Origin of the sequence: Stenotrophomonas rhizophila, from assembly GCF_007667275.1 — a bacterium.
GTDB classification, from domain to species: domain Bacteria; phylum Pseudomonadota; class Gammaproteobacteria; order Xanthomonadales; family Xanthomonadaceae; genus Stenotrophomonas; species Stenotrophomonas maltophilia_AE.
In genome coordinates, this window is sequence record NZ_VDQT01000002.1 from 512,929 (window position 1) to 944,976 (window position 432,048).

Consider the following 432,048-nt stretch of genomic DNA (forward strand, 5'->3'; position numbering starts at 1 on the left):
ACAGCAGGGTGATCGAAGTGCCGACGCCGACCACCGAGTCCAGCACCACGTGGCCGCCGGACTGCTTGGCAAAGCCATACACCATGGACAGGCCCAGACCGGTGCCGCGGCCGACTTCCTTGGTGGTGAAGAAGGGCTCGAACACCCGCGCCATTACCTCGGCCGACATGCCCTCGCCGTTGTCGCGCACGCGCAGCATTACGTACTGGCCGGCGGGCACGTCGGGGTTCTGGGTGGTGAAGTCCTCGTCCAGGTGGGCGTTGTCGACCTCGATGGTCAGTCGGCCGCCATGCGGCATCGCATCGCGGGCGTTGACAGCCAGGTTGAGTACCGACGCTTCCAGCTGGCTGGGGTCGATCTCCACGCACCACAGGTCCGGGCTGTGCACCACTTCCAGCTGCACCAGCTCGCCGAGCGCGCGCCGCAGCATGTCCTGCATGTCGCGCAGCTGGAGGTTGAGGTCCACCGGCACGCTCTTGAGCGGCTGGCGGCGCGAGAAGGCGAGCAGCCGCTGGGTCACGTTGGCCGCACGCATCACGCCCTTCAGCGCGTTGTCCAGCGCGCGCGCGGAATTGCCAGCCGCATCGCCCAGCCGGTCGGTGAGCAGTTTGGCGTATTCGACGTTGCCGGCGATCACGGTCAGGATGTTGTTGAAGTCGTGCGCGATGCCGCCGGTGAGCTGGCCGACCGCTTCGATCTTCTGGCTCTGGCGCAGGGCTTCCTCGGCCTGGCGGCGCGCGGTGGTTTCTACCGCTTCGGACACCACCGCGGTGATCGCGCCCTGGTGGTCGAGCAGCGGCCGGAACGAAAATTCGAAGGTGCGCACGCCGGTCGGCAGGCGCAGTTCCAGTTCGTGGCGGGACGCATTGCCGGCGGCCGCCTCGAGCACGGCCTGGCAGACGATGGCCGGCACACCGTCGGTATCGGCGAACCAGGCCGACTCGCAGTAAACGGCGCCCCGCACCTCGTCCTTGCTGGCCAGGATGGCGGCCAGCGAAGCGGAGTTGGTGTCGATGATGCGACCGTCCAGGGTCAGCAGGTTCTGATGCTGGAAGCTGGACTCGAACAGGGCCTGCAGCCGGCTTTCGCTGCGGTGCAGGGCAGAGGTGCGTTCGCTTACCTGCCGCTCCAGCGATTCGTTGCTCGCCTTCAGCAACGCCTGGGCGTGTTTGAGCTCGGTGATGTCGCGCGCCATGGCGTAGTAGCCCATGACCGACCCGTCGGCATCCAGCTCGGGAACGAAGTCGACCTGCGCGTGGCGCGGGGCGCCTGCGCGGCGGTGGGTGAGGGCCTCGAAGCTGACCTTCTGGCCGGTCAGTACCTTGTCGAAGTGTTCCTGCAGCAGCTGGAAGCCGTCGTCCCCGACCAGGTCGCGGGCATGCAGGCCGACCACGTCTTCCGGTGCCATGCCATGCCATTCGACGTAGGCCTGGTTGGCGAACCGGTAACGGTGCCCGCGGTCCAGGTACGCGATCAGGGCCGGCAGCGAATCGGTGATCAGGCGCAGGCGCTGGCTGCTTTCCTGCAGTTCGCTCTCCACCCGGCGCAGGCGGCGGCGCTCCTGGGCTTCCCTGATCGCGCGCAGCACGGCTTCGGGCAGTCGCTGCAGGCGCGACTTGACCACATAATCGCGCGCGCCGCGCTTGAGCGCTTCCACCGCCAACTCTTCGGTCAAGGTGCCGGAGACGAAGATGAAAGGCACTTCAGGGGCCAGCTCGCCCGCCAGCACCAGGGCCAGGTCGCCACTGAAACCGGGCAGCACATGGTCGGCCAGGATCACGTCGAACTGCTGCGTCGCCAGTGCATCGCGCATGCCTTGGTCGGACCAGGTGCGTTCGACCGTGAACGGCAGGCCGGCACGGCTGAGCTGCAGGGTGATCAGCTCTGCATCCAGCGCGCTGTCTTCCACCATCAGGATGCGGATCGACCTGCCGGTTGCATCCTCAGCCATCTTTTCGACTCTTGGCGCCAAACAGCGTGCCATGCGGCGGCGGTTGGTTGGTGATGCCCCAGAACATGCCCAGGCCCTGGATGGCTTCCAGGAATTCCTTGAAGTCGACCGGCTTGACCACGAATGCGTTTACCCCCAGTTCGTAACTGCGGATAAGGTCCTGCTCCTCGCGCGAAGAGGTGAGCATCACCACCGGCGTGCTGCTGATTGCCGCATCGGCGCGGATTTCCCGCAGTACTTCCAGCCCATTGAGCTTGGGCAGTTTCAGGTCCAGCAGGACCACCACCGGCCCCCCGTGCATGGCGCCCTCGTATCGGCCCTCCGCACGCAGGTACTCCAGTGCTTCCACACCGTCCCGCACATGGGTGACATCGTTCAGCAGCTGGCAACGGGCTAGTGCAGCCAACGTCAGCTCAGCGTCCTTCGGATTGTCTTCCACGAGCAGAATCGGCCGCAGATCTCTCATACTTTGTCTCCACTAGCAAAGGGAATGCTGAAATAGAATTTGGCGCCCACGCCTACCTGTCCTTCCGCCCAGGTCCTGCCGCCGTGGCGGGTGATGATGCGGTGCACGTTGGCCAGGCCGATGCCGGTGCCTTCGTACTCGTCGGCATGGTGCAGGCGCTGGAATACGCCGAAGAGCTTGTCCACGTAGCGCATGTCGAAACCGCAGCCGTTGTCCTGCACGTAGAACACGTTCTCGGTGTCGGTGCGGTAGCAGCCGACTTCAATGACCGGGTCGGCCGTATCGCGGGTGAACTTGATCGCGTTGGACAGCAGGTTCTGCCAGACCAGGCGCAGCATGCCCGGGTCGGCCTGAACGCGCGGCAGATGGGGCACCACCCAGCGAATGGTGCGGCCGCTGTACTCCATGTCCAGTTTGTGGCGGACGTCCTCGACCAGGGCGGTCATGTCCATTGCGATCTGACCCATCGTGGACCTGCCCATCTGCGAGAAGCTGAGCAGGTCGTCAACCAGTGTTCCCGCCGATTGTGCCGATTCGACGATGGTGTCGAGAAATCTCTTTTCTGAATCGTTTAGTCTTTCACCGGCCGACGCCCACAGCAGCTCCGAATACCCCACGATGTGGCGGAAGGGCGCTCGCAGGTCATGGCTGACCGAATAGGAAAAGGCTTCCAGCTCCTTGTTGCTGCGCAGGAGCTGTTCATTGAGTGCGGCGAGTTCTTCTGCCTTGCGCAGCACGATATCGACGATGGCGGTACGCAGTTCCAGTGCGGCGTCGCGGTCCACATCGTTCCATGGCAACGACTGGCGCTGGACGGTTTCCTTCCAGCCCTCGAACGACGTGCGCGGCGACAGCGGCAGGCCGGTGTCTTCCTTGCGCGGGTCGCCGCCCCAGCGCACGGTGCGCACCACCTCGGGCCGGAACCAGAGCACATAGCTGTCGTGGATCTGGGAAATGGAAATGGCAAGCACGCCGCTGGCAACATCGGCGAAGGCCTCGGCGGGTTGCCAGTCCAGCGGCAAGCGGTCGGTGCAGACCAGGTCGCCGTCATGCTGCTGCGCGGCCAGCCACTGCACCAGCGACATCACCTGCTGCTCGGTCGGGCACTCACCATGCAGGATGCATTCGCCGCGATGCACGATCGCCGCACCCGCGGACTGGGTCAGCGCCAACAGGCTCTGCTGGTCGCGTCCGAGTGCGGCCATGAAATCCTGGTCGCCGGCCATGCGCCCGAGCAGGCGTACCTGGAACGCGCGACGGCCGATGCGCTCTTCGACCATGGCCGCGCGTTCCTTCAGCGCGATCTGCAGCGACAGGATCTGGCCGATGAACTCGCAGGCCGTGCGCACGTGGTACGCCACGCGCTTGGGCGCCTGGTTGTGGCAGGAAATCAGCCCCCACAACTCGCCTTCGCGCAGCAGCGATACCGACATCGACGCGCCGGTGCCCATGTTGCGCATGTACTGCAGGTGCACCGGCGAGACACTGCGCAGCATCGATGGCGAAAGATCGGTAGGTGGCGCATCGGGGTGGGTGGCGTCTCGCACCAACGGAACGGCCTGGTAATCGCTGTCGGCGATCAGGCGGACCCGGTTCTGCCGGTACAGCTCGCGGGCCTGCGCGGGAATGTCCGATTCGGGGAAGCGCAGGTCGAGATAGCTGGGCAGGACCCCGTTGCCATCCTCGGCCACCACCGCGCCGTTCCACTCCTTGTCGAACTGGTACACCAGGGTGCGGTCGAAGCCGGTCAGCTCGCGGATCTGCACCGCGGCCAGCTCGCACAGTTCCTGGGTACTGCCGACCCGCTCGATGGCGCCCATGAAGCGGCGGATCGCCGGGTACAGGTCTTCCAGCGATCCCGGTTCCCCGGCCACGGGGGCTTCCAGCTCGATGATGAGGTCGTCGCCGTGCCGGTGCGCGAGCGCGTGGTGCCTGCCGTGGTCACCGACCGGGTGGGAGCCGAGGAACTGCGAGGTACCCGGCGCCAGCGCCTGGATGACCGGGCGGCAGGCCGCCAGCGTGCCGCCCAGTACGACCTCCACCGGCTGGCCGAGGGGGTCGCCGAAACGTTCGATCAGGTCCGGATGCGAAAGCGCACGCTCTTTGACCAGCAGGCTTGAAGGGTCCAGGACGAGCAACACGCCGTAGGGTTGGATGGCGCCCGGCGTCCGAATCGGCTCTCTGGCACAGCTGTTGAGATCCAACGCGGGTTCACTCACTTTCCAGGACGACATTCGTTGACCCCCATCGGGTACCGTTACCAAGAGATGCTGCTCAAACACCGCAGGCCCCGTGCACCGGGCGTGGTGGTCACGCCGCGGTTCGAGGCTCGCGCATATAGCTTCGCATATCAGTGCGGCCCGCTCCGTGAGGGAAGACGGCGCCAGCGCTCCCCTCAGGGCTTGGGACGCTCGTAGTCCTGCGGTTTGGCGGTGGTGTCCTGCTCCGGCATGTCCTTGTCCTTCCACTTCGCCTCGTCGTTGCGAAGCTTGTCCGGCGTATGCGCCTTCTGCTGGTCGTCCTTGCCTTCCAGCGGGTTGGAGTCAGGGGTGCTCATGGGGAAACCTCTTGCAGTGACCGGGAGGCCTGCAGCTTGGGCTCGCCAAGGTGAGGGCGGCGTCCGCAGCCGCTGCACGGTGCGGACACATCGCGGTCACCGTCCGGCCACGCCGGGGGCGGTATCCCTTGCTGGACCCGCCCCAAGACCACGGTCGCACGCTTTCTACATGGATCAGATTTCCGAACATGCAGCGCCGGCGCTGGCGTCGGCGGCACGCGAGGTGTTGGCCCGCCAGCCCACGCTGCCGCTTCCCGGACGCGGGCATACCCTGGAGCGTTGGCGTGCGCTGGCGGCCATCGCCGGCCGCGACCTGTGCGTGGCGAAGGTGATGGAGGCGCACTACGACGCCCAGGCCATCCTGGCCGACCTGCACCAGACCGCGCTGGGCGCGGGAACGCTTGCCGCGGTCTGGGCGGCGGAAGGCCCCCAGGCGACGTTGTGCTATGACGAGGAGACCGGCACGGTCAGTGGCGCCAAGCCGTGGTGCTCGGGTGCCGGCCTGGTCGACGTGGCGCTGGTCACGGCGCGCTGCGGCGACGGTTCCCGGTTGGTCTGCCTGCGCACCGATGCTCCGGGCGTGCTGCTGCAGCCGCAGAGCTGGCATGCGACCGGCATGCGGGGGATTCCAAGCGGCACGGTGCAGTTCGACCAGGTACGCGCCGAGCCGGTGGGCGCACCCGGCGCCTATCTGGCGCGCCCGGGCTTCTGGCACGGCGGCGCCGGCATCGCAGCCTGCTGGTATGGCGCCGCCGTGGCGTTGGCGGCCCCGCTGCAACGCTCGCCGCGCGTGGAAGACGATGCCCAGGCGGCCGCGCTGCTGGGCCAGGTGGACATGGCGCTGCAGTCGTCGGCGGCACTGCTGCGCGAACTGGCGGCGTGGATCGATGCGATGCCTTCGCAGCCGCATCGATTCGATGTAATACGTGCGCGCAGCGTGGTCGAGCGCGCGTGCATGCAGGTACTGGACGCGGTCGGTCGTGCGCTGGGACCTGCCCCCATGTGCCTGGACCCGGGCCACGCCCAGCGCTGGGCCGACCTCACCGTGTTCATCCGCCAGAGCCACGCCGATCGCGACTGGGCCGACCTGGGACGGGCGATCCAGCGCCAGGAGGGCCCATGGACGCTGTAGCCGTGCGCATCGAGGGTCGTGGCACGCCCGAATCGGCGTGGCAGGGCTGCGCCTGGCTGTCCGCATTGCCGCTGGTCGAGGCCGCGACGGTGTTGCGCGATGCCCGGTGCCTGGTGGTGGTCTCGCCACACCCGGATGACGAGGTGCTGGGCTGTGGCGGCCTCATGCAGGCAGCGCTGGCGCAGGGCTGCATCGTGCACGTGGTCTCCGTCAGCGACGGCGAAGCCTGTTATCCCGATCATCCAACGTGGCCGGCGGCGCGTCTGCGCGATGCCCGGCGGCGTGAACTGGCCAGCGCCATGCAGGCACTGGGCATGGACGCCACCCACGTCACCGCGCTTGGCCTGCCGGACGGCGGCATCGCGGCGCACGAAACGGAGCTGGTGTCCCACCTCGTTGCACGGCTGTCGCCCGGCGCCGTGGTGGTAGCGCCATGGGTGCACGACGCCCACCCCGACCACGAAGCGGCCGGCCGCGCTGCCCGCGAGGCGGCCGCCCGCGCCGGGGCGCGGTTCCTGCAGTACCCGGTATGGGCCTGGCACTGGCTGGATCCGGCCGCATCCGCAGCGCCGTGGCCAAAGGCCCAGCGCATCGTACTGGACGCGGATGCACAGGCGCGCAAGCAGCGGGCGATGGCGGCCTTTGCCACGCAGACGGGTGAAGTGGCCGGGCTGGACTGCGATCCGGTGTTGCCCGCCCACGTATTGGCCCGGTTCCGGCGCCCCTTCGAGGTACTGATCGGATGAACACCGCCGCCTACTTCGAGCAGATCTACCAGCGCCCCGATCCGTTCCAGTACCGCAACCGCTGGTATGAAGCACGCAAGCGCGCGCTTACCCTGGCCTGCCTGACGCGCCAGCGTTACCGGAATGGCTGGGAACTGGGCTGTTCGAATGGCGTGCTGACCGCCGAACTGGCCGCGCGCTGCGATGCCCTGCTGGCCACCGACCTCAGCGCAGCGGCACTGGCCGAGGCCGCGGTGTCGACGCAGGCGCATGCCCACGTACGGCTCGAGCAGGCCAGCCACCCCGCCCAGTGGCCCCAGGGCCGCTTCGACCTGATCGTGGTCAGCGAAGTGGGCTACTACCTGGCACCGCAGGACGTGGTGACCATGGCCGCGCAGCTGCGCGCCAGCCTGGCCGATGATGGGCTGCTGCTGGCCTGCCACTGGGTGCACCCGTTCGCGGAGGCGCTCACCCCTGCCGCGCAGGTACACCGCGCCTTTGCCCGGGGCCTGGAAGAGGCCTTCTGCTACCAGGACGCCGACATGCTGCTGCAGGGCTGGAGTGCCGATCCGACCAGCGTGGCGCGCCGGGAGGGACTGCGATGATCGCCGTGATCGTTCCCGCACACGACGAAGCGCATGCCATCGGGCGCTGCCTGGCCTCCATCGCCATCGCAGCGGCGGACCCTCGCCTGCGTGGCGAAGCCGTCCTGACCGTCGTGGCCTTGGATGCCTGCACCGACGACACCGCTGCGGTGTGCGCCGCGCACGGTGCGGTGACGCTGGAAGTGGCCGCCCGCTGCGTGGGCACCGCGCGCGCGGCCGCGGCCGAGCACGCGCTGGCGCGCGGTGCACGCTGGATCGCCAGTACCGACGCCGACACCGAAGTGCCGCCGGACTGGCTGTGGCGGCAGCTCAGCTGCGGCGCCGACGCGTTCTGTGGCGTGGTGGAGGTCACCGACTGGCTCGACTATCCCGAGGGGGTGCGTCGTGCATTTTCCCGCCGCGAGGCGATGCAGGACGGCCACCGGCATGTGCACGGCGCCAACCTCGGCCTGAGTGCGGCGGCGTACCGCACCGTCGGCGGTTTTCCGGCGCTCAGCACTGGTGAGGATGTCGCGTTGGTGGAGGCGCTGGCCGGCAGCGGTGCCCGCATTGCCTGGCTGGCGCGGCCGGTGGTCGCCACCAGCGCCCGTCGCAGCGCCCGTGCGCCGCATGGCTTCAGCAGTTTCCTGCGCGCGCTCGAGCGTGAGGTACTGGGGGCGGGTGGGCCGCTGCGACCCACCCAGCTGGTGCCGGAGTGATGCAACAGCCGGCCGATCTGCTGGGCTGGGCCGCCACCGTGGTGCTGATCGCCACGCTGGTCCGGCAGATCGTCAAGCAGCACCAGGCCGGCTCGGTGGAGGGCGTCTCGACCTGGTTGTTCGTTGGCCAGATCACCGCCTCGGTATTGTTCATCGCCTACAGCGCGTTGCTGGGATCGGTCGTGTTCGTGGTCACGAACTCGCTGATCCTGTTGACCGCCGTGGTGGGGCAGGTACTGGCCGTGCGGCGGCGCAGGTCGGCTGCGGCCCGCGAAGGCACCCAGGACCGGGCCGCTGGCTGAACCAGTCAGGGTCGTGCACCCGGCCTTCACACGACATCGGGTGTCGTGATGGTCCGTCTACCTGAATTCATTTAAGCTCAGGTGAAACCAAGCCCCGTCACGTCCTCGTGGCGGGGCTTTCCCACCTTCCCACCAGGAAACCACCCCAATGGCGGCTTTGCAGCAGCGCACGATCGACCTCATCCGCAGCCACCAGGACGCCGTCGTGGCGCAGTGGGTGGAACAGCTTGCCGCAACCGGCCAGAGCCAGGACAGCCGCTTGTCTGCCCGTGAGATCGACACCCAGGTGCGCGAGTTCTGGCGCCTGTTCCAGGCGGCGCTGACCACCTCCGGTGCCGGCGTGGCCGGCAGCGAATGGCAGGAGCTTCGCCATTTCCTCGAACAGCTTTCGCGCGAACGCGTGCTCAAGGGCTTCAGCTCGGCCGAAACCGCCAGCTTCCTGTTCTCGCTCAAGCGTCCCCTGTTCGAGCTGGCCCAGCAGCAGCTGGCCGATGACCCGAAGGTGCTGGGCGACCAGCTGTGGGCGATCTCGGAACTGATCGATAGCCTGGGCCTGCATAGCGTCAAGGTCTACCAGAAGACCCGCGAAGACGTGATCCAGCGTCAGCAGGAAGAAATGCTGGAACTGTCCACCCCGGTGGTGAAGCTGTGGGAAGGCGTGCTGGCGCTGCCGATGATCGGCACGCTGGATTCGCAGCGCACCCAGGTGGTGATGGAATCGCTGCTGCAGCGGATCGTCGATACCGGGTCTGAAATCGCCATCATCGACATCACCGGCGTTCCCACCGTGGACACGCTGGTGGCCCAGCACCTGCTCAAGACGGTGACCGCCATCCGCCTGATGGGCGCCGACGCGATCATCAGCGGCGTACGTCCGCAGATCGCGCAGACCATCGTCCACCTGGGCCTGGACCTGCAGGGCATCGTCACCAAGGCCAACCTGGCCGACGCACTGGCACTGGCGCTCAAGCGCACCGGCCAGACGGTCACCAAGGCCGCCGTCTGAAATGGATCGCATCCCGATCCTGCAGATGGGCGATCTGCTCCTGGTGACCATCCAGGTGGACATGCATGACCAGCTTGCGCTGACCCTGCAGGACGACCTGAGCGACCGTATCCAGAAGACCTCGGCGCGTGGCGTGCTGATCGACATCTCGGCGCTGGACATCGTCGACTCGTTCATCGGCCGCATGATCTCCACCATTTCCGCGCTGGCCAGCATCATGGACGCCAGGACCGTGGTGGTCGGCATGCAGCCGGCCGTGGCGATCACCCTGGTGGAACTGGGCCTGACCCTGGCCAATGTGCAGACCGCGCTCAATGTCGAGCGCGGCATGAAGCTGCTGCAGCAGCGCAACGACGAAGCCGCGCCATGACCGCCGTGCAGGGGTCGCTGCCGATCCTGGTCGAACAGGACGTGGTGCTGGCACGCCAGGCCGCGCGCCAGGCCGCGGTGGCATGCAAGCTGCGCCTGATCGACCAGACCAAGCTGGTCACCGCCGCCAGTGAACTGGCCCGCAATGCGGTCATCTATGGCGGTGGCGGCAGCATGGAGTGGAGTGTGGTGGAGTCGGGCCTGCGTCGTGGCCTGCGCCTGGTCTTCATCGACCATGGTCCGGGCATCCCCGATACCGCGCAGGCGCTGACCGATGGCTGGTCCTCCGGCAGCGGCATGGGCCTGGGCCTGTCCGGCTCGCGGCGGCTGGTGGACGAATTCGAACTGGACAGTGCGCCCGGCAAGGGCACGCGGGTTGCCATCACCAAATGGATCTGAATTTCTCCGGCCGCGTCACCCGGGTCGTGGTCGTGGAAGAAGTCTCGCAGGTGGGGCAGGCCCGGCGCGAAGCGCTTGGCATGGCCGACGCCATCGGATTCGATGCCATGGACGCCGGCCGCGTAGCCCTGGCCGCCACCGAGCTGGCCACCAATGTGATCAAGCACGGGCGCGGCGGACGCATGCACCTGTCGGTGGTGTGCGGCCGCGGCGGCGAGGGCATCGAGCTGGTCACGCTGGATGCCGGGCCGGGCTTTTCGCTGGCCCAGGCCCTGCCGGACGGTTACTCCACCGGCGGCACCCAGGGCCTCGGGCTCGGTGCCATCCAGCGCCAGGCCGGCGTGCTCGAGGTATGGTCCGACGACAAGGGCTGCGTGGTGGTCGCCCGGATCTACCCGAGCCGCGCCGCGCGCGACGTGGATGTTCCCTACGGCGCGCTGCGGCTGGCCATGCACAATGAAGATGCCTGCGGCGACGCCTGGCACCTGCGTGCGGACGCGCAGTCGGTAGGGGTGACCCTGATCGACGGCCTGGGCCACGGGCTGCCGGCAGCGGACGCCTCCCAGGCCGGTACGGCAGCGGCCGCCCAGCGCGGTGCCGCCGCGGCGGCGGACGTGATCACGGCGTTGCACGCGGGCATGTCCGGCACCCGGGGCGGGGCGGCCGCCGTGGCCCGCGTCGAGGTGGCCACCGGCGCGGTGGACTTCGCCGGCATCGGCAACATCTCGGCCACCCTGTGCGAGCCTACCGCTACCCGTGGGATGGCCTCGCACCCCGGCATCGTCGGGGTGCAGTTCCGCAAGGCGCAACCATTCCATTTTCACGCGGCGGCAGGCACGCTGCTGCTCATGCACAGTGATGGACTCCAGGCGCGCTGGTCCCTGCGCAGCTACCCCGGCCTGTTCCACCGCCACCCGGCGCTGATCGTGGCGGTGTTGCAGCGCGACTTCGATCGTGGCCGCGACGACACCAGCATCATTGCCCTGCGGCTCGGAGACCTGCATTGAACGACCTTCCTCCCACCCTGGAAATCCAGCAGCTGCGCGCGGAAGCCGACGCGCTGCGCGCCGAACTGGAGGAAACCAACCAGGGTGTCCTCGCCCTGTACGCCGAGCTGGACCAGCAGGCCGAGCAGCTGCGCGAAGTGTCCGAACTCAAGAGCCGGTTCCTGTCGTACATGAGCCACGAGTTCCGCACGCCGCTGGGCTCGATCCTGAGCATGACCCGCCTGCTTGAAGATGGCCTCGATGGACCGTTGAACGGCGAGCAGCGCCGCCAGGTACGCTTCATCAGCGGCTCGGCCAGCGAGCTGCGCGAGATGGTCGACGACCTGCTGGACCTGGCCAAGATCGAGGCGGGGAGGATCACCATTTCCCCGGCCTGGTTCGACCTGATGGACCTGTTCTCGGCGCTGCGCGGCATGTTCCGCCCGCTGACCGAAGGCAACCAGGTGGACCTGGTGTTCGAAGATCCGCCGGCGCTGCCGATGCTGTACACCGACGACAAGAAGCTGGCGCAGATCCTGCGCAACTTCATTTCCAACGCGCTCAAGTTCACCCCGAACGGCCAGGTGGTGGTGTCGGCCTGCCTGGTGGACGAACAGTCGGTGCGGTTCAGCGTGCGCGATACCGGCATCGGCATCCCGCAGGACCTGCTGTCGACCCTGTTCGAGGATTTCGTGCAGGTCGATACGCCGCTGCAGAAACGCCTGCGCGGCACGGGCCTGGGCTTGTCGCTGTGCAAGCGCTTCGCCGAGCTGCTGGGCGGCGAAGTCGGGGTGGTGAGCGAGCTCGGCGTCGGTTCGGATTTCCATGTCACCCTGCCGCTCAAGCTTGCCGCGGAGACTGCTGATGCCAACGCGTGACAGGATCCTGGTGGTCGACGACAACGCGGCCACCCGCTACGCGGTGCGGCGCGTGCTGGAGCACCACGGCTTCCGGGTGGAAGAGGCGGGTACCGGTGGAGACGGACTGGCGCGATTGAGGTCGCAGGATTTCGGCGCACTGGTGCTGGACGTCAACCTGCCCGACATGAGCGGCTTCGATGTGGTGCGGCAACTTCGCGCGGAGCCGCGCACCCTGCTGCTGCCCGTGGTGCATGTGTCTGCCGCGTCGATCGCCACCGGGGACCTGATCACCGGCCTCAACGCGGGTGCTGACGCCTACCTGGTGCATCCGGTGGACCCGGACGTGCTGCTGGCGACGCTGCGCAGCCTGCTGCGTGCGCGCCGCGCGGAAGAAGCGCTGGGCGAGGCCGAGGCGCGCTTCGGCGAGATATTCCGCCAGATCTACGCACCGATCGGCGTGCTAGATGCGCAGCTGCAGGTGCACGAGGCCAACGACGCCTTCAAGCGGCTGCTGGGCGATGATGCCGGCGGTGACCTCGGTCCGGCGCGGATGGAAGCGCTGCTTGAGCACCACCCTGGACCGATCAGCGCCATGAAGGTGGCCCTGGCCGAAGGCGAGCGCTGGCAGGGCACGTTTGCCCTGCAGATACAGGGCAGCCGGCGCATGACCGAATGGCGGGTGACCCCGTACAGTGCTCCGGGCCTTGGGCTGGTGCTGGTGGAGGACATCACCGAGCGCCACGTGCGCGAGCTGGAGCAGCGCCAGGAACTGGAGAGTGCCAACAGCGAACTGGCCTTCCAGATCGCCGAACGCGAGCGCACCGAGATGGAGCTGATGCAGGCGCAGAAGATGGATTCCCTGGGCCAGCTGACCGGTGGGATCGCGCACGACTTCAACAACCTGCTGACCACCATCATTTCCGGCCTGGACATGATCGAGATGGCCGCCAGCAGCGGCAAGTGGGACAAGGCCAGCCGCTACGTCGACATCGCCACCGCATCGGCGCACCGCGCCGCCGCGCTGACCCAGCGCATGCTGGCGTTCGCGCGCAAGCAGCCGCTGGACCCGCAGCCGTTCGACGTGGTCGCGCGGGCGCGGTCGCTGGAAGACATGCTGCGTCGCTCGATCGGCGAGAACATCGAACTGGAACTGGAGCTGGGCCAGGAGCCGCTGGTGGCGGTGGCCGATTCCAACCAGTTCGAGAATGTCATGCTCAATCTGGTGATCAATGCGCGCGACGCGCTGGCCGGCCAGGGCCTGATCCGGCTGCGCGCGGGTCGCGTGCACATCGAGCGGGACCATGAACTGTCGCCCGGCTCCTACGTGAGCGTGAAGGTGATCGACAATGGCAGTGGCATTCCGCTCGAGCTGCGTTCAAAGGTCTTCGAGCCGTTCTTCACCACCAAGCCGCAGGGCGAGGGCACCGGCCTTGGCCTGTCGATGACCTACGGCTTCGCGCGCCAGTCGGGCGGCAGCGCCCGCATCGCCAGCGAGCCGGGCGAGGGGACCGAGGTCGAACTGCTGTTGCCGGAAGGCCAGCAGCCGGCGGCAGAACCGCAGGCCGACCCGATCCAGATCCAGCGCGGCCATGCCGAGCGCATCCTGCTGGTGGACGACACCGATTCGGTGCGCATGATGGTGCGCGAGATGCTGGTCGAATCCGGCTACCAGGTGGTGGAGGCGATCAACGCCCAGCAGGCGCTGCTGGAGCTGCATTCCACCCGCGAGGTGCACCTGCTGCTGTCCGACGTGGGACTGCCCGGCATGAGTGGCCGGGAGCTGGCTGACGCGGCCCGGGTGCTGCGGCCGACGCTGCCGGTGCTGTTCATCACCGGCTACACCGAAAGCGCCGCGGTACGCGACGAGTTCCTCGGCGAAGGCATGTCGCTGCTGCCCAAGCCGTTCAGCGTCAATGAGCTGCTGCGCAGCGTGCGTGGGATGTTCGGCGCGCCGTGACGGCGCCCCGGGTGGGGTATCCTGCGCGCCGTCCCACCTGACGCTGTACCCATGGCTACCTCCTACCCGCTGCGCCAGCAATGGCTTGGCAACGTCCGCGGCGACCTGCTCTCCGGGACCGTCGTTGCGCTCGCCCTGATTCCCGAGGCGATCGCGTTTTCCATCATTGCCGGCGTCGACCCCAAGGTCGGCCTGTATGCCTCGTTCTGCATCGCGGTGGTCACCGCCATCGCCGGCGGACGACCGGGCATGATCTCGGCCGCCACCGGCGCAATGGCGCTGGTGATGGTCGACCTGGTCAAGGACCACGGCCTGCAGTACCTGCTCGCAGCGACGATCCTGGCCGGCCTGCTGCAGATCGTCGCCGGCGTGTTGAAACTGGGCGCGCTGATGCGCTTCGTCTCGCGCTCGGTGATCACCGGCTTCGTCAACGCGCTGGCGATCCTCATCTTCCTGGCGCAGATGCCGGAGCTGATCGGTCGCTCCTGGCACGTGTGGGCGGTATGCGCCGCCGGCCTGGCCATCATCTACCTGCTGCCGCGCGTGACCCGGGCGGTGCCGTCGGCGCTGGTGGCGATCGTGGTGCTGACCGCGTTGTCGATCGGTCTGCATTGGGACATCCGCACCGTGGGCGACATGGGTGCGCTGCCTGACAGCCTGCCGGTGTTCCTGTTCCCGGACGTGCCGTTGCGCTGGGAAACCCTGCAGATCCTGTTGCCGGTGTCGGCCACCCTGGCCGTGGTGGGCCTGCTCGAATCGATGATGACCGCGCAGATCGTCGAGGACATGACCGACACCCCGAGCCAGCGCAACCGCGAGTGCGCGGGGCAGGGCCTGGCCAACATCACCGCCGGGTTGTTCGGCGGCATGGGCGGCTGCGCGATGATCGGGCAGTCGGTGATCAACGTGTCGTCCGGGGGGCGTGGCCGACTGTCGTGCCTGGTCGCCGGCGTGCTGCTGTTGCTGCTGGTGGTCTATGGCGCACCGTGGGTACGGCAGATTCCGATGGCGGCGCTGGTGGCGGTGATGATCATGGTCAGCATCGGCACCTTCCATTGGCGGTCGTTCGCCGAGTTCCGGCTGCACCCGAAGAGTTCGTCGGTGGTGATGCTGGCGACGGTGGTGGTGACCGTGGCCACCCATGACCTGGCCAAGGGCGTGTTGACCGGCGTGCTGCTGTCGGCGCTGTTCTTCGCACGCAAGGTCGGCCGCCTGCTGGTGGTGGACGACAGCACCGACGCCGAAGGCGTGAGGACCTACCGCGTGCGCGGCCAGGTGTTCTTCGCGTCGGCCGGCCAGTTCGCCGAAAGCTTCGATTACCAGCAGGTGCCTGCACGGGTGGTCATCGACCTGACCGCTGCCCATTTCTGGGACCTCAGCGCGGTGGGCGCGCTGGAACGGGTGCTGCACAAGCAGCGCGCGCACGGCGCGCAGGTGGAGGTGGTAGGGCTCAACGCCGCCAGCCAGACCCTGATCGAGCGGGTGGGGCGTGCGCCGCAACCCGGCGTGCACTGACCTTCCCGCCGCGCGAAAAAAACCCGGTCATCGACCGGGTTTTTCTTTTTCAGTGCCGTGTGCGGATTACCAGCGCATGCCCTTGAACGGGTTCCAGCTGGTGTCGCCCTTCACCTGTTCCAGGTAGTAGTTGTAATTGGTGGTCAGCGCGATGAACAGCGACCACGCTGCGGCGAGGCCACGGCCGATCGGGTCGGGCAGGAAGGCCAGCACCACGCCCAGCACCAGGGTCAGGCCAAGGATGGTCAGTGCCTTGCGCCACATGCCCAGGATGAAAAGGTAGATGCAGCCGAAGAACAGGGCGAAGAAGTTGAAATTGACCTTGATCTTCTGGCCGAACGGCAGGGCCTTGTAGGCCGCCTTGAACGTCGGCGTGTTGGGTGCGCCGTGGGCGTTGAAGAAATCGAAACGGAACTGCCACTTGGGGCTGTGCGATGAGGCGATGTTGGAATCCATATCCACTTGCGAGTTGTGTAAACGGTTACATGATAGATGGACCGCATCGTTTTGCGCCAGTTTTCTGACGCTGCACGTGCGTTCCGTCCTGCCCTGCAGGTGCCGTCACACATTCGTCCGGGAATTGATATAGGGTTCGCATTCCGCGCGGCACGGGCCCCGCGGCGAACTGGAATGCAACGAGAAACTTCAGACCATGTCGAGTGTAGTGACGTCCCCCGAGCGGCCGGAAGCTGGCCCCCGCATCCTGCCCTGCCCGGTGGCTACCCAGGCGCAGCATCTGCTTGCGCACCTGCAGTTTTCCCATGTTGGTACGCGTGCGTTGGCACGTCCGCCGGTAGCGACCGACGTCGTCGCGGAGGCGACCCCGGCCTGAGCGACCGCGCCAGGCACACGGCTGCGCAGTATCGGGCCGGCAACGTTCGCGCCTGGCCTTGAAGCCGCCCTTCAATCCGCCTGTTCCCGCACCGACGGCAGTGCTGATGCTGAATAGGAAAGCCTTGTGCCGCAAGGGCTGCGCCCGCGTGCCCGGTCCAGGGAGCGGCGGGCCTCCCCAGCGGTAGCTGAATGGGGGAGAATGCGGCGAAAGCCCCTTCGCACCCGGCTTACATTTGGCCCCCTATGCTGAGCCGCATTTTTCGCCTAGTGCCGTGGAGAGTTCGTGGGTTCCGGTAGTCACACACATCAGCAGGGCGCCGCCCTTGGCCGCGCCGTGGCAGGACCCCATCGCGCCGCTGCGCGCGCCCGGATCAGGTTGATCCCGCACCCGCCGACCGCTGCCGGCGCGCAGGATAGCCGCGCATGAGTGTGCAGCACGTCAATGCCGCCCTGGATGCCGGTCGCTCGGTGCTGCCCGCGGAAACCCCGATGGGCATGCCGGAGCAGAGCTTCACCCAGGGCCGGCTGCAGGTGCCGCGGCAGCGCACCGCGCCGCGCATGATCGCGTTGCGGCGCTTCTATGTATTCGGCGGTACGGCGGCGATGACCGTGGCGGCCACCGCGATGATGTGGACGGTGCTCGCGGTCAATGGCATCACCGTGCTCGAAGGCTGCCTGCTGGTGCTGTTCGTGGCGCTGTTCGCCTGGATCGCGCTGTCGTTCGCCGGTGCGCTGGCCGGCTTCCTTACCGCAGTATTCGACCGCGGCTACAAGCTCGGGATCGACCCGGACGAACCGCTGCCGCAGGTGCATACCCGTACCGCGCTGCTGATGCCCACCTACAACGAAGACCCGCGCCGGCTGCTGGCCGGCCTGCAGGCCATCTACGAGTCGGTGGCCAGTACCGGGCAGCTGGAACAGTTCGACTTCTTCGTGCTCAGCGACACCCGTCGCGACGATATCGGGGCGGCCGAAGAGCAGGCCTTCGCCGAGCTGTGCGATGCGGTACAGGGTCACGCACGGCTGTTCTACCGCCGTCGTGGCGACAACAGTGGGCGCAAGGCCGGCAACATCGCCGACTGGGTGCGCCGCTTCGGCGGCGGCTACCCGCAGATGCTGATCCTGGACGCCGACAGCCTGATGACCGGCGACACCATCGTGCGCCTGGTCGCCGGCATGGAGCACAACCCCGACGTGGGCCTGATCCAGACCCTGCCGGCGGTGATCGGCGGGCGCACCCTGTTCGCGCGCATGCAGCAGTTCGGCGGGCGCGTCTACGGCCCGGTGATCGGGCGCGGCGTGGCCTGGTGGCACGGCGCCGAAAGCAACTACTGGGGGCACAATGCGGTGATCCGCACCGAGGCCTTCGCCGAGAACGCCGGCCTGCCCCCGCTGCCGGGCCGGCAGCCGTTCGGCGGGCACGTGCTCAGCCACGATTTCGTCGAAGCGGCGCTGATGCGTCGCGGTGGCTGGGCCACGCACATGGTGCCGTACCTCAAGGGCAGCTATGAGGAAGGCCCGCCGACCCTGAGCGACATGCTGGTGCGCGACCGCCGCTGGTGCCAGGGCAACCTGCAGCACGCCAAGGTAGTGGGCTCGCGCGGTCTGCACTGGGTCAGCCGCATGCACATGATGATCGGCATCGGCCACTATTTCACCGCGCCGATGTGGGCGATGCTGATGTTGATCGGCATCGCCATCCCGCTGTTCCAGGGCGGCATCGACTTCAGCGAGGTGCTGCACCTGTCGCCCGGCGTGTACTGGCGCCAGCAGGACGAAACCCAGGTGATCCGCATGTTCGCCATCACCATGGCGGTGCTGCTGCTGCCCAAGGTGCTGGGCTATTTCGCCATGTTGATGGACCCGGTCGAACGCCGCGGCTGCGGCGGCGGCATCCGCGCGCTGCTGTCCATGCTGCTGGAAACCGTGCTGGCGGCGCTGATGGCACCGGTGGTGATGTACGTGCAGTCGCGTGGCGTGGCCGAAGTGCTGGCCGGCAAGGATTCGGGCTGGGATGCGCAGCAGCGCGACGACGGCGGCATTTCCTGGCCGGCGCTGATCAAGGGCTATGGTGGCCTGAGCGTGTTCGGCCTGTTCATGGGCGTGCTGGCCTATGCGGTGTCGCCCTCGCTGGCAGCCTGGATGGCGCCGGTGGTGGTGGGCATGGTGCTGGCGGTGCCGGTGGTGGCCTTGACCTCCGACCGACGCGCCGGCGAACTTCTGCACCGCCTGCGGCTGATGGAAATCCCGGAAGAGACCAGCCCGCCGACCATCCTGGTCCGCGCCGCGCAGCTGCGCCGCGCCGCCGCCGAGCGCGCCGGCCGCTGATCCGGCGCGCATCTCCCCCATAATGGCCCGGAATGATCTGGAGCCATACGATGTCGCAACCGCTGGAAACCGTCGTCAACGAAACCGCCGCCCACCCGCAGTGGGCCGTGATCTGGCTGCACGGCCTGGGCGCCGATGGCCATGACTTCGCGCCGATCGTGCCTGAGCTGCTGCGTCCGCACTGGCCGGCGATCCGCTTCGTGTTCCCGCATGCGCCGGTACAGCCGATCACCATCAACAACGGCGCGCGCATGCGCGCCTGGTACGACATCCTCGGCATGGACTTCCGCTCGCGTGCGGACAAGGTCGGCGTGACGGCGTCGGTGCAGGCGCTGGATGCGCTGGTCGAGGCCGAGATCGCCCGCGGCATTCCCGCCGAGCGCATCCTGCTGGCCGGTTTCTCGCAGGGCGGGGCGGTCATCCTGAGCGCGGCCCTGCGCTGGACCCGGCCGGTTGCCGGCCTGATCGCGTTGTCCACCTACCTGCCGGACCTGAAGGCGGCCGCCGACGATCGCGTGGCCGACGGTATCCGGCCGCCGGTGTTCATGGCCCATGGCAGGCAGGACCCGGTCATTCCGTTGGCGGTGGCGGTGGATACCGCCGGGGTGCTGAACACCCTGGGCTTCCCGATCGAATGGCACGAGTACCCGATGGCGCATGCCGTCTGCGCCGAGGAACTGCAGGCGCTGGGTGACTGGCTTGACGCACGCTTCGCCACCGCCTGAGTGATGAACGATCCGCGCCAACAGCCGTGGTTGCCGGAGCTGTGCCGCCTGCCGCGGTTGGGCGCGATGCTGGGCCTGGCCGAGCTGGTGGTGGTGGTGGTGGCGCTGGCACCGGATGGCAGCAGGCAATGGAGCGTGTCCGACTTCCTGTCCGCCAGCGGCCTGGCGCTGTGGCTGGCGCTGGCGGCGACGGTCAGCCTGTGTGCGGCGCGGCGGCTGCTGTCGCGCCTGCCTGAGGCGCTGGGTGCGGCGGTCGCCGTGGCGATGACCGCGCTGATCGCCGCGGTGTGTACCGGCATCGTGCACGCGTTGTATGCGGCACTGGGCATGCACGGTTTCGCGCAGGATGTCGGCTTCTGGCGCTTCACCCTGGGCTGCGCCACGGTCACCGCGTTGATCGCCGCGCTGGCGCTGCGCTATTTCTATGTCAGCGACCGCTGGACCTCGCAGACCGTGGCCAATGCCCGCGCGCAGGCCGACGCGCTGCAGGCGCGGATCCGCCCGCATTTCCTGTTCAACAGCATGAACCTGATCGCCAGCCTGGTCCGGCGCGACCCGGAAGTGGCCGAGCGTGCGGTGCTCGACCTGTCCGACCTGTTCCGCGCCGCGCTGGGCGCGGGCGAAGGCGACTCCAGCCTGCAGGCCGAGTGCGAACTGGCCGAAGCGTATCTGTCCATCGAATCGCTGCGGTTGGGCGAGCGGCTGCAGGTGCAATGGCACCGCCAGGAGCCGTTGCCGCTGACCCTGCCGCTGCCGCGGCTGGTGCTGCAGCCGCTGGTGGAAAATGCGGTACTGCACGGCATCTCGCGCCTGCCGGGCGGCGGCACGATCGACATTTCACTGGCCTGCGAAGGCAACCTGCTGCACATCCGGGTGCGCAATCCCGCGCCCGATCCCGAGGCCCGCGCGTTGCCGCTGATGCAGGGTGCCGGGCATGCGCAGCGCAACATCGCCCATCGCCTGGCCTGGCGCTTCGGGCCGGGCGCGCGGATGACGGGGGCATGGGCCGACGGCTACTATGCCTGCGACATCTTCGTGCCCGTCCAGTGAGGAAGCCTGCTTGAGAGTGGTCATCGCCGACGACGAACCGCTTGCCCGCGAGCGCCTGCGCAGCCTGCTGGCCGAGCAGCCCGGGGTCGAGGTGGTGGCCGAAGCCGAGAATGGCGAGCAGGCCCTGCATGCCTGTGCCGAACTGCAGCCGGACCTGGTGCTGCTGGACATCGCCATGCCCGGGCTGGACGGCCTGGAGGCAGCGCGCCACCTGGCTACCTTCGAACCGCGCCCTGCGGTGGTGTTCTGCACCGCGTACGACGCGCACGCGCTGTCGGCATTCGAGGCGGCGGCGATCGACTACCTGATGAAGCCGGTACGCAGCGAACGCCTGGCCGCTGCGCTGGAGCGCGCGCGCATGTTCCTGGCCGGCCGCAACGGCCAGCCTGCCGCACCCAGCCAGCAGGCACGCACGCTGCTGTGCGCGCGCCTGCGCGGCAGCCTGCGCTTGATTCCGATCGAGGACATCCATTACCTGCAGGCCGAGGAAAAGTACGTCGTGGTCCACCACGCACGCGGTGAGGACCTGATCGAGGAATCGCTGAAGTCGCTGGAGGAGGAGTTCGCCAACCGCTTCGTGCGCATCCATCGCAACTGCCTGGTCGCGCGCCACGAACTGGTGGAACTGCGACGCAATGGCGCGGGCCAGGTCCAGGCCGTGCTGCGCCATGGCAAGGCCCCGCTGGAGGTAAGCCGCCGCTGCGTGGCCAGCCTGAAGCAGGATCTGAAGCACCTGTAAGGCCCGCCACGACCAACGGTCGTGGCCTACCGGCCGCTTCGCCCGGCGTGGCGTATCCGCCGCCGCGTTCGCCGCCGGCGTGGCGTGCCCACCGCTGCGATCGGCGTGGCGTATCCGCCGCTGCGATCGCCGCGCGGCGTGGGGCGGTAGGTCACGACCGTTGGTCGTGACGCTCCATCCGGCGATAATGGCGCATGGACACCCTGCGCATCGCCACCCGAAAGAGCCCGCTTGCCCTGTGGCAGAGCGAACACGTCGCTGATCGCCTGCGCCAGGCCCATCCCGGGCTGGACGTGGTGCTGGTGCCGATGAGCACGCGTGGCGACGAAGTACTGGACCGCTCGCTGGCCGCCATCGGCGGCAAGGGCCTGTTCCTGAAGGAGCTGGAGCTGGCCATGCTGCGCGGCGAGGCCGACTGCGCGGTGCATTCGCTCAAGGACGTGCCGATGGAACTGGATGCGCCGTTCACACTGCCGGCCATGCTGACCCGGCACGACCCGGCCGATGGCTTCATCTCCAACCTGTACGCCTCGGTGGACGCGCTGCCGATCGGCGCGCGGGTGGGAACCTCGTCGCTGCGCCGCCAGGCCCAGCTGCGCGCGCTGCGCCCGGACCTGGAGCTGCAGGACCTGCGCGGCAACGTCAACACGCGCCTGGCCAAGCTCGACAACGGCGGCTACGACGCCATCGTGCTGGCGGTGGCCGGGCTGGAGCGGTTGGGGCTGGGCCAGCGCATCGTGGCGCGCCTGACCGCGCCGGCGTGGCTGCCGGCACCGGCGCAGGGCGCAGTCACTGTTGAATGCAACGGCGACGACGCCCGGGTGATGGCGCTGTTCGGCGCGCTCGACGATGCGCGCACGCGCGCCTGCGTGGAAGCCGAGCGCGCCATGAACCGCGCGCTGCATGGCAGCTGCCACGTGCCGGTGGCCGGCTACGCGCAGTGGGAAGGGGAAGACCTGTATCTGCAGGGGCTGGTCGGCGGCGTCGCCGACGGTCGCCTGATCCGCGCTGAAGCGCGTGGTCCGGGAAGTGATCCGGATGCGCTTGGAAAGGCGGTAGCACAGGGGCTGCTGGACGGCGGCGCCGGTGAGTTGCTCGCCGTCTGATGTGCCGGCCAACGGCCGGCGCTACCGCACGTATCCGCAGCCCACGGTTGATTGATCCGAATTCCAATGGGCCCGTAGCAATTCGTGGGTCCGGCCGTTGGCCGGACACCGCGCGCAGCGCGGCGCAACCGTCCGAAATCCATTTCCCGCCGATCGCATCACGGCAACCGACGTTGATGCCGTCCGAAGCCGCCCGTCAGGCGTCCATGACGTTTTATTTGAACTTGTAGACCACGTTCATGGTGGTCAGGGTGTCGGTCTTGCGCTTGTCCTCGGCCACGTCGCTGTTGTAACGCGCCTGCCACGCGGCCTTCAGGGCCAGGTGCTCGTTCATGCTCACCGATACGCCGAGGTCGTTCTGCCCGAAGGTGTTGTACGAGCCCGATTCCACCAGCAGGGTGTTGACCAGGTCGGTGTTGGGGGTCAGCGAGTACTTCACGTCGAACAGGCCGCGGCCGATCAGGCCGGTGCGGGTCTCGTCGTCTTCGGTGTTGTGCGTGCGGCGCACACCGGGGCCGATCTGCGCGTCCATGTAGAAGCGGTCGCGGTCCATCAACCGCGTGCCGTAACCCAGACCGAACGAGCTCTGGCGGTCATAGGTGGCGAAATCGTCGCGCTCGTAACGCACCGTGGCGGTGATCTGGCGGTGTTCGCCCAGCTGCAGCGCGCTGCCGGCGCTGCCGGTGTAACGGTTGGCGGTGGTGTTGCTGCGCTTGGTGACCGTGCCGTCCACATCGTTGGTTTCGGTGTATTCCGAACGCGAACGCAGGCCGAACAGGTCCATGCTGTGCACCCAGTCGTCATCGGTGTAACGCAGGCGCAGGCGGCCGTTGGCGCTTTCGGTGTTGCTGTTGCCACGTGCCGACGCGAAGCCCAGTTCGCCGCCGCTGCCGCTCCACGGCGAGGTCATCGCAGCCGGGTCGGTGGTGTCCTGGGCAAAGGCCACGGGGGCACTGAGCAGTAGGGAAGCAAGCAACGTCACGCGCAAAGACATCAACGGTTCTCCGGATCAGGCGGGGGAGGAGCAACGCGTGATGATACTTGATGCCTTCACGCCATTTTTCCTTTCCCGGTCCGTGCTTTAGGGTCGGTTTGGACTTTTCCCTGTTCAGGGGAGCTCGATCCGCAGCGTGTCGTCGTTGAAGCGGCTGTAATCCACCGTGACCGTGAAGGCCTGGCCCTGGGTCTGGCCCTGGCGTTCGATCCGCACCGGCAGCCCCTGCGCGCCGACCCAGTACAGCAGCCCGTCCGGCGCGGCGCTGGCGTGGCGCACGCGGTAGCGGCGCGTGGATACGCCGCCGATGCGCTCCTCGCCAAGGTCCTCGACCTGCAGCTCGGCGGCCACCGCATCGGCAGGCAACGGGCTGCGCCACTGCGCGAGCAGGCCCGGCGGTACCGGCACCTGGCGGACTTCGCCGGCGCGCTGCAGGAAGAACGTGTCGCCGATGATGGTCTGCATGCCTTCGCCGGTCTGCAGCCGGTACCGGTCCGGCGCCACGAAGTCCATCGCCGCTTCCAGCGTGCGCGGCCCGCGCATGTGCAGGGTGGCGTGGAAGCTGCGCAGCTGGCCAAAGCGCTGGCTGGCGGCCAGGACCGCCTGCGCTGCATCGCTGGCTGCGGGCACCGCCGGCGCCGTGGGCGTGGCCGGGGCGGGCGCGGGCGCTCGTCCGCACGCGGACAGCAGCAGGGACAGCAAGGCAACGGCAGGCAACAGGCGCATGGTGGGGGCAGCGGGGGCGGGCAGGGGCTTCACGATAGCGGAAGTTCGGATCGAGGCCGCCACAACGGCGGCGACTCGGACATAATCGGGTCATGGACCGATATGAACGTATCAATGCCCTGCATCGCCTGCTGAAGTCCGCCCGCTATCCGGTCACGGTGGCGACCCTGCAGGAAAAGCTGGCCTGTTCGCGCGCCACCGTCTACCGCGACCTGGCCTTCCTGCGCGACGCGCTGATGGCCCCGGTCGAGGGCGACGGCGAGGCCGGTTTCCGTTACCAGGACGACGAGAGCGCCCGTTTCGAATTGCCCGGCCTCTGGCTCAGCTCCGAGGAGCTGCACGCGCTGCTGGCCTCCCAGCACCTGCTGGCGCGTACCGGGGGCGGAGTGCTGTCCTCGGTGCTGGCACCGCTGCAGCAGCGCATCGAGGGGCTGCTGGCCGCGCAGGCCGGCGTGTCCAGCTGGCCGGTGGACCGGGTGCGGGTCATTCCGCACCGTGGCCGCAAATTCGACGAAGCCAGCTTCCGCGCGGTGGCCTCGGCGGTGCTGGAGCGGAAGCAGCTGGCCTTCGAGTACCGCGCCCGCTCCACCGACGAGGCGACCAAGCGCACGGTCTCGCCGCAGCGCATGACCCACTACCGCGACAACTGGTACCTGGATGCCTGGGACCACGGCCGCGAGGGCCTGCGCAGTTTTGCCGTGGACCGCATCTACAAGGCCCGCGTGGTCGACACCACCGCGCGCGATGTCGCCGACAGCGAACTGGACGAGCAGCTGGGCGCCAGTTACGGGATCTTCTCCGGCCCGCCCAAGGGCTGGGCGACGATCGTGTTCAGTGCCAAGGCCGCGCGCTGGGTGGCCGACGAGCATTGGCATTCCAGGCAGCAGGGGCGATTCCTGGCCGACGGCCGCTATGAGCTCAAGGTGCCTTACAGCGTCTCGCGCGAGCTGCTGATGGACGTGCTGCACTATGGTTCGGACGCGGAGATCATCGAGCCGGCCATGCTGCGCGAGCAGGCCAAGTCGCTGCTGGAGCTGGCGCTGACCAACTACGCCTGACCCTGCGCCCGGCTGACGTCGGGCGTGGTCCGGGTATCCCGGGCAGCCACGCAGGGCGTGGCTCTACGGCATTCGGGACCCGCGTGGCTGGCCGGGATACCCGCCGTGCCGGGGCTTGCGGTATGGTTGGGGGCTGACGCAGCCCCTCGGATTCCGCCCCCATGAAAAAGTACCTGTTGCTCCCGCTGCTGGCCGCCTCGCTGGCGCTGGCCGCCTGCGGCAAGCCCGCCGCCGACTCCAGCCGACTGGTGGTCGCCGCCACCGCCGTGCCGCATGCCGAGATCCTGGCCGTGGTCAAGCCGATCCTTGAGAAGGAAGGGCTGGAGCTGGACGTGAAGGTATTCAACGACTACGTGCAGCCCAACGACCAGCTGGTGCAGAAGCAGGTGGACGTGAACTACTTCCAGACCGAGCCTTACCTGGACGCCTACAACCGCGACCGCAAGACCGACCTGACCAAGGTCATCGGCGTGCATATCGAGCCGTTCGGCGCCTACTCGCGCCGCTTCAAGACGCTTGAAGAGCTGCCTGCCGGCGCCGACGTGGTGATTCCCAACGACCCGAGCAACAACAGCCGCGCGCTGATCCTGCTGCACAAGGCCGGCGTGCTCACGCTGAAGGACCCGAGCAATGCACTGGCCACCCAGCGCGACATCATCGCCAATCCGAAGCAGCTGAAGTTCCGCGAGCTCGATTCGGCGATGCTGCCGCGCGTGCTCGACCAGGTCGACCTGGCCCTGATCAACACCAACTACGCCCTCGACGCCGGCCTCAACCCGACCCAGGATGCGCTGGCGATCGAAAGCAAGGACTCGCCATACGTGAACTTCCTGGTCGCGCGCCCGGACAACAAGGACGACCCGCGCGTGCAGCAGCTGGCCAAGGCACTGACCAGCCCGGAAGTCAAAGCCTTCATCGCCGAGAAGTACAAAGGCGCCGTATTGCCGGCGTTCTGACCGAAAGCCATACCCGGGCTATCAGGTCGTCCCCGAAGCCCCTGGCAGTGAGGTAGAGCCACGCCCTGCGTGGCTGGCCGCGCAACGCGCGGCAATGATCGAAGCGAACATCACGGCACCCGGAACCCCATCGTCGCTTCAACCGCTTGTTGCCACCCGGCGTACAGCGCCTCGCGCTGTTCCACCGCCATCTGCGGCACGAAACGCCGATCCACCGCCCACTGCTCGGCGATCTCCGCACGGCTGGCCCAGAACCCGGTGGCCAGCCCGGCCAGGTAGGCGGCGCCCAGTGCAGTGGTTTCGGCCACCTGCGGCCGCAGCACCGGCACCCCTAGCAGGTCGCTCTGGAACTGGGCCATGAAATCGTTGGCGATCGCGCCGCCGTCGGCACGCAGTTCGGTCAGCGCGATGCCGGCGTCGGCCTGCATCGCGGCCAGCACGTCACGGGTCTGGTAGGCCATCGACTCCACCGCCGCGCGGATGAAATGCTCCTTCGTGGTGCCGCGGCTGAGGCCGAACACCGCCCCGCGCACATCGCTGCGCCAGTACGGCGCACCCAGGCCGACGAAGGCCGGCACCATGTACACCCCGCCGTTGTCCGGCGCCCGTTCCGCGTAGGCCTGGCAGTCGCTGGACTTGCCGAACATGCGCAGGCCGTCGCGCAGCCACTGCACCACCGAGCCGGCCACGAAGATCGAGCCCTCCAGCGCGTACTCCACGCCGCCGTCGATGCCCCAGGCGATCGTGGTGAGCAGCCCGTTGCTGGATTCCACCGCGCGCGCGCCGGTGTGCATCAGCATGAAGCAGCCGGTGCCATAGGTGTTCTTGACCATGCCCGGTGCGAAGCAGGCCTGGCCGAACAGCGCCGCCTGCTGGTCGCCGGCGATCCCGGCAATGGGGATGTGCTGGTCGAAGAAGAACTGCGCGCGCGTGGTGCCGTACACCTCGCTGGAACTGCGTACGTCCGGCAGCATGGCGCGCGGGATGTCCAGCAACGCCAGCAGGTCATCGTCCCAGGCCAGGGTGTGGATGTTGAACAGCAGCGTGCGCGCGGCGTTGCTGTAGTCGGTCACGTGCGCGGCACCGCCGGTGAGGTTCCACACCAGCCAGCTGTCGATGGTGCCGAACAGCAGCTCGCCGCGCTCGGCGCGGGCCTGTGCGCCATCCACGTGGTCGAGGATCCAGCGGATCTTGGTCGCCGAAAAATACGCATCCACCAGCAGCCCGGTGCGTGCACGGATCAACGGTTCGTGGCCGTCGGCCTTGAGCCGGTCGCAGATCGCCTGGCTCTGCCGCGACTGCCAGACCACCGCGTTGTGGATCGGTTGCCCGGTGGCCTTGTCCCAGACCACGGTGGTTTCGCGCTGGTTGGTGATGCCGATCGCCGCGATCTGGCGCGGGTCGACCTGTTCGCGGTTGAGCAGCTCGGTCAGCGTGGTGTAGACGCTGGTCAGGATCTCGCGCGGATCGTGTTCGACCCAGCCCGGCTGCGGGAAGTGCTGGGTGAACTCACGCTGGGCCATGCCGGCAACGCGCCCGGCGCGGTCGAACAGCATCGCGCGCGAGCTGGTGGTGCCCTGGTCGATGGCGAGTACGAACGTCTTTTCCATGCAGACACCCCGACGGCGATGACCGTTGGAGGATAGCGTAGTGCCGGCCGCTGGCCGGTGGTCGGCGCTACGGATTCGTGGCGGGCGTCCGCGCCGGTGCCAGCGGCGTTGCCAGGTACGTTGCCAGCCGCGCCTGCTGCGCCGCGTCCAGGCGCAGACCGAAGTGTGTGCGGCGCCACAGCACATCCCCCGCACACGTGGCCCATTCGTGCTCGACCAGGTATTCGACCTCGCGCGCGTACAGGCCCGCACCGAAGTGCGTTCCCAGCGCTTCGACGGTCCGCGCATCGCCCAGCACCGCGCGAGTGCGCGTGCCATGGCGACGGGCCAGCCCGCGCAGCAGTGCTTCGGGAAGCTGCGGGTAGCAGGCCTGCAAGGCGGGCAACAGCGCGTCCACGTCACCCCCATCGCCACCTGGCAGCGGCGGCCCGGACGCCGTCCAGGCCGGCTCGCTGCGCCCGAGTGCGGCGCCCAGCTGGTCCACCGCCTCTTCGGCCAGGGTGCGACAGGTGGTCAGCTTGCCGCCGAGCACGCTCAGCATCAGCGCCTCCTGCCGGTCCAGGTGCAGGCGATAGTCGCGGGTGACCCTGGCCGCGTCCAGGTGGTGGTCGGCCAGCAACGGGCGCACGCCGCTGTACTGCCACACCACGTGTTCGGGCTGCACCGGGCTGCGCAGCCACGCGTTGACCGCCGCGCACAGGTACGCCACTTCCGAAGGCGCCGCGCGCACCCGGGCGGGGTCGCCGTCGTAGTCCACGTCGGTGGTGCCGATCAGGCTGTAGTCCTGCTCGAACGGAATCACGAACACCACGCGCTGGTCCGGCTGTTGCAGCAGGTAGGCGCTGTCGTGCGCATACAGGCGGGGCACCACGATGTGGCTGCCCTGGACCAGGCGCAGGCCGATCGGTGCATCCATGCCGGCACGCTCCAGCAGGTTGCCGGCCCAGGGGCCGGTAGCATTGACCACGGCACGCACGCGAAGGCGCTGCATGCTGCCGTCAGGCCGGCGCAGCACCGCCAGCCAGTGATCGCGGTGGCGGATCAGCTGCTCGCAGCGCGTGCGGACCTGGATCTCGGCGCCGCGCTCGCGCGCATCCATCGCCGTGGCGATCACTAGGCGCGCGTCGTCCACGCGCGCATCGGAATAGCTGAAGGCGGTGCGCAGGCGCGGCTGCAGCACATCGCCGCGCGGGTCGCGGCGCAGGTCCACGCGCCGCGCGTGCGGAAACGCCGCGCCGGTGTCGGCCAGGTGGTCGTACAGCCACAGCCCCGCGCGCAGCATCCAGGCGGGGCGCAGGTGCCGTGCATGCGGCAGCAGGAACGAGGTCGGAGTGACCAGGTGCGGGGCCAGGCGCTGCAGCACGCTGCGTTCGCGCAGCGCCTTGCGCACCAGCATGAGGTGGCCGAACTGCAGGTAGCGCAGCCCGCCATGGATCAGTTTGGTGCTGGCGCTGGAGGTATGCGCGCCCAGGTCGTCCTGTTCGCACAGGAGCACCGACCAGCCGCGCCCGGCCGCATCGCGGGCGATGGCCACGCCATTGATGCCGCCGCCCACCACCAGGACATCCCGGATGTCGTCCATCGTCCGTTCCCCTTGCGCCCGACTGGAGTATCAGCAGACCGGTGGCAAGGCCGAATGAAAAGGCCGGAAACGACAACGGGCCCCGTGAGGGGCCCGTTGCAGGTACAGCGGCACTACCGGTCAGGCGATACCTATCAGAAGCGGGCGCCGATGCCGAAGCCCACGGTCCACGGGTCCAGCTTGGCTTCATCGCCGGTGCCATTGCCGTTGACGGTCAGCTCCGGACGCGAATGCATGTAGCGCGCATCGGCACGGGCGAACCAGGTGCTGTTGATGTTCATGTCCACGCCGACGGTGCCGATGGCGCCCTTGGCGGTCTCCAGCCCGATGTGGCCGACATCGCTGGCCAGGTCTTCGTTGCTGAAGTTCGACTCGTAGTAGCCCACGCCCACGAACGGGCGGAACACGTTGTCGGCCTGGCCGAAGTGATACTGGCCGCTCAGCGCGATCGGCTGCTGTTCAACCGTACCCAGCTTGGCGTTGTTGGCACCGCGCACGCGGTGGTCGAACTTGTCGGCTGCGCCCCACAGTTCCACGGCCCAGTTGTCGTTGATGTAGTAGCTGAAGCTCAGCGTCGGCGCCGGGCCACCATCGACCTTGTCGATGCCTTCCAGCGGATCGTTCTTCGGCTGCAGCAGCGCAACGCCGCCGACAACGGCGAAATGCTTGCCCGACGCGGTGTCGGTGGTGCTGTCCTGCGCGAAGGCGGCAGGCGCGAAGGCAAGGGCAGTCAGGGTAGCCAGGGTCAGGGTGCGGATGGAGCGCATGGGGGAATCTCCTCAGGTATTTTTTTGTTCTGGGCCCCCTTTGCAGCGGGGCGAGGCAAACGTAGTCCCCACAACATGAATCGAATCCGACGCACGTTAAATTTTAGTTTGTTCCGTTCAGCCACCAGCGCGAAATCGTTGTCACAGCAGGCGATCATGCGGGACATGACATTCATGCATCTGGTGGCAGCGTGACGAACGCAGTGCATTGCATCGGCCTGCCTGCGCAGGTGAACGCGGGGTGCCGCGTACTCGTGCTGGGTTCCATGCCGGGCGTGGCATCGCTGCAGGCCGCGCAGTACTACGCGCATCCGCGCAATCGTTTCTGGCCGTTGATGGCGGCACTCACCGATATCGATGCCGGCCTGCCTTACGCCGCGCGCGTGCGCGCCGTGCAGGCGGTGGGCGTGGGTCTGTGGGACGTGATCGGTGCCTGCGACCGGCGCGGCAGCCTGGACACCGCGATCGTGCGCGGCAGCGAGGTTCCCAATGCACTGCCGGCGCTGATCGCGCAGTTGCCACGACTGCAGGCCGTAGCCTGCAACGGTGGCACCGCGTACACCGCGTTCGTGCGTTTCATCCATCCGCAGCTGGACCCCCGCGCGGCACCGCTGCCGGTGTGGTCGCTGCCCTCGACCAGTCCGGCCAACGCCGCATGGCCGCTGCCGCGCCTGCAGGCGGCGTGGCAGCCGCTGGCCGATGTGGTGGCGGGCTGAGCGGGACCACGGCGGGACAATACGGTACCGACTGGTGATGGCCGCAACAGGCTGTCCCGGGACAGGGGCATTGAAAATTGCCCAAGCCGGTTGGCGCAGGAGCCGCATGCCCCCACAATAGGCGATTCCCTACACCAGATTGCCGGAGTTATCCCCATGGCCGAAATCAAGGAAGCACTTGTCCCCGATATCGGTGACTACAGCGATATCCCGGTAATCGAGGTGCTCGTCGCCGTGGGTGACACGGTCAAGAAGGACCAGGGCCTGGTCACGCTCGAGTCGGACAAGGCCACCATGGAAGTGCCGTCCTCGGTCGCCGGCGTGGTCAAGGAAATCAAGGTCAAGGTCGGTGACAACCTGTCCGAGGGCAAGGTCGTGGCGCTGATCGAAGTGGCCGACGCGGCCGCCGCGCCGGCCCCGGCGACTGCGCCGGCGCCCGCCGCTGCTCCGGCCAAGGCCGCTGCCGCAGCGGCCCCCGCCCCGGCCACCCAGAGCGCGCCTGCCGCTGCTCCGGCGGCAGGCGGCGGCACCGTCGAAGCCACCGTGCCGGACATTGGCGACTACACCGACATCCCGGTGATCGAAGTGCTGGTCGCCGTGGGCGACACGGTCAAGAAGGACCAAGGCCTTGTCACGCTCGAATCGGACAAGGCCACCATGGAAGTGCCGTCGTCGGTCGCCGGCGTGGTCAAGGAAATCAAGGTCAAGGTCGGCGACACCCTGTCGCAGGGCAAGGTGGTCGCCATCATCGAAGCCGAGGGTGCTGCCGCCCCGGCGCCGACCCAGGCCGCCGCTGCCGCCGCCCCGGCCGCTGCCGAGACCGGCACCAAGGTGGAACCGGTCGCCGTGCCGGCCGAGCCGGACAAGCTGGCGGCGCGCGAAATCGCCAGCGCCCCCTCGGCCGGTGCCCCGAGCAGCCCGCCGGTGCAGTTCAACGCCGACAGCGTGCTGCCTTCCAAGGTGCCCTATGCCACTCCGGCAGTGCGCGTGTTCGCCCGCGAGCTGGGCGTGGACCTCAACCAGCTGACCGGTACCGAGAAGGGTGGCCGCATCACCAAGGCCGACGTGCAGAAGTTCGTCAAGTCGGCGCTGACCGGGGGTGGCACTGCCGCTGCCGGTGGGCCGGTCGCCGCTGGAGGTGGGCTCAACCTGCTGCCGTGGCCGAAGGTCGACTTCAGCAAGTTCGGTGAGGTCGAGACCCAGCCGCTGTCGCGCATCAAGAAGATCTCGGGCGCCAACCTGGCACGCAACTGGGCGATGATTCCGCACGTCACCCAGTTCGAGCAGGCCGACATCACCGACCTGGAAGGCCTGCGCGTGGCGCTGAACAAGGAGAACGAGAAGGCCGGCATCAAGCTGACCATGCTCGCCTTCCTGATCAAGGCCAGCGCCGCCGCGCTCAAGCAGTTCCCGGAGTTCAACGCATCGCTGGATGCGGCCGGTGAGAACCTGACCCTGAAGAAGTACTTCAACATCGGCTTCGCCGCCGACACCCCGAACGGCCTGGTCGTGCCGGTGATCCGCGACGTGGACAAGAAGGGCGTGGTGCAGATCGCGCAGGAAACCGGCGAGCTGGCCAAGAAGGCGCGCGACGGCAAGCTGGGCCCGGCCGACATGAGCGGTGGCTGCTTCTCGATCAGCTCGCTGGGCGGCATCGGCGGCACCGCGTTCACCCCGATCGTCAATGCACCGGAAGTGGCCATCCTGGGCGTATCCAAGTCCTCGATCCAGCCGGTCTGGAACGGCAAGGAATTCGCCCCGAAGCTGATGCTGCCGCTGTCGCTGAGCTACGACCACCGGGTCATCGACGGTGCGCTGGCCGCACGCTTCACCACCTACCTGTCGCAGGTGCTGGCCGACATGCGGCGCGTGCTGCTGTGAGGCAGGCCCGCGCGGTAGTGCCGGGCTCTGCCCGGCAGCGTTTCGTGCAGCAGGGCAGGGCCCTGCTCTACGCTGCCGTGCTGGTCGCCGCTGCGCCGGCCGCCTCGGCCGCGTGCACCACCGATCTCGGCCACGGCTGGCCGCCGGCGGTGGGCAACTACGGCCAGGCCGTGGAAACCCTCTTCCATGGCAAGGCGCAGCCCCGGCTGGCAATGACCCTGCTGCCCAAGGGCGGGGTGGAAACCGCGGTGGCGCTGCTGCCCGGCACCCGCGACGGCGAATGGACCCTGCGCTACAGCCAGGCCGACAAGCGCGTGTACAACTGGAACAACAGTGCGCGCGGCAGTGGCGTTGAACTGCGCGTGGACCAGGAACCGGACCAGTACCAGGTGGCCATCCCGGCCGCGCTCGCCCAGCGCCTGGTGCGCAGCTGGCGTACCGCGCTCGATTCGGGCGTGCCTGCCGACCGCAAGGCCCCGATCACCGAGGGTGAAGTGCTGTCGTTCCAGGTGGATGGCGAGCGCTACAGCGGTCCGCGCTGGGAGTGCGGCGCCGGCAGGCTGATGATGAAACAGGTGGCGCTGCTGATCGAAGCCAGCGACACCAAGGAAAAGAAGCTCGACCGTCGCTGGCAGGATCTGGACGAGTCGCTCGACGAACTGCAGGAACTGCTCGGCGGCAAGGCCGGCTGAGCACCAGGAGAACACGAATGGCCGCTATTGAAATCAAGGTTCCCGACATCGGCGATTACACCGATGTCCCGGTGATCGAAGTGCTGGTCGCCGTGGGTGACACGGTGAAGAAGGACCAGGGCCTGGTCACGCTGGAGTCGGACAAAGCCACGCTGGAAGTACCGTCCTCGGCGGCGGGCGTGGTCAAGGAAATCAAGGTCAAGCTCGGCGACACGCTGTCCGAAGGCGCGGTGGTGGTGGTACTGGAGGCCGAAGGCGCCGCCGCTGCACCTGCGGCCCCGGCCGCTGCCCCGGCCAAGGCTGCCGCACCGGCCAGCAAGCCGCCGGTGACCCCGTCGCATCGCGCCCCGGCCGAACCGACCGCGCCGCAGCCGGCGCTGTCCAGCGGCAAGCCGGCCGACATCGAATGCCAGATGGTGGTCCTTGGCGCGGGCCCGGGCGGCTACACCGCCGCGTTCCGCTCGGCGGACCTGGGCGTGGACACCGTGCTGATCGAGCGCTACGCCAGCCTCGGCGGTGTGTGCCTCAACGTGGGCTGCATTCCGTCCAAGGCACTGCTGCATGCGGCAGCGGTGATCGACGAAGTGGCCCACGCGGGCGATTTTGGCGTGGAGTTCAGCGCGCCGAAGATCACCCTGGACAAGCTGCGCGGCTACAAGGAAAAGGTGGTCACCCAGCTGACCAAGGGTCTGTCGGGCATGGCCAAGCAGCGCAAGGTGCGCACCGTGCAGGGCGTGGCGACCTTCGTTTCGGCCAATGAGCTGGAGATCGTCGGCGACGACGGCAAGACCCAGCTGCTGCGCTTCCAGCAGTGCATCATCGCTGCCGGTTCGCAGGCGGTGAAGCTGCCGAATTTCCCGTGGGACGACCCGCGCGTGATGGATTCCACCGACGCGCTGGAGCTGGCCGACATTCCCGGCTCGCTGCTGGTCGTGGGTGGCGGCATCATCGGCCTGGAAATGGCGACCGTTTACGCGGCGCTGGGCAGCAAGGTGACCGTGGTGGAGTTCATGGACCAGCTGATGCCGGGTGCCGACAAGGACCTGGTCAAGCCGCTGGCCGACCGCCTGAAGAAGCAGGGCGTCGAGGTCCACCTCAAGACCAAGGCTTCCGGCGTGAGCGCGGACAAGAAGGGCATCACCGTGACCTTCGAAGCCGCTGCCGAAGGCGAGAAGCCGGGCCTGGAGCAGGGCACCTTCGACCGCGTGCTGGTGGCCGTGGGCCGTTCGCCGAACGGCAGGAAGATCGGCGCCGAGAAGGCCGGCGTCGGCGTCACCGAGCGTGGCTTCATTCCGGTGGACCGCCAGATGCGCACCAACGTGCCGCACATCTTCGCCATCGGCGATATCGTCGGCAACCCGATGCTGGCCCACAAGGCCACGCACGAAGGCAAGCTGGCCGCCGAAGTGGCCTCGGGCGAGAAGAAGGAGTGGGTGGCGCGGGTGATTCCGTCGGTGGCCTACACCAACCCGGAAATCGCCTGGGTCGGCGTGACCGAGACCGAAGCCAAGGCGCAGGGCCTGAAGGTGGGCGTGGCCAAGTTCCCGTGGGCCGCCAGCGGCCGCGCGATCGGCATTGGCCGCACCGAAGGCTTCACCAAGCTGATCTTCGACGAGGACACTCACCGCATCATCGGCGGCGCGATCGTCGGCGTGCACGCGGGCGACCTGCTGGCGGAGATCGGCCTGGCCATTGAAATGGGTGCCGAAGCCGAAGACATCGGCCACACCATCCACGCCCACCCGACCCTGAGCGAGTCGGTGGCGATGGCCGCGGAGATCTACGACGGCACCATCACCGACCTGTACATCCCAAAAAAGAAATGACGGGTAGAGCGGACTGTTAGTCCGCTGCATGCCTGCATGCGATCCAACAAAAAACCCGGCTTTCGCCGGGTTTTTCGTGCGGTAACACACCAGCCAACGGCTGGATCAGAACGAAACGCTGATGCCGGCCACCGGACCCTTGAACTCCTGCTTCAGGCCGATGGTGCCATCGCTGCCGCTCTGGTCGACGTCGAGACGGAACCAGTCGTAGCCGGCAAACAGGCCGAAGTTGTCGGTGAACTTGTAATCCACGATGACGTTGGCGCGGGTCAGGTCGCCGTCGTAGTCGTCGAAGTTGCCCCAGTCGGTGTTGAGGTACTGGCCCTGCGCGGTGATCATCCACTTCTCCGACGGGGTGATGGTGAAGCGTGCGCCCACCACCGGTGCGACGCCGTCAGCCTTCTCGTCGAGGAACTCACCCTGGTACAGCGTGCCCAGGTCCGCGTAGGCCGTGGTGCTGACCTTGGCGTACTCGGCACCCAGCTGCAGGCCGAGGTCGAACTTCTCGGTGTCCACCACCGAGTAGTCGTAAACCAGGCTTGCCACCTGGTACTTCAGCTCGCCCTTGACGAAGCTGCCGGCCGGCACGGTTTCGCCGCCGAAGCTGATGCCCTCGTTGAGGGTCTCGCGGCGGTCCTTGTCGTACTTGAAGTAGTTGAAGATCAGGCGCTGGCGGTCGCTGATGCGGAACAGGCCGTCGACGCGCGGCTCCCATTCCTTGCCACCCAGGCCGAAGTCCTCGGAGAAGCCCACATCCTGGCCGAGCACCGTGGTGTTGCCCCGGATCGTGTTGTCCGAGTCGATGTTCATCGCACCCACGCGCAGGGCGAAGCGGTCATCGCCTTCGGCCGCGCTCGCGGACGTGGCGTGGGTGAGGGCGGCCATGGCCAGCGGCAAGGCGAGCAGGGGAAGCAGGCGCATCGTTCTATCCTTGGAGGGATTCAGTGAAGTGGAATCACTCTGCCCAGCGCCGCGTCCACCATTCGTGAACGTATGGTGGAGATTGTGTGTACCGTTCATGCACCGCGGGTGACCGTCGGCGTCCAGGCATGGCCGCTGGCGGGGACGGGTGACGTTGTAGCGGATGCGGCCGGCCCGGAAAAAAGGCGGCCCCGGAGAGAGCTCGGGGCCGCCCGGCATGGGCCTGCTCAGGGGCGTCGACGAGGATCGAATCGGCAGGCCCGTCTCTGGGACCGGCATCCGCGACCAAAGTTCAATATGGTGCGACGCGACATGAATTGGGAGGGGCGTTGGCGGCATCGCCCCCCTTCCAGCGGCAAAATCTGTGGCGATGCAGCAACTTGCGGCGACCGGGATGAACAGGCGCAGGTTGTCTCGCAAATTGTCCCGTTGCTATAATTTGGCGGCTCGACGGGGCATGGGCAGTTGCAGCCCCGGTCACTCCTCCCACAACCATGCAGGACATACGTGTGCTGAACTCCGTTGACGCGGGTCGGCGACTGATGCTGCGCGCAGCGGTCTACCCGCTGGCTGCAGTGGCTGTCCTGGCCCTGGCCTTCCTGCTGCTGGCAGGTCCGAAGTACGCCCTCGGGGCGCTCGCATCGGGCGTTGCGGTTTCGGCAGGTGGCTGGGTCGCGGCGCGGATGGCGCTGGGGGGTGGGGTCCAGGCAGCAGGCTCGGCCATGTCGCGGCTGATCCTGGCGGTGGTGGCAAAGTGGGCGCTCGTATTCGGTGTCCTGGCGGTGGGTTTCGTGGTCTTCAAGCTGCCTGCACTGGCGCTGCTGGCCGGAATCGCCGTCGGACTGATGTTCCAGGTCCTGGCTCTGGCCAGGCGCTGATCCAATTTATTTAACTCAAGGTTCCGGACACATGGCAGGCGAGGCGCTTACACCCACCTCCTACATCCAACATCACCTGCACAACCTGACGTTCCATATGCAGGAAGGTGGTTTCTGGGCAATTCACGTCGACACCATTGTGACTTCGGTCCTGATGGGTTTGTTGATGGTGTTTGGCTTCTGGATGGCGACCCGCAAGGCCACCGCCGGCGTGCCGGGCAAGTGGCAGGCGTTCGTGGAGATCTGCCTGGAATTCGTCGACCGCCAGGCCAAGGACACCTACCACGGCACCAGCAAGCTGGTGACCCCGATCGCGATCACGATCTTCTTCTGGATCCTCCTGATGAACCTCATCAAGATGATCCCGGCCGACTTCATCGCCATGCCGCTGGAAGCGCTGGGCGTGCCGTACTGGAAGCCGGTCCCCACCGCCGACGTCAATGCCACCCTGGGCATGTCGATCAGCGTGTTCTTCCTGATGCTGTTCTTCGCGCTGCGCTCCAAGGGCCTGGGTGGCTTCACCAAGGAATTCCTGACCGCGCCGTTCGGCAAGTGGATGATGCCGTTCAACCTGATCCTCAACATCGTCGAGTGGCTGAGCAAGCCGATCTCGCTGGCGATGCGACTGTTCGGCAACATGTTCGGCGGCGAAATCGTGTTCCTGCTGATCTGGGTGCTGGGCAGTGCCGGCATCATGGGCGCCATCGCAGGCGGTGCCTTCGGGCTTGGCTGGATGCTGTTCCACCTGCTGGTGATTCCGCTGCAGGCATTCATTTTCATGATGCTGTCGATCGTGTACCTGAGCCTGTCGGAAGACGCTCACTGAGTTTCCGCTTCACCCTTCATCCGTTTCATTACCCTTAGCAACTTAAGTTTCCGGAGATAACCCATGTACTTTGCCGTCCTGACCAACCTCGCCCAAGTCCAGAGCTCCACCGTCCTCGCCGTCGGCATCATGATCGGCCTGGCCGCGCTGGGTGCCGGTCTCGGTCTGGCCATCATGGCCGGTAAGTTCCTGGAATCGGCTGCCCGCCAGCCGGAACTGATCCCGGTGCTGCAGGTCCGCATGTTCATCACCGCCGGCCTGATCGACGCCGCGTTCATCATCTCGGTCGCCGTCGGCCTGCTGCTGGCCTTCGCCAACCCGACCATCGCTGAATTCGTTGCGCGTCTGCCGGCTGCTGGCTGATCCAGCGAAAGCGAAACGATCAGGCGCCTCGTGCGCCTGATCGCGGATGAAGGAACGGATGCGCCGCTCCTGCGGCGCCTCCACCCCATCACCCCAGATTGAGCGAACCCCATGGAAATCGGTTTTACCCTCGTTGCCCAGGCACTGGCGTTCGCCGGTCTGATCTGGATCATCGCGACCAAGATCTGGCCGCCGCTGATGAACGCCATCGAAGAGCGCCAGCAGAAGATCGCTGAAGGCCTCGCTGCTGCCGACCGCAGCCAGAAGGATCTGGCCCAGGCGCAGGAAAAGGTCAACGAAGCACTGAAGGATGCGCGCACCAAGGCCAACGAGATCATCGACCAGGCCCATGCCCGCGCCAACCAGATCGTTGACGCCGCCAAGAATGAAGCCATCGTCGAAGCGAACCGCCAGAAAGAACTGGCCCACGCCGAGATCGAGGCTGCCGCCAACCGTGCCCGCGAAGATCTGCGCAAGCAGGTGTCCGTGCTGGCCGTGACCGGTGCCGAAAAGCTGCTCAAGCGCGAAATCGACGCCAACGCCCACAAGGCGCTGCTCGACGAGCTGGCTTCGGAGATCTGATCGATGAGCCAGGCCCTCACGCTTGCACGCCCGTATGCCCGCGCCGCGTTCGCGACCGCGCGCGACGAAGGCACGTTCGCGCCGTGGTCGGACGCGCTTGCGTTTTCCGCCCACGTAGCCGCCGATCCTCGCGTGTCGGCCCTGCTGTCGAACCCGGAGCTGGGCCGTGACGATGCCGTCGCGCTGCTGGCCCCGGAAACGGCGGGCGAGTCGTTCGGTCGCTTCCTGGCCATCCTGGCCGAAGCGCACCGGCTGCCGCTGCTGCCGGAAATCGCAGGCATGTACGACCAGCTCCGCGCTGAAGCCGAACACGTGGTCAAGGCCACGGTGACCTCGGCCGCCGAGCTGTCCTCCACTGAGCTGGACGCCATCAAGGCCGCGCTGCGCAAGCGCTTCGGCCAAGACGTGGAGATCACCACCGCGATCGATGCTTCGCTGATCGGCGGTGCGGTGATCGACGCTGGCGACGTGGTGATCGATGGCTCGCTCAAGGGCAAGCTGTCGCGCCTGCAGACCGCGCTCGCTAACTGAATTCATTTAACGTCCGGCCTGACCGCCGGCACTAGGACTTGACGATGGCAACCACGCTCAACCCCTCCGAAATCAGCGAACTGATCAAGAACCGCATCGAGAAGGTCAAGCTGGCCGCGGAATCGCGCAACGAAGGCACCGTGACCAGCGTGTCCGACGGCATCGTGCGCATCTTCGGCCTGGCCGACGTGATGCAGGGCGAAATGATCGAACTGCCGAACAACACCTTCGCCCTGGCCCTGAACCTGGAGCGCGATTCGGTCGGCGCCGTGGTCCTGGGTGGCTATGAGCACCTGCGCGAAGGCGACGTGGCCAAGACCACCGGTCGCATCCTGGAAGTGCCGGTCGGTCCGGAAATGCTCGGCCGCGTGGTCAACGCGCTCGGCGAACCGATCGACGGCAAGGGCCCGATCGCGGCCCAGCTGACCGCGCCGGTGGAGCGCGTTGCGCCGGGCGTGATCTGGCGCAAGTCGGTCGACCAGCCGGTGCAGACCGGTTACAAGTCGGTCGACTCGATGATCCCGATCGGCCGTGGCCAGCGCGAGCTGGTCATCGGTGACCGCCAGACCGGCAAGACCGCCCTGGCCATCGATGCGGTGATCAACCAGAAGGACACCGGCATCAAGTGCGTGTACGTCGCGATCGGCCAGAAGGCTTCGACCGTGGCCAACATCGTGCGCAAGCTGGAAGAGAACGGCGCCCTGGCCCACACCGTGGTCGTGGCCGCCACCGCCTCCGAGTCGGCTGCCATGCAGTACATCAGCGCCTACTCGGGCTGCACCATGGGTGAGTACTTCATGGACCGCGGCCAGGATGCCCTGATCGTGTACGACGACCTGTCCAAGCAGGCCGTGGCCTACCGCCAGATCTCGCTGCTGCTGAAGCGCCCGCCGGGCCGTGAAGCCTACCCGGGCGACGTGTTCTACCTGCACTCGCGCCTGCTGGAACGTGCGGCCCGCGTTTCGGAAGAGTACGTCGAGCAGTTCACCAAGGGTGAAGTGAAGGGCAAGACCGGTTCGCTGACCGCCCTGCCGATCATCGAAACCCAGGCCGGCGACGTCTCGGCGTTCGTGCCGACCAACGTGATCTCGATCACCGACGGCCAGATCTTCCTGGAAACCGACCTGTTCAACTCGGGCATCCGCCCGGCCGTGAACGCCGGTATCTCGGTGTCGCGCGTCGGTGGTGCGGCCCAGACCAAGATCATCAAGAAGCTGTCGGGCGGCATCCGCATCTCGCTCGCCCAGTACCGCGAGCTGGCTGCGTTCGCGCAGTTCGCCTCGGACCTGGACGAAGCCACCCGCAAGCAGCTCGAGCGCGGTCAGCGCGTCACCGAGCTGATGAAGCAGAAGCAGTACGCCCCGATGTCGATCGCCAACCAGGCGCTGTCGATCTACGCCGTCAACGAGGGTTACCTCGACGACGTGCCGGTCAACAAGCTGCTGGCCTTCGAAGAAGGCCTGCACGCGCATTTCGCCAACACCCAGGGCGAACTGATCGGCAAGGTCAACGCCACCGGCGGTTGGGACAACGACATCGAAGCGGCCTTCAAGAAGGGCATCTCCGAGTTCAAGACCACCGGCAGCTGGTAAGACGAATGTGTGGCGGGGCCTTCGGCCTCGCTTCACCGTTGAAGGTAGCGGGGCAGAGCCCCGCTCTACGGGAATAAGAGATGGCTAGCGGTCGCGAAATCAAAACCAAGATCAAGAGCGTGCAGAACACCCGCAAGGTGACCCGCGCGCTGGAGATGGTGTCGGCCTCCAAGATCCGCAAGGCGCAGGATCGCATGAAGACCTCGCGTCCGTATGCGCAGGCGATGAAGCAGGTGATCGGCCACCTGGCCCAGGCCAGCACCGATTACCAGCATCCGTTCCTGGTCCAGCGTGACGAGGTCAAGCGGGTCGGCTACATCGTGATCTCGTCCGACCGCGGCCTGGCCGGCGGCCTGAACAACAACCTGTTCCGCAAGATGCTGGGCGAAGTCCGCCAGTACCAGGAAAAGGGCGCCGAGATCGACGTGGTGACCATCGGCCAGAAGGCGTCCACCTTCTTCCGCCGGGTCAAGGTCAACATGGTCGGCAGCGTCACCCACATGGGCGACGTGCCGCACCTGGAACAGCTGATCGGCGTGATCAAGGTCATGCTCGACGCCTTCACCGAAGGCAAGGTCGACCGCGTGTACCTGGTCTACAACCGCTTCATCAACACGATGGTGCAGAAAGCCAGCTTCGACCAGCTGCTGCCGTTGCCGGCGGCCGAGAAGCAGGTTGCGCACCATGACTGGGACTACCTGTACGAACCCGACGCCGCCACCGTGCTCGAGCACGTGATGACGCGTTACGTGGAATCGCTGGTGTACCAGGCCGTGCTGGAAAACGTTGCCTCCGAGCATGCCGCGCGCATGGTGGCGATGAAGTCGGCCAGTGACAACGCCAACAAGCTGATCGGAACCCTGCAGCTGGTCTACAACAAGGCCCGCCAGGCAGCGATCACCCAGGAAATCTCCGAAATCGTCGGCGGCGCGGCAGCAGTCTGACGCGCACAGTCAAAAGCATTTAATTAGAGGATGCAGCAATGAGTCAGGGCAAGATCGTTCAGATCATCGGCGCCGTCGTCGACGTGGAATTCCCCCGCGAGTCGGTGCCGAAGGTGTATGACGCACTGAAGGTGGACAACACCGAAATCACGCTGGAAGTGCAGCAGCAGCTCGGCGACGGCGTGGTCCGTTGCATCGCGCTGGGCTCCACCGACGGCCTGAAGCGCAACCTGGTCGCCACCAACACCAACCGCGCCATCTCGGTGCCGGTGGGTGCAGGCACCCTGGGCCGCATCATGGACGTGCTGGGTCGCCCGATCGACGAAGCCGGCCCGGTGGTTGCCAGCGACAGCTGGGAAATCCATCGCGAAGCCCCGTCGTACGAAGACCAGTCCCCGGCCACCGAGCTGCTGGAAACCGGCATCAAGGTCATCGACCTGATGTGCCCGTTCGCCAAGGGCGGCAAGGTCGGCCTGTTCGGCGGCGCCGGCGTCGGCAAGACCGTCAACATGATGGAGCTGATCAACAACATCGCCAAGGCGCACAGCGGTCTGTCCGTGTTCGCCGGCGTGGGTGAGCGTACCCGTGAGGGCAACGACTTCTACCACGAGATGAAGGACTCCAACGTCCTGGACAAGGTCGCGATGGTGTACGGCCAGATGAACGAGCCGCCGGGCAACCGCCTGCGCGTCGCGTTGACCGGCCTGACCATGGCGGAGTACTTCCGCGACGAGAAGGACGAAAACGGCAAGGGCAAGGACGTGCTGCTGTTCGTCGACAACATCTACCGCTACACCCTGGCCGGTACCGAAGTGTCGGCACTGCTGGGCCGCATGCCGTCGGCCGTGGGTTACCAGCCGACCCTGGCCGAGGAAATGGGCGTCCTGCAGGAGCGCATCACCTCGACCAAGAACGGCTCGATCACCTCGATCCAGGCCGTCTACGTGCCGGCCGATGACTTGACCGATCCGTCGCCGGCTACCACCTTCGCCCACCTGGATTCGACCGTGACCCTGTCGCGTTCGATCGCCTCGCTGGGTATCTACCCGGCCGTGGATCCGCTGGACTCGACCAGCCGCCAGATGGACCCGCTGGTCATCGGCCACGAGCATTACGACACCGCCCAGCGCGTCCAGCAGACCCTGCAGAAGTACAAGGAACTGAAGGACATCATCGCCATCCTGGGCATGGACGAACTGTCCGAAGAAGACAAGCAGGCCGTGTCGCGCGCCCGCAAGATCGAGCGCTTCTTCAGCCAGCCGTTCCACGTGGCCGAAGTGTTCACCGGCTCGCCGGGCAAGTACGTGTCGCTGAAGGACACCATCCGCGGCTTCAAGGCCATCGTCGACGGCGAATACGACCACCTGCCGGAGCAGGCGTTCTACATGGTCGGCAGCATCGAAGAAGCGGTCGAGAAGGCCAAGAAGATGGCTGAGAAGGCCTGATCATGAGCACCATCCGTTGCGACATCGTCAGCGCCGAGCAGGAAATCTTCCGTGGTGAAGCGACTCTGGTCGTGGCTACGGGTGAGCTCGGCGAACTGGGCATCGCGCCCAAGCACGCTCCGCTGATCACCCGGTTGAAGCCGGGCAAGGTGGTGGTCACCCTGCAGAATGGCGAGCAGCTGGACTTCGCCATCTCCGGCGGCATCCTCGAGGTGCAGCCGCAGGTCGTGACCGTGCTGGCCGACACCGCGATCCGCGCGCAGGACATCGACGAATCCGCGGTCCGCAAGGCCAAGGAAGAAGCCGAGCGCATCCTGGCCAACCGTGGCGAGGCGATGGAAGTGGCCGAAGCCCAGCAGAAGCTGGCCGAAGCGGTGGTCCAGCTGCAGGCGCTGGAGCGCCTGCGCAAGACCCTCAAGCACTGAGATCCTGCTACTGCTGCACAACAACAACGCCGGCCTATGCCGGCGTTGTTGTTTTTGGGGTCCGGCAGCATTCAACCCAGGGTCGCGGACGTGGCCCGAAAGCCACCACGTCGACCGCATGCGTTCTAGAATTGCAGCCATCCCCGTCGTTCACGCATCGCTACCCCCATGACCCAAGCCCTGCACGTCATCATCCTCGCCGCCGGCGCTGGCAAGCGCATGAAGTCAGTCCTGCCCAAGGTGCTGCAGCCGATTGCCGGCCGGCCGATGCTGGCGCATGTGATCGATACCGCACGCCAGCTGCAGCCGGCTGCCATCCACGTGGTGTACGGCCACGGCGGTGAGGCGGTGCGCGCGGCGTTCGCCGACCAGCCCGACCTGCAGTGGGCCGAGCAGCGCGAGCAGCTGGGGACCGGCCATGCCGTGCAGCAGGCCATGCCGCAGGTGCCCGACGCGGCCCGGGTCCTGGTGCTGTACGGCGACGTGCCGCTGATCCGGCTCGATACCCTGCAGCACCTGCTGTCCCAGCCCGGGCGGCTGGCGGTGCTGGTGGCGGACATGCTCAATCCCACCGGCTACGGCCGCATCGTGCGCAATGCCGAGGGCAAGGTCGGCGCGATCGTGGAACAGAAGGATGCCACGGAGGAACAGCTGGCGATCCGCACCATCAACACCGGCATCATCACCGCCGATGCCACCGCGCTGCGCACCTGGCTGTCGCAGCTGTCCAACAGCAATGCGCAGGGCGAGTACTACCTGACCGATGTGTTCGCCTCGGCCGCGGCCGACTACACCCCGGCCGACATGGCCTTCGTCGCCGACGCGCAGGAAGCGGAGGGCGCCAACGATCCGTGGCAGCTGTCCCAGCTCGAACGCGCGTGGCAGCTGCGCGAAGTGCGCGCGCTGTGCACCCAGGGCGCGCGCGTGATCGATCCCGCGCGGCTGGACATCCGTGGCACGGTCACGGTGGGCCGAGACGTGCAGATCGACGTCAACGTGATCCTGGAAGGCACCGTGGAACTGGGCGACGGGGTCAGCATCGGCCCGTTCACCCGGCTCAAGGACGTGAAGCTGGCCGCCGGCACGGTGGTCAAGCCGCACTGCGACCTGGAAGGCGTGGTCAGCGAAGGTGCCGCCGACATCGGCCCGTTCGCCCGCCTGCGCCCGGGTACCGTGCTGGCCGACGGCACGCACGTCGGCAATTTCGTTGAAACCAAGAAGGTCCGCCTGGGCGTGGGCAGCAAGGCCAACCATCTGACCTACCTTGGCGATGCGGTGATCGGCAGCAAGGTCAACATCGGCGCCGGCACCATCACCTGCAATTATGACGGGGTGAACAAGTCGCAGACCACCATTGGCGACAACGCCTTCATCGGCTCGAACAGTTCGCTGGTGGCGCCGGTGACCATCGGCGACGGAGCCACCATCGCCGCCGGTTCGGTGATTACCCGCAACGCGCCGGAAGGCAAGTTGACGCTGGCACGCGTGCGCCAGGAAACCATTGATGGCTGGCACCGACCGGTGAAGAAGTAACCGGGCAGCGCGTTGGCCGGCCAACGGCCGGCGCTACCGCGGCGTATCCGACGCCCATGGTTGATTGACCCATATCCCGATGGGCACGCAAAAATTCGTAGCGCCGGCCGTTGGCCGGCCCAGGCAAACCCATCACCCCGGCAGAAATATCGCCACGCACAACCCGCCTTCGCGGCGGTTCTGCAGCGACACGCGGCCGCCATGCGCTTCGACGATCTCGCGGGTCAGCGCCAGGCCCAGTCCGGTGCCATTGCGCTTGGTCGAATAGAACGGCATCAGCGCGTTCTGCAGCACCGCCTCGTTCATGCCCTTGCCGCGGTCCAGCACTTCGATCCTCAGCCACTGCGGCAGCCGGGTCAGGCGCAGTTCGACATCGTCGTTCGGCGGTTCGGCTTCGCTGCACGCCTCATGCGCGTTCTTGAGCAGGTTCAGCAGCGCCTGGCCGAGCTGCGCGATGTCGACGCGGCCCTGCAGGTCGTCGGGAATCTCTGCCATGCGGAATGGAATCTGCATCTGCAGCCCGCCCAGGAACTGCTTCCACTGCACGTTCTGCAACTGCGGCTGCGGCAGCTTGGCAAAGCGCGCATACCCCCGGATGAAACCCTCCAGGTGTCGTGAGCGCTCTTCGATGGTGGAAAACACTTCCTCCAGCCGCTCGGTCCTCCCGCGTCGCACCAGCTCGCCACCGGAGTGCGCCAGCGAGGCAATCGGCGCCAGGGAGTTGTTGAGCTCGTGGCTGATCACCCGGATCACCTTCTTCCAGGTCTGCACTTCCTGGCGGCGAAGTTCGGCGGTCAGCAGGCGGATCAGCAGCAGGTCGTGGGGGCGCCCGTTGAGGTGGAAATTGCGCCGCGACAGGTGGTAGACCTGCTCGTCGTCTTCATCGCCATCTTCGGCTTCATCACCGGGGCCACGCACCGCGAACAGGCTGTCGCCGCCGCGCTCGATCGCGTCGCGCAGTTCCACCGGCATGGTCTGCAACACCTGCTGCACGGCCTGGCCTTCCAGCTTCCAGCCGTTGTGCAGCAGCTTGCGCGCGGCCAGGTTGGAAAACACCACGCGCTGTACGCCGTCGCCGCCATTGGCCAGCAGCAGCATCGACACCGGCGTGTTCTGCACCATGGTGTCCAGCAGCAGCTCGCGCTGCACCAGGCCCTGGCGCTGCTCCCGCAGCACGTCGCCCAGTTCACGATGGGCCTGCACCAGATCGCCCAGCTCGTCGTTGCCGGGCCAGTACACGCTGAAATTGTATTCGCCGTCGCGGTAGGAGCTGGTGGTGCCGGCCAGTGCCCGCAGCAGCGAGCGCACCGGGGCGGTGGCGCGGCGCAGGGTCCACCACATCAGGGCCAGCAGCAGCACGCTGGATACCAGCGTCACCAGCCAGCCCTGGTCCATCCAGTAAGCCAGCAGCCACGGCCCTGCCGCAGCCAATGCCAGCACTGGCAGCAGGCGCAGGAACAGGCGGAAGGTAAACGAGGTGCGCTTCATTCGCGCGGAATGCCGTAGCGATCCATGCGCCGATACAACGCCTGCCGGCTCAGCCCAAGTTCGGCGGCGGCCTGGGCAATGATGCCGTGGCTGTGCGACAGGGCCGATTCGATCCGGCTGCGGTCGGGGTCTGCGCCCGGCACGGCGGCGCGCGGTGCGGCGGCCGCGCGCGGCAGGTTGAGGTCGGCCACTTCGATGCGCGCGCCCTGCGCGAGCAGGCCGGCGCGCTGGATCACGTTGCGCAGCTCGCGCACGTTGCCCGGCCATGCATGTCGCTGCAACGCGCTGGCGGCGGCGCTGGACAACGGCTTGCCATCGCCCAGGAAGCGCTCGGCGAGCGGCAGGATGTCGCCCGGGCGTTCGGCCAGCGGCGGCAGCGCCAGCTCGACGGTATTGAGGCGGTAGTACAGGTCTTCGCGGAATTGACCATCGCGGATCATCGACGGCAGGTCGGCATTGGTCGCACTGATCACGCGTACCTTGACCTGGCGTTCGCGGTTGGAGCCCAGCCGTTCGAAGCGGCCGGTTTCCAGCACGCGCAGCAGCTTCATCTGGCCGCCCAGCGACAGGTTGCCGATCTCATCGAGGAACAGGGTGCCGCCGTCGGCGGCCTCGAACTTGCCCTCGCGTGCCTTGTTGGCGCCGGTGTAGGCGCCGGCTTCGCTGCCGAACAGTTCGGCCTCGATCAGCTCGGCCGGAATGGCGCCGCAGTTGAGCGCCACGAACGGCCCCCTGGCCACCAGCGAATTGGCCTGGATGATCTCGGCGATCTTTTCCTTGCCCGCGCCGTTGGGCCCGGTGATCAGCACCGGCAGCTCCGAGCGCGCGACCTGGCAGGCCAGGTTGACCACGCGTTCGCTGGCCGGGTCGGCCACCACCGCGCCACGCAGGTCGTAGCGGGCTTCCAGCGCGGTGCGGTCGCGTTGTTCGCGGGCCCGGCGGCGGTCCAGTTCGTTCCGGGCTTCGGACAGTTCCAGCAGGTTGTTGACCGTGGTCAGCAGCTTGCGATCGTCCCAGGGTTTGGCCAGGTAGTCGGCGGCACCGGCCTTCACCAGGTCCACCGCGCTGCTCAGGTGGGTCCAGGCGGTGAGCAGGATCACCGGCAGGTCGGGGTGGCGCGCGCGGATCTGCTGGAAGAGGGCTTCGCCTTCTTCACCCGAGGTGGTGTCCTCGGTGAAATTCATGTCCTGGATCACCAGGTCGACCGGCTGCTGCTCCAGCACCGCCAACCCCGCCTCCGGCGACAGCGCGTGCACGGCCTCGATGTCGTGCAGCGAGAACAGGACCTCCAACGCGGTGGCCACGCTGGCATTGTCGTCAATGATCAGGATCGAGGGCATGCGGCAGCGAAAGACCGGGGAGTAGGCAGAGAGTACCCGAGCGCCGGGCCCACCGGCAGGGTGGGCCCGGCACGCGGCTTACGGGCGTTCCGGCGGTGACGGCGGCGCCGGCGGGCGCGGCGGGGGCGGCGGTTGCACCGCGCGCCATGCTGCGGTCGGTACGCTGACCACCTGGTCACGACCGCCGCGGCGCACCGTGACCGGCACGCTGGCGTTGTCGCTGGCCGATAGTGCGTCGGTCAGCTCGCCCACCTTGCGCACCGGCACGCCGTCCACGCGCAGGACCTGGTCGCCGGCCTGCACGCCGAAGCGGGTGGCCGGCGACGCGGCGGTAACGCTCACCACGCCTTGCCCGGACTCCAGGGTCAGGCGCGCGCCATCCTGGCGCCAGTCCATGCGCGATGACTCGGTCTGGGTGCTTTCGGCGCAGGCGGTGGTGCTGATCAGCAGCAGGGCAGCCAGCGTGATGCGGATGGGCGAAACGGTCATGTCAGGCGCTCCGGGTGGCGACGGCCGGCGGTACCGCGGCGGCGCGGTGGGCCGGCCCGAACACGGCGATCTGGCCCAGCAGCCACAGTAGCACTGCACCAATGGGCAGGTAGGTGATCGGCATGCGCGGCAGCTCGTACGCCCCCATCAGCCACAGGTTGATCGAGTACGCCAGCAGCATGCCCAGTACGATGCCGACCGTGGCAAGCAGGAAATTCTCGGTCTGGAAGTAGCGCAGGATCTGGCCACGCGTGGCGCCCAGCGCACGGCGGATGCCGATCTGCTTGGTGCGCTGCTGTACCCAGAAGCTGGCCAGGCCGACGATGCCCAGTGCGGTCACCACCAGCAGCGCGACGCACACCGTGATCAGCAGCCCCACCATCGCCCGGTCGTTCTGGAAGTACTTCTCACGCTGTTCCTGGTAGGTGAGCTTGCCGCGCACCATGCGATTGGTGTCCACCTTCTCCAGCGCGGCCACGGCGGCGTTGAGCACTTCCTGGCGACGCGTGGGGTCGGTGACCCGGATCAGGTACAGGCCCATGTCGTAGTTGATCCGCACCGGCAGCATCATCGAATAGCCGGTATCGGCCTCCACCGTCACCGGCCGCGCCAGTTCCTTCACCACGCCCACGATGCGCAGCGGCATGCGGCCGGTATAGATGGTCTTGCCCACGGCCTGGCCATCCGGGAACAGGTTGTTGGCAGCCTTGCTGGTGAGGATCACGGCCGAGCCGCGCTGCTCAACCGTGGCGTCCTTCTCCACGTCTTCCAGGTTGGCGTACTCGTCGCCCTGGAAGTCGCGGCCGGCCACCAGCTGCAGGCCCATGGTGTCCAGCGTGCCTTCACTGGCGAAGTACTGCGCGGCGTTGAAGTTCGGCCGTTCCTGGTCGGGAACCAGCGACAGGCTGGTGTTCCACGAATTGCGCCGGAACGGCAGCTGGTTGATCGCCACCGCGTTCTTGACCCCGGGAAGGGCACGCAGCGCAGCCAGGTCTTCGCGGGTGCGTGCAGTGGCGTTGACCTGGGCGCCGATGCCGCCCAGGCGGACTTCCAGCAACTCCTGCTCGGCGATGCCGCTGGGCTGGTTGATCTTCTCCAGGCGCTGGCCGATCAGGAACAGCGCGTTGCAGACAATCGCGCAGGTGAGCGCGATTTCCAGCACGATGAGGGCGGCGGCGGTCTTGTGCCGGCGCAGCGTGGTCAGGATGGGACGGATATCCATGATGTGCTCCGGATCCTTACTGCGATTTGAGTTGGATGGCGGGCGTGACCTGCATGGCGCGCAGCGCCGGCAGGAAACCGGCCAGCAGGCTGGCGGCCAGGGTCAGGCCGAAGGTGAGCAGCAGCATCTTGCCGTCGAGCACGGCCAGCTTGGCGTAGTCCACCGGCTGCTGGCGCACGGCATACAGGCCGAGCAGGGCAAGCCCCAAGCCCAGCAAGCCGCCGGCCAGGCCCACGGTGCCCGCTTCCACCAGCGACTGAAGGAAGATCTGCCCGCGGCTGGCGCCCAGGGCGCGGCGCACGCCGATCTCGCCGCTGCGGCGCAGGAACTTAGCCAGCAGCAGCCCCACGGTGTTGATCAGGCACACCGCCAGGAAGCCCAGTGCCAGCCACAGCTGCAGGCGCACGTCGCTGGGAACCACCTGCTTGAAGTCCAGCCACTCCATCACGTTGCGCAGGCGCACGTTCGACGGGCGCTGGAAGCGGCCGGCCGCTTTCTGCTGGGCCGAGTAGTTTTCCAGGTAGGCGCGGTAGTCGGCGGCGTCGGCCGGCGAGGCCAGCTCCACCCAGTACTGCATCCACACGCACGGTGCATTGAGCGCGGTCTCCTCGCCGTTGGAGTTGTCCCAGCAGTTCATGTTGCCGTTGCGGCCGAAGTTCAGCTCCAGCGCAGTGGACACCGGCACGTAGATGTCTTCGCTGTCGCCGTAGCGGCCGGTTTCCAGGTCGTAGAAGTGCGGGTTCGGGTTCCACTGGTCGAGCACGCCGACGATGTTGAAGGTATGCCCGTCCATGCGCAGCGGGCGGCCGACGCTGTTCTGGCCGCTGAACAGCTTGTCGTTCAGCGCCTTGGAGATCACCGCGACGCGGCCACGTCCGTCATCCTGCTCACCCTTCCAGCCCTGGCCGTACAGGAACGGCGTATCGAACATGGCGAAGAAGTCGGTGGAGGTGTAACGCGCGTCGGTGGTGAACGGGCGCAGCGTGCTGCCGTCCGGTTCGACGGTGACGCCACCGCCGGTCATCAGCACCTGGCGCTTGGCCTTCTTTTCGCGCAACAGGGTTTCACCGTCGTAGCGGGTGACCTGCTCCTCCGGTTCCTCGCTCGGCTGGTAGCCGATCATCGGTCGCGGGTCGACCTGGACGTTGAACAGGCGGTCGCTCTTCTGCGGGATCGGGTCGCCGGAAAGCACGTGGAACACGGTGAGCGTGGTCATCGAGGCGCCGATGCCCAGCGCGATGGCGATCACCATCAGTGCGGTCAGCACCCGGTTGCGCCGGAAGCTGCGCAGCGCCAATCGGAAGTAGTAGGCGAACATGGGCAGGGCCTCAGTCGTTGACGGTGGCGAGGGCGACGCGCGGGGTGGCGAGCACCGGTTCGCGCACCAGGTCGGTGGCCTGGCCATCGACGATGTGCACGTTGCGCTGGGCACGCGCGGCCAGCTCCGGATCATGGGTGACCATGACGATGGTGGTGCCGGCGGCGTTGATCTCTTCCAGCAGCTCCATCACCCCGCGTGCCATCTGGCTGTCCAGGTTGCCGGTGGGTTCGTCGGCCAGCAGCAGGCGCGGGCTGCCGGCCAGGGCGCGTGCGATGGCGGCGCGCTGCTGCTGGCCGCCGGACAGTTCGGAGGGGTAGTGCTTCATGCGCGAGCCCAGGCCTACCTGCTGCAGCGCATGTTCGATGCGCTGCCTGCGCTCGGACGCGGCCATGCCGCGGTAGCGCAGCGGCACGTCGACGTTGTCGAACAGGTTCAGGTCGGAGATCAGGTTGAAGCCCTGGAAGATGAAGCCGATCTTCTGGTTGCGCAGCTTGCTGCGCGCGTCATCGCCCAGCTTGCTCACGTCCTGGCCGTCGAGCAGGTAGGTGCCGCTGGTGAACGTTTCCAGCAGCCCGGCGATATTGAGGAAGGTGGTCTTGCCCGAACCGGACGGACCGGTGACGGCGACGAACTCGCCTTCGCGGACGTGCAGGTCCAGCGACCGCAGGGCATGGGTTTCGACCTGTTCGGTGCGGAACACCTTGGCGACCGAGCGCATCTCAAGCATGGCTGTATTCCTTGTATGGGTAGGGGGTTCAGTTGACGGACACGCGCTCGGCATCGCCGAACAGATCGCTGCCGGACACCACGACGCGATCGCCGGGCTGAAGGCCGGAAAGGATTTCCACTTCGCCCAGGCTGCTGACGCCCAGCCGGACCGGACGCCGCACCGCGGTGCTGCCATCCATGACGTAGGCCTGGCCGTTGCCCTGTTCCACGAACGGGCCACGCTCGACCTTGATCACGTTGCGGCGGGTATCGAGCACCACGCGGGCCTGCATGCGCTGGCTCTGGCGCAGGCCCTGCGGCTGCTTGTCGGTGAAGCGGATGCGGGCGTTGACTTCGCCGGCCACCACTTCCGGGGACACCGCACTGATCTCGCCCGGGAACGGCTGGCCGCTGCCGCTGGTGAGCTGGGCCGGGATGCCGATCGACAGGTCGCGGGCGAAGCTTTCCGGCACCTTGATCTCGATCTCGAAGCGCGACAGGTCGACCACGCCCAGGATCGGGGCATTGGCTGCCACCTGGGTGTGCTGGGTCGCCTGGACCTGGCCCACCTGGCCATCGAACGGCGCGCGCAGGGTCAGGGCATCCACCTGGCGCTGCACTTCCTCGACCACCGCGCGCTGGCGGTCTGCCAGCAGGCGCTTGTTGCGCGCGTCCAGGTCCGCGCCCTGGCCCTGCAGGCGGGCGTCGGTCTGGGCGTTGGCCAGTGAAATGTCGGCCTTCTTCAGGGTGTCGTTGGCCTTGGCCAGGTCGATCTGCGGCACCGCACCGCCATCAAAGCCGCGCTGGTAGCGCTGCAGGTCACGCTCGGCAGCCTGGCGTTCGATGTTGGCCTGGTCGGTTTCCTTGCTGGCCTTGGCCCGGGCCAGGGTGGCGTCCAGCAGCGAGCGGCTGGCTTCGGCTTCCAGGCCGGCCAGGGTTGTCCGCTCCTGGGCCAGCTTGCTGCGCAGTTCCGGGCTGTCGATGACCGCCAGTTCCTGGCCCTTCTTCACCACGTCACCGGCGACCACTTTGAGGTCCACGGTACCGGCGGAGATCGCGTACAGCACCGGGCTGTTGGCGGCGATCACCTTGCCGTCGGCGGCCAGGTCGCGGACCAGGTCGCCCTTCTTGACCTCGGCGATGCGGACCCGCGCGCTGTCGAAGGAGCGGCTGGCGCCGAGCCAGGCGCGGGCGGCAAAGCCGATCGCCAGCAGCACCAGCAGCGCGGCGACGCCCGGCCACAGCCAGCGCTTCCACGGCGCCGCCGTGGCCGGAGAGGAGAAGGTCTGGTCCTGTGCGGAAGTGTCGCGGATCATCGGGCTCGGTCGCGGTTGGGTTGCGATATACCAAGCACGCCGCGTGCCAACTTTATGTCCTTTGAAAACAAAGGGTTGCAGATTCAGGTCAAGCGTCCGGGTGTCCGCGGACACTGCTGCGGACACTTTTGTTAAGCGGACAGCGGCGGGACCGCAGCCCGGCCCACGTTAGAATGGAGCATCGACAGCAGGGATTCGAATCTATGTGCGGCATTGTGGGCGCGATCGCAAATCGCGATGTGGTACCGGTACTTATCGAAGGATTGAAGCGGCTGGAATACCGGGGCTACGACTCCTCCGGCATTGCAGTGCTGGACCAGACCGAGGCACAGCCCAATGTACGCCGCGTTCGCCGTACCGGCCGCGTTGCGGAAATGGAGAAGGCTGCGCTGAGCGAGGGTTTTGATGCGACCCTGGGCATCGGCCATACCCGTTGGGCCACCCACGGCGGGGTGACGGAAGCCAATGCCCACCCGCACATCAGCCACGGCGTTGCGCTGGTGCACAACGGCATCATCGAGAACCACGAGGAACAGCGCGAGCGCCTGCGCGGGCTGGGCTACGTGTTCGAGTCGCAGACCGACACCGAGGTCATCGCGCACTTGATGCACCACAACCTCAAGAACGGCGACAGCCTGCTGTCGGCGTTGCAGCGCACGGTCAAGGAACTGACCGGTGCCTACGCGCTGGCGGTGATGAGCCGCGCCGAGCCGGACCATTTCGTCTGCGCGCGCATGGGCTGCCCGCTGCTGGTGGGCCTGGGCGAGGGCGAGAACTTCGTCGCGTCGGACGTGTCGGCGGTGATTTCCTCGACCCGCAATGTCATCTTCCTTGAGGAAGGCGACACCGCGGATGTGCGTCGCGACGGCGTGCAGGTGTACGACGAACACAACCTGCCGGTGGACCGTGGCGTGCACCAGTCGGACGTGTCGCTGGCCTCGCTGGAGCTGGGCCCGTACCGCCACTTCATGCAGAAGGAAGTGCACGAACAGCCGCGTGCGCTGGGCGACACCATCGAAGCGGCGATCGACGCCGGTGGCTTCCCCGCCGAGCTGTTCGGCAAGAATGCCGAAGCGGTGTTGTCGGGCATCGAAGGCGTGCAGATCCTGGCCTGCGGTACCAGCTACTACGCCGGCCTGACCGCGCGTTACTGGATCGAGGCCATCGCCGGCCTGCCGTGCAGCGTGGAGATCGCCAGCGAGTACCGCTACCGCGCCGCGTATGCCAATCCCAAGCACCTGATCGTCACCATTTCCCAGTCCGGCGAAACGCTGGATACGATGGAAGCGCTGAAGTACGCCAAGTCGCTGGGGCACCTGCACACCCTGTCGATCTGCAACGTGCCGGAGAGCGCGATCCCGCGTGCCAGCGAACTGGTCTGCTACACCCGCGCCGGCGCCGAGATCGGCGTCGCCTCGACCAAGGCCTTCACCACCCAGCTGGCGGCGTTGTTCCAGCTCACCGTGGTGCTGGGCAAACTGCACGGCCGCGTCGACGCCGCGCAGGAAGCGGACTACCTGGAACAGCTGCGCTTCCTGCCGGGCAGCGTGCAGCACGCGTTGAACATGGAGCCGCAGATCGCCATCTGGGCCGAACGTTTCGCGCGCAAGAACAGTGCGCTGTTCCTGGGCCGTGGCCTGCACTATCCGATCGCGCTGGAAGGCGCGCTCAAGCTCAAGGAAATCACCTACATCCACGCCGAAGCCTACCCGGCCGGCGAGCTCAAGCACGGCCCGCTGGCGCTGGTCGACGAAGACATGCCGGTGGTGGTGATCGCGCCCAACGACAGCCTGCTGGAGAAGGTGAAGTCCAACATGCAGGAAGTGCGCGCGCGCGGCGGCGAGCTGTTCGTGTTCGCCGACCAGGACAGCAACTTCGTCGAATCCGAAGGCGTGCACGTCATCCGCACGCCGCGCCACGCCGGCGTGCTCAGCCCGGTGGTGCACACCATCCCGGTGCAGCTGCTGGCGTATCACACCGCGCTGGCGCGCGGCACCGACGTGGACAAGCCGCGCAACCTGGCCAAGAGCGTGACGGTGGAGTAGCGCTCGACCCAGGTCGATCCACGGTAGGTGCCCACCGTTGGTGGGTACGCTTCAAAAAAAAAGGGCGACCCGGCAGGGCCGCCCTTTGCCGTTTCTGGCGTCGGGAAAACTTTAGTCGGGGGCACCGGCGACATTCAGCGTCGGTTCTAGTCGAAGTGCCATTCTCGGGGTGTCAGCCGTTGGCTGCGTCAATCGGTCCCACCACGCAAGGCGTGTGGCTTTAGTCAGTCTGCAACAGGAACAAGAATGAACGTTCGCGAACTTCTGCAATCCAAGAAAGACGCTGTTGTCACCATCGACGTCGAAGACACCATCGGCGCCGCCGCCCACAAGATGAGCGCGCACAAGATCGCCGCGCTGGTGGTGATGAAGGACGGTGTGCCGGTCCGGATCATTTCCGAGAAGGACATCGTGCGCAGCCTGGCCGATGACGGCCCGCAGGCCGGGCGCCGGGTCATCTCCACGCTCCCGTCGGCGGGCCTGGAAGGCATTTCGCCCGATGCGACCCTGAAGCAAGCCATGGCGCTGATGACCTACTCGCGCCACCGCCACCTGATGGTGACCGAGGGCAGCACGCTGGTCGGCATTCTGAGCCTGGGTGACATCGTCAAGAACCTGCTCAGCGAGCTGGAGCTGGAGAAGGCGGTGCTCCAGGACATCTACATGGCCGCGCATTAACAGAATGGCGTAGAGCGGGAACAGAATGGCGTAGAGCGGGAACAGAATGGCGTAGAGCGGGGCTCTGCCCCGCTGAAGGAATCAAGAGCAGCGGGGCAGAGCCCCGCTCTACGGGTTCAGTTGGCGCAGGTCTTCCAACAGGAGCTGGTAAGCGCCATCCCGCTTCGCCGGCTCCTGGCGCAGCACCCATGATGGGTGGACCGTTGCGAAACCGCGCGTGCCATCGTCCATGTCATGCCAGCGGCCGCGGTCGCGCGTCAGGTTGAAGCCGCTGCCAAACACGGCCCGTGCCGCGCTGGCACCCAGGCACACGATCACCTTCGGATGTACCTGTTCGATTTCCGCCAGCAACCACGGCCGGCAGGCGTTGATGTGGGTGACCTGCGGTTTGGAATGGATGCGCTTCTTGCCGCGCCGCTCGTAGCGGAAATGCTTCACCGCGTTGGTCAGGTACAACGTGCTGCGGTCGATGCCCAACTCCTGCAGCGCGCGGTTCAACAACTGCCCGGCCGGGCCGACAAAGGGATGTCCACTGAGGTCTTCGCTGTCGCCCGGCTGTTCGCCGACCAGCATCACCTGCGCATCCTGCGGGCCCTCGCCGAACACGGTCTGCGTGGCCGGCTCCCAGAGCGGGCAGCGGCGACAGCCGGCGGCCGCAGTACGCAGCGCGTCGAGGGAATCGCCGGTGGCGGTGGCCGGGCCGCGCACCGGGATCTGCTGCTCGGGAATCCGCCGCTGCGGCGCCTGCGCCTGGCGGTCGTGCATTTCCTGCACGCGGTCGCCTGCGTCACGCACCAGCGTCGGCAGCAGGCTCGCCTCCGGCAGGTGCTTCCAGTACCTGGCCGGCATCTCCTGCTGCATCATCCGCGTGTTGAGCCGGGCGGGGTTGAAGATGTTGGCGTAGTAGGTGCGCCACAGGTCCTCGCGGGCATCTTCCACCGGCGCGTCCGCCTGCTTGCTCCCCGGGCCGAACGCCAGCACCTGGCCGTCCCAGCGCGCACTGCGGTAGGGGCTCAGGATCGCCCAGCGCATGCCGGCGAAGCGGCGCGCGAAGAACGGCGCGACCCGCTCCACGATGTAGTGGTCAGGCTCGAACCAGGCGATGAAAGCATCATCCTCGCCCGGTACTTCGCGGAAGCGCACGAAGGCTTTCATCTTGTGGCTGTCGCGGCGCACCGCCTGGGCCAGGGCCATCGCACGCAGCACGTCCGGATCGGCCGGGTTGGTGAGCAGGCCGCGCTCGCCGTGCGTGATCCGCCAGAGCATGCGGTACAGCAGCGAGTGCCGCTGCGGATCGCGGTGGCACAGGCAGGTGGCGGCCAGTTCGAGGAACGCCTTCGGCACCGCAATGGCGGTCGCTTCAACGTCAGGCGCGGACAGGCTGGCCAGCGCGGGCGCGTCCAGCAGCGACCCTTCACCATCCTGCAGCCAGTCCAGCTGCTCGGGCGCGATGCGGTGCTGCAGCGCCAGCCGCGCGGCCTCACGCCAGGACTGCACCGACCACGACGGGTCCAGCCGCACACTCCAACGGGTCATGCGGCGGCGTCGGGAAACAGCGAGGCCTGGCGCGGCGGCGGTGCCAGCCGCGCGCGCAGCGCGGTGGGATCATCCAATGCGCGACGCGGGTGATGGTCGGCCAGCTGCACGAACGGCAGCAGCTTGCTCATCGGCGCGCGCAGGCGGGCCACGTCGGCCACGCGCAGCCGGCCATGGCGGCGTGCCATCAGCACGCGTTTGACATTGCGCACGCCCAGCCCGGGCACGCGCAGCAGCATTTCCTTCGAGGCCACGTTGAGGTCGACCGGGAAGCGTTCGGGGTGGCGGATCGCCCAGGCCAGCTTCGGGTCGATGTCCAGGTCGAGCATGCCGTTCTGCGTGGTATCGGTGATTTCATCCACGCCATAGCCGTAGAAGCGCAGCAGCCAATCGGCCTGGTACAGCCGATGTTCGCGCGCCAGCGGCGGTGCCTGCACCGGCAGCAGGCGGCTGGCGTCGGGGATCGGGCTGAAGGCGGAGTAGTACACCCGGCGCATGCGGTAATTGCCGTACAGGTTGTCGGCGGCGCCCAGGATCTGCTGGTCGCTGGCGCCGTCGGCGCCGACGATCATCTGGGTGCTTTGCCCGGCCGGCGCGAAGCGCGGTGCGCGGGCGCGGCCGGCCCGTTTGGCAGGCGCGGCAGGGGCGGGTGCCGCCACCGTGGTGGGGCTGGCCTCGCTGGCGACCTTGGCTTCCTTGGCCTCCTCGATCCGCCAGCGCAGCTCGCCCATCGCGCCGCGGATGGACGGCAGGGATTTCTCCGGAGCAAAACTGGACAGTCCTTCTTCGGTGGGCAGCTCGATGTTGATCGACAGGCGGTCGGCATGGCGCCCGGCGGCGGCCAGCAGTTCCGGCGAGGCCTCGGGAATGGTCTTGAGGTGGATGTAGCCGGAGAAGCGATGGTCTTCGCGCAGCTGGCGCGCCACTTCCACCATCTGCTCCATGGTGTAGTCGGCATTGCGGATGATGCCGCTGGAGAGGAACAGGCCTTCGATGTAGTTGCGCTTGTAGAAGTCCATGGTCAGCGCGACCACTTCGGCCACGCTGAAGCGCGCGCGCGGCACGTTGCTGGAGACGCGGTTCACGCAGTACGCGCAGTCGTAGATGCAGAAGTTGGTCAGCAGGATCTTGAGCAGCGAGACGCAGCGGCCATCGGGCGTGTAGCTGTGGCAGATGCCGGCGCCTTCGGTGCTGCCGATGCCGCCGGAGGCACGCGAATCGCGCTTGCCCGCACCGCTGGAGGCGCAGGAGGCGTCGTATTTGGCGGCATCGGCCAGGATCGCCAGCTTGCGGATGGTTTCCATGCGCGCACGGTAGGCGGGGTCAATCTCATGTTGTGAGATTGGGGGGAAGGGTGGCTGAAGGGTTCAGGTATGGTGGGGGCAGCCACGCAGGGCGTGGCTCTACGGGTTCTCTGGCGGTGGGGTAGCAGCCACGCAGGGCGTGGCTCTACGGGATGGGGGGCGCCGCCATGCAGGGCTTGGCGATACGGATTGACGGACGATCCTTCCGCTCAGCGTTCGAAGGTGACCTTTACCGAGTCGGCGCTGTAGTCGGCCGGGCCGTGGTAAACGACCTCAATGTTGTTGCCGTCCGGATCGATGGCGAAGGCGGCGTAGTAGCCCGGGTGATAGGGGCGCTCGCCGGGGGCGCCGTTGTCCCTGCCGCCGGCGGCAAGGGCGGCGGTGTGGAAGGCGTCGACGGTGGCGCGGTCGCGGGCTTGGAAGGCCAGGTGATGCCGGCCGGTGAGTTCGCCGGCGGCCGCGTCGCTGGTTGCGGTGGAGATGAACAGCTCGTCGGCCCAGAAGTAGTCGTCGCCTTCGCCGGCGATCGGGATGCCGATGGTGTCGAATACCGCCTGGTAGAAACGGCGGCTGGCAGGCAGGTCGCGCACGATCAGTTGCAGGTGGTCGATGAGGCGACCGCGGTGCAGTTCCATGGTGTCCATGCGGTGTCCTTCGGCTGGGAAGGAGCGCAGGTATACCACCGGCGGGATGCAGGGGACGTGGTGGTCCGGTTACGACCAACGGTCGTAACCTACCAGGCTGCCGCATGGACGGCGGGGGGTAGCATCGTGCGCGTGGCGTACGGAGGGGTCACGGCACCGGCCTCGGGCACCCCGGTAGGCCACGACCGTTGGTCGTGGCCCTGCCGATCAGGCCAGCGGGGTATTGGAGATGATCTCCACCCAGTAGCCGTCCGGGTCCTTGATGAAGGCCAGATGCTTCATGCGGCCGTCCTCCAGGCGCTTCTGGTAGGGCACCTGCAGCTCGTCGAAGCGCTTGCAGGCGGCGTGGATGTCCGGCACGGACACGCAGATGTGGCCAAAGCCGCGCGGGTCCTGGTTGCCATCGTGGTACACCGGGCCGTCCTGCTTCTCGGTACCGTGGTTGTGGGTAAGTTCCAGCACGCCCGGCAGGCCGGCCATCCAGAGGCGGCGCGCGCTGTCGTCTTCAGGCACCTGGGTGCCGGCCGGCAGCAGGGCCAGGAAATACAGGCTGAATTCGGCTTCGGGGAAATCGCGCTGGTCGAGCAGGCGGAAGCCGAGCACGCGGGTATAGAAATCCAGCGACGCGGCGGCATCTTTCACCCGCAGCATGGTGTGGTTGAAAACAAAACCGGTGGTTTCGGCCGGCGGCTGGGCGGCCACGCCGGGCTGGGACTGCAGGGACGCAAGGCTCATGGGGGATCCTGTGGAGGGCCGCGCAACGCGGCTGGCCGTTCATTTTAGCGGCGCAGCGGCAAGGCGACGTAGAATGCTGCATCTTCCAGGCCCGTCCTCGACATGTCTCAGCGTGAATGGGTGGCCGCCGCCATCCGCAAGATCGAAGCCGATTTCAACCGCTCGGCCGACACCCACCTGATTCCGATGGACCTGCCGGGGCACCCGGGCATCGAGCTGTACTTCAAGGATGAATCCAGCCATCCGACCGGCAGCCTGAAGCACCGCCTGGCGCGTTCGCTGTTCCTGTATGCGCTGGCCAATGGCTGGCTGCGCGAGGGGCGCCCGGTGATCGAGGCCTCCAGCGGGTCCACCGCCGTATCCGAGGCGTACTTTGCCCGCCTGCTGGGGCTGCCGTTCATCGCGGTGATGCCGGCCAGCACCTCGCCGGAAAAGATCGCCGCGATCGAATTCCACGGCGGCCGCTGCCACCTGGTCGAGCGCGCCTGCGGCCTGAATGGCGCGTCGGAACGGCTGGCGCAGGAAACCGGCGGCCATTTCATGGACCAGTTCACCTACGCCGAGCGTGCCACCGACTGGCGCGCCAACAACAACATCGCCGAATCCATCTTCAAGCAGATGGCGGAAGAGCCGCACCCGATACCGGAATGGATCGTGTGCAGCCCCGGCACCGGCGGCACCGCCGCCACATTGGGGCGCTATGTCAGCTACCGCCGGCATGACACCCGCATCCTGTGCGCGGACCCGGAAGTGTCGGTGTTCTTCGATGGCTATCGTGCGGCCCTGGCCGGCGAGCCATGGCGCGAGCTGACCTGCAGCGGCGGCTCGCGGGTGGAAGGCATCGGTCGGCCACGGGTGGAATCCAGTTTCATTCCCACCAGCGTCGATGCGATGGTGAAGGTGCCCGACGCGCTCAGCCTGGCTGCGATGCGCCATGTCAGCCGGCAGTTGGGGCGCCGCGTGGGCGGCTCCACCGGGACCAACTTCATCGGCGTGCTGCACGCGGCCGAGCGCATGCGCGCGGCGGGGCGCGGCGGTTCGATCGTGACCATCCTGTGCGACAGCGGCGAGCGTTACGCGCACAGCTATTACAACCCTGACTGGTATCCGCGGCAGGGCATCGACGTGGACCAGGCCGACGCGGTGATCGCCAGGGCCGTGGCCGGGCAGGTCCTGCCCGAGCTGCCCAGCGCTGCGCTGGAAGCCCTGTACTGAGCCAGGCTGGCGGGTGAACCGCCACGAACCCGTGGCGGCCAGGCCTTGTGACCGGCCGGACCCAGTGCCATATGGTGAGGGAACGCCGCGCACGCGGCCCCGTTGCCTGGAGATGCCTGTGACCCCCGCCAACCCCCTGCTCGATTTTTCCGGCCTGCCCCGTTTCGATGCGATCCAGCCCGCGCATGTCGGTCCGGCCATCGATACCCTGCTGGCCGAGGCGGAAGCGGCGGTGAAGGCGGCCGAGACCGTGCAGCCGGTGAGCTGGGCCACGTTCGTCGAACCGCTCGACGATGCCACCGAGCGCCTGTGGCGCGCATGGGGCCAGGTCGGCCACCTGCAGGCGGTGGTCAACACCCCGGAGCTGCGCGAGGCCTATAACAGCAACCTGCCCAAGGTGACCCGGTTCGGCAGTGCGCTGGGCCAGAACCTGGCGTTGTTCCAGCAGTACCGCGCGCTGGCGGCAAGCCCGGAAGCGGCGCAGTACGACCCGGCCCGGCGCAAGGTGCTGGACAACGCACTGCGCGATTTCCGCCTCGGCGGTGCCGAACTGGATGACGCCGGCAAGGCCCGCTACAGCGCGATCCGCGAAGAACTCTCGGCGCTGTCGGCGACGTTCTCGCAGAACGTGCTCGATGCCACCGACGCCTGGTCGCTGCACGTGGAAGACCGCAGCGAGCTGGCAGGCCTGCCCGAAGACGTGGTGGCCGCCGCCCGCGCCGCCGCCGAAAAGGCCGATCTGCCGGGCTGGAAGCTTACCCTGCAGATGCCGTGCTACCTGCCGGTACAGACCTACGCCGAACACCGCCCGCTGCGCGAGGCGCTGTACCGCGCCAACGCGCTGCGCGCCTCCGAATTGGGCGATGCGAAGCTGGACAACAGCGCGAACATCGACCGGATCCTGGGGCTGCGCGCCGAGCTGGCCGCGCTGCTGGGGTTTGCCAGCTATGCCGAATACTCCATCGCCACCAAGATGGCCGACGACGCGCCGCAGGTGCTCGGCTTCCTGCGCGACCTCGCCGCACGTGCCAAACCGTATGCCCGGCGCGACCGTGCCGAGCTGGAGGACTTCGCCCGCGACGCGCTTGGCCTGCCGGCGCTGGAAGCCTGGGACCTGTCCTTCGCCGCGGAAAAGCTGAAGCAGGCGCGCTACAGCTATTCCGAGCAGGAAGTGAAGCAGTATTTCACCGAGCCGAAGGTGCTCGCCGGCCTGTTCGATGTCATCCACAGCCTGTACGGCCTGCAGGTGCAGCCGGACCAGGCGCCGGTGTGGCACCCGGACGTGCGCTTCTTCCGCGTGGTCGACGCGCAGGGCGCGCTGGTCGGCCAGTTCTACCTGGACCTGTACGCGCGCGAAGGCAAGCGCGGCGGGGCGTGGATGGACGACTGCCGCAACCGTCGCGAGACCGCGCAGGGCGTGCAGACGCCGCTGGTGTACCTGGTGTGCAACTTCGGCAAGGGCGCCGAGGGCAGGGCATCGACCTTCAGTCACAACGAAGTGACCACGCTGTTCCATGAAATGGGGCATGGCCTGCACCAGCTGCTCACCCGTATCGGCGAGCTGGGCGTGGCCGGCATCAACGGGGTCGAATGGGACGCGGTGGAGCTGCCGAGCCAGTTCATGGAGAACTTCTGCTGGGAGTGGGACCGCGTGCAGCAGATGACCGCGCACGTGGAGAGTGGTGAACCGCTGCCGCGCGCGCTGTTCGACCGCATGCTGGCCGCACGTAATTTCCAGAGCGGCATGTTCACCGTGCGCCAGCTGGAATTCGCGCTGTTCGACATGCAGCTGCACAGCAGTTTCAACCCGACCCAGGACAGCGTGCTGCAGCTGCTGGAACGCGTGCGCGACGAGGTGGCGGTGAATCGCCCGCCGGAGTGGAATCGCTTCCCCCACCAGTTCAGCCACATTTTCGCGGGCGGGTACGCGGCGGGCTACTACAGCTACAAGTGGGCCGAGGTGCTCAGCGCCGATGCGTATGCGGCGTTCGAGGAAGCGCCGGAGCAGGTGGCCGAAACCGGCAGGCGCTTCCGCGATGAAGTGTTGTCACGGGGCGGAAGCCGCAGTGCAGCGGAGAACTTCGCCGCGTTCCGCGGGCGTGCGCCGAACGTGGACGCGTTGCTGCGCCACAACGGCATGGCCGGTTGATGCGAGGGGTACCGACCAACGGTCGGTACCTACCGGTGATTCGAGGCAGGTGCCGAGTGTGGGTGCGCACGTACCGGTGATTCGGGTACGTGCCGACCGTTGGTCGGCACGGCGGTGAATCACTCGGCGTAGATCATCGTGCGGCTCATGCCGCCGTCGACGATATGGTCCTGGCCTGTGATGAACCCGGCCAGGTCGGAGAGCAGGAACACGGCCAGGGCGCCGATGTCTTCCGGCTGGCCGACGCGTCCCACCGCATGCTGCGCATGGTCGCGGCGCGACAGCTTCGGCGTACGCCGGCGCGTGGGTGCCTGCCAGGCGTCGGTGGTGATCCAGCCAGGACTGATGCTGTTGACCCGTACCTGCGATCCGCTGCTGATCGCCAACGCATGGGTGAACGCCACCAGCCCGCCCTTCGCGGCCGCATACGCTTCGCTGTCCGCTTCGGACTGCCAGGCGCGGGTGGAGGCGATGTTGAGGATGACGCCGCCGGGTTTGTCCGCCGCCTGCTCGCGCAGTGCGGGCAGCGCGTGCTTGCTGCACAGAAAAGCGCCGTGCAGGCTGGACAGCCGTCGCTGCCATTCGGCCAGCGACATCTCCGCCAGCGGCGTGCCATGCGCGCTGGCGATGCCGGCGTTGTTGACCAGTCCATCGATGCGACCGAACCGTTTCAGCGTGGCCCTGACCAGCGCCTGCACGCTGCGCTCGCTGGCCACGTCCGCGCGCTGGAACGCGGTGCGCTCGGGCAGTGCCCATTCCTTCAGGCAGGCGCGGCCGGCGTCGGCGTCCAGGTCGGCGATCACCACGCTGCCACCTGCGCCCAGCACCGCCTGCGCGATGCCCCGGCCGACGCCCTGCGCGCCGCCGGTGACGATCACCACGCGGTCGCGCAGCGGCTGCGCCGGCCAGTCGCTGATCGACGGGGTCAGTGGCATCGCGGCGTGTCCTTGCGCCCGAGCAGGCGCGTCCAGCCTTCGATGCCCAGCTTGTCCAGGGTTTCGATGTTGCGCTGGACGATCACGTCCGGGTCCGGGAAGGCGGCGACGGCGCGCTCGACGCTGTCCTCGCGCAGCAAGTGCAGGGTCGGGTAGGGCGCGCGGTTGGTGTAATTGCTTACATCGTCCGGTGCCACCCCTTCGAACTGGTACTGCGGATGGAAGCTGGCCACCTGCAGGATGCCCTGCAGGTCCAGCGCCTCGATCGCCGCGTCGGCGTTGTCGAGGAAGTCGTTGTAGTCCAGGAAATCGGTGAGCACGTCCGGATGCACGATCAGCGTGGTATCGATCTGCTCGGCCGGGGTGTCGCGCAGCAGCACCAGTTCCTCGGCCAGTTCCTCCACCAATGCCTCGACCGTGGTGGCATCGCTGAGCACGAAGCGCACCTGGTCCTTCACGTATACCGCCTTGGCGAACGGGCACAGGTTCAGGCCGATCACGATCTGCTCGAGCCACATGCGGGTCTCGGCGATCGGGTCGGTGGCGTCGGTGCCATCGCTGGCGGGCAGGTCATCCATGGCGGTCAATCGCGGAAGTTGTCGTACTGCAGCGGAACCTCGAAGGTTTCCTTCTTCAGCAGGGCGATGGCGTCCTGCAGGTCGTCGCGCTTCTTGCCGGTCACGCGCAGCTTGTCGCCGTTGATCTGGGTGTCCACCTTGAGCTTGGCTTCCTTGATCTTCGCCGCGATCTTCTTGGCCACCTTCTGCTCGATGCCCTGCTTGACGGTGATCTTCTGGCGCGCACCCGCCAGGTTGGTTTCGATGTCGCCGAACTCCAGGCACGACGCGTCGATCTTCCGCGCGGTCAGGCGCTGGCGCAGGATGTCGGTCATCTGCTGCAGCTGGAATTCGCTCGGCGCGGACTGGTTGATCACGCCGTCCTCCAGCACGAACTTCGCGTCCACGCCCTTGAAGTCGAAGCGGGTGGACAGCTCGCGGTTGGCCTGGTCGACCGCGTTGGTCAGTTCATGGATGTCGACTTCGGAAACGACGTCAAACGAGGGCATGGGGATTCTCCTGCGGGTGAAGACCCCATTCTAACCAACCGCGCATGCACGCCCCGGCATGCGCGGCGATAATGGTGCATGGATACCCAACGCTCCCCCACCCGCGCCGTTGCCTGGATGCTGCTGGCGGTGGCCTGCTTCTCGCTGATGGACGCCGGCATGAAGCAGCTGTCGGCCAGCTACCCGACCCTGCAGGTCACCTTCCTGCGCGGGGCGGCGTCACTGCCGTTCGTGCTGGTCTGGGTGCTGGCCACGGCCGGGCCGCGCTCGCTCATCCCGGTGCGCTGGGGCCTGCACCTGCTGCGCGGGCTGCTGGGCATGGCCATGATCGGCTGCTTCGTGTTCGCTCTGCGCAGCCTGCCGCTGTCCACCGCCTACACCATCTATTTCGTGGCGCCGCTGCTGATCGCCGCGCTGTCGGTGCCATTGCTCGGTGAATACGTCGGGCCGCGCCGCTGGATCGCCATCGGCATCGGCCTGGTCGGGGTGCTGGTGGTGCTGCGCCCCGGGGTGGGCGGGTTCATCTCCATTCCCGGGCTGATGGTGCTGCTGGCGGCCGCCGCCTACGCGGTCGCGGCGATCACCGTGAGCATGCTGACCCGCACCGACACTCCGCAGTCGATGGTCGTGTGGTTCCTGGTGCTGCTGGCGCTGGGCGCCGGCCTGCTCGCGATCCCGGACTGGCAGCCGCTGCGGCTCGGCCACGCCGGCCTGATCGCCGGCATGGGCCTGGCCGGCGCCGGTGGGCAGGTGGCGCTGACCCGGGCCTTCCAGCTCGGCGAGGCTTCCATGATCGCCCCGCTGGAGTACACCGGGCTGGTCTGGGTGATCGGCTGGGACCTGCTGTTCTGGGGCGCGCTGCCCGACGGCTACACCTGGCTGGGGGCAGCGATCATCGTCGCCTCCGGGTTGTACCTGCTGCACCGCGAGCGGGTCCGCAAGGTCACCGCCCCGCAGCCGCTGGACCATCCCTGAGGCCCGCCGGGCGGGCAATGACATCGCGTTATAAGCAAACGGAATATGATTCGCTGCTGCCGCGCGGGCCAGGGCCGTCCCGCGCTGGTAGGCTGCACGCCCCCTCCCGTCGATGCCCCGGTTGACCGCGAAGTGATCGAGTTCCAGCGCCTGCACAAATCCTATGCCGTCGGCGGCCGCGCGATCGCCGCGCTGCAGCCGCTGGACCTGACCATCGAGGCCGGCGAAGTGTTCGGCATCATCGGCCATTCCGGCGCGGGCAAATCCACCCTGATCCGCCTGATCAACCGCCTGGAAGAGCCGAGCGGCGGGCGCCTGCTGATCAATGGCGAAGACGTCACCGCGCTGGACCGCGACGGCCTGCGCGCGCTGCGCCGGAAGATCGGCATGATCTTCCAGCACTTCAACCTGCTGTCCTCGCGCACGGTGGCGGCCAATGTCGCGTTCCCGCTGGAGCTGGCCGGCGCCCCACGCGCGGAGATCGATGCGCGGGTGGCCGAGCTGCTGCAGACGGTGGGCCTGGAAGCGCATGCCAACAAATACCCGGCGCAGCTGTCTGGTGGCCAGAAGCAGCGCGTCGGCATTGCCCGCGCGCTGGCCACGCGCCCGCAGATCCTGCTCTGCGATGAAGCGACCAGCGCGCTGGATCCGCAGACCACCGCGTCGGTGCTGAAGCTGCTGGGCCGGATCAACCGCGAGCTGGGCCTGACCATCGTGCTGATCACCCACGAAATGGATGTGATCCGTCGCGTCTGCGACCGCGTGGCCGTGCTCGATGCCGGCCACCTGGTGGAAACCGGCCCGGTCACCGACGTGTTCCTGCACCCGCAGCACCCGACCACCCGGCGTTTCGTCAACGAGTCCGAACAGGTCGACGAGGGCGAGCTGCACAAGGACTTCGATGCCGTGGCCGGCCGCATCGTGCGCCTGACCTTCCTCGGTAGCGACACCTACGAACCGGTGCTGGGGCGCATCGCCCGTGAAACCGGCGTGGACTACAACATCCTGTCCGGACGCATCGACCGCATCAAGGACACCCCGTATGGCCAGCTGACCGTGTCGCTGGTGGGCGGCGACGTGCAGGCCGCGCAGGCCGGCTTCGTTGCCGCCGGCGTCCACCTGGAGGAACTGCGCCGATGAACCTGGCTACCGCAGGCGGTTTCTTCCGCCACCTGGACGCGGGCAAGTGGGCCGACATCGGCCAGGCCACCGTCGACACCCTGTTGATGCTGGCCGGTTCGCTGCCGCTGACCCTCGCCATCGGCCTGCCGCTGGGCGTGCTGCTGTTCCTGACCGGCTCGCCGCAGCTGCACCGCAAGCCGGTGCTGTATGGCGGGCTGGCGCTGCTGGTCAACCTGCTGCGCTCGGTGCCCTTCATCATCCTGATGATCGTGCTGATTCCGATCACGTTGTGGATGATGGGCACCTCGCTCGGCGTGCGCGGGGCGATCGTGCCGCTGGTGATCGGCGCCGCACCGTTCTACGCGCGCCTGGTGGAAACCGCGCTGCGCGAGGTGGACCGGGGCGTGATCGAGGCCAGCCAGGCGATGGGCGCCACCACCTGGCAGCTGGTCAGCCGCGTCCTGCTGCCCGAAGCACGGCCCGGCCTGATCGCCGGCGCCACGGTGACCGTGATCGCGCTGATCGGCTTTACCGCGATGGGCGGTGCCATCGGTTCCGGCGGCCTGGGCGACCTGGCCTTCCGCGACGGCTACCAGCGCTCGCACACCGACGTGGCACTGGTCACCGTGGTGCTGCTGCTGGTGCTGGTGCAGCTGCTGCAGATGCTGGGCGACTGGCTGGTGGCGCGCTACTCGCGGAAGTAACCCTGAAGCGCGGCTTCGGTCGGTCCAAACGCCGGTGCCGCGCTGCGCGCGGTGTCCGGCCAACGGCCGGGGCTACGAATTGTTACGTAACGTCCGCAGACCGGGATCAACCAACCGGAGGTCAATGGCCGTTATCGGTCATTGCGCCCGGCATCAATCAACCCGGTAGCGCCGGCCGTGGGCCGGCCTGATCACCTTACGTTCGGAACCTCGTACCCCAGCCGGTCCACCTGCTCGCGGTGCTGCGGCACGCGCTTGAGCTTGTCGGTGTTGACCCCGTAATCGTCGCGCAGGCGCGTCGCCAGTTCCTTGTAGAGCTCCTTGTCCATGTCCGGGGTGCGCGCGAAGATCCAGGCCATTTCGCGGCCCGGGTAGCCCAGCATCGCCCAGGAATAGTCCGGCGCCACTTCCAGCACGCGGGTATGGGTCGGCACTACCTTGTAGAACCAGGTCCGCCAGTTGTGGTTGCCGCTCTTCTCGTCCACCGACGCACGCACGGTGATCTGCTGCAGCGGCTCGGAGAAGCCGTCGCGGAAGGAATAGGTGATCGACACCTTCTGGTCGCCGCGCAGGCTGTACCGGTTCACGCTGGCCACGTGGCCGCGTTCGACCGGGTTCGGCACGCGGCCGATCACGTACCAGGTACCCATGAACCGCTGCAGGTCGATCGGGGCGCTGGCCGGGGCGCTGACCGTCGGCGCAGGCGTTGGCTTGCTGTCGCCAAACGCACAGGCGGACAGCAGCGACAGCGTCGACAGCAGCAGGACAACGCGAAGCGGGCGGTTCGAAGACATGCGGCGAAAAGCTCCAGTGATGGTACCGGCCGTGGCTCGGTGAACGTGGCTGCAGGCATGGTGGGTGGGACGGAAGAGAACGTCAATGGCGGGAATGCGAAGGTCGCAGCCTGTGAGATGACAGCACGGCAAGGTGACGCATCACTTTCGCATGGAGCCCTGTCATGACCCTGTCGTCTTCGCGCCGTTCGCGCACCCCGCAGGCCCCCGATCCCCGCGTCCTGCGCGGCATCCGCCAGGTGGCCCTGGCCGGTCTGGCCCTGGTGCTGGTCTGGCCGGCCGCACGTGGCAGCAGTGAATGGCTGGGCTGGCTGCCGATGTGGCTGGTGGGCATGCCGTGCCTGGCCTGGTGGAGCCTGCATCGTTTCCGTCTGCCGGCGTCCTGGATGGCCTCATACCGGCAGCGCCGGCGGGGGCCGCAGGCCCGGCGCCGCGCCCCTGTAAGGCCGCGGCGGGCGCGCCCTGACCTTCGACAGGGGGGAGCCGGGCAGGCCGTGTGATAGCGTCGGAGGGATATGACCGCCTGGAGCCATGATGTCCCGACTCGCTTCCGCCTGCCTGATGGCAGGCCTGTTCTCCGCTGGATTGGCCGGAACCGCCATGGCCGCTGAGACCTCCGCCGATCCCTACGCCTGGCTGGAAGATGTCAGCGGCGACAAGGCGCTGGACTGGGTGAAGCAGCAGAACGCCGCGTCCGAAGGGCGCCTGGCCCAGACCCCGGCCTTCAAGCAGATGGAAGCCAGCATCCGCGAGGTACTCGACTCGGACGCGAAGATCCCGGGCGTGCAGAAGATCGGCGATTACTACTACAACTTCTGGAAGGACAAGCAGCACGAGCGCGGCGTGTGGCGTCGCACCACCCTGGACGAGTACCGCAAGCCCGCGCCGGCGTGGGAAACCGTGCTCGACCTGGACGCGTTGAACAAGGCGGAAGGTGAAAACTGGGTGTGGCATGGCGCCGAGTGCCTGCGCCCCGATTACAGCCGCTGCCTGATCGCGCTGTCGCGCGGCGGCGCGGACGCCGACGTCACCCGTGAATTCGACCTGGCCAACAAGACCTGGATCAAGGACGGCTTCTTCCGCCCCGAATCCAAGGGCGGGCTGGGCTGGATCGATCGCGACACCGTGTTCGTCTATACCGATTTCGGCAAGGACAGCATGACCACCTCGGGCTACCCGCGCGTGGCCAAGCTGTGGAAGCGCGGCACTCCGATGTCCGCCGCCAGCGTGGTCTACGAGGGCAAGCCCGATGACATGTACATCGCGGCCCTGCATGACGATACCCCCGGCTTCGAGCGCAACCTGGTCAGCCGGACCCTGGCCTTCTACAACAACGAGCTGTACCTGCGCGCCGACGATGGCACGCTGACCAGGATCGATGCACCGAACTCAGCGGAGAAGGGCCTGCGCCGGGAGTGGCTGACACTGGAACTGCGCGAACCCTGGACCGTGGGTGGCAAGACCTACACCGCCGGTTCGCTGCTGGTGACCCGACTGGATGACTTCATCGCCGGCAAGCGCGACTTCGAGGTGCTGTTCGCCCCCACCGAAACCACGTCGCTGGCGGGCTCGAGCTGGACGAAGAACCACCTGGTGCTGAACGTGCTGGACGACGTGAAGAGCCGCCTGCAGGTGCTCACCCCCACGGCGAAGGGCTGGAAAAAGAGCGATTTCACCGGCGCGCCGTCGTTCGGCACCGTGGCCGTGGGCGCGGTGGATGCCGATGAAAGCGACGCGGTGTGGATGACCGTCACCGACTACCTGACCCCGACCACGCTGGCCCTGGCCGAGATCGGCAAACAGCCGGAAGTGCTCAAGACCATGCCGGCGTTCTTCGATGCCGAAGGCAAGGTGATCGAGCAGCATTTCGCCACCAGCAAGGACGGCACCCGCGTGCCGTATTTTGTGGTGCACGCCAAGGACATGAAGCTGGACGGGTCCAACCCGACCCTGCTGTACGGTTACGGCGGCTTCGAGATCTCGCTGACCCCGTCGTACTCCGGTGGCATGGGCCGCGCGTGGCTGGAAAAGGGCGGCGTCTACGTGGTGGCCAACATCCGCGGCGGTGGCGAGTACGGCCCGCGCTGGCACCAGGCGGCGCTGAAGCAGAACCGGCACAAGGCGTATGAAGACATGGCCGCGGTCGCACGCGACCTGGTCAGCCGCAAGATCACCTCGCCGAAGCATCTGGGCGTGCAGGGCGGCAGCAACGGCGGCCTGCTCACCGGCAACATGCTCACCCAGTACCCGGAGCTGTTCGGTGCGGTGGTGGTGCAGGTGCCGCTGCTGGACATGAAGCGCTACAGCCACCTGCTGGCCGGTGCATCCTGGATGGCCGAATACGGCAACCCGGACACCGCCGACTGGTCGTACATCCAGACCTTCTCGCCCTACCATCTGTTCGACCCGGCCAGGACCTATCCGCCGGTACTGTTCACCACCTCGACCCGCGATGACCGCGTCCACCCGGGCCATGCGCGCAAGATGGCGGCGAAGATGATCGCCGCCGGCAAGGACGTGACGTACTACGAGAACATCGAAGGTGGCCACGGCGGCGCGGCGAACAATGCGCAGGCCGCGCACATGTCGGCGCTGGCGTACGCGTTCCTCTGGGAACGCCTGAAATAAGCAGTGTGCCGACCAACGGTCGGCACCTACCGACGGCAGCCGCCGACCGTTGGTAGCCACCGACCGTTGGTCGGTGGACGTCTCCGGGTGGTGGGGCGTCTGGTTGGCTCCACCCCTTTTGAACGCCGCGCGTGATGCGCGGCGTTTTTTTGTACCTACCGGGCGGTAGGCGCCGAAGAGAACGGCATGGAGCCGTTCTCAACGTCGCGAAGCGACGACCCAGCGGGTGCACGCCAAGGATGGCGGGCATACCGTTGGTCGGTGCGTTTCCAGCTTTCCAGGCCGCGTGCGATCCGTGCCACCGCCTCTTCCAGCCGTGGAATTTCCTGCGTGTACGCCAGGCGCACATGCTGGTTCGCGCGGTAGTGGCCGAAGTCCAGGCCCGGAGTGAACGCGACGTGCTCCGTTTCCAGGAAGTGCGCGCAGAACGCCTGCGCGTCATCGGTGAACGCGCTGACGTCGCAGTAGAGATAGAACGCGCCTTCCGGTTCGACCTCGATGCGGAAGCCGAGGGCGCGCAGCGCCGGCAGAAGATAGTCGCGACGGGCCTGGAACGCATGGCGACGCTGTTCGAAGATCGCGATCGTCTCGTCCTCGAAGCAGGCCAGCGCGGCATGCTGGGCGATGCTGGAAGCACTGATGTACAGGTTCTGCGCCAGCTTCTCCAGCTCCGGTACGGCCTGCGGCGGTGCCACCAGCCAGCCGAGGCGCCAGCCGGTCATGCCGAAGTACTTCGAGAAGCTGTTCAGCACGAAGGCGTCGTCATCCACCTCCAGCACGCTGGCCGCATCCATGCCGTAAGTCAGGCCGTGGTAGATCTCGTCCACCACCAGGTGTCCGCCGCGGTCCTTCAGCGACTGCGACAGTGCCGCCAGCTGCGCCGCGGGCAGCACCGTTCCGGTCGGGTTGGCCGGCGAGGCCACCAGCGCGCCGACGCTGGCCGCGTTCCAGTGGGTTTCCACCAATCCCGGGGTCAGCTGGTATGCGGTCTGCGGGCCCACCGGCACCAGCTGCGCGGCACCTTCGACCAGGCGCAGGAAGTGGCGGTTGCATGGATAGCCGGGGTCGGCCAGCAACCAGTGCCGGTCCGGGTCGACGAGCAGGCTGCTGGCCAGCAGCAGCGCGCCCGAGCCACCCGGCGTGACCAGGATCCGCTCCGGGTCCAGGTCAAGGTCGTAACGGGTGCCGTAGAACGCGGCGATGGCGGCGCGCAGTGCCGGCAACCCGCGCGCAGCGGTGTAGCGGGTATGCCCGGCGGCCAGCGCGGCCTGACCGGCGCGCACGATCGGTTCGGCGGTGGTGAAATCGGGCTCGCCGATCTCCAGGTGGATGACGTCGTGCCCCTGCTGCTCCAGCGCCTGGGCGCGGGCGAGCAGGGACATGACGTGGAAGGGAGCGATGTCCTGGCTGCGGCGGCTGTAGTTCATGCGGCCCATCATAGGCGAGCGCCCGCGGGCTAGACTGCATCTCCACCATTGCATTCGCGGGCAAGGAGCCTTATTTCGTGAATCCCACCGTCTCTTTCCTGGTTGCCAGCCTGATGACCGCTTCCGTGCATGCCGCCCCCGCGCTGACCCCACCCGACGCCGAGAAGCATCCGCATGTGGTGACGGCCCCGTTCGGTGCCACCCGCACCGATGAGTACTACTGGCTGCGCGACGACAAGCGTGAAGCGCCGGCCATGCTGGCCTACCTGAATGCGGAAAATGCGTACACCGACCAGGTGATGGCGCCGCTCAAGCCGGTGCAGGAGACGCTGTACAACGAGATCGTGGGCCGGATCAAACAGGACGATGCCAGCGTGCCGGCGCGCGAGCGCGGCTACTGGTACTACTCCCGCTTCGAGACCGGCAAGGACTACCCGATCCAGGCACGCCGCAAGGGCAGCATGGACGCGCCGGAGGAGATCCTGCTCGACATCAACCAGATGGCCGCCGGCAAGGGCTACTTCAGTGTCGACGACGCCGAGGTCAGCCAGGACAACCAGCTGCTGGCGTGGGCCGAAGATGACGTGGGCCGCCGCCAGTACGTGATCCGTTTCAAGGACCTGCGTACCGGCGAAGTGCTGCCCGACCGCATCGAGAATGTTTCCGCGAACGTGGTCTGGGCCGATGACAACCGCACCCTGTTCTACGTGGAGAACGATCCGGAGACACTGCTCACGGTGCGGGTGAAGAAGCACGTGCTGGGCACCCCGGTCAGCAGCGACGTGCTGGTCTACGAAGAGGAAGACGACAGCTTCTACATGGGCGTGGGCCGCACCCGTGACGACCGCTACCTCACCATCGAACTGCACAGCACGGTCAGCTCCGAGGCGCGCTGCGCGCCGGCTGCCGACCCCCGTGAGTTCACCGTGCTGGCGCCGCGCGCACGCGATGTGGAGTACGACGCCGACCACTTCGACGGGCGCTGGGTGATCCGCACCAACGACGCAGGCGCGAAGAACTTCAAGATCGTGACCGCACCGAGCGACGCCACCACGCGCAGCCAGTGGACCGACTGGGTGGCGCACGACGACAACGTGCTGGTGGAAGGTTTCGAGCTGTTCGACGGCTTTACCGCCATCGCCGAGCGTTCCAACGCGCTGGAACGGGTGCGCCTGCTGTTTGCGGACGGCCGCCAGGACTACGTCAAGGCCGACGAACCGGCGTACTCGATGGGCCTGGCCGCCAACCCCGAGCCGGACACGCCGTGGCTGCGCTATGCCTATACCTCGCTGACCACCCCGACCACCACCTATGAGCTCAACACCCTCACCGGCGAGCGCCGCCAGCTCAAGCAGCAGCCGGTCATCGGTTACGACCCGACGCAGTACACCACCGAGCGGGTCTGGGTGACCGCGCGCGACGGGGTCAAGGTGCCGGTGTCGCTGGTATACCGCAACGGGTTCCGGAAGGACGGCAGCGCCGCGCTGTACCAGTACGCCTACGGCAGCTACGGCATGTCGATGGATCCGGGGTTCAACCAGACCGTGGTCAGCCTGCTCGACCGTGGCGTGGTGTATGCGATCGCGCACATCCGCGGCGGCGAGGAGATGGGCCGCGCCTGGTACGAAGACGGCAAGCTGCTGAAGAAGCAGAACACCTTCAACGACTTCGTCGATGTCACCCGCGAACTGGTCCGCCAGGGCTACGCGGCCAAGGACCGCGTGGCCGCCTCCGGTGGCAGTGCCGGCGGCCTGCTGATGGGCGCGGTGGCCAACCAGGCACCGCAGGACTATCGGGTGATGGTGGCGCAGGTACCGTTCGTGGACGTGGTCACCACCATGCTCGACCCGACCATTCCGCTCACCACCAACGAATACGACGAGTGGGGCAACCCCGAACAGCGCGAGTACTACGACTACATGCTCACGTACTCGCCCTACGACAACGTCACGCGCCAGGCCTACCCGTCGCTGTTCGTCGGTACCGGGTTGTGGGATTCGCAGGTGCAGTACTGGGAACCGGCCAAGTGGGTGGCGCGCCTGCGCGACAACAATACCGGCCGCCTGCCGATCGTGTTCCGCACCAACATGGAAGCCGGGCACGGCGGCAAATCCGGCCGTTTCCAGCGTTACAGGGAGCTGGCCGAGTCGTATGCGTTCGTCCTCCAGCAACTGGGCGTCGACGCTGCGTCGAACTGACGCAGCAGTGTGCCGGGCGGGACCGTCGCGGTGGCCGTCCCGGCTGGGTATGCTGGGCGCATGACCGCGCACCCGCCCCCCGACGCTGCCGATGCCCCGCCTGCGCGCGTGCCGGAACCGGCGCGCCGCGTGCGCTTCCGCTGGGCCTGGTGGCTGCTGGCCTATGCCAGCCTGGGCACCGGCATCGTCGGCATCTTCGTGCCGGGGCTGCCCACCACGGTGTTCATCCTGATCGCGGCCTGGGCCGCTTCGCGTGGCTCTGAGCGGCTGCACAACCGGCTGCTGCAGGACCCCCGGTTCGGCCCGGCGATCCGCGACTGGCAGGCGCATGGCGCGGTCAGCCGCAAGGGCAAGTGGATGGCCACCCTGACCATGGCGGTCTGCGCCGGGATCATGCTGTGGTGCGTGCCGTTGGCCTGGGTGAAGTGGCTGTCGATCGGCTGCATGACCACCGTGGCGGCGTGGCTGTGGACCCGGCCGTTGCCGCCCTAGCACTGCCTGGGCCGGACAACGGCCGGCGCTACCCGCGGCGGCAGTCACCGGTCCGGGCGCACCGGTCCCATCTGGGCGTTCATTGAATCGGCACACCTGTCCTTTCGCTCGCCGCTATACTCGGGCCATGAGCATCCCCCATCGCAATCGCATCCTGATTCCGTTGGCAGCGCTGGCGCTGCTGTTCCTTTCGGCCTGCGGCAACAAGGGCCCGCTGGTGATGCCGCAGAAGCCGGTGCCGGTGGAAGAGCAGGCGGTCGAACCCGCCAGCGACGCCGACACCGTGCCGGAAGACACCAATGACACCGACGCCCCGCCGGTGGTGCCGGACCCGGTCGAACCGCAGCTCGACAACGCCAGCGACGACGACGGGAATGAGTAAGGCCGCGTCCGCCGCACTGCGCTTCAGCAAGATGCACGGTGCGGGCAACGACTTCGTCGTGCTGGACCTGCGCGATGGCACCCCCGCACCGATCCCGGCACTGGCCGCCCAGCTCGCCGACCGCCACACCGGCGTCGGCTGCGACCAGATCCTGACCATCGAACCGCCACGCGCGGAAGGCTCGGTAGCCGCGTACCGCATCTGGAATTCGGACGGTTCGCAGTCCGAACAGTGTGGCAACGGCGCGCGCTGCGTGGCCGCCTGGCTGGTGCGCGACGGTGCGGCGCAGGGCGACCGCTTCAACATCGACAGCCCGCTGGCCACCCACGCCATCGAACGCATCGGCAGCGACCACTACGCGGTGGCAATGGGCGTGCCGCGCTTCGAACCGGAGCAGGTGCCGCTGCTGGGCTTCGCCCGTGCCCGCGAGGAATACCTGCTGCCGTTGCAGGGCGACACCGTCCGCTTCGGCGCGGTGTCGATGGGCAACCCGCATGCGGTGATCGAAGTCGGCCTGGTCGATGCCGCACCGGTCGAGCGCCTCGGTCCGCTGCTGCAGCAGCACGCCACCTTCCCGCAGTCGGTGAATGTCGGGTTCGTGCAGGTGATCGACCCGCAGCACGCTCGGTTGCGCGTGTACGAACGCGGCGTGGGTGAAACCCTGGCCTGCGGCAGCGGCGCCTGCGCGGCCGCGGTGGTGATGATGCAACGGGGCCGCCTGCAGCGCGACGCCACGGTGTCGCTGCCGGGCGGCGAGCTGCGCCTGCGCTGGCCGGCCGACGACGCCGAGGTGGTGATGTCCGGTCCGGCGTCATTCGTCTTCGAAGGGGAGTGGAACGCATGAGCGACACCGTCGAGAAGATCGGGGCGCATGAAGTCGCCTCCTGGCTGCGCCGGCATCCGGCCTTCCTGAAGCAGTTTCCGGACCTGGCCCTTACCCTGGTGGTGCCGCGCGATGACGGCCCCACCGCGTCGCTGGCCAGCTACCAGCTGGAAGTGCTGCGCGACAAGAACCGCGAACTGTCGCGCCGGCTCGCTGACCTGGCCGCCAACGCACAGGTCAACGAACGTTTGGCCGTGCGCACCCACCAGCTGACCCTGGCGCTGATGAAGCAGGGCACCGCGGCGGACACGCTGCGCGCGATGGCCGCGTCGCTGGAAGAGGACTTTGCCGGCGACCTGGTCCGGCTGGTGGTACTGCAGCCGGTGCCGGGGCTGGAGCAGGCGCCGTGGCTGCAGGTGATCGAGGAAAGCAGCCCGCTGCTGGGCGCGTTCCGCGACTGCCTGAAGGATGGCGAGCCGATCTGTGGCCGCCTGCAGCCGGAAAAGAACGCCGTGCTGTACGGTGGTCGGGTCGACGAAGTGCAGTCCAGCGCGCTGTTGCCGCTGCCCGGCGTCGGCCTGATCGCAGTCGGCAGCCACGATGGCAACCGTTTCTATCCCGGGATGGGCACGCTGTTCCTGCGCATGATGGGCGAAGCGCTGGTCGTGGCGCTCAAGCGGTTCGATCCGGCCTGAGCCTGCCCGGGCGAGCGAGCACATGAACGCCGTCCAGGACTTCCTCGGCTACCTGCAGGTGGAGCGCCGCGCGTCGGCGCATACGCTGGACGCCTACCGGCGCGACCTGGACGCGCTCGGCGCGTGGGCCTCGGCGCACGACGCAGAGGCCGCCACCCTGGAGGGCGCCCAGCTGCGCCAGTTCATCGCCGACGAACACCGCCGCGGGCTGGCGCCGAAGTCGCTGCAACGGCGTCTGTCGGCGTGCCGCAGCTTCTATGCCTGGCTGCTGAAGCACCAGCGCATTGCGGCCAGCCCTGCCGCGGGCCTGAAAGCGCCGAAGGCGCCGCGCAAGCTGCCACAGGTGCTCGATGCCGATGAGGCGGTGCGCTTGGTCGAGCTGCCCACCGATGCGCCGTTGGGCCTGCGCGACCGCGCGCTGCTGGAGCTGTTCTATTCGTCGGGGCTGCGCCTGAGCGAGCTGTGCGCGCTGATATGGCGCGACCTGGATTTCGCCACCGGCCTGGTCAACGTGCTTGGCAAGGGCAACCGCCAGCGCCGCGTGCCGTTCGGTTCGCATGCCCGCGAGGCGTTGTCGGGCTGGCGAGCGGAAAGTGGCGGTGCCGACGGGCAGCCGGTGTTTCCCGGGCGCAGGGGCGGGCCGATCACCCAGCGCGCAGTGCAGATCCGCATCCGCCAGCTGGCCCAGCGCCAGGGCCTGTTCAAGCACGTGCACCCGCACATGCTGCGGCACAGCTTCGCCAGCCACATCCTGGAATCGTCGGGCGACCTGCGTGGTGTGCAGGAGCTGCTGGGCCATGCCGACATCGCTACCACGCAGATCTACACCCATCTGGATTTCCAGCACCTGGCCAAGGTGTACGACGCGGCGCACCCGCGCGCCAAGCGGCGCAAGGCGCCGGCAGCGGACACGCCAGCGGACGGCTGAATGCCCGCTGGCGCTGAACGGCAGCTTCACGTGCGGGGTTGATGGCGGCGACGGACGGCCCCATGTCCCTCGAACAGCAGCCCGGAGGAACCATGGATCCCAGTCAGAACCCCACCGTTTTTCATGCCACCACCATCGTCTGCGTTCGTCGCGGCGATCACGTGGCCATTGCCGGCGACGGCCAGGTCACGCTGGGCCACACGGTGATGAAGGGCAACGCCCGCAAGGTGCGCCGACTGGGCCGAGACGGCCAGGTGCTGGCCGGGTTCGCCGGTGCCGCTGCGGATGCGTTCACCCTGTTCGAACTGTTCGAAGCCAAGCTGGAGAAGCATGGCCAGCTGACCCGCGCCGCGGTGGAGCTGGCCAAGGATTGGCGCACCGAGCGTCGCCTGGGCAAGCTGGAAGCGCTGCTGGCAGTCGCCGACACCGAGACCTCGCTGATCATCAGCGGCACCGGTGACGTGATCGAGCCGGAAGACGGCATCATCGCGATCGGCTCCGGCGGCTCGTACGCCTTGTCGGCCGCACGCGCGCTGATGGCGCACACCGAACTGGACGCACGCACGATTGCCAGCGAGGCGATCAATATCGCCGGCGACATCTGCATCTACACCAACCGCAACGTCGTGGTGGAGGAGCTCTGACGCTTTGCGTCAGAGCTCGTAGAGCCACGCCCTGCGTGGCTGCGGTATCCGTCCAGCCACGCAGGGCGTGGCTCTACCGAACCGTTACGTGTTTGCCGTAGATGCGGACAGCCCCACCATTCTTCCCGGATTTATTTTGTGAGCACCCACCCCATGCCGCACAAGATCGAAGTTTCCTCCGCCACCATGACCCCGCGCGAGATCGTGCAGGAACTGGACCGGCACATCGTCGGCCAGCACGACGCCAAGCGCGCGGTTGCCATCGCGCTGCGCAACCGCTGGCGGCGCATGCAGCTGCCGGCCGAGCTGCGCGATGAAGTCATGCCCAAGAACATCCTGATGATCGGCCCGACCGGCGTCGGCAAGACCGAGATCGCACGGCGCCTGGCAACGCTGGCGAACGCACCGTTCGTGAAGGTGGAAGCCACCCGCTTCACCGAGGTCGGCTATGTCGGCAAGGACGTCGAGCAGATCATCCGCGATCTCGCCGATACCGCGGTCAAGCTGTACCGCGAGCAGGCCAAGGTCCGCGTGCGCAACCAGGCCGAAGAGCGGGCCGAGGACCGGATCCTGGACGCGCTGCTGCCACGCCGTGCCGGTGGTATCGGTTTCGATCCGGAGGCAGCACGCAACGAGCCGTCGGCGCAGGACAACGAAACCCGCATCAAGTTCCGCCGCATGCTGCGCAATGGCGAGCTGGACGATCGCGAGATCGAGCTGGAAGTCAGCGCCAACGTCGGGGTGGACATCATGACCCCGCCGGGCATGGAGGAGATGGGCCAGCAGCTGCGCCAGATGTTCTCCAGCCTCGGCGGCGGCAAGGCGCAGAAGCGCACGCTGAGCATCAAGGCGGCGCGCCCGCTGCTGGTCGAGGAAGAGGCCGGCAAGCTGGTCAACGAGGACGATATCCGCATCGCGGCGATCGAGGCGTGCGAACAGCATGGCATCGTGTTCATCGACGAGATCGACAAGGTCGCCAAGCGTGGCGACAACGTCGGTGGCGGCGATGTCTCCCGCGAAGGCGTGCAGCGCGACCTGCTGCCGCTGGTGGAAGGCTCCAATGTGTCGACCAAGTACGGCACGGTCAAGACCGACCACATCCTGTTCATTGCGTCCGGTGCGTTCCACCTGGCCAAGCCGAGCGACCTGATTCCGGAACTGCAGGGTCGTTTCCCGATCCGGGTGGAGCTGGGCGCGCTGAGCAAGGACGACTTCGTGCGCATCCTGACCGAACCGAAGGCGGCGCTGACCAAGCAGTACGAAGCGCTGCTGCAGACCGAAGGCGTCGCGGTGAACTTCACCACCGATGCGGTGGACCGCCTGGCCGAGATTGCCTTCCAGGTCAACGAACGCCAGGAAAACATCGGTGCCCGCCGCCTGCATACGGTACTGGAACGCCTGCTCGATTCGCTCAGCTACGAAGCCCCGGACCGCGACGGCGAAGCCATCGCCATCGACAAGGCGTACGTGGACAAGCACCTGGGCGAGCTGGTCAAGGACCCGGACCTGAGCCGTTACATCCTGTAACCGGTTCTGCGTATGAACCCATGAAAAGGCGGCACGTCGGTGCCGCCTTTTTTGTTGCGCAGCCACGCGTAGAGCCACGCCCTGCGTGGCTGCCTCGGATTGCATGCAATCCCGTAGAGCCGGGCTCTGCCCGGCTGCTTCGCGCATCTGGGCGAACAGCCGTGGTCTGCGCGCGCTCCTGGTCTGGGCCGACGGGGATGGGTTTGCGGGACACGCCGTAAATCCCCCTCCGGGGCCCGGCCCAGCCGCCAGCGGCTGGGCGTTCAGTCGCACGCGAGGCAGTGCCTCGCAAGCAGTGCGCCTTCACCCATGTAGGCTCGTGGAAAACATCCATGTTTTCTACGGTCCCGCAAACCCACCCCCGCCGACCCTCCGATAGTTGGCTGGTGGCCAAGGGAAACGCGGATGCCGACCGATGTCCGGCATCGCGCCGGTAGGGTTGGTTCCCAAACAACCGCCGTGAACCCATCCACGTCCGGTTACGCATGGACTTGATCGACATCGTCTGACGGCCGACGCCCGTCCCCGCGTTTCCCACGGCAACGACACACTGTCAAAAGGTGGGTCGGGGCGGGTTTGTGGGGGTGTGAGCGGCATGGATGCCGCGACCAAGCCCCCAGGGATGGGTTCACGGCGTCCCCCACAAACCCGCCCCGACCCGCCTTTTGACAGTGTGTCGTTGCATATGGGCTGTTCGCCAAAGTGCATGAAGCAGCCGGGCAGAGCCCGGCTCTACGGGATCGAATGCAATCCAACAGCAGCCACGCAGGGCGTGGCTCTACACGCGGCGTTACGCTTCGTCGTCGGTCGGCAGTGCTTCCGGCGGTGAGCCGGGGACGAACACGCCCGGCACCACGAAGGCGCTGAAGATCGCGTCCAGGGTCTGCGTGCCGTCGCGCTGCAGGTCGAACAGTTCCGGCTCGAGCATCGCGCTGTACAACACGCCGGTCAGGCTGGTGCTGATGATGCGCGCCACCGTATCCACCTCCACCCCTGCGCGCAGCTGGCCCAGGTCGCGCGCGCGCTGCAGGGCTGCGGCGAAGATCGCCAGCTCCTCGCGTGACATCTCGCGCTGCATGTCCTGCATCGCCTGGCTTTCCACCGACAGATCGTTGCGCAGCATGATCTCCAGCATGTTGCGCAGGCGCTCGTCCTCGGCGATCTCCCGGAACGACACCAGCAGCGCCGAACGCAGGTCCCGCACCGGCGTGGAGCGCTTGGACGATGCCGTGCGCCGCAGGCGCTCGATGAACGGAATGCGCTCGCGGTCGATCATCGCCGTCAACACTTCCGATTTGTTCTTGAAGTGCCAGTACACCGCACCGCGGGTATAGCCCGCGCGCTCGCCGATCATCGCCAGGCTGGTCCCGGCGACCCCGAACTCGTGGAAGCAGGTCTGCGCCGCGTCCAGGATGCCTTCCCGGGTGGCCTGCGCCGCTTCTTTGGTTTTTCTGGCCATGGCGCTTGTGCACGTGCTGGATGAAACCGGCATGAATTGTACCCGTTTACAAACAAACATGCATGTATGTATATTTAGCGCCCACTGATCCCCGGTGAGGGCCGCGCGTACCCGCACGCGTGGCCCCGACGGGGGATTGCGCCCCCTTGTACGGCTGACGTGTCGTTGTCCGGTGTCCCGGTTCGTCGATGGCAGGTCGGTCCATTCCTTTCTGCTTGCCGCGAGTTCCCACCATGTCCCCATTCCCGTACCGTCTCCCCGCGTTGTCGCTCGCGGTCGCCCTGGCCCTCTCCGCATGCGGCGGCGGTGAGCAGCAAGGCCCGCAGGGTGGTCCCGGCCAGGTCACCGTGGCCACCCTGAAGCCCGGCCAGGTCAGCCTCACCCGCGAGCTGCCCGGCCGCACCAACGCCTTCCTGGTCGCCGAAGTGCGCCCGCAGGTGAGTGGCATCGTTGCCAAGCGCCTGTTCACCGAAGGCGGCCTGGTCAGTGCCGGCCAGCCCCTGTACCAGGTCGATGACGCCAGCTACCGCGCCGAGGCCAACAGTGCCCGCGCCCAGCTTGCCCGCGCCGAAGCCACGGCCAACGCATCGCGGCTGAGCGCAAAGCGCATCACCGAGCTGGCCAAGGTCGACGCCGTCAGCCAGCAGGACCTGGAAAACGCCGTCGCCGCCCAGAAGCAGGCCGAAGCCGATGTCGGCGCCGCCAGGGCCGCCCTCGACGCCGCCAACGTCACCCTCGGCTACGCCCGCATCACCGCCCCGATCAGCGGCCGGATCGGCAAGTCCTCGGTCACCCAGGGCGCCCTGGTCAGCGCCGGCCAGGCCGACCCGCTGGCCACCGTGCAGCAGCTCGACCCGATCCACGTCGACCTGACCCAGTCGGCCAGCGAACTGCTGCAGATGCGCCGGGACCTCTCCAGCGGCCGCCTGCAGGACAACCAGAGCCTGCCGGTGACCATCCTGCTCGACGACGGCAGCGAGTTCGAACACAAGGGCACGCTGCAGTTCTCCGAAGTCAGCGTCGACCCCACCACCGGCAGCTACGCGCTGCGCGTCACCGTCGCCAATCCCGACCACGTACTGATGCCGGGCATGTACGTGCGCGCGCGCGTCGGCAGCGGCGTGCGCGACAACGCCCTGCTGGTGCCGATGCAGGGCATCGCCCGCGACGCCAAGGGCGACACCACCGCCATGGTGGTCGGCAAGGAGAACAAGGTCGAAGTGCGCCCGGTGAAGGTCAGCCGCGCCGTCGGCAGCGCCTGGCTGGTCGAGGACGGCCTGAAGGCCGGCGACAAGGTCATTGTCGAAGGCCTGCAGAAGATCCAGCCGGGCATGCCCGTGCAGGCCACCGAAATGGGCGCCGCGCCGGCCACGCCCGCGGCACCTGCCGCGGCTGCCGCCCCGGCCGACAAGCAGTAAGCGGAGAACTCCATGGCGCGTTATTTCATTGATCGACCCATCTTTGCGTGGGTGATCGCCATCATCATCATGCTCGCCGGTGCGCTGGCGGTGGTGAAGCTGCCCGTCTCCATGTACCCGGAAGTGGCCCCGCCCTCGGTCGAGATCAGTGCCAACTACCCGGGCGCGTCGGCCAAGGTGGTCGAGGACTCGGTGACCCAGATCATCGAGCAGAACATGAAGGGCATCGATGGCCTGATCTACTTCTCTTCCAACAGCTCGGCCAATGGCCAGGCCACCATCACCCTCACCTTCGAAAGCGGGACCAACCCCGACATCGCCCAGGTGCAGGTGCAGAACAAGCTGCAGTTGGCCATGCCGCTGCTGCCGCAGGAAGTGCAGCGGCAGGGCATCAACGTGGCCAAGTCGAGCAGCGGCTTCCTGCAGGTGATCGGCTTCGTCTCCAACGACGGCAGCATGGACGCTACCGACATTTCCGACTACGTCGGCTCCAATATCGTGGACCCACTGAGCCGCGTGCCCGGCGTGGGCAACATCCAGGTGTTCGGCGGCAAGTACGCCATGCGCATCTGGCTGGATCCCAACAAGCTGCAGACCTACAGGCTGTCGGTGGAGGAGGTGACCGCCGCGATCACCGCACAGAATGCCCAAGTGGCCATCGGCCAGCTCGGCGGTGCGCCCTCGATCAAGGGCCAGCAGCTCAATGCCACCATCAACGCGCAGGACCGCCTGCAGACGCCCGAACAGTTCCGCAACATCCTGGTGCGGGGCGGCACCGACGGCAGCGAGCTGCGGCTCGGCGACGTCGCCCGGGTCGAGCTGGGCGCGGAAAGCTATGACTTCGTCACCCGATACAACGGCAAACCCTCGTCCGGCATCGCCATCACCCTGGCCACCGGCGCCAACGCACTGGACACCGCCAACGGCGTGCGTGCCGCGCTCGACGACCTGAAGCAGAACTTCCCGGCCGGCCTGGAATCGGTGGTGCCCTACGACACCACGCCGTTCGTGCAGGTGTCGATCAAGGGCGTGATCAAGACCCTGATCGAAGCGATCGTGCTGGTGTTCGTGGTGATGTACCTGTTCCTGCAGAACTTCCGCGCCACCCTGATCCCCACCATCGCCGTGCCGGTGGTGCTGCTGGGCACGTTCGGCATCCTGGCCGCGCTGGGCTTCTCGATCAACATGCTGACCATGTTCGCGATGGTGCTGGCGATCGGCCTGCTGGTCGACGACGCCATCGTCGTGGTGGAGAACGTCGAACGCATCATGTCCGAGGAAGGCCTGTCGCCGCTGGAAGCGACCCGCAAATCCATGGGCCAGATCACCGGCGCCCTGGTCGGCATCGGCCTGGTGCTGTCGGCGGTGTTCGTGCCGATGGCATTCATGAGCGGCTCCACCGGCGTGATCTACCGGCAGTTCTCGGCCACCATCGTCTCGGCCATGGCGCTGTCGGTCCTGGTCGCGATCGTGCTGACCCCGGCGCTCTGCGCCACCATGCTCAAGCCGCTGAAGAAGGGCGAGCACCACGTCGCGCACAAGGGCTGGGCCGGCCGTTTCTTCAATGGTTTCAACCGTGGCTTCGACCGCTCCAGCGAAACCTACCAGCGTGGGGTCAAGGGCATCCTGGCACGGCCCTGGCGCTTCATGGCGATCTTCGCCGCGCTGGTGGTGGTGATGGGCCTGCTGTTCGCGCGCCTGCCCAGTTCGTTCCTGCCCAATGAAGACCAGGGCATCCTGATGGCGCTGGTGCAGACCCCGGTCGGCGCCACCCAGGAGCGAACCCTGGAGGCGATGTACAAGCTGGAAGACCACTTCCTGAAGAACGAGACCGACGCCGTGGAGTCGGTGTTCTCGGTGCAGGGCTTCAGCTTCGCCGGCATGGGCCAGAACGCGGGCATGGCCTTCATCAAGCTCAAGGACTGGAAGGAGCGTGATGCCGAGCAGGGCGTGGGCCCGATCACCGGGCGCGCGATGGGCGCGCTGGGCCAGATCAAGGACGCCTTCATCTTCGCCTTCCCGCCGCCGGCCATGCCGGAGCTCGGCATCGGCTCGGGCTACACCTTCTTCCTGAAGGACAACAGCGGCCAGGGCCACGAAGCGCTGCTCAACGCACGCAACCAGCTGCTGGGCGGGGCGGGGCAGAGCAAACTGCTGGCCAACGTGCGCCCGAACGGCCAGGAGGACACCCCGCAGCTGCGCATCGACGTGGACGTGGAAAAGGCCAATGCACTGGGCCTGTCGACCAGCGCGATCAACAGCACGCTGGCCGCCGCGTGGGGCAGTAGCTATATCGATGACTTCATCGACCGCGGCCGGGTCAAGCGCGTGTATGTGCAGTCCGATGCGCCGTTCCGCATGAACCCGGACGACTTCAACCTGTGGTCGGTGAAGAACAGCGCCGGCGAGATGGTGCCGTTCAGTGCCTTCGCCAGCAAGCGCTGGGACTACGGTTCACCGCGCCTGGAGCGCTACAACGGCGTGTCGGCGATGGAGATCCAGGGCGAACCCGCCCCGGGCGTGGCCTCGGGCGACGCCATGGCCGAGATCGAACGCATCGCCAAAGACCTGCCGCCCGGCTTCGAGATCGAATGGACGGCGCTGTCCTACCAGGAACGCCAAGCCGGTTCGCAGACCCCACTGCTGTACACGCTGTCGCTGCTGATCGTGTTCCTGTGCCTGGCTGCGCTGTATGAAAGCTGGAGCGTGCCGACCTCGGTGCTGCTGGTGGCGCCGCTGGGCATCCTGGGCGCGGTGCTGGCCAACAGCATGCGCGGCATGGAGCGCGACATCTATTTCCAGGTGGCGATGCTGACCACGGTGGGCCTGACCAGCAAGAACGCGATCCTTATCGTGGAATTCGCCAAGGAGAACCTGGAAAAGGGTGCCAGCGTGCTCGAAGCCACCATGCACGCGGTACGCGACCGCCTGCGGCCGATCATCATGACCTCGCTGGCGTTCGGCCTGGGCGTGCTGCCGCTGGCCATTGCTTCCGGCGCCGGCTCCGGCGCGCAGCGCGCGATCGGTACCGGCGTGCTCGGCGGCATGATCGTCGGCACCCTGCTGGGATTGTTCTTCATCCCGCTGTTCTTCGTGGTGGTGCAGAAGCTGTTCAACCGCAGGGCGAAGGCGGACAAGGTCGAACATTCCTGATATCTGTCGACGTTGCCTGACGTGACGAACGCCTGGGCCGGCCAACGGCCGGCGCTACCGGGGACGGCGTCGTCCCCGGTGTCCGCATCGCCTCGTAGCGCCGGCCGTTGGCCGGCCCAGGCGATCCAAAACGGAATCCATACAATGAAACCCACGCATCTCTTCCTCTCCCTTTCCGCGCTGCTGCTGTCCGGCTGCGCCATGCTGGAACCGCGCAGCACCGAGGTCGCCCCGGCCATCCCGGCGCAATGGCCAGCCACGACGGACACCGCATCGTCGGTGGAAGTGGCCGACATCGGCTGGCGCGACTTCTTTGTCGACCCGCGCCTGCAGGCCGTGATCGCACAGTCGCTGCAGAACAACCGCGACCTGCGCGTGGCCGTGCTGAACGTGGACAAGGCGCGCGCGCAGTACCGCATCCAGCGTGCCGACCGGGTTCCCGCAGTGGGGGTGCAGGGACAGATGACCCGCAGCGGTGGCGATGTCCCGGTCGCCGAACAGTTCAGCGCCAACCTCGGCGTGGTCGAATTCGAGCTGGACCTGTTCGGCCGCGTGCGCAGCCTCAGCCAGGCCGCCCTGCAGCAGTACTTTGCCGAAGCGGCCAACCGGCGCAGTGCGCAGCTGGCGCTGGTGGCCGAAGTGGCCAACGCGTGGCTGACCCTGGGCGCGGACAGCGAACAGCTGAAGATCTCCCAGGCTACGCTGTCCAGCTACGAAGACTCGCTGCGCCTGAGCGAAGCGCGGCATCGGCTCGGTGGGGTGTCGGCGCTGGAGCTGAGCCAGACCCGCACCCTGGTCGAAACCGCGCGTACCGACGTCGCCCGTTTCCAAGGGCAGCTGGCGCAGGACCGCAACGCGCTGATGCTGCTTGCCGGTGGACCGGTGGATGACGCGCTGCTGCCGGACAGCGAAGCGACCGCGGTCGCTGCCGTGCGCGCGATACCCGGCGGCGTGCCCGGCGACGTGCTGCTGCGGCGGCCCGACGTGATGGCCGCCGAACACACGCTGATGGCGGCCAACGCCAATATCGGCGCGGCGCGCGCGGCCTTCTTCCCCTCGATCAGCCTGACCGGCAGCGTGGGTTCGGCGTCGTCGGAACTGTCGGGGTTGTTCGATTCCGGCACGCGGGTGTGGAGTTTCATGCCGACCCTGAACCTGCCGATCTTCCAGGGTGGCAAACTGCGCGCCGGTCTGGGCGTGGCCAACGCCAACCGCGATATCGCCCTGGCGCGGTATGAACAGGCGATCCAGTCCGGGTTCCGCGAGGCGGCCGACGCGCTGGCGCTCAACGAAAGCCTGGACGCCCAGCTGGTCTCGCAGCAGGCCCTGGTGGCCGCTGCCGAACAGGCGCAGCGGCTGTCGCAGGCACGCTACGACGCCGGCCTGGACAGCTTCCTGACCCTGCTGGATGCGCGGCGGACGGCGTACACGGCGCGGCAGTCGCGGGTGAGCACGCAGCTGGCGCAGCAGTCGAACCAGGTGGCGCTGTACAAGGTACTGGGCGGCGGCTGGTACGAGCGGGGCGAAGTCGCCGCGCGTTGAACGTCCGGTCGGATCCGCAGATCCGACGTAGCGACACGCCATGCGTGTCCCACGCAATGCAGGGAATCGTCAGCCGCCCCCACGCCGCCGCTGCAGCGTCTGCGTCGCTTCTCTGGCCATCGCCTCGTAGGTTCGCCGGATTTCCTCCAGTCGTTCCTCGTCGAGTTCTTCCAGGTCCAGCAGTTCGTTGTTGGCCTCGGCCGTCACCCGGATCAGCTCATCCAGCTTGATCTGGATGGCGGCGGTGTCGGCGTTCTGGCTGTGCTGGATCAGGAACACCATCAGGAAGGTGATGATGGTGGTGCCGGTGTTGATCACCAGCTGCCAGGTGTCGTTGAATTTGAATACGGGTCCGCTCAGGCCCCAGATGACCACGATGCAGAGCGCACCGAGGAAGGTCCATGGGGTGCCCGCGGCATAGGACGCTTTCTTGGCGACCAGGTTGAAGAGGCTGCGGAGTTTCATCGGCACCGGAACGAAGTGGCGTTGCGCCATCATGTGCCGGGGCGGCGTGTAGGCCCCGTGCAGCGAGCGCTCAGGCGCGGGCAGTGAGGCGGGGACGGGCGTTCTGGTCGTGCTGGCTGGTCAGGTACACGTGTTCCCACACCTGCTCGACGAACTCGCGCGCCTCGTCCTCGCTCAAGCGCGGCAGGATCTGGTAGTCGAAATGCTCCTTGAAGGTGCGGGCGCGCTCTCGGTCGTCCGCGTGCGGCTTGGAGATCAACGAGTTGCAGGCGAACTTGACCCACGGCACGTAATTCCCGAACGAGGACAGTTTCAGCTTGCCCTGGGTGTGCTGGGTGCGCCAATAGTTGATCTCGGCGTCGACGTCGATGACGGCGGGAATGGACAGTGGTACAGAGGACATGGTCGCGTCGATTCACAGGGAAGAAGACACCCTGATGATGCGTAACATCCAGTGCATGGGGTGTCATGGCGATGTGCAGCGGGCGTGCGCACCAACCTTCGCGCCTGAAGTGTTCATGACTGCGACCCGCGCTCGCAGGTCGATGGCGACGCCTTCGGCCCGCACCGTGCACAGGTGCGCACGGTGCGGTACGGATCACTCGCCGATGTCTTCGTTCCAGACCTCGGGGTGGGCGGAGATGAATCCGCCCAGCAGGTCGATGCACTCCTGGTTCTGCATGTCGATGACCTGCACGCCGTTCTCGCGCAGCCAGTCGATGCCGCCCTGGAAGGTCACCGATTCACCCACCACCACGGTGCCGATGTTGAACTGGCGGACCAGCCCGCTGCAGTACCAGCAAGGGGCCAGGGTGGTGACCATGATGGTGTCCTGGTAGCGGCGCTGGCGGCCGGCCTTGCGGAAGGCATCGGTTTCGCCGTGCACCGACGGGTCGCCTTCCTGCACGCGGCGGTTGTGGCCACAGCCGAGCAGGCGCCCGTCGTTGTGGTACAGCGCCGCGCCGATGGGGATGCCGCCTTCGGCCAGGCCCTGGCGGGCCTCGTCGATGGCGGTCTTGAGCAGGGCGGCGTAGTCGGGGGTGATGAGCATGGGCAGTCCATGGGGGAGAAGGGGGCATCATAAGGTGCCGCAGACTGGCGAGCGGTGCGATAATCGGGGTCATGAGCGAATCCCCCTACAAGACTGGCACCACCCATTTCGGCTTCCGTGACGTTGCCGCCACGGACAAGCAGAAGCTGGTGGGCGAAGTGTTCACCTCGGTCGCGCGCAACTACGACCTGATGAACGACCTGATGAGCCTGGGCATCCACCGGGCGTGGAAGCGCTACTACGTGGCCACCGCGCAGGTGAAGCCGGGCGACAGCGTGCTCGACCTGGCCGGCGGCACCGGCGACATCGCGGTGCTGCTCAAGGAGCGGGTCGGTGACGAGGGTACCGTCGTGGTGGGCGACATCAACGCGGGCATGCTGACCGTGGGCCGCGACCGCCTGACCAACCGCGGCGTGGTCGCCGGCCTGGATTTCGTGCAGCTCAACGCCGAGGCGTTGCCGTTCCCGGACGCCAGCTTCGACCTGGTCACCATCGCCTTCGGGCTGCGCAACGTCACCGACAAGGACGCGGCGCTGCGCGAGATGTACCGCGTGCTGAAGGTCGGCGGCCAGGCCCGCGTGCTGGAGTTCTCGGAAGTCACCGCGGACTGGTTCAAGCCGATCTACGATTTCCACTCGTTCAAGATCCTGCCGAAGCTGGGCCAGTTGTTCGCACGCGATGGCGCCAGCTACCAGTACCTGGCCGAAAGCATCCGCAAGCACCCGCCGCAGGAAGCGCTGAAGACCATGATGGGTGAGGCCGGCTTCGCCCGCTGCCACTACAAGAACCTGACCGGCGGGATCGTCTCGATCCACTCCGGCTACAAGGTGTAGAGCGGGGCTCTGCCCCGCTGGCTCTGCCCCGCTACGGCGGGGCATTCCGTATTCAGCTTCCGGGAGGGGTAAACTGGCGGTTTCACCCTGATCGGTCCCGATTCATGCGATCCCCGTTCCTGCTGATTCCCCTGGCCGTTGCGCTTGCCGCCGGCTGCTCCAAAGAGCCCGCCGCCCCGACCGCGGCCCCCGCCGCCCAGCCGAGCGCCGACAACGCCGTGAAAGCCGCCAACCGCAGCCACGATGAGAGTTCCTACGCCGAGCCGGACAAGGTCGTCATCAAGGACCTGGCGCTGGACCTGAAGCTGGACTTCGACAGCCGGCAGATCGGCGGTACCGCCACCTACACCCTGGAGTGGAAGGACAAGGCCGCCAAGCAGCTCGTGCTCGATACCCGCGAGCTGACCATTGAAAAGGTCGAAGCCGTGGCAGCCGATGGCAAGACCGCGCCGCTGCAGTTCGCGCTGGCCCCGGCCGACAAGGTGTTCGGCAGCAAGCTGACCATCGACGCCCCGGAACAGCCGGGCAAGGTCCTGGTGACCTACCACACCGCGCCGACCGCCTCGGGCCTGCAGTGGCTGGAGCCGTCGATGACCGAAGGCAAGCAGCTGCCCTTCATGTTCAGCCAGTCGCAGGCCATCCACGCCCGCTCCTGGGTGCCGCTGCAGGACACGCCGAGCGTGCGTTTCACCTACAGCGCGCACGTGACCTCGCGTCCGGACGTGATGGTGCTGATGAGCGCCGACAACGACCCCAAGGCAGCGCGTGACGGTGACTACACCTTCAAGATGCCGCAGCCGATTCCGTCCTACCTGCTGGCCATCGCCGCCGGTGACCTGGTATTCGAACCGATCTCCGGCCGCTCCGGCGTGTGGGCCGAACCGACCATGGTCGGCAAGGCCGCCAAGGAGTTCGAAGACACCGAGAAGATGATCGGTGCGGCCGAGAAGCTCTACGGCGAGTATCGCTGGGGCCGCTACGACATGCTGGTGCTGCCGCCGTCGTTCCCGTTCGGCGGCATGGAGAACCCGCGCCTGACCTTCGCCACCCCGACCGTGATCGTCGGCGACAAGTCGCTGGTGTCGCTGGTCGCCCATGAGCTGGCGCACAGCTGGTCGGGCAACCTGGTGACCAACTCGAGCTGGAAGGACATCTGGCTCAACGAAGGCTTCACCACCTACGTCCAGGGCCGCATCACCGAGGCGCTGTATGGCCAGGAGATGGCCGAGATGGAGCGCGAGATCGACCAGAACGACCTGCTCGCGGAGGTCAAGGACATGAGCCCGGCCGACCAGGCGCTGGCCCTGCCGCCGCTGACCGAACGCGACCCGGACGAAGCGCTGAGCAACGTCGCCTACGTCAAGGGTTCGTGGTTCCTGCAGTTCCTGGAGCAGCGCTTTGGCCGCGAGATCTTCGACCCGTTCCTGCGTGGCTGGTTCGATGACCACGCCTTCCAGAGCGCCAACACCGACCAGTTCGTCGAGTACCTGAAGAAGAACCTGCTGCCCAAGAAGCCCGGCGCCGTCACCGATGCCGAGCTGAAAGCATGGCTGGAAGAGCCGGGCATTCCGGCGTTCGCGGCCAAGGCGCGCTCGCGCAGCTTCAGCATCGTCGACACCGCACGTATTGCCTGGCAGGGCAGCGGCACCCTGCCGAACGCGCAGATCACCGGTGAGTGGGGTACCCAGGAGTGGGTGCACTTCATCGACGGCCTGGGCAAGACACTGCCGGTGGAGAAACTGGCCGCGCTGGACCGTGCGTACAAGTTCACCGGTACCGCCAACGGTGAGATCGCCATGCGCTGGTACCCGCTGGCGATCCGCAGCGGCTATGCCGAAGCCAATGAAGCGGCCGGTGCGTTCATCGAGCGCGTGGGCCGTCGCAAGCTGATCCTGCCGATCTACGCCGAACTGGTGAAGACCCCGGAAGGCCTGGCCTTCGCCAAGGCGGCCTTCGAAAAGGCCAAGCCCAGCTACCACCCGATCACCACCGCATCGGTGCAGGACATGCTGGACAAGGCGAGCCCGGCCGCACCGTAACGGCGGTTGCAGCGCAGGATGCATGGGAAGCGGCGGGGGCAACCCCGCCGTTTTTTTTGCGTTTGCGCTACCGGTACACTCGGAGCCGCACCCGAACCGGACTTCTGCAATGAAACGACTGATCCTCGCCGCTGCCTGCGCGTTCGCCCTGGCGGCCTGCAGCAACCCGGAAGAAGAGCGCAGGGCGCAGGAGGCCGCTGCCGCCGCTGCCAAGGCACAGCAGGAAGCAAAGGCCGAAGGCGTGGCCAAGCAGTACGACATGGCCGTGGCCGCGCAGGATTGGGAGCGCGCGCGCATCCACGGTGGGTCGCTGCTGGACCAGTACAAGGACACCGACGTGGCCGCGCGCATCGAGCCGGGCTACGCCGAGGTCAAGGCCAAGGCCGACACCGCGCGCGAGCTTCGCCGCATGCAGGGCCTGTGGCAGTACAACCAGGTGGCGGTGGGCAGCAAGGGCAACCAGGTGTCGGCCTCGATCTACAGCAGGGAGCGCGTGGACGTGGACGGCAGCGGGCCCAAGCCGGTGCAGCTGATCTTCCGCGACCATCCCGAATGGAAGCGGCACGCCTACCTGGTCCTGCAGGCCGGCGATTTCCGCTGCCCGCAGTGCACCGTCAAGGTCACCGTGGACGACGGCAAGCCGATCAACATGGCTGCCTGGCGCCCGAAGACCGACGAGGCCATCGCCATGTTCATCACCGACCAGAAGGCGCTGTGGAAGCTCGCACGCAAGGCGAAGTCCATCAGCATCGAATTCCCGGTCAAGGCCGGCGGCACCCGCACCGCCGTCTTCGAAACCGGCGGCGTGGACGCCAGCAGGATGCCGAACTGGTGGAATTGATCGCCCGGTGAAGCAGCGTGCCGACCAACGGTCGGCACCTACCGATATCGCACGCCCCGTACGAACCGATGTCGCGGCCCCGGTATCGCACGCTCCGTAAGAACCGATGTCCCGCCCCGGGTATCGCACGTTTCGTACGAACCGATGTCCCCCCCGGTAGGTACCGACCGTTGGTCGGTACGGAAAGCGCCGGTCCCCCCTCTGGGGCAACAGCCCCCTTCTGTTAAGGGGGCGCGCCGAAGGCGCGGGGATAGGTGAAATGCCTCGGGGCCCAGGATTCGCCAAAGGCGAATCCTGGGCGAGCAGTTCAACCAGCAGTTCGATTACGCGCTCAGCGCGTAACCGAACTGCTGTTTGAACTGCTCGTTGAACTCATCAAAGGTGAACCGCTGGTTCTGCGTGCCCGGGTGCTCGACCTTCAGCGCACCCATCAGGTTGCCCATGCGGCCGATGGTCAGCCAGTCGTAGCCCTTCTCGATGCCGTAGATCAGGCCGGCGCGGAAGGCGTCACCACAGCCGGTCGGATCCACCACGCGGCGTTCGTGCGCCGGCGGGATGTCGTAGGTCTTTTCCGGGGTATGGATCACCGCGCCCTTCGGGCCGCGGGTGGTGATGTAGGCCTTGACCCGGCTCACGATTTCCTTTTCGTCCCAGCCGGTACGCTCCTGCAGCAGGTTGGACTCGTAGTCGTTGACCACCACGTAGTCGGCCTGCTCGATGAAGGTGCGCAGCTCCGGCCCATTGAACAGCGGCATCGCCTGGCCCGGGTCGAAGATGAACGGCACGCCGGCGTCGAAGAACTCCTGCGAGTTCTGGATCATGCCTTCACGGCCGTCCGGGCCGACCAGGCCCAGGGTCACCCCCGGCACGTCCTTCACGTGGTTTTCGTAGGAGCGCATCATCGCGCCCGGATGGAAGGCGGTGATCTGGTTGTTGTCGTGGTCGGTGGTGATGAAGGCCTGCGGGGTGAACAGTTCGTCGATCACCTTGACCCGGCTCAGGTCGATGCCCAGGCCCTGGAAATACTCGCGATACGGGCCGAAATCCGATCCCACCGTGCCCATCGGGATCGGGTCGCCACCCAGCAGGTGCAGGTTATAGGCGATGTTGCCGGCGCAGCCACCGAACTCGCGGCGCATGCGCGGCACCAGGAACGACACGTTCAGGATGTGCACCTTGTCCGGCAGGATGTGATTCTTGAACTGGTCCGGGAACACCATGATGGTGTCGAAGGCAAGAGAACCACAGATCAAAGCGGACATCGATTAAGGCCTATGCGAATGGGGTTTGAGGCCCGCCGGGCGGGCAACGAAACGGCGCCCGGAGGCGCCCAATGGCGCAAAGGTTAACGGGTGCGGCGCCGCAGGGCCAGAACCCCGGCTGTCCGGATTCGGCTGAATGGCCGCCAAGGCTGGGTTTGGGGGACATTTCTCCTTGCTCGCGAACAGGGGGATTGCTAGGCTTGTCGACCTCGAATTCTGCCCAATTTTTCGCCATCCCGCGTTGGGCGCGACACCCCTCAGGATCAACTCCCAGATGTTCAAGAAACTGCGTGGCATGTTCTCCAATGACCTGTCCATCGACCTGGGCACGGCCAATACCCTCATCTACGTGCGCGGGCAGGGGATCGTGCTGAACGAACCGTCGGTCGTGGCCGTGCGCCAGGACCGCGCCATCGGCGGCACCCGTTCGGTCGCCGCGGTCGGCGCCGAGGCCAAGCAGATGCTGGGCCGTACCCCGGGCCACATCACCACCATCCGCCCGATGAAGGACGGCGTCATCGCCGATTTCACCTATACCGAGGCGATGCTCAAGCACTTCATCAAGAAGGTGCACAAGTCGCGCTTCCTGCGCCCGAGCCCGCGCGTACTGGTCTGCGTGCCGGCCGGTTCGACCCAGGTCGAACGCCGCGCCATCAAGGAATCGGCCGAGGAGGCCGGTGCCCGTGACGTGTTCCTGATCGAAGAGCCGATGGCCGCCGCGATCGGCGCCGGCATGCCGGTCACCGAAGCCCGTGGCTCGATGGTCATCGACATCGGCGGCGGCACCACCGAAGTGGCGGTGATCTCGCTGAACGGCATCGTCTATTCGGCCTCGGTGCGCATCGGCGGCGACCGGTTCGACGAGTCGATCACCAACTACGTGCGTCGCAACCACGGCATGCTGATCGGCGAAGCCACGGCCGAGCGGATCAAGGTCGAGCTGGGCTGCGCCTACCCGCAGGCGGAAGTGATCGAGATGGAAATCTCCGGGCGCAACCTCGCCGAGGGCGTGCCGAAGATGATCAAGATCAACTCCAACGAAGTGCTTGAAGCACTGCACGAGCCGCTGTCGGGCATCGTCAGCGCGGTCAAGCTGGCGCTGGAGCAGACCCCGCCGGAACTGTGCGCCGACGTCGCCGAACGCGGCATCGTGCTGACCGGTGGCGGCGCCCTGCTGCGCGACCTGGACCGCCTGATTTCCGAGGAAACCGGCCTGCACGTGCAGGTGGCCGACGACCCGTTGACCTGCGTGGCCCGCGGTGGCGGCCGAGCGCTGGAGCTGGTCGACATGCACGGCAACGAGTTCTTTGCGCCGGAGTAAGTCGTACCGTTGCGGTTCCGTGGACGCGCCCCTGCGGCGTGATGCCCGCTGCGTGCCTGCCACGCGGGGCATCGCAGCGCCGGGGCGTTGTCGCATCCCGTCGTCCCCTTCCTTGAACCCTCGAAACGCCTCGTGCCGCCTTACGCCGGTCCTCCCGTAGCCTCCCGCCAGGGCGATGCCAGCAGCCCGCTGCGGCTGCTCGCCTACCTGGCCCTGGCCATCACCCTGATCGTGCTCGACGACCAGGCCGGCTGGCTGGCGCGCGCCCGCGCGCAGGCCAACGTGCTGGTGCAGCCGGTGTGGGCGCTGGCCGGCCTGCCGGGCCGGCTGGGCACCCAGGTCAAGGACAACGCGGCCAGCCATGGCCAGCTGGTGGATGAGAACCGCGAACTGCGCAACCAGCTGCTGATCGCCAATGCGCGGCTGACCCGCCTGCAGACCGCTGCGCTGGACAACGCCCAGCTGCGCGAACTGCTCAACGTGGCCGAGCGCAGCGGGCTGGACGTGCAGCTGGCGCCGATCCTGGACATCGACCTGGATCCGGTGAAGCAGCGCCTGGTGCTGGCCGCCGGCAGCCGCGACGGCGTGCACCTGGGCCAGGCGGTGATCGACGCCGGCGGGCTGATGGGGCAGGTGATCGCCACCACCGGCAGCACCGCCACCGTGCTGCTGCTCACCGACCCCGACCACGCGGTGCCGGTCACCGTGGCCCGCAACGGCGTGCGCCTGATCGTGTACGGCCGCGGCGATACCCTGGAACTGCGTGACATTCCGCTCAGCGCCGGCGTCGAAGTAGGCGATGAGATCGTCACCTCCGGGTTGGGCGGCCGTTTCCCGGCCGGCTTCCCGGTCGGCAAAATCACCGCCCTGCGCCCCGACGACACCCACGCCTTCCTGGTCGGCCAGCTGGACCCGGCAGCCAAGCTCGACCGCGGCCGCGACGTGCTGCTGCTCCGACCGGGTGCCGCGATCCGGATCCCGCCCAACCTCCAGCTTTCCGACAGTACGGGCGGACCGGCAGCGTCTGCACCTGCGTCACCGGTAGCGCCGACTGTTAGTCGGCCCACGGAAACCGTGCCACAAGCGACCCAACCCGCACCCCAGCCATCCCCGACGGAACCCACCCGATGAGCCGCCTGCGCGACAAACCGTGGGTGCTCCCGGTCAGCATCGTGCTGGCGCTGTTGCTGGGCCTGCTGCCGTTGCCCGAACTGCTGCAGCCGCTGCGCCCCTACTGGCTGGCGCTGGTGCTGGCATACTGGGTGATCGAAGCCCCGGACCGGGTCGGCCTGGGCGTGGCGTTCATCTGCGGCGTGATCGCCGACCTGCTGTATGGCGGGGTGCTGGGCGAACAGGCGCTGCGGCTGGTCATGCTCACCTTCATCCTGCAGCGCTTCCGCGCGCGCATCCGCTTCTTCCCGATGTCGCAGCAGGTGCTGGCGATCGGCGGCCTGCTGTTCAACGACCGCATCGTCAGCGCAGTGGTCCACATCGCGGTCGGTGAACCGACCCTGCCCTGGTCGTACTGGTGGGCGCCGCTGCTGGGCATGGGCCTGTGGCCGCTGGTGTTCGTGCTGCTCGACGCGGTCCGCTTCGGACGACGCGGGCGCTGACATGTACGTGCGCCGCCAGGCCAAGAACCCCCACGCCGAGGCCGAACAGTTCCGGCGCCGCGCCGCGCTGGGCTTCCTGGGCGTGCTGGTCTGCCTGATCGGCCTGGGCGGCTGGTACTTCAAGCTGCAGGTGCTCGACCACGACATCTACGCCACCCGCTCCGAGGCCAACCGGATCAAACCGCGGCCGGTGGTGCCCGGTCGCGGCATGATCTACGACCGCAACGGGCGCCTGCTGGCCGAGAACGTGCCCGCGTTCCGGCTCGACATCACCCCGGACAAGGTCAAGGACATGGACGCCACCCTGGCCGGGCTGGCGAAGATCCTGGCCCTCAGCCCGGAAGACATCGAGACCTTCAACAGGTCGCGCAAGGCGCGCCGCAGTTTCCTGCCGGTGACGCTGAAGCTGCGCGTGACCGACGAGGAAATGGCGCGCTTCGCGGTCGACCGCTGGCGCTACCCGGGGGTCGAGCTGGAGCCGTACCTGACCCGGCGTTACCCCTACGGCGACCTGTTCGCGCACGTCATCGGCTACGTCGGCCGGGTCGATGACAAGGACCTGGAGATGCTGGGCGAGGGCAATGCCGCGCTGACCCACATCGGCAAGTCCGGGCTGGAGCGCTATTACGAGACGCAGCTGCGCGGCAAGGTCGGCTACGAGCAGGTCGAAACCAACGTGCAGGGCCGTGCCATCCGCACCATCGGCCGCGTCCCGGCGCAGTCCGGCAGCGACCTGCGCCTGTCCATCGACGCCGACCTGCAGCGCGCGATGGTCGCCGCGTTCGGCGAATTCGAAGGCTCGGCGGTGGCGATGGATCCGCGTACCGGCGAGATCCTGGCCATGGTCAGCCTGCCGTCGTACGACCCCAACCTGTTCGTCAACGGCATCTCGCACACCGACTTCAAGGCGCTCAACGACAACCCGTCGCGCCCGCAGTTCAACCGCCTGGTGCTGGGTGGGGTGGCGCCCGGTTCGACGATCAAGCCGCTGATCGGCCTGGCCGGGCTGGACAGCGGCACCCGCCGCCCCGAAGACCGGATCTACTCCAGCGGCATGTTCTACCTGCCGGGCACCTCGCGCGGCTGGGGCGACGCCAACCGCAGCGGCCACGGCTGGACCGACCTGCGCAAGTCGATCACCCAGTCGGTCAACACCTATTACTACAAGCTCGCCCTGGACATGGGGATCGAGAAGTTCGACCACTACATGGGCTACTACGGCTTCGGCCAGCCGACCGGGATCGACCTGACCGGTGAGATCGGCGGGATCCTGCCGTCGCCGCAGAACAAGGCGAAGTCGCGGAAGGAACGCTGGTACCCCGGCGACACCGTCAACGTCAGCATCGGCCAGGGCGACTGGAAGGTCACCCCGCTGCAGCTGGTGCATGGCGTGGGCGGCATCGGCGACGGCCAGCTGCGCACCCCGCACCTGGTGATGCAGCAGCGCGAAGGCTTCGACGCCGACTGGGTGGCCACGCCGGCCGGCGCCAGCAAGCCGGTCAGCCCCAGTCCCGGCAACCTGCAGGCCGTGCGCGAAGGCATGATGGGGACCATGCGCCCCGGCGGCAGCGGCGCCCGCGCCGCGGCCGGCGCGCCGTACACCATCGCCGGCAAGACCGGCACCGCGCAGGTGATCAGCCGCCGCGGTACCGCTGCGGTGAATCCCAAGAGCCTGCCCATGCACCTGCGGCACCGTTCGCTGTTCGTGGGCTTTGCCCCGGCCGAGAACCCGGTGATCGCGCTGGCCATTGCGGTCGAAGGTGGCGGTTACGGCGGTTCGGCGGCGGCGCCGATCGCACGCAAGCTGTTCGACGCCTGGCTGCTGGGCAAGATGCCCGAAGGCATGGAGCCGCTGGACAGCGCGCGCGGTACCACCGCGATCGGCATCACCGCGGTCGAAGGCGACAGCACCGCGCGCGAGGCCGGCGACATCGCCGCCGCGGCGCTGGACGGGGTGCCGGTGCAGGTCGGCGTGCCCGAACCGGTCCCGGCGCCCGTCCCCGTGCCCGGCACGCCCCTGGCACCTGCTGCCGCCCCCCCGACGCCACCGGAGCGCACCCGATGAAGGTGTTCCTGCGCTGGGCGACCGACATGGCCGTCCGTTTCTGCAGCACTCTGGACTGGGTGCTGTGCCTGGCCCTGGGCGCGCTGATGCTGATCGGCCTGTCGGTGCTCAAGAGTGCCGGTGGCGACGGTCTGGTGTATGCGCAGGCCGCGCGATTCGGCGTGGGCCTGGTCGCGCTGTGGTTGATTTCGCGGGCGTCGATCCTGCGCATCCGCTCGGCCACGCCGTTGATCTATGCGATCTCGATGATTCCGCTGCTGGCGGTGTTCGTGCTCGGCACCGGAAAGTACGGCCGCCAGTGGCTGGACCTGAAACTGTTCTACCTGCAGCCGGCCGAACTGCTCAAGGTCAGCCTGCCGATGATGGTGGCCTGGTACCTGCACCGCATGCCGCTGCCGCCGCGCTTCAATACCGTGCTGGTCAGCGCGGTGATCATCGGCGTGCCGACCGGGCTGGTGATGCTGCAGCCGGACTTTGGCACCGGCGTGCTGATCGCGGCCAGCGGTGCCTTCGTGCTGCTGCTGGCCGGCCTGCCCTGGTGGTGGGTGGGCGTAGCGGTGGGCGGCGTTGCCGCGGCCGCGCCCGTGGCCTGGATCTGGCTGCTGCGGCCGTACCAGAAGGACCGCATCATGATGTTCCTGGACCCCGAAAGCGACGCGCTGGGGGCGGGTTGGAACATCATCCAGTCCAAGATCGCCATCGGGTCCGGTGGCCTGGATGGCAAGGGCTGGGGGCAGGGCTCGCAGTCGCACCTGAACTTCATTCCCGAGCAGACCACCGACTTCGCCTTCTCCGTGCTCAGCGAGGAATTTGGCTGGATCGGCGTGGCCACCGTGCTGGCCCTGTACCTGGTGGTGATCGGGCGCTGCCTGTGGATCGCGTCGCAGTCGCGCGACTCGTACTCGCGCCTGCTGGCCGGGGCCACCGGCCTGGCCTTCTTCGTGTATGTGCTGGTCAACGGCGGCATGATCTCCGGCCTGCTGCCGGTGGTGGGCGTGCCGATGCCCCTGATCAGCTATGGCGGCACTTCGGCGGTTTCGCTGCTGGCCGGGTTCGGCCTGGTGATGGCGGCGCGCAGCCACAACCCGGTGCACGGCGGCTACAGCTGAGGCGGCTGTCCGCGTGATCTCGCGCGGCGGCATTCCGTCGCGACTCGATATGTCTAGTCAAAACAACGGCGACGTTGCCGCCGGATTTTGCGCAAATGCGTGTTTAGAACGATGCGAATATGCCGAAACCGGCACCGTGGGTGTAGGCGCCGTCAACATGTCGGCAACAAAGTGCGATGTCGCTCACAGAACTGAATGCGCTTGATCACGATCAATGGACTTGTCGTAATCGGCCTGCACAATGGCGACCCGCAGCAGCTGCGCAGTCAGCCAAGATGACGCGCCCCAGCGCTGCGGGACGTAGTTGACCTAACGGGTACAGGGGGTGCGACGTTGCGCTGGGGAGTAGCGCGTCGCGCTGGTATCGACCAGGTCGGTGGCGCCGGTCGCGCTCATGGGGATGGGGGCGCGACCGGCTATACCTTGACCCGCGATTTACACGTCGTCTTAACGAACGTGTTCCTGTCTACGCAAATCGTTGGGATTCATGGTCTTAGGGGTTTTATTTCATCTTTGACCTGCTAACCTGCGGCGATGATCCGACGCACTTTGGCCTGCATGCTCACGCTCGGTTTGGTCGCCTGCGCGACCCAGCCGCACTCCCCATCACCGCCGCCGCAGGCGTCGGATGCGCCCAACCGACCGGCCAACCGACCGGGGGTCGCGCACAAGGGGCCGGCCGAGGCCGCGCCTGAAGCCGCCGCCGCCAGCGCACCGCCGGTCGACCTGACCCCGGTGCCGTTCGCGATCGCCCGCGCCAACTTCGTACGCGACACCGCCGCACGCTATGGCATTCCGGCCACACAGATCGATGCGACCCTGGCCCAGGCACAGGTGCGCGACCCGATCATCGCCGCCATGTCGCGCCCGGCCGAGCGGGTCAAGCCGTGGAACGAGTACCGGCCGATGTTCATCAGCCAGGCGCGGATCGACGGCGGGCGGAAATTCCTGGCGCAGCACCGCGATGAACTGATGCGGGTGCAGGAACGCACCGGCGTGCCGGCCGAAGTGATCGTGGCGATCATCGGCGTCGAAACCAGCTACGGCGCCAACACCGGCAGCTACCGCGTGCTCGATGCGCTGTACACGCTGGCCTTCAACTACCCGCGCAGTGGCGATCCGGCCAAGCTCGAACGGGAAGTCCGCCGCGAGCTGTTCTTCCGCGACGAACTTGCGCGCCTGTTCGCGCTTGCCCGCGATGAAAAGCTGGACATCCTGTCGATCAAGGGAAGCTACGCCGGCGCGATGGGCATGGGCCAGTTCATGCCGTCCAGCTACCTCGATTTCGCCGTCGACGGCAACGGCGACGGTCGCCGCGACCTGTTCAACAGCTTCGACGACGTGTTCTCCTCCATCGCCAATTACTTCGTCAAGAAGGGCGGCTGGGTGCGTGGCGGCCCGGTGGCGGTGCCGGCCACGCTGGCCCCGGGGCGCGCGTCGTTCGACCCGACCGACTGGACCCCGACCTGGACCCTGTCCGACCTGGCCCAGCGCGGCTACCAGCCCAGCGTTCCGGTGCAGGCCGGGCTGACCGCGACCCCGATCACGCTCGAAGGCAGCGCCGGCCGGCAGTACTGGCTGGGCTTCCAGAACTACTACGCGATTACCCGCTACAACCTTTCCAAAATGTACGCGATGGCGGTGTACCAGCTGTCCCAGGCCATCGCCGGACAGGAGCTGCCGCCGGCATGAACGCATTCGCACACTGCAGATGGCTGGTTCCCGGCCTGTTGATCCTGGCGTTGGCCGCCTGCAGCAGTGCACCGAAGAAGCCGCCCGCCGCCAGCGTTGGCGCGGGCAAGCCCGGCGGCACCGTGGTGCAGGGCGCAGGCAGGGGCGGGCGCCCGGCGCACTGCCCGGAAGGCTCGCCTTACAAGGCGGCGGCGGAAGACCCCAGCACGCGCGGCGATTACCGCGCCGGCGGCCTGTACAAGCCCGGGGTCAACGACAGCACGCCCACCTACATTCCCAACGTGGCCTGCATTCCCGAGCCGGAGGTGGTCGACCTGCCGCGCTCGCCGGTCGGCAACAGGACGCCGTATGCCGTGCTCGGCAAGCAGTACAAGGTGATGGACGACACCCGCGGCTATGCCGAGAAGGGCACCGCTTCCTACTACGGCGCCAAGTTCCATGGCCGGCTCACCTCCAACCGCGAGGTGTACGACATGTACGCCTTCACCGCCGCGCACAAGACGCTGCCGCTGCCGAGTTTCGCCCGGGTGACCAACCTGGACAACGGCGAATCGGTGGTCGTGCGGGTCAACGACCGCGGGCCATTCCACGATGGCCGGGTCATCGACCTCAGCTACGCTGCCGCCGTGCGCCTGGGCATCACCCAGCGCGGCACCGGCAACGTGGAAGTGCGCGCGCTGAGCCCGGGCGAGGACAACCTGCTGGCCGACAGATCCTCGCGCCGCGAGCGCCGCGCTGCGGCCACGGCCGCTGCGGTGTCCACGCCGCCGCCAGCGGTCGTCGTTGCCACGCCCGCGCGGCGAGCCAGTGAAATGGACCGCCTGGTGGGCGCATTGCCGCCGACCGCTTCGGGTGGCGCGCGACCTGCCGCAACCCAGGCCGCTACGCTGGAGACCGGCCCGGTCACCGTGAGCACCTTGCCGCCGGCAGCACCGGTGGCCGCCGCGCGTCCGCTGCCGAGCGCAGTACACAGCGCGCCGACCGCGGTCCCGGCGCCGTCGCTGCAGCAGCAGGTCGGCAACGTGCTGCTGCAGGTGGCCAGCTTCGCCAGCCGCGAAAACGCTACCAAGGCGCTGGGCCAGCTGTCCTCGGCGGGCATCGTGGGCGCCAGCATCAGCGACATCGTCAGCGGCGGTCGTACCCTGTGGCGCCTGCGCGTGCCGGCGACCGACCATGCCACGGCCTCGGAACTTGCCGGCCGCATTGCCGGTCTGGGATTCGGGTCGCCGCAGATCGTCAAAGAGTAAACGGCCTACAATGGCCCACCCCTGTACCCCCCTTGGCGCCCTTCTGGAGCTTGCTGTCCGATGAAATTCCGCTTTGCCGCTGCTGCCCTGGCCACGACGCTGTTCGTGGGCATGGTCTCCGCCCAGACCCCCTTGCCGACCCCGGCTCCGGCACCCGCGCCTGCCGCGGCCGCCCCGGCGACCGTGGCAACCCCGCCTGCGCCCAAGCCCAGCGTGGCCAAGGCCTGGATCCTGATGGACTACGCCACCGGCCAGGTGCTGGCGGGCGAGAACATCAATGAACAGCTGGCGCCGGCCAGCATCACCAAGGTGATGACCTCGTACGTGGTCGCCGCCGAAGTGAAGAACGGCAAGGTCCGCAACGACGACCAGGTGATGATGAGCGAGCGCGCCTGGCGCGAAGGCGGCGCAGGCACCGACGGCAGCTACAGCGGCTTCCCGGTCAACCAGACCGCACGCCTGGAAGACATGGAAAAGGGCATGGCGATCCAGTCGGGCAACGACGCGGCGATCGCCCTGGCCGAACACGTGGCCGGCAGCGAGGAGGCGTTCGCCTCGCTGATGAACAGCTACGCCGCCAAGATCGGCATGAAGGACTCGCATTTCGTCAACGCCCACGGCCTGAGCGCCGAAGGCCACCGCACCACCGCTTACGACCTGGCGCTGCTGGGCCGTGCGTTCGTGCGCGACTACCCGGAAACCTATGCCTACAACAAGGTGAAGGAATTCACCGTGGGCAGCATCACCCAGCCCAACCGCAACCTGCTGCTGTGGCGCGACCAGAGCGTGGACGGCATCAAGACCGGGCACACCTCCGAAGCCGGTTACTGCCTGATGAGTTCGGCGCAGCGCGGCGACCAGCGCCTGATCGCGGTGGTGCTGGGCGGTGCCTCTGAAAAGCAGCGCGCCGATGACAGCCTGGCGCTGCTCAACTGGGGCTTCCGCTTCTTCGAAACCCATCGCATGTACGAACCGGGCAAGGCCGTGGCCGAGCACAAGGTGTGGAAGGGCAAGGCCGACACGCTGCAGCTGGGCGTGGCCCAGCCGCTGCTGGTGAGCGTGCCGCGCGGCCGCTACAACGACCTCAAGCCGAGCATCGACGTGCCGAAGACCCTGGAAGCGCCGTTCACCGCGGGCCAGCAGGTCGGCACGCTGAAGGTTACCCTGGACGGCAAGGTGGTGGCCCAGGCCCCGCTGGTGGCGGTGGCCGCAGTGGAAGAAGCCGGCTTCTTCAAGCGCCTGTGGGACAGCTTCTGGATGTGGTGGGAATCGGAATAAACGGTTCCTTGGTTCGTCCTGGAAATGCAAAAAAAAAGACCGGCTCGCGCCGGTCTTTTTTCTTTTCGGTGTGCCCACCAACGGTGGGCACCTACCCGCAGATCGCTATAGCGATCTGCTGATCGTGAACGACCCGTAGATCGGCGACTGGTCCTGCAGGTCGAACTCGCGGGTGCTGTGGTAGCGGGCGAGGGCGAACTTCCAGCGGTTGTACATCACCGCCAGGCCGTAGCCGCCCTGGGCGACCCAGTTGCGCTTGTCCACGCTGTGGCTGTTGCGGAAGGTGTTGCCGTCGAGGGTGATGTCCCGGATCACCCAGGCCGCGTCGGTGGTGGCGAACAGGTGGAACGACCAGCCGGTCGGCTTGCCGCCGCGGGTCGGCGCGGTGTTTTCCCCGGCCGGGCGCAGCGGCGTGCTGCCGAAGTCGTCGGGCAGCTTCCAGCCGACGCGGACTTCGCCGCCGGCATTGAGGTGGGTGGCCAGGTTGCCGACCGCACCGCCGTAGTGGCTGATCGCATCCCAGCCCCAGCCGGCCAGGTTGTCCTCGGCATCGCCCCAGCGGTTCATGCGTTCATGGGTGAGCATGATCACCGGCTCGTTGTGCAGCTGGTTGTCCCAGCCCTGGAATTTCTCGTCGCCGAGCAGGTCGTGCACGGCGTCCTGGACTTCCTCGCCCAGCGCCCACGGCCCGACCACGCCCAGGGTCAGCTGGGTGGTCTGCAGGTAATCGCCGCGGCGGGCGTTGTAGCCGAAGCTGCCCACCAGCACGCCGGCGTAGGGACGGTCGTCCTCGATCACGTCGCGGCGGGTGAAATCCTTGGGGGTGTAGATCTGCTGGGCGAAGCTGAAGAGCATGTTCTGCTGCTCGAACTCGCCGGGCGCGAGGCGTTCCAGGTGGCGGTTGACCCAGCGGGCCAGGCGCGGCAGGCAGGGGTCGTCGGTGTAGTCGACCAGGTTGGGCGATACCAGGGTGATCTGCGCCCCGTTGGTATAGCCCTGGTCCTGGTCGGCGCCGCCGAACAGGTCGTTGTCCACGCGGAAGTTGACCTGGGGCGGGTGCTCGCGCATGGCGTCGGGCCCGCATTGGTCGGCGGCCTGCGCCGCAGGGGCGGCAGCGGCAATGACACCGGCAAGGGCGGCCGGCAACGCGTATCGCTTGAGGAGCATAAGGTTCCCGCTTGTGGTTTATTCATTTTTAAGCGGGAGCAGGGTATTCAGCGCGTGATGCCCTGACCAGCGCCGCGCACGCACTGGAGCGTCTTGTTCGTGAAGACCGATTTTCACGTAGCGTTGGGCGCAGCTGTGGCCACGTTCGCGCAGCGCTTGGGTTCAGACGCAACCGTCCCCATAATCGCGGTCATGGAAATCAAGTCTGACAATCCCGAACACGGCTTCCAGTTCCCCGGTCAATTCGAGCTCAGCGCGATGGGCCCGGCGAACAGGGGGCTGGAACATGAGCTTCCTGCCCTGCTGATGAACGCCGGCATCGACGTGGTGAAAGAGCGGATCAGCTGGAAGACCTCGTCCAACGGCAAGTACGTCTCGGTGCGGCTGGTGTTCAAGGCCGAAAGCCGCGAACAGTACGACGCCGCGCATGAAGCCCTGCGCGAACATCCGGAAGTGAAGTGGACGCTGTAGAAACCTGTGCGCTGGACGTCGCTGCCCCCGGGCAGCGGGCGGCGCGCGCGGCCATCGTGCGCGACCTGGGGCGCCAGCCCTACGCGCCGGTCTGGCATGCAATGCAGCGTTTCACGGATGCACGTACCGACGACACCCCGGACGAGCTCTGGGTGGTCGAGCACGATCCGGTGTTCACCCTCGGCCAGGCCGGCAAGGACGAGCACGTGCTGGCGCCGGGCGACATCCCGGTGCTGCACGTGGACCGCGGTGGCCAGGTGACCTACCACGGTCCGGGCCAGATCGTGGTCTACCCGCTGCTGCAGCTGCGCCGGCTGGGCATCGGGGTGCGCGATTACGTGTGCCGGATCGAGCAGGCGATCATCGATACGCTGGCCGAATGGAATATCGGGGCTGAACGCCGGGACGGGGCACCGGGGGTATACGTGGGCGGGGCCAAGGTGGCCGCGCTGGGCATCCGGGTCCGCCGGGGCTGCACCTTCCACGGCCTGGCCTTCAACGTGGCGATGGACCTGGAACCGTTCCACCGCATCAACCCCTGCGGCTACCAAGGGCTGCAGGTCACCTCGATGGTAGACTTGGGGGGACCGTCCGGCATGGCGGCCGTCACGCCGGTACTGCTGGGCCACCTGGCCCGCCAGTTCGGCCTGGACCCCCAGCCTGCCGCGGACCTGCCCGATCTGACAGACCATGACTGAATCCACTGCTCGCATCATTCCCCTGCAGGTCGTGCAGGGCGACACGCCGTCCGCCGCGCCGTTGCAGGCGGGGGTCAAACAGCTGGGCGGCGACAAGATCGGCCGCTCGCCGGTGCAGTTCGCCGACGCGCCGGTGCTGCGCAAGCCGTCGTGGATCCGGGTGCGGATCCCGTCGGGCAACGCGGTGCAGACGCTGAAGGCGAAGTTGCGCGAGAACCGCCTGGTCACGGTCTGCGAAGAGGCGAGCTGCCCGAACATCCATGAGTGCTTCAGCCATGGCACGGCCACGTTCATGATCCTCGGCGAGGTCTGCACGCGCCGCTGCTCGTTCTGCGACGTGGCCCACGGCCGACCGAAGCCGCCGGACGCGGGCGAGCCGGCCAGCCTGGCCCAGACCGTGGCCGACATGGGCCTGAAGTACGTGGTGGTGACCAGCGTGGACCGCGACGACCTGCGCGACGGCGGTGCTCAGCACTTCGCCGACTGCATCGGGGCGATCCGGGCGAAGTCGCCGAACACCCGCATCGAGGTGCTGACCCCGGACTTCCGTGGCAAGGGCCGCATGGAGCGGGCGCTGGACATCCTGGCGACCAATCCGCCGGACGTGTTCAACCACAACATCGAAACCGTGCCCGACCTGTACCGCAATGTGCGGCCGGGCGCGGATTACCAGTGGTCGCTGACCCTGCTGAAGAACTTCAAGGCACAGCACCCGTCGATCGCGACCAAGTCGGGCATCATGCTCGGCCTGGGCGAGGACATGGACCAGGTGCGGGCGACCATGCGCGACCTGCGCGCGCACGACGTGGACATGATCACCATCGGCCAGTACCTGCAGCCGACCGCGCACCACCACCCGGTGCTGCGCTACTGGACGCCCGAGGAATACAAGGAACTGGAGCTCTACGGCTACGAGCTGGGCTTCAGCCACGTGGCCTCCGGCCCGATGGTGCGCTCGTCGTACCACGCCGACGTGCAGGCAAAGGGCGCTGGCGTCGCCTGAAAAGCGGCTGCCGGTGGGGCGAGCGCGGGGCCGCCGTGCCCTTGTGGGCGAATTTCCCCCGGCGTCGGCCTGCGGCCGCCACCTTCCTCCTTTTAATTCGCCCACAAGGGCACGGCGGCCCCGCACTCGCCCCACCGGCGTGGCACCGCGACATCTGCTTTTCCATTGCCAACCGCAAGCCGAGCCCCGTCGCGGCCGGTAGGTCCCTGGCAAAGTAAAGGAGGAGGTGTCGGCCGCAGGCCGGCACCGGGGGACATTTGCATAGGGGCCTGCCGGCCGCGGCGGGGCCCCCCAACGCTCGCGATTGCCCCGCCCGAAGACCGTCGACCCGCTCCGCCCTGAACGCCTACCGACCGCGGAACGCTTCAGGCCGTAGCGCGGTCTTACCCGTAAACCCCATCCCCCACGGCAATCCCGCGTCATTCACAATTTGATACAGCGCCGCGTTTAGGCTGGAAATCCGCGTTCTGTCGCGGCGGATGACAAACCCCGCAACTTTCGGCACTGTCGTGTGGTCTGATCCGCACGCAGTCTCTCCCCTGGCAAGGTGCCATGAGCAAGTTGATGAAATTCAAAGCCCCCGCATTCCTGATGGCCCTGGCGCTGAGCGCCCCCCTGGCGCTGGCGGCGTATGCCGACTCGCCGGCCTTGCCGTCGGCGGCCACGGCCGACCAGGTGACCACCTCCAAGCTGGTCTACGGGCTGCTGTCGGACAGTCGCTACGCCTACCGGCCACGCGCGCTGGATGCGGCCACGTCCAAGGACGTGTTCAAGCGCTACCTGGAGTCGCTGGACGGCAGCAAGCAGTTCTTCACCCAGGCCGACATCACCAGGTTCGCCCCGTTCGAAGCCAACATCTCCTCCGCGATCCGTGGCGGCGAGCTCGAGCCGGCGTTCCAGGTGTTCGCGGTCTACAAGCAGCGCGTGGGCGAGCGGGTGGGCTATGCGCGCAAACTGCTCAAGCAGGATTTCGACTTCAGCAGCGATGAGCGCTTCGAGTACGACCGCAAGGACGTGCCGTGGGCGGCCAGCAGCGCCGAGCTCGATGACCTGTGGCGCAAGTCGGTCAAGAACGATTGGCTGCGGCTGAAGCTGGCCGGCAAGCAGCCGGCGGACATCCGCAAGACGCTGGACAAGCGCTATGCGCAGCTGGAGAAGTCGGTCAACGAGCTGAAGGGCGAGGACGTGTTCCAGTTCTTCCTCAACGCCTACACCAGCGCGGTCGATCCGCACACCGATTACTTCACCCCGCGCACCGCCGAAAACTTCAACCAGGCCATGTCGCTGTCGCTGGAAGGCATCGGCGCGCAGCTGCAGCGCCAGGACGACATGGTGGTGATCCGCGAGGTCATCGCCGGCGGTCCCGCCGCCGTGAACGGCACGCTGAAGCCGGGCGACCGCATCGTCGGCGTCGGCCAGGGCAAGTCCGGACCGGTCGAGGACGTGATCGGCTGGCGCATCGATGACGTGGTCGCCAAGATCCGCGGCAAGAAAGACACCCAGGTGCGGCTGGAATTCATTCCGGCCGAGGAAGGCGTGGACGGCAAGCCGCACATGCTGGTGCTGACCCGTCAGAAGGTGCGCCTGGCCGAGCAGGCCGCCAAGGGCGAAACCCTGACCATCCCCGCGAAGGACGGCGAGCCGGAGCGCCGCGTGGGCGTTATCAAGCTGCCGACCTTCTACCAGGACTTCGAGGGTCGCCGTCGCAATGCCACCGACTACGCGTCGGCCACCCGCGACGTCGCCAAGCTGCTGGCCGGTTTCAAGAACGACAAGCTGGACGGCGTGGTGCTCGACCTGCGCAACAACGGCGGCGGTTCGCTGGACGAAGCGATCGAACTCACCGGCCTGTTCATCGAGCAGGGGCCGGTGGTGCAGGTGCGTGAATCCGGTGGCCGCGTAACGGTCAACAACGACCGCAGCGAAGCGGTGGCCTGGGATGGCCCGCTGGCGGTGCTGATCAACCGCGGCTCGGCCTCCGCGTCGGAAATCTTTGCCGGCGCGATCCAGGACTATGGCCGCGGCCTGGTCATCGGCGAGACCACGTTCGGCAAGGGCACCGTGCAGAACATCGTGGACCTGGACCGTTGGCCGAGCGGCGAAGCCCAGCGCTTCGGCCAGGTCAAGCTGACCATCGCCCAGTTCTTCCGCGTCAGCGGCAGCAGCACCCAGCACAAGGGCGTGGTGCCGGACCTGGCCTTCCCGGCCAGTGTCGACGCCACCGAGTACGGCGAAAGCACCTACGACAATGCCCTGCCGTGGACCCGCATCGCCGCCGTGCCGCACACCCAGTACGGCAACTTCGGACCGCTGCTGCCCAAGCTGGAAAGCCGTCACGCCTCGCGCATCGCCACCGACAAGGAATTCCAGTGGTGGAACGAGGACGTGGAGCAGTTCCGCACCGAAGCGGCCAAGAAGTACATTTCGCTCAATGAGGGCGAGCGGCGTGCCGAGCGCGAGCGCCAGGACACCCAGCGCAAGGAGCGCCAGGCCACCCGCAAGCAGCTGGGCCTGGACCTGGACCCGCTGGCCGACGACAGCAATGACGATGGCCTGACCGGCAACGAGCGCGACATCGTCAAGGATGCGGCGCGCGAGAAGGCCGCCGAAAAGCGCCCTGATCCGTTGCTGCGCGAGTCGGCCGCGATCCTGGCCGACGCGGTGAACCTGCTGGCCGAAGACCGCCCGCTGTCGGCGCAGGTCCTGCCGCAGTCGACCGCAGTGGGCCGTTGGGCGGATTGACGTTCCGGCACCCCGGCGCACGACCAACGGTCGTGCGCTACCGGGTTGCGGTGCCCGCGCCGCCGCCGGTAGGTCACGACCGTTGGTCGTGACCGCGTGAACCCAACAGAAACGAAAGGCCGGCTGAAGCGCCGGCCTTCTGCGTTCTAGACCCCACGCATACGCCGCCGCCCCTATGCTTGGCCGATCTTCCTCCTGCAGGAGCGCCCATGCGGCTGTCCCATGCACTCCCGGCCGGCCTGCTGGCCCTGTCCCTGTCCGCCTGCGGCGGCAAGGCTGCCGACAGCACGCTGCTGCGCGAATCTTTTGATTCGGGCGACACCTACTCGCGCACCGTGCCCGGCACCCCGGCGCAGGCTTGCGAAGCCTCGCGGCGCACCCTGCTGAGCCAGGGCTATGCGATCGCGCGCGCCGACGCCGACGCGGTGGAAGCGAACAAGAATTTCCAGCCCAGCGAGGATTCGCATGAGCAGCTCGTGCTGCGCATCTCCTGCGCGCCGCGCGGCGATGAAGCGCTGGTGTTCATCAGCGCGGTGCAGGACCGCTATGCCTTGAAGAAGAGCCCGACCTCGGCCAGCGTCGGCGTGGGTGCGCTGGGCTCGGTCTCGCTCCCGTTCGGCAGCAACGACGATTCGCTGGTGAAGGTCGCCAGCAGTACCGTGCAGGACGCGGATTTCTACCGCCGCTTCTTCGCGCGCCTGCAGCAATACCTGCCGGCCGCCAAGGCCAGCACGCCGGAACCCGCACCGGTACCGCCGGTGCCCGCACCTCAGGCGCCAGTACCGGAGCCGGCACGCGAGCCTACCGCCGCGCAGCCGGTTCCGGCGTCACCCACGCTTGATCCCGCCACCTCGGCGCCCACACCGTCCACCTCAGCCCCCGCTACCGCCAGCCCGCTGCCGCCTACGCCCGTCGGGGATACGCCGGTTCCGACCCACTGAGCGGCCGCGTCTCCGTGCTGCGCGCGCGCACCTGCCTTCGCGCCCGCCCCCGCGCTGTGGCGACGGTCCTGGCAGCGCTGCTGGCACTGCCGGCGTCCGGCGTGGCCGCAACGCCACCCGGCTGCGTGCAGTCATTGCTGCAGCAGCTCGGCTGGACGCTGGGCGAGGCTGACATTGACGCGCCACGTGTGCACGGTGGCCCCGTCTGCGACCGCGACGACCTGCAGCAGGCGCAGGCCGCCGGCGACCTGCGTGCACAGTGGCCGCGCGCCTGGGCACCGGCACAGCGCGAGCAGTTCCTGCGCGGGCTGCTCGACGATCCAGCAACGGTCTGTGCCTTTGCATTCGAGCTGGGCAAGGCCACGGTGCGCGCGACGAACCGGTTGCAGGACAACCCGGGATTCCGCTTCTCCGGGCTGCAGCTGGGCTGGATCGGCTTCGGCACCGGCGGTGCCCACGCGCAGGGCTGGGAAGGATTCCGCAGCCTGGGACGCGGCTACCAGCCGTCCGGCCGCAACAGCGACGCGCTGCAGGCGTTCTACGCCGGCCGGGTGCGCGGGGAGTGCGGCGTGGGCCGCCAGGTCGCGCAGCTGGCGACCCAGCGGGAGCTGTTCGGAGATGCGGATTTCGATACCGCTTTCAGCCCGGGCGAGCTGTCGATCGGCACCTTCCTGACCCTGCACGGCACAGACAGCATCCTGCTCGGCAGGCACGCCGGCGCGCTGTTCGCCGATGGCAAGGCCGTGCGTACCTCGCGCCTCGGGCGCCAGGCCTTCGTCGGTGCCCCGGGCTTCATCGAGCACGTGTTCGATCGCCAGTTCCTGGACGACATCAACAACCAGGCCGAAAACTTCGTCATCGTGTCAGTGAGTGCGGAGGCGGGCGACGCCCTGCGCACGCACGGCGGCTTCGCCCATTACGACCGCATCAACCGGCGCATCTCGGAGCTGGCCAGCCAGATCCCGGGACCGGGGCCGCGCCGCTTCGAGCGGCTGCTGTTCGAGCGCGACCCGACCCTGCGCGCCGCGCTGCCGGCCCGCCAGCAGCCGTTGCTGGCTGAACTGGATGCGCTGCTGGACGATCCGTTCTACCAGGGGTTCGTGATTTATGTGCATCCGCGCGGTATACGTCCGGTGGGCTATCACGTCGCACGCCTGCTCGACCGCAATCCGCGCACGCCGTTTGCGTTCGAGCTGGGCCTGCACAACCTGCATACCACGCTGTACCACCGCTGGGTCGAGACCCGACTGCAGCGGTGTCCGGCAGCGTTGATCGATTCGCAACCCGAGCAGAGGTGAGTCATGGAAATTGCAATGATTGGACTGGGGCGCATGGGCGCCAACATGGCCGAGCGGCTGCATCGCGGCGGCCACCGCGTGATCGGTGTCGACCCGGGCGACGCGGCGCGCGCCAGCGCTGCCGAGCGCGGCTTCGAAGTCAGCGCGTCGGCCGCCGAGGCACTGGCGCAGCTGTCGGTGCCGCGCGTGGTGTGGTTGATGGTGCCGGCCGGCGAAGTGGTCGACCAGACCCTGGCCGCGCTGTCGCCGCACCTGTCCGAAGGCGACGTGGTGATCGACGGCGGCAACTCGTACTACAAGGATTCGATGCGCCGCGCGACCCAGCTGCGGGAAGAGGACGTTACCTACCTGGACTGCGGCACCAGCGGCGGCGTGTGGGGCCTGCAGGAAGGCTACAGCCTGATGATCGGTGGCGACACCGACGCGGTGCAGCGGGTCGGTGACATCTTCCGCACCCTGGCGCCGGCGCGGGACAGCGGCTGGGCGCACGTGGGGCCGAGCGGGGCAGGGCACTTCTGCAAGATGGTCCACAACGGCATCGAGTACGGCATGATGCAGGCCTATGCCGAAGGCTTCGCGCTGATGCAGCGCAAGACCGAGTTCAACCTCGACCTGGGTGAGGTGGCCCGGGCCTGGCAGCACGGCAGCGTGGTGCGTTCCTGGCTGCTCGACCTCAGTGCCGACGCACTGCAGCGCAATCCGCAGCTGGACGGCATCGCCCCGTTCGTTCCCGATTCCGGTGAAGGTCGCTGGACCGTGGCCGAGGCCATCGACCTGGATGTCTCCGCACCGGTGATCACCCTGTCGCTGCTGGAGCGCCTGCGTTCGCGCGAAAAGAATTCCTTCAGCGACCGCATGCTGTCGGCGCTGCGCAACCAGTTCGGTGGCCACGCCATGATGAAGGAGTAAAGCGGGGCTGCGCCGGTAGGGTCGGTTCCCAAACGACTGCACGGAAGGGTGATCGGCACGTGGACGCATGACCCTGGCCGGAGCGACGTCTCCGATGAGAGTCATGCCCCACCGCTCTGATCATCGGCATCGGCCGTTGATCGGGATGCAACCCAACCGGCAGACCGTGCCGTTGATTCAGGTTCGCAGTTACCGAAGATCCACGCGCCGGCCACTGTCGGCGCTTTCGCGGCCTGCCTCCAGCAGGCGCATCAGCTGCAGCGCCTGCTCGGCGCTCACCGGTGCCTCCTGCCCGCCCAGCACCGCGTCGCGGAACGCGGTGTAGAACTGCCGGTAGTCACCCCGCACATTGTCCACGCTGCGGCGCTGCACCTTGCCGTCATCGTCGATCCAGACGTGCTGCCCGTGTACGGGATCCAATCCCCACCCCGGTGCACCCGGCGCGATGCCCTGGCGCAGCTGGTCTTCCTGCACGTCGCGACCGTCCTTGAGGAAACTGCCGTGGCTGCCATGCACCGCGAAACGCGGCGTCGATGCGGCGACCAGCGAACCGGCATGCACGATCGCGCGCAGGCCGGGGTAGTGCAGGACCGCATGGAAATAGTCGTCGCTGCGCGCGCCGTCGCGTTGCGCCGCGATGTCGGCGCTGATCGCTTCGGGCCAGCCGAACAGCTGCAGCATCTGGTCGAGCAGGTGCGGGCCCAGGTCCATCCACAACCCGCTGCCGGGTGCCTCGCTCTCGCGCCAGCGGTCGCGCACCTGCGGGCGGAAGCGGTCGAAGTGCGAATGGCATTCGGCGATGCGGCCCAGCACACCGGATGCAAGCACGCCGCGCAGGGTCAGGTAGTCGGCATCATGACGTCGGTTCTGGAACACGCTGACCACGCGCTCGGCGCTGCGTGCGGCCTCCACCACGCTGCGCGCTTCGGTCATGTCCAGTGCGAATGGCTTGTCCACCAGTACATGCTTGCCGGCCTGCAACGCGGCAAGCGCGAGCGGCGCATGCTGTTGGTTCGGCGTGGCGATCACCACCGCGTCGATGGCCGGGTCGGCCAGCAGCGGTTCCACCGCCGCATGCACGTGCACGTCGGTAAACGTGCGTAGCAGCCGGTCGCGTTGCGAACTGACGATGCTGTGCAGGGCCAGCCCGGGCGTGTGTTGCAGCAGCGGCGCATGGAACACGCTTCCGGCCAGGCCGTAGCCGATCAGTCCCACCTGCAGGGTCGCGGTCATGGTGTCGTCTTCCGGTGGCGTGGGCTAAGAATAATTGCAATTGATGCACTGCGGAAACATGAATATCAGGCGTTGAAACTGACTGGTTCACGGCGATTTGATGTCATGGCGACGCCTCGTGTACGCAGTGGCGCCGACACTGGGCACACACACTAGGAGACACCGCACATGACCACCACTACGCGTAACCTGCTTGCTGCTTCGCTTGCCTTCGGCATGCTGCTCGGCACCTCCGCGGCGATGGCCAAGGATCCGCCGAAGACCACCGACCACGCCGCCATGACCCATGCCGACAAGCATGATTCCGCCGAGCCGGTCACCGATACCTGGATCACCACCAAGGTCAAGAGCGACCTGCTGGCGAGCAGCAACGTTCCGGGCACCAAGGTAGAGGTGGAAACGGTCAACGGCGTGGTGTCGCTGTCCGGCACCGTGGCCACCAAGGCCGAGCATGACAAGGCGATCACCACCGCCAAGGGCATCAAGGGCGTGAAGAGCGTCGATGCCAAGGCGCTGAAGGTAGCCACCGCCGCTGCCACGCGCTGATTTTCGCAGCACGGAAGACATCGGGGCGCGCCGCAAGGCGCGCCCTTTTTGCTGGGCGGGGGCTTGGCCGCTCCCGTGCCGCATTCACGTTGGTGTGGGGTATATTCACGCCATTGACGAACCCGGCCGGGGAGGCCGAGTAGCCATGCCGCCGATCGGGTCTTCGTTGGGACACCTGCGTATCCTGCTGGTCGAAGATTCGCCTGATGATGCCGCGCTGATGAGCCGGCAGATGCTCGAGGCCGGTCTGCAGGCCAGCTTCGAGCGGGTGGAGACCGCAGCCGAACTGCGCGACGCGCTGTTGCGTTTCGCACCCGACGTCGTGCTCTCCGAACTGGACATGCCCGGCTTCGCCGGCAACCAGGCGCTGGAGATCGTACGCGGCTGGCATGCGGACCTGCCCTTCATCTTCGTCTCGGGAACCCTGGGCGAAGAAAACGCGGTGGCAGCGCTGCACCAGGGCGCCAACGACTACATCATCAAGCACCAGCCGGCCCGCCTGCCGTCGGCCGTGGCGCGTGCGGTGCGCGATGCGCGCGGCTCGGTCGACCGCCAGCGGGTGGAGGCCGAACTGATGCGCGCGCAGCGGCTGGAAAGCCTGTCGCTGCTTGCCGCGGGGCTCAGCCACGACCTTCGCAACATCCTGCAGCCGCTGCTGATCATGCCGGAGCTGCTCAAGGCGCGTACCCAGGACCCCCGGCTGCATCACCTGGCCGACGTGATTGCCGAGTGCGGACGGCGCGGCCACGAGATGGCCGAGTCGATGCTGTCGTTCGTGCGCGGCTCGCGCACTGCCATCGAACGCATCCAGGTCACCCACCTGTTCGAAGCGATCGAGCTGCTGCTGCGCAGCACGCTGCCGGCCCGGGTCAGCCTGCACCTGGAGGTGGCCGATCCGGAGCTGGCGGTGGATGCCAATTACACCGAGCTGCAGCAGGTGTTGTTGAACCTGTCGCTCAACGCCATCCAGGCGATGCCCGAGGGCGGTCGGCTGACCCTGCGCGCCGAGCTCGACACCGACCCGCACGGCCCGGAACGGCTGCGGCTGTCGGTGAGCGACGAGGGCGTGGGCATGAGTGCGGAGGTGATGGCGCACCTGTTCAATCCGTTCTTCACCACCAAGGCCAACGGCACCGGACTGGGGCTGATTTCCTGCAAGCGCATCATCGAAGGCGCGCAGGGCAGCATCCAGGTGGCCAGCACGCCCGGCGTGGGCAGCTGCTTCGTGCTGCTGCTGCCGGTCCGCGCCGAGACCGTCGAGGCAGCGCCGCAGGTGCAGCCGGTGGCTGCCGGTGCGGGCCAGTCGATCCTGGTGGTGGATGGCGAGGCGACCCGCCTGTCGCTGCTGGGCAATGCGCTGTCCAGCCAGGGCTACCACCTGCAGCTGGCCTCCGATGGCGGCGCGGCGCTGCGCTGGATGCAGCAGGAGGCGATGCCGGCGCTGGTGATCGCCGATGCGGGGGACAGGCTGCTTTCGGCCAGCGACCTGCTGGATGAAATGGCCGCGCTGGGGTACCACGGCCCGGCACTGGTGCTGGAAGACGTGGATGAGCCGGTGCCGTTGCAGGGCTTCCCTGCGGGTGTGGAGGTCCACGTGCTGCGCAAGCCGCTGGAGATGCAGCAGGTGTTCCGCTCGGTGGCCGACGCGTTGTCCTGATCGCGGGGAATACCGGCGAACGGTTGGTATCTACCCGGTTTCCCAGGGAAAGCGGGGCAGGCTCGCCACCGCCTGTTCCAGCCGCCGCGACCAGTTGCCGTGGATTTCCGCATACAGCGGGCTATCCCCGGACAGCCGCATGCGGTGGCTGATACGCAGGTCGCCGGTGCGCAGCAGCACCAGGTCCACTGGCAGGCCCACCGACAGGTTGGAACGGATGGTCGAATCCAGCGACACGATAGCGGTCCGCGCGGCGTCGTCCAGATGCGTCTGTGGGCGGATGATGCGGTCCAGGATCGGCTTGCCGTACTTGGATTCGCCGATCTGCAGGAAGGGCGTCTCGGGCGAGGCGGCAATGGCGTTGCCGAGCGGGTAGATCATGTACAGCCCCGGATGCTCGCCGCCCACCTGGCCGCCCAGGATCAGGGTCGCCTGGGTATTGACCCCGTCATGGCCATGCTCGGGCGTGCTGCACTTGACCTGGCTGTCGACCAGCACCCGGCCCACGTACTCGGCGACCTCGAACAGGTGCCGGTAGGCCAGCAGGTTTTCCGGCCGCTGTTCCTCCACATCGCGGTGCAGGCGCGAGATCAGCAGCTGGGTGGTGGCCAGGTTGCCGGCGGCCATCACCACGAAGCTGGCCTTGCCGGGAAACTCGAATTCGTGCAGCTTGCGATGCACGCGAACGTCGTCCAGCGACGCGTTGGTACGGGTATCGGCGGCGAAGACCAGGCCCTCGTCCACCTCGATGCCGACGCAATAGGTCATGTCGGTGTCCTATGATGTGCACCCCGATTCTATGCGGTGGCCCTGTTGACCCCGTGTGGATTCGCCCCACGTACGCTGAATGACCATGACCACTGTGCTCCTGAGCCTGGGCAGCAACCTGCAGCCGCAACAGCATCTTCACGCCGCGGTGGCCGCGCTGCGCCAGCGTTTCGGCGACATCCGCGTGTCCCCGGCCTACCGCACGGCCGCGGTGGGCTTCGACGGCCCGGCATTCCTCAACAACGCGGTGGCGATCGAGACTGATGAGCCACTGGAGGACCTCGACCGGTGGCTGCATGCCGTGGAAGACGCCCACGGCCGCGACCGCAGCGGCCCGCGCTTCAGCGACCGGACCCTGGACATCGACGTGGTGTTCTATGGCGACCTGATCGTCGAGGGCCCCGGCCACCTGCGCATTCCGCGCCCGGAGCTGAAGCATGCCTTCGTGCTGAAACCGCTGGCCGACATCGCCCCGGAGTTCATCGACCCGGTGAGCGGCCTGACCCTCGCCGCCCTGTGGCGGGCGCACCCCCAGTTCGCAGACCCGTTCGAGGTCGTCGAGTTGTGACGACCAACGGTCGTCACCTACCGCCAGGGGGCATTGCCCGGTAGGTATCGACCGTTGGTCGATACGCAGCCGGCATCACGTCAACATCCGCCCCCCATCCACCCGCAGCGTATGCCCGGTCACGAACGGCGCGTCGTTGACCAGCCAGTAAACCGCCTCGGCGATCTCTTCGACCGTGCCGGTGCGGCCCAGCGGTGTGCGCGCCAGCAGCGCCTGCTGGGCGAAGTCGTCCTTGCCCTGCTCGGGCCACAGGATCGCGCCCGGTGCCACGGCATTGACCCGCACTTTGGGCGCCAGCTCCAGCGCCAGCGAGCGGGTCAGCATTTCCAGCGCCGCCTTGGCCGCCGCGTAGACCGGGTGGTCGCGCATCGGCTGGGTGCCGTGCAGGTCGGTCAGGTTGACGATGCAGCCCTGGTGGCGGCGGAGCTGGGGCGCCGCGGCCTGGGCCAGCAGCAGCGGGGCGCGGGCGTTGACCGCGAACAGGTCGTCCCACTGCGCGGCGGTGATCTGGCCGAGCAGGGTCGGGTAGAAATTGGAGGCGTTGTTGACCAGCGCGTCGAGGCGGCCGAACTGGGCCACAGTCTGCTCGACCAGGTCGGGCAGGGCCTCGGCATCGCGCAGGTCGGCCTGCAGGGCCAGTACGCTGCCTGGGCGCAGCATGTCCAGGTCGAAGGCCATCTGCTGCAGTTCGGCGGTGGAGGTGTGCGCATGCAGCACCACCGACCAGCCGCACGCGTGGAACTGGCGGGCGATGGCCGCGCCGATCCGGCGCGCGCTGCCAGTGATCAGCACGACGGGTGTGGTGGCGGTCATCGGGGCTCCTTCCTGCTCGGCTATGCTGTGCATTGTCACCGCAATCGCCTGCACCATGCATTCCTCATTGCCCACGCCCGACACCGACGCCCTGGCCCACAGCGACGAACTGGCCGCCGCGCTGCGCGCGGAGATCCTCGCCAATGGCGGTGCCATGCCGTTCGCCCGGTTCATGGAGCTGAGCCTGTATGCGCCCGGGCTGGGCTACTACAGCGCAGGCTCCAGCAAGTTCGGTGAAGCCGGCGATTTCACCACCGCCCCGGAAATGGGGCCGCTGTTCACCGCCACGCTGGCCAATGCGATCGCCCCGGTGATGCAGCAGCTGGGCCCGCAGGCGCGGTTCCTGGAGCTCGGTGGCGGCAGCGGCGCGTTCGCCGAGATCCTGCTCAAGCGCATGCTGGAGCTGGATGCGCTGCCCGAGCGTTACGCGATCCTGGAGCCCAGCGCGGACCTGCGCGAGCGCCAGCGCGAACGCCTGCAGCGGGCGCTGGTGCCGCCGCTGTTCGCGCTGGTGGAGTGGCTGGACGGCCCGTTCGACGACGACTGGGATGGGGTGGTGTTCGCCAATGAAGTGATCGACGCCCTGCCGACACCGCGCTTCCTGGCGCGCGACGGCATGGTCTATGAGGAAACCGTGGAGCTGGATGCCGACGGTGCGTTCATGCGCGGTGCGCAGCCCGCCGACGCCATGCTGACCGCCGCCGTGCGCCACCTGGAGCGTTATCGCGAAAAGCCCTTTGCCGACGGCTACCGCTCCGAACTGCTGCCGCACCTGCCGTACTGGATCCAGGCCGTGGCCGGTGGCTTGAAGCGTGGCGCGATGTTGTTCGTCGACTATGGGTACCCGCGCAATGAGTTCTATCGCGATGACCGCGACGACGGCACCGTGCGCGCGTTCTACCGCCACCATGTGCACAACGACGTGTTCCTGTGGCCGGGCCTGCAGGACCTGACCGCGTCGGTGGATTTCACCGCACTGGCCGAAGCCGGCACCCATGCCGGGTTCGAACTGGCGGGGTACTGCAGCCAGTCCAGTTTCCTGCTCGGCAACGGGCTGGATGGATTGTTGGCGCTGGCCGAAGGCCGTGCCGACGAGATCGGCAAGGTGCGCCTGCGCGACCAGGTCAAGAAGCTGACCCTGCCCAGTGAAATGGGTGAGCGTTTCCAGGTGATGGGCTTCCAGCGCGACGTGGATCTGGAACCGGCGTTCGCGCTCGGCGACCTGACCTGGCGGCTTTGACATGCGGGCAACAGGGATGTTGAAGCCGCTGCGTTTCCCACGGCTGTGGCTGGGCCTGTGGTGGCTGGCGATCGGGCTGACGATCGTGGTCTGCCTGATCCCGCCGCCGCCGCTGGCGCTGCCGCAGAACAGCGACAAGATCGAGCACTTCCTTGCGTACTTCCTGCTGGCCTCGGCGGCGGTGCAGATCTACCGTACGCGCGCGGCACTGCTGTGCGCCGGCGCCGGGCTGGTCCTGCTGGGCGTGGGTATCGAGTTCCTGCAGGGCGCGTTGACCACCACCCGCATGGCGGATCCGATGGACGCGCTGGCCAACAGCATTGGCGTGGTGGCCGGCATGGCGGTGGTGTTCACGCCGCTGCGCGATCTGCTGCTGCGCCTGCGCGGGTGAGGCGGGTGACGACCAACGGTCGTCACCTACCATCACGCGGTTGAATCGGTAGGTGCCGACCGTTGGTCGGCACGGACTCAACGCGGCACCAGCTCCAGCGTGTCGAGCACCCACATCGTCGGACGGGTGTCGCCGGTGAAGCGCACGCACAGGTCCTGGCGACCCTTCAGCGAACGTGGCAGTGCCGCTTCCAGCGTGATGAACCCATCCTTGCCCGGCGTGGCCGGCAGCGGCACGCTGGCCAACGGCTTGCCATCGCACTGCGCGTTGAGGATGTCCATCTCACCGTGCGCGCTGCGCGCCGGCACGAAGCGCCGCTGCGGCTCGTCATGCGCCAGCTGGAAGTAGTACGGAATCTGCCCGGCCCGCACCCGCAGCGTCGCAATGCCGTCGACGTCCGCGCCTTCCCACAACCAGCACGGGTTGAAGATGTTCACGTTGAAGATCGCGCGCGCGCCATCGGCCGGGCCGTCGTCTTCCAGCCGCAGCAGCAGCTTGCCTTCGCCCGGGCACATTGCCAGGTGCTCGTCGGTACGGCCCAGCAGCGACTGCGCGGTGACGTCGAAGCGGCTGGCCGCCTTGGCCAGCGCCTGCCCGTCGAAGAACGTGGCAGCCTGCACCCCCACCGGCAGCGGCTGGATCAGCGGCGCGGTGTAGCGCGGCGACGCGGCGGTGACCGGGCTGCCGTCCACGCTGTAGCGGATCTCGTAGTTGAGCGGGTTGCGCAGTGCCAACGTCGCGGTGCCGGCCTTGCGGTCGTCGCTCACATCCGCTTCCACCTCGAATGGCGTCTGCGCGTAGGCGATGCCCATGGCCTGCCAGCGCTGCAGCTGCGACGGCAGGCGCGCCAGGAAGTCGGCGAAGTCGCGGCGCTCACGGGGCGACCAGCCGGTTTCGGCGACCGCGGCCAGGCGCGGGAACACGTTGTGGTGCAGGCGCGCGACACTGCGGGTGTGCTCGGTGAACATGTTGGCCTGCAGGCCCAGGATGTGCTGCTGCTTGTCGCGGGCCAGGCTGTCGGGCACCGGCTCGAACCCGTACACGCGGCCCAGCGGAGTGGTCAGCGGGCGGCCCGGCGGCTCGTTCTCCGAGTTGGTCTGCAGGTAATCCATGTACATGTCGGTGACCGGCGACATCACCACGTCGTGGCCTTCGCTGGCAGCCTTCAGGCCGCCCTCGGTACCGCGCCAGGACATCACCGTGGCTTCCGGCGGCAGCCCGCCTTCGAGGATCTCGTCCCAGCCGATCAGGCGGCGATCGTGCTGTTCGAGGAACTTCTCCAGCCGCTTGATCAGGTGCGCCTGCATCTCGTTTTCGGTGCCGGCGCCCACTTCGCGCATGCGTTCCTGCACGCGCGCGGAGGCTTCCCACTGGTCCTTGACCGCCTCGTCGCCGCCGACATGGACGTACTTGGCGGGGAACAGCTGGATGACTTCCTCCAGCACGTTCTCCAGGAACTCGAAGGTGCTCTCTTCGGTGTTGAACAGGTTCGGGAACACGCCCCATTCGCTCAGCGGCTGCAGCGGCGTATCGATCGTGCCCAGCTCGGGGTACGCGGCGATGGCGGCGGTGGCGTGGCCGGGCACGTCGATCTCCGGGATCACCTGGATATGCCGCGCGGCAGCGTAGGCGATCACTTCACGGATCTGGTCCTGGGTATAGAAGCCGCAGTACGGGCGCGGCGCACCGGTGGCCGGGTCGCGGCCGCCATCGCCGGCCGGAATGCGGCAGCTGCCCACCCCGGTGAGCTTCGGGTAGCGCTTGATCTCCATGCGCCAACCCTGGTCATCGGTGAGGTGCCAGTGGAAGGTGTTGAGCTTCTGTTCGGCCATCGCGTCGAGCACGCGCTTGATCTCGTCCAGGCTCTGGAAGTGGCGGGCCGAATCCAGCATCAGGCCGCGCCAGCTGAAGCGCGGCGCGTCGTCGATCTTCAGTGCCGGCACCACGCCGTTGCTGCCGCCGGTGAGCAGCTGCGAAAGGGTGGCCGCGCCGTAGAACAGGCCCGCTTCGGTGGCTGCCTGCACGGTCACGCCGCGCGCATCGCTGCGCAGCTGGTACCCCTCGGCGCCGGTCTTGAGCGCACCGTCGATCACGAAGCGGATGCCGTCGCTGCCACGCCCGGTGGCCAGCGACAGTGCCGGGCCGCCGCTGTGCTGCACCTGGGTGGCGAACAGCGCGGCCACGCGTTGCGCAGCGGCGCCCTGCGCACGCAGCGCGGTTGTGGCGGTGACGGTGTAGCCGGCGCCCTCCAGGCGTTGCAGGTGGGCCGGCGCGGGAATGAGCGGCAGCGAGCCGGGCAGGGCACGCGGGCCTTCCGGTGCCTGGGCGTCGGTGGCATGGGCCAGCGGCGCGAGGGAAAGTGCCAGTGCGAAGGAGAGCAGCGACAGCGAGGTACGACGGGTGCGGGTATGCATCGGGTCATTCCTTTGGTGCGTTCTAAAAAAACGGGCCCGGATGTCCGGGCCCGTCTCGGGAAAACAAGACCGGTAGTGCCGGGCTGTGCCCGGCATACCTTAATACTTGAAGCGGAAGTTCAGGTAGTACTGGCGACCGTTGGAGTAGAACGAGGTCGGGATGGACGCGCTCTGGTAGTACTTGTAGGTCGGGTTGTTGAGGTTCAGGCCGTCCAGGGTGATGCTCATCCACTTGGTCGGGGCGTAGCTCAGCGATGCCGACAGCGTGCCGAAGTCATCCTGGTAGTACGGGTTCGCACCGGACAGGCTGATCAGGAACGAGGAACGGCGGGTGTAGCTGACGCGTGCACCGAAAGTTTCATTCTCGAAGAAGGCGCCCACGTTGTAGGTGTTCTTCGAGGTGCCCAGCAGGTTGTGGCTGCCGTCGGCCCAGGTGTGCGCCGAGCTGCCGTTGGCGTAGGTGTAGTTGGCGTTGAAGCCGAAGTTCTCGCCGATCGGCTGTTCGTACGCCACTTCCACGCCGGTGACCTTGCCGTCGGCGTTGATCGGGGTGGAGACCGCGTAGGTTTCAAGCTGGTTGGTCAGTTCGCTGAAGAGCTGGCGGTTGACCACGTCGAAGGCGACGTAGTCCTTCAGGTCGATGTGGTACGCACCGACCGACAGCAGGCCGCGCGGCATGAAGTACCACTCCAGGTTGGCGTCCAGGTTGCTGCCGATGGTCGGCTTCAGTTCCGGGTTGCCGCCACCGCCGGTCTTGTTCAGGTCCGAACCCCATGCAGACGCACCCAGCGCGGAGTAGTCCGGCAGGGTCTGGGTCTGCGACGCGGCCACGCGCAGCACCAGGTTGTCGTCCAGGTCGAACTTGATGTTGGCGCTCGGCAGCACGCGGTCGTGCTTGTTCTGGAACGCCTGGCGCTGCCACATGCCGAACAGGCTGCTGACGTCGGCACGGGCCGCGTCGCTGACGGCCAGGTAGGTGTCGATGTCCTGCTTGATGTTCACGTAGCGCAGGCCGACGTTACCGCTCCACCAGTCACCGGCGAAGTTGGCCTGCACGTAGCCGGCGAAGTTCTTTTCCTTCACCTTCCACTCGGCGCCATAGTTGTGGCGGCCGGTCGGGCCATCGTTTTTGGACAGCCAGGTGGAGTTGTTGAGGATGGCGGTCTTCAGCGCGTCCGGGGTGTAGTACCAGATGTCGCGCGGGAAGGTGCCACCGATGCCGCTGGCGAAGTTGCTCGGGTACTGGCCAGTAGCGCTGCCCTGCAGGGCCGACCAGATGTCGCCCGGGCTGGCGCCTTCCGGCGACAGCGCTTCACGCTCGTGGTCGGCGAAACGCAGGCCGAAGTCGATCGAGCTCAGTGCACCGCCATCGCTGAAGTACTGGTTGAAGTCCAGCGACGCCCAGTCTTCCTTGTCTTCCGCCTTGACCTGCTGGTTGCCCCAGGTGCCGAAGCTGCTGACGCCGCCCGGGCCGGTGTTGCCGCCCACGTTCCAATCCACCGGCGAACCTGCGCCATGGGTGGCCCAGCTGGCGCCGCCGCCCTGGCCCAAGGTCACTTCGGCAATGAACTGGCGCGGGGTCTCACCGGTGCCCTTGGTGGTGCCGGCCTGGAACTTTGCGCCCAGGTTGTCGTTGATCTGCCAGTCGGCGTCGAAGGTGACGTAGCTAGTCTTGGCCGTCGCCTCACGGTAGATCATGTCGTACACGGCGTAGTTGGTGCCCGGCACGCCCGCGTAGGTGGCATTGGTGAGTACGCCGTCCTTGATCGTGTAGCCCGGGTTCGGGGCCTGCGATGCGGCGAAGTTGCCGCCCCACATCATGTAATTGCGGTTGTAGTTGTTCGCTTCAAGTTCGGAGGTGAAGCCGCTCAGGCCGAGGGTCAGGTCGTCCATCGGCTTCCACTGCAGGGTGACCAGGCCGCCCTTGCGCTCACGGGTCTGCTCGAACAGGGTCGAACCCAGCAGGCCGGGCACGTTGACGCCGATCAGGTCCGGGTTGGTTGCCGCCACCGGATCGGTGGCCTTGATCTTGAAGAAGCCGCCCGGGATTTCCTGCGCTTCGCGGCGCAGCTCACGCTTCTGGTAGAAGCCCTGCACCATCACGCCGAAGGTGTCGTCGGCGTTCTTGTAGTTGAACAGGCCCGAGAACTGCGGGTCGTTGGAATCGGCCTGGTCCGAGCGCACCACGCCCAGCGAGGCTTCGGCACTGAGCTGCTTGGAGAACTGCAACGGCTTGCGGGTGATGATGTTGACGGTACCGGTGGTGCCGCCGTCCTGCAGCTTGGCCTGCGAGGACTTGTTCACTTCCACCGAGCTGACCAGCTCGGACGGCAGCAGCGAGTAGCTCACGCTGCGGCCGACGTTGTTGCCCTGGCTGAGCACGAACCAGTCGGCCGAGCCGACGCTGTGGCCATCGATCAGGGTCTGGGTGAGGCTGGGGCTGGTGCCGCGCAGGCTCACGCGGTCGGCTTCGTCGAAGCCGCCTTCGTCGGCGCTGGCCGAGCTGATGTTCACGCCGGGCAGGCGCTGCAGGGTGTCGGCCACGTTGTGCGCCGGCAGCTTGCCGACGTCTTCGGCGGTGACCACTTCCAGGCGCGCATTGGCATCACGCTTGGTATCGAGGGACTTCTCCATCGAACCGCGGATACCGGTGACGACCACGGTATCCAGGTCGGTGGCGGTGGGCTGTGCGTCCTGCGCATGGGCGCCGAAGGCGATACAGCTGAAAATGGCTGCCGAAAGCAGGCTCTTGCGGTGGTTCATGATGTCTCTCCTCATCAATCGTTTGTGCGCCAGCGACGGCGTGCGGTTTGCGATGCGTGCGACCTTGCCCAGCGACCGTTGCCGGTGCGCGACCTACCTACCTTTCAAAAAGCGTCCGTGCGGCCGAGGTACCAGCTGGCGGCGCCGATGACGCCCAGCTGCCCGTGCTCGACCACCTTCACGGGTATGCGTTCCAGCGCCTCGCGCATCGGCCCCTTGTTGAGGTACCGGGCGACGAAGCTGCTGTTCAACAGGAATTCGCGGATCTGCGGCAGGATCCCGCCCGCCAGGTACACGCCACCGTGGGCGCCATACTGCAGGGCCATGTCGCCGATGGTGCTGCCGAGCAGGCCGCAGAACACTTCAAGGCTCTGCCGCGCCAGCACGTCCTGGTTGCTGACCGCCGCGGCGGTGATCGCATCGGGCGTGGCCAGCACGGCCGGCTGGCCTTCGATCGCGCACAGGGCGCGGTAGAGATTCATCAGGCCTGGGCCGGACAGCGCATGTTCGACCGAGACGTGGGCGAGCTCGCGCTGCATCTGCCGCACGATCGCCATTTCCAGTTCGGTACTCACCGCCAGCGTCGGCTGGCCGGCTTCGGTGGCCAGCACCACCGCGCCATGCGCGGTCGGGATCCACAGCGCCGCACCCAGCCCGGTGCCCGGGCCGACCACCAGGGTCGGGCCGCGCGGGGCGGTGGCCGGGCCGGTCAGCTGCAGTACGCCGCTGGCATCGACCTGCGCGGCGGCGTAGGCCACGGCTTCGAAGTCATTGACGATGTACACCGTTTCCAGGCCGAGGTCGGCCTCGATCTGGCGCGCCGACAGCGGCCACGGCACGTTGGCGGTGATCACCGTGCCGTCTTCGCGGGCATACCCGGCGGTGGCCACCACGCAATGCGCGGGGCGCTCGCCGTCGGCGATGAAGGCCTGCAGGATCGCGCTCAGCCCGGCGTAGTCGGCATTGCGGAACTTGCGGTATTCCAGCAGCTGGACCGGATGGGCCGGATCCTGGCTGGCCTGCACACGGGCCACGCGGACATGCGTGCCACCCACGTCGGCCGCCAGGAACGGCGGCATCGTGAGGGGGGCGTTGGCCGATACGGCGTGGGCGGCTGCGGTCACACGGGCTCCCTTGGGATACGTACGGCCAGGTCTGGCCCCGGCGATTGAGCGGAGTCTGTAATCGTTCTGACAACGATGTCAACGATAACCTCACACTTTCGATGCTGCGCCGCAACGACCTGCGTCACAAGAAAACGTTTTCAGCCCCGCGCCGTCAAGATTTCGTAAAGCCGTTGCAATCACTGGCCGCGTGAAGGCACGGCGGGGGCTGGCGGCGTTTCTGCGCAGGTGCAGCACGGCGTTTTCCGCAGTCGGCGCGGAAACCAGTTGTTGACAAAGCCGGGTAGCCCATCGAATAAATGTGACAACGTTGTTCCCAGCCACTCTTCCGACGTCGCCCGCGTGCCGTCGATGCAGGAGCCTTCCAGATGTCTGTCGTGCCTGCTGCTTCCGCGCGTTCGAGCGTGGCCACCTCGATCCTCATCATCGGGGTGCTGTTCTTCCTGATCGGCTTCTTCACCTGGCTCAACGGCCCGTTGATCACCTTCGTCAAGCTGGCCTTCGAGCTGGACGAGGTGGGCGCGTTCCTGGTGCTGATGGTGTTCTACCTGTCCTACTTCTTCCTGGCCCTGCCGGCCTCGTGGATCCTCAAGCGCACCGGCATGAAGAAGGGCCTGAGCCTGAGCCTGCTGGTGATGGCGGCCGGCGCGGTGGTGTTCGCCCACTTTGCCCAGCAGCGCTGGTACCCCGGTGCACTCAGCGGCCTGTTCATCATCGGCAGCGGCCTGGCCCTGCTGCAGACCGCGGTGAACCCGTACATCAGCATCCTCGGCCCGATCGAGACCGCCGCGCGACGCATCGCGCTGATGGGCATCTGCAACAAGATCGCCGGCATCCTGGCCCCGCTGCTGATCGGTACGCTGGTGCTGCACGGCATCGGCGACCTCTCCGAGCAGGTCGCCGCCGCCGACCCGGTGGCCCGCAACGCCCTGCTGGACACCTTTGCCGCCAAGATCCAGATGCCGTACATGGCCATGGCCGGGCTGCTGGTGGTGCTGGCAGTCGGGGTGTTGTTCTCGCCGCTGCCCGAGCTGAAGACCGCCGAAGCCAATGCAACGCCGGCGCGCGCGCCCGGCCTGGCCGAGCGCACCAGCATCTTCCAGTTCCCGCACCTGTGGCTGGGCGTGCTCTGCCTGTTCGTCTACGTCGGCGTGGAAGTGATGGCCGGTGACGCCATCGGCACCTATGGGCATGGCTTCAACCTGCCGCTGGACCAGACCAAGCTGTTTACCTCCATCACCTTGGGCGCGATGCTGGTGGGCTACGTGGCCGGCCTGGCGCTGATTCCGCACCTGGTCTCGCAGCAGCGCTACCTGAGCATTTCGGCCAGCCTGGGCGTGCTGTTCTGCATCGGCGCCCTGTTCACCCACGGCTATGTGTCGGTGGGCTTCGTCGCCGCGCTGGGCTTTGCCAACGCCATGATGTGGCCGGCGATCTTCCCGCTGGCCATCCGTGGCCTGGGCCGTTTCACCGAAACCGGGTCGGCGCTGCTGGTGATGGCCATCGCCGGTGGCGCGATCATCCCGCAGGCCTTCGCGGTGCTGAAGCAGCACTTCGACTTCCAGTGGGTGTTCGCGGGCCTGATGGTGCCGTGCTACCTGTACATCCTGTTCTACTCCCTGCGCGGCCACCGGATCGGCCTGCCCCGCGACGGGCAGTGATCGGCGATCATGGACGCCCAACCGGTGAGCCAGGAAAAGAGCATGCGTAGAGCGACCATCAAGGATGTCGCCGAACGGGCCAAGGTGTCGTTGAAGACCGTTTCGCGGGTCATCAACAACGAACCGTCGGTGATGCAGGCCACGCGCGCGCGCGTGCTGCGCGCGATCGCCGAGCTCGATTACGAGCCGGATCCCGCGGCGCGCAACCTGCGCACCGGCACCACCCTGGTGATCGGGCTGGTGTACGACAACCCGAATCCGTACCACATCATCGGCGTGCAGAACGGCGTGCTCGCCGCCTGCCGCGAAACCGGCTTCGGGCTGCAGATCCATCCCTGCGATTCCAGCTCGCCGATGCTGGCCGAGGAACTGGCCGACTGGGTGCAGCGTTCGCGCCTGGCCGGGCTCGTGCTGACCGCGCCGATGTCCGAGCGCCGCGACCTGGTCGCGGCGCTGACCGCGCGCGGCATCAAGCTGGTGCGCATCATCGCCGCCACCGCCGATCCGCAGGACGGCGCGTGCGTGTTCGTGGACGACCGCGAGGCCGCCTATGAAATCACCGAACACCTGATCCAGCTCGGCCACCAGCGCATCGGCTTCCTCTGGGGCGGCACCTCGCACCGTTCCAGTGGCGAACGCCATGCCGGTTACGAGGCGGCACTGCGCGATTACGGCATGACCGTGGACAAGCACCTGGTGGTGCAGGGCGACTACACCTTCGACGACGGCTTCCGCGGCGCACGGCGCCTGCTGGCGCTGCGCGAACCGCCCACGGCGATCTTCGGTTCCAATGACGAAATCGCCGCAGGCGTTCTGGCGGCGGCCAAATCGGCGGGCATGAACGTTCCGTACGACCTGTCCATCGCCGGCTTCGAGGACAGCCCGTTCTCGCGCCAGTCGTGGCCACCGCTGACCACCGCCAAGCAGGCCACCGAAGACATCGCCCGCCACGCCGCGCGCCTGTTGATCGCGCAGCTGCGCAGCGACGCCTACGACGATGCGCCCCTGCAGCTGCAGAACCAGGGCTTTGTGCCACAGCTGGTCGTGCGCGGTTCCACCGCGCCGATGCGGCCGGTGGGTACACGGCCCTCCACCCCTGAAACCACCTGAGTCCAGCATGTCCCTGCCAGCCCCGCACGACACCCTGATGTTCCGCGAAGCCGCCGAAGCGGCCGACGTGATCGCCGCACAGTTCGCGCGCAACGAAGCGACCGTGCAGACGCTGGCCGCGACCCTGCGTGCGGCGCCACCGCCGTTCGTGGTGACCTGTGCGCGCGGCAGTTCGGACCATGCCGCCACCTATGCCAAGTACCTGCTGGAAACCAAGCTGGGCCTGGTCACCGCGTCGGCCTCGCCGTCGGTGGGGTCGGTGTATGAATCACCGCTGCAGCTGCGCGGCGCGCTGTACATCGTGATTTCGCAGTCCGGGAAGAGCCCGGACCTGCTGCGCAACGCCGAGGCCGCGCGCGCGGCGGGCGCGCGCGTGGTCGCGCTGGTGAACGTGGAAGACTCGCCGCTGGCACAGCTGGCCGAGACGGTCATCCCGCTCGGCGCCGGCGCCGAGCGCAGCGTGGCGGCGACCAAGAGCTACCTGGCCTCGCTGTCAGCGCTCCTGCAGCTGGTCGCATACTGGAGCCAGGACGCGGGGCTGATCGCCTCGCTGCGCACCTTGCCCGACGCACTGCGCCAGGCATGGAACAGCGACTGGTCCGCCCTGACGGATGGGCTGGTGCCGGCGCACAACCTGTTCGTGGTCGGCCGTGGCCTCGGCCTGGGCGCGGCCCAGGAAGCGGCGCTGAAGTTCAAGGAAACCTGTGGCCTGCACGCCGAGGCCTACAGCTCGGCCGAGGTCAAGCACGGCCCGATGGCCCTGGTCGGTCCCGGCTTCCCCGTGCTGGCGTTCGCGCAGCCGGATGAAACCGGCGCCGGCACCCGCGCGGTGGCGGCCGAGTTCGCCGCACGCGACGCACAGGTGTGGTTGGCCGCTCCCGACGGCGACCTGCCGTTGCCGCAGGCGCCACACCCGGCCTGCGCCCCGCTGCTGGTGGTGCAGGCGTTCTACAAGGCGATCAATGCGCTGGCGCTGCGCCGCGGCCACAATCCGGACCTGCCGCCGCACCTGAACAAGGTCACGGAGACCGTCTGATGAAGTCCGTCCTGCGCAACGCCCGCATCCTCACCGCCGACGGCTTCCGCGATGACCTTGCGCTGGTGATCGAGGACGGGCGCATCACCGCGCTGGTGTCCGATGCTGCGCCGCAGCTGGGCAGCGCGGCCGAACAGGTGGACCTGGGCGGCGGCTGGCTGCTGCCCGGTTTCATCGATGCGCAGGTCAATGGCGGCGGTGGCGTGTTGTTCAACAACACGCCCGATGTGGAGAGCCTGCGCACGCTGGCGGCGGCGCACCGCCGCTTCGGCACCACCGCGCTGCTGCCGACGCTGATCAGCGATGACGCCGAGGTAATGCGCAAGGCCATCGATGCCACGCGTGCGGCGATCGAACAGGGGGTCCCCGGCGTGATCGGCATCCACCTGGAAGGTCCGTACATCGCCCCGGCGCGCAAGGGTACGCACGACGCGAACAAGTTCCGCGTGCCCGATGCCGACGAGATTGCGATGGCGGCCTCGCTCGACAATGGCGTGACCCTGCTGACCCTGGCGCCGGAGCGGGTGCCGCTGGAGAGCATCCGCGCCCTGGTCGAACGCGGGGTGATCGTGGCCGCCGGGCATACCGCGGCCACCTATGGGGAAGCGCGCGCTGGACTGGACGCGGGCATCCGCGGCTTCACTCATCTGTACAACGCGATGTCGCCGCTGACCGGTCGCGAGCCCGGCGCGGTCGGTGCGGCGCTGGAAGACCGCGACAGCTGGATCGGCATCATCGCCGACGGCGTGCACGTGCATCCGGGCAGCCTGCGCGTTGCGCTGGCGGCCAAGCCCTCCGGCAAGGTCATGCTGGTCACCGACGCGATGTCGCCGGTGGGCGCCGACAGTCCCAGTTTCGAGTTGTATGGTGAGGTGATCACGGTCGTCGATGGCGTGGTCCGCAACGCGGCCGGTGCGCTGGCCGGCTCGGCGCTGGACATGGCCACCGCGGTGCGCAACGCGGTGAACCTGCTCGGCCTGCCGCTGGACGAAGCCGCGCGCATGGCCTCGCGCTACCCGGCCCGGTTCCTCAACGTGGACGACCGGCTTGGCGAGATCGCCGCCGGCTACCAGGCCGACCTGGTGCTGCTGGACGACGCGCTGCAGGTGCGTGCGACCTGGATCCGCGGACAGCGCGAGGACGCATGAGCGCATCCTCCGCTGCGCGCATGGGCTCCATCGATGCCCTGCGTGGCCTGACCGTGGCGGCGATGCTGCTGGTCAACAACCCCGGCGACTGGGGTCACGTGTATGCACCCCTGCTGCATGCGGAATGGCACGGCTTCACCCCGACCGACCTGATCTTCCCGCTGTTCCTGTTCATCGCGGGCGTGTCGATGGCCTTCAGCCTGGAGCCGCGCGCCGCCGATGCATCGATGCGGCCCCTGCTGGGCCGTACGCTGTTGACGCGCGCGCTGCGCATCCTGCTCGCGGGGGCGCTGCTGCACGTATTGGCCTGGTGGCTGTTCGAGCTGCCTGCATACCGGCTGTGGGGGGTGCTGCAGCGCATCGCGGTGTGCGTGGCGGTGGTGGGCCTGCTGGCGATCCACACCCGCGCACGTACGCAGTGGGCGGTGCTGGGCGGCCTGCTGCTCGGGTATGCGGCACTGCTGCTGGGTGCCGATACGCTGGCGCCGTGGCTCAATCCGGTCAGCCGGGTGGATACCGCGCTGTTCGCACCGTTTCTGTATAAGTACGACGCCGTGACCCGGCTCGGGCACGATCCAGAAGGCCTGCTCAGCACCACCGGGGCCTTGGCCACCACCCTGCTGGGACTGATCGCCGGCCGCTGGCTGCGCGCCGGACGCCTGGGCACGCTGGGCGGAGTGGCACTGCTGTTGTCGGGTGCCGGCCTGCTGCTGGCACCGCTGCTGCCGTTCAACAAGAACCTGTGGACGCCCAGCTACGTGCTGTGGTGCGGCGGGTTGTCGATCGCCGCGCTGCTGCTGGCGCACCTGCTGGTGGACCGCTGGCACTGGCCCGCGCTGGGCCGACGCTTCGGCGTCAATGCCATCGCCGCCTACCTGGGCTCCTCGGTGATGGCGTTGGTGCTGATCGCGAGTGGGGCATGGTCGGCGTGTTACACGATGCTTTCCAGCGCCGTGCCGGGCCAGCCGGCCTTGGCGTCGCTGCTGTGCGCAGTGGGGTTCGTGGCGTCCTGGTGGATCATCGCGTGGGCGCTGGACCGCCGCCGGATTTACCTGAAAATATGAATACGCTGGCGGCGGTGGCGATTATCCATAAGCCGTCGAAATTTTACCTTCGCCTCACATCCGGACAGTAAAAGTACCCTCGCCGGGCTGCGTTAGGTCACGGGGGACGCATCGGCACACCGTAATTCCCTTTCTGGAAAAGGAACGGTCCATGCGTCCCATGAATGTGACTCCGCCACCTTCCCGTCTGGCGGCAGGCATCGCGCGCAGCCTGCGCGTGGCCTGCGGCGGCCTCCTCCTCGCCACCACCACCGGCCCGGCCTGGGCCGGCTGCGATACCACGGCCCCCACGACCGGGCAGACCGTTACCTGCACGGCAGCGGCACCTAGTCCGCAGACCACGCCCATCGCCAGCGTGCCGGGATCGAGCAATGTCACCGTCAACGTGCAGGCCGGCGCCCAGCTCGGCATCGCCAGCGGCGCAGCTATCGCGCTGGACGGCGGCAGCGGACACCGCATCGACAACAGTGGCAGCATCACCAGCGCCAGCGGCGTCGGCATCCTCACCAACGCGGCGACCACGGTGGTGAACCGCGGCGTCATCAGCGGCAGCACCGCCGGCATCATCTTCGGCGCCGGCGCCGACCGCCTGGACATGTTGGCCGGCAGCATCAGCAGCAGCGTCCTGCAGGGCGCGGGCAACGATGCCATCACCCTCAGTGGCGGCACCGTCGGCAGCATCGACCAGGGCGCCGACGCGGACAGCCTGCAGGTCTCGGGCGGTACCGTGTCCGGCACCGTGCAGCAGGGCTCGGGCATCGATACCTTCCTGATGACCGGCGGCAGCATCGGCGCGTTGCTGCAGGGCGATGGCCTGGACCGCTTCCGCATGACCGACGGGCGCATCGTCGGCGCGTTCGATGACGGCGATTACGGCGAAATGACCGGCGGCCGCATCGGCCGGGTCAACATGAAGCTGGAAGACAACACCTTCCTGATGTCCGGCGGCACCATCGACGGCAACCTGGTCACCGGCTTCGGCAACGACACCATCGTGCTCTCCGATGGCTACATCGGCGGCAACATCAGCGTCAGCGGCGGCAACGACGCGGTCACCATCACCGGCGGCACCGTGCGCGGCGAGATCCGCCTCAGCTTCGGCAACGACCGCTTCGACTGGAGCGGCGGCGGCGTGGTGCACGGCCTGGTCGATTCCGGGGAAGGCGACGACATCGCCACGCTGGCCAACCTCAACGTCTCGCACCTGGGCGCGTTGCCAGGGTTCGACGGCGGTCTGGGCACGGACAGGCTGAACATGGACAACGTGAAGACCAACGGCGTCGCGCGTTTCACCGGCTGGGAATCGATGGCGCTGGCCAACGACAGCCAGCTGACCTTCGACGGCGACCTGCGCTTGGGCGATACCGGCAGCGGCAGTGGCGCACTCGACGTAGACGCGACCAGCACGCTGTTCGGGGGTGGCATCAATGCCAGCGTCGTCGGCTTCAACGCGGCGCTGCCGGTGAACGTGACCAATGCCGGCCGCATCGACCTCACCAACGGCGGCGGCGGCGCCGGCGATGCGTTCACCATCGCCGGCAATTACACCGGCAACGGCGGTGCGCTGTACCTGGACACCGTGCTGGGCGCCGACGACTCCGCGTCCGACCGGCTGGTGATCTCCAACGGCGTGGCCAGCGGCACCACCGGCGTCGGCATCCTCAACGCGGACGGTGCCGGCGCGGAAACCGTGGCCGATGGCATCCTCGTAGTGCAGGCGATCAACGGCGCCAGCACCAGCGCGAACGCGTTCGCGCTGTATGCGCCGGTGGCCGCCGGTGCGTTCGAGTATTTCCTGTTCAAGGGTGGCGTCAGCGCAGGGAGTGGCGAGAACTGGTACCTGCGTTCGACCCTGGTCAACGATGTGGTTCCCGCGCCAGCCGCACCGCCCATCGGTCTGGGCTCGGTGACCCCCGAGCCACCGCCGCCGGAGGCGCTGGGGGCGCCGCCGCCTGAGCTGCCGCCGCCCCCCTCGCCGGATCTCCCCGAAAACCCCGACCCGGTGGCCGCCGAACCTGCGCCGCCGCCGGAGCCGGCCCCGCCACCGCCGGCGCCCCCGCCGCAGGAGGACGTGCCGCCGCCGGTGCCCACGGAGGTGGCTGCGGTGCCGGGGCCGCTGGCCGAGCCGCCGACGCCCGAGGCACGTCCGTCAGAGGCGGCCATCGTGCCCTTGTACCGGCTGGAAACCGGCCTCTACTCGGTGGTGCCGCCGTTGCTGCGCGAGGCCAGCCTGGCCAGCCTGGGCACCTTCCACGAGCGCCAGGGCGAGCAGCGCATCCTGGCCGGGCAGGGTGGAGTGCGCGCCGCGTGGGCGCGGCTGGTCGGGCAGAGCCATGAGCAGTACTGGGAGGGCGACGCCCAACCCGGCTTCGATGGCGACATCCAGGGCGTGCAGGCCGGCCTGGACCTGTACGCAAACGCAGGTGATGGGCACCGCGACCAGTTCGGCGTCTTCGTCGGACGCACCCGCGCGCAGGGCAACGTCAATGGTTTCGCGATCGGCTGGGAGAACGTCGCGGTGGGCCGCACCCGGTTGGACGACAAGCACGTGGGCCTGTACTGGACGCGTGCCGGCAGCGCCGGCGGCTACCTCGATGCGGTGGTGATGCAGAGCCGCTACGACGGCGAGGCCACCTCCGCGCGTGGCATCGGCATCGACCTTGACGGCGACGGCACCACGGCGTCGCTGGAAGTGGGCAAGCCGCTGCTGCGCTTCGGCGAGTCGGCGTGGTGGCTGGAGCCGCAGCTGCAGGTGATCTGGCAGCGCACCTCGGTGGATGACACCGCCGACCGCGTTGCCCAGCTTCGCTTCAATGCCGACAATGCCTGGACCGGGCGGGCCGGTCTGCGCCTGGCCGCCGACTACGACATCGCCGGCAACGGCTGGCAGCCGTACTTCAAGCTCAACTACTGGCAGACGCTCGATGGCGAAGACCGCATCGACTTCGACAGCAACCGCATCACCAACCAGCAGGATTCGCGTGCGCTGGAGGTCGGCTTCGGCGTGGTGGCGCGGTTCAACGCCAACGTCAGCGCGTTCGCGGTGGCCGACTACACGCGCGATCTGGAAAGCAGCCGGCAGAAGGAGCGCAAGGTGATCGAGGGCAACATCGGGCTGCGCTTCGACTTCTAGCCGGCAGGCCCCGCAATGGCGGCCGGCACCGGACTCGCCGTGGCGGCCAGCACCGGTAGGGTCGCATCCCGATCGACCGCCATGGAATCTTCCACGCCCGGTTGTGGCATGACCTACGGTGAAGCCAGGCACCAGGCTTCACCGCAGGTCATACCCTACCGAACGTGGAACCAATCCTCCCTCGGCCTGCGTCCGGTGCGCAGGCGCATTCACCGAGCTGCAGCAATCGCCTTGATGCGGGCCTGCGCAAGTGCTTCACCCACTGCAGGGCCCTGCAGATGGGCAAGGTCGAGGTCGCGTGCCTGCACCGACAGCGCCGCCTGGTGCAGGCGCTTGAGCGTTTCACCCTGCGGGTAAGCGCGATCCTCGAACTCCAGGCGACCGCGCGCATCGGCTTCGCAGCACAGCGCGATCTTCGCGATCCGTTCCGGGCGGCGGAAGCCGTCGCAGCGACCCAGCAATTCCAGCACCGTGCCATCGCGCAGTTCATCGATGCGGTGCACGTTGAGGTGGTCGCGGCAGACCGCTTCGGCCAGCTGCCGGTGGTCCAGCGGCACCTTCAGCCGTTCGCACAGCGCCCGCAACGGTGCCAGCCCGCGCTGCTCGTGCATCACATGGCGCGGCCATTCCGCTTCCGGGGTCAACGCCTTGCCCAGGTCATGGGTGAGTGCGGCAAAGCCGACCTGGTCATCGCCGGGCGCGAGCCGGGCGGCCATGTCGCTGACCATTTCCTGGTGCACGCCGGTGTCCACTTCGGGGTGGTACTCGGCACGCTGCGGCACGCCATACAGCGCCTCCAGTTCCGGCAGCACCGCGCCCAGCGCACCGGCGTCGTGCAGCGTACGCAGGAACGCCGACGGCTGCGCCGAAGCCAGCACGCGGCGCAGCTCCTGCCAGACGCGCTCGGGCACCAGCGCATCCAGTTCGCCACTCTCGGCGATCTGCCGCATCAGCTGCATCGTCTCCGCGGCGACGGTAAACCCCAGCGGGGCGAAGCGGGCCATGAAGCGGGCTGCGCGCAGCACCCGCAACGGATCTTCCACGAACGCCGGTCCCACATGCCGCAGTACCCGCTGTTCGATATCGCGCACGCCGCCATACGGGTCCACCAGCGCGCCGGTGGCTTCATCGCAGGCAATGGCGTTGATGGTGAAATCGCGGCGCTGCAGGTCCTCCTCCAGCGTGACCGAGGGGTCCGCATCGACCACGAAGCCGCGATAGCCGCGGCCGGATTTGCGCTCGGTCCGCGCCAGCGCGTATTCCTCACCGCTGTCGGGGTGCAGGAATACCGGGAAGTCCTTGCCGACGGCCTTGTAGCCCAGCGCTTCCATTTCCGGTTGGGTCGCACCGACCACCACCCAGTCGCGGTCGCCGGGCGGGCGGTCAAGCAGGCGGTCGCGAACCGCGCCGCCAACGAGATAGATTTTCATTGGGGAATCATGCCACGACCGCCCTGGCACCGATCCCCTGGCGCGCCCCTGCCCGCGACGGTAGCGCCGACCGTTGGTCGGCCCAAGCGGCATCGAGAGATCACGTACCCCCGCCGCCCCCATAGCGATGCGGCATTGCCTGGGCCGACCAACGGTCGGCGCTACCGGGGGTCAATCGCCACCCTTGTCTGCGTCGGTCGGGCAGGTGAACGCCTTGCGCTTGGCCTGCAGGCGCCCGTTCATACGGTCGGTGACCGGCAGGGCGTCACCATTCAAGCGCCAGTCGTAGATCACGCTGAAGGCCAGGATGCGCGCAACGTACTCGCGGGTTTCCTTGTAGCTGATGGTCTCGATCCAGATATCCGGGTCGAAGCCGGGACGCTGCGACTGCCAGCGCGCGGTCGGGGTCGGGCCGGCGTTGTAGGCGGCGATGGTGACGTACGGGAGGCCGTCATACTTGTTCATCAGCTGGCGCAGATAGGCGGTGCCCAATGCGATGTTGGTGTCCGGGTCATACAGGCTGGCCGCGCCGCCGTAGCCGCCCAGCCCGATCGACTTGGCCACGCTGGCCCCGGTCGCCGGCAGCACCTGCATCAGGCCCATGGCATTGGCCGGCGAACGCGCCTTCGGGTTGAAGATGCTCTCCGCGCGGATCTCGGCGGCCACCCAGGCCGGGTCGATGGCGTTGCGCGCGGACTCGCGGCGGATCGCCTCGTCGTGGTGCAGCGGGAAGCGCAGGCTGTACAGGCGCTGCTCGTCCGGGGTCCTGCCGAGCGAGAACACCGCGCGGTCGAACCAGCCGTTGTCGCGCGCCACTTCTACCGCGATGCGGCGCTGTGGGGTGTCGAAGCGGGTCAGGGCATCGTTCCACTCCGCCACCGCCCAGCCGGCACGCTCGATCTTGAACAGCTCCATCGCTCGCACGATGGCCGGATCCCGCGCCACCGCAGCCTGCGCCTGTTTGCTGTCGGTCGGCTCGATGGGGCACAGCGTGTACGTGCTCTGACCCAGCTGGTCGGCAGCGAGGAAGCCGTGGAAGGTGGCCGAACGCGCCGCTTCGCGGTACAGCGGCTGCGCCTCGGCGCGCTTGCCGGTCTTTTCCAGCATGCGCGCTTCGAAATAGCGCCAGCGGGAGTCGGCACGCTGGGTCGGGCCCATCTTGCGGATCGCGGCCAGGGTGGCCGGCCAGTCGCCGCGCGACATCGCTTCGCGCGCGCGCCATTCGTGCAGGCGCTCGTCATAGGCCGAGTCCGGCACCGCGTTGAGCCGACGCGCGGACTCCGGGCCGTACGAGGCCACGGTCCACAGTGCGATCTGATAGCGCACCTCGGCCTGCTGGGCCGGGGTCAGCTGCAGCGCATTGGCGTACTGCGGCAGCTGCTGTTCGGTGGCATCCGGGTCGGCCTTGGCCAGCTTGGCCAGGCCGTCGGTGGCGATGCGCCGGCTGCGTTCGTTGCGCGGCCAGTTCAGCGCGCTCGCATTGGGCTTGTCCACGAACGCCGCATAGGTGTTGGCCAAGGCCAGGTCCGCGGCCGGCAGCCCACGCGCGGCGCTGCGCATCACCGCCGGCTGCTGCGCATCGGCGGCCGCATCAATGCGTTCCCAGCGCAGCTCCGCGCTCATTCCACCCTTGGCGTCCAGTACCGCGAATACCGGGTCGCAGGCATCGGGCAGCGACTTGCCGGTGCTGCGCCAGATCGCCTGGGCGTCGCTGGTCCATTGCGCATCGGCCTTGCCGGTGGCCTGGCGCGCGTTGAGCTGCGCGCAGCGCAGGCCGACATTGTCGGTGGGCGCCCAGTTGGCCAGCAGGGTCGGCCAGTCCTCGCGGCGCGCCACCGCCGGCAGCCACACGCTGCGGAAACTGCTGGCCACGGCCTGGCCGTTGTACCGCTTGAGGAAATCCTGCGCCTGCGCGTTGGTCACCGTGTCGATGTTGCGCCGCAGGTTGGCGTATTCCAGCCACCCATACAGCGGGTGCCGCGCCAGGGCGGACGCCTGCGCGGGGTCGAACTGACCGCGCTCGGCATTGTCGATGGCGGCCTTGATCTGCGCGCGCTGCGCGTCGAGGTTCTGGGCACCCGCCGTGGCGCCCAGCCCCAGACCGGCGAGCAGGGTGGTGGCACTCAGGATATGCAGGGGGAATCGGTTCATGCCGGAAGGATAGCGGGCGCCAGTGAACGCCGGTGTCGGCAAGCCCACTCGACCCTGAACGGATCGTATCGCTCCGCTGAACAGGCAGCCGGAGCGGGCGTAATGTCAAAGGCGCCGCAAGGCGCGTAGAGTCGGGCTCTGCCCGGCTGCCCCTGGACCCTCAACGTTCGAACAAGGGAGCACACCATGGCCTTCACCGCAGCAGGAAAGCCCGGCCCGCTGGCCGACATCAACGTCACCCCGTTGGTGGATGTAATGCTGGTGCTGTTGATCATCTTCATCGTGACCGCCCCGATGGTGTCCATGCCCATTCCGGTCAACCTGCCGCAACCCACCACCGTGGTACCGCCGATCAGCCCACCGCCGCCAATCGAGTTGCGCGTGGACGCCAGCAACCAGGTCAGCTGGAATGGTCAGGCGGTGGCCGTCGGCTCTCTGCAGCAGCGCATGCAGGACGCTGCCCAAGCCAACACCGGGAACCTGCCGGAGCTGCGAATCGCCACCGACCCCAACGCCGAATACGACGTGATGGCCAAGGTCCTGGCGGCTGCCAACAACGCGCACATGGAAAAGATCGCCTTCGTGAGTCCGTAGTCGTCCGACCGGCCCGCCCACGGCGGGCCGGTCACGCGTCACCCACGCAAGCTGTGACGTTAGCGGCAATCACCCTCTCTCGGCTTCCACGTCTACTACTCGAGTTGGTGTCCGGAACTTCCGCGCAGCTGGGTGGGGGATCACCCCAACATGGGCGAATCCACGCCAATTCTCCCACCATCGGTGTTACCGGTCACAGTTCCGGACATTGGCGGAAACGCTTCAGTCGCGCATAAACCTCCCTGCCGCTCGGGCTTGGGAGGAGTAAAAGGGATGTTCATTTCATATCCGCGTTGCGCGCGCCGCCGCGCGCTGGCCGTTGCGATCGCGCTCGCCACCGCTCCATTCGCAAACGCGCAGGAAGTGGAAAAGACATGGAGTACGCGCCTGGACGAGCAGCTGTGGGCTACCGAGCGCCAGGCGCAGCGTGCCATCGAGGACCATGTCGCATCGTCCTTTCAGGCCGACCAGCCGTTCGAGTGGTACATCGCGGACAACAAGGTTTCCAGCCAAGTGGTGACGTACTACTACCGGGTCAAGCCCATGCACCTGCTCACCACGGCTTGGAAGTTCCAGTTCGTCAACACGGACTACGACAGTCACGATGCGCTGCTCGATGCGATCAAGCAGCGCTACGCGTCGCCTGCAAACTGCCCTGATACGCAGATCACCCCCGGGGAGTGGCGCGTAAGTTCGACGGGCCCGGACGGCAGTCCGAAGCGCATGTCCGCCAAATACAAGGTGGTCCAGGGATTGATCGCAAACGGGCGATGCTCTGCCTACACATCGACCACCAACATCCATCAGATTCGCGAAGTGAGGTGTCCCAACCCGCGACTGCTGGAATGGCGGCCGGATACACAGGCCTGCGAAATACGACCGGATTACGCGAGTTACGCCGATACGTTGATGACGTATACGAGCATACCGCTCACCAGCCAATGTCCAATAGGCAACCCTTGTGAGCCCACAACGGGCAACAAGTCCCAGTCAGAGCTAGACCTGGACCTCGGCTGGATGCGGTTCGTACGGCACTTCAACTCCATGACTTCGGTTGCCAGAGGTGGATTTGGATCCAACTGGACGCATTCACACAACGTGTCACTATCGCGGCATGCCGACAGCGACGACGCGGCCGAGTTTGGCCTGATCGAGGAGGACGGCACCTATCTCGCGTTTCGTCGCGAGGCGGGTGCATACGAAGCCATCAATGGATCGGGCGACAGGCTTTCGCCACAGGGCGACGGTTGGCAGCTCCATCGGAGCACCGAAGTACTGGCGTTCGGCGCCGACGGCCGCATCCGACAGCGTAACCGCGAGGATGGGACGGCGCTCGTCTACCAGTACGACGCGCTTGACCGCTTGCTTTCCATTACCCACTCGAGTGGTCGGCAGCTGCTCCTGCACTACGACGCCCCTGAACGCGGAGACCTTATAACCTCACTGTCTGTAGCAGGACAGGTGGTAGCGTCCTACGCGTATGGCGCCACCGCGCAGGTGGCCACCGTCACCCATGCAGACGGCAGTACGCGCACATACCACTACGAAGACACCCGCTTCCCGGAGTATCTCACCGGCATCACCGGCGAGGACAACCGCCGGTTCGGCTGGTACGGCTACGATGAAAAAGGCCGGGTAACCTGTAGTCGTCATTCCGGCGATTGCAGCCAGGCCGGTGTCGGGGTCGATGGCACGCGCCTGGTCTATACCGGTGACGGAACCACCGTTGTTACAGATGCCCTTGGCCGCGTCACCACATACGGACTCAGCGGCGTTGCGATCGAGGGCCATCCGCGCAAGGTGACCGCGCTCACGGACAGCCAGGGCACCGCCAGTCGCTCGTACTACCCGGCAGCGCAGGACTTCCGTCGCCGGCTGAACACAGTCATAGACCGCCGTGGCACCCAGACCAGGTATGACTACAGCACCGGTACAGACCCGCTTGGAGGTGAGCCGGTCCGGGTGCAGGCCACGACCGAAGCTGTCGGACTGCCCGAGCAGCGCGTCATCGAGACCCACACTGAGGCAAGCACCAACCGCATGGTATTCAGCCGGGTGGGCAACCGCGAAACCCGCATCACCCGAAACGCGCGCCTGCAGCCGGTCACCATTGCGGTACGCGACATTGTCACCAACGACGTGCGTACCACCGCCCTGAGCTACTGCGAGGATGCAGATGTGGCCGCGGGTGGTACCTGTCCGGTGCCGGGCCTGCTCAAGCAGGTAGATGGGCCACGCACTGACGTGAGCGACATTGTCACCTACGCGTACCATGCGGCCGATGACGCCGGTTGCGTGCCCGACGGACCCGGTACATGCAGGTTCCGCAAGGGCGATCTGCTGAGCGTGACCAATGCAGCAGGGAACACCGCGCAGACGCTGGCCTACGACACCCACGGCAGGCCGCTTTCGGTCGTGGACAGCAACGGCGTCATCACCGAGTTCACCTACCATCCGCGCGGCTGGCCTACCTCGGTGACCGTACGAGGCGATGGCACCGCCACCCACCGCACCACCAGTATCAGCTACTGGCCGACCGGCCAGGTGCAGGAGGTGGTCGAACCGGATGGCGGCGCAGTCACCTATGTCTACGACGCCGCCCAACGCCTGACCGATATTGCCGACAATGCCGGCAACACCCTCCACTACACCTTGGATGACGCTGGCAACCGTCTCAGGGAAGACACGGTCGACGACGCCGGCGCGCTGCGTCGAACCCTTTCCCGCATCTACAACACCTTGGGCGAACTGACCACGCTGAAGGACGCCGGCAATCACGCCACGGTTTTCACCTACGACCCAGAAGGCAATCCTGCCAGCCTGACCGACGCGTTGCAGCACGTGACCACCCAACAGCACGATCCACTCAACCGCCTGACGCGAACCCTGCAGGACGTGGGCGGCATCGGAGCCGAGATCGCCTCCGCGTACAACGCGCTGGACCAGGTTACCCAGGTCACCGACCCGAAGGGTCTGCACACCAGATACGCCTACAACGGCTTCGGAGACCTCATCGGGCAGGTAAGCCCGGACAGTGGTGCCACGGACTTCACTCTCGATGCTGCCGGCAACCGCAAGACCCGCACCGATGCACGCGGCATTACCGCCACCTATCACTACGATGCGCTGAACCGCCTGACCCGAATCGCCTATCCCGACCCGAACCTGGACGTGGGCTACGCCTACGACATTTCGCCCGCTGCCTGTGATGACAGCGAGCGCTTCGCCAAGGGACGACTGGGCCAGGTGCAGCACGCAGCAGGAAGCACCACGTATTGCCATGACTGCTTCGGCCAGGTGACCCGCAAAGTGCAGACCGTGAACGGCGTCAGCAGTACCGTGCGCTACGCGTACACAGCTGGAGGTCGTCTGTCCCAACTGACGTATCCCGACGGCAGTGTGGTCGACTATGTACGTGACAAACTCGGTCGCATTACGGAGATCGGCTTTACTCCCCCCAGCCAAGCGCGGCAGATCGTAGTCACCAATGTCACACACGCGCCATTTGGTCCTCCCACAGGGTGGACTTACGGCAACGGCCGCCAGTTGCTGCGCCCCGTGGATACTGATTACCGTCCGGAAGCGGTTCATGACTCGGCCCCGGGCGGCCTCTCGCTGAGCTTCGGCTACGACGCGGTGGGGAACATCAGCGAATTGAGGAACGGAACCGGCAGTGATGTCCTGGCTAGGTATAGATACGACCCGCTCGGTCGGCTGACCGAGACGCAGGATGGTCCTACCCATGTTTCGATCGAGATGTACACGTACGATTCGAGCGGGAATAGGACTTCTCTGTCTACCTCATCCGAAACAGTCGCCTACACTTATCCAGCCGGTAGCCACCGCCTTACCGAAGTGGACGGCGCGTTGCGCGAGTACGACCCCGTGGGCAATACGGTGAGTCTTAACGGTAAGGAGCTGGTATACAACAGCGCTAATCGGATGAGCCAAGTCAAACTGGCAGGTGAGGTTGTGGAGGCCTACACCTACAACCATCGAGGCGAGCGCGTGATGCGCGCTTCAAGTTCAGATGATTCTAAGATTACGCTGTACGACGAAAACTCCCGGTGGCTAGGCAACTATGGAATCACCGGCAATTCGCTGCAGCAGGCGATCTGGCTGGATGAGCACCCGGTTGCGCTTATCGTCTCGAATGCAGCTGATAGGAGTGAGTTGTCATACATCCAGGCGGATCATCTTGGCACGGCACGTGTCGTCATCGATCCTACTCGTGACGTGGCGATCTGGGAATGGAGCGCCAAGGGGGAGGTCTTCGGTCGCCAGGAGCCAAATGTTGATCCAGACAGAAACGGGGTGGCGTTTGAGCTGGCACTTCGCTTCCCCGGACAGGAGGCAACCGAGGCTAGCGGGCTCTTCTACAACAACCAGCGTGACTACGATCCAGTCGTGGGCCGCTATTCTCAGAGCGATCCGGTCGGGTTGGCCGGGGGGATAAATACTTACGGCTACGTCGGCGGAAACCCGACAGGGTCCAGTGATCGCCATGGCCTACGCGGCACCATGCCGCGCTACGTTCCCTGGCCCATCCATGGTGGCGCGCAACTCGACCAAGATGGCTATCCCATCGCGGATGCTGCATATGGTGGCCCATACATCGGCGCAGAGCCGATTGGCGGATTTCCGACGGCTCCATCGCCCACACTGTTGATTCCAGCTATCTCAACGCTGATGACGAGCGCCGCCCTTTCACCGGGCATGTGGCTCGAGATGCTTAAGCAGCTTTCGCAGAAGCAGGATGAGTGTCCGATTCCTGGCACGACCCCTGAGAATAGAACGAAGGGGAGCACGAACATTGAGAGCAAGCAGGGTGGGTTTGACACTGCAAATAGCGATTTTGATGATCTGTCTCCTAGCGATGTATCCTCTAAGGGCGGCGGCATTAGGGTTGGCACTCTTGACGACGGGCGGACAATCACTGTGCGTCCAAATTCTTCCGATGGTTCACCTACAATAGAAATCCGGTCCGGAAACAGAACGCGGGTGAAGGTGCGCTATGTTAAATAAGTATGAGGTTCTGCTCGGTCTGCTGCCGAGGCCATCAAGTTCCAATGTCCTCTTCGACGATGGCCGTCTGGTGATTCAAGGGAGAGATGGTGGCGGTCGTGTAATTTTGGAAATTGCGTTTTCTTCCGTAGATTTCATCGGCATTTCTGATGAGGGTGCCCGACTGAGGCTTTTCGCTGATATGGGAGAAAGGCGGGGGGCCTTGATTCGTTGTAATGAGGGATCATTGATTAGCTACTACGTTGATGAATCCTTGGGGACTCGGTCCAGCCATCAGTTGGCGCACTTCATTTTCATGATTGGTGAGGAGGTGATCGACGTGATATCTGGTGATGATCCGGAGGTGCTTGTGGGTGAATCATTGAGTTGAAACTGTCGTTTTCCGCAGTCGATGATTCCTTGGAGTTTCCAACACGAAGGGCCGAGAAGGACTGGCAGGCCTCGAGCCGTCAGGACAGGTTGAAGCTCGACGACGGATCGCGGTTGAAGAAGCTAAGGACGATGATCCCGAGATGGTGTTGCTTGCCAATTGTGTCGATCGCCATTTCAGCATGTGCCGGGAGTGAGGGGCGGCACTATGCAACTCTGGCCGAGATGCGCAAGACAAACGATTACTCCATCGTCGCAGGACTTTCGGTGCCGGAGGATGCGCGGATGATTCACGCCAGGCACGATGCAGAGACCGGTCTCTTTTATATTTCTTATAGTACGTCGGATCCCAACTACTCCATTCGAGAGAAGGCCATGTCACATGTCGAGGGGTCTGCTCGCGAGAGGTCAAGAGCTACGCTTGGTTTCGGGCAATCAGTTCCCGCTGATGCGAGTGTTTATGTGTGGTGTCAAGACAAATGGGGAGGTGCGCCGGGCGCAGGGCCCGTGGACAAGGAGCTCCTGTTCTTGGCGAGGGCGAACGATAGGCAACTTCAGTGGAACGAGATCCATAACGCTTCCCTGATCGGAGATTTCTGCAAATAGCAGGGCATTTTTAGGAAGCGCTTCTGGAGATGGACTGGGTCACGCAGGGGGTTGTCCGCCGGGGTCCAGAGGTGGTGGCCGCGCCCATGCTCCGGGTTCAGCACTGTCCATACGGCGCCGGCCGATATCGTTCGGGTGATTGCATTGGCCATGGCCGCTCGTCGGGCGCAATACGCCGTCGACAGCCGCTTTCGTAAAGTCTGCGTGAAACCGCCGATTTCATCACGCCTTCATCTTTACAGGTTGTTTACAAAGGAGACGCTGCCGCGCTTCGAGGGGGAGGCGACGGCGGTCCCAGCTAGCCATTCCTTTGGAGAGAGAGCGAATGAACAACCTGCATTACCGCCCCTTGGCGGCTGCCGTAGCGCTGTGCCTGCTGTCCGTCCCCGCCCTTGCCACCGCGCAGGACAACCCCCGTAGCACCACCGACCTGGACCGGGTGGAAGTCACCGGTACCCGCATCAAGCGGGCCGAGGTCGAAGGCCAGGTGCCGATCCAGACCCTCACCCGCAGCGAGATCGAGCGCACCGGCCTGACCTCCATCGGTGAAGTGCTGCAGCAGCTGACCGGGTCCGGCTCCGCGCTCAATGCCAAGTTCAATTCGTCCGGCAACTTCGGCTTCCCGCCCGACGGCAGCGGTGTCGGCGCCGGTTCGGCGCAGGTCGACCTGCGCCACCTGGGCGCCAAGCGCGTGCTGGTGCTGGTCGACGGCATCCGCTGGGTCAATGAGTCGTCCGCCTCGGGCGTGGGCGCCGCCACCGACCTCAATACCATTCCGCTGGCCATCGTCGAACGCATCGAAGTCCTCGAAGACGGCGCGTCTTCGCTGTACGGTTCGGACGCGATCGCGGGCGTGGTCAACATCATCACCCGCCGCGAATTCGACGGCGGCCAGGTCACCCTGAACTATGGTGAGTACACCAAGGGCGACGGCGCCCAGAAGGGCGTGGACCTGGCCTGGGGCACCAGCGGCGACCGCTACACCCTGTTCCTGGGCGCGAGCTGGACCAAGCAGGACGATGTGAAGGCCAGCACCCGCGAACAGTCGCGCTTCCCGATTCCGGGTACCGGGCTGTCGTTCGGCAGCTCGGCGACGCCGACCGGGCGCTTCATGTTCACCGATCCGAACACCGGCATCGCCTACAACATCACGCCCAATTCCGGGGTGACCAATCCCACCTTCAACGGGGTAGGGGGCTGCGCCCGCACCGACGATTACCACTGCTTCGCCACGGCGGACCGCTTCAACTTCGCCGAATACAACCTGCTGCTGACCCCGTCAGAGCGCAAGGGCGTCTTCGGCCAGTTCCGCTTCGACATCAGCGACGACGTGCAGTGGTACATCAAGGCCCTGGCCAACCGCCGCGAGTCGACCAACCAGGCCGGTCCCGAGCCGCTGTTCTTTGGTCCCGACGGCGCCACCGGCAACCCGCTGGCCGACAACATCGTGATTTCCGCGCTCAACCCGTACAACCCGTTCGGTTTCGACCTGGATTCGTCGAGCAACCTGAGCATGATCGGTCGTCGGCCGGTGGAAGGTGGGCCGCGCATCTTCGAGCAGGAAGTGAACACCACCTACTTCGCTACCGGTCTTACCGGCCTGTTCCAGGCCGCCGACCGCAGCTGGTCGTGGGACATCAACGGCATGTACAGCAAGAACAAGGCCGAACAGACCAACTACGGCAGCTACAACATCTACAACGCGAACATCGCGCTGGGCGATCCGGCGATCTGCGCGGCCACCCCGGGTTGCGTGCCGCTGAACATCTTCGGTGGCCCGGGCACCATCACCCAGCCGATGCTGGACTGGATCCAGCCGGTGGTGCACGACCGCAGCCAGAACGAACTGAGCCTGTTCACCGCCAACCTGAGCAGCGACCTGTTCACCCTGCCGGCCGGCCCGGTCTCCTTCGCCACCGGTTACGAGTACCGCAAGTACGAAGGCGAATACCAGCCGGACCCGATTACCGTGCGTGGCCACTACAACGGCGTGCCCTCGCTGCCCACCTCCGGATCCTATGACGTCAACGAGGCCTACCTGGAACTGGCGGTGCCGATCTACGCCCGCGCCGACCGCGGTGAGCGGCTGGACCTGAGCGTAGCCGGCCGCTATTCGGACTACTCCACCTTCGGTGGCGAGTTCGTGCCCAAGTACGGCCTGCGCTGGCAGGTGAGCAACGACTTCGTGCTGCGTACCAGCTACGCCGAAGGATTCCGCGCGCCGTCGATCGGCGAGCTGTACGGTTCGGCCGCGCGTGCCGACCTGCAGCTGTTCGACCCGTGCTCGGTGGGCCTGGGTGGCACGCCGCCGCGCGGCAGCGCAGCCAACTGCGCCGCACTGGGCGTGCCGGTCGGCTTCCAGCAGGCCAACTCGCAGATCTCGGTGACCACGGGCGGCAACGACCAGCTGGACCCGGAAACCTCGCGCAGCTTCACCGCCGGCTTCGTCTGGAGCCCGTGGTTCGGCAGTGATGCGGCATGGTCCGAGCGCTTCGACGTGGAAGTGACGTTCTATCGCCACACCATCGAAGGCGCGATCCAGGCGATCAATGCACAGACCCAGCTCGACCTGTGCGTGGACACGCTGGATCCGATCTACTGCGGCGGCATCACCCGCGCCTCCACCGGCGCGGTCAGCGGCTTCAACAACCGCCTCACCAACCTGGGTTCGATCAAGACCGACGGCTGGGACGTGGACCTGTTCTGGACCTTCCCGCAGAGCGATATCGGCCAGTTCAAGCTGGGTTGGCAGAACACCTTCGTCGGCCGCTACGAGGCGATCGGTGCAGCGGGCCAGCGCCAGCCGCAGGAGCCGGGCGTGGAAGTCACCGACAGCTCCATCCCGGAATGGACCAGCAACGCCACGCTGAGCTGGACGCTGGGCAACTGGAACGCGTCGTGGACGGTGCGCCACATTTCCAAGCTCACCGAAGAGTGCGGCGATGCGGCGGCGTTCCCGGTGTGCAGCGATCAGGTTGCCGGCACCAACGAACTGGCTGCCACCACGTACAACGACATGCAGGTGGGCTACAAGTTCGACTGGATGAAGGGCCTGCAGCTCAGTGCCGGCCTGAACAACGCCTTCGACAAGGACCCGCCGATCTGCCTGTCGTGCTCGCTCAACGGCTACGACGCGTCCACCTACGACATTCCGCGTGGGCGCTACTGGTACGTGCGCGCGGACCTGCGTTTCTAGGATCAGGTGATCCATGACGCAGAAAGCCGGGCGATGCCCGGCTTTCTGTCTGCTGCCGTGCACCCGACCAACGGTCGGGTGCTACCAGGGATGGCGGTCAGAACGACCAGGTGAACGTGATCGAGCCGTTGCGGCCATCGCCGTAGGCACCGTAGCCGTTGATCTGCGAGAGGTATTCCTTGTCCAGCAGATTGTTGAGGTTGGCCTGCACGCTGAACTGCGGGGCCAGGCGGTAGCGTACGAAGGCACTGACCAGCGCGTAGCTCTCCTGCTCGATGCGGCCGTAAGCCGGCACCGGGTAATAGATGCCGTTCTGCCAGTTGACGCCGCCGCCCACGGTGAGGTCGCTCAGCGACTGCGGGGTGTAGCTGGTGAACAGCTTGATGGTGGTCTGCGGCAGGTTGGTGTTGATGTCCGCGCCGTTGATGTCCTTGGCGACGTAGCGCGAGGCACCGAACGTACCGTTCCAGCCCGGGGCCAGCTCACCGTTCAACTCCAGCTCGAAACCACGGCTCACCGTGCCGCGGGCGCCGATGTAGGCGAACTCGCCCGGACGCGACGGAATCGGCTCATTGGTGATCTGGGCCACGTTGTCCTGTTCGATGCGGAACACCGCCAGAGACGCGTTCAGACGGTTGTCGAACCAGGCGGCCTTGACGCCGACTTCGTAGCTCTTGCCGTCGACCGGATCGAGGTAGGTCGCGTTGCGGTCGCGTGCGGTCTGCGGCTGGAAAATCTCGGTGTACGCCGCGTAGGTGCTCCACGTGTCATTGAGGTCGTAGACCAGGCCCGCGTAGGGCGTGGTTTCCTTGTGCGAACGATCGGAGCCTTCGCCTTCGCTCTTCCAGTCGGTGTACCGCGCGCCGAGGATCAGCTTGAGCGGATCGGCCAGCGCCAGGCGGGCGGCGGCGTAGCCCGCCTTCTGGGTGATGGTGCCCTCGCTCTGCAGCGGCAGGGTGGATACCCAGTTCGGTTCCGGGAAATCGGCAACGCCCGCCAGGTAGTTGTCCAGCGGCGCCCAGCCCATCTGGTAATCGCCGTAGTTGGCGTAGTCGCGCTTGTTGTAGCTCAGGCCGGCCATGACCTGGTGTTCGCGGCCGAACAGCTGGAACGGGCCTTCCACATAACCGTCCACCGCGTCGACCTTGCGCTCGGTGTTGTAGAACCCGGCCGAAGGGGTGACGCCTGCGCCGGTGACCGGGTCGAGGAGCGACGCGCCCGTGGTCCAGTCGTTGTACGCCGGATAGAACAGCTTGTCGTCGGCCTTGGTTTCGTCATGCGTGGCGCCCAAGCGGACCTTCCAGTCATTGGCGAAGCCGTGCTCCAGCGTCGCGAACAGGCGCTTGCTGGTGGTGTCCCAGTAGGTCCAGCCCGGGTTGGCGCTGAAGGATTTGTCGAACGGGGTCGGCGAACCGTCCGAGAACAGCATCGGGAAGCCGCCCCAGGTAGCGCCGTTGGCGCGCTTCTGCTGGTAGTCGTAGCCGACGCTCAGCTGGGTGTCCGGGGTCAGGTCGGCGTCGATCACCGCATAGCCCAGCGTTTTGTGCTGGTCGTAGCGGTCCATCTGCGATTCGGTGTCCAGGTAGCTGCCGATCACGCGGGCGCGCACCGTGCCGCTGGCGTTCAGCGGGGTGGTGACGTCGACGGTGGAGCGGGTGCGGCCCCAGCTGCCTACGTTGACCGACACGCTGCCGGTCAGCTCGGCACTGTCGGCGTGTTTGCGGATCAGGTTGACCGAGGCCGACGGGTTGCCCGCGCCGGTCAGCAGGCCGGTGGCGCCACGCACCACTTCCACGCGGTCGTACAGGGCCAGGTCCAGGCCGGAATCGCCGTAGCTCCAGTTCTGCACCATCTGCGTGGGCAGGTTGTCGTACTGGTAGCTGTCGATGTAGAAGCCGCGCGCGTAGAACTCGGTGCGCTCGGTGTCGGACTGGGTGCTGCTCACGCCGGTGGTGTTGGCCAGCACGTCGATGATGTCGTCGAGGTTCTGGTCCTCGATGCGCTGGTGGCTGATGATGCTGACCGACTGCGGGATCTCGCGCGGGGCGAGGTCGAAGCGGGTGCCGGCCGACGTGCGGCGGACCGAGTAGCCTTCGGCGCGCTCGCCCTTGACCACGATCTTGTCCAGGGTGGTGGCGTCGGCACCGGTGTCCTGCGCGAAGGCGGGAGCCGCAGCCAGCGTGGCCAGGGCGATCAACAGCGCCTGCGGCAGGCGACCTTGCGGCAGGGTGCGGGACGGCACAGCGGTAGTACGGGTCATCAGGGTTTCCTGGCGGCGGCGCGCACCAGGCGTCGATCCTCGGATGCCGGGCGCTGCGGACAAAGTGGGGGCAGTAGGCGGCTGGCGGGTGCCGCGGAAGCGGCACGGGCGTTGGCAACTGATCGCCGCAGCGCCTCCCTGGCGCGAACGGGATCACCGTATGGTAATGCGAATCAGTCCCATCCGCAATGTCCACCGGGCGCAGGTGTGGGTGATGCGCGGTACCCGACAGGGGCTTAACGAAGGCAGGCCTACGTTGGGCGCACCGGGCCCCGGCCTTGACCGTAGGAACGTTCCGATGATCGCCAAGAACACCCTGTGTCTCTGGTATGACGGCACCGCCGAAGAGGCATCCGCCTTCTACGCGGCCACCTTCCCCGATAGTTCGGTGCAGGCCGTGCACCGCGCGCCGGCGGACTTCCCGTCGGGGAAGAAGGGCGATGTGTTGACGGTGGAATTCACCGTGGTCGGTATTCCCTGCATCGGTTTGAACGGCGGACCGGCGTTCAGGCACAGCGAAGCGTTCTCCTTCCAGATCGCCACCGATGACCAGGAGGAGACCGACCGCCTGTGGAATGCCATCGTGGGCAATGGCGGACAGGCAAGCGATTGCGGCTGGTGCAAGGACAAATGGGGCCTGTCCTGGCAGATCACCCCGCGCGTGCTGACCGCCGCGTTCAACAGCGACGACCCGGCCGTGGCCAAGCGCGCCTTCGAGGCGATGATGACCATGCAGAAGATCGACGTCGCGAAGATCGAGGCAGCCGTCAGAGGGTAGGGGGACACGCACCGCGTGTGGCTACGCGAATGGCTCTTCATGCGGGACGGGGGCGCGCGTATGCTTCGGCGATGTCGACTTCGCGCTTTGCCACGCTGCTCCCCGTCCTGGCCGTCCTTGGTTCGGTGACCTCCCTTGCCGTGGGCACCTCGTTCGCCAAACAGCTGTTCCCGTTGATCGGGGCGCAGGGCACCAGCGCGTTGCGCGTGGGGTTCTCCGCGCTGGTGCTGCTGGCGGTGTTCCGGCCCTGGCGCCGGGTCACCACCCGCGCCGACGCGGCCGCGATCTTCCGCTACGGCATCACCCTCGGGGTGATGAACCTGCTGTTCTACATGGCGCTGCGCACGATCCCGTTCGGGATCGCGGTGGCCATAGAATTCTGCGGGCCGCTGGCGGTGGCGATGTGGTCGTCGCGGCGGCCGGTCGACTTCCTCTGGGTGGGCTGCGCGGCCACCGGGTTGCTGCTGCTGTTGCCGCTGGGCCACGGCGAGCCGCTCGACCCTGGTGGCGTGCTGTATGCGCTGGGCGCAGCGGTGTGCTGGGCGTTGTACATCATCTTCGGCAAGCGCGCCGGCCACCTGCCGGCCGGGCACACGGTGTCGCTCGGGCTGTGCGCGGCGGCGCTGGTGGTGGTGCCGGTGGGCGTGGTGCATGCGGGCATGGCGCTGTGGGACCCGAAGATCCTGTTGTTCGGCCTGGGCGTTGCGGTGGTGTCCAGCTCGATCCCGATGTGGCTGGAAATGGCGGCGCTGAAGCGGCTGCCGAAGGAAACCTTCGGCATCCTGATCAGCATGGAGCCGGCGGTGGCCGCCTTGCTGGCGATGGGGTTGCTGGCCGAGCACCTGACGCCGCTGCAGTGGGCGGCGATCGGGTGCACCGTGTTGGCGTCGGTGGGCAGCACGTTGACGGCGAAGCGGCGGGCGCCGGCGCTGCCGGACCCGGCGGGGTAGCCGAGGGGGTAGAGCCGACTGGGTAGAGCCGACTGTTAGTCGGCTATCGCGCGAAGCGCGATGGTATTGATATCGCCGCGGAAAAGCAGCCGACTAACAGTCGGCTCTACCCAGTCGGACACGCATTCGTGCATCAGCCGCGCACCGGCGCGTCGCCTGCCACGTAATACGTCGCGGTGCTTCGAGCCAATGGCGTGCGGCCACGGATGCGGTCGGCGATCTTCTCGGCGATCATGATGGTGGTGGCATTGAGGTTGCCGGTGATGATGCGCGGCATGATCGAGGCGTCCACCACGCGCAGGCCCTGCATGCCGTGTACGCGGCCCTGGCCGTCCACCACGCTCATCGCGTCGTTGCCCATCGCGCACGAACAGGAGGGGTGGTACGCGGTCTCCGCGCGGGCGCGTACGAAGGCGTCCAGTTCGGCATCGGTGCGGCAGTCGGCACCGGCGCTGATTTCGCGGCCACGGTACTCGTCCAGCGCAGGCTGGGCGATGATCTCGCGGGTGATCCGGATCGCATCGCGGAACTCCTGCCAGTCCTGCGCGGTGGACTGGTAGTTGAACAGGATCGACGGGTGCTGGTGCGGGTCCAGCGAACGCGCATGCACGCGGCCGCGGCTGGGCGTACGCATCGAACCGACGTGCGCCTGGAAGCCATGTTCCTTGACCGCGTTGGTACCGTTGTAATTGATCGCCACCGGCAGGAAGTGGTACTGGATGTTGGGCCACTCGAACTCATCGCGGGTGCGGATGAAACCGCCGGCCTCGAATTGGTTGCTGGCCCCGATGCCGGTTCCTGCGAAGAGCCACTCCGCGCCGATCGCCGGCTGGTTCCACCATTGCAGCGCCGGGTAAAGCGACACCGGCTTGGTGCAGGCGTACTGCATGTACACCTCCAGGTGGTCCTGCAGGTTTTCGCCGACGCCGGGCAGGTCATGCACCAGCGGTACGCCCAGCGTGGCCAGCAGCGCCGGCGCACCTACCCCGGAGCGCTGCAGGATCTGCGGCGAGGCGATCGCACCCGCGCACAGCAGGACTTCGCGGGCGGCGAAAACGTCGGTGGGATCGGCGCTGCCGCCGGCCAGGTAGCGCACGCCCACCGCGCGCTTGCCGTCGAACAGGATGCGGTCGGTGGTGGCGTGGGTGACGATCTCCAGGCCCGGCCGGCCCTTGGCCATGTCCAAGTAGCCGCGTGCGGTGCTGGAACGACGTCCGCGCGGGGTCACGGTGCGGTCCATCGGGCCGAAGCCTTCCTGCTGGTAGCCGTTGAGGTCGTCGGTGCGCGGGTAGCCGGCCTGCACCCCGGCCTCGACCATGGCGTGGAACAGCACGTTGTTGTCGTTCTTCGGCGTGGCCACGCTCACCGGGCCGGTACCACCGTGGTAATCGTTGGGCCCGATGTCGCGGGTTTCGGCCTTGCGGAAATACGGCAGCACATCCAGGTAGCTCCAGTCCTCCAGTCCGTCGAACCGGGCCCACTGGTCGAAGTCGAGCGCGTTGCCGCGGATGTAGCACATGCCGTTGATCAACGAGGAGCCGCCCAGGCCCTTGCCGCGCCCGCATTCCATGCGCCGGTTGTCCATGTGCGGCTCCGGCTCGGTTTCATAGGCCCAGTTGTAGCGCCGGCCCTGCAGCGGGTAGGCCAACGCGGCCGGCATCTGGGTGCGGAAGTCCAGGCGGTAATCCGGGCCGCCGGCTTCAAGCAGCAGCACGCGGATGCCGGCGTCTTCGGTCAGCCGCGCGGCCAGTGTGTTGCCGGCCGAGCCGGCGCCGATGATGATGTAGTCATACTCGCGCTTCATCGCGGGGTCTCCTGGTCAGGCCGGTTCAGAACACCGACGCGTAGCGGTCGAGTTCGATCTGCACGGATTTGGTGCGGGTGTAGGCGCGCAGCGTGGCCAGGCCGTTTTCGCGACCCACCCCGGACTGCTTGTAGCCGCCGACCGGCATCGAGGCGGGCGATTCACCCCAGCAGTTGACCCAGCAGATGCCGGCCTCCAGCTGGTGGATCAGCCGGTGCGCGCGCGCCAGGTCCGGGGTCACCACGCCGGCCGCCAGTCCGTAGTCGGTGGCATTGGCACGACGCACCGCCTCTTCTTCATCTTCGTAAGCCAGCAGGCTCAGCACCGGTCCGAAGATCTCCTCGCGCACGTGGGTCATGTCGTCGCGGCAATCGCTGAAGATGGTCGGGGCGACGTAGCAGCCGTGGCCCAGCGCCCCCTCGGTCAGGCGTTCGCCGCCACACACCAGGCGGGCGCCTTCGGCCTTGCCACGTTCGATGTGCGCCAGCACGCTGCGCATGTGCGCGGCACTGACCAGCGGGCCGAAGTTGGTGTCCACCGCCATCGGGTCGCCGATGCGGATCCGCGCCACACGCTCGCGCAGCGCAAGTTCCAGGTCGGCCAGCAGCGCCTGCGGCACGAAGACCCGGGTCCCGTTGGTGCAGACCTGGCCGGAGCTGTAGAAGTTGGCCATCATCGCCACGTCGGCGGCGAGGTCGAGGTCGGCATCGGCGCAGATGATCAGCGGCGACTTGCCGCCCAGTTCCATCGTTACGTCCTTCAGCGTGGAGCTGGAAGCACTGGCCATCACCCTGCGCCCGGTGGCGGTGCCGCCGGTGAAGGAAATCTTCTCGATGCCGGGGTGTTCGGTCAGGGCCGCGCCGACCCCGGCTCCATCGCCGGGCAGCACGTTGAACACGCCGTCGGGCAGGCCGGCCTCGGTGAATATCTCCGCCAGTTTCAGCGCGGTCAACGGCGTGACTTCGCTGGGCTTGAAGATCATCGCGTTGCCCGCGGCCAGCGCCGGTGCGGCCTTCCACAGGGCGATCTGGATCGGGTAGTTCCAGGCACCGATCGCGCCGACCACGCCCAGCGGTTCCTGCCGCGTGTAGAAGAAGCTGCCTTCGCGCAGCGGCACCTGGCTGCCTTCCAGGCCATGCATCACTCCGGCGTAGTATTCCAGCACGTCGGCGCCGGTCACGATGTCGACGCTGCGGGTTTCGCTGAGCGGCTTGCCGGTATTGAGGCTTTCCAGTTCGGCCAGGTCGTCGTTGCGTTCGCGCAGCAGCGCTACCGCGCGCAGCAGGATCCGCGAGCGCTCCACCGTGGTCAGCGCCGCCCACGCCTTCTGGCCGGCGCGGGCGCTTTCCACTGCGGCGTCCAGGTCGTCGCTGTTGGCATTGTGCACATTGGCCAGCACCTCGCCGTTGGCCGGGTTGACCACCTCGAAGGTGCGCTGGCCCTGGGAAGGCACATGGCGGCCGCCGATGTACAGCAGCTGGTCGGGGAAGGTGGGCATGGCGATGACTCCTTTGCGTAAAGACCAGCAGGGTTCAACGGGTCAGGTGCAGGAACTGCAGGTGACGCTCGTACTGGTCGATGATGTCGTTGATGATCTGCTGGCGGCTGTAGCCGACCAGCTCGTAATCCTGTCCGCCCTCGTACAGGTGGACTTCGGCACGGTAGTAACGCTGGTTGCGGAAGCGCTGGGCGGCGAACGACGGGGTGAGGTAGCCCGTCATCACGACCTGGTAGGTGAACACCTGCTGCTCGCCGTGGTCCACGGTGAGCTGCATGTCGCCCGGTTCGAAGCGGGTTTCCACGTCCAGGCCCTTTTCGCGCAGCTGCGCGGCCACCGCTTCCAATGCCGGGCGGACTTCTTCGTCCATGAAGCGGTAAACCTCGTCGCGCGCCGGGAAGTGCACGGCCTGGGTGATGCGCTGGCGCCAGCCACGCTGGTGCCGCGATTGCCCCACCACCGGAATGGGCGAGTACTGCGACGCCTTCTTCCGCTGCGATTCCTCGCCCAGCGCGCGGGTCAGTCCCCACAGCATCAGCAGCAGCACCACGGAGAACGGCAGCGAGGCCAGCACCACCGCCGACTTCAGCGCATCCATGCTGCCGGCCAACAGCAGCCCGGCCGTGACCAGGCCGGTCATCACGCCCCAGAACACGCGCAGCCAGCGCGGGCCGTCGTCTTCGGGCGCACCGCCGTGCGAGGACAGGGTGGACAGCACCACCGTGCCGGAGTCGGCCGAGGTGACGAAGAAGATGAAACTGACGATGACCGTCACCGTGATCACCGCACGGCTCCACGGGTAGTTGTCCAGCAGCGCGTAGAGCACGGTGGGCGGGTTGTCTACCGCCAGCTGTGCGAGGTGTTCCTGGCCGTGGTGCAGGACCTGGTCCAGCGCGCTGTTGCCGAAGATCGACAGCCACGCCAGGGTGAAGCCCAGCGGGATCAGCAGCACCCCGAACACGAATTCGCGGATGGTGCGCCCGCGCGAGATGCGCGCGATGAACAACCCCACGAAAGGTGCCCAGCCGATCCACCAGGCCCAGTAGAACACCGTCCAGTCGCCCAGCCAGTCGGCGCGGCCGCCGTAGGCATAGACGTCGAAGCTCTTGCCGACCACGCTGCCCAGGTAGTCGCCCAGGTTCTGCATCAGGGTGCTGAGCAGGTACTGGGTGGGGCCGGCGAACAGCATGAACAGCAGCAGCGCGATCGCCAGCAGCATGTTGATGTCCGACATCAGCCGCACGCCTTTTTCCACCCCGGACACGGCCACGCTGATCGCCGCGCCCATCATCAGCACGATCAGCCCCACCTGCACCCACGGCGCGTGCGGGATCGGCAGCAGCGCGTTCAAGCCGGCATTGAGGTGCAGCACGCCAAAGCCCATGTCCGCGCCGATCCCGAACACCGTGGCGACGATGCCCAGTGCGTCCACGGTGTAGCCGATCGGGCCGTTGATGCGCTTGCCGATCAGCGGATACAGCGCCGAGCGCAGCGCCAGCGGCAGGTTGTGACGGTAGGCGAAGTAGGCCAAGGCCATGGCGGCCAGCGCGAACACGCCCCATCCGTGCAGGCCCCAGTGCAGGAACAGCAGCTGCATGGCCTGGCGTGCACTGGCTTCGCCGCCCCCGACCCCGCCCTGCGGCGGCTGCAGGTAGTGGGTGAGCGGTTCGGACACGCAGAAGAAGAACAGGGTGATGCTGATTCCGGCGGCGAACAGCATGCCGGCCCAGGAGAGGTAGCTGAATTCCGGCTCGTCGTGGTCCGCACCGAGCTTGACCTGCCCATAGCCGGACAGCGCCACGCCGACCACGAACACCAGGTACACGGTCATCGCCAGCAGGTAGTACCAGCCCACGTTGCGCGACGCCCAGGTCTGCGCTTCCAGCAGCAGCACGCCGGAGGCCGTCGGAAAGGTAGTGACCAGCACCGCGAAGGCCGCCACCACGCTGGCGGCGAACAGGAAGACGGGTCGCAGCGTGCGCACCTCGCTGGGAGGTGTCTCCGCGGTGTTCATGGATCAAGGGCCCCGGTGCCGTTGCCGGCAGACCGGAGGATTAGCGCACAGGCGCTGTGGATATTCCGTTTAGGTTAGGCGGTCAACGCAGCGCGGCGGCCGGCACGTCGATCGCCATGGCCAGGGCCAGGTGGTCGGAATAGGCGGCCGGTACCGCTTCGGCACTGCGCTGGTGCAGGCCGTTGCTGAGCAGGATGTGGTCGATGGCCCGGTCCGGGCGCCAGCTGGGGAAGGTCGGCACCGCGCAGCCCGGGGGCTGCAGGGTGGTCTTCTGGTACAGCACCTGCATTTCGGGGCGCTCGGCCAGGCAGTTGAAATCGCCCATCAGCACCGCGTTGGGGTGGTCGGACAGCAGGTCGGCAATGAAGGCCAACTGCGACATGCGCGAGTTGGTCCCCAACGACAGGTGCGCCACCGCCACCGCCAGCCCTTCGGCGCCGTCACCGAACTTGGCCAGCAGCACGCCGCGCCCGCCGATCCGGCCGGGCAGGGCGTGGTCCTGGACTTCCACCGGTTCCAGCCGGCTCAGCAGGCCGTTGGCGCTGGAGGCCACTCCGCCCATGCGGCGGTTGGGCTGGTGGCTCCAGTAATTGAAGCCGGCACGCTCGGCCAGGTAGTGGGTCTGGTTGGTGAAGCCCGAGCGCAGGCTGCCGGGGTCGGCCTCCTGCAGGCCGACGATGTCATGGCCACGGGCCAGCTGGGCGATGGCGTCCAGGCTGGTCCGCTTACGCCCCGCCGGCAGCGCATGCGACCAGCTGCGGGTCACATAGTCACTGTAGCGGCGGGTGCTCGAGCCGGCCTGGATGTTGGCCGTGAGCAGGCGCAGGGTCCGCGTGTTGGGGGAAGTCACGACAGGTGCAGGCTCTTGGAAACTCAGTTGCCCTTGGCGGCGCGTTCGCGGGCGATCAGGTGATCGGCGATGCGCAGCATGTCGGGGAAACTCTTGCCCTTGACCAGGTACTTGCCGTTGACGATCACCGACGGGGTGCCCTGGATCTGCGAGTCCTGCGCGAACTTCTTGGCCTTGTTGGTCTGGCCGGTCACGCTGAAGCTGGACATGGCGGCGAGGAACTGCTTCTGGTCGGCGCCGTGCTTGGCGTAGAACGCGGCGATCTCTTCGACCGTATCGCGGCCGCGTTCGCCCTTCAGGCTCTGGTCGACGTGGATGGCCTTGTACAGCGCCTCATGGGTCTTGTCTTCCAGGCCCAGTGCCTGCGCGGCGTAGAAGGCCTTGGCGTAGTTGTCCCAGGTACCGCCGAACATGGCCGGCACGTAGACGAAGTTCACATCGCTGGGCAGGCCCGCCTTCCACGGCCCGATCAGCGGCTGGAACGCGGCGCAGGCCGGGCAGACGAAACCGAACACTTCAGCCACTTCGATCTTGCCGGTAGCCGGCTGGAACGGCTTGCCATTGGCGATGACGACGTAGTCGGTGCCTTCGACCGGGGCCGGGCCGACCGGGGCGCTGGCGCTGGCCGGCGACGGCGCGGGCGCTGCGGTGTCGGCCGACGCCTGGCTGGCGGCTTCGGCGGCGGCCTGCTCGGCGGCAGCGGTCTCACCGCTGGCGGCGGTGGTGTCCGGCGTGGTTGCGGCCGGCGCTTCGGTGGTGGCCGGTTCGGTCGGGGCGGCGGTGTTGGCGGTGCCGTCCTGGGCCTTGCAGGCTGCCAGGAGGGGCAGCAGGGCCATGAGCATGAGGGCGAAACGGGTCTTCATCGAAGCGTCTCCAGCGGTGCATGTTGGGGCCGGCGCGTCGGGCGCCAGCCAGGGGGGAATGATGACACGCGGCCGCCGGGGCGCCGCGTGCAGGGTGCGTGATGGTTCAGCGAGCCTTGGCGCCGGCGCGCTCGCGGGCGATCAGGGCATCGGTATTGCGCAGCATGTCGTCGAAGGAGTCGCCCTTGACCAGGTACCTGCCGTTGACGATCAGGGCCGGGGTGCCGGGCACCCGGGTGCGCTGGGCGAAATCCCGCGCAGCCTTGACCTTCTGTTCTACCGCCGGGCTCTTCAGCGCGGTGGTGTAGGCGTCCTTGCTCACCCCGTATACCGCGTAGAAGCCCGCCAGTTCCTCGGGCGACACGTTCTGCATCGGCAGCGCCTTGTCTTCATGCAACGCTTTGAACATGGCGGCATGGCTGCGCTTGGCCACCCCCAGCTGCTCGGCAGCGTAGTAGGCGCGGGCGTAGGAATCCCAGTAGCCACCGAATGCGGCCGGCACCGGAGTGAAGCGCACGTCCTTGGGCAGTTTCTTCGCCCAGGCTTCCAGGGTGGGCTCGAAATGCGCGCAGTGCGGGCAGGTGTAGCCGAACATTTCCACTACTTCGACCTTGCCGGCCAGCGGCGCGAACGGGCCCGGCGACGCGATCACCTCGTAGTCTTCGCCTTCCACCAGCGGGGCGGCGGCGGGTGCGGCCAGCGCCGACAGGGGTGCCAGGGCCAGCAACAACAGCATCAAACGGGGCATCAGCGTCATCTACATTGCTCTCCATCGGAAAAAACAACGCCGGCCCAGTGCCGGCGTGGGGGGTGAACATACCCCGCCGCGGGGGCGGGGCGCATCTGTCATCGGTCCCGGTGCGCCCCCGGCGTCACTGCCGTGCCGCGCCCGGGCGAGGTGCGGCTGCGGCTGCCGCGACGTCGTCGGCGCGGTTGTGCAGGCCCTGCAGGTAGCTGCCCAGCGCCTGGATTTCCTGCTCGGTCAGCGACTTGGCGATCGTGGCCATGATCTGGAAGTGGGCCTTGTCGGTTTCCTGGGTGACGCCGGCCTGGTACTCCTGCAGCCGGCGCGCCACGTAGGACGCATGCTGGCCGCCGATGTGCGGGTAGGCCGGGCCCGGATTGCCGGCACCGGTGGGGCCGTGGCAGGCCATGCAGGCCGGAATGCCGCGCTGGGCATCGCCGCCGCGGTACAGCTGCTGGCCGATCTCGAAGAACTTCTTGTCCTTGTAGGGGCCTTCGGTGACCACGCCGTCGTCGGCAAGCCCGGCATTGGCCTTCTGCGTCGCGAAGTAGGCGCCGATGTCGCGCATGTCCTGCGGGGTGAGGTCCTGTACGAACGGCACCATCGCCGCCGACGCTCCGGAGGTGCGCTGGCCGTTGGCGATCAGCGCCATCTGCAGCGCGCTGTAGCGCTCGCTCTGACCGGCGATGCTGGGGTACATCTCGACCGTGGAATTGCCATCGGCCGAATGGCAGGCCGCGCAGGCGGCGGCCTTGGTCTGGCCGGCCTTGGGGTCGCCCCAGGTGGTCTTGCTGAAATCGACTTCGAGCGACGCCGTCCTTACCGGCGCGTTGTCCGGCAGCGGGGTCACCGCGGTCTGGGCGACCGCGACGGCGGCCAACAGCGATACAGCAACAGCGGAAACGGCAAGAACGCGAGCATGGCGCATGCGGAAGCTCCGTGTGGACCGGCCTGGCATGTGCAGGATGCACACGCGGGGATCGCCCGATTATCCATGCGCTTTCACGCCAGGGTCAACGCGGCAGTGCGGCAAAACCGGCGGCGTGCGATCCTATGCGCATGTCATTGCTCCTCGAACGCGCCCAATACCTGCTCTCGGCCCACAATATCCGGCAATTGCCGGACGACGTGGGGGCCGAAGTGGCCTTCGCCGGCCGCTCCAACGCCGGCAAATCCAGTGCCCTCAACGCCCTGACCCGCCAGAACAGCCTGGCCCGGGTCTCCAAGACCCCCGGCCGCACCCAGCAGCTGGTGTTCTTCGAGGTCACCCCGGAGGCCAAGCTGGTCGACCTGCCCGGTTACGGGTACGCCAAGGTGCCGCTGGACCTGCAGGCGCACTGGCAGGCCTTCATCGACCAGTACTTCCGCACCCGCGAGGCCCTGCGCGGCCTGGTGGTGGTGATGGACATCCGCCACCCGCTCAAGGACTACGACCGGCAGATGCTGGCCTATGCCGTGCAGCGAGGCCTGCCGGCGCACGCGCTGCTGACCAAGGCCGACAAGCTCGGCCGTGGCCAGCAGGGCATTGCCCTGCAGAAAGTGCGCAAGGAACTGCAGTCGTCCTTCGGCGACACCGTCAGCGTGCAGACCTTCTCCGGCCCGGCACGCCAGGGCGTGGACGAGGCGCGCGGCATCATCGGCGGTTGGCTGGGCCTGAACAAGCCGGCGCCCGAGGCGCCCTGATTCCTGCCACCCGACCAACGGTCGGGTGCTACCGGTAGGTACCGACCGTTGGTCGGTACGCGCTCTGTCGCGCGGACATCGGCGCGGTCAAGTCCCAGCCAATAGGATGCAGAAAACCGTCACGATGGCATGACGGTCTTAACGGCCACCCTATACTGCGCCCTTGCGATGCAGGGCGTTGAGCCCCACATCCCCGTCCAGACCAGAATCCCTGCGAGCCCCCCCTTGTCGAGCCCCAGCCACGTCGCCGAGACGCCGATCACCGACCGTAACGAACTGGTCGCCACGTTGGCCTCCGGCGAAAAGCCCAAGGCGCAGTGGCGCATCGGCACCGAGCACGAGAAGTTCGGCTTCCGCCTGGACGACCTGCGCCCGCCGACCTTCGACGGCGAGCGCGGCATCGAGGCGCTGCTGACCGGGCTGACCCGCTTCGGCTGGGCGTCGGTGCAGGAGAACGGCCGCACCATCGCGCTGCTGCGCGACAACGCGTCGGTGACCCTGGAACCGGCCGGCCAGCTGGAGCTGTCCGGTGCCGCGCTGGAAAGCATCCACCAGACCTGCGTGGAAACCGGCACCCATCTCAACGAAGTGGCCCAGGTGGCCGCCGAACTGCAGCTGGGCTTCCTCGGCATGGGCTTCCAGCCCAAGTGGCGGCGCGACGAGATGCCGTGGATGCCCAAGGGCCGCTACCGGATCATGCGCGACTACATGCCCAAGGTCGGCTCGCTGGGCCTGGACATGATGACCCGCACCGGCACCGTGCAGGTGAACCTGGATTACGCCACCGAAGCGGACATGGTGAAGAAGTTCCGGGTGTCGCTGGCGCTGCAGCCGATCGCCACGGCGCTGTTCGCCGATTCGCCCTTCACCGAAGGCAGGCCGAACGGTTACCTGAGCTACCGTTCGCACATCTGGACGGACACGGACGCGGACCGTACCGGCATGCTCGACTTCGTGTTCGAGGACGGCTTCGGTTACGAGCGGTACGTGGATTACCTGCTCGATGTGCCGATGTATTTTTCCTACCGCGATGGCGTGTACCACGATGCCAGCGGGCAGAGCTTCCGCGATTTCATGGTGGGCAAGCTGCCGGTGTTGCCGGGCCAGCTGCCGACGATGCGCGACTGGTCGGACCACATGACCACCGCGTTCCCCGAGGTGCGGCTTAAGAAGTACCTGGAAATGCGCGGTGCCGATGCCGGCCCGTGGAGCCGGCTGTGCGCGTTGCCGGCATTCTGGGTCGGCCTGCTGTACGACGACGCGGCGCTGGATGCGGCGTGGGACCTGGTGCGCGACTTCAGCCTGGTGGAACGCCACGCGCTGCGCGACGGGGTGCCCAAGCATGCACTGAACCTGCCATTCCGCGGCGGCACGGTGCGCGACCTGGCGCGCGAGGCGCTGAAGATCGCGGTGGCTGGCCTGCAGCGTCGTGCGGCACGCAATGCCGATGGCCAGGACGAAAGCCACTTCCTGGACGTGCTGCAGGAAATCGTCGATTCGGGGATCACCCCGGCCGAACGCAAGCTGGCGCTGTTCCATGGCGAGTGGAACCAGAACGTGGACCCGATCTTCGAGCAGTTCGCTTACTGATCCAACAAAAAACCCCGGCAATGCCGGGGTTTTTGTTGATGCCTTATGCCGCAAGCGTGGCCATGTCGATCACGAAGCGGTACCGCACGTCGTTCTTCGCCATGCGCGCCCACGCTTCGTTGACCGTCTTGATGTCGATCACTTCGACGTCGCTGACGATGTTGTGTTCGGCGCAGAAGTCCATCATTTCCTGGGTCTCGGCCATGCCGCCGATCGCCGAGCCGGTCACGTGCTTGCGGCCGAAGATGACGCTGGAGCCGTTCAACGGCGGGTCCAGTTCGGTGATCACGCCGACCAGGCACATGGTGGCGTCACGCTTGAGCAGCGACATGTACGGGTTGGTGTCGTGGCTCACCGGGATGGTGTTGAGCAGGAAGTCGAAGCTGTTGGCGTGTGCTTTCATCTGCGCCGGGTCACGCGAGACCAGCACCTCGTCGGCGCCCAGGCGCTTGGCGTCGGCACCCTTTTCCGGGGTGGTGGTGATCATCACCACGGTGGCGCCCATTGCCTTGGCGAACTTCACGCCCATGTGGCCGAGGCCACCCAGGCCGATCACGCCGACCTTCTGGCCGGGGCCGACCTTCCAGTGGCGCAGCGGGGAATAGGTGGTGATGCCCGCGCACAGCAGCGGCGCGGCGGCCTTCAGGTCGAGCGTCTCCGACACCTTCACCACGAAGCGCTGCTCGACCACGATGTGGTCGGAGTAACCGCCGTAGGTCAGCTGGTCGCTGCCGCGCTCGGTGCTGTTGTAGGTGTAGGTCGGACCCTTTTCGCAGTACTGCTCCAGGTCGTGGTCGCAGGCATCGCAGTGGCGGCAGGAGTCGACCATGCAGCCGACGCCGGCGAAGTCGCCGACCTTGAAGCGGGTGACGTTGGCGCCGACCTCGGTGACCCGGCCGATGATTTCGTGGCCCGGCACCATCGGGAACTGCGCGCCACCCCAGTCGTCGCGGGCCTGGTGCAGGTCGGAGTGGCAGATGCCGCTGTAGAGGATCTGGATGCGGACGTCGTCGGCACCGACCGCGCGGCGTTCAAAGGAGAACGGCACCAGCGGTGCGGTCTGGTCGTGCACGGCATAGCCATGGGCGAGGGACATGGGGATATCCTGGGATTTATGGAAAGGCGCTTTACAATACGCCCGCTTCCGAGCGGTATACAGTCAATATATCGGCATGATTCATCAAGGCAGACTGCACAATCGTGGCCACTGACAACCTCACCCACCTGGCTGCGTTCGCCGCAGTCGCGCGCCACCGCAGCTTCCGCCGCGCCGGGGCGGAGCTGGCCTTGTCGACCTCGGCGGTGAGCTATGCGATCCGCGCGCTGGAAGAGCGGCTGGGGGTAGGCCTGTTCCACCGCACCACCCGCAGCGTCGCCCTCACCGAAGCCGGGCAGCGGCTGCTGGACCGCCTGCAGCCGGCGCTGGGCCAGGTGCATGACGCGCTGGAAGAGATGAATCACTTCCGCGCGGCACCGGCCGGGCTGCTGCGGATCAATGCCACCCGCGCGGCGGTACACACCCAGCTCGGACCGCGCCTGGCGCATTTCCTGCGCGCGCACCCGGATGTGCGGCTGGAGGTGGCGCAGGACGATGGACTGGTGGACATCGTGGCCAAAGGCTACGACGCGGGGGTGCGCCTGCACGAGTTCGTGCCCGAAGACATGGTGGCGGTGCCACTGGGCCCGGCGTTGCGGGGCCTGATCGTGGCCTCGCCGGCCTATCTGCGCGGGCGCGGCATTCCGCAGCATCCGCGCGAGCTGGTCGAGCACGAGTGCGTGCGCTTCCGCTTCGCCAGCGGGCATCTGTACAAATGGCAGTTCGAACGCGATGGGCAGACCCTGGACATCGACGTGCCGGGCCGGCTCACGCTGGGCGACCAGCACACCATCCTGCAGGCGGTGCTGGACGGCCTGGGCTTTGCCTACGTGCTGGAAGATGCGGCACGGCCCTACCTGGACGATGGCCGGCTGGTGGCGGTGCTGGAGGACTGGAGCGAGCCATTCGCCGGCTGGGTGCTCTACTACCCACGCCAGCGGCAGATGTCCTCGGCGTTGCGCGCGTTCGTGGACATGCTGCGCGATGGCGCTTGAGCGCAGCGCGCGCCGGCGCTTCAGCGTCGTCGCCATTGCAAGGGGCGCAGATGCCGGTAGCGGCTGAGGTGCCCGCAGCGGGGGGCCTTCACTGCGCACCTCCTGTGGCAGGCATGGCCAGCAGGCGTCGGATCTGCGCTTCCGTGGTGGCGTAGTCGCCTTCGCCGAAATGCCGGTAGACGATGCGTCCCTGTTGGTCGATCAGGTACAGCGCCGGCCAGTACTGGTTTCCGTAGGCACGCCAGGTCCGGTAATTGTTGTCCTGGGCGACCGGCCAGGTGACGCCGAGCCGCTTCACCGCCGTTTCCACGTTGCGCGGCAGCTTCTCGTAGCCGAATTCGGGCGTGTGCACGCCGATCACCTGCAGTCCCTGCCCGGCATAGGTGTCATGCCAGCGTTTCACGTGCGGCATGACGTTGAGGCAGTTGATGCAGGAATAGGTCCAGAATTCCACCAGCACGACCTTCCCGCGCAGCTGCTGCAACGACTGCGGTGGACCATTGAGCCAGTGTTCGATGCCGATGAAGTCCGGCGCCTGGGGCGCCGGCAGGTTGGGGCTGGGCTGCACCGGGTCGGCGGCCGCGCCGGGTGTGCAGGCGCTGGCCGAGATGCAGACGGCCAGCAACGTGGCCGCAGTGCGGAGCATGCGCATGGCGGGTCTCCTAGGCGACCGAGATATGGACGTCGATGTTGCCGCGCGTGGCTTTGGAGTACGGGCAGGTGCGATGTGCCGCTTCAACCAGTGCCTGCGCCTGGGCCGGGTCCATCCCGGGCACGCTCACCCGCAGCCGGGCCTGCAGCTGGTAGCCGTCGCCTACCATGCCCAGGTCGACTTCGGCGTCGATGGCCGTTTCCGCCGGCAGGCTGAGCTTCAGGGCGTGCGCGGCCTTGGCCATGGCGCCCTGGAAGCAGGCCGACCAGCCTGCGGCGAACAGCTGTTCGGGATTGGTGCCCGGCCTGCTGCTGCCGGGCGGGGACAGGGTGATGTCGAGCTGGCCGTCATCGCTGCGCGCGCGGCCCTCGCGTCCGCCGACGGTGTGGGTCTTGCCGGTGTACAGCACTTTGTCGATTGCATTCATGGCAACAGCCTCGGAGTTGGGCATCGTGGTGGCACGATGCAGGGGAAGTCAGATGGCCCAGCCGCCGTCGAGGGTCAGGCTGGAACCGGTCATGTAGCTGGCCTCGTCGCTGGCGAGCCACGCCGCAAGCCCGGCCACTTCGTCGGGCTGGCCCATGCGACCCATCGGATTGCGCTGGACCAGCTGGTCGACGACATCGGCGGTGATGTCGGTCTGGATCGGGCCGGGCTGGATGTTGTTGATGGTGATCCGGCGCGGCGCCAGGTCCAGTGCCAGTTCACGCACCAGCGTGGCGACGGCGGCCTTGGTCATGGCATAGACGCTGCTGCCGACCACGCCACTGCGTACCGCGGTATTGCTGCCGATGGTGATCAGCCGGCCGCCCGGATTCAGCGCGGCGGCTGCCGCCTGCACGGCCACGAAGACCCCGCGGACGTTGACCGCCAGCATCCGGTCCAGCAGTTCGAGCGGGAAGTCGGCCAGTGGACGGCCCTGGTAGATGCCGGCGTTGACCACCGCCACCTGCAGCGGTCCGAACGCGTCCACGGCCTGCTGCACCGCTGCGGTGACCGCCTGCGCGTCGGCGCTGTCGGCCTGGATCGCGATGGCCCGACCACCTTCGGCCTGGATCGACGCGACCACGTCGTGGGCCTTGTCGGGCTGGGAAACGTAGGTCAGCGCGACCGGGTGGCCGGCACGGGCCAGGCGTCTGGCGATGGCGGCGCCGATGCCGCGGGAACCGCCGAAAACCAGCGCGGTGTTGGAACGGGGGGAAGCAGATGCGTTCATGCGGAGGTCCTCTGGATGGGCTGCCGACGGAGGGCGCCGGCGTTGGAGGCCATTGGACGCCTGCCGTGTATCCGGACGGTGTCCCCGCACCGGGAGATTTGTCGGCTTTCCGCAGCAGGGGCGCTGCTGATACACAGTCATACAAAAGCATGGGGTGGCCGCGCGGCCGCTCGGCGCCGACGGCGATACCATGCGTGCACCGACCCGTGATGGAGCAGGCATGAGCACCCACACCGACCACATCCTGGTCGTCGACGACGACGCCGATATCCGGCAACTGGTCGGCGACTACCTGCGCCGCAACGGCCTGCGCGTGACCCAGGCGGCCGATGGTCGCGAGATGCGTGCCGCGCTGGACACCAGCGACGTGGACCTGGTGGTGCTGGACGTGATGATGCCGGGCGAAGATGGCCTCGCGCTGTGCCGCACCCTGCGCGCCGGCAGGCACCGCGCGGTGCCGGTGGTGATGCTGACCGCGCGCGATGATGAAACCGACCGGATCATCGGACTGGAGATGGGCGCCGACGACTACGTGGTGAAACCCTTCTCGTCGCGCGAACTGCTGGCCCGCATCTCCGCGGTGATTCGCCGTGCACGCATGCTGCCGCCCAACCTGCAGGTCAGCGAAGCCTCGCGCCTGATCGGCTTCGGTACGTGGCGACTGGATACCAGCGCGCGCCACCTGCTGGACGAAGCGGGCACGGCCTATCCGCTCAGTGGTGGCGAGTTCCGGCTGCTGCGGGTGTTCGTCGACCACCCGCAGCGCGTGCTCAGCCGCGACCAGCTGCTCAACCTCACCCAGGGGCGCGATGCGGAGCTGTTCGACCGTTCCATCGACCTGCTGGTCAGTCGCCTGCGGCAGCGACTGGGCGACGCCGCACGCGAGCAGACGTACATCAAGACCGTACGCAGCGAAGGTTACGTGTTCAGCCAGCCGGTCGTGCTGCTCGGCGACGGCACATGAACCCGGCGACCCTGCCCGCAGGGTTCCGCCTGCTGCCGCGGTCGCTGGCGACGCGGCTGCTGCTCATCCTGGCCGCCGGGATGCTGCTCGCGCAGGGCCTGTCGTTCGCCCTGCTGTTCCATGAGCGGAGCAGTGCCACCCGCGCGATGATGCTGGTCAACATGGAAGACGACGTGCCGCTGAGCGTGGCACTGCTCGAACGCCTGTCGCCCGCCGAACGCGTGCACTGGTCGCCACGGCTGGAACGGCGCACCTACCGGTATCTGTTGCGTCCGGCGCAGCCAGGCGCGTCGCTGGAGGGAGTCCGCGCGCGGCAGGTGGTGGGGCTCATCGACAACGCGCTGGAGCACCGCTACCCGCTGCGCCCCCGCGCGGTATCCACGTCTCCCGAGCGCTATGAGGTCGAACTGACCCTGGCCGACGGCCAGCCACTCACCATCGAGGTGACGCCTGCACCGCTGCCGGTCGCGCGCTGGCTGCCGTGGGTGCTGGGCGTGCAGGTGCTGCTGCTGGTGGGCTGTGTGTGGTGGGCGGTGCGCCTGGCGACCCGACCGCTGCTGACGCTGGCCGCTGCGGCCGAGCGCCTGGATGTGTCCGGCCGCGGCCCCGCGATCAGCGAGAGCGGTCCGCGCGAAGTCGAGGCAGCGGCGCGTGCACTCAACGCACTGCAGTGCCGCGTGTCAGCACACGTCAGCGAACGCATGCAGATTCTCGCGTCGATCTCGCATGACCTGCAGACGCCCATCACGCGCCTGCGCCTGCGTATCGAGGCCCTGGACGAAACCCCCACGCAGGAGCGCCTGCTTGCCGACGTCACCCAGCTTGCGCAGCTGGTGCGCGAGGGGATCGACTACGCACGCAGCGCCACGACCAGCCTTGGCGCAGCTGTCCGGGTGGACCTGCCGGCCTTCCTCGACAGCGTGGTCGGCGACTATGAGGACATGGGCAAGCCGGTGCAGCGGCGCGCAGGTGCCCCCGTGGCGATGAGCACGCATCCCCAGGTGCTGCGCCGGATCGTGCAGAATCTGGTCGACAACGCGCTTGCGTACGCAGGCAGCGCGGAGATCGCCCACACCGCCGAAGCCGACGGGTGGGTGGCGATCGACGTATTGGACCGCGGGCCGGGCATTCCGGACGCAGCCCTGGCGGACGTGCTGCAGCCTTTCCACCGCCTCGAGCCTTCCCGCGGTCGCGCCAGTGGCGGCACCGGACTGGGACTGGCGATCGCCGAACAATTGACCCACGCACTCGGCGGTCGTTTGACCCTGTCCAACCGGCCCGGCGGCGGGCTGGGCGCGCGGGTGACCCTGCGCACGGAAATCCGGGACTGAATCGATCTAAACTCGACCCTCATCTACCGGTTCGGGAGGGCAGGGCATGACGTTTCGCAGCACGATGATGGCCGCGGCATTGGCAGCAAGCGTTTCATTCGGGGCGGGTGCAACCGGCGTGGCGCAGGGCAAGGCACCGGCGATGTCCGGCAACCCGATCCTGCCGGGGTGGTACGCCGACCCGGAAGCAGCCGTATTCAATGGGAAGTACTGGATCTTCCCCACCAGCTCGCGCGAGTACGCCGAGCAGACCGTGTTCGACGCGTTTTCCTCACCCGACCTTGTGACCTGGACGAAGCATCCCGGCGTCCTGAAGGTCGAGGCGGTTTCCTGGGCGCGCGAGGCGATGTGGGCACCCTCGGTGGTGGAGAAGGACGGCCGCTACTATTTCTTCTTCTCCGCCAACGACATCAAGAACGACCAGGAGCTGGGTGGGATCGGCGTGGCCGTGGCCGACAAGCCCGAAGGGCCTTACCGCGACCTGCTCGGCAAGCCCCTGGTGGGCGGGTTCCACAACGGCGCCCAGCCGATCGACCAGTTCGTGTTCAAGGACGACGATGGCAGCTGGTACATGCTCTACGGCGGCTGGAAGCACGCCAATATCGTGCGCCTGAAGGACGACTTTACCGGCGTGCTGCCGCTGGCCGACGGCACCGTGTTCAAGGAAATCACCCCGGCCCCGGAATACGTGGAAGGCCCGTTGATGTTCAAGCGCGATGGCCGTTATTACTTCATGTGGTCCGAAGGCGGCTGGGGCGGCCCGGATTACTCGGTGGCCTATGCCATCGCCGATGCGCCTACCGGCCCGTTCAAGCGGATCGGCCGCATCCTGCAGCAGGACCCGGCCATTGCCACCAGTGCCGGCCACCACTCGGTCATCCACGCCCCGGGCAGCGACAACTGGTACATCGTCTATCACCGGCGTCCGCTGGGCGACAAGGCGCGCGATCACCGCGCCACGGCCATCGAGCGCATGCACTTCGATGAACAGGGCCACGTGCTGCCGGTGCGCATCACCCATGAGGGCGTGCCAGCCGATCCGCTGCGCTGAATTGTGACCCAGGGACAATACCCCCGGGCGCCGGCTTGTGGCAAAGTCGGCCCCGGGGCGTGTCTGCCCCGGCAATCAGGGAGTACCAGGATGATGAAAATCCAGATCACCTTCCGCGAAGGCCGGGTCACCACCATCCGGGAGAACTTCAACTAGCGGATGGCAAAGGCCGGGCAGCGACCTTCATGGGGGGATCGCCGCAGCCTGGCACACCGCACGCGCGGTACCTCCCTTTCGTCCACGGCGCCCCCCCATGCCGCTACAGCGATTCAACGACTTCGAGGCTTACACCGACGCGCTTGCCGGCGTGGATGGTGTCATGCGCCTGGTCGGGCCCGGCAGGGGCGAGTGGACGCTGGAACTGCTGGATTCCGGCGATGTCGTTGCCATGCTGGGCAGCGACGGGGCGCCGGTGCTGTTCAACGGACTGAACGAGCACCATCGCTACCTCGCCTACGTCTCGCTGCCCGGCAGCGACGCGGCCATGCAGGGGCAGGAGACCTCCGATGAGCAGTTCATCTGGTACCCGCCCGGCGGCGAGGTACATGGTTACTCACGCAGGCCGTCGCGCTTCATCGCGCTGAGCATGGACGTGGTCGCGGTGGTGCAGCGTGCGCGCGAAGTGGCCGGCCTGTTCGACGACCACATCGCCCGCATCACCCCGGTCAACATCGGCCGCGAGGAAGTCACCGCGATCATCACCCTGGTGACGCGCGCGCTGGTGATCGACCGCGACGACCCCACGCTGTTCCAGGCGCCCAGCGTGCGCAAGGCGTTCAGCGGCCAGCTCATCCACGCGCTGCTGCGCTGCATGGTGCTGGCCAACCCCGAGGCGGTGCAGCGTGCGCGCGGGCGACCCACGGTGCCGCGCAACGAGATCATCCGCCGCAGCCTCGACCATATCCACAAGAGCATCCGCGGCGAGGCGGTCATCGGCGACCTGATCCTCAGCGCGGGGACATCGCAGCGTTCCCTCAACCGCGCCTTCGATGAAGTGTTCGGCATGGGGCCGCACCAGTACTACATGCTCGAACGCATGCACGTGATCCGCAAGGCGCTGCGCGAAGCCGGCCCGGGCGACACCGTCACCGGCATCTGCACCCGGTTCGGCGTGTGGGACCAGGGCCGCTTCGCCGGCATGTACCACCGCACCTTCGGCCTGCATCCCTCGGTAGAGCTGGCCGCAGCCCGCCCGTAGTGCCACGCCCTGCGTGGCAACCAGGCAGACCCCTCAACGCCCCTCGCCCAACACCGCCCGCACCCGCGTCGCCAGCGTAGCGACGCTGAACGGCTTGCCGATCACCTGCACGCCCGGATCGATGACCCCATCGCGCTCCAGTGCGTTGCGGCTGTAGCCGGTGGTGAACAACACCTTGAGATCCGGTCGGCGGCGCAGCGCTTCGTCGGCCAGCTGGCGACCGTTGACCTCGGGCATGACCACGTCGGTGAACAGCAGCGCGATGTCGGCATGCGCGTCCAGCAACGCCAGCGCGGGTGCCGCGCCTTCGGCGGCCAGCACGTCATAGCCCAGTGCGGTGAGCGCTTCGACCGAGAACTGGCGCACGGCGGGCTCGTCCTCCACCACCAGCACCCGTTCGCGCCGCCCGACCGGGGCCGGGACGTCGCCTGCGGTGGGCGCATCGACGGTGTCGACGGTGGCGGCCAAGCGCGGCAGGTACAGCTTGACGGTGGTGCCTTCGCCGACCGCAGAACACAGCTTCACGTGCCCGGCGGACTGCTTGACGAAGCCATACACCTGCGACAGGCCCAGGCCGGTGCCTTGGCCGACCTGCTTGGTGGTGAAGAAGGGATCGAATGCCTTGGCGATGACCTCCGCCGTCATGCCGGTGCCGTTGTCGGCCACCGTGACCAGGATGTACTGGCCGCGCGGCACCGTGGGATGCGCCTCGGCACTGTCCCTGTCCACCGTGCAGTTGGCGGTGGCGACAGACAGGCGGCCGCCCGCCGGCATCGCGTCGCGCGCGTTGACCGCCAGGTTGAGGATCACGTTCTCCAGCTGGTTGGCGTCGGCGAAGGTCAGCCACAGGTCCGGCGCCAGCGTGGTCTCCAGGCGGATGTTGCCGCCCAGCGAGTGCACGAACAGGTCGGTCATGCCCGCCACCAAGCGGTTGGCATCCACCGGCACCGGCTGCAGCGGCTGCTGCCGGGAAAACGCCAGCAGCCGCTGGGTCAGCTGCGCGGCGCGGTTGGCGCCGTCGATGGCCATGTCGATGTAGCGGGTGACCAGCGGGTCGCTCTCGCCCAGCCGCAGCGATAGCAGGTCGAGTGGGCCGATCACCGCCGCCAGCATGTTGTTGAAGTCGTGCGCGATGCCGCCGGTGAGCTGGCCCACCGCTTCCATCTTCTGGCTCTGGCGCAGCGCGTCCTCGACCCGGGTCCGTTCGGCGACCTCTTCGGCGACGCGGCTTTCCAGCTGTTCGTTGAGTTCGTGCAGCCGCGCCTCGGCGAGTTTGCGCGCGGTGACTTCGATGGCCACGCCGACCACGCGCAGGCAGCGCTCGCCCTCGAAGTGGCCACGGCCCTTCGCCGCTACCCAGCGGACCACGCCGTCCTCCTTGCCGACGGTGCGGTATTCCACGTCGTACAACGCACGCTGCGCCGGATCGGCGGCGGCGCTGAAGGCCGCGTGTACCGCCTCGCGGTCGGCCGGATGCAGGCCGTCGTAGAAGTCGCGCAGGCTGACCGGCACCTGCGGCGAAATGCCGAACATCGCCTTGGTGCGCGGCGGCCAGATCAGGACGTCGTTGACCAGGTCCACGTCCCAGAAGCCCATGTCGCCGGCGTCGGTGGCAAAGCGCAGGCGCTCTTCGCTTTCGGCCAGCGCCGCTTCGGCAGACTTGCGCGCGGTGAGGTCGAGCATCGCGCCGATCATCCGCAGCGGCTCGCCGCCCGGGCCGCGCAGCACCGCGCCGCGGTCCAGTACCTGGGCGTAGCTGCCGTCGGCGCGCTGGAAGCGGTACTCGCCGTACCAGGTGGTGCCATCGCCGTCGATCACCCGGTGGATGTCCAGATCCACGCGGTCGCGATCGTCGGGATGGATGTGGTCAAGCCACCACTGCGCGTCGGACTCCATCAGGGTGTGCCCGAACAGCGTGGCCAGCGCCTCATTCCAGATCACGTGGCCGTCGGTCATGCGCCAGTCCCAGATCGCATCGTTGGTCGCGCGCACGGCGAGGCGGTAGCGTTCCTCGATTTCCTGGTGGCGCGCCTCGACGGCCTTGCGCTCCGTGATGTCCAGCGAGGTGCCGATCAGCCCGACGACGGTGCCGTCGGCGTCGCGCAGCGGCGCCTTGGTCGACAGCCAGTCCGCGCGGCGCCCGTCGGGGAAGCTGATCGATTCTTCCAGCTGCTCGGCCTGGCCACTGGCCATGATCCGTTCGTCGACGGCCATCACCATCGCCGCCTGCACCGGGTCGTTCAGCAGTTCGGCATCGGTGCGCCCGACGTATTGCTCCGGCGGCAGTCCGATCAGCTCGGTGGTGCCATGGTTGCCGATCAGCAACCGGCCCTGGCGGTCCTTTGCATACACCACGCCGGGCGCGGCTTCCACGAACGAGCGCAGCAGGGCCTGGGCCTGGTCGCGCTGCGCTTCCACCTGGCGGCGGTCATCGATGTCGATCAGCACGCCCTGGAAACCCTGCGGGCGCCCGGTATCGTCCAGGTCGACCCGGCCGATGGCCTCCAGCCAGCGGTACTGGCCCTGCGCGTTGCGCGCGCGGTACTGGTGCGCGTAGCGGCCGCCGCGCACCATCGCGTCGTTGATCGCCGCCACCAGTTCGGCATGGTCGTCCGGGTGCACGGCATGCAGCACCTGTTCCAGGCGCAGCTCGTGCTGCGGCGAGGCCGGGTCCAGCCCGAAGGCGTCGGTCAGTGCCTCGTCGACGGTCAGCCGGTCGTTGGCCACGTCCCAGAACCAGGTGCCGACGATGGCGCCCGCCGCCAGCGCCATTTTCATGCGCTCGGTGTCGCGCCGGCTGTGTCCGTCTATGGGGTCCGTCACGTTCAAGGGGTCTCGCAGCCGAAGGCCAGGCAGGGGCCGGGTAGATTATCCGATCGGCCGTGGTGGCCATGAACACACCGCTGGCGGCAGCGCCCGGCCTGCTGAAGGCTTCATCCCGGGTCCCCCAGTGCCGCACGCCGGGCACGGAACACTTCGGGGGTCTGCGGCTTTACGAACAGGGCCACCAGCTCGGGGTATTCGGCCTTCACCGCCCGTTCGATGCGGGTGATGCAGGCCTCGATCTGCGGGGTGGTGCGATCGTCCTCGAATTCGGCGCTCAGCATCGCCACGACCTGGTCCGGTCCCATCTGCATGGTGGTGACGCCGTTGGCTTTGCGCAGGTCGGCATCGGTGTCGGCCACGGCCATGATCCGCCGGGCGACGCTGGGGTGGGCCGGCTCGCCGACCAGCAGGCCCTTGGTCTCGCGCGCCAGCAGGAACGCGGTGAGCGCCAGTACGCCGGCGATGCAGAGCGAGGCCACGCCATCGAGCTCGGGCATGTTCAGCCACTGCGCGGCGGCCAGGCCGATCGCCGCGAACGCCAGCCCGAGCAGGGCGGCGCTGTCTTCCAGCAGCACGGTGAAGGTGGACGGATCCTTGCTGCGCCGGAAGGCTTCGAAATAGCCCATCGACCCCTTGGTGGCCCGGAATTCGCGCAGCGCTACCCACCACGAGCCGCCCTCGAACAGGAACGAGATGCCCAGCACCACGTAGCTCACCGTGTGGTTGGTGGCCGGTTCCGGGTTGCGGATATGCAGGATGCCTTCATAGGCCGACACGCCCGCGCCTGCCGCGAACACCAGCAGGGCGACGATGAAGCTCCAGAAGTACAGCTCACGGCCATACCCGAACGGGTGCACGGTGTCGGGCTTCTTGTCGGCGCGGTGCAGGCCGTACAGCAGCAGGAGTTCGTTGGTGGTGTCCACCAGCGAATGCACGCCTTCGCTGAGCATCGCCGAACTGCCGGACATCCCGGCGGCGACGAACTTGGCGATGGCGATGCACAGGTTGCCGACCAGCGCGGCGTAGACAACGAGACGGGAGCCGGACGGCTTGGCCATGGCGGGCGGTACTGCAGTGGGGTGTCACGCCATCATCGTCGGAAGGCCGTGCCTTCCGCGTGCAGGCAGCGGCTCAGAAGCGGATGGTGACCAGCGGTGCGCTGCGGGTCGGCGCGCTTTCGCGCAGCAGCCGTGTCGGCGCGGCGCTGGCATCCAGGCGCGCGTGGCTGATCGCCTGGTGCGAACCGCACTGTTCGCAGCGGAACAGCGCGCCACCGGGCAGGTGGATCAGCTGGGTTGAGCCGCAGGAGGAGGTCGTGCCGCAGTTGCAGTCCACGGTCAGCGACAGGATACGCTCGACACTGCCGGAGGCGGCGTAGTTGGCTTCAAAGGAGCGGACAACGAAGGAGGGGGCGTCGGGCATCGTCGGTCCGGCTGGGGGTGGGGTTGGAAGGAGCATCCATGGAGCGCCGTGATGGCGTCGTGCAGCAGCATTTCCCGGGTCGTGTATACTGTCCCCCAGTATAGTTCCCTGGTCGCCGTCCCGTGCCGCATTCCCCGGAAGAAAAGAAGAAGGTCCTGGCCCGCGTGCGCCGCATCCGTGGCCAGTGCGACGCGCTGGACCGCGCGCTGGAGGCTGGTGCCGAGTGCGGTCCGGTGCTGCAGCAGATCGCGGCGATCCGGGGTGCGGTCAACGGGCTGATGTCCGAAGTGATGGAAGCCCACCTGCGCGAGGAATTCGGCCAGCCGGCGCAGTCCGATGCGCAGCGCGCCGAGCGCGTGCGCGACATGAGCGCGCTGATCCGTTCCTACCTGAAATGAGCGTGCGGCCGCCCGCGCGCTGTCCTGCCTTGTCTACCGTCCTGGAGTGTTCCCGATGAAATCCCGTGCCGCTGTTGCCTTCGCCGCTGGCGAACCGCTCAAGATCGTCGAGATCGACGTTGCCCCGCCGCAGAAGGGCGAAGTGCTGGTGCGCATCACCCACACCGGGGTCTGCCATACCGACGCGTTCACCCTGTCCGGCGATGATCCGGAAGGCCTTTTCCCCGCGGTGCTGGGCCATGAAGGCGCCGGCATCGTGGTGGAAGTGGGCGAGGGCGTGACCAGCGTCAAGCCGGGCGACCACGTGATTCCGCTGTACACCGCCGAATGCGGTGAGTGCCTGTTCTGCACCTCGGGCAAGACCAACCTGTGCGTGGCGGTGCGCGCCACCCAGGGCAAGGGCGTGATGCCCGACGGCACCACCCGCTTCAGCTACAACGGCCAGCCGATCTACCACTACATGGGCTGCTCGACCTTCAGCGAGTACACCGTGGTGGCCGAAGTATCGCTGGCCAAGATCAACCCGGACGCCAACCCGGAGCACGTGTGCCTGCTCGGCTGCGGCGTGACCACCGGCATCGGCGCGGTGCACAACACCGCCAAGGTGCAGGAAGGCGATTCGGTCGCCGTGTTCGGCCTGGGCGGCATCGGCCTGGCGGTGATCCAGGGCGCGCGCCAGGCCAAGGCCAGCCGCATCTTCGCCATCGACACCAACCCGTCCAAGTTCGAGCTGGCCAGGCAGTTCGGCGCCACAGACTGCATCAACCCGAAGGACTTCGACAAGCCGATCCAGCAGGTCATCGTCGAACAGACCACCTGGGGCGTGGACCATACCTTCGAGTGCATCGGCAACGTGAACGTGATGCGCGCGGCGCTGGAATGCGCGCACCGCGGCTGGGGCCAGTCGGTGATCATCGGCGTGGCCGGTTCTGGGCAGGAGATCTCCACCCGTCCGTTCCAGCTGGTGACCGGCCGCTCCTGGAAGGGCACCGCCTTCGGTGGCGTGAAGGGCCGCAGCCAGCTGCCTGGCATGGTCGAAGACGCGATGAAGGGCGACATCGAACTGGCGCCCTTCGTCACCCACACCATGGAACTGGAGCAGATCAACGACGCCTTCGACCTGATGCACGAAGGCAAGTCGATCCGCTCGGTCGTCCACTTCTGATTGCCGCGGAGCCCGCCCATGGAACGCATTGAACATCGCGCCGCCTTCGGTGGCTGGCAGGACGTGTACCAGCACCGGTCGCAGGTGCTGGGCTGCGACATGAAGGTGGCCGTGTACCTGCCGCCACAGGCCGCCACGCAGAAGCTGCCGGTGCTGTACTGGTTGAGCGGGCTGACCTGCACCGAGCAGAACTTCATCACCAAGGCCGGTGCGCAGCGGTACGCCGCCGAACACGGGGTGATCCTGGTCGCGCCCGACACCAGCCCGCGCGGCGACGACGTCGCCGATGCGGAGGGTTACGACCTGGGCAAGGGGGCGGGGTTCTACCTCAATGCCACCGAGCAGCCGTGGGCGAAGCACTACCGGATGCATGACTACATCGTCGAAGAGCTGCCGGCGCTGGTGGAAGCGCACCTGCCGGCCAGCGCTGCACGCGGCATCAGTGGGCATTCGATGGGCGGGCATGGCGCGCTGGTGATCGCGCTGCGCAATCCCGGCCGTTACCGCAGCGTGTCGGCGTTCTCGCCGATCGTTGCTCCGACCCGGGTGCCGTGGGGGCAGAAGGCGTTCTCGGCCTACCTGGGCGAGGATCGCGCCGGCTGGGCGCAGTGGGATGCCAGCGAACTGGTGGCCACGGCGACGGAAAAGCTGCCCCTGCTGGTCGACCAGGGCGGCGGCGACGAGTTCCTGGACAGCCAGCTGCAGCCGCAGTGGCTGCAGGCCGCGTGCACGGCAGCGGGGCACCCGTTGCAGTTGCGGCTGCAGCCGGGGTATGACCACAGCTATTACTTCATCAGCACGTTCATCGGCGAGCACATCGCGCATCACGCCGAAGCGTTGCACGGCTAGGCAGGGGCAGCCACGCAGGGGTGGCTCTACGCCGGTGAGACCGACGTCTGCCGGTGGGCTTGGTCATCTGCCGGTGGGTACGGTCGTCTGCGGGTGGGTACGGTCGTCTGATCGTGTAGAGCCACGCCTTGCGTGGCTGTACCCCCATCAATCGTCGTCTTCTTCCGCCGCTTCCCGACCCTGCTGGCGGATCAGCGCTTCTTCGCGCGCGTCGTTGATCGCGTGGCGCACGCTGTCCAGGTCGATGGTCGATTCGTCATGCACGAAGGTGCCGGTCAACGGACTGTCCGGCAGCAGTTCACCGGCCTCGAACAGCGCCCACATCTCCTCGCCGTACCAGGTATCCAGCAACTCCGGCGCCGACCGCCCCAGGTACGCGGTGAGGTTGTTCACATCGCGCAGCAGCATGCTGCGCGCGGCATTGTTGCCCCCGGCGCTCACCACCTGCGGGAAATCGATCACCACCGGGCCGTCCGGCCCCACCAGCACGTTGTACGGCGACAGATCGCCGTGGATCAGGCCACAGCACAGCATCAGCACCACCTGGCGCACGAGAATCGCGTGGAACTCACGGGCCTGGTCGGGCTCCAGCTCGACCTCGCCCAGACGCGCGGCGGAGAACCCCTCCGCGTCGGTCACCAGCTCCATCACCAGCACGCCATGGAAATACCCATGGGGTTCCGGCACACGCACGCCGGCGTCACGCAGCTGGTACAGCGCGTCGACCTCGGTGTTCTTCCACGCCGTTTCCTGCTGCTTGCGCCCGTACTTGCTGGCCTTGCCCACCGCGCGGGCCTCGCGGCTGCCGCGCACCTTGCGCCCTTCCTGGTACTGCACGCGCTGCTGGAAGCTGCGCTGGGCCATGTCCTTGTAGACCTTGGCGCAGCGCACATCGTCGCCGCTGCGCACCACGTACACGGCCGCCTCCTTGCCGCTCTTGAGCGGGCGCAGCACTTCATCGATGACGCCATCTTCGATCAGCGCCTGCAGGCTTTCAGGGGTCTTCACGTAGTCTCGGTCACGAGGGCGGCGCCAGTGCGCCAGCCGGAAAGGGAGGGCCGGCGATTCTCGCACCTTCGCGGCGGCCGGGCCAATTGCCCACCCCATCCCGGTTCAGCCACCCGGGCCGGGCAGGGCTCAGGGCAGGGCCTGCTCGCCACGCAGCACCGGGTAGGGGTTCAGCGACTCGCCCTTCCACCACTGCTTTTCCGGGCCCAGCCGGTGGATCTCGAAGTGCAGGTGCGGCGCGTCCGGGCTGGCGTTGCCGGTATGGCCCACGTAGCCGATCACGTCGCCCCGCTTGACCACCTGCTTTTCCGCCAGCCCATCGGCATAGCGCTGCAGGTGGGCGTAGTAATAGCAGTACGTTCCGCCGGGTTCGAACTGGTACACGGTCAACCCGCCGCGCTCGCTGTCGAACAGCTTCTCGATCGTGCCATCGGCCACCGCCAGTACCGGCGTGCCTTCAGGCGCGAGGATATCGATGGCATCGTGCACCCGCCCCTCGCTGCGCGCATCGGTAAACGTGTCCTGCAGCTGCGCGGCGGTGATCCCCTGCACCGGCAACAACAGTCCCGGGGCAACCCCCGCGCTCGGCGCAGGAGCAACAACCTCCCGCGTAGAGCCAGGCCCTGCCTGGCTGCTCTCCACAGGGGCAACCGCCGCCCCGGTAGAGCCAGGCCCTGCCTGGCTGCCCTGCGCAGGAACAACAACCTCCCGCGTAGAGCCAGGCCCTGCCTGGCTGCTCTCCACCACGGGTTGGCCTCCACCCGACGCGGAAACACCACTATCCGACGCCAGCAACCACCAGCCGGCCACGCCCACCACCACGCCCAACGCCAGCAGTCGCATCAGCATCGTCGTTTACTCCTGCATCACTACCGGCACCGACGCATCCACCGCGTCAGCCACCTGCAGCGCGTCCCAGTTGGTCATCCGCACGCAGCCGTGCGATTCGGTCTTGCCCACATGGCCCGGCTCGGGCGTGCCATGCAGGCCGTAATGCGGCTTCGAAATGTCGATCCAGACCGGCCCGACCGGATTGTTCGGGCCCGGCGGCAGGGTAGCCTTGCGGTCGCCGGCCTTCGCATCCCAGAACAATTTCGGGTTGTAGTGGAACGGCGGATTGCGCGAGACACCCAGGATCTTCCACTTACCGATCGGCAGCGGATCATGCTGGCTGCCCGACGACACCGGGAACTGCGCGTACACCTTGCCCGCCGCGTCGTACAGGCGCAGCGTGGAATCCGATTTGTCGATCACCAGCTTGGCCGCCTTCGGCAACGCTGCCGGTGCGATGTTCGGCACCTGGATCGTGCTGCCGGCCTTGCCAAGATCCACACCCGGGTTGAGGGCTTGCAGCAGCTTCGGATCGGCATGGAAGCGTTCGCCCAGGGCCTCGCCCACAGAGGTGAAACCCATCGCCGTGAGCTTGGCCTGCTCGGCGGGCTTCTTCGGAAGCGGCTGGAACGGGCCTGCAACGTCCTCGGCGGTGAGCGTGTAACTCGCCAGCGGCGGCGCGCTGTCCGGCTGCAGGGCCTGCCAGGTGGCATCATCCAGCTCACCGGTCACCTTCAGGCCGCGTGCGGCCTGGAAGCCGGACACCGCGCGCTTCTGGTTGGAACCGGGCAGCCCGTCGATCTGGCCCGGCGAAAAATGCGCGCGGTCCAGCAGCACCTGTGCATGCAGGTCCGAGCGGGGGCCGGTGGCCACGGTGCCGTCTTCAGCGATGGGGGCGGGCAGGGAAGCCGGGGCCTGCGCCAGCGCAGGGGTGGCAGCGGCCAGGGCAAGGGCAAGCAGGGAAGCAGTAGCAGGCAGGCGCAGCGGCATCGGGTACTCCAGGGCGGATTCAAGCCCACGATGCCGGAGCGCGCTGCACGGGCCCCGTGAAATCCCTGACGGGAAGCTGACCGCCCGCGCGACGCGGCGATTACTGCACGTCGCGCATTTCCCAATGATTACCGGCGAGCAGGCGCATGCGCTGCTTGAACACGTCGCTGTCGATCTTGGTGGAGACGGTCAGGTTGATGCGCAGGTCTTTCTGCTCACCGGTCACCGTAGCGCCCGGATCGGTGGCACCCCATTGCAGTTCCACCGCATCCGGGTCTGGCTGCTTGGCCCGCCACCGCTCGAACAATGTCGTGCTGCGCAGCGCATCCTGCAGTTCCTCGGCGAAACCGCCGGCGCTCTGCGAACGGAAGGACAGGTCGGGATCGTTGCCGCGGGCTTTGGCCGGATCCGGCAGGCTGATGCTGTATTGGGTCATGTTGGTCTCCATCGAGTGCGGCAAGGTTCGCAGACGCCGGGTGCAATCGGCGTGCACGAACCGGCCCGATCACTCAGGCCGTAAACGTGTGCGGGCCGTCGGCAAATCCGATGGTCACCGCGCCCTTGCCGACATTGACCATGCCGGTCAGGCTCATCACCGACTCGTACACGTCCACCCCGTGCGCCTTGCAGGTTTCGCGCAGGCTGGCGTAACCGGGCAGCGCCTGCAGGTCGGCCAGTTCGCCGCCGTAGCTCACGCACACGGTCGGGGTCAGCAACCCGGCCCGGACGCGCTGGCCGACGAAGTCGAACAGCTTCTGCACCGCGTTGTCGAAGCCCTTGATCTTCGCCACCGGGCCGGTGCTGCCGCGGTAACCGTGCAGCACCGGCTTGATGTCCAGCGCACTGCCCAGCGCGGCGCTGATCAGGCCCACGCTGCGGTCGCCCTTGTGGCGGGCGCGGGCGCGCATGTAATACAGGTCGCGGGTGACCATGTAGCCGTGCACGTTCAACGCAAGCTCTTCCAGCCGCTCGCGGATCTGCTGCACGCCGGCGCCGCTGTCGCGCAGCCGTACTGCTTCCACCGCGGTCACGCCCTGGGCGGCGAACAGGTTCTGCGTGTCCAGCACGCGCAGTGCGAACGGCGAGTTGTGCCCCGCCGCCTGGCGCACCGGCTTGTAGTCGTTGAGGATCGCGAAGCTGGCCTGCATCGCGTTGTCATGGATCGGACTACGCGTCTTGGTGATCGTCATGCAGAACACATGGTCGTAGTCGATCACCAGCTTGCCCAGGAACAGGTCGCGGATCTGCGCCACGCTGAAGGGAATGGTTTCGGCCTCGGCGCCATGTTCGGCGACGTGGGCATGCAGGAAGCTCAAGGTGGCCTGTTCGTCGCGGTGGTCGGCCAGCACGGCCTCGCCAATCCGGACGGTAATGGGCAGCAGCACGATGTTGTGCTGCTGGATGAAGTCCTGCGGTAGATCACAGGCAGAGTCGACCACGATTCCGATGCGCATCCTGTTTGCCCCCTCCAGGCAGGGTGTTCGTTCGAAAGTGTGAAAGCTATCTCAAAACGCGTCCCGTTGCCTGACCGCGCCGGTCAGCTTGGCCGGCTCCGCTCCACCGCGACCGGCAGCGCCACCACCCGTTCCCACTCCGGCTGCCGCAGCAGGCCCGGGTCGGCCAGCACGGCCGCCATCAGCGCGTGGCTGTCGTTGCCCCAGAACAGCTCACCGTCGATGGCCAGGGTCGGCACCCCGAACACCCCGGCGGCGATCGCCGCTTCGGTGTTCTGGCGCAGCTGTTCCTTCACCCACGGCGCCCCCACGGCGGCGGCCACGTCGGCAATGTCCAGCATCGCGCCGGGCAGTGCCAGTGCCTGTGGGCTGTCGCCGGCGCGGCCGTCGCGCCAGATCCAGTTGAACAGGATGTCCACCGCCGCCGGGGTGGCGTCCGCGGCCAGGCACAGGCGCAGCGCCGCCAGCGGGTTGAACGGGTGGCCGGGCGGGAAGCGCAGCGGCACGCCCTGCTGCTGCGCCTGCCAAAGCGCCTGCCGGTAGGTGAAGCGGCGCTTGGCCGGGATTTCCGCCGGACCGAGGTTGCCCATGTGGTGCAGCACCGCGCCCAGCGCAATCGGCACCGGGGTGATGCGCTCGAACTGCGGCAGCGTTTTCAGCTGCTGCCAGTGCAGGTAGGCGAACGGGGAAACGAAATCGAAATACCAGCGCAGGCTCATGCGACGTTCCTCAGTGCGAATAGGCGCGCGGCTCGCTGCCCGCCGGGGCGGCGTAGCGGTCGCGCAGCTCGGTCTGGCGCGAGCGCATCGGCACCGCGCGGCCGCCCAGCCAGACCTGCTCTGCGTAGTGGCCCACGTCCAGCGGGTCGCCTTCCCACAGCACCAGGTCGGCCAGTTTGCCCGGCTCGATGCTGCCCAGCCGGTCGCCCACGCCCAGCGCCTGCGCCGGCACCCGGGTCAGCCCGGCCAGGCCATCCTGCCAGGGCAGGCCGTTTGCCACCGCATTGCCGGCGAGCTGGCGCATCTTGCGGGCGTTGTGCGACGGGTCGTCGCGCTGGGTGAAGCTGACCGCCACGCCGGCGGCGTGCAGGCGTGCGGCGTTTTCCAGGGTGGCGCCCAGCTGGTCGAAGCTGGCCGGCAGGTTGCCCAGCGCATCGACGAACACCGGCACCGCGGCCTGCGCCAGCTGCGGCGCGACGCGCCACGCTTCGGCACCGCCGGCAATGGCGACCTTGACCTTTTCGCGCGTGGCCCAGCGCAGCAGCTGGCGGATGTCGGCGGCGCGGTCCACTTCCACCACCAGCCGGCCCTGGCCGGCCAGGTAGCGCGCCAGCGTGGCGCGTCCGGCCGGGGTCAGCAGGGCATGCGGCGAATCTACCGCTACCCGGCCACGCGCTTCGCTCACCATCTGCTCCAGCAGCATCCACTGCGCCGCGCGCGAGTTGCCGGTCAGCTCGGCCGCGGCGGACCCGAGGCGCAGGTACAGCGCCAGTGGGCCGATCGGATCGGCGCTGCCGTCCAGCCGCATCACCCCGCCCTGGCCGGCGACGAAGCCGCCGCCGCTGTTGGCGCCCAGCGCGGTGAAGCCGATACCGTCCAGCCGCGCCACCGGAATCAGCACCGACGCCGGGTTGTAGGCCAACGTGACGTCGAACTCCGGGCGCAGCGGCTGGTCGTCCAGCTTCAGCGTGCTGTCCACCGTGGTCGCCTCACCGGAGACCTCCTCGATGCCGATGTCGGTGATGCCGCCAAACAGGGCCGGGGTCAGCGGCCTGCCGTTGGCTTCGACCACGGTCGCCCCCGCCGGCGCGGCCAGGCCGGGGCCGACCGCACGGATCACACCGCCCTGGACCAGCACGTCGGCATGGTCCAGGCTGCCGCGCGCGCTGGCGGTATGCACCGTGGCATTGCGTACCAGCAGGTCCTGTGCCGAGCTGGCCGGTGCAGCGCCCAGCAGCGCCAGCGCCAGCAGGGGAAGCAGCGAACGCGCGCTCATGGGCGGGCCTCCTGGCCGAGCATGAAGTCCGACAGCGGCTGGCGGCGTGCGTCTTGGCGGTCGTACACCTGGTGACCGTCGATGTAGACCTTCTCGGCCAGCGCGTACGAGCTGAAGGGACTGCCGTTCCAGACCACCACGTCGCCCATCTTGCCCACCTCCAGGCTGCCGGTCTGTTGTTCGATGCCCATCGACCGGGCCGGGTTGAGGGTCAGCCAGCCGATCGCCCGCTCGGGTGCGATCTGCATGCCGGCACGGCGTGCGTTGGCGATTACCTTGGCCGCTTCCTGGTTGAGCCGCTGGATGCCTTCGGGCGAATCGGAATGGACGATCGCGCAGCTGTTGGCGGGGCGGTCGACCAGCGCGATGTTTTCGGGAATGCCGTCGAAGGCCTCCATCTTGAAGCCCCACCAGTCGGCCCAGAGCGCGCCGCAGACGCCTTCGGCGGCCAACCGGTCGGCCAGCTTGTAGGCCTCGGCACCGTGGTGGAACGCGGCGACCTTGAAGCCGAATTCCTTGGCCAGGTCCAGCATCGTGGCCATTTCATCGGCGCGGTAGCAGTGGATGTGCACGCGGATGTCGCCATCGATCACCCCGGCCAGCGTGTCCAGCTTCAGGTCGCGCTTGCCACCGCTGTCGCCGGCGCTGTCGCCCTTGTCGCTGCCACTGAACCAGCGCTTCTTCCTGACCTTCTTCGGTGCATTCTTGGCCAGGTACTCGCTGGCATCGATGAACGCGGCGCGGTAGCCGGCCACGCTGCCCATGCGGGTCTGCGGTGCCACGCCCTTGCCGGTGCCGTACACGCGCTTGGGGTTCTCGCCGCAGGCCATCTTCATGCCCCACGGCGCGCCGGGGAACTTCATCGCCTGGTAGGTGGTGGCCGGAATGTTTTTCAGCGTCACCCCGCGCCCCCCGACCAGGTTGGCCGAGCCGGGCAGGATCTGCAGTGCGGTCACACCGCCGGCCAGTGCCGCAGCGAAGCCCGGATCCTGCGGCCATACCGAATGTTCGGCCCACACGTTGGCGGTGACCGGTGCGGTCATTTCATTGCCGTCGGCGTGCGCGCCCACGCTGGGACTGGGGTACACGCCCAGGTGCGAGTGCACGTCGATGATGCCCGGGGTGACCCACTTGCCGCTGCCATCCACCTGCACCGCATCGGCCGGGGCCTGCAGCGCCGTGCCCAGCGCGGCGATGCGGCCATCGCGCAGCAGCAGGTCGGTCCGTTCCAGGCGCACGCCGGTGCCGGTCAGCACGGTGGCATTGCGGATCAGCACCGGTGCCGAGGCGATCGGTGCGTAGGTGCTGGGGTAGGGATCCTGGGTGAAGCGCGACGCCGCCGGCGCCGAGGGCGCAGCCAGGGTGAACAGCGCCAGGCCCAGCCCGGCGGTCAATCGTGTACGCATGTGGTCCCCGATGCGGCGTGAAAGATGTTCCGCGACGCTAGCGGCTGGGCGCGGCCTTGCCAAGTGACCAAACGCACGGTGCGGACCCGCCCGGCTTGCTTATTCGTTCAAGCGCATGACAATTGGTGCGTAAAACGAGCTGCAGGACGGAAAATGGGAATGAAGAGCAAGCAGGACATCGTCGAAAACTGGCTGCCGCGTTACACCGGCGTGCCACTGGACCAGTTCGGGCCGCATGTGCTGCTGACCAACTTCGGCGGCTACCTGCATGTGTTTTCGCACCTCACCGGGGCGCCGGTGCAGGGCATGGACCGGCCGATGGCCAGCGTGACCAGCGACGGCATCACCCTGATCAACTTCGGCATGGGCAGCCCTAACGCGGCCATCGTCATGGACCTGCTGTCGGCGATCATGCCCAAGGCGGTGCTGTTCCTGGGCAAGTGCGGTGGGCTCAAGCGCAAGAACCAGCTGGGCGATCTGATCCTGCCGATCGCGGCGATCCGCGGCGAGGGCACCTCCAGCGATTACCTGCCGCCGGAAGTCCCGGCGCTGCCGGCCTTCGCGCTGCAGCGTGCGGTCTCCACCACCATCCGCGACCTCGGCCACGACTACTGGACCGGCACCGTCTACACCACCAACCGGCGGGTCTGGGAACACGACGAGGCGTTCAAGGAGCGGCTGCGGCTGATGCGCTGCATGGCCATCGACATGGAGACGGCCACCCTGTTCGCGGCCGGCTTTGCCAACCACATCCCGATCGGAGCGCTGCTGCTGGTGTCGGACCAGCCGATGATCCCGGACGGGGTCAAGACCGAGGCGTCCGATGCCAAGGTCAGCTCCCAGTTCGTCGAAAACCATATCCAGATCGGCATCGAGGCGCTTAAGCTTATACGGCGCAACGGCAAGTCGGTCCGCCACCTGCGCTTTGACGAGTGATGGCATTGGCTTGGGTGGGCGCCTGGACGGCGCGCCGCCCGCAGGGGTAGTGAATGGACGTAGCGGCAAACGTAGTGGAATTCTGGCGCGACGCGGGACCGCAGAAGTGGTTCACGCGCGATGACGCGTTCGATGCGCGTTTCCGCGAGGCATTCCTCGACGAGCACTTTGCCGCTGCACGGCGTGCGCGCGAGCACTGGCTGGAGAGCGCCGATGGCGCGCTGGCGTTGATGATCCTGCTCGACCAGTTCCCTCGGAACTGCTTCCGCGACACCGCCCATTCCTACGCCACCGACGGCTTGGCCCGCCACTACGCCATGCGCGCGGTGGAAGAGGGCCTGGACCTGCAGCTGGTCCCCAAGCTGCGCGCTTTCATCTACCTGCCGTTCGAGCATTCCGAAGATCCGCAGGACCAGGAGCGCTCGGTGGCGATGTTCGACGTATTGGGCGACAAGGAATACCTGCAGTACGCCGAACTGCACCGTGACATCATCCGCCGCTTCGGCCGCTTCCCCCACCGCAACGCGGTACTGGGCCGCATGCCGACGCCGGAGGAACTGGATTACCTGGCCGAGGGTGGCTTCGCGGGGTAAATAAAAACGCCGGCATAGCCGGCGTTTTTTTTGAAGCGTTGGTCTTGCGCGCGATCAATACTTCGGCACGCTGTTGTCCACCGCGTCCGACCAGGCGTCGATGCCGCCGGTGATGTTGTAGACCTTGCTGAAACCCAATGCGCGGAACTGCTCGGCCGCCTGCGAGCTGCGGCCACCGTGGTGGCACAGGAACGCCAGCGGGGTGTCCTTGGGCAGGGCTTCCAGGCGGGCGCGGTTGTCGCCGTCGAAGGTCTCGAACGGGGCGTTGATCGCGGCAATCGCACGCTCGTCCGCCGGGCGCACGTCGACGATGGTCACGGTGCCGGCACGGCGCTGGTCGTCAGCGTCGCGAACGGCCAGTTCCTGCACGGCCTTCGGCGCGTTAGGGTTGTCGATGGCCAGGCCCTTGCCGCGGATGTCGTCCACCCAATCGATGGTGATGCCGTCGGCGCGGCGTGCGCTGGCCAGGTCGAACTGCACGCGCAGGCCGTTGGATTCGGCGGCGATGGCGTTGTCGTCGTGCGGGGCCAGCTGGAAGTTCGGCTGGAACTGCGCGTCGATGCCGAGCTGCAGCGCAGCGCCGGGGGCGTCGGCCAGTGCGCCGCGCAGCATCTCCACCGCGGCCGGGGTCACGGTGATGCGCGGCGGGGTGCGGTCCGGCGCGGCCAGGCCAAGCACGCTGCTCAGCTCACCGCTGCCGGCCATCTGCAGGATGATGTCGCTGCCGCCGACCAGCTCGCCGTCGATGTACAGCTGCGGGATGGTCGGCCAGTCGCCGTAGGCCTTGATGCCCTCGCGGATCTCCGGGTCGGCCAGCACGTTGACGTGTGCGAATGCGACGCCCAGGTCCTGCAGCGCGCCCACGGCCTTGGCCGAGAACCCGCACTGCGGCATGGTCGGCTGGCCCTTCATGAACAGCACGACACGGTCGGCGGTGAGGATGGATTCGATGCGCGAACGCAGGGCGGGATCAAGGGACATGACGGTCAGGGTCCGGGGGTATTCGAGCCGTCCATTCTACGCGGCATGGCATCATGGGGCATGACCGTTCCAGAAACGTTGCATCGCATTCCCCGCCGCCCGTGGCGCTGGCTGCCCTGGCTGGTGCTCTCCCAGCTGGCCGTGGCGCTGCTCTGGTGGCGGTATGGCTGGACCCTGGGCCTGCCCCTGATGGTGGCCTCGCACGCCCTGTTCCTGGTGCCGGTGTTCCTGCCCAACAGCCGCTTCTACGCCCCGGTGCTGAGCCGGCTGCCGGCCCCGGCGGGACAGGTCTGGCTGACCCTCGACGACGGTCCGTCGGCCGAGACGCCGGCGGTGCTGGACCTGCTTGACCGCTACCAGGCCAAGGCCACCTTCTTCATGGTCGGCGAGCGCGCCGCCGCCCGTCCCGACCTGGTGCGGCAGGTACTGTCGCGTGGCCACGACCTGGGCAACCACAGCAACACCCACCCGCAGACCCGCTTCTGGCGGCTGGGCCCGGCCACGATGGCCGACGAGATCGCCCGTTGCCAGCAGGCGCTGGCGGATATCGCGGGCGCCCCGCCACGCTGGTACCGCTCGGTGGTGGGCATGACCAACCCGTTCGTCGCCCCGGCGCTGAAACGCTGGAACCTGACCCGGGTGGGCTGGAGCGCGCGCGGTTTCGATGGCGTGAACTGCCAGCCGCAGCAGGTCATCGACCGCATCGTCGCCGACCTGCGTCCCGGCGCGATCATCCTGCTGCACGAAGGGGCGGCCCACGGCCAGAACCTCACAATCATCGAAGCGGTACTGCAGGCGATCCAGGCGCGCGGCCTGCAGGCGACCCTGCCGCACAACCCGTAGAGCCACGCCCTGCGTGGCTTAGCGGTGTTGGACCGGAGAGCAGCCACGCAGGGCGTGGCTCTACGCCTGGTCTGCCGCCACCGGGTGGGCTTGCTCCCACTGCTGGTGCACCCAGCTGCCCAGCGAGGCCTGCGCCCACAGCAACGTGATCGACAGTCCGAGCGCCAGCACTCCGGTGACGCGTCTGCGCTGATGCTGCAGCGCGCAGCCGACGCCCAGCAGCAGGCCAACCACCGTGACCCCCAGGCACACGAACAGCATCACCAGCACTGCCACCGGCACCTCGTGCATGCCCGCGTAGCGCGGGAGGTGGGCGACATGTGCGGTGACCGCGAACAGCACCAGCGCCACCAGGCTCACCACCAGTGCCGCGATGCCGAGCGCGGAATGGCGAGGGCGCGGAGCGTTCACGCCCGCTCCCCACGCACCGCGGTCACCAGCCAGTTGTTGAACGGCGTATTGCCGTACAGCGGTGCCATCGCCAGCTGCAACCCGGCTGCCTCCAGCGGCGCACGCACGCTCGCCGCATCGGGATAGTGGCGCGGGCGCGTGCCCATCCATCCCACCAGATGCGCCAGCATGTCGGTCACCCGGGTCGTGCGGTCGCGGCCGCTGTTGTCGGCCAGCGTGGTGCGGATCACCAGCCGCCCGCCGGGCGCCACCCGCGCGGCCGCCTCACCCAGCAGCACCGGCTGGGCCTCGGCCGGCAGGTACTGCAGCACGTCCAGCAGGGCCACGCTTCCGTGGTGGTCGGGCAGGGCGGCACTCGCGTCCACGCAGTCGAAGCGCGCATCGTGCAGTGCCGCCCGCGCACCGGCGCGCTGTGCGCGGGCGATCTTGTCCGGGTCGATATCCACGCCGATATAAGCCTGGTGGCGCTGGTTCTGCCGCAGCACATGCGCCAGCAGCCCCAGCCCGCAGCCGATATCCAGCAGCGGCCGCGAACACGGCGCCAGCGCGTCCAGCACGCCCGGATACAGCGGATCGCTGCCGAGCTTGCCGCGGCTGTAGTAGTAATCGCGTCGGTTGCCGAAGCGCTGCGTCGGCATGAACGCATCGGCGATGCGGCGGGCCTGTTCCCTGGCCAGTGGTGATGCGTCCGTGCTCAGCGTGTGGCCTCGTCATCCAGGAGGGTACGCGCGACCGGGAAGGCCAGTCGCGTCCATTCGGTATACATCGCCGCCGAAGGATGCAGGCCATCCGCGGCCAGCATGGCCGGTTCCGCGCCACGCGCGCGGCTGACCGCGGTGATGTCCACGAACGCCACCGCGTGTTCCGCGCAGATCGCCTGCGCGGCCGCGTTGTAGGCGTCCAGTTCGCTCGCGATCCGTGCCGGGTCGCGGCCGTTGTCGCGTGCGAACGGGGTCACCCCCCAATCGGGAATCGACAGCACCAGTACCCGCTGCGGACGCTTGCCGGCGAACGCGATGGCGCGCTCCAGCAGCGCGGTAAAGCCCGGACGGTACTCCTCGACGCTGCGCCCGCGGTACTGGTCGTTGACGCCGATCAGCAGGCTGACCAGATCGAAGGGGCCCTGCGGGCCGACCGCATCGATGCCGGCGTCCAGCTCGTCGGTGGTCCAGCCGGTAGTTGCGATGATCTGCGGTGCGCCCACCACCAAGGTCGCCTCCTGCAGGGCCGTGGCCAACTGCTCCGGCCAGCGACCGGCCTGGTCCACCGCTTCACCGATGGTGTAGGAATCGCCCAGCGCCAGGTAACGCAGCGCCACCTCAGGCCACCGCACTGCGCGGCTTGAGCGGAACCACCTTGGTATTGGCCTCGGCGCGGCGCGCCAGCGCGCGGTCGATGCGCGCGAATACATCGCGCATCACCTCGGCTTCGGGCAGCAGGGTCACGCGGAAGTGGTGGCGGTAGGGCACGTTGAAGCTGGACCCGGGCACCACCAGCACGCCTTCTTCATTCATCAGTTCCAGCGCGAAATCATGGTCATCGAAACCGCGTGCGGCCGCGCCCACCACGGCCGGGAACGCATACAGCGCGCCAGCCGGCGCGACCAGCGAGAGGTGCTCGCTGGCGTTGCACGCCTCGATCACCGCGCGCCGGGTTTCGTACAGTCGCCCACCGGGTGCACACAGGGCCGATACGGTGTCCGGGCCATTCACGGCTGCATCAATCGCGTACTGCCCCGGCACGTTGGCGCACAGGCGCAGCGCGCTCAGCAGGTCCATCGCCGCGCGGAACTCACCCAGCTGCGCGGCGGCGCCGGACAGCATCGCCCAGCCCACCCGCCAGCCGCAGGCGCGGTGCACCTTGCTCAGCCCGCTGAAAGTGATGCACGGGTGCTCGCCGGCCAGCGGCGCAACCGGCTGGAATACCGCGTCGTCGTACAGGATCTGGTCGTAGATCTCATCGACCATCAGCAGCAGGTTGTGCCGGCGCGCGATGTCCACGATCTGCTCCAGCAGCGCGCGCGGGTAGCTGGCGCCACTGGGGTTGTTCGGGTTGATCAGCACGATCGCGCGGGTGCGCGAGGACACCAGCGTTTCGATTTCGGCCGGGTCCGGCTGGAAGCCGTTCTCGGGCGCACAGCGGTAGTACACCGGGCGGCCGTCATTGAGGATGGTCGCCGCCGACCACAACGGGTAGTCGGGCGAGGGCACCAGCACTTCATCGCCCGGATTGAGCAGCGCACGCAGCGACAGGTCGATCAGTTCGCTCACCCCGTTGCCGATGAACACCCGGTCCGGGTGCGCGTCGGGTGCGCCGCGGCGTGCGTACGCGGCGGCGATCGCCTCGCGTGCCTCGGGCAGGCCCTGCTGGTGGGTGTACGGATCGGTGCGGCCCATGTCGTCGGCAATGGCACGCTGCAGGTGTTCCGGTGCGCGGAACCCAAAGTTGCCCGGGTTGCCGATGTTCAGCTTGATCAGCTTGCGACCCTGCGCCTCCAGCTCACGCGCTCGCCGCGCCAGTTCGCCCCGGATCTCGTAGCGGACTTCGGACAGGCGCTCGCGGGTGGCAAGCGGCTTCAGCGGGGGCGTGGACATGGCGGGGCCGTGATCGGGCATGGAAATCGCATGGTAGCGGAAATGGTGCGATGCAGGGCGGGCCTTTCCGGGGTGCAAATCCCAATACTGGCGGGCAGTTGCCACCGATGGCTGAGACGCAGGGGGAGCTCGCCCTCTAGAATGGGCCGATGAGCGAACCGATCGACTACCGCGCCCTGCAGACCATGGGCTGGCCCTGGGCAGGCGCCCCCGAGCTGCCGGCCTGGCAGGCCCTGTTCGAACAACACCCGCAGGCCCGCCCCGGCCGGGTGGTCGAACAGCACCGCACCGGCTACGTGGTGGCCGATGCCCCCGGCGCGGCGATCAAGACCGAATCGCCGGCCGAATGGCAGCGCCCGCGCTTCCCCAGCCACGAACGCGCCGCAGTGGGCGACTGGGTGCTGCTGGAAGGGAACCTGATCGTGGCCCTGCTGCCCCGCCGTACCGCGATCAAGCGTGGCGCGGCCGGCGAGCACTACCACCAGCAGGTGATCGCGGCCAACATCGATACTGTTTTCATCGTCTGCGGGCTGGACGCGGACTTCAACCCGCGCCGGATCGAGCGCTACCTGATGCTGGTCGGCGGGGGCGGCGCGCGCCCGGTGGTGGTGCTGACCAAGGCCGACCAGACCGAGTACAGCGAAGACGCCCTGGCGGTGCTGGAAGAGCTGGCCGCGCAGGACATTCCGCTGCTGGCCATCAACGGCCGCGATCCGGCCAGCGCCAGCGCGCTGCTGCCGTGGCTGGGAGCAGGGCAGACCGTGGTCCTGGTGGGGTCCTCGGGTGCGGGCAAGTCGACACTGACCAATACCCTGCTGGGCTACGCGTTGATGAAAACCGCCGAAGTACGCGGTAACGACTCCAAGGGCCGCCACACCACCACCCACCGCGCGCTGATTCCGATGCCGTCCGGCGCCTGCCTGATCGACACCCCCGGCATGCGCGAGCTCAAGCCCACCGGCGAAGAAGCCTTGGGCGAAGTGGGCTTTGCCGACGTCGAAGCGCTGGCCGAACAGTGCCGCTTCCGCGACTGCGCCCACCAGCGCGAACCGGGCTGCGCGGTACGCGCCGCGATCGACTCGGGCGAGCTCGATGAGGAACGCCTGCTGAACTATTTCAAGCTCAAGGAAGAGGTGGCCGCCGCCGCCGCGAAGCTGGCGGTCCGCCAGGCCCAGCAGGCCATCGAACGCCGCCACGTCAGCAAAGGCGCGCAGTGGCGGCCCACGAAAAAGCGCTGACGCACCGCTGACCAGCCCGCGTAGAGCCACGCCCTGCGTGGCTGCCCCAACCCCGCCAGGCGACCCCTAACGCTCCCGGAACAACAGGTTGTACTGCAACCGCCGCGTAGCCTGCGCACGCATCCGCCGGCTGTCCGCATGCTGTGCATTGATCAGCACGATGGTTTCTTCCGGCACGATCGCCGACGGCAGCTCGATGATCGCGTGGGCGCCGCCGGCGTACCAGTTCGATCCGGTGTCGATCGACACCATCCCGTGCGGAATTGCATCCCAGCCCACCGGTAGCGTGTGGACCGAAACGATCAACCGCGCCGCCCACACCTCGTCGGGCACGTCGATCTCGATGACGTACTTGTTCAGCGGCAAGCCGCTGTCGTCGATATGCGCAGCCGTTTCCAGCACCGCCATGGCGAGGCTGGGCGCGGCATAGATCACCCGTTCCCCTTCACGGTTCCAGCGCCCGGGCGAGGTGGCGGCGCCAGCGCCGGTCATGTCGTCCGGTGCCCAGGTGGGCCCGGTGGACCCGATCCGGGCCAGCCTCATTGATAGGCGCCGCTCTGCACCGCGCCCAGTACCCGCATCACCGACGCGCGCCCGCTGGGGGTGTCCATCAGCTCGGCTGGCGCCAGCCCGCCCAAGGCGGGCTGCGGGCGCTGGATCCACTGGCCCACCCACCGTTCCACATCGAAATCTTTGGCGGCGGGGTTGTCCGGTTCCGCAGCGAGCATGTCCTCGACCTTGTTGATCAGCTCCATCAACCCGACCACCGACTGCCCGGTGGTTCCGGCAAACAGCGACTTGTCGCGCATCTTCTTGGTAAAGGTGGCCTTGGGAATCCGGACGAAGGTCTGGAACTCCGTGCTGCTGACAAAGATGTCGTCAATGAGCCCCTTGACCACCTGGTAGGGCACGCCCTCGCGCTCGATGCGCACCCGCTCGGCCAGCGGCGCGGTACGCAGCAGGGTTCGGAAGGCATTCACCCTCGCCGGCGCCTCGTAGGCGGCCAGCGGCTCGCGGACGGAGCCGGTGCTGCGCCTGCGAGTGGCGTTGCCACGGGCGGTGGCCTTGTCAGGATCGGGGCGGCTGCGATCTGTGGGCGACACGGGAATCTCCTTCGGCTACTTCTGTACCAACTATAGGTCAATTATGCTCAAGGGGCCGGAACTGGCTCACATCTCGGCCCAGACCCTGATAAGGTCCATTCATGAACAGCGTCCCACGAACGCCGCCGATGACCGTGGATCGTGACGTCGCCCACCACACCGCGCTGGACGCGCGCCTGGTGAAGGCGGTGGCGGACATCAAGCTGCTTGGGCTGACCAGCTGGCCGGCGTCACTGCAGGGCCCGTTCCTGGCCAGCGTAGCGCGCGGCCAGCCACTGATGCCGGTGCTGGCGTACCCGAAACTGGATTTCGCCGACACCCGCCGGGAGCTGGCCGCGATCAGCGCCCAATGCGACCCCAGCCATCCGATCGGCCTGTACGTCCGCCGCTCCGCGCACAGCTGGGACCTGGCCGCCGGCCTGCTGGAATCCCTTGGCACCGCAGACGTGGACCGCTACTCGGTGGAGCTGTACGGCGCGCCCGAGCAACCGCTGCCGGGCAACGGCCCCAGTACCCGCGACGCTGCGCGCCATTTCATCCAGATCGCCCAGGAGCTGGATCACGAACTGCTGGCGCCGGAGGAACAGGTGCCGGTGTCGGCCACCGCGCTGCAGTTGCAGCTGCAGAGCGACCTGGACGCGTTCTTCGAGTCGCGCATCATCAGCGTGCAGCTCGACCCGGAGCTGATTTCCAAGGCTGCCGCCGGTCCCACCCGCATCCGCCTGCGTACCAGTGCGCGCTTCAGCGCCTACGACCGCGCGCAGCTGTTCCACCATGAGGCCCTGGTGCATTCGCTCACCGCATTGAACGGGCGCGAACAGCCGCACCTGCCCAGCCTGGCGCTGGCCTCGCCACGCGTTACCGCCACCCAGGAAGGGTTGGCCACCTTCGCCGAGCAGATCACCGGCAGCATCGACATCGAGCGTCTCAAGCGCATCAGCCTGCGCACCGAAGCCATTGCCATGGCCCGCGAAGGCGCGGACTTCATCCAGGTGTTCCGCTATTTCTGCGACGCCGGCCAGAACAACGAAGAGAGTTTCGCCTCGGCCCAGCGCGTGTTCCGCGGCGTTCCCGTCACCGGCGGCGCCGCCTTCACCAAGGACACCGTGTACCTGCGCGGACTGGTCTCTGTACATACCTTCTTCCGCCACATGCTGGCCGAGGACCGCCTGCAGAACTGCCGCTGGCTGTTCGCCGGCAAGATGTCGCTGACCGACGCGCTGGATTTCGCCCCGCTGTTCGAAGAAGGCATCCTGCGCCCGCCGCGCTGGCTGCCGCACTGGGTCAGTCGCGCCAACGGCTTGGCGGGCATGCTGGCATTCTCGTTGTTTGCCAACCGTATCCGGATGGATCAGCTGGCTGCGGAATGAGGCGGTCGTACCCGTCGTTGGTGGGCGCGCCGTGATTCCCTTGAATACAGGCACCTCGTCGCACTTTGCGACACGCTTCGGCAACCCGTAAGAATCCTTTCATGTTGCGTCCGCAAGATGGCCGCGCACCTGCATCGCGCAGGCATCTCCATCACGCAACGGACCCTCATGCTCAACCGACCCCTGACGATCGCTGTGGCGATCGCGCTGTGCGCTTCCAATGCGCACGCCGCCGACGTGGACGCCACCCTCGACGCCAACGGCGCGCCCAGCGCCCGCACCCTCGACGCCGTATCGGTGATCGGCCAGGGTGAAACCCGCCAGGTGCAGCGCATCACCGCCGTGGACAAGCAGGTGCTGCCGCCCGGCACCAGCGCGCAGAAGATCCTCGACCGCCTGCCCGGCGTGTCGGTGCAGTCCAATGACGCCTTCGGCGCCAACGAGGAATCGCAGACCATCAGCCTGCGCGGCTTCGACAAGAGCCGGCTGGGCTACACGCTTGACGGCATTCCGCTGGGCGACAACAGCTACGGTAACTACAACGGCCTCAGCATCGCCCGTGCACTGATCGCCGAAAACCTGGCCGGCGCCGAGCTGTCCCAGGGCATCGGCTCGCTGGGTGTGGCGTCCACCAGCAACCTGGGCGGCACCATCCAGTATTTCTCGCAGGACCCGTCCACCGAGTTCGGCGGCCGTGCCAGCGTCACCGTGGGCGACGACAACCAGCGCCGTGGCTTCCTGCGCGTGGACACGGGCGATCTCAATGGCTTCTCCGCCTACGTGTCCGGCGTGCACCAGGACGCGGACATGTGGGCCGAACCGAACCAGAACCAGACCACCCGCCAGTTCAATGCCAAGGCCGTCTGGAACGTGGGCGACCATCGCTTCGGTGCCTTCGCTGCCACCTCGCGGGTCAGCCAGGCCAACTACGCCTACCTGTCCAAGAGCATGCTCGAACGCGGCCTCGGCTGGGACTGGAACATCTACGCGCCCGATTGGGACCGCGCGCTCGCCGCCGCTTACTGCGCGCCGGCTACCTACAACGCGCAGCGCTGCGCCTTCAGCGGTGGCGTCAACAGCATCGACGATGCGTACTACCAGAGCCGCGCGCTGCGCGATGACAACCTGTACTCGCTCGATGCCGACCTTGCCCTGGGCGACAGCGCCCGCCTGAAGCTGCTGGCCTACCACCATGAGAACCGTGGCCAAGGCCACTGGTGGGCGCCGGGGCAGGCGTCCAATCCTGGCACCCCGCAGGCGCTGCCGATCTCCATCCGCAGCACCAACTACACCATCAACCGCCAGGGCATCACCGCTGCCCTGAGCTGGCAGCTGGGCCTGCACGAACTGGAGGCCGGGCTCTGGTACGAGCGCAACGACCACAATGTCGAGCGCAACTTCTACTACATCACCGGTCCGTTCCTGGACGACGGCTACCTGAACTACCCGAACCGTCGCCTGTTCGACCAGGACTACGACATCCGGACCCGCCAGTTCTATGTGCAGGATCGGATGCGCTTCCTGGAAGATCGCCTGACCCTGGACGTGGGCATCAAGAGCCCGAACACCCGCATGACTGCCGTGTCCAAGCCCGGCACCGAAGCCAGCTATGCCTCCGGGACGCTGACCGCCAAGGAATCGGTGCTGCCGCAGGCCGGTATCGGCTTCAAGCTCAGCCCCGACAACGAGGTGTTTGCGTCGTACTCGGAGAACATCGCGGCGTTCGTCGGCGGTGGCAGCGGTGGCCCGCTGCAGGTGTCGCCGGAATCGTTCGCCGCCAGCGTGGACGACCTGGAGCCGGAGAAGTCGCGCTCGTTCGAAGCCGGCTTCCGTACCTTTGGCGAGAAGTACCAGGCCTCGATCGCGGCCTACCACGTGATGTTCGACAACCGCCTGCTGTCGCTCAATCCCTGCACCAGCATCGAAGTCGGCACGCGCCCGGAGTGCATCACCCGCTTCATCAACGTGGGCTCGGTGAAGAGCCAGGGCGCCGAGCTGACCTTCATCCTGAAGCCGGTCGACGGGCTGCAGTGGTACAACGCGGTGTCGTGGAACAAGAGCACCTACGAGGACGACTACACCTCCGGTGGCGCGATCGTGCCGGTGGCCGGCAAGATCACCGTCGATACCCCGCAGCGCATGGCGTCCAGCGAGATCAGCTGGAACCGCGATGGCTTCTTCGCCAGCCTGCGCGCCAAGTACACCGGCAAGCGGTATTACACCTACACCAACGACCAGTCGGTGCCGGGCGTGACCACCTTCGATGCGGGCATGGGCTATGCGTTCGGGCCGGGGCTGGGGTTGCGCGACGTCAAGGTGTCGTTGAATGCGACCAACCTGACCAACAAGCGCTACGCCGGGCAGCTGAGCTCATTCGCTCCGACCGATCCGACCGGAACGCGGTACGCGATCCACGCGAGCGCACCGCGGCAGTTGTTCATGACGGTCAGCGCGGAGTTCTGACGGTGGGTCGCCGCCCGACCAATGGTCGGGCGCTACCGTCCGGGGCGACATCGATCCGGGATGCAGGGTAGGTGCCGACCGTTGGTCGGCACATTGCCCGTCATCCCGACACTGCATCAGAACATATGCAATCCGCCGTTCACGGCGTAATCGGCGCCGGTCACATACGCGGCGTCATCCGACGCCAGCCACGCGCACAGGCTGGCCACTTCTTCCGGCTTGCCCAGCCGGCGGATCGGGACCGAGCCTGCCAGGCGGTCCAGCACATCCGGTGGGAAGCTGCTGATGGACTGGCTGGCGATATACCCCGGCGAAATGGTATTGACCGTCACCCCGCGCGTGGCCACCTCATTGGCCAGGGCCCGGCTGAAGCCGTGCATCGCCGCCTTGGCGGTCGCGAAGTTCACCTGGCCGATCTGGCCCTTGTGCGCGCTCACCGAGCCGATGTTGATGATCCGGCCCCAGCTGCGTGCGGCCATGCCGTCGATCACCTGCTTGGTGATGTTGAACAAAGCATGCAGGTTCGAGCCCATCACCGCGTTCCAGTCGTCCTGGCTCATCTGCCGGAACAGCACGTCGCGGCTGCCGCCGGCATTGTTCACCAGCACATCGATCTCGCCGACCTCGGCCTTGACCTTGGTGAAGGCCGCCACCGTGGACTGCCAGTCCGCCGCGTTGCCTTCGGAGGCGATGAAATCGAAACCCAGTTCGCGCTGCTCACGCAGCCAGCCGGCCTTGCGCGGCGAGTTGGGGGCGCAGCCGGCGACCACGGTGTGGCCGTTGCGGGCCAATTTCTGGCAGATGGCAGTACCCACGCTGCCCATGCCGCTGGTGACGTATGCGATGCGAAGGGTCATGTTGGAATCTCCAGGTCAGGCGGCGAAGGGATACAGCGCGCACAGCAGGCTGCCGGCCATCAGCACCAGCGACACCATCACCGCCCACTTCAGGGTGAATTTCTGGTGGTCGGCGAATTCCACCTTGGCCAGCCCCACCAGCAGGTAGGTGGAGGGAACCAGCGGGCTGAGTAGATGTACCGGCTGGCCGGCGAGCGAGGCGCGTGCCATTTCCACCGGGGTGATGCCGTAGTTGCCGGCCGCCTCGGACAGGATCGGCAGCACGCCGAAGTAGAAGGCGTCGTTGGACATGAAGAAGGTGAACGGCATCGACGCCAGTGCGGTGATGACCGCCAGGTACGGCCCCCATGCATCCGGAATGACCGCCAGGAAGCTGTGCGACATCGCCTCCACCATCCCCGTGTTGTTGAGGATGCCGGTGAAGATGCCTGCCGCGAAGATCAGCGACACCACCGACAGCACGTTGCCGGCATGGTTGACCACGCGGCGACGCTGTTCGGCCAGGTTCGGGTAGTTGATCACCAGCGCGATCGCGAAGCCCACCATGAACAGCACCGGCATCGGCAGCACGCCCATGATCAGCGCGGTCATCAGCGCCAGGGTCAACGCCAGGTTCACCCACAGCAGCTTCGGCCGCTTGGTGTCTTCCGCATCTTCCACGGTCGGCAGCGCGCCGTCGTCGGACACGCTGGAGTCCATCCAGCTGCCGCCCTGCGGCAGCTTCACCACGCCCAGCCGGCGACGTTCCTTCAGGCCCAGGTACCAGGCCAGCAGCAGCACCGAAGCGCAGGCCAGCACCATCGCCGGGATCAGCGGCACGAACACATCGGCCGGGTCCACGTGCAGTGCGGTGGCCGCACGCGCGGTCGGGCCACCCCACGGGGTGAGGTTCATCACCCCGCCGGCGAGGATGGTCACGCAGGTCATGTTGAGAGCATTCATGCCCAGCCGCTGGTACAGCGGCAGCATCGCCGACACGGTGATCATGTAGGTGGTGGAGCCGTCGCCATCGAGCGAGATCAACATCGCCAGCGCTGCGGTGCCCAGCACGATCTTCATCGGATCGCCCTTCACCAGGCGCAGGATGATCCGCACCAGCGGGTCGAACAGCCCGGCGTCGATCATCACCCCGAAGTACAGGATGGCGAACATCAGCATCACGCCGGTCGGCGCGATCTTCTTGATGCCGTCCAGCATCATCTCGTCCAGCCCGTTACCAAATCCGCCCAGCAGCGCGAAGATGATCGGAATGGTGATCAGGGCGACCAGTGGCGACAGTCGTTTGCTCATGATCAAGTACATGAACGTAATGACCATGCCAAAGCCGAGGATGCTCAGCATCATCTGCGGACTCCTTGCAACGTAGAAGAGAGGTTAGAAATCGAACTGCAGCCGGCCGGTCACCGCGCGCGTGTGGTCCACCGTGGTGGCAGTCAGGCGATCACGGTTGCGGCTGTCGATCAGGTTCAGCATGAATCGCAGGTTCGGGCGCAGGTACCAGTTGCCGCCCAGCGTCCAGGCTTCGGTGAGCCCGTCGCGCAGGTCGGGCTGGCCGATCAGGTGCTGCTCACCGCGCATCTGGTCGTAGCGCAGCGCCAGCTCGAAGGCGCCGGCCTTGTGCCGGATGTCCTTGATGCGCGCAAAGCGGCCGGTTTTACGGTCGTAGCCGCGCGACTCGCCGGTCACGAACCAGCTCAGCATGCCGTAGCCGGCCAGCACCGTTCCGCGCTGGCTGCCATCGTTGAAGGTGGCGCCACTGAATTCGCCCTGCCATGACAGCGGGCCCTGCACCTGTGCGTACTCCAGCGACCACTTGTTCACGTCGGTGTCGCGGCCAGCCGAGAAATCGACCAGGGTCAGGCGGCTGTTGTCGGACAGGTGTCCGGCCGGTCGCGGGCGGATCCGCAGCGCCGGCACGCCGTTGGCGCCGGGGCTGTCGTACCGCTCGTGCGCCAGCGACAGGCCCAGGTGCCGCACATCGCCCGCGGTGGCGCCCGGCGCCCAAGTGGCGCGGCCACCGGCCGCACGGCCCTTCACCTGCCACGCATCGATGCTTTCCAGGCTGTAGGCGCTTGCGGACCAGGTCATGTCGCCCCTGGCGGCCTGCCACGAGGCGCCCAGCCGGTACAGCGGCGCCAGCGTCGTACCGGCATTGCCGCGCTCCAGGAAGCTGCCGTAGTTGGAACCGGTGCGATCATCGAGCGAGAAGAACTGCTTGAACTGACCCACGCTGAGCTTGCCCCCGCTGAAATCACGGCTGACGTAGACATCCTTGGCTTCCACCTGGTCGCCGGAGAAGTCCGCTTCCAGCTTGTAGTCCACCACGAAGAACCTGCCGGACATGTCCAGCCAGGCACGGCGGATCTCGGTGTCGTCCTTGTTCGGGGTGCCGCGGTAATCGTTGTCGAAATCCGCGAAATCCAGGTGCAGGCGCCCGCCGAAGGTGGCGGTGACCGGGCGTTCGTCGTCGGCATCCTCGGCGGCCCACAGCGGCAGGGCGGGCAACAGCAGGGTGCAGGCGGCCAGCCCGCGCCAGCGCAGGAGATTGAGAACCATGAACCCTCCCAGGTACATGTGGGCGGATCGGCAGGCCGGGGCCGTGCAGTACCGCAGGTGGTGACAGGAGCGACCCGCACCGTGGGGGAGGTGCGATGGCGCAGCCTAGTGCGGCGAAGCTGTCATCCACCTGTCGGCGCCTGCTGCAGCGCAGCGCAACCCACGAAACACGCCGCTCGCGCTACGATTCCTGCATCGCTCCCCATTCCCGTCCCATGCGCATCCTGCTGGTAGAAGACAACCCGGACCTGGCCGACGCCATCGTTCGCCGCATGCGCCGCAGCGGCCACGCGGTGGACTGGCAGAGCGACGGCCTGGCCGCGGCCAGCGTGCTGCGCTACCAGAGCTTCGACCTGGTGGTGCTGGACATCGGCCTGCCCAAGCTGGATGGCCTGCGCGTGCTGGCTGGCATGCGTGAGCGTGGCGACACCACCCCGGTACTGATGCTTACCGCCCGCGATGGCATCGAGGATCGCGTGCAGGCGCTGGATGTCGGCGCAGACGATTACCTGGGCAAACCGTTCGATTTCCGCGAGTTCGAAGCGCGCTGCCGCGTGCTGCTGCGGCGCACGCGCGGCCAGGCCAGCGAAGTGGTGCAGATCGGCGGGTTCCAGTTCGACAACGCCTCGCACCGGGTCAGCCTGGATGGCCAGCCGATCGAACTGCCCAACCGTGAGTACCGCCTGCTGGAAATCCTGATGGGCCGGCTCGGACATGTGGTGGGCAAGGACGAGATCGGCAACGGCCTGTTCGGCTTCGACGACGAAGCCGGCCCCAATGCCATCGAACTCTATGTCGGCCGCCTGCGCCGCAAACTGGCCGACGCCCCGCTGCGCATCGTCACCGTGCGTGGCAGCGGCTACCTGCTCGAAGCCATCGATGGCGCGCCCGATGCCGAGGGGTGACACTCGTCCGCCCAGCTCGCTGCGGCGCACGCTCACCCTGTACCTCGGCCTGCTGCTGGCGGTGTTTGCGGTAGCCCTGCTGTTCGCCGCACGCGACTACGGGCAGCGCGCCGCCAACCGCTCCTACGACCACCTGCTGGTGTCCTCGGCCCTCTCGATCATCGACTCGGTGGCTCTGGTGGATGCGCAGTGGCAGGTGGACCTGCCGTACGCCTCGCTCGACCTGCTCGCCATGGCGCCTGATGACCGCGTGTTCTACCGCGTCTACGACGCACGCGGGCGCACCGTGACCGGCTACCCGGACCTGCCACCGCCGCCGCGCCCGGCCAGCGACGAACCGCAGCTGTTCGACGCGGCCTACAGTGGCGAAACCGTGCGCTTCGTGGTGGTGTCGCGGCGCGTGTCCTCGCCGTCGGCGCAGGCCGAGGTTCGCGTGCAGGTCGGCCAGACCCGGCGCGCGCGCGAAGCGGTGGCGCAGGACATCGTCAACCGTGCGCTGCTGGCCATTGGCGTGCTCTCGCTGCTGTCGCTCGCGCTGGTCGCCTTCGGCGTGCATCGCGCGTTCCGCCCGCTGGTGAAGGTGGAGCGTGAACTGTCGCGCCGCGAGCCGTCCGACCTGAGCCCGCTGGATGCGCGCGTGCCGCGTGAGATGGACCAGATGGTGGCCGCGCTGAACCGTTTCATGGCGCGCCTGTCCAGCAGCAACGAAACCCTGCGCGCGTTCATGGCCGAGGCCGCCCACCAGATGCGCACTCCGCTGGCCGCGCTGCGTGCGCAGGCGCAGCTTGCGCTGGACGACGAGGATCCTGAAGACATGCGCCGCAGCCTGGTCGCCATCGACCGCAACGCCACCCACATGAGCCGCCTGCTCAACCAGCTGCTCAGCGACGCCAGCGTGATCCACCGCTCCAACCTGCAGCGCTTCGCGCCGGTGGACATGGTGGAAATCGTGCACCAGGCGCTGCACGAAGCGTTGCCGCAGGCCTTGCCCGCACCCCGCGTGCAGCTCGCGGTGGGCGTGGCCTCCTCGCGTGTGCAGGGCGATGCGCTGCTGCTGCGCGAAGCGATCAAGAACCTCATCGACAACGCCCTGAAGTACGGCGGCAACGGCCCACTCCAGGTCGCGCTGACCGAAGAAGGTGCATACAGCGTGGTCACCATCGCCGACCACGGCCCCGGCATTGCCCCTGGCGACGCCGAGCGCGTGTTCGAGCGCTTCGCCCGTGGCGAAGATGCCGCACCGGGCGGGGCAGGGCTGGGCCTGGCCATCGTCAAGCGCGTGGTGGACAGCCACGGCGGCCAGATCGACCTGAGCAACCGCCCTGCGGGCGGGCTGGTCGCCACCATCCGCCTGCCGAGGCTGCACGCATGATGCGCATCGTGATGTTGCTGATGTTGATCCTCGCCAGCCCCGCGCTGGCGGAGCCGGGCGACGTGCAGCGCTTCCCCGCCAAAGGCCCGGCCACCGCCCAGCTGCGCCTGCACGGCTCCACCGACATCGAAGTGTTCGGCACCGTCATCGCCGACTACCAGCGGCTGCACCCGGGCACCGAAATCATCTACGAAGACGTCATCGCACAGGACATGTACGCGCAGTACCTGCGCGACCGGCACGGCCCCACCGGCCCGGACATGCTGATCAGCAGCGGCATGGACCTGCAGGCCAAGCTGGTCAACGACGGCCACGCCCTGCCGCACCGCTCGCCGCAGACCGACGCGCTGCCCGCGTGGGCGCAGTGGCGCCACGAGGCCTTCGGCATCAGCTACGAGCCGGTCGCGATGGTCTACAACACCCGCACCCTGCCGGCCGCCCGCGTGCCCAGGACCCGCCGCCAGCTGCTCGAACTGCTGCGCGCGCCGGACGCCCCGTTGGCCGGCAAAGTGGGCACCTATGACGTGGAACGCAGCAGCGTCGGCTATCTGCTTGCCACCCAGGACGGCCAGCGTGGCAGCATGGCCGGCGCCTTGCTGGGCGCGCTGGGCGACAACCAGGTACAGCTGGAAGAGCGCACCGGCGTGCTGCTGGACAAGGTGAGCAGCGGCCAGCTCTCGCTCGTATACAACGTGCTCGGCTCCTACGCCCAGGCCCGCATCGACGCCGGCGCCCCCTTGGGCATCGTCGAGCCGGAGGACTACACCCTCGTTGTGCTGCGCACCGCCGTGATCCCGCGCACCGCGCCCAATGCCGCTGAAGCCCGCCGCTTCCTCGACTACCTGCTGTCCCCGCGCGGCCAGCAGGTGCTGTCGCGCGAAGCGCGCCTGATGTCCATCCTCCCGACCCAACGCGGCCGCGCCCCGGGCCGCAGCTACCGCCCGATCCTTCTGGGCCCGGGCCTGCTGGTCTACCTCGACGGCCTCAAGCGCCGCCAGTTCCTCGACGCTTGGAAGGGCAGCACCCAGCCACGCTGAGCCACGCGGAAAACAGCGGTCGCGCTCCTTTCCGCGCAGGACACGCGTGGCGTGTCGCTACCCGCAGCCGGCGCCGGGACACGCCACGCGTGACCACCCCCCAGCCAAACAACCGCGTAGGGACACGCCATGCGTGTCCGCTCTTCCCCACCGTCCGCACGATCCCAAACCCCGCGTAGAGCCACGCCCTGCGTGGCTGCTCTTAGCCGCAACCTGGAATCGCCCTACAATGCCCCCATGAGCGAAACCACCATCCTCGTAGCCGACGACCACCCGCTACTCCGCGCCGCCGTCGTCCACTCCCTGCGCCAGGCCCTCCCAGCCGTCCAGGTCATCGAGGTCGCCAGCGCGCAGGCTTTGGAGGCCGCCCTCAACCAGCACCCGGAAATAGAACTGGTCCTCCTGGACCTGACCATGCCAGGCGCCCGAGGCTTCTCCTCACTTCTCCACGTACGCGGCTCCCACCCGGACATCCCGGTGGTCATCGTCTCCTCCAACGACCACCCGCGCGTCATCCGCCGCGCCCAGCAGTTCGGCGCGGCTGGCTTCATTCCGAAATCCGCCCCGGCCGATGCAATCGGCAAAGCCGTGGAAACCGTCCTCGACGGCGGCCTCTGGTTCCCGGCGATGGCCGCAGAGCGCTCCGAATCCGACGCGCTGCTCGCTGCCCGCCTCGCGCAGCTGACCCCGCAGCAGTTCCGCGTACTCCTGTGCCTCGCCGACGGCCTGCTCAACAAGCAGATCGCCTACGAACTGGGCCTGGCCGAAAACACCGTAAAAGTTCACGTAACCGCCATCCTGAAAAAGCTCGAATGCGTCAGCCGCACGCAAGCAGCGGTGCTGGTAAAAGCACTCGAGCCCGAAGGAGACGCAACCGCGGGCCTTGACGGCTGACCGGGCGTGGCACAACTCAAGCCGCACTGGTGTCTTGCGGCTGACACATTGATTCTCAGCGGATTTTCACGCGACGGTTTTTGGGCCGCGCGTAGCTTGCCCGTGGGTACGAATCGCGCCCATATCGTAAGAAAAGTCCTCAACTGTCCTAAGACAAATCCGAAAATAAGCGCCGGCGATACCTCAGATACGTCGAAGGGTGAATCGCAGCACGTTTTCACGCTTGACTGAGGATGCAACGGATTCATACCGTACGCCATTGGCCGCCAACAGTCGGAGTGCTGCACGCGGCGCAGCCAATCTCTGTCATCAACGAGCAGTCCCCTCCAGGAAGGAGTTACGGAATGTCGCGTCCTGCATCTGTCTTCTCGCGCACCAGCGTGCCCGCCCTCCTCATTGCACTGGGTCTTCTTCCCGTGGCGCACGCCCAGGAGGTAGAGCAGAAATGGGAGACGCCTGCAGCCTGGGGTCAGACCCTTGGCAGCGAACGCCAGGCTCAGGTGGCCATCGAGGGCATGTTTTCGTCGCTTGAGCAGGACGGGCCGTTCCCATGGAAAGTGGCCAAGACCAAGGTGGGCAGGAACAAGGTGTCTTACGACTATCGCATTACGCCGATGAAGTTGATCAAGACCGACTGGGAGTACAAGTTCGGGAACACCAGCTTTGCCACTGAAGATGAAATGAAGGCCGCCATACTGGCATCTCTTGCGGTTGAACCGGGGTGCCCCGCCAACGAAGTTACCGCCGGGGAATGGGCCGGCATTCCGGCCGGCGGCGAAGGTAGCGGAGCAGATGGAAGCAACACAGGCGAGCGCGCCGATTACGGCGTCCGCTTCTATGCGCGCTTCTCGAGTGAAGTGCCCTGCACACTGATCCAAAGCACACGGGACGTCAGTCGCACTCGCACGGTGAATTGCCCGAACCCGGGCTTGATGAAATGGCGACCCGAGCTTGAAAGCTGTGGAATGGACCCGATGATGGAGTCCGGGTTCCAACAGATGATGAGCTACTCCAGTACGCCTGTCAGCAACCAATGCTCCATCGGTAATCCGTGTGATCCAACGACCGGCGACAAGCATCAGCCGGAACTCGATCTGGACCTTGGCTGGATCCAGCTTACCCGCCATTATCACTCGTTGATGTCCACGCCAAACGGCGGGTTTGGCGACAAATGGACGCACTCACACAATATCCAACTGGCAATCGGTAGCGATTCGGCCGCTTTACCGCCAAGCAGCGAGCTTCTTGTGGGGCTTGTGGAGGCCGATGGCAGCCAGGTGGCGTTCCACCAGACTGGGAACGGCTACGAGGCGGTAAGTGGAAGCGGGGACCGATTGAGTCAGCAGGGGCCGCAATGGGTGCTTCAGCGTCGGACTGAGACACTGCGCTTTGACGCGGAAGGGCGGATGATCTCGCGGACCCGCGATGACGGGACGGCACTCGCCTACGATTACGACGGCATGGGACGACTTCTGTCCATTGCCCACTCCAGTGGCCGCATACTCCGGTTCCATTACAACGCGCCCCAACGTGCCGATCTGGTCAGTGCTCTCTCGGTGGCCGAGCACGTGGTTGCAACTTACGCGTATGGCGCTTTCAATCAGGTAGCGTAGGTGACGTATGCAGACGGCGCAACGCGTTCGTATCACTACGAGGACAGCCGCTTCCCGCAGTACCTCACGGGTGTCACCGCCGAGGATTCGCGCCGATACGGGTGGTACGCCTATGACGCCAAAGGCCGCGTCACCTGCAGCCGGCACTCCGGTGACTGCAGCCAGGTGGATGTAGGCATCGACGGCACACGTCTTGCCTACACCGCCGCCGGTACCGCCGTCGTCACCGACGCTCTCGGCCATGTCTCCACCTATGGGCTGACCGGCAGTGCCGACGGCGGCTATCCGCGCAAGGTCACCGGTGTGACCGACACGCAGGGTGCGTCTAGCCGTACCTACTATTCCCTCACGCAGGATTTCCGTCGCCGCGTGGATACCATCACCGACCGTCGCGGCACGCAGACCAAGTACACATACGGCGCCGGAATCGATTCGGTGACCGGCCAGCCAGTAGAAGTGCAAACCACCATCGAAGCCGTGGGACTGCCTCAGCAGCGCGACATCGAAACCCACACCGACGCCGCTAGTAATCGGGTGGTGCTCAGCCGGGTCGGCAACCGGGAAACCCGCATTACGCGAAACAGCCGCCTGCAGCCGATCACCGTTGCGGTGAAGGACACCGCCGGCAACAGCCTGCGCACCACTGAACTGATTTATTGCGAAGCGGCGGATGTAGCCGCAGGCGGCAATTGCCCGCAGTTGGGCTTGCTGAAGCAGGTGGACGGGCCGCGCACGGACGTCAACGACATTGTGACCTACAGCTACTACCCTGCGGACGACACTGGTTGCGCCGCCGGGGGCAGCGGAAGCTGCAACTTCCGGAAGGGCGATCTGCAAAGCGTGACCAACGCATTGGGCCATACGGTGACGACGCTGGCCTACGACCACTTGGGTCGTCCGCTCTCGATGTCGGACAGCAATAATGTTGTCACCGACTATAGCTATCACCCGCGCGGCTGGCCAACCGTCGTCATAGTGCGTGGTGACACCGCCGCCAGCGACCGTACCACCTGGATAAGCTACTGGCCAACCGGTCAGGTGCAGGAAGTGACCGAGCCGGACGGCAGTTCGGTCACCTATGTCTACGACGCTGCCCGACGCCTGACCGACATCGCGGACAGCGCAGGAAATACCATCCATTACACTCTGGATGATGCTGGCAACCGTCTCAGCGAGAACACTGTGGATGCCAGTGGGTCTCTACGGCGCACCTTGGCGCGCACTTACAACACGCTGGGCGAGCTGACGGCGCTTGAGGATGCGGGTGGCCACGCCACTGTGTTCAGCTATGACGAAGAAGGAAACCCGGCAACGCTCACCGACGCACTGCAGCGCGTCACCCGTCAACAATACGATCCGCTCAACCGCCTCGCCCGGACATTGCAGGACGTGGGCGGCATCGAAGCGGAGATCAAATCCAGCTACAACGCCTTGGACCAGGTCACCCAGGTAACCGATCCGAAGGGGTTGCATACCACTTACGCCTACAACGGCTTCGGTGATCTGACCGGGCAGGTCAGTCCGGACAGTGGCATCACAAGCTTCACCGTGGATGCCGCAGGCAACCGAAAGACCCGCACCGATGCGCGCGGTATTACTGCCGCGTACCATTACGATGCTCTCAACCGCTTGACTGGGACAGGGTACCCGGATCCGAACTTGGACGTGGGCTACACCTACGATGTTGCACCTGCAGAATGCGCTGCTGAAGAGAGGTTTGCTAACGGGCGATTGGGCAAAGTGCTGCATGCGGGTGGCAGCACCCTCTACTGCCACGACCGTTTGGGCCAGGTCACCCGCAAAGTTCAGATCATCAATGGCGTGAGCACCACGTTGCGTTATGCCTATACGAAGGGTGGCCGACTTGCGCGGCTCACCTATCCGGACGGCATCATCGCCGACTACGTTCGCGACAGCCTGGGGCGTATCAGCGAGATCGGCGTTACGCGACCTGGCCAAGCGCGGCAGGTGGTGGTGACCAATGTCACCTATGCCCCGTTTGGCCCGGCGACAGGCTGGACGTACGGCAATGGGCGGCAACTGCAGCGACCGGTAGACACAGACTACCGCCCGCAGGCAGTGCATGACGGCGCGGCTGGTGGACTATCGCTCGGCTTGGGCTACGACGCCGTGGGTAGAATCACTGGCCTCAAGAATGGCAGCGGTTCAACAATGTTGGCCAGGTATGGCTACGACGCTCTGGGGCGCCTAACCCAGACCCAGGACGGCGTCACCGGCACGCCTATCGAGGTGTACGCCTACGACGCCACCGGCAACCGCACCTCACTGACTACTGCCGGCGGCACCGCAATCTATACCTACCCGGCCGACAGCCACCGCCTGCTGGCAGTGGAAGGTGAGGCGCGCAACCACGATACAGCTGGCAACACCGTCAGCATCGGCGGCAAGGAGTACGTCTACAACGACGCCAACCGCATGAGTCAGGTGAAGCAGGCCGGTGTAGTGTTGGAGGCCTATACGTACAACCACCGTGGTGAGCGGGTACTGCGTGCGCCGACGGCGTCCGATGCTCAGGTCACCCTGTACGACGAGGCGGGCCAGTGGCTGGGAAACTACAGCGGGAGCGGCTCACTGGTGCAGCAGGCGATCTGGCTCGATAACTACCCGGTTGCTCTGATCAGCGCCCCGGCGTCCGGTGTGCCAGAGCTTGCCTACATTCAGCCCGACCACCTGGGCACCCCGCGTGTGGCGATCGATTCGGTTCGGGATGTTGCGATCTGGGAGTGGAGCAACAAGAGTGAAGTGTTCGGTGACCAGGCGCCGACGCTAGACCCCGATGGCGATGGGGTAGCGTTTGATCTCGCGCTGCGGTTCCCGGGTCAGCAGGCCACCGAGGCCAGTGAGATGTTTTACAACTATCAGCGAGACTATGACCCTGCAGTAGGGCGGTACTCACAGAGTGATCCTGTAGGACTCAATGGAGGAATCACAACATACGGTTATGTATCATCTCGTCCTATCAACATGACTGACCCGCTCGGTCTAGCCGCAAAATGCACCTGCGATGGTAAGGGGGGCGTCTCCATTGAGATCCCAATTGATTTTCGAGGAAACCCTGACGCTGACGTGGTGGAAGGCATGGTAGCGGCGATTGAATCGACGTGGTCTACGCGCGGGTTCGAAGTGAAAGTAACGCAAACATCGGCTCGTGGAGCAAATCGTGTTGATATTGTACCGGGAGTCGGCGTATCAACAGTGACTGGTCATAGCCGCGGGAAGTGGTTCGCAGACAACCACAGTTGGGTGGCCGCCCATGAAGCCGGCCATCTCATGAAGTTCAAGTATGGCGGGCGGAATGACATGTACGAGATGACTTCTAGCGAGCCCCGTAGGACTACGCCATTGCCAGGATGGGAAGGAAACATAATGGGCGAATTCCCTGGGGTTCCGGACTCCCGTGTCAGGGATGCGATTAAGGAGAGCCTGAAATGCAAATAGCTTCCACAAAAGCGGCGCAGCTCGCGTCCGTGCTTCTGGCTACCTTGCTGGCGTCATGTGCGACGACCAGTGGTGCCAGACCGCCGTGGGTGGAATCAAACAATGGAAGACTGGCAAGCGCGAAGCGGGTTCCAATCGGTTCGGATCGAATACTGTTGCTTGATGCTGCTGCTGAAGAGGCCGCCGTCAAATGGATGCAGGGCACTGGAGTTGAGTCGGTTCCCATAAAGGACGTCGACGCCGGAATCGTGAGGGGCGTGAGCAAAAGAGGTCTCAGTGATCTCGATTCGTCCTGGTATCTAGTTCGGGCGGTTGGAGACGGTGGCGGAGGCGTGTTTTTTGCCTTTGAGAGTGGCCTCGAGGTGCATGTTGTGTACAACAACCTTGGTCCCTGCAAGCCGCTCTACAATCGAGTGGTTGCTATTCAGCTGAATACTCCGCCAGAGAGGGTTTTTGCGGACTGTGGCGGCGGGCGCTAGCACGGAGCGATCGAGTCGCAGTGTATGCAGCTATTCCTGGTGCGCGCCTTGCGTTCCGTTTAGATCTGCGACCTGCCCTGTAGAGCATGGCCTACGAACTCGGACTCGCCGAAAACACGGTAAAAGTCAACGCAATCGCCATTCTCAAGAAGCTTGAATGCCATAGCCAGTCAAGCAGCAATGCTGGTGAAGGCCCTCGCACCAGAAGGCGACGCAGGCGCGGACCTGAACCAGACCAGGCGCGGGTGGCAACGCGGTGTCAGCCGCGCGTTGGCGAAACGCAAGCGCCGTTGAAATTCGGCCGCCCGTAGACCGCCGATGGGGTCGCATCCCAATCGACCGCCGACATTGTTCGGCATTGCGATTTCGGCATGATCCGAACCGAAGGCGGCGTTTCGCTAGAAGCCAAACACGAATCAACGGCACCAGCGCAGCTCCCGGTTCCAGCCGAGCCGATTAACGCGTCAGCTGGTTCTACGTGCAACGTGGGGAGCGTCCGAGTTCTGTCCGCAAAATGCCTGTGCGGATCGGTCGCCTCCCGTCTCGAAACCACCCAACTCAAACGCAAAAAAACCGCCAGCGGCGGGTTTCTGGAAAAGGACTGGCCCCGCGAGCGGGGCCAGTACGTACCTAGTGTCATCACCAGTAGTGGAGGCTGGGAGAGAACGTGTTCCTAGGGCTGCAAACGCAGGCTACCAGAACCCGCAATGTCGACGAAGTGTCGTTTGCGACGATGAGTAGTGTGCTTCTATCGATACTCAAATATCATTCGAAACAAGCGATTTAACTTTGCGCTCTGTATGGCGCATCGTGTTGCCTCGGAGCTTGAAATCTCCTCGAACACACAATCTGAGGAGGTCCTATGTCGGGAGGGTGGCGGAATACAACACCTTCGCGGGAATACGTCACGCCGTGTGTGTTCGAGCGGATTTCAATCTCCCGACTCCCTTGCCATTCCGGCGAGGGAGACTTCCTCGGAGGTGGTAAATGCGTCGTTCAATACCGGATTCACCCTCAATCGAACAACCGCAGACGGGCATCGGGCTGCAGGTGCCGGAGATGTTGCGGATTGGATCCTTCAAGCATCCCGGAGGCCATCGGTTGCCCGGCGGTGGTCGTATTCCCTGCCTCATCCTGCGTGGCATGTGGTTGGAACGATTCGAGCTGCGGGTGGGTAGTCGTGTGCTGGTGGAAGTGGGGCGCGGGAAGATCACCCTGACGTTGGATGAGACGCCCGTGCCTGTGCCGTATCGGTATCAGGACCATTCGCCGAGGAAGAAGCGGCGGGTGGCGGATACGACAGTTGAAGATGTGTTGGAGTAACACGGATCGGTGCGATGCCGCGGGATGCATCTGGTAGGGTCGCATCTTGATCGACCGCCTACGCCGTTGGAACGTTTGGTAGTGGCATGGGCGTCAGCGAAGAAGCGCATTCTCTTTCAGGGGTCATGCGTTCGTCGCACGTAGCAACGTTGCGTGCAGTCGACCGGGGTCCGACCCTACCTAAGCAGTATTCCTGGCGGGCGGGTTTCGCACTGGTTCATGCCTGGGCATCTGCGTGCCCCTTTACGCGGACCAGCAGTATAGGGGCGGTCCAAAGATCCCTGGAGCGCCAAGATTCTCTATGTCCAGGCCCCAGAATGCATAGAACGTGTCGTCTTCAGGGCGGTACACAAGCCAATACCCGTCCGACTTTGCGACGCAGAATCCGCTGATCCTCACGCCGTCAGAAATATGGGGAAAGCCTGGCGCTACGGCCGTTGCGGACAGCTGAAATGGCTCACATGCGTTACGTTTGATGTCTTCCGCCAGCTCAGAAAAGTAGACGACAGGATCTATGGGGTCATGGACGTATACGCCAGTGCCATCCGCGAGGCGAGACTCTAGTTTTTCAACAATCGGATTCATATGCCGTGCTCTTTCGAGGGAGAGGGCGGTATCGGATACTGCAGAGTCTCACCAGGCTTTTCGCCGTGCCAGGGAGTATCAATGCGAGGTGCCGATCTGGAAGACGCAGGTCGATAGAGTTCCCCATTACCCTACCGAAGCAACACCTGCCGGCGGACGCCCCCCGGTAGGGTCGCATCCCGATCGACCGCCGACCAAACCCGAACGTTCGGTAATGGCACGACCATAAACGAAGAACAGCATTTCGCGCCGGTGAATTGCGCACCGGACTAAGCCCTGTGCCGCACCAGCAGCTGCGTCATCAGCGCACGTAGGGCCGGCGGTCGTACCGGTTTGGACAGGAAGCCCCAGCCGTTTTCCGCGGCATTTTCCTTGAGCGCGTCGTCGCGCTCTGCGGTGACCAGGATCACCGGTGGGCGCGCCTGCCAGAGCTCGCACAGCTGTTCGTACAGGTCCGGGCCGTGCCATTGGCCCATGCGTACGTCCAGCAGCACCAGCTGCGGCACGTTGAACGTGGAGGCAATTTCCAGCGCTGCCTGCGGGCCGTCGGCCAGATCCACGACGCAACCCCAACGCTCCAGCAGCGCCCGGGTGGCCGCGCACACACGGGGGTCGTCGTCGATGCTCCAGACGCGGCATTGGCGCAGGGGGCTGTCATCGCCAGCGTCGGCGGGTACTGCCGGTGCGGGAGCCGGGGCAGGTATCGCCGCCGCGTCGCCCATTGCCACCGTCACCGCGAAAACGCTGCCGCGCCCCAACGTGGAGCGCAGGCTGATGCGGTGGCCGAGCAGGCGGCCGATACGCTCCACGATCGCCAGCCCCAGGCCGGCGCCGCGTTCCTGGTCCACGCCGTCATCCAGGCGGCGGAACTCCTCGAAGATCTCGCCCTGCAGACTTTCCGGAATGCCGGGACCCTGGTCGTGCACTTCGATGCGCAGCTGGTCGCCGACCCGCCGGCAACCGATCAACACACGCCCGCGTGGGGTGTAGCGCAGTGCGTTGGACAGGAAATTCTGCAGGATGCGGCGCAGCAGTGCTTCATCGCTCACCACCACGGCACGGGTGTCCACCCAGTCCAGTTGCAGCCCACGGTTCTGCGCGGCCAGGCCGAACTCGCGGGCCAGCGTTTCCAGCAGCGGCGACAGCGCGAAGGCATGCACGTGGGTCTGCAACGCCCCCGATTCCAGCCGGGAAATATCCAGCAGGCTGTTGAGGATGGAGTCCTGCGCGGCCAGTGCCGCATCCACATGCTCGCTCAGCTCGCGGGCATCGCCACTCAACTTGCCGCGCAGCACGGAAACGAACATGCGAGCGGCGTTCAATGGCTGCAGCAGGTCATGCACCGCCGAGGCCACGAAGCGGGTCTTGTAGCGGTTGGCGCGCTCGGCTTCGCGGCGGGCTTCGTCCAGGTCGCGGGTGCGCTCGGCCACGCGGTGTTCCAACGCGTCGGCCAGCGAGCGAAGTTCGCGTGCGGTGTTCTTGTAGGCGGTGATGTCGGCGTAGCTGGTGACGAAGCCGCCATCGGGCAGGGGATTGCCACGAATCTCAAGTACGGTGCCGTCGTCCTTCTCGCTCTCGCGCATGTGCGGGCGGCCGCTGCGCAGGTGGTTCAGGCGGCGCTCGATGGCTTCATCGATGGGGCCGGGCCCGAGCAAACCGCGGCGCGCGTTGAAGCGGAACGCTTCTTCAATGGGGCGGCCGACCCGGATCAAGTCGGGTGGGAACCGAAACAGTTCCAGGTAGCGCGCATTCCAGGCGACCACGCGCTGTTCGTTGTCGATCACCACCACGCCCTGTGGCAGGTGCGCGAGGCTTCGGCTGAGCCCGCTGTCGGCCTGCTGGGCGGCCTGCAGGATGCCGTCCTGCGCGGTACGCAGCTCCTGCGCATGCTGCTGCAGCACCGTTTCCAGCTCGCGTCGGCTGCGCTGACGGTGCGCGGCCAACCGGCGACGCTGCTGCACGAACAGGCCGAGGAAGCACAGCGCCAGCCAGATGCCACCGGCGGCCAGCGCGGTGCTGCGCCCCACGGCACCGCTGGCGCCGGCATCGTGCAGCAGGTGCAGCTTCCAGTGCGGGTCGTTCAGCACGTAGGTCTGCCACAGCACGGGGCTGGACAGCGACGGCTGCATCACCCGCACCATGCGCCCGCCGTCTTCCAGCAGCGTCAGGGTGAGTGCTTCCAGTGGCTTCAATGAGCGGTCGGCGTACTGCCGGGTGGCCATCATCTCGGCGCGTTCGGCCGGTGCCAGCGGGCGCAGCAGGCGGTAGCGCCACGCATCGCCGTTGGCCAGGAACACCACGTCGTGGGAATCGCTGGCCAGCACGATGTCGGTACTCTGCAGCCATTCCTGCTCGAGCGCACGCAGTTCGATCTTGATCGCGATTACGCCCAGCACGCTGCCGGCGTCGTCGCGGATCGCCTGCGAGAGGAAGTAGCCGGGCACGGCGGTGGTCATGCCGATGCCGTAGAAGCGGCCGCTCCCGTTGGCCATGGCCTGCTGGAAATAGGGGCGGTAGCTGTAGTCCTCGCCCACGTTGGTGGTGGGCTGGTCCCAGTTGCTGGCGGCCACGGCGACGCCATGCCGGTCGATCAGGGTCAGCGTGGACGCGCGGGTGACATTGTTGGCCTGCTGCAGCTTGAGGTTCAGCCGCTGCCGCTCGGCGGCGTCCAGTGGCTGGCGCAGGGCCTGCTGCAGGTCCGGGTCAAGCGCCAGCACCTGGGGCAGGGTGCCGAAACGATCGATCCGCTGCTGCAGGGTCTGCGCGTACAGGTCCAGCTGGCGGCGGACCTGGCTGCTCTCAGCGGCCAGCGCGCGCTGTTGCGCGTAACGTCCGGCAACCAGCGCAGCCAGCAGCGTCCCGCCGATCATGACCAGCAGGGTCAGCAGCAGAGGGCGGTAGCGGGCGGCGCGGTACATGGCACCAGTTTACGGTGCGTTGGCGGGTGCACGTTGCGTGCACCCGCCCAGGTCGATCAGAAATGCACCTGCGCACGCAGCTCGAAGATTTCCGGCTTCGTCCGCACACCACGCCGGCTGGCATCAGCCCACACGTAGTTCGCCTGGAACTTGAAGTGGCTGGTCAGGTACCAGTTCGCACCCACGGTCCAGTCGTGCTGGCGGCCACCGAACACATCGGCGTCGTCCAGGTCGATGCGGCTGTAACGGGCCAGCAGTTCCACCGCGCCGTAGTTGTGGGCCGGCTTCACGTTGGCCACGGCGCCGGCGCTGTACGGGCGCGATTCACCGGTGACGATCCAGCTGCCCATCACGTACTGGCCATCACCGGTGTAATCCGGCTTGCCATCGCGGGTGACGGTGGTGCGCAGCGCTTCGGCCTGTACCGAGAACGGGCCCTTGATGTAGATGCCTTCCAGGCCGGTGCGGCGGATCTGGTCGGCGGTGACCAGTGCGCCCGAATCCACCAGGCGGATGTCGGTCAGGCCGGCTTCCGGGCGCGCGCGCAGGCGGGCGCTGGCGTCGAAATGCACGTCACGGCCATCGCGGTAGCCGCGCGGGTTTTCCTGCGAATAGGCCAGGCCCAGGTGGATCACGTCGCCCGGCGCCTTCACCGGGGTCCACACGCCGCGCACGGCCTGGGTGGTGCCGGGGTTGTCGCCCTGCAGGTCCTTGCCACCGTAGGCGCCCACCTGCATCAGGTAGGCCGGGCGCTCCAGCACCCACTCGGCACCGGTGCGGCGGCCTGCGTAGAAGGCCTGCACGGGCAGGGCGGTTTCCACGAAGCTGCCGGCGCGCGAGGAGGTGTTGGAATCCAGGCCCACCGGGGTCTTCATGTAACCGAAGCGGAAGCGGCCCACATCCTTGCCGAACAGCGCCTTGCTCTCGAAGCGGAAGAACACGTCCAGCCAGGTGTCGGCCTGGAAGTCGTAGTACACCATCGCGTCGTAGACGCCCTTCTTCTTCAGGGTCGCGCCGAACTCCTTGCGGCGCACCGCATCGTCATCCTCGAACGCGTCTGCGCCCGAGAAGTCGTTGAGGTCGTAGGCGATGTTGGCAGTGGCGGCCAGTTCGGTGCCGTCGCTGAAGGACACCTTGGTCGGCCAGTTTTCCCAGTCGGCGGCCGAAGCGGCCAGGGGGGCGGACAGGGCGGTAAGAGCGATGAACAGGGGGGTCAGGCGCATGGAATAGGGTCTGGCTTCGAAAAGTGGGGCAGAACAACAACGGCCGCGAACGGGAAAACTGTTGGGCGACAAGGCCCGGAACGACACGGCCACCCGCCGCCGTGGGGGCGCGGTGCCCGTGCAGTGTAGGCACTGCAGTTGGCTGAACAGGGGGGCTAGTACCAATAGGTTATCTGCGTCTGGATGCAGCGGGCGTAAAAAGGCGACGCCCGATGCCGCCGCCCGCGGCCGGCATCCCCGTGACACTGCCGGAGCTTCCCATGCACGTTCCCACCGCTGCCCCCCTTGCGGCCAAGCCGCTGCCGTTCTACCGCCAGCTGTATTTCCAGGTGGTGGTGGCCATCGTCCTGGGTGCCATCCTCGGCCATTACGAGCCGGCCTTCGCCGAATCGCTCAAGCCTCTGGGCGATGGCTTCATCAAGCTGGTGAAGATGATCATCGCCCCGGTGATCTTCCTGACCATCGTCACCGGCATCGCCGGCATGACCCACCTGCGCACAGTCGGCCGGGTCTTCGCCAAGTCGATGGCCTACTTCCTGTTCTTCTCCACCCTCGCGCTGATCGTGGGCATGGTGGTGGCGCACGTGGTGCAGCCCGGCGCCGGCATGAACATCAACCCGGCCGACCTGGACCAGACCGCGGTGCACAGCTACGTGGAGAAGTCCCATGAGCTGACCCTCACCGGCTTCGTCCTGGACATCATCCCGGCCACGCTGGTGAGCGCGTTCGTGGATGGCAACATCCTGCAGGTGCTGTTCGTGGCGGTGCTGTTCGGCATTTCGCTGGCCCTGGTGGGTGAGCGCGGTCGTCCGGTGCTGACCTTCCTGGAAGCGCTGACCGCCCCGGTGTTCCGCCTGGTGCACATCCTGATGAAGGCCGCGCCAATCGGCGCCTTCGGCGCCATCGCCTTCACCATCGGCAAGTACGGGGTGGGCTCGCTGATCAACCTGGCCTGGCTGGTGGGCTCGTTCTACCTCACCGCGTTCCTGTTCGTGGCGGTGATCCTGGGCGTGGTCTGCCGCCTGTGCGGGTTCTCGGTGTTCAAGCTGGCCCGCTACCTGAAGGCCGAGCTGCTGCTGGTGCTGGGCACCTCGTCCTCGGAATCGGCGCTGCCGTCGCTGATGGAAAAGATGGAAAAGGCCGGCTGCAGCAAGTCGGTGGTGGGCCTGGTCGTGCCGACCGGCTACTCGTTCAACCTGGACGGCACCAACATCTACATGACCCTGGCTGCGCTGTTCATCGCCCAGGCCACCAACACCGAACTGACCCTGGGGCACCAGATCGCGCTGCTGCTGGTGGCGATGCTGAGCTCCAAGGGCGCCGCCGGCGTGACCGGTGCGGGCTTCATCACCCTGGCCGCCACCCTGGCGGTGGTGCCGGAAGTACCGGTGGCGGGCATGGCGCTGATCCTGGGCGTGGACCGCTTCATGAGCGAATGCCGCTCGCTGACCAACTTCATCGGCAATGCGGTGGCCACCGTGGTGGTCTCGCGCTGGGAAGGCGCGCTGGACCGTGACCGCCTGGCGCTGGCGCTGGACGGCCGCGAAGCCGAGCTGCCGCCGCTGGCCACCGACGACCTGCCGTCGCCGCTGACCGCCCCGGCTCGCTGAGGTCTGTGGCCGGGCCCCGGTGCTCCCCGACGGGGCCCCGGGGCCCGGCTTTTTCCGTGCAGTATCCTGATGGTGTCGTCTGTCATCAGGGCCCGGCAGGCTGGCCTTACATACGCCAGCGAAGGGCCTGTTTTGTGCAGTCGCAGCACGATCGCGACAGCGTAGCGACAGGTCCGGCCACGCCAACGGGGGTATGATCCCCTGTTCCTCTCGCCCATTCATCTGCAGAAAGCGATGTCCAACGAAGATTTCAAACAGGCCGCCCTCGACTATCACCGCATGTCGCCGCCGGGCAAGATCAAGGTCACGGCGACCAAGCCGATGCTGACCCAGCGCGACCTGTCGTTGGCCTATTCGCCGGGCGTGGCCCACGCCTGTGAAGCCATCATGGCCGACCCGCAGCAGGCCAGCGAGCTCACCGCCCGCGGCAACCTGGTGGCGGTGATTTCCAACGGCACCGCGGTGCTGGGTCTAGGCAACATCGGCCCGCTGGCCGGCAAGCCGGTGATGGAAGGCAAGGGCGTGCTGTTCCAGAAGTTCGCCGGCATCGATGTGTTCGACATCGAGATCAATGAAAACGACCCGGACAAGCTGGTCGACATCATCGCCTCGCTGGAGCCGACCTTCGGCGGCATCAACCTGGAAGACATCAAGGCCCCGGAATGCTTCGTGGTGGAGCGCAAGCTGCGCGAGCGCATGAACATCCCGGTGTTCCATGACGACCAGCACGGCACGGCGATCATCGTGGGCGCGGCGGTGCTCAACGCCATGGTGGTGACCGGCAAGAAGATCGAAGAGGTCAAGCTGGCCACGACCGGCATGGGCGCGGCCGGCGTGTCCTGCGTGAACATGCTGGTCTCGCTGGGCCTGAAGCCGGAAAACATCCTGGCCTTCGACCGCGAAGGCGTGATCCACACCGGCCGTGCCGACCTGGACCCGGAAAAGAAGCGCTACGCACGCGACACCGACAAGCGCACGCTGGCCGAGATCGTCGACGGCGCCGATATCTTCCTGGGCCTGTCGGCCCCGGGCATCCTCACCGCGGACATGGTCAAGACCATGGCCAAGGACCCGGTGATCTTCGCGCTGGCCAACCCGACTCCGGAAATCATGCCGGAAGTGGCGCGCAGCGTGCGCCCGGACGCGCTGATCGGCACCGGCCGTTCGGACTATCCGAACCAGATCAACAACGTGCTGTGCTTCCCGTACCTGTTCCGCGGTGCGCTGGACGTGGGCGCCACCGCGATCAACGAAGAAATGAAGATCGCCTGCGTGCACGCGATCGCCGCGATGGCGCGCCGCGAGGCCAGCGACCTGGGCTCGGCGTATGGCGATGACACCCCGAGCTTCGGCCGCGATTACCTGATTCCGCGTCCGTTCGACCGCCGCCTGCTGGTGGAGCTGTCGGCCGCCGTGGCGCAGGCCGCGATGGATTCCGGCGTGGCCACGCGGCCGGTCGCCGACATGGGCGCCTACCGCGAGAAGCTGGCCCAGTTCGTCTACCGCACCAGCCTGATGATGAAGCCGGTGTACGACCGTGCGCGCGCCGACAAGCAGCGCGTGGTGTATGCCGAAGGCGAAGAAGAAGTGGTGCTGCGCGCGGTGCAGAACGTGGTTGATGAAGGCCTGGCCTTGCCGATCCTGATCGGCCGCCCGGACGTGATCGAATCGCGCATCGAGCGCATGGGCCTGCGCATGAAGGCGGGCGTCGATTTCGACATCACCAACATCAACGACGATCCGCGCTTCAACGAATACTGGCAGTACTACCACAACCTCACCGGCCGTCGCGGCGTGACGGTGGCGGCGGCCAAGAACCTGATGCGTTCGCGCCCGACCCTGATCGCGGCGGTGATGGTCGCGCGCGGCGAAGCCGATGCGCTGCTCACCGGCGTGGTCGGTCGCTTCCACAAGAAGCTGGGCTACGTGCGCAGCGTGCTGCCGCTGGAGCCGAAGGTCACCTCGACCTCGGCGATGACCGGCGTGATCAACCAGCAGGGCGTGTTCTTCTTCGTGGACACCCACGTGCAGGAAGACCCCACGGCAGAGCAGATCTGTGAAGCCACGCTGCAGGCGGCCTACCGCATGAAGCTGTTCGGGATCGAACCGAAGGTGGCGCTGCTGTCGCACTCCAACTTCGGCAGCCACGATTCCAAGGACGCGTTGAAGATGCGCACCGTGCGCGAGCTGCTGCTCAAGCGCAACCCGCGGTTGAACGTGGACGGTGAAATGCAGGGCGACACCGCATGGGACGAAGCGCTGCGCCAGAAGCTGCTGCCGGACAGCACGCTGAAGGGCCGCGCCAACCTGTTCGTGCTGCCGAACCTGGAAGCGGCCAACATCGCCTACAACCTGGTGCGCGTGTTCACCGACGGCGTGGCGATCGGTCCGATCCTGATGGGCGTGGCCAAGCCGGCGCACATCCTGACCACCAGCGCGACCTCGCGCCGCGTGCTCAACATGACCGCGATCGCGGCCGTGGATGCGCAAATTCGCAAGCAGCTGGAATCAGAGAAGGCGTAAAGCCTTCTCTGCTTCCAGCGCGGGACGCGCATCGCGCAACGCGAATGGGTAGCTACCGACCGTTGGTCGGTAGACCTTGAAGAAGGGACCGGTGCACCGCACCGGTCCCTTTTGCATTTGATGTTTCCCCGTGTACCGACCAACGGTCGATACCCACCGCGCGAGATGGCCGCAACCTCCCCGCAGCCCCGCCGTCACCACCCTGCAACCTGCCACGGGCCAAATACCCCCACGCGGCCCGGCTTGGCGGTGGTCCCCAGGACCCTGCCACCCCGGGCCCGACCACTTCCCCCCCTCTGGAACGACGCCATGCGCACTCGTCCTTCGAAGCGGTACTTCAAGCAGCTGTTCGCGCTGTACGCCGGCCTGGTCGGCGCCCGGTAGAGCCGGGCTCTGCCCGGCTGCTCTTCGTTCCGGCACCGCGAAGCCACGCAGGGCGTGGCTCTACCTTGTGTTCTGGCACCGCGCGGACACGCATGGCGTGTCCCTACGCGGGTTCCGGCACTGCTTGGACACGCATGGCGTGTCCCTACGCGGTTTTGGCGGTGCCTGGATCGGCTGGGCGTGCGCGGATGCCGCGTAGCGACACGCCATGCGTGTCCCACGCGGTCCCGACGCGCCCGATCCGTTACGGCGCCGACGGGGCCAGCAACTCCACTTCGGCCAGCTGCATCCGGCCCGGCCCTTCGATGCGCAAGCGGTACTCGACATAACGGCCCGGCTTGGCAATCCGGAACGGACGGGTCTGCTGCTGCCACTGGAACGTCTCACCGCTGCGCTGGTCCAGGGTGACCCAGCTGCCGCCGGCCTTGCGCGCTTCCAGCGTCCACTTGCCGCCACGGATCGCTGCATTGCCGCTGGTCAAGGTGTACATGGAGGGCGCGCCGTCGGCCACCCTGCTGAACACGACGTTGCCCTTGCCACCGAACGGCACCACGGTGCCCGCATCGTCATCCACCAGCGCGGCCAGCGCCTTCCCATCCTCCAGCTGCGCACGCGCACCCTTGCCCAGCAGGTCATGCAGCAGCGCAGGGCGCTCACCGCGTGCGGTCAGCGAACGCGGTGCGTCGTCCGGGCCGGTGCCCCAGGTGGACGGCGCCGGGCCCATCTCGAAGTCCAGGGTGGCGCCCTTGGCGATCACCTCATGCGGCACCCACGTCTTCGTCCACGGCTGGCCGTTGATCTTCAACGACTGCACGTAGATGTTGCGGTCCGAATTGGCCGGTGCGTTCACCGTGAGCACGGCGCCGCCCTGCAGTTCCACCCGGGCGTGCTTGAAGGCCGGCGAACCGATCGCGTATTCCGGCGACCCCATGCGCAGCGGGTACAGGCCCAGCGAGGCCAGCACGTACCAGGCCGAGGTTTCGCCGTTGTCCTCATCGCCCGGATACCCCTGGCCGATCTCGCTGCCCACGTACAGGCGCGACAGGATCTCGCGCACGTGCTGCTGGGTCTTCCACGGCTGCCCCGCGTACAGGTACATCCACGGGATGTGGTGCGAGGGCTGGTTGCTGTGCGCGTACATGCCCATGCGCACATCGCGCGCTTCGGTCATCTCGTGGATGGTGCCGCCATAGGAGCCGGAGAATTTCGGATCTGCGGTTTCCGGTGTGCTGAAGAAGGTGTCCAGCTTTGCAGCCAGCTTCTCGCGGCTACCGTACAGCCCGGCCAGGCCTTCGCCGTCATGCGCGGCGGTGAAGGCGAAGGTCCAACCGTTGGATTCGGTGTAGTCGTGGCCCCAGATGCGTGCGTCGTAGTCCTTGGCGTCCACGCGCCAGCTGCCGTCGTCGTTGCGGCCCTGGAAGAAGCCGGCGGCCGGGTCGAACACCGTGGCGTAGGTGCCGGCGCGGTGGCGGAAATAGTCGGCCTCCGTGCTGTAGCGTTCGCGCAGGGCGGCAGTGGTGGCACGCTTGGCCAGTGCGTCGGCCATGTTGGCGATGCCGAAGTCGTTGAGCGCGCCTTCCATCGTCCACGACATGCCTTCATGCACGTCGGCGCTGGCGTAGCCGCGGAACGTGCTCTTGTCCATGCCCTTGCGGCCCACGTGACGATCTGGCGGGACCACGGTGGCGTTGCGCAGGGCTGCCTGGTAGGCCTCGGCCGCGTCGAAGCCGGTGATGCCCTTCAGGTACGCATCGGCGAAGGCCACGTCCGAACTGGTGCCCACCATCAGGTCGGCATAGCCCGGCGAGGACCAGCGCGCCACCCAGCCACCGGCGCGGTACTGCTCCAGGAAGCCCTGCACCAGGGCGCCGGCATCGTCCGGGGTGAACAGCGCATACGCCGGCCAGGTGGTGCGGAAGGTATCCCAGAAGCCGTTGTTGACGTAGACCTTGCCGTCGCGGATCGGGGCGAAGCTGCGCACCGCGCTGCCGTCGGTGTTGTCGTCCTCGGCGCTGGCCTGGCTGGCGTAGCGCCAGTCCGGAGCGGCGGCGGTACCGGCGTTTTCATACCCGGAGTTGGGGTACAGGTACAGGCGATACAGGCTGGAGTAAAGCGTGGTCTTCTGGTCGTCGCTGGCCTGGCCGATGTCGAAGCGGGCCAGGCGCTGGTCCCACGCGTCCTGGGCGCGGCCGGCCACCGTGGCCAGGGTGTCACCGGCGGCGATTTCCAGCGCCAGGTTGTGGCGGGCCTGCTCGACCGAAATCAGCGAGGTGGCGATGCGCATGGTCACCCGGCGCTCGCTGCCGGGGTCGAACTTGATGTAGCCGGTGGGGCGGCCGCTGTCGATGCGTCCACTGCTGCGCCACGGCTTGTCGAAGCTGGCTACGACGTACATGCGGGTGGCGCCGTTGGACAGGCCGCTGCGCACATCGGTGTAGCCCGAAAGGGTCTGCGTGCCCGCATCCAGGGTCAGCCCACCGCGCGCGTCGATGTTGTCGAACAGCAGGTTGGCGTCGCCGTCCTTCGGGAAATCGAACTGGAACAGCGCGGCATGGTCGGTCGGCGCGATGGCGGCGGCGATGCCATTGTCGAAGCGCACCGAATAACGGTACGGGCGTGCGCTTTCGTTGTCGCGCGAGAACGACAGCGCGCGCTTGGTGCGGTCGGCTTCCGGCACGCCCCGGGTGGCCGAGGGCATCACCTGGAAGGTCTGGCGGTCGCCCATCCACGGGCTGGGCTGGTGGCTCAGCGCCAGGGCCTGCAGCTGCGGGCGGTTGGCGGCATTGTTCTGTTCGTTCCAGCGGTACAGCCAGTTCAGTGCGCCGGCATCGGTCACCGGGGTCCAGAAGTTGAACCCGTGCGGTACCGCCGTGGCGGGGAAGTTGTTGCCGCGCGAGAAGGTGCCGTTGGCCTGGGTGCCACGGGTGGTCAGCACCCAGTCGGACGGCCGCGCGGGGGTGTTGCGCGGCTGGTTGTCCAGGCGCACGTCATCGATCCAGCCCGACACCGGCGCGCCGTCGGCGCTGGCCAGCGCAAGTTCCACGCCGACCACGCGGCGACCGCGCAGGGCGGCCACGTCGCCCAGGCGCACCGACTTGTGCGCCCATTGCTGCGGGTACAGGGTCTTGGAGTCGCCCTGCGCCTTGGCGCCCAGCGCAACGCCATGCAGGTCGCGCACATCGCTGGCCGAGACGCGGCTGCCGTCGTCCAGCACCAGGTCAAGCGAGACATAGGTGGACGCCACGGTATCGCCGCCCACGATTTCCGGCAGCACCAGCCACGACAGGATGGTATCGGCGTCGATGCTCACGTCGGTGCTGAACAGCCTGGTGCTGGCAGTGCCGCCGGCGCTGGCGTAGTGCAGGGCGCGCAAGCCGCTGTAGCCAACGCCCGGTTTGGCCGCATACGGCGCTTCCGGTCCCTTGCCGATCTTCAGCTGCACGCCGCCGGTGCCGCTCTGCGGGGCCGGTTCGCCGGGCTCGAAGGAGGTCTGCAGGCCCTGCGCGAAGGCAGGCGAGCAGGCCAGGGCAAGCGCGAGCGGAAGCAGGGCGCGGCGGGCAGGGCGGGGGTGCGGCTGGGTCATGCAGGGATCTCCCGGGTGGGACAGGCGGCAGGGCAAGCCCGCATCGGCGACCTCGGCAGACAGCAGCACCCCGGCCGCCCATGGGGGCAGTCGAAGCGATGCAGGTCCGGCGGGGGACGGGCCATGCGATCGGGTGTTTTGATCGGAACGCAGCCGATCCTGCAACAGCCCGGGCGGGTATGGCAAGTGAAATTAGTTCGATCTAAACCCGGAAAAATCGCGGATCGCTGTTCCCGGCAGGGTCGCCCCGCGGCGACCGCCCGCCGCCCGCCCTGCGCCCCGGGTGCTAGAATCGAGCCCTTCGCACCCCCAATCTGTGTCCACGCCATGAGCCATACCGCCACCGCGCCCGCCAATGCCGAAAAGCGTTACACCGTGCACCGCAGCGATCTGCCGCTGAGCTGCCCGACGCCGGAAATGGCGCTGTGGAACTCGCACCCGCGCGTGTATCTGCCGATCGAAGACGAGCCCAACGGCAAAGCCGCGTGCCCGTACTGCGGGTCGGTCTTCGAGCTGGCCGACTGAGCTGGCAGGACCGCACGTGCGCCGACTGACCGTGGTGCAGCTGCTGCCGGCGCTGCACTCCGGCGGGGTCGAGCGCTCCACGCTTGAAATCGCCGCGGCGCTGGTCGCGGCCGGGCACCGCGCGATCGTGGTGTCAGCCGGGGGCCGCCTGGTCGAGCCGCTGCTGGCCAGCGGCGCCGAACACCTCACCCTGGATATCGGCAGGAAGTCGCTGTGGACGCTGCGCCACGTGCGCACGCTGCGCAACCTGCTGGCGGAAACCCGCGCCGATATCGTGCATGCGCGCTCGCGCCTGCCGGCCTGGCTCGGGCTGTACGCCGTCCGCAACCTGCCGGCGGCCGCGCGCCCGCACTGGGTCACCACCGTGCATGGGCTGAATTCGCCCAGCCGCTACAGCGCGGTGATGACCAGCGGCGAGCGGGTGATCTGCGTGTCCAATTGCGTGCGTGAGTTCGTGCTTGCGCATTACCCGAGCGTGCCTCCCGAGCGCCTGCAGGTGATCCCGCGTGGCGTGGATCCTGCCCAGTTCCCGCGCGTGGGCGGCAATGACCGGCGTCCGCGCCTGGCGGTGGCCGCGCAGCATCCGGCACTGGCCGGCGAGGCACCGCTGCTGCTGTTGCCCGGGCGTGGCACCCGGCTCAAGGGCCATGGCCACGCGCTGACCCTGCTGGCCGGGCTGCATGCGGCCGGCGTGCCGGCGCGGTTGTGGATGCCGGGTACCCGCGAGCCCGGACGCGAGCGCTATGTGGAGGAGCTGGAAGCGCAGGCGCGCGCGTTGGGCATCGCCGAGGCGGTGCTGATGACGCCCCCCACCGCGCGCATCGCCGAGGCCTACGCGGCGAGCAATCTGGTCCTGCAGCTGTCGGACAAGCCCGAAGCCTTTGGTCGCACCGTGGTCGAGGCGCTGTCGGTGGGCCGGCCTGTACTGGGCTGGAACCAGGGCGGCGTGGGCGAGCTGCTGCAACAACTGCAGCCGTCCGGCGCGGTACCCTTGGGTGACGCCGAAGCACTGCTGGCGCGCGCGCTGCAGCTGCTGGCGCAGCCGCCTTCGCTGCCGTCGCGTATTCCGTTCACCCTGCAGGCGATGCAACGTGACACGCTCCAGCTCTATACCTCCCTCGCTGGCTGAGCCGCTCACGGCACCGGGTTCGCCGGGCTTCCGTGCCGGCCGCTGGGCGCCATGGTGGGTGATCGCCTACGTGGCGCTGCTGCCGTTGCCCGGCATCGCCGAAACCGTACTCGGGCTCGGTGCGCTGTATGCGGCGGCGCGCATGGTGCAGCTGCGCCTGCAGGGCAAGCAGCGCATGCTGAGCAGCCCGGCGTGGGCACTGACCAGCATCCTGTTCCTGGGCTACTGGCTGCCGCAGGCATTTTCCACCTTCGATGCAATCGACCCGGGCGCGGCATGGCGCAAGACCGCCGCCGGCCTGCGCTACCTGCCTTTCATGTGGCTGGTGGCCATTGCGGTGGCCACCCCGGAGCGGCGTGCGCTGACCTTGAAGGGCATTGCCGCGATCACCGGGGTGTGGACGCTGGATGCCCTGGCGCAGGCAGCGCTCGGCACCAGCCCGTTGTTCTGGTCGATGGACCAGTTGAAGTGGGCGATCAGCGGGTATGGCCTGTGCGCGCCGGCGGAGATGGCAGCGGCCGATCGCCTCAGTGGCGTCCTCGGGCCATGCAACCTGAAATTCGGGCAGGTGCTGGCGAGCCTGTCGCCGTTCCTGTTGTTTGCTGCCGCGGCGCGCTTCGGTCGCTGGGGCTGGGTGGTGGCGGCCCTGGCCGTGGGCGTGGTGCTGGTGCTGGCCGGTTCGCGTGCGGCATGGCTGACCTATGCGCTGGTGCTGGCGTTTTCGGGCTGGCGCCTGCTGGGCGCACGCGGCTTGATGGCCTGCGTCGCATTGGGGCTGGTGGTGGCGGTCGGGCTGGGCGTGGGTTCCAGCCAGGTCCGTGAGCGCCTGGCGCGCACCGCGATGGCCTGGGAAGGCGAAAGCGATGGGGTCAACCAGGCGTTGTCCGGGCGCGCCCAGATCTGGGCGGCGGCGGGCTGCATGATCGAGCAGCACCCGGTCAACGGCGTGGGCGCGCGCGGCTTCCGCGACGCCTACCCGCAGTGCAATCCAACCCCCGAGCACCCGGAAGTGTGGGGCGACGGCCCGGCCCTGCATGCCCATCAGATCCTGCTGGAAATCCTGGCCGAAACCGGCGTCCTGGGCCTGTTGCTGTGGCTGGCCGCCACCGCCCAAGCGTGGCGCGCCTGGCGCTTTGCGCCGATGGCGGCGCGCGAACGCGCGCGCCCGGCAATGCTCGCGCTGGCGGTCACCGTGTTCCCGCTCAACACCCACCTGGCGTTCTATTCCACCTTCTGGGGCGGCCTGACCCTGCTGCTGGCCGCGCTGTACGCCGGCAGCCTGCTGGCCAGCGACGAACCGAACGAAGGGTAAACGCAACGTAGAGCCACGCCCTGCGTGGCTGGCGCCATGCCAGGGCTAGACGCGGATGCCGTTGGCATCGCGCTTGACCTGACACCTCACAGCCACGCAGGGCGTGGCTCTACGCGCAGGTGAGGGATTCGGTGATGCCGGGCTTGCTTCGGCTTGGGCACTCTGTTCGCATGTCCAGTCCCCGACTTCGACGTCATCGCGTTTCCCAAACCGGGTATCTCTACATCCTTACCACTGTGGTGCATGGTCGGCGCAGGCTGTTTGCCGATGCCGCCAATGCGGAGGCGGTCATCGATTCGCTTCGCCATGTCGAGCGCTGCGGCCGCAGCCGGTCCATGGCGTGGGTGGTGATGCCCGATCATGTGCATTGGCTGATGGAACTTCGGCGCGGTACGTTGGCGAGTTGCATGAATGTCTTCAAGTCTTACAGCAGCCGCCGGTTGGGGGGTGGCAAGGTGTGGCAACACGGCTACTACGATCACGCGATCCGTACCGACGAGTCCTTGCAACATGCTGCGCGCTACATCGTAGCCAATCCCCTCCGCGCCGGTCTGGCCGAGAGCATTGGCGAATACCCGTACGCATGGTGCCGCTGGGATCTGTAGAGCCACGCCCTGCGTGGCTGCTCTTCGCTCGGCACCGCGCAGCCACGCAGGGCGTGGCTCTACGGCGGGGCACCGCGCAGCCACGCAGGGCGTGGCTCTACGGCAGGGCACCGCGCAGCCACGCAGGGCGTGGCTCTACGGCGGGGCACCGCGCAGCCACGCAGGGCGTGGCGTTACTTGTAGAAATCGCTTCTGCCGCCGGGCTGGCGCTTGAAGCGGCGGTGGATCCACAGGTATTGGTCGGGGGCTTCGCGCACCATGGCTTCGATGGCCTGGTTCACCCGTGCGGTGTCCGCTTCTACGTCGTCGCTGGGGAAGTTCTCCAGCGGTGCGCCTATCTTCAGGAAGTATTTCCCGCCCTCGCGACGGTGGAAATACGGAATCACCGCACACCCGGTCATCCGCGCCAGCTGGTGGGTGGCGGTGATGGTCGACGCGGTGTGGCCGAAGAACGGCACGAACACGGTGTCCTTGCCGCGCATGTCCTGGTCCGGGGCATACCACAGGAATCCGCCCTTCTTCAGGTGGCGCACGGTGGCGCGGATGTCCTCGTTGGCGTACATCGCCTTGGCATAGCGCAGCCGGCCGAACTTCACCGCCCACTCGTAGACCGGGTTGCGGTGCTTGCGGTACATGCCCGACAGGTCGACGTGGTCGCACAGCAGCCGCCCGCACATTTCCAGGGTCATGAAGTGGCCCGAGACCAGCAGCACTCCGCGGCCTTCGGCCTGCATGCGGTGCAGGTGCTCCAGGCCTTCCACCTGCACCTTCGGGCGGATGCTGTCGATGCTGCCCCACCAGGCCCGGGCGAACTCGAAGATGCCCACGCCCAGCGCATCGAAGCTGTCGCGCAGCAGGCGCTGGCGCCAGGCGTCGTCCTTCTCCGGGAAGCACAGCTTGAGGTTCACCTCGGCCGCGCGCCGGCGGCTGCTGGCCACGTGGTAGGCCACGGTGCCCACGCCCCGGCCGAGCGCGCGCTGCAGGCCCCACGGCAGGCGGGCAATGCCGAAGGCCAGGAAGATGAAGGCGAAGGTCGGCCAATGGCGCGGGTTGCGCAGGGACGGCCGGGTGGCGGTGGAAGCGTTATCGGACATGCCCCGATTCTAAGTCATGCGTCCGTTGCGGTGCGTCGCCCCGTCCCCGCATGTCTTTCCCGGTGCCGCTCCCGTATCCTCTGCGCATGCGTAAAAGCCCTGTCGAATGGATCCTGCGCGGCCTGTATTCGGTCGTGCTGTACCTGCTGTTGCCGATCACGGTGTACCACCTGGTCTGGCGCGGCTTCCGGGTGCGTGAATACTTCCAGCGCTGGGACGAGCGCTACGCCTCCTATCCGCAACCCACCGGCCAGCCCCGGGTCTGGCTGCACGCGGTGTCGGTGGGCGAGGTCAATGCGGCGGCGCCGCTGGTCAATGCCCTGCGTGCGCTGCGCCCGGACATCCGCTGGGTGATCACCACGATCACCCCCACCGGCTCGGAACGGGTGCGCTCGCTGTGGGGCGATGCGGTCGACCATGTCTACCTGCCCTATGACGTGCCTGGCAGCGTCGGCCGCTTCCTCGGCCACTTCAAGCCCAGCCTGGCGCTGATCCTGGAAACCGAGCTGTGGCCGAACCTGCTGTTCGGCTGCCGTGACCGCGGCATTCCGGTGTATATCCTCAATGCGCGGCTGTCGGCGCGGTCGCTGCGCGGCTACCGCCTGCTGCGCCCGCTGATCGAGCGCACCCTGCGCACGGTTACCTGCGTGGCCGCGCAGTCGGCCGACGATGCCGAACGTTTCATCCAGCTGGGCGCGCTGCCCGAGCAGGTGCGGCCGCTGGGCAACCTGAAGTTCGACATCGCCACGCCGAACGTGCGCGAGTTCACCGCGCATTTCCACGCCGCGGTGCCGGGCGCGCGCCCGGTGTGGATCGCCGCCAGCACCCATGAAGGCGAGGAGCAGTCGATCATCGACCTGCACCGGCGCCTGCGTGCCGAGGTTCCCGGCCTGCTGCTGCTGTGGGCGCCGCGTCACCCCGAGCGGTTCCCGCGGGTGGAAGCGCTGGCGCGCGAGCAGGGCTGGAAGGTCAGCACCCGCCGCCAGCAGCAGTGGCCGCAGCCGGACAGCGACGTGTTCGTGATCGATACGCTGGGCGAGCTGATGGCGTTCTACGGCTGCGCACAGGTGGCGTTCGTCGGCGGCAGCCTGCAGCCGATCGGCGGCCACAATCTGCTGGAACCGGCCGCGATGGGCACGGCTACGGTGACCGGCCCGCACCTGCACAACTTCTCCGAGATCTCCCGGCGCATGCGCGAAGCCGGTGCGGTGGTGATCGCCGATGACGTGGCAGGGGTCGGCGATGCCCTGCTGACCCTGCTGCAGGACGCGCAGGAACGCGAGGACATGGCCAGCGCCGGCTGCGCGCTGGTGAGCAACGGACGTGGCGCGTTGAAGCGCACCGTGGAACTGATCGCACCGCAGCTGCCGCCGCCGCTGGAATGAAGGGCCACCGCCCAACCCCGATGCTGGCTCTACGGCCGATTTGCCCGTGGTCCTGGCGCATTAAAAAAAAGCCACCTTCGCAGGTGGCTTTTTCATTTCCGGGTTACCGCTGGATCACTGGCTGTTGACCGTCGTGCTCGGCGCGGCGGCCTGCTGGGTCAGCAGGCGGTTGATGTCCTGCAGTTCGGCGATGTCCAGCACGCCGACCGCCTGGCCCAGCTGCAGGCGGTTCTGCAGGAAGGTGTAGCGGGCGTTGGCGTACTCGAGCTGGGCCGAGAACAGGATGCGCTGGTTCTGGATCACGTCCAGCACGGTGCGGGTACCCACTTCCAGGCCAACCTGCGAGGCGTCATAGGCGCTCTGCGCGGACACCACCGCCAGGCGGCGCGCTTCCACTTCGCTGATGCCCGCCACCAGGGTCTGGTAGGCGTTGCGGGTGTTGCGGTCCAGGGCGCGCTTCTGCTGCTCGTAGCCGTCCTGGGCGATGTCGCGCTGGGCCAGGGCCTGGCGCACGCCGGATTGGGTGGCGCCGCCGGAGAAGATTGGCACGCTCAGGGTCAGGCCGACGCTGTTGCTGCGCGCGTCCGGGCTGAAGTTGGAACCGCTGCCGACCACGTCGCCCCAGCTGGCCTGGCGGCCCACGCTGGCGCCCAGCGACAGGGTCGGGAGGTGGCCGGCGCGCGCTGCCGACACACTGGCTTCGGCCGCGCTCACCTGCAGTTCCTGCGCCTTCAGCGCCGGGTTCTGCGCGACGGCTTCGTTGACCAGCTGGTCGACGGTGGCGTACTTGGCCGGCAGTTCCGGACGGAAGTCGGCCGGCAGGGCGCGCAGGTCGGTCACCGGCTGGCCGGTCAGTTCGGTCAACGCCTGGTAGGCGTCGGCCAGGGTGTTCTGCGCGATGATGGTGTTGGCGCGGGCCTGGTCGTACTGGGCGCGCGCTTCATGCACGTCGGTGATCGGGGCCAGGCCTACTTCCAGGCGCTTGTCGGCGAAGTCGAACTGCTTCTTCGCCGCCGCTTCGTTGGTCTGCGCCGCCGACAGCGATTCGATGGCCACCAGCACGTTGAAGTACGCCGCCGAGGTGCGCACGATCAGGTCGTCGTTGGCCGAATCCAGGGTAAAGTCCGCAGCCTTGCTCAGCTCGCGCTGCGCGCGCAGGTTGGCGAACTGGGTGAAGTTGATCAACGTCTGCGAACCACTGATCCCGTAAGTGCGGTTCTTGGTGGTGTACGAGTCCGAGCTCACGTCGTGGTTCGGGTTGGTGCGGTTGCGGGTGAGCGAGGCCTCACCGTTGATCTGCGGCAGCAGCGCCGCACGCGCCTGCACGGCGCCTTCCTTGTCGAACAGACGGGTCGATTCTGCGGCGGACAGCTGCGGATCGCCATTGCGCGCCATTTCGTAGACCTGCAGCAGGTCGGCGGCAGAGGCGGTCATGGGCAGCAGCGCGGCGGCCAGCGCAATAGCGAGGGATCGGCGGATCATTGCGGCTTCCTTGGACTCAGAGATGGAACTGGGGTGCCGGCGCGGCACCGCGCAGGTAGTCGATATCGGTTTCAAACAGGGATTCCTGGCTGCCGTCGGCCTTGACCAGCACCGCTTCCATCACCGGGGCACGGCCATGGATGACGAACAGGCGACCGTTCGGGCGCAGCCATTGGATGAAACGGGCCGGGATGGTGTCCACCGCGCCGGTGACGCAGATGGCATCAAAGCGACGCTCGGTGTCCCAGGTCAATGCGTCGGCCGTCTCGATGCGGACGTTGTTGCCGAGGGAGGCGGCATCCAGGCGCGCACGGGCGGCAGCGGCCAGGGTGGGATCGATTTCCAGGCTCAGCACTTCGCGGGCCAGTTCGCCCATGCAGGCGCTCAGGAAGCCGCTGCCGGTGCCGATTTCCAGCACTTCATCGCCCGCCTGCAGGTTCAGCGCCTGCAGGGTACGGCCTTCGATGACCGGCTTCATCATCTTCGCGCCATTGCCCAGCGGCAGTTCAATATCGGCATAGGCGAGGGCGCGGTGCGCATCGGCGACGAACGCCTCCCGCGGCAAACGTGCCAGTACATCAAGCACGCGGATGTCCAGCACGTCCCAGGGACGGATCTGCTGTTCAACCATCAGTTCGCGGGCGTGGGCGTAATCGATCGTCATGGGGGTTCTCAATCCAGCGCAAGGGGCCGGCCATTTTACCGGTGCCGGGAGCCGGCGGCGCGCTGAGAGCATCGCTGCCGTCGCGCCGGGGTCGCAGTGCCGGAAGTCACCGCGACCTCCGGTCCATTCATGTTGTCATCACCGCAGCGGGCGGGTGGCGTACGCCCTCAGGAAAAATTCAACGCTGGCGGCCACATGGGCGTCGGCGTCGCACTCGGCCGGGGCCGGTCGCAGCCCGCACATCATATGCGTATGCAGCTCGCCTTTGATCAGGGTGAAGAACTGCAGGGCGGCGGTGTGGAAGTCGCTGATCTCCAGCTCGCCGCGCTCGGTGCGCGCACGCAGGAACTCGGCCAGGGCATCGCTGGTGCGCTGCGGGCCGGCCAGCCAGAACATCTCGCGGATCCGGTCGTCGGTGTCCGGCGCCATCATCACCCGCTGCACGGCGACTGCCGCCGGCGAGGTGATCATGGTGAAGAAGGCCCGGCCGATGCCCAGCAGCTGCTCGCGCAGGGCGCCGTCGGCATCGGTGACGAACAGCGCGTCGGGCAGCATCTCAACGCAGGTAGATTTCACAGCTTCGGTGAAAAGGGTCTCTTTGTCGCCGAAATGACTGTAAACGGTCAGCTTGGAGACGCCGGCCTGGGCCGCGATGCTGTCCATGCTGACGCCGCTGTACCCCTGTTCAACGAACAATGCCTTGGCCGCTTCCAGGATCGAGGCGCGCTTGCCCAGATCCTTCGGACGGCCGGGTCCGGCGGCCTTGGCAGCGGGCTTGGACGGGGCGGTAGCGGCAGTGCGGGCAGTCATCCAAACAATACTAGACCAATCGGTTCGATATTTATACTATACCGACTGGTTCACTATTAGCCGTCGTGGAATGGAGTGTTGCCTCCACGCGGTTCCCCCCGGTACTTCAAGGTCCGAGACCTCATGAACAACGTGCGATGGATGAGCGGTGGGCTGCTGGCGTTGATGCTGGCAGCGTGTGGCAAACAGGATGTCGAGCCGGCCGCGCCGACCCCGGTGCTGGTGGTGCAGCCCGGCACCGTGAGCGGGCAGGAAGTGGCGGCATACCCGGGCGAGGTGCATGCGCGCGAGGAAAGCCCGCTGTCGTTCCGGGTCGGCGGCAACCTGGTCAAGCGCCATGTCGATGCCGGCCAGCGCGTGCGCAAGGGCGACCTGCTGGCGGAACTGGATGCGGCCGACTTCGCCTCGCAGGCGAGCGCGTCGCAGGCGCAGCTGGCCGCGGCCGAAGCCGACCTGGTGCGCGCCCGCGACGACCAGAAGCGCTACGCCACGCTCGCCCAGCAGCAGCTGGTCAGCCAGTCCACCCTCGATGCGCAGACCGCCGCGTTCAAGGCCGCGCAGGGCCAGGCCAATGCCGCGCGTGCCAACCTGGCCGTGGCCCGCAACCAGACCGGGTATGCGCAGCTGCGCGCTCCGGCCGACGGCGTGATCGCCAGCCGCCAGGCCGAAGCCGGGCAGGTGGTGGGCGCCGGGCAGACGGTGTTCACCCTGGCGGCCGATGGCGGCCGCGAGGTGCTCATCGCACTGCCGGAAAGCAACATCCGCGATTACAAGGTCGGCCAGCAGGTGCAGGTGGAACTGTGGAACGCGCCGGGCCAGATGCTGCCGGGCACGATCCGCGAGATCGCCCCGGCTGCCGATGCGCAGGGCCGCACCTACGCCACCCGGGTCAGCCTGGCGCCGGAAGCGGCGGCGGAAGTGGAGCTGGGCCAGAGCGCGCGCGTGTTCGCCGCCGCCGGCCGCGCCGGCACCCTGCAGGTGCCGCTGGGCGCGGTGCTGCGCGGTACCGAGGGCAGGGCCAGCGTGTGGGTGGTGAACCCGGCCGACGGCGCGATCAAGGCCACGCCGGTGACGGTGGGCGCTTACGGCCCCGACGCGGTGCCGGTGCTGTCCGGCGTCGCCGCGCAGGACTGGGTGGTAGCCGCCGGCGGCCACCTGCTGCGCGAAGGCCAGGTGGTGACCCCGGTGGACCGGCAGAACCGACCGGTGCTGAAGCCGGCCGCTGCCCCGGCCGCTGGCGCTGCCCGCGGCAAGGGGCACTGACCCCGTGCGCCGCTTCAATCTTTCCGAATGGGCGCTGGGCAACCGCGCGCTGGTGCTGTTTGCCATGCTCGCCTTCGCCATCATCGGCGCCTGGTCGTACAAACACCTGGGCCAGTCCGAGGATCCGCCGTTCACCTTCAAGGTGATGGTGGTGCGCACGATGTGGCCGGGCGCAACCGCCGAGCAGGTCTCGCGGCAGGTCACCGAGCCGATCGAAAAGGCGCTGCTCAATACCGGGCAGTACGAATTCATCCGCTCGTACTCGCGTCCGGGCGAATCGCAGGTGATCTTCGCGGCCAAGGACAGCCTGCGCTCGAAGGCGATCCCGGAGCTGTGGTACCAGGTGCGCAAGCGCGTGGGCGACATCAAGCCGAACCTGCCGCGCGAAATCGTCGGCCCGTTCTTCAATGACGAGTTCGGCGACACCTTCGGCAACATCTACGCGCTTACCGGGCAGGGCTTCGACTACGCGGTGATGCGCGACTACGCCGACCGCATCCAGCTGGAACTGCAGCGGGTGCCGGACGTGGGCAAGATCGAGCTGGAAGGCCTCCAGGACGAGAAGGTCTGGATCGAGTTGTCCAACACCAAGCTGGCCACGCTGGGCGTGTCGCTGCAGCAGGTGCAGCAGGCGCTGGCCGACCAGAATGCGATTGCCGCCACCAGCTTCTTCGAAACCCCCACCGACCGCGTGCAGCTGCGCGTGACCGGGCAGTTCCAGAGCGTGGACGACATCCGCCGCTTCCCGATCCAGGCCGGCGACCGCACCGTGCACCTGGGCGACATCGCCGAGGTCAAGCGCGGCTTCGCCGACCCGGCGTCGCCGAAGATGCGCTTCATGGGCGAGGATGCCATCGGCATCGCGGTGGCGATGAAGGATGGCGGCGACATCCTGAAGCTGGGGACCACCCTGGATGCCGAGTTCGAACGCCTGCAGAAGACGCTGCCCGCCGGCATGCAGCTGCGCAAGGTCTCCGACCAGCCGCATGCGGTGGAAGAATCGGTCGGCGAGTTCGTGCAGGTGCTGACCGAAGCGGTGGTGATCGTGCTGCTGGTCAGCTTCTTCTCGCTGGGCCTGCGCACCGGCCTGGTGGTGGGGGTGACCATTCCGCTGGTGCTGGCGATGACGTTCTTCGTCATGCACTACTTTGACATCGGCCTGCACAAGATCTCGCTGGGCGCGCTGGTGTTGGCGCTGGGCCTGCTGGTGGACGATGCGATCATCGCGGTGGAGATGATGGCCACCAAGATGGAGCAGGGCTACGACCGCCTGCGCGCGGCCAGCTTTGCGTGGGAAAGCACGGCCTTCCCGATGCTCACCGGTACGCTGATCACCGCCGCCGGCTTCCTGCCGATTGCGACTGCTGCGTCCAGCACCGGTGAATACACCCGCTCGCTGTTCCAGGTGGTGACCATCGCACTGGTGGTGTCGTGGATCGCGGCGGTGCTGTTCATTCCCTACCTGGGCGACAAGATGCTGCCGGACCTGTTCAATCCGCAGCCGCCCAAGCCGGGCAGCTTCGCCGCGCGCTGGCACGCCCGCCGCACGGCGTGGGGCGAGCGCTTCCCGGCGCTGGCACGCTGGATCGTGCCCAAGCAGCACGCGCACGACCACGACCCGTACCAGCGCCCGTTCTACACCCGGTTCCGGCGCTTCCTGGATACCTGCCTGCGCCATCGCTGGTGGGTGATCGGTGCCACCGCGGCGCTGTTCGTGTTCTCGCTGCTGATCTTCCGCTTCGTGCCGCAGCAGTTCTTCCCGGATTCGACCCGGCCGGAGCTGATGGTGGACATCGAGCTGGCCGAGGGTGCATCGCTGGAAGCTACCCGGGCGCAGGCGACGAAGCTGGAAAAGCTGCTGCATGGCCGTGAGGGAATCAGCAACTACGTGGCCTACGTGGGCACCGGTTCGCCGCGCTTCTACCTGCCGCTTGACCAGCAGCTGCCCGCCACCAACTTCTCGCAGTTCGTGGTACTGACCGAGAACGCCGAAGCGCGCGAGGCCACGCGCGACTGGCTGATCAAGGAGGTCATCCCGCAGTTCACCGACGTGCAGATGCGCGTGACCCGGCTGGAGAACGGCCCGCCGGTGGGCTACCCGGTGCAGATGCGCATCTCCGGCGAGCACATCGACCAGGTGCAGGCGATCGCGCGCCAGGTGCAGGCCAAGGTGCGCGAGAACCCGCACGTGATCAACGTTAACCTGGACTGGAGCGAGCCGAGCAAGGTGGTGCGGCTGGTGATCGACCAGGACCGTGCGCGCGCGCTGGGCGTGAGCAGTGCGCAGGTGAGCCAGCTGCTGGGTACGTCGCTGTCGGGCATGAGCGTGAGCACGTACCGCGAGGGCAACCGCCTGATCGAGATGCTGCTGCGCGGCCCGGAAAACGAGCGGGTGCGGCTGGACATGCTGGGCAGCCTGGCGATTCCGACCGCCAGCGGCACCTCGGTGACGCTGTCGCAGGTGGCACGGCTGGAGTATGTGTTCGAAGACGGCATCATCTGGCACCGCAACCGGCTGCCGACGGTGACCGTGCGCGCCGACGTCGGCGACGCCACGCAGCCACTGGACGTGGTGCAGCAGATCCTACCGACGCTGGACGGCATCCGTGCCGACCTGCCGTCGGGGTACCTGCTGGAGACCGGCGGCACGGTGGAGGATTCGGCGCGCGGACAGGATTCGATCAAGGCCGGCATGCCGCTGTTCCTGATCGTGGTGGCGACGTTGCTGATGCTGCAGCTGCGCAGTTTCTCGCGCGCGGCGATGGTGCTGGTGACGGCGCCGCTGGGCATCATCGGGGCTACGCTTTTCCTGCTGCTGTTCCGCGCACCGTTCGGCTTCGTGGCCCTGCTCGGCACGATCGCGCTGGCCGGCATGATCATGCGCAATTCGGTGATCCTGATCGACCAGATCCAGCAGGACATCGACGCCGGGCATGACCGCTGGCACGCGATCATCGATGCGACGGTGCGCCGTTTCCGCCCGATCGTGCTCACCGCGCTGGCGGCGGTGCTGGCGATGATTCCGCTGTCGCGCAGTGCGTTCTACGGCTCGATGGCGATTTCGATCATGGGCGGGCTGATCGTCGGCACCGTGCTGACCCTGGTGTTCCTGCCGGCACTGTATGCCGCCTGGTTCCGGGTGAAACCGGGCGAGGCGGAATGAAACTACGCCGACGGCGCCGCAGATGCGGCGCCGTTGAATCGCCTGGATCCCTGGCGCTGCAGACGGGGTAGGGGCGGTTTCCAGACGACCGCCGACGCAGGTGGTCGGTGCTTTGACGCATGGACCCTTTCGGGGACGCGCTCTTCGTTTGGGGTCATGCGTTACCGGGCGTTGCGCGGTTACGTGCGGTCGTTCGGGAACCGACCCTACCGAGTCGGTGTCCCGTGAAACGCAACACGCTACACGCCATGCGTGCGGCGGGCCGCTCTCAGCCCAACCGCGCCAGCACCGCGTCGGTGGCCTGCGTGGTGCTCACCGCCTGGCCCTTCGCAGCCAAGTCAGCAGTAAACACCCCGTCATCCAACGCCGCATGTACGGCCGCTTCCACGGCGGCGGCTTCAGCTTCCAACCCCAACGAATGGCGCAGCAGCATCGCGGCGCTGAAGATCGTGGCGTAGGGGTTGGCGATGCCCTTGCCGGCGATGTCCGGTGCCGAGCCGTGGATCGGCTCGTAGATGCCCACCGCACCGGGCTCGCCCAGCGACGCCGACGGCAGCAGGCCCAGCGAGCCTGCCAGCATCGAGGCTTCGTCGGTGAGGATGTCACCGAACATGTTCTCGGTCACGATCACGTCGTACTCGCGCGGCTTGGCCAGCAGGTGCATGGCCATCGAATCGACCAGCTGGTGCTCCAGCGCGACCTCCGGGAATTCCTCGCGCCCGATCCGCGTCGCCACGTCGCGCCACAGGCGCGAGGTTTCCAGCACGTTCGCCTTGTCCACCGAAGTGACCTTGCCGCGCCGCTGCCGTGCCAGCCGGAACGCACTGCGCAGCACCCGCTCGATCTCACCCACGCTGTAGCTGCACAGGTCGCTGGCGGTGTCGGCGGTGCGGGTCTTTTCGCCGAAGTAAATGCCGCCGGTGAGCTCGCGCACCACCACGAAGTCCACGCCCTCGAGCAGCTCGGCCTTGATCGGCGACGCTCCCAGCGCCGCCGGATGGGTACGCACCGGGCGCAGGTTGGCATACAGGCCCAGCGCCTTGCGAATGGCCAGCAGGCCCTGCTCCGGACGCACCTTGGCGTTCGGGTCGGACCACTTCGGGCCGCCGACCGCACCGAGCAGGATCGCGTTGGCGCCGCGGCAGGCCTTGAGCGTGGCCGCCGGGAGCGGTTCGCCGTGACGGTCGATGGCGATGCCACCGATGTCGTGTTCGCTGAAATGGAAGGTGTGGGCAAAGCGCTCGGCCACCGATTTCAACACCGCCACCGCCGAGGCGGCGACCTCGGGACCGATGCCATCACCAGGCAATACGACAATCTCAGCGTGCATGTTCACTCTCGTAACGTTCGATTTCAGGGGTACGACCCAACAGATACCCCAACTGGTCCACGCCTTCCAGCAGGCAGGTCTGCGAGAAGCCGTCCAGCGGGAAGGCATACACGCGGCCGTCGGGCGTGCGCAGTTCGCGTGCTGCGATGTCGATGGTCAGCTCGTCATCCGGCCGCTGCATCAGGGTCTGCACGTCGGCTTCGTCCAGCACGATCGGCAGCAGGCCGTTCTTCAGCGCGTTGCCGCGGAAGATATCGGCGATCTCGCTGCTGACGATGGCGCGCAGGCCCAGGTCGGCCAGCGCCCACGGCGCATGTTCGCGCGAGGATCCACAGCCGAAGTTGCGCCCGGCCAGCAGGATGCTGCGGCCGGCATTGTGTGGCTGGTTGAAGGCGAAGCCCGGGTTCGGGGTACCGTCGGCCTGCCAGCGCCAGTCGTTGAAGGCGTGCTTGCCGAGGCCCGCGCGTTCGGTGGTGGACAGGAACCGCGCCGGAATGATCTGGTCGGTGTCGATGTTGGTCTCGCGCAGCACCACGCTGGTCGAGGACAGGGTGCGGACGCCGCTCATCAGGCCACCTCCTGCGCGGCATACAGTTCACGCGGGTCGGCCACGCGGCCGTTCACCGCCGCCCAGGCGGCGGTCATCGGCGACGCCAGCAGGGTGCGCGACCCCGGGCCCTGGCGACCTTCGAAATTGCGGTTGCTGGTGCTCACCGCCAGCTGGCCGGGCGCGACAAGGTCGCCGTTCATGGCAATGCACATCGAGCAGCCTGGTTCGCGCCATTCGGCGCCGGCCGCGCGCACGATCGCATCGATGCCCTCCGCTTCGGCCTGGCGCTTGACGATCTCCGAGCCCGGCACCACCAGCATGCGCACGCCGTCGGCGATGCGGCGGCCCTGCAGCACCTGCGCCACCTCGCGCATGTCGCTCAGCCGGCCATTGGTGCAGGAGCCGACGAACACCACGTCCACCGGGGTGCCGGCCAGGGTCTGCCCGGCGCGGAAGTGCATGTAGTCCAGGCCCTTCTGGTCGGCCGCATCGTTGGCCGCCGGAATCGGCGCGTCCACCGCGATGGCGGTACCCGGATGGGTGCCCCAGGTCAGGGTGGGGCGGATGTCGGCCGCGTCGATGTGCACTTCGCTGTCGAAGCGCGCGCCGGCATCGCTGCGCAGCTGCGTCCACTGCGCTACGGCAACATCGAACTCAACGCCCTTGGGCCCGCGCGGAGTGTTGGCCACCCAGTCGAAGGTGACCTGGTCGGGCGCGACCATGCCGGCGCGCGCGCCGGCCTCGATCGACATGTTGCACAGGGTCATGCGCTGCTCCATGTCCATCGCCGTGATCGCGCTGCCACGGAACTCCAGCACATGGCCGGTGCCGCCGTTGACGCCGATCACGCCGATGATGTGCAGCACTACATCCTTGGCACCCACGCCCGGCGCCAGCGTGCCGTCCACGGTGATCGCCATGGTCTTCGCTTTGCGCTGCAGCAGGCACTGGGTGGCCAGCACGTGGCCCACTTCACTGGTGCCGATGCCGAACGCCAGCGCGCCGAACGCCCCGTGGGTGGAGGTATGGCTGTCGCCGCAGACAATGGTCATGCCCGGTTGGGTGAAGCCCTGTTCCGGGGCGATCACGTGCACGATGCCGCGGCTGGCCGACTGCAGGTCGAACAGCTCGATGCCATGCTCGCCGCAGTTGCGCGCCAGCATGGCCACCTGGGCTTCGGAGGCGGCGCTGGCGTACGGCAGCTTGCCGTCGGCCCCGGCCGGCAGGGTCGGGGTGGAGTGGTCCATGGTCGCCTTGGTCCGGTCCGGACGGCGCGGGGAGAGGCCGCGCTCGCGCAGTTCGGTGAAGGCCTGCGGCGAGGTCACTTCGTGGATCAGGTGCAGGTCGATGTACAGCACGGCGGGCGCGCTGTCCGATTCGGGCACGACCACGTGGGTGTCCCACAGTTTGTCGTACAGGGTGCGGGGAGCTGGGGTCATGGAATGGCCTTGCTGTGGTTCATGTGACAAGTCTTTTAACTGTGTATCAGAAGGTGCGCAGCCGCGCATCGAAACGCAGCCGCACGTAGTCGGCGGTCCACTGGCCATGCGCGTCGCGCTGGCTCGGCGTCAGCAGCGCCACGCTGTCGTCGAGGACGCGCTGGCGCTGCACGGCGTCCAGTCCCGCCAGGAACGGCGCGGCGAAGGTGCGCAGCCAGCCGTGCATGCCGGTGGGCAGGACGGTAGGGCGCGCCATTGATTCGATGTGGCGCACCTGGAAGCCGTGCGCGCGCAGGCGCTCGGCGTACTCGTCCTGGTCGGGGAAGTACCACGGAAACGCCGGCACCGCATGGCCGTTGCTGCACAACGCGGCCTGCAGCGCGCTGGTGATGGTGGCCACGTTGCCCTGGCCGCCCATCTCCGCCACGAAGCGGCCGCCGGGACGCAGCGCACGCCGCACGCCGTCGATCACCTTGTCCGGTTCGCGCATCCAATGCAGTGCGGCGTTGCTGAACACCGCATCGAAGCGGCGTTCGAAGGTCATCGCATGGGCGTCCATCAGCTGGGCGTCGATGCCGCGCGCGCGGGCGGCGCCGATCAGCTCGGGCGAGCTGTCCACGCCGGTCACATGCGCACCGCTGAGCGCAAGGTCGAAGCTCAGCACGCCATCGCCGCAGCCCAGGTCGAGGATCCGCTCGCCGCGCTGCGGGTCGAGCAGGCGCGCCACCGCGCCGCCGAGCAGCGGCACGAAGCCGGCGTCGATGGCGTAGTCGTGCGCGTTCCAGGTCTGGGAGGCGTCGGCGGTGTACGGGCTGTCGAAGGCGCTCATGGGATTCCTCAGGCGGCGGCGGTGGCCGCGGGTTGTTCGGCGCTGGCGTGGCGCTGGCGCAGCAGGCGGTTGGCTACGTCCAGCCAGGCCAGCGCGGACGCTTCGATGATGTCGCGGCTGGTGCCGGTACCCTCGTATTCGACGCCGTCGTGGCGCACGCTCAGGTTGGCTTCGCCGCGCGCGTCGGCGCCGATGCCCACGCTGTGCACGTGGTAGCTGTCCAGCATCAGCTGCACGCCGGTGGCGGCCGACAGCGCGCCGAACAGGGCGTCCACCGGGCCGTCGCCCTGCGCGGTTTCGGCCACGCGGTTGCCGTCTGGGTCGGACAACTCGACCAGCGCATTGGCGCGGCTGCCGACGTCGCTGATGGTCATCGAGGCCAGGCGGTACCCGTTCTGGGTGGAGCTGCCCTGCATCAACACCTGCAGGTCGGCGTCGGTGACCACGCGCTGCTGCTCGCACAGGGCCTTGAACTGCTCGAATACCAGCTTCAGCTCTTCCTCCTCCAGCCAGAAGCCCAGGGCACGCAGGCGCGCTTCTACCGCAGCCCGACCGCTGTGGCGGCCCAGCACCATCTGCGAGTTTTCCCAGCCCACGTCCTCCGGGCGCATGATTTCGTAGGTGCCGCGGTGGCGCAGCATGCCGTGCTGGTGGATGCCGGACTCGTGCGCGAACGCATTGGCCCCGACGATCGCCTTGTTGCGCTGGACAGGCATGCCGACCAGACGCTGCAGCAGCTGCGAGGTAGAGACGATGCGCGGGGTATTGATCCGGGTGTCTTCCTCATAGAAGGCGTTGCGCACTTTCAGCACCATCGCCAGTTCTTCCAGCGAGCAGTTGCCGGCGCGCTCGCCGATCCCGTTGATGGTGCATTCCACCTGGCGCGCGCCGCCTTCGATGGCGGCCAGCGAGTTGGCCACGGCCAGGCCCAGGTCGTTGTGGCAGTGCGCACTGAAGATGATGCGGTCGCTGTCGGGAACCCCGGCCATGACCCGCTGGAACATGCCGCGGATTTCTTCAGGGGTGGTGAAGCCCACGGTGTCGGGCAGGTTGATGGTGGTGGCGCCGGCGGCGACGGCCACGCGGGCCACCTCGACCAGGAAATCTTCTTCGGTGCGGGTGGCGTCTTCGGCGGAGAATTCCACATCGTCGATGTAGCTGCGCGCCAGGCTGACATGCTTGTGCACCGATTCCAGTACCTGCTCGCGGCTCATGCGCAGCTTGTGCTCGCGGTGCAGCGGGCTGGTCGACAGGAACACGTGCAGGCGGGCGTTGGCGGCCGCGTCCAGGGCCTTGGCCGAGGTCTCGATGTCGCCGGCCAGGCAGCGCGACAACACGGCCAAGGTCGGGCGGCGCACTTCGCGGCCGATCATCGCCATCGCGTCGCGGTCGGACTGCGAGCTGGCCGGGAAGCCGGTCTCGATGATGTCCACGCCCAGCTCGTCGAGCGCGCGCGCCATCACCAGCTTCTGCTGCGGGCTCATGCTGCAGCCGGGCGATTGTTCGCCGTCGCGCAGGGTGGTGTCGAAAATTCGAATTCGGGGGGAGTTGGGCGTATTCACCAGGAGGTCTCCTCGACGGCAAGGTCGGATGGCAAGGCAGGGGAAGGACGGACGATGGAATTCGGGGGTGGTGCAAGCACGGTCGGTAGCGGCGGCCGGGTCCGCTCGCTGGCGCGGCGGCGCGGTTTGCGCGGCGCGCGCGGGCGGATGTCGGCCAGCAGCTGGGCCAGCACCATCGCGTCGATGTTGCCGCCGGAAACCACCGCGCATTTGCGCTTGCCGGCGACGCGGCGGCCGGCGGCCAGCGCCAGTGCGCCGGCGCCTTCGGCAATGATGTGTTCTTCCAGCGCCAGCCGGACCAGGGTCTCGCGCAGCTCGGCTTCGCGCACGATCACCACGTCATCCAGCAGCGCACTGCACAGGCGGCGGGTGAGGTTGCCAGGGATTTTCACTTTCACGCCGTCGGCCAGGGTGGCCACCGGTGCGATCTCGCGCGCGTCGCCGCGGATTGCGCGGGCCATCGAATCGACGCCCTCGACCTGCGCGCCGACGATGCGCACGCCCTGCGACTTCAGCGCCAGCGCGACGCCGGAGGCCAGCCCGCCACCGCCGATCGGCACGATCACCACGTCCGGCGCAAGTGCGGCCAGTTCGATGCCCAGCGTGCCCTGGCCAGCGATCACGTCGGGATCGTCGAAGGCGGACAGGAAGCGGTAGCCGTGCTGGTCGGCCAGGGCGCGGGCGAAGGCGTAGGCCTCGTCGTAACTGTGGCCGTGCTGGCGCACGGTCGCGCCCCAGTGCGCGACGCCGGCGATCTTGGTCGCCGGGGCGCCGTGCGGCATCACCGTGATGGCCGGGATATCCAGCCGGTACGCCGACCACGCCACGCCCTGGGCGTGGTTGCCGGCGGAAGCGCAGATCACCGGCCGGTCGTCGCCGCGCTCGCGCCCGGCCAGCAGTGCGTTCAAAGCGCCGCGCACCTTGTACGAGCCGGTGCGCTGCAGGTTCTCCAGCTTCAGCCAGGTGCCGAAACGCTCCGCGTAGTGCAGTGGCGTCGGCGGCAGGAAACGGCGCAGCCGAGCCTGCGCCGCCAGCACGTCGGCGACGCTTACGTCGCCTACTTCCGATTCCTGCGGGGCACGGCTAGCCGGCATGGCTACCCCGGTGCCAGCGGCGGCTATCGGGTAGAGCCACGCCCTGCGTGGCTGCGCGGACCACCAGGCCCTCCGGAAGAAGACCCCTCCGTACCGGCACCGGAACCACGGCGCGGGCGTTCATACAGTGACTCCAGTACCCGGCTCCAGCGCGCTGATCCGCACCGAAACACAGTCATAGATCTTCTCGATCTGGCGGCACAGCGTTTCCGGCGGACGGGTGCTGTCCACCACCAGCTGCAGGTGCCAGCGGCCATCGTCGGCGGCATTGGGGGCACCCACGATCGCGCGCGGCGCAAAGCCACGGCGTTCGGCCATGCCGATCACGCGCAACAACGCGCCTTCGGCCGGAACCAGCACCAGGTCAAGCCGGTATTGCATGGGGGAACTCCTGCGGCTGGTGGGCGGGGTTGCTTTCCAGCATGGTGCTGTTGGCATTGTTGGGCGGCACCAGCGGCCATACGTTGGCGCGCGCATCGATGGCCACGTGCAGCAGGGCCGGGCCGGGTTCGGCCAGCAGCGCGGCCAGGCCGCCTTCGACGTCGTCGCGGGCTTCGATGCGGGTAGCCGGGATGCCGAACACCTTGGCCAGCGCGGCGAAGTCCGGGTTGTCGGACAGGTCGATCTCGCTGTAGCGCTCGGCGAAAAACAGTTCCTGCCACTGCCGGACCATGCCCAGCGAGCTGTTGTCCAGCAGCACGATCTTCACCGGCAGGCGGCAGCGGGCGATGGTGGCCAGTTCCTGCACGTTCATCATGAAGCTGCCGTCGCCGGAGACCAGCACCACGGTGCGGTCGGGGCAGGCGAACTGCGCGCCCATCGCCGCCGGCAGGCCGAAGCCCATCGTGCCCAGCGCACCGCTGGTCAGGTGGTTGCGCGGATGGTTGAAGCGGCAGTGCTGGGCCACCCACATCTGGTGCTGGCCGACATCGCAGGCAATGATCGCGTCGGCCGGGGCCAACTCGCTCAACCGCTTCAGCAGCGCCGGTGCGTAGATGTGCGCGCCCGGTGCGTCATAGCGGGCGGCGAAGCGCTCGCGGTGCCCGGCGCAACGCTTGCGCCACGCTTCCTGCGAGGCAGGCGCGCCCGCCAGTGCCGCGGTCAGCGCGCGCAGTGCGCTGCCGACATTGCCCGGCACCGCCACATCGGCGGTGCGCAGCTTGGAGATCTCGTACGCGTCGGCGTCGATATGGATGACCCGGGCGAACGGGGCGAACTCGTTCAACTTGCCGGTGGCGCGGTCGTCGAAGCGGGCGCCGACCACCACCAGCAGGTCGCTCTCCTGCACGGCCATGTTGGCCGCACGGGTGCCGTGCATGCCCAGCATGCCCAGGTAGTGCGGGTGCTGCGCCGGCAGGCCACCCAGGCCGCGCAGGGTCAGCACGGTGGGAATGGCGGTGGCATCGACGAAGGCACGGAAGTCCTCCACCGCATCGCCCAGCGCGACACCGCCGCCGGCGTAGATCACCGGCTTTTCGGCCGCCTGGATCGCGGCGATGGCATCGGTCAGCGCGGCGTCCTGCGGTGCCGCCGGGGGATTCACCGTTTCCGGCACATGCGCAGGCAGGTGGCTGGCGTCGGCGATCTGCACGTCCTTGGGCAGGTCGATCAGGACCGGACCGGGGCGTCCTTCGCGGGCGATCCGGAACGCTTCACGGACCACGCGCGGCAGGTCGTCCACCGAACGCACCAGCCAGCTGTGCTTGACGATCGGCAGGGTCAGCCCGAACACGTCCAGTTCCTGGAACGCGTCGGTGCCCAGCAGCGGGGTGGCGACCTGGCCGGTGATGCAGACCATGGGTACCGAATCCAGCATCGCATCAGCGATGCCGGTGACCAGGTTGGAGGCGCCGGGGCCGGAAGTGGCCACGCACACGCCGACCCGGCCGCTGGCGCGGGCATAGCCGTTGGCGGCCAGGGCGGCGCCCTGTTCGTGGCGCACCAGGATGTGCTTCAGCCCTGAATCCACCAGGGCGTCGTAGAAGGGCATGATGGTGCCGCCCGGATAGCCGAACAGCGTATCGACGCCCTCGGCTTCCAGGGCCTGCGTCAACCAGCGTGCGCCGTTGCGGGGCGCGGTGCTGTGTGCGGAGGTGTTCATGCGGTGACCTTTGCGAAAGCGGTGGGGGAGCCGCGCGGTTACGCGGCTTGACTTTGCAACCAGACCATCTTGGCGCGCAGTTCCTTGCCTACCTTCTCGATCGGGTGCTCCAGGTCGGCCTGCTTGAACTTGTTGTAGTTCGGCAGGCCCGCTTCGTACTCGGCCACCCAGTTCTTGGTGAAGGTGCCGTCCTGGATGTCGGTCAGCACCGCCTTCATGCGCTCCTTGGTACCGGCGTCGATGACGCGCGGGCCGCTCACGTAATCGCCGTACTGCGCGGTTTCGGAGATGAATTCCAGCATGCGGGTGATGCCGCCTTCGTAGAACAGGTCCACGATCAACTTCAGTTCGTGCAGCACTTCGTAATAGGCGATCTCCGGCTGGTAGCCGGCTTCCACCAGCGTTTCAAAGCCGGCCTGGACCAGCGCCGAAGCGCCGCCGCACAGCACTGCCTGCTCGCCGAACAGGTCGGTCTCGGTTTCTTCCTTGAAGGTCGTCTCGATCAGGTTGGCGCGTGCGCCGCCCAGGCCGGTGGCGTAGGCCAGCGCGTACTCGGCGGCCTTGCCGCTGCGGTCCTGGTACACCGCCCAGATGCACGGCACGCCACGGCCGATCTCGTACTCGCGGCGGACCAGCGCACCCGGGCCCTTGGGCGCGACCAGCACCACGTCCAGGTCATCGCGCGGGGCGATCATGTTGAAGTGCACGTTCAGGCCGTGCGCGAACAGCAGCACCGCACCCTGTTTCATGTTCGGCGCCAGCACGTCTTCGTAGAGCTTCTTCTGCACCATGTCCGGGGTCAGCACGGCGACCAGGTCGGCGTCCTTCACCGCCTCGGCCGGCGCCTTGACGGTGAAGCCGTCGGCCTGCGCCTTGACCTCGGTCGGGCCGCCCGGACGCAGGCCGATGACCACGTCGAAACCGGATTCACGCAGGTTCAGTGCGTGGGCGCGGCCCTGGCTGCCGTAGCCGACAACAGCGATCTTGATCTGGGGCAGGTCGTTGGTGCTCATGGGGGAGGTCCTTTGGCGGAAAGAAAATCGAAGGGTTCTGAAACGAAAAAACCCGCACCTAGGTGGGTGCGGGTTTTGATGGATACCTGGCAGTTCTGCTTACACGCCGGTCCGTCCCGCACCTGTTGGTTGGGTAATAAGTACGAGGACAAGGAGCGAGGCGCTCGCGGCCGCACCGGAACCGGTGGGCGGGAAGGAATCGCGAATGGGCGTGTGGCGCTGCAACATGTGATCGAGAAAAACACAGCGGTTTCGGCGCTGTCAACCGTCGCGGGTCGATTTCCAACAGTTTCGCCTGTATCCAGCGCAAAGCCCTGTCCTGCAAGGATGGTTGCGGCTGAAAGCGTTACGGTGAACCCGGATTCAAGTATTGAAACGGGGTTTCCGCGCGGAACATTGGCTTCCACCCGTGTCGTACATGACCATTGTCGGATGTGCGCGAGGGGTGCCTGCGGCGACCATCGGGCAGTTGCTTCCCTCATTGGAACCCTGTCCGTGTCCCGACCCCTTGCCCGTGCCGTCCTGGCCACTGCGCTGCTGTGCGCGCTGCCCGTGTTCTCTTCCGCTGCCGACCGGGTTACCGGCCACGGCTTCGCCACCCGTTCGGAGGTGATTGCGCCGCATGCGATGGCGGCGACCTCGCAACCGCTGGCGACCCAGATCGCGCTGGATGTGATGAAGGGCGGCGGCTCGGCGGTGGATGCGGCGATCGCGGCCAATGCCGCGCTGGGGTTGATGGAGCCGACCGGCAACGGGGTGGGGGGTGACCTGTTCGCGATCGTATGGGATCCGAAGACGCAGAAGCTGTATGGCTACAACGGCTCGGGGCGTTCGCCGAAGTCGCTCAGCCTGGCCGAGTTCCAGCGCCGCGGGCTGAAGGAGATTCCGGCCACCGGGCCGCTGCCGGTGTCGGTGCCGGGTGCAGTGGACGGCTGGTTCGCGCTGCACGAGCGTTTCGGGCGCAAGCCGATGGCGGACAACCTGGCCCCGGCGATCCGCTACGCGCGCGAGGGCCATCCGGTGGCGGAGGTGATCGCGTATTACTGGGACCGTTCGGTACCGAGGCTTTCGCAGTATCCCGGCTTCAAGGAGCAGTTCACGGTCAACGGCCACGCGCCGCGCAAAGGCGAGCTGTGGAAGAACCCGAACCTGGCCAATACGCTGGAACAGATCGCGCAGGGCGGCCGTGATGCGTTCTACAAGGGCGACATCGCGCGCACCATCGGCAGTTACTTCAAGGCCAACGGCGGCTACCTGAGCTATGACGACATGGCCAGCCACCACGGCGAGTGGGTGGAGCCGGTGAGCAGCAACTACCGGGGGTATGACGTGTGGGAGCTGCCGCCGAACAGCCAGGGCATCGCTGCGCTGCAGATCCTCAATGTGCTGGAGGGCTACGACTTCTCGAAGATTCCGTTCGGCTCGCCGGAGCACGTGCATCTGTTCGTGGAAGCCAAGAAGCTGGCGTTCGCGGATCGCGCGCGGTTCTACACGGACCCGGCGTTCCAGCCGGCGCCGGTGGCGAAGCTGGTGTCGAAGGAGTACGCGGCGGAGCGGCGCAAGCTGATCTCGATGGACAAGGCGTTGCGCGAGGTGCAGCCGGGCACGCCGAAGCAGCTGGAGGAGGGCGACACGATCTACATGACGGTGGCCGACGCGGACGGGATGATGGTGTCGCTGATCCAGTCGAACTATCGCGGCATGGGGAGCGGCATGGCCCCGCCGGGGCTGGGCTTCATCCTGCAGGATCGCGGTGAGATGTTCGTGCTGCGCAAGGACCATCCCAACGGCTACGCGCCGGGCAAGCGGCCGTTCCAGACCATCATCCCGGGCTTCGTGACCAAGGATGGCAAGCCGTGGATGAGTTTCGGGGTGATGGGCGGTGCGATGCAGCCGCAGGGGCATGCGCAGATCGTGATGAACCTGGTGGACTTCGGGATGAACCTGCAGGAGGCGGGCGATGCGCCGCGCATCCAGCATGAGGGCTCGACCGAGCCGACCGGCCAGGCGACGTCGATGAGCGACGGCGGCGAAGTGAACCTGGAAACCGGCTACCCGTACGAGACGGTGCGCGCGCTGATGCGCAAGGGACACCGCGTGACGTTCGCCGACGGCCCGTACGGCGGCTACCAGGCGATCATGCGCGATCCGGAAACCGGCGTGTACTACGGCGCCTCTGAAAGCCGCAAGGATGGGCAGGCGGCGGGGTACTGAAAGGGTCCCGGGCTGCACGGCTGCTCATGATTGCGATGTCCACCGTAGAGCCGGGCTCTGCCCGGCTGCCTCACGAATTTGGGCGAACAGCCCTCGGCTGATGCATGCCCCGAGCAGGGCCGGCGGGTGCGGGTTTGCGGGACACGCCGTGAATCCGTCCGTGGAGGCTTGTAGAAAACATCCATGTTTTCTACAGTCCCGCAAACCCGCCCCCGCCGACCCTTGACGGTGTGCTGCTGGCCACGGTAGATCAACGGCGGTGCCGATCATTTCCATGCGTTACCGGACGGTGGTGTGTTCCGTGCGTTCGTTCGGGAACCCACCGCGTAGAGCCACGCCCTGCGTGGCTGCCCTTTGCATCCGCATGCGACCATCTGTCGGGGGCGGCCGGCGGGTAGCCACCGGAGGGACTGTCAAAAACATGGATGTTTTTGCCAAGCCCCCAAGAACGGGTTTCCGGCGTGTCCCGGAGCGTGGCTGGCCGACGGCCGCCCTGCACGGATGAACTGAAACGCTGCTCTTATCCCTTACGTATCCGCCCGCGACGCCTCATCGCGTGTCTCTTCCTGCGCGGCAATCTCGCGCTCGATCCACGCATCCATCATCTGCCGCGCGCGTCTGGCGCGGCGGTGCTGCAACTGGTATTCCGTGTCCAGCACGCGGTACAGCGACCACATCACGGCCAGCATCAACAACGCGAAGGGCAGGGCGGCGATGGTGATCATGCCCTGCAGCGCGTCCAGGCCGCCGGCCAGCAGCAGCACGGCGGCGATCAAGGCAATCGCCACGCCCCAGATGATCCGCCGCGACAAAGGCGGGTCACCGGCCTCGTCGGTGGACATGCTGGCCAGCACCAGTACCGCCGAGTCCGCCGAGGTCACGAAGAAGATCATCAGCAGCACCAGTGCGATCACCGACAGCACCGTGGGCATCGGCAGGCTGTCGAACATGGTGAACAGCACGGTCTCGTAGCCGGTGGCCAGGGCCTGCACCAGGTCGACATGGCCGAAGATCTGCGACCACAGCGCGGTGCCGCCAAAGACCGAGAACCACAGGAAGCCCAGCACGCTGGGCGCGATGACCACGCCGAGCACGAATTCGCGGATGCTGCGGCCGCGCGAGACGCGGGCGATGAACGAGCCCACGAACGGCGCCCAGGCGATCCACCACGCCCAGTAGAAGATCGTCCAGTCGGCCACCCAGGTGCTGCCCGAGAACGGCGACATGCGCAGGCTCATGGTCACCAGCTGGTTGAGGTACGAGCCGATCGTGGTGGTGAAGGTATCGAAGATGAAGGCGGTAGGCCCCAGGACCAGTACCAGCGCCAGCAGGACGGCGGCCAGCCCCAGGTTGAAGTTGGACAGCCACTTGATGCCGCGGTGCACGCCGCTGGCGGTGGAGGCCATGTACAGCACGAAGGCGACCGCGATGATGGTGAGCTGCAACGGCGCGCCGGCGTGGATGCCGAACACGCGCTCCAGCCCGGCGGCGATCTGGATGGTGCCGAAGCCCAGCGTGGTGGCCACGCCGATCGCGGTGGCTACGACAGCGGCCACGTTGACCACGGTGCCGATCCAGCCCCGATGGTGCGTGCCGATCAGGGGCTGCAGCAGGTCGCTGATCAGCCCACGGCCGTTGCGATTGAACTGGAACCAGGCCATCGCCAGTCCGATCAGCGCGTAGATGGCCCAGGGATGCAGGCCCCAGTGGAAGAACGCATAGCGCATCGAGGCGCGCGCCGCGTCCATGCTCTGTGGCGCCAGGCCTTCGGGTGGGGTGACGAAGTGCGAGACCGGTTCGGCAGCGCCCCAGAACACCAGGCCGATGCCCATACCGGCGGCAAACAGCATCGACATCCAGCTGGCATTGGAGAAGTCGGGTTCGGCGTCTTCGCCGCCGATGCGAAGCGACCCCAGCCGGCCGAAGGCGAGGTAGAGCAGGAACGAAAGGGTGATGAACACCACCAGCAGGTACATCCAACCGGCGCTGCGGATGATGTGGACCAGGCCGCCGCGGACGACCTCGTTGAACGGGTCCGGCGCGATGCCGGCAGCCAGCACCAGCAGCACGACCAGCGCGATGGAGAGTCGAAATACCATGCGCGGCAGTCTAGCCAACGGCGCATGACCCCGCTGTTCACATTACCTGGCTGCGCAACCGGGCGTGGCTGTGGTCTAATCCGCCCCGAAGCGGGGGTACCGCGGCCATGTGGCCACGGTTGAGACAGTCCCTTCGAACCTGATCCGGTTGATACCGGCGTAGGGAAGCTTCGCAACAGCCGATGCACCGCGCCGACCCAGCCCCCGCCTGGAAACCGCGCGTCGTGCGCCGGCCGTGCGCCGCCGCTTCGTCCCATGCCGTGCGAACCCTCGCACCGATAACCCAGGACGATGCCCGATGAACGCACACCCTTCCGCCCTGCAGCAACAGGCCCAGCAGCTGTCCGAATCGGTCACGCGACCCATTCCCGGCTCACGCAAGATCCATGTGCAGGGCTCGCGCAGCGACCTGCAGGTGCCGATGCGCGAGATCGCACTGACCCCCACGCCCACCCTGTTCGGGGGCGAAGAGAACGCGCCGCTGACCGTCTATGACACTTCGGGGCCGTACACCGATCCGGACACCCGCATCGACCTCTCCGCCGGACTGCCGCCGCTGCGCGCCGGCTGGGTGGCCGAGCGCGGCGACACCGAACTGCTGCCACGCCTGAGCTCGGCGTTCGGGCGCTCGCGCGAAACCGACCCGCGCCTGGACGCGGTGCGCTTCCCGGCGCGGCTGCAGCCACGGCGTGCCGTGGCCGGTGCGAATGTCACCCAGATGCACTATGCGCGGCGCGGCATCATCACCCCCGAAATGGAATTCGTCGCGATCCGCGAAAACCAGCGCCTGGAGCAGGTCCGCGACAAGGCGTTGCTGGCCCAGCACCCGGGGCAGTCGTTCGGGGCCGCGCTCCCGGCCACGATCACTCCGGAGTTCGTGCGCTCGGAAATCGCGCGCGGTCGCGCCGTGCTGCCCAACAACATCAACCACCCCGAAAGCGAGCCGATGATCATCGGCCGCAACTTCCTGACCAAGATCAACGCCAACATCGGCAACAGCGCGGTGTCCTCGGGCATCGCCGAGGAAGTGGAAAAACTGGTCTGGGCGATCCGCTGGGGCGGCGATACGGTGATGGACCTGTCCACCGGAAAGCACATCCATGAAACCCGCGAATGGATCCTGCGCAACTCGCCGGTGGCAATCGGCACCGTGCCGATCTACCAGGCGCTGGAAAAGGTCGATGGCCGCGCAGAAGAGCTGAGCTGGGAGATCTTCCGCGACACCCTGATCGAGCAGGCCGAGCAGGGCGTGGACTACTTCACCATCCATGCCGGCGTGCTGCTGCGCCACGTTCCACTTACCGCGCGCCGGGTCACCGGGATCGTCTCGCGCGGGGGTTCGATCATGGCCAAGTGGTGCCTGGCCCACCACAGGGAGAATTTCCTCTACACGCACTTCGAGGACATCTGCGAGATCATGAAGGCCTACGACGTGACCTTCTCGCTCGGCGACGGCCTGCGCCCCGGGTGCATCGCCGATGCCAACGACGCGGCGCAGTTCGGCGAACTCGAAGCGCTCGGCGAGTTGACGAAGATCGCCTGGAAGCATGACGTGCAGACAATGATCGAGGGCCCCGGCCACGTGCCGATGCAGCTGATCAAGGAGAACATGGACAAGCAGCTGCACGAATGCGGGGAAGCCCCGTTCTACACCCTCGGACCGCTCACCACCGACATAGCGCCCGGCTACGACCACATCACCAGCGCGATCGGCGCGGCGATGATCGGCTGGTATGGCACGGCGATGCTGTGCTACGTGACGCCCAAGGAACACCTGGGCCTGCCCAACCGCCAGGACGTGCGCGACGGCATCATGGCCTACCGCATCGCCGCGCATGCCGCCGACCTGGCCAAGGGCCACCCCGGGGCACAGGTGCGCGACAACGCGCTGAGCAAGGCGCGCTTCGAGTTCCGCTGGGAAGACCAGTTCCACCTGGGACTGGACCCGGAGAAGGCGCGCGAATTCCACGACGAAACCCTGCCCAGGGACGCGCACAAGCTGGCCCACTTCTGCTCGATGTGCGGGCCGCACTTCTGTTCGATGAAGATCACCCAGGACGTGCGCGACTACGCGGCCGGGCAGGGCCTGCACGAGCAGGAGGCGCTGGCGGCGGGAATGGCCGGGAAGTCCAGCGAGTTCCGTGCGCTGGGCGCGCAGGTCTACCGCAAGGAATGATCGTCATTCCGCGTCGGCGGGGCAGCCGGTAAGCTCCAGCCACCGCAGAGGGGCAGGGGACACCGGGCATGGCAATCGCACGCACCACCAAATGGCTGGCCATCGCCCGCCGGCATCCGTCGGCGTGGCTGCTGGGCGTGCAGCTGCTGGGCGTACTGCTGTACCCGGCGATGGATGAGGCCGGTGCCAGCCGCGCCCTGTTTGGCGCATTCGGCATCGCGGTGTTGGGGCTTGCGCTGTGGGTGGTGCGGCGCAGCCCGCTGGGGATGTGGGTGGCGCTGCTGCTGGCCATCCCCTCGGTGGTGTTTTCCATCAGCGGCGCGCTGCTCGGGCGACCGGCGCTGGCGACCACGGCGCAGTTGCTGGAGTGCCTGCTCTACTTCTATACCGCCGGCAGCCTGATCGCCTACATGCTGCAGGATCACAAGGTCACCCGCGACGAGCTGTTCGCCGCGGGGGCCACCTTCACCCTGCTGGCGTGGGCGTTCGCCTTCGCCTTCGCGGTCTGCCAGCAGTGGTATCCGGGCAGCTTCGTGGCCACCAGTGAAACTGAACTGCGCACGTGGATGGAGCTGCTTTATCTGAGCTTCAGTTTGCTTTCCGGGGTGGGGTTGAGTGATGTGGTGCCGGTTCATCCGCAGGCACGCGCCCTGGTCATGCTCGAGCAGTTCGCCGGCGTGATGTATGTGGCGCTGGTGGTGTCGCGGCTGGTCGGTCTGACCATGATCCGCAATGCACGAAACTGAATGCAAAATAAAACTTTGCTGAATCGCAGATAAAAAAATCGCGCCCGGAGGCGCGAATGGTGCAGCAGATTGTGTGGATTCGTCGGCGAGAGAGGGCCTGATGTCTTCCGGGCGCACAGGCGCCGTTTAACCTGCTTAGGCTAGTATTCGCGCGCTTCGTCGTTTTTGCCCTTTGCGTTGAAGCCATTTGCGGAATCTGGCGGTTCGGTCGCTGCGTTCCAGTTGTTCAGTTGTCGCATGCAGCACCGGAATGAACGTCATAGAGAGTGAGACACCCGCTGCCGACCGTATCCGGATCGGCGAATGCACCATCACGCTGTCCTCGCGTGAAGTGGTGGTGGACGGTGCGCGTCGTCCGCGCCGGCTGACGCCCAAGGCGCTCGGCGTGCTCAAGGTACTGATGCGGGTGCCCGGTGCGGTGGTGACGCGCGATGAGCTGTTTGCCGAGGTCTGGCCGGATACCCTGCCGACCAACGACGTGCTCACCCAGGCCATCACCCAGCTGCGCAAGGCCTTCTCGCGCGACGACGAAGCCGGCACCGCCTACATAGAAACCATTGCCAAGACCGGCTATCGGCTGCTGCAGCCGGTGTCGGCCGTGGTCGAGCCGATGCGCGATGCCGACAGCGCACCGGGCGAAGACGAGCGCGATGCGCTTGCCGCGGTGTTTGCCGCGCCGCGCCCGCGCAGCCGCTGGCGGCGGAATCGGCGCTACGTATTCCTGGCCATCGGCCTGCTGCTGACCATAGCCGTGCTGGTGCTCGCCGCGCTGCTGCTGCAGCGCCCGGCCGCCGTGGCGGCGGGTGGCGGCGTGCTGGAAGACGGCAGCCGCGTAGTCGGCAGTCCGCAGCGTCCCTACCGGCTGATCACTGCCACGGCAGGCTTCGAGACCTATCCCACGGTGTCCCCCGACGGCTCGCAAGTGGCGTACGAAGCCGACGATGGAGGCGGCGGCGGTAGCGCCATCAAGGTGCAGACCTCGGGCAACGCACCGGCGCGACTGCTCACCGATACACCGGCCGGGCATTCGGACCGGTTCCCGAACTGGTCACCGAACGGGCGCGAGATCGCCTTCGCGCGCTTCGGGCCCGAGGCAAGCTGCGAGGTGTTGATCGCCAGCGCCACCGGCGGGGCGGTCCGCCATGTGACGCGTTGCGACGGCACCGAACTGCTCAGCTTCGACTGGACCCCGGATGGCCGCGGGCTGGTGTTCGGCTCGCTGTCCGGTCGCCACGCGCACCGCGGGATCCGGGTGCTGGACATCGCCAGCGGCGCCTGGACGCCGGTGGCCTACCAGGTGGCTGACGACAGTTTCGACTACGCGCCGCGCTTCTCGCCGGATGGACGCTGGATCGTGTTCGTGCGCAACCCGCAGATCGGCGACCTCTGGCGCCTGCCCGCCGCGGGCGGCCAACCCGAACAGCTCACCAGCGACTCGGCCGAGATCCGCGGCTGGGCGTGGCGCGGCGACAGCCGCCACATCGTGTTCGGCCGCCGCGTCGACAGCGAAGCGCGGCTGTACGAACTGGACACCGATACGCGCACGCTGCGCGACGTCGGCCTGGACGATGCACAGTCGCCGGCACTGTCGCGGCACAACAACATGCTGGCGTTCGTGCACCGGAAGGCGCAGTTCGGCCTGTTCCGGGTGCCGGTCACAGATGGGCGCCCCGGCACGCCGGAACGTCTGTTCCCGTCCAACGGCCGCGACGGCCAGCCGATGCTGGCCCCGGATGGCCGGCAGCTGGTGTTCACCTCGGACCGCTCGGGCAACTACGGCCTGTGGTGGGCCGACCTGACCCGGCCGGAGTCGCTGCGTCCGGTGGAAGGATTGCGCCCCGAGACCCGCCAGGCGGCCGACTGGTCGCCCGACAGCCGTCACCTGCTGGTGTCCGGACGCGATGCCGAGGCCCGTCCGGTCATCTACGAAGTGTCCCCGCGCGACGAACAGATCGTGGCGTTGCCGGTGCCGGTAGCGCAACCGCTGCAGGCCCTGTATGCCGGCGACAACGACCACCTGCTGGTAGTCGAGCGTGACCATGACGAGCACATGCGCCTGTCATTGTTCGACCGCCGCGTCACCCCGTGGAAGCTGCTCGGCAGCGTGGACGGGGTGTCGCAGGCGCGGTTGGACCCGGCCCACCAGCGCGTGCTGTTCACCCGGTTGTCGGCGGGCGGGCTGTGGTCGGCCGACCTGCGCCTGGATCCGGCCAGCATCCAGCAGGTCAGCGAGGACCGGCCGTCGCGCTGGCGCTACCGGACCTGGGCGGTAGCCCGCGATGGCAGCCTGGATTACCTGTCCAGCCGTGCCGATTGTTCGACCGTGTTCGCGCGCATCAACCAGCCCTCCGACGGTGCGGAAGTGTGCCTGGACAAGGACCGGCTTGCGGCCGGCAACGGCTTCAGCGCCGAGCCCGATGGCAGCGCCCTGTACCTGGCCCTGGCGGTGGCCGACGGCGCCGACATCGGCGTGATGACCCTGCCGGAGCCGCCGCGCCCGGTCTTCTCGATGGCGTCCAACCTGTTGTTCTGGAAAGGAAAGTAGTCGTCGTACTTTCTTCGTGACGGCGTCGTGGCGAATTCGGATCAATCTCGTCGAAACGTCCTGACCCAGTTGGCCTGATTTGGCAAAACGGGTGCCCCGTAACGGCAAACCCGGTGTACGTCATGCGTCAGCTTTCCCTGGCCGATCGCGGCCAATCGCTCTCCCTGGACAAGATCGTCGACGACGGTCCGCTGCCGACCTGCCTGGGCGTGGCCCGGCTGGGCAGCCTGCAGACTGCCGGCACCACCTTCACCGTGTGGATGCAGCTGCGCGGCAGCGCCTGGGTCGAGTCGAAGGAAGGCCGCTTCCGCCTGCGCCAGCGTGAGTGGATCGCGTTCGAAAAGGAATCCAGGCCGATGATCCAGGCCGGCCGCGACGGCCTCTGCATCGGCCTGAGCCTGACCCCGGACGCGCTGCGCGCGCTGGGCGAGCTGGCCGACTGCAGCCTGTATGCCGGGCGCGGCAGCATGTCGCGCAGCGAAGTGCGGGTCGCCCTGCGCCTGTGGCGCGACGCGCTGGCCAGCGGCCAGCCGGCGCAGGCCCTGCGCCCGGTGCTGCTGCACCTGGCCTCGATGCAGCGTGGCATGGCTACCGGCGTGCAGCGTTGCCCCGGGCGTTCGCGCATCCGCAAGCGCCAGGTGTTCGGGCGCATGCAGCGTGCGCGCCTGTTCCTGGAAGGCAACAGCCACCGCGTGGTGCGCATCGGCGAACTGGCCGAGTTGACCAACTTCTCCAGCTGGTACCTCTCCAAGACCTTCCAGAGCCTGTACGAAGAGAGCCCGCAGTCGCTGTCCGCCCGCCTCCGGCTGGAGCGTGCGGCCGACCTGCTGCGCGATACCGACATGATGATCGGCGAAGTGGCCGCGGCCAGCGGTTTTGACAACTGCTGCAGCTTCGCGCGCGCCTTCCGCGCCCGTTATGGCCAGTCCGCATCGGGTTTCCGCCAGACCGGCGGGACGCTTCCGCCAAAGTCGGCAAACAGTCCGGTGGCATCGCGCAAATAATTAACGGTAACGCAATCGTAACTTTCCGAGGCGGTTTAACACGCTACTAACGTACCTTGGAGAGATTGATGAATTTTCGTACTCCCGCAGTGCGGCTGGGTCTTCTGCCGGCCGGCATTGCGCTGGCGCTCGTGCCGAGCTTCGCTTCGGCACAGGAAGCAGCCTCCGGCACCACTGACCTCGATCGCATCTCGGTCACCGGCTCGCGCATCCGTGGCGCCGACATGGAGACCCAGCAGCCGATCCTGACGATGACCCGCGAATCCCTGGAAAAGCAGGGCTTCTCGAGCGTCGCTGACGTGCTGAACAACCTGACCTCGGCCGGCTCGCCGGCCATTTCGCGTTCGGAGTCGCTGGCTTCGGGCGAAAACGTCGGCGGCTACTACGTCGACATCCGCAACCTTGGCGCCGAGCGCACCCTGGTGCTGATGAACGGCAAGCGTCTTGGCGCTTCCACCGCTGGCCTGCAGGACCTGAGCCAGATCCCGATGTCGGCCGTCGAGCGCATCGAGATCCTGAAGGACGGCGCATCGTCGATCTACGGTTCCGACGCCATTGCCGGCGTGGTCAACGTGATCACCCGCAAGAACTTCGACGGCGGCGAAGCCCAGGTCTATGTCGGCCAGTACGACAATGGCGACGGCGACACCCAGCAGTATTCGATGACCCTGGGCGCTACCGGCGAGCGCGGCAGCCTGACCCTGTCGGCCGAGTACAACAAGCAGGATCCGGTGTGGGCGAAGGACCGTTGGTACAGCCGTGATGGCGGCCTGGGCCCGCTGTCGACTCCGGAAGACTGGAGCCCGATCAGCCAGAACGGCAGCTGGTGCAACCCGCTGGCCTATGACTGCTCGCGCACCTCCAAGACCGCGGTGTGGCAGACCCTGAACCAGGGCGGCAACCCGAACAACCCGGCTGACTACCACGAGCTGACCCCGGCCGAGTACGCCAACTCCAATGAGCAGATGACCCTGCTGACCGGCGTCGAGCGCAAGTCGCTGTACGTCAACGGCACCTACGACTTCACCGACACCATCAGCCTGAACACCGATGTGCTCTACAACGAGCGCAAGACGTTCCAGCAGATTGCCGGTTACCCGTACCAGTCGTCCTCGTTCACCACTCCGCTGACCGCCGGTAGCGCGTTCAACCCGGTTGGTCAGAATGTCGACTTCCGCCGCCGCCTGTGGGAAGTGCCGCGCACCACCGACAGCCAGCTGAAGACCCTGCGCTTCGCGCCGACCGTCAGCGGCTACTTCGAGCTGGCCGGCAAGACCTTCGACTGGGACGTCGGCGCGCTGTGGAACCGCAACGAGTCGGTCAAGTCCAACTACGGCGACATGAGCCTGATCGCCGCCAAGCAGGCGCTGGGCCCCTCGTTCATCGACGGAAACGGCGTTGCCCGTTGCGGCACCGCGGCCAACCCGACCGTGGGCGACTGCCTGCCGTGGAACCCGCTGCTGCCGTACGGCGTCGCTGGCGCAGGTTCGCTGTCGAACCCGGAGCTGGTGAACTTCCTGTTCCCGACCTACACCACCCGTGGTGAAACCAAGACCACCAGCTTCACCGCCAACCTGGCCGGTTCGATCGTGACCCTGCCGGCTGGCGACCTCGGCTTTGCCGTGGGCGTGGAGCACCGCAAGGAAGAAGGCAGCTATGTGCCGGACGCCTTCGCACAGTCGGGCCAGTCCACCGGCCTGGGCCAGAAGCCGACCCGCGGCGAGTACGATCTGAACGAGGTCTACCTCGAACTGAACGTGCCGATCCTGTCGGACATGGCGTTTGCCAAGGAACTGACCTTCAACGCTGCGAGCCGTTACTCGGATTACAGCAACTTCGGCGGCACCACCAACAGCAAGTTCGGCCTCACCTGGCGTCCGATGGACGAGCTGCTGGTCCGTGGCACCTACGCCGAAGGCTTCCGCGCCCCGACCATCAGCGACCTGTACGGTGGCCTGAGCTCGAGCTTCGAGTCGTACATCGATCCGTGCGGCACCACCGCGCCGGGCAGCGTCGCCGGCAATGCCGCCTGCTCCGCCGCTGGCGTGCCGGCCGACTACGTGCAGCTCGGCCAGGGCAACCGCCCGTGCTCGACCCTGCCGTGCCAGTCGGGTGACCAGTTCATCTCGGGTGCCAACCCGAACCTGTCGCCGGAAACCTCCAAGAGCAAGACCATGGGTCTGGTCTGGAGCCCGCGTTGGGTGCAGGGCCTGGACATCTCGCTGGACTGGTACCGCTACGAAATCAGCAACATGATCATTGCTGACAGCGTCGACCGCATCCTGCGCGACTGCTACGTGCTGGGTAACAGCGCCCGTTGCGAAAGCGTCGTGCGTGCCGATGACGGCCACGTCAGTGCGATCACCTACGGCACTGCCAACCTCGGCATGATGGAAACCGAAGGCTACGACCTGGGCATCAAGTACCGCCTGCCGGAGCTGGCCATCGGCCAGTTCAACATCGACTGGCAGACCAGCTACATGTCCAAGTACGACGAGCAGGGCCAGAACGCTGCCGGCGACAACATCATGATCGGTCGCGTCGGCGAAGCCGGCCTGTTCCGCGTGCGTTCGAACCTGGGCGTGAACTGGCAGTACGGCGATTTCGGTGTGAACTACACCGCGCGCTACTACTCGGGCATGAAGGAAGGCTGCATCGACACCGGCGAGTTCTGGTGCAATGCCCCGGATCACATGGCCAATGGTGAAGCCGATCCGCTGCGCAAGACCGGCTCCAACACCTTCCACGACCTGCAGGTCAGCTGGAAGGCGCCGTGGGATGCCACCATCGCCCTGGGCGCGAACAACGTGTTCGACCACAAGGGTCCGCTGATGTACTCGGCGCCGAACTCGAGCTTCGCCTACTACGGCGGCTTCGACATCGGTCGCTTCCTGTACATGAAGTACACCCAGAAGTTCTGATCCATCGGAACCCTGGTGCAGTAAAAGGAGGGCGGACCGCAAGGTCCGCCCTTTTTTCTGATCACGACCAACGGTCGTGATCCACCGATTGCATGGCGCAAAAAAAAATGGCGTGCCGAGGCACGCCATCATCGTTTCTCAAACCATCGCCGGTAGGCAACGACCGTGGGTCGTTGCGCCCTATGCGTCCGCCGTAGCGAGTCCCATCAACCCATTGGCATGGTCGCGCCACTGCGGCAGCTTGCCCAGCACGCCGGCACGCTGCAGGTACTCTTCGTCCACCGGGTCGCCGTTTACCAGCGCCAGCGCCACGTGCACCGCACCGGTCACCCAGAAGCTGCGCGTGTTCGAGCGCTGCGGCTGCAGGTGGAACGCCACTGCCTCGATGATCGGCATCGGCAAACCCCACAGTCCCAGCAGGTAGGCGCCGGCTTCGCTGTGGCCCGGGCGCGGGTCGGCATCGCTCGCCGGCTCGCTGCGTTCGTTGCGCACTCCCGGCAGCAGCAGGCCGATGTCGGCCAGCAGCGCGGCGGTTGCGCCCAGCTCGGCGCTCGACTCCGGCAGCAGCTTGGCGGCCAGCCGCGAGGCCAGCAGCGCGCGCTGCTGCAGCGCGTTGCGCTCGGCACCGGACAGGGCCGAGGCGGAAAACACCTCGCTGGCCAGGACCAGGTCACGCAGCGTGGCCAGGCCCAGCCGGGTCACCGCACTGCGCAGGTCGGAAATGGTCCGGCCGCTGTTGAAGAAGGCCGAATTGGACAGCTGCAGCACTTTGGCGGCGATCGCCGGGTCGGCCGAGACCAGCTTGGCCACGTCGGCAGTGTCGGTGTCGTCGTCGTGCTCCAGCGCCTGGGTCAGGCTCAGGTACAGGTGCGGCGGCGAAGGCAGCTTTTCGATCCGGCCGATGGCGCTGCGCAGGCGCTCGCTGTCGAGCAGCTCACGCAGCTCTTCCAGGCTGGTCAACGCTTCCAGCAGTACTTCCGGTGCCAGTGGCAACGGCAGGAACCGGTGCGCCACGCCGATCAGGCGGGCCGGCGGCGGGCGATTGCCCTGGGCCGCTTCGACCAGCGCAATGCGGATCGTTTCCGGACGCAGCGTCCGGATCTGGCCCAGCAGCGTGGTGGCGGTGAGATCGGGCAGGGCGGGGCAGGCAATGACCGCATCGATCGGCGTGGACGCCACGATGCTCATGGCCGTCTGGCCATCGGCGGCGGTCAACGGCTGCCACTCTTCCCCAAGATCGGCAATGAAATCCAACAGCTCAGCCGACAGGCTGGCTTCGTCCCCAACTAGCAGAATACGCACGACACAATCCCCTGGGTGACCACGGTGGTACGCACCGTGGACGGTGTAGAAGTCGCAATGTACCCAATTCGGCACAAACAGTGATGTGCCTCATTGTAAAAGCGTGATGCCCATCGCTCCGGCGGCGTGCCGGAGCGAGGTCATTCAGTTTCAGCCGCCGTTGGAGAGGTAGCGCTGATGGGCGTCGATCAGGATCTGCTTGGCTTCAGCAGCGCCGCCCCAGCCGTCCAGCTTGACCCACTTGCCCTTCTCCAGGTCCTTGTAGTGCTCGAAGAAGTGGCCGATGCGCTCCAGCCAGTGGCTGGACACCTGCTCGATGTCTTCCACGTGTGCGTAGCCGCTGAAGACCTTGGCAACCGGCACGGCCAGGATCTTTTCGTCGCTGCCGGCTTCGTCGCTCATCTTCAGCACGCCGACCGGACGGCAGCGCACGACCGAACCCGGGATCAGCGGCAGCGGCAGCACCACCAGCACGTCGGCCGGGTCACCGTCGCCGCACAGGGTGCTCGGCACGTAGCCGTAGTTGCACGGGTAGCGCATCGGGGTGGACAGGATGCGGTCGACGAAGATCGCGCCGGTTTCCTTGTCCACTTCGTACTTGACCGGTTCCGAGTCCTTCGGGATCTCGATGATGACGTTGATTTCTTCCGGCGGGTTCTTGCCGGGCGAGACGAGTTCCAGACCCATGGTGTGCTCCGAGAGGGGGGATGGCGCGATAAGACCTCCCATTTTATGCCTTTGCCGGCCGCCGTGCAGGGTGGGTCGCAGCCGACCTGATGCCGCGGCAATCGCCGACCGCCACCCGGGCGCCACGCTGATCGTCCCGGAGGCGGGACCGGCGCAAGGTAGGGCACCTGCCACGGAGTCCGCCCATGACCGCTCGAGCCCCCCGATTCCACCGCGCCCTGCCGCTGTTGGCACCCCTGCTCCTGCTGTCCCTGGCCCTGCCGGCCCTGGCAGGCACCCGTACACCGCGCTACATCGACCTGGCCGAGCGGCTCGGGCCAGGCGAGCCGGCCGACGACACCGCCTACCGGGAACTCAACCGCTGGCTGGTGGACGAATTCACCGATGCCTGCCCGGACGCGTTCTGCGCCGGGGCCGTGGACAATTACCGGCCGCTGCGCCTGGACTGCGTGGTCGATACCCGCACCGACCAGATCCATGCCTGCCGCTTCGCCGTGGTCGCCAGCCAGACCCGGGTCGACCCCGCCAACGGCGCCATCACCACCGAGCTCAGCCAGTGGTACTGCCGGCTGCCGCTGCAGCCGGGCCTGCCTGCGGGCACGTTCCTCGCCCACATGACCACCCTGCAGCCGGACAGCTCCGGCTATCTGTTCAACCGCCTGCCCGGAAGCGGGCTGTCGCTGTTCGACGTCCTCCGCCGCTGCCTGTCCTGACCCGCCTTTCAAGGAGATCTGCCATGACTGTTGTGCCACCCCTGCTCCGGACCTCTCTTCTGGCTGCCGCGCTGACCGTGCTGTGGCCCGGCCCGTCGGCCAGCGCCGCGCCGGTGATTCCGCCGACGCATGTTGATCTGGTCGACTACCCCACGCCGCAGGCGCAGTGGAACGCCTTCCGCGACCTCCGGCACCGCCTGGAAAACGACTTCGATGACGTCTGCGCCGACACCTTCTGCGAGGGCGAATACAGCGATTACCACTCGATGAAGCTGCGCTGCTCGGTGGAGCGGGTGAGCGGGCGGGTCAACAGCTGCGGCTGGGCCTTCGCCGCCAGCGAACTGCAGGTGGACCCGGACACCGGTGCGCTGGTCGCCCGGCAACCCACCTGGCTGTGCCGCTTCCCGATCGGCGCCCACACCACCGTGGAAGCATTGCTGGCCTCGCTGGACGGACCGAAGCCGCTGTTCCAGCCGCTGCCCGGCACGGGCAGGACCGTGTTCGACGCATTGGCCAACTGCCTGCGCTAGCCTGCGGGCATGGATTCACTGCTTGCCGCCGCCGCCCGCGCCCTTGCCGCGGGCGATGTCCTGACCGCGCTGGGCCATGTGGCCCTGCGTGGTGATCCCCCGGCACTGGCGCTGCGTGGCGTGGCCATGGCCCAGCTGGGCGAGCTGGAGCGCGCACGCGAGCTGCTGCGGCTGGCCCGGCGCGGCTTCGGCGCCGACGAGGTCCTGGCCCGGGCGCGCTGCGTGGTGGCGGAGGCCGAAGTGGCGTTGGCGCTGCGCGACCTTACCGGCCCCATCCTTCCCCTGCAGCTCGCCGCTGCCGAACTGGCCCGGCGTGGCGACCCGCATAACGCCTGCCAGGCCTGGCTGATCCTGGCGCGCCGCGGGTTGCTGCTGGGTCGTCGGCAGGAAGCCGCCGAGGCCCTGGCCCGCCTGCGCGGCGGCACATCCATCCCGGCCCTGGCGGCGATGGCCTCCCTGACCGAGGCCGGGCTGGCCGCGTGCGCGTTGCAGATGCCCCGCGCGCTGGCCGCGCTCGAGCATGCCGAGGGAGCCGCCCGCGCATCGGGAATCGCGGCGCTGCAGAGCGAAGTGGCCCAGGCCCGCAGACAGCTCTCGCAGCCTGCCGCTCGCAGGCTTCAGGGCACGAGCGACGCCGCCCTGGACCTTGCCGCCGTACAGCGCCTGCTCGACTCGCCAGCGTGCGTCATCGACGGCTGCCGCCGTGGCGTGTGGTCGGGCGGACGCTGGCGCCCGCTGGCACGTCGCCCGCTGTTGTTCGCCCTGTTGCATGCGCTCGGCCGGGCCTGGCCGGCCGATGTCGACCGCGACCTGCTGATTGCCGAGGTATTCCGCACCGGGGCCGGTGACCACACCCACCGTGCGCGCCTGCGTGTGGAGGTGGGGCGGCTGCGCGTGGCGCTGCAGGACCTGCTGCATATCGATGCCACCGACATCGGTTACCGCTTGCGGGCGCCGCCCGGCGTCGATGTGGCGGTGCTGGCGCCGCCGCAGGAGGGAGAGCCGGCGGCGCTGGAAGCGCTGCTGGGCGATGGTGCGGCCTGGTCCACCTCGGCGCTGGCGCTGGCCGTGGGCGCCAGCCAGCGCACCGTGCAGCGCGAGCTGGCAGCGCTGGAGGCAGCGCGGCGGGTACGCAGCCACGGCCGCGGACGTGCACAGCGCTGGCTCGGTGCACCGCGGGTGGGATTCACGACGATCTTGTTACTCCCAGCTTCGCTGCCAGGCGACTAGTGTCGTTGCCAGGCACCCCTTCCGACGTGCCAGGAGATGCGGGAATGAACACGACCACTGCAGATGTGATCCGGGAGTACGGCCCCTTCGCAGGCGCCGAAGCCGTGCACGGGGTCAGCTTCGATGGCCGCCACGTATGGGCCGCCGTGGGCGCCGAACTGCTGGCGATCGACCCGGAAACCGGCCGCACCGTGCAGTCGCTGGCGGTGCCAGGCGACGCCGGCACCGCCTTCGATGGAACCCACCTCTATCAGATCGCCGAAGCACGGATCGACCGGATCGACCCGCGGACCGGTGAGGTACTGGGCTCGATCCCCGCGCCCGGCGGTGGCGCGGACTCCGGGATGGCCTGGGCCGAAGGCAGCCTGTGGGTAGGGCAGTACCGCAACCGCCGCATCCACCAGATCGATCCGGCCGATGGGCGCGTACTGCGCACGATCGAATCGGACCGCTTCGTCACCGGTGTGACCTGGGTCGATGGCCAGCTCTGGCACGGGACCGACGACGGCGAACGCAGCGACATCCGCCGCGTGGACCCGATCAGCGGTGAAGTGCTCGAGCGCCTGCAGATGCCCGACGGCATGCATGTCAGTGGCCTGGAGTCGGACGGTGGCAGCGTGTTCTATGCCGGCGGCGGGCGCAGCGGAAAGCTGCGTGCGGTACGTCGCCCGCGCGATTGACGTAGGGCGGGGCGGTACTAGCGCGCCACCGAATCGGCATGCAGCGCTTCGTTGAGTTCGTCGACCACGATCGCCCAGTCGGCATCCTCCTTCAACTGTTCGCCGAGGAACTGACGCTGGGCCGCGCTCCAGTAAGTCGCCTCGGTGACCTTGACGTCGGCCGGCAGCTGGTGGCCGAGGATGAACGCGGCGATGGCCTCGTTGCTGGACTCCAGGCCCAGCTGTTCGAACAACGTGGTCATGCGCGATTCGGTGGTGTCCATCATGGCAATCCTGGGTGGGGCGGAAGAATGCGCCATTATCAACACCCCGAAGTGATGATGGCATCGCCGGAATGGGGGAGCAGGCCCACCCGTCCATCCCGCTTGCGGTAGTCTGCTTGGCAGGCGTCTTACCCCTGTGTCGTGCGCTGCGCGGCATTGCCAACTTTTCCTGCCAGAACGCCATGAACGCCCCCGAGACCCTTGAAGCCACCCGCAGCCAACGCCTGAAGGCCGCTACCCGCGACAGCCACGGCGCGCTGGACAAACGCATCATGGCCGGCGACATCTTCGCCGACCGCGACCGTTTTGCCCGCTTCCTGCGCGTGCAGTACCGCTTCCATCGCGATATCGACGCGCTATATGCCAACGCCGCGCTGGATGCGCTGCTACCGGACCTTGCCGAACGCCGGCGGCTGCCGGAGGTGACCCGCGACCTGCGCGATCTGGAACAGATCCTGCCGGAGCCGGTGTCGATGCGGCTGGACCCGGACCTGCCGCTGGCGGCGGCGCTGGGCTGGCTGTACGTGGCCGAGGGCTCCAACCTGGGCGGCACCGTCCTCTACAAGATGGCGGCACAGCTGGGCCTGGACGCGGATTTCGGCGCGCGGCACCTGGCCGCGCATCCCGATGGTGCGGCACGCCACTGGCGTGCCTTCACCGCAGCGCTGGACAGCGTGGAGCTGACCGACGCCGAAGAGCAGCAGGTGATCGAGGCCGCCAACGCGGCGTTCCGCAGCGTGCACGACCATGTCGAACTGGAATTCGCATGAGCGCTGACGGCCAGCCTCGGGCACCCTGACCGCTACAGCAACGGCACCAGCAGCAGCGCCACGATGTTGATGATCTTGATCAACGGGTTGATCGCCGGCCCCGCGGTGTCCTTGTAGGGATCGCCGACGGTATCGCCGGTCACCGCCGCCTTGTGCGCTTCGCTGCCCTTGCCGCCGAAATGCCCGTCTTCGATGTACTTCTTGGCATTGTCCCAGGCGCCGCCGCCGGTGGTCATCGAGATCGCCACGAACAGGCCGGTGACGATGGTGCCGATCAGCAGCCCACCCAGCGCGCGCGGCCCGAGCAGCAGCCCGACCACCACCGGCACCACCACCGGCAGCAGCGAGGGGACGATCATTTCGCGGATCGCCGAACGGGTCAGCATGTCCACCGCGCGGTCGTACTGCGGCTTGCCGGTGCCCTGCATGATCCCGGGAATCTCGCGGAACTGCCGTCGCACCTCCTCCACCACCGCCCCGGCGGCGCGGCCGACCGCCTCCATTGCCATGGCGCCGAACAGGTAGGGGATCAGGCCGCCGATCAACAGGCCGATGATCACCGTGTGGTCGGAAAGGTCGAAGGCGAATACTTCGCCCGGGTTCGCCGCCTGCAGGTTGTGGGTGTAGTCGGCGAACAGCACCAGCGCGGCCAGCGCCGCGGACCCGATCGCATAGCCCTTGGTCACCGCCTTGGTGGTGTTGCCCACCGCATCCAGCGGGTCGGTGATGTTGCGGATTTCCGGCGGCAGTTCGGCCATTTCGGCGATGCCGCCGGCGTTGTCGGTGATCGGTCCGTACGCGTCCAGCGCCACGATCATGCCGGCCATTGACAGCATCGCGGTGGCGGCGATGGCGATGCCGTACAGCCCGCCGTGCAGGTGTGCCAGCCAGATCGCCAGGCACACCGCGATCACCGGGAGCGCGGTCGACTTCATCGACACCCCCAGCCCGGCAATGATGTTGGTGCCGTGCCCGGTAGTGGAAGCCTGTGCCACGTGCTGCACCGGCTTGTACTGGGTACCGGTGTAGTACTCGGTGATCCACACGATCAACCCGGTCAGGACCAGTCCGATCAGCGCGCAGAGGTACAGGTTGAACGCACCATGCGCGTTGTCCGGCATCAACTGCAGGGTAATCGGGTAGAACGCGATCGCGGCCAGCACGCCCGACACGATCACGCCCTTGTAAAGCGCACCCATGATCGAGCCGCCTGGTTTCACCTTGACGAACAGCGCACCGATGATCGAGGCGATGATCGACACCCCGCCCAGCACCAGCGGGTACAGGATCGCATTGCGCCCGGCCTCGGCGATCATCAGGCTGCCCAGCAGCATGGTGGCGATCACCGTCACCGCGTAGGTCTCGAACAGGTCGGCGGCCATGCCGGCGCAGTCGCCAACGTTGTCGCCGACGTTGTCGGCGATCACCGCCGGGTTGCGCGGGTCGTCCTCGGGAATGCCGGCCTCGACCTTGCCCACCAGGTCGGCGCCGACGTCGGCGCCCTTGGTGAAGATGCCGCCGCCAAGCCGGGCGAAGATCGAGATCAGCGACGAGCCGAACGCCAGCCCGACCAGCGCATGCAGCGCGGCGCCGGTATCCAGCCCCAGGCGCAGCAGCAGCGCGTAGTACCCGGCCACGCCAAGCAGGCCCAGCCCGACCACCAGCATGCCGGTGATCGCACCGCCGCGGAACGCCACGTCCATGGCCGCACCGAGGCCATGGCGTGCCGCCTCGGCGGTACGCACATTGGCGCGTACCGACACGTTCATGCCGATGTAGCCGGCCGCGCCGGACAGCACCGCACCGATCGCGAAGCCGATCGCGGTGTACCAGCTGAGGAAGAACCCGACCAGCACCAACAGCACCACGCCGGCGATGCCGATGGTCAGGTATTGGCGGTTGAGGTAGGCGCGCGCGCCTTCCTGGATGGCGGCGGCGATTTCCTGCATGCGGGCATTGCCGGCCGGTTGCCGGAGAATCCAGCGTGCCGAAACGATGCCGTAGAGAATCGCAAGAATGGCGCAGAACAACGCAAGTGAAAGCCCATGACGTTCCAGCATGTCCCCTCCCGGGTGATGGATGGCATCCAGTCGACGGACGAACCTCACCACGTGGGACACAACGGGCTGCAACGATGGACCAACCCGTTCAGACCGTACCCGGTCATCAAGCGTGTGGCTTTGTTCAGCAATCCTGGAGCGCCCCCCGAGTATGCAATGAAAATATCGCCCCTGCCCAGCGATTGCGCCCAACAGCCCAACGAAGCCCAGATCCAGGGCGCACGAGGCTGTAGCGCCGACCGTTGGTCGGCTCCGCGGTTCGCGCACACCCACCCGCCCCGGCAGCACCCCCTTGCCACACCGTTCATCCCCCCCAAGCCACCCTCACCTCCACCCCAACGGAGGCTTCCCCCATGTCCCCCCGCCACCTCATCCTGCTGGCCCTGCTCCCCTGCGCAACCACGTTCGCCGCCGAAACCCCCGAACTGCAACGCCCGACCGGCACGCCGCAGGCGGTCAATACCGTGCACACCCTGCGCCAGATTCCCGAAGCCTGCGCGCGCCTGGAAGGCAGCTTCACCGGTGACCCCGCCCAGCCCTACCGCTTCAACGTGGTCCGCACCAGCGAGCAGTGCCAGCCGCGCGCCCGTTTCGTCGACTTCGAAAAAGCCCAGCCCAGCGTAGCCAAGGGCTGGAAACTCAACGACGTGATCCGCGTGCCCAGCGCGGCGTGCCCCGCGCAGCAGGCGGTGGTGCGGGTGTGGCGCCTGCCGGTGGAACAGAAGCCGCAGCTCGACGGCCAAGGCCAGTCGCGCATCTACCTGGAGGAGGCGAAGAAGCAGGCCGCCGCCGGCAAGACGGCGCAGATCCCCATGTTCGCCGCGCAACTGGCGGTGGAAGGCGCCGCCTGCCGCTGACCTTACGCCTCGAACGCCGGCAGCTTCTTTTTCACCGCCACGTTCTTCAGCGTCACATACTTCGGCAACCCATCCGCGCCATAGGGCAGCGGGGCCTCGCCCTTGATCAGCGGCGACAGGTAGGCGCGTGCCTTGTCGGTGATGCCGAAGCCATCGCGGCGGATGAAGCCGGCCGGCATCTTCTTCTCGTGGTTGGCGACCTTGTGCAGCGGTGCCGGTTCGATCTTCCAGCGATAGGGCGCGTCGCTGCTGCGCACGATCACCGGCATCACCGCGTTCTGGCCCTTCAGTGCGTACTGCACCGCCGCCTTGCCCACGGCCTGCGCCTGTTCCCAGTCGGTCTTCGAGGCGATATGGCGCGCAGACCGCTGGAGGTAGTCGGGCAGGGTCCAGTGCACTTTGTAGCCCAGCGCGTCCTTGACCCGCGCGGCCAGCTGCGAGGCCACGCCGCCCAGCTGGGTGTGCCCGAACGAGTCCTTGCCGCCGCCGGCATCTGCCACGAAGCGGCCATCGGCGGTCTGGATGCCTTCGGAGGCGACCACCACGCAGTGGCCCACGCGTTCCACCACCTGCTTAACCTTGGCCAGGAACGCGGCCTCGTCGTAGGCGCGCTCGGGCAGCAGAATGATGTGCGGGGCCTCGTCGGGCCCGTTGCCGGCCAGCCCGGCTGCCGCCGCCAGCCAGCCGGCGTGCCGACCCATGGCCTCGTACACGAACACCTTGGTCGAGGTTTCGGCCATGGCCGCCACGTCCAACGCCGCCTCGCGCACCGACACGGCGGTGTACTTGGCCGCCGAACCGAAGCCCGGGCAGGTGTCGGTCACCGCCAGATCGTTGTCGATGGTCTTGGGCACGCCGATGCAGGTCAGGTCGTAGTTGAACGCCTTGGCCAGCTGGGACACCTTCCAGGCCGTATCGGCCGAATCGTTGCCGCCGTTGTAGAGGAACCAGCGCACGTCGTGCGCCTGCAGCACCGCCAGCAGGCGCTCGTAGCGGGCGCGGTCGGCGTCCAGCGATTTGAGCTTGTAGCGGCATGAGCCGAACGCGCCGCCCGGGGTGTGGGCCAGCGCCGCGATCGCCGCGGCCGATTCCTTCGAGGTGTCGATCAGCTCCTCGCGCAGGGCGCCCAGGATGCCGTTGCGCGCCGCCAAGACCTTGATTCCCTTGGCCCTGGCGGTACCGATCACCGCCGAGGCGGTGGCGTTGATGACGGCGGTGACGCCGCCTGACTGGGCGTAGAGCAGGGTACCTTTGGACATGGCTGGACCTTTTTCGGGGGGAAGGACATTGCAGGGACATTACCGGTATGAGGTAAAGTGCGTGTATTGCGGTGCAGCGTGATTGTGAATAATCACGGGGCGCGCGCCCTTCCGTTTTTTACCAAGTTGGAGTCAGGTTGATGCGATTGGTTCTGTTGGGACCGCCCGGTTCGGGCAAGGGGACACAGGCGACGCGCCTGAAGGAACACCTCGACATTGCGCACATTTCCACCGGTGACCTGCTGCGGGCCGAAGTAGCCGCCGGCACCGAGCTGGGCAAGCAGGCCAAGGCCGTGATGGATGCCGGCAACCTGGTGTCCGACGACATCCTGCTGGGCATGCTCGAATCGCGCCTGGGCCAGGCGGACGTGGCCAAGGGCTTCATCCTGGATGGTTATCCGCGCAACGTGGCCCAGGCCAATGCGCTGGACGCCCTGCTGGCGAAGATCGGCCAGCCGCTGGATGCGGTGGTGCAGCTGGATGTGCCAAGCGAACTGCTGGTCGAGCGCATTGCCGGCCGCGCGCAGGAGCAGGGCCGCGCCGACGACAGTCCCGAATCGGTGCGCCAGCGTCTTCGCGTGTACACCGAGCAGACCGCGCCGGTGGTGGACTTCTATGCCGATCGCGGCACGCTGGCGCGCGTCGATGGCGTGGGCGGGCTGGAAGAAGTGGAAGCCCGCATCCACGCGGCGATCAAGGCCTGACAACCTACACGCGCACGCCCGGTCCTATCGGAACCGGGCGTGCGGTGTAGAGCGCCAGCGATCGGGCCTGCTCAGAGCCCCACAATATGAGCCCCCCTGGGGATGGCCTCTTGGGGAGTAGGACCATCGGGGGTACTGCGGCTGGCGCGATGAATTGTGTACGTGTTCACAGTACATCGCTATCGGGAATTCCCTGACAGCGCGCGCGCAAAGCCACGCGCTGTCGTCCCACAGTCTGCTTCGCAAACAGTGGGCCCCATGTCTGCTTCCATACCCCTGACTCAGGGGGCTGTCCCCCAGATGCTTTGCGACTCCCCTTCAGAGTGGGCTTTGGGCGACAATCGGGTGATGAGCACGATCCACATTCTTGGTATTGCCGGCACCTTCATGGGCGGCGTGGCCGCGCTGGCGCGGGAACTGGGCCATACGGTCCGTGGCAGCGACCAGGCGATCTACCCGCCGATGTCCACCCAGCTGGAGCAGCTGGGCATCGCCCTGGATCCGGGCTACCGGGCCGACAGCGTCGGCAGCGACTGCGACGAAGTGGTGGTCGGCAACGCGCTGTCGCGCGGCAACCCGGCTGTGGAAGCGGTGCTGGATGCCGCGCAGCGTTACATTTCCGGTGCGCAGTGGCTCTCCGAACAGGTCCTGCCGGGCCGCGACACGCTGGCCGTGGCCGGCACCCATGGCAAGACCACCACCACCACCATCCTGACCTGGCTGCTGCAGTCCGCCGGCCGCGAACCGGGCTTCCTGATCGGCGGCGTGGCCGAAGATTTCGGTGTGTCGGCACGGGTGGGGCAGGGCCGCGAATTCGTGGTCGAGGCCGATGAGTACGACACCGCCTTCTTCGACAAGCGCAGCAAGTTCGTGCATTACCGGCCGCTGGTGGCGATCCTCAACAACCTGGAATACGACCACGCCGACATCTTCCCCGACGTGGCCGCGATCCAGCGCCAGTTCCACCACCTGGTGCGCACCGTGCCCGCGCGCGGGCGACTGATCGTCAATGGCGAGGATGCCCACCTGGCCGAGGTGCTGGCGATGGGCTGCTGGACCCCGGTGGAACGCTTCGGCTTCGACCCCGGCCTGGAATGGCATGCCGAGCTGGTCAACGCCGACGGCAGCGCCTTCGTGGTGCACCACCGCGGCGTGGCACTGGGCGAAGTGCGCTGGTCGCTGCTGGGCCGCCACAACGTGCTCAACGGCTTGGCGGCGTTGGCTGCCGCGCACGCGGTGGGCGTCGCGCCGGCCAGCGTGATCCCGGCGCTGGCGCAGTTCCGCAGCGTCAAGCGGCGCATGGAAGTGATCGGCGTGGCCGACGAGATCACCGTGTATGACGATTTCGCCCATCATCCCACTGCCATCCAGACCACGCTGCAGGGGCTGCGCGCCAAGGTCGGCGACCGCCGCATCGTGGTGGCGATGGAGCCGCGCAGCAACTCGATGCGGCTGGGGGCACACGCGCACGCGCTGGCGCCTTCGCTGGCATTGGCCGACGCCGTGGTGTTCCTGCACCGTCCCGAGCTGGCCTGGGATGCGGCCTCGGTGATTGCCGCCGTGCGCGGTGAAGCGCACGCCGTGCCCGATACCGACGCACTGCTGGCGCAGCTGGGCACGATCGCGCAGCCCGGCGACCACGTGGTGTTCATGTCCAACGGCGGCTTCGACGGCGCGCCGCGCCGCTTCCTGGCCCAGCTGCAGGCGCGCTGAGCAACCGGCCATGACCGATTCCGTCGCCACGCTGCCGCTGTTCCCGCTGCATGCCGTGCTGCTGCCCGGGGCGGCGCTCGGGCTGCGCGTGTTCGAGCGGCGGTACCTGGACATGCTGCGCGAGTGCAGCCGCAACAACACGCATTTCGGGGTCTGCATGATCCTGGACGGCAACGAGGTGGGCGATCCGGCCACGCCGGCGGCGCACGGCGTCGAAGCGCGCATCGATGATTTCGACATGGGCGCCGACGGCGTACTGGTGCTGCGCCTGCGCGGGCATCGTCGTTTCCACGTGCGCCAGGTGCGCGTGCGCGACAACGGCCTGATCATGGCCGAGGTGGAATGGAGCCCGCCCGATCATGACGACGAACTGCGTCCGGAGCACGCGCTGCTGTCCACCGTGCTGGGTCACATCATCGAACAGGCCGGCACCGCGTTCGCACCGGCGTACCCTGCGCTGATGGACCAGGCCGCCTGGGTGGGCTGGCGGCTGGCCGAGCTGCTGCCGCTGGAAGAAGCGCAGCGCCTGCAGCTGCTGCAGATGGACGACCCGCACCAGCGCCTTGACGCGCTGCTGCGCTGGATGCCCGCCAACGCAACCCCCATCGACGAGAACTGGTAACGCGACAGGGCAATGACCCCCTGGTGGATCACGACCGTTGGTCGTGATCCCTCAATACGTCCGGACCCGCAACACCGGCATGCCGGTCTCCGGATGCGTCCCTACTTCCTGCGGCAACCCGACCAGCGCCTCGCGCACCGCGTTCAACGACGGGTCGATGCCGCGCATCGGTCGCCACATGCCGATCAGGTGGACGTGCTGCTGGTAATGCAGGGTCTGCGCGCTGCCCAGCCACAGCGGCTGGCCGCCCGGCTGCAGCTGGGCCGACGCCGGCCACAGGCGCAGCGCGAAGATCTCATTCGGCGCATTGCCCGGGCGCAGCATCAACAGCGACTCGACCTGGGTGTCCAGGGTGGCCGGCAGCACCGGCACCTCGTCTTCGGTGGCGGACTTGTCCAGCATCACCAGCGCCTGTTCCCAGCCGGCCTGCGGCTGCACGCGCCAGCCCTGGCGTTCCAGCTGCTCGCGCAGCGGTGCCAGCGGCCCGGCCACCTGCACGTCCAGCGGCCAGCGCTGGTCGTCGTCGAATTCATTGCGCCGCGAGGGCAGGGTGCGCCACTGGCCGTCCCACCACGCCTGCGCCGCCAGGTTGGCCGGCGCCCGCTGCGCCGGTTCGAAGCGCTGCAGCTTCAATTCGGTGTTGCGCGGCGCATACCACAGCGCGGCCACCGCGAAGGTGCCGTAGAACAGCCAGGAGACCGGCTTGACCCAGAACGAGCGGTTGAAACGGCGGCGATAGGCGATGCCCAGCACCAGCAGCCAGAACATGCCGAACAGCATGCCGCCGACCACGTCGCTCAACCAATGCGCACCCAGGTACAGCCGCGCGAAGCCGATCAGGCTGACGATGATGCCCGACAGCAGGTACGGCCAGACCCGCGTCCGCCCGGGCAGCTCACGCGCGATAAGCACCGCGAAGAAACCGAAGGTGATGGTGGCCATGGTCACCGACACCGACGGGAAGCCGAAGCCGCTGCTCGCATCCGGCGGCCGCACCACGTCCACCGTGGCGCCCAGCAGCCGGGTCAGGGCCAGGCCGAACGCCAGTGCGGCCAGCCAGTGTGCGGCGGCCATCCAGCGTCGGCGCCAGACCAGGTAGCCCATGGTCACCAGGGTCGGCGGCAGCAGTACCTGCCACGCACCGAGCGAGGCCAGCGCCGCCATCGGGTAGTCGGCCAGCGGGTTGCGCAGGGCCAGCATGGCCTGGTGCACGGCCAGGTCCAGGCTGAGCGGTTCGCCGTGCGCGACCACCACCGTCAACAGCGCGAACCAGCCCCATCCGAGCAGCAGCAGCATCAGCGCCAGCATCGCCAGCGGCACCGACTCGCGGCGTTGCGGGTCGAACACCGACACCGAGTAGCGGCCCAGCGTGGGGTGGCGCTGCGACCACTGCAGCAGGCTGGCCAGCCAGCTGTCCATGCGCGCGGCCGACCAGCGATAGCCATACAGGACGATCGCCCAGACCACGCCCATCAGCACGCCGACCAGGGCCAGCACCAGCACCAGTCGCCCGGCCACGGCGGCCACGGCGTCGTAGGCTTCGCCCAGCACCCAGCCCGGCGCCAGGAACAGCACCGCCCAGGAAATGCTGGCAATGGCACTGGCCTGCATGTAGCGCATTGCCGGCATGTCCATCATCCCGGCAATGGCCGGCACGAACGGACGGATCGCGCCGACATAGCGCGCCACCAGGATGCTCTTGAAGGCGTTGCGGCGGAACATCGTCTCGCCGCGGTCGAGCAGCTGCGGGTAACGGCTGAACGGCCACACCCCGCGCAGCCGGTCGCCCCAGCGCCGGCCGATCCAGTAGCTGATCCCGTCACCGGCGAAGGCGCCCAGCGCCGCGCACGCCACCGCGTACGGCCCGGAGATCTGCCCGAGGCCGATGAAAACGCCCACCGCGAACAGCAGGGGCAGGGCAGGTACGATCGCACCCAGCACGATCACCGCATCGCAGAAGGCGATGAGGAAGATGACCGCGCCGGCGAGTACCGGGTGAGCTGATATCCACGCGAGCGTGGCATCGATCCATGACGAGTCCATCGGGGGATTATAGAGGGGGCAAAGTGACTGACTCCCGGCCAGCGGCAGCCAATGTGCATGGGCTGTCGGCAATGAACCTGATCCGCCGCCTAGAATGGCGGCCATGAATCGACCGCTCCCGCCCGCCTCCCAGGCCCTGAAAGCCGACAGCTTCGGCCGCATCCTGCTGATGGAAGAGGGCGGCCGACGCTTCGTCCGCCGCGACCTGGGCGCCACCCCGTGGTGGCTGCGCCTGCCGGCCTGGTGGCTGGCCCGGCGCGAAGCGCGCGCGCTGGCGCATCTGGACGGCATGCCCGACACTCCGGCGCTGCTGGCGTGGAATGGCCGCTGGCTGGACCGCAGCTTCATGGCCGGCGACGCCATGTACCAGCGCCCACCGCGCGGCGACCTGGCCTACTTCCGCGCCGCGCGCCGGCTGCTGCAGAAGGTGCACCGCCACGGCATCGCCCATAACGACCTGGCCAAGGAAGCCAACTGGCTGGTCCGCGAAGACGGCAGCCCGGCGCTGATCGACTTCCAGCTCGCGGTGATCGGCAACCCGCGCTCGCGCTGGATGCGCCTGCTCGCCCGCGAAGATCTGCGCCACCTGCTCAAGCACAAGCGCATGTACTGCCGCGAATCGTTGACCCCGGTGGAGAAACGGGTGCTCAAACGCCACTCGTGGGTACGCGACCTGTGGTTCCGGACCGGCAAGCCCGTATACCGGTTCGTGACCCGGAAGATCCTGCATTGGGAAGACAACGAAGGGCAAGGCCCGAAAGCGTAAATGCGTGCCGCACAGGGCGCGACCGCTGCGCACCCCGGTAGGTACCGACCGTTGGTCGGTACCCATGCCTGCGGCTCCGCAGGCGCGGCATACTTGGCCCCTCATGAATTCGCGGGAGCAAGGCACGTGGCCAGTCTGCAAGGGAAAACCCTGTTCATCACCGGTGCCTCGCGCGGCATCGGCCTGGCCATCGCGTTGCGTGCGGCGCGCGACGGCGCCAACGTGGCCATTGCGGCGAAGTCCGCGGTGCCGAATCCGAAACTGCCCGGCACCATCCACAGCGCCGCCGAAGCGGTGACCGCGGCCGGTGGCCAGGGACTGGCGCTGAAATGCGATATCCGCGAGGAGGACCAGGTGCGCGCGGCGGTTGCCGCCACCGTGGATACCTTTGGCGGCATCGACATCCTGGTCAACAACGCCAGCGCGATCTGGCTGCGCGGCACGCTGGATACACCGATGAAGCGCTTCGACCTGATGCAGCAGGTCAATTCACGCGGGAGCTTCCTGTGCGCGCAGGCCTGCCTGCCGCACCTGCTGCAGGCGCCCAATCCGCACATCCTCACGCTGGCACCTCCCCCCAGCCTGGACCCGAAGTGGTGGGCGCCGCACACCGGCTACACGCTGGCCAAGATGGGCATGAGCTTCGTCACCCTGGGCCTGGCGGCTGAATTCGGCCCGCAGGGCGTGGCGGTCAACGCGCTGTGGCCGCGCACCGTGATCGCCACTGATGCGATCAACATGATTCCCGGCGTGGATGTGGGGGGTTGCCGCACGCCGGAAATCCTGGCCGACGCCGCGCACGCGGTCCTGACCCGCGACGCCGCCGGGTTCAGCGGACAGTTCCTGCTGGATGACGAGGTACTGGCCGAAGCCGGCATCACCGACCTGAGCGGCTATGCCATAGATCCGACGCGCCCGCTGATGCCCGATCTGTTCCTGGACTGATCGCGCGTCACGGCGTGCTCCGTTTTGGCTGTCGTCATCGTCCTGCGCACGAAAAATGCGGCACGATGCCGGTCACAGACTGTTGACAAACGTCATGACCAATTCCCTGCGACGTTCAGCCACATTCTCGAGAACACGAAGATTGTTCTCTGCAGCGATCAGTCCGTTCATCGCCCGCTCTTTGGTCACAGTCGCCACGTGCAGCATCTCATCGCGTGATTCACCAGCTGGGACGGTTTCAAGCACATCACGCTCCCATTGATTCGTGCGGTCGAGCATGGCCCGCGCGTCGATCAGCGTGGTACGCGCATCGATAACGGCCGAATTGCTCACCGCGATCGGCGCAACTGCACAGGGAGCCAAGGCGGACGAGGTCGATTCGACGCGCGAACCGACCATGGCGCTAGACGAGTGCAGTTTGTGCTGGGTGGAAAGATTGGCAGCTTGCATGAATTCGGCGGTACGAATCAACGGGCACATAGTGTCCGCTGAAGAGTGGCAATAGCCTTCCAGATTCTGATCATTCTTAATCAAGTCGTATCGCGCTGCGGCGGCAAGTGGTGTGGAGCTTTTGCTTTCGCACACCCTTTTGGCGCACCTTGGTATTCGTAGTGCCACGCCATGCGTGGCAACCGCGCGCAGCGCGGCAAAGCGTCCGCAGACGCAGGATTTCCGTTGACAACCGCCCGTCCGACGCCACGACTCCAATACGAAGAGCAGCCACGCAGGGCGTGGCTCTACGTGTTCATCGGCTCCGGTAGCCGCTCACCGCACTGGCGACAATGGCGTGCATCCGGCTCATGTCCTTCCAGCCCGCATGCCGGGCAGCCGCGCGCGTCGCGTTTGGCGGCGCGCTCGGCATCGCGCATGGTATTGGCCAGCTCCGCAGTGTAGATGCCGGTGGGCACGGCAATGATGCTGTAGCCGATCAGGATCAGCACTGAGGTGACGAAGCGGCCCAGTACGGTCTGCGGCACGATGTCGCCGAAGCCTACCGTGGCCATCGTCACCACCGCCCAGTACATCGCACTGGGAATGCTGGTGAAGCCATGGTTCGGCCCTTCGATCACGTACATCAGGGTGCCGGCGATGATCGTGATGGTGATCACCGTGAACAGGAACAGCAGGATCTTGCGCCGGCTGCGCCACAGCGACTCCATCAGCACGCCGCTCTCTTCGATGTAGCGGGTCAGCTTGAGGATGCGGAACACGCGCAGGATGCGCAGCGCGCGCACCACCAGCAGGCTTTGCGCGCCGGGGATGAACAGCGACAGGTAGGTGGGCAGGATCGAGGCCAGGTCGATGATCCCCCAGATGCTGAAGGCGTAGCGCAGCGGGCGCTTCACCACCACCAGCCGCAGCAGGTACTCGGCGGTGAACAGCAGGGTGAAACCCCACTCGACCACGTACAGCCAGCTGGCATGTTCGATGTGGAAGCGCTGCACGCTGTCGAACATCACCACCAGCACGCTGGCGATGATGGCGTACACCAGCAGCAGGTCGAAATTGCGCGACGGCCGGGTGTCGTGCCGGTAGATGATGTCGAACCAGGTCCGGCGCCAGCCGGACTCGGTGGCGGGGTTCAGCTGGGGGGCGCGCAGGGGGTGCATGGGCCGCATTGTGCCCCAGCCGGTGGAGGGGGAGAATGGACCCCCTTCCCGGACCCCTCGGACCCCTGACCGCCATGACCGCTGCTGCCCCCGACCCGCTCCTGTCCCTGTCGCATTACTACCTGCCGGTGTACAAGCCGCGCCAGGTGGTGCTCGAGCGCGGCCAGGGCGCCCGCGTCTGGGACAACCAGGGCCGTGAGTTCATCGACCTGGCCGCCGGCATCGCGGTGTGCGGGCTGGGCCACAACGACCCCGACCTGAAAGCGGCGCTGATCGAGCAGGCCGGCAAGCTGTGGCACACCAGCAACGTGTTCTACAGCGAGCCACCGCTGCGCCTGGCCGAAGAGCTGGTCACCGCCTCGCGCTTCGCCGAGCGCGTGTTCCTGTGCAATTCCGGTGCCGAAGCCAATGAAGTGGCGATCAAGCTGGTGCGCAAGTGGGCCTCGTCGCAGGGCCGTCCTGCCCACCAGCGGGTGATCGTGACCTTCCGTGGCAGCTTCCACGGCCGCACCCTGGCGGCGGTGACCGCCACCGCGCAGCCGAAGTACCAGGAAGGCTACGAGCCGCTGCCCGGTGGCTTCCGCTATGTGGATTTCAATGACGAGGTACAGCTGGAAACGGCGATGGCCGCCGGCGACGTGGCCGCGGTGATGCTGGAGCCGATCCAGGGCGAAGGCGGGGTGATGCCGGCCAAGCCGGGCTTCATGAAGCGGATCCGCGAACTGTGCGACCAGCACGGTGCGCTGATGGTGCTCGACGAGATCCAGGCTGGCATGGGCCGCACCGGTACCCTGTTCGCGCACTGGCAGGACGAAATCAAGCCGGACATCGTCACCCTGGCCAAGGCGCTTGGCGGCGGTTTCCCGATCGGCGCGATGCTGGCCGGGCCCAAGGTTGCCGAGACCATGCAGTTCGGCGCGCACGGCACCACCTTCGGCGGCAACCCGCTGGCGGCGGCGGTGGCGCGGGTAGCGCTGCGCAAGCTCTCCTCGGCGGAGATCGCGCGCAACGTGAGCCGGCAGTCGCAGGCGCTGCGCGATGGGCTGGACAGCATCAATGACGAGTTCAAGGTGTTCAGCCAGGTGCGCGGTCGCGGCCTGATGCTGGGTGCGGTGCTGGACAAGGATTTCGCCGGCCAGGCCGGGGCGATCCTGGACCACGCGGCGGAGCACGGGCTGCTGACGTTGCAGGCCGGGCCGGACGTGCTGCGGTTCGTGCCGGCGTTGAACATCACCGATGAAGAGATTGCCGAAGGCCTGAAGCGGCTGCGGGCTGCGGTGCAGTCGTTCATCGCGACGCGTTGAGGAAGCGCAGCCGACTGACGGCAGCCGACTGACAGCAGCCGACTAACAGTCGGCTCTACTGCGTTGGCTGCCCTGCATCAGGCATCGATGCCGAACCGGTGCATGAGCTTGCCGAAACTACGGCTGTCGTTCGCGGTATCGGCGTGCAGCCCGGCCAGGCGGGCGCCGCGCACATTGACGAACAGATCGTCGACGAACAGGGTGCGGGTGGGACGTGCGTCGAGCCGTTCCACCGCTTTCAGGAACACCGCCGTGTCTGGCTTGCGGCCACCCAGTTCGCCGCTGCACAGGATGCGTCCTTCCAGCATCGGGGCCAGCGTGGGCAGGATGCGCGGAATGGTCTGCGCCATCAGCGTGCCGTTGTTGGTGAGGATGGCGATGGGCAGCGTGCGCGCGATGCGCTCCACGTGTTCGACCACGCCGGCCTGGGGAGGTGACGCGGCAATGCGCGCCTGCTGCCAGTGCGCGATGCTGATCGGGACGCCCAGCGCAGCGCTCAACTGCTGCAGGTAGGTGGCGATGTCCAGGCCCAAGTCGAACTGCCGTTCCAGGCCACTGTCGAACAGCGCGGCGTGCACCTGCGCGGGCGTGCGTCCGCAGGCGTCGGCCAGGTGGCGCACGCGCAGGTGCCTGGCGTAGTTCACCAGTACGCCATCGAAATCCAGCAGCAGGCAGTCCAGCGCAACCGGCATGAGTGCACTCGTATGCGAAGCGGAAGCCGACGTTACCGCACTGGCGGCATTCGCTGCGACATCCCGTCGCACCACGCCGGGGGCGGGGCTGCCTAGAATTGCGGGGACTTGAAGAGGGAGAACGCCGTGAAACTGTTTGTTCCCGTGATGCTGGCAGGTCTGGCGCTGGCGCCGGCCGCGCAGGCGCGCGTATGCGCGATCAACCTGGACAGCACCGACCAGATGAGCTTCAGCAGCAAGGAGATCAAGGTCGCCGCGGACTGCAGCCAGGTGAAGTTGACCCTGCGCCACACCGGCAGGCTGGCCGCCACGGCGATGGGCCACAACTGGGTGCTGACGAAAACGGCAGATTACCAGCCGGTGGCGATGGCCGGCATGCGGATGACCCTGGCCGACAGCTACCTGCCGAAGAAAGACCCGCGCGTGCTGGCGCATACGGCGGTGATCGGCGGTGGGCAGAGCACCAGCGTGACGTTCTCCACCGCAGCGCTGCGCAAGGGCGGGGACTACACCTTCTTCTGCTCGTTCCCCGGGCATTTCGCAATGATGAAAGGAAAATTCATCTTCAACTGAAGATGAATTTTCCGGTAGCTACCGACCGTTGGTCGGTAGACCTTCGCGTGACGACCAACGGTCGTCACCTACCTGTATGAAGATCAATTTTCCGGTAGCTACCGACCGTTGGTCGGTAGACCTTCGCGGGCCGGCCAACGGCCGTCACCTACCCGCAACCACCTTGAACGCTTCGCGGGCGGCTTCGAGCGTCGCTTCGATGATGCTGTCATCGTGCGCGCTGGACAGGAACCCGGCCTCGTAGGCCGACGGCGCCAGGAACACGCCACGTTCCAGCATTGCGTGGAAGAAGCGGTTGAACGCCGCGGTGTCGCAGGCAGTGGCCTGGCTGTAGGTCTCCACCTTCTGGTCGGTGAAGAACAGCCCGAACATCGCGCCCACCTGGTTGGTGGTCACGGCCACGCCGGCGTCGGCGGCCGCCGCTTCCAGCCCCGCGCACAGGCGCGCGCTGGCGGCGGACAGACGGTCGTGGAAGCCCGGTTCCTGCACCAGCTCCAGCATCGCCAGCCCGGCGGCCATGGCCACCGGATTGCCGCTCAGCGTGCCGGCCTGGTAGATCGGGCCGGCCGGCGCGATCTGCGACATCAATTCGCGGCGGCCACCGTAGGCGCCCACCGGCATGCCGCCGCCGATGATCTTGCCGAACGTGGTCAGGTCCGGGGTGATCCCGTAGTGCGCCTGCGCGCCACCCAGGGCCACGCGGAAGCCGGTCATCACTTCATCGAAGATCAGCACCGTGCCGTTCTGCGTGCACAGGTCACGAAGGTGCTGCAGGTAGCCATCGCGCGGCGGGATGCAGTTGGCGTTGCCCACCACCGGCTCGATGATCAGCCCGGCGATGTCCGCGCCCTGTTCGGCGAACAGCGCCGTGGCCGCCTCGAAATCGTTGTAGGGCAGGGTCAGGGTCAGTTCGCTCAGGCCCGCCGGCACGCCGGGCGAAGTCGGCACGCCCAGGGTCAACATGCCGCTGCCGGCCTTGACCAGGAACGAGTCGCCATGGCCGTGGTAGCAGCCTTCGAACTTGACGATGCGGTTGCGGCCGGTGGCGCCGCGCGCCAGCCGGATCGCCGACAGCGTCGCCTCGGTGCCCGAGTTGACCATGCGCACCATCTCGCACGAGGGCACCAGCCGGGTCAGGGTTTCGGCCATGGTGACTTCGGCGGCGCACGGGGCGCCGAACGACAGGCCGTTGTTGATCGCGTGCTTGACTGCCTGGCGCACGGCGCTGTGGTTGTGGCCGACGATCATCGGGCCCCACGAACCCACGTAATCGATATAACGGTTGCCGTCGACGTCGTACAGGTACGGGCCGTCGGCGCGCTCGACGAAGAACGGCTCGCCACCCACTGACTTGAACGCGCGCACCGGCGAGTTGACGCCGCCCGGCAGCAGCGCCTGGGCACGGGTGAACAGGGCGTGGGACTGGTCGTGGTTCATGCGGAAGCTTCCTGGAAACGGGCGAGGTAGGCACGCAGCGTGGCGACCGGGTCGGGCGCGGCGAACACGCCACTGACCACGGCCACCAGGTCGGCGCCGGCGCCGATGAGCGGGCCCACATTGTCCGGGGTCAGCCCGCCGATCGCCACCCGCGGCACGCCAAGTGCGGCGCTTTGCCGCAGCAGGTCGGGGTGGGCGCGGCTGCTGGTGATCTTGGTGGTGGTGGGGAAAAAGGCGCCGAAGGCCACGTAGTTGGCGCCCGCGGCGATGGCGCGGTCGGCGTTGTCCAGCTGGTCGTAGCAGGAGGCGCCGATGATGGCATCCGGGCCGAGCAGGGCGCGGGCGGCACCGATGTCGCCGTCGCTGCCGCCCAGGTGCACGCCCGCGGCGCCGACCTCGCCGGCCAGCGCCGGATCATCGTTGATGATCAGCGGCACCCCGTGGGCAGCGCAGAGCGGCTGCAGGGCGAGCGCCTGTTCCCGCCGCAGGGCGGCGCTGGCGGTCTTGTTGCGGTACTGCAGCCAGGTCGGGCCTGCCGCCAGCAGCGGCGCCACGCGCGCCAGCAGGCGGGCGGTATCGGGCTCGTCGGGGGTGATCAGGTACACGCCGCGCGCGGGCGCGGTCGGGGAAGCAGGGGCTGTCATCGATGGCTACCGGTAGCGCGGCGGGAGTGGGACAATGGCCTATGACCGTACTGCCCAACGCCTGATTATCCGATGACCGACGTCACTGCCACCACCTTCCGCACCTGGATGTGCGTTGTCTGCGGCTTCATCTACCGGGAGGTCGACGGCCTGCCTGAAGAGGGCATTGCCCCGGGCACCGCGTGGGAGGACGTGCCCGACACGTGGACCTGCCCGGACTGCGGCGTGACCAAGGACGATTTCGAAATGGTCGAGATGGATTGATACAAGGCGGGTCAGTGCAGCCGGGGTACCCGGCCGCCGAGTTCCACCAGCTTCTCGCGTACCCACTGGGCATCGTTGGCCTGGCCATTGCGCTGCAGGTACAGCGCCAGGTCGTGGCGCGCCCCCGCTTGGTAATCCAGCTGCAGGTAGGCCAGCCCGCGGTCGCGCAGGGCGTCGTCCTGTTCCGGTGCCAGTTTGAGCAGGCGGTCGGCACTGCGCGCGGCGCGGTCCCACTCGCTGCGCTCCACGTACACCCCATGCAGGTTGCGCAGCATGCGCATCAGGATCGCGCGCGCCGGGGCGGCGTCCAGGATCTGCGCCAGCACCTGGTCGTCGGGCGTTTCGCCGCCCAGGTGCGACCGTGCGCGTTCGCGCAGCTCCTCCACGTCCAGCGGTCGCCCGCCATTGAACGGGTCCATCACCAGCATGCCGTCGTCCACTGGGAGGCGCACCAGGAAATGGCCGGGGAAGGACACCCCGTCCAGCGGGATGCCCAGCCGCCGTGCCACTTCCATCTGCACCATGGCCAGCGAGATCGGGTTGCCCAGGCGGCGTTCGAACACCTGGTTGAGGTAGCTGTTGCGCGGGTCGTAGTACTCGCCATGGTCGCCGCCGTAGCCCAGCTCGTCGAACAGGTGGCGATTGACCGCGGCGATCTTGAGCGGCCAATGCGCGATCGTGTCCACCTCGCCGCGCAGGTGGTCGGCATGGCTCTGCACCAGGGCGTCGTAGACCTGCGGGTCGAGGTCGGGGTATTCGTCGCGTGCGATCAGCAGGGCCGTGGGCAACAGCGGCAGCGCCTCGTCGTCCAGTTCGGCCAGGGAATCCCACGCCGGCAATGTCATGTGCCCCTGCATGGACACAGACTGGCGACAATCGCGGCCCGATTCAAGCGGTGCGGCGTGAAAGACGCCGCACCGGAAGCCCCGGTTCAGGGCTGGTCGGCGATGCCCGGGCCGAAGGTGAGCAGGGCACCGTCCTGCAGGCCCAGTTTCTCGGCCTGGCCGGCGTTGAGCTCCAGCACGTAGCGGGCCGGGCCGCTGCTGGGATAGGGCGGGCACCGGTCGCCGGCCGAGCACGGCGGCACGTCGCGCTGCTGGCTGACCAGCCGGCGCTCGTCGTCGAAGTACAGGATATCCAGCGCGATCCGGGTGTTCTTCATCCAGTAGGCCTGCAGTTCCTCGCGGTCGTGCAGGAACAGCATGCCGTGGTCGACCGGCATCTCGTCGCGGAACATCAGGCCGCGGGTACGGGCTTCGTCATTGGTCGCCAGTTCCACCTGGTAGCGCGCGCCCCCCAGTTCGACCCAGTGGCTGGCCCCGGCGCTGGCGCAGCCGGACAGGGTGAGCAGCAGGAGCAACGGCAGCAGCAGACGCATCAGGGGCATACGCGGACCTCACAGGGGAGCCGGCACGGGCGTGCCGGCGGGAGTATCAGAACACCTTCGGCGGTTCGCCGCCAACAATCACCACGTCGGCCGGGCGGCGCGCGAACAGCCCCACGCAGACCACGCCGGGCAGCTGGTTGAGCTCGCGCTCCAGTGCGACCGGGTCGGTGATCTGCAGGTTGTGGATGTCCAGGATCTGGTTGCCGTTGTCGGTGACCACGCCTTCGCGCCACGCCGGCTGGCCGCCGGTCATGTCCATGATGGTGCGTGCAACCGCGCTGCGTGCCATGGGAATCACTTCCACCGGCAGCGGGAAGCGGCCCAGCACCGGCACCTGCTTGCTCGGGTCGATGATGCAGACGAAACGTTCGCTGGCTTCGGCGATGATCTTTTCGCGGGTCAATGCAGCGCCACCGCCCTTGATCAGGCACTTGTTGCCGTCGCATTCGTCGGCACCGTCCACGTACAGGGACAACCTGCCGGAGTGGTTGAGCTCCATCACTTCGATCCCGTGCTGGCGCAGCCGCGCGGTGCTCTGCTCCGAGCTGGACACGGTGGCCTTGATGCGATGCTGGATGCGGGCCAGGCCGTCGATGAAGTAGGCAACGGTGGAACCGGTGCCGACGCCGACGATCATGTCGTCTTCGACGTATTCCAGGGCTTTTTCTGCGGCAAGGCGTTTGGCTTCGGACATGGCGGGAAACTCGTACGGGAAAGGGGTCAGTGCTTTTCGAGAGACAGCAGCAGCTTCCACTGCGCGGCGGTGACCGGCAGGATCGACAGCCGGTTGCCGCGCGCGATCAGCGGAAACCCTTCGCCCAGTGCGTCGGCGTGCAGCTTGATCTCGTCCAGTGGAATGGTGTCGCGCAGCTTGCGCTCGAAGGCCACGTCCACCAGCAGCCAGCGCGGCGTTTCACGCGTGGCCTTGGGGTCGTAGTAGTCGGACTTCGGATTGAACTGGGTCTCGTCCGGGTACGCCTCGGTGGCCACCGTGGCGATTCCCACGATGCCCGGCACCTTGGTATTGGAGTGGTAGAACAGGACACCGTCGCCGACCTTCATGCCGTCGCGCATGAAGTTGCGCGCCTGGTAGTTGCGCACGCCGTTCCAGGGTTCCTGGCCCACGCGCTGGAGGTCGTCGATCGAGAAGGCGTCCGGTTCGGACTTCATCAGCCAGTAGCGCTTGCGTGCGGTCATGCGTCGTTCTGTTCGGGTAGGTAGCGACCAGGGGTCGGTACGGGGGTGATCGTCGTGGCGTCGGTACAGATCGCATCCACCGCTACGTCCCAGGGCTGCACCGGCAGTGCGTCGACCTGCTGCACCGAAAATCCGACACCGACCAGCCAGGGCGGCGCCGGGCGCGACTGGCGGAAGGCGAAGCTGCGATCATACCAGCCGCCCCCCATGCCAAGCCGTCGGCCCTGCACGTCGAACCCCACCAGCGGGGCCACCACCAGCGCCATCTGCGCTGGGGCGAGGGTGTCGCCAATGGCAACGTCGGGTTCGGGAATGCCGTAACGATTGGCCGTGAGTGGCTGTCCGGGACGCCATGGCGCGAAGCGCAGGGTGTCGCCGGCCAGCACCGGCAGACAATACGTGGCGGTGTCGGGCAGGCGCATCTGCCAACGGTGCAGGGCGATCTCGCCGTCCAGCGCCCAGTAGCCGGCCACGTGCCCGTCAGTGGGCGCGAAGGGCAGGGCCAGCAGCGCATCGGCAAGCTGTTCGGCGGCGGCCAGGCGCTGCGCGGCGGGGATGTCTCGGCGGCGTTGGCGCAGCTGCTGGCGCAGTGCGGAGCGCGGGTCGGTCATGCCTGGGTCCGTAAGAGCCGGATAAAACAAGAGCGACGTCCCGATGGGGCGTCGCTCTTGCCGGAATACTGCATTCTCCGCGGTGACGATGCGTGCGAAACGACCTTGAACCCGGGGTTCAAGTGGGTACGCTGGGACTCCTTCGGGCTTCCCGCTACAAGGCGGACCTGCACTCCCGGCGCCGTCGCGCACCCGTGGTCGTAATTAAGGGACAAGGCGAATGTTTGCACACGCCGTCGTTCACAGCAGAGAACGCACGGCCATTATAGCCAACCCGACCGGATCGGATACCCCGTTCGTCGGTCCAATTACACACCAATTCAGAACCATGAAAACCGCGTATGCATCGATGCACGCGTGCGGATCAGGCCCCGTCGATCGCCCGGTCCAGGCGCCTGTTCAGATCCGCCAGCGTCTGCTGCAGCGCCACCGCCTGGCGGGCGTGGTCGTCGCGCAGCTGCTGCAGCTCGTGCGCCAGGTTGAGCGCGGCCAGCACGGCAATCCGGTCGACCGCCGCCATCCGGTTGCTGCCGCGGATCTCGCGCATCTTGGCGTCCAGCAGGCGCGCGGCGGCGGTAAGGCTTTCGCGTTCGTCGGCGCCCACGCCCACGGTGTATTCGCGATCCAGGATGCGGACACTGACCGGTTCGGTCTGGCTCATGTGTGCTGCTCCAGCGATTTGAGCCGGGTGATCATGGCTTCGACCCGCGAGCGGGCCTGTTCGTTCTTGGCCAGCAGCTGCGAGCGCTCGTTGACCAGCGTCTCCTGCTGGTGGCGCAGGCTGCGGTTTTCCTCGGCCAGGCGCTGGTTGCGTTCCAGCAACGCCTCCACCCGGGCGGCAAAGGCCTGCAATTGGGCGATGGCATCGGCGGGTTCCATGTCCGGCACGATAGGCAAGGGGAGTGGAGGCGGTCAAGCGAATTCACGCGGGTCGACCTGCCCCCCGGTTGCCACCAGTGGATTGATACACTGTGACGCTGCCAACCCAGGGTTGTCGGTTGCGCCGGCACCCCACCTGATCGAGCCCCAAGATGACCGAACTTCCAAGTGTCAATGACGTGAACCAGGCCAGCCAGGCGGCGGGCCTGGGCGCCAGTGCGGCCGAGCTGCACGGCGGCCTGTGCGGCTGGCTGTCGGCCGGCGGTGCGCCGGTGCGCGAATGGCCGGCACGGGTGCTGGCCGACGACAACGCGCCGACCCCGGCGGAGGGCGATGCGCTGGACCAGTTGATGCGTGCCAGCGTGGCGCAGCTGGAGGACCGCGACTTCGCCTTCGAGCTGCTGCTCGGCGAGGGCGATGACACCGCAGCACAGGCCGACGCCCTGTTCACCTGGGCGCGCGCGTTCCTGGGCGGCTTCGGGCTGGGCGCGGGCGGCACCCGTCCGACGCTGTCGGAAGAGGGTGAGGAAGCGCTCAACGACCTGGCCAAGCTGGCCCAGGCGTCGAGCGAGGACTTCGAAAGCGGCAACGATGACGACGAAGATGCGCTGGCGGAAATCGAGGAGTTCATCCGCGTGGCGGTGCTGATCCTGCACGGCGACTGCGTGATGGCGGCGCGCCACCGGCAGCGCCTGAACTGAGATGGACATCCACGCGTTGACCGGCATTTCCGCGGCCGAGTATGCCGCGCGTCGCCAGCAGTTGATGGAAATGGCAGGCGATGACGCCATCCTGGTGCTGCCGGCGGCCGCCGAACGGGTGCGCAGCCTGGATACGCATTACCCGTTCCGCCAGGATTCGGATTTCTGGTACCTGAGCGGCTTCCCGGAGCCGGAGGCAGTGCTGGTGCTGATCCCCGGCCGCCGCCATGGCGAAGTGATCCTGTTCTGCCGCGAACGCGATGCCGCGCGCGAGGCGTGGGACGGTGCGCGTGCCGGGCAGGAAGGCGCGGTGGCGAACTACGGGATGGACGATGCGTACCCGATCGACGATCTGGACGACATCCTGCCGGGACTGCTGGAAGGGCGTTCGCGGGTGTACTACCACTTCGGTCGCGATGCCGAGTTCGACCTGAAGCTGATCGGCTGGGTCAACCGGGTGCGTTCGCAGGTGCGCCATGGCGCGCAGCCGCCGCACGAATTCCTGGAGCTGGGCCACCTGCTGCACGAGCAGCGCCTGTTCAAATCCAGCGCGGAAATCGCGTTGATGCAGCGCGCAGCGGACATCACCGTGCTGGCGCACCAGGCGGCGATGCAGGTAGCGCGGCCGGGCATCCACGAGTACGAACTGCAGGCCGACGTGGAGCGAGTGTTCCGCGCCCACGATGCCTGGGCGGCGTACGGCAGCATCGTCGGCACCGGTGCCAACGCCTGCATCCTGCACTACCGCGCCAACAACGCGCGCAGTCGCGATGGCGAACTGGTGCTGATCGATGCGGGTGCGGAGTATCGCGGCTATGCCAGCGACATCACCCGGACCTTCCCGGTCAACGGCCGCTTCAGTGCGGAGCAGCGCGCGCTGCACGACCTGGTGGGCGCGGCGCAGGCGGCAGCGCTGGCGCAGGCGCGCCCGGGCGTGCCCTATGAAGCGGGTCACCTGGCCGCGGTGCAGACCCTCACCGAGGGACTGCTGCAGCTGGGGCTGCTGAAGGGCACGCTGGAAGAGAACATCGCCGAAGGACACTACCAGCGTTTCTACCGGCACAAGACCGGGCACTGGCTGGGGCTGGACGTACACGACGTGGGCGACTACCGCCTGGCCGGCGATTCACGCCTGCTGGAAGTCGGCATGGCCTTCACCATCGAACCGGGCCTGTACATCGATGCGGACGACACCAGCGTGGAAGCGCGCTGGCGCGGGATCGGCATCCGTACCGAGGATGACGTGGTGATCACCGACAGCGGGCATCAGGTGCTGACGGCTGGGCTGGCGCGAAGTGCTGATGAGATTGAAACGGAGATGGCTTCTGGTCGCTGACTGCTGGGTTTGCGCTTAGAGCAGCGTTTCGGTTGCTACGTGCCGGGGAGGCCGACGGGCAGCCCCTTACGGGACACGCCGTGAATCCATCCATGGAGGCTTGTCAAAAACATCCATGTTTTTGACAGTCCCTACAGGGGCTGCCCGCCGGCCTCCCCCGACAGATGGCAGCGTGCGGATGGCAAGAGCAGACACGCATGGCGTGTCCCTACGCGGCGGGTGCGCGAATGGGGTTGAGGCCGGTTATGCGGTGGGTACGCGAATGGAGCTGGGGGCGGTAGCGTCGGTTCCCGAACGACGGCACGGAACGCCACGTCGTCCGGTAACGCATGAAAATGATCGACACCGCCGCTGATCTTCCGTGGTCACCGACATGCCGTCGAGGGTCGGCGGGGGCGGGTTTGCGGGACTGTAGAAAACATGGATGTTTTCTACAAGCCTCCATGGACGGATTCACGGCGTGTCCCGCAAACCCGCCCCCGCCGGCCCAGCTCAGGCCATGCGATGACCACCGGCTGTTTGCCGAAATGCATGAAGCAGCCGGGCAAAGCCCGGCTGCATGGGAAAGCGTCGACTGCCGTCACGCCTTGGCGAATTCCGGCCGGGTCAGGTTGTCCGCATCGCCTTCGGTGCACAGCACTTCATCTTCAATCCGGATGCCGCCATACGGACGGAAGAAGTCCACGCGGCTCCAGTCGATGCTGTCGCCATGGCCACGCTGCTTCACCTCGTCCAGCAGCATGTCGATGAAGTACACGCCCGGTTCGATCGTGACCACCATGCCCGGCTCCAGCGTGCGGGTCAGGCGCAGGTACGGGTGGCCGTCCGGGCGCTCGATGCGGCCGCCGCGGTCGCTGGCCGCGAAGCCGGCCACGTCGTGCACCTGCAGGCCGATCAGGTGGCCCAGCCCGTGCGGGAAGAACGCCGCGCTGACGCCGGTGGCCAACGCCGCTTCCGGCGAGACCTTGAGCACGCCGAAGTCCTTCAGGATGCCCATCAGCGAGAGGTGCGCGTCCACGTGCAGCTGCTTGTAATCCACGCCCGCGCGCACGCCAGCGCCCATCTGCTGCTGCGCCGCGTCGACCGCATCGACCATCGCCTGGAACTCGTCGTGGCCTGCCGCCGCGTAGGTGCGGGTGATGTCGCTGGCATAGCCGAACGCGCTGGCGCCGGCGTCGATGAGGAAGCTGCGCAGCGGCTGCGGTGCGCTGCGGCCGAGGTCGGTGTAATGCAGCACCGCCGCGTGTTCGTTGAGCCCGATGATGTTGCCGTAAGGCAGTTCGTTCGCGTCCTGGCCGACCGCGCTGCAGTAGGCCATGTGGATCTCGAACTCGCTGGCGCCGGCGCGGAATGCCGTCTCGGCGGCGCGGTGGCCACGCACGCCCAGGCGCTGGGCCTGGCGCATCAGCGCGATCTCGTACGCGGTCTTGTGGGCGCGGTGCCAGTCCAGGTAATGCAGCACCGGCTCCGGATTGTTGGGCACGAACGCGCCCAGCGCGCTCTGCGGCTCGCCCAGGATCGCGCAGCGCGCCGGGTCGCGCGGCAGCAGCGCGCGCGCGTCATCGGCGTTGCGGATGATCTCGATGTCGAAGTGCTCCACCCACCAGCCGTTGGGCGCATCCGGCACCACGTGCCAGTAATCGAACGGCTGGTGGAAGATCACCTTCGGGCGCTGGCCCGGGGTGTACACCAGCCAGCTGTTGGGCACCTTGGTCAGCGGCAGCCAGGCCTTGAAGTTCGGATTCACCGCATACGGGTAATCGCGGTCGTCAAACGCCTGATAGTGCAGGGTGCCGCTGGGAACCACCAGGTGGTCGAAACCGCCGCGTGCCAGCGCCTTGTCGGCGCGTTGGCAGAGCACGCGTACATGCTGGGAATACAGGGCGCCAAGGTCGGGCTGGTTCATCGCGGGGCTCATCAGGCAGTGCGGAATGCAGCCCCTGATTCTGCCGCAATCGGCCGCCGTGCGCTGTGCCGGAACCGGCACTCAGACCGCCGAAGATTCCTCGGCCACCCAGGCCCGCAGCCGGTCGCGGTGTTCGCGGCTGAGAGTGAGGAAGCGGAACCCGGCCCAGCTCTGCCCGGTGACGTGGCTGGGTTCGTTCCACAGCAGGTGCACGCCCACGTCCAGCGGGAACGGCTGGCCGTCCGCACCGGGAATGGCGAAGCGCAGCTGGTACAGCGCGTCGTCGTTCATCGGCACCGAGCACAGCATCAGCATGCCGGTCTCGGACACATTGCCCAGGCGGCCGATCACCGCTTCGGCCACGGTGTCGGTGACCGGGACCTGGTCGTCCACGTTGCGGCGCGGCGCGCGGCGGGTGTCGTCATTCATTGTCGGACTCCGCAGTGGACGGGGTACCGGCCAGCGAGCGCAGCGTGCGCAGGGTCGCCTGCCAGGCGCGATCGATCAGCCGGCTCTTGCCTTCGCTGACCAGGCGCGCCTGGCCGTGCGCCATCAACCGGGCGAGGGCGTCGAGAGAATGCTCGGCCACCTTCTGCCCGCGCGGATTGACGAACAGCGCGTTGTCGGTGATCAGGCTGTACCAGGACAGCCGCTGGCGACGGAGGTCGCCCTGCTGGTTGGTGGTGAATTCGAACCAGGTGCCGAACGGCAGCGTGCGCAGCTGGCGGTAGTAGTCCTCCTCGGCCGGGCTGCGCGCCAGCGGCGCCTCGCGCCGGTGTTCGGCACCGTCGGCCTGCTCGCCCAGCCGTGACCGCGCGCGGATGCGCGCGGTCAGTTCGGTGCGCGAGCTGGTGTCGTCTTCGCCGCCCGGGGTCGACAGTCGCCGGGCGATCGCCGATGCCTCGTCCTGGTGGTAGCCGACCTGCAGCAGCGCCGCTTCGACCTGCTGGCCGAGCTGGCTGTCGCTGTCGGCGCTGCCGGGCGGCTGGCACGTGACCTCGGCGATGCGCGCGGTTTCCTGCTCGCGCGCGTGCCATTGTTCGGAACCCTCACCGCTGCGCAGCAGGGTCAGGGTGAGGACGTCGGACCAGGCCTGCTTGAGCAGCGACTGCACGAAGCGGGGCGGGGCGGCCTGCATGCACAGCTGCTCGATGCTGGCACTGGCCTGCTGCTTGGCCGATTCCAACCGCTCCTTGCCGCGCGCAGCCTCGACATGGCGGCGCTCGGCCAGTTCGGCCTTGTGCGCCAGCGCGCGGAAATGCTGCTGGATCTCGTCATTGGCGGCGTCGAAAACCGCCGCGTCGCCCTGGTAGTCGGTGACCACCTTGTCCACGGCGCGGTCGAGCTTCTGCACCAGCTGCGGGTCGACATCCTCTTCGCCGAGCCAGTTGGCGCCCGCTTCGGCCACCGCGTTGAGCAGTTCGCGCGCCGGGTGCTGGTCGCGGACGAAGAAGGCCGGGTCGGACAACGCGGCGCGCGCCACCGGCACCTGCAGGCGGGTCAGCAGGTCCACCGCGGCCGCGTCGGGGCGGACCTCGCGGTGGATCTGGCCGTACAGCATGTCCAGCAGGTCGAAGGTGTCGGTGTCCTTGACGGTCAGGCTGGCCTGCGGGCCGTGGTCGGCGCGCACCTGCGCCAGCAGCGCGTTGTGCAGGTCGGCCATGCTGCGGCGCATGCCGGCGGTCTGCGCCTGCAGCTTGGCCAGGGTGGCGTGGACGGTGCCGCTGTCGATGGCGACGGCCGGCGGCGCCGGCGAAGCGGGCGGCTCGGTGCCGGCAGCCGGGACAGGCGGCACTGCCGGACCCTCCGCGCCGGCCTCGGCCGGGTGGGTCGCCGCGCCGTCGGCAGCGGGTCCGCCCGCGCCATGGCTGTGGCGGGCCGCGTCCAGCAGCTGGTGCAGCGCGGACAACGCCGGTGCGTTCATGTCGGCCGGGCTGGCCCCGGCCCCCTCGGCGGGAAGCGGCGGCGGGTTTGCGGCGGAACCGGCTGCAGCGGTCGCCCCGATCACCTCGCTGGTCATCGCCGCCCAGTTGCCGGTGCTGGACGAGCCGCTCCAGCCGGTCAACGGGCGGTTGGCCGCGCCCCCCTGTTCGCGGCCCGGTCCGCGCTCGGGCCCGGTCACGATGCGCCGGGTGGTGGCCGAGCGCGCCAGGTACGGGGTGTAGACCAGGCCCGGCAGGATCCCTTCGTGGGTCAGCAGGATGTTGGCGCGCTCCAGCAGCTCGCCCAGCCGCTCGATCAGCTGGCGGTCGAACACCCGGTACAGCGCCAGCTGGGTCTCCAGGCCCAGCGCGAACGACTCGCCCAGTTCACGGGCGATCCGGCACAGCACGTGCGGCCCGAACGGCAGGTCCTCCGCGTCGAAGGCCGGGCCGGCGGCCAGCACGCCGAAGCGCTGCCCGAGCAGCTGCAGCGCACTGGCCGAGCGCTGCGATTCGCGCCGGACGATGTCGGCCAGCACGATGTCGCGGTCGATGTCGGTGTCGGTGACCAAGGTCAACGTGGTCGCCGTGACCGCCTGCGCAGGCGCCGGCACATGGCGGATACGCGGCTCGCGCAGGGTGGCCAGTGCCGTGCCCAGTGCGTCGAGGAAGCGCGGCGCGAACTGCGTATTGACGTCGTGCAGGCGCCGGGCCTGGGCGTAGATGTCGGCCTGGATCTGGCTGTTGCGCGCGCGCTCGGCTTCGCGGAACAGCTCGCGTTCCAGTTCCACGATGGTCAGCTTGAGCGGCGCGTCCAGGGTCTTGCCGGCCAGCGCGTGCAGCGCGGCCAGCAGGCGACGCACGCGCGGCGGCGCATTGACGCCGGCGAACCGGGTCAGGTCGGATGGCGATGTAGGTGCGGACGCAGACATCCGTTGTAGGTTCCGGCTCCCCTGAGAGCAGAGAATCTACCGTCTCCACCGGTTCTACGGTAGTGCCGACCGTTGGTCGGCACCGCACCCTACAGGAACAGTTCCACCACGTCGTTGGTGAAACGCCGGCCCAGTTCGGTCGGCCGGACATGCTCACCGTCCACGGTCATCCAGCCGCGGGCAATCGCGGCCTGCAGGGGCGCGGCGATCCGCGACCGGTCCAGCCCGGTGCGCGATTCAAAGTCCTTGAAGCGGAACCCTTCATGCAGGCGCAGCAGGTTGAGCATGTATTCGAACGGCAGGCGCGCCGCGTCGATCACCTCGTCGCCGCCGATCGAGGCGGTGGTGCCGGCGGTGTCCATGTAGGTCTGCGGGTGCTTGTGCTTCCAGCGGCGCAGCACCTGCTGGCCCGCACCGCTGCTGATCTTGCCGTGGGCGCCGGCGCCGATCCCGAGATAGTCGCCAAAACGCCAGTAGTTCAGGTTGTGCTGGCTCTGCCGCCCCGGCCGCGCATAGGCGCTGACCTCGTACTGCGCATAGCCGGCGTCGGCCAGCAGGCGCTGGCAGTGCTCCTGCATGTCCCAGGCGTCGTCGTCGTCAGGGATGCCCTGCGGCGGTCGCGCGAAGAACACCGTGTTCGGTTCCAGGGTGAGCTGGTAGTGCGACAGGTGGGTAGGCTGCAGTGCGAACGCGCGTTCGAGATCATGTTCGGCCTGGGCCAGGGTCTGTTCCGGCAGCGCGTACATCAGGTCGATGTTGAAGTTGTCGTAGCCCGCATCCTGGGCCAGTTTCACCGCGCGCTCGGCTTCGCCGCTGTCGTGGATCCGGCCCAGGCGCTGCAGCGCCGCATCATTGAAGGTCTGGATGCCGAAGCTGATCCGGTTCACCCCGGCGGCGCGGTAGCGGTCGAAGCGGCCGTGCTCGGCGGTGCCCGGGTTGGTTTCCAGGGTCACTTCCAGGTTCGGGGCGAAACGCAGCCGTGCCGACGCGGCCTGCAGGAAGCGGTCGATCGCCTCCGGCGGGAACAGGCTGGGGGTGCCGCCGCCAAAGAACACGCTGTTGACCACCCGGCCCCAGACCAGCGGCAGGTCCTGGTCGAGGTCGCGGACCAGCGCATCGATGTAGGCCTCGAACGGCAGTTCGCCCTTGGCCTGGTGCGAATTGAAATCGCAGTACGGGCACTTGCGTACGCACCATGGCAGGTGCACGTACAGCGACAACGGCGGCGGTACCAGCGACACGCCGTGGTCGTGGTCGCAGCTTTCGCCCGGAAGGTGGTGGCAATCGTGGTCGGACATCGCGCTCATCGGTAGCGCCGGCCGCTGGCCGGCCCTCGGGAAATCATCAACATTCGATTCAGATCAACGCCGACAGCTTCTGCTTCAACACCTGCAGGGCCTTGCCGCGGTGGCTCATCGCGTTCTTTACGTCCGGCGCCATTTCCGCCGCGGTCTGGCCCAGCACGGTGTCCAGGAACAGCGGGTTGTAGCCGAAACCGTGGCTGCCGCGCAGCTCGTCGAGGATCTCGCCTTCCCAGCTGCCTTCGCAGATCAGCGGCTGCGGGTCGTCGGCATGGCGCAGCAGCACGATCACCGCATAAAAGCGTGCGGTACGGCTGCCGCCGGGCAAGTCGCGCATCGCCTCCAGCAGCTTGGCGTTGTTGGCCGCGTCATCGGTCGGGCTGCCGGCGTAGCGCGCGCTGTACAGGCCGGGCGCGCCTTGCAGTGCATCGACGATCAGGCCCGAATCGTCGGCCAGCGCCGGCAGGCCGGTGCTGGCGCAGGCGTGACGCGCCTTGATCAGCGCGTTCTCGACGAAGGTGAGGCCTGTCTCGGGGACGTCGCTGACGCCCAGCGCGCCCTGCGCCACGATCTCCAGCGGCAGGTCGGCCAACATGGCCTGCAGTTCCTTCAGCTTGCCGGCGTTGCCGCTGGCCAGTACCAGTTTCATCATTTCGGCTCCAGCAGGTCCCAGGTATTGCCGTACAGGTCGCGGAATACCGCGACCGTCGCATAGGCTTCCTCGCGCGGGGCTTCCAGGAACTCCACGCCGCGCGCGGTCATCGCCGCGTGGTCGCGATGGAAGTCGTCGGTGTTGAGGAAGAAGCCGACCCGGCCACCGGTCTGGTTGCCGATGCGGCTGCGCTGCTCGTCGGTGCTGGCGCGGGCCAGCAGCAGTCCGGCGGCAGTGCCGTCGGTCGGGCCCACCACCACCCAGCGCTTGCTGCCCTGGTCGATGTCCTCGAGCAGGGTGAAGCCGAGCTTGCCCGTATACCAGGCGATCGCCTCGTCGTAATCGGCCACCACCAGGGTGACCAGGGCAAGCCGCCGGTTCACGGCTGCGCCAGTGCGGCCTGCTGGGCCGCGAACAGGTCGGTGATGCCCTTTTCGGCCAGGGCCAGCAGCGCGTCCAGTTCATCGCGGCGGAACGCGTGGCCTTCGGCGGTGCCCTGCAGCTCGATGAAGCCGCCGCCGTCGTTCATCACCACGTTCATGTCGGTATCGCAATCGCTGTCTTCGGCGTAGTCCAGGTCCAGCACCGGGGTGCCGCGATAGACGCCAACCGAGACCGCGGCGACCGCGCCGAAGATCGGGTTGCGCTTGATGTCGCCGCGCTTGAGCAGCAGGTTCACCGCGTCCACCAGCGCCACGTAGGCACCGGTGATGGCCGCGGTACGGGTGCCGCCGTCGGCCTGCAGCACGTCGCAGTCCAGGGTGATGGTGCGTTCGCCGAGCGCGCCGCGGTCGATGCAGGCGCGCAGGGTGCGGCCGATCAGGCGCTGGATCTCCAGGGTACGGCCGCCCTGCTTGCCGCGTGCGGCTTCGCGGTCGTTGCGGGTGTGGGTGGAGCGCGGCAGCATGCCGTATTCGGCGGTGACCCAGCCTTCGCCCTTGCCGCGCAGGAAGCCCGGCACGCGGTTTTCCACGCTGGCGGTGCACAGCACGCGGGTTTCACCGAAGCTGACCAGCACCGAACCTTCGGCGTGTCGGGTGAAGGCGCGTTCGATGCGCACTTCGCGCAGCTGGTCGGCCTGGCGGCCGCTGGGACGGGGATCGGACATGGATGGATTCCGGTAAGACGGGGGATACGGTTCCGCGCCCGGCCGGGGACCGGCAGGCGAGGAGGCCTGGAGAAGGCCGCTAGGGTACCATTCCCCCTTTGAGAGCATCGGAAACCCCGAATGATTCGAAGCATGACCGCCTATGCCGGCGGCGAGCGCGCGACGCCGTGGGGCACGCTGGGGTGCGAGCTGCGCTCGGTCAACCACCGCTTCCTGGAAGTCGGCACGCGCCTGCCGGAAGAGCTGCGCGCGCTGGAGCCGCAGCTGCGCGAGCGGATCGCCGCCAGGCTGAGCCGCGGCAAGCTGGACCTGGTGATGCGCCTGCGCGCGCCGGAAACCGGCGCCAGCCTGCAGGTGAACGAACTCCTGCTGGGGCAGCTGGGCGCGCTCGCGCATCGGCTGACCTCCGATTTCCCCAACCTGCAGGTCAGCTTCACCGACCTGCTGCAGCTGCCGGGTGTGACCTTGGGTGAGGCCACCGACGCGCCTGCGCTGCAGGCAGAGGCCCTGGCCCTGCTGGACCAGGTGCTGGACGGCTTCGTGGCCGCGCGCGAGCGCGAGGGCGACAAACTGGCCACGGCGATCAGCGAGCGGGTTGACGCGATCGAGCGCATCGCCGCCGAGGTCACCACCCTGATCCCGCTGATCCGCGACGGACAGCGCAGCAAGCTGGCCGCCCGCCTGGCCGACCTGCCGCACCCGGTCGATCCCGGCCGCGCCGAGCAGGAACTGGTGCTGTGGCTGCAGAAGCTGGACGTGGACGAGGAGCTGGACCGGCTGCGCAGCCACATCGTGGAAATCCGCCGCGTGCTCACCCAGCGCGAGCCGGTCGGCCGCCGCCTGGACTTCCTGCTGCAGGAGTTCAACCGCGAAGCCAATACGCTGGGCTCCAAGTCGGTGGACAGCCGCACCTCCAATGCCGCCGTCGAGCTGAAGGTGCTGATCGACCAGATCCGCGAACAGGTGCAGAACATCGAATGAGCAGCCAGCCCCTCCAGAGTCCGGAACCCGCCCGCGGCACGCTGTACATCGTGGCCGCCCCGTCCGGGGCCGGCAAGAGCAGCATCGTCAACGCCACCCTGGCCCGCGACCCGCAGATCGCGCTGTCGATCTCGTTCACTTCGCGGGCGATGCGCCCGGGCGAAGTGAACGGCGAGCACTACCACTTCGTCAGCGCTCCCGAATTCGAGCGGATGATCGCCGCCGGCGACTTCTTCGAGCACGCCTGGGTGCATGGCGACTGGAAGGGCACCGCACGGCAGTCGGTGGAGCCGCAGCTGGCCGCCGGGCAGGACGTCCTGCTGGAGATCGACTGGCAGGGCGCCCAGCAGGTCCGCCAGCTGGTCCCGGGCACGGTGACGGTGTTCATCCTGCCGCCGTCCCGCCAGGCCCTGCAGGACCGGATGCGCAAGCGCGGGCAGGACAGCGAGGCGGTGATCGCCCAGCGCCTGGCTGCCGCGCGCGAGGAAATGCTGCATTTCAACGACTTCGACTACGTCATCGTCAACGAAGTGTTCGAGACCGCCGTGGACGAGCTGTGCGCCATCTTCACCGCCAGCCGCCTGCGCCGCGAGTCGCAGAAAGTCCGCCACGCCGGCCTGATCCAGGCCCTGCTGACCCAGGATGGCAACGGCAACTGACTGATTCACAAGGGGCGGGTAGCGGGTCGGCTTGATTTTGTCCAGCCCCTGCCGGTACACTCCGTCCCCTTTCCCTCATTCGATTGAGCAGCCCGCGCCGGCTGCCGGGAGCCCGCATGGCCCGCATCACCGTAGAAGATTGTCTGGAAGTCGTGAACAACCGTTTCGAGCTGGTCATGATGGCGTCCAAGCGCGCCCGTCAGCTGGCCAATGGCGTCCAGGCTACCCTGGACAACAGCGAAACCGAAGACAAGCCGACCGTGCTGGCGCTGCGCGAAATCGCCGCGCGCAAGATCGACAACGCGCTGATCGACGAAGTCGAGAAGGCCGAACGCGAGCGCGCCGAGCGTGAAGCACTGGAATGGGCCGCTGCCGAAGTCGTTGCCGACGAAGACATGTCCAAGAACGACGACTGATCGCGCAGGCGATCACCGTTGTCCACGAACAGCCCGCCCCTGGCGGGCTGTTTGCGTTATGGGCGGTCACGACCGTTGGTCGTGACGCGCGGCATCCACGCCCGGTAGGTCACGACCGTTGGTCGTGACGCGCGATCGCAACACGCAATAGTTTGCCGATATCCGCCCGCTGGAATAGTCTTCCAGCCATGAACCCAGGCCCCTCTGCCAAGGTCGCCGCGTCACCCGGCGCGGCCGTACCCGACTATGTCCTCCAGCTTGAACGCGCGGCCCACTACCTGCCGCCCGAGCAGTTGCCGTTGCTGCGCCGTGCCTGGGAAGTCGGCGCCTCGGCGCATGCGGGGCAGACCCGCAAGTCCGGCGAACCGTACATCACCCACCCGGTAGCCGTGGCCCAGGTGCTGGCCGAACTCGGCCTGGACGTGGAAGCGCTGATCGCCGCGATCCTGCACGACACCATCGAAGACACCCCGCTGACCCGGGAGGAACTGGCCGCCGAGTTCGGCGAAGCGGTGGCCGAGCTGGTGGACGGCGTCACCAAGCTGGACAAGCTGAAGTTCCGCGACCGCCAGGAAGCGGCCGCCGAAAGCTTCCGCAAGATGCTGCTGGCGATGTCGCGCGACCTGCGCGTGATCATGATCAAGCTGGCCGACCGCCTGCACAACATGCGCACCCTGGGCGCGCAGAGCAGCGAGGCACGTGGGCGCATCGCGCGCGAAACCCTGGAAATCTACGCCCCGATCGCGCAGCGGCTGGGCATGAGCCTGGTCAAGAGCGAACTGCAGAACCTGGGCTTCAAGGCGCTGTACCCGTGGCGCCACGCGATCCTTGAAAAGCACATCCGCAGCCAGCCGGTGGTGCGCCGCGAGGCCATGGCCCAGGTGGAGGTGCAGTTGTCGCAGCGGCTGGCCAAGGAAGGGCTGGAGCACCGGCTGGTGAGCCGGATCAAGACCCCGTGGAGCATCTACAACAAGATGCGCGACGAGAACAAATCCTTCGACCAGGTCATGGACGTGTTCGGATTCCGCCTGGTCGTGCGCAGCGTGCCCAACGCCTACCACGCGCTTGGCGCGGTGCACGCCACCTTCAAGCCGCTCGACGGGCGCTTCCGCGATTTCATCGCCATTCCCAAGGCCAACGGCTACCAGTCGCTGCATACCGTATTGTTCGGGCCGTACGGCTCGCCGATCGAAGTGCAGATCCGGACCGAGGAAATGGACCTGATCGCCGAGCGCGGCGTGGCCGCGCACTGGACCTACAAGTTCGGTGGCGACAGCCCCAACAGCGCGCAGAGCCGCGCCCACGCCTGGATCGTCGAGCTGATCGATTCGCAGCGCGCGGCCGGTTCTTCGCTGGAGTTCCTCGACAACGTCAAGGTCGACCTGTTCCCGGACGAGGTCTACCTGTTCACCCCCAAGGGCAAGATCCTGGCCCTGCCGCGCAACTCCACCGCGCTGGACTTTGCCTACGCGGTGCACACCGACGTCGGCAACATGGCGGTGGCTTCGCGCGTGGACAAGAAGCTGGTGCCGCTGCGCACCAAGCTGGTCAGCGGGCAGACCGTGGAAGTGATCACCGCGCGCTCGGCCACGCCCAAGCCGCAATGGCTGGAGTTCGTGGTCAGCTCCAAGGCACGCACCGCGATCCGCCACCAGCTCAAGCAGCTCGAACATGAAGATGCCGTGCAGCTGGGCCATCGCATGCTCGACCGCGCGCTGGAAGCGATGGACAGCTCGCTGGAACGGCTGCCCAAGGGGCGGCTGGACGCGTTCCTGGCCGAGCACCGCTACCCCCGCCTGGAGGCCCTGCTGGCCGAGGTTGCGCTGGGCAACTGGATGCCCAACCAGGCCGCGCAGGCGCTGATGGCCTATGCCGAACTGCGCGGAGGCGCGCATTCGAAGCATTCGCAGGAAAAGATCCTGATCAACGGCAGCGAACGCGGCGTGGTCAGCTTCGCCAACTGCTGCCAGCCGATTCCCGGCGACGAGATCATGGGCTACCACACCGCCGGCAAGGGCATCGTGGTGCACCGCCTGGACTGCCCGAACCTGGCCGAACTGCGCAAGTCGCCCGAACGCTGGGTGCCGATCGGCTGGGATACCACCGTGTCCGGCGACTACGACACCGCGCTGGTGGTGGAAGTGGAGAACGGCACCGGCGTGCTGGCGCAGCTGGCCGCGGCGATCGCGCAGAGCCATTCCAACATCGAGCGGGTCGACTACCTGGACCGCGACTTCAACGCCGCGGTGCTGGCCTTCAACATCCAGGTCCGCGACCGCAACCACCTGGCCGAAGTCATGCGCCGCCTGCGACGTTTGTCAGTAGTCCAGTCCGTGCGACGCCAATGATCGAAACGTATCAATGACGTAGAGCCACGCCCTGCGTGGCTGGCCGCGCAAAGCGCGGCAATGATCGAAACCGGCACCCCGAAGCCACGCAGGGCGTGGCTCTACGCTGGCCTGCGCAAAGCGCGGCAATGATCGAAACCGATACAATGGCCCACCATTGTTCGACATATCGAGGCAACCATGTCCCGCCAGATCATCAACACCGAAAACGCACCGGCCGCCATCGGTCCGTACTCGCAGGCCGTGCGTGCCGGCAACACCGTGTACTTCTCCGGCCAGATCCCGCTGGACCCGGCCACCGGCGACATCGTCGGTGTCGGTGACGTCGAAGCGCAGGCCCGTCGTGCGTTCGACAACCTCAAGGCCGTGGCCGAAGCCGCGGGCGGCTCGCTGGACAAGGTGGTCCGCCTGGGCCTGTACCTGACCGACCTGGCCGAATTCGCCAAGGTCAACGCGGTCATGCAGGACTACTTCCAGGCGCCGTTCCCGGCCCGTTCCACCATCGAAGTGTCCGGCCTGCCCAAGGGCGCCAACTTCGAGGTCGACGCGGTCATGGTCATCGACTGATCGCATCCCGTGGCGCGAAAGACGGCGGTCACCCCGGCGCTGGCGCCGTCCGGTGAAGCATCCCTGGCGATGCTCGCCGGCGTCGGGCCGGCTGTTGCCGCCAAGCTGGCGGCACGGGGCCTGCTGTCGCTGCAGGACCTGTGGCTGCAGCTGCCGCTGCGCTACGAAGACCGCACCGCGCTGACCCGCATCCAGGACCTGCGCAACGGCGTGCCGGCGCAGGTGGAAGGGCAGGTGGTGGCGGTCGAGCGCGGCATGCGCCGCCGTCCGATGCTCAAGGTGGCGATCGAGGATGAAGGGCAGGGCACCCTGGTGCTGCGCTTCTTCCACTTCCGCCAGCAACAGGTCGCGCAGTTCGCGGTGGGGACCCGGCTGCGCTGCTTCGGCACGCCCAGGCCCGGCCAGCTGGGACTGGAGATCGTCCACCCCAGTTACCAGATCCTGGGTCGCCACGAAGACCCGGCGCTGGGCCAGAGCCTGGACCCGGTCTATCCGACGCTGGAAGGGATGGGGCCGGCGACCATGCGCAAGCTGATCGGCCAGGCGCTGGACCGCCTGCCCGACGAGGCGACACTGGAACTGCTGCCCGCCGGCTGGCTGGATGGCCTGTCCCTGCCATCGCTGCGCACGGCGCTGCTCACCGTGCACCGGCCGCCGCCGGACGCCAACCTGGCCGCGTTGGCAGCCGGCACCCACCCGGCGCAACGCCGGCTGGCGCTGGAAGAGCTGCTCGCCCACCACCTGAGCCTGCGCCGCCAGCGGATGGCGCTGCAGGCCCACCATGCACCGCCGCTGGCGGGGCCGGGGCGATTGGCCAAGGCCCTGCTCCAGCAGCTGCCGTTCGCATTGACCGGTGCCCAGCAGCGCGTGTTCAAGCAGATCCGCGAGGACCTGGCGCGGCCCAGCCCGATGCTGCGGCTGGTGCAGGGCGATGTCGGCTCGGGCAAGACCGTGGTCGCCGCGCTGGCGGCCATGCTCGCGGTGGAGCAGGGCAAGCAGGTGGCGCTGGCCGCGCCCACCGAGCTGCTGGCCGAACAACATCTGGTCAACCTGCGTGGCTGGCTCGAACCGCTCGGCGTGCGGGTGGCGTGGCTGGCCGGCAAGGTCACCGGCAAGGCGCGCAGCCAGGTGCTCGAGCAGGTCGCCAATGGCCAGGCGCAGGTCGTGGTGGGCACCCACGCGCTGATGCAGGACGCGGTGGTCTTCCATGACTTGGCCCTGGCCATCGTTGACGAGCAGCACCGCTTCGGCGTGCACCAGCGGCTTGCGCTGCGCGACAAGGGCGCCGGCGGGCACAGCGTGCCGCACCAGCTGGTGATGACCGCGACCCCGATCCCGCGCACGCTGGCGATGTCCGAGTACGCCGACCTGGACGTATCGGCAATCGACGAACTGCCGCCGGGGCGTACCCCGGTGCAGACCGTGGCGCTCAACAACGACCGCCGCCCCGAGCTGATCGAGCGCATCGCGCTGGCCTGCCGCGAAGGTCGGCAGGTGTACTGGGTGTGCACCCTGATCGAAGAGAACGACGAGCTCGACGCCACTCCCGCGCAGGCCACCTACGAATCGCTGCAGGCGCTGCTGCCGGGCGTGCGGGTCGGGCTGGTGCACGGGCGGCTGAAGGCCAGCGAGAAGCTGGCCACCATGGTCGCGTTCAAGGCCGGCCAGATCGACCTGCTGGTGGCGACCACGGTGATCGAAGTCGGCGTGGACGTCCCCAATGCCTCGCTGATGGTGATCGAGAACGCCGAGCGGCTCGGGCTGGCACAGCTGCACCAGCTGCGCGGGCGGGTCGGCCGCGGTTCGGCGGTGTCGCGCTGCGTGCTGCTGTACCAGGCGCGGCTGTCGGCGATGGCGCGCGAGCGGCTGGAAACCATGCGCCAGACCAACGACGGCTTCGTGATTGCCGAAAAGGACCTGGAGCTGCGCGGCCCGGGCGAACTGCTGGGGACGCGGCAGACCGGCCTGGCCGGATTCCGCATGGCCGACCTGGTGCGTGATGCGGATCTGCTGCCGGGGGTGCATGCGCTGGCCGAGCGGTTGCTGGTGGAAGCGCCGGCGGTGGCCGATAGGGTCGTCGAGCGGTGGATTGGATCGGCCGTGCGGTACGCCGGCGCGTAACGACCAACGGTCGTTACCTACCCGTTGCCCTCGTGGGTAGGTCACGACCGTTGGTCGTGACCGGCTTCCGCGCCGGCCTTGTATTTGTCACCTGCGGGTGAGACATTCCGTTGCCGCTAGATAAAGACGGCACGCATGACCAAGAAGATTCCGCTGTTGATCGACACCGATCCGGGTGTCGATGACGCCCTGGCCCTGTTGATGGCCTTTGCCGACGAACGCCACGACGTGGTCGGCCTCACCATTGCCGCCGGCAATGTCGGCCTGGACCACACGGTCCGCAATGCGCTGAAACTGTGTGAAGTAGCCGGCCGCGAAGACGTGCCGGTGTTCGCCGGTACCCCGGAACCGCTGGTGCACCCGTCGGTGGACGCGGCCCACGTGCATGGCGCGGACGGCTTCGGCGACGTCAACCTGCCCGCGGCGACCCGCCAGGCCGAGGCCGAGCACGCGGCGCTCGCGATCCTGCGCCTGTCCCACCAGTACGCCGGCGAGCTGTTCCTGGTCGCACTGGGCCCGCTGACCAACCTGGCCCTGGCGCTGAAGCTCGATCCGACCCTGCCGCAGCGCGTGAAGCGCTTCCTGGTGATGGGCGGGGCGGTGACCTGCCACGGCAACATCACCCCGGCCGCCGAGTTCAACATCGCCTTCGACCCGGAAGCGGCGCACGTGGTGTTCACCGGCTTCCCGCAGATCGAAGTCGCCGACTGGGAAGCCACCGTCGCCCACGGCCTGCTGCACAAGGACGTCGAGCAGTGGCTGGCGGCCGACAGCGACAAGGCCCGCTTCTACGAGCTGATCTCGCGCCAGACCCGGCTGTGGTCCGAAGACAGCCGCGGCGACCGCTGGTTCGCCGCCGACGCCCTGGCCATGGCCTGGGCACTGCAGCCGGAAGGCGCCCTGCGGGTCGAAGCGCGCCCGCTGAACGTCGAACTTTCCGGGGTGCACAGCCGGGGTGCTACCATTGTCGACTGGAACCGCCAGACGGGGCAGCCGGACAACACCCAGCTGCTCATGGCCTACGACCAGGGGCGCTTCGAGGCCCAGGTCCGGGCTGCGCTCGGCGTCGCCTGACGCCGCTGCGGCGGCCCTAGTACTGCGGATGATGGCCCCTGGCTTGCCCTCGACGGCAACCGGGGCTATAATGCCGCTCTTGCGTTTTCCTTACCTATTTCTACGGTGTGCCCCATGAAGGACGATATCCATCCGAACTACCGTGACGTCATCTTTCAGGACGTCACCTCCGATTTCAAAATCCTGACCCGCTCGACCATGGCCACCAAGGAAACGGCGACCTGGGAAGACGGCAAGGAATACCCGCTCGTCAAGATCGAAATTTCCTCGGCTTCGCACCCGTTCTACACGGGCAAGCACAAGGTGATCGACACCAGCGGCCGTATCGACAAGTTCCAGAAGCGTTTCGGCAAGCCGGCGGCGCCGTCTGCTGCCTGAGCTGTCGACACTGCTGCATGAAAACAACGGTCGCCCAGGCGGCCGTTGTTTTTTTTTGCCCGCGTGAACCCTGCTGCCGGATGAACGGCGGTTCAGTTTTTGCCCCGTCTGCGGAAACACAGTGTCCATTCCAGCCCGGTCATGCGCCGCCAGCGCAAGCGCGGACAGGGCGCGGCAGGCGTCGGTCTACGACTTCCGTCCTAGGGCATGGCAAATGTTGCTGTGCGATAATGACGTGATCCACAGCACAGGTTGTGGACTTCATTCACGTGCCCGCCCCATGCGCTTGGGTGGGCGCCTTCCCCTGAGGAGCGCACACAGTGTCCGATCTTGATCAGGTCACGCTCAACGCCGGCGAAAAGTCGGTTGTTCTGCCTGTCATCAAACCCACGCTCGGCAACGATTGCGTCGATATCGCGAAGCTGACCAAGGAAACCGGTCTCTTCACCTACGACTCCGGCTTCACCGCCACCGCCAGCTGCAAGTCCGCCATCACCTATATCGACGGTGACAAGGGCGTGCTGCTGTATCGCGGCTACCCGATCGAACAGTTGTCGGAAAAGTCCAGCTACGTCGAAGTGGCTTACCTGCTGATCAACGGCGAGCGCCCGAGCGCCGAACAGCTGAAGGCCTTCACCGATGAGCTGGCGGCCGAAGCCAACGTCGACGCCTCGATCAACGCGCTGATCGCCAGCTTCGACAAGGACGCCCATCCGATGGCGATCCTGGCAGCGGCCATCGCGCAGCTGTCGGCGAAGTACCACGCTGCGCTGGACCTGTCCGACGCCGAACAGCGCCGCCAGTCCGCGGTGCGCCTGATCGCCAAGGTCCCGACCCTGTCGGCGCTGATCTACCGCCACGGCAAGGGCCTGCCGGCCAACAAGCCGGACACCTCGCTGGATTACGTCAGCCGCTTCCTGAAGCAGACCTTCGAGTCGGCCGATGGCCAGTACGACCTCAACCCGGACGTGGTCAAGGCACTGGACCTGCTGTTCATCCTGCACGCCGACCACGAGCAGAACGCTTCGACCTCGACCGTGCGCCTGGTCGGTTCGACCGGTGCCAACCCGTATGCGTCGGTCGCCGCTGGCGTCACCGCGCTGTGGGGTCCGGCCCATGGCGGTGCCAACGAAGCCGTGCTGAAGATGCTGGAAGAAATCGGTTCGGCCGACAACGTCGAATCGGCCGTGCTCAAGGCCAAGGACAAGACCTCCGGCTTCCGCCTGATGGGCTTCGGCCACCGCGTCTACAAGAACTTCGACCCGCGCGCCAAGGTCATCGGTGAGATGACCAGCAAGGTGCTCAAGCAGCTGGGCGTGCAGGATCCGCTGCTCGACGTCGCGGTCAAGCTGGAGCAGGCCGCGCTGCAGGACGACTACTTCGTCGCCCGCAAGCTGTACCCGAACGTGGACTTCTACAGCGGCATCATCTACAAGGCGCTGCAGATCCCGACCGAAATGTTCACCGTCATGTTCGCCCTGGGCCGTACCTCCGGCTGGGTCGCGCATTGGCTGGAGCAGCAGGTCGACCCGGAAATGAAGATCGGCCGCCCGCGCCAGGTCTACACCGGCAGCGACGTGCGCGATTACGCGGGCTGATCCAACGCCCCGCGTCGCCTGGAAAACACCTCCGCAAGGAGGTGTTTTTTTTTGTCCGCGCCGTCGCCCGCCGTGGGCGACATGCAGCGACGCGTTCGCCACGAACATGCTCGGAATGCTTGCGATGCCGCGGTATCGCGCGCGCTGTCGCAGATCGTGGTGGCGTGCGCCGGGTTTAAGAATGGTTGCGTGTGGGGGGCAGGGCGCCGCTGCCTACCTTGATCGGGTCGCCAGCCCTGCGTGCAGGGCGCAACGACAGCCTCATGCGAGGTGCATTCCAATCAAGGGAGACAAACTCATGTTCCGCACTCTGAAGCAGGCCGCGCTCGGCCTGGCGCTGGTTACCGCCGCACTGTCCGCCCACGCGGCCGAAGCGCACATCACTGTCTGGGCCAACGTCGACCCGACCCTGTCGCTGCTCAAAGCCGATGGCAGCGTGCTTCCCGATGCCGTGCAGATGCCCTACCGCGCCGGGCAGGGGCTCGGCAGCTGGAGCGAGCGGGTGCGCGTGTTCTCCAACGACACCAGCCTCGATGTCGACGTGCGCCTGGCCGAACCGGCCGTGCTGATGCCCAAGGTCACCGCGGCCGGTGCCGTCGACGTACCGCTGGCGGTCAGCCTCAATGGCCGCGAGCTTGGCGTCGCGCCGATCGCCTTCACCGCCGACCAGCTGTTCCTGGGCGCGATTCCCGGCGCCTCCATCGAAATGCCCTTGACCGTCGCCCAGGCCACGCCCGGTCCGATTGCCGCCGCCGGCCTGTACGACGGCCCGGTCAGTCTGGTGCTCGTGCAGCGCGCCAGCAGCCTCTGACCGACCACGCCTGCATCGGCCCCTGAGCGGTCGGTGCAGGCCCCTTCGCCATGCGCATTCCTGCTCCCGCCCTCGTCCGGCTGGCGGTGGCGCTCGCCCTGCTGCTGGCCGCCCTGGTCGCGCAGGCGAGCCCGGTGCCGGCCGGTTTCGAAGACCTGGTCACCGGCCAGCGCGAACGCCTCGACGTGCGCGCGTTCGGCCGCTCGGCCGGGCTGTGGCCCGCCTGGGTCACCCTCGACCACATCCAGCTTGAAGACCCCGCGCCGGTACTGGCCGCGCTGGGCCTTTCCCTGTCCGCCCAGCAGGCCCTGCTGCCGGCACTGTCGGCGCCGTTGCCGCGCGACAGCCACCTGGCCTGCGTCCACGCCCAGCCACAGCCCGGCTGCGGCTGGCGCGCCCCGTCCGAGGATCCCCAGCACGTGCATGCCATCTTCGACGAAGGCGACAGCGCCCTGCTGCTGTTTCCCGCACTGCGCTGGCTGCCGCGCGGGCCGGCGGCCAGCGACGGCCTGCACGCGCCCAGCGAGCAGGCCGAGAACGCGCTGCTGCACCAGCAGGGACTGACCCTCAGTGGCGATGGCCGCGCGTACGCGCTCAACGCGCATGGCAGCGCCGTGCTCGGCGTGCTGCGCAGTGGCCACCTCGGTGGCAGCTGGAACTACGCCCGCCACGCCTGGTCCGGGCAGGCCAGCCGCGATCGTTTCCAGGTCGATGACCTCTACTACCGCCACGACCTCGCACGGCGCCACTACCTGCAGGTCGGGCGCATGGACCGGCGCAACCTGGCCAGCCCGCAGGGTGGGCAGTTCGGGCTGGGGCTGCTTCCGCTGGAGCGTTTCGACGGCGTTCGCGTGGGCACCACCCAGGCCTACGTCGATGTCGACGCCAGCCCCGGCGGCGCGCCGCTTACCGTGTTGCTGTCGCGACCCGCGCGCGTGGATGCCTTCGACGGCGACCGCCTGCTGCAGACCTTCTACCTGCCGCCCGGGGTCAGCGACCTGGATACCCGCCGGTTTCCGGCGGGCAGCTACGACGTCATCCTGCGCATCCATGAAGACGGCCGGCTGGTGCGCAGCGAAACCCAGCCCTTCGTGCGTGGCCAGGACTGGGGCCAGCCCGGGCTGCAGTGGTTCGTGCAGGGCGGGCGGCAACGCGCGCCGGCCAGCGAATTCGCGTCCAGCACGTTCCAGGCCGGGCTGCGGCTGCCACTCGCCCGCCAGCTCGGCATGAGCCTGGGCGTAGCCCGGATAGATGAGCGCGGCCATGCCGAACTGCGGACCGGGCTGCGGCACCGCTTCGGCGCGCACGACCTGCAGGCCGAAATCGGCGTCATCGCGGGCAGCGACGGCAGCCGTGGCGACCAGCAGCAGCTCAGCGTGCGCAACCTTGCGTCCTGGAACCTGTATCGGCAGCGCATGCGCGGCGCCCGCTGCGGCGTGCACACGGCAAGCGACCGCGACCGTCGCGGCTGCGCCGATGCGGTCACCGCGTCGCTGAGCCTGCCGATGGCCGGCGGCAGTCTCTACCTGGGCCATACCCGCCGCCGCAGCGGGCTGCCCGAGCGGCCGGGAGTGCCTGTGGCGCTGGCGCCGACGTCGCGCAGCGTGCAGGCCAGCTACAGCCACACCCGCCAATGGCGCGGCATGAGCATCAGTGCCCGGTTCGGTGTCTGGCGCCAGGCTGGACCGCATCACGACCAGGGCGCGCAGCTCGGCCTCACCCTCTCGCGCCTGCGGCACGCGGCCAGTGCCAGCCTGCTGGGCAGGATCGGCATCGACGCGCGCCACCAACGCCACGACGATCCGGAGCGGAGCCTGCGGCTGGCCCAGTCGTGGCGACAGGAGCAGGATGGCAGCGCACGCGAGGCCGGTGCCGAGCTCAGCGTGCAGGATACCGGCGCCGCCGACGTGCTGCTGGCGCTGCGCAGCGATACGCCGCTGGGGCATACCGCTGCCGTGCTGTCGCGGCAGTGGCGGCCGCGCGCCACCGGCTACAGCCTCAGCCATGGCTCGGCGCTGGCGCTGTCGCCCCGCGGACTGTTCTGGGGAAGTGGCAACGGCGCCGATGCGGGCGTGGCGGTGAGCGTGGCGCAGACCGAGGCGTCGGCGCTCGAAGGCGCCGCCGCCGAAGTACAGGCCGGTGCGCAGCGACGCCAGGTGCTGCGATTCGGCCAGCGTCGCCTGCTGCCGCTGCCGGGCTACCAGCGCCACCGCGTGGACGTGCACGATGCCGCCGCGCACCTGCAGGACGCCGACGTGCGCGTCGCCCACCCCGGCACCGCGCACCGGCCGTTCCTGCTGCCGGGCCGGGTGATCGCGCTGCCGGTGGGGGTGGAGGCGACTTACGCGTACATCGGCAGCGCCCGCGATACCGCCGGCAGCGCACTGGCCGGTGCGCGCATCCTCAACGCGGCACTGCCGCCGCTGGGGCAGGACGGCGGCTTCATCGCCGAGTTCGCGCAGCGCCAGCAGGCGTTGTACCTGCTGCTGCATGGCCAGCTGCTGCACTGCCCGCTGCAGGTGCGCGAACAGCGCAGCGTGGTGCTGCTGGTGGGGCAGGTCGCCTGCGCGCCGCTGGCGCGCGATGCGTTGCCGGCCGCCATCTCCCGGCAGCCGCGGGTACGACGGCTGCTCGACGAGGCGCTGCCGATCGCCTTGGGCAGGCCGTGATCCCGCGCCTGTGCCGATCGTGCGCGGTGCTGCTGGCCCTGCTCCTGGTACCGGCCCTGCCGGCCCTCGCACAGCGACCACCGGTGACCGTTCCTGCGCCGGGCACCACGGTCACCACGCTGCGCCACGCGTTCGACCGGGCCGCCCCGCTGCCGCTGTCGCTGTGGGCGCCGCGCACCGTGCTGGGTTACCAGGAGGTCCTGCACGGCCACGGCCGGCTGCACGTCACCTGCACCGACACCCCGGCGCGCGGGCGCTGTCCGCGCAGCGACACGGGCGAGGGGCCCGGCGTGCGTCGTCCGATCCAGCTCGAATTCCACGAACAGCGCAGCGGACAACGCCGGGAAATCGGCGTCGTCGGCTGGCTGGAACGGGTGGAATGGGAGCGCACCTGCAGCGAGGACTACTGGGAGAAATCCGAATACCCGCTGTGGACCTCGGCGGTGCGCGAGTGCCACGTCGAGCCGGCTGGAACCGCCGCCACGCTGCAGCTGGACGCGGCCGATCTCGGGCTGCTGGTGGCCGGGCGCTGGCACGCCGAACTGCACCTGGACGTGCGCAGCGGCGTGGGCGGTGCCGTGCTCGGCCGGCATGTATTCGCCCTGGAAGTCACCGTCACCGATCCCGGTCGCGCCGCCATCCACCTGCCCGAGCATGGCGGTTCGGCCGCGCAGATGGACCTGCAGCTGCAGCTGCGGACCCAGCCGCCGCCGGCCAGCGTGGGCGGCGAGGCGGTGCTGGACATGTGCCTGTACGACGGCATGGGCTCGACCAGCAGCGAGCTGGTGCTGATCGCGCGCGATGGCGGACCGGCGGTGCCGGGACGCCCGCCGCAGTTTTTCTCGGTCTGGCACCAGGGCGGTGGCCGTGCGCCGCACGACCGCATCGACTATCACCTGCAGGTGCTGCATGCCGGCGCCCACCACGCGCTGCTGCCCGGCGCGCACACCCGCCTGGACGGCATCGACAGCGCCGACCTGCGCCCGGTGCTGCTGCCGGGCATGGACCAGCCGGTGCACTGCGTGCCGACCCCGCTGACCTTTGCCACGACCCGGGTTCCCGCCGCCGACAAACGCGACGGCCGCTACCAGGGCGATCTCACCCTCGAGATGCGCCTGCCCACCCGCCGCCCCTGACGTTCGCGGAGATCCCCATGCACCTGTATCGCCCCGTTGCCGCCCTGTTGTTCCTGCTGCCTGCCGTGCCGGTGTCGGCCAACCTGGACGTGCACCCGATGCGCGTGCATGTCGAGGCCGGTCGTACCACCAGCATCCGCGTACACGCCCAGTCGCCGCGCACGCAGTACGTCCGCGCCACGGTCAAGCGCGTGGTCGCACCGGCCACCGAGGACGAACACGAAGTCGACGAGCCCGCCGGTGCCGATGCCGCGCTGGTGGTCACACCGGCCATGTTCGCCCTGGCCGGGGGCGGAAGCCGGCTGGTGCGGGTGATCGCGCTGGCGCCGGTGGAGCAGGAGACGGCATTCCGGGTGTACTTCGAAGGCGTGCGCGGCGACGACCCCGAGGCCATGCCGGCACCGGCGCCCACCGCCAGCGCCACCATCGGCGTCAGCCTGGTCTGGGGCGTGCTGGCCAACCTGCTGCCTGCTGCCGGGGAGGTCTCCATGCACCTGGAAGGCGACCACCTGCACAACCGCGGCACGTTGCGGCTGGGCATCCGCCGGATCGAGCACTGCCTTGGCGACGCCTGCACCACCCATGACATCGACCGCAGCGTCTACCCCGGCGGTGCGCTGGCCCTGCCGTTCCAGCCCGGCGCCGGCGCGCGCCTGCGCGTGGACTACCGGCTCAGCCGCGACGGCTACCGCGAACACCAGCAGATCCTGCTGCCCTGAGAGGAAATACCATGCAAGTTCTTTACCGCTCGCTGTTGTTGATGCTGCCTGTCAGCGCCGTGGCCACACCATTGCCGGCGGCGCCCGGCAACGCGGAGGTGGTGCAGGGCGAAGCGCTCGCCTCCCCTGCGGCCCGTGCGCTGTCGTTCGCCGGCGGACTTGGCGTCGGCGTGGGCGTGGCCGGGGTGTTCGGCCGCGCGCAGGTCCGCGACCGCGTGGTCCATTGCGAGGCGCCGGCACCGGTGTCGATGTCCCCGCCGGGGTGGGACGATGCGCTCTGGCAGGTCGACCAGAATGACCAGCGGATCGCACGCAACCGGCTGGACATCGACCTGCTGCGCGACGGCGTGCAGGGCGTCAGCGCCGACCTCAGCGACGTGGTGCGCTTCGACAAGGATGCCACCGTGCACCTGCGCGGCGCGCGGCTGCTGGCCCTGGGCGCCGGTGAGATCAGCGCGGAAAGCCAGCACGCGGTCAATGGCGCACAGCTGTTTGCCGCCGAAGCGCGGGTGGCCGCACTCGAGTACGTCCAGCAGTACTTCAAGGTCGGGTCCGACGAACTGAGCCTGCCGGCGCATGCCGGGTTCCTGGCCACCGCGATGGGCGCCGATGCCCGCGCCGTCGCCAACGGGTCCACCGCCTACGGCAGCTACGCCACGGCGCTGGGCCACAATTCGGTGGCCCTCGGGCGCGCGGCGATCGTGCTTGAAGGGGCCGCGGACGGGTTCGCGCTGGGCACGCGCTCCCGCGTGCTGGCCGAAAACGGGATGGCGCTCGGTGCCTCCACCCAGGTCTGGGAGGGCGCCCACGACAGCGTGGCGCTCGGCTTCGGCTCGATCGTGCAGCGCCCGTGGGAAGTCTCGGTGGGCGGGCAAGGCCTGCGCCGGCGCATCACCAATGTCCTGCCGGGCATCGCCGCCGATGACGTGGTTTCGCTGCGGCAGCTGACGGACATGGCCAGCGTGCTCGGCACCAGCATCAACGCCGAAGGCGGCGTGCGCGGCATGCGCTTCGCGGTGCAGGGCAAGTGGCACGGCACCGTGGCCGGGGCGCTGGATGCGCTGGATTACGCGGTGAGCGCGGCACACCGGGCGCTGGGCGACATGGGCGGGCAGGTCGACGCGCTCGCCGCGCAGAACGAGCACAGCCAGCCCGCCAGCGCGGCCGACGCCGCCGAGCCGATCACGGCGTCTGCGGACACCACCCACCCCGCAGCGCCGCAGGCCGCTGCCAGCGCGACCGCCGTCGCGGCCGACGCGCGTGCGGTCGAGCCGGCCGCTGCGGCACCGCCGTCGGCAGCGCCACTGCCGCCGGTCGACACCCGCGCCGTGGACGACGCGGTGCAGCGCGCCAATGCGTACACCGACCAGGCCATGGCCGGCGTCGACCGTCGCTTCGACCGCCTCGACCGGCGCATGAACCGCATGGCGGCGATGGGCAGCGCACAGGCCGCCATGGCCATGAACACCGCCGGCCTGCCCACCTGGAACCGGCTCGGCGCGGGGGTTGGCCATGCCGATGGCGAATCGGCGCTGGCGGTGGGCTACCAGCGCGTGCTGGACCGGCGCACCACCACCACCTTCAGCCTCAATGGGGCTTTCAGCCAGGGCGGCGAAAGCACCGTGGCGGTGGGCGTCGGCATCGGCTGGTAGCGGTTGCGCGGCGCGCTCAGGGGCTGTCCAGATAGCCCCTGATCTCGTCCTCGGCAAGCAGGCTGCGCAGCTGCGCGGCCGAAGCCCGCCGCATCGGTTTCTCGTCGATGCTCGACAGCGGGGGCTGGCGCAGCGCGTCGTAGGGCAGCACCGCCACGTCGAAGGTCAGGCCTTCGGCGGAGAACACCCATACCGGCACGTCCAGTGTGCGTTCGCGGTCCAGCCGCAGGCGGCGCATGCGCGACTCGGCCGGGATGCGGTGTTCTTCGAGGAAACGCTGCACGGCATCGGCGTCGTCGCTGTGCAGCTGCAGCTGCACCGGACTGTTGGCGTCGGCGGTGCCGTCCAGGACCGGCCCACACAGGCGCGGCGCGAAACCGTGCAGGAACTCCAGTGCACGCAGGCCGGCCTCGCGACGCTGGCGCAGTTGCGTGCCATGCCCCGCACCGGCGAACAGGCGTTGGTATTCGCGCAGCGCGTCTTCGATCTCGGTATTTCGCGGCAGCGAGGCATCGTCGTGGATGCCCAGCCGCCCGGCGGCTTTCAGCTTGGCCTGGTGGTAATCGCGGATTCCGCCTTCGGCCATCAACCGGGCCGCCTCGTGGGCGAGCCGGTGACGGCGTTCGCGGGTCTGGCTCTCGGCATGCTGTCGGGCACGATGCATGAGCGATTCTCCCCTGGTGCGACCTGCCTCGACTTTACACCCGCGATGTGACGAGCAGGACACGCATGGCGTGTCCCTACGCAACGTCCCGACCAGGAATGGTCGTTCAACCCGCCCACCCGACCAAAACAGGTCGTTCAACCACAGGCCACCCGACCAAAATCAATCGTTCGACCCCAACATCGCTCGACCCCGGATCGTAGTGACACGCCATGCGTGTCAACGCCATGCCGAACGCAGCCTCACATCAAAAAATATCGAACGCCGCATCATCCGCCTGCTGGGTCTGGGTATTGAAGTCATACTCGGCCAGCTTCTCCATGTCCTCCACCTTGACCCATTCGGTGGCGCCGTTGAGCGTGGCCTGGACCATGCCGGTCGGCGGCTCGTTCTGCGCCACCGGGGTGTCCTTCAGCGCCACGCGCATGTAGTCGATCCAGATCGGCAGCGCCGCGCGGCCGCCGTACTCTCGGTAGCCCAGCGAACGGAAGTCGTCGCGGCCCACCCACACGGTGGTGGCGTACGGACCGCCGAAGCCGGAGAACCACGCGTCGCGGTGGTCGTTGGTGGAGCCGGTCTTGCCGCCCACGTCCTCACGCCCCAGCACCTTCGCCGCGGTGCCGGTGCCGCGCTGGACCACGTCGCGCATCATCGACACCAGCTGGTACGCGGTACGCGCATCGATCGCACGCGGCGCGGTGCGCGCGTTCGGGTCGACCGGCGCGGCCGGTGCGGCTGCCTGTTCGGTCGCGGGCGCGGGCGCGCCGGCCGGTGCGGGGGCTGCCGCAGCGCCGAAGTTGAAGCCGTCCACCACCTGGCTCACCGGCGCACCGCCGCTGGTGCCCACGCAGTCGCGGCAGGCACGGGCCGGGTTCTCCTTGAAGACCAGGTTGCCGTCGCGGTCGCTGACCTGGTCGATCAGCCAGGTATCCACGCGCGAGCCGCCGTTGGCGAACACCGCGTAGCCGCGGGCCACCGACAGCGGGGTCAGCGAGGCCGTGCCCAGCGACATCGACAGGTTCGGCGGCAGCTCGGCCTCGGCGAAGCCGAATTCGCTGATGTACTTGCGAGCGTAGTCCACCCCCATCCCGTCCAGCAGGCGCACCGAGACCAGGTTGCGCGACTGCACCAGCGCCTCGCGCAGGCGCATCGGGCCGCGGAAGCCGCCGCCGTCGTTCTGCGGCTGCCAGGTCTTGCCGCGACGGTCGCGGAACACCACCGGGGCGTCCAGCACGATCGAGGCCGGGTTGAAGCCCTTGTCGAAGGCCGCTGCGTAGATGAAGGGCTTGAAGCTCGAGCCGGGCTGGCGACGGGCCTGGGTGGCGCGGTTGAACTTGTTGCCGGAGAAGCTGAAACCGCCGACCAGTGCCTTCAGCGCACCGCTCTGGGCGTCCAGCGAGACCAGTGCGGACTGGCCGCGCGGGATCTGGTCCAGCAGCCACTCGCCTTCCTTCTCGCCGCTGCGCACGCGCACGATGTCGCCGCGCTTGACCAGCTTGGCCGGGGTCTTTCCGGTCCACTTCGCGGCCGAGGCCGGCAGCACCCGCTCGCTGCGGTCGGCCATCACCACGGTGGCGCTGCCGTCGGCAGCGGTGGCGGCCACGATCGCCGGCAGCAGCCCGGACTGGCCGGCGATGCCGCGCAGGTGGGTGGCCAGTGCAGCGGCATCGTCGCCCGCGCCCAGCGCCACCTGCTGTTCCACGCCGTGCCAGCCATGCCGGTGGTCGTACTGCAGCAGGCCATCGCGGACCGCCAGGTTGGCCGCGGTCTGCATCCCCGCGTTGATCGTGGTGGTGACGTGGTAGCCCTTGTTGAGCACGTCGCCGCCGAAGCGGGCGATCATCTCCTGGCGGACCAGTTCGGCCACGTACGGGGCCTCCACCTGCACCGGCGGCTCATGCGCGGTGGCATGCATCGGCACCGCCTTGGCCGCGTCGGCCTCGGCCTGGGTGATGAAGCCCAGGTTGGCCATGCGCTGCAGCACGTAGAAGTCGCGGCGCTCGCGGGCGCGCTCCGGGTTGCTGATCGGGTTGCCGCTGGAGGGGAACTTGGGGATGCCGGCCAGCGAGGCCATCTCATCCAGGCTCAGCTCGCCCAGCTTCTTGCCGTAGTAGAACTCGGCCGCCGCGGCCACGCCGTAGGCGCGGTTGCCGAAGAAACTCTTGTTCAGGTACAGCTCGAAGATCTCGTCCTTGCTCAGTTCCTGCTCGATCTTGCGCGCCAGCAGGATCTCGGCCAGCTTGCGGGTGTAGCTGTACTCCGAGCTCAGGAAGAACTGCCGGGCCACCTGCTGGGTGATGGTCGACCCGCCCGGGACCCGCTTGTCGTTGGTGGTGGCCAGCAGCCACACCGCGCGCCCGATGCCCTTGTAGTCCACCCCCCCATGCTCGTAGAAGCGGGCGTCCTCGGTGGCCAGGAAGGCCTGCTTGAGGCGCTCCGGGACCTCCTTCATGGTGATCGGGGTGCGCCGGGACTCGCCAAACACCGCCATCAGCTCGCCGTCGGCGGCGTACACGTACATCGGCTCCTGCATCTCGATGTCGCGCAGGGTCTGGACGTCCGGAAGCCGCGCGGAAATGGCGAAGTACAGGCCTCCCGCGACAGCCGCGCCGACCAGGGCCAGGACCAGGAAAACCACCAGCATCCAGCGCAGCCAGCGTCGAAGACGAGTCATCAGTGACAGATTCCGATTGCGAATTTCGTGGCCGCAGAGTATAGATTACGCAAGGGAACGGCTGGGGTTGTTCCCGGGGAGAGCATTTCGGTGACCGTCAGGGGACGGGCGAAACGTGCGCTGCTGCGCGTTTTGCACGTTGATGGTTGCGATTTGCAAAAAAAACGTTATTAATGCGCGGGCGCAGGTTATGCGTCCAAGTGCCCGTCGGCAGGGGAGAAACCGTGGGGCTTATCCCAAAAAGCCAGTCGCCGCTTATTGGCGTCGACATCAGCTCGACTGCAGTAAAGCTCTTGCAGCTTTCCCGCAGTGGCAATCGTTTCCGTGTGGAACACTATGCTGTGGAACCACTTCCGCCGAATGCGGTGGTGGAAAAGAACATCGTGGAAGTGGAGGCCGTGGGTGAGGCCATCCGCCGCGCGGTGAACCGCTCCGGTACCAAGGCCCGGCATGCCGCCGCGGCCGTGGCCGGCTCGGCGGTCATCACCAAGCTCATCCCGATGCCGGCCGACCTGGACGAGAACGACATGGAAGCCCAGGTCGAGCTCGAAGCGGTCAACTACATCCCGTACCCGATCGAGGAAGTGAACCTCGATTTCGAGGTGCTCGGCGCCATCCCCAACAACCCGGAAATGGTCCAGGTGCTGTTGGCGGCCTCGCGCTCGGAGAACGTGGAGCTGCGCCAATCGGCGCTGGAGCTCGGTGGCCTGACCGCCCGGGTGATGGACGTGGAGGCCTTCGCGGTCGAAAACGCCTTCGCCCTGGTCGCCAGTGAACTGCCGATCGCCAGCGATGGCGTGGTCGCGCTGGTCGACATCGGCGCCACCATGACCACCCTGAACGTCCTTCGCGGCGGGCGCAGCCTGTACAGCCGCGAGCAGGTGTTCGGCGGCAAGCAGCTCACCGACGAGGTCATGCGCCGTTATGGCCTGACCTACGAGGAAGCGGGCCTGGCCAAGCGCCAGGGTGGGCTGCCGGAAAGCTACGAGATGGAAGTCCTCGAGCCGTTCAAGGAAGCCACCGTCCAGCAGATCAGCCGCCTCCTGCAGTTCTTCTATGCAGGCAGCGAGTTCAACCGGGTCGACCACATCGTGCTGGCCGGCGGTTGCGCGGCGCTGGCCGGCCTGCCGGAGATGGTGGAGGAACAGCTGGGCGTGGCCACCGTGGTGGCCAATCCGCTGGCACAGATGACGCTGGGTCCGAAGGTACAGGCGCATGCCCTGGCCCAGGACGCCCCGGCGCTGATGATTGCCACCGGGCTGGCGCTGAGGAGCTTCGACTGATGGCAAGAATCAATCTATTGCCCTGGCGCGCCGAACGGCGCAGGCAACGCCAGCGCGAGTTCATGACCATGCTTGGCTTCGCCGCCATCGCGGGTGTCGTGCTGTCGGCGCTGATCTGGTTCTACTACGACCGCCAGATCAGCGGCCAGGGGGATCGCAATGCCTTCCTGTCGGCCGAGATCGCGCGGGTGAAGGAGCAGAACAAGGAAATCGACCGCCTGGATCGCCAGAAGGACCGCCTGCTGGCGCGCAAGAAGGTGATCGAACAGCTGCAGGCCAAGCGCTCGCAGATGGTGCACCTGTTCGACGCGCTGGTCCGGACCATCCCCGATGGGCTGGTGCTGACCGCGCTGAAGCAGGAAGGCGACATCCTCACCCTGGAAGGCCGCACCCAGTCCAACGCCCGGGTTAGCGCCTACATGCGCAACCTGGAAAGCTCGGGCTGGATGACCAAGCCGGAACTGTCGGTGATCGAAGCGCGCAAGCCGGAAGAAGAAAAAGACAAGGTGGCGGGCCCGGTGGCGGACATCTCGGCATTGCCGTACGTGTTCGTGGTCAAGGTGACGCTGCCGGCACAGAGCGAAGCGGTCGACCACCTCGGTCCGGACGGCAGCGTGATCCCTCCAGGCAGCGATCCGGCGGCCACGCCGGCCACTGCCCCGGGCGTAGCACCGCTTGCCCCGGCACCGGCCGACGGCGCACCGGCGACCCCGGCCCCGGCCCCGGCCCCGGCTGAGCCGGCGCCGGCTGGCAGCCGCATCGTTCCCACCCCGGCACCGCAACCGGCGGCGTCCAGCACGCCGCAGAAGGGGGCCGCATGAGCCAGAAGAAAGTGAACCTCAAGGAACTGGACCTCAACAACATCGGCAACTGGCCGCAGCAGGCCAAGATCGTCTTCTGTGCCCTGCTGTCGCTGTTGATCATCATCCTGGCCTGGTTCGTGCTCATCAGCGGAAAGCGCGAAGAGCTCGAAGGGCTGGAGCGCGCCGAAGTTGCCCTGCGTGCCGATTTTGAAACGGAGCAGGGCCGAGCAGTCAACCTGGAGCCGTTGAAGCAGCAGCTGGCACAGATGGAGCAGGTGCTGCAGCAGATGCTGCGCCAGCTGCCCAGCAAGACCGAAATGCCGGACCTGATCATCGACATCTCGCAGACTGCGTTGTCCAGCGGACTGGTCAACGAGCTGTTCCAGCCCGGTGAGGAAGTGCCCAAGGAGTTCTACGCCGAAAAGCCGATCGCCCTGCGCATGGTGGGCAGCTACCACCAGTTCGGTGCCTTCGTCAGCGGCGTGGCCTCGCTGCCGCGCGTGGTCATCCTGACCATGCACGACATCAACCTCAAGCCCAAGGACCCCAAGACCGGCATCACCGCACGCAGTGGCGCGCTGGAGCTGTCCGGTACGGTCAAGACCTATCGGTACCTGGACGACGTGGAAATGGAAGCGCAGGAAAAAGCCGCTGCACAGGCAGCCGGTCCGGACGGAGGCCAGCAATGAACATGGCCCGTACCCTTCGCATCTGTGTGCTGTTGACGTTGGCCCTGCTCGCAGGCTGCGCACGTGACATCTCCAGTACCCCCGGCGACGCGCCGAACCTAGAAAAGTGGGTCGCCGACGTGCGTGCACGCCCGGCACCGCCGCTCGAACCGTTGCCGGTCATGCAGCAGTTCGAGACCTTCGAATACTCCGCGCAGGGCATGCGGGATCCGTTCACCGACGCCTGGGCCAACCCCCAGGGCGGTGGTTCGGGCCTGCGCCCGGATCCGAACCGCCGCAAGGAGCCGCTGGAAGACTTCCCGCTGGACGCCTTGGACATGGTCGGTTCGATCGGCAAGGGCGGCGGACTGGTCGCGCTGGTGATGGCACCGGACAAGGTCACCTATCGGGTGCGTCCGGGGGTCTACATGGGGCAGAGCGACGGTCGCGTGACCGGGGTCTTCGAAGACCGGATCGAACTGATTGAACTGGTGCCGGATGGCGCGGGCGGCTGGCTGGAACGGCCTGCATCGCTTGCGCTTGAAGATCAATGAATGATTATGGGGATAGCACGATGACCTTTTCCAACGCCATGCTGCAGCGTGCCGTCCGGCGCCCGAAGCTGATCCACCTGTGCGCGCTGGGAGTCGCGCTCATGGTGGCCAATGGCACGCTGATGGCGGCCACGCCGGCCGCTGCGGCGACCACCCAGGGGGCCGGCGCTGCGCCGGCCACCGCGCCGGCCTCGCTGGCGGTGTCCAAGATCGACTTCAAGCGCGGTGAAGACGGCAGTGGCCGCCTCATCCTGCAGTTCGACGGCAAGGGTGCCAACCCGGACCTGCGTACGCAGGGCAACAGCGTCGTCGTCGACGTCGGCAACGCGACCCTGCCGGACACCCTGCAGAAGTCGATCAACGTGGTCGACTTCGCCACCCCGGTGCAGCGCATCGACCCGAAGCCGTACGGCGGTGGCACCCAGCTGGTGCTGAACACCAACACGGCCTTCGAGTCGCTGGCGTACCAGACCGACAACGAATACGTGGTCGAGATCAGCCCGCGCAAGAGCGCCCCGGCCACCGGTGCGATCAACGCCACCACCGTGACCCAGGCGGCCGCGGCGGTCGCCCAGCGTGGCTACAGCGGCAAGCCGGTGACCTTCAACTTCCAGGACGTGCCGGTGCGCACCGTGCTGCAGTTGATCGCCGAAGAGTCGAACCTCAACGTGGTCGCCTCCGACAGCGTCGCCGGCAATGTCACCCTGCGCCTGGTCAACGTGCCGTGGGACCAGGCGCTGGACATCGTGCTGCGTGCCAAGGGCCTGGACAAGCGCCGCGAGGGCGGTGTGATCTGGGTCGCGCCGCAGCCGGAGCTGGCCAAGTTCGAGCAGGACAAGGAAGACGCCCGCATCGCGATTGAAAACCGCGAAGACCTGGTCACCGACTACGTCCAGATCAATTACCACAACGCCGCGCAGATCTTCAAAGCACTGACCGAAGCCAAGGGCATTGGCGGCGGAAGTGGCGGTGGCAGTGGTGGCGGCGGCAGCAGCTCGCAGGAAGACAGCGGGTTCCTGTCCTCGCGCGGTCGCCTGGTCGCCGACGAACGCACCAATACGTTGATGATCAGCGACATCCCGAAGAAGGTCGCGCGCATGCGTGAGCTGATCAACGTGATCGACCGCCCGGTCGACCAGGTGCTGATCGAAAGCCGCATCGTGATCGCTACCGATACCTTCGCGCGCGAACTGGGCGCCAAGTTCGGCATCTCCGGTCGTCGCGACAATGTCTGGTTCGGCGGCAACACCGACCAGAACCACAACAACATCGACGACAACGGCCAGGCGGAACAGGAATACGCCGAAGCGGTCGCCGACTGGCAAGCCAATGGCGGTCCGGTGCCGGTGCGGCCGGGTCAGATCTTCAACACGCCGAACTTCAACTGGAACCTGCCGGTGGCAGCGGCCAGCAACCCGGGTTCGCTGGCGCTGTCGATCCTCAACGCCGGCTACCTGCTGGACGTGGAGCTGTCGGCCATGCAGCAGGAATCGCGCGGCGAAGTCATCTCCAACCCGCGCGTGGTCACCACCAACCAGCGTGAGGCGGTGATCAAGCAGGGTAAGGAAATCGGCTACGTGACCATCACCGGCGGCTCCGGCGGTCAGGCGGCAACTCCCAACGTGCAGTTCAAGGAAGTGCTGCTGGAGCTGAAGGTCACCCCGACCATCACCAACGACAACCGCGTGTTCCTGAACATGTCGGTCAAGAAGGATGAAGTCGAAAGCTACATCGTGCTGGACGGCTACGGCCAGGTGCCCTCGATCAACCGCCGCGAAGTGAACACCGCGGTGCTGGTCGACGACGGCCAGACCGTGGTGATCGGCGGCGTGTACGAGTTCACCGACCGCAACAGCGTGAACAAGGTGCCGTTCCTGGGCGACGTGCCGTTCCTGGGCAACCTGTTCAAGAAGCGCAGCCGCAACAAGGACAAGGCCGAACTGCTGGTCTTCGTCACCCCCAAGGTGCTGCGCGTGGCCAAGACCAACTGAGCCACCGCTCCCGTAGCTTGACCAGGATCCGGCGCCCTCCAGGGCGCCGGATTTTTTTTGTTCACCGCAGGGCAAGGTGGTGGAACTATCCTCGTGGCATGACCTCGGCCCCGCATTGTTCCGGCTGCACCGCACAATGCTGCCGGCTGACGGCGGTGCTCGCTGCATCGGAATCCATCCCCTCGCATCTGACCGTCGACATGGGTGACGGGGTGCGCGCCATGGCCAAGGCAGCCGACGGCTGGTGCGTGGCGCTCGACCGGGCAACCCAGGCGTGCGGCATCTATTCCGGGCGGCCGCAGGTGTGCAGGCGATTCAAGATGGCCGGACCTTACTGCAGCGCGATCTTCGATGGCGCCCCTCGAGCGTAGTCACGTTCAGGCAATCTTGATCCCGCTGCCGGTCCCGCCCTGCCATCATGGGTGCGGAACCTTACGCCTGTCGCGTGGTCAGATGGACCCATGAACCTGCCACCCCCCATGCCTGCAACCGACCCCATGTCCGTCACCCCCGCTCCGGAGCACGATCGCCTGCACGCCGGCTTCCGCGCGCTGCGCGAGGCGCTGTCGGCCGAAATCGTCGGCCAGGATGCCCTGGTCGAGCGCCTGCTGACCGCGCTGCTGGCTGACGGCCACCTGCTGGTGGAAGGTGCGCCCGGGCTGGCCAAGACCACCGCCATCCGCGCGCTCGCGGCGCGGCTGGAAGCGGACTTCTCGCGCGTCCAGTTCACCCCGGACCTGCTCCCGGCCGACCTGACCGGCACCGAGATCTGGCGCCCGCAGGAGGGCCGCTTCGAATTCGTACCCGGCCCGATCTTCCACCCGATCCTGCTGGCCGATGAAATCAACCGCGCCCCGGCCAAGGTGCAGTCGGCACTGCTGGAGGCGATGGGCGAACGCCAGGTCACGGTAGGCCGGCATACCTACGCGCTGCCCACGCTGTTCCTGGTGATGGCGACGCAGAACCCGATCGAACAGGAGGGCACCTTCCCGCTGCCCGAGGCGCAGCTGGACCGGTTCCTGATGCACGTGCGGATCGGCTATCCCGATTCCACCGCGGAAGCCGAGATCCTGCGCCTGGCCCGCGAACGTGCCCGCGACGCGCTGGGCACGCCCGCGCCGGCGCCGTCGCGCATGCCGCTGGAGGACGTGTTCGCCGCCCGCCGCGCGATCCTCGAGCTGCACATGGCACCGGCGCTGGAGCGTTATCTGATCGAACTGGTGCTGGCCACCCGCGACCCCGCCCGTTACGACCCCGCACTGGCGCGACGCATCTCCTGGGGCGCCAGCCCGCGCGGCTCGATCGCGCTGGAACGCTGCGCGCGGGCACGCGCCTGGCTGGCCGGCCGCGACTTCGTGACCCCCGACGACGTGCGCAGCGTTGCGCCCGATGTCCTGCGCCACCGCGTGCTGCCGAGCTACGAAGCCACCGCCGAAGGCTGGGACGGCGAACGCCTGGTCGCCGAACTGCTGGCCCGCGTGCCGGTGCCCTGAGCGCGGCATGCACCTTCCCGACGACACCGCTGGCGCGGCGCTGGCCAGCAACGGCGTACAGCCGAGCCTGGCCGAACTGGTCGCCCTGCGCGGCAGCGCGCACCGGCTGGCGCCGGCGCGACGCGGCCGCCTGGCCCACGCCGGCCAGGCGCCGTCGCCGATGCGGGGGCGTGGCATGGAGTACGCCGAATCCCGCGAGTACGTGCCCGGCGACGATGCCCGCCACATCGACTGGCGGGTCACCGCGCGCACCGGGCGCGCGCATACCAAACTGTTCCAGGCCGAACGCGAACGACTGACCCTGCTGGTCGCCGACACCGACCCGGTGCTGTACTTCGGCACCCGCGTGCGCTTCAAGTCGGTGCAGGCGGCGCGGGTCGGCGCGGTCGCGGCATGGTTGGCGCAGCGCCAGGGCGATCGGCTCAGCGCGCTGCGGGGCAGCCGGTCCGAAGCGCCGATCGCGCCGGCCGGCGGCACCCGCGGCGTGCTGCGCGTGCTCGATGCGTTGACCCGCTGGTATGCGGCACCGCCGGCCGACGATGCCGGGCTGGACATGGCCCTGCAGCAGGCCGCCCGCCTGTTGCGACCCGGCGCCCGCGTCGTGGTGCTCGCCGACCCGGCGCGCGCGGCCGCCATCGACATTCCGCGCTGGACCACGCTGGCCATGCACCACGAAGTGCAGCTGCTGCTGATGGCCGACCCGCTCGAACTGGCGCCGCCCGATGCGGTGCTGCCGTTCCTGTCGGAAGACCGGCAGGTCGTACTCGACCTGCAGGACAGTGCGGTGCGTGCGCACTGGCACACGCGCTTCGTCGAACCGCTGGAAGCGCTGCAGCGCAGCCTGGGCGCGCGCCGCATCCAGGTGCACGTGGTCAGCACCGACGATGCCAGCGACTGCTGGCTTGGCCCGTTGCCGTCGGCGGTGGTCGCATGAGCGCCGCCACCTCGCTGCCACTGCGCGACGTGCACCTGCCACCGTACCCGTCGTGGTGGCCGTTGCCGCTGGGCTGGTGGCTGGTGCTGGGCGTGGTGGCGCTGGTTGCGGTGTTGCTGTGGGCGTGGCGCGCGCAACGCCGCCGGCGCGAACGGCGCTGGCTGCAGCTGTTCGATACCGCCGTGGACGATGCCGGGGCGGGCGCGGGGCAGGTTGCCGCCATGGCCGAACTGCTGCGCCGCGCGGCGCGGCAGCGCCAGGTTGGCGCCGAGCTGCTGCAGGGCGAGGCATGGCTGGCATTCCTCGACGCGCCGGGCAGTCGCGCGTTTTCCGAGGGCGATGGACGCCTGCTGCTGGACGGCGGGTATCGCCGCACGCTGGAACCAGCCGCCGTGGAGCGGCTGCGCCAGCTCGCGCGCGCGCGGTTCCTGGCGCTCATGAGCGGGCGGGTCCGATGATGCAGAGCCTCGCCGCTTGGCTGCCGTGGCTGGAAAGCCTCGCCTGGCCGTGGGCGCTGCTGGCGTTGCCGCTGCCATGGGCGATGCGCTGGTGGCCACGCCGCGCCGATGCCGCACCCGCCCTGCGGGTGCCCTACGCGGCGGGGACGCTGGCCGCCCTGGGCCAGGCGGGCGGCGTGGCCGGGTGGCGGCTGGGCCGGCTGCTGCTGTGGCTGGCGTGGGCCAGCCTGTGCGTGGCGTTGGCGCGACCGCAGGCCCTGGGCGAGCCGGTCGCGCCGCCGCAGCAGGGCCGGCAGATGATGCTCGCCGTGGATGTGTCCGGCAGCATGAGCGAGCCCGACATGATGCTCGGTGCGCAGGTGGTGCAGCGGTTGTCCGCGGCCAAGGCGGTGCTGGCCGACTTCCTCGACCGCCGCGCCGGTGACCGGGTCGGCCTGCTGGTCTTCGGCGAACGCGCCTACACCCTGACCCCGATCACCGCCGACCTCACCACCGTGCGCAACCAGCTCACCGACAGCGAGGTCGGCCTGGCCGGCCGCGATACCGCGATCGGCGACGCGATCGCATTGGCGGTCAAGCGCCTGCGCGAACAGCCCGAGGGGCAGCGCGTGCTGATCCTGCTCACCGACGGGGTCAGCAACGCCGGCGTGCTGCAGCCGCTGCGCGCGGCCGAGCTGGCCAGGGCAGAGGGCGTGCGGGTGTACCCGGTGGCGTTCGGCGGCGACGGCGGCATGAGCCTGTTCGGGGTGCAGATCGCTGCCGGCGACGACCCGGTCGACGAAGCGACCCTGCGCCGCATCGCCGAGCTCACCGGCGGCCGCGCCTTCCGTGCACGCAACACCGATGAGCTGGCCGGCATCTACGCCGAGCTGGACCGGCTGGAACCGGTCACCGCCGCCGGTGCCGCGGTGCGCCCGCGCATCGAACGCTACGGCTGGCCGCTGGCGCTGGCCATGCTGCTGGGTGCGCTGGCCTGGCTGCTGCCGAGGCGCTGGGCATGAACATGACCGACCTTCCGCTGCACCTGGCCCGGCCGCACGCGTTGTGGGCGCTGGCCGCGCTGCCGCTGATCGCGCTGCTGTGGCAGTGGCGCCGGCGTCGCGGCAGCGTCTGGCGCCAGAACGTCGACCCGCACCTGCTGCCGCACCTGCTGGCAGCGGGTACCCGCCGCGCCTGGGCCGGCCTGGTCGTGCTGCTGCTGGGCTGGACGCTGGCGGTGCTGGCGCTGGCCGGCCCCGGCTGGCGGCAGCTGCCGCAACCGCTCTGGCAGGCGCCGTCACCGCTGGTGGTGGCGCTGGACCTGTCGTCGCGGATCACCGCCACCGATCTGCCGCCGTCGCGCCTGCTGCAGGCGCGGGCCAAGCTGGCCACCCTGCTGCGCGAGCGCAGCGGCGGCGAGCTGGCCCTGCTGGTCTACGCCGACGATGCCTTCACCGTGGCGCCATTGACCGCCGACCGCGGCAACGTCGCGCTGTACCTGGACGCGCTGGCCCCGGACGTGATGCCACGCGACGGCCAGCGCGCCGACCGCGCCATCGAAGCATCGGTCCTGCTGTTGCAGCAGTCGGGGGCGAGGGGCGGCGACATCCTGCTGCTGACCGACCGCGCCGACGATGCCGCGCGTGCTGCTGCCGCCGTCGCCCGTGCGCAGGGGATCCGGGTTTCCGTACTCGGCCTGGGCACGCCGGCCGGCGCCGCCTACCGCAGCCGTGACGGCCAGATCGAGCGCGCGCAGCTGGAGCCGGGCACCCTGCGCGCGCTGGCCGATGCCGGTGGCGGACGGTACGCGACGGTGGCCGACGGCGATGCCGACCTGCGCGCGCTGGACGTACTGACCCCGCGCAGCGACGTCGGCGGGAACGATGCCCGGCAGGGCGAGGGCCTGGCCTGGCGCGACGAAGGGTTCTGGCTGCTGCCGCCGCTGATGCTGCTGTCGCTGTGGGCCTTCCGGCGTCGCGGTGCCGCCGCCGCGGTCGTGCTGTGCCTGCTGGTGCCGCTGGCCAGCCCCGCGCCGGCCCATGCGGCCGAGGGTTCGTTGTGGCAGCGCGACGACCAGCGCGACCAGCGGCGCATTGCCGCCGGCGTCGATGCCTACCGGCGCGGTGATTTCCCGGGCGCCCAGCAGCAATTCGAGGGCATCGACGGGCCCGAGGCGCACTACAACCTCGGCAACGCGCTGGCGCGCCAGGGCCAGTTCGATGCCGCGATCGCCGCCTACGACGAGGCGCTGCGGCAGCGCCCGGGCATGCCGGATGCGGTGGCCAACCGCGCCGCCGTCGATGCCGCGCGCAAGCGCAAGCCACCGCCGGGCAGCGGGAAGCAGCAGAACCAACAGCAGAACCAGCAGCAGAACCAACAGCAGCAGAACCAGCAGCAGCAGAACCAGCAGCAGAATCCGCAGCAGAATCCGCAGCAGAATCCGCAGCAGCCGGACCCGGCAGGGCAGGGCCAGGCCGATCCCCAGCCGGGGCAGGGCAGGCCGGACCCGGCCGAGCAGGCCCGGGCCGACGCCGCGCAGCGCCAGCGCATGGACGAGGCGATGCAGCGCCAGCAGGCCGGGGACGGAAAGACGCCTGCGCAGCGCCAGCAGGCGGCGGAGACGCCACAGCAGCGTGAGCAGCGCCAGGCCGTCGAAGCGTGGATGCGGCGGGTGCCGGACGATCCGGGCAGCCTGCTGCGGGCCAAGTTCCAGCTGGAAAACGAACGCAGGAAACGGGAAGGACCATGAACCCAGCGACCTCCCCCCGACGTTGGTGGCGCGCCTGCGGCTGGCTGCTGCTGGGCATGAGCAGCCTGGCCAACGCACAGACCCGGGCCTGGCTGGATCGCGACGCGATCAGCGACAGCGATACCGTCACCCTCAACATCGAGTCCGACGCCGGCACGCCGGACTACACGCCATTGCAGGCCGATTTCGAGCTCAGCGGCCAGACCAGCAGCCGCCAGGTGCAGTGGAGCCAGGGCGCGATGCAGTCGCGGTCGCTGTTCGGGGTGGCGCTCAGTCCGCGCCGCAGCGGGGTGCTGACCGTGCCGGCGCTGCAGGTGGGCAGCGCGCGGACCGCGCCGCTGCAGCTGACGGTGTCGGCCAGCAGCAGTGCATCGGCGGCGGTGCCGGGCAACGCCAAGGCATTCGTCGAAACCGAGGTGGACGATGCCACTCCCTACGTGCAGCAGAGCGTGGGGGTGGTGGTGCGTCTCTACTACGCCTCGCAGCTGCTCTCCGGCGAACTCGGCGTGGACACGCCGGACGGAGCTTCGCTGCAGCGCATCGGCGAGGATCGCAGCCTGGTCCGCGAGGTCAACGGACGTCGCTACAACGTGGTGGAGCGGCGCTACCTGCTGATCCCCGAACGCAGTGGCCCGCTGCTGCTGCCGGGCGCGCGCTTCAACGGGCGCAGCGCCGGCGGCTTCTTCGACGACCTGTTCGGCGGCGACGGTCGGCTGCGCGCCAGCGCCCCCGACCGCACCCTGCAGGTGCGTGCGCAGCCGGACGCGGCGCCGCAGCCGTGGCTGCCGCTGCACGACCTGCGCCTGCGCTACACCGCCGCGCCGACCCACGGCCGTGCCGGCGAGGCGATCACGGTGGTGGTCGAGGCGGTCGCCGACGGCGCCACCCGCGCCCAGTTCCCCGAGCTGCCGGCGCTGGATGTCGGTGCCGCTGCGCAGGTGTTCGCCGAGCCGCCGCAGTACGACGAGACCTTCGACGGTAGCACCCCGCGGTTGACCCTGACCCGGCGTTACTCGGTCGTCCCGCGCCAGCCCGGCACCCTGCTCGTTCCGGGCCTGCGCATGGACTGGTGGGACGTGCGCGGCGGTGGCCCGCGCACCGCCACGCTGCCCGACCTGCGGGTGACGGTGGCGGCCGGTGCGTCCGGCCGGGCGCCGGCGCCGCTGGCGCTGGACACCACCTCGGCGCTGCCGGACACCACGGCGGCAGCGGACGACAGCGTGGCACCCGCCCTTGCCGACAGCAGGCCGTGGGGATGGATCGCGGCCGCGACCGCCTTCGCGCTGCTGTGGCTGCTGACCCTGGCCTGGGCGTGGCGGCGCCGTCGCCCAAGCGCCGTTGCTGGCGGCAGCGCGCCCGCCCCCGCCTCCGCTGCACCGGGCGGCCACGTGCCCTCGCGCGCCGACCTGCGGCGGGCGCTGGACCATGAGGGCCTGGATGAGATCGTGACCGTGCTGGCGGCCATGGGCGGGGTGCGGGCCGAGCTGGACGCGGTGCTCGCGCACCTGGCCGACCCGGCCCAGCGCCAGGCCCTGCGCGACATGCAGGCCGCGCGCTGGAGCGCTGCCGGGGGCGACATGGCCCAGGCACGGCAGGCCCTGCGCCGGGCCTTCCATGACCGACCGCACTGGCAGCCGGTCGCCGCGCCGGCGAATACTGCGCTGCCGCCGCTGTATCCGCCGGCCCGCTGAAGGAGCCGGAACGATCGGCTTTGCTAAGCTCTTTTACTTATCTTCAAGGAACGCCGCTCCGATGACCGACGCCGCAACACCCCGGCAGAAGCTGCCACTGCACTGGAAAATGGCTATCGGCTTCGGGCTTGGCCTAGCGCTCGGCCTGATCGTCCACGCCATCGGCGGCGGCATTCCCTGGCTGCCCGACGCGGCCCGCGCGGTGATGACCTACCTGACCACGCCGTTGTCGGGTCTGTTCCTCAACCTGATCTTCATGCTGATCGTGCCGCTGATCTTCTCGGCGCTGGTGATGGGTGTGTCGGAGATGGGCGACATCCGCGCGCTCGGGCGGATCGGCTGGAAGACCCTGGCCTATACCGTCCTGCTGTCGGGTGTGGCGGTCGGCCTCGGCCTGGTCCTGGTCAACTTGCTCAAGCCGGGCGTGGGCGTGGACCCGGCCATGGCCCAGCAGCTGCTGCATGAGAACGTCGAGCGCAGCCGCGAGATCGTGGCCAACATCGGCGAGCAGCCCAAGGGCATGGACATGCTGTTGTCGATCGTGCCCAGCAACGTGCTGGCTGCCGCGTCCAGCAACGGGGCGATCCTGTCGCTGATGTTCTTCGCGCTGATGTTCGGCATCGGCATGGTGCTGTCGCCGGACGAAAAGACCGCCCCGCTGCGCAAGGTCATCGAAGGCGTGTTCGAAGTCTCGATGACCCTGATCAACCTGGTGATCCGCCTGGCCCCCTACGCGGTGGCCTGCTTCATGTTCAACCTGGCCGCGATCTTCGGCTTCGACCTGCTGATCCGCCTCGGCGCGTACGTGGGCGTGGTCGTGCTGGCGCTGGGCCTGCACATGGTGGTGAGCTACGGCGTGGCGGTATGGCTGTCGGGCCGCTCGCCCCTGGCGTTCTTCCGCGACACCCAGGAGGCCACGGTGATGGCCTTCTCCACCGCGTCCAGCAACGCCACCCTGCCGACCGCGCTGCGCGTGGCCGACCAGATGGGCCTGCCGCAGAAGGTCTCGCGTTTCGTGCTGACCGTGGGCGCCACCGCCAACCAGAACGGCACCGCGCTGTTCGAGGGCGTGACGGTGATCTTCCTGGCGCAGTTCTTCGGCGTGGACCTGAGCATCACCCAGCAGCTGATGGTGATGGTGGTCTGCATCCTCGGCGGTATCGGGACGGCCGGCGTGCCCTCCGGCTCGCTGCCGGTGGTGGCGATGATCTGCGCGATGGTCGGCGTCGACCCGATGGGTATCGGCCTGATCCTGGGCGTGAACCACTTCCTGGACATGTGCCGCACCGCACTCAACGTTACCGGTGACCTGGCCCTGACCACGCTGGTGGCGAAGGGCGAGAGTGATGATGGTCACACTTCGGAGCCTGTCGTACCCGGCAATTGATCGCGCACGGAATGCCATGGATACTGACCTCCGCGCATGGAAGGCGTCGGGGTTGGCGTCGTGCGGGGAAAGGAGTACTACAGATGAGGAAGTATCTGATCGCGGCCACGCTTGGCCTGCTGGCCTTCAACGCCAGCGCCAAGTCGGAATGCCCGAACTACAAGCAGGCCGGCAGCTATTTCGCGGGCCGTACGTTCACCAGCTGGGACGTGGTCCCGGTGAGCGCGGAGGTTGCCTACAAGCGGATCAAGATCGAAGGGGTGAAGTCGGGCCTGACCCTGAGGTCGGAAGACAAGGAATCGGGCCTGTTGATGTTCGAGCAGAACACGCAGGGCAGCAAAGGCCAGGTCACCCTGCCGTGGAACGTGGCCATTACCCCGGAAGGCCCGAACGCGTCCAAGGTCGAGGTCACCAAGCTCACTCCCGGTGGTTACATGACCGGCGAGAAGTTCCAGCGTGAGTCCACCTGCGCGGTGATCAACGCGGCCACCGGCGAAAGCTGACCGCCACGGCCGGATCCAAAGCGCCCCGCCTCGCGGGGCGTTTTTGTTGGTGTACGGCAGCCGTCTTCACGACCCTGACCGGCCTGACCCGGCCGGTGGACTATGGGACAATATGCCGCCCGCAGCTCCGCGGCCGCCTCCCGACCCCGACAGAATCATGACGCAGCCCACCCGCCGCCAGTTGGCCAACGCCATCCGCTTCCTTGCCGCCGACGCGGTCGAAACCGCCAAGTCCGGTCACCCCGGCATGCCGATGGGCATGGCGGATATCGCGGAAGTCCTCTGGAACGACTATCTCCGTCACAACCCGAACAATCCGAAGTGGTTCAACCGCGACCGCTTCGTGCTCTCCAACGGCCACGGCTCGATGCTGCAGTACGCGCTGCTGCACCTGAGCGGCTACGACCTGCCGATCGAACAGCTCAAGCAGTTCCGCCAGCTCGGCAGCAAGACCGCCGGCCATCCGGAACACCATGAAACCCCCGGGGTCGAAACCACCACCGGTCCGCTCGGCCAGGGCCTGGCCAACGCGGTCGGTTTCGCGCTGGCCGAAAAGCTGCTGGCCCAGCGCTACAACCGCCCCGAGCACGAGATCGTCGACCACCGCACCTGGGTGTTCCTGGGTGACGGCTGCCTGATGGAAGGCATTTCCCACGAAGCGGCCTCGCTGGCCGGCACCTGGGGCCTGGGCAAGCTGGTCTGCTTCTGGGACGACAACCACATCTCCATCGACGGCAACACCGCAGGCTGGTTCACCGACAACACCCCCGAACGTTTCGAAGCCTATGGCTGGAACGTGGTGCGCGGCGTCGATGGGCATGACCCGGACAGCATCAAGGCCGCCATCGACAGCGCGCTGGCGCAGGGCGACAAGCCGACCCTGATCTGCTGCCGCACCACGATCGGTTTTGGTTCGCCGGGCAAGGCCGGCAAGGAATCCAGCCACGGCGCACCGCTGGGCAAGGACGAGCTGGAAGCCACCCGCAAGCAGCTGGGCTGGAATTACGGCCCGTTCGAGATTCCCGAAGACATCTACGCCGGCTGGCGTGCCGGTGGAACCGGCACCCTGCGCCAGGCCGAGTGGGAACAGCAGTTCGACAAGTACGCCGCGCAGTTCCCGGCCGAAGCCGAAGAGCTGACCCGCCGTTCGGAAGGCGAGCTGCCGGCCGATTTCGTGGCCAAGGCCGACGCCTACATCGCCCAGGTCCAGGCCGAAGGCCAGACCATCGCCTCGCGCAAGGCCTCGCAGCTGGCCATTGAAGCCTTCGCACCGCTGCTGCCGGAACTGGTCGGCGGTTCGGCCGACCTGGCGCACTCGAACCTGACCCTGTGGAAGGCCAGCAAGTCGGTGGCCACCGACGACCCGAACGCCAACTACGTGTACTACGGCGTGCGCGAGTTCGGCATGACCGCCATTGCCAACGGCCTGGCGCTGCACGGCGGTTTCATTCCGTTCGACGCCACCTTCCTGGTGTTCAGCGATTACGCCCGCAATGGCGTGCGCATGAGCGCGCTGATTCCGGCGCACGCCATCCACGTCTACACCCACGACTCGATCGGCCTGGGCGAAGACGGCCCGACCCACCAGCCGGTGGAGCACCTGGCCTCGCTGCGCTACATCCCGAACAATGACGTGTGGCGTCCGTGCGATGCGGTCGAATCGGCGGTCAGCTGGAAGTCGGCCATCACCCGCCAGGACGGCCCGAGCTGCCTGGTGTTCAGCCGCCAGAACCTGCCGCACCAGCCGCGCAGCACCGAACAGGTGGCGCAGATCGCCCGCGGCGGTTACGTGCTGGCCGACGCCGAAGGCGGCGTGCCGGACGTGATCCTGATCGGTACCGGTTCGGAAGTGGGGCTGGCCGTCGCGGCCAAGGCCGAACTCGACGCGGCCGGCATCAAGGCCCGCGTGGTCTCGATGCCGTCCACCGATGTGTTCGATCGCCAGGACGCGGCGTACCGTGAATCGGTGCTGCCGAACGCCGTGCGCAACCGCGTGGCGGTGGAAGCCGGCGTCACCGGTTTCTGGCGCCAGTACGTGGGCCTGGACGGTGCCGTGGTCGGCATCGACACCTTCGGTGCCTCCGCACCGGCTGAAGCGCTCTACAAGCACTTCGGCATCACCACCGATGCGGTGGTCGCCGCTGCGAAGGCGCAGCTGGCCAACTAAGCGCCAGCAACCGACGTAGTCCAGACGGCGCTTCCCGAAACGGAAGCGCCGTTTACATTTGGGAGCCGGGAGCCGGGCGATGGATCTGCCGTTCCCAAACGACTGCCGACACGGGTGGGCGCTGCTGGGACGCATGACCTTCGAACGGAAACGCGCCTTCGTTCGAGGTCATGCGTTACCGGATGGTGCACCGCCATCGGCAGTCGTTTGGGAACCGACTCTACCGGCGCGCGATGCGCGCCGCTTCAATGCCGGGCCACTCTTTCAGCGTTACGCGGTGCGCGCCAATCCAAGCCGCACCAAGCGCGCTTCCACCTTTTCGCCGAACGTCTTCGGTGCGTCCAGTCCCATCCGCTGCAGGTACACCACGTCGCCGTCGCCGGCCTGCTGGGTCAATGCGGCCAGTACAGTGCGCAGCTTGGCGCCGCGCGTCTGCGTGTTCTGCTTCAGCCAGCCCAATGCCTTGACCAGGTGCTGCTCCACCTCGGTGAAATCGCTGCCCAGCGGGTAGTCGGGCAGGGCGCCGGACTGGCGGAACGGCGCCAGCGACGCGCTGACCGCGGCGGCGGTATTGCGACGCGCCCAGTGCTCGGGCGCCACGAAGCCGGTGTCCAGTTTCTTCGAGGCTTTGGCGGTCTGCAGCAGCTCGGCCTGGAACGCGGCATCGGTGATGCCGGCCATGCCGACCACGCAGTCCTCGTCGGTCAGGTTGCGCAGGTCGGCGATGCCGTACTCGTTGATGTAGATGTCGCGCAGGTGGCGCGGGATCGTCGTGTGCCCGTAGTTCCAGCGCACGTTCGACTGCAGCCGGCCCTTGTCCTCGCGCACCGCGCGGAACATCAGCGCGCTGCGGGCCTCGGGCAGCGCATGGGCCATCGCCACGAAGTTGTACTGCCCGCCCACGCCCGACACCACGCGGCCGTCTTCCAGCGCGTCGGAAACCGCCGCACCCAGCGCGGTGGCCATCATGCACGAGTTGAAGAAACGCGCATGCCGGCGCTGCAGGCGTTCGAGCGTCTCATTGCCGCCGTACAGCTGGTTGATCTCGCTGATCCGGCGCATGCCGATCGCGCTGCGCTCCTGGTCCGGCAGCTCGCGCAGCCACTGGTAGAACTCCGGCGAGCCCAGGTAGAACGCACCGTGCAGGTACTCACCCTCGGCCTCGAGCGTGGCGTGGTCGATGGTCAGCGTGCTGCCGCTTTCGATCCGCTCCATCAGTGCCAGGTCGTCGTGCACCTTGCGCCGGATCACCCCGGTCTGCACCAGCCGGCGGAACCCTTCATTGAGCATTTCGCTGCAGCCGTACAGGCCGACCTCGAACGGCTCCAGCCCGCCACATTCCAGTACCGTGGGATGGCTGGCCAGGGTCGGGTCCAGCGCGTGCAGGATCTGCCGGTAGCGCGCGTTGTCGGTGTGGCGCAGCACCAGGGCATGGCTGATCGCATCGGCCAGCGTGCCGATGCCGATCTGCAGGGTGCCGCCGTCGCGCACCAGCGCGCTCGCGTACAGGCCGATCGCGTAGTCGGCATCGGTGACCGGCTGACGCGGCAGCCCGAACAGGGCCGGGTAGGGCGCCGGCGGGGTGATCACCAGGTCGAAGAACGACACATCCACCGTCGCCGACCCGCCCAGGTAGGGCAGCTGCGGATCGATCTCGGCGATCAGCAGCGGCCGCGGCAGTCCGCGCGCCAGCATCGCGTCGATCGTGTCCTGGGTGATGTCGTTGTTGCACGACAGCGACAGCCGCCGGTCGTCGGGACGCATCGCCACCTTCTGCACGATCGCATGCGGCGCGCGTTGTGCCACCGCGTCGGCGGCATGGGTGTAGTTGAGGCTGGTATAACCGCGCTGCGCCTGCGACGAGCCGAGCAGGGCGCCGGACTGCATGTAGAACTCTTCCACCTGCACGTGCGCCGGCAGGCGGTCGCGCACCATTGCGTCGGCATAGGCCAGGCGCGGGAAATCCTCGCCGAAGTGGCGGGCCGCGAACGGCGCCATGAAGCGCGCCTCCAGCCCGCCGCCCGGCTTGGGCGGGTTGAGCGACAACGCGGTGTAGATCTGCAGCGGGCGCGTCGGATCGTTTTCGACCCGCGCATACAGCGCATTGAGCAGCCGATGCGGCTTGCCCAGCGCCAGTGGCGCACCGATGCGCAGCGGCCCGTCCACGCGCTGCAACAACCAGTCGGTGGCCGCGTCCAGATCGGTGAGGTGCTCGGTCATGCGGTGCGTTCCTGCAAAGGCTTTCCGGCATTACAGCATTTCCGGTTTGAACGGCTCTCGACATGGGGGCTTGACACGGTGAAAGATTACGCGCGTAATCGGTTCGTCGATTACGGGTGTAAATGATGAGCCAGATCAGTAAAGCCGAAGCGGTGGTCATGGAAGTGCTCTGGAACCGGCACCCGCTGGGTGCCGATGAGGTGGTGGCCGCGCTGGCACAACGCGACTGGGCCGAGCCAACCATCAAGACCCTGCTCAACCGCCTTCTCACCAAGGGCGCGATCAGCGCCAGCCGAGACGGCCGGCGCTATCTCTACTCGCCGCTGCTGCAGCGCCAGGCCTGGGTCGCCGAACAGAGCAGCGGCCTGCTGGACAAGCTGTTCGCCGGTCGCGTGGCACCGCTGGTGGCGCATTTCAGCGAGCGCGGCGAACTGAGCGCGCAGGACATCGCCGAACTGAAGAAACTGATCCAGGAGCTCGACCATGACTGAGCTGTTGCAGGGCCTGGTGCAGGCGAGCTTGTGGTTGGCGCTGGCGGTGCTGCTGCTGGCCGGGCTGCGCCCGCTGCTGCGTCGCCTTGGGGGCCCGGCGCTGGTGTACCGCAGCTGGTGGCTGGTGCCGCTGGTCGTGCTGGCACCGTTGTTGCCGGTCGCCCCGCTGGCGCTGACCGACAGCACGGCGGTGCTGGCGCTGGGCACGGCACTGCGCGCGCCGCCGGTACCGGACGATGCCCGGCTGTGGCCGCTGCTGCTGGCCGCGCTGTGGGGCGCCGGCGTGCTGCTGTGCGTGGCGGTGCAATGGCGGGCCCAGCGTCGCTTCGAGCGCGGGATGGGGTCGCTCCAGGCACGCGCCGACGGCACCTGGCAGGCCAGTGCCGACCCCGGGCTGCCGGCGCTGGTGGGGCTGTGGGCGCCGCGGGTGGTGGTCGGCCCCGACTTCGAGCAGCGCTTCAGTGCCGCCGAGCGCGACCTGATCGTGCAGCACGAGCGTCAGCACCGTCGCCATGGCGACCACTGGGCCAATGCCGCGCTGGCGCTGCTGCGCTGCCTGTTCTGGTTCCACCCGTTGCTGCCGTGGGCGACGCGCCGCTTCCTGTGCGACCAGGAGCTGGCCTGCGACGCGCGCACGGTCGACCCGCATCCGGCCCTGCGCCGGCTCTACGCCAACGCGCTGCTGAAGGCGCAGTTGGTCCACCCGGTTGCGCCCATGGCCTGCCACTGGCGCAGCCAACCGATGTTGAAGGAGCGTATTGCCATGTTGAAGGAACAGAAGCGGACGGGGATGCCGTGGTGGTCGGGGCAGGTGCTGGTGGTGGGGCTGTGTGCTGGAATGGCCACCGTGGCGTGGGCCAGCCAGGGCGGGGCAGGCGGGCAGGGGGCACTCGCGGCCGATCCGGCACCTGCGGCCGGGCAGCCCGCCAAGGCCCGCCAGATGGCGCCGCCGGTGTATCCGAAGGCCGCGTTCGACCAGGGCATTTCGGGCCGGGTGGTGCTGCGGGTGGAGGTGCGCGCCGATGGAACGCCGGGCGACATCCGCGTGCTCAGCTCACAGCCTGCCGGCGTGTTCGATGAGGTCTCCGTGGCCGCGGCCAGGCAGTGGACGTTCGACCCCGCGCAGCGGGACGGCAAGGCGGTGGCCGCCGCGCTGAAGATTCCGCTGACGTTCGCGATGAACGATCCGGAGCCTGCCTCGTGAGGCAGGGCGCCGCCTGGCTGGCGGTAACCGCGCTGCTGGCCGGGTGCGCCACCACGCCGCAGCGCACCGTGGTGGACACGCGTGCCGAGAACGTAGGACACCAGCGCCTGCCACCCGCGGCGGGTGGAGGGTCTGGGGTGGTGCAGGCGTATGAGATGCAGCCGGGCGAGGGCTACCGCATGCCGCAGCTGTATGCCGGTCCCGACCCCGTCGTCGGCGCGCGCGACCCGCGCACCGAGCTGGCGCCGACCACGGTGTGCCTGCAGGTGGTGGTGGACGCGGAAGGCAGGGTGGAGCGCAGCGTGCCGTTGAGCGATCGCGAGGTCTGCAGGCCTGGCGTAGCGGCAGAGAACGCGCCCCTGTTGGCGGCCGCGCAGGAGGCGGTGGCGCAATGGCGCTACACGCCGGCGGCGGTATGCCATTTCGCAGCGGGCAAGGTGCCGGACAACCGTGGCGACTGCACCGCGGCCGAGCGGATCGAGCCGGTGGCGGTGAGCCTGTTGTATGCGTTCACGTTCGAGATCGTGCACGGCCGGCAGGTGGTGGAGAGACGGTAGCGCTACGCGCCGCCCTGGATGTTGGCTTTTACGGCGGGGTGCATGAGTTTCGGCTCGGGCAGGGTCGCGTCGCGCGCCTGGCGGGTGGCCACGAACGCGGCTTCGCTGACACCGGCGTGCAGGTGGATGTTGTGGGCGCGCTGCGCGCCGATGGTGGTTTCGTTGGCGACGGGGCGGCCGTCCGGACCGTAGTCGTGGCAGATGAACACCCGGGTGGCGTCCGGCAGCGCGAGGAGGCGCTGGATCGAGCGGTAGAGCACGGCCGCGTCGCCACCCGGGAAATCGCAGCGGGCGGTGCCGCCATCGGGCATGAACAGCGAATCGCCGGTGAACACCGCATCGCCGATGCGGTACGCCACGCTGTCGCTGGTATGGCCAGGCACGGCGATCACTTCGGCGCTGATTTCGCCAAGCGCGAAGCGTTCGCCGTCGTCGAACAGGTGGTCGAATTGCGAGCCATCGGTCGGCATGTCCAGTGCATAGCGGGGCGCGAAGGTGCGCTGCACCTCGACGATTCCCTTGCCCATCGCCAGCCTGGCCCGTGGCCACTGCGACTTCAGCTGGCGTGCGGCGCTGATGTGGTCGGCGTGCGCATGCGTTTCCAGCAGCCAGCGCACGTCCAGGCCGTTCCCGGCGACATGCGCCAGCAACGGCTGCACAGGCGCGGTGTCCGTAGTGCCGGTGTCGGGATCGAAGTCCAGTACCGGATCGATCACGGCTGCCTGCCGCGTGGCCGGGTCATGCACCACGTAGCTGAAGGTGTGGCTGTCGGGATGGAAGAAGCCTTCAACATGCAGCGCCATGGCCGTGTCCTCAGCGGTTGCCCAGGGTGTCGTTGAGCAGCACGGCCAGGCGTTCGCCGGCCAGGCGCAGCTCGCGTTCGGCCACCGGCAGGTAGGTGGCGGTGTAACCGGCATCAAGCGTGCGCTTGTCCGGGTAAACGCCAGGTGCAATGGCGATGCGGCAGCTGGCCTGCGCCCACTGCACCGCATCGGTGGCGATGGCCGAACGCTTGCCCACCTTGGGCCTGGGCAGTGCCGCCAGCCGCGCGGTGTAGGCGTCGTCGTCCAGTTTCAGGGTGTTCAGCAGGCCGCTGTCCCACAGCGAATGCAGGTTGGTACCGCGGCCGTTGAACTGCACCTGGAAGTCGTTGCCGCCCTTGTCGTGGCCGTAGCCGGCGTGCATCGGCTGGTGGATGTCGCCGACGAAGTGCACCACGAACTTCAGCGCCTGTGCGCGTTCGGCGTCGGAACGGCTGCGGTCGCCGAGGATGGCGGTCTGGGCCTTGAGCGCTTCGACCACGCAGTTGCCGTTGCGGCAGTTGCGTTCCACGTCGTACTGGCAGTCGTCTTCGCCGATGTTCACGTAGTGCCAGCCGGCGGAGCGCTTGCCCAGGCCAGGATCCTTGGCGCGCAGTTCGTCGGCCCACGGTGCAATGGCGGCCAGGGTCGGGGTGGGCTCGCTGGCCAGCAGCCGGACCACTTCGGCGCGGGCCTGCGGGGTGAGCTTCGGTTCGGCGACGCGGGCGACCAGGCGGTGGCCTTGGGCGCCCCAGGCCAGGGCGTCGGTGGATACCAGGGTGAGCGCCAGCAGCAGCGCGGACGAGGACAGCAGGGAGGCGATTTTCATCGCCCCATTCTACCGTGCGCAAAATAACCCCGGCTTACGCCGGGGTAATGTCATGCGGCGAGGGGTGGTGCGCGGTGCGGTGCTGATCGTGCGATCAGAACTTGAAAACGTAGGCGACGCCGTAGGCGAGCGGGTCGATGTTGACGGTGCCGAGCTTCTCGCCGTTGAGCTTGACGTCGCTGTCGATGTCGATCCAGCGCACGTCGACGCGCAGGGCACCGTTGCTGCCGATGGCGAAGTCCAGGCCGGCGTGGGCGGCGAGGCCCCACGAGTCGTCCAGCTTCAGCGTGCTGCCGGCCAGCGCGCCGCCGGTTTCTTCACTGAAGAAGGTGGTGTAGTTGAGGCCGGCACCCACGAACGGGGACACCTTGCCGGTGCTGTTGAAGTGGTACTGCAGCGAGACCACGGGCGGCAGGTGCTTGGTGCTGCCGACGCGGCCCAGGCCGTTGATGTTGATGTCGTGCTTGAACGGCAGTGCGGCCAGCAGTTCGATGCCCAGGTTGTCGGCGATGAAGTATTCGCCGGTGATGGTGGGCTTGATGTCGCTGTCGACGTCGACCTGCAGGCCGCCGGCGAGGGTGCCGTTGCTGGACTTGGGGGCTACCTGGTGCACGCCGGCGGCAACGGTCCAGTCGCCCTTGGACTGGGCCATGGCGGGGCTGGCGGCGAGGACCAGGGCGGCGGCGAGGCTGGCGGGCAGGAGGAGGGAGGGGGTGCGCATGGTGCGGTCTCGTTGCGGGGGTGGAATGGGGCCAGTTTTCCCGCTTGCCCGTTGCGCTGCCTTGATCCGGATCAATCCGGGGAGCGGGTGTTGTAACCGCTTCCTGTTTCGATCCCGGGGGCCGGCCGGGGCCGGGCTTTGCTAGAATGGCGTCCCCTTACCATCGGCGCCGCACTGTGGCGGCTGCAGGAGCTTGTGAACATGGCAATCAAGGTTGGCATCAACGGTTTCGGCCGCATCGGTCGCAACGTGCTGCGTTCGGCCGTGCTGAATTTCGGCAATGACATCGAAATCGTCGCCATCAACGATCTGCTGGAGCCGGATTACCTGGCGTACATGCTGAAGTACGACTCGGTGCACGGCCGCTTCAAGGCAGACGTGGAAGTGTCGGGCAGCGACCTGCTGGTCAACGGGAAGAAGATCCGCCTGACCCAGGAACGCGATCCGGCCAACCTGAAGTGGGACGAGGTCGGCGTGGACGTGGTGATCGAATCCACCGGCCTGTTCCTGACCAAGGAAACGGCGCAGAAGCACATCGATGCGGGCGCGAAGAAGGTGATCCTGTCGGCGCCGTCGAAGGACGATACGCCGATGTTCGTGTTCGGTGTGAACGACAAGACCTATGCGGGCGAGGCGATCATTTCCAACGCGTCGTGCACCACCAACTGCCTGGCGCCGCTGGCCAAGGTGATCAACGACAAGTGGGGCATCAAGCGTGGCCTGATGACCACGGTGCACGCTGCGACGGCCACCCAGAAGACCGTGGACGGTCCGTCGAACAAGGACTGGCGCGGTGGCCGCGGCATCCTGGAAAACATCATTCCGTCGTCGACGGGTGCGGCCAAGGCGGTGGGCGTGGTCATTCCGGAGCTGAACAAGAAGCTCACCGGCATGAGCTTCCGCGTGCCGACGTCGGACGTGTCGGTGGTCGACCTGACCGTGGAGCTGGAAAAGGAAGCCACGTATGCGGAGATCTGCGCGGAAGTGAAGGCGCAGAGCGAAGGCGCGCTGAAGGGCATCCTGGGCTACACCGAAGACAAGGTGGTGGCGACTGATTTCCGCGGTGAAACCCACACGTCGGTGTTCGACGCCGACGCCGGTATCGCGCTGGACGGCACGTTCGTGAAGCTGGTGTCCTGGTACGACAACGAATGGGGCTATTCGAACAAGTGCCTGGAAATGGCCAAGGTCGTTGCTGCGAAGTAATCGCTGCGTACTGATGTTGAGAGAACGGCGGACTTTGGTTCGCCGTTTTTTTCTGGCTCTTCGGTTCTTGTTGCTTGGCGCGGGATCTTCTATCAGGTTGGTCGCGAGGGTGGGGGGCCCCGCCGCGGCCGGCAGGCCCCTGTGCAAATGTCCCCCGGCCGACGCCTGGCGGCGACGGCCTCCTCCTTTACTTTGCCAGGAGCCTACCGGCCGCGACGGGGCTCGGCTTGCGGCAGGCAGGAAAAGCGGACGGCACGGTGCGACGCCGGTGGGGCGAGCGCGGGGCCGCCGTGCCCTTGTGGGCGAATTAAAAGGAGGAAGGGGGCGGCCGCAGGCCGACGCCGGGGGAAATTTGCCCACAAGGGCACGGCGGCCCCGCGCTCGCCCCACCGGCAGCCGCGTCTGTATGAGCCCGTACATCCAATTCAGTTAGCATGGGCCCGCTGCTGCTGGCGCCATGATTGTACTGGCTGCCCGTGGCGTCCCCTTGAGGATGACGTGGAATGGAAGCTTTGATTGTCCTGGCGGTGGTGGTGCTCTTAGCCGTGCCGGTGTTGCTGATCATGGCGCTGGTGATGATTTCCGGGCTGCGCCGAAGGGTGGCAGCTTTGGAGCAGGCCCGTGGCGACAGTGCCCAACCGGCGGCCCAGCCTGCCGTGAGTGCTGCATGGGAAGAGCGCCCTTATGCGCCGGCCCCCGTGGCTGCGCCGGCACCTGCGCAAGAGGTTCCGATGGGCGTTGCGGAGCCCGTGCCCGAGCCGTTTGCCGCCGCTGCGCGGGTTGCGCCGCCGCCACTGCCTGCTGCCGCCGCTCCCGAGCCCGAGCCGTTCGTTCCGCCGCCGCCGCGGGGGCCGGACCTGGGCGAACGTGTTCTCGGGACGATCAAGCGTTGGTTCACCGAGGGCAATGTGCCGGTCAAGATCGGCATGCTGGTGCTGCTGGCCGGCGTGGCTGCGCTGCTGAAGTACGCCAGCGACCAGGGCTGGCTGGATGCGCCGATCGAGCTGCGGTTGGCTGCGATTGCCGCCGGGGCGTTGGCGGGGCTGGTGTTCGGCTGGTTGCAGCGCGAGCGTCGGCGACTGTTCGCGCTGGCATTGCAGGGCGGGACGATCGGGATCCTGCTGCTGACCATTTTCGCGGCGTTCAAACGCTATGGGTTGATCGACCCCGGCCCCGCGTTCGTGATGAGCATCGTGCTGATCGCAGGCATCGGCGTGCTGGCGGTGGTGCAGAATTCCCGCACGCTGGCGGTGCTGGGTATCCTGGCCGGGTTCATGGCGCCGATCTGGCTGTCCACCGGCAGTGGCAATCATGTGGCGCTGTTCTCGTACTACGCGGTGCTGAATGCCGCGATCCTGGCGATTGCGTGGTGGCGTCCGTGGCGTGTGCTCAATCTTCTGGGCTTTGCGTTCACCTTCGGCATCGGTACGTTCTGGGGCGTGCTGCAGTACAACGCCGACAAGTTCGCCAGCACCGAGCCTTTCCTGCTGCTGTTCTTCGCGTTCTACCTGGTGATTCCCATCCTGTACGCGCGCCGCCAGCCAGCGGAGAAGCGCGATCTGGTCGATGGCAGCCTGGTGTTCGGCACGCCGTTGATCGCGTTCTCGCTGCAGGCCGGCATGCTGCACGACGACCGCCTGCTGCTGGCGCTGTGCGCGCTGGCGCTGGCCGCGCTGTATGCCGGGTTGGCCTGGGCGCTGATCCGGCGCACGCGGTATGCGGCGTTGGGTCAGTCGCATGCGGTGCTGGCGGTGGGCTTTGCGACGTTGGCGGTGCCGCTGGCCTTGTCCGCGCGCGCCACGGCCAGTGTGTTCGCGCTGGAAGGCGCGGCGCTGGTGTGGCTGGGCCTGCGCCAGCAGCGACTGCTGCCGCAGGTCGCCGGTGCGCTGCTGCAGCTCGGCGCTGCGTTCGGCTTCGTGGTGGGGGCCGATTACTGGTTCAACGACGCCACTGCCATCGCCAACCCGACCTTCATGAGTGGGCTGCTGCTGGCCCTGGCCGGGTTTGCCTCGGCCTTCAGCTACCGGCGTGCTGGCCGCGACGCGCCGGCCATCGTGTACTACCTGTGGGGCCTGCTGTGGTGGCTGGGGGGCGCCAGCCATGAGGTCACCCGCTTCGTTGCCTTCGACAGCCGCCCGGACGCGCTGCTGGCGGTGGTGGCGCTGACGGCGTGGATCGCGGCGGAGGTGCACCGGCGCATGCCGGCGCGCGCGCTGGTGTTCACCACGTTGGCGATGCTGCTGTGCGCGTTCCCGCTGGCGTTGTGGCAGGTGGATATCCATCGCCAGCCGTTCGCCGGCTACGGTGCGCTGGCCTGGGCGGTGTTCGCCGTGCTCGGCGTGCGCAGCCTGTGGTGCCTGCGCGCCGGCCAGGACCGTGCCGCCGTCGCGGCACAGTTCATCTGGTGGCTGCTGTGGCCGACGGTGGTATCGCTGGCCGCGTCGTGGCTGGCCGAACGCTTTGAACTGGCGCAGGGCTGGGCGCTGGCGGCGACGTTGCTGCCGTGGCTGGCGGTGGTGTTCGTCGCGCTGCAGCGCTGGCATTGGCTGACCCTGCCGCTGGGCGAGCGCTTCAACGCCGCGCGCCCCGCGCTGCAGGGCACGTTGTTCGCGGTGCTGGGGCTGGCCTGGGTCGGCTTCCTGTTCGCGCCGGGCGCGGCGCGGCCACTGCCCTGGGTACCCGTGTTCAATCCGCTGGAGCTGGCGCAGCTGGCCGTGCTGGCGCTGCTGGCGCGCTGGTTGTGGCAGGGCGCGGCGCCGACCGCGCTGCAGGTGCGGCGCGTGCCGGTGCTGGCACTGGCCGGCTTCGTCGCGCTGACCAGCATCACGCTGCACGCCGTGCATCACTGGGGCGGGGTGGCATGGAACGGTGTGCTGTGGTCGTCGACCCTGGCGCAGACCAGCCTGACCGTGGTCTGGAGCGTGCTGGGCGTGATCAGCTGGGTGTGGGGATCGCGCCGCGGCCAGCGCGCCCTGTGGCTGGTCGGCGCCGTGCTGATGGGCGTGGTGCTGGCCAAACTGGTACTGATCGATCGCCAGCATCTGGGCAACCTGCTCGGCATTGCTTCGTTCATCGCCTACGGCCTGCTGTGCACGGTCGTGGGTTACCTGGCGCCGGCTCCGCCGCGCGCGCCGGAATCCGCCATGGAGCCGCAACCGTGACCCTTCTTCATCGTGTGATCGCCGCCGTTTCTCTGCTCGTCGCCGTCCCTGCGCTGTACGCCGCCGACGCGCGTGAGGCGTATCGGGAGCAGTGGCCGCTGCAGCTGTCGGCACCGCAGGCCGGCGCCTACCGCCTGACCCTCGGCGAGGACCAGTACCGCAGCGCGGTGTCGCCGTTGCTGGCCGACGTGCAGGTGTTCAATGCGCAGGGCCAGGCGCTGCCGGCGGCGCTGCTGGCCGCCGACCAGCCGCTGGCGCAGCCGGCGCAGTGGCAGGCGCTGCCGTGGTTCCCGCTGCCGGCACAGGGCAGTGGCGCCAGCGACGACCTGCAGCTTCTGACCGAACGCAACACCGACGGCAGCGTGCGCCGGGTCGAGGCGCGGCTCGGGCGCAGCGGCGGCGGCGCGCAGCCGGGCGGCTGGCTGGTGGACGCCAGCGCGCTGGAGAGCGGCGTGCAGGCGCTGCGCCTGGACTGGCAGTCGGCGCAGGCCCTGCAGGTGCGGGTGCGGGTGGAGGCCAGCGATGACCTGCGCGACTGGCAGGCGGTGGCCGAGGGCGTGCCGCTGGTGGACCTGCAGCACGACGGCCAGCGACTGCAGCAGCGTCGCATCGAGATCGGCCGGCAGGCGAAGTACTTCCGCATCCTGCCGCAGGGCAGCGACGTGCTGCCGCCGTTGACGGCGGTGCAGGCCGAGCGCGTGCCGACCGCGCAGGCGATCCAGTGGCAGTGGCGGCCGCTGGCCGGCACGGCGGGCAAGCCCGGGGAATTCGAGTACACGCTGGACGGCCGCTTCCCGATCGCCCAGGCTGACCTCGCCACGAACGACAACAGCGTGGTGCAGTGGACCCTGCTCAGCCGCGATGATCCCGACCAGCCGTGGCAGGTCCGCGCCGGTCCCTGGGTGGCCTACCAGCTGCAGGACGGCAGCGGGCGCAATCAGTCGCAGGCACAGTCGCTGGCGGTACCAACCAGAGACCGCTTCTGGAAGCTCACCGCCTCGCAGGCGCAGGCGGCCACGGCGCCCACCCTCAAGCTGGGCTACCAGCCCGAAGCGCTGGTCTTCCTCAGCCAGGGCGAGGCACCGTTCAGCGTGGCCGCCGGCAGCGTGCACGCGGCGCGCAGCGACGCGCCGGTGGGCACCGTGATCGCGCAGCTGCGCGAACAGCGTGGCGCGCAATGGCAGCCGGCAGTGGCCAGCGTGCAGGGCCCGGCGCAGGTGCTCGGCGGCGACGCGGCGGTGCAGCCGGCCCGCGACTGGAAGCGCTGGCTGCTGTGGGGCCTGCTGGTGCTTGGCGTGCTGGTGGTGGGTGGGTTCGCGATGAGCCTGTTGCGCCAAGCGGGTAGCGCCAGGGAGTGACGACCAACGGTCGTCACCTACCGATCGATGTACCGGTGGCTCCCACGGTAGGTAACGACCGTTGGTCGTTACGCAACCAGATGTACGGGACCGGTGGCTCCCTCGGTAGGTAACGACCGTTGGTCGTTACGCATCCCGGGGGGGCCGTTACAATGGGCGCCTGCGCCGTGCGCGGCGCCCTTTCCTTTTCCGCCAAAGAGTTGCTGCCCCATGTCCATCGTTCGCATGACCGACCTCGACCTTTCCGGCAAGCGCGTGCTGATCCGCCAGGACCTGAACGTGCCGATCGAAGACGGCCGCATCACCTCCGAACAGCGCATCACCGCATCGCTGCCGACGTTGAAGCTGGCCCTGGAAAAGGGCGCGGCGGTGATGGTCACTTCGCACCTTGGCCGCCCGCAGGAAGGCATGTGGAGCGAAGCCGATTCGCTGGCGCCGGTGGCGCTGCGCCTGTCCACCCTGCTGGGCGTGGACGTGCCGCTGGTGCGCGATTGGGTCGACGGCGTGGACGTTGCCCCGGGCTCCATCGTGCTGCTGGAAAACTGCCGCATGAACGTGGGCGAAGGCAAGGACGACGAAGCGCTGTCGCGCAAGTACGCCGCGCTGTGCGATGTGTTCGTGATGGACGCCTTCGGCACCGCGCACCGCGCCCAGGCATCCACGCACGGCGTGATCCGCTTCGCCCCGATCGCCGCCGGTGGCCCGCTGCTGATGGGTGAACTGGATGCGCTGGCCAAGGCGCTGGACGCACCGGCGCAGCCGCTGCTGGCGATCGTGGCCGGCAGCAAGGTCAGCACCAAGCTGGAACTGCTGGCCAACCTGGTCGGCAAGGTCGACCAGCTCATCGTCGGCGGCGGCATCGCCAACACCTTCATCGCCGCCGCCGGCCATGCGGTGGGCAAGTCGCTGTACGAGCCGGACCTGCTCGAGACCGCGAAGAAGATCGTGGCCGACGCCAAGGCGCGTGGCGCCGACATTCCGCTGCCGACCGACGTGGTGGTGGCCAAGCAGTTCCTTCCCGATGCCGAAGCAACGGTGAAGGCCGTCACCGAGGTCGCCGACGACGACCTGATCCTCGATATCGGCCCGCAGACCGCCCAGCACTACGCCGGGCTGATCGCCAAGGCCGGTACCGTGGTGTGGAACGGCCCGGTCGGCGTGTTCGAGTTCGAAGCCTTCAGCCACGGCACCGAAGCACTGGCCCGCGCCATTGCCAGCTCGCCGGCGTTCTCCATAGCCGGTGGCGGCGACACCCTGGCGGCGGTGGACAAGTTCGACATCGCCAACCAGGTCAGCTACATCTCCACCGGTGGCGGTGCCTTCCTCGAGTTCCTCGAAGGCAAGACCCTGCCCGCCGTCGCGGCCCTCGAAGCACGGGGCGCGTGATGGGGGCGGGCACCCCCGACACCCTGTTCTTCGACCTCGACGGCACCCTCATCGACTCCGCACTGGGCATCACCCAGTGCGTGGCGCACGCGCTCACCGAGATGGGCAAGCCGGTGCCGCCGTACGCGGAACTGCTGCGCTGGATCGGCCCTTCATTGCGGATCAGCTTTGCCGCCGTGTTCGACGATCCCGCACGCATCGAGCAGGCGGTGGATTACTACCGCGAACGCTTCGACGTGGTCGGGTGGCGCGAACACGAGGTCTACCCGGGCATCGGCCAGGTGGTGCAGGACCTGCATGCACGCGGGCACCGGCTGGCGATCGTCACCGCCAAGAACGAGCCGCATGCACGGCGCATCGTCGAGCACCTGCCGTTCGGCGCGTGTTTCGATGACGTGATCGGGGCCACCCCGGACGGGTCGCGCAGCAGCAAGCCGGACCTGGTTGCCGAAGCGCTGCACCGCCTGCAGCTGGCGCCGGCGGCGTGCTGGATGATCGGCGACCGGCGCATGGACATCGAAGGCGCACGCCACCACGGCATGCGCAACATCGGCGTGCTGTGGGGCTTTGGCGGCGCCGAGGAACTGCAGGCGGCCGGTGCGCAGCACCTGGCGGAAACCCCGGAAGCCTTGCCCGCGTTGATCGCATGAGCCCGCGGCGGCGTACCGTACGCCGCCGCATGTCGTGATCGCGTCCCACGCTGTCCTGCGCGGTTCGCCTGGACTGTCCGCAAGACAACGGGCAAACCCAGTGCTGCCAACGCTGTAAACGTATTCATGGGACGTGAAGGGTGTGGTAATTTCGATCCTTTCCCGGGAGCCCATCCACCATGATTGAGCGTCAGCGCCGTACGAAGATCCTTGCCACCCTCGGTCCGGCCACCGATCCGCCGGGCGTGCTGGAGGATCTGTTCCGCGCCGGCGTGAACGTGGTCCGCCTGAACTTCAGCCACGGCGACCCGTCCGGCCAGGCCAAGCGCGCCGCCGACGTGCGCGCTGCCGCCGCCCGCGTGGGCGTGGAAGTGGGCATCCTGGCCGACCTGCCGGGTCCGAAGATCCGCATCGAGCGCTTTGCCGAAGGCAAGATCCAGCTCAAGGCCGGCGACCGCTTCGACCTGGTCGCCTCGCCGAGCGCACCGGCTGGCGACACCACCCAGGTGGGCGTGAGCTACCTGGGCCTGCCGCAGGACGTGGCCCCCGGCGACGTGCTGCTGCTCGACGACGGCCTGATGCAGCTGCAGGTGGTGGAAGTGCAGGGCGAGCGCATCATCAACACCGTGCTCAACGACGGCGTGCTGTCCGACCGCAAGGGCCTGAACAAGCAGGGCGGTGGCCTTTCGCTGGGCGCGCTGACCGAGCGCGACAAGGAGCTGATCGGCATCGTCGCCAAGATCGGCGTGGACTTCATCGCCGTCTCGTTCTGCCGCAACGCACAGGACATGAACGACGCGCGTGCGATCGCCGAACAGCACGGCTGCTATGCCGCGCTGGTGTCCAAGATCGAGCGCACCGAAGCGATCGAGAACCTGGAAGAGATCGTCGACGCCAGCGACGTGGTGATGGTCGCCCGTGGCGACCTGGGCGTGGAAATCGGCGACGCCGAGCTGCCGGGCCTGCAGAAGAAGATCATCAAGGCCTCGCTGGCGCAGAACAAGGTGGTGATTACCGCCACCCAGATGCTGCAGTCGATGGTTGAAAGCCCGATCCCGACCCGCGCCGAAGTGCTCGACGTGGCCAACTCGGTCATCGACGGCACCGACGCGGTGATGCTCTCGGCCGAAACCGCGGCCGGTGCCTATCCGGTCAAGGCGGTCGAAGCGATGGCCCGCATCTGCCTGGGTGCCGAGCGCCAGTTCCAGACCGAGACCGATTTCGGCGCCTCGCCGCGCAACCTGGAGCGTGCCGACCAAGCCATCGCCATGGCCACCATGTTCCTGTCCCAGCACGTGGGCGTGCGCGCGATCGTGGCGATGACCGAATCCGGTGGTACCGCGCGCTACCTGTCGCGGTTCCGCGCCTCGGCGCCGGTCTACGCGGTGACCCGCCATGACGGCGCCCGCCGCCAGATGGCGCTGATGCGCGACGTATTCCCGATCAACTTCGACAGCCGCGGCCTGACCCCGCGCGAGGCCGCGCGAGGCAGCATCCGCCTGCTGGTCGAGGCCAACCAGATGCAGGCCGGCGACCGCGTGGTGTTCACCAGCGGCGAGCACATGGAAACCCACGGCGCCACCAATACCCTGCGCCTGCTGGAAGTCGGCGAAGACGGCCGCGCCAGCGGCCTGGGCGACCTGTAAGGAATCGGAGGAGCCGGGCAGTGCCCGGCGCCTCGCGGTAGCGCCGGCCGTTGGCCGGCCCAGGCGGTAGTGATCGACCCAAGGTACATCGGCTGCCCATGAAAGCGGTTCCAACTTCCGTGAACAGCCAGTTCACGGAAGCGGCCCGCTATAATCGTGTTTTTCCCGCACCCGCCACAGGAAATACATGAGCATCGAACAGCTGGCTGAAACCGCCCAGGCCATGGTCGCCCCGGGCAAGGGCATCATCGCCATCGACGAATCCACCGGTACCATCGCCAAGCGCTTCGCCAGCGTCGGCATCGAGAATACCGAAGAGAACCGTCGTGCCTACCGCGAGCTGCTGCTGACCACGCCGAAGCTCAACGAGCATATTTCCGGCGCGATCCTGTACGACGAAACCATCCGCCAGTCGACCAAGGACGGCGTGCCGTTCGCCAAGTACATGGCCGATCACGGCATGATCCCGGGCATCAAGGTCGACAAGGGCGCCCATCCGCTGGCCGGTTGCCCGGGCGAGATGGTCACCGAAGGGCTCGACGGCCTGCGTGAGCGCCTGCAGGAGTACTACAAGCTGGGTGCGCGCTTCGCCAAGTGGCGTGCGGTGATCAACATCGGCGAAAGCATTCCGTCGGGTACCTGCATCGAGTCCAACGCCCACGCGCTGGCCCGTTATGCCGCGCTGTGCCAGGAATGCGGCCTGGTGCCGATGGTCGAGCCGGAAGTGATCATGGACGGCGACCACGACATCGAGACCTGCTACGAAGTCACCGAAGCCACCCTGCGCTCGCTGTTCGACGCGCTGTACCAGCAGAACGTGCTGCTGGAAGGCACCATCCTGAAGGCGTCGATGGTCATCTCCGGCAAGGGCTGCGACGAGCAGGCCGACGTCGAGGAAGTGGCCGAATCGACCGTCATGTGCCTCAAGAGCACCGTGCCGGCGATCCTGCCGGGCGTGGTGTTCCTGTCCGGTGGCCAGAGCGATGAGCAGTCCACCGCCCACCTCAATGCCATGAACCAGATGGGCAACCTGCCGTGGCCGCTGAGCTTCTCCTACGGCCGCGCCATGCAGCAGGCCGCGCTGAAGCTGTGGGCCAAGGACACCAAGGCCAACGTCGCCAAGGCACAGCAGACCGTGTACGACCGCGCCAAGGAAAATGGCCAGGCCGCACTGGGCAAGTGGAACGGCTGATCCGCGCCGCACCTGCGTAACAAAAAACGCCGGCGGTTTCGCCGGCGTTTTTTTTCGCCCGTAGAGCCACGCCCTGCGTGGCTGGCGGGTTGCCGGCCTACGGCAGCCACGCAGGGCGTGGCTCTACCGTGGGGCAGGGCAGTCCTGGGGCCACATCGCCCGGTTGCCCCAACGTAGCCAGTGCCGACTGGTACACCTTGAAGGTCGCCGCGTTGTAGGCCACCAGGATGATCCGCTGGGGCTCGCGGTGCGAACGCTGCCAGGCCAAGGTTTCGGTGGCGGCGATCTGTGCGGCCTGGTGCAGCGGATAGCCGAACACGCCGCAGCTTATCGCCGGAAACGCGATCGAACGCAGGCCCATCTTCTCGGCCAGCTGCAGCGACTTCCAATAGCAGTTGGCCAGCAGCTCGGGTTCGGCGCGGGTGCCATCGTTCCACACCGGCCCCACGGTATGCAGCACGTGACGTGCCGGCAGGTTGTAGCCCGCCGTGGCGCGCACCTCCCCGGTCGGGCAGCGAACGCCCGGGCGGAGCTCCGGCAGCGCCGCGCATTCGGCCAGCAGCTGCGGGCCGGCGGCGCGGTGGATGGCACCGTCCACGCCGCCGCCGCCCAGCAGTGACTCGTTGGCCGCATTGACGATCGCATCCACCGCCAGGGTCGTGATGTCGCCCTGCCACACTTCGATCTTCATGCGTGCCGCTCCTTACTGATACCGGGTCCATACAACGGGATGACTGCCACCTCACACGCTAGCGGCCAGGGCATCTAGGCTGCGTCATCATCGTCTCAGGCAGTGCGACCCGGAAACGCGGACGCCCACCTTGAGGGTGGGCGTCGGAGGGGGGGCATGGATCCCGTTCAGGGCAGGCCGGCCAGCCAGTCGTCGTCCGATCCTTCGTTGATGTCGGCAAACAGCGGCGTGGAGAAATAACGCTCACCGGTATCCGGCAGCATCGCCAGCAGCACGCTGCCCGGCGCGGCCTTGGCGGCCACGTCCAGCGCGCTGGCGACCGTGGCGCCGGCCGAGATGCCGACGAAGATCCCTTCCTCGGCCGCCAGCCGGCGCGACGTCTCGATGGCGCGGGCGTCGTCGATCTTCAGCAGCTCGTCGAAGACTTCGCGGTTCAGCACCTCCGGCACGAAGTCCGGGGTCCAGCCCTGGATCTTGTGCGGCTTCCATTCGGCCCCACCCAGCAGCGCCGCGCCTTCCGGTTCGGTGGCGATGATCCGGGTTTCCGGGCGCGCCACCTTGAGCACTTCGCCCACCCCGGTGAGGGTGCCGCCGGTGCCCCAGCCGGTGACGAAGTAGTCCAGGCGCCTGCCGGCGAAGTCGCGCAGGATTTCAGCCGCAGTGGTGTTGCGGTGGTAGGCCGGATTGGCCGGGTTGGTGAACTGGCTGGCCAGGAACCAGCCATGTTCTTCAGCCAGTTCCCGCGCACGCTTGACCATGCCCGAACCACGCTCGGCGGCCGGGGTCAGGATCACCTTGGCGCCATAGGCGCGCATCAGCTTGCGGCGCTCGATCGAGAAGGTTTCGACCATGGTGGCCACGAACTTGTAGCCGCGCGCGGCCGCGACCATGGCCAGCGCCACGCCGGTGTTGCCCGAGGTCGCCTCGACGATGGTGTCGCCGGGCTTGAGCACCCCGCGTGCTTCGGCATCCAGGATGATCGCCAGGGCCAGCCGGTCTTTCACCGAGCCGCCGGGATTGAACGATTCCACCTTCGCATACAGGGTGACGTGGTCGGGGGCGATACGGTTCAGGCGCACCACCGGGGTGTTGCCGATGGTGTCCAGGATCGAGTTGTACAGGGCCATGGGAAACGCTCCGCGGATTCGATGACGGGCCACGGACGCGCCGCGGCGGGAGGGAAGGGCAGCGCAGGTGGCTTTCACGCGCCGGGCGCGACCGGGGTCCGCCAGACCGTAGCGCCGGCATATGACCGCGCGAAATGACCTGATACCCTTCATAAACAACATTTGGTTATAAGCTGGTGACGGCAACTGGCTTACAGTCGGTCGACCCTCCCTCCCTGCCTGCGCGCACGCCCATGACGCTGACCCAACTTCGTTATCTGGTGGCCATCGCCGACGCCGAGCTCAACATCACGCTGGCCGCCTCGCGGGTGCATGCCACCCAGCCGGGGCTGTCCAAGCAGCTCAAGCAGCTGGAAGATGAACTGGGCTTCCTGCTGTTCGTGCGCAAGGGTCGCAGCCTGGAGGCGGTGACCCCGGCGGGCGTGGAAGTGATCGGTCGCGCCCGCGCGGTGCTGTCCGAAGCCAACAACATCCGCACCTATGCCGCCAACCAGCGCCGGGAAAGCCAGGGCCAGCTGATCCTCACCACCACCCACACCCAGGCGCGCTTCGTGCTGCCGCCGGCCGTGGCGCGGATCAAGCAGGCCTACCCGCAGGTGAGCGTGCACCTGCAGCAGGCCGCCGAAAGCGACGCGCTGGACCTGCTCAGCCAGGGCGATGCGGATATCGCCATCATCAGCACCGCCGGCGCCGAACCCACCGCCGGCATCGCCATTCCGCTGTACCGCTGGCGACGGCTGGTACTGGTGCCGCGCGGGCACGCGCTGGACCGCCCGGGCGCCGCGCCGGACCTGCAGGCGCTGTCCACCCAGCCCCTGATCAGCTACGAATCTTCCACCCGCGGCAGCTCCTCGCTGCAGCGCGCCTTTGCCGCCTCGGGGCTGACCCCGGACATCGCGCTGACCGCGCTCGATGCCGACCTGATCAAGACCTACGTACGCACCGGCCTGGGCGTGGGCCTGCTGGCGGAAATGGCGGTCAATGCCGGCGATGAAGACCTGCGCTCCTGGCCGGCTCCGGCGCCGATCGACGAATGCATCGCCTGGGCGGTCCTGCCGCGCGACCGGGTACTGCGCGACTATGCGCTGGAACTGGTGCACGTACTGGCCCCGCAGATCGACACCCGCGACCTGCGCCGCGTGATCGACGGCAACCAGGAGGCCGATTGGCCGGTGCCGCCGACGTGGGAATCGTTGACGCAGACGATTACGGTCTGACGTCGCCCGACCAACGGTCGGGCGCTACCGGTCCGGAGTCCGGTAGGTGACGACCGTTGGTCGTCACGCCGTCCCTGCGACGCTTGGTCGCAGGTGCCTGTTCAGGCGCGTGCGCGTGGAACCCGACCGCTACAATCTCGCGATGAACCGCCGTCGCAGCCCATACGCCGTCCTGCTGCAGCTCGCCTTCGTGGCGACGCTGCTGATGGCGCTGGCGCCATTGGTGAGCCGCTGGCAGCAGGCCCAGGGCCCGTCGGTGATGCTGATGCCCGGTGGCATGGCGCACGTGATGCCGCCGCATGAGATGGCCGCGCACGCGATGCCGGCGCATCACATGACGATGCACGGTTCGTCCATGCACGACATGTCCATGCACGACATGTCGCGCCACGCCGTCGCACCGGCCGATACCGCCCCCGCCGCGCCCATCGATCCCCACGCCGGACATGGCGAGGCCTGCGAATACTGCATGATGGCCTCGCGGCTGATGCCGTGGCTGGCCGTCCTGATCCTGCTGCTGCCGGCGCTGCGGGTCATCACGCCACCCGTGCTTCGCAGCGTCGCCACCCCGCGCAGCCTGCGCTGGCCCGCCCACGCAGCACGCGGGCCCCCGCTGCACGCCTGAAACCGCCACCTCATTTCCTGCTGCGCGACGCCGTCCCGGCGCCGCGCACCTGTGCGTTTTCCGGAGTTCCACCATGACCTTGACGTCCCGCAGCGCGGGCGCACTGACGCGCCTGTCTGTTTCGCTTTCGTTCGCCCTGGCCGCGCTGCCGCTGCACGCCGCCGAACGCGACCCCGCCCGCACCCTCGACACCCTGGTGGTCACCGCCAGTGCCCCGTCCTCGCCGCTGCAGTGGGTCACCGACCCGCGCCTGCCGCGCCAGCCGGTACCGGCCAGCGACGGTGCCGACTACCTCAAGACCGTGCCCGGCTTTGCCGCCATCCGCAACGGCGGCACCAATGGCGACCCGGTGCTGCGCGGCATGTTCGGTTCGCGCCTGAACATCGTCAGCAACGAAGGCAATCTCATCGGCGCGTGTCCCTCGCGCATGGACAACCCGCTGTCCTACATCGCCCCGGAAACCTTTGACCGCCTGACCATCATCAAGGGCCCGCAGAGCGTGCGCTGGGGCGCAGGCGCCTCGGCGGGCACCATCCGTTTCGAGCGCGACACCCCGCGCTTCGACGCCCCGGGGATCGACCTTGACGCCAGCGCACTGGTCGGTTCGCGCAACCGCAACGACCAGGTGCTCGACCTCACCGCCGGCGCCTCGCAGGGCTACGTGCGGGTCAATGGCAACCGCTCCGAAGCCGACGACTACGAGGATGGCAACGGCGACGTCGTGCCCTCCAGATGGCGCAAGTGGAACAGCGACGTCGCCCTCGGCTGGACCCCCGATGCCGATACCGTGCTCGAGCTTTCCGCCGGTACCGGCGATGCCATCGCCCGCTACGCCGGTCGCGGCATGGACGGCGCCGCCTTCAAGCGCACCAGCTACGCCGCCCGCTTCGAACGCGACAACCTGCCCGGCGCCTGGGACAAACTGCAGGCCAACGTCTACTACAACGACGCCGACCACCTGATGGACAACTACACCCTGCGCACGCCCAACCCGGACAGCAGCATGCCCATGCCGATGGCCGCCAACGTCGACCGCCGCACCACCGGCGGCCGCATCGCCTCCGAGTGGCGCTGGCAGGACATCGCCATCGTCGCCGGCCTGGACGCACTCGACAGCCGCCACCGCAGCCGCAACGGCATGGGCCGCAACACCTACCGCCAGACCCCATGGGCCAGCGACGCGCGCCAACGCAATCGCGGTGTATTCACCGAAATCACCCTCGGCGAAGGCACCCCGCAGCGCTGGGTGGGCGGGCTGCGCATCGACCGCGCCGAGGTCACCGACGAACGCGCCAGCGCCGGCATGATGGCCATGCCCAACCCCACCGCCGGCCAGACCCGCCGCGAAAGCCTGGGCAGTGGCTTCCTGCGCATCGAGCGTGACCTGGGCAGCGCACTCACCACCTACGCCGGCATCGGCCACAGCGAGCGCATGCCCGACTACTGGGAACTGTTCTCCCCCGACATGGGCCCGGTCGGCAGCATCAACGCCTTCAGCAGCGTGCAGCCGGAAAAAACCACCCAGCTCGACCTCGGCCTGCAGTACCGCACCGACCGCCTCAACGCCTGGGTCTCGGCCTACGCCGGCCGCCTGCAGGACTACATCCTGTTCACCTACCGCGACGGCGGCATGATGGGCAGCAGCACCCAGGCGACCAATGTCGACGCCCGCATCGCCGGCGCCGAAGCCGGCGCCGACATCGCCCTCGCGCACGGCTGGAAGCTGGGCGGCACCCTGGCCTATGCCTGGGGCGAAAACCGCACCGACGGCAGCGCCCTTCCGCAGATGCCGCCACTAGAAGCCCGCCTGAGCGCCGGCTGGCAAGGCGCGCGCTGGAGCGCCGGCGCACTGGCCCGCGCCGTCACCCACCAGCACCGCATCGCCAGCGGGCAGGGCAATGTAGTGGCCCGCGACCTCGGCCCCAGCGCGGGCTTCGCCACGTTCGCACTGAACGCGGGCTACCGCTTCAGCGACGCACTCCAGCTCAGCGCCGGCATCGACAACCTGTTCGACCGCGCCTACAGCGAACACCTCAACCTCGCCGGCAGCGCCGACTTCGGCTTCCCCGCCGACCCGGTACGCATCAATGAACCGGGCCGCACGCTGTGGATGAAGGTGAATTACAGGTACTGAAGCAGGTGCCGACCGTTGGTCGGCACGCCACACGGGTACGCCACACGGGCACGCCACACGGGTAGGGTCGGTTCCCAAACGACCGCCGTGAACGCTCCAGCACCCGGTAACGCATGACAATGATCGGCGCAGGCTCCGGCTCTTCCACGGCCACCGCAAACGCCAGCTTCGGCCAGGGTCATGCGTTACCGCACCGATCAGCAGGGTCGGCGGTCGTTTGGGAACCGACCCTACCGCCCAGCCCGCTACCGCGTTCCAGCGGAGACGCAAACCGACATGCGCTGACACACGCCGTTACAAGCCCGCAATACCCCAGCACGAAAGGCGTTGCGCCTGCTACCAGGCGATGTGAAGACCCCGGTAAACGCTTGGCACATATGCCTGACAGGTGTCGCCGCTACACTCGGCGGTCGTGGAACATCAAGGGTTGTACTTCATGTCGGGACGCATCACCGCGCGCATCGTAGCTGGCCTCTGCCTGGTTCTCCTGGCCGGCTGTGGCAGCAAGGACGAAGCCGCCCGCCGGCAGGCCGAAATCGTGCCCGTCACCACCCAGGTCGTACAGACCTCGGCCTGGAGCGATACCCTGCAGGCACTCGGCACCGCCAAGGCCCGCGAATCGGTGACCATCACCGCCAAAGTCAGCGAAATCATCGAAACCGTCCACTTCGACAGCGGCCAGCAGGTCTCCGCCGGCACCCCCTTGGTCACCCTGCGCGGCCAGGCCCAGGAAGCCGCCCTCCTGCAGGCCCAGGCCACCTTCGCCGAAGCCGACCAGCTCTACAAACGCCAGCGCGAACTCGCCGCCCAGCAGCTCGTCGCCAGCGCCACCCTCGACACCCAGCGCGCCATCCGCGACGCCGCCGAAGCGCGCGTCCGCGAAATGCAGTCCGACATCGGCGACCGCCGCGTGCGTGCCCCCTTCGCCGGCGTCCTCGGCATCCGCCAGGTCAGCGAAGGCTCCCTGGTCACACCGACCACCGTCATCGCCACCCTCGACGACATCGAACGCATGCACGTCGACTTCCAGGTGCCCGAAGCCGAACTCGCCTCACTGACCGAAGGCGACACCGTCAGCGCCACCAGCGTCGCCTATCCCGGCCGTACGTTCGACGGCAAAGTCGCCACCATCGACACCCGCGTCGACCCCGGTACCCGCGCCGTCACCGTGCGCGCCGACTTCATCAACGCCGACCACAGCCTGCGCCCCGGCATGCTGCTGGATGTACGCATGTTCCGCCCCGAGCGCCAGGCGCTGGTCATCCCGGAAATCGCCGTCGTCCAGGTCGGTCGCGACTCCTTCGTGTTCCGGGTCAAGCCCGACCATACCGTCGAACGCGTCGACGTCGTCAGCGGCGCGCGCCGCTCCGGCGTCGTCGAAATCCGCGAAGGCCTCAAGGCCGGCGAACGCATCGTCATCGACGGCACCGGCAAACTGCGCCCCGGCCTGAAAGTGGACGACAGCGCCGCCCCGGCCGCCACCCCGGCCGCACCGTCCACCAGCCCGGCCGACGAACCGGCTGAAAAGGCGACCACCCCCGCACCGGCCGGCAGCCCCCGTGCACCCGCCGGCGCCACCACCACCGTCGCACCCGCGGGCCGCGCCGGATGAAACTCTCCAACATCTCCATCCAGCGGCCCGTGTTTGCCGTGGTGATGAGTCTGCTGCTGGTCGTGCTGGGCATCATGTCCTTCACCCGCCTGACCCTGCGCGAACTGCCCGCCATCGACCCGCCCATCGTCTCGGTCTCCGTCGACTACACCGGTGCCTCCGCCGCCGTCATCGAAAGCCGCATCACCCAGGTGCTCGAAGACGCCCTCGCCGGCATCGAAGGCATCGACACCATCAACGCCCGCAGCTCCAACGGCCGTTCCCAGGTCAGCATCGAATTCACCTCCAACCGCGACATCGAAGCCGCCGCCAACGACGTGCGCGACGCCGTCAGCCGCGTCGCCGACCGCATGCCTGAAGAAGCGCGGCCGCCGGAAATCGCCAAAGTCGAGAGCGACGCCGACCCGATCATCTGGTTCAACATGACCTCCTCCAGCATGAACACGCTGGAGCTGAGCGACTACGCCGACCGCTACGTCGTCGACCGTTTCTCCAGCCTCGACGGCGTCGCCCAGGTCCGCATCGGCGGCCGCCAGCGCTATGCCATGCGCATCTGGCTCGACCGCGACCAGCTCGCCGCCCGCGGCTTCACCGTCGGCGACGTGGAAACCGCACTGCGCAACGAAAACGTGGAACTGCCGGCCGGCCGCATCGAATCGGCCGACCGCGATTTCACCCTGCGCGTCGAACGCAACTACGTAAAGCCCGAAGACTTCGCCACCATCCCGCTGGGCAAGGGTGCCGACGGCTACGTCGTGCGCATGGGCGATGTCGCGAAGATCGAACTGGCCTCGTCCGAGCGCCGCGCCTACTACCGCAGCAACGGCGAACCCGGCATCGGCCTTGGCATCGTCAAGACCTCCACCGCCAACTCGCTGGACGTCGCCCGCACCGCCCGCGCCGAAGCCGAGCGCGTAGGCCAGACCCTGCCCGAAGGCACCCACATCTTCGTCGCCTTCGACAACACCACCTTCATCGAAGCCGCCGTCGACCGCGTCTACGCCACCCTGGTCGAGGCGATGCTGTTGGTGCTGGTGGTGATCTGGCTGTTCCTCGGCAGCTTCCGCGCCGCGCTGATTCCCGCCGTCACCGTCCCGGTCTGCCTGGTCGCCGCCTTCATCGCCCTGTACGCCTTCGGCTTCTCGATCAACCTGCTGACCCTGCTTGCGCTGGTGCTGTGCATCGGCCTGGTGGTGGACGACGCCATCGTCGTGGTGGAAAACGTGCAGCGCCGCATCGACCTCGGCGAACCCCCGCTGGTGGCTTCCAAACGCGGTACCGCGCAGGTCGCGTTCGCGGTCATCGCCACCACCGCCGTGCTGGTGGCCGTGTTCCTCCCGGTCGGCTTCCTCGAAGGCAACACCGGTCGCCTGTTCCGTGAACTGGCGGTGGCCCTGGCCGCGGCGGTCGCGCTGTCCGCGTTCGTCTCGCTCACCCTCACCCCGATGATGGCCTCCAAGCTGCTCAAGCCGCACACCGGCCAGCCGCCCAAGGGCCTGCACGGCTTCATCAACCGCAACTTGGACCGTGTCTCGGCGTCCTACGGCCGCGTGCTCGACGCCCACGTCGGCAGGATCTGGATCTACGTGGCCGTCATGGTGCTGTCGCTGGCTGCCAGCGCGCTGCTGCTGAAGGTGCTGCCGTCCGAGCTGGCCCCGGCCGAAGACCGTGGCTCGTTCCAGATCATGATCGACGGACCCGAAGGCGCCGGCTACGACTACACCGTCGGCCAGGTGCAGGAAGTGGAAAAGATCGTCGGCGACTTCGTCGGCGAGGGCAAACCCATCGTGCGCGCCAACCCGCGTGTTCCCGGCGGCTTCGGCGCCAGCGAGGAAATGCACACCGGCCGCATCAGCGTGTTCCTGCAGCCCTGGCGTGAACGCGCCACCGCGACCCCCGACGTCGCTGCGGAACTGCAGAAGCACCTGGACACCATGCGCGGCGTGCGCGTGCGCACCCAGGTCGGCGGCGGCTTGGTGCGGAGTGGCGGGCAGCCGTTCCAGATCGTGCTGGGCGGCCCCGAATACGCCGAAATCGCCCAGTGGCGTGACCGCATGCTCGAGCGCATGGCCGACAACCCCGGGCTGGTCGGCGCGGATTCGGACTACAAGGAAACCCGCCCGCAGATGCGCGTGAACATCGACCGCCAGCGCGCCGCCGACCTCGGCGTCTCGGTCACCGCGATCGGTTCGGCGCTGGAAACCATGATGGGCTCGCGCCGCGTCACCACCTTCGTCGACAACGGCGAGGAGTACGACGTGCTGGTGCAGGCCGGACGCGAAGGCCGTGCCTCGCCGGACGACCTGGCCGCCATCCGCGTGCGCGCCAGCAACGGCGAACTGGTGCCACTCTCCAACCTCGTCACCCTCAGCGAAGTGGCCGAAGCCGGCAACCTCAACCGCTTCAACCGCCTGCGCTCGATCACCATCAGCGCCGGCCTGGCCCCGGGCTATCCGCTCGGCGAAGCGATCGCCTGGGCGCAGCAGACCGCGCGCGAAGAACTGCCGCAGCACGCGCAGATCGACTGGAAGGGCGAATCGCGCGAATACCAGAACGCCGGCAGCGCCGTGCTGCTGACCTTCGCCATGGCACTGCTGGTGGTGTACCTCGTGCTGGCCGCGCAGTTCGAAAGCTTCATCCACCCGCTGGTGATCATGCTCACCGTGCCGCTGGGCGTGCTGGGGGCGCTGCTTGGCCTGTACGTCAGCGGCGGCACCATCAACCTGTTCAGCCAGATCGGCATCGTCATGCTGGTGGGGCTGGCGGCGAAGAACGGCATCCTGATCGTCGAATTCGCCAACCAGCTGCGCGACGAAGGCCGCGACGTGCACCGGGCCATCGTCGAATCGGCGATGGTGCGCCTGCGCCCGATCCTGATGACCTCCATCGCCACCGTGGTCGGTGCGATTCCGCTGGTGGTCGCCGGCGGCCCGGGTTCGGCCAGCCGCGGCACCATCGGCATCGTGGTGATCTTCGGTGTCACCGTCTCCACCTTCCTCTCGCTGTTCGTGGTCCCGGCCTTCTATTCGCTGCTGGCCCCGTACACGCGCTCGCCCGAGGCCGTGGCGCGCGAGCTGGAGAAGCAGGAAGCCGACACCCCGTCGGTGGGCGGCCATGCCTGACCGCCCGCTGCGGCTGGAAGGCGACGGATTCGTGCTGCGCCCCTGGCGCAGCGACGACCTCGAGTCCCTGCTGCGGCATGCCAACGATGAGGCGGTCTTGCGCGGCCTGCGCGACCGCTTCCCGTTCCCCTACACCCGCGACGACGGCGAGGCGTTCCTCGGTGGCCGGATCCTGGCCCCCGGTACGCTCAGCCTGGCCATCGAGATCGAAGGCGCCGCCTGCGGCAGCATCGGCGCCCAGCCGGGCGTGGCCGAGCGTGGGCACAGCGCCGAACTGGGCTACTGGCTGGGCCGGGCGCACTGGGGGCAGGGCTGGATGACCCGGGTGGTGGGCCAGTTCGCGCCGTGGGTGATGGACGAACTGCGCCTGTTCAGGCTGCAGGCCGAGGTGCTGGATTTCAACGAAGGCTCGGCCCGGGTACTGCTGGCCAACGGCTTCCTGGAAGAGGGCACGGCCCGCTGCGCGGTGTTCAAGCGTGGCCAGCTGCACGACCTGCGCCGGTTCGCCCGCGTGCGTGAACGGGTGGACTGAGGGCCCTCGAGTTTCGTCCCGACCAACGGTCGGGACCTACCGTAGAGGGGCCGCCGGCGCTAAGCGACACCTGGCGCGGTGATTCTGCCAGCGCCGAGCGATGGTAGGCCACGACCGTTGGTCGTGGCGGCAGCCGCCGGGTTGATCAATCGGCCCTATCGGGCTGGCGCGCTATGGTGGAGAATCGACCGGGTCCCTTCCAGCCGACGGGACGTCCTTCATTTTCCGCCGACTGGAGAGAGCGCGTGGAAGCAGTAGTTGAGTTCATCAATGGCATCATCTGGAGCAAGGCACTGATCTTCCTGTGCCTGGCCGCCGGCCTGTTCTTCAGCGTGCGCACGCGCTTCATGCAGCTGCGCGGATTCTTTGAAATGTGCCGGCTCACCGTGCAGGGCGAAAAGTCCGAAGCGGGCGTGTCCTCGTTCCAGGCGCTGGCGATGTCCATGGCCGGCCGCATGGGCATCGGCAACATCGCCGGCGTGGCCACCGCCATCGCCTTCGGCGGCCCCGGTGCGATCTTCTGGATGTGGGTGATGGGCTTCCTGGGTGCATCCACCTCGTACATCGAGTGCACCCTGGCGCAGATCTACAAGACCAAGGATGCCGAAGGCCGCTACCGTGGCGGCCCGGCGTACTACATCGAAAAGGCCATGGGCCTGAAGTGGTATGCGATGGCCTTCGCCATGGCCACGATCGTCGCGGCCGGCTTCCTGATGCCGGGCGTGCAGGCCAATGCGATCGCCGACAGCATCATCAATTCCTGCCGCGGCGGTTCGCTGTGCGGGCCACTGGATGGCCAGTTCATGGGCATGGAATCGGTGCAGGCCTTCAAGCTGGGCATCGGCATCGTGGTCGCCCTCCTGCTGGGCGTGGTGATCTTCGGCGGCGTCAAGCGCATCGCCAACTTCGCCGAAGTGGTGGTGCCGTTCATGGCCGCCGGCTTCATCCTCATGGCCATCGTCATCATGATCCTCAACTATGACCGCGTGCCGGACATGTTCCGTACCGTGTTCAGCAGCGCCTTCGGCGCCCACGCCGCGTTCGGCGCGATGATGGGCCTGGCGGTGGAGTGGGGCGTCAAGCGCGGCATCTACGCCAACGAAGCCGGCCAGGGTACCGGCCCGCACGCGGCCGCGGCCTCGGAGGTTTCGCACCCGGCCAAGCAGGGCTACGTGCAGGCGTTCGCGATCTATTTCGACACCATGATGGTGTGCACCGCCACCGCGTTCCTGATCCTGGCCGCCGGTACCTACAACGTGTACTCGCCCACCCCGGGTGCCGAGCCGGTGTTCGCCGGGCTGGCCGGTGTCGCCGAAGGCGCGGGCTACGCGCAGGCCGCCGTGGAAACCGTGCTGCCGGGCTGGGGTTCGGGCTTCGTGGCGATCGCGATCTTCTTCTTCGCCTTCACCACCATCATGGCCTATTACTACATGGCCGAAACCAACCTCAGCTACCTCAACCACAACCGCAAGCGCCCGCTGACCGTGCTCGCGCTGCGCCTGGGCATCATCGGCATGGTGGTGTTCGGCGCCTTCCACAACGCCAAGATGGCCTGGGCGCTGGGCGACATCGGCGTGGGCCTGATGGCGTGGTTGAACATCGTCGCCATCCTGATCGTGCAGAAGCCGGCCCTGATCGCACTGCGCGATTACGAGCGCCAGAAGAAGCTGGGCCTGGATCCGACCTTCGACCCCGATGCCCTGGGCATCAAGAACGCCGATTTCTGGCGTCAACGCAAGCTGGAGCCGTCCCGTAGTGAATGATCCCTGGAAAAACGCCCGCCGCCCGTCGTCGCGACCGCCGCGGGCCACCCCGCTGCCGCCGCGCGAAGGTGGCACCCCGCCACCGCCGGGGCGCGGCAACGACGAACTGCGCCTGTACGGCTGGAATGCCGTGCAGGCCATGTTCGCGCGCCGCCCGCAGGCGCTGCGCAAGCTGTACCTGGCCGACGCGCTGATCCCACGCCTGCAGCCGGTGCTGAAGTGGTGCGTGGCCAACCGCGTCGGTTACCGCGTGGTGGAGGAGGGCGACCTCAACAAGCTGGCCGCCACCACCCACCACGAAGGCGTGGTCGCCGACGTGGTGCGGGCGCCGATGCTGAGCCTGCCGGAATGGCTGGATGGACTGCCGGCACGCAAGCCGGTGCTGGCACTGTGGCTGGATGGCGTTGGCAACCCGCACAACTTCGGCGCCATCCTGCGTTCGGCGGCGCACTTCGGCGTGGCCGGCCTGCTGCTGCCTTCCGATTCCACCCTGGCCCTGTCCGGCGCGGCCGCGCGCGTTGCCGAAGGTGGCGCCGAGGCGGTGCCGCTGGTGCGCCTGCCGGCGCTCCCGCAGGCGATGGAGGCCCTGCGCGCCGGCGGATTCGGCCTGGCCGCCACGCTGGTGGAGGGCGGCGACAGCCTGTTCAAGTGCGCCTTGCCGGAACGGCTGGTGTACGTCATGGGCGCCGAAGGCGAAGGCATGGATCGCGCGTTGGCGCAGACCTGCGACCTGCAGGTTTCCATTCCGGGCAGCGGTGCGGTGGAAAGTCTGAACGTTGCCTCGGCAACGGCGGTGCTGTTGTCGCACTGGTACGCACAACGGTAGACGACGACCGTGGGTCGTCGTGCTTTGAACGGGGCAACGCAAACGCGCGCTGCCCCACGTGATGTGATCGACTTCTCCAATGAAGTCACGCTTACACGGGATTCGGATTTTTCGGATGGTGTGCAGCGATCCTGCTGCGCCACAGTGAAAAGCAGCACTGCACTGCGTAGGTGAGGAGAGACACCCACCCAGTGCGGCGCCGTTGTCCGGATCACGGTCTGTCCGTGGCGCTCACCGCGTGGGGTGTGATGAATCCCGGTAGCCCGGCCCTCTGGCCGGGCTTTTTTTTCGCCCGCTGCACGCCTGCGGGTGACATGCGACAAACCACGCCTGGAAATGGGAATTTCCGTGCTTCGACCGAAGCGTCGTTTCGGGCCGTCCGCGATGGATTTCCTGTAGCGCGTGCAGCGCTCTGGTCCTGCTTGCAACCATGTTTGGCGCGATGAGCCTGTTCGCGTGTGCGCCCGTGCACAGAACCCCACAATCGCGTGATTTACCGATATTTAACGGCTTGCTTCCTGTGCAGATTGCCGGTGCGGCGGATTGGCCCGCCGCATCCACCCGTCACCACGGAGGCATTCCATGAAGCCCATTGCGCTGCGCTCCCTGCGCTCATCCCGTTCCGCCCTGATCGCCGCCCTGATCGCCGGCCTGTGCCTGCCTGCCGCCGCGTTCGCCGACGAGCGCACGCTCGACGGTGTCAATTTCATGGGCCCGCTGATCACCCCGAACCCGGCCGGCATGCCCAAGGGCGGGCTGTTCATCGAGCCCTACCTGGTGCGGATCAACAGCGACAGCTACTTCGACGGCGAAGGCCGCCGGCATGACAGCGAAGGCCGCAGCAGCGCGTGGCTGACCGTGGTGCCGATCGCCTACGGCCTGGGCCAGCGTGTCACCGCGCAGGTCAACCTGAGCGCATCGCGCGCCGAGACCGGCAGCGACCGCAGCCGTGGCTTCCGCGCCGGCGATACCACCGCCATGGTGCAGTACCTGCTGCAGGCGCCCAGCGTCGACGGCACGCGCCCGGCGGTGTCGGTGTCGCTCAGCCAGCGCTACGCGACCGGCAGCTACGACCGCATCGACGGCAACCCGCTCAATGCGCAGGGCGACGGCGTGCAGCGCACCACCTTCGGCCTGGGCGTGCAGCAGGTGGTATGGCTGCCCAACGGCCGCCCGTTACGCTGGCGCAGCCAGCTCAGCGCCAGCCCCGCGCCGGCACGCGTGGCGCTCAACGACCACAGCGTCTACGGCACCCCTGAAGGATTCCGCGGCAACATCGCGCCGGGCTCGCTGATCGGCCTGTCCGCGGCCGGCGAATACAGCTTCAACCCGAAGTGGGTGGGGGTGATGGAGGTTGCCGTGAGCCGCCAGAGCGACCGCCACCTCAGCGGCTATGCGCCTGCCGCCGACGGCAGCATGCAACGCTTCGACGAGCGCCGCCCCGGCAGCCGCAACGTCACCCTCGCACCGGCCGTGCAGTACCACTTCAGCCCCAGCGTCGGTCTGATCGCCGGTGTTGAATTCACCGTGGCCGGGCGCAACACCGGCAGTTACATCAATCCGCAGGTCGCGCTGGGCATGTTCTTCTGATGGGCGTCGAGGATATCGTCGCCCGCCTGCTGGGCATCGTCTGGAGTCCCGCACTGGTCGGGCTGTGCCTGCTGGTGGGCCTGTATTTCAGCGTGCGCACCCGCTTCGTGCAGCTGCGCGGCCTGCCTGAAATGCTCAAGCTCATGTTCCAGGGCCGCAGCTCGGCGGCGGGGGTGTCCTCGTTCCAGGCCTTGAGCCTGTCGCTGTCCAGCCGGGTCGGCGTGGGCAACATCGCCGGCGTGGCCATGGCCATCGCCTACGGGGGGCCCGGTGCGATCTTCTGGATGTGGATCGTGGCGTTCCTGGGCGCCTCCAGCGCCTTCGTGGAATCCACGCTGGCGCAGATCTACAAGCAGCGCGACAGCAAGGGCATGTATCGCGGTGGGCCGGCGTATTACATCGAGAAGGGCCTGGGCAAGCGCTGGTATGCGGTGCTGTTCGCGCTGAGCACGGTGGTGGGCTGTGGCCTGCTGTTGCCGGGTACCCAGTCCAACGCCATCGTCAGCGCGCTCGACGAGGCGTGGGCGTTGCCGGGCTGGATCACCGCCGCCGGCATCGGGACCGTGGTGGCGATGGTGATCTTCGGTGGCGTACGCCGCATCGCCCAGGTGGCGCAGGTGATCGTGCCGTTCATGGCGCTGGGCTACCTGCTGGTTGCCGCCGTGGTGATGGCCCTGAACCTGGACGCGGTACCGGAGATGTTCGCCATCATCCTGCGCAGTGCGTTCGGCCAGGACGCCGCGTTCGGCGCCATGATCGGCACCGCCATCCAGTGGGGCGTGCGCCGCGGGGTGATGAGCAACGAAGCGGGCATGGGCAGCGGTGCCCATCCGGCTGCAGCGGCCGAGGTCTCGCATCCGGTCAAGCAGGGTCTGGTGCAGGCCTGCTCGGTGTACATCGACACCATGGTGGTGTGCAGCGCCACCGCGTTCCTGATCCTGTCGACCGGCGCGTACAACGTGTATGACCCGGCGGTGCCGTCGCAGTGGATCGTGGCGAACGTACCCGGGCTGGAAGCTGGGCCGCGGTTCGTACAGCAGGCGGTGGAATCGGCATTGCCCGGGTTCAGGCGCTCGTTCATCGCGCTGGCGATCATTCCGTTCGCCTTCACCACGATCCTGGCGCTGTACTACACCGCGGAAACCAACGTGGTGTACCTGGTGCGCAACCGGCATTCGCCTTGGGTGATGGCGCTGTTCCGCCTCGGCTTCATCGGCGCCATGCTGTATTCGGCGCTGAACACCGCCACCGTGGCCTGGTCGCTCGGCGACATCGGCGTGGGTCTGATGACCTGGCTCAACATCATCGCGCTGCTGCTGTTGCAGAAGCCGGCGTTGGCCGCCCTGCGTGACTACGAAGCCTCGCGCGGCGCGGGCCAGGACCCGGTGTACCGGCCGGACAACGTCACGCTGCCGGCCAGCACCGTATGGCTGAGGTAGCGCGGGGGGTAGAGCCGTCTGTTAGACGGCTGCCGTTGGGTCAACGTGCAGCGGACCAACGGTCCGCTCTACCAGGTGACAGCGCTTTGCGCTGTCACTCGTTCGGCGGGGTGGTGGCCTTTGCTTCGCTGCCAAAGCTGCCATCGGCTTCCGCCGCCAGGTAGGCGAACACCGTGTACGCGGCAACGTTCTGCGCCAGTGCCGCTGGTTCGATCTTGTCGAGCGTGTCGTCGGCGGTGTGGTGCAGGTTGAAGTAGTCGGTTCCGTCCTGTGCCAGCCACGCCCACGCGCCGCCCTTGGCCGCCAGCGGACCGATGTCCGGGCCCGGGCCGCCCTTGTCGGCCACGTACTCGATGCCCAGCGGCTTGAGCACTTCGGCGATCTGGCGGGTGGCCTCGCGCGAGCCCTCCGGGTTCGGCGAGCCGGTGTTGAAGGCATAGATGCGGCCGGCACCGAAGTCGCTCTCGGCGGCCAGCTGGTGCAGGGCGATGTCCTTGGCATGCGCTTCGGCATAGGCCTTGCCGCCGTACAGGCCCTGTTCCTCGTTGGCGAACGCCACCACGCGGATGCTGCGCTTCGGGGCCTGCTTGAGCTGGCCGATCAGGTGGCCGGCGGCCATGGTCAGTGCCACGCCCGCACCGTCATCGATCGCGCCGGTGCCCAGGTCCCAGGAATCCAGGTGACCGCCGATCACCACCACTTCCTTGGGCAGGCTGCGCCCGGTGATCTCGCCGATCACGTTGTACGACGTGGCGGTGCCGTCCCAGCCGCAATCCAGGCTCAGCTTGACCGTGGTCGGGCCCAGCGCGACCAGGCGCGCCAGCTGGTTGGCGTCGGGCACCGACAGTGCCGCCGACGGCACCGGGGTCAGGCCGTCGTCGAAGCGGGTGATGCCGGTGTGCGGGACGCGGTGCGAATCGGTACCGGCCGAGCGCATCACGAAGCCCACCGCGCCCTTGCGGATTGCCTCGGACGGCCCCTTGCTGCGCACCGCGCCGCCCTTGCCGTAGTCACGGCCGTCGCGGTAGGCGGTCATCTGGTAATCGACGAAGGCGATCTTGCCCTTCAGCGAACCTTCCGGCGCGGCCTGCAGTGCGGCCAGGTCGGCGAAGCGCACCACCTCGGCCTCGACCGTGCCGCCCGGGCTGCCGCCCAGTGCGGTGATCGACAGTGGCTGGGCGTGCTTGCCCGTCACCTGCGCGTGTTCGCTGCGGCGCTCCCATTTCGGGAAGGTCACCGGTTCTTTCCAGACCCTGTCGAAGCCGAGTGCCTTGAATTTCGCCTCGGCCCAGGCCACGGCGCGGGCGTCGGCTTCGCTGCCCGCAATACGCGGACCGATTTCGGTGGTCAGCGACTCGACCACCTTCCAGCCGGTGTCGTCCTTGAGGGCCTGCTCGCGGAGTTCAGCGGCGGTGGCCAGCGATTTCGGCGGCAGGGTGGTAGTGCCGGTCGCGGCGAACGCCGGGGCGGCCAGCAGGGCAAGGGAAGATGCGATGGCAAGGACGCGGCGACGCATGGGACGGACTCCGGGGCAGCAGGGCGTAAGCCCCCGAGCTTAGCAGCCTGTCCGCAGCGCACATGGGCGCAAGGTCATGGTTGGGCGGATGCTGATTTCCATCGGTGGTTCGGCGACGACCAACGGTCGTCGCCTACCCGCATATACGCGGCATGCCCGCCAAGGGCCGTACCAACCCGCACGACGCGCGCCGCCGGGTACCCCACGCACGCGGCACGCTCGCCACGAGTGCTGCGCTCACCCGGCACGCCCGTCGACGGGGCACCGCACGAACGCGGCACGCTCGCCACCGGGGCACCGCATGCATGCGGCACGCCCGCCACGGTAGGTACCGACCGTTGGTCGGTACGCCGTCACAACGTTCTTACTTTTTCAGGTTGTCGCGGATTTCGCGCAGCAGCACGATCTCTTCCTTCGGCGCTGCCGGCTCGGCTTCCTTCTTCCGCGCCACGCGGTTGATCACCTTGATCAGCAGGAAGATCGCGAACGCTACGATGATGAACTGCACCAGCGTGTTGAGGAAATCGCCGTAACCGATCACCACGGCGGGGATCTCGGTGCCATCGGCGGCCACGCGTGCCGGCGCCAGGGTCCACGCCAGCTCCGAGAAATCCACCCGGCCGATCAGCCAACCCAGCGGCGGCATGATGATCTTGTCCACCAGCGCGGTGACGATCTTGCCGAACGCCGCGCCGATGACCACACCGACCGCCAGGTCGATGACGTTGCCACGCATGGCGAATTCCTTGAACTCAGTCAGCATTCCCATCGGGTTCTCCTGTAACGGGGATATCAAACGACGCTGCAGCGTAACGCGGTGCGTGTCGTCATCCGGCGATGACGCCGTGGCGCTCGGCCACGTTTTCCAGGCGCGCGCTGAAACGGTCGCCCGGCTTCAGCGCCGCTACGCCGGCCGGCGTGCCCATGAACACCAGGTCGCCGGCGCGCAGCGCCCACAGCTTCGACAGCTCGTGCAGGATCTCCGGCACGTTCCAGATCATCTGGTCCAGCAGCGATTGCTGGCGGACTTCGCCATTGACCTCGAGCGACAGGTTGAGCGCGGCAAGATCGCCCACTTCACCGGCCGGTACCAGTTCGCTGACCGGCGCGGAATAGTCGAAGCCCTTGGCCGGATCCCACGGATGGCCCTTGGCCTTGGCCGCCGCCTGCAGGTCGCGGCGGGTAAGGTCCAGGCCCACGCCGTAGCCGAACACCAGCGCCTCTGCCTGCTCGACCGGCAACTCGCCGGCCGGCGCATCACGGCCGATCGCCACCACCAGTTCCACCTCGTGGTGCAGGTCGTGGGTGGCGGGCGGGTAGGGGATGACATGCACGTCGTCGACCACGATCGCATCGGCCGGCTTGCTGAAGAACATCGGGCGGCCGCGATCATCCGCGGCGGGAACGGCAGCGCCCATTTCCTTGGCATGGTCGGCGAAGTTGCGGCCTACGCAGTACACGCGGCGCACCGGGAACGTGCCGCCACCCGCAACGGGAATGCGGGTCGGCTCGGGCGTGGGGATTACATCAGTCATGCGCGCATCCAGAAGCAGGGGATGCTGGCAGTGTAGTGCCGACCGTTGGTCCGCAACAATGTCGGACGGAGCCGCCCATGTAGTGCCGACCGCCTATGTAGTGCCGACCGTTGGTCGGCAAGAAAGCCTCAACGCGACAGCGGCAGCGCCTGCTTGCGCACCACGCGGTACTCGCCTTCCACGACCTGCGGGTCGGCCGCACGCACCGCCTGGCGGCGGTTGGCCAGCAGCTTCCAGGCCACGCCGGCAATGATCATCGCCGCGCCCACGAACACGCCCACGAACACCAGGGCGGCCAGGATCGCCAGACCGAGCAGACCCACCGCAACGCGCACCAACGGATGGCGCGGCTTGCGCGGCGCAAACAGGGAGCGGAACTGGTTGAACTGGAATCGGTTGGACATGGCGGTTCTTTGGCTGAAGTCAGCGAAGTGCCAGTATCCCGGCACCGTTCTGTCATTGAGTGAAAAATACGTTAATCACGACGCTCGTTCATTTGAAATCAAGCACTTGTGTTCATCGCGGAGCCAGCCAGATGAGGGCGTGCGACAATGCTGCATCCCGTCCTGGATCGCGTTTTCATGTCCGTTTCCGATGCTCCCGCCGCTGCCCTGATCGCCCTGGAACGCATTGCGGATGGGGGATTTGCCGAAGCCGAGGCCTGCATCGACGGCGACCACGAGCCGCTGGTGCTGTACCGCGAGGGTGAGCGCGTGCGGGGCTGGCTCAACATCTGCCCGCACGCCGGCCGCCGCTTGGACTGGGCGCCCGGCCAGTTCCTCAAGAGCAAAGCCGGTGACCTGGTCTGCGCCGCGCATGGCGCGTCGTTCTCGCTGACCGATGGCGAATGCGTAGCGGGTCCGTGCAAGGGCGACCGGCTGCGGAGTGTGGCGCTGGACGTGCGGGACGGGCAGGTTTTCCTGGCGTGAGGCATGCCGACCAACGGTCGGCATCTACCTGTGCCATGCCGACCAGCGGTCGGCATCTACCGGTAGGTACCGACCGTTGGTCGGTACACCACTCAGAACATCAGGTTGATCATCGCCACCACCACGATGGTGTAGATCAACGACAGCGGCGCACCCACCCGCCACAACTCGCGCGGGGTGTAGTTGGCCGGACCGGTGATCATCGAAATCACAGGGTTTGACGCGGTCATCAGGTTGTTGGATGCCGACAGCGCCACGATCAGCGCGAAGGCGGTGGGGCTGCCGCCGGCCGCCAGGGCCAGGTTCACCGCGATCGGCACCATCACGATGGTCGCCCCCACATGGCTGATCACCAGCGAGAACACCGTGGTCAGCAGCGCCAACGCAATTTCCAGCACCCATACCGGGATGCCGGTTGGCAGGCGGTCGATGGTATGCCCGGCCACCCACGCCGCCGCGCCGCTGCTGTCCATCGCCCAGCCCAGCGGGATCAGCCCGGCCATCATGAACACCGTCTTCCAGTTGATCGAGGCGTAGGCCTCGTCCATGCGCAGCACGCCGGTGAGCAGCATGCCGGCCACGCCGGTCATCAGGGTCAATGCCACCGGCAGCTTCGAGGTCAGCGCGATCAGGATGGTGATGGCGAAGATCGACATCGCGATCTTGAACTTGTGCGGCCGCTGCTCGCCCTTCGGGTAGTCGGTCACGACCACGAAGTCACGGCTCTTGGCCGCCTGCGCCAGATCGGTCCAGATGCTGTGGAACACCAGCATGTCGCCGGCGCGCAGCGGCACATTGCGCACGTCTTCGCGGATCACCTGCTTGTCGCGGTTGATCGCCAGCAGGCTGATCCCGCGTTGCTTGCGCAGCCGCAGGTCCGACGCGCTCTTGCCGATCACTTCGGAGGTGGGCGGCACCACCGCTTCGGAAATGCCGGCGCGGCTGGGGTTGAACAGGTCGCCCAGGTGCTTCAGGCGCGAGGACATGCGCAGGAACTGGTTCTGCGCGAAGTCGCTCACCTGCTGGCGGCTGCCCATCACCCCGAGCACGCTGCCCACCCAGATGCGCATTTCCGCCGGCGGCGCCAGCCGGGTGTCGTTGCCCGTCTTCAGCGCCAGCATCAGCGGCGCATCGTGCACGGTTTCGGCCTCGCCCAGGGTCATGCCCACCAGCGGGCTTTCGGCGCTGACCACCAGTTCGAACACGTCGCCCTCGATCCCGTAGGTCTTGGCGAAGTAACTTTCGGTGCGGGCCGGGGTGACCCCGTCGTTGGCCAGGGTTTCCTCTTCCACCAGCTTGCGGTCGCCGAAGTAGCGGAAGTACAGCAGCGACGCGACCAGCAGGGCCAGGCCGATCGGCAGCGGCGCGAACATGCGCAGCGGCTCGATGGTGGCCAGGCCCGAGGGCAGGTTGTTGTTGGCCGATGCGAGCAGATCGTTGAGCAGGATCAACGGTGAATTGCCGACCATGGTCAGCGCACCGCCCATCACGATCGCCGCGGCGATCGGCAGCAGCAGGCGCTGCAGGGTCAGCCCGGTGCGCGCCACCAGCCGCGACGCCACCGGCAGGTACAGCGCCATCACCGACGGGTTCTGCATGAACGATGAGTTCAACCCGGCAATGGCCGTGGTCATCATCAGCAACCGTGTTTCAACGCCATGCCCGCGCCGCAGCAACCATGCCGCCAGCCGGTTCAGCGCGCCGGTGCGGTCCAGCCCGGCGCCGAGGATGGTGGTGGCGATGATGCTCATCACCGCGTTACCGGAAAAACCGCCGAAGATTTCCTCCGGTGCGATCAGCCCGGTCACGCCCAGCACCACCAGCACCACCAGCGCCACAACGTCGGCGCGGATGCGTTCGAACAGGAACATCGCCATCGTGAAGCCGACCAGCCCCAGGACGAGCTTCATGTCGGTGGTCAGCGTCAGCGTGGTGTCCATGGGGTGGTGCGGTTCCTAGTGTGGGATCAGGTACGGTCGTACAGCAGGTCCCACACCCCGTGGCCGAGTTTCTGGCCGCGGGTTTCGAAGTGCGTCTGCGGCCGCCATTCAGGCCGCTCCACCTGGCCACGCGGACCGGCACGGTTGACCAGCCCCGGGGTGGCATCGAGCACCTCCCACATCTGCTCCGCATAGTCTTCCCAGTCGGTGGCGCAGTGCAGCCGCCCGCCCACGCGCAGCTTGCGCACCAGCAGCTCGGCGAACGCCGGCTGGATCAGGCGACGCTTGTTGTGGCGCTTCTTGTGCCACGGATCGGGGAAATAGATCCGTACCTCATCCAGCGCGCCGTCGGCGATTTCCTTTTCCAGCACCTCCACCGCGTCGTGGTGGTACAGGCGCACGTGATCGGAATTGTCGTCGGCCAGTGCGTTGAGCAGGCGGCCCACGCCGGGGGCGTGCACTTCCAGCCCGATGTAGTCGCGGCTCGGATCCTGCTGCGCGGCGAAGCGCAGCGCGGCACCGTTGCCGAAGCCGATCTCCAGCACCTTCAGTGCATCGCGCCCGAAGGTGGCATCCAGGTCGCGCGGCTCGCCGGTGAAATCCAGCCCGAAACGCGGCCAGCGGTCGTCGAACGCGCGCTGCTGGGCCGGGGTGAAGCGGCCCTGGCGCAACACGAAGCTGCGCACCTCGCGGCGGCCTTCGGTGACGGTGAAGGGCTTGGGCGGCGCCTTGGCGCCTGCGCTGTCGAAGGGATTGGTCATCAGCCGATCAACCCGTCCACCGGCGACGATGCACTCGCATAGCGCTTGCGCGGGATGCGCCCGGCCAGGAACGCCTCGCGCCCGGCTTCCACCGCCTTGCGCATGGCGCTGGCCATCAGCACCGGGTTGCGCGCACCGGCAATGGCGGTGTTCATCAGCACGCCATCGCAGCCCAGCTCCATCGCGATCGCCGCGTCGGACGCGGTACCCACGCCGGCATCGACGATGATCGGCACCTTCGCGCTTTCGATGATCTCCAGCAGGTTGTAGCGGTTCTGGATGCCCAGTCCCGAGCCGATCGGCGCCGCCAGCGGCATCACCGCCACGCAGCCGATCTCTTCCAGCCGCTTGGCCAGGATCGGATCGTCGGAGGTGTAGACCATGACCTCGAAACCGTCCTTGACCAGCTGTTCCGCGGCCTTGAGGGTCTGCACCACGTCCGGATACAGCGTCTTCTGGTCGCCCAGCACTTCCAGCTTGGTCAGGTTGTGGCCGTCCAGCAGCTCCCGCGCCAGTCGGCACGTCCGCACCGCGTCTTCGGCGGTGTAGCAGCCGGCGGTGTTGGGCAGGATGGTGTAGCGGTCTGGCGGCAGCACATCCAGCAGGTTGGGCTCGCCCGGGTTCTGCCCGATGTTGGTGCGGCGGATCGCCACGGTCACGATCTGGGCGCCGGCTGCGTCGGTGGCAGCACGGGTTTCATCCAGGTCCTTGAACTTGCCGGTCCCGGTCAGCAGCCGGGAGGCGTAGGTCTTGCCGGCGATCACCAGCGAATCGGGGGAAGAATGAGCAGTCATAAGCGAATTATCACACAGCCCACTGCGGCACAGACCCGGTAGCGCCGGCCGTTGGCCGGCCCACGCGACCCGTCAATCGTCACCCGCCCCCCAACGCGTGCACGATCTCCACCACATCGCCTTCCTGCAGCACATGCGTGCCGTGCAGGCTGCGGGTCACGATCTCCCCGTTGACCTCCACCGCGACCCGGCGCTCCTTGAGGGCATCAACCTGGAGCAGGTCCAGCACGGTGGCACTTTGCGGAAGCTGGCGGTGTTCGCCGTTGAGCGTGATGTTGACGAAGTTCATGGCGCGATTGTCCCCCAAAGTCGTCACTTCTGCGTACCCTTGCGCCCCCACCGATGCCCGTCCCGGCTTGTCCCGCCTGTGTTGCCAGCGCCCCTGGCCCCTGCCATGCCGCAGCGCAGCGTGATGTACCCGGGGTGCAGTGGAACCATGGCACCGTGCGCCGGCGTACGTCGGCTGTCCTCACCCGAAAAGGAGTTTTTTCCATGCTGCTCAGCAAGCGTCCCCTGCGTTCCCTGATGGCCGTGGCCATCGCCTTGGCCGCCGTGCCGGCAATGGCGCAGTCGCCCTATTCGAAGACCGTCTTCATCGGCGACAGCCTGACCGACCAGGGCTACTTCCGTCCGCTGCTGCCGGCCTCGGTGCAGCCGGTGACCGGCCAGTTCACCACCAACCCGGGCTGGGTCTGGGCGCAGTACGTAGCCGACTACTACGGCACCAACGCCACCGCGCACGGCAATGGCCAGAACGGCGACAATTACGCCATCGGCGGCGCCCGCGTCGGCGTCGACAGCACCCAGACCCTGGCCCCGGGCACCCCGGCGATCCCGGTCTATTCGCTCAAGACCCAGACCGCGCAGTATCTGGCCGCCAACGGCGGCAAGGCCGACGCCAACGCGCTGTACACCGTGTGGGGCGGCGCCAACGACCTGTTCGCCATCCAGGCCGGCGCCCCGCTGCAGGCCACGCTGGGCGCGGCCGTGACCGACCAGGTCGGCATCGTCGGTACCCTCCAGGCGGCCGGCGCACAGTACGTCGTGGTGCCGACCCTGCCGGACATCGGCCTGACCCCGGCCGCGCGCGCCGGCGGCGCGGTGGGCATGGCGCAGGGCACCGCCCTGGCCAAGGCCTACAACGACGCCCTGTTCGGAGGCCTGAAGGCCGCCGGCCTGCAGGTGATTCCGGTGGATACCTTCCACATCCTGCAGGAAATCGTTGCCAGCCCGGGCACCTACGGGTTCGTCAACGTCACCAGCCCGGCCTGCACCACGGCCTCGTCGCTGACCTGCAACCCGACCGCCTACGTCAACCCGAACGCGGCCAACAACTATGTGTTCGCCGACGGCGTGCACCCGACCACTGCCACCCACCAGATGCTGGGCCAGTACACGCTGTCGATCCTGGAAGCCCCGCGCAACCAGCAGATCCTGACCCACTCGGCACAGACCGTGGGCCGCGCGCGTGCCGACCAGGTGGGTTCGCACCTGGACGGCCGCCCGGCCGATGGCCTGAGCTGGTGGGGCGGCCTGCGTGGCGACATGCAGCGCTATGACCACGCCGACCTGTACGACGGCATGGCCCCGGCCGGCCTGTTCGGCATCGACTGGGCCAAGGACGGCATGGTCGTCGGCGGCTTCGGCGGCTACGGCCGCATGGATGCCGACTTCGGCAACAGCAAGGGCGACTTCACCCAGTCCGATGCGACCCTGGGCCTGTTCGCCGGCTGGTATGGCGACAACGTATGGGTCAACGGCCAGGTCAGCTACAGCTGGCTGGATTACGACGTGACCCGCCGCGTCCAGCTCGGCCCGGCCGAACGCACCCACACCGGCTCGCCGGAAGGCAGCAACCTCACCGTGGCCCTGAACGCCGGCTACGAATTCGGCACCGAAGGCGGCTTCCGCCATGGTCCGGTGGCCGCCGTGATCTGGCAGCAGGTCAAGCTGGACGGGTACGTCGAATCCAACCCGAGCGCTACCGCGCTGGGCTACGCCGACCAGGACGCCGACTCCACCGTTGGCCGCATCGGCTGGCAGGCCCGCTTCGACGGCGGCAGCGTCAAGCCGTACGTGCAGGTCACCTACGACCACGAGTTCGAGGATGGCAAGCAGGCCAGCGCCTGGCTGCAGACCATGCCGGACGTGGGCATGTACAAGGTGCCGGGCCTGGAGTTCGACAAGGATTACGCCACCGCCGTGCTGGGTGCGCGCATGAACCTGTTCGGCCTGACCAGCAACATCGGCATGAGCACCACCGCCATGCAGAAGCGCCAGCGCGACGTGAGCCTGTTCGCGACCGTCAGCGGCAGCTTCTGAGGTAACGCCGGTCCCACACCGGTAGGGCACGACCGTTGGTCGTGCCGCAAGCAACGGGCGGCTGATGCCGCCCGTTGCCTTTTAACCCCCCGGGCAACTAAACTTCCCCGGCACCAAGCGGGTGTAGCTCAATGGTAGAGCTGTAGCTTCCCAAGCTACTGACGAGGGTTCGATTCCCTTCACCCGCTCCACGGTTTGCTTCGCAACCCGATGGAGCGTGGCGGCATGCCACCTGATCCCCGCGCTGACACTCCGCTATCAATCTCCTTGCGCCGCATTAACCCGGCAGCGGTGACCATCCACCCGTCGGCGTCCTGCGCCATCGGTGGAGCATCCACATGCCTGGTACCAACAAGTCCATCCTGCTGCAGGCCAACGAGGCCATTGTTGCAGGCGACAATGAGGGATTCCTTTCCCACTGCACCGATGACATCCGCTGGACGACGGTGGGCGAGGGCACGCTGGAGGGAAAAGAGGCGGTGCGGCAATGGATGAAGGGCGCCTACGCCACCCCACCGCAGTTCAAGGTCGATCACCTCATTGCCGAAGACGACACGGTGGTGGCGCTCGGCACCATCGTGGCCAGCGGCGATGATGGCCAGCCAACAGCGTTCACCTACAGCGACGTATGGCGGTTCCGGGACCGTAAGATGGCTGAACTGCGCGCGTTTGTTGTCCCAACAGAGAAGTCGCGTCAACCCTGACTGTCACCGTAGTTGAACCGCTGCAGGATTCCCGGCACCTGCAGGGAAATCTCCCGTGCGAGGAAGCCCAGCGGGCCGACCGAGTCAGCAAGCAACCGACCCGCTTCCCCGTGCGTCCACACGCCCCACAACGCGGCGTCCATCGGCGTGGCACCACGCGCGGCGAAGCCGGTGATGAGCCCGGCAAGTGCATCGCCGGAGCCGGAAGTGCCGAGGCCGGGGCCGCCACCTTCGTGAAGCCACGCCTCCCCATCGGGCCCGACGATGAACGTTCGCGGCCCCTTGAGGACCACCACGCTGGACGTGGCACGCGCCATCTCGATGGCGTGCTCCAGCGGGCTGCGCTCAACGTCCTCTTTGCGCCCGCCGCACATGAACGCCATCTCGCCCGCGTGCGGGGTGAGGATGAACGGAGCGCCCGCTCCGGCGCACACGCCACCGTTGAGCGCGCCCGCGTCGAGCACAACGGTCGCCTTCATCTGATGCAGCCGCGCCGTAAATCGGGTCAGGAACGGCGTGGCGCGCATGCCCGGCCCCACGAGGACGGCGTCGCATTGCTCCAAGGCGGCTTGCAGGGCAGGGCTGCCGGGCGCGATCTCGCCGGCTGCGTCCTCGGGCAGGCCGATCACCAGCGCTTCAGGAACCGCCACCCCCAGTGCCGTGGCGCAGGAGCGCACCGTCGCGATCTGCAGCTTGCCTGCCCCGGCGCGCAGCGCCGCCTCCGCAGCCAGCAGCGCCGCGCCGGGAACCTGGAGGGAACCTCCTACGACGCACAGACGCCCCCGGTCCTCTTTGCTGGTCCCCGGCGCAGGCAGGGGCATCGCCTGCAGCGAGGCCGGGGTCAGGTCACGGACAACAGGCCGGTTCATTTCACCGCGCTCCCGCCGGCGTATCCGGCGCGCCGGTGCGGCCCTGCTGCGCCAGCTCGGCAGGAACGAAGTTGGTCGCCACCAGTTCCAGCGCATCACCGGCGTCGGATGCCCGGTATTCGGTCACGCCGCAGTTGGGCACATCGCCTTCGCGGTCGATATCGAGGATCGCGCGCTCATCCAGTCCTTCCAGCAGGTAGCGCATGCAGTTAACGATGACCTGATGGCCCACGACCATCACGTTCGCACCCACATGGCTGCGCTGCAGGTCGGCAATCACGCCGCGCAGGCGCAGGATGACGTCGCACCAGCTCTCGCCACCAGGCGGTCTGAAATAGAACTTGCCCACCAGCTTGCGCTGCTCGGCCAACTCGGGAAACGTCGCCCGGATGCCGCTGGAGGTGTATCGGTCCAGTACCCCGAATTCTTTTTCGCGAAGCCGCTCATCCACGATCAAGGCGTTGCTGGGATGGCCAAGCACGGCCGCAACGGCTTCGGCGGTCTGGCGCGCCCGCACATAGGGGGACACCAGCACGACGGTCGGGCGATCCGCCTCGGGCATCTTCCCGACCCAGTCTGCGAGCGCCGCCGATTGGCGTTCCCCCAAGGCAGACAGGGGAACATCGGCATCGCGGTGCTCCAGTTCGATCAACGTGATGCCCTCGGCCTCGGCGTGGTCGCGCGCCACGTTGCCTGCACTCTGGCCATGCCGGACCACCCAGATGCGGTCCGGCCATCGGGCGGTAACGCCCTCCATCGCACTTTTCTGGTCCACCTGCACCTCCTGGCTGGTTGGGCGATCACCTCGCGGCGTTGATCACACGCTAGAGGGGCCTTTGTTATGCATACGCGTAGCATCGTGAAGACCGGCTACACGGTGCTGGCGAAGCGCCACGCATCGCCGCACATCTCATGGATGTCCCGTTGTGCGGTCCAGCCGAGCAGGGCGGCGGCGCGTGTGGGATCGGCGTAATAACAGGCCACGTCGCCGGCCCGCCGCGCCACGACCTGGTAGGCCAGCGGGTGGCCGCACGCCGCGGCATACGCGCGTACCAGGCCCAGTACCGACACGCCCACGCCGGTGCCAAGATTCGCCACCCGCAGGCCGGGCGCCTGCAGGGCCAGCCGCACGGCCGCAACATGCGCTTCGGCCAGGTCCATGACGTGCACGTAATCGCGCACGCAGGTGCCGTCGCAGGTGGGGTAATCGTCGCCGAACACCCTCAGCAGGGCGGTCTCCCCGGAGGCGACCCGGCCCAGGTACGGCATCAGGTTCTCGGGCACGCCCAGGGGCGACTCCCCCAGCCCGCCCCCGGGATGCGCGCCGACCGGGTTGAAGTAGCGCAGGGTCACCACCGAAGCGTCGGCGTCGGCCGCGCAGACATCGGCCAGGATCAGCTCGACCATCATCTTGCTGCGGCCGTATGCGCTCTCCGGCCGCAATGGATGGCCTTCCTGCAGCGGAAGTGCGTCCGGCTCGCCGTACACCGTGGCCGACGAGCTGAACACCAGGCACGGCGGACCCTGCCGCGTCATGGCCGCAAGCAGCGTCAGCGAGCCGCTGACGTTGTTGTCGTAGTACATCACCGGTTCGCGTACCGACTCGGCCACCGACTTCACTCCGGCGAAGTGGATCGCCGCCAGGGGCCGGTAGCGGTCCACAATGGCATTCATGGCGGCGGCGTCGCGCACATCGGCGTGCTCGAACAACGGGCGGCGGCCGCTGATAGCAGCGATGGCCGACAGCACGTCCTCGCTGCTGTTGCTCAGGTTGTCCACGACCAGCACGCTGAAGCCGGCATCCTGCAGGCAGACGCAGGTGTGCGACCCGATGTAGCCGGTGCCGCCGCTGACCAGGATCAGCGGCGTGGCGGTGGGCTGGAAGGCCAGGCCGGAGTCCGGGCCCTGGGTAGCGCGCGCGGCGATCATGTGGTGCCCGCCCGGCGTACGGTCAACGCGCTGCGCACTTGTCCGGCCGCGCGGCGCCCGGCCAGGAAGGCATGGTCGGAGTTGTAGTACTCCCACTCGCTGTAGCGGCCGGCCAGCACGATGTCGTGGGTGAGCAGCCAGCTGCGGATGGTCTCCACGTTCGCCGCGCGCATGTGGTCGTAGAGCACGTAGGCATATGGCATGTCCACGATCGATGCGGTGAGCACCGTGTCGTCGGCGGTCATCATGCCTACCTCGATGCACTCGCTGATGCAGCGTTCGATCAACGCATCGCCGTCGACCGGCAGCGGCTTGGTCGGCGAGTAGGTGATCTCACAGGTGAGCCCGAAGCCGCCGGGCGGGTTGTTGTGCGGGCTCGCGTTTCCCTGCACGAAGATGCGATGGAAGATCGTGTCTTCCGGGTAGTAGATCCAATGCTTGTCGGTCAGGTTTTCGCGCCCGACGCCCAGGTTCACGCAGCGCACTGAAACATGGCGCAGCCCGGCCGCCGCGGCGCGGACGCGCTCCGGCGCTTCATCGCCGATCAGCCGCACGAACTCGGGCAGGGGCAGGGTGCTCACCAGCTGCTGCCAGCGCATGCGCTGGCCGTCGGCGAAGGTCACCTGGCGGCGGCGCACCGAAATGGCCGCGGCGGTCTTGCCCAGCAGGAGCTTGCCTTCCAGGTGCGGGAGGAATCCGTCCATCAGGGCCTGGAAACCGCCGTGCAGCGGGTAACCGAAGCGCGCGTTGGGGCCAACCGGCGATGCCACCGGTTCCAGCGCACCTTCGATCATTTCCTCCAGGTTCGGCATCGGCACGCGCCCGCCCAGCCACGAGGTCTCCATTTCGCGCAGCGGGACCGTCCACAGCTTGACGTTGTAGGGCACCGCGAAGTGCTTTGCCACGCCCGCGCCCCACACCTGGTAGATGAATTCCTCGAAGTTGGCCGGCGTGCCGCGCCGCGCGAACGGGGTGACCTTGGCCGGGGCGGCCAGGTCCTTCGGATCGCCCACGCCCTCCGCATCCGGCACCACGCCGTCGGCACAGCAATCCATGGCGTCATTGGCGGCCATGGCCGGCAACTCGCGCATCGCCGTGGCCACCGGCCTGGCCGGTGCCGCAGCACTGCCGTCGAGTGCGCCAAACCGCGCTTCAATCGCCCCGACCAGGCATTCCTTCAGCACCGCCGGTGGCAGGCCATGCAACGCCCCCTGGAACGGGTAACGGGTATGCACGCCTTTGCTGAAAACCCACGCTTCGCGGTTCTGCCAATGCAGGTTGTCACCCAGCAGTGTCTCGTAGAGCTTGAGCACGTAGGCGTCGTTGGAAAACATGATGTGGCCCGCATGGTCGAAGCGGAAACCCTGGTCGTCGATCGAGCGGCACCACCCGCCCACCGTCTGCTCGCGTTCCACCAGCACGCTGCCTTCGCCATAGTGGTACGCCGCCGACAGGCCGGTAGGCCCGGCGCCAAGGATCAGGCACGGCACCGGTGCGTCCTCGATCGCCACCACGTGATCACCACCCAGGTACGCCTGGGCGCGGGCGTTGAGCCCATCTGCCATGGCCTGCACCACGCAGGTGGCCATGTCGTCCGCGGTCTGGTCCCAGGAGGTGGCCGCGGTAAGACGGTCCTGCACGGCAATCCGCTGCTGTCGCGCGGGTTCCTGTTCGGCCAGCGCGCTTTCGCACGCACGGATGAAGGCCTCGGGGGTCTCGCCCACCTGCACGCCGGTGGCATACAGCCGCACCACGTCGCGCACCGGCGTGGTCACCACCGGCTTCCGGGCCGCCATGTATTCCAGGGTCTTGGTCGGGCTGATGAAGGCGGTGGAGGCATTCATCGCGAACGGTAGCAGGCAGACATCCCAGCCGGCGACCAGGCCGGGCAGCTCGGCGTAGTCGCGCTGGCCGAGGTAGTGCAGGTTGGCGGCCTGCGGCAGGGTGGCTGGGTCGATCTTGACCACCGGGCCGACCAGGTCGATCTGCCAGTCCGGATGCGAGGCCGACAGCGCCGCCAGCAGCGCCAGGTCCAGGCGCTCGTCGAGCACGCCGAAGAAGCCCAGGCGCGGCGAAGCGCCCTGCGCGGCGGGTGGCAACGCGCGCCGGCCCTGCGCGAAGTGGGCCACGTCCACGCTGCTCGGGAAGCACAGCACCTTCGGGTTGTGTGGCGCCTTGGCATCCTGCAGCGCGGGGCCGCCGGTGAACACCAGATCGGCCACCTCCAGCAGCGTGCGCTCGCGGTCCATCAGGCGCTCGGGCGCATTCTTGAACGCGCCCAGCTCATCCATGCAGTCGTAGATGATCGCGCCCGGGGCCAGCGCGTGCAGCAGGGGCAGCGCCATCGGCGTGTACAGCCACACGGCCATGCCAGGCTCGCCATTTTCGGCCAGCCAGCCCCGCAGCAGTTCGGCCAGCGCAGGGAACTGCGCGTCGGCAAAGCCGGGGTCGGCAATCGGGGTGTGCGGGCGCAGTACGGTCACGCCGATGCAGGGCCGCAGCACCTCCAGCCAGGCCGGGCTGCCGGGGTCATGGACCGGCTCTTCGAAAACCACCACATCCCACCGCTGGGCAAAGCGCGAGAGCAGGTGCTGCGGGCGCTGGTAGACGAAATCCCAGCGGAGATGCGAGAAGACAAGGAGCTGGTGCATGGTCGGGTGTCCTGGGGAAGGTGGTGCGGAAAGGCCGGCGGACCGCGCCGCCAGGTAGGCCTGGGCGTAGTCGCGCACGAGTACGGGTGACGCAGTGGGCGATCGCGCAGGGATGTCCCACAGACCGCTTTGATGCCAATGACCGGGGTCTTCCCAATCCGGACGATCCATCACCGGATACAGGCAGATGCCCTCGATCGGGACGCCGCCTGCAGTGGCGTGTTCCACCTGGGTGACGACCTCGCGCAGCCAGGCCGCGCGTCCGCTGCCCACGTGGCTGGTCTCACTGAGGGTCATCGGCAGCCGGTAACGCTCATGGACCTTTCGCAGCAGCCGTGACAGCGGCAGCCGCAGGGGATCATCGCGGTGCCAGTCCAGGGCGCGGTGGCTGCCGGCCTCCCACTGGTTGCCGTGGTAGTAGTTCAGGCCGATCAGGTCCACGCAGGCGGGATCACCGCCCAGTTCCGGCCGCGTGCGTCCGATCAGCGCGTCCATCACCTCGAACTGGCTTTCGCAGTGCTGCAGGGCCTCGCCGCGCAGACCGGGCAGGTCAGGCGGGGTGGCGACGTGGATCAACGGTTCAACCCACATCATTCGCGCCCCGGCATCGATCTCGCGAAACGCACGGCACCCTGCCAGCGCGGCGCGGATCAATCGTGATTTCAGCCGTCCCGCATCGTCATGACGGTCCCCACGATGTGGATGGATCAACCCCGTCCGGGTCGCTGCCCAGCACAGGAACGACAGTTCGTTGATCGGCGTCACGATGCGCGGCATGGCGTGCGGGTAGCCGCTCAGTGCGACAGCCGTCGCCCTGCAGAACCGCACGAAGCGTTCGACGAAAACATCGTCGTCGCCGTCCAGCAGATCGATATCCGCCGGCGTGCCGTAATGCATCAGCGTCCAGCGGATTTCGATGCGCTGGCGCGCCGCGGCCAGCATGCGTGCATGCAGGTCGTGGAAGTCGAACACCCCTGCGTTGTCGGACAAGCGCCAGCCGACGCTCTCCCTTACTGCCGTGAATCCCATCCGGCGCAGGCGCCGGTAGTCGGCATCCAGCCGACCCAGGTGACCGCTGTCGCGGGCCATCGACAGCGGTCTCCCGCTGCCGTTGACGTGGTCGGCGCCTTCGAAGCCGCCGATCCACTGCACCGTCGTCAACCCAGCAGGGCGTCGGCAGGCTCGTCGCCGCGAACGCGTCCCGAGCCCAGCTCGGCACCGGTAAGCGGGTCGGAATCAGGATCGGAGGCGGTGCGCACCGCCAGCGCGTCCAGCGCATCCTCCTGGGCTTCGGTCAGGCCATCAACGGTGGCTTCGCCGTCGCCGCCGTCCAGCGCGTACTGCTCTTCGCGCGACGAGATCACGGTCCACTGCTCGCCGCTGTTCCACGGCCCTTCCACGTCCCCATCGCCCTGCGACATGTCCATGTACACATCGGTGAACTCCGGATCGCCCGGCAGCTTGCCCGGCGGGAAGTTCGGCTCAATGGCATACAGCGCCTTCTCGAACGACTTCTGGTGCGCGATCTCGCGGGTCATCAGGAAGCGCAGCGCGTCCTTGATGCCGGGGTCGTCGGTGACATTGATCAGACGCTCGTAGACGATCTTCGCGCGCGATTCGGCCGCGATGTTGGAGCGCAGGTCCGCGGTCGGGTCGCCGATCGAATCGATGTAGGCCGCGCTCCACGGCACTCCACTGGAGTTGACCAGCGCCGGCCCGCCGCCATACAGGATGGACTGGGTGTGGCTGGTGCTGTTCTGGGTCAGCCCGCGCATCTCGATCGCTTCGATCATGCCTTCAGAGAGCTCGCCCTTGACGCCCTTGTTGAGCATCGCAATCACCGAGCCGATGATCTCCAGATGGCTCAGTTCTTCCGTGGCCACATCCAGCAGCAGGTCCTTGCGACCGGCGTCTTCCTCGGCCAGGGCCTGGGTGAAGTAGCGCATGGCGGCGGCGAGTTCGCCCTGCGGGCCACCGAACTGCTCGAGCAGCAGCGCGGCAAGCGCGGGGTCGGGGCGTTCGACGTGCACGGTGTACATGAGGCGCTTGTTATGCATGAACATGGGGCGTAACTCCTGGATGGCAGGGGCGTGTGCCGCTGCGTGGGTGGGCGGGTCGGATATCGACCACACCTGCCGGCCCGGTAGTGGGCGTCGTTCGGCGATCTGATGCATTCGACGCTACGCGGCGGCCCGTGAGGGTGGGCAGCGGATGAAGTGAGGGTAGAGAGACAAGCTGCCTATACAGGTGCGCTGCGCGCTGAAGTGTTCAGATCCGCGCTTCTGCTATCGAGCGGAGGTAGTGGCGCCCGATCGGCAGGGCAAGAGAGGGGCTATCAGGTTGTTTGCCGTGTCCAGCCAACCGTCTCCGCGCAGTTGTCGTTATTCGACGCCTGGGAGATGCCGCAACTGTCAATGTTCCTAACTGTGCACTGGGAGCAGTAAGGATCAGAAAACCCTGATCGACAGGCTTCGACCAAGCCGTTCACCCTGTCTTGAACGTCACCACAGAGGAGCAGGCATGCCGGAGCGCGCGTTGGAAGAACAGGGCTACCTTCACTATGTTGCCAAGGCCAGGGACGTCTGCTCGGCGCAGGCGTTTTCGCTACTGCGACGGGAGTTCAGCCTTCTGGAAAGGGACGAGTATTCGCCCCAAAGTACAAATCGCTTCAGGAGGTACGCGAATGGCATCATCCTCCCTTGGCTTGACCAACGCACCGTCAACTGGCTTCCACCCGTAGTGGATAGCGCCGGCGTGAGGCGAGCCGGCTACGGTCAAGGCAGGTTCAATCCTGATCACGCTGGGATGCGGAATTTTCATGCGTTGAGCGATGAGGTGAAGGCATCCCCTGCGCTGCTGGAATTGATCCGGGAGGACTTCGCGCTCACGTTCTGGCCGAACGGCGGCCACCAGTTTCCCATTTACGTGGGCGTTCATTTCATCAAGTTGACCTCGCCTGGGCCGGACAGGCCGGGAGTGAGCTCTCCCGACTGTTTTCACCAGGACGGAGAACCCTTTACATTTGCGCACCTGATTTTTCGCTCGCCGAATTCCGACGGGGGAGTCAATTTCATTGGTCACCCCTGCCTTCGCGATGTTTCGATTGAGAAAGCGCCATCGAGCTCGATCAAGGCCCAGTTCACGTTAGCTGAGCCGTTTGATAGTTTCGCGGTCCATGATCCCAAGGTGACGCACTATGTCAGCCCAATCTTCAAGTCGAAGGGCGTTCCCGGCACGGAGTGCGAGCGCTGCATAATCCTGATCGATTTCTGCCCCACTGTGCAGCAGATATGAGCATGGATGCGGCGCTATCTCTGCTTCCGATACTCGGGGCCGTTACTATTGGCTGGGTGCTCGCTCGTTCTCTCTTCCCCTCAACGCTGGCCAATTCACTAATCCGGTTGATCGGCCCCATGGTGGGGCTTCTTCTGTTCTTGATGGGGATGGAGTTCGCGGGAGCGTTGGCATCCTTGGAGGCGATAGGGTATGTGCTGCGTGTTTCGTCTTTACTTGTCCTGACAACCACCGCATTTCCATGCCTGTTGCTTACCGCCCTTGCCGTGTGGGAGCGACCCGCACGGTTCAGCACAGCTGACGATAAGGTTTCCTTCAATTTTGGAGGTCTGCGCGCTCCATTCTGGCAGTGCGCCAAGGCGCTTGGAATGGTTTGCCTCGGTATCGCGGCCAGTATCGGGCCACCCCAGCTGGGAGTGCATGTGGACACCCCGTGGCTACCGTCCAGCGGCGCCGTGCTGGTTGGGCTCATGGTATTGATCGGGCTTGATCTTGCAAACGTAAAGCTGCGGCGTGAAGTGCTGTCCTGGAGGATGCTCTGGGTGCCGGTAGCCGTAGTCGTTGGCTCTTCCGTCGGTGGCATCGTTGTGCACCTGGCTACCGGTGAAGACCTTCGCGTGCTTTTGGCTCTTTCGTCCGGTTTTGGCTGGTTCACCCTTTCCAGTGCGCTGGTGGGATCGCTGTCGAGCGAGCTCCACGGCGCCACGGCTTTACTGGTGGATCTCGGTCGTGAACTGATCGCCATCGTCCTTCTCTACTTGTCAGGTCGGAACAACCCGAACGTGGGAATCGCCGCAGCGGGCGCCACCGCCATGGATTCGACCCTTCCGATCGTGCGGCAGGCATGTCATCGCGAGGCTGTGCCGGTTGCGCTGATCAGTGGATTCTTTCTGACACTGGCCGCTCCCTTTCTGATCACGTCGTTCCTGGCCTGACCAACCATGTCGAGGTGAGAGGCCGCTGGACCCCGCTGAAGCTTTCTGTGCGGGCATGGAGGCCCGGCACCAAGAAAATCGCGACGGCTCGAAGCCCGTCCGGCGCTGCGTTGTACTTCATGAGGTTCCCACATGGTCCCCACAGGAGTTTGGCAAGTCTCACCCTGGTCAGAGGGCCGCGACCCGCGCCAGTGGTACCAGTACCCTGCCTGGGCCCACGCCCGCCTCGCTGGAGGTGTTTTTGTCGCGTGGTAGCGTCAGGGCAGGTCGCCCAGGCTGTCTATTGGCGTTCACTGCACCGCGCTATGCTGCGCGCTTCCCCCCTCCAAACAACCCGATGAAACTGGCCATCCTTTCCCGCAACAGCAAGCTGTACTCCACGCGGCGGTTGGTGGACGCGGCGCGTTCGCGGGGGCACACCGTGCGCGTGCTGGACCCGCTGCGCTGCTACATGCGCATCGCCGCCAATGGTTTCACCCTGCACTACAAGGGCCGGCCCATCACCGGGGTGGACGCGGTGATTCCACGCATCGGTGCTTCGGTCACCCGCTATGGCACCGCCGTGCTGCGCCAGTTCGAGATGATGGGGGCGGTTACGGCAAATCCGTCCGACGCGATCCTGCGCGCCCGCGACAAACTGCGCGCGCACCAGATCCTGGCCTCCAAGGGCATCGACATGCCGGTAACGGTGTTTGGCGACAACCCCGACGACACCGTGGACCTGCTGTCCATGCTCGGCCCGCCGCCGCACGTGGTGAAGCTCAATGAAGGCACGCAGGGCAGGGGGGTGATCCTGACCGAGAAGGCCAGCGCCTCGCGCGGCATCGTCGAAGCCCTGCGGGGTCTGTATGCCAATTTCCTGATGCAGGAATTCATCGGCGAAGCGCAGGGCGCGGACCTGCGCTGCCTGGTGGTGGGTGACCAGGTGGTGGCGGCGATGCAGCGCCAGGCGCCGGACGGCGACTTCCGTTCCAACCTGCACGCCGGCGGCAGCGCCCGCGCGGCCAAGGCCAGCCGGGCTGAGCAGCAGGTCGCCGTGCGCTCGGCACGCGCGCTGGGGCTGGGTATCGCCGGGGTCGACCTGATCCGCTCCAGCCGTGGGCCGCTGGTGCTGGAAGTGAACTCCACGCCCGGCCTGGAAGGTATCGAGGGCATCAGCCAGGACGATCTGGCGGGGAAGATCATCGAACATGTCGCAGCCCAAGTGGCTGCGGTAAAAAAGCCTGTAAAATCAAAGAAGTGAAAATTAACGGGTCGGTGCGAGCGGGTTTTAACACCTGTTTAATCGCCGCCCGCGTAGGCTTCAACGAACCGCAGCTCTGCCCTCCTCAGCAGATAACGGTAATCGGGAATGACTTCAGGCCCAGGCGGGATCCGTCTGGGCCTTTTTCTTCGGCAGCCGAAGGTCCCTTGTTCCCGCCCGGCCAGACTCGTACAGTTCAGGTTCGTTCATGGAGGATGGAGCTACACATGGTTCGTTACACCCCGATTCTGCTGGCCCTGCTCGCGATGGGCACTGCCAACGCCAAGCCCAAGGACCTGCCCGTGAGCATGACCGGCGATGCGCCGGTAGCGGCCCAGATCCAGAAAGTGGAAGCCGCCCTCGTCAGCGAGGACTACAGTGAGATTTCCCTGGAAGACAAGAGCCGCGTGCAGCAGGCACTGGGCCGGATCAAGCTGAAGATGGACGGACACACCCTGGTCAGCGATCTCAGCCCGCAGGATCGAACGGCCGTGTTCAACGATCAGGAAACGATCAACACCGTGCTCAACCGCGCGCGGGAAGACAGCCGCATGGTGTGCCGCCGCGAGCGCAGCACCGGCAGCAACATGGCCCAGAGCGTCTGCATGACCGTCGCCCAGCGCCGCAAGGCGCAGGAAGACGGCCGCGCGGCGATGAGGAACCAGCAGAACTTCAACAATTTCCAACCGGGTAGTTGATGTTGACGCCGCCAAGGCGCACGTCGATGTCTACTATCAAGAATCGAGCCTGTATCGCTGAGCAGCGGCCGGGCCATCTCTCATGCAATAGAGGTCACAGTGCGAATTCTTGTAATTGAAGACAACAGCGACATCGCCGCCAACCTTGGCGACTACCTCGAAGACCGCGGACACACCGTCGACTTCGCCGCCGACGGTGTGACTGGCCTGCACCTGGCGGTCGTGCATGAGTTCGACGCGATCGTGCTGGATCTCAATCTGCCGGGCATGGACGGCATCGAAGTCTGCCGCAAGCTTCGCAACGAAGCGCGCAAGCAGACCCCGGTGCTGATGCTGACCGCACGCGATTCGCTGGACAACAAGCTGGCCGGCTTCGATTCCGGTGCCGACGACTACCTGATCAAGCCGTTCGCGCTGCAGGAAGTGGAAGTGCGCCTGAACGCCCTGTCGCGTCGCGGCAAGGGCGTGCAGACCCGGGTGCTGGAGACCGGCGACCTGGAATACAACCTGGACACCCTGGAGGTTCGCCGCCAGGGCAAGCTGCTGCAGCTCAACCCGACCGCGCTGAAGATCCTGCAGGCGCTGATGGAAGCCGCGCCGGCCGTGGTCACCCGCCAGGAGCTGGAAACCCGCGTGTGGGGCGAAGAACTGCCTGATTCCGATTCGCTGCGCGTGCACATCCACGGCCTGCGCGCCGTGGTCGACAAGCCGTTCGAGGTGCCGTTGATCCAGACCCGCCATGGCATCGGATATCGCATCGCCGCGCCGGAAGTCTGATCCGGTGAGCGACAGGGGAAGCCGCCGCCGCGCGCCTTACCGGCGCCGGTTGCGCAGCCGCATCATCGTTTCGTTCGTGCTGTTGGGCTTCTGCCTGACCACGCTGTTCGCGTTCGCCACGAACTGGACGCGCGCGCGCGTGGAGAACCAGCTCGTCGAAGATGTGATGAACCGCAACATCGACGAATACGCGCGGCGGTTCCAGCTGGACCCGTCGCGCAGCCCCGACCTGCCCGTGCAGCAGATCCGGGCGTTCGTATATCCCGCCGACAAATTCGACCGGGTCCGCGAGGAGCGCCCCGAATGGGCCGCGTTCTCCAATGGCAACTACAACGTCAGCGGGATGGACGAGGAGAACAACCCCTTCTCCTACAAGTTGGCGGTGCGCAAAACCCCCGAGGCGTGGTTCTTCCTCGCCTACGACATGACCGAAAGCCTGCGTGGCGAAGGCCAGTTGAACCGCGCGCTGTTCTTCTCGGTACTGGTGTTCAGTGCGCTGTCGCTGGTGCTGGGCTGGTGGTCGGCGTCGAAGGTGATGAAGCCTGTTTCGGACCTGGCCGCGCGCCTGCGTGCGTATCGCGGCGGCACCAGCGATCCGGAGCCACTGGCGCCACGGTTTCCGGACGACGAAGTGGGGCAGCTGGCACAGGCCCTGGATGACTATTCCGCGCGCCTGACCGAAGTGGTCCAGCGCGACCGTGAGTTCAATGGCGACGTCAGCCACGAGCTCCGCACACCTCTGGCGGTAATCCGTGGCGCCACCGAGCTGCTGCTGACCCGTCCCGACCTGGACCCGAAGGTGCTGCAGCGCCTGCAGCGCATCCAGCGCGCCGAACAGCAGTGCACCGACCTGATCGGCTCGCTGCTGCTGCTGTCGCGCAATGAGCGCGGGCAGGGCAGCAGCAACGTGGCCCGCGTGGCCGAACAGCTGCTGGATTCGCACCGCGCCCAGCTCGGTGGCAAGCCGCTGGAGCTGATCCTGGAAGGCGACCGCGAGCTGGTCATCGACGCGCCCGAATCGGCCCTGTCGGTGGCCCTGGGCAACTTGATCGGCAACGCCGTGAAGTATTCGCAGGAAGGCTCGGTGCGGGTGGTGGTCACCGGCAACCGGGTGGAAGTGATCGACAGCGGCCCCGGCCTGAGCGCCGAAGACGCGGCCAAGCTGTTCCAGCGAGGTTACCGCGGCACCCATGCCGGCCACTCGCAGGGCGGCGGCATCGGTCTGTCTATTGTCAGCCGCCTGTGCGACCTGTACGGCTGGCAGGTACATGTACGCCCAGGCGAGCAACGCGGCGTAATAGCCACCCTGACGTTCTCCCCAGCGTAGAGCCACGCCCTGCGTGGCTGCTCTTCGCAGCCCACCATCCCATCGGTAGAGCCACGCCTTGCGTGGCTGCTCTTCGCCGCGCAACCCGCAGCCACGCAGGGCGTGGCTCTACGACGCCAGCTGCCGATAAGCCCGGTCCAACCGCTCCACCTCGGCATGCAGCTGCTCCGGGTGCCCATCATTGACCACCACATCATCGGCCAGCGCCAGGCGTTCCTCGCGGCTGGCCTGTGCGGCAATCATCCGATCGGCAAGATCAGCGGTCGTCCCGTCACGCTGCATCAGCCGCGCATGCTGCACGGCCACCGGCGCATCCACCACCAGGATCCGGTCCAGCCACGGGTAGCGTTGGCGGCCACCGGCCTCGGTCAGCAACGGAATGGCCGCAATGGCGTACGGGCTGGCCGCCTCTTCGCAGGTGCGCCGCAGCAGCTCGCGGATGGCAGGGTGGGTAATGGCTTCCAGCGCCTGCCGCTCCAGGGCGGAGGCGAAAATGCGCTCGCGCAGCCTGGCACGGTCCAGCTGGCCATCGGCCAGCAGGATTCCCGAGCCAAAGTACTCCACGATCCGGTCCAGGCCGTCGCTGCCGGGCGCCACCACCGCGCGGGCGGCAACGTCGGCATCAGCCACCACGACGCCCAACGCCTCGAAGCGGCGGCTGACTTCGCTTTTGCCGGCGGCCACACCGCCGGTCAACCCCACCACGAATTGGCTCATCGCCGTGCCCTCAGCGCAGGCCGGACATTCTCATGTACGCGTCGATCAGCGGCTCGCCCCACATGAACACGATCCAGCCGGCAATGGCCAGATAGGGCCCGAACGGGATCGGCGTGGCATGGTCGCGGCCGCGCGAATACAGCCAGATCGAGCCCAGGATCGCGCCGATCACCGACGACAGCAGGATGATCGGCAGGATGCCCTTCAACCCGCACCAGGCGCCCAGCGCGGCCAGCAGCTTGAAATCGCCGTGGCCCATGCCTTCCTTGCCGGTGATCTGCTTGAACAGCCACCACACCGACCAGAGCGACAGGTACCCGGCGATGGCGCCCAGCAAGGCCGGCTTGGCCGGCATGTACAGGTTGTCAATACTGCCTATCAGCCCCAGCCACATCAGGGGCAGGGTGAGCTGGTCGGGCAGCAGCTGGGTGCGCAGGTCGATCCCGGACAGGGCGACCAGGAAGCAGCTCAGCACGATGGCGCCAAAGCCCTGCCAGCCGAAGCCGAACTGCCAGACGCTGGCCACCACCAGCAGCCCGGTAATCAGTTCCACCAGCGGGTACTGGATCGAGATCGGTGCGTGGCAATGGCGACACTTGCCGCGCAACACCAGCCAGCTGAACAGCGGGATGTTCTCGTACCAGGACAGCTTGTGCTTGCAGTGCGGGCAGTGCGACGGCTCGACCACGACCCCGGGCGGGGGTGGCTCGTAGATGTCCGGCAGCTCCAGCACCTCGCGGGCGTCGCGCTTCCACTGCCATTCCAGCCTCTTGGGGAGGCGCAGGATGACGACGTTGAGGAAGCTGCCGATCAACAGCCCCAGTGCGGCCGCGGCGGGATAGCCGAGGCCGGGATGCTGGTCTAGAAATGCCATGGTGTCCTTAGCCGATGACGGCGCCGAGTTTGAAGATGGGCAGGTACATGCCGATCACCATGCCGCCGACGATGGTACCAATGAACACCATGATCATCGGCTCGAGCAGGCTGCTCAGGGCGTCCACGGCATTGTTGACCTCCTGCTCATAATACTCGGCCACCTTGAACAGCATGGTATCGAGCGCACCGGCTTCCTCGCCAATGGCGGTCATCTGGATGACCATGTGCGGGAACAGGTTGATCTGCTTCATGGCCATATTGACCGGATAGCCGACCGACACGTCGTCCCGCATGCGCAGAACGCCTTCTTCGTACACCTTGTTGCCGGTGGCGCCGGCCACGATACCCAAGGCTTCCACCAGCGGCACGCCGGCCTTGAAAGTCACGGCGGTGGTGCGGGCGAAGCGGGCAATCGAGCTGTTGTTCATGATCTCGCCGATCACCGGCACCTTCAGGATCAGGCGATCCATCGTGTGCTGCATGGCGGGCGACCGTTTGTAAGCGAAGATGAGCCCCGCCACCGCGCCCACGGACACGATGAGCATCAGCCACCAGTAGGAGATCATGAAGCGCGACATCGCCACGATCATCTGGGTGAACGCCGGCAACTCCGCGCCGAAGCCCTTGAACACTTCCTCGAACTGAGGAACGACGAAAAGCAGCAGGATCGCGCTGACGATGATGGCCACCAGCACCACCATGGCCGGATAGAACAACGCCTTCTTGATCTTGCCCTTCAGAGCCTCGATGTTTTCCTTGTAGGTGGCCACCGTGTCGAGGACGGTCTCCAGCACGCCCGCGCCTTCACCGGCGCGCACCAGGTTGCGGTACAGCTCGTCAAACTGGACCGGGTGCTTGCTGATCGCTTCATAAAGCGACGAGCCACCCTCGATATCGGCACGGATCCCGTCCACCAGCTTCTTCATGCGGGGGTTTTTGTGCCCGCTGCCGATGATTTCCAGAGCGCTCACGATCGGCACGCCGGATTTCATCATGGTCGCCATCTGGCGACTGAAGAACGAGATGTCCTTGGCCCCCACCGCCTTGCCGGCCGCGCCGAACAGCGGCTTGGGCTTGGGCTTCACCACCCCGGGCATGATGCCCTGGCGGCGCAGCTCGGCGCGCAGCATGTTGGCGTTCTTCGCCACCTGCTCGCCCTTCATCTTCACACCCCGCTTGTCGGTCCCCTCCCAGACAAACGGCTGCATCTCCATGGTGCTACGCGCCACGGGCTCTTTCTTGATCGCACTACGGCTGACAGACATGTAAGGCTCCCCGGCCGCGCCATCCCCAGGCGGGCTTCTGGCCGAATGGTAGCCGGTTCCGGCCCGCAGTGGCATCCCTCTTGCACGGCAGACCGTGACCTGCGGCATGGGCCGGATCCGTCAAAAGGTGACGCGGCGCGTCACTATGCTGGGTGGGTCTCAATTTGTTGCGAGGGGGGTTCCAATCCTGAAGATTGCTGCCATCATTGCGCCGGGGAAATGCTGGGGAGCATGGCCGGACACTTGGCACGCAACCTGCTATCAACCACCCGCACGGTCCTTCGCCTTGCTCAGCCGGCCCGCCGGCCAGGCCTCGTACCGGTGTTCGTTTATTACTTACCTCTAGGGGATGTACACATGAAGAAGCAGCAGGGCTTTACCCTTATCGAACTGATGATCGTTGTCGCGATCATCGCCATCCTGGCCGCCATCGCACTGCCGGCTTACCAGGACTACGTTGTGAAGTCGCGCGTTTCCGAAGCCATGGTTCTGGCGGACGGCCTGAAGGTCGTGGTTGCTGACAATGCTGCGCAGGCCGAAAGCGACCTGGGCAAGGGCGCGACCCTGACCACCAAGACGGACGCTTCGCCGAACGTTGAAACGACCGCAATCACTGGCGGCACCGGTGCGATCATCGTGACCACCACCAGCAAGGCTGGTGGCGGCACCGTCACCCTGACCCCGAAGGCTGGTGGCGCTGCGCTCAAGGCTGGCACCCCGCCGGCAGGCACCATCGTGTGGGCCTGCACCTCCTCGCTGAAGCAGAAGTACCTGCCGAGCAGCTGCACCGGGACCTGATCCAGCTCAGGCTGGTCGGACTGGTGTCGAACAAAGCCCTCGGAAACTCGAGGGCTTTTTTCTTGGCGGGGTTGAATCGAGGACTCTGGCTCAACATCGTATGGGGGGATGTCAGGTGAGCAGGAAAAACAACGGCGGATTCACGCTGATCGAGCTGATGATCGTGGTTGCGATCATCGCGATCCTGGCGGCAGTGGCAATCCCGGCGTACCAGAACTATGTGGTCAAGGCGAGGGTCTCCGAGGCCCTGGTGCTTGCAAGTGGATTGAAGGCGACGGTCATCAGCAACGCGTCCACCAACGCGTCCAACCTGGGCGCAGGTGGTTCGTTGACCACTGCGGCGGACAATTCGCCGAACGTGGCGTCCACCGACATCAATCCGGTCTCGGGGGTCATCACGGTCATCACGACGTCGAAGGCGGGGGGCAGTGAACTCCTGCTGACCCCGACCGGCGCCGGGGGCACGCCGCTGGTGGCGGGCAAGTCGCCTGAAGGAAACATCATCTGGCGTTGCACGTCTACCCTGGAACAGCGGTTCCTTCCGTCCAGTTGCACGGGGCGCTGATCCCGCTGCGATTGCGGTAGCATCGGATCAGCCGCCACGCCACCCGGGTGCCGGCTGGCCGGTGGGGGCCAACCAATTTGTAAGGTGATTGAAGCTATGAACGCAGTGGTGACAGCCAACCTCGTCGGGATCACCGGCATCGCCCGCCGCCTGGTACAGGACGGCGCGCTGGACGAAGCGGCCGCGCGCGATGCCATGGCCAAGGCCGGCGCCGCCAAGCAGCCGCTGCCGCAGTACTTCGCCGAGAAAAAGCTGGTCACCTCCGCCCAGCTGGCGGCCGCCAATGCACTGGAATTTGGCATGCCCCTGCTGGACGTGGCGGTGTTCGACCCCAGCCAGAGCGCCATCAGCCTGGTCAGCGAAGAACTCCTTCGTAAGCATCATGTGCTGCCGCTGTTCAAGCGCGGCGGCAAGCTGTTCGTGGGCACCAGCGATCCGACGCATTCGCTGGACGAGATCAAGTTCCACACCAATCTGGTGGTGGAGCCGATCCTGGTCGATGAAGACCAGATCAAGCGCACGCTGGAGCAATGGCAGTCCAAGCATGACAGTTTGAGCGGCTCGTTGGGCGGCGACGACGAAGGCATGGGCGACCTGGACGTCTCGGTCGGAGATGAAGACGGCGGCACCACCGAGTCGGGCGTGGATGCAAAGGGGGACGACACCCCGGTGGTGAAGTTCGTCAACAAGGTGCTGGTCGATGCGATCCGCAAGGGCGCGTCGGACATCCACTTCGAGCCCTACGAAGATGATTACCGCGTGCGCTTCCGTATCGACGGACTACTCAAGAACGTCGCCAAAGCCCCGGTCAAGCTCAATCAGCGCATCGCCGCCCGCCTGAAGGTGATGTCGCAGCTGGATATTGCCGAAAAGCGCGTGCCGCAGGACGGGCGCATCAAGCTCAACCTGTCCAAGACCAAGCAGATTGACTTCCGTGTCAGCACCCTGCCGACCCTGTTCGGTGAAAAGGTGGTGCTGCGTATCCTGGACGGCAGCGCCGCCAAGCTTGGCATCGACAAACTCGGCTACGAGCCCGAACAGCAGCGCCTGTTCCTGGAGGCCATCCACAAGCCCTACGGCATGGTGCTGGTCACCGGCCCGACCGGCTCCGGCAAGACGGTGTCGCTGTACACCGCGCTGGGAATCCTGAACGACGAAACCCGCAATATCTCCACGGCCGAGGACCCGGTGGAAATCCGCTTGCCTGGTGTCAACCAGGTCCAGCAGAACGTAAAGCGCGGCATGACCTTTGCCGCTGCACTGCGCTCGTTCCTGCGACAGGATCCAGACATCATCATGGTCGGCGAGATCCGTGACCTGGAAACCGCTGAAATCGCGGTCAAGGCGGCGCAGACCGGCCACATGGTGCTGTCCACCCTGCATACCAATGACGGCCCGCAAACGATCGCCCGACTGATGAACATGGGCATTGCCCCGTTCAACATCACCAGTTCGGTAACCCTGGTCATCGCGCAGCGCCTGGCGCGCCGGTTGTGCAATAACTGCAAGCGGCGGGCAGAGCTGCCCGACAATGCGCTGTTGGCCGAGGGCTTCACCCAGGCCCAGCTGGACGCCGGCATTACCTTGTTTGAGCCGGTTGGCTGCGAAGAATGCACTGAGGGATACAAGGGCCGTACCGGTATCTACCAGGTCATGCCGATGAGCGAGGAGATCTCGGTGATCGTGCTGGAAGGCGGCAATGCGATCCAGATCGCCGAGGCGGCACAGCGTGCGGGAATCAACGACCTGCGGCAGTCGGCGCTCGTGAAGGCAGCGGCGGGTACCACCAGCCTGGCTGAGATCAATCGCGTCACCAAGGATTAGCATCCAGCTACTGCGGCCGACGCCGTCATCCGGCCGCAATCACCTGCTACCATCGTATAGCACTATCGTCCGGCGGGGAGCCGGACTTACTTTTCACTGCCATGCGGTGTCGCGTCTGCGGCGCCGTGTCTGGCTACAGCAGACATCGCTACGGGCGACACCGCCCGTGGCGCAATCGGGGATGCGCGCATGACGTTGGCAAAGAGCAGGGCAGGTACGTGGCTGTTGTGGATCTTCGTTCTGTCCGGGTTTTCCGGGCTGATCTACCAGTCGATCTGGACGCAGTACCTTGGCTTGTTCCTTGGACATTCCTCCTACGCGCAATCGTTGGTGCTGATCCTGTTCATGGGCGGCATGGCAGTGGGTGCCTGGTTGGTAAGCCGCTGGAGCAGCAGGGTGCGTCGCCCGCTGCTTGCCTATGCCGTGATCGAAGTGGCTATCGGTCTGCTGGGCCTGTGCTTTGACGGTATTTACCAAGGGCTTACCGGGTGGGCCTACGACCAGCTGATGCCGATGCTTCCGGCCAGCCAGCTGCAGAATGTGCGCTGGATGCTGGCAGCGGCCATGGTGCTGCCCCAGTGCATAATGCTGGGCGCCACGTTCCCCCTGATGAGTGCGGGCTACATCCGCCTGCAGGAACACGCAGAGGGACGCGTGCTCGCCGGTCTGTATTTCTCCAACAGCCTCGGCGCGGCCATCGGCGCGATCGCTTCGACGTACGTGATGCTGCCAGCCATCGGCATGCCGGGTACCGTGTTCTCTGCCGGCCTGATCAATATCCTCGTGGCCATCGTGGTTTACCCGCTGAGCAAGCGCGAAGTTTCGCTGCCGGCGGCCGACATTGCGCCGCCAGTGACCGCTCCGCAGGGTGAGTTGCTTCCCAAGCCGGTCCTGATTCTGCTGGCAGCGGGCCTGACCGGCGCCGCGTCGTTCGTATACGAAATCACTTGGATCCGGATGCTGTCGTTGGCGCTGGGTACCACCATTCACTCCTTCGAGCTGATGCTGGCCGCGTTCATCCTTGGCATCGCCCTCGGCGGCCTGTGGCTGAAGAATCGTGCGGATCGACTCGTGTCGCCGTTGCAGACCGCAGGCTGGATCCAGGTCTGGATGGGTATCGCCGCGCTCGCCTCGATGTTCGTCTACGCCAACGCCTTTGAATGGGTGGGCTGGCTGATGAAGGTCATCGTGCGCAGCGCCGAAGGCTACGGCCTGTTCAATCTGGCCAGCGCCGCCATCGCCCTGCTCGTCATGTTCCCTGCTGCCTTCTTTGCGGGAATGACCCTGCCGCTGCTGACGCTTGCGCTGTTGCGTCAAGGACACGGTGAAAAAGCGATCGGCCAGGCCTACGCGTTCAATACAGTGGGCGCCATCGTGGGCGTGCTTGCCGCAGTCCACCTTCTGATGCCGGTATTTGGCCTGAAGTACGCGCTGCTGACCGCCGCAGTTGTGGACATCGGCTTGGGGCTCGTTCTGCTGAAGCGCTACACCATAAGTTCAAGCCAAAGCCGCGTGCCGCCGCTGATGTGGGCGGCGGCACCAGCTGCAGCCGCAATTGTTGCCTCGGTCGCCTTGGTGCATTTCGATCCCGCGGTATTAAGCTCGTCGGTCTATCGCACCGGCTTGGCAGCGTTGGACGACGATGCGCGCACGATCTTCTATAAGGATGGCAAGACCGCCACCGTTGCCGTATTCGAGCTCGGCGCGGAGGGCAAAGAGGTCCGCATGATCACCACCAACGGCAAGGTGGATGCTGGATTGGCATATGACGACGCCAGAATTTCCACGCCCGATGAAGCGACCATGCTGCTTCTGGCTGCCATTCCGATGTCCATGCGCGATAGTTATGACCGTGTCGGTGTTGTTGGGTTCGGTTCCGGCATGACGACCCACGCTCTGCTCGGTCACGCAGGCATTGGTCGCGTGGACACAGTTGAGATCGAGCCGGCAATGGTCGAGGGTGCGCGTCATCTCGGTCATCGTGTCGACCGCGCATTCAACGACCCCAGGTCCCACGTTGTGATTGACGACGCGAAGGCCTATTTTGCTTCGGTTCCCAAAAAATACGATCTGATCATCTCCGAGCCGTCGAACCCCTGGATGGGAGGCACAGCCTCGCTGTTCAGCACGGAGTTCTATCAGTACGTACCGCGTCAGCTGAACGACGACGGTCTGTTCGTGCAGTGGCTTCAGCTCTATGAAATTACCCCGGAGCTGGTGAACTCCGTGCTTTCAGCAATGCTGCTCAACTTCAAGGACGTCAAGGCATATCTGGCCAACCAGACGGATTTGATCCTGGTTGCGTCGCCACGCGGCAGCGTGCCCGACCTGGGGCCGTCGATCTTCAAGCAGCCGTTGCTCGTTAGCGACCTTGCCAGAATTGGTATCAAGGATGTTCGCGATTTGCAGGACACCATGGTGATGGATCGCCATGTATTAGGTGGGTACCTTTCGCTTTACCCTTACCAGGTCAATTCGGACATGTTCCCCGTTTTGAAGCTGAAGGCACCCGAGGCGCGCTTCCGGGACGTAAGTGCGGCGGATTTCAACGACCTTGGTGCCGCGCCGTGGCCGCTCATCCGCTACTTTGGTGGTCCCGTGCCACGCACTGCAACGTCGGCGAAGACGTTGGAGAGTTTGCCGCTCATGGGAATTCAACAAGGCAGGGAAGCGGGCCGTGTCTTCGACGCGCTACTTGGTGGCACGTCGGAGCAGGGGGGGGGCATGTCCAACTTCAACAGTCTGCAGGTTGATGCGATCCGGGGTCTGGCCGCCAGTTGCAAACTTGGTGCGCGTCCTGACCGCGATGCGACCGTGATCTTCTCCCTGGCCATCGAGACGGCAGCGCACCTGGATGACGAGCGGTTGCAGCGCATTTGGGGAAAGCCGGAATGGATCAACTGCACCGCCGGAGATGAGACCGTGGACGGTGCGTTGGCACTGATGTCGGCTGTGGCGGAGGGGCGTCATCAGGATGTCCTTCAGCAAGGGCAGGCCCTGCTCGATGGTGCGCACGGGCAATACCTGCTCACTGACGGTGTTTCGGGCCAATACATCTTCGGTGCAATGCAGTACGCAGCACTTGCGGAAGGCAACTCCACGACCGCCCAACGGTTGGTGGAGAGGTACTGGAAGCGACTGGATGACAGATCCCGGCGCAACGCGTCACTCCAGTTGCTGGCGGTGATGGCATCACGGGCAAAGAGCCCGGTATCTCAGTAAATGCGCGCAGGCCGGCGGAATCGCCGGGGGCAGGGCACGACTGGCGTGTGCCGCCCCCGGCATCCCCACGGTAACTGCTGGGCGCAGGAGGCGTTGCAAAGGACAGCCTGGCCGAAACGCAGGAACGGGCCTTACATACGTGGTAACGCAGTCCTCGGGCCGGCCGTTGGCCATAGTGACACGCCACGCGCGTCAACGAGGTGCCCGAAAAAATCCGATGTGAAGGGAGGCCCCGATATACGGGGCCTCTTTATTTGTGAGGCTGGTTCCAAATGATTAACCCCGGGCATGTCATCATCCGCTCCGGCCCTCAAGTGCGCTGTACGGATCGCGGCACCGACGCTATGCCGCCCTAAACGGAATTGGGTATGCGACCTGCGACGAGTTGGAGTGCGAGCGGCAAGGCAATGACACTAGTCGCGCTCGCCGCCGCGGCGACGGTGTTTTCTGCAGGTGCTCAGAATAACGGGAGGCCCACCTGGAGTTTGAAGACATCCACTCCCACCGCCATGCTCGTGGGCGAATGGGAACTGTCGAATCCCCCCGGAGCCGCGACAGCGAGGACCGGCTCCAGCGCCCCCGGAGCAGCGCAGGTCGGCGTGGCCAAAGGTGCTTCGTTCCAGCTCTCGGTCAAGCTTGTGAGCCCGGCCGGCGTCGTTAAAGACGTTACAGGATCTCCGAAGCTCATCTATCGACCGAAGGGCTGCATGTCGATCGGGGCCAACGGGATTGCGACGGTTCTGCGCTCGGCCCCTGCGCCGTGGACATGCAATTCCGGTGATCCAGTGCCGCTCACCATCATCTACGCCGATCAGTCGACCGGTGTTGCGGCCGTCAACATGTACTTGTTCAAGATCAATTGAGATCGCCTGATCTGGCGTGGGCTGGCTTTTGACACGTCAAGTAAAGCCGTCGACCAGATTCCGGTCCGTCACAATGAAAGTCAGGTCAAGCATGGAGTCCGGTCGCCTGGTTGGGTTGTCGTGCGCCTTTGCATTGGGGCTGCTATGGAGTTCGAGCGTCCATGCGCTGGCCGACTGCAAGAGTGCCGAATATCAAGATATTGAAGTTCCGAAGTGCTCCGGTGAGGCGCAGGCATATGCGCGCGCCACTGCGGATGCAAAGAAGCCTTGCCGCAGGTCGGGCTGACGCGCTACTCGTAGAGATGAGCGGGCGGTCTCCTTGCGCGACCAACGTTCGGCGGACTAGCCACACGAGCCGTGGAACTACGCTCGGGCGGAGCTAAGTTTTTCACCATTGGCGTTGGACTAAACGCCCTGGACACTGGTGCCCCTTCGTTGGCCAGCCGGGCAGAGCCCGGCTCTACCTCACGGTCTGGTGCTTTTGCTGCAGCTTCCACCAGAACCATTGCGAGGTGCTGGAGAACGGGGCCAGCCGCTCTGCCAGGTCGAGGTCCACGTCGTGGTCGCCGGCGAGAAAGCATTCGGCCAAGTCCTGGGAAATGCCGATGGCGTGGGCGAAGTCCAGTGTGGACGCGCCCATGGGGGCGAGGATGTGTTCGCGCACCAGCCAGCCGGGGTGTTCGTGTACGACGTCGCTGCCCGGATCTGCGCTACCGAGTTTTTCGATATGCTTTTCGAAGTTCCGCGGCTGCCGGTCGCGGGTTGATTCGGGGTATTCGATCAAGCGGACGATCAACTGGCCGACGCTGGCTTCGACGCTGACGCTTGCACCGGTTCGGAAGCCTGCCTTTTCCAGCCAGTGTCCGTGTATCGAAAGGCACGGTGCGGCGCCGTTGTTGAAGGTGTCCATCCACGCGTAGGTATGCGCGCGCACGGTGTAGTGGCGCGGGCGGGCTGCGGTGGGGAGGTGGACTTCGGGGAAGAGAGGGGTGTTGCGTGCTGAGCGCATGGGGAGCCTCCAAGGGGAAATCTCCCTTGCCGGGTGGGCAAGGGAGCCGGGAGGTTCAAATCCGCGTAAGCGCGTGCGGCGTGGAGTATTTCCCCGGATGAGGGGTCTTGTATTAGCCACCCTCCCGACATGGGACGTCCATAATTTTGCGCCTACTTGGAGATTTGAAGCTCCGTCGCACACCATGCGCGATGATGTGTTGGGCGGCTAGTTGATTGTTTCTGTTGGGTTTGCGGGTTTCGGTAGGCGTTGCCTAAACCGTGTCGCGAGTGGCGCGGGTTTGGGCGGAAGTGCGATGGTGGTGCGGTTTGGGTGGGGTGGTTCGCGTCATGGTTTACGTGGGACACGCATGGCGTGTCGCTACGCGGATCACGCAGTTGGCGTAGTGACACGCCACGCGTGTCATCGCGTCAACAGGCCGAACGTAGTGACACGCCATGCGTGTCATCGCGGTGCGTGGCGAAGCCGGGCCGTGCGGCCGGAAGATATGAACGTTACGATCACCGCGCCCAGCCACGCAGGGCGTGGCTCTACGGGTTTGTTGCCCCACGTGGAATTCAAGCCGGTTTCGGATTCAATCCATTCCCAGCTTTTTCAGCTTGTACCGCAACGCCCGGAAGGTGATCCCCAGCTGCGCCGCGGTCTTGGTCTTGTTCCAGCGGTTCTCTTCCAGCGCCTTCTGGATCGCGGTGCGTTCCATCTGTTCGATATACGAAGGCAGCGCGCCGCTGCCCGCAGGCAGGTCCACCACGGCTTCTTCATGCGCTGCCACCGCTGCGCCGGTCTGGCGCACGGCCCCCGGCTGCGGCAGGCGCAGGTCGCTGGCGCCGATGCTGTCGCCTTCGGCCAGCGCCAGCGCACGCTCCAGGATGTTCTCCAGCTCGCGCACGTTGCCCGGGAAGTGGTATGCGCCCAGCGCTTCCAGCGCCGAGGGCGCCAGCAGCGGAGTGGGGCGGCCGTGGGTGCGCGCCAAGCGGGAAAGAATGGAGGCCGCCAACTGCGGCAGGTCGCTGCGGCGCTCGCGCAGCGGCGGTACGCGCAGTTCGATCACGTTGATGCGGTAATACAGGTCGTGGCGGAAGCGCCCGTCTTCAACCAGATCACCCAGGTCCTTGTGCGTGGCCGACAGGATGCGCACGTCCACCGGCACTTCGGTCGCCGATCCCACCGGGCGGATCTGCTTTTCCTGTATGGCGCGCAGCAGCTTCACCTGCATCTGCAGCGGCAGTTCGGCCACTTCATCCAGGAATAGGGTGCCTCCATGCGCGGCCTGGAACAGGCCAGGCTTGTCGGCATGGGCGCCGCTGAAGCTGCCCTTCTTGTGCCCGAAGAATTCGCTTTCCATCAGTTCCGACGGAATGGCGCCGCAGTTGACCGGCACGAACGCGCCCGGTGCGCGCGCGCTCTGGCCGTGGATGGTGCGCGCCACCAGCTCCTTGCCCACGCCCGATTCGCCCAGGATGTACACCGGCGCCTGGCTGCGCGCGACCTTGGTGATGGTGGCGCGCAGGCCGTCCATGGCGGCCGATTCGCCCAGCAGGCGGGCGGTGGTGTCGCTGGTCAGCGGCGGCGGGGCAGGGCGTTCGGTGTTGTTGAGTTCCAGCGCGTGCTTGACCAGGCCGCGCAGTACCGAAATGTCCACCGGCTTGCTGACGAAGTCGAACGCGCCGGCCTTCAGGGCTTCCACCGCCAGGTCCATGCTGCCGAAGGCGGTGATCATCGCCACCGGGGTGCGCGGGTAGTGCTGGGCGATTTCGGTGACCAGCTCGATGCCGTTGCCGTCGGGCAGCCGCATGTCGGTGATGCACAGGTCGTAGGGGTTGCTGGCCAGCAGCTCGCGCGCTTCGGCAAGGTTGGCGGCGGTGCTGATGCGCAGGCCCATGCGGCCCAGGGTCAGTACCAGCAGTTCGCGGATGTCGCGTTCGTCGTCGACGACGAGGGCGCTGCGGGTTTCGTTCATATGGGGGAAAGATAGCCGAGTGCGGTTGATAACGACAAATTGTTGACGCCTGCAGGGTAACGGGTCATTGCGGCAGCATGGTGTGCGGGCCGGGCAGCACCAGCCGGAAGCACGCACCGCCTGCCGGCACCGACACGTACTCCAGGCTGGCCTGGTTGGCGCGGCACAGTTCGCGGGCGATATACAGGCCCAGCCCGGTGCCGTGCTCGGAGGTGGTGAAGAACGGCCGGAACAGCTGGGCGGCCACCGATTCGGGAATGCCCGGGCCCCGGTCCATCACGTCGATGACCGCTGAGCGGTCCTGGCGCGCCACCCGCAGCCGCACCCGGGCCGGGTCCTGGCCGGTACGGCCGTACTTGAGCGCGTTGTGGACCAGCACGGTGAGGATCTGGTGCAGGTGGCGCGGGTCGACCAGGCCATGCACCGAAGATGCGCTGATGATCGGCTCGATGCTGTCCGTTTCCAGGGTCAGGCTCTGCTTGTACTCCAGCACGAAGCGGCGCACGAACGCGGCCAGGTCCAGGTTTTCCGGATTGGCCCGTTCGCGCCTTGCCAGCCCCAATACGCTTTCGACGATGCCGTTGGTGCGCTGGCACTGCTGGTGGATGATCTGCAGCAGGCGGCGGTCGGTGTCGCCGATGGCGGTGGACTCTTCCAGCAGCTGGGCGGCGTAGTTGATCGCCGCCAGCGGGTTGCGGATCTCGTGGGCCAGGCTGGCCGAGAACCGACCCATGGCCGACAGGGTGAGCGACTCGGCGCGCCGCGAGACCACGCTGGAGTCGTCCAGGAACACCAAGGTGAGGTCGCTGCCGGCCAGCAGGCGGGCGAAGCGCGGCTGCACTTCGGGCTGGTCGGGGGAGAGCTGCAGCGGGGTTTCTTCGTTGGCCCAGCCATTGCGCCAGCGCTGCAGGCGGCGGCTGAGGTCGGGGGCGGCGCTGCCCAGGTCGAGCAGGCCGGTGCCGCTGTTGCCGTCGTTGTCGCCGATCAGGGTGGAGGCCGCTTCGTTGGCCAGGGTGATGCGGTTGGCCGCGTCCACCACCAGCACGCCGGTGCGCATGCGGCGGATGATCAGTTCGTTGATCTGGAACAGGTTGGCCACTTCGTCGCCGCGCTGGTTGGCCAGCTGCTGGTTGCGGCGGGCGCGGCTGCCGACCTGGTAACTGACGAAGGCCAGCGCCAGGAAGCTGCTGATGAACATGGCCAGCTCGGCCAGGGTGCGGGTGGGGTCGCCGGTTTCCAGCAGGTTCCACACATAGCCGCCGGCGGTGGCAGCCCCGGCCGTCAGGGCCAGGCCCATGCCCCACGACAGCGGCAGCAGGGTCGCGGCGGCGGCGATGTTGAACAGCAGGGCCATGGAGAGGCCGGCGCTGGCGCCGGGCAGGGCATGCGCCAGCAGCACAGTGGCGGCGATGTCCACCAGCAGGCTGGTGACCACGGTGCGGCGCAGCCAGCGGTCGTTGCGGCCGAGCATGAGGATGAGCAGCGACGCCACCAGGTAGCTGATGCTGACGATCGCAGCCAGTTCGGGGTGGGTGGACTCCCCCACCAGCCCGCTGAGCGGGCTGAACAACAGCGCGGCGATGACCGCGGCGATCAGCACCCGGTACAGGGCGAAGAAGTACAGCTCCCGCTTCGGCAAGGACTCGATGCGGTCGATCAGTGAAGCGCTGGGTGACACGCCGGAACTCCCCTTCTGGCTGTCGGGTGGTGAAGCCGGGCAGAGCCCGGCTCTACCGGCCCCCCGCCGTAGAGGCGGGCTCTGCCCGGCTGCTCGTATCCTCACAGTATAGGAAACCCACCCGAAGATGGGTGGCCTGCGCCAGGCCGCGCATTCTGCCCGCTTGCGACCCGCGCCCCGCCTGCCCTGGCCGACGCAACTGACTGAATGGCGGTGGAAAAGTTCCACGGCGGGCTGCCGGTTTCACATGCATTTTGCGCCTGCGCGCCGGGTCGTCCACAATAGTGGGCCCGCCGCGGTCCGTGCGTGCGGTCGTTCCTATTCCCACGGTGACGCATGAATTTCCACGAATACCAGTCAAAACAGCTGCTTGCCGAGTACGGCATCCCGGTCCCGGCCGGCAAGGTCGCAGCGACTCCCGAAGAAGCGGTCGAAGCGGCCAATGCCCTGGGCCAGGGCCCCTGGATGGTGAAGGCTCAGATCCATGCGGGCGGTCGCGGCAAGGCTGGCGGCGTCAAGTTCTGCAAGACCACCGATGACGTCAAGGCCGCTGCGGCCAAGATGCTCGGCACCAAGATGGCCACCTACCAGACCGCGGGCGTCGAACTGCCGGTCAACCTGGTGCTGGTGACCACCGCCGGTGAGATCGTCAAGGAACTGTACCTGTCGGTGCTGGTCGACCGTGGCACCAAGACCATCACCTACATCGCCTCTTCGGAAGGCGGCGTGGAGATCGAGCAGGTTGCTGCTGAAACCCCGGAGCTGATCCACTCGCTCAACGTCGATTTCGTTGAAGGCGTGCAGGGTTACCACGGCCGCGATTTCGGCTTCAAGCTCGGCCTGACCGCCAAGCAGGCCGGCCAGTTCGCCAGCATCATGGTGAACCTGTACCGCCTGTTCAACGAAAAGGACCTGGCGCTGGTTGAAATCAACCCGCTGGCGATCCTGGACGACGGCAACCTGTACGCGCTGGACGGCAAGTTCGACAGCGACGACAACGCCGCGTTCCGTCAGAAGGCCCTGGTCGCCATGCGCGACAAGACCCAGGAAGACGAAACCGAAGTGACCGCTTCGGAGCTGGACATCAACTACGTCACCATGGACGGCAACATCGGCTGCATGGTGAACGGCGCCGGCCTGGCCATGGCCACCATGGACGTGATCAAGCTCAACGGCGGCGAGCCGGCGAACTTCCTGGACGTGGGCGGCGGTGCGAACAAGCAGCGCGTCATCGAAGCGTTCAAGCTGATCCTGTCTTCGGACAAGGTCGAAGGCATCTTCGTCAACATCTTCGGCGGCATCGTCCGCTGCGACATGATCGCCGAAGGCATCATCGCCGCGGTCAAGGAAGTGGGCGTCAAGGTTCCGGTCGTGGTGCGCCTGGAAGGCACCAACGTGGAAGAAGGCAAGCAGCTGCTGCGTGACAGCGGCATGGCCATCATCCCGGCTGACAACATCAACGACGGTGCCAAGAAGGTCGTCGAAGCTGTCAAGAACGCCGCCTGATCCGACACCGAAGGAATAACAATGTCTGTTTTGATCAATAAGAACACCAAGGTGATCGTGCAGGGCTTCACCGGCCAGCAGGGCACCTTCCACGCCACTCAGATGATCGAGTACGGCACCCAGGTCGTCGGCGGCGTGACGCCGGGCAAGGGCGGCACCACCCATATCGACCTGCCGGTGTTCAACACCGTGGCCGATGCCGTGCAGAGCACCGGCGCTGACGCGTCGGTCATCTACGTACCGCCGCCGTACGCGGCTGACGCGATCCTGGAAGCTGCGGCTGCCGGCATCAAGGTCATCGTGTGCATCACCGAAGGCATTCCGGTGCTGGACATGCTGCGCGTGAAGAACGTGCTGACCCGTGCGCATCCGGACACCGTGCTGATCGGGCCGAACTGCCCCGGCGTGATCACCCCGGGCGAATGCAAGATCGGCATCATGCCGGGCCACATCCACAAGCCGGGCAAGATCGGCATCGTGTCGCGTTCGGGCACCCTGACCTATGAAGCGGTCAAGCAGACCACCGAAGTCGGCCTGGGCCAGTCCACCTGCATCGGTATCGGTGGTGACCCCATCAACGGCCTGAACTTCGTCGACTGCCTCAAGCTGTTCAACGAAGACCCGCAGACCGAAGGCATCATCATGGTCGGCGAAATCGGCGGCGACGCTGAAGAAGCCGGCGCCGAGTACATCAAGAACCACGTGAAGAAGCCGGTCGTCGGTTTCATCGCCGGTGCGTCGGCTCCGGCCGGCAAGCGCATGGGCCACGCCGGTGCGATCGCCTCGGGTGGCAAGGGCACGGCCGAAGGCAAGTTCGCCGCCATGGAAGCTGCCGGTGTGGTCACCGTCCGCTCGCCGGGCGACCTGGGCGCCGCCATCGCCAAGCTGGTGAAATAAGAGGTCGCACCGTCGACCCTTACCTACGCAAACGCCGCCCCCGGGCGGCGTTTGTGTTTCCGGCACCCGGCGCATGGCGGCGGCGCACGACCAACGGTCGTGCGCTACCGGTGGAACCCGGTAGGTGCCGACCGTTGGTCGGCACACCACGCAGGCGAAAGGCCTAGAATGTGCGCAAAACCACCACAGGCGGCACCACATGACCTCGATCCGCATCGCGATGGCCCAGTTCGATTTCCCGGTCGGTGCGGTCGAACGCAACACCGACACCATCATCGCGATGATCGCCGAGGCGCGCGATGAGTTCGGCGCCGAGCTGGTGGTGTTCCCGGAGCTGGCCATCAGCGGGTACCCGCCTGAAGACCTGCTGCTGCGTCCCCGCTTCCTGTACGACTGCCAGCAGGCAATGGCGCGCATCGCCGCAAGCACGCAGGGCATCACCGCCGTGGTCGGCTGGCCCGAGGCCACCGGCGCGGTGGTCTACAACGCCGCCAGCGTGCTGCGCGACGGCGAGGTGCTGCACACCTACCGCAAGCGCGAGCTGCCCAACTATGCGGTGTTCGACGAACGCCGCTACTTCGACATCGACCCCGACGGCGGCAGCTGCGTGTTCGAGCTGAAGGGCGTGCCGGTGGGCGTGCTGGTGTGCGAAGACCTGTGGTTCCCGGAGCCGCTGGCCGACACCGTGCGCAATGGCGCCGAACTGGTGGTGATTCCCAATGCGTCGCCCTACGAGCGCGGCAAGCACGCCCAGCGCGATGCGCTGCTGGCCGAACGCACCCGCGAAAGCGGTGCGGCGCTGCTGTACGTCAACATGGTCGGCGGGCAGGACGCACTGACTTTCGACGGCGCATCGGTAGTGGCCGACGGCGATGGCACCGTGCACCCGGCCGCCGCGGCCTTCACCGACCAGTGGCTGGTGGTGGACTACGACGCGGAAAGCCGCCGTTTCCTGCCGCGCGAGTGGATGGACGACGGCGACGAAAGCATGGATGCGCTGGCCTGGCGCGCGGTCACCCGCGGCATCCGCGACTACTGCGGCAAGAACGGGTTCAAGAAGGTGTGGCTGGGCCTGTCCGGCGGCATCGATTCTGCGCTGGTGCTGGCGATGGCGGTGGATGCGCTTGGCGCGGACAACGTCACCGCGGTGCGCCTGCCGTCGCGCTATACCGCCGACATGTCCAACGACCTGGCCGCCGAGCAGTGCCGCGCGTTGGGGGTGAAGCTGGAAGCGGTATCGATCGAACCGGTGTTCGAAGGCCTGATGACCGCGCTCGGCCCGATGTTCGAGGGCCAGCCGGCGGACGTGACCGAGGAGAACCTGCAGTCGCGCGCGCGCGGGGTGATCCTGATGGCGCTGTCCAACAAGTTCGGCGGGCTGCTGCTCACCACCGGCAACAAGAGCGAGTACGCGGTCGGCTATGCCACCATCTACGGTGACATGTGCGGTGGCTATGCGCCGCTGAAGGACCTGTACAAGACCGAGGTGTTCGGCCTGTCCAAGTGGCGCAACACGGTGGGCGGTGCGCCGGTGATACCGCCGGCGGTGATCGCGCGGCCGCCGTCGGCCGAGCTGCGCGCCAACCAGACCGACCAGGATTCGCTGCCGGCCTACGACGTGCTTGACGGCATCCTGTACCGCTACGTCGACCAGGAACAGTCGCGCGAAGAGATCGTCGCCGCCGGTTACGCCGCCGAGGTGGTCGACCGCGTCCTTCGTCTGGTACGCACCAGCGAGTGGAAGCGCCACCAGGCCGCCCCGGGACCGAAGGTCTCGCGCCGCGCGTTCGGTCGCGAACGGCGCTATCCGATCAGCAACGGCTACAAAGGCTGAGCGCAGGCTAGCGGAACAGATCGGGTCGCACGTGCTGCGCACGGCTGATGAAGCTGTGCAGCACGTCGAACGGGAGGGATCCTTCCTGGCAGCTATGTCCGGTGTTGCGACCGATCTGGTCGAGTGCGCGCACCAGCAGCTTCTCCGACCGGGCCGACACCAGGCCGTGGTCCGTGTTGGCTGCCAACGACTGCAACAACAGCTTGCGGACATACCGGGTTGATACCTCGTCGCCGTCGTCGAGCACGGGCAGCGCCTGGGTCAACGCGTCGAAGTCCACCGCGACGCGACTGGAGGCCGCCTGCCACGAGTTCGGCGTGCGGCCAACGTCAGGACTATCGGCAAAGCTGACCGTGCGGGCGGGCGGGGTGAACGCCACGGGATTGGTCCGCTGGGCCACCCTGGGCGCCGTCCCCCCGGGTGTTGTCCTGACCTCCTTCAGCGTCTGCGCGATGCAGCGACCGGGCGCTGCAGGAGCAGTCCTCCGGCTTGGGGCGCTGGAAAACAGGCGGTTTTCGATGGCGCTGATGTCGAGCCGTCGCGGCGCCGGGGACGGACGTGACGCGGCGTCGGTGCGGCGCAACTGGAGCGCGGCAGGGGGCGCGGACGGAATACGAGACATGGCGGGAACGGACGACGGGAGTGGGAGCGGAAGATAGCCGGCCTCCGCTGGACATGCGTTCAAGAATTACGCATCCGCGCCCACAAAAAAACGGGCAGCCATGAGGCTGCCCGTTTCATTGTGACTACCGCGCTGGAATCAACGGCGGTTCATGGTCGCATTGCGCTGGCCGGTGCTGGCCGACTTCTCGCCGGCGAACGGGTTCAGCTTGCGCACCATCCACGGGTATTTCGGCCAGTTGCCCTGCAGCCACGGGTGCTCGGGCTGGTTGAGCTCCAGCACGCGGCGGGCGTCGTCGGCCAGGGTCTTGTTGCCCAGGTGGGTATAGGCTTCACCCAGCGCGGCCACGGCGTCGTACTGGAAGGCGCTCTGCGGGTAGGTTTCCAGCAGGTAGTTGGCGCGGCCGGCGGCCGAGACCCAGGCCTCGCGGCGCAGGTAGTACAGGGCGTTGTCCAGCTCGTGCTGGGCGAACACGTCGCGCAGCTCGAGCATGCGGCTGCGTGCGTCGGCGGCGTAACGGCTGTTGGGGTAACGCTCGACCACGATGTTGAAGTCGGCGTAGGCCTGGCGCGGGGTGGACAGGTCGCGGCGGCTCGGGTCCAGCGACCACACGCGGCGCAGGAACACCGTGTTGCGGTTGCTGTTGGCCAGCCCGCGCAGGTAGTACATGTAGGCGATGTTGCGGTGGGTCGGGTAGGTGCGGATGAAGCGGTCGATGCTGGACACCGCGTCATCGTGCTTGCCGGCCTTGTACTGGGCGTAGGCGGTTTCGATCATCGCCTGCTCGGTGTACGGGCCGTACGGGTACTGGGCGATCAGGCGGCGGAAGGTCGCCTCGGCGCCGCTCCAGTTGCCCTTTTCCATCAGGCCATGGCTCTTTTCGTAGATCGTTTCTACCGGCTGGCCTTCTTCCGGGTTGTCACCCTTGGCGCCACGGTGGCAGCCGGTGGAAACGAGGGCCAGGACCAGCATCAGGGCCGCGGTGCGGACGGGCGCGGACAGCAGGGAAGAGCGTCGGATCATGGGGTCAGGGCGGGACGCGGCTGGAATACGAAGGGTCGATGATAGCCTAGTGGCCTGTCCTGCGACTGAAAGTGGTCGCCGGGACCCCCAATTTGTCTTCCTGCGGTGTGCTCCCCATGTCCGATAACCCTTCTGAAACCGACTCCACCCGCCAGGCCACCGTGCCCGATACCGCCGCTGGGCGGCGCTTCGACGCCGTGCTGGCCGAACTGTTCCCCGAATTCTCCCGGTCCAAGCTGACCGAGTGGATCAAGTCCGGCGACGTGCTGCTGGACGGCAACCCGGTGCGCGGCCGCGACCCGGTGCGCGGCGGCGAGGTGGCCAGCCTGCATGTCGTGCTGGACACCCAGACCCATGCCGAGCCCGAAGACATCCCGCTGGACATCCTGTACGAGGATGAACACGTTTACGTGATCAACAAGCCGGTCGGCCTGGTGGTCCACCCGGGCGCCGGCAACCCGAGCGGCACCCTGGTCAACGCGCTGCTGTTCCGCGACCCGGGCCTGTCGGTGCTGCCGCGCGCCGGCATCGTGCACCGCCTGGACAAGGACACCAGCGGTGTCATGGTGGTGGCCCGTACGATCCAGGCGCAGACCGCGCTGGTGGAACAGCTGGCCGCGCGCAACGTGCACCGCCAGTACCTGGCGGTGGTGGTGGGCGCGCTGGTGTCCGGCGGTACCGCCGATGCGCCGATCGACCGCCACCCGCGCGACCGCATCCGCATGGCGGTGCGCGAGGACGGCAAGGACGCGGTGACCCATTACCGCCTGCGCGAGCGCTTCCGCGCCCACACCGCGCTGGAGTGCCGCCTGGAGACCGGGCGTACCCACCAGATCCGCGTGCACATGGCCCACCTCAAGCACGCCATCGTCGGCGATTCGCTGTACGGCGGCGCGCTGAAGCTGCCCAAGGGCGCCAGCGACGAGCTGGTGGCCCAGCTGCGCGGCTTCAAGCGCCAGGCGCTGCATGCCGAAACGCTGGAATTCGCGCACCCGATCACCGGCGAGCCGATCCGCAACAGTGCGCCGGTGCCGGCTGACATGGTCGCGCTGATGGACGCGCTGCGCGAAGACACCAAGCGTATCGCCGAGCTGGAGCGCGGGCGCCGCTGATGGCCACGTCCGCTGCGCCGCTGTCCCTGGCCCACGCTGCCGTGCCGGTGCTGGCGGCGGAGTGGGCGGCCCCGCCCGGGGTGCACGCGGTGACCACCCTGCGCCATGGCGCCGGTGGGTCGCTGCCGCCGTTCGAGCAGTTCAACATGGGCAACCGGTATGCCGCCGACGGCGATGATCCGGCCCAGGTGGAGCGCAATCGTGCCCTGCTGCGGGATGGCCTCGGCCTGCCCTCGGCACCGCACTGGCTGCGCCAGGTGCATGGCACGGGCGTGCTGCGCTTCGAGGGCCCGCCCGGCGCCATCGGCGTGGACGCCGAACCCACTGCCGATGCGGCGGTGACCTCGGTGCCGGGGGTGGTGCTGGCCATCCTCACCGCTGACTGCCTGCCGGTGGTGCTGGCGGCGCGCGACGGCGGCGAGATCGGCGCCGCGCACGCCGGTTGGCGCGGGCTGGCCGACGGCATGCTGGAGGCCACCGTGGCCGCCATGCGGACCGCGCCGGGTCAGTTGCAGGCCTGGCTGGGTCCGGCGGCCGGGCCGGCCTTGTACGAGATCGGCGAGGACGTGTTCACCGCCTTCGTCGACCGCGATGCCGGTGCGGCGGCCGCCTTCAACGCCACCCGCCCGGGGCACTGGAAGGTGGACCTGTACGCGCTGGCACGGCGCCGGCTGGTGGCCGTCGGGCTGGACCCGGCGGCGATCAGCGGCGGGCAGCTGTGCACGCTGGCCGACCCGCAGCGTTTCTATTCGCATCGCCGCGACCGCCGTACCGGCCGCATGGCCACCCTGGCCTGGATGGCCTGACGCCCACGCCTTGCGCGCAGCCACGCAGGGCGTGGCTCTACTGCAGGATCGAGTACTCGATGCGCCGGTTGCGGTCGCGGCCGCTGTCCAGTCGGTTGTCGGCCACCGGCTGTTCTTCGCCATAGCCACGCGGCACCAGCATGCCGGCCGGCACGCCCTGCGCTTCCAGCTCGGCCACCACCATTTCGGCGCGTTGCTGGCTCAGGTGCAGGTTGGTCTCGGCCGCGCCCAGGCTGTCGGTATGCCCGCCCACTTCCAGCCGCAGGCCCGGCTCGGCGGCCAGGATCGCCTGCGCGCTGGCACGCAGCATCTCGTGGCCGTCGGCGCGCAGGGTGGGCGACTTGTGCAGGAAGCGGACCTTGCCCTGGTTCAGGGCGGTCACCAGTTCCTCGGGCGCGGGCGTGGCCGGCAGCTGCGACAGCGCGATCCGGCCGGCGTCCCACAGGCCGCTGACCTGCAGGTGGCCGAAGCCGCGGCGCAACGTGTCGGAGACGGCAATCCGGTCGCGCGGGGACAGGCGGGTCATGTCCACGTGCAGGCGGTCGCCGTTGAACGACAGCGACAGGCCCTGGTGCCTGAGCACCGGGGCCAGGGTGACCAGGCGGTCCAACCAGCGTGGCGCGGCAGCCTGCGGGTCGCGCAGGATGTCGCCACTGACCTTGCCGTGGCCGTACTGGGCCACCAGTGCGCTCCACACCTTGCGCCGGTCGGCTTCGCCGGGCAGGCGGCCGCGGACGTCGATGACACCGTGGTTGTTGACCAGCGACAGCCGGGGCGGGCTCTACTGTTCGGCCTGGGCCGCGGGCACGCCGGGGCTGACCCGGGTCTTCTGGTGGATCCAGCCGGTCAGGCACAGCAGCGCACCGGCCACCAGCACCCACAGCAGGCCGCGCAGGGCGGTGCCCCGCACCAGGCGCAGGGTGGGGCTGCTGCGTGGCGGGCGCGGGGCCCGGGTGGGCACCGGCGGGGTGCGTGCGTCCTGTTCAAGCACGTTCACCAGGCCCGGCAGCAGGTCCGAGGCCACTACCGCGAACATGCCGGTGGGAAACGCGGCCCGGCGCGCGAGCACCGCCAGTTCTTCCCGACCCACCACGCTTTCCAGCTGGCTGGCGAGCAGGCGCGAAGGCCGGCCGTCACCGGGGAACTGCGTCCCCAGGCCCACCGCGTCGAAGCGCCGACGCAGGCCGTGTACGCCGTCGGGGAGGCTGCGGATGTAGTCGACCAGCACGTCCACCAGGCTGCGCGCGCGGTGGCCAAGGCCCATGTGCAGGGCGGTGTCTTCGATGAAGCGTTCCAGCAGTGACATCAATCTGATTCCCGAATGCACGACCCGCGCGGCATGCACGGGTTCTGCGGGCGTCAATGTCGGGACGACCTGTCAATGCGAAATGAAAGTTGCCCGCGCCGAAGGTTACGAATATCGGCACGGTTTCGGCGATTTAGGATGCCTATCGAAACGCGGCGTGTGTCGCGGCGGCGTCTCGCGCTCCACGCGTGCAGGAAACGACATACTCCTAAAAAATGTGCACCACACCGGATGATGCACTGGCCAGGGGAGAAAGCGTGCCGATTACGACACGCTGCAGCCCCTCGGAGATGTCGTTTTCAGCCGTTTTCCAGCGCCTGCAGGTAGGACTGCCGCCAGTGGTTGATGTCGTGGGCCCGCAGGTGCTCCATCATTGCCTGCCAGCGCTCCACGCGTTTGCGCAGCGGCATGGTGGCGGCGGTGGCGATGGCATCGGCCACGCCATCCAGGTCGTGCGGGTTCACCAGCAGCGCCTGTTTCAGCTCGTCGGCCGCGCCGGCCAACAGCGACAGCACCAGCACGCCGGGGTTCTCCGGATCCTGCGAAGCTACGTATTCCTTTGCAACGAGGTTCATGCCGTCACGCAGCGGCGTGACCAGGCCCACTGCTGCGGCGCGATAGAAGCCGGTAAGGGTGGCGTGGGCGAAGTTCTGGTTCACGTAGCGCAGCGGGGTCCAGTCCGGTGCGGCGAAGCCCCCGTTGATATGCCCGGCGATCTGCTCCAGCTGGCTGCGCAGTTGCCGGTACTCGGTGACGTCACCGCGTGAGACCGGTGCGATCTGCAGGTAGGTCAGGCTGCCGCGCTGGTCAGGGTGGCGCTGCAGGTAGCGCTCGAAGCCCAGGAAGCGTTCGGGCAGGCCCTTGGAATAGTCCAGCCGGTCCACGCCGATGGCCAGCTGGCGGTCGCGCAGGCTGTTGCGCAGGTCGCGCACGGCCGGCTTGGCTGCCCCGGCCTTGGCCTGGCGTTCGATGTGCGCGGTGTCGATGCCGATCGGGAACGCGGCGGCGCGGAAGCGGCGCCCGCCCGGTGCCTCGAGCAGGCCGTCGGGAAGCACCTTGCCGCCGGCAAACAGACGCACGTAGGACTGGAACCGGTCCGCGTCGCGCTGGGTCTGGAAGCCCACCAGGTCGTAGGCATACAGGCTGGAGAACAGCCGCAGGTGGTCGGGCATGGCCTGCAGCAGGTCGGCCGACGGCATCGGCACGTGCAGGAAGAAGCCGATGCGGCAGCCGATCCCTCGCTCGCGCAGCAGCGAGGCCAGCGGGATCAGGTGGTAGTCGTGGATCCAGACGATGTCGTCTTCGCGCAGCAGCGGCGCCAGCTTCTCGGCGAACAGGGCGTTGACCTGGCGGTAGGTCTCGCGGGTGGCGCGGTCGTAGTCGACCAGGTCCAGGCGGAAATGCAGCAGCGGCCACAGGGTGCGGTTGGCGAAGCCGTTGTAGTACCCGTCCACGTCACGCTTGTTGAGGTCCATGGTGACGTAGCGGATGTCGCCCTCGGTCTGCTCGTGCAGGGCGCCGCTGTCTTCCTTCACCGACTTGCCGCTCCAGCCGAACCAGACCCCGCCGCGTTCCTTCAGCGCGGCCAGCAGGCCGACCGCCAGTCCACCGGGTGCGGCCACGCCGGGCGCGGCGACACGGTTGGAGACGACGACCAGGCGACTCATGAGGCCTCCTGCCAGCTGCGCGACAGGCGCATGGCCGCAGTGACCAGGCCCACGTGCGAATAGGTCTGCGGGAAATTGCCCCAGGCTTCGCCATTGTCGAAGGCCAGGTCTTCGGACAGCAGGCCCAGGTGGTTGCGGCGTTCCAGCAGCATTTCGAACATGTCGCGGGCTTCTTCCATGCGACCGATCGCGGCCAGCGCGTCGATGTACCAGAAGGTGCAGATGGTGAAGCTGGTTTCCGGTTCGCCGAAGTCGTCGGGCGCCACGTAGCGGTACAGCGCATTGCCGTGCTTGAGGTCGCGGCCGATGGCGTCGACGGTGGCCACGAAGCGGGCATCGGTGGCGCTGATGAAGCCGATGTCGGCCAGCAGCAGCAGCGAGGCATCCAGGCGATGGCCGCCGTAGGTGTCGGTGAAGTGGCCGAGCTCATCGCTCCAGGCTTCCTTCATGATCCGCGCGTGGATGGTGTTGGCGCGGTCGCGCCAGTACTCGGCGCGGTGGTCCAGCTTCAACCGCACCGCGATCTTGCACAGGCGGTCGCAGGCGGCCCAGCACATCGCGCTGGTGTAGGTGTGCACTTCGGTGCGGCCGCGGAATTCCCACAGCCCGGCATCGGGTACGTCGTGCAGGGCGAAGGCCTGTTCGCCCAGAGGTTCCAGCCGCGCGAAGGTGTGGGTGTCGCCCGGGTCCTGCAGGCGGCGGTCGAAGAACAGCTGGGTGGAGGCCAGCACCACGCTGCCATACACGTCGTGCTGGCGCTGTACCCAGGCCAGGTTGCCGCGGCGCACCGGCCCCATGCCGCGGTAGCCGTCCAGCGAGGGCACTTCGCTTTCTTCCAGCTTGGCCTCGAAGCCGATGCCGTACAGCGGCTGCAGGCTGCCATCGGCGGTGGCCAGGTTGAAGATGTAGCCGAGGAACTGCTCCATGGTGCGGGTCGCACCCAGACGGTTGAGCGCGCGCACCACGAAGGCGGCGTCGCGCAGCCAGCAGTAGCGGTAATCCCAGTTGCGGATGCTGCCGGGCGCTTCCGGGATGGAGGTGGTCATCGCGGCGATGATGGCGCCGCTGTCCTCGTACTGGCACAGCTTCAGGGTGATCGCGCTGCGGATCACCGCGTCCTGCCATTCCAGTGGAATGGACAGGTAACGCACCCATTCGCGCCAGTAGTTCTGGGTGCGCTGCAGCGACTCCTGCACGTAGCCGCTGAGCGAGCGGTTCAGCGATTCGTCCACGCCCAGCACCAGGTGCACCGGGTGGTTGAGCACGAACGGAAGTTCATCGCGCACCATGCGCAACGGCACGTCGGTGGTCAGGCGCAGCACGTGGTCGGGCAGGATCCAGCGGATGTGGTTGCTGCCCCAGGTGGCTTCGGGCACGCGTGCGCCCCAGTCGGCCAGCGGTCGCGCGCGCACGATGATGCGCGGATTGCCAGACAGCGGGCGCACCTGGCGGATCAGGCTGACCGGCCGGTAGAAGCGCTCGTTCTGGCGCCAGCGCGGGGCGAAATCGATGATTTCCAGCGAGCCGCCATGCTTGTCATGCAGCACGGTGCGCAGGATCGCGGTATTGGTCAGGTAGGCCTGCTCGCTGCTGACCAGGTCTTCCAGTTCGATGGCGAAATCGCCACCAACCTGCTGGTTGGGCTGCAGCAGCGCGCAGAAGGTGGGGTCGCCATCGAAGGTGGGCAGGCAGCTCCACACCACGCGGGCATTGCGGTCGATCAGGGCGCCGAAGCTGCCGTTGCCGACCACGCCAAGGTCCAGGTTGGAGGGGGTCATCGGGTGGGGGTTCTCTCGCGGATTCATTGGGCGTTCTGCAGCAGCCAGGCGTGCACGTCGCCCACGTGGGGCAGGGCGAACACCGCAGCGCTCGGCTCGCGCTCGCCGACCAGCACGCTCCAGCCGTGCAGGAGGTTGGCGGCCTCGAAGCCGAATTCGTCGGTCAGGTCGTCACCGACGAATACCGGCACGCGGCCACGGAAGGGTGCCTGCTGCATCAGTTGGTGGAGGGCGCGGCCCTTGTCGCTGCCTTCGGGCACGAACTCGACTACGTGGTCGCCGGGTTGCAGCCGATAGCCGGGATGGTTGCCCAGCTGTTGTTCGGCGAAGGCGCGCACATGCGGCTCGGCCAGTGGCGCAGCGCGCCAGTGCAGGGCCAGGCTGCGGCCCTTGTCTTCGATCAGCACGCCGGGATGGCCGTGCGCGAAGCGCATGGCCTGCTGGTGCACGCCGTGCAGCCACTGGCTGGTGTCGGCCGTGTCGTTGGCGCCGGCGGCAGGCGCGGCCTGGCCGCGTCCACGCACCTGGTGGCCATGCAGGCCGGCGGCGGGAAGGTGCAGCGGTGCGAACAGGGCATCCAGCTGTGCAAGCGGGCGCCCGCTGATCAGCGCGACGGCACCGTCGAGGCGGTCGCTGATGCGGCCGATCGCCTCGCGCACGCCGGGCAACAGCACCACCGCGTCGGGGTCGTCGGCAAATTCAATGAGGGTGCCATCCACGTCCAGGAACAGTGCGCACGCAGCGTCCAGCAGTGGCGGCGGCGGACGTAGGGGGAAGTCGTTGGCCATGCGCGCCAACATGCCACCGGGAATGTGAAATCCCGGTGCGGACACTGGGCCGCACCGGCATTTCATTCATCTCCGCCCGCTCTCGTAGAGCCGGGCCCTGCCCGGCTGCCTCAGAACGTGTAACGCACGCGGCCGTAGTAGTAAGCACCATTGCTGCCGATCGGCGACAGCACGTCATACGGCAGGTTGCCGAAGTAGTAAATATCTTCGTTGGACAGGTCCGAATAGTTGTCGGTCAGGTTCTGCCCACCCAGCGCCACGCTCCACTGCGGGGTGATCCGGTATTCCACTTCGGCATCCAGCTGCCACTCCGCCCCGTAGGTCTGGCGCGGTACATAGCCATCGCCGAAATTGAACACCCGGGTCACGCTGCCATAACGACTCAGGCGGCTGCTCAGGGTCCAGCGGTCGTTGGCCCAGCTGGCGGCCAGCTGCGTGCGCGTCCGCGGGGTCGCATCGGTCAGCGTGTTGGTTTCCTCCAGGCCGAACAGCACATAGTCTGGATCCAGCGCGAGCAGGCTGTCCGGGGTATCCAGCACGTTCTTCAATGTGGTCTTGTTGTAGGCGTAGGTGCCGGTCAGCAGCAGCTGGCCGTCGCCCAGTGCCTGTCGCCAGCTGCTCACCAGTTCGGCACCGCGCGTGCGCGTATCGGCGGCGTTGACGAAGAAGTTCGCGCTCTGCAGCCCGGCCACGCCGAACTGCTGCTGCACGTAATCGGTGAGCGCATCGCCGGTGATGCTTTCCGACAGCGCGATGCGGTCATCGATGTCGATCTGGTAGAAGTCCAGCGACAGGTCGAAATGGTCGCCGATGCGGCTGGTGAAGCCCAGGCTGGTGTTGACCGACTTCTCCGGCTTCAGGTCGGTCGCGCCGAGCCCGCGCGCGATCGGGTTGTTCACCGACAGGGTGCGGCCCTGCACGAGCTGGCCGGCGGCGTTGTAGCCGGTGGAGGTGGACTCGTAGCCGATCTGTGCCAGCGACGGCGCGCGGAAGTTGTTGGAGATCGCACCGCGCAGCGCGAACGCCGGGGCGAACTCATAGCGCAGGCCCAGCTTGCCGGTGAGCTCGCCGCCGTAATCGTCGCTGTGTTCGTAACGCGCCGCGAGATCGCTGGAGAAGTGGTCGCCGAACTGGCTGGACAGGCTGGCATACGCGCTGGCGACATCGCGGCTGAGCGAGGTGGCGTCCTGCGGGCTCAGCCCGCCACCGGCCTGCGAGCCGGTCGGGCGGTCGGTGTAGGGGCCAGCGGCATAGCTGGCCGGGTCGCCCGGACGGGTCTGGAAGTGGTCGCGGCGTGCTTCGGCGCCAAGGCCGAGGGTGTGGCTGTTGTTGCCCTGGGTGAACACCCGGCTCAGGTCGAGATTCCCCACGGTGAGTTCATTGCGGTAATCGCCGGTCTTGAACCGGGTCGGGCTGCCCGGGCCGAGCGAAGCGTTGAGCGAATCGCGCAGCCTGTAGGTGAAGTCGTTGAAGCCGTAGTCCAGGCTGGCATCGTAGTTCCACTCGCCCCACTGGCCCTTGGCGCCGGCCACGGCCTGCACGTCGCGGTTCTCGCCTTCGGAGATCGGGCGGTAACCGTTCGGGTACAGCTCGGTCCAGTTGGCGTCGCTGTCGGGGTAGCGGAAGTAGTTGGCGCCTTCGCTGTCGCGCTGGTTGAAGGTGCTGAAGAAGTAGAACTTCGAGGTTTCGCCGAACGGAAGTTCGGTGTTGATCCAGGCGTTGAGGTCCTTGGTCTTGCCATCGCCCAGCACGTAGTTGCGCTGGCCCTGCAGGGCCAGGTTGGTGTCGCTCTGGTCCCACGGCGGAATCTGGTCGAAGCCGGCGCGGTTGGTGCCTTCGCGGTTCTTCAGCTCCAGGCCCACGCGCAGGAAGCCGCCGTCCTCGCCCAGCCGGGTGCCGACCTTGGCGCTGGCGAAGCTGGTCTGGCCGTCGGTAAGGGTGCGGTTGATCGGCTCGAGGTCGGTGTGGTTGGCGCCGAAGCTGGCTTCGATGGCGCCGCCTTCCGGGGCGTCGTCGAGGATCACGTTGATAACACCGGCCACGGCGTCGGAGCCGTACAGCGCACCGGCGCCGTCGCGCAGCACTTCAATGCGCTTGATCGCGCTGACCGGAATCGAATTGAAGTCGACCGGGGTGGTGCCCTTGCCGATCTTGCTGTCGGTGTTTACCAGCGCGCTGGTGTGGCGGCGCTTGCCGCTGACCAGCACCAGCACCTGGTCGGGCGACAGGCCGCGCAGCTGCGCGGCGCGCACATGGTCGGCGCCGCCGGAGTTGGACTGGCGCGGGAAGTTGAACGAGGGCAGCAGCGCCTGCAGCGCGCTGCCCAGCTCGCCATTGACCACGCCGGCTCGGCGGATGTCTTCCGCGGTGAGCACGTCCACCGGCGAGGTGGATTCGAGCACGGTGCGGTCGATGGCGCGGGTGCCGGTGACGATCACCGTGTCCAGCGTGGCGGGGGAGGCGGGCGCGTCCTGCGCGTGGAGATCCTGTGCCAGCAGGGGGGAAGACAGGACCAGGGCAATGGCAAGGCCAAGGCGCGACGCGGACGGACGGGACATGCAGGCTCCAGCAACAAATCGGGGGGAGGGGTAGAGCCGGGCTCTGCCCGGCTGGTCCCAGATGAAACTATTGTTCCATCCGGATGAAGCGATATATTATCTTGGCGTGATCCGCACCTGTGATGCAAGTCCCAGTACTGACGGATATCAGCTGATAACCCGAAGTGATCTGCACGGATCCCGGAATCCCTCACCCTGTCCATTGCGTAGCGACACGCCATGCGTGTCCCACGGAACCCCCCGAAGCACCCGGAGCCCCCGCACCATGAAACTCTCCCCCCTGCTGTTGGCCGCCGTCCTGGCCCTCAGCGGCTGCGCCACCACCACCCCGACCCCGCGCACGCCTGCATCCGCCACCCCCACCGCCACCCTCCAGGGCGACGCCGCCCGTCCGGATGCGGCGACCAACTGGGTGCGCAGCGAGCTGTACTTCGGCGTGGGCGAGGAGAGCGGCACCTCGGATCGCCAGCAGACCGACGCGATCAGCGAGGCGCAATGGCGCGAGTTCCTGGACAAGCAGGTAACGCCCCGCTTCCCGGACGGCCTCACGGTGTTCGATGCCTACGGACAGTGGCTGTTCCGCGGCGCCAAGGAGCCCAATCGCCTGCGCACCAAGGTGCTGGTGGTGCTGCACGAAGACACCCCGCAGCGCCGCGCCGACATCGAGGCGATCCGCCTGGCGTGGAAGCAGGCAACGAAGCACCAGTCGGTGCTGTGGTCGCAGCAGGCGGTGGAGGTGTCGTTCTGATCGCAGCAGGTGAAGTCGTTGCGACGCCTGGCGCGATGTTTTTCTGGAAGCACATGCAATGGGCATGGCAAATGATGGGGAACCATCGATTCCAAGGAGTTGCAGTGCATTCCGTAGGTTCCAGTTCCTCGCAGGCGTCGGTCGCGCGGCAAGCGGTCGCGTCGCAGACCAACGACAAGCAGCAGGCAACGATCGGCACGCAGGCGCTGTCCGTCGCTGAAATCAGCAACCGCCCGGCGGAAGCCGCAGCTGCGACCCCGACGTATCCCGCGCTCCAGGACCCTGTCGGGGTGGCACTGGAACGGTCGTCTCCGCGGGTTTTCCGCACCTTCATGGAACTGATGGTGTCCGAGAAGTACATGCAAAGGGAAATCCAGGCGGCGGTCCAGGTGCAATCCGGCACCCCTCAGCAGGTCGGCATGCTGCTTGCCCAGATTCGGCGCAATTCCGACGCGTTGGACGCCTTCCCCCGGCTGCTCGCCCAGGCAAAGGCAGCCGAACGGGAATAACACCAACGTATGGCCCGGGTACGCGCTGATTCGCACGCCGGTGTCACCTTCGCAGGTCTAGGCTGGTACTTCCCCCGAACGTGGAAGTGCCGTCATGAGCAAGCGCGTTGCCGAAATCGTCGTCGATACCCTGCAGGCCGCCGGTGTGCGGCACTGTTACGGCATCGTCGGCGACACCCTGAACCATGTCACCGATGCGATCCATCGCAGCGACATCGACTGGGTGCACGTGCGCCATGAAGAGGCCGCGGCGTTCGCGGCCGGTGCCGATTCGCTGATCAGTGGCCAGCTCACCGCCTGCGCCGGCTCCTGCGGCCCGGGCGGGTTGCATTTCATCAATGGCATCTTCGAGGCCAACCGCAACCGCGCCCCGCTGGTGCTGATCGCCAGCCAGGTGGTCACCACCGAGCTGGGCATGGAGTTCCCGCAGGAAGTGGATTTCAAGGCGGTGTATGCCAGCTGCAGCGTGTTCTGCGAGCAGGTCTACAACCCGCAGCAGGCGCGCCGGGTGGTGGCGCTGGCCTGCCAGGCGGCGATCAGCCGGCGCGGGGTGGCGGTGGTGATCCTGCCGGCGGACATCGCCGAAGCCGAGGTGAAGGACGACGTGCCGTTCTCGGTGCACCACGCGCAGCCGGTGCTGCGCCCCAGCGACGACGAACTGCAGCGCATTGCCGCGCTGATCTGCGAGGGCAAGCGCGTGGGCATCTACGCCGGCGCCGGTTGCGAACACGCGCATGACGCGCTGGTGGCGCTGGGCGCGCGGCTGAAGGCGCCGATCGCGCACACCTCGCGCGCCAAGGATTTCGTGGAGTACGACAATCCGTACAACATGGGGATGACCGGCATCTTCGGCATCGAATCGGGCTACCACACGCTGATGGCATGCGACACGCTGCTGCTGCTCGGTGCCGACTTCGCCTGGGGCCAGTTCTACCCGGACAAGGCCACCCTGATCCAGGTGGACCGCGACGGCAGCCACCTCGGCCGGCGCCACCCGGTGCAGCTGGGGGTGGTGGGCGACATCGGGCCGACCCTGGAGGCGCTGCTGCCGCTGCTGCCCGAGCGCGAGGACCGCAGTTTCCTGGACGAATGCATCGAGCACCGCGAGAAGGCGCTGGCGACGCGGGCGAAGGAGGAGCATCCCGGCGAGGGCAGCCTGATCCACCCGCAGCACCTCACCGCGCTGGTCGACCGCCATGCCAGCGAGGATGCGCTGTTCACCGCCGACTGCGGTTCGCCGATGGTGTGGGTGCTGCGCCATACGCGCGCCAACGGGCGCCGGCGCACCCTGACCAGCCTGCTGCACGGCACGATGGCCAACGCCATGCCGCAGGCGCTGGGGCTGCAGAAGGCGTTCCCGGGACGGCAGGTGATCTCGCTGTCCGGCGACGGCGGGATTGCGATGTTGCTCGGCGACCTGCTGACCGCGGTGCAGGAGAACCTGCCGATCAAGGTGGTGGTGTACAACAACAGCTCGCTGAACTTCGTCGAGCTCGAGCAGAAGGTGCAGGGCCTGCTGGACAACTACACCGATCTGAAGAACCCCGACTTCGGCCGCCTGGCCGAGGTGATCGGGTTCTACGGGCGCACCGTGACCCGCAGCGAGGACCTGGAGCAGGCGGTGCAGGACGTGCTGGCCCATCCCGGCCCGGCGCTGCTGGACGTGCATACCAGCCCCACCGAACTGGTGATGCCGGCCCAGGTGGAAGCCAAGCAGGTGGCCGGTACCGCGCTGTACGCGGCGAAGGCGCTGCTGCACGGGCGGGTAGGGGACGTGCGCGACCTGCTGGCGAACAATTTCCTCAACAAGCCGTAAGGGTGTCTGACGAACGTCACGACCAACGGTCGTGACCTACCCGCCAACGGCGGCCGCCCCGCCGGTAGGTACCGACCGTTGGTCGGTACGGCCACACGCCGGCCGCCCCGCCGGAG

362 protein-coding genes, 1 tRNA gene, 1 other RNA gene, 3 pseudogenes and 1 riboswitch (1 of these 368 only partly in view) are annotated in these 432,048 nt (G+C 67.4%); of the genes and pseudogenes, 215 read left to right on the top strand and 152 right to left on the bottom strand.

The genetic code is table 11. The annotated features are described in order from the left end of the window. The 4 genes from FSZ13_RS08380 to FSZ13_RS18375 all read right to left on the bottom strand — a co-directional run. Positions 1-1,951, bottom strand: partial view of a hybrid sensor histidine kinase/response regulator gene (locus tag FSZ13_RS08380; RefSeq protein ID WP_145479083.1) — the 5' portion only. It extends 452 nt beyond the left edge of the window; the window shows 1,951 of its 2,403 coding nt (coding positions 1-1,951); the start codon lies at positions 1,949-1,951; its stop codon lies beyond the left edge, outside the window. After that, entirely contained in the window at positions 1,944-2,417 is a 474-nt protein-coding gene (locus tag FSZ13_RS08385) for a response regulator (RefSeq protein ID WP_145479084.1), read from the bottom strand. The genes FSZ13_RS08380 and FSZ13_RS08385 overlap by 8 nt, the downstream gene beginning before the upstream one ends. Beyond that, positions 2,414-4,651 (bottom strand): ATP-binding protein, encoded by a 2,238-nt coding sequence (locus tag FSZ13_RS08390; RefSeq protein WP_145479085.1) that lies wholly within the window; start codon positions 4,649-4,651, stop codon positions 2,414-2,416. The genes FSZ13_RS08385 and FSZ13_RS08390 overlap by 4 nt, the downstream gene beginning before the upstream one ends. A 161-nt stretch (positions 4,652-4,812) precedes the next feature. Continuing rightward, positions 4,813-4,974, bottom strand: a complete 162-nt coding sequence (locus FSZ13_RS18375; protein WP_186308876.1) for a hypothetical protein — start codon at positions 4,972-4,974, stop codon at positions 4,813-4,815. A gap of 169 nt (positions 4,975-5,143) precedes the next feature. Between FSZ13_RS18375 and FSZ13_RS08395 the strand changes: the two genes are divergently transcribed. The 12 genes from FSZ13_RS08395 (at position 5,144) to FSZ13_RS08450 (ending at position 15,528) form a co-directional block, all read left to right on the top strand. Then, positions 5,144-6,106 (top strand): acyl-CoA dehydrogenase family protein, encoded by a 963-nt coding sequence (locus FSZ13_RS08395; RefSeq protein WP_145479086.1) that lies wholly within the window; start codon positions 5,144-5,146, stop codon positions 6,104-6,106. After that, a complete protein-coding gene (locus FSZ13_RS08400; RefSeq protein WP_145479087.1) occupies positions 6,094-6,852 on the top strand; it encodes a PIG-L deacetylase family protein in 759 nt (252 codons plus the stop codon). The genes FSZ13_RS08395 and FSZ13_RS08400 overlap by 13 nt, the downstream gene beginning before the upstream one ends. Next, a complete protein-coding gene (locus tag FSZ13_RS08405) occupies positions 6,849-7,436 on the top strand; it encodes a class I SAM-dependent methyltransferase (RefSeq protein ID WP_145479088.1) in 588 nt (195 codons plus the stop codon). The genes FSZ13_RS08400 and FSZ13_RS08405 overlap by 4 nt, the downstream gene beginning before the upstream one ends. After that, on the top strand, positions 7,433-8,134 hold the full coding sequence (locus FSZ13_RS08410; protein ID WP_145479089.1) for a glycosyltransferase: 702 nt from the start codon (positions 7,433-7,435) through the stop codon (positions 8,132-8,134). Before FSZ13_RS08405 ends, FSZ13_RS08410 begins: the two co-directional genes overlap by 4 nt. Next, on the top strand, positions 8,134-8,436 hold the full coding sequence (locus FSZ13_RS08415) for a PQ-loop repeat-containing protein (protein WP_145479090.1): 303 nt from the start codon (positions 8,134-8,136) through the stop codon (positions 8,434-8,436). Before FSZ13_RS08410 ends, FSZ13_RS08415 begins: the two co-directional genes overlap by 1 nt. A gap of 148 nt (positions 8,437-8,584) precedes the next feature. Continuing rightward, positions 8,585-9,442 (top strand): STAS domain-containing protein, encoded by an 858-nt coding sequence (locus tag FSZ13_RS08420; RefSeq protein WP_145479091.1) that lies wholly within the window; start codon positions 8,585-8,587, stop codon positions 9,440-9,442. 1 nt (position 9,443) lies between these two features. Further along, a complete protein-coding gene (locus FSZ13_RS08425; protein WP_145479092.1) occupies positions 9,444-9,812 on the top strand; it encodes an STAS domain-containing protein in 369 nt (122 codons plus the stop codon). After that, positions 9,809-10,210, top strand: a complete 402-nt coding sequence (locus tag FSZ13_RS08430; protein ID WP_145479093.1) for an ATP-binding protein — start codon at positions 9,809-9,811, stop codon at positions 10,208-10,210. The genes FSZ13_RS08425 and FSZ13_RS08430 overlap by 4 nt, the downstream gene beginning before the upstream one ends. After that, positions 10,201-11,217, top strand: a complete 1,017-nt coding sequence (locus tag FSZ13_RS08435) for an ATP-binding protein (RefSeq protein WP_145479094.1) — start codon at positions 10,201-10,203, stop codon at positions 11,215-11,217. The genes FSZ13_RS08430 and FSZ13_RS08435 overlap by 10 nt, the downstream gene beginning before the upstream one ends. After that, entirely contained in the window at positions 11,214-12,074 is an 861-nt protein-coding gene (locus FSZ13_RS08440; protein WP_145479095.1) for a sensor histidine kinase, read from the top strand. The genes FSZ13_RS08435 and FSZ13_RS08440 overlap by 4 nt, the downstream gene beginning before the upstream one ends. Then, a complete protein-coding gene (locus FSZ13_RS08445; RefSeq protein ID WP_145479096.1) occupies positions 12,061-14,013 on the top strand; it encodes a response regulator in 1,953 nt (650 codons plus the stop codon). Before FSZ13_RS08440 ends, FSZ13_RS08445 begins: the two co-directional genes overlap by 14 nt. Before the next feature lie 51 nt (positions 14,014-14,064). Next, positions 14,065-15,528 (top strand): SulP family inorganic anion transporter, encoded by a 1,464-nt coding sequence (locus FSZ13_RS08450; protein ID WP_145479097.1) that lies wholly within the window; start codon positions 14,065-14,067, stop codon positions 15,526-15,528. A 66-nt stretch (positions 15,529-15,594) separates the two neighbouring features. Here the strand turns inward: FSZ13_RS08450 and FSZ13_RS08455 are convergent, their stop codons facing one another. Then, the gene (locus FSZ13_RS08455) at positions 15,595-15,984 is read right to left on the bottom strand and encodes a DUF2628 domain-containing protein (RefSeq protein ID WP_145479098.1); all 390 of its coding nucleotides are present in this window, start codon (positions 15,982-15,984) and stop codon (positions 15,595-15,597) included. Positions 15,985-16,785: 801 nt separating this feature from the next. Between FSZ13_RS08455 and mdoH the strand changes: the two genes are divergently transcribed. From mdoH to hemC, 5 genes are all read left to right on the top strand, one after another. Next, positions 16,786-18,690, top strand: coding sequence for a glucans biosynthesis glucosyltransferase MdoH (mdoH, locus tag FSZ13_RS08460; protein WP_145479099.1), 1,905 nt, complete (start codon positions 16,786-16,788; stop codon positions 18,688-18,690). Positions 18,691-18,740: 50 nt separating this feature from the next. Beyond that, positions 18,741-19,415, top strand: a complete 675-nt coding sequence (locus FSZ13_RS08465; protein ID WP_145479100.1) for an alpha/beta hydrolase — start codon at positions 18,741-18,743, stop codon at positions 19,413-19,415. A gap of 3 nt (positions 19,416-19,418) precedes the next feature. Beyond that, the gene (locus FSZ13_RS08470) at positions 19,419-20,465 is read left to right on the top strand and encodes a sensor histidine kinase (RefSeq protein ID WP_145479101.1); all 1,047 of its coding nucleotides are present in this window, start codon (positions 19,419-19,421) and stop codon (positions 20,463-20,465) included. After that, the gene (locus FSZ13_RS08475; protein WP_186308877.1) at positions 20,434-21,204 is read left to right on the top strand and encodes a LytR/AlgR family response regulator transcription factor; all 771 of its coding nucleotides are present in this window, start codon (positions 20,434-20,436) and stop codon (positions 21,202-21,204) included. Before FSZ13_RS08470 ends, FSZ13_RS08475 begins: the two co-directional genes overlap by 32 nt. A gap of 194 nt (positions 21,205-21,398) precedes the next feature. Then, positions 21,399-22,310, top strand: a complete 912-nt coding sequence (gene hemC, locus FSZ13_RS08480; RefSeq protein ID WP_145479103.1) for a hydroxymethylbilane synthase — start codon at positions 21,399-21,401, stop codon at positions 22,308-22,310. Positions 22,311-22,524: 214 nt separating this feature from the next. Here the strand turns inward: hemC and FSZ13_RS08485 are convergent, their stop codons facing one another. Then, positions 22,525-23,304, bottom strand: a complete 780-nt coding sequence (locus FSZ13_RS08485; protein ID WP_145479104.1) for a DUF481 domain-containing protein — start codon at positions 23,302-23,304, stop codon at positions 22,525-22,527. A gap of 114 nt (positions 23,305-23,418) precedes the next feature. After that, the gene (locus FSZ13_RS08490; RefSeq protein ID WP_145479503.1) at positions 23,419-24,030 is read right to left on the bottom strand and encodes a hypothetical protein; all 612 of its coding nucleotides are present in this window, start codon (positions 24,028-24,030) and stop codon (positions 23,419-23,421) included. Positions 24,031-24,122: 92 nt separating this feature from the next. Here FSZ13_RS08490 and FSZ13_RS08495 point away from each other — a divergent pair, with 92 nt between their 5' ends. Continuing rightward, positions 24,123-25,088, top strand: coding sequence for a helix-turn-helix transcriptional regulator (locus FSZ13_RS08495; protein WP_145479105.1), 966 nt, complete (start codon positions 24,123-24,125; stop codon positions 25,086-25,088). A gap of 161 nt (positions 25,089-25,249) precedes the next feature. Further along, on the top strand, positions 25,250-26,044 hold the full coding sequence (locus FSZ13_RS08500) for a MetQ/NlpA family ABC transporter substrate-binding protein (RefSeq protein WP_145479106.1): 795 nt from the start codon (positions 25,250-25,252) through the stop codon (positions 26,042-26,044). 110 nt (positions 26,045-26,154) lie between these two features. On the opposite strand, the gene glpK is transcribed toward FSZ13_RS08500, so the two are convergent. From glpK to FSZ13_RS08515, 3 genes are all read right to left on the bottom strand, one after another. After that, positions 26,155-27,654 carry a glycerol kinase GlpK gene (gene glpK / locus FSZ13_RS08505; protein WP_145479107.1) on the bottom strand — a complete coding sequence of 500 codons (1,500 nt, stop codon included), beginning with the start codon at positions 27,652-27,654 and terminating at the stop codon, positions 26,155-26,157. 67 nt (positions 27,655-27,721) lie between these two features. Then, positions 27,722-29,236 carry a glycerol-3-phosphate dehydrogenase gene (gene glpD, locus FSZ13_RS08510; RefSeq protein ID WP_145479108.1) on the bottom strand — a complete coding sequence of 505 codons (1,515 nt, stop codon included), beginning with the start codon at positions 29,234-29,236 and terminating at the stop codon, positions 27,722-27,724. A 134-nt stretch (positions 29,237-29,370) separates the two neighbouring features. Beyond that, entirely contained in the window at positions 29,371-30,003 is a 633-nt protein-coding gene (locus FSZ13_RS08515) for an OmpW/AlkL family protein (protein ID WP_145479109.1), read from the bottom strand. Between the two features lie 191 nt (positions 30,004-30,194). Here FSZ13_RS08515 and FSZ13_RS08520 point away from each other — a divergent pair, with 191 nt between their 5' ends. From FSZ13_RS08520 to lpdA, 4 genes are all read left to right on the top strand, one after another. Next, positions 30,195-30,719, top strand: a complete 525-nt coding sequence (locus FSZ13_RS08520) for a DNA-deoxyinosine glycosylase (protein WP_145479110.1) — start codon at positions 30,195-30,197, stop codon at positions 30,717-30,719. A 156-nt stretch (positions 30,720-30,875) separates the two neighbouring features. Next, positions 30,876-32,600, top strand: coding sequence for a dihydrolipoyllysine-residue acetyltransferase (gene aceF / locus FSZ13_RS08525; RefSeq protein ID WP_145479111.1), 1,725 nt, complete (start codon positions 30,876-30,878; stop codon positions 32,598-32,600). Positions 32,601-32,617: 17 nt separating this feature from the next. Beyond that, positions 32,618-33,292: a hypothetical protein gene (locus tag FSZ13_RS08530; protein ID WP_260844127.1), complete on the top strand. Its 675-nt coding sequence runs from the start codon at positions 32,618-32,620 to the stop codon at positions 33,290-33,292. 17 nt (positions 33,293-33,309) lie between these two features. Next, complete coding sequence (gene lpdA / locus FSZ13_RS08535; protein WP_145479112.1) at positions 33,310-35,118, top strand: dihydrolipoyl dehydrogenase; 1,809 nt, start codon at positions 33,310-33,312, stop codon at positions 35,116-35,118. Between the two features lie 105 nt (positions 35,119-35,223). On the opposite strand, the gene FSZ13_RS08540 is transcribed toward lpdA, so the two are convergent. Next, positions 35,224-36,039 carry a hypothetical protein gene (locus tag FSZ13_RS08540; protein ID WP_145479113.1) on the bottom strand — a complete coding sequence of 272 codons (816 nt, stop codon included), beginning with the start codon at positions 36,037-36,039 and terminating at the stop codon, positions 35,224-35,226. A 509-nt stretch (positions 36,040-36,548) separates the two neighbouring features. Between FSZ13_RS08540 and FSZ13_RS08545 the strand changes: the two genes are divergently transcribed. The 10 genes from FSZ13_RS08545 to glmU all read left to right on the top strand — a co-directional run bounded on the left by FSZ13_RS08545 (position 36,549) and on the right by glmU (position 45,158). After that, positions 36,549-36,917, top strand: coding sequence for a hypothetical protein (locus FSZ13_RS08545; RefSeq protein ID WP_171966783.1), 369 nt, complete (start codon positions 36,549-36,551; stop codon positions 36,915-36,917). Between the two features lie 31 nt (positions 36,918-36,948). Continuing rightward, positions 36,949-37,743, top strand: a complete 795-nt coding sequence (atpB, locus tag FSZ13_RS08550) for a F0F1 ATP synthase subunit A (RefSeq protein WP_145479114.1) — start codon at positions 36,949-36,951, stop codon at positions 37,741-37,743. 63 nt (positions 37,744-37,806) lie between these two features. Beyond that, the gene (gene atpE, locus FSZ13_RS08555) at positions 37,807-38,106 is read left to right on the top strand and encodes a F0F1 ATP synthase subunit C (protein ID WP_145479115.1); all 300 of its coding nucleotides are present in this window, start codon (positions 37,807-37,809) and stop codon (positions 38,104-38,106) included. A 111-nt stretch (positions 38,107-38,217) separates the two neighbouring features. Beyond that, a complete protein-coding gene (locus FSZ13_RS08560) occupies positions 38,218-38,688 on the top strand; it encodes a F0F1 ATP synthase subunit B (RefSeq protein ID WP_070208722.1) in 471 nt (156 codons plus the stop codon). Between the two features lie 3 nt (positions 38,689-38,691). Continuing rightward, entirely contained in the window at positions 38,692-39,219 is a 528-nt protein-coding gene (locus FSZ13_RS08565) for a F0F1 ATP synthase subunit delta (RefSeq protein WP_145479116.1), read from the top strand. 44 nt (positions 39,220-39,263) lie between these two features. Beyond that, positions 39,264-40,811, top strand: a complete 1,548-nt coding sequence (gene atpA, locus FSZ13_RS08570; RefSeq protein ID WP_145479117.1) for a F0F1 ATP synthase subunit alpha — start codon at positions 39,264-39,266, stop codon at positions 40,809-40,811. Positions 40,812-40,891: 80 nt separating this feature from the next. Then, a complete protein-coding gene (gene atpG, locus FSZ13_RS08575) occupies positions 40,892-41,755 on the top strand; it encodes a F0F1 ATP synthase subunit gamma (protein ID WP_102945926.1) in 864 nt (287 codons plus the stop codon). A gap of 38 nt (positions 41,756-41,793) precedes the next feature. Next, positions 41,794-43,200: a F0F1 ATP synthase subunit beta gene (gene atpD, locus FSZ13_RS08580; protein WP_102945925.1), complete on the top strand. Its 1,407-nt coding sequence runs from the start codon at positions 41,794-41,796 to the stop codon at positions 43,198-43,200. Between the two features lie 2 nt (positions 43,201-43,202). Next, entirely contained in the window at positions 43,203-43,625 is a 423-nt protein-coding gene (locus FSZ13_RS08585; protein ID WP_145479118.1) for a F0F1 ATP synthase subunit epsilon, read from the top strand. Between the two features lie 168 nt (positions 43,626-43,793). Beyond that, positions 43,794-45,158, top strand: coding sequence for a bifunctional UDP-N-acetylglucosamine diphosphorylase/glucosamine-1-phosphate N-acetyltransferase GlmU (glmU, locus tag FSZ13_RS08590; protein WP_145479119.1), 1,365 nt, complete (start codon positions 43,794-43,796; stop codon positions 45,156-45,158). Positions 45,159-45,290: 132 nt separating this feature from the next. Here glmU and FSZ13_RS08595 read toward each other — a convergent pair whose 3' ends face one another. From FSZ13_RS08595 to FSZ13_RS08625, 7 genes are all read right to left on the bottom strand, one after another. Continuing rightward, positions 45,291-46,646 carry a sensor histidine kinase gene (locus FSZ13_RS08595; RefSeq protein ID WP_145479120.1) on the bottom strand — a complete coding sequence of 452 codons (1,356 nt, stop codon included), beginning with the start codon at positions 46,644-46,646 and terminating at the stop codon, positions 45,291-45,293. Further along, the gene (locus FSZ13_RS08600) at positions 46,643-47,986 is read right to left on the bottom strand and encodes a sigma-54-dependent transcriptional regulator (protein ID WP_145479121.1); all 1,344 of its coding nucleotides are present in this window, start codon (positions 47,984-47,986) and stop codon (positions 46,643-46,645) included. The genes FSZ13_RS08595 and FSZ13_RS08600 overlap by 4 nt, the downstream gene beginning before the upstream one ends. Positions 47,987-48,064: 78 nt before the next feature. Next, on the bottom strand, positions 48,065-48,475 hold the full coding sequence (locus FSZ13_RS08605; protein ID WP_145479122.1) for a PDZ domain-containing protein: 411 nt from the start codon (positions 48,473-48,475) through the stop codon (positions 48,065-48,067). A 1-nt stretch (position 48,476) separates the two neighbouring features. After that, positions 48,477-49,697, bottom strand: a complete 1,221-nt coding sequence (locus tag FSZ13_RS08610) for an ABC transporter permease (RefSeq protein WP_145479123.1) — start codon at positions 49,695-49,697, stop codon at positions 48,477-48,479. 16 nt (positions 49,698-49,713) lie between these two features. Beyond that, positions 49,714-51,015, bottom strand: coding sequence for an ABC transporter permease (locus FSZ13_RS08615; RefSeq protein ID WP_145479124.1), 1,302 nt, complete (start codon positions 51,013-51,015; stop codon positions 49,714-49,716). 10 nt (positions 51,016-51,025) lie between these two features. Further along, complete coding sequence (locus FSZ13_RS08620) at positions 51,026-51,745, bottom strand: ABC transporter ATP-binding protein (protein ID WP_145479125.1); 720 nt, start codon at positions 51,743-51,745, stop codon at positions 51,026-51,028. Between the two features lie 28 nt (positions 51,746-51,773). Then, positions 51,774-53,042, bottom strand: a complete 1,269-nt coding sequence (locus FSZ13_RS08625; protein WP_145479126.1) for an efflux RND transporter periplasmic adaptor subunit — start codon at positions 53,040-53,042, stop codon at positions 51,774-51,776. 203 nt (positions 53,043-53,245) lie between these two features. Here FSZ13_RS08625 and glmS point away from each other — a divergent pair, with 203 nt between their 5' ends. Next, entirely contained in the window at positions 53,246-55,087 is a 1,842-nt protein-coding gene (glmS, locus tag FSZ13_RS08630) for a glutamine--fructose-6-phosphate transaminase (isomerizing) (protein WP_145479127.1), read from the top strand. 246 nt (positions 55,088-55,333) lie between these two features. Beyond that, positions 55,334-55,765, top strand: a complete 432-nt coding sequence (locus tag FSZ13_RS08635; protein ID WP_145479128.1) for a CBS domain-containing protein — start codon at positions 55,334-55,336, stop codon at positions 55,763-55,765. 108 nt (positions 55,766-55,873) lie between these two features. Here FSZ13_RS08635 and FSZ13_RS08640 read toward each other — a convergent pair whose 3' ends face one another. The 4 genes from FSZ13_RS08640 to gloA form a co-directional block, all read right to left on the bottom strand. Further along, complete coding sequence (locus FSZ13_RS08640; protein ID WP_145479129.1) at positions 55,874-57,301, bottom strand: UdgX family uracil-DNA binding protein; 1,428 nt, start codon at positions 57,299-57,301, stop codon at positions 55,874-55,876. Further along, positions 57,298-58,605 carry a putative DNA modification/repair radical SAM protein gene (locus tag FSZ13_RS08645; protein WP_145479130.1) on the bottom strand — a complete coding sequence of 436 codons (1,308 nt, stop codon included), beginning with the start codon at positions 58,603-58,605 and terminating at the stop codon, positions 57,298-57,300. The genes FSZ13_RS08640 and FSZ13_RS08645 overlap by 4 nt, the downstream gene beginning before the upstream one ends. A gap of 209 nt (positions 58,606-58,814) precedes the next feature. Continuing rightward, entirely contained in the window at positions 58,815-59,249 is a 435-nt protein-coding gene (locus FSZ13_RS08650; RefSeq protein WP_145479131.1) for a VOC family protein, read from the bottom strand. A gap of 207 nt (positions 59,250-59,456) precedes the next feature. Next, complete coding sequence (gene gloA / locus FSZ13_RS08655) at positions 59,457-59,984, bottom strand: lactoylglutathione lyase (protein ID WP_145479132.1); 528 nt, start codon at positions 59,982-59,984, stop codon at positions 59,457-59,459. A gap of 102 nt (positions 59,985-60,086) precedes the next feature. Between gloA and FSZ13_RS08660 the strand changes: the two genes are divergently transcribed. Both FSZ13_RS08660 and FSZ13_RS08665 read left to right on the top strand, forming a co-directional pair. Next, positions 60,087-61,199 (top strand): PLP-dependent cysteine synthase family protein, encoded by a 1,113-nt coding sequence (locus FSZ13_RS08660; protein WP_145479133.1) that lies wholly within the window; start codon positions 60,087-60,089, stop codon positions 61,197-61,199. Positions 61,200-61,311: 112 nt separating this feature from the next. Continuing rightward, positions 61,312-63,348, top strand: coding sequence for a M3 family metallopeptidase (locus FSZ13_RS08665; RefSeq protein WP_145479134.1), 2,037 nt, complete (start codon positions 61,312-61,314; stop codon positions 63,346-63,348). A 119-nt stretch (positions 63,349-63,467) separates the two neighbouring features. Here FSZ13_RS08665 and FSZ13_RS08670 read toward each other — a convergent pair whose 3' ends face one another. Genes FSZ13_RS08670 through FSZ13_RS08680 form a run of 3 tightly spaced genes read right to left on the bottom strand, consistent with a single transcriptional unit; the run spans position 63,468 to position 65,349 of the window. Next, on the bottom strand, positions 63,468-64,283 hold the full coding sequence (locus FSZ13_RS08670; protein WP_145479135.1) for an SDR family oxidoreductase: 816 nt from the start codon (positions 64,281-64,283) through the stop codon (positions 63,468-63,470). Continuing rightward, complete coding sequence (locus tag FSZ13_RS08675; RefSeq protein WP_145479136.1) at positions 64,274-64,861, bottom strand: DUF1415 domain-containing protein; 588 nt, start codon at positions 64,859-64,861, stop codon at positions 64,274-64,276. The genes FSZ13_RS08670 and FSZ13_RS08675 overlap by 10 nt, the downstream gene beginning before the upstream one ends. A 5-nt stretch (positions 64,862-64,866) precedes the next feature. Further along, positions 64,867-65,349, bottom strand: coding sequence for a YajQ family cyclic di-GMP-binding protein (locus FSZ13_RS08680; RefSeq protein ID WP_145479137.1), 483 nt, complete (start codon positions 65,347-65,349; stop codon positions 64,867-64,869). A 78-nt stretch (positions 65,350-65,427) separates the two neighbouring features. On the opposite strand from FSZ13_RS08680, the gene FSZ13_RS08685 reads away from it, so the two are divergent. From FSZ13_RS08685 to FSZ13_RS08695, 3 genes are all read left to right on the top strand, one after another. Next, complete coding sequence (locus FSZ13_RS08685; protein ID WP_145479138.1) at positions 65,428-66,324, top strand: DMT family transporter; 897 nt, start codon at positions 65,428-65,430, stop codon at positions 66,322-66,324. 132 nt (positions 66,325-66,456) lie between these two features. Continuing rightward, on the top strand, positions 66,457-67,464 hold the full coding sequence (locus FSZ13_RS08690; RefSeq protein WP_145479505.1) for a methionine ABC transporter ATP-binding protein: 1,008 nt from the start codon (positions 66,457-66,459) through the stop codon (positions 67,462-67,464). Further along, positions 67,461-68,150: a methionine ABC transporter permease gene (locus FSZ13_RS08695; protein WP_145479139.1), complete on the top strand. Its 690-nt coding sequence runs from the start codon at positions 67,461-67,463 to the stop codon at positions 68,148-68,150. The genes FSZ13_RS08690 and FSZ13_RS08695 overlap by 4 nt, the downstream gene beginning before the upstream one ends. A 191-nt stretch (positions 68,151-68,341) precedes the next feature. Here the strand turns inward: FSZ13_RS08695 and FSZ13_RS08700 are convergent, their stop codons facing one another. After that, positions 68,342-68,944, bottom strand: a complete 603-nt coding sequence (locus tag FSZ13_RS08700; RefSeq protein ID WP_145479140.1) for a lipocalin family protein — start codon at positions 68,942-68,944, stop codon at positions 68,342-68,344. Between the two features lie 164 nt (positions 68,945-69,108). On the opposite strand from FSZ13_RS08700, the gene FSZ13_RS08705 reads away from it, so the two are divergent. Beyond that, a complete protein-coding gene (locus FSZ13_RS08705; RefSeq protein ID WP_145479141.1) occupies positions 69,109-69,444 on the top strand; it encodes a hypothetical protein in 336 nt (111 codons plus the stop codon). A gap of 34 nt (positions 69,445-69,478) precedes the next feature. After that, positions 69,479-71,572, top strand: a complete 2,094-nt coding sequence (locus FSZ13_RS08710) for a prolyl oligopeptidase family serine peptidase (protein WP_145479142.1) — start codon at positions 69,479-69,481, stop codon at positions 71,570-71,572. 155 nt (positions 71,573-71,727) lie between these two features. Here FSZ13_RS08710 and FSZ13_RS08715 read toward each other — a convergent pair whose 3' ends face one another. Continuing rightward, positions 71,728-73,008, bottom strand: a complete 1,281-nt coding sequence (locus FSZ13_RS08715; RefSeq protein WP_428999983.1) for a pyridoxal phosphate-dependent aminotransferase — start codon at positions 73,006-73,008, stop codon at positions 71,728-71,730. Positions 73,009-73,112: 104 nt separating this feature from the next. Here FSZ13_RS08715 and FSZ13_RS08720 point away from each other — a divergent pair, with 104 nt between their 5' ends. The 8 genes from FSZ13_RS08720 (at position 73,113) to hslU (ending at position 80,688) form a co-directional block, all read left to right on the top strand. Further along, a complete protein-coding gene (locus FSZ13_RS08720; RefSeq protein WP_428999984.1) occupies positions 73,113-75,197 on the top strand; it encodes a S9 family peptidase in 2,085 nt (694 codons plus the stop codon). Positions 75,198-75,257: 60 nt separating this feature from the next. Further along, the gene (locus tag FSZ13_RS08725) at positions 75,258-75,689 is read left to right on the top strand and encodes a YbaN family protein (RefSeq protein ID WP_145479145.1); all 432 of its coding nucleotides are present in this window, start codon (positions 75,258-75,260) and stop codon (positions 75,687-75,689) included. Positions 75,690-75,816: 127 nt separating this feature from the next. Continuing rightward, a complete protein-coding gene (lptM, locus tag FSZ13_RS08730) occupies positions 75,817-76,071 on the top strand; it encodes an LPS translocon maturation chaperone LptM (protein ID WP_145479146.1) in 255 nt (84 codons plus the stop codon). Further along, entirely contained in the window at positions 76,064-76,915 is an 852-nt protein-coding gene (gene dapF, locus FSZ13_RS08735; protein WP_145479147.1) for a diaminopimelate epimerase, read from the top strand. Before lptM ends, dapF begins: the two co-directional genes overlap by 8 nt. Further along, entirely contained in the window at positions 76,912-77,589 is a 678-nt protein-coding gene (locus tag FSZ13_RS08740) for a DUF484 family protein (RefSeq protein ID WP_145479148.1), read from the top strand. Before dapF ends, FSZ13_RS08740 begins: the two co-directional genes overlap by 4 nt. A gap of 22 nt (positions 77,590-77,611) precedes the next feature. After that, complete coding sequence (gene xerC, locus FSZ13_RS08745; protein ID WP_145479149.1) at positions 77,612-78,517, top strand: tyrosine recombinase XerC; 906 nt, start codon at positions 77,612-77,614, stop codon at positions 78,515-78,517. A gap of 92 nt (positions 78,518-78,609) precedes the next feature. Beyond that, positions 78,610-79,161, top strand: coding sequence for an ATP-dependent protease subunit HslV (gene hslV, locus FSZ13_RS08750; protein ID WP_145479150.1), 552 nt, complete (start codon positions 78,610-78,612; stop codon positions 79,159-79,161). 153 nt (positions 79,162-79,314) lie between these two features. After that, positions 79,315-80,688: an ATP-dependent protease ATPase subunit HslU gene (hslU, locus tag FSZ13_RS08755; protein WP_145479506.1), complete on the top strand. Its 1,374-nt coding sequence runs from the start codon at positions 79,315-79,317 to the stop codon at positions 80,686-80,688. Positions 80,689-81,478: 790 nt separating this feature from the next. Here the strand turns inward: hslU and FSZ13_RS08760 are convergent. Next, positions 81,479-82,147 (bottom strand): TetR family transcriptional regulator, encoded by a 669-nt coding sequence (locus FSZ13_RS08760; protein WP_145479151.1) that lies wholly within the window; start codon positions 82,145-82,147, stop codon positions 81,479-81,481. Between the two features lie 233 nt (positions 82,148-82,380). Here FSZ13_RS08760 and smeD point away from each other — a divergent pair, with 233 nt between their 5' ends. The 3 genes from smeD to FSZ13_RS08775 all read left to right on the top strand — a co-directional run bounded on the left by smeD (position 82,381) and on the right by FSZ13_RS08775 (position 88,260). Next, on the top strand, positions 82,381-83,565 hold the full coding sequence (gene smeD, locus FSZ13_RS08765) for a multidrug efflux RND transporter periplasmic adaptor subunit SmeD (protein WP_145479152.1): 1,185 nt from the start codon (positions 82,381-82,383) through the stop codon (positions 83,563-83,565). Positions 83,566-83,577: 12 nt separating this feature from the next. Then, complete coding sequence (gene smeE, locus FSZ13_RS08770) at positions 83,578-86,718, top strand: multidrug efflux RND transporter permease subunit SmeE (protein ID WP_145479153.1); 3,141 nt, start codon at positions 83,578-83,580, stop codon at positions 86,716-86,718. A gap of 144 nt (positions 86,719-86,862) precedes the next feature. Next, positions 86,863-88,260: an efflux transporter outer membrane subunit gene (locus tag FSZ13_RS08775; protein WP_145479154.1), complete on the top strand. Its 1,398-nt coding sequence runs from the start codon at positions 86,863-86,865 to the stop codon at positions 88,258-88,260. 69 nt (positions 88,261-88,329) lie between these two features. On the opposite strand, the gene FSZ13_RS08780 is transcribed toward FSZ13_RS08775, so the two are convergent. The 3 genes from FSZ13_RS08780 to FSZ13_RS08790 form a co-directional block, all read right to left on the bottom strand. After that, a complete protein-coding gene (locus FSZ13_RS08780) occupies positions 88,330-88,725 on the bottom strand; it encodes a low affinity iron permease family protein (RefSeq protein ID WP_145479155.1) in 396 nt (131 codons plus the stop codon). Positions 88,726-88,795: 70 nt separating this feature from the next. Next, complete coding sequence (locus FSZ13_RS08785) at positions 88,796-89,128, bottom strand: hypothetical protein (protein ID WP_145479156.1); 333 nt, start codon at positions 89,126-89,128, stop codon at positions 88,796-88,798. Positions 89,129-89,323: 195 nt separating this feature from the next. Continuing rightward, the gene (locus FSZ13_RS08790; RefSeq protein ID WP_145479157.1) at positions 89,324-89,776 is read right to left on the bottom strand and encodes a nucleoside deaminase; all 453 of its coding nucleotides are present in this window, start codon (positions 89,774-89,776) and stop codon (positions 89,324-89,326) included. Between the two features lie 71 nt (positions 89,777-89,847). On the opposite strand from FSZ13_RS08790, the gene ubiE reads away from it, so the two are divergent. The 3 genes from ubiE (at position 89,848) to FSZ13_RS08805 (ending at position 93,489) form a co-directional block, all read left to right on the top strand. After that, positions 89,848-90,609, top strand: a complete 762-nt coding sequence (gene ubiE / locus FSZ13_RS08795; protein ID WP_145479158.1) for a bifunctional demethylmenaquinone methyltransferase/2-methoxy-6-polyprenyl-1,4-benzoquinol methylase UbiE — start codon at positions 89,848-89,850, stop codon at positions 90,607-90,609. Positions 90,610-90,713: 104 nt separating this feature from the next. Beyond that, complete coding sequence (locus tag FSZ13_RS08800; RefSeq protein ID WP_145479159.1) at positions 90,714-92,648, top strand: M1 family metallopeptidase; 1,935 nt, start codon at positions 90,714-90,716, stop codon at positions 92,646-92,648. Positions 92,649-92,757: 109 nt separating this feature from the next. Next, entirely contained in the window at positions 92,758-93,489 is a 732-nt protein-coding gene (locus tag FSZ13_RS08805; protein ID WP_145479160.1) for a hypothetical protein, read from the top strand. 323 nt (positions 93,490-93,812) lie between these two features. On the opposite strand, the gene FSZ13_RS08810 is transcribed toward FSZ13_RS08805, so the two are convergent. Then, positions 93,813-94,751, bottom strand: a complete 939-nt coding sequence (locus FSZ13_RS08810; RefSeq protein WP_145479161.1) for a carbohydrate kinase family protein — start codon at positions 94,749-94,751, stop codon at positions 93,813-93,815. Between the two features lie 274 nt (positions 94,752-95,025). Here FSZ13_RS08810 and FSZ13_RS08815 point away from each other — a divergent pair, with 274 nt between their 5' ends. The 8 genes from FSZ13_RS08815 to FSZ13_RS08850 all read left to right on the top strand — a co-directional run bounded on the left by FSZ13_RS08815 (position 95,026) and on the right by FSZ13_RS08850 (position 105,076). Continuing rightward, on the top strand, positions 95,026-96,072 hold the full coding sequence (locus FSZ13_RS08815) for a rod shape-determining protein (protein WP_038686189.1): 1,047 nt from the start codon (positions 95,026-95,028) through the stop codon (positions 96,070-96,072). A 132-nt stretch (positions 96,073-96,204) separates the two neighbouring features. Then, positions 96,205-97,203, top strand: coding sequence for a rod shape-determining protein MreC (gene mreC / locus FSZ13_RS08820; RefSeq protein ID WP_145479162.1), 999 nt, complete (start codon positions 96,205-96,207; stop codon positions 97,201-97,203). After that, the gene (gene mreD, locus FSZ13_RS08825; protein ID WP_145479163.1) at positions 97,200-97,685 is read left to right on the top strand and encodes a rod shape-determining protein MreD; all 486 of its coding nucleotides are present in this window, start codon (positions 97,200-97,202) and stop codon (positions 97,683-97,685) included. The genes mreC and mreD overlap by 4 nt, the downstream gene beginning before the upstream one ends. Before the next feature lies 1 nt (position 97,686). Then, on the top strand, positions 97,687-99,750 hold the full coding sequence (mrdA, locus tag FSZ13_RS08830; protein WP_145479164.1) for a penicillin-binding protein 2: 2,064 nt from the start codon (positions 97,687-97,689) through the stop codon (positions 99,748-99,750). Further along, complete coding sequence (gene rodA, locus FSZ13_RS08835; protein WP_145479165.1) at positions 99,747-100,859, top strand: rod shape-determining protein RodA; 1,113 nt, start codon at positions 99,747-99,749, stop codon at positions 100,857-100,859. Before mrdA ends, rodA begins: the two co-directional genes overlap by 4 nt. Positions 100,860-101,393: 534 nt before the next feature. Next, entirely contained in the window at positions 101,394-102,551 is a 1,158-nt protein-coding gene (gene mltB / locus FSZ13_RS08840) for a lytic murein transglycosylase B (RefSeq protein WP_145479166.1), read from the top strand. Further along, on the top strand, positions 102,548-103,798 hold the full coding sequence (locus FSZ13_RS08845; protein ID WP_145479167.1) for a septal ring lytic transglycosylase RlpA family protein: 1,251 nt from the start codon (positions 102,548-102,550) through the stop codon (positions 103,796-103,798). The genes mltB and FSZ13_RS08845 overlap by 4 nt, the downstream gene beginning before the upstream one ends. 60 nt (positions 103,799-103,858) lie before the next feature. Further along, on the top strand, positions 103,859-105,076 hold the full coding sequence (locus FSZ13_RS08850; RefSeq protein ID WP_145479168.1) for a D-alanyl-D-alanine carboxypeptidase family protein: 1,218 nt from the start codon (positions 103,859-103,861) through the stop codon (positions 105,074-105,076). A gap of 105 nt (positions 105,077-105,181) precedes the next feature. Here the strand turns inward: FSZ13_RS08850 and FSZ13_RS08855 are convergent, their stop codons facing one another. Then, entirely contained in the window at positions 105,182-106,243 is a 1,062-nt protein-coding gene (locus FSZ13_RS08855) for a lipid A deacylase LpxR family protein (RefSeq protein WP_145479169.1), read from the bottom strand. A 192-nt stretch (positions 106,244-106,435) separates the two neighbouring features. On the opposite strand from FSZ13_RS08855, the gene FSZ13_RS08860 reads away from it, so the two are divergent. The 7 genes from FSZ13_RS08860 (at position 106,436) to gnd (ending at position 114,305) form a co-directional block, all read left to right on the top strand. Further along, positions 106,436-106,714, top strand: coding sequence for a DUF493 family protein (locus FSZ13_RS08860; RefSeq protein WP_145479170.1), 279 nt, complete (start codon positions 106,436-106,438; stop codon positions 106,712-106,714). Then, positions 106,702-107,412, top strand: coding sequence for a lipoyl(octanoyl) transferase LipB (gene lipB / locus FSZ13_RS08865; RefSeq protein ID WP_145479171.1), 711 nt, complete (start codon positions 106,702-106,704; stop codon positions 107,410-107,412). Before FSZ13_RS08860 ends, lipB begins: the two co-directional genes overlap by 13 nt. Further along, the gene (lipA, locus tag FSZ13_RS08870; RefSeq protein ID WP_145479172.1) at positions 107,405-108,415 is read left to right on the top strand and encodes a lipoyl synthase; all 1,011 of its coding nucleotides are present in this window, start codon (positions 107,405-107,407) and stop codon (positions 108,413-108,415) included. Before lipB ends, lipA begins: the two co-directional genes overlap by 8 nt. Before the next feature lie 564 nt (positions 108,416-108,979). After that, positions 108,980-111,157, top strand: coding sequence for a carboxy terminal-processing peptidase (locus tag FSZ13_RS08875; RefSeq protein WP_145479173.1), 2,178 nt, complete (start codon positions 108,980-108,982; stop codon positions 111,155-111,157). A 209-nt stretch (positions 111,158-111,366) separates the two neighbouring features. Next, positions 111,367-112,098 (top strand): DUF2242 domain-containing protein, encoded by a 732-nt coding sequence (locus FSZ13_RS08880; RefSeq protein WP_145479174.1) that lies wholly within the window; start codon positions 111,367-111,369, stop codon positions 112,096-112,098. A gap of 17 nt (positions 112,099-112,115) precedes the next feature. Next, positions 112,116-113,396, top strand: coding sequence for a hypothetical protein (locus FSZ13_RS08885; protein ID WP_428999985.1), 1,281 nt, complete (start codon positions 112,116-112,118; stop codon positions 113,394-113,396). A gap of 3 nt (positions 113,397-113,399) precedes the next feature. Further along, positions 113,400-114,305 carry a phosphogluconate dehydrogenase (NAD(+)-dependent, decarboxylating) gene (gene gnd, locus FSZ13_RS08890; protein ID WP_145479175.1) on the top strand — a complete coding sequence of 302 codons (906 nt, stop codon included), beginning with the start codon at positions 113,400-113,402 and terminating at the stop codon, positions 114,303-114,305. Positions 114,306-114,494: 189 nt separating this feature from the next. Here gnd and FSZ13_RS08895 read toward each other — a convergent pair whose 3' ends face one another. After that, the gene (locus FSZ13_RS08895) at positions 114,495-115,538 is read right to left on the bottom strand and encodes an oxidoreductase (RefSeq protein WP_145479176.1); all 1,044 of its coding nucleotides are present in this window, start codon (positions 115,536-115,538) and stop codon (positions 114,495-114,497) included. Between the two features lie 168 nt (positions 115,539-115,706). On the opposite strand from FSZ13_RS08895, the gene FSZ13_RS08900 reads away from it, so the two are divergent. Next, the gene (locus FSZ13_RS08900) at positions 115,707-116,084 is read left to right on the top strand and encodes a BON domain-containing protein (RefSeq protein WP_145479177.1); all 378 of its coding nucleotides are present in this window, start codon (positions 115,707-115,709) and stop codon (positions 116,082-116,084) included. A gap of 145 nt (positions 116,085-116,229) precedes the next feature. Then, positions 116,230-117,741 carry an ATP-binding protein gene (locus FSZ13_RS08905; RefSeq protein ID WP_145479178.1) on the top strand — a complete coding sequence of 504 codons (1,512 nt, stop codon included), beginning with the start codon at positions 116,230-116,232 and terminating at the stop codon, positions 117,739-117,741. A 30-nt stretch (positions 117,742-117,771) separates the two neighbouring features. Here FSZ13_RS08905 and FSZ13_RS08910 read toward each other — a convergent pair whose 3' ends face one another. Beyond that, positions 117,772-118,509 carry a 20S proteasome subunit A/B gene (locus FSZ13_RS08910; RefSeq protein ID WP_145479179.1) on the bottom strand — a complete coding sequence of 246 codons (738 nt, stop codon included), beginning with the start codon at positions 118,507-118,509 and terminating at the stop codon, positions 117,772-117,774. A gap of 85 nt (positions 118,510-118,594) precedes the next feature. Here FSZ13_RS08910 and folK point away from each other — a divergent pair, with 85 nt between their 5' ends. Further along, positions 118,595-119,077, top strand: coding sequence for a 2-amino-4-hydroxy-6-hydroxymethyldihydropteridine diphosphokinase (folK, locus tag FSZ13_RS08915; protein ID WP_145479180.1), 483 nt, complete (start codon positions 118,595-118,597; stop codon positions 119,075-119,077). A gap of 75 nt (positions 119,078-119,152) precedes the next feature. Here folK and FSZ13_RS08920 read toward each other — a convergent pair whose 3' ends face one another. Further along, entirely contained in the window at positions 119,153-119,890 is a 738-nt protein-coding gene (locus FSZ13_RS08920) for a pteridine reductase (protein ID WP_145479181.1), read from the bottom strand. Between the two features lie 55 nt (positions 119,891-119,945). On the opposite strand from FSZ13_RS08920, the gene FSZ13_RS08925 reads away from it, so the two are divergent. Further along, entirely contained in the window at positions 119,946-121,130 is a 1,185-nt protein-coding gene (locus FSZ13_RS08925; RefSeq protein ID WP_145479182.1) for a class I SAM-dependent methyltransferase, read from the top strand. A gap of 16 nt (positions 121,131-121,146) precedes the next feature. Beyond that, on the top strand, positions 121,147-121,521 hold the full coding sequence (locus FSZ13_RS08930) for a VanZ family protein (protein ID WP_260844129.1): 375 nt from the start codon (positions 121,147-121,149) through the stop codon (positions 121,519-121,521). 77 nt (positions 121,522-121,598) lie between these two features. On the opposite strand, the gene FSZ13_RS08935 is transcribed toward FSZ13_RS08930, so the two are convergent. From FSZ13_RS08935 to FSZ13_RS08945, 3 genes are all read right to left on the bottom strand, one after another. Then, positions 121,599-123,935 (bottom strand): family 20 glycosylhydrolase, encoded by a 2,337-nt coding sequence (locus FSZ13_RS08935; RefSeq protein WP_145479184.1) that lies wholly within the window; start codon positions 123,933-123,935, stop codon positions 121,599-121,601. Positions 123,936-124,034: 99 nt separating this feature from the next. Beyond that, positions 124,035-126,698: a TonB-dependent receptor gene (locus FSZ13_RS08940; protein ID WP_145479185.1), complete on the bottom strand. Its 2,664-nt coding sequence runs from the start codon at positions 126,696-126,698 to the stop codon at positions 124,035-124,037. Between the two features lie 104 nt (positions 126,699-126,802). After that, the gene (locus FSZ13_RS08945; RefSeq protein ID WP_145479508.1) at positions 126,803-127,777 is read right to left on the bottom strand and encodes a glucokinase family protein; all 975 of its coding nucleotides are present in this window, start codon (positions 127,775-127,777) and stop codon (positions 126,803-126,805) included. Between the two features lie 413 nt (positions 127,778-128,190). Here FSZ13_RS08945 and FSZ13_RS08950 point away from each other — a divergent pair, with 413 nt between their 5' ends. The 6 genes from FSZ13_RS08950 (at position 128,191) to FSZ13_RS08975 (ending at position 136,974) form a co-directional block, all read left to right on the top strand. Further along, positions 128,191-129,483, top strand: coding sequence for a sugar MFS transporter (locus FSZ13_RS08950; RefSeq protein WP_145479186.1), 1,293 nt, complete (start codon positions 128,191-128,193; stop codon positions 129,481-129,483). 42 nt (positions 129,484-129,525) lie between these two features. Next, entirely contained in the window at positions 129,526-130,593 is a 1,068-nt protein-coding gene (locus tag FSZ13_RS08955) for a LacI family DNA-binding transcriptional regulator (RefSeq protein ID WP_145479187.1), read from the top strand. Positions 130,594-130,600: 7 nt separating this feature from the next. Beyond that, positions 130,601-131,629, top strand: coding sequence for an SIS domain-containing protein (locus FSZ13_RS08960; RefSeq protein ID WP_145479188.1), 1,029 nt, complete (start codon positions 130,601-130,603; stop codon positions 131,627-131,629). Further along, on the top strand, positions 131,629-132,777 hold the full coding sequence (gene nagA, locus FSZ13_RS08965; protein WP_145479189.1) for an N-acetylglucosamine-6-phosphate deacetylase: 1,149 nt from the start codon (positions 131,629-131,631) through the stop codon (positions 132,775-132,777). The genes FSZ13_RS08960 and nagA overlap by 1 nt, the downstream gene beginning before the upstream one ends. Further along, positions 132,774-133,841 carry an acyltransferase family protein gene (locus FSZ13_RS08970; RefSeq protein ID WP_145479190.1) on the top strand — a complete coding sequence of 356 codons (1,068 nt, stop codon included), beginning with the start codon at positions 132,774-132,776 and terminating at the stop codon, positions 133,839-133,841. The genes nagA and FSZ13_RS08970 overlap by 4 nt, the downstream gene beginning before the upstream one ends. A 151-nt stretch (positions 133,842-133,992) precedes the next feature. Then, positions 133,993-136,974, top strand: coding sequence for an autotransporter domain-containing protein (locus tag FSZ13_RS08975; RefSeq protein WP_260844130.1), 2,982 nt, complete (start codon positions 133,993-133,995; stop codon positions 136,972-136,974). 209 nt (positions 136,975-137,183) lie between these two features. Here the strand turns inward: FSZ13_RS08975 and FSZ13_RS08980 are convergent, their stop codons facing one another. Together FSZ13_RS08980 and FSZ13_RS08985 are read right to left on the bottom strand one after the other, a co-directional pair. Further along, on the bottom strand, positions 137,184-138,404 hold the full coding sequence (locus FSZ13_RS08980; RefSeq protein ID WP_145479191.1) for a multifunctional CCA addition/repair protein: 1,221 nt from the start codon (positions 138,402-138,404) through the stop codon (positions 137,184-137,186). A 171-nt stretch (positions 138,405-138,575) separates the two neighbouring features. Then, entirely contained in the window at positions 138,576-140,555 is a 1,980-nt protein-coding gene (locus tag FSZ13_RS08985; protein ID WP_145479192.1) for a transglycosylase SLT domain-containing protein, read from the bottom strand. Between the two features lie 186 nt (positions 140,556-140,741). Between FSZ13_RS08985 and FSZ13_RS08990 the strand changes: the two genes are divergently transcribed. The 4 genes from FSZ13_RS08990 (at position 140,742) to FSZ13_RS09005 (ending at position 150,345) form a co-directional block, all read left to right on the top strand. Next, positions 140,742-141,149 carry an ExbD/TolR family protein gene (locus tag FSZ13_RS08990; protein ID WP_145479193.1) on the top strand — a complete coding sequence of 136 codons (408 nt, stop codon included), beginning with the start codon at positions 140,742-140,744 and terminating at the stop codon, positions 141,147-141,149. A gap of 273 nt (positions 141,150-141,422) precedes the next feature. Continuing rightward, positions 141,423-146,174: an RHS repeat-associated core domain-containing protein gene (locus FSZ13_RS08995; RefSeq protein ID WP_260844131.1), complete on the top strand. Its 4,752-nt coding sequence runs from the start codon at positions 141,423-141,425 to the stop codon at positions 146,172-146,174. Then, on the top strand, positions 146,164-146,544 hold the full coding sequence (locus FSZ13_RS09000) for a hypothetical protein (RefSeq protein WP_145479195.1): 381 nt from the start codon (positions 146,164-146,166) through the stop codon (positions 146,542-146,544). The genes FSZ13_RS08995 and FSZ13_RS09000 overlap by 11 nt, the downstream gene beginning before the upstream one ends. A gap of 930 nt (positions 146,545-147,474) precedes the next feature. Then, positions 147,475-150,345, top strand: coding sequence for a TonB-dependent receptor (locus tag FSZ13_RS09005; protein ID WP_145479196.1), 2,871 nt, complete (start codon positions 147,475-147,477; stop codon positions 150,343-150,345). Between the two features lie 97 nt (positions 150,346-150,442). Here the strand turns inward: FSZ13_RS09005 and fhuE are convergent, their stop codons facing one another. Next, positions 150,443-152,605, bottom strand: coding sequence for a ferric-rhodotorulic acid/ferric-coprogen receptor FhuE (gene fhuE, locus FSZ13_RS09010; RefSeq protein ID WP_145479197.1), 2,163 nt, complete (start codon positions 152,603-152,605; stop codon positions 150,443-150,445). Between the two features lie 298 nt (positions 152,606-152,903). Between fhuE and FSZ13_RS09015 the strand changes: the two genes are divergently transcribed. Next, complete coding sequence (locus FSZ13_RS09015; RefSeq protein ID WP_145479198.1) at positions 152,904-153,383, top strand: VOC family protein; 480 nt, start codon at positions 152,904-152,906, stop codon at positions 153,381-153,383. Between the two features lie 71 nt (positions 153,384-153,454). Beyond that, on the top strand, positions 153,455-154,333 hold the full coding sequence (locus tag FSZ13_RS09020; RefSeq protein ID WP_145479199.1) for an EamA family transporter: 879 nt from the start codon (positions 153,455-153,457) through the stop codon (positions 154,331-154,333). 133 nt (positions 154,334-154,466) lie between these two features. Here the strand turns inward: FSZ13_RS09020 and betA are convergent, their stop codons facing one another. The 7 genes from betA to FSZ13_RS09055 all read right to left on the bottom strand — a co-directional run bounded on the left by betA (position 154,467) and on the right by FSZ13_RS09055 (position 163,035). Then, positions 154,467-156,137 (bottom strand): choline dehydrogenase, encoded by a 1,671-nt coding sequence (gene betA, locus FSZ13_RS09025; protein WP_145479200.1) that lies wholly within the window; start codon positions 156,135-156,137, stop codon positions 154,467-154,469. A 25-nt stretch (positions 156,138-156,162) separates the two neighbouring features. After that, positions 156,163-157,635, bottom strand: a complete 1,473-nt coding sequence (betB, locus tag FSZ13_RS09030; RefSeq protein WP_145479201.1) for a betaine-aldehyde dehydrogenase — start codon at positions 157,633-157,635, stop codon at positions 156,163-156,165. A 34-nt stretch (positions 157,636-157,669) separates the two neighbouring features. Then, positions 157,670-159,649, bottom strand: a complete 1,980-nt coding sequence (betT, locus tag FSZ13_RS09035; RefSeq protein ID WP_145479202.1) for a choline BCCT transporter BetT — start codon at positions 159,647-159,649, stop codon at positions 157,670-157,672. An 82-nt stretch (positions 159,650-159,731) separates the two neighbouring features. Further along, positions 159,732-160,469 (bottom strand): endonuclease/exonuclease/phosphatase family protein, encoded by a 738-nt coding sequence (locus FSZ13_RS09040; RefSeq protein WP_186308900.1) that lies wholly within the window; start codon positions 160,467-160,469, stop codon positions 159,732-159,734. A gap of 53 nt (positions 160,470-160,522) precedes the next feature. Beyond that, positions 160,523-161,362 (bottom strand): thiol:disulfide interchange protein DsbA/DsbL, encoded by an 840-nt coding sequence (locus FSZ13_RS09045; RefSeq protein WP_145479204.1) that lies wholly within the window; start codon positions 161,360-161,362, stop codon positions 160,523-160,525. A gap of 106 nt (positions 161,363-161,468) precedes the next feature. After that, positions 161,469-162,119: a thiol:disulfide interchange protein DsbA/DsbL gene (locus FSZ13_RS09050; protein WP_145479205.1), complete on the bottom strand. Its 651-nt coding sequence runs from the start codon at positions 162,117-162,119 to the stop codon at positions 161,469-161,471. A 115-nt stretch (positions 162,120-162,234) separates the two neighbouring features. Further along, positions 162,235-163,035 carry a c-type cytochrome gene (locus FSZ13_RS09055; RefSeq protein ID WP_145479206.1) on the bottom strand — a complete coding sequence of 267 codons (801 nt, stop codon included), beginning with the start codon at positions 163,033-163,035 and terminating at the stop codon, positions 162,235-162,237. A 131-nt stretch (positions 163,036-163,166) separates the two neighbouring features. Between FSZ13_RS09055 and yihA the strand changes: the two genes are divergently transcribed. Then, the gene (yihA, locus tag FSZ13_RS09060) at positions 163,167-163,790 is read left to right on the top strand and encodes a ribosome biogenesis GTP-binding protein YihA/YsxC (RefSeq protein ID WP_145479207.1); all 624 of its coding nucleotides are present in this window, start codon (positions 163,167-163,169) and stop codon (positions 163,788-163,790) included. Positions 163,791-164,015: 225 nt separating this feature from the next. Continuing rightward, positions 164,016-165,380, top strand: coding sequence for a glutamate--cysteine ligase (locus FSZ13_RS09065; protein WP_145479208.1), 1,365 nt, complete (start codon positions 164,016-164,018; stop codon positions 165,378-165,380). Positions 165,381-165,423: 43 nt separating this feature from the next. Here the strand turns inward: FSZ13_RS09065 and FSZ13_RS09070 are convergent, their stop codons facing one another. Continuing rightward, the gene (locus tag FSZ13_RS09070; protein ID WP_145479209.1) at positions 165,424-166,476 is read right to left on the bottom strand and encodes an NAD(P)-dependent alcohol dehydrogenase; all 1,053 of its coding nucleotides are present in this window, start codon (positions 166,474-166,476) and stop codon (positions 165,424-165,426) included. Positions 166,477-166,580: 104 nt separating this feature from the next. Between FSZ13_RS09070 and FSZ13_RS09075 the strand changes: the two genes are divergently transcribed. Beyond that, positions 166,581-167,471, top strand: a complete 891-nt coding sequence (locus FSZ13_RS09075) for a LysR family transcriptional regulator (protein ID WP_145479210.1) — start codon at positions 166,581-166,583, stop codon at positions 167,469-167,471. 88 nt (positions 167,472-167,559) lie between these two features. Here FSZ13_RS09075 and FSZ13_RS09080 read toward each other — a convergent pair whose 3' ends face one another. From FSZ13_RS09080 to FSZ13_RS09090, 3 genes are read right to left on the bottom strand one after another with little or no spacing between them, the layout of a single operon-like run. After that, the gene (locus FSZ13_RS09080; protein ID WP_222116607.1) at positions 167,560-168,123 is read right to left on the bottom strand and encodes a thioredoxin family protein; all 564 of its coding nucleotides are present in this window, start codon (positions 168,121-168,123) and stop codon (positions 167,560-167,562) included. Between the two features lie 10 nt (positions 168,124-168,133). Beyond that, positions 168,134-168,550 (bottom strand): organic hydroperoxide resistance protein, encoded by a 417-nt coding sequence (locus FSZ13_RS09085; protein WP_145479211.1) that lies wholly within the window; start codon positions 168,548-168,550, stop codon positions 168,134-168,136. Between the two features lie 48 nt (positions 168,551-168,598). Further along, positions 168,599-169,339 (bottom strand): SDR family NAD(P)-dependent oxidoreductase, encoded by a 741-nt coding sequence (locus FSZ13_RS09090; RefSeq protein WP_145479212.1) that lies wholly within the window; start codon positions 169,337-169,339, stop codon positions 168,599-168,601. A gap of 220 nt (positions 169,340-169,559) precedes the next feature. Here FSZ13_RS09090 and FSZ13_RS09095 point away from each other — a divergent pair, with 220 nt between their 5' ends. The 4 genes from FSZ13_RS09095 (at position 169,560) to FSZ13_RS09110 (ending at position 173,883) form a co-directional block, all read left to right on the top strand. Continuing rightward, on the top strand, positions 169,560-170,303 hold the full coding sequence (locus tag FSZ13_RS09095; RefSeq protein WP_145479213.1) for a response regulator: 744 nt from the start codon (positions 169,560-169,562) through the stop codon (positions 170,301-170,303). Beyond that, positions 170,300-171,634, top strand: coding sequence for a sensor histidine kinase (locus tag FSZ13_RS09100; protein WP_145479214.1), 1,335 nt, complete (start codon positions 170,300-170,302; stop codon positions 171,632-171,634). The genes FSZ13_RS09095 and FSZ13_RS09100 overlap by 4 nt, the downstream gene beginning before the upstream one ends. A gap of 46 nt (positions 171,635-171,680) precedes the next feature. After that, positions 171,681-172,685 (top strand): glycoside hydrolase family 43 protein, encoded by a 1,005-nt coding sequence (locus FSZ13_RS09105; protein ID WP_222116608.1) that lies wholly within the window; start codon positions 171,681-171,683, stop codon positions 172,683-172,685. 253 nt (positions 172,686-172,938) lie between these two features. After that, complete coding sequence (locus FSZ13_RS09110; protein WP_145479215.1) at positions 172,939-173,883, top strand: AraC family transcriptional regulator; 945 nt, start codon at positions 172,939-172,941, stop codon at positions 173,881-173,883. A gap of 33 nt (positions 173,884-173,916) precedes the next feature. Here FSZ13_RS09110 and FSZ13_RS09115 read toward each other — a convergent pair whose 3' ends face one another. From FSZ13_RS09115 to FSZ13_RS09125, 3 genes are all read right to left on the bottom strand, one after another. Then, a complete protein-coding gene (locus FSZ13_RS09115) occupies positions 173,917-176,706 on the bottom strand; it encodes a PAS domain-containing protein (protein ID WP_260844132.1) in 2,790 nt (929 codons plus the stop codon). A gap of 110 nt (positions 176,707-176,816) precedes the next feature. Next, positions 176,817-177,767, bottom strand: a complete 951-nt coding sequence (locus tag FSZ13_RS09120; protein WP_145479216.1) for a cation diffusion facilitator family transporter — start codon at positions 177,765-177,767, stop codon at positions 176,817-176,819. 73 nt (positions 177,768-177,840) lie between these two features. Continuing rightward, positions 177,841-178,131 carry a hypothetical protein gene (locus tag FSZ13_RS09125; RefSeq protein ID WP_260844133.1) on the bottom strand — a complete coding sequence of 97 codons (291 nt, stop codon included), beginning with the start codon at positions 178,129-178,131 and terminating at the stop codon, positions 177,841-177,843. 122 nt (positions 178,132-178,253) lie between these two features. Here FSZ13_RS09125 and frmR point away from each other — a divergent pair, with 122 nt between their 5' ends. The 3 genes from frmR to fghA are packed head-to-tail and all read left to right on the top strand — an operon-like array spanning position 178,254 to position 180,543. Continuing rightward, on the top strand, positions 178,254-178,529 hold the full coding sequence (frmR, locus tag FSZ13_RS09130) for a formaldehyde-responsive transcriptional repressor FrmR (protein WP_068853984.1): 276 nt from the start codon (positions 178,254-178,256) through the stop codon (positions 178,527-178,529). A gap of 55 nt (positions 178,530-178,584) precedes the next feature. Continuing rightward, complete coding sequence (locus FSZ13_RS09135; protein ID WP_145479217.1) at positions 178,585-179,694, top strand: S-(hydroxymethyl)glutathione dehydrogenase/class III alcohol dehydrogenase; 1,110 nt, start codon at positions 178,585-178,587, stop codon at positions 179,692-179,694. Positions 179,695-179,712: 18 nt separating this feature from the next. Continuing rightward, a complete protein-coding gene (gene fghA, locus FSZ13_RS09140; RefSeq protein WP_145479218.1) occupies positions 179,713-180,543 on the top strand; it encodes an S-formylglutathione hydrolase in 831 nt (276 codons plus the stop codon). A gap of 147 nt (positions 180,544-180,690) precedes the next feature. On the opposite strand, the gene FSZ13_RS09145 is transcribed toward fghA, so the two are convergent. The 8 genes and pseudogenes from FSZ13_RS09145 to FSZ13_RS09180 all read right to left on the bottom strand — a co-directional run bounded on the left by FSZ13_RS09145 (position 180,691) and on the right by FSZ13_RS09180 (position 188,227). Next, the gene (locus tag FSZ13_RS09145) at positions 180,691-181,551 is read right to left on the bottom strand and encodes a PA4780 family RIO1-like protein kinase (RefSeq protein WP_145479219.1); all 861 of its coding nucleotides are present in this window, start codon (positions 181,549-181,551) and stop codon (positions 180,691-180,693) included. Positions 181,552-181,680: 129 nt separating this feature from the next. After that, positions 181,681-182,145: pseudogene (locus FSZ13_RS18855) on the bottom strand (M23 family metallopeptidase); the annotation flags it as partial. Between the two features lie 261 nt (positions 182,146-182,406). Then, complete coding sequence (locus FSZ13_RS09155; RefSeq protein WP_145479220.1) at positions 182,407-183,372, bottom strand: L,D-transpeptidase family protein; 966 nt, start codon at positions 183,370-183,372, stop codon at positions 182,407-182,409. Between the two features lie 100 nt (positions 183,373-183,472). After that, positions 183,473-183,808 (bottom strand): hypothetical protein, encoded by a 336-nt coding sequence (locus tag FSZ13_RS09160; protein ID WP_145479221.1) that lies wholly within the window; start codon positions 183,806-183,808, stop codon positions 183,473-183,475. Positions 183,809-183,881: 73 nt separating this feature from the next. Then, on the bottom strand, positions 183,882-184,826 hold the full coding sequence (locus FSZ13_RS09165) for a DegV family protein (protein ID WP_145479222.1): 945 nt from the start codon (positions 184,824-184,826) through the stop codon (positions 183,882-183,884). A gap of 83 nt (positions 184,827-184,909) precedes the next feature. After that, on the bottom strand, positions 184,910-185,545 hold the full coding sequence (locus FSZ13_RS09170; RefSeq protein ID WP_145479223.1) for a 2-hydroxychromene-2-carboxylate isomerase: 636 nt from the start codon (positions 185,543-185,545) through the stop codon (positions 184,910-184,912). Positions 185,546-185,555: 10 nt separating this feature from the next. Then, positions 185,556-186,821 carry an amidohydrolase family protein gene (locus FSZ13_RS09175; protein ID WP_145479224.1) on the bottom strand — a complete coding sequence of 422 codons (1,266 nt, stop codon included), beginning with the start codon at positions 186,819-186,821 and terminating at the stop codon, positions 185,556-185,558. Beyond that, positions 186,818-188,227, bottom strand: a complete 1,410-nt coding sequence (locus FSZ13_RS09180) for an amidohydrolase (RefSeq protein ID WP_145479225.1) — start codon at positions 188,225-188,227, stop codon at positions 186,818-186,820. The genes FSZ13_RS09175 and FSZ13_RS09180 overlap by 4 nt, the downstream gene beginning before the upstream one ends. Positions 188,228-188,386: 159 nt before the next feature. Between FSZ13_RS09180 and FSZ13_RS09185 the strand changes: the two genes are divergently transcribed. Both FSZ13_RS09185 and FSZ13_RS09190 read left to right on the top strand, forming a co-directional pair. Then, entirely contained in the window at positions 188,387-189,163 is a 777-nt protein-coding gene (locus tag FSZ13_RS09185; protein ID WP_145479226.1) for an AMP nucleosidase, read from the top strand. 53 nt (positions 189,164-189,216) lie between these two features. Then, positions 189,217-189,756, top strand: coding sequence for a DUF924 family protein (locus FSZ13_RS09190; RefSeq protein ID WP_145479227.1), 540 nt, complete (start codon positions 189,217-189,219; stop codon positions 189,754-189,756). Between the two features lie 54 nt (positions 189,757-189,810). On the opposite strand, the gene grxD is transcribed toward FSZ13_RS09190, so the two are convergent. Continuing rightward, a complete protein-coding gene (grxD, locus tag FSZ13_RS09195) occupies positions 189,811-190,737 on the bottom strand; it encodes a Grx4 family monothiol glutaredoxin (protein ID WP_145479228.1) in 927 nt (308 codons plus the stop codon). A 60-nt stretch (positions 190,738-190,797) separates the two neighbouring features. Between grxD and FSZ13_RS09200 the strand changes: the two genes are divergently transcribed. Next, positions 190,798-191,580, top strand: coding sequence for a polysaccharide deacetylase family protein (locus FSZ13_RS09200; protein ID WP_145479229.1), 783 nt, complete (start codon positions 190,798-190,800; stop codon positions 191,578-191,580). A gap of 60 nt (positions 191,581-191,640) precedes the next feature. Here FSZ13_RS09200 and FSZ13_RS09205 read toward each other — a convergent pair whose 3' ends face one another. The 4 genes from FSZ13_RS09205 to FSZ13_RS09220 are packed head-to-tail and all read right to left on the bottom strand — an operon-like array spanning position 191,641 to position 194,585. After that, positions 191,641-191,991, bottom strand: a complete 351-nt coding sequence (locus FSZ13_RS09205) for a hypothetical protein (protein ID WP_145479230.1) — start codon at positions 191,989-191,991, stop codon at positions 191,641-191,643. After that, entirely contained in the window at positions 191,988-192,629 is a 642-nt protein-coding gene (locus FSZ13_RS09210) for a methyltransferase domain-containing protein (protein WP_145479231.1), read from the bottom strand. Before FSZ13_RS09210 ends, FSZ13_RS09205 begins: the two co-directional genes overlap by 4 nt. Before the next feature lie 56 nt (positions 192,630-192,685). Continuing rightward, the gene (locus tag FSZ13_RS09215) at positions 192,686-193,309 is read right to left on the bottom strand and encodes an SGNH/GDSL hydrolase family protein (RefSeq protein WP_186308878.1); all 624 of its coding nucleotides are present in this window, start codon (positions 193,307-193,309) and stop codon (positions 192,686-192,688) included. Between the two features lies 1 nt (position 193,310). After that, a complete protein-coding gene (locus FSZ13_RS09220) occupies positions 193,311-194,585 on the bottom strand; it encodes a pyridoxal phosphate-dependent aminotransferase (RefSeq protein WP_145479233.1) in 1,275 nt (424 codons plus the stop codon). A 149-nt stretch (positions 194,586-194,734) separates the two neighbouring features. Between FSZ13_RS09220 and rsgA the strand changes: the two genes are divergently transcribed. Next, on the top strand, positions 194,735-195,823 hold the full coding sequence (gene rsgA, locus FSZ13_RS09225; RefSeq protein ID WP_145479234.1) for a ribosome small subunit-dependent GTPase A: 1,089 nt from the start codon (positions 194,735-194,737) through the stop codon (positions 195,821-195,823). Positions 195,824-195,889: 66 nt separating this feature from the next. Here the strand turns inward: rsgA and FSZ13_RS09230 are convergent, their stop codons facing one another. After that, positions 195,890-196,366, bottom strand: coding sequence for an RES family NAD+ phosphorylase (locus FSZ13_RS09230; protein WP_145479235.1), 477 nt, complete (start codon positions 196,364-196,366; stop codon positions 195,890-195,892). Beyond that, the gene (locus FSZ13_RS09235; protein WP_145479236.1) at positions 196,363-196,926 is read right to left on the bottom strand and encodes an antitoxin Xre/MbcA/ParS toxin-binding domain-containing protein; all 564 of its coding nucleotides are present in this window, start codon (positions 196,924-196,926) and stop codon (positions 196,363-196,365) included. The genes FSZ13_RS09230 and FSZ13_RS09235 overlap by 4 nt, the downstream gene beginning before the upstream one ends. A gap of 128 nt (positions 196,927-197,054) precedes the next feature. Between FSZ13_RS09235 and FSZ13_RS09240 the strand changes: the two genes are divergently transcribed. After that, complete coding sequence (locus tag FSZ13_RS09240) at positions 197,055-198,296, top strand: flavohemoglobin expression-modulating QEGLA motif protein (protein ID WP_145479514.1); 1,242 nt, start codon at positions 197,055-197,057, stop codon at positions 198,294-198,296. A gap of 168 nt (positions 198,297-198,464) precedes the next feature. Next, positions 198,465-200,759 (top strand): TonB-dependent receptor, encoded by a 2,295-nt coding sequence (locus tag FSZ13_RS09245; RefSeq protein ID WP_145479237.1) that lies wholly within the window; start codon positions 198,465-198,467, stop codon positions 200,757-200,759. A gap of 116 nt (positions 200,760-200,875) precedes the next feature. Here FSZ13_RS09245 and phbB read toward each other — a convergent pair whose 3' ends face one another. From phbB to FSZ13_RS09260, 3 genes are read right to left on the bottom strand one after another with little or no spacing between them, the layout of a single operon-like run. Next, complete coding sequence (gene phbB / locus FSZ13_RS09250) at positions 200,876-201,616, bottom strand: acetoacetyl-CoA reductase (RefSeq protein ID WP_145479238.1); 741 nt, start codon at positions 201,614-201,616, stop codon at positions 200,876-200,878. A gap of 15 nt (positions 201,617-201,631) precedes the next feature. After that, on the bottom strand, positions 201,632-202,957 hold the full coding sequence (locus FSZ13_RS09255) for a CitMHS family transporter (RefSeq protein WP_145479515.1): 1,326 nt from the start codon (positions 202,955-202,957) through the stop codon (positions 201,632-201,634). 33 nt (positions 202,958-202,990) lie between these two features. After that, positions 202,991-204,172, bottom strand: a complete 1,182-nt coding sequence (locus FSZ13_RS09260; RefSeq protein WP_145479239.1) for an OprO/OprP family phosphate-selective porin — start codon at positions 204,170-204,172, stop codon at positions 202,991-202,993. A 215-nt stretch (positions 204,173-204,387) separates the two neighbouring features. On the opposite strand from FSZ13_RS09260, the gene FSZ13_RS09265 reads away from it, so the two are divergent. The 8 genes and pseudogenes from FSZ13_RS09265 (at position 204,388) to FSZ13_RS09300 (ending at position 215,254) form a co-directional block, all read left to right on the top strand. Then, entirely contained in the window at positions 204,388-205,077 is a 690-nt protein-coding gene (locus FSZ13_RS09265; protein WP_145479240.1) for a response regulator transcription factor, read from the top strand. After that, on the top strand, positions 205,052-206,449 hold the full coding sequence (locus tag FSZ13_RS09270) for a sensor histidine kinase N-terminal domain-containing protein (protein ID WP_428999978.1): 1,398 nt from the start codon (positions 205,052-205,054) through the stop codon (positions 206,447-206,449). Before FSZ13_RS09265 ends, FSZ13_RS09270 begins: the two co-directional genes overlap by 26 nt. After that, positions 206,446-207,486 (top strand): ABC transporter substrate-binding protein, encoded by a 1,041-nt coding sequence (locus FSZ13_RS09275; RefSeq protein WP_186308880.1) that lies wholly within the window; start codon positions 206,446-206,448, stop codon positions 207,484-207,486. The genes FSZ13_RS09270 and FSZ13_RS09275 overlap by 4 nt, the downstream gene beginning before the upstream one ends. A gap of 237 nt (positions 207,487-207,723) precedes the next feature. Next, positions 207,724-208,380, top strand: coding sequence for a LuxR C-terminal-related transcriptional regulator (locus tag FSZ13_RS09280; protein WP_145479242.1), 657 nt, complete (start codon positions 207,724-207,726; stop codon positions 208,378-208,380). Between the two features lie 344 nt (positions 208,381-208,724). Next, positions 208,725-213,452: pseudogene (locus FSZ13_RS09285) on the top strand (RHS repeat-associated core domain-containing protein). Further along, positions 213,443-213,931, top strand: coding sequence for a hypothetical protein (locus tag FSZ13_RS09290; RefSeq protein ID WP_145479243.1), 489 nt, complete (start codon positions 213,443-213,445; stop codon positions 213,929-213,931). Before FSZ13_RS09285 ends, FSZ13_RS09290 begins: the two are co-directional and overlap by 10 nt. Positions 213,932-214,017: 86 nt before the next feature. Next, positions 214,018-214,147, top strand: a pseudogene (locus tag FSZ13_RS09295) (LuxR C-terminal-related transcriptional regulator); the annotation flags it as partial. 771 nt (positions 214,148-214,918) lie between these two features. Then, positions 214,919-215,254, top strand: coding sequence for a hypothetical protein (locus FSZ13_RS09300; protein WP_145479244.1), 336 nt, complete (start codon positions 214,919-214,921; stop codon positions 215,252-215,254). Between the two features lie 854 nt (positions 215,255-216,108). Here FSZ13_RS09300 and FSZ13_RS09305 read toward each other — a convergent pair. Next, positions 216,109-218,757 carry a hybrid sensor histidine kinase/response regulator gene (locus tag FSZ13_RS09305; RefSeq protein WP_145479245.1) on the bottom strand — a complete coding sequence of 883 codons (2,649 nt, stop codon included), beginning with the start codon at positions 218,755-218,757 and terminating at the stop codon, positions 216,109-216,111. 56 nt (positions 218,758-218,813) lie between these two features. Further along, entirely contained in the window at positions 218,814-219,980 is a 1,167-nt protein-coding gene (locus tag FSZ13_RS09310; protein WP_145479246.1) for an OprO/OprP family phosphate-selective porin, read from the bottom strand. A gap of 260 nt (positions 219,981-220,240) precedes the next feature. On the opposite strand from FSZ13_RS09310, the gene FSZ13_RS09315 reads away from it, so the two are divergent. Further along, positions 220,241-221,590, top strand: coding sequence for a dicarboxylate/amino acid:cation symporter (locus FSZ13_RS09315; RefSeq protein WP_145479247.1), 1,350 nt, complete (start codon positions 220,241-220,243; stop codon positions 221,588-221,590). A 234-nt stretch (positions 221,591-221,824) separates the two neighbouring features. Further along, positions 221,825-224,113, top strand: coding sequence for an NADP-dependent malic enzyme (locus tag FSZ13_RS09320; protein ID WP_145479248.1), 2,289 nt, complete (start codon positions 221,825-221,827; stop codon positions 224,111-224,113). Positions 224,114-224,741: 628 nt separating this feature from the next. Here the strand turns inward: FSZ13_RS09320 and FSZ13_RS09325 are convergent. Next, entirely contained in the window at positions 224,742-228,080 is a 3,339-nt protein-coding gene (locus FSZ13_RS09325) for a GH92 family glycosyl hydrolase (protein ID WP_145479249.1), read from the bottom strand. A 327-nt stretch (positions 228,081-228,407) separates the two neighbouring features. Between FSZ13_RS09325 and FSZ13_RS09330 the strand changes: the two genes are divergently transcribed. The 4 genes from FSZ13_RS09330 to FSZ13_RS09345 all read left to right on the top strand — a co-directional run bounded on the left by FSZ13_RS09330 (position 228,408) and on the right by FSZ13_RS09345 (position 231,651). Beyond that, a complete protein-coding gene (locus tag FSZ13_RS09330) occupies positions 228,408-228,605 on the top strand; it encodes a zinc-finger domain-containing protein (protein WP_145479250.1) in 198 nt (65 codons plus the stop codon). Positions 228,606-228,621: 16 nt separating this feature from the next. Further along, positions 228,622-229,734: a glycosyltransferase gene (locus FSZ13_RS09335; RefSeq protein WP_145479251.1), complete on the top strand. Its 1,113-nt coding sequence runs from the start codon at positions 228,622-228,624 to the stop codon at positions 229,732-229,734. Beyond that, on the top strand, positions 229,715-231,046 hold the full coding sequence (locus FSZ13_RS09340; RefSeq protein WP_428999986.1) for an O-antigen ligase family protein: 1,332 nt from the start codon (positions 229,715-229,717) through the stop codon (positions 231,044-231,046). The genes FSZ13_RS09335 and FSZ13_RS09340 overlap by 20 nt, the downstream gene beginning before the upstream one ends. A gap of 170 nt (positions 231,047-231,216) precedes the next feature. Then, positions 231,217-231,651, top strand: a complete 435-nt coding sequence (locus FSZ13_RS09345) for an REP-associated tyrosine transposase (protein ID WP_145479252.1) — start codon at positions 231,217-231,219, stop codon at positions 231,649-231,651. 173 nt (positions 231,652-231,824) lie between these two features. Here the strand turns inward: FSZ13_RS09345 and FSZ13_RS09350 are convergent, their stop codons facing one another. After that, positions 231,825-232,745: an LpxL/LpxP family Kdo(2)-lipid IV(A) lauroyl/palmitoleoyl acyltransferase gene (locus FSZ13_RS09350; RefSeq protein ID WP_145479253.1), complete on the bottom strand. Its 921-nt coding sequence runs from the start codon at positions 232,743-232,745 to the stop codon at positions 231,825-231,827. 86 nt (positions 232,746-232,831) lie between these two features. On the opposite strand from FSZ13_RS09350, the gene waaA reads away from it, so the two are divergent. Continuing rightward, positions 232,832-234,130 (top strand): lipid IV(A) 3-deoxy-D-manno-octulosonic acid transferase, encoded by a 1,299-nt coding sequence (gene waaA, locus FSZ13_RS09355; protein ID WP_145479254.1) that lies wholly within the window; start codon positions 232,832-232,834, stop codon positions 234,128-234,130. A 114-nt stretch (positions 234,131-234,244) separates the two neighbouring features. On the opposite strand, the gene FSZ13_RS09360 is transcribed toward waaA, so the two are convergent. The 3 genes from FSZ13_RS09360 to FSZ13_RS09370 form a co-directional block, all read right to left on the bottom strand. After that, complete coding sequence (locus FSZ13_RS09360; protein ID WP_145479255.1) at positions 234,245-235,612, bottom strand: TolC family outer membrane protein; 1,368 nt, start codon at positions 235,610-235,612, stop codon at positions 234,245-234,247. Positions 235,613-235,628: 16 nt separating this feature from the next. Beyond that, a complete protein-coding gene (locus FSZ13_RS09365; protein WP_145479256.1) occupies positions 235,629-236,276 on the bottom strand; it encodes a protein-L-isoaspartate O-methyltransferase family protein in 648 nt (215 codons plus the stop codon). Between the two features lie 138 nt (positions 236,277-236,414). Next, positions 236,415-237,086: a TetR/AcrR family transcriptional regulator gene (locus tag FSZ13_RS09370; RefSeq protein ID WP_145479257.1), complete on the bottom strand. Its 672-nt coding sequence runs from the start codon at positions 237,084-237,086 to the stop codon at positions 236,415-236,417. Positions 237,087-237,209: 123 nt separating this feature from the next. On the opposite strand from FSZ13_RS09370, the gene FSZ13_RS09375 reads away from it, so the two are divergent. Together FSZ13_RS09375 and FSZ13_RS09380 are read left to right on the top strand one after the other, a co-directional pair. After that, positions 237,210-238,349: an efflux RND transporter periplasmic adaptor subunit gene (locus tag FSZ13_RS09375; RefSeq protein ID WP_145479258.1), complete on the top strand. Its 1,140-nt coding sequence runs from the start codon at positions 237,210-237,212 to the stop codon at positions 238,347-238,349. A gap of 4 nt (positions 238,350-238,353) precedes the next feature. Continuing rightward, a complete protein-coding gene (locus FSZ13_RS09380) occupies positions 238,354-241,512 on the top strand; it encodes an efflux RND transporter permease subunit (protein WP_145479259.1) in 3,159 nt (1,052 codons plus the stop codon). 268 nt (positions 241,513-241,780) lie between these two features. Here FSZ13_RS09380 and leuB read toward each other — a convergent pair whose 3' ends face one another. The 9 genes from leuB to ilvC all read right to left on the bottom strand — a co-directional run bounded on the left by leuB (position 241,781) and on the right by ilvC (position 251,430). After that, positions 241,781-242,842: a 3-isopropylmalate dehydrogenase gene (gene leuB, locus FSZ13_RS09385; RefSeq protein ID WP_145479260.1), complete on the bottom strand. Its 1,062-nt coding sequence runs from the start codon at positions 242,840-242,842 to the stop codon at positions 241,781-241,783. Beyond that, complete coding sequence (gene leuD, locus FSZ13_RS09390) at positions 242,832-243,410, bottom strand: 3-isopropylmalate dehydratase small subunit (RefSeq protein WP_145479261.1); 579 nt, start codon at positions 243,408-243,410, stop codon at positions 242,832-242,834. The genes leuB and leuD overlap by 11 nt, the downstream gene beginning before the upstream one ends. Then, positions 243,410-244,831, bottom strand: a complete 1,422-nt coding sequence (gene leuC / locus FSZ13_RS09395) for a 3-isopropylmalate dehydratase large subunit (RefSeq protein WP_145479262.1) — start codon at positions 244,829-244,831, stop codon at positions 243,410-243,412. Before leuC ends, leuD begins: the two co-directional genes overlap by 1 nt. Positions 244,832-244,877: 46 nt before the next feature. Then, positions 244,878-245,660: a class I SAM-dependent methyltransferase gene (locus FSZ13_RS09400; RefSeq protein WP_145479263.1), complete on the bottom strand. Its 783-nt coding sequence runs from the start codon at positions 245,658-245,660 to the stop codon at positions 244,878-244,880. Positions 245,661-245,668: 8 nt separating this feature from the next. Continuing rightward, the gene (locus tag FSZ13_RS09405; protein ID WP_186308882.1) at positions 245,669-247,222 is read right to left on the bottom strand and encodes a 2-isopropylmalate synthase; all 1,554 of its coding nucleotides are present in this window, start codon (positions 247,220-247,222) and stop codon (positions 245,669-245,671) included. Beyond that, a complete protein-coding gene (locus FSZ13_RS09410; protein ID WP_145479264.1) occupies positions 247,219-248,316 on the bottom strand; it encodes a threonine dehydratase in 1,098 nt (365 codons plus the stop codon). Before FSZ13_RS09410 ends, FSZ13_RS09405 begins: the two co-directional genes overlap by 4 nt. Positions 248,317-248,436: 120 nt before the next feature. Continuing rightward, positions 248,437-248,697: an ACT domain-containing protein gene (locus FSZ13_RS09415; RefSeq protein ID WP_068853936.1), complete on the bottom strand. Its 261-nt coding sequence runs from the start codon at positions 248,695-248,697 to the stop codon at positions 248,437-248,439. Next, positions 248,681-250,417 (bottom strand): acetolactate synthase 2 catalytic subunit, encoded by a 1,737-nt coding sequence (ilvG, locus tag FSZ13_RS09420; RefSeq protein ID WP_145479265.1) that lies wholly within the window; start codon positions 250,415-250,417, stop codon positions 248,681-248,683. The genes FSZ13_RS09415 and ilvG overlap by 17 nt, the downstream gene beginning before the upstream one ends. Before the next feature lie 38 nt (positions 250,418-250,455). Beyond that, on the bottom strand, positions 250,456-251,430 hold the full coding sequence (gene ilvC / locus FSZ13_RS09425; RefSeq protein ID WP_145479266.1) for a ketol-acid reductoisomerase: 975 nt from the start codon (positions 251,428-251,430) through the stop codon (positions 250,456-250,458). A gap of 495 nt (positions 251,431-251,925) precedes the next feature. Here ilvC and ggt point away from each other — a divergent pair, with 495 nt between their 5' ends. Then, the gene (ggt, locus tag FSZ13_RS09430; protein ID WP_260844135.1) at positions 251,926-253,644 is read left to right on the top strand and encodes a gamma-glutamyltransferase; all 1,719 of its coding nucleotides are present in this window, start codon (positions 251,926-251,928) and stop codon (positions 253,642-253,644) included. A gap of 527 nt (positions 253,645-254,171) precedes the next feature. Here ggt and FSZ13_RS09435 read toward each other — a convergent pair. Continuing rightward, on the bottom strand, positions 254,172-255,743 hold the full coding sequence (locus FSZ13_RS09435; protein WP_145479267.1) for a BCCT family transporter: 1,572 nt from the start codon (positions 255,741-255,743) through the stop codon (positions 254,172-254,174). 82 nt (positions 255,744-255,825) lie between these two features. Further along, positions 255,826-255,927: riboswitch (TPP riboswitch) on the top strand. Between the two features lie 114 nt (positions 255,928-256,041). Here FSZ13_RS09435 and thiC point away from each other — a divergent pair. The 5 genes from thiC to FSZ13_RS09460 all read left to right on the top strand — a co-directional run bounded on the left by thiC (position 256,042) and on the right by FSZ13_RS09460 (position 265,135). After that, entirely contained in the window at positions 256,042-257,919 is a 1,878-nt protein-coding gene (thiC, locus tag FSZ13_RS09440) for a phosphomethylpyrimidine synthase ThiC (RefSeq protein ID WP_145479268.1), read from the top strand. Positions 257,920-257,987: 68 nt separating this feature from the next. Further along, complete coding sequence (locus FSZ13_RS09445) at positions 257,988-258,665, top strand: ion channel (RefSeq protein WP_145479269.1); 678 nt, start codon at positions 257,988-257,990, stop codon at positions 258,663-258,665. A gap of 250 nt (positions 258,666-258,915) precedes the next feature. Next, on the top strand, positions 258,916-261,210 hold the full coding sequence (locus FSZ13_RS09450; protein WP_145479270.1) for a winged helix-turn-helix domain-containing protein: 2,295 nt from the start codon (positions 258,916-258,918) through the stop codon (positions 261,208-261,210). Between the two features lie 122 nt (positions 261,211-261,332). Beyond that, positions 261,333-262,214, top strand: a complete 882-nt coding sequence (locus FSZ13_RS09455) for a helix-turn-helix transcriptional regulator (protein ID WP_145479271.1) — start codon at positions 261,333-261,335, stop codon at positions 262,212-262,214. A 68-nt stretch (positions 262,215-262,282) separates the two neighbouring features. Further along, positions 262,283-265,135: a TonB-dependent receptor gene (locus FSZ13_RS09460; protein WP_145479272.1), complete on the top strand. Its 2,853-nt coding sequence runs from the start codon at positions 262,283-262,285 to the stop codon at positions 265,133-265,135. Between the two features lie 180 nt (positions 265,136-265,315). Here FSZ13_RS09460 and FSZ13_RS09465 read toward each other — a convergent pair whose 3' ends face one another. Continuing rightward, entirely contained in the window at positions 265,316-266,437 is a 1,122-nt protein-coding gene (locus tag FSZ13_RS09465; protein ID WP_145479273.1) for an HDOD domain-containing protein, read from the bottom strand. Positions 266,438-266,587: 150 nt separating this feature from the next. Next, positions 266,588-267,124: an inorganic diphosphatase gene (gene ppa / locus FSZ13_RS09470; protein ID WP_145479274.1), complete on the bottom strand. Its 537-nt coding sequence runs from the start codon at positions 267,122-267,124 to the stop codon at positions 266,588-266,590. Between the two features lie 185 nt (positions 267,125-267,309). On the opposite strand from ppa, the gene FSZ13_RS09475 reads away from it, so the two are divergent. The 4 genes from FSZ13_RS09475 to FSZ13_RS09490 are packed head-to-tail and all read left to right on the top strand — an operon-like array spanning position 267,310 to position 270,277. Then, positions 267,310-267,837 (top strand): hypothetical protein, encoded by a 528-nt coding sequence (locus tag FSZ13_RS09475; RefSeq protein WP_145479275.1) that lies wholly within the window; start codon positions 267,310-267,312, stop codon positions 267,835-267,837. Positions 267,838-267,860: 23 nt separating this feature from the next. Beyond that, positions 267,861-268,367, top strand: coding sequence for a hypothetical protein (locus FSZ13_RS09480; protein WP_145479276.1), 507 nt, complete (start codon positions 267,861-267,863; stop codon positions 268,365-268,367). A 9-nt stretch (positions 268,368-268,376) separates the two neighbouring features. Continuing rightward, positions 268,377-269,597: a helix-turn-helix domain-containing protein gene (locus FSZ13_RS09485; protein ID WP_145479277.1), complete on the top strand. Its 1,221-nt coding sequence runs from the start codon at positions 268,377-268,379 to the stop codon at positions 269,595-269,597. 44 nt (positions 269,598-269,641) lie between these two features. Beyond that, the gene (locus FSZ13_RS09490) at positions 269,642-270,277 is read left to right on the top strand and encodes a DUF5074 domain-containing protein (RefSeq protein WP_145479278.1); all 636 of its coding nucleotides are present in this window, start codon (positions 269,642-269,644) and stop codon (positions 270,275-270,277) included. Between the two features lie 17 nt (positions 270,278-270,294). Here the strand turns inward: FSZ13_RS09490 and FSZ13_RS09495 are convergent, their stop codons facing one another. Beyond that, entirely contained in the window at positions 270,295-270,540 is a 246-nt protein-coding gene (locus tag FSZ13_RS09495; RefSeq protein ID WP_145479279.1) for a DUF2789 domain-containing protein, read from the bottom strand. Positions 270,541-270,722: 182 nt separating this feature from the next. Here FSZ13_RS09495 and FSZ13_RS09500 point away from each other — a divergent pair, with 182 nt between their 5' ends. Next, positions 270,723-271,310: a biliverdin-producing heme oxygenase gene (locus FSZ13_RS09500; RefSeq protein ID WP_145479280.1), complete on the top strand. Its 588-nt coding sequence runs from the start codon at positions 270,723-270,725 to the stop codon at positions 271,308-271,310. A gap of 32 nt (positions 271,311-271,342) precedes the next feature. Here FSZ13_RS09500 and FSZ13_RS09505 read toward each other — a convergent pair whose 3' ends face one another. Continuing rightward, positions 271,343-273,370 (bottom strand): sodium-translocating pyrophosphatase, encoded by a 2,028-nt coding sequence (locus FSZ13_RS09505; RefSeq protein WP_145479281.1) that lies wholly within the window; start codon positions 273,368-273,370, stop codon positions 271,343-271,345. A 353-nt stretch (positions 273,371-273,723) separates the two neighbouring features. On the opposite strand from FSZ13_RS09505, the gene FSZ13_RS09510 reads away from it, so the two are divergent. Next, complete coding sequence (locus FSZ13_RS09510) at positions 273,724-274,227, top strand: hypothetical protein (RefSeq protein WP_145479282.1); 504 nt, start codon at positions 273,724-273,726, stop codon at positions 274,225-274,227. Positions 274,228-274,229: 2 nt separating this feature from the next. On the opposite strand, the gene FSZ13_RS09515 is transcribed toward FSZ13_RS09510, so the two are convergent. Further along, entirely contained in the window at positions 274,230-275,486 is a 1,257-nt protein-coding gene (locus tag FSZ13_RS09515; RefSeq protein WP_145479283.1) for a 6-phosphofructokinase, read from the bottom strand. Between the two features lie 140 nt (positions 275,487-275,626). Between FSZ13_RS09515 and FSZ13_RS09520 the strand changes: the two genes are divergently transcribed. From FSZ13_RS09520 to FSZ13_RS09530, 3 genes are all read left to right on the top strand, one after another. Continuing rightward, positions 275,627-276,190 carry an adenylate kinase gene (locus tag FSZ13_RS09520; RefSeq protein ID WP_145479284.1) on the top strand — a complete coding sequence of 188 codons (564 nt, stop codon included), beginning with the start codon at positions 275,627-275,629 and terminating at the stop codon, positions 276,188-276,190. A 348-nt stretch (positions 276,191-276,538) separates the two neighbouring features. Then, complete coding sequence (mpl, locus tag FSZ13_RS09525) at positions 276,539-277,903, top strand: UDP-N-acetylmuramate:L-alanyl-gamma-D-glutamyl-meso-diaminopimelate ligase (protein ID WP_145479285.1); 1,365 nt, start codon at positions 276,539-276,541, stop codon at positions 277,901-277,903. 10 nt (positions 277,904-277,913) lie between these two features. Further along, positions 277,914-278,525: an LON peptidase substrate-binding domain-containing protein gene (locus FSZ13_RS09530; protein ID WP_145479286.1), complete on the top strand. Its 612-nt coding sequence runs from the start codon at positions 277,914-277,916 to the stop codon at positions 278,523-278,525. 51 nt (positions 278,526-278,576) lie between these two features. Here the strand turns inward: FSZ13_RS09530 and FSZ13_RS09535 are convergent, their stop codons facing one another. Beyond that, complete coding sequence (locus FSZ13_RS09535; RefSeq protein ID WP_145479287.1) at positions 278,577-280,568, bottom strand: bifunctional DedA family/phosphatase PAP2 family protein; 1,992 nt, start codon at positions 280,566-280,568, stop codon at positions 278,577-278,579. Positions 280,569-280,671: 103 nt separating this feature from the next. Between FSZ13_RS09535 and FSZ13_RS09540 the strand changes: the two genes are divergently transcribed. Both FSZ13_RS09540 and FSZ13_RS09545 read left to right on the top strand, forming a co-directional pair. Next, complete coding sequence (locus FSZ13_RS09540) at positions 280,672-281,334, top strand: serine/threonine-protein kinase (protein ID WP_145479288.1); 663 nt, start codon at positions 280,672-280,674, stop codon at positions 281,332-281,334. A gap of 126 nt (positions 281,335-281,460) precedes the next feature. Then, positions 281,461-282,279, top strand: a complete 819-nt coding sequence (locus FSZ13_RS09545) for an SDR family oxidoreductase (RefSeq protein WP_145479289.1) — start codon at positions 281,461-281,463, stop codon at positions 282,277-282,279. Positions 282,280-282,351: 72 nt separating this feature from the next. On the opposite strand, the gene FSZ13_RS09550 is transcribed toward FSZ13_RS09545, so the two are convergent. Beyond that, complete coding sequence (locus FSZ13_RS09550; protein WP_145479290.1) at positions 282,352-282,813, bottom strand: hypothetical protein; 462 nt, start codon at positions 282,811-282,813, stop codon at positions 282,352-282,354. A 203-nt stretch (positions 282,814-283,016) separates the two neighbouring features. Beyond that, complete coding sequence (locus FSZ13_RS09555; RefSeq protein ID WP_145479291.1) at positions 283,017-283,889, bottom strand: ion transporter; 873 nt, start codon at positions 283,887-283,889, stop codon at positions 283,017-283,019. Positions 283,890-283,963: 74 nt separating this feature from the next. Here FSZ13_RS09555 and FSZ13_RS09560 point away from each other — a divergent pair, with 74 nt between their 5' ends. Further along, positions 283,964-285,193 (top strand): acetylornithine transaminase, encoded by a 1,230-nt coding sequence (locus tag FSZ13_RS09560; protein WP_145479292.1) that lies wholly within the window; start codon positions 283,964-283,966, stop codon positions 285,191-285,193. A gap of 77 nt (positions 285,194-285,270) precedes the next feature. Here the strand turns inward: FSZ13_RS09560 and FSZ13_RS09565 are convergent, their stop codons facing one another. Next, complete coding sequence (locus FSZ13_RS09565) at positions 285,271-285,885, bottom strand: HAD-IA family hydrolase (protein WP_145479293.1); 615 nt, start codon at positions 285,883-285,885, stop codon at positions 285,271-285,273. Between the two features lie 147 nt (positions 285,886-286,032). Between FSZ13_RS09565 and azu the strand changes: the two genes are divergently transcribed. Continuing rightward, positions 286,033-286,458 (top strand): azurin, encoded by a 426-nt coding sequence (gene azu, locus FSZ13_RS09570; protein WP_145479520.1) that lies wholly within the window; start codon positions 286,033-286,035, stop codon positions 286,456-286,458. 144 nt (positions 286,459-286,602) lie between these two features. Here the strand turns inward: azu and hemL are convergent, their stop codons facing one another. Beyond that, positions 286,603-287,895, bottom strand: coding sequence for a glutamate-1-semialdehyde 2,1-aminomutase (gene hemL, locus FSZ13_RS09575; RefSeq protein WP_145479294.1), 1,293 nt, complete (start codon positions 287,893-287,895; stop codon positions 286,603-286,605). Continuing rightward, complete coding sequence (gene thiE / locus FSZ13_RS09580; protein ID WP_145479295.1) at positions 287,892-288,539, bottom strand: thiamine phosphate synthase; 648 nt, start codon at positions 288,537-288,539, stop codon at positions 287,892-287,894. The genes hemL and thiE overlap by 4 nt, the downstream gene beginning before the upstream one ends. A 72-nt stretch (positions 288,540-288,611) precedes the next feature. Between thiE and FSZ13_RS09585 the strand changes: the two genes are divergently transcribed. After that, positions 288,612-288,803: a rubredoxin gene (locus FSZ13_RS09585; protein ID WP_145479296.1), complete on the top strand. Its 192-nt coding sequence runs from the start codon at positions 288,612-288,614 to the stop codon at positions 288,801-288,803. An 11-nt stretch (positions 288,804-288,814) separates the two neighbouring features. Here FSZ13_RS09585 and FSZ13_RS09590 read toward each other — a convergent pair whose 3' ends face one another. The 8 genes from FSZ13_RS09590 to FSZ13_RS09625 all read right to left on the bottom strand — a co-directional run bounded on the left by FSZ13_RS09590 (position 288,815) and on the right by FSZ13_RS09625 (position 292,877). Further along, positions 288,815-289,660: a SirB1 family protein gene (locus FSZ13_RS09590; protein ID WP_145479297.1), complete on the bottom strand. Its 846-nt coding sequence runs from the start codon at positions 289,658-289,660 to the stop codon at positions 288,815-288,817. A gap of 74 nt (positions 289,661-289,734) precedes the next feature. Next, a complete protein-coding gene (locus tag FSZ13_RS09595; RefSeq protein WP_186308883.1) occupies positions 289,735-290,190 on the bottom strand; it encodes a DUF192 domain-containing protein in 456 nt (151 codons plus the stop codon). 46 nt (positions 290,191-290,236) lie between these two features. Next, on the bottom strand, positions 290,237-290,884 hold the full coding sequence (gene rpiA, locus FSZ13_RS09600) for a ribose-5-phosphate isomerase RpiA (RefSeq protein ID WP_145479298.1): 648 nt from the start codon (positions 290,882-290,884) through the stop codon (positions 290,237-290,239). 26 nt (positions 290,885-290,910) lie between these two features. Next, the gene (locus FSZ13_RS09605) at positions 290,911-291,387 is read right to left on the bottom strand and encodes an EVE domain-containing protein (protein ID WP_145479299.1); all 477 of its coding nucleotides are present in this window, start codon (positions 291,385-291,387) and stop codon (positions 290,911-290,913) included. Next, positions 291,384-291,998, bottom strand: coding sequence for a 5-formyltetrahydrofolate cyclo-ligase (locus tag FSZ13_RS09610; RefSeq protein WP_145479300.1), 615 nt, complete (start codon positions 291,996-291,998; stop codon positions 291,384-291,386). The genes FSZ13_RS09605 and FSZ13_RS09610 overlap by 4 nt, the downstream gene beginning before the upstream one ends. 70 nt (positions 291,999-292,068) lie before the next feature. Then, a non-coding RNA gene (gene ssrS / locus FSZ13_RS09615) (6S RNA) lies at positions 292,069-292,253 on the bottom strand. A gap of 109 nt (positions 292,254-292,362) precedes the next feature. After that, positions 292,363-292,659, bottom strand: a complete 297-nt coding sequence (locus tag FSZ13_RS09620) for a cell division protein ZapA (RefSeq protein WP_145479301.1) — start codon at positions 292,657-292,659, stop codon at positions 292,363-292,365. Continuing rightward, positions 292,656-292,877 (bottom strand): TIGR02449 family protein, encoded by a 222-nt coding sequence (locus FSZ13_RS09625; RefSeq protein ID WP_145479302.1) that lies wholly within the window; start codon positions 292,875-292,877, stop codon positions 292,656-292,658. The genes FSZ13_RS09620 and FSZ13_RS09625 overlap by 4 nt, the downstream gene beginning before the upstream one ends. Before the next feature lie 152 nt (positions 292,878-293,029). Between FSZ13_RS09625 and FSZ13_RS09630 the strand changes: the two genes are divergently transcribed. Both FSZ13_RS09630 and FSZ13_RS09635 read left to right on the top strand, forming a co-directional pair. Next, on the top strand, positions 293,030-293,578 hold the full coding sequence (locus tag FSZ13_RS09630; protein ID WP_145479303.1) for a UPF0149 family protein: 549 nt from the start codon (positions 293,030-293,032) through the stop codon (positions 293,576-293,578). Positions 293,579-293,585: 7 nt separating this feature from the next. Beyond that, positions 293,586-294,914: an aminopeptidase P N-terminal domain-containing protein gene (locus FSZ13_RS09635; RefSeq protein ID WP_145479522.1), complete on the top strand. Its 1,329-nt coding sequence runs from the start codon at positions 293,586-293,588 to the stop codon at positions 294,912-294,914. A 580-nt stretch (positions 294,915-295,494) separates the two neighbouring features. Here FSZ13_RS09635 and pepQ read toward each other — a convergent pair. The 7 genes from pepQ to rph form a co-directional block, all read right to left on the bottom strand. Continuing rightward, on the bottom strand, positions 295,495-296,820 hold the full coding sequence (pepQ, locus tag FSZ13_RS09640) for a Xaa-Pro dipeptidase (protein WP_145479304.1): 1,326 nt from the start codon (positions 296,818-296,820) through the stop codon (positions 295,495-295,497). An 81-nt stretch (positions 296,821-296,901) separates the two neighbouring features. Beyond that, positions 296,902-297,249, bottom strand: coding sequence for a PilZ domain-containing protein (locus FSZ13_RS09645; protein WP_145479305.1), 348 nt, complete (start codon positions 297,247-297,249; stop codon positions 296,902-296,904). After that, entirely contained in the window at positions 297,242-299,674 is a 2,433-nt protein-coding gene (locus FSZ13_RS09650) for a DUF1631 domain-containing protein (protein ID WP_145479306.1), read from the bottom strand. Before FSZ13_RS09650 ends, FSZ13_RS09645 begins: the two co-directional genes overlap by 8 nt. An 89-nt stretch (positions 299,675-299,763) precedes the next feature. Then, positions 299,764-300,972 (bottom strand): radical SAM family heme chaperone HemW, encoded by a 1,209-nt coding sequence (hemW, locus tag FSZ13_RS09655; RefSeq protein ID WP_260844149.1) that lies wholly within the window; start codon positions 300,970-300,972, stop codon positions 299,764-299,766. Between the two features lie 58 nt (positions 300,973-301,030). After that, on the bottom strand, positions 301,031-301,627 hold the full coding sequence (rdgB, locus tag FSZ13_RS09660; RefSeq protein WP_186308884.1) for an RdgB/HAM1 family non-canonical purine NTP pyrophosphatase: 597 nt from the start codon (positions 301,625-301,627) through the stop codon (positions 301,031-301,033). Next, positions 301,624-302,010, bottom strand: coding sequence for a VOC family protein (locus FSZ13_RS09665; RefSeq protein WP_145479307.1), 387 nt, complete (start codon positions 302,008-302,010; stop codon positions 301,624-301,626). The genes rdgB and FSZ13_RS09665 overlap by 4 nt, the downstream gene beginning before the upstream one ends. Beyond that, the gene (gene rph / locus FSZ13_RS09670; RefSeq protein WP_145479308.1) at positions 302,007-302,735 is read right to left on the bottom strand and encodes a ribonuclease PH; all 729 of its coding nucleotides are present in this window, start codon (positions 302,733-302,735) and stop codon (positions 302,007-302,009) included. Before rph ends, FSZ13_RS09665 begins: the two co-directional genes overlap by 4 nt. A gap of 120 nt (positions 302,736-302,855) precedes the next feature. Here rph and FSZ13_RS09675 point away from each other — a divergent pair, with 120 nt between their 5' ends. From FSZ13_RS09675 to FSZ13_RS18380, 14 genes are all read left to right on the top strand, one after another. Then, positions 302,856-303,716 carry a YicC/YloC family endoribonuclease gene (locus FSZ13_RS09675; protein WP_145479309.1) on the top strand — a complete coding sequence of 287 codons (861 nt, stop codon included), beginning with the start codon at positions 302,856-302,858 and terminating at the stop codon, positions 303,714-303,716. Next, entirely contained in the window at positions 303,713-304,375 is a 663-nt protein-coding gene (gene gmk / locus FSZ13_RS09680; RefSeq protein WP_145479310.1) for a guanylate kinase, read from the top strand. The genes FSZ13_RS09675 and gmk overlap by 4 nt, the downstream gene beginning before the upstream one ends. A 116-nt stretch (positions 304,376-304,491) precedes the next feature. After that, on the top strand, positions 304,492-304,791 hold the full coding sequence (rpoZ, locus tag FSZ13_RS09685; RefSeq protein WP_005410877.1) for a DNA-directed RNA polymerase subunit omega: 300 nt from the start codon (positions 304,492-304,494) through the stop codon (positions 304,789-304,791). A 188-nt stretch (positions 304,792-304,979) separates the two neighbouring features. Further along, a complete protein-coding gene (locus FSZ13_RS09690) occupies positions 304,980-307,139 on the top strand; it encodes a RelA/SpoT family protein (RefSeq protein WP_145479311.1) in 2,160 nt (719 codons plus the stop codon). A gap of 180 nt (positions 307,140-307,319) precedes the next feature. After that, positions 307,320-307,706, top strand: coding sequence for a RidA family protein (locus FSZ13_RS09695; protein ID WP_145479312.1), 387 nt, complete (start codon positions 307,320-307,322; stop codon positions 307,704-307,706). Positions 307,707-307,715: 9 nt separating this feature from the next. Then, the gene (recG, locus tag FSZ13_RS09700) at positions 307,716-309,827 is read left to right on the top strand and encodes an ATP-dependent DNA helicase RecG (protein ID WP_145479313.1); all 2,112 of its coding nucleotides are present in this window, start codon (positions 307,716-307,718) and stop codon (positions 309,825-309,827) included. A gap of 135 nt (positions 309,828-309,962) precedes the next feature. Further along, on the top strand, positions 309,963-310,901 hold the full coding sequence (locus FSZ13_RS09705; RefSeq protein ID WP_145479314.1) for a nucleoside hydrolase: 939 nt from the start codon (positions 309,963-309,965) through the stop codon (positions 310,899-310,901). 114 nt (positions 310,902-311,015) lie between these two features. After that, entirely contained in the window at positions 311,016-311,279 is a 264-nt protein-coding gene (locus FSZ13_RS09710) for a type B 50S ribosomal protein L31 (RefSeq protein ID WP_145479315.1), read from the top strand. A gap of 320 nt (positions 311,280-311,599) precedes the next feature. Beyond that, positions 311,600-312,877, top strand: a complete 1,278-nt coding sequence (locus tag FSZ13_RS09715) for a citrate synthase (RefSeq protein WP_145479316.1) — start codon at positions 311,600-311,602, stop codon at positions 312,875-312,877. 298 nt (positions 312,878-313,175) lie between these two features. Next, entirely contained in the window at positions 313,176-313,688 is a 513-nt protein-coding gene (locus FSZ13_RS09720; protein ID WP_145479317.1) for a CS1 type fimbrial major subunit, read from the top strand. A 50-nt stretch (positions 313,689-313,738) separates the two neighbouring features. After that, positions 313,739-316,357 (top strand): CS1-pili formation C-terminal domain-containing protein, encoded by a 2,619-nt coding sequence (locus tag FSZ13_RS09725; RefSeq protein ID WP_145479318.1) that lies wholly within the window; start codon positions 313,739-313,741, stop codon positions 316,355-316,357. Then, positions 316,354-317,493 (top strand): CfaE/CblD family pilus tip adhesin, encoded by a 1,140-nt coding sequence (locus FSZ13_RS18720; protein WP_260844136.1) that lies wholly within the window; start codon positions 316,354-316,356, stop codon positions 317,491-317,493. The genes FSZ13_RS09725 and FSZ13_RS18720 overlap by 4 nt, the downstream gene beginning before the upstream one ends. A gap of 17 nt (positions 317,494-317,510) precedes the next feature. After that, positions 317,511-318,212, top strand: coding sequence for a fimbria/pilus periplasmic chaperone (locus tag FSZ13_RS09735; protein ID WP_145479319.1), 702 nt, complete (start codon positions 317,511-317,513; stop codon positions 318,210-318,212). Positions 318,213-318,223: 11 nt separating this feature from the next. Then, positions 318,224-319,864: a YadA-like family protein gene (locus FSZ13_RS18380; protein WP_186308885.1), complete on the top strand. Its 1,641-nt coding sequence runs from the start codon at positions 318,224-318,226 to the stop codon at positions 319,862-319,864. Between the two features lie 16 nt (positions 319,865-319,880). On the opposite strand, the gene FSZ13_RS09750 is transcribed toward FSZ13_RS18380, so the two are convergent. Continuing rightward, positions 319,881-320,528, bottom strand: a complete 648-nt coding sequence (locus FSZ13_RS09750; RefSeq protein WP_145479321.1) for a hypothetical protein — start codon at positions 320,526-320,528, stop codon at positions 319,881-319,883. Between the two features lie 247 nt (positions 320,529-320,775). Continuing rightward, on the bottom strand, positions 320,776-323,202 hold the full coding sequence (locus FSZ13_RS09755) for a penicillin-binding protein 1A (RefSeq protein ID WP_145479322.1): 2,427 nt from the start codon (positions 323,200-323,202) through the stop codon (positions 320,776-320,778). A gap of 224 nt (positions 323,203-323,426) precedes the next feature. Between FSZ13_RS09755 and FSZ13_RS09760 the strand changes: the two genes are divergently transcribed. From FSZ13_RS09760 to tkt, 15 genes are all read left to right on the top strand, one after another. After that, entirely contained in the window at positions 323,427-324,485 is a 1,059-nt protein-coding gene (locus FSZ13_RS09760; protein ID WP_038686523.1) for a pilus assembly protein PilM, read from the top strand. Further along, positions 324,485-325,306: a PilN domain-containing protein gene (locus tag FSZ13_RS09765; protein ID WP_145479323.1), complete on the top strand. Its 822-nt coding sequence runs from the start codon at positions 324,485-324,487 to the stop codon at positions 325,304-325,306. Before FSZ13_RS09760 ends, FSZ13_RS09765 begins: the two co-directional genes overlap by 1 nt. After that, the gene (locus tag FSZ13_RS09770) at positions 325,303-325,977 is read left to right on the top strand and encodes a type 4a pilus biogenesis protein PilO (protein WP_145479324.1); all 675 of its coding nucleotides are present in this window, start codon (positions 325,303-325,305) and stop codon (positions 325,975-325,977) included. Before FSZ13_RS09765 ends, FSZ13_RS09770 begins: the two co-directional genes overlap by 4 nt. Before the next feature lie 2 nt (positions 325,978-325,979). After that, positions 325,980-326,510, top strand: a complete 531-nt coding sequence (locus FSZ13_RS09775; RefSeq protein ID WP_428999979.1) for a pilus assembly protein PilP — start codon at positions 325,980-325,982, stop codon at positions 326,508-326,510. Positions 326,511-326,530: 20 nt separating this feature from the next. Beyond that, positions 326,531-328,501 (top strand): type IV pilus secretin PilQ, encoded by a 1,971-nt coding sequence (locus tag FSZ13_RS09780; RefSeq protein ID WP_145479326.1) that lies wholly within the window; start codon positions 326,531-326,533, stop codon positions 328,499-328,501. A 98-nt stretch (positions 328,502-328,599) separates the two neighbouring features. Continuing rightward, a complete protein-coding gene (locus FSZ13_RS09785) occupies positions 328,600-328,872 on the top strand; it encodes a YkgJ family cysteine cluster protein (RefSeq protein WP_145479327.1) in 273 nt (90 codons plus the stop codon). 90 nt (positions 328,873-328,962) lie between these two features. Beyond that, positions 328,963-329,994 (top strand): AAA family ATPase, encoded by a 1,032-nt coding sequence (locus tag FSZ13_RS09790; RefSeq protein WP_145479328.1) that lies wholly within the window; start codon positions 328,963-328,965, stop codon positions 329,992-329,994. Further along, a complete protein-coding gene (locus FSZ13_RS09795) occupies positions 329,891-330,928 on the top strand; it encodes a DUF58 domain-containing protein (RefSeq protein WP_428999980.1) in 1,038 nt (345 codons plus the stop codon). The genes FSZ13_RS09790 and FSZ13_RS09795 overlap by 104 nt, the downstream gene beginning before the upstream one ends. Next, a complete protein-coding gene (locus FSZ13_RS09800) occupies positions 330,925-331,386 on the top strand; it encodes a DUF4381 domain-containing protein (RefSeq protein WP_145479330.1) in 462 nt (153 codons plus the stop codon). Before FSZ13_RS09795 ends, FSZ13_RS09800 begins: the two co-directional genes overlap by 4 nt. Then, positions 331,386-332,387, top strand: coding sequence for a vWA domain-containing protein (locus FSZ13_RS09805; protein WP_145479527.1), 1,002 nt, complete (start codon positions 331,386-331,388; stop codon positions 332,385-332,387). Before FSZ13_RS09800 ends, FSZ13_RS09805 begins: the two co-directional genes overlap by 1 nt. Continuing rightward, entirely contained in the window at positions 332,384-334,114 is a 1,731-nt protein-coding gene (locus FSZ13_RS09810) for a tetratricopeptide repeat protein (RefSeq protein ID WP_145479331.1), read from the top strand. The genes FSZ13_RS09805 and FSZ13_RS09810 overlap by 4 nt, the downstream gene beginning before the upstream one ends. Continuing rightward, entirely contained in the window at positions 334,111-335,805 is a 1,695-nt protein-coding gene (locus FSZ13_RS09815) for a BatD family protein (RefSeq protein WP_145479332.1), read from the top strand. The genes FSZ13_RS09810 and FSZ13_RS09815 overlap by 4 nt, the downstream gene beginning before the upstream one ends. Before the next feature lie 61 nt (positions 335,806-335,866). Continuing rightward, entirely contained in the window at positions 335,867-337,192 is a 1,326-nt protein-coding gene (locus FSZ13_RS09820) for a dicarboxylate/amino acid:cation symporter (RefSeq protein WP_145479333.1), read from the top strand. An 83-nt stretch (positions 337,193-337,275) separates the two neighbouring features. Next, entirely contained in the window at positions 337,276-337,695 is a 420-nt protein-coding gene (locus tag FSZ13_RS09825; RefSeq protein ID WP_260844137.1) for a hypothetical protein, read from the top strand. A 157-nt stretch (positions 337,696-337,852) separates the two neighbouring features. Continuing rightward, the gene (gene tkt / locus FSZ13_RS09830) at positions 337,853-339,862 is read left to right on the top strand and encodes a transketolase (RefSeq protein ID WP_145479334.1); all 2,010 of its coding nucleotides are present in this window, start codon (positions 337,853-337,855) and stop codon (positions 339,860-339,862) included. Positions 339,863-340,132: 270 nt separating this feature from the next. Here the strand turns inward: tkt and FSZ13_RS09835 are convergent, their stop codons facing one another. Continuing rightward, the gene (locus tag FSZ13_RS09835) at positions 340,133-342,082 is read right to left on the bottom strand and encodes an acetyl-CoA hydrolase/transferase C-terminal domain-containing protein (protein ID WP_145479335.1); all 1,950 of its coding nucleotides are present in this window, start codon (positions 342,080-342,082) and stop codon (positions 340,133-340,135) included. Between the two features lie 125 nt (positions 342,083-342,207). Here FSZ13_RS09835 and FSZ13_RS09840 point away from each other — a divergent pair, with 125 nt between their 5' ends. The 3 genes from FSZ13_RS09840 to FSZ13_RS09850 are packed head-to-tail and all read left to right on the top strand — an operon-like array spanning position 342,208 to position 344,334. After that, a complete protein-coding gene (locus tag FSZ13_RS09840; RefSeq protein ID WP_145479336.1) occupies positions 342,208-342,573 on the top strand; it encodes a BlaI/MecI/CopY family transcriptional regulator in 366 nt (121 codons plus the stop codon). Continuing rightward, the gene (locus FSZ13_RS09845; RefSeq protein ID WP_145479337.1) at positions 342,566-343,777 is read left to right on the top strand and encodes a TonB family protein; all 1,212 of its coding nucleotides are present in this window, start codon (positions 342,566-342,568) and stop codon (positions 343,775-343,777) included. The genes FSZ13_RS09840 and FSZ13_RS09845 overlap by 8 nt, the downstream gene beginning before the upstream one ends. Further along, complete coding sequence (locus FSZ13_RS09850; protein WP_145479338.1) at positions 343,774-344,334, top strand: hypothetical protein; 561 nt, start codon at positions 343,774-343,776, stop codon at positions 344,332-344,334. Before FSZ13_RS09845 ends, FSZ13_RS09850 begins: the two co-directional genes overlap by 4 nt. A 2-nt stretch (positions 344,335-344,336) precedes the next feature. Here the strand turns inward: FSZ13_RS09850 and FSZ13_RS09855 are convergent, their stop codons facing one another. The 3 genes from FSZ13_RS09855 to FSZ13_RS09865 all read right to left on the bottom strand — a co-directional run bounded on the left by FSZ13_RS09855 (position 344,337) and on the right by FSZ13_RS09865 (position 346,684). After that, positions 344,337-345,137, bottom strand: coding sequence for an MBL fold metallo-hydrolase (locus FSZ13_RS09855; protein ID WP_145479339.1), 801 nt, complete (start codon positions 345,135-345,137; stop codon positions 344,337-344,339). Positions 345,138-345,147: 10 nt separating this feature from the next. After that, positions 345,148-345,963 (bottom strand): S1/P1 nuclease, encoded by an 816-nt coding sequence (locus tag FSZ13_RS09860; RefSeq protein ID WP_145479340.1) that lies wholly within the window; start codon positions 345,961-345,963, stop codon positions 345,148-345,150. Between the two features lie 94 nt (positions 345,964-346,057). Beyond that, the gene (locus FSZ13_RS09865; RefSeq protein ID WP_145479341.1) at positions 346,058-346,684 is read right to left on the bottom strand and encodes an OmpW/AlkL family protein; all 627 of its coding nucleotides are present in this window, start codon (positions 346,682-346,684) and stop codon (positions 346,058-346,060) included. 201 nt (positions 346,685-346,885) lie between these two features. Between FSZ13_RS09865 and gap the strand changes: the two genes are divergently transcribed. From gap to FSZ13_RS09900, 7 genes are all read left to right on the top strand, one after another. Then, positions 346,886-347,890 carry a type I glyceraldehyde-3-phosphate dehydrogenase gene (gap, locus tag FSZ13_RS09870; protein WP_145479342.1) on the top strand — a complete coding sequence of 335 codons (1,005 nt, stop codon included), beginning with the start codon at positions 346,886-346,888 and terminating at the stop codon, positions 347,888-347,890. A gap of 503 nt (positions 347,891-348,393) precedes the next feature. After that, positions 348,394-351,051: a DUF2339 domain-containing protein gene (locus tag FSZ13_RS09875; RefSeq protein WP_145479343.1), complete on the top strand. Its 2,658-nt coding sequence runs from the start codon at positions 348,394-348,396 to the stop codon at positions 351,049-351,051. Then, entirely contained in the window at positions 351,048-352,409 is a 1,362-nt protein-coding gene (locus FSZ13_RS09880; RefSeq protein WP_260844138.1) for a DUF3999 domain-containing protein, read from the top strand. Before FSZ13_RS09875 ends, FSZ13_RS09880 begins: the two co-directional genes overlap by 4 nt. 210 nt (positions 352,410-352,619) lie before the next feature. Then, positions 352,620-353,795: a phosphoglycerate kinase gene (locus FSZ13_RS09885; RefSeq protein WP_145479344.1), complete on the top strand. Its 1,176-nt coding sequence runs from the start codon at positions 352,620-352,622 to the stop codon at positions 353,793-353,795. Further along, positions 353,795-354,445 carry an HAD hydrolase-like protein gene (locus FSZ13_RS09890; RefSeq protein ID WP_145479345.1) on the top strand — a complete coding sequence of 217 codons (651 nt, stop codon included), beginning with the start codon at positions 353,795-353,797 and terminating at the stop codon, positions 354,443-354,445. Before FSZ13_RS09885 ends, FSZ13_RS09890 begins: the two co-directional genes overlap by 1 nt. 179 nt (positions 354,446-354,624) lie before the next feature. Continuing rightward, on the top strand, positions 354,625-356,091 hold the full coding sequence (pyk, locus tag FSZ13_RS09895) for a pyruvate kinase (RefSeq protein WP_145479346.1): 1,467 nt from the start codon (positions 354,625-354,627) through the stop codon (positions 356,089-356,091). A gap of 187 nt (positions 356,092-356,278) precedes the next feature. Continuing rightward, on the top strand, positions 356,279-357,283 hold the full coding sequence (locus FSZ13_RS09900) for a class I fructose-bisphosphate aldolase (RefSeq protein WP_017356577.1): 1,005 nt from the start codon (positions 356,279-356,281) through the stop codon (positions 357,281-357,283). 97 nt (positions 357,284-357,380) lie between these two features. On the opposite strand, the gene FSZ13_RS09905 is transcribed toward FSZ13_RS09900, so the two are convergent. Then, on the bottom strand, positions 357,381-357,974 hold the full coding sequence (locus tag FSZ13_RS09905; protein ID WP_145479347.1) for an O-acetyl-ADP-ribose deacetylase: 594 nt from the start codon (positions 357,972-357,974) through the stop codon (positions 357,381-357,383). A 167-nt stretch (positions 357,975-358,141) separates the two neighbouring features. Next, entirely contained in the window at positions 358,142-359,101 is a 960-nt protein-coding gene (gene cysK, locus FSZ13_RS09910) for a cysteine synthase A (RefSeq protein ID WP_145479348.1), read from the bottom strand. A 233-nt stretch (positions 359,102-359,334) separates the two neighbouring features. Here cysK and FSZ13_RS09915 point away from each other — a divergent pair, with 233 nt between their 5' ends. The 10 genes from FSZ13_RS09915 (at position 359,335) to FSZ13_RS09960 (ending at position 373,961) form a co-directional block, all read left to right on the top strand. Further along, entirely contained in the window at positions 359,335-360,318 is a 984-nt protein-coding gene (locus FSZ13_RS09915) for a LysR family transcriptional regulator (protein WP_145479349.1), read from the top strand. Positions 360,319-360,460: 142 nt separating this feature from the next. Beyond that, entirely contained in the window at positions 360,461-360,943 is a 483-nt protein-coding gene (locus FSZ13_RS09920) for a DUF2946 family protein (protein ID WP_428999987.1), read from the top strand. A gap of 73 nt (positions 360,944-361,016) precedes the next feature. Then, a complete protein-coding gene (locus FSZ13_RS09925) occupies positions 361,017-363,077 on the top strand; it encodes a TonB-dependent copper receptor (protein ID WP_145479350.1) in 2,061 nt (686 codons plus the stop codon). 436 nt (positions 363,078-363,513) lie between these two features. Continuing rightward, positions 363,514-364,689: an efflux RND transporter periplasmic adaptor subunit gene (locus tag FSZ13_RS09930; RefSeq protein WP_145479351.1), complete on the top strand. Its 1,176-nt coding sequence runs from the start codon at positions 363,514-363,516 to the stop codon at positions 364,687-364,689. Next, positions 364,686-367,811, top strand: a complete 3,126-nt coding sequence (locus FSZ13_RS09935) for an efflux RND transporter permease subunit (RefSeq protein ID WP_145479352.1) — start codon at positions 364,686-364,688, stop codon at positions 367,809-367,811. The genes FSZ13_RS09930 and FSZ13_RS09935 overlap by 4 nt, the downstream gene beginning before the upstream one ends. After that, positions 367,804-368,343, top strand: a complete 540-nt coding sequence (locus FSZ13_RS09940) for a GNAT family N-acetyltransferase (protein WP_145479353.1) — start codon at positions 367,804-367,806, stop codon at positions 368,341-368,343. Before FSZ13_RS09935 ends, FSZ13_RS09940 begins: the two co-directional genes overlap by 8 nt. Before the next feature lie 245 nt (positions 368,344-368,588). Further along, positions 368,589-370,106, top strand: coding sequence for an alanine/glycine:cation symporter family protein (locus FSZ13_RS09945; RefSeq protein WP_145479354.1), 1,518 nt, complete (start codon positions 368,589-368,591; stop codon positions 370,104-370,106). Beyond that, a complete protein-coding gene (locus FSZ13_RS09950) occupies positions 370,099-370,932 on the top strand; it encodes a TrmH family RNA methyltransferase (RefSeq protein ID WP_145479355.1) in 834 nt (277 codons plus the stop codon). The genes FSZ13_RS09945 and FSZ13_RS09950 overlap by 8 nt, the downstream gene beginning before the upstream one ends. Positions 370,933-371,514: 582 nt before the next feature. Further along, entirely contained in the window at positions 371,515-372,522 is a 1,008-nt protein-coding gene (locus tag FSZ13_RS09955; protein ID WP_145479356.1) for a hypothetical protein, read from the top strand. Then, complete coding sequence (locus FSZ13_RS09960; RefSeq protein WP_145479357.1) at positions 372,522-373,961, top strand: alanine/glycine:cation symporter family protein; 1,440 nt, start codon at positions 372,522-372,524, stop codon at positions 373,959-373,961. Before FSZ13_RS09955 ends, FSZ13_RS09960 begins: the two co-directional genes overlap by 1 nt. Before the next feature lie 94 nt (positions 373,962-374,055). On the opposite strand, the gene FSZ13_RS09965 is transcribed toward FSZ13_RS09960, so the two are convergent. From FSZ13_RS09965 to FSZ13_RS09980, 4 genes are all read right to left on the bottom strand, one after another. Continuing rightward, positions 374,056-375,477: a M28 family peptidase gene (locus tag FSZ13_RS09965; RefSeq protein WP_145479358.1), complete on the bottom strand. Its 1,422-nt coding sequence runs from the start codon at positions 375,475-375,477 to the stop codon at positions 374,056-374,058. Between the two features lie 364 nt (positions 375,478-375,841). Next, positions 375,842-376,246, bottom strand: coding sequence for a large-conductance mechanosensitive channel protein MscL (mscL, locus tag FSZ13_RS09970; RefSeq protein WP_145479359.1), 405 nt, complete (start codon positions 376,244-376,246; stop codon positions 375,842-375,844). Positions 376,247-376,304: 58 nt separating this feature from the next. Beyond that, positions 376,305-377,012: a fumarylacetoacetate hydrolase family protein gene (locus FSZ13_RS09975; protein ID WP_145479360.1), complete on the bottom strand. Its 708-nt coding sequence runs from the start codon at positions 377,010-377,012 to the stop codon at positions 376,305-376,307. Positions 377,013-377,140: 128 nt separating this feature from the next. After that, positions 377,141-377,416, bottom strand: coding sequence for a hypothetical protein (locus FSZ13_RS09980; protein ID WP_145479361.1), 276 nt, complete (start codon positions 377,414-377,416; stop codon positions 377,141-377,143). A 177-nt stretch (positions 377,417-377,593) separates the two neighbouring features. Here FSZ13_RS09980 and FSZ13_RS09985 point away from each other — a divergent pair, with 177 nt between their 5' ends. Next, on the top strand, positions 377,594-377,941 hold the full coding sequence (locus FSZ13_RS09985; RefSeq protein ID WP_145479362.1) for a Rieske (2Fe-2S) protein: 348 nt from the start codon (positions 377,594-377,596) through the stop codon (positions 377,939-377,941). A 92-nt stretch (positions 377,942-378,033) separates the two neighbouring features. Here the strand turns inward: FSZ13_RS09985 and FSZ13_RS09990 are convergent, their stop codons facing one another. From FSZ13_RS09990 to thiS, 4 genes are all read right to left on the bottom strand, one after another. Further along, a complete protein-coding gene (locus tag FSZ13_RS09990) occupies positions 378,034-379,881 on the bottom strand; it encodes an SLC13 family permease (RefSeq protein ID WP_145479363.1) in 1,848 nt (615 codons plus the stop codon). Positions 379,882-379,907: 26 nt separating this feature from the next. After that, entirely contained in the window at positions 379,908-380,642 is a 735-nt protein-coding gene (gene trmB, locus FSZ13_RS09995; RefSeq protein WP_145479364.1) for a tRNA (guanosine(46)-N7)-methyltransferase TrmB, read from the bottom strand. Continuing rightward, complete coding sequence (locus FSZ13_RS10000; protein ID WP_145479365.1) at positions 380,642-381,436, bottom strand: thiazole synthase; 795 nt, start codon at positions 381,434-381,436, stop codon at positions 380,642-380,644. Before FSZ13_RS10000 ends, trmB begins: the two co-directional genes overlap by 1 nt. A gap of 79 nt (positions 381,437-381,515) precedes the next feature. After that, on the bottom strand, positions 381,516-381,725 hold the full coding sequence (thiS, locus tag FSZ13_RS10005) for a sulfur carrier protein ThiS (RefSeq protein ID WP_145479366.1): 210 nt from the start codon (positions 381,723-381,725) through the stop codon (positions 381,516-381,518). A gap of 203 nt (positions 381,726-381,928) precedes the next feature. Between thiS and FSZ13_RS10010 the strand changes: the two genes are divergently transcribed. From FSZ13_RS10010 to FSZ13_RS10020, 3 genes are all read left to right on the top strand, one after another. Next, positions 381,929-383,758, top strand: coding sequence for an autotransporter outer membrane beta-barrel domain-containing protein (locus FSZ13_RS10010; RefSeq protein ID WP_145479367.1), 1,830 nt, complete (start codon positions 381,929-381,931; stop codon positions 383,756-383,758). 117 nt (positions 383,759-383,875) lie between these two features. Continuing rightward, positions 383,876-383,949: transfer RNA gene (locus FSZ13_RS10015), tRNA-Gly, on the top strand. A 147-nt stretch (positions 383,950-384,096) separates the two neighbouring features. Then, positions 384,097-384,462, top strand: a complete 366-nt coding sequence (locus tag FSZ13_RS10020; protein ID WP_145479368.1) for a nuclear transport factor 2 family protein — start codon at positions 384,097-384,099, stop codon at positions 384,460-384,462. On the opposite strand, the gene FSZ13_RS10025 is transcribed toward FSZ13_RS10020, so the two are convergent. The 5 genes from FSZ13_RS10025 to FSZ13_RS10045 all read right to left on the bottom strand — a co-directional run bounded on the left by FSZ13_RS10025 (position 384,453) and on the right by FSZ13_RS10045 (position 391,974). After that, entirely contained in the window at positions 384,453-385,331 is an 879-nt protein-coding gene (locus FSZ13_RS10025) for an NAD(P)H-hydrate dehydratase (RefSeq protein WP_145479369.1), read from the bottom strand. The two genes, FSZ13_RS10020 and FSZ13_RS10025, sit on opposite strands and share 10 nt — an antisense overlap. 1 nt (position 385,332) lies before the next feature. Beyond that, positions 385,333-386,112, bottom strand: coding sequence for a histidine phosphatase family protein (locus FSZ13_RS10030; protein ID WP_186308886.1), 780 nt, complete (start codon positions 386,110-386,112; stop codon positions 385,333-385,335). 89 nt (positions 386,113-386,201) lie between these two features. Beyond that, positions 386,202-387,260, bottom strand: a complete 1,059-nt coding sequence (gene galE / locus FSZ13_RS10035; protein WP_145479371.1) for a UDP-glucose 4-epimerase GalE — start codon at positions 387,258-387,260, stop codon at positions 386,202-386,204. Continuing rightward, complete coding sequence (locus tag FSZ13_RS10040; RefSeq protein ID WP_260844152.1) at positions 387,257-391,063, bottom strand: NAD(P)-binding protein; 3,807 nt, start codon at positions 391,061-391,063, stop codon at positions 387,257-387,259. The genes galE and FSZ13_RS10040 overlap by 4 nt, the downstream gene beginning before the upstream one ends. A 5-nt stretch (positions 391,064-391,068) precedes the next feature. Then, positions 391,069-391,974, bottom strand: coding sequence for a manganese catalase family protein (locus tag FSZ13_RS10045; protein ID WP_145479372.1), 906 nt, complete (start codon positions 391,972-391,974; stop codon positions 391,069-391,071). Positions 391,975-392,431: 457 nt separating this feature from the next. Here FSZ13_RS10045 and FSZ13_RS10050 point away from each other — a divergent pair, with 457 nt between their 5' ends. The 6 genes from FSZ13_RS10050 to FSZ13_RS10075 all read left to right on the top strand — a co-directional run bounded on the left by FSZ13_RS10050 (position 392,432) and on the right by FSZ13_RS10075 (position 398,185). After that, positions 392,432-393,205 (top strand): 2OG-Fe dioxygenase family protein, encoded by a 774-nt coding sequence (locus FSZ13_RS10050; RefSeq protein ID WP_145479373.1) that lies wholly within the window; start codon positions 392,432-392,434, stop codon positions 393,203-393,205. Then, positions 393,202-394,140: a lysine exporter LysO family protein gene (locus tag FSZ13_RS10055; protein ID WP_222116610.1), complete on the top strand. Its 939-nt coding sequence runs from the start codon at positions 393,202-393,204 to the stop codon at positions 394,138-394,140. The genes FSZ13_RS10050 and FSZ13_RS10055 overlap by 4 nt, the downstream gene beginning before the upstream one ends. A 337-nt stretch (positions 394,141-394,477) precedes the next feature. Beyond that, positions 394,478-395,383, top strand: a complete 906-nt coding sequence (gene rimK / locus FSZ13_RS10060; protein ID WP_145479374.1) for a 30S ribosomal protein S6--L-glutamate ligase — start codon at positions 394,478-394,480, stop codon at positions 395,381-395,383. Positions 395,384-395,610: 227 nt separating this feature from the next. Beyond that, positions 395,611-396,081 carry a hypothetical protein gene (locus FSZ13_RS10065; RefSeq protein WP_145479375.1) on the top strand — a complete coding sequence of 157 codons (471 nt, stop codon included), beginning with the start codon at positions 395,611-395,613 and terminating at the stop codon, positions 396,079-396,081. 99 nt (positions 396,082-396,180) lie between these two features. Continuing rightward, positions 396,181-396,858, top strand: a complete 678-nt coding sequence (locus FSZ13_RS10070; protein ID WP_070207495.1) for a response regulator transcription factor — start codon at positions 396,181-396,183, stop codon at positions 396,856-396,858. Then, entirely contained in the window at positions 396,821-398,185 is a 1,365-nt protein-coding gene (locus tag FSZ13_RS10075; protein ID WP_145479376.1) for a sensor histidine kinase, read from the top strand. The genes FSZ13_RS10070 and FSZ13_RS10075 overlap by 38 nt, the downstream gene beginning before the upstream one ends. Positions 398,186-398,293: 108 nt before the next feature. Here FSZ13_RS10075 and coaE read toward each other — a convergent pair whose 3' ends face one another. The 3 genes from coaE to FSZ13_RS10090 are packed head-to-tail and all read right to left on the bottom strand — an operon-like array spanning position 398,294 to position 401,043. Then, positions 398,294-398,902: a dephospho-CoA kinase gene (gene coaE / locus FSZ13_RS10080; RefSeq protein WP_145479377.1), complete on the bottom strand. Its 609-nt coding sequence runs from the start codon at positions 398,900-398,902 to the stop codon at positions 398,294-398,296. A 10-nt stretch (positions 398,903-398,912) separates the two neighbouring features. Further along, complete coding sequence (locus tag FSZ13_RS10085; protein ID WP_145479378.1) at positions 398,913-399,776, bottom strand: prepilin peptidase; 864 nt, start codon at positions 399,774-399,776, stop codon at positions 398,913-398,915. A 7-nt stretch (positions 399,777-399,783) separates the two neighbouring features. After that, positions 399,784-401,043 (bottom strand): type II secretion system F family protein, encoded by a 1,260-nt coding sequence (locus FSZ13_RS10090; RefSeq protein WP_145479533.1) that lies wholly within the window; start codon positions 401,041-401,043, stop codon positions 399,784-399,786. Positions 401,044-401,400: 357 nt separating this feature from the next. On the opposite strand from FSZ13_RS10090, the gene FSZ13_RS10095 reads away from it, so the two are divergent. The 5 genes from FSZ13_RS10095 to FSZ13_RS10115 all read left to right on the top strand — a co-directional run bounded on the left by FSZ13_RS10095 (position 401,401) and on the right by FSZ13_RS10115 (position 408,315). After that, positions 401,401-401,841 carry a pilin gene (locus FSZ13_RS10095; RefSeq protein ID WP_145479379.1) on the top strand — a complete coding sequence of 147 codons (441 nt, stop codon included), beginning with the start codon at positions 401,401-401,403 and terminating at the stop codon, positions 401,839-401,841. A 115-nt stretch (positions 401,842-401,956) separates the two neighbouring features. After that, complete coding sequence (locus FSZ13_RS10100; RefSeq protein ID WP_260844139.1) at positions 401,957-402,406, top strand: pilin; 450 nt, start codon at positions 401,957-401,959, stop codon at positions 402,404-402,406. Between the two features lie 96 nt (positions 402,407-402,502). Next, a complete protein-coding gene (gene pilB, locus FSZ13_RS10105; protein WP_145479381.1) occupies positions 402,503-404,230 on the top strand; it encodes a type IV-A pilus assembly ATPase PilB in 1,728 nt (575 codons plus the stop codon). A gap of 189 nt (positions 404,231-404,419) precedes the next feature. Continuing rightward, a complete protein-coding gene (locus FSZ13_RS10110; protein WP_145479382.1) occupies positions 404,420-407,452 on the top strand; it encodes a spermidine synthase in 3,033 nt (1,010 codons plus the stop codon). Between the two features lie 407 nt (positions 407,453-407,859). Further along, complete coding sequence (locus FSZ13_RS10115; protein ID WP_145479383.1) at positions 407,860-408,315, top strand: hypothetical protein; 456 nt, start codon at positions 407,860-407,862, stop codon at positions 408,313-408,315. A gap of 460 nt (positions 408,316-408,775) precedes the next feature. Here the strand turns inward: FSZ13_RS10115 and FSZ13_RS10120 are convergent, their stop codons facing one another. From FSZ13_RS10120 to FSZ13_RS10130, 3 genes are all read right to left on the bottom strand, one after another. Further along, positions 408,776-409,324, bottom strand: coding sequence for a SymE family type I addiction module toxin (locus FSZ13_RS10120; protein WP_186308888.1), 549 nt, complete (start codon positions 409,322-409,324; stop codon positions 408,776-408,778). Between the two features lie 574 nt (positions 409,325-409,898). Then, the gene (locus tag FSZ13_RS10125; protein WP_145479385.1) at positions 409,899-411,284 is read right to left on the bottom strand and encodes a sigma-54-dependent transcriptional regulator; all 1,386 of its coding nucleotides are present in this window, start codon (positions 411,282-411,284) and stop codon (positions 409,899-409,901) included. A 64-nt stretch (positions 411,285-411,348) separates the two neighbouring features. After that, on the bottom strand, positions 411,349-412,962 hold the full coding sequence (locus FSZ13_RS10130) for a sensor histidine kinase (protein WP_145479386.1): 1,614 nt from the start codon (positions 412,960-412,962) through the stop codon (positions 411,349-411,351). 336 nt (positions 412,963-413,298) lie between these two features. Between FSZ13_RS10130 and sucC the strand changes: the two genes are divergently transcribed. The 3 genes from sucC to FSZ13_RS10145 all read left to right on the top strand — a co-directional run bounded on the left by sucC (position 413,299) and on the right by FSZ13_RS10145 (position 417,199). Further along, on the top strand, positions 413,299-414,468 hold the full coding sequence (sucC, locus tag FSZ13_RS10135) for an ADP-forming succinate--CoA ligase subunit beta (protein ID WP_145479387.1): 1,170 nt from the start codon (positions 413,299-413,301) through the stop codon (positions 414,466-414,468). A 21-nt stretch (positions 414,469-414,489) separates the two neighbouring features. Beyond that, on the top strand, positions 414,490-415,365 hold the full coding sequence (gene sucD / locus FSZ13_RS10140) for a succinate--CoA ligase subunit alpha (RefSeq protein ID WP_145479388.1): 876 nt from the start codon (positions 414,490-414,492) through the stop codon (positions 415,363-415,365). Positions 415,366-415,564: 199 nt separating this feature from the next. Next, a complete protein-coding gene (locus FSZ13_RS10145; protein WP_145479389.1) occupies positions 415,565-417,199 on the top strand; it encodes an NAD+ synthase in 1,635 nt (544 codons plus the stop codon). A 7-nt stretch (positions 417,200-417,206) separates the two neighbouring features. On the opposite strand, the gene FSZ13_RS10150 is transcribed toward FSZ13_RS10145, so the two are convergent. Continuing rightward, positions 417,207-417,821, bottom strand: a complete 615-nt coding sequence (locus FSZ13_RS10150) for a hypothetical protein (protein ID WP_145479390.1) — start codon at positions 417,819-417,821, stop codon at positions 417,207-417,209. Positions 417,822-417,959: 138 nt separating this feature from the next. Beyond that, a complete protein-coding gene (locus tag FSZ13_RS10155; RefSeq protein WP_145479391.1) occupies positions 417,960-418,844 on the bottom strand; it encodes an outer membrane protein assembly factor BamD in 885 nt (294 codons plus the stop codon). A 116-nt stretch (positions 418,845-418,960) separates the two neighbouring features. Here FSZ13_RS10155 and rluD point away from each other — a divergent pair, with 116 nt between their 5' ends. Together rluD and pgeF are read left to right on the top strand one after the other, a co-directional pair. Next, on the top strand, positions 418,961-419,956 hold the full coding sequence (gene rluD / locus FSZ13_RS10160) for a 23S rRNA pseudouridine(1911/1915/1917) synthase RluD (RefSeq protein ID WP_145479392.1): 996 nt from the start codon (positions 418,961-418,963) through the stop codon (positions 419,954-419,956). Then, positions 419,956-420,762 carry a peptidoglycan editing factor PgeF gene (gene pgeF / locus FSZ13_RS10165; RefSeq protein ID WP_145479393.1) on the top strand — a complete coding sequence of 269 codons (807 nt, stop codon included), beginning with the start codon at positions 419,956-419,958 and terminating at the stop codon, positions 420,760-420,762. Before rluD ends, pgeF begins: the two co-directional genes overlap by 1 nt. A gap of 37 nt (positions 420,763-420,799) precedes the next feature. Here the strand turns inward: pgeF and FSZ13_RS10170 are convergent, their stop codons facing one another. From FSZ13_RS10170 to FSZ13_RS10195, 6 genes are all read right to left on the bottom strand, one after another. Further along, the gene (locus tag FSZ13_RS10170) at positions 420,800-421,459 is read right to left on the bottom strand and encodes an OmpA family protein (protein WP_145479394.1); all 660 of its coding nucleotides are present in this window, start codon (positions 421,457-421,459) and stop codon (positions 420,800-420,802) included. An 84-nt stretch (positions 421,460-421,543) separates the two neighbouring features. Next, on the bottom strand, positions 421,544-422,068 hold the full coding sequence (locus tag FSZ13_RS10175) for a hypothetical protein (RefSeq protein ID WP_145479395.1): 525 nt from the start codon (positions 422,066-422,068) through the stop codon (positions 421,544-421,546). Positions 422,069-422,367: 299 nt separating this feature from the next. Beyond that, positions 422,368-423,735 (bottom strand): alpha,alpha-trehalose-phosphate synthase (UDP-forming), encoded by a 1,368-nt coding sequence (gene otsA, locus FSZ13_RS10180; RefSeq protein WP_145479396.1) that lies wholly within the window; start codon positions 423,733-423,735, stop codon positions 422,368-422,370. Beyond that, entirely contained in the window at positions 423,732-425,513 is a 1,782-nt protein-coding gene (locus FSZ13_RS10185) for a glycoside hydrolase family 15 protein (RefSeq protein WP_145479397.1), read from the bottom strand. The genes otsA and FSZ13_RS10185 overlap by 4 nt, the downstream gene beginning before the upstream one ends. Positions 425,514-425,536: 23 nt before the next feature. Further along, positions 425,537-426,301 carry a trehalose-phosphatase gene (gene otsB, locus FSZ13_RS10190; RefSeq protein ID WP_145479398.1) on the bottom strand — a complete coding sequence of 255 codons (765 nt, stop codon included), beginning with the start codon at positions 426,299-426,301 and terminating at the stop codon, positions 425,537-425,539. Positions 426,302-426,411: 110 nt separating this feature from the next. Further along, positions 426,412-428,859, bottom strand: a complete 2,448-nt coding sequence (locus tag FSZ13_RS10195; protein ID WP_145479399.1) for a TonB-dependent receptor plug domain-containing protein — start codon at positions 428,857-428,859, stop codon at positions 426,412-426,414. A 265-nt stretch (positions 428,860-429,124) separates the two neighbouring features. On the opposite strand from FSZ13_RS10195, the gene FSZ13_RS10200 reads away from it, so the two are divergent. The 3 genes from FSZ13_RS10200 (at position 429,125) to FSZ13_RS10210 (ending at position 431,932) form a co-directional block, all read left to right on the top strand. Then, positions 429,125-429,607, top strand: coding sequence for a DUF3574 domain-containing protein (locus tag FSZ13_RS10200; RefSeq protein ID WP_145479400.1), 483 nt, complete (start codon positions 429,125-429,127; stop codon positions 429,605-429,607). 104 nt (positions 429,608-429,711) lie between these two features. Beyond that, positions 429,712-430,116, top strand: a complete 405-nt coding sequence (locus FSZ13_RS10205; RefSeq protein WP_145479401.1) for a hypothetical protein — start codon at positions 429,712-429,714, stop codon at positions 430,114-430,116. Between the two features lie 94 nt (positions 430,117-430,210). Continuing rightward, a complete protein-coding gene (locus FSZ13_RS10210; protein WP_145479402.1) occupies positions 430,211-431,932 on the top strand; it encodes a thiamine pyrophosphate-dependent enzyme in 1,722 nt (573 codons plus the stop codon). Positions 431,933-432,048 lie beyond the last annotated feature (116 nt).

What these genes read in the sequence shown, in the direction of transcription:
- FSZ13_RS08605 (WP_145479122.1), bottom strand. Translation starts at nt 48,475, where the DNA reads ATGACCGTTTCGCCCATCCGCATCACGCTGGCTGCCCTGCTGCTGATC.
- FSZ13_RS10150 (WP_145479390.1), bottom strand. Translation starts at nt 417,821, where the DNA reads ATGTCTCGTATTCCGTCCGCGCCCCCTGCCGCGCTCCAGTTGCGCCGC.
- FSZ13_RS08920 (WP_145479181.1), bottom strand. Translation starts at nt 119,890, where the DNA reads ATGACCGCCACCACACCCGTCGTGCTGATCACTGGCAGCGCGCGCCGG.
- pgeF (WP_145479393.1), top strand. Translation starts at nt 419,956, where the DNA reads ATGGCCACGTCCGCTGCGCCGCTGTCCCTGGCCCACGCTGCCGTGCCG.
- xerC (WP_145479149.1), top strand. Translation starts at nt 77,612, where the DNA reads ATGAACGCCGTCCAGGACTTCCTCGGCTACCTGCAGGTGGAGCGCCGC.
- FSZ13_RS08425 (WP_145479092.1), top strand. Translation starts at nt 9,444, where the DNA reads ATGGATCGCATCCCGATCCTGCAGATGGGCGATCTGCTCCTGGTGACC.
- FSZ13_RS09345 (WP_145479252.1), top strand. Translation starts at nt 231,217, where the DNA reads ATGTCCAGTCCCCGACTTCGACGTCATCGCGTTTCCCAAACCGGGTAT.
- FSZ13_RS09750 (WP_145479321.1), bottom strand. Translation starts at nt 320,528, where the DNA reads ATGCATCGTGCCCGACAGCATGCCGAGAGCCAGACCCGCGAACGCCGT.
- FSZ13_RS08925 (WP_145479182.1), top strand. Translation starts at nt 119,946, where the DNA reads ATGCATTCCTCATTGCCCACGCCCGACACCGACGCCCTGGCCCACAGC.
- FSZ13_RS08585 (WP_145479118.1), top strand. Translation starts at nt 43,203, where the DNA reads ATGAGCACCATCCGTTGCGACATCGTCAGCGCCGAGCAGGAAATCTTC.
- FSZ13_RS08995 (WP_260844131.1), top strand. Translation starts at nt 141,423, where the DNA reads ATGTTCATTTCATATCCGCGTTGCGCGCGCCGCCGCGCGCTGGCCGTT.
- FSZ13_RS08560 (WP_070208722.1), top strand. Translation starts at nt 38,218, where the DNA reads ATGGAAATCGGTTTTACCCTCGTTGCCCAGGCACTGGCGTTCGCCGGT.
- FSZ13_RS09445 (WP_145479269.1), top strand. Translation starts at nt 257,988, where the DNA reads ATGGCAATCGCACGCACCACCAAATGGCTGGCCATCGCCCGCCGGCAT.
- FSZ13_RS09020 (WP_145479199.1), top strand. Translation starts at nt 153,455, where the DNA reads ATGTCGACTTCGCGCTTTGCCACGCTGCTCCCCGTCCTGGCCGTCCTT.
- FSZ13_RS10155 (WP_145479391.1), bottom strand. Translation starts at nt 418,844, where the DNA reads ATGATCCGACGCTCTTCCCTGCTGTCCGCGCCCGTCCGCACCGCGGCC.
- FSZ13_RS09940 (WP_145479353.1), top strand. Translation starts at nt 367,804, where the DNA reads ATGCCTGACCGCCCGCTGCGGCTGGAAGGCGACGGATTCGTGCTGCGC.
- FSZ13_RS09605 (WP_145479299.1), bottom strand. Translation starts at nt 291,387, where the DNA reads ATGACCGCACGCAAGCGCTACTGGCTGATGAAGTCCGAACCGGACGCC.
- FSZ13_RS08940 (WP_145479185.1), bottom strand. Translation starts at nt 126,698, where the DNA reads ATGAACCACCGCAAGAGCCTGCTTTCGGCAGCCATTTTCAGCTGTATC.
- FSZ13_RS10195 (WP_145479399.1), bottom strand. Translation starts at nt 428,859, where the DNA reads ATGTCCCGTCCGTCCGCGTCGCGCCTTGGCCTTGCCATTGCCCTGGTC.
- FSZ13_RS09535 (WP_145479287.1), bottom strand. Translation starts at nt 280,568, where the DNA reads ATGGACTCGTCATGGATCGATGCCACGCTCGCGTGGATATCAGCTCAC.
- atpE (WP_145479115.1), top strand. Translation starts at nt 37,807, where the DNA reads ATGTACTTTGCCGTCCTGACCAACCTCGCCCAAGTCCAGAGCTCCACC.
- FSZ13_RS09865 (WP_145479341.1), bottom strand. Translation starts at nt 346,684, where the DNA reads ATGCGCACCCCCTCCCTCCTCCTGCCCGCCAGCCTCGCCGCCGCCCTG.
- FSZ13_RS08390 (WP_145479085.1), bottom strand. Translation starts at nt 4,651, where the DNA reads ATGTCGTCCTGGAAAGTGAGTGAACCCGCGTTGGATCTCAACAGCTGT.
- rluD (WP_145479392.1), top strand. Translation starts at nt 418,961, where the DNA reads ATGTCCGATAACCCTTCTGAAACCGACTCCACCCGCCAGGCCACCGTG.
- FSZ13_RS10210 (WP_145479402.1), top strand. Translation starts at nt 430,211, where the DNA reads ATGAGCAAGCGCGTTGCCGAAATCGTCGTCGATACCCTGCAGGCCGCC.
- thiS (WP_145479366.1), bottom strand. Translation starts at nt 381,725, where the DNA reads ATGAACTTCGTCAACATCACGCTCAACGGCGAACACCGCCAGCTTCCG.
- FSZ13_RS08430 (WP_145479093.1), top strand. Translation starts at nt 9,809, where the DNA reads ATGACCGCCGTGCAGGGGTCGCTGCCGATCCTGGTCGAACAGGACGTG.
- FSZ13_RS08895 (WP_145479176.1), bottom strand. Translation starts at nt 115,538, where the DNA reads ATGACCGCGACCCTGCAGGTGGGACTGATCGGCTACGGCCTGGCCGGA.
- smeE (WP_145479153.1), top strand. Translation starts at nt 83,578, where the DNA reads ATGGCGCGTTATTTCATTGATCGACCCATCTTTGCGTGGGTGATCGCC.
- FSZ13_RS09450 (WP_145479270.1), top strand. Translation starts at nt 258,916, where the DNA reads ATGAACGTCATAGAGAGTGAGACACCCGCTGCCGACCGTATCCGGATC.
- FSZ13_RS09610 (WP_145479300.1), bottom strand. Translation starts at nt 291,998, where the DNA reads ATGACCGACCCGCGCTCCGCACTGCGCCAGCAGCTGCGCCAACGCCGC.
- yihA (WP_145479207.1), top strand. Translation starts at nt 163,167, where the DNA reads ATGTCATTGCTCCTCGAACGCGCCCAATACCTGCTCTCGGCCCACAAT.
- hemW (WP_260844149.1), bottom strand. Translation starts at nt 300,972, where the DNA reads ATGTCCGACCACGATTGCCACCACCTTCCGGGCGAAAGCTGCGACCAC.
- coaE (WP_145479377.1), bottom strand. Translation starts at nt 398,902, where the DNA reads ATGAGCCAATTCGTGGTGGGGTTGACCGGCGGTGTGGCCGCCGGCAAA.
- FSZ13_RS09220 (WP_145479233.1), bottom strand. Translation starts at nt 194,585, where the DNA reads ATGTCCACGCCCCCGCTGAAGCCGCTTGCCACCCGCGAGCGCCTGTCC.
- FSZ13_RS09770 (WP_145479324.1), top strand. Translation starts at nt 325,303, where the DNA reads ATGAGCCAGAAGAAAGTGAACCTCAAGGAACTGGACCTCAACAACATC.
- FSZ13_RS09350 (WP_145479253.1), bottom strand. Translation starts at nt 232,745, where the DNA reads ATGTCCGATAACGCTTCCACCGCCACCCGGCCGTCCCTGCGCAACCCG.
- FSZ13_RS08685 (WP_145479138.1), top strand. Translation starts at nt 65,428, where the DNA reads ATGGATACCCAACGCTCCCCCACCCGCGCCGTTGCCTGGATGCTGCTG.
- FSZ13_RS10090 (WP_145479533.1), bottom strand. Translation starts at nt 401,043, where the DNA reads ATGTCTGTCAGCCGTAGTGCGATCAAGAAAGAGCCCGTGGCGCGTAGC.
- lipA (WP_145479172.1), top strand. Translation starts at nt 107,405, where the DNA reads ATGACTGAATCCACTGCTCGCATCATTCCCCTGCAGGTCGTGCAGGGC.
- FSZ13_RS08855 (WP_145479169.1), bottom strand. Translation starts at nt 106,243, where the DNA reads ATGCTCCTCAAGCGATACGCGTTGCCGGCCGCCCTTGCCGGTGTCATT.
- FSZ13_RS09510 (WP_145479282.1), top strand. Translation starts at nt 273,724, where the DNA reads ATGTCCCCCCGCCACCTCATCCTGCTGGCCCTGCTCCCCTGCGCAACC.
- FSZ13_RS10145 (WP_145479389.1), top strand. Translation starts at nt 415,565, where the DNA reads ATGACCTCGATCCGCATCGCGATGGCCCAGTTCGATTTCCCGGTCGGT.
- mrdA (WP_145479164.1), top strand. Translation starts at nt 97,687, where the DNA reads ATGTACGTGCGCCGCCAGGCCAAGAACCCCCACGCCGAGGCCGAACAG.
- FSZ13_RS09885 (WP_145479344.1), top strand. Translation starts at nt 352,620, where the DNA reads ATGTCCATCGTTCGCATGACCGACCTCGACCTTTCCGGCAAGCGCGTG.
- FSZ13_RS09455 (WP_145479271.1), top strand. Translation starts at nt 261,333, where the DNA reads ATGCGTCAGCTTTCCCTGGCCGATCGCGGCCAATCGCTCTCCCTGGAC.
- ppa (WP_145479274.1), bottom strand. Translation starts at nt 267,124, where the DNA reads ATGGGTCTGGAACTCGTCTCGCCCGGCAAGAACCCGCCGGAAGAAATC.
- mltB (WP_145479166.1), top strand. Translation starts at nt 101,394, where the DNA reads ATGATCCGACGCACTTTGGCCTGCATGCTCACGCTCGGTTTGGTCGCC.
- FSZ13_RS08680 (WP_145479137.1), bottom strand. Translation starts at nt 65,349, where the DNA reads ATGCCCTCGTTTGACGTCGTTTCCGAAGTCGACATCCATGAACTGACC.
- thiC (WP_145479268.1), top strand. Translation starts at nt 256,042, where the DNA reads ATGAACGCACACCCTTCCGCCCTGCAGCAACAGGCCCAGCAGCTGTCC.
- FSZ13_RS09110 (WP_145479215.1), top strand. Translation starts at nt 172,939, where the DNA reads ATGCCGCTACAGCGATTCAACGACTTCGAGGCTTACACCGACGCGCTT.
- glpK (WP_145479107.1), bottom strand. Translation starts at nt 27,654, where the DNA reads ATGGAAAAGACGTTCGTACTCGCCATCGACCAGGGCACCACCAGCTCG.
- FSZ13_RS08740 (WP_145479148.1), top strand. Translation starts at nt 76,912, where the DNA reads ATGAGCGACACCGTCGAGAAGATCGGGGCGCATGAAGTCGCCTCCTGG.
- FSZ13_RS08930 (WP_260844129.1), top strand. Translation starts at nt 121,147, where the DNA reads ATGTTGAAGCCGCTGCGTTTCCCACGGCTGTGGCTGGGCCTGTGGTGG.
- FSZ13_RS09920 (WP_428999987.1), top strand. Translation starts at nt 360,461, where the DNA reads ATGAACCGCCGTCGCAGCCCATACGCCGTCCTGCTGCAGCTCGCCTTC.
- FSZ13_RS08475 (WP_186308877.1), top strand. Translation starts at nt 20,434, where the DNA reads ATGCCTGCGACATCTTCGTGCCCGTCCAGTGAGGAAGCCTGCTTGAGA.
- FSZ13_RS10045 (WP_145479372.1), bottom strand. Translation starts at nt 391,974, where the DNA reads ATGTTCATGCATAACAAGCGCCTCATGTACACCGTGCACGTCGAACGC.
- FSZ13_RS10000 (WP_145479365.1), bottom strand. Translation starts at nt 381,436, where the DNA reads ATGACTGCTCATTCTTCCCCCGATTCGCTGGTGATCGCCGGCAAGACC.
- FSZ13_RS08395 (WP_145479086.1), top strand. Translation starts at nt 5,144, where the DNA reads ATGGATCAGATTTCCGAACATGCAGCGCCGGCGCTGGCGTCGGCGGCA.
- FSZ13_RS09290 (WP_145479243.1), top strand. Translation starts at nt 213,443, where the DNA reads ATGCAAATAGCTTCCACAAAAGCGGCGCAGCTCGCGTCCGTGCTTCTG.
- betB (WP_145479201.1), bottom strand. Translation starts at nt 157,635, where the DNA reads ATGCCCACCTTCCCCGACCAGCTGCTGTACATCGGCGGCCGCCATGTG.
- trmB (WP_145479364.1), bottom strand. Translation starts at nt 380,642, where the DNA reads ATGACCAATCCCTTCGACAGCGCAGGCGCCAAGGCGCCGCCCAAGCCC.
- FSZ13_RS09120 (WP_145479216.1), bottom strand. Translation starts at nt 177,767, where the DNA reads ATGGCCAAGCCGTCCGGCTCCCGTCTCGTTGTCTACGCCGCGCTGGTC.
- FSZ13_RS09925 (WP_145479350.1), top strand. Translation starts at nt 361,017, where the DNA reads ATGACCTTGACGTCCCGCAGCGCGGGCGCACTGACGCGCCTGTCTGTT.
- FSZ13_RS08910 (WP_145479179.1), bottom strand. Translation starts at nt 118,509, where the DNA reads ATGACCTATTGCGTCGGCATCGAGGTGGACGAGGGCCTGGTCTTCGCC.
- FSZ13_RS08445 (WP_145479096.1), top strand. Translation starts at nt 12,061, where the DNA reads ATGCCAACGCGTGACAGGATCCTGGTGGTCGACGACAACGCGGCCACC.
- FSZ13_RS08665 (WP_145479134.1), top strand. Translation starts at nt 61,312, where the DNA reads ATGCCTGTGACCCCCGCCAACCCCCTGCTCGATTTTTCCGGCCTGCCC.
- FSZ13_RS10115 (WP_145479383.1), top strand. Translation starts at nt 407,860, where the DNA reads ATGACACTAGTCGCGCTCGCCGCCGCGGCGACGGTGTTTTCTGCAGGT.
- FSZ13_RS09780 (WP_145479326.1), top strand. Translation starts at nt 326,531, where the DNA reads ATGACCTTTTCCAACGCCATGCTGCAGCGTGCCGTCCGGCGCCCGAAG.
- FSZ13_RS08780 (WP_145479155.1), bottom strand. Translation starts at nt 88,725, where the DNA reads ATGAAACTCCGCAGCCTCTTCAACCTGGTCGCCAAGAAAGCGTCCTAT.
- FSZ13_RS09975 (WP_145479360.1), bottom strand. Translation starts at nt 377,012, where the DNA reads ATGACTGATGTAATCCCCACGCCCGAGCCGACCCGCATTCCCGTTGCG.
- mreD (WP_145479163.1), top strand. Translation starts at nt 97,200, where the DNA reads ATGAGCCGCCTGCGCGACAAACCGTGGGTGCTCCCGGTCAGCATCGTG.
- FSZ13_RS09015 (WP_145479198.1), top strand. Translation starts at nt 152,904, where the DNA reads ATGATCGCCAAGAACACCCTGTGTCTCTGGTATGACGGCACCGCCGAA.
- FSZ13_RS10065 (WP_145479375.1), top strand. Translation starts at nt 395,611, where the DNA reads ATGGTTCGTTACACCCCGATTCTGCTGGCCCTGCTCGCGATGGGCACT.
- FSZ13_RS08595 (WP_145479120.1), bottom strand. Translation starts at nt 46,646, where the DNA reads ATGAAGCGCACCTCGTTTACCTTCCGCCTGTTCCTGCGCCTGCTGCCA.
- FSZ13_RS08455 (WP_145479098.1), bottom strand. Translation starts at nt 15,984, where the DNA reads ATGGATTCCAACATCGCCTCATCGCACAGCCCCAAGTGGCAGTTCCGT.
- FSZ13_RS09280 (WP_145479242.1), top strand. Translation starts at nt 207,724, where the DNA reads ATGAGCGAAACCACCATCCTCGTAGCCGACGACCACCCGCTACTCCGC.
- waaA (WP_145479254.1), top strand. Translation starts at nt 232,832, where the DNA reads ATGCGTAAAAGCCCTGTCGAATGGATCCTGCGCGGCCTGTATTCGGTC.
- lptM (WP_145479146.1), top strand. Translation starts at nt 75,817, where the DNA reads ATGAGCATCCCCCATCGCAATCGCATCCTGATTCCGTTGGCAGCGCTG.
- FSZ13_RS08775 (WP_145479154.1), top strand. Translation starts at nt 86,863, where the DNA reads ATGAAACCCACGCATCTCTTCCTCTCCCTTTCCGCGCTGCTGCTGTCC.
- betT (WP_145479202.1), bottom strand. Translation starts at nt 159,649, where the DNA reads ATGAACACCGCGGAGACACCTCCCAGCGAGGTGCGCACGCTGCGACCC.
- atpB (WP_145479114.1), top strand. Translation starts at nt 36,949, where the DNA reads ATGGCAGGCGAGGCGCTTACACCCACCTCCTACATCCAACATCACCTG.
- gmk (WP_145479310.1), top strand. Translation starts at nt 303,713, where the DNA reads ATGAGCAGCCAGCCCCTCCAGAGTCCGGAACCCGCCCGCGGCACGCTG.
- FSZ13_RS09070 (WP_145479209.1), bottom strand. Translation starts at nt 166,476, where the DNA reads ATGTCCCTCGCCCATGGCTATGCCGTGCACGACCAGACCGCACCGCTG.
- FSZ13_RS09045 (WP_145479204.1), bottom strand. Translation starts at nt 161,362, where the DNA reads ATGAAGACCCGTTTCGCCCTCATGCTCATGGCCCTGCTGCCCCTCCTG.
- FSZ13_RS08450 (WP_145479097.1), top strand. Translation starts at nt 14,065, where the DNA reads ATGGCTACCTCCTACCCGCTGCGCCAGCAATGGCTTGGCAACGTCCGC.
- FSZ13_RS09560 (WP_145479292.1), top strand. Translation starts at nt 283,964, where the DNA reads ATGACCGCTGCTGCCCCCGACCCGCTCCTGTCCCTGTCGCATTACTAC.
- sucC (WP_145479387.1), top strand. Translation starts at nt 413,299, where the DNA reads ATGAATTTCCACGAATACCAGTCAAAACAGCTGCTTGCCGAGTACGGC.
- FSZ13_RS08410 (WP_145479089.1), top strand. Translation starts at nt 7,433, where the DNA reads ATGATCGCCGTGATCGTTCCCGCACACGACGAAGCGCATGCCATCGGG.
- FSZ13_RS09650 (WP_145479306.1), bottom strand. Translation starts at nt 299,674, where the DNA reads ATGTCTGCGTCCGCACCTACATCGCCATCCGACCTGACCCGGTTCGCC.
- FSZ13_RS09590 (WP_145479297.1), bottom strand. Translation starts at nt 289,660, where the DNA reads ATGCAGGGGCACATGACATTGCCGGCGTGGGATTCCCTGGCCGAACTG.
- FSZ13_RS09365 (WP_145479256.1), bottom strand. Translation starts at nt 236,276, where the DNA reads ATGACGATCGATTACGCCCACGCCCGCGAACTGATGGTTGAACAGCAG.
- FSZ13_RS09790 (WP_145479328.1), top strand. Translation starts at nt 328,963, where the DNA reads ATGAACCTGCCACCCCCCATGCCTGCAACCGACCCCATGTCCGTCACC.
- FSZ13_RS08700 (WP_145479140.1), bottom strand. Translation starts at nt 68,944, where the DNA reads ATGTCTTCGAACCGCCCGCTTCGCGTTGTCCTGCTGCTGTCGACGCTG.
- FSZ13_RS08785 (WP_145479156.1), bottom strand. Translation starts at nt 89,128, where the DNA reads ATGTCCTCTGTACCACTGTCCATTCCCGCCGTCATCGACGTCGACGCC.
- FSZ13_RS09055 (WP_145479206.1), bottom strand. Translation starts at nt 163,035, where the DNA reads ATGCGCCATGCTCGCGTTCTTGCCGTTTCCGCTGTTGCTGTATCGCTG.
- cysK (WP_145479348.1), bottom strand. Translation starts at nt 359,101, where the DNA reads ATGGCCCTGTACAACTCGATCCTGGACACCATCGGCAACACCCCGGTG.
- FSZ13_RS10095 (WP_145479379.1), top strand. Translation starts at nt 401,401, where the DNA reads ATGAAGAAGCAGCAGGGCTTTACCCTTATCGAACTGATGATCGTTGTC.
- fhuE (WP_145479197.1), bottom strand. Translation starts at nt 152,605, where the DNA reads ATGACCCGTACTACCGCTGTGCCGTCCCGCACCCTGCCGCAAGGTCGC.
- sucD (WP_145479388.1), top strand. Translation starts at nt 414,490, where the DNA reads ATGTCTGTTTTGATCAATAAGAACACCAAGGTGATCGTGCAGGGCTTC.
- FSZ13_RS09825 (WP_260844137.1), top strand. Translation starts at nt 337,276, where the DNA reads ATGAGGAAGTATCTGATCGCGGCCACGCTTGGCCTGCTGGCCTTCAAC.
- FSZ13_RS09775 (WP_428999979.1), top strand. Translation starts at nt 325,980, where the DNA reads ATGGCCCGTACCCTTCGCATCTGTGTGCTGTTGACGTTGGCCCTGCTC.
- FSZ13_RS09725 (WP_145479318.1), top strand. Translation starts at nt 313,739, where the DNA reads ATGCGCATTCCTGCTCCCGCCCTCGTCCGGCTGGCGGTGGCGCTCGCC.
- FSZ13_RS10010 (WP_145479367.1), top strand. Translation starts at nt 381,929, where the DNA reads ATGCTGCTCAGCAAGCGTCCCCTGCGTTCCCTGATGGCCGTGGCCATC.
- FSZ13_RS08490 (WP_145479503.1), bottom strand. Translation starts at nt 24,030, where the DNA reads ATGCGCCTGTTGCCTGCCGTTGCCTTGCTGTCCCTGCTGCTGTCCGCG.
- FSZ13_RS08715 (WP_428999983.1), bottom strand. Translation starts at nt 73,008, where the DNA reads ATGGGCCGCATGAACTACAGCCGCCGCAGCCAGGACATCGCTCCCTTC.
- leuC (WP_145479262.1), bottom strand. Translation starts at nt 244,831, where the DNA reads ATGACCCCAGCTCCCCGCACCCTGTACGACAAACTGTGGGACACCCAC.
- nagA (WP_145479189.1), top strand. Translation starts at nt 131,629, where the DNA reads ATGAAGTCCGTCCTGCGCAACGCCCGCATCCTCACCGCCGACGGCTTC.
- FSZ13_RS09720 (WP_145479317.1), top strand. Translation starts at nt 313,176, where the DNA reads ATGTTCCGCACTCTGAAGCAGGCCGCGCTCGGCCTGGCGCTGGTTACC.
- FSZ13_RS09180 (WP_145479225.1), bottom strand. Translation starts at nt 188,227, where the DNA reads ATGCGTACACGATTGACCGCCGGGCTGGGCCTGGCGCTGTTCACCCTG.
- FSZ13_RS08850 (WP_145479168.1), top strand. Translation starts at nt 103,859, where the DNA reads ATGAAATTCCGCTTTGCCGCTGCTGCCCTGGCCACGACGCTGTTCGTG.
- FSZ13_RS09185 (WP_145479226.1), top strand. Translation starts at nt 188,387, where the DNA reads ATGAAGAGCAAGCAGGACATCGTCGAAAACTGGCTGCCGCGTTACACC.
- FSZ13_RS09690 (WP_145479311.1), top strand. Translation starts at nt 304,980, where the DNA reads ATGAACCCAGGCCCCTCTGCCAAGGTCGCCGCGTCACCCGGCGCGGCC.
- FSZ13_RS08640 (WP_145479129.1), bottom strand. Translation starts at nt 57,301, where the DNA reads ATGACCCGTTGGAGTGTGCGGCTGGACCCGTCGTGGTCGGTGCAGTCC.
- FSZ13_RS09705 (WP_145479314.1), top strand. Translation starts at nt 309,963, where the DNA reads ATGACCAAGAAGATTCCGCTGTTGATCGACACCGATCCGGGTGTCGAT.
- FSZ13_RS09980 (WP_145479361.1), bottom strand. Translation starts at nt 377,416, where the DNA reads ATGTCCAACCGATTCCAGTTCAACCAGTTCCGCTCCCTGTTTGCGCCG.
- FSZ13_RS09810 (WP_145479331.1), top strand. Translation starts at nt 332,384, where the DNA reads ATGAACATGACCGACCTTCCGCTGCACCTGGCCCGGCCGCACGCGTTG.
- FSZ13_RS09190 (WP_145479227.1), top strand. Translation starts at nt 189,217, where the DNA reads ATGGACGTAGCGGCAAACGTAGTGGAATTCTGGCGCGACGCGGGACCG.
- FSZ13_RS08845 (WP_145479167.1), top strand. Translation starts at nt 102,548, where the DNA reads ATGAACGCATTCGCACACTGCAGATGGCTGGTTCCCGGCCTGTTGATC.
- otsA (WP_145479396.1), bottom strand. Translation starts at nt 423,735, where the DNA reads ATGAGTCGCCTGGTCGTCGTCTCCAACCGTGTCGCCGCGCCCGGCGTG.
- FSZ13_RS09080 (WP_222116607.1), bottom strand. Translation starts at nt 168,123, where the DNA reads ATGCGCATGCTCCGCACTGCGGCCACGTTGCTGGCCGTCTGCATCTCG.
- FSZ13_RS08600 (WP_145479121.1), bottom strand. Translation starts at nt 47,986, where the DNA reads ATGCCCTCGATCCTGATCATTGACGACAATGCCAGCGTGGCCACCGCG.
- FSZ13_RS09460 (WP_145479272.1), top strand. Translation starts at nt 262,283, where the DNA reads ATGAATTTTCGTACTCCCGCAGTGCGGCTGGGTCTTCTGCCGGCCGGC.
- otsB (WP_145479398.1), bottom strand. Translation starts at nt 426,301, where the DNA reads ATGGCCAACGACTTCCCCCTACGTCCGCCGCCGCCACTGCTGGACGCT.
- FSZ13_RS09375 (WP_145479258.1), top strand. Translation starts at nt 237,210, where the DNA reads ATGAACAACGTGCGATGGATGAGCGGTGGGCTGCTGGCGTTGATGCTG.
- FSZ13_RS09520 (WP_145479284.1), top strand. Translation starts at nt 275,627, where the DNA reads ATGCGATTGGTTCTGTTGGGACCGCCCGGTTCGGGCAAGGGGACACAG.
- FSZ13_RS09845 (WP_145479337.1), top strand. Translation starts at nt 342,566, where the DNA reads ATGACTGAGCTGTTGCAGGGCCTGGTGCAGGCGAGCTTGTGGTTGGCG.
- FSZ13_RS09175 (WP_145479224.1), bottom strand. Translation starts at nt 186,821, where the DNA reads ATGAGCGCGCGTTCGCTGCTTCCCCTGCTGGCGCTGGCGCTGCTGGGC.
- FSZ13_RS08760 (WP_145479151.1), bottom strand. Translation starts at nt 82,147, where the DNA reads ATGGCCAGAAAAACCAAAGAAGCGGCGCAGGCCACCCGGGAAGGCATC.
- FSZ13_RS08705 (WP_145479141.1), top strand. Translation starts at nt 69,109, where the DNA reads ATGACCCTGTCGTCTTCGCGCCGTTCGCGCACCCCGCAGGCCCCCGAT.
- FSZ13_RS09710 (WP_145479315.1), top strand. Translation starts at nt 311,016, where the DNA reads ATGAAGGACGATATCCATCCGAACTACCGTGACGTCATCTTTCAGGAC.
- FSZ13_RS09565 (WP_145479293.1), bottom strand. Translation starts at nt 285,885, where the DNA reads ATGCCGGTTGCGCTGGACTGCCTGCTGCTGGATTTCGATGGCGTACTG.
- hemC (WP_145479103.1), top strand. Translation starts at nt 21,399, where the DNA reads ATGGACACCCTGCGCATCGCCACCCGAAAGAGCCCGCTTGCCCTGTGG.
- FSZ13_RS09370 (WP_145479257.1), bottom strand. Translation starts at nt 237,086, where the DNA reads ATGACTGCCCGCACTGCCGCTACCGCCCCGTCCAAGCCCGCTGCCAAG.
- FSZ13_RS09890 (WP_145479345.1), top strand. Translation starts at nt 353,795, where the DNA reads ATGGGGGCGGGCACCCCCGACACCCTGTTCTTCGACCTCGACGGCACC.
- FSZ13_RS09935 (WP_145479352.1), top strand. Translation starts at nt 364,686, where the DNA reads ATGAAACTCTCCAACATCTCCATCCAGCGGCCCGTGTTTGCCGTGGTG.
- FSZ13_RS08675 (WP_145479136.1), bottom strand. Translation starts at nt 64,861, where the DNA reads ATGGATGACCTGCCCGCCAGCGATGGCACCGACGCCACCGACCCGATC.
- FSZ13_RS08495 (WP_145479105.1), top strand. Translation starts at nt 24,123, where the DNA reads ATGGACCGATATGAACGTATCAATGCCCTGCATCGCCTGCTGAAGTCC.
- FSZ13_RS10120 (WP_186308888.1), bottom strand. Translation starts at nt 409,324, where the DNA reads ATGCGCTCAGCACGCAACACCCCTCTCTTCCCCGAAGTCCACCTCCCC.
- FSZ13_RS09630 (WP_145479303.1), top strand. Translation starts at nt 293,030, where the DNA reads ATGACCGAACTTCCAAGTGTCAATGACGTGAACCAGGCCAGCCAGGCG.
- FSZ13_RS08515 (WP_145479109.1), bottom strand. Translation starts at nt 30,003, where the DNA reads ATGCGCTCCATCCGCACCCTGACCCTGGCTACCCTGACTGCCCTTGCC.
- FSZ13_RS08695 (WP_145479139.1), top strand. Translation starts at nt 67,461, where the DNA reads ATGAACCTGGCTACCGCAGGCGGTTTCTTCCGCCACCTGGACGCGGGC.
- FSZ13_RS08620 (WP_145479125.1), bottom strand. Translation starts at nt 51,745, where the DNA reads ATGCTTGAGATGCGCTCGGTCGCCAAGGTGTTCCGCACCGAACAGGTC.
- FSZ13_RS08935 (WP_145479184.1), bottom strand. Translation starts at nt 123,935, where the DNA reads ATGCATACCCGCACCCGTCGTACCTCGCTGTCGCTGCTCTCCTTCGCA.
- FSZ13_RS08660 (WP_145479133.1), top strand. Translation starts at nt 60,087, where the DNA reads ATGTCTCAGCGTGAATGGGTGGCCGCCGCCATCCGCAAGATCGAAGCC.
- FSZ13_RS08615 (WP_145479124.1), bottom strand. Translation starts at nt 51,015, where the DNA reads ATGTTCGCCTACTACTTCCGATTGGCGCTGCGCAGCTTCCGGCGCAAC.
- FSZ13_RS09965 (WP_145479358.1), bottom strand. Translation starts at nt 375,477, where the DNA reads ATGCGTCGCCGCGTCCTTGCCATCGCATCTTCCCTTGCCCTGCTGGCC.
- FSZ13_RS09170 (WP_145479223.1), bottom strand. Translation starts at nt 185,545, where the DNA reads ATGAGCCTGCGCTGGTATTTCGATTTCGTTTCCCCGTTCGCCTACCTG.
- leuD (WP_145479261.1), bottom strand. Translation starts at nt 243,410, where the DNA reads ATGAGCGGCGTCCGCACCCTGTCCTCGACCAGCGTGGTGCTGCGCGAG.
- fghA (WP_145479218.1), top strand. Translation starts at nt 179,713, where the DNA reads ATGGAACGCATTGAACATCGCGCCGCCTTCGGTGGCTGGCAGGACGTG.
- FSZ13_RS09985 (WP_145479362.1), top strand. Translation starts at nt 377,594, where the DNA reads ATGTCCGTTTCCGATGCTCCCGCCGCTGCCCTGATCGCCCTGGAACGC.
- leuB (WP_145479260.1), bottom strand. Translation starts at nt 242,842, where the DNA reads ATGCACGCTGAGATTGTCGTATTGCCTGGTGATGGCATCGGTCCCGAG.
- ilvC (WP_145479266.1), bottom strand. Translation starts at nt 251,430, where the DNA reads ATGAGCACCAACGACCTGCCCCAGATCAAGATCGCTGTTGTCGGCTAC.
- FSZ13_RS09785 (WP_145479327.1), top strand. Translation starts at nt 328,600, where the DNA reads ATGACCTCGGCCCCGCATTGTTCCGGCTGCACCGCACAATGCTGCCGG.
- FSZ13_RS10050 (WP_145479373.1), top strand. Translation starts at nt 392,432, where the DNA reads ATGCCGGAGCGCGCGTTGGAAGAACAGGGCTACCTTCACTATGTTGCC.
- FSZ13_RS09805 (WP_145479527.1), top strand. Translation starts at nt 331,386, where the DNA reads ATGCAGAGCCTCGCCGCTTGGCTGCCGTGGCTGGAAAGCCTCGCCTGG.
- rpoZ (WP_005410877.1), top strand. Translation starts at nt 304,492, where the DNA reads ATGGCCCGCATCACCGTAGAAGATTGTCTGGAAGTCGTGAACAACCGT.
- pyk (WP_145479346.1), top strand. Translation starts at nt 354,625, where the DNA reads ATGATTGAGCGTCAGCGCCGTACGAAGATCCTTGCCACCCTCGGTCCG.
- rpiA (WP_145479298.1), bottom strand. Translation starts at nt 290,884, where the DNA reads ATGTCCGAAGCCAAACGCCTTGCCGCAGAAAAAGCCCTGGAATACGTC.
- FSZ13_RS08400 (WP_145479087.1), top strand. Translation starts at nt 6,094, where the DNA reads ATGGACGCTGTAGCCGTGCGCATCGAGGGTCGTGGCACGCCCGAATCG.
- galE (WP_145479371.1), bottom strand. Translation starts at nt 387,260, where the DNA reads ATGATCGCCGCGCGCGCTACCCAGGGCCCGGACTCCGGCCTGGCCTTC.
- FSZ13_RS18375 (WP_186308876.1), bottom strand. Translation starts at nt 4,974, where the DNA reads ATGAGCACCCCTGACTCCAACCCGCTGGAAGGCAAGGACGACCAGCAG.
- FSZ13_RS08945 (WP_145479508.1), bottom strand. Translation starts at nt 127,777, where the DNA reads ATGCCGCCGTTCCTGGCGGCCGACGTGGGTGGCACGCATGTCCGCGTG.
- FSZ13_RS10020 (WP_145479368.1), top strand. Translation starts at nt 384,097, where the DNA reads ATGCCTGGTACCAACAAGTCCATCCTGCTGCAGGCCAACGAGGCCATT.
- glmU (WP_145479119.1), top strand. Translation starts at nt 43,794, where the DNA reads ATGACCCAAGCCCTGCACGTCATCATCCTCGCCGCCGGCGCTGGCAAG.
- FSZ13_RS08470 (WP_145479101.1), top strand. Translation starts at nt 19,419, where the DNA reads ATGAACGATCCGCGCCAACAGCCGTGGTTGCCGGAGCTGTGCCGCCTG.
- FSZ13_RS08800 (WP_145479159.1), top strand. Translation starts at nt 90,714, where the DNA reads ATGCGATCCCCGTTCCTGCTGATTCCCCTGGCCGTTGCGCTTGCCGCC.
- FSZ13_RS09835 (WP_145479335.1), bottom strand. Translation starts at nt 342,082, where the DNA reads ATGACCGAGCACCTCACCGATCTGGACGCGGCCACCGACTGGTTGTTG.
- FSZ13_RS09305 (WP_145479245.1), bottom strand. Translation starts at nt 218,757, where the DNA reads ATGTACCGCGCCGCCCGCTACCGCCCTCTGCTGCTGACCCTGCTGGTC.
- FSZ13_RS09230 (WP_145479235.1), bottom strand. Translation starts at nt 196,366, where the DNA reads ATGAGGCTGGCCCGGATCGGGTCCACCGGGCCCACCTGGGCACCGGAC.
- FSZ13_RS09400 (WP_145479263.1), bottom strand. Translation starts at nt 245,660, where the DNA reads ATGAGCGCCTTCGACAGCCCGTACACCGCCGACGCCTCCCAGACCTGG.
- FSZ13_RS09555 (WP_145479291.1), bottom strand. Translation starts at nt 283,889, where the DNA reads ATGCACCCCCTGCGCGCCCCCCAGCTGAACCCCGCCACCGAGTCCGGC.
- grxD (WP_145479228.1), bottom strand. Translation starts at nt 190,737, where the DNA reads ATGTCCCTTGATCCCGCCCTGCGTTCGCGCATCGAATCCATCCTCACC.
- FSZ13_RS10110 (WP_145479382.1), top strand. Translation starts at nt 404,420, where the DNA reads ATGACGTTGGCAAAGAGCAGGGCAGGTACGTGGCTGTTGTGGATCTTC.
- gap (WP_145479342.1), top strand. Translation starts at nt 346,886, where the DNA reads ATGGCAATCAAGGTTGGCATCAACGGTTTCGGCCGCATCGGTCGCAAC.
- FSZ13_RS09050 (WP_145479205.1), bottom strand. Translation starts at nt 162,119, where the DNA reads ATGACGCTGATGCCCCGTTTGATGCTGTTGTTGCTGGCCCTGGCACCC.
- FSZ13_RS09490 (WP_145479278.1), top strand. Translation starts at nt 269,642, where the DNA reads ATGAACACGACCACTGCAGATGTGATCCGGGAGTACGGCCCCTTCGCA.
- FSZ13_RS08650 (WP_145479131.1), bottom strand. Translation starts at nt 59,249, where the DNA reads ATGGACACCATGGAACTGCACCGCGGTCGCCTCATCGACCACCTGCAA.
- FSZ13_RS10085 (WP_145479378.1), bottom strand. Translation starts at nt 399,776, where the DNA reads ATGGCATTTCTAGACCAGCATCCCGGCCTCGGCTATCCCGCCGCGGCC.
- FSZ13_RS08405 (WP_145479088.1), top strand. Translation starts at nt 6,849, where the DNA reads ATGAACACCGCCGCCTACTTCGAGCAGATCTACCAGCGCCCCGATCCG.
- FSZ13_RS08900 (WP_145479177.1), top strand. Translation starts at nt 115,707, where the DNA reads ATGACCACCACTACGCGTAACCTGCTTGCTGCTTCGCTTGCCTTCGGC.
- FSZ13_RS08815 (WP_038686189.1), top strand. Translation starts at nt 95,026, where the DNA reads ATGTTCAAGAAACTGCGTGGCATGTTCTCCAATGACCTGTCCATCGAC.
- FSZ13_RS09210 (WP_145479231.1), bottom strand. Translation starts at nt 192,629, where the DNA reads ATGCCGACGCAGCGCTTCGGCAACCGACGCGATTACTACTACAGCCGC.
- FSZ13_RS09625 (WP_145479302.1), bottom strand. Translation starts at nt 292,877, where the DNA reads ATGGAACCCGCCGATGCCATCGCCCAATTGCAGGCCTTTGCCGCCCGG.
- rsgA (WP_145479234.1), top strand. Translation starts at nt 194,735, where the DNA reads ATGAGCGAACCGATCGACTACCGCGCCCTGCAGACCATGGGCTGGCCC.
- FSZ13_RS09315 (WP_145479247.1), top strand. Translation starts at nt 220,241, where the DNA reads ATGCACGTTCCCACCGCTGCCCCCCTTGCGGCCAAGCCGCTGCCGTTC.
- FSZ13_RS09820 (WP_145479333.1), top strand. Translation starts at nt 335,867, where the DNA reads ATGACCGACGCCGCAACACCCCGGCAGAAGCTGCCACTGCACTGGAAA.
- FSZ13_RS09505 (WP_145479281.1), bottom strand. Translation starts at nt 273,370, where the DNA reads ATGCTGGAACGTCATGGGCTTTCACTTGCGTTGTTCTGCGCCATTCTT.
- FSZ13_RS10185 (WP_145479397.1), bottom strand. Translation starts at nt 425,513, where the DNA reads ATGACCCCCTCCAACCTGGACCTTGGCGTGGTCGGCAACGGCAGCTTC.
- FSZ13_RS09905 (WP_145479347.1), bottom strand. Translation starts at nt 357,974, where the DNA reads ATGAAGATCGAAGTGTGGCAGGGCGACATCACGACCCTGGCGGTGGAT.
- smeD (WP_145479152.1), top strand. Translation starts at nt 82,381, where the DNA reads ATGTCCCCATTCCCGTACCGTCTCCCCGCGTTGTCGCTCGCGGTCGCC.
- FSZ13_RS09675 (WP_145479309.1), top strand. Translation starts at nt 302,856, where the DNA reads ATGATTCGAAGCATGACCGCCTATGCCGGCGGCGAGCGCGCGACGCCG.
- FSZ13_RS09000 (WP_145479195.1), top strand. Translation starts at nt 146,164, where the DNA reads ATGTTAAATAAGTATGAGGTTCTGCTCGGTCTGCTGCCGAGGCCATCA.
- FSZ13_RS09915 (WP_145479349.1), top strand. Translation starts at nt 359,335, where the DNA reads ATGACGCTGACCCAACTTCGTTATCTGGTGGCCATCGCCGACGCCGAG.
- FSZ13_RS08610 (WP_145479123.1), bottom strand. Translation starts at nt 49,697, where the DNA reads ATGGATATCCGTCCCATCCTGACCACGCTGCGCCGGCACAAGACCGCC.
- FSZ13_RS09755 (WP_145479322.1), bottom strand. Translation starts at nt 323,202, where the DNA reads ATGACTCGTCTTCGACGCTGGCTGCGCTGGATGCTGGTGGTTTTCCTG.
- lpdA (WP_145479112.1), top strand. Translation starts at nt 33,310, where the DNA reads ATGGCCGCTATTGAAATCAAGGTTCCCGACATCGGCGATTACACCGAT.
- FSZ13_RS09265 (WP_145479240.1), top strand. Translation starts at nt 204,388, where the DNA reads ATGCGCATCCTGCTGGTAGAAGACAACCCGGACCTGGCCGACGCCATC.
- FSZ13_RS09435 (WP_145479267.1), bottom strand. Translation starts at nt 255,743, where the DNA reads ATGGTATTTCGACTCTCCATCGCGCTGGTCGTGCTGCTGGTGCTGGCT.
- FSZ13_RS09240 (WP_145479514.1), top strand. Translation starts at nt 197,055, where the DNA reads ATGACCGTGGATCGTGACGTCGCCCACCACACCGCGCTGGACGCGCGC.
- FSZ13_RS09930 (WP_145479351.1), top strand. Translation starts at nt 363,514, where the DNA reads ATGTCGGGACGCATCACCGCGCGCATCGTAGCTGGCCTCTGCCTGGTT.
- hslU (WP_145479506.1), top strand. Translation starts at nt 79,315, where the DNA reads ATGCCGCACAAGATCGAAGTTTCCTCCGCCACCATGACCCCGCGCGAG.
- FSZ13_RS09330 (WP_145479250.1), top strand. Translation starts at nt 228,408, where the DNA reads ATGAGCCATACCGCCACCGCGCCCGCCAATGCCGAAAAGCGTTACACC.
- phbB (WP_145479238.1), bottom strand. Translation starts at nt 201,616, where the DNA reads ATGACCCTTCGCATCGCATACGTCACCAGCGGCATGGGCAGCGTGGGT.
- FSZ13_RS09735 (WP_145479319.1), top strand. Translation starts at nt 317,511, where the DNA reads ATGCACCTGTATCGCCCCGTTGCCGCCCTGTTGTTCCTGCTGCCTGCC.
- FSZ13_RS09245 (WP_145479237.1), top strand. Translation starts at nt 198,465, where the DNA reads ATGCTCAACCGACCCCTGACGATCGCTGTGGCGATCGCGCTGTGCGCT.
- ilvG (WP_145479265.1), bottom strand. Translation starts at nt 250,417, where the DNA reads ATGAACACCTCCGCACACAGCACCGCGCCCCGCAACGGCGCACGCTGG.
- FSZ13_RS10025 (WP_145479369.1), bottom strand. Translation starts at nt 385,331, where the DNA reads ATGAACCGGCCTGTTGTCCGTGACCTGACCCCGGCCTCGCTGCAGGCG.
- gloA (WP_145479132.1), bottom strand. Translation starts at nt 59,984, where the DNA reads ATGAGCCTTGCGTCCCTGCAGTCCCAGCCCGGCGTGGCCGCCCAGCCG.
- aceF (WP_145479111.1), top strand. Translation starts at nt 30,876, where the DNA reads ATGGCCGAAATCAAGGAAGCACTTGTCCCCGATATCGGTGACTACAGC.
- rph (WP_145479308.1), bottom strand. Translation starts at nt 302,735, where the DNA reads ATGTCCGATCCCCGTCCCAGCGGCCGCCAGGCCGACCAGCTGCGCGAA.
- rimK (WP_145479374.1), top strand. Translation starts at nt 394,478, where the DNA reads ATGAAACTGGCCATCCTTTCCCGCAACAGCAAGCTGTACTCCACGCGG.
- FSZ13_RS09960 (WP_145479357.1), top strand. Translation starts at nt 372,522, where the DNA reads ATGGGCGTCGAGGATATCGTCGCCCGCCTGCTGGGCATCGTCTGGAGT.
- FSZ13_RS09595 (WP_186308883.1), bottom strand. Translation starts at nt 290,190, where the DNA reads ATGCCCCTGATGCGTCTGCTGCTGCCGTTGCTCCTGCTGCTCACCCTG.
- FSZ13_RS08485 (WP_145479104.1), bottom strand. Translation starts at nt 23,304, where the DNA reads ATGTCTTTGCGCGTGACGTTGCTTGCTTCCCTACTGCTCAGTGCCCCC.
- FSZ13_RS08970 (WP_145479190.1), top strand. Translation starts at nt 132,774, where the DNA reads ATGAGCGCATCCTCCGCTGCGCGCATGGGCTCCATCGATGCCCTGCGT.
- FSZ13_RS18380 (WP_186308885.1), top strand. Translation starts at nt 318,224, where the DNA reads ATGCAAGTTCTTTACCGCTCGCTGTTGTTGATGCTGCCTGTCAGCGCC.
- FSZ13_RS08385 (WP_145479084.1), bottom strand. Translation starts at nt 2,417, where the DNA reads ATGAGAGATCTGCGGCCGATTCTGCTCGTGGAAGACAATCCGAAGGAC.
- FSZ13_RS09125 (WP_260844133.1), bottom strand. Translation starts at nt 178,131, where the DNA reads ATGCCCGACGCCCCCTCCTTCGTTGTCCGCTCCTTTGAAGCCAACTAC.
- FSZ13_RS09495 (WP_145479279.1), bottom strand. Translation starts at nt 270,540, where the DNA reads ATGGACACCACCGAATCGCGCATGACCACGTTGTTCGAACAGCTGGGC.
- FSZ13_RS08790 (WP_145479157.1), bottom strand. Translation starts at nt 89,776, where the DNA reads ATGCTCATCACCCCCGACTACGCCGCCCTGCTCAAGACCGCCATCGAC.
- FSZ13_RS09840 (WP_145479336.1), top strand. Translation starts at nt 342,208, where the DNA reads ATGAGCCAGATCAGTAAAGCCGAAGCGGTGGTCATGGAAGTGCTCTGG.
- FSZ13_RS09095 (WP_145479213.1), top strand. Translation starts at nt 169,560, where the DNA reads ATGAGCACCCACACCGACCACATCCTGGTCGTCGACGACGACGCCGAT.
- FSZ13_RS09255 (WP_145479515.1), bottom strand. Translation starts at nt 202,957, where the DNA reads ATGCTGAGCATCCTCGGCTTTGGCATGGTCATTACGTTCATGTACTTG.
- folK (WP_145479180.1), top strand. Translation starts at nt 118,595, where the DNA reads ATGACCACTGTGCTCCTGAGCCTGGGCAGCAACCTGCAGCCGCAACAG.
- FSZ13_RS08670 (WP_145479135.1), bottom strand. Translation starts at nt 64,283, where the DNA reads ATGCCACTGACCCCGTCGATCAGCGACTGGCCGGCGCAGCCGCTGCGC.
- FSZ13_RS08805 (WP_145479160.1), top strand. Translation starts at nt 92,758, where the DNA reads ATGAAACGACTGATCCTCGCCGCTGCCTGCGCGTTCGCCCTGGCGGCC.
- FSZ13_RS09275 (WP_186308880.1), top strand. Translation starts at nt 206,446, where the DNA reads ATGATGCGCATCGTGATGTTGCTGATGTTGATCCTCGCCAGCCCCGCG.
- FSZ13_RS09530 (WP_145479286.1), top strand. Translation starts at nt 277,914, where the DNA reads ATGACCGATTCCGTCGCCACGCTGCCGCTGTTCCCGCTGCATGCCGTG.
- FSZ13_RS09540 (WP_145479288.1), top strand. Translation starts at nt 280,672, where the DNA reads ATGAATCGACCGCTCCCGCCCGCCTCCCAGGCCCTGAAAGCCGACAGC.
- glmS (WP_145479127.1), top strand. Translation starts at nt 53,246, where the DNA reads ATGTGCGGCATTGTGGGCGCGATCGCAAATCGCGATGTGGTACCGGTA.
- mscL (WP_145479359.1), bottom strand. Translation starts at nt 376,246, where the DNA reads ATGGGAATGCTGACTGAGTTCAAGGAATTCGCCATGCGTGGCAACGTC.
- FSZ13_RS10175 (WP_145479395.1), bottom strand. Translation starts at nt 422,068, where the DNA reads ATGTCACTGCTGGAACGCTTCATCGAAGACACCGCCCTGCACATGGGC.
- FSZ13_RS08540 (WP_145479113.1), bottom strand. Translation starts at nt 36,039, where the DNA reads ATGCGCCTGCTTCCCCTGCTCGCCTTGCCGCTGGCCATGGCCGCCCTC.
- FSZ13_RS09155 (WP_145479220.1), bottom strand. Translation starts at nt 183,372, where the DNA reads ATGCCGCTGCGCCTGCCTGCTACTGCTTCCCTGCTTGCCCTTGCCCTG.
- FSZ13_RS09855 (WP_145479339.1), bottom strand. Translation starts at nt 345,137, where the DNA reads ATGGCGCTGCATGTTGAAGGCTTCTTCCATCCCGACAGCCACACCTTC.
- FSZ13_RS08905 (WP_145479178.1), top strand. Translation starts at nt 116,230, where the DNA reads ATGCCGCCGATCGGGTCTTCGTTGGGACACCTGCGTATCCTGCTGGTC.
- FSZ13_RS09585 (WP_145479296.1), top strand. Translation starts at nt 288,612, where the DNA reads ATGACCGACGTCACTGCCACCACCTTCCGCACCTGGATGTGCGTTGTC.
- FSZ13_RS09135 (WP_145479217.1), top strand. Translation starts at nt 178,585, where the DNA reads ATGAAATCCCGTGCCGCTGTTGCCTTCGCCGCTGGCGAACCGCTCAAG.
- FSZ13_RS09485 (WP_145479277.1), top strand. Translation starts at nt 268,377, where the DNA reads ATGGATTCACTGCTTGCCGCCGCCGCCCGCGCCCTTGCCGCGGGCGAT.
- FSZ13_RS09815 (WP_145479332.1), top strand. Translation starts at nt 334,111, where the DNA reads ATGAACCCAGCGACCTCCCCCCGACGTTGGTGGCGCGCCTGCGGCTGG.
- FSZ13_RS09500 (WP_145479280.1), top strand. Translation starts at nt 270,723, where the DNA reads ATGAACGCCCCCGAGACCCTTGAAGCCACCCGCAGCCAACGCCTGAAG.
- FSZ13_RS08625 (WP_145479126.1), bottom strand. Translation starts at nt 53,042, where the DNA reads ATGATCCGCGACACTTCCGCACAGGACCAGACCTTCTCCTCTCCGGCC.
- FSZ13_RS10055 (WP_222116610.1), top strand. Translation starts at nt 393,202, where the DNA reads ATGAGCATGGATGCGGCGCTATCTCTGCTTCCGATACTCGGGGCCGTT.
- FSZ13_RS08465 (WP_145479100.1), top strand. Translation starts at nt 18,741, where the DNA reads ATGTCGCAACCGCTGGAAACCGTCGTCAACGAAACCGCCGCCCACCCG.
- thiE (WP_145479295.1), bottom strand. Translation starts at nt 288,539, where the DNA reads ATGACAGCCCCTGCTTCCCCGACCGCGCCCGCGCGCGGCGTGTACCTG.
- FSZ13_RS09005 (WP_145479196.1), top strand. Translation starts at nt 147,475, where the DNA reads ATGAACAACCTGCATTACCGCCCCTTGGCGGCTGCCGTAGCGCTGTGC.
- FSZ13_RS09360 (WP_145479255.1), bottom strand. Translation starts at nt 235,612, where the DNA reads ATGATCCGCCGATCCCTCGCTATTGCGCTGGCCGCCGCGCTGCTGCCC.
- rodA (WP_145479165.1), top strand. Translation starts at nt 99,747, where the DNA reads ATGAAGGTGTTCCTGCGCTGGGCGACCGACATGGCCGTCCGTTTCTGC.
- FSZ13_RS08880 (WP_145479174.1), top strand. Translation starts at nt 111,367, where the DNA reads ATGCGGCTGTCCCATGCACTCCCGGCCGGCCTGCTGGCCCTGTCCCTG.
- FSZ13_RS08500 (WP_145479106.1), top strand. Translation starts at nt 25,250, where the DNA reads ATGAAAAAGTACCTGTTGCTCCCGCTGCTGGCCGCCTCGCTGGCGCTG.
- FSZ13_RS09860 (WP_145479340.1), bottom strand. Translation starts at nt 345,963, where the DNA reads ATGAAAATCGCCTCCCTGCTGTCCTCGTCCGCGCTGCTGCTGGCGCTC.
- FSZ13_RS09090 (WP_145479212.1), bottom strand. Translation starts at nt 169,339, where the DNA reads ATGAACGCATCTGCTTCCCCCCGTTCCAACACCGCGCTGGTTTTCGGC.
- FSZ13_RS09410 (WP_145479264.1), bottom strand. Translation starts at nt 248,316, where the DNA reads ATGCCGGCTAGCCGTGCCCCGCAGGAATCGGAAGTAGGCGACGTAAGC.
- FSZ13_RS09515 (WP_145479283.1), bottom strand. Translation starts at nt 275,486, where the DNA reads ATGTCCAAAGGTACCCTGCTCTACGCCCAGTCAGGCGGCGTCACCGCC.
- FSZ13_RS08950 (WP_145479186.1), top strand. Translation starts at nt 128,191, where the DNA reads ATGTCTGTCGTGCCTGCTGCTTCCGCGCGTTCGAGCGTGGCCACCTCG.
- FSZ13_RS08860 (WP_145479170.1), top strand. Translation starts at nt 106,436, where the DNA reads ATGGAAATCAAGTCTGACAATCCCGAACACGGCTTCCAGTTCCCCGGT.
- FSZ13_RS10200 (WP_145479400.1), top strand. Translation starts at nt 429,125, where the DNA reads ATGAAACTCTCCCCCCTGCTGTTGGCCGCCGTCCTGGCCCTCAGCGGC.
- FSZ13_RS09085 (WP_145479211.1), bottom strand. Translation starts at nt 168,550, where the DNA reads ATGAATGCAATCGACAAAGTGCTGTACACCGGCAAGACCCACACCGTC.
- mdoH (WP_145479099.1), top strand. Translation starts at nt 16,786, where the DNA reads ATGAGTGTGCAGCACGTCAATGCCGCCCTGGATGCCGGTCGCTCGGTG.
- atpA (WP_145479117.1), top strand. Translation starts at nt 39,264, where the DNA reads ATGGCAACCACGCTCAACCCCTCCGAAATCAGCGAACTGATCAAGAAC.
- glpD (WP_145479108.1), bottom strand. Translation starts at nt 29,236, where the DNA reads ATGGACGACATCCGGGATGTCCTGGTGGTGGGCGGCGGCATCAATGGC.
- FSZ13_RS08990 (WP_145479193.1), top strand. Translation starts at nt 140,742, where the DNA reads ATGGCCTTCACCGCAGCAGGAAAGCCCGGCCCGCTGGCCGACATCAAC.
- dapF (WP_145479147.1), top strand. Translation starts at nt 76,064, where the DNA reads ATGAGTAAGGCCGCGTCCGCCGCACTGCGCTTCAGCAAGATGCACGGT.
- FSZ13_RS08420 (WP_145479091.1), top strand. Translation starts at nt 8,585, where the DNA reads ATGGCGGCTTTGCAGCAGCGCACGATCGACCTCATCCGCAGCCACCAG.
- FSZ13_RS09765 (WP_145479323.1), top strand. Translation starts at nt 324,485, where the DNA reads ATGGCAAGAATCAATCTATTGCCCTGGCGCGCCGAACGGCGCAGGCAA.
- mpl (WP_145479285.1), top strand. Translation starts at nt 276,539, where the DNA reads ATGAGCACGATCCACATTCTTGGTATTGCCGGCACCTTCATGGGCGGC.
- FSZ13_RS08985 (WP_145479192.1), bottom strand. Translation starts at nt 140,555, where the DNA reads ATGAACCGATTCCCCCTGCATATCCTGAGTGCCACCACCCTGCTCGCC.
- FSZ13_RS09320 (WP_145479248.1), top strand. Translation starts at nt 221,825, where the DNA reads ATGTCCAACGAAGATTTCAAACAGGCCGCCCTCGACTATCACCGCATG.
- FSZ13_RS09990 (WP_145479363.1), bottom strand. Translation starts at nt 379,881, where the DNA reads ATGGACACCACGCTGACGCTGACCACCGACATGAAGCTCGTCCTGGGG.
- FSZ13_RS10125 (WP_145479385.1), bottom strand. Translation starts at nt 411,284, where the DNA reads ATGAACGAAACCCGCAGCGCCCTCGTCGTCGACGACGAACGCGACATC.
- FSZ13_RS08435 (WP_145479094.1), top strand. Translation starts at nt 10,201, where the DNA reads ATGGATCTGAATTTCTCCGGCCGCGTCACCCGGGTCGTGGTCGTGGAA.
- pepQ (WP_145479304.1), bottom strand. Translation starts at nt 296,820, where the DNA reads ATGAACCAGCCCGACCTTGGCGCCCTGTATTCCCAGCATGTACGCGTG.
- FSZ13_RS09695 (WP_145479312.1), top strand. Translation starts at nt 307,320, where the DNA reads ATGTCCCGCCAGATCATCAACACCGAAAACGCACCGGCCGCCATCGGT.
- FSZ13_RS08645 (WP_145479130.1), bottom strand. Translation starts at nt 58,605, where the DNA reads ATGGAAACCATCCGCAAGCTGGCGATCCTGGCCGATGCCGCCAAATAC.
- pilB (WP_145479381.1), top strand. Translation starts at nt 402,503, where the DNA reads ATGAACGCAGTGGTGACAGCCAACCTCGTCGGGATCACCGGCATCGCC.
- gnd (WP_145479175.1), top strand. Translation starts at nt 113,400, where the DNA reads ATGGAAATTGCAATGATTGGACTGGGGCGCATGGGCGCCAACATGGCC.
- betA (WP_145479200.1), bottom strand. Translation starts at nt 156,137, where the DNA reads ATGAAGCGCGAGTATGACTACATCATCATCGGCGCCGGCTCGGCCGGC.
- FSZ13_RS08955 (WP_145479187.1), top strand. Translation starts at nt 129,526, where the DNA reads ATGCGTAGAGCGACCATCAAGGATGTCGCCGAACGGGCCAAGGTGTCG.
- FSZ13_RS08980 (WP_145479191.1), bottom strand. Translation starts at nt 138,404, where the DNA reads ATGAAAATCTATCTCGTTGGCGGCGCGGTTCGCGACCGCCTGCTTGAC.
- FSZ13_RS09415 (WP_068853936.1), bottom strand. Translation starts at nt 248,697, where the DNA reads ATGCAATACCGGCTTGACCTGGTGCTGGTTCCGGCCGAAGGCGCGTTG.
- azu (WP_145479520.1), top strand. Translation starts at nt 286,033, where the DNA reads ATGCTGGCAGGTCTGGCGCTGGCGCCGGCCGCGCAGGCGCGCGTATGC.
- atpG (WP_102945926.1), top strand. Translation starts at nt 40,892, where the DNA reads ATGGCTAGCGGTCGCGAAATCAAAACCAAGATCAAGAGCGTGCAGAAC.
- FSZ13_RS09270 (WP_428999978.1), top strand. Translation starts at nt 205,052, where the DNA reads ATGGCGCGCCCGATGCCGAGGGGTGACACTCGTCCGCCCAGCTCGCTG.
- FSZ13_RS09480 (WP_145479276.1), top strand. Translation starts at nt 267,861, where the DNA reads ATGACTGTTGTGCCACCCCTGCTCCGGACCTCTCTTCTGGCTGCCGCG.
- FSZ13_RS09310 (WP_145479246.1), bottom strand. Translation starts at nt 219,980, where the DNA reads ATGCGCCTGACCCCCCTGTTCATCGCTCTTACCGCCCTGTCCGCCCCC.
- FSZ13_RS09200 (WP_145479229.1), top strand. Translation starts at nt 190,798, where the DNA reads ATGACCGTTCCAGAAACGTTGCATCGCATTCCCCGCCGCCCGTGGCGC.
- FSZ13_RS09260 (WP_145479239.1), bottom strand. Translation starts at nt 204,172, where the DNA reads ATGGTTCTCAATCTCCTGCGCTGGCGCGGGCTGGCCGCCTGCACCCTG.
- FSZ13_RS09645 (WP_145479305.1), bottom strand. Translation starts at nt 297,249, where the DNA reads ATGAATGACGACACCCGCCGCGCGCCGCGCCGCAACGTGGACGACCAG.
- hslV (WP_145479150.1), top strand. Translation starts at nt 78,610, where the DNA reads ATGGATCCCAGTCAGAACCCCACCGTTTTTCATGCCACCACCATCGTC.
- FSZ13_RS08635 (WP_145479128.1), top strand. Translation starts at nt 55,334, where the DNA reads ATGAACGTTCGCGAACTTCTGCAATCCAAGAAAGACGCTGTTGTCACC.
- FSZ13_RS09795 (WP_428999980.1), top strand. Translation starts at nt 329,891, where the DNA reads ATGTCCTGCGCCACCGCGTGCTGCCGAGCTACGAAGCCACCGCCGAAG.
- rdgB (WP_186308884.1), bottom strand. Translation starts at nt 301,627, where the DNA reads ATGATGAAACTGGTACTGGCCAGCGGCAACGCCGGCAAGCTGAAGGAA.
- FSZ13_RS09100 (WP_145479214.1), top strand. Translation starts at nt 170,300, where the DNA reads ATGAACCCGGCGACCCTGCCCGCAGGGTTCCGCCTGCTGCCGCGGTCG.
- FSZ13_RS08565 (WP_145479116.1), top strand. Translation starts at nt 38,692, where the DNA reads ATGAGCCAGGCCCTCACGCTTGCACGCCCGTATGCCCGCGCCGCGTTC.
- FSZ13_RS08725 (WP_145479145.1), top strand. Translation starts at nt 75,258, where the DNA reads ATGACCGCGCACCCGCCCCCCGACGCTGCCGATGCCCCGCCTGCGCGC.
- FSZ13_RS10075 (WP_145479376.1), top strand. Translation starts at nt 396,821, where the DNA reads ATGGCATCGGATATCGCATCGCCGCGCCGGAAGTCTGATCCGGTGAGC.
- FSZ13_RS08710 (WP_145479142.1), top strand. Translation starts at nt 69,479, where the DNA reads ATGTCCCGACTCGCTTCCGCCTGCCTGATGGCAGGCCTGTTCTCCGCT.
- FSZ13_RS09475 (WP_145479275.1), top strand. Translation starts at nt 267,310, where the DNA reads ATGACCGCTCGAGCCCCCCGATTCCACCGCGCCCTGCCGCTGTTGGCA.
- FSZ13_RS09105 (WP_222116608.1), top strand. Translation starts at nt 171,681, where the DNA reads ATGACGTTTCGCAGCACGATGATGGCCGCGGCATTGGCAGCAAGCGTT.
- FSZ13_RS09875 (WP_145479343.1), top strand. Translation starts at nt 348,394, where the DNA reads ATGGAAGCTTTGATTGTCCTGGCGGTGGTGGTGCTCTTAGCCGTGCCG.
- FSZ13_RS09900 (WP_017356577.1), top strand. Translation starts at nt 356,279, where the DNA reads ATGAGCATCGAACAGCTGGCTGAAACCGCCCAGGCCATGGTCGCCCCG.
- FSZ13_RS09955 (WP_145479356.1), top strand. Translation starts at nt 371,515, where the DNA reads ATGAAGCCCATTGCGCTGCGCTCCCTGCGCTCATCCCGTTCCGCCCTG.
- FSZ13_RS09165 (WP_145479222.1), bottom strand. Translation starts at nt 184,826, where the DNA reads ATGCGCATCGGAATCGTGGTCGACTCTGCCTGTGATCTACCGCAGGAC.
- hemL (WP_145479294.1), bottom strand. Translation starts at nt 287,895, where the DNA reads ATGAACCACGACCAGTCCCACGCCCTGTTCACCCGTGCCCAGGCGCTG.
- FSZ13_RS08415 (WP_145479090.1), top strand. Translation starts at nt 8,134, where the DNA reads ATGCAACAGCCGGCCGATCTGCTGGGCTGGGCCGCCACCGTGGTGCTG.
- FSZ13_RS09325 (WP_145479249.1), bottom strand. Translation starts at nt 228,080, where the DNA reads ATGACCCAGCCGCACCCCCGCCCTGCCCGCCGCGCCCTGCTTCCGCTC.
- tkt (WP_145479334.1), top strand. Translation starts at nt 337,853, where the DNA reads ATGACGCAGCCCACCCGCCGCCAGTTGGCCAACGCCATCCGCTTCCTT.
- atpD (WP_102945925.1), top strand. Translation starts at nt 41,794, where the DNA reads ATGAGTCAGGGCAAGATCGTTCAGATCATCGGCGCCGTCGTCGACGTG.
- FSZ13_RS09800 (WP_145479330.1), top strand. Translation starts at nt 330,925, where the DNA reads ATGAGCGCCGCCACCTCGCTGCCACTGCGCGACGTGCACCTGCCACCG.
- FSZ13_RS09160 (WP_145479221.1), bottom strand. Translation starts at nt 183,808, where the DNA reads ATGACCCAATACAGCATCAGCCTGCCGGATCCGGCCAAAGCCCGCGGC.
- FSZ13_RS08975 (WP_260844130.1), top strand. Translation starts at nt 133,993, where the DNA reads ATGCGTCCCATGAATGTGACTCCGCCACCTTCCCGTCTGGCGGCAGGC.
- FSZ13_RS09620 (WP_145479301.1), bottom strand. Translation starts at nt 292,659, where the DNA reads ATGAGCCAGACCGAACCGGTCAGTGTCCGCATCCTGGATCGCGAATAC.
- FSZ13_RS08720 (WP_428999984.1), top strand. Translation starts at nt 73,113, where the DNA reads ATGACCGCTTCCGTGCATGCCGCCCCCGCGCTGACCCCACCCGACGCC.
- FSZ13_RS08960 (WP_145479188.1), top strand. Translation starts at nt 130,601, where the DNA reads ATGTCCCTGCCAGCCCCGCACGACACCCTGATGTTCCGCGAAGCCGCC.
- FSZ13_RS08875 (WP_145479173.1), top strand. Translation starts at nt 108,980, where the DNA reads ATGAAATTCAAAGCCCCCGCATTCCTGATGGCCCTGGCGCTGAGCGCC.
- FSZ13_RS08810 (WP_145479161.1), bottom strand. Translation starts at nt 94,751, where the DNA reads ATGTCCGCTTTGATCTGTGGTTCTCTTGCCTTCGACACCATCATGGTG.
- FSZ13_RS09300 (WP_145479244.1), top strand. Translation starts at nt 214,919, where the DNA reads ATGCGTCGTTCAATACCGGATTCACCCTCAATCGAACAACCGCAGACG.
- ubiE (WP_145479158.1), top strand. Translation starts at nt 89,848, where the DNA reads ATGAGCGAATCCCCCTACAAGACTGGCACCACCCATTTCGGCTTCCGT.